The organism is Gluconobacter roseus (assembly GCF_046058915.1).
GTDB classification, from domain to species: Bacteria; Pseudomonadota; Alphaproteobacteria; order Acetobacterales; family Acetobacteraceae; genus Gluconobacter; species Gluconobacter roseus_A.
The window spans coordinates 1803091-2264463 of record NZ_CP175538.1 but is presented as its reverse complement, the minus strand read 5'-3'; the positions used below and the strand labels follow the sequence as shown (position 1 = coordinate 2264463).

Annotated in this window: 405 protein-coding genes, 6 tRNA genes, 27 pseudogenes and 2 riboswitches (2 of these 440 cut by a window edge); of the genes and pseudogenes, 204 read left to right on the top strand and 234 right to left on the bottom strand. The window is 60.1% G+C overall.

Annotation, left to right across the window (positions count from 1 at the left end):
* Window positions 1–149, top strand: the 3' portion of a protein-coding gene (locus ACJ2A4_RS10605; RefSeq protein ID WP_062507104.1) for a VOC family protein. Its footprint begins 244 nt before the window's first position; only the last 149 of its 393 coding nucleotides appear in the window; the start codon falls outside the window, past its left edge; its stop codon occupies window positions 147–149.
* Between the two features lie 36 nt (window positions 150–185).
* Here the strand turns inward: ACJ2A4_RS10605 and ACJ2A4_RS10600 are convergent, their stop codons facing one another.
* From ACJ2A4_RS10600 to ACJ2A4_RS10590, 3 genes are all read right to left on the bottom strand, one after another.
* Entirely contained in the window at window positions 186–404 is a 219-nt protein-coding gene (locus ACJ2A4_RS10600; protein WP_011252962.1) for a hypothetical protein, read from the bottom strand.
* A gap of 84 nt (window positions 405–488) precedes the next feature.
* Window positions 489–1286: an ABC transporter ATP-binding protein gene (locus ACJ2A4_RS10595; protein WP_194260497.1), complete on the bottom strand. Its 798-nt coding sequence runs from the start codon at window positions 1284–1286 to the stop codon at window positions 489–491.
* 4 nt (window positions 1287–1290) lie between these two features.
* Complete coding sequence (locus tag ACJ2A4_RS10590; RefSeq protein ID WP_408872788.1) at window positions 1291–2160, bottom strand: ABC transporter permease; 870 nt, start codon at window positions 2158–2160, stop codon at window positions 1291–1293.
* A 207-nt stretch (window positions 2161–2367) separates the two neighbouring features.
* On the opposite strand from ACJ2A4_RS10590, the gene ACJ2A4_RS10585 reads away from it, so the two are divergent.
* The 3 genes from ACJ2A4_RS10585 to ACJ2A4_RS10575 are packed head-to-tail and all read left to right on the top strand — an operon-like array spanning window position 2368 to window position 4938.
* On the top strand, window positions 2368–3747 hold the full coding sequence (locus ACJ2A4_RS10585) for a transglycosylase SLT domain-containing protein (RefSeq protein WP_408872787.1): 1380 nt from the start codon (window positions 2368–2370) through the stop codon (window positions 3745–3747).
* Window positions 3748–3805: 58 nt separating this feature from the next.
* Window positions 3806–4354 (top strand): peroxiredoxin, encoded by a 549-nt coding sequence (locus tag ACJ2A4_RS10580; protein WP_062507097.1) that lies wholly within the window; start codon window positions 3806–3808, stop codon window positions 4352–4354.
* Complete coding sequence (locus ACJ2A4_RS10575) at window positions 4351–4938, top strand: DUF1643 domain-containing protein (RefSeq protein WP_408872786.1); 588 nt, start codon at window positions 4351–4353, stop codon at window positions 4936–4938. Before ACJ2A4_RS10580 ends, ACJ2A4_RS10575 begins: the two co-directional genes overlap by 4 nt.
* A gap of 30 nt (window positions 4939–4968) precedes the next feature.
* On the opposite strand, the gene ACJ2A4_RS10570 is transcribed toward ACJ2A4_RS10575, so the two are convergent.
* Window positions 4969–5601: an FtsQ-type POTRA domain-containing protein gene (locus tag ACJ2A4_RS10570; protein ID WP_408872785.1), complete on the bottom strand. Its 633-nt coding sequence runs from the start codon at window positions 5599–5601 to the stop codon at window positions 4969–4971.
* Window positions 5602–5896: 295 nt separating this feature from the next.
* On the opposite strand from ACJ2A4_RS10570, the gene ACJ2A4_RS10565 reads away from it, so the two are divergent.
* Entirely contained in the window at window positions 5897–7456 is a 1560-nt protein-coding gene (locus ACJ2A4_RS10565; protein WP_194260491.1) for a carbohydrate porin, read from the top strand.
* 149 nt (window positions 7457–7605) lie between these two features.
* Window positions 7606–9870: a TonB-dependent receptor gene (locus tag ACJ2A4_RS10560; protein WP_408872784.1), complete on the top strand. Its 2265-nt coding sequence runs from the start codon at window positions 7606–7608 to the stop codon at window positions 9868–9870.
* Window positions 9871–9957: 87 nt separating this feature from the next.
* Here the strand turns inward: ACJ2A4_RS10560 and ACJ2A4_RS10555 are convergent, their stop codons facing one another.
* The 9 genes from ACJ2A4_RS10555 to ACJ2A4_RS10515 all read right to left on the bottom strand — a co-directional run bounded on the left by ACJ2A4_RS10555 (window position 9958) and on the right by ACJ2A4_RS10515 (window position 19172).
* Window positions 9958–11520, bottom strand: coding sequence for a carbohydrate porin (locus ACJ2A4_RS10555; RefSeq protein WP_408872783.1), 1563 nt, complete (start codon window positions 11518–11520; stop codon window positions 9958–9960).
* Window positions 11521–11736: 216 nt separating this feature from the next.
* Window positions 11737–13236, bottom strand: a complete 1500-nt coding sequence (locus ACJ2A4_RS10550; RefSeq protein ID WP_408872782.1) for a peptide MFS transporter — start codon at window positions 13234–13236, stop codon at window positions 11737–11739.
* A gap of 190 nt (window positions 13237–13426) precedes the next feature.
* A complete protein-coding gene (locus ACJ2A4_RS10545; protein ID WP_194260486.1) occupies window positions 13427–14353 on the bottom strand; it encodes a DnaJ C-terminal domain-containing protein in 927 nt (308 codons plus the stop codon).
* A 202-nt stretch (window positions 14354–14555) separates the two neighbouring features.
* Complete coding sequence (locus ACJ2A4_RS10540) at window positions 14556–15491, bottom strand: alpha/beta hydrolase (protein WP_408872781.1); 936 nt, start codon at window positions 15489–15491, stop codon at window positions 14556–14558.
* A gap of 48 nt (window positions 15492–15539) precedes the next feature.
* On the bottom strand, window positions 15540–17072 hold the full coding sequence (locus ACJ2A4_RS10535) for an efflux transporter outer membrane subunit (protein ID WP_408872780.1): 1533 nt from the start codon (window positions 17070–17072) through the stop codon (window positions 15540–15542).
* Window position 17073: 1 nt separating this feature from the next.
* Entirely contained in the window at window positions 17074–17985 is a 912-nt protein-coding gene (locus tag ACJ2A4_RS10530) for a biotin/lipoyl-binding protein (protein WP_408872779.1), read from the bottom strand.
* Window positions 17986–17997: 12 nt separating this feature from the next.
* Window positions 17998–18192: a DUF1656 domain-containing protein gene (locus ACJ2A4_RS10525; RefSeq protein WP_062499659.1), complete on the bottom strand. Its 195-nt coding sequence runs from the start codon at window positions 18190–18192 to the stop codon at window positions 17998–18000.
* 190 nt (window positions 18193–18382) lie between these two features.
* Window positions 18383–18817, bottom strand: a complete 435-nt coding sequence (locus ACJ2A4_RS10520; protein ID WP_194260907.1) for a hypothetical protein — start codon at window positions 18815–18817, stop codon at window positions 18383–18385.
* 76 nt (window positions 18818–18893) lie between these two features.
* Window positions 18894–19172 (bottom strand): hypothetical protein, encoded by a 279-nt coding sequence (locus ACJ2A4_RS10515; protein ID WP_062511395.1) that lies wholly within the window; start codon window positions 19170–19172, stop codon window positions 18894–18896.
* Between the two features lie 113 nt (window positions 19173–19285).
* On the opposite strand from ACJ2A4_RS10515, the gene ACJ2A4_RS10510 reads away from it, so the two are divergent.
* From ACJ2A4_RS10510 to ACJ2A4_RS10470, 9 genes are all read left to right on the top strand, one after another.
* Window positions 19286–20419 carry an ABC transporter ATP-binding protein gene (locus ACJ2A4_RS10510; protein WP_408872778.1) on the top strand — a complete coding sequence of 378 codons (1134 nt, stop codon included), beginning with the start codon at window positions 19286–19288 and terminating at the stop codon, window positions 20417–20419.
* A 91-nt stretch (window positions 20420–20510) separates the two neighbouring features.
* The gene (locus tag ACJ2A4_RS10505; protein ID WP_408872777.1) at window positions 20511–21650 is read left to right on the top strand and encodes an extracellular solute-binding protein; all 1140 of its coding nucleotides are present in this window, start codon (window positions 20511–20513) and stop codon (window positions 21648–21650) included.
* A complete protein-coding gene (locus tag ACJ2A4_RS10500; protein WP_408874155.1) occupies window positions 21650–22054 on the top strand; it encodes a hypothetical protein in 405 nt (134 codons plus the stop codon). The genes ACJ2A4_RS10505 and ACJ2A4_RS10500 overlap by 1 nt, the downstream gene beginning before the upstream one ends.
* On the top strand, window positions 22051–22545 hold the full coding sequence (locus tag ACJ2A4_RS10495) for a YcgN family cysteine cluster protein (protein ID WP_194260911.1): 495 nt from the start codon (window positions 22051–22053) through the stop codon (window positions 22543–22545). Before ACJ2A4_RS10500 ends, ACJ2A4_RS10495 begins: the two co-directional genes overlap by 4 nt.
* Before the next feature lie 4 nt (window positions 22546–22549).
* The gene (locus ACJ2A4_RS10490; RefSeq protein ID WP_408872776.1) at window positions 22550–23233 is read left to right on the top strand and encodes a M48 family metallopeptidase; all 684 of its coding nucleotides are present in this window, start codon (window positions 22550–22552) and stop codon (window positions 23231–23233) included.
* Window positions 23234–23240: 7 nt separating this feature from the next.
* Window positions 23241–23326, top strand: a tRNA-Leu gene (locus tag ACJ2A4_RS10485).
* A gap of 20 nt (window positions 23327–23346) precedes the next feature.
* Complete coding sequence (locus tag ACJ2A4_RS10480; protein WP_408872775.1) at window positions 23347–24132, top strand: DUF6538 domain-containing protein; 786 nt, start codon at window positions 23347–23349, stop codon at window positions 24130–24132.
* 64 nt (window positions 24133–24196) lie between these two features.
* A protein-coding gene (locus ACJ2A4_RS10475; protein ID WP_408872774.1) for an IS3 family transposase occupies window positions 24197–25383 on the top strand; the annotation gives its coding sequence in 2 pieces (ribosomal slippage) (window positions 24197–24467 and window positions 24467–25383; 1188 coding nt in all).
* A 69-nt stretch (window positions 25384–25452) separates the two neighbouring features.
* Window positions 25453–25686 carry a hypothetical protein gene (locus ACJ2A4_RS10470; protein WP_408872773.1) on the top strand — a complete coding sequence of 78 codons (234 nt, stop codon included), beginning with the start codon at window positions 25453–25455 and terminating at the stop codon, window positions 25684–25686.
* 44 nt (window positions 25687–25730) lie between these two features.
* Here the strand turns inward: ACJ2A4_RS10470 and ACJ2A4_RS10465 are convergent, their stop codons facing one another.
* The 5 genes and pseudogenes from ACJ2A4_RS10465 to ACJ2A4_RS10445 all read right to left on the bottom strand — a co-directional run bounded on the left by ACJ2A4_RS10465 (window position 25731) and on the right by ACJ2A4_RS10445 (window position 28520).
* Window positions 25731–26144, bottom strand: coding sequence for an Ivy family c-type lysozyme inhibitor (locus ACJ2A4_RS10465; RefSeq protein ID WP_408872772.1), 414 nt, complete (start codon window positions 26142–26144; stop codon window positions 25731–25733).
* 76 nt (window positions 26145–26220) lie between these two features.
* Window positions 26221–27236 (bottom strand): annotated as a pseudogene (locus ACJ2A4_RS10460) (IS3 family transposase).
* A 25-nt stretch (window positions 27237–27261) separates the two neighbouring features.
* The gene (locus ACJ2A4_RS10455) at window positions 27262–27639 is read right to left on the bottom strand and encodes a PIN domain-containing protein (protein WP_408872771.1); all 378 of its coding nucleotides are present in this window, start codon (window positions 27637–27639) and stop codon (window positions 27262–27264) included.
* Window positions 27639–27863: a type II toxin-antitoxin system VapB family antitoxin gene (gene vapB / locus ACJ2A4_RS10450; protein WP_062268901.1), complete on the bottom strand. Its 225-nt coding sequence runs from the start codon at window positions 27861–27863 to the stop codon at window positions 27639–27641. The genes ACJ2A4_RS10455 and vapB overlap by 1 nt, the downstream gene beginning before the upstream one ends.
* A 195-nt stretch (window positions 27864–28058) precedes the next feature.
* The gene (locus tag ACJ2A4_RS10445) at window positions 28059–28520 is read right to left on the bottom strand and encodes a hypothetical protein (RefSeq protein WP_408872770.1); all 462 of its coding nucleotides are present in this window, start codon (window positions 28518–28520) and stop codon (window positions 28059–28061) included.
* Between the two features lie 137 nt (window positions 28521–28657).
* On the opposite strand from ACJ2A4_RS10445, the gene ACJ2A4_RS10440 reads away from it, so the two are divergent.
* From ACJ2A4_RS10440 to ACJ2A4_RS10425, 4 genes are all read left to right on the top strand, one after another.
* A complete protein-coding gene (locus ACJ2A4_RS10440) occupies window positions 28658–29182 on the top strand; it encodes an SMC-Scp complex subunit ScpB (RefSeq protein ID WP_408872769.1) in 525 nt (174 codons plus the stop codon).
* A 150-nt stretch (window positions 29183–29332) separates the two neighbouring features.
* Entirely contained in the window at window positions 29333–30331 is a 999-nt protein-coding gene (locus ACJ2A4_RS10435; protein ID WP_408872768.1) for a site-specific integrase, read from the top strand.
* 3 nt (window positions 30332–30334) lie between these two features.
* On the top strand, window positions 30335–31120 hold the full coding sequence (locus ACJ2A4_RS10430; RefSeq protein ID WP_408872767.1) for a hypothetical protein: 786 nt from the start codon (window positions 30335–30337) through the stop codon (window positions 31118–31120).
* Window positions 31113–31889, top strand: a complete 777-nt coding sequence (locus ACJ2A4_RS10425; RefSeq protein WP_408872766.1) for a segregation and condensation protein A — start codon at window positions 31113–31115, stop codon at window positions 31887–31889. Before ACJ2A4_RS10430 ends, ACJ2A4_RS10425 begins: the two co-directional genes overlap by 8 nt.
* A gap of 148 nt (window positions 31890–32037) precedes the next feature.
* Here the strand turns inward: ACJ2A4_RS10425 and ACJ2A4_RS10420 are convergent, their stop codons facing one another.
* Both ACJ2A4_RS10420 and ACJ2A4_RS10415 read right to left on the bottom strand, forming a co-directional pair.
* Window positions 32038–33117, bottom strand: a complete 1080-nt coding sequence (locus ACJ2A4_RS10420; RefSeq protein ID WP_062446029.1) for an IS5 family transposase — start codon at window positions 33115–33117, stop codon at window positions 32038–32040.
* A gap of 224 nt (window positions 33118–33341) precedes the next feature.
* A pseudogene (locus tag ACJ2A4_RS10415) lies at window positions 33342–33516 on the bottom strand (IS5/IS1182 family transposase); the annotation flags it as partial.
* Between the two features lie 579 nt (window positions 33517–34095).
* Between ACJ2A4_RS10415 and ACJ2A4_RS10410 the strand changes: the two are divergent.
* Window positions 34096–34359, top strand: coding sequence for a hypothetical protein (locus ACJ2A4_RS10410; protein WP_408872765.1), 264 nt, complete (start codon window positions 34096–34098; stop codon window positions 34357–34359).
* Between the two features lie 9 nt (window positions 34360–34368).
* Here the strand turns inward: ACJ2A4_RS10410 and ACJ2A4_RS10405 are convergent.
* The 3 genes and pseudogenes from ACJ2A4_RS10405 to ACJ2A4_RS10395 form a co-directional block, all read right to left on the bottom strand.
* A pseudogene (locus ACJ2A4_RS10405) lies at window positions 34369–34455 on the bottom strand (IS5/IS1182 family transposase); the annotation flags it as partial.
* Between the two features lie 210 nt (window positions 34456–34665).
* On the bottom strand, window positions 34666–35754 hold the full coding sequence (locus tag ACJ2A4_RS10400) for an IS5 family transposase (protein WP_408872764.1): 1089 nt from the start codon (window positions 35752–35754) through the stop codon (window positions 34666–34668).
* 350 nt (window positions 35755–36104) lie between these two features.
* On the bottom strand, window positions 36105–37805 hold the full coding sequence (locus tag ACJ2A4_RS10395) for a Hint domain-containing protein (protein ID WP_408872763.1): 1701 nt from the start codon (window positions 37803–37805) through the stop codon (window positions 36105–36107).
* Between the two features lie 120 nt (window positions 37806–37925).
* Here ACJ2A4_RS10395 and ACJ2A4_RS10390 point away from each other — a divergent pair, with 120 nt between their 5' ends.
* Both ACJ2A4_RS10390 and ACJ2A4_RS10385 read left to right on the top strand, forming a co-directional pair.
* Window positions 37926–38612, top strand: coding sequence for a recombinase family protein (locus tag ACJ2A4_RS10390; RefSeq protein WP_408872762.1), 687 nt, complete (start codon window positions 37926–37928; stop codon window positions 38610–38612).
* Between the two features lie 145 nt (window positions 38613–38757).
* Window positions 38758–39944, top strand: a protein-coding gene (locus ACJ2A4_RS10385) for an IS3 family transposase (RefSeq protein ID WP_408872761.1) whose coding sequence is annotated in 2 segments (ribosomal slippage) — window positions 38758–39016 and window positions 39016–39944 — 1188 coding nt in all. Because the reading frame shifts where the segments join, the coding sequence is not laid out codon by codon here.
* A 60-nt stretch (window positions 39945–40004) separates the two neighbouring features.
* On the opposite strand, the pseudogene ACJ2A4_RS10380 reads toward ACJ2A4_RS10385, so the two are convergent.
* A pseudogene (locus tag ACJ2A4_RS10380) lies at window positions 40005–40154 on the bottom strand (transposase); the annotation flags it as partial.
* Window positions 40155–40238: 84 nt separating this feature from the next.
* Between ACJ2A4_RS10380 and ACJ2A4_RS10375 the strand changes: the two are divergent.
* Window positions 40239–41318, top strand: coding sequence for an IS5 family transposase (locus ACJ2A4_RS10375; protein WP_011252003.1), 1080 nt, complete (start codon window positions 40239–40241; stop codon window positions 41316–41318).
* Window positions 41319–41449: 131 nt separating this feature from the next.
* Here ACJ2A4_RS10375 and ACJ2A4_RS10370 read toward each other — a convergent pair.
* Window positions 41450–41875, bottom strand: a pseudogene (locus ACJ2A4_RS10370) (transposase); the annotation flags it as partial.
* Between the two features lie 78 nt (window positions 41876–41953).
* Between ACJ2A4_RS10370 and ACJ2A4_RS10365 the strand changes: the two are divergent.
* Window positions 41954–42193 (top strand): annotated as a pseudogene (locus ACJ2A4_RS10365) (IS5/IS1182 family transposase); the annotation flags it as partial.
* A 263-nt stretch (window positions 42194–42456) separates the two neighbouring features.
* On the opposite strand, the gene ACJ2A4_RS10360 reads toward ACJ2A4_RS10365, so the two are convergent.
* The 3 genes from ACJ2A4_RS10360 to ACJ2A4_RS10350 all read right to left on the bottom strand — a co-directional run bounded on the left by ACJ2A4_RS10360 (window position 42457) and on the right by ACJ2A4_RS10350 (window position 48024).
* Entirely contained in the window at window positions 42457–45321 is a 2865-nt protein-coding gene (locus tag ACJ2A4_RS10360) for a glycosyltransferase (protein ID WP_408872760.1), read from the bottom strand.
* Window positions 45322–45389: 68 nt separating this feature from the next.
* Complete coding sequence (locus tag ACJ2A4_RS10355) at window positions 45390–46175, bottom strand: glycosyltransferase family 2 protein (RefSeq protein ID WP_408872759.1); 786 nt, start codon at window positions 46173–46175, stop codon at window positions 45390–45392.
* A complete protein-coding gene (locus ACJ2A4_RS10350) occupies window positions 46168–48024 on the bottom strand; it encodes a hypothetical protein (protein WP_408872758.1) in 1857 nt (618 codons plus the stop codon). The genes ACJ2A4_RS10355 and ACJ2A4_RS10350 overlap by 8 nt, the downstream gene beginning before the upstream one ends.
* A 609-nt stretch (window positions 48025–48633) precedes the next feature.
* Between ACJ2A4_RS10350 and ACJ2A4_RS10345 the strand changes: the two genes are divergently transcribed.
* Complete coding sequence (locus ACJ2A4_RS10345; RefSeq protein WP_408872757.1) at window positions 48634–49713, top strand: IS5 family transposase; 1080 nt, start codon at window positions 48634–48636, stop codon at window positions 49711–49713.
* A 135-nt stretch (window positions 49714–49848) separates the two neighbouring features.
* Window positions 49849–50862 (top strand): annotated as a pseudogene (locus tag ACJ2A4_RS10340) (IS5 family transposase); the annotation flags it as partial.
* 139 nt (window positions 50863–51001) lie between these two features.
* Here the strand turns inward: ACJ2A4_RS10340 and ACJ2A4_RS10335 are convergent.
* The 8 genes and pseudogenes from ACJ2A4_RS10335 to mobC form a co-directional block, all read right to left on the bottom strand.
* On the bottom strand, window positions 51002–52099 hold the full coding sequence (locus tag ACJ2A4_RS10335) for a glycosyltransferase family 32 protein (protein ID WP_408872756.1): 1098 nt from the start codon (window positions 52097–52099) through the stop codon (window positions 51002–51004).
* Window positions 52100–54157, bottom strand: a complete 2058-nt coding sequence (locus tag ACJ2A4_RS10330) for a glycosyltransferase family 61 protein (protein WP_408872755.1) — start codon at window positions 54155–54157, stop codon at window positions 52100–52102.
* A 471-nt stretch (window positions 54158–54628) separates the two neighbouring features.
* Window positions 54629–55708: an IS5 family transposase gene (locus tag ACJ2A4_RS10325; protein WP_408872754.1), complete on the bottom strand. Its 1080-nt coding sequence runs from the start codon at window positions 55706–55708 to the stop codon at window positions 54629–54631.
* 36 nt (window positions 55709–55744) lie between these two features.
* A pseudogene (locus tag ACJ2A4_RS10320) lies at window positions 55745–55930 on the bottom strand (transposase); the annotation flags it as partial.
* A 229-nt stretch (window positions 55931–56159) separates the two neighbouring features.
* On the bottom strand, window positions 56160–56873 hold the full coding sequence (locus ACJ2A4_RS10315; protein WP_408872753.1) for a hypothetical protein: 714 nt from the start codon (window positions 56871–56873) through the stop codon (window positions 56160–56162).
* 338 nt (window positions 56874–57211) lie between these two features.
* The gene (locus tag ACJ2A4_RS10310) at window positions 57212–58291 is read right to left on the bottom strand and encodes an IS5 family transposase (RefSeq protein WP_408872752.1); all 1080 of its coding nucleotides are present in this window, start codon (window positions 58289–58291) and stop codon (window positions 57212–57214) included.
* A 16-nt stretch (window positions 58292–58307) separates the two neighbouring features.
* Window positions 58308–58667: a hypothetical protein gene (locus tag ACJ2A4_RS10305; RefSeq protein WP_408872751.1), complete on the bottom strand. Its 360-nt coding sequence runs from the start codon at window positions 58665–58667 to the stop codon at window positions 58308–58310.
* Window positions 58668–58671: 4 nt separating this feature from the next.
* Window positions 58672–58872 carry a plasmid mobilization relaxosome protein MobC gene (gene mobC / locus ACJ2A4_RS10300; protein WP_408872750.1) on the bottom strand — a complete coding sequence of 67 codons (201 nt, stop codon included), beginning with the start codon at window positions 58870–58872 and terminating at the stop codon, window positions 58672–58674.
* 78 nt (window positions 58873–58950) lie between these two features.
* Here mobC and ACJ2A4_RS10295 point away from each other — a divergent pair.
* Both ACJ2A4_RS10295 and ACJ2A4_RS10290 read left to right on the top strand, forming a co-directional pair.
* Window positions 58951–59707, top strand: a protein-coding gene (locus ACJ2A4_RS10295; protein ID WP_275877879.1) for an IS5 family transposase whose coding sequence is annotated in 2 segments (ribosomal slippage) — window positions 58951–59276 and window positions 59275–59707 — 759 coding nt in all. Because the reading frame shifts where the segments join, the coding sequence is not laid out codon by codon here.
* Between the two features lie 131 nt (window positions 59708–59838).
* Window positions 59839–60753 (top strand): hypothetical protein, encoded by a 915-nt coding sequence (locus ACJ2A4_RS10290; protein ID WP_408872749.1) that lies wholly within the window; start codon window positions 59839–59841, stop codon window positions 60751–60753.
* Window positions 60754–60844: 91 nt separating this feature from the next.
* Here ACJ2A4_RS10290 and ACJ2A4_RS10285 read toward each other — a convergent pair whose 3' ends face one another.
* The 3 genes from ACJ2A4_RS10285 to ACJ2A4_RS10275 form a co-directional block, all read right to left on the bottom strand.
* On the bottom strand, window positions 60845–61924 hold the full coding sequence (locus ACJ2A4_RS10285) for an IS5 family transposase (RefSeq protein WP_408872748.1): 1080 nt from the start codon (window positions 61922–61924) through the stop codon (window positions 60845–60847).
* Between the two features lie 281 nt (window positions 61925–62205).
* Window positions 62206–62610 carry a PIN domain-containing protein gene (locus ACJ2A4_RS10280; protein ID WP_408872747.1) on the bottom strand — a complete coding sequence of 135 codons (405 nt, stop codon included), beginning with the start codon at window positions 62608–62610 and terminating at the stop codon, window positions 62206–62208.
* 2 nt (window positions 62611–62612) lie between these two features.
* Window positions 62613–62810, bottom strand: coding sequence for an AbrB/MazE/SpoVT family DNA-binding domain-containing protein (locus ACJ2A4_RS10275; protein WP_008851648.1), 198 nt, complete (start codon window positions 62808–62810; stop codon window positions 62613–62615).
* A gap of 318 nt (window positions 62811–63128) precedes the next feature.
* Between ACJ2A4_RS10275 and ACJ2A4_RS10270 the strand changes: the two genes are divergently transcribed.
* The gene (locus ACJ2A4_RS10270) at window positions 63129–63311 is read left to right on the top strand and encodes a DUF6538 domain-containing protein (RefSeq protein WP_408872746.1); all 183 of its coding nucleotides are present in this window, start codon (window positions 63129–63131) and stop codon (window positions 63309–63311) included.
* Here ACJ2A4_RS10270 and ACJ2A4_RS10265 read toward each other — a convergent pair.
* The gene (locus ACJ2A4_RS10265; RefSeq protein ID WP_408874174.1) at window positions 63240–63542 is read right to left on the bottom strand and encodes a hypothetical protein; all 303 of its coding nucleotides are present in this window, start codon (window positions 63540–63542) and stop codon (window positions 63240–63242) included. The genes ACJ2A4_RS10270 and ACJ2A4_RS10265 overlap by 72 nt on opposite strands.
* A gap of 95 nt (window positions 63543–63637) precedes the next feature.
* Between ACJ2A4_RS10265 and ACJ2A4_RS10260 the strand changes: the two are divergent.
* From ACJ2A4_RS10260 to ACJ2A4_RS10245, 4 genes and pseudogenes are all read left to right on the top strand, one after another.
* Window positions 63638–64384 (top strand): annotated as a pseudogene (locus tag ACJ2A4_RS10260) (IS5 family transposase); the annotation flags it as partial.
* A gap of 65 nt (window positions 64385–64449) precedes the next feature.
* A protein-coding gene (locus ACJ2A4_RS10255; RefSeq protein WP_408872693.1) for an IS3 family transposase occupies window positions 64450–65636 on the top strand; the annotation gives its coding sequence in 2 pieces (ribosomal slippage) (window positions 64450–64720 and window positions 64720–65636; 1188 coding nt in all).
* 58 nt (window positions 65637–65694) lie between these two features.
* A pseudogene (locus tag ACJ2A4_RS10250) lies at window positions 65695–66033 on the top strand (transposase); the annotation flags it as partial.
* Window positions 66034–66675: 642 nt separating this feature from the next.
* Entirely contained in the window at window positions 66676–67767 is a 1092-nt protein-coding gene (locus ACJ2A4_RS10245) for an AI-2E family transporter (RefSeq protein WP_408872745.1), read from the top strand.
* An 8-nt stretch (window positions 67768–67775) separates the two neighbouring features.
* On the opposite strand, the gene ACJ2A4_RS10240 is transcribed toward ACJ2A4_RS10245, so the two are convergent.
* The gene (locus ACJ2A4_RS10240) at window positions 67776–68702 is read right to left on the bottom strand and encodes a LysR family transcriptional regulator (RefSeq protein ID WP_408872744.1); all 927 of its coding nucleotides are present in this window, start codon (window positions 68700–68702) and stop codon (window positions 67776–67778) included.
* A 113-nt stretch (window positions 68703–68815) separates the two neighbouring features.
* Between ACJ2A4_RS10240 and ACJ2A4_RS10235 the strand changes: the two genes are divergently transcribed.
* Together ACJ2A4_RS10235 and acnA are read left to right on the top strand one after the other, a co-directional pair.
* Window positions 68816–69838: an isocitrate/isopropylmalate dehydrogenase family protein gene (locus ACJ2A4_RS10235; protein ID WP_408872743.1), complete on the top strand. Its 1023-nt coding sequence runs from the start codon at window positions 68816–68818 to the stop codon at window positions 69836–69838.
* Window positions 69839–69871: 33 nt separating this feature from the next.
* Window positions 69872–72565: an aconitate hydratase AcnA gene (acnA, locus tag ACJ2A4_RS10230; protein ID WP_408872742.1), complete on the top strand. Its 2694-nt coding sequence runs from the start codon at window positions 69872–69874 to the stop codon at window positions 72563–72565.
* A 42-nt stretch (window positions 72566–72607) separates the two neighbouring features.
* On the opposite strand, the gene ACJ2A4_RS10225 is transcribed toward acnA, so the two are convergent.
* The 3 genes from ACJ2A4_RS10225 to ahpC all read right to left on the bottom strand — a co-directional run bounded on the left by ACJ2A4_RS10225 (window position 72608) and on the right by ahpC (window position 75549).
* Window positions 72608–73240 (bottom strand): LysE family translocator, encoded by a 633-nt coding sequence (locus ACJ2A4_RS10225; protein WP_408872741.1) that lies wholly within the window; start codon window positions 73238–73240, stop codon window positions 72608–72610.
* A gap of 47 nt (window positions 73241–73287) precedes the next feature.
* Window positions 73288–74859, bottom strand: a complete 1572-nt coding sequence (ahpF, locus tag ACJ2A4_RS10220; RefSeq protein WP_408872740.1) for an alkyl hydroperoxide reductase subunit F — start codon at window positions 74857–74859, stop codon at window positions 73288–73290.
* Window positions 74860–74985: 126 nt separating this feature from the next.
* Entirely contained in the window at window positions 74986–75549 is a 564-nt protein-coding gene (gene ahpC, locus ACJ2A4_RS10215; RefSeq protein ID WP_194259534.1) for an alkyl hydroperoxide reductase subunit C, read from the bottom strand.
* 248 nt (window positions 75550–75797) lie between these two features.
* On the opposite strand from ahpC, the gene ACJ2A4_RS10210 reads away from it, so the two are divergent.
* Both ACJ2A4_RS10210 and ACJ2A4_RS10205 read left to right on the top strand, forming a co-directional pair.
* A complete protein-coding gene (locus tag ACJ2A4_RS10210; RefSeq protein WP_408872739.1) occupies window positions 75798–76727 on the top strand; it encodes a hydrogen peroxide-inducible genes activator in 930 nt (309 codons plus the stop codon).
* Between the two features lie 115 nt (window positions 76728–76842).
* A complete protein-coding gene (locus tag ACJ2A4_RS10205) occupies window positions 76843–78282 on the top strand; it encodes a hypothetical protein (RefSeq protein ID WP_408872738.1) in 1440 nt (479 codons plus the stop codon).
* A gap of 36 nt (window positions 78283–78318) precedes the next feature.
* Here ACJ2A4_RS10205 and ACJ2A4_RS10200 read toward each other — a convergent pair whose 3' ends face one another.
* The 4 genes from ACJ2A4_RS10200 to ACJ2A4_RS10185 all read right to left on the bottom strand — a co-directional run bounded on the left by ACJ2A4_RS10200 (window position 78319) and on the right by ACJ2A4_RS10185 (window position 82591).
* On the bottom strand, window positions 78319–78783 hold the full coding sequence (locus ACJ2A4_RS10200; RefSeq protein ID WP_408872737.1) for a hypothetical protein: 465 nt from the start codon (window positions 78781–78783) through the stop codon (window positions 78319–78321).
* Window positions 78784–78882: 99 nt separating this feature from the next.
* Entirely contained in the window at window positions 78883–80142 is a 1260-nt protein-coding gene (locus ACJ2A4_RS10195) for a sodium:proton antiporter (RefSeq protein ID WP_194259538.1), read from the bottom strand.
* A 133-nt stretch (window positions 80143–80275) separates the two neighbouring features.
* Window positions 80276–81457 carry an SMP-30/gluconolactonase/LRE family protein gene (locus ACJ2A4_RS10190; protein ID WP_408872736.1) on the bottom strand — a complete coding sequence of 394 codons (1182 nt, stop codon included), beginning with the start codon at window positions 81455–81457 and terminating at the stop codon, window positions 80276–80278.
* A 33-nt stretch (window positions 81458–81490) separates the two neighbouring features.
* The gene (locus ACJ2A4_RS10185; RefSeq protein ID WP_408872735.1) at window positions 81491–82591 is read right to left on the bottom strand and encodes a DNA topoisomerase IB; all 1101 of its coding nucleotides are present in this window, start codon (window positions 82589–82591) and stop codon (window positions 81491–81493) included.
* 172 nt (window positions 82592–82763) lie between these two features.
* Between ACJ2A4_RS10185 and ACJ2A4_RS10180 the strand changes: the two genes are divergently transcribed.
* On the top strand, window positions 82764–82973 hold the full coding sequence (locus tag ACJ2A4_RS10180) for a hypothetical protein (protein WP_408872734.1): 210 nt from the start codon (window positions 82764–82766) through the stop codon (window positions 82971–82973).
* Between the two features lie 3 nt (window positions 82974–82976).
* Here the strand turns inward: ACJ2A4_RS10180 and ACJ2A4_RS10175 are convergent, their stop codons facing one another.
* The 5 genes and pseudogenes from ACJ2A4_RS10175 to ACJ2A4_RS10155 form a co-directional block, all read right to left on the bottom strand.
* Complete coding sequence (locus ACJ2A4_RS10175) at window positions 82977–83624, bottom strand: glutathione S-transferase family protein (protein WP_408872733.1); 648 nt, start codon at window positions 83622–83624, stop codon at window positions 82977–82979.
* The gene (gene mnmA, locus ACJ2A4_RS10170) at window positions 83624–84709 is read right to left on the bottom strand and encodes a tRNA 2-thiouridine(34) synthase MnmA (RefSeq protein WP_408872732.1); all 1086 of its coding nucleotides are present in this window, start codon (window positions 84707–84709) and stop codon (window positions 83624–83626) included. The genes ACJ2A4_RS10175 and mnmA overlap by 1 nt, the downstream gene beginning before the upstream one ends.
* A 5-nt stretch (window positions 84710–84714) precedes the next feature.
* Window positions 84715–85029 carry a ferredoxin family 2Fe-2S iron-sulfur cluster binding protein gene (locus ACJ2A4_RS10165; protein ID WP_011252912.1) on the bottom strand — a complete coding sequence of 105 codons (315 nt, stop codon included), beginning with the start codon at window positions 85027–85029 and terminating at the stop codon, window positions 84715–84717.
* A gap of 22 nt (window positions 85030–85051) precedes the next feature.
* Window positions 85052–86193, bottom strand: a pseudogene (locus ACJ2A4_RS10160) (cysteine desulfurase family protein).
* Between the two features lie 22 nt (window positions 86194–86215).
* Window positions 86216–87316 (bottom strand): cysteine desulfurase family protein, encoded by a 1101-nt coding sequence (locus tag ACJ2A4_RS10155; protein ID WP_408872731.1) that lies wholly within the window; start codon window positions 87314–87316, stop codon window positions 86216–86218.
* 137 nt (window positions 87317–87453) lie between these two features.
* Between ACJ2A4_RS10155 and ACJ2A4_RS10150 the strand changes: the two genes are divergently transcribed.
* The 9 genes from ACJ2A4_RS10150 to ACJ2A4_RS10110 all read left to right on the top strand — a co-directional run bounded on the left by ACJ2A4_RS10150 (window position 87454) and on the right by ACJ2A4_RS10110 (window position 97418).
* The gene (locus tag ACJ2A4_RS10150; protein ID WP_062511341.1) at window positions 87454–88119 is read left to right on the top strand and encodes an alpha/beta hydrolase; all 666 of its coding nucleotides are present in this window, start codon (window positions 87454–87456) and stop codon (window positions 88117–88119) included.
* Window positions 88120–88237: 118 nt separating this feature from the next.
* Complete coding sequence (locus ACJ2A4_RS10145) at window positions 88238–89164, top strand: ABC transporter ATP-binding protein (protein ID WP_408872730.1); 927 nt, start codon at window positions 88238–88240, stop codon at window positions 89162–89164.
* A complete protein-coding gene (locus tag ACJ2A4_RS10140) occupies window positions 89161–90567 on the top strand; it encodes an ABC transporter permease (RefSeq protein WP_408872729.1) in 1407 nt (468 codons plus the stop codon). Before ACJ2A4_RS10145 ends, ACJ2A4_RS10140 begins: the two co-directional genes overlap by 4 nt.
* A gap of 105 nt (window positions 90568–90672) precedes the next feature.
* Complete coding sequence (gene tyrS, locus ACJ2A4_RS10135) at window positions 90673–91923, top strand: tyrosine--tRNA ligase (protein WP_408872728.1); 1251 nt, start codon at window positions 90673–90675, stop codon at window positions 91921–91923.
* A gap of 72 nt (window positions 91924–91995) precedes the next feature.
* Window positions 91996–92583, top strand: coding sequence for a hypothetical protein (locus ACJ2A4_RS10130; protein ID WP_408872727.1), 588 nt, complete (start codon window positions 91996–91998; stop codon window positions 92581–92583).
* The gene (locus tag ACJ2A4_RS10125; protein WP_408872726.1) at window positions 92583–93686 is read left to right on the top strand and encodes a sensor histidine kinase; all 1104 of its coding nucleotides are present in this window, start codon (window positions 92583–92585) and stop codon (window positions 93684–93686) included. The genes ACJ2A4_RS10130 and ACJ2A4_RS10125 overlap by 1 nt, the downstream gene beginning before the upstream one ends.
* Window positions 93687–93702: 16 nt before the next feature.
* Window positions 93703–94308, top strand: coding sequence for a response regulator transcription factor (locus ACJ2A4_RS10120; protein WP_041111755.1), 606 nt, complete (start codon window positions 93703–93705; stop codon window positions 94306–94308).
* 95 nt (window positions 94309–94403) lie between these two features.
* A complete protein-coding gene (locus tag ACJ2A4_RS10115) occupies window positions 94404–94826 on the top strand; it encodes a DnaJ family molecular chaperone (RefSeq protein ID WP_408872725.1) in 423 nt (140 codons plus the stop codon).
* 66 nt (window positions 94827–94892) lie between these two features.
* Window positions 94893–97418, top strand: coding sequence for an excinuclease ABC subunit A (locus ACJ2A4_RS10110; protein ID WP_408872724.1), 2526 nt, complete (start codon window positions 94893–94895; stop codon window positions 97416–97418).
* On the opposite strand, the gene ACJ2A4_RS10105 is transcribed toward ACJ2A4_RS10110, so the two are convergent.
* From ACJ2A4_RS10105 to ACJ2A4_RS10095, 3 genes are read right to left on the bottom strand one after another with little or no spacing between them, the layout of a single operon-like run.
* The gene (locus tag ACJ2A4_RS10105; protein ID WP_194259550.1) at window positions 97403–97996 is read right to left on the bottom strand and encodes an LUD domain-containing protein; all 594 of its coding nucleotides are present in this window, start codon (window positions 97994–97996) and stop codon (window positions 97403–97405) included. The genes ACJ2A4_RS10110 and ACJ2A4_RS10105 overlap by 16 nt on opposite strands.
* A complete protein-coding gene (locus ACJ2A4_RS10100; protein WP_408872723.1) occupies window positions 97993–99516 on the bottom strand; it encodes a lactate utilization protein B in 1524 nt (507 codons plus the stop codon). The genes ACJ2A4_RS10105 and ACJ2A4_RS10100 overlap by 4 nt, the downstream gene beginning before the upstream one ends.
* Window positions 99513–100256 carry a (Fe-S)-binding protein gene (locus ACJ2A4_RS10095; protein ID WP_194259552.1) on the bottom strand — a complete coding sequence of 248 codons (744 nt, stop codon included), beginning with the start codon at window positions 100254–100256 and terminating at the stop codon, window positions 99513–99515. The genes ACJ2A4_RS10100 and ACJ2A4_RS10095 overlap by 4 nt, the downstream gene beginning before the upstream one ends.
* A gap of 394 nt (window positions 100257–100650) precedes the next feature.
* On the opposite strand from ACJ2A4_RS10095, the pseudogene ACJ2A4_RS10090 reads away from it, so the two are divergent.
* From ACJ2A4_RS10090 to ACJ2A4_RS10080, 3 genes and pseudogenes are all read left to right on the top strand, one after another.
* A pseudogene (locus ACJ2A4_RS10090) lies at window positions 100651–100983 on the top strand (flagellin B); the annotation flags it as partial.
* A 28-nt stretch (window positions 100984–101011) separates the two neighbouring features.
* Complete coding sequence (locus tag ACJ2A4_RS10085; RefSeq protein ID WP_408874173.1) at window positions 101012–102568, top strand: hypothetical protein; 1557 nt, start codon at window positions 101012–101014, stop codon at window positions 102566–102568.
* On the top strand, window positions 102528–103022 hold the full coding sequence (locus tag ACJ2A4_RS10080) for a flagellin (protein ID WP_408872722.1): 495 nt from the start codon (window positions 102528–102530) through the stop codon (window positions 103020–103022). Before ACJ2A4_RS10085 ends, ACJ2A4_RS10080 begins: the two co-directional genes overlap by 41 nt.
* Here ACJ2A4_RS10080 and ACJ2A4_RS10075 read toward each other — a convergent pair.
* Genes ACJ2A4_RS10075 through rpe form a run of 3 tightly spaced genes read right to left on the bottom strand, consistent with a single transcriptional unit; the run spans window position 103003 to window position 106494 of the window.
* Window positions 103003–104148 (bottom strand): glycosyltransferase family 4 protein, encoded by a 1146-nt coding sequence (locus tag ACJ2A4_RS10075; RefSeq protein ID WP_408872721.1) that lies wholly within the window; start codon window positions 104146–104148, stop codon window positions 103003–103005. The genes ACJ2A4_RS10080 and ACJ2A4_RS10075 overlap by 20 nt on opposite strands.
* Before the next feature lie 25 nt (window positions 104149–104173).
* Window positions 104174–105820 carry a heparinase II/III family protein gene (locus tag ACJ2A4_RS10070; protein WP_408872720.1) on the bottom strand — a complete coding sequence of 549 codons (1647 nt, stop codon included), beginning with the start codon at window positions 105818–105820 and terminating at the stop codon, window positions 104174–104176.
* Window positions 105820–106494 (bottom strand): ribulose-phosphate 3-epimerase, encoded by a 675-nt coding sequence (rpe, locus tag ACJ2A4_RS10065; protein WP_408872719.1) that lies wholly within the window; start codon window positions 106492–106494, stop codon window positions 105820–105822. The genes ACJ2A4_RS10070 and rpe overlap by 1 nt, the downstream gene beginning before the upstream one ends.
* A 156-nt stretch (window positions 106495–106650) precedes the next feature.
* Here rpe and ACJ2A4_RS10060 point away from each other — a divergent pair, with 156 nt between their 5' ends.
* On the top strand, window positions 106651–107910 hold the full coding sequence (locus ACJ2A4_RS10060; protein ID WP_408872718.1) for an AGE family epimerase/isomerase: 1260 nt from the start codon (window positions 106651–106653) through the stop codon (window positions 107908–107910).
* Window positions 107911–107913: 3 nt separating this feature from the next.
* Here ACJ2A4_RS10060 and ACJ2A4_RS10055 read toward each other — a convergent pair whose 3' ends face one another.
* The 4 genes from ACJ2A4_RS10055 to ACJ2A4_RS10040 all read right to left on the bottom strand — a co-directional run bounded on the left by ACJ2A4_RS10055 (window position 107914) and on the right by ACJ2A4_RS10040 (window position 111335).
* Entirely contained in the window at window positions 107914–108504 is a 591-nt protein-coding gene (locus ACJ2A4_RS10055; protein ID WP_408872717.1) for a YdcF family protein, read from the bottom strand.
* Window positions 108504–109742 (bottom strand): MFS transporter, encoded by a 1239-nt coding sequence (locus ACJ2A4_RS10050; RefSeq protein WP_408872716.1) that lies wholly within the window; start codon window positions 109740–109742, stop codon window positions 108504–108506. The genes ACJ2A4_RS10055 and ACJ2A4_RS10050 overlap by 1 nt, the downstream gene beginning before the upstream one ends.
* Before the next feature lie 138 nt (window positions 109743–109880).
* Window positions 109881–110852, bottom strand: a complete 972-nt coding sequence (locus ACJ2A4_RS10045; protein ID WP_408872715.1) for a methyl-accepting chemotaxis protein — start codon at window positions 110850–110852, stop codon at window positions 109881–109883.
* A 78-nt stretch (window positions 110853–110930) separates the two neighbouring features.
* Window positions 110931–111335: a hypothetical protein gene (locus tag ACJ2A4_RS10040; RefSeq protein ID WP_408872714.1), complete on the bottom strand. Its 405-nt coding sequence runs from the start codon at window positions 111333–111335 to the stop codon at window positions 110931–110933.
* 170 nt (window positions 111336–111505) lie between these two features.
* Window positions 111506–111635: riboswitch (TPP riboswitch) on the top strand.
* A gap of 161 nt (window positions 111636–111796) precedes the next feature.
* Here ACJ2A4_RS10040 and ACJ2A4_RS10035 point away from each other — a divergent pair.
* The 3 genes and pseudogenes from ACJ2A4_RS10035 to pnuC all read left to right on the top strand — a co-directional run bounded on the left by ACJ2A4_RS10035 (window position 111797) and on the right by pnuC (window position 115930).
* A pseudogene (locus ACJ2A4_RS10035) lies at window positions 111797–114201 on the top strand (TonB-dependent receptor).
* Window positions 114202–114203: 2 nt separating this feature from the next.
* Window positions 114204–115358, top strand: a complete 1155-nt coding sequence (locus tag ACJ2A4_RS10030; RefSeq protein ID WP_408872713.1) for a phosphotransferase enzyme family protein — start codon at window positions 114204–114206, stop codon at window positions 115356–115358.
* A complete protein-coding gene (gene pnuC / locus ACJ2A4_RS10025) occupies window positions 115349–115930 on the top strand; it encodes a nicotinamide riboside transporter PnuC (protein WP_408872712.1) in 582 nt (193 codons plus the stop codon). The genes ACJ2A4_RS10030 and pnuC overlap by 10 nt, the downstream gene beginning before the upstream one ends.
* 69 nt (window positions 115931–115999) lie before the next feature.
* Here the strand turns inward: pnuC and ACJ2A4_RS10020 are convergent, their stop codons facing one another.
* The 4 genes and pseudogenes from ACJ2A4_RS10020 to ACJ2A4_RS10005 form a co-directional block, all read right to left on the bottom strand.
* A complete protein-coding gene (locus ACJ2A4_RS10020) occupies window positions 116000–116347 on the bottom strand; it encodes a hypothetical protein (protein ID WP_408872711.1) in 348 nt (115 codons plus the stop codon).
* Between the two features lie 12 nt (window positions 116348–116359).
* Window positions 116360–117825, bottom strand: a pseudogene (locus ACJ2A4_RS10015) (efflux transporter outer membrane subunit).
* Window positions 117822–120998: an efflux RND transporter permease subunit gene (locus ACJ2A4_RS10010; protein WP_408872710.1), complete on the bottom strand. Its 3177-nt coding sequence runs from the start codon at window positions 120996–120998 to the stop codon at window positions 117822–117824. The pseudogene ACJ2A4_RS10015 and the gene ACJ2A4_RS10010 overlap by 4 nt, the downstream one beginning before the upstream one ends.
* A gap of 6 nt (window positions 120999–121004) precedes the next feature.
* The gene (locus tag ACJ2A4_RS10005) at window positions 121005–122219 is read right to left on the bottom strand and encodes an efflux RND transporter periplasmic adaptor subunit (RefSeq protein ID WP_408872709.1); all 1215 of its coding nucleotides are present in this window, start codon (window positions 122217–122219) and stop codon (window positions 121005–121007) included.
* A 114-nt stretch (window positions 122220–122333) separates the two neighbouring features.
* Between ACJ2A4_RS10005 and ACJ2A4_RS10000 the strand changes: the two genes are divergently transcribed.
* Window positions 122334–123002: a TetR/AcrR family transcriptional regulator gene (locus tag ACJ2A4_RS10000; protein ID WP_408872708.1), complete on the top strand. Its 669-nt coding sequence runs from the start codon at window positions 122334–122336 to the stop codon at window positions 123000–123002.
* A gap of 7 nt (window positions 123003–123009) precedes the next feature.
* Here the strand turns inward: ACJ2A4_RS10000 and ACJ2A4_RS09995 are convergent, their stop codons facing one another.
* The 5 genes from ACJ2A4_RS09995 to ACJ2A4_RS09975 all read right to left on the bottom strand — a co-directional run bounded on the left by ACJ2A4_RS09995 (window position 123010) and on the right by ACJ2A4_RS09975 (window position 128403).
* Complete coding sequence (locus ACJ2A4_RS09995; protein ID WP_408872707.1) at window positions 123010–125217, bottom strand: tetratricopeptide repeat protein; 2208 nt, start codon at window positions 125215–125217, stop codon at window positions 123010–123012.
* A 338-nt stretch (window positions 125218–125555) separates the two neighbouring features.
* Entirely contained in the window at window positions 125556–126296 is a 741-nt protein-coding gene (locus ACJ2A4_RS09990) for a MotE family protein (RefSeq protein ID WP_408872706.1), read from the bottom strand.
* A gap of 6 nt (window positions 126297–126302) precedes the next feature.
* Window positions 126303–126800, bottom strand: coding sequence for a DUF6468 domain-containing protein (locus tag ACJ2A4_RS09985; RefSeq protein WP_194259569.1), 498 nt, complete (start codon window positions 126798–126800; stop codon window positions 126303–126305).
* A gap of 14 nt (window positions 126801–126814) precedes the next feature.
* Window positions 126815–127882: a flagellar motor switch protein FliM gene (gene fliM / locus ACJ2A4_RS09980; protein WP_408874154.1), complete on the bottom strand. Its 1068-nt coding sequence runs from the start codon at window positions 127880–127882 to the stop codon at window positions 126815–126817.
* Window positions 127883–127929: 47 nt separating this feature from the next.
* Window positions 127930–128403, bottom strand: a complete 474-nt coding sequence (locus ACJ2A4_RS09975) for a flagellar basal body-associated FliL family protein (protein ID WP_408872705.1) — start codon at window positions 128401–128403, stop codon at window positions 127930–127932.
* 63 nt (window positions 128404–128466) lie between these two features.
* Here ACJ2A4_RS09975 and ACJ2A4_RS09970 point away from each other — a divergent pair, with 63 nt between their 5' ends.
* Both ACJ2A4_RS09970 and ACJ2A4_RS09965 read left to right on the top strand, forming a co-directional pair.
* Complete coding sequence (locus tag ACJ2A4_RS09970) at window positions 128467–129726, top strand: transglycosylase SLT domain-containing protein (protein ID WP_408872704.1); 1260 nt, start codon at window positions 128467–128469, stop codon at window positions 129724–129726.
* A 191-nt stretch (window positions 129727–129917) separates the two neighbouring features.
* Complete coding sequence (locus ACJ2A4_RS09965; RefSeq protein WP_408872703.1) at window positions 129918–131333, top strand: amino acid permease; 1416 nt, start codon at window positions 129918–129920, stop codon at window positions 131331–131333.
* A gap of 70 nt (window positions 131334–131403) precedes the next feature.
* Here the strand turns inward: ACJ2A4_RS09965 and ACJ2A4_RS09960 are convergent, their stop codons facing one another.
* The 7 genes from ACJ2A4_RS09960 to pstC are packed head-to-tail and all read right to left on the bottom strand — an operon-like array spanning window position 131404 to window position 138950.
* The gene (locus tag ACJ2A4_RS09960; RefSeq protein WP_408872702.1) at window positions 131404–133506 is read right to left on the bottom strand and encodes a prolyl oligopeptidase family serine peptidase; all 2103 of its coding nucleotides are present in this window, start codon (window positions 133504–133506) and stop codon (window positions 131404–131406) included.
* Window positions 133507–133542: 36 nt separating this feature from the next.
* A complete protein-coding gene (locus tag ACJ2A4_RS09955; protein WP_408872701.1) occupies window positions 133543–134757 on the bottom strand; it encodes a sensor histidine kinase in 1215 nt (404 codons plus the stop codon).
* A 56-nt stretch (window positions 134758–134813) separates the two neighbouring features.
* The gene (locus ACJ2A4_RS09950; protein WP_408872700.1) at window positions 134814–135536 is read right to left on the bottom strand and encodes a response regulator; all 723 of its coding nucleotides are present in this window, start codon (window positions 135534–135536) and stop codon (window positions 134814–134816) included.
* Window positions 135533–136267 carry a phosphate signaling complex protein PhoU gene (gene phoU, locus ACJ2A4_RS09945; protein ID WP_062511280.1) on the bottom strand — a complete coding sequence of 245 codons (735 nt, stop codon included), beginning with the start codon at window positions 136265–136267 and terminating at the stop codon, window positions 135533–135535. Before phoU ends, ACJ2A4_RS09950 begins: the two co-directional genes overlap by 4 nt.
* Window positions 136268–136273: 6 nt before the next feature.
* Window positions 136274–137080 (bottom strand): phosphate ABC transporter ATP-binding protein PstB, encoded by an 807-nt coding sequence (gene pstB / locus ACJ2A4_RS09940; RefSeq protein WP_228124222.1) that lies wholly within the window; start codon window positions 137078–137080, stop codon window positions 136274–136276.
* Window positions 137081–137100: 20 nt separating this feature from the next.
* A complete protein-coding gene (gene pstA / locus ACJ2A4_RS09935; RefSeq protein WP_194259575.1) occupies window positions 137101–137973 on the bottom strand; it encodes a phosphate ABC transporter permease PstA in 873 nt (290 codons plus the stop codon).
* The gene (gene pstC, locus ACJ2A4_RS09930; RefSeq protein WP_194259576.1) at window positions 137970–138950 is read right to left on the bottom strand and encodes a phosphate ABC transporter permease subunit PstC; all 981 of its coding nucleotides are present in this window, start codon (window positions 138948–138950) and stop codon (window positions 137970–137972) included. Before pstC ends, pstA begins: the two co-directional genes overlap by 4 nt.
* 360 nt (window positions 138951–139310) lie before the next feature.
* Between pstC and dps the strand changes: the two genes are divergently transcribed.
* Entirely contained in the window at window positions 139311–139850 is a 540-nt protein-coding gene (gene dps, locus ACJ2A4_RS09925) for a DNA starvation/stationary phase protection protein Dps (RefSeq protein ID WP_062511274.1), read from the top strand.
* 64 nt (window positions 139851–139914) lie between these two features.
* On the opposite strand, the gene ACJ2A4_RS09920 is transcribed toward dps, so the two are convergent.
* From ACJ2A4_RS09920 to ACJ2A4_RS09885, 8 genes and pseudogenes are all read right to left on the bottom strand, one after another.
* Window positions 139915–140289, bottom strand: coding sequence for a hypothetical protein (locus ACJ2A4_RS09920; protein WP_408872699.1), 375 nt, complete (start codon window positions 140287–140289; stop codon window positions 139915–139917).
* A 651-nt stretch (window positions 140290–140940) separates the two neighbouring features.
* A complete protein-coding gene (locus ACJ2A4_RS09915; RefSeq protein ID WP_408872698.1) occupies window positions 140941–142173 on the bottom strand; it encodes a glycosyltransferase family 4 protein in 1233 nt (410 codons plus the stop codon).
* A 132-nt stretch (window positions 142174–142305) separates the two neighbouring features.
* Window positions 142306–143298, bottom strand: coding sequence for a hypothetical protein (locus ACJ2A4_RS09910; RefSeq protein ID WP_408872697.1), 993 nt, complete (start codon window positions 143296–143298; stop codon window positions 142306–142308).
* A 183-nt stretch (window positions 143299–143481) separates the two neighbouring features.
* Entirely contained in the window at window positions 143482–146340 is a 2859-nt protein-coding gene (locus ACJ2A4_RS09905; RefSeq protein ID WP_408872696.1) for a glycosyltransferase, read from the bottom strand.
* 110 nt (window positions 146341–146450) lie between these two features.
* Window positions 146451–148223: a tetratricopeptide repeat protein gene (locus ACJ2A4_RS09900; RefSeq protein WP_408872695.1), complete on the bottom strand. Its 1773-nt coding sequence runs from the start codon at window positions 148221–148223 to the stop codon at window positions 146451–146453.
* Window positions 148224–148316: 93 nt separating this feature from the next.
* Window positions 148317–149778, bottom strand: a pseudogene (locus ACJ2A4_RS09895) (HlyD family type I secretion periplasmic adaptor subunit).
* A 2-nt stretch (window positions 149779–149780) separates the two neighbouring features.
* Complete coding sequence (locus ACJ2A4_RS09890; protein ID WP_408874153.1) at window positions 149781–151931, bottom strand: peptidase domain-containing ABC transporter; 2151 nt, start codon at window positions 151929–151931, stop codon at window positions 149781–149783.
* 421 nt (window positions 151932–152352) lie between these two features.
* Window positions 152353–153126 (bottom strand): SDR family oxidoreductase, encoded by a 774-nt coding sequence (locus ACJ2A4_RS09885; RefSeq protein ID WP_408872694.1) that lies wholly within the window; start codon window positions 153124–153126, stop codon window positions 152353–152355.
* A gap of 133 nt (window positions 153127–153259) precedes the next feature.
* On the opposite strand from ACJ2A4_RS09885, the gene ACJ2A4_RS09880 reads away from it, so the two are divergent.
* Complete coding sequence (locus tag ACJ2A4_RS09880; RefSeq protein ID WP_408874152.1) at window positions 153260–154180, top strand: LysR family transcriptional regulator; 921 nt, start codon at window positions 153260–153262, stop codon at window positions 154178–154180.
* A gap of 195 nt (window positions 154181–154375) precedes the next feature.
* Here the strand turns inward: ACJ2A4_RS09880 and ACJ2A4_RS09875 are convergent.
* Window positions 154376–155562 (bottom strand): IS3 family transposase gene (locus tag ACJ2A4_RS09875; RefSeq protein ID WP_408872693.1). Its coding sequence is split into 2 segments (ribosomal slippage): window positions 154376–155292 and window positions 155292–155562, totalling 1188 coding nucleotides; the frame shifts between segments, so codons are not numbered across the junction.
* Between the two features lie 34 nt (window positions 155563–155596).
* Here ACJ2A4_RS09875 and ACJ2A4_RS09870 point away from each other — a divergent pair.
* On the top strand, window positions 155597–156799 hold the full coding sequence (locus tag ACJ2A4_RS09870) for a protein adenylyltransferase SelO (RefSeq protein ID WP_408874151.1): 1203 nt from the start codon (window positions 155597–155599) through the stop codon (window positions 156797–156799).
* Between the two features lie 14 nt (window positions 156800–156813).
* On the opposite strand, the gene ACJ2A4_RS09865 is transcribed toward ACJ2A4_RS09870, so the two are convergent.
* A complete protein-coding gene (locus ACJ2A4_RS09865; RefSeq protein ID WP_408872692.1) occupies window positions 156814–157020 on the bottom strand; it encodes a hypothetical protein in 207 nt (68 codons plus the stop codon).
* Window positions 157021–157272: 252 nt separating this feature from the next.
* Between ACJ2A4_RS09865 and ACJ2A4_RS09860 the strand changes: the two genes are divergently transcribed.
* From ACJ2A4_RS09860 to mdoH, 7 genes and pseudogenes are all read left to right on the top strand, one after another.
* Complete coding sequence (locus ACJ2A4_RS09860) at window positions 157273–158553, top strand: adenosylmethionine--8-amino-7-oxononanoate transaminase (RefSeq protein WP_408872691.1); 1281 nt, start codon at window positions 157273–157275, stop codon at window positions 158551–158553.
* Window positions 158550–159728: an aminotransferase class I/II-fold pyridoxal phosphate-dependent enzyme gene (locus ACJ2A4_RS09855; RefSeq protein WP_408872690.1), complete on the top strand. Its 1179-nt coding sequence runs from the start codon at window positions 158550–158552 to the stop codon at window positions 159726–159728. Before ACJ2A4_RS09860 ends, ACJ2A4_RS09855 begins: the two co-directional genes overlap by 4 nt.
* A complete protein-coding gene (locus tag ACJ2A4_RS09850; protein ID WP_408872689.1) occupies window positions 159725–160351 on the top strand; it encodes a biotin synthase in 627 nt (208 codons plus the stop codon). The genes ACJ2A4_RS09855 and ACJ2A4_RS09850 overlap by 4 nt, the downstream gene beginning before the upstream one ends.
* Entirely contained in the window at window positions 160338–161150 is an 813-nt protein-coding gene (locus ACJ2A4_RS09845) for a methyltransferase domain-containing protein (RefSeq protein WP_408872688.1), read from the top strand. Before ACJ2A4_RS09850 ends, ACJ2A4_RS09845 begins: the two co-directional genes overlap by 14 nt.
* Window positions 161147–161797, top strand: a complete 651-nt coding sequence (gene bioD / locus ACJ2A4_RS09840; protein ID WP_408872687.1) for a dethiobiotin synthase — start codon at window positions 161147–161149, stop codon at window positions 161795–161797. Before ACJ2A4_RS09845 ends, bioD begins: the two co-directional genes overlap by 4 nt.
* Before the next feature lie 161 nt (window positions 161798–161958).
* A complete protein-coding gene (locus ACJ2A4_RS09835; RefSeq protein ID WP_408872686.1) occupies window positions 161959–163515 on the top strand; it encodes a glucan biosynthesis protein in 1557 nt (518 codons plus the stop codon).
* Window positions 163491–165676: pseudogene (gene mdoH / locus ACJ2A4_RS09830) on the top strand (glucans biosynthesis glucosyltransferase MdoH). Before ACJ2A4_RS09835 ends, mdoH begins: the two are co-directional and overlap by 25 nt.
* A gap of 89 nt (window positions 165677–165765) precedes the next feature.
* Here the strand turns inward: mdoH and ACJ2A4_RS09825 are convergent.
* Window positions 165766–166278, bottom strand: a complete 513-nt coding sequence (locus tag ACJ2A4_RS09825) for a DUF2501 domain-containing protein (RefSeq protein ID WP_408872685.1) — start codon at window positions 166276–166278, stop codon at window positions 165766–165768.
* Window positions 166279–166543: 265 nt separating this feature from the next.
* On the opposite strand from ACJ2A4_RS09825, the gene ACJ2A4_RS09820 reads away from it, so the two are divergent.
* Window positions 166544–168655, top strand: a complete 2112-nt coding sequence (locus ACJ2A4_RS09820) for a S9 family peptidase (protein WP_408872684.1) — start codon at window positions 166544–166546, stop codon at window positions 168653–168655.
* A gap of 107 nt (window positions 168656–168762) precedes the next feature.
* Here ACJ2A4_RS09820 and ACJ2A4_RS09815 read toward each other — a convergent pair whose 3' ends face one another.
* From ACJ2A4_RS09815 to ACJ2A4_RS09800, 4 genes are all read right to left on the bottom strand, one after another.
* Window positions 168763–169713 (bottom strand): efflux RND transporter periplasmic adaptor subunit, encoded by a 951-nt coding sequence (locus ACJ2A4_RS09815; RefSeq protein ID WP_408872683.1) that lies wholly within the window; start codon window positions 169711–169713, stop codon window positions 168763–168765.
* Between the two features lie 52 nt (window positions 169714–169765).
* Window positions 169766–169960: a DUF1656 domain-containing protein gene (locus ACJ2A4_RS09810; RefSeq protein ID WP_194259615.1), complete on the bottom strand. Its 195-nt coding sequence runs from the start codon at window positions 169958–169960 to the stop codon at window positions 169766–169768.
* Window positions 169960–171969: an FUSC family protein gene (locus ACJ2A4_RS09805; RefSeq protein ID WP_194259598.1), complete on the bottom strand. Its 2010-nt coding sequence runs from the start codon at window positions 171967–171969 to the stop codon at window positions 169960–169962. The genes ACJ2A4_RS09810 and ACJ2A4_RS09805 overlap by 1 nt, the downstream gene beginning before the upstream one ends.
* 168 nt (window positions 171970–172137) lie before the next feature.
* Window positions 172138–172575 (bottom strand): hypothetical protein, encoded by a 438-nt coding sequence (locus tag ACJ2A4_RS09800; protein WP_408872682.1) that lies wholly within the window; start codon window positions 172573–172575, stop codon window positions 172138–172140.
* A 216-nt stretch (window positions 172576–172791) separates the two neighbouring features.
* Between ACJ2A4_RS09800 and ykgO the strand changes: the two genes are divergently transcribed.
* The 3 genes from ykgO to ACJ2A4_RS09785 all read left to right on the top strand — a co-directional run bounded on the left by ykgO (window position 172792) and on the right by ACJ2A4_RS09785 (window position 173962).
* Window positions 172792–172917, top strand: a complete 126-nt coding sequence (gene ykgO / locus ACJ2A4_RS09795; RefSeq protein WP_007281615.1) for a type B 50S ribosomal protein L36 — start codon at window positions 172792–172794, stop codon at window positions 172915–172917.
* Between the two features lie 41 nt (window positions 172918–172958).
* Window positions 172959–173627, top strand: a complete 669-nt coding sequence (locus tag ACJ2A4_RS09790; RefSeq protein WP_408872681.1) for a tetratricopeptide repeat protein — start codon at window positions 172959–172961, stop codon at window positions 173625–173627.
* Between the two features lie 92 nt (window positions 173628–173719).
* A complete protein-coding gene (locus ACJ2A4_RS09785; RefSeq protein WP_062511236.1) occupies window positions 173720–173962 on the top strand; it encodes a hypothetical protein in 243 nt (80 codons plus the stop codon).
* Window positions 173963–173972: 10 nt separating this feature from the next.
* Here ACJ2A4_RS09785 and ACJ2A4_RS09780 read toward each other — a convergent pair whose 3' ends face one another.
* A complete protein-coding gene (locus tag ACJ2A4_RS09780) occupies window positions 173973–176213 on the bottom strand; it encodes a primosomal protein N' (RefSeq protein WP_408872680.1) in 2241 nt (746 codons plus the stop codon).
* A 45-nt stretch (window positions 176214–176258) separates the two neighbouring features.
* Between ACJ2A4_RS09780 and ACJ2A4_RS09775 the strand changes: the two genes are divergently transcribed.
* Both ACJ2A4_RS09775 and ACJ2A4_RS09770 read left to right on the top strand, forming a co-directional pair.
* Window positions 176259–177212 carry a tyrosine recombinase XerC gene (locus ACJ2A4_RS09775; protein ID WP_408874150.1) on the top strand — a complete coding sequence of 318 codons (954 nt, stop codon included), beginning with the start codon at window positions 176259–176261 and terminating at the stop codon, window positions 177210–177212.
* Window positions 177209–178129 (top strand): retroviral-like aspartic protease family protein, encoded by a 921-nt coding sequence (locus ACJ2A4_RS09770; RefSeq protein ID WP_408872679.1) that lies wholly within the window; start codon window positions 177209–177211, stop codon window positions 178127–178129. The genes ACJ2A4_RS09775 and ACJ2A4_RS09770 overlap by 4 nt, the downstream gene beginning before the upstream one ends.
* An 82-nt stretch (window positions 178130–178211) precedes the next feature.
* On the opposite strand, the gene ACJ2A4_RS09765 is transcribed toward ACJ2A4_RS09770, so the two are convergent.
* A complete protein-coding gene (locus ACJ2A4_RS09765; RefSeq protein ID WP_408872678.1) occupies window positions 178212–179048 on the bottom strand; it encodes an alpha/beta fold hydrolase in 837 nt (278 codons plus the stop codon).
* Between the two features lie 53 nt (window positions 179049–179101).
* Window positions 179102–179897 (bottom strand): IS5 family transposase gene (locus ACJ2A4_RS09760; RefSeq protein ID WP_408872677.1). Its coding sequence is split into 2 segments (ribosomal slippage): window positions 179102–179558 and window positions 179557–179897, totalling 798 coding nucleotides; the frame shifts between segments, so codons are not numbered across the junction.
* A 92-nt stretch (window positions 179898–179989) separates the two neighbouring features.
* On the opposite strand from ACJ2A4_RS09760, the gene ACJ2A4_RS09755 reads away from it, so the two are divergent.
* Window positions 179990–180499 (top strand): MerR family transcriptional regulator, encoded by a 510-nt coding sequence (locus ACJ2A4_RS09755; RefSeq protein WP_408872676.1) that lies wholly within the window; start codon window positions 179990–179992, stop codon window positions 180497–180499.
* Here the strand turns inward: ACJ2A4_RS09755 and ACJ2A4_RS09750 are convergent.
* The gene (locus tag ACJ2A4_RS09750) at window positions 180496–181188 is read right to left on the bottom strand and encodes a type 1 glutamine amidotransferase domain-containing protein (RefSeq protein ID WP_408872675.1); all 693 of its coding nucleotides are present in this window, start codon (window positions 181186–181188) and stop codon (window positions 180496–180498) included. The genes ACJ2A4_RS09755 and ACJ2A4_RS09750 overlap by 4 nt on opposite strands.
* 151 nt (window positions 181189–181339) lie before the next feature.
* Between ACJ2A4_RS09750 and ACJ2A4_RS09745 the strand changes: the two are divergent.
* Window positions 181340–182272, top strand: a pseudogene (locus tag ACJ2A4_RS09745) (SDR family oxidoreductase).
* Window positions 182273–182444: 172 nt separating this feature from the next.
* Here the strand turns inward: ACJ2A4_RS09745 and ACJ2A4_RS09740 are convergent.
* From ACJ2A4_RS09740 to ACJ2A4_RS09725, 4 genes are all read right to left on the bottom strand, one after another.
* Window positions 182445–182966, bottom strand: a complete 522-nt coding sequence (locus tag ACJ2A4_RS09740; protein WP_408872674.1) for a hypothetical protein — start codon at window positions 182964–182966, stop codon at window positions 182445–182447.
* 74 nt (window positions 182967–183040) lie between these two features.
* Window positions 183041–184399, bottom strand: coding sequence for an ammonium transporter (locus ACJ2A4_RS09735; protein ID WP_408872673.1), 1359 nt, complete (start codon window positions 184397–184399; stop codon window positions 183041–183043).
* The gene (locus ACJ2A4_RS09730) at window positions 184399–184737 is read right to left on the bottom strand and encodes a P-II family nitrogen regulator (RefSeq protein WP_024716650.1); all 339 of its coding nucleotides are present in this window, start codon (window positions 184735–184737) and stop codon (window positions 184399–184401) included. The genes ACJ2A4_RS09735 and ACJ2A4_RS09730 overlap by 1 nt, the downstream gene beginning before the upstream one ends.
* A gap of 147 nt (window positions 184738–184884) precedes the next feature.
* Window positions 184885–186108: a mechanosensitive ion channel family protein gene (locus tag ACJ2A4_RS09725; protein ID WP_408872672.1), complete on the bottom strand. Its 1224-nt coding sequence runs from the start codon at window positions 186106–186108 to the stop codon at window positions 184885–184887.
* A 343-nt stretch (window positions 186109–186451) separates the two neighbouring features.
* Here ACJ2A4_RS09725 and ACJ2A4_RS09720 point away from each other — a divergent pair, with 343 nt between their 5' ends.
* From ACJ2A4_RS09720 to cysE, 3 genes are read left to right on the top strand one after another with little or no spacing between them, the layout of a single operon-like run.
* Window positions 186452–187168, top strand: a complete 717-nt coding sequence (locus ACJ2A4_RS09720; RefSeq protein WP_408872671.1) for a hypothetical protein — start codon at window positions 186452–186454, stop codon at window positions 187166–187168.
* A gap of 15 nt (window positions 187169–187183) precedes the next feature.
* On the top strand, window positions 187184–188401 hold the full coding sequence (locus ACJ2A4_RS09715; protein WP_408872670.1) for a UbiH/UbiF/VisC/COQ6 family ubiquinone biosynthesis hydroxylase: 1218 nt from the start codon (window positions 187184–187186) through the stop codon (window positions 188399–188401).
* Complete coding sequence (gene cysE / locus ACJ2A4_RS09710; protein WP_194260225.1) at window positions 188398–189180, top strand: serine O-acetyltransferase; 783 nt, start codon at window positions 188398–188400, stop codon at window positions 189178–189180. The genes ACJ2A4_RS09715 and cysE overlap by 4 nt, the downstream gene beginning before the upstream one ends.
* Before the next feature lie 52 nt (window positions 189181–189232).
* On the opposite strand, the pseudogene ACJ2A4_RS09705 reads toward cysE, so the two are convergent.
* Window positions 189233–190393, bottom strand: a pseudogene (locus tag ACJ2A4_RS09705) (aldose epimerase family protein).
* 316 nt (window positions 190394–190709) lie between these two features.
* Here ACJ2A4_RS09705 and ACJ2A4_RS09700 point away from each other — a divergent pair.
* The 4 genes from ACJ2A4_RS09700 to ACJ2A4_RS09685 are packed head-to-tail and all read left to right on the top strand — an operon-like array spanning window position 190710 to window position 193757.
* Window positions 190710–191528, top strand: coding sequence for a VacJ family lipoprotein (locus tag ACJ2A4_RS09700; protein WP_194260223.1), 819 nt, complete (start codon window positions 190710–190712; stop codon window positions 191526–191528).
* 10 nt (window positions 191529–191538) lie between these two features.
* Complete coding sequence (locus ACJ2A4_RS09695) at window positions 191539–192132, top strand: phospholipid-binding protein MlaC (RefSeq protein WP_062511216.1); 594 nt, start codon at window positions 191539–191541, stop codon at window positions 192130–192132.
* 21 nt (window positions 192133–192153) lie between these two features.
* On the top strand, window positions 192154–193098 hold the full coding sequence (locus ACJ2A4_RS09690) for a hypothetical protein (protein WP_408872669.1): 945 nt from the start codon (window positions 192154–192156) through the stop codon (window positions 193096–193098).
* Window positions 193053–193757 carry a hypothetical protein gene (locus ACJ2A4_RS09685; RefSeq protein WP_408872668.1) on the top strand — a complete coding sequence of 235 codons (705 nt, stop codon included), beginning with the start codon at window positions 193053–193055 and terminating at the stop codon, window positions 193755–193757. The genes ACJ2A4_RS09690 and ACJ2A4_RS09685 overlap by 46 nt, the downstream gene beginning before the upstream one ends.
* Here ACJ2A4_RS09685 and ACJ2A4_RS09680 read toward each other — a convergent pair.
* The 3 genes from ACJ2A4_RS09680 to ACJ2A4_RS09670 all read right to left on the bottom strand — a co-directional run bounded on the left by ACJ2A4_RS09680 (window position 193744) and on the right by ACJ2A4_RS09670 (window position 196145).
* Window positions 193744–194241 carry a GNAT family N-acetyltransferase gene (locus tag ACJ2A4_RS09680; RefSeq protein ID WP_194260221.1) on the bottom strand — a complete coding sequence of 166 codons (498 nt, stop codon included), beginning with the start codon at window positions 194239–194241 and terminating at the stop codon, window positions 193744–193746. The genes ACJ2A4_RS09685 and ACJ2A4_RS09680 overlap by 14 nt on opposite strands.
* Before the next feature lie 74 nt (window positions 194242–194315).
* The gene (ettA, locus tag ACJ2A4_RS09675) at window positions 194316–195995 is read right to left on the bottom strand and encodes an energy-dependent translational throttle protein EttA (protein ID WP_408872667.1); all 1680 of its coding nucleotides are present in this window, start codon (window positions 195993–195995) and stop codon (window positions 194316–194318) included.
* A 76-nt stretch (window positions 195996–196071) separates the two neighbouring features.
* Window positions 196072–196145: transfer RNA gene (locus ACJ2A4_RS09670), tRNA-Ile, on the bottom strand.
* 218 nt (window positions 196146–196363) lie between these two features.
* Between ACJ2A4_RS09670 and ACJ2A4_RS09665 the strand changes: the two genes are divergently transcribed.
* From ACJ2A4_RS09665 to ACJ2A4_RS09650, 4 genes and pseudogenes are all read left to right on the top strand, one after another.
* Window positions 196364–198532 (top strand): FUSC family protein, encoded by a 2169-nt coding sequence (locus ACJ2A4_RS09665; RefSeq protein WP_408874149.1) that lies wholly within the window; start codon window positions 196364–196366, stop codon window positions 198530–198532.
* A 142-nt stretch (window positions 198533–198674) separates the two neighbouring features.
* Window positions 198675–199074 (top strand): annotated as a pseudogene (adhS, locus tag ACJ2A4_RS09660) (alcohol dehydrogenase subunit III).
* Window positions 199075–199248: 174 nt separating this feature from the next.
* Complete coding sequence (ppa, locus tag ACJ2A4_RS09655) at window positions 199249–199770, top strand: inorganic diphosphatase (protein ID WP_011252330.1); 522 nt, start codon at window positions 199249–199251, stop codon at window positions 199768–199770.
* A gap of 219 nt (window positions 199771–199989) precedes the next feature.
* Window positions 199990–201594, top strand: a complete 1605-nt coding sequence (locus ACJ2A4_RS09650; protein ID WP_408872666.1) for a carbohydrate porin — start codon at window positions 199990–199992, stop codon at window positions 201592–201594.
* Between the two features lie 9 nt (window positions 201595–201603).
* On the opposite strand, the gene ACJ2A4_RS09645 is transcribed toward ACJ2A4_RS09650, so the two are convergent.
* The 3 genes from ACJ2A4_RS09645 to ACJ2A4_RS09635 form a co-directional block, all read right to left on the bottom strand.
* Window positions 201604–202980, bottom strand: coding sequence for an FAD/NAD(P)-binding protein (locus tag ACJ2A4_RS09645; RefSeq protein WP_408872665.1), 1377 nt, complete (start codon window positions 202978–202980; stop codon window positions 201604–201606).
* A gap of 163 nt (window positions 202981–203143) precedes the next feature.
* Window positions 203144–203218: transfer RNA gene (locus ACJ2A4_RS09640), tRNA-Gly, on the bottom strand.
* A gap of 148 nt (window positions 203219–203366) precedes the next feature.
* Window positions 203367–203441 (bottom strand) — tRNA-Gly (locus ACJ2A4_RS09635).
* A gap of 171 nt (window positions 203442–203612) precedes the next feature.
* Here ACJ2A4_RS09635 and ACJ2A4_RS09630 point away from each other — a divergent pair.
* Genes ACJ2A4_RS09630 through ACJ2A4_RS09620 form a run of 3 tightly spaced genes read left to right on the top strand, consistent with a single transcriptional unit; the run spans window position 203613 to window position 205427 of the window.
* Window positions 203613–204566 carry a tetratricopeptide repeat protein gene (locus ACJ2A4_RS09630; protein ID WP_408872664.1) on the top strand — a complete coding sequence of 318 codons (954 nt, stop codon included), beginning with the start codon at window positions 203613–203615 and terminating at the stop codon, window positions 204564–204566.
* A gap of 4 nt (window positions 204567–204570) precedes the next feature.
* On the top strand, window positions 204571–205245 hold the full coding sequence (locus ACJ2A4_RS09625) for an LON peptidase substrate-binding domain-containing protein (protein ID WP_408872663.1): 675 nt from the start codon (window positions 204571–204573) through the stop codon (window positions 205243–205245).
* Window positions 205246–205247: 2 nt separating this feature from the next.
* Window positions 205248–205427, top strand: a complete 180-nt coding sequence (locus ACJ2A4_RS09620; RefSeq protein ID WP_194260215.1) for a Trm112 family protein — start codon at window positions 205248–205250, stop codon at window positions 205425–205427.
* Between the two features lie 14 nt (window positions 205428–205441).
* Here ACJ2A4_RS09620 and ACJ2A4_RS09615 read toward each other — a convergent pair whose 3' ends face one another.
* Both ACJ2A4_RS09615 and ACJ2A4_RS09610 read right to left on the bottom strand, forming a co-directional pair.
* Window positions 205442–207010, bottom strand: coding sequence for a methyl-accepting chemotaxis protein (locus tag ACJ2A4_RS09615; RefSeq protein WP_408872662.1), 1569 nt, complete (start codon window positions 207008–207010; stop codon window positions 205442–205444).
* 100 nt (window positions 207011–207110) lie between these two features.
* Entirely contained in the window at window positions 207111–207416 is a 306-nt protein-coding gene (locus ACJ2A4_RS09610; RefSeq protein ID WP_408872661.1) for a hypothetical protein, read from the bottom strand.
* A gap of 177 nt (window positions 207417–207593) precedes the next feature.
* Between ACJ2A4_RS09610 and ACJ2A4_RS09605 the strand changes: the two genes are divergently transcribed.
* Entirely contained in the window at window positions 207594–208256 is a 663-nt protein-coding gene (locus tag ACJ2A4_RS09605; protein ID WP_408872660.1) for a protein tyrosine phosphatase, read from the top strand.
* Window positions 208257–208259: 3 nt separating this feature from the next.
* Here ACJ2A4_RS09605 and ACJ2A4_RS09600 read toward each other — a convergent pair whose 3' ends face one another.
* From ACJ2A4_RS09600 to ACJ2A4_RS09580, 5 genes are all read right to left on the bottom strand, one after another.
* Window positions 208260–208751 carry a helix-turn-helix domain-containing protein gene (locus ACJ2A4_RS09600; protein WP_408874148.1) on the bottom strand — a complete coding sequence of 164 codons (492 nt, stop codon included), beginning with the start codon at window positions 208749–208751 and terminating at the stop codon, window positions 208260–208262.
* A gap of 152 nt (window positions 208752–208903) precedes the next feature.
* On the bottom strand, window positions 208904–210427 hold the full coding sequence (lnt, locus tag ACJ2A4_RS09595; protein WP_408872659.1) for an apolipoprotein N-acyltransferase: 1524 nt from the start codon (window positions 210425–210427) through the stop codon (window positions 208904–208906).
* 76 nt (window positions 210428–210503) lie between these two features.
* The gene (locus ACJ2A4_RS09590) at window positions 210504–211334 is read right to left on the bottom strand and encodes a GNAT family N-acetyltransferase (RefSeq protein WP_062511496.1); all 831 of its coding nucleotides are present in this window, start codon (window positions 211332–211334) and stop codon (window positions 210504–210506) included.
* 110 nt (window positions 211335–211444) lie between these two features.
* Complete coding sequence (locus ACJ2A4_RS09585) at window positions 211445–211978, bottom strand: Fur family transcriptional regulator (RefSeq protein ID WP_194260211.1); 534 nt, start codon at window positions 211976–211978, stop codon at window positions 211445–211447.
* Window positions 211979–212082: 104 nt separating this feature from the next.
* Window positions 212083–212490 carry a MucR family transcriptional regulator gene (locus ACJ2A4_RS09580; protein WP_408872658.1) on the bottom strand — a complete coding sequence of 136 codons (408 nt, stop codon included), beginning with the start codon at window positions 212488–212490 and terminating at the stop codon, window positions 212083–212085.
* 81 nt (window positions 212491–212571) lie between these two features.
* On the opposite strand from ACJ2A4_RS09580, the gene ACJ2A4_RS09575 reads away from it, so the two are divergent.
* Window positions 212572–212820 (top strand): sulfurtransferase TusA family protein, encoded by a 249-nt coding sequence (locus tag ACJ2A4_RS09575; RefSeq protein WP_408872657.1) that lies wholly within the window; start codon window positions 212572–212574, stop codon window positions 212818–212820.
* Here the strand turns inward: ACJ2A4_RS09575 and ACJ2A4_RS09570 are convergent.
* The 6 genes from ACJ2A4_RS09570 to ACJ2A4_RS09545 form a co-directional block, all read right to left on the bottom strand.
* Window positions 212807–213250 (bottom strand): GNAT family N-acetyltransferase, encoded by a 444-nt coding sequence (locus tag ACJ2A4_RS09570; RefSeq protein WP_408872656.1) that lies wholly within the window; start codon window positions 213248–213250, stop codon window positions 212807–212809. The two genes, ACJ2A4_RS09575 and ACJ2A4_RS09570, sit on opposite strands and share 14 nt — an antisense overlap.
* The gene (gene tsaB, locus ACJ2A4_RS09565; RefSeq protein ID WP_408872655.1) at window positions 213247–213888 is read right to left on the bottom strand and encodes a tRNA (adenosine(37)-N6)-threonylcarbamoyltransferase complex dimerization subunit type 1 TsaB; all 642 of its coding nucleotides are present in this window, start codon (window positions 213886–213888) and stop codon (window positions 213247–213249) included. The genes ACJ2A4_RS09570 and tsaB overlap by 4 nt, the downstream gene beginning before the upstream one ends.
* Window positions 213879–214511: a malonic semialdehyde reductase gene (locus ACJ2A4_RS09560; protein ID WP_408872654.1), complete on the bottom strand. Its 633-nt coding sequence runs from the start codon at window positions 214509–214511 to the stop codon at window positions 213879–213881. The genes tsaB and ACJ2A4_RS09560 overlap by 10 nt, the downstream gene beginning before the upstream one ends.
* A 3-nt stretch (window positions 214512–214514) precedes the next feature.
* On the bottom strand, window positions 214515–215078 hold the full coding sequence (locus ACJ2A4_RS09555) for a NifU family protein (RefSeq protein WP_194260239.1): 564 nt from the start codon (window positions 215076–215078) through the stop codon (window positions 214515–214517).
* Window positions 215079–215195: 117 nt separating this feature from the next.
* A complete protein-coding gene (locus ACJ2A4_RS09550; protein WP_322783306.1) occupies window positions 215196–216509 on the bottom strand; it encodes an ATP-binding protein in 1314 nt (437 codons plus the stop codon).
* 71 nt (window positions 216510–216580) lie between these two features.
* Window positions 216581–217348 carry a response regulator gene (locus ACJ2A4_RS09545; protein ID WP_408872653.1) on the bottom strand — a complete coding sequence of 256 codons (768 nt, stop codon included), beginning with the start codon at window positions 217346–217348 and terminating at the stop codon, window positions 216581–216583.
* Between the two features lie 170 nt (window positions 217349–217518).
* Between ACJ2A4_RS09545 and fbaA the strand changes: the two genes are divergently transcribed.
* Window positions 217519–218595 carry a class II fructose-bisphosphate aldolase gene (fbaA, locus tag ACJ2A4_RS09540; RefSeq protein ID WP_408872652.1) on the top strand — a complete coding sequence of 359 codons (1077 nt, stop codon included), beginning with the start codon at window positions 217519–217521 and terminating at the stop codon, window positions 218593–218595.
* 49 nt (window positions 218596–218644) lie between these two features.
* Here the strand turns inward: fbaA and ACJ2A4_RS09535 are convergent, their stop codons facing one another.
* Window positions 218645–220222: an efflux transporter outer membrane subunit gene (locus tag ACJ2A4_RS09535; protein WP_408872651.1), complete on the bottom strand. Its 1578-nt coding sequence runs from the start codon at window positions 220220–220222 to the stop codon at window positions 218645–218647.
* Window positions 220223–220320: 98 nt separating this feature from the next.
* Between ACJ2A4_RS09535 and ACJ2A4_RS09530 the strand changes: the two genes are divergently transcribed.
* Window positions 220321–220989 carry a TetR/AcrR family transcriptional regulator C-terminal domain-containing protein gene (locus ACJ2A4_RS09530; RefSeq protein WP_408872650.1) on the top strand — a complete coding sequence of 223 codons (669 nt, stop codon included), beginning with the start codon at window positions 220321–220323 and terminating at the stop codon, window positions 220987–220989.
* Here ACJ2A4_RS09530 and ACJ2A4_RS09525 read toward each other — a convergent pair.
* The 4 genes from ACJ2A4_RS09525 to ACJ2A4_RS09510 all read right to left on the bottom strand — a co-directional run bounded on the left by ACJ2A4_RS09525 (window position 220983) and on the right by ACJ2A4_RS09510 (window position 226565).
* Window positions 220983–222560 (bottom strand): DHA2 family efflux MFS transporter permease subunit, encoded by a 1578-nt coding sequence (locus ACJ2A4_RS09525; protein WP_194260203.1) that lies wholly within the window; start codon window positions 222558–222560, stop codon window positions 220983–220985. The genes ACJ2A4_RS09530 and ACJ2A4_RS09525 overlap by 7 nt on opposite strands.
* Window positions 222557–223663: an HlyD family secretion protein gene (locus ACJ2A4_RS09520; RefSeq protein ID WP_408872649.1), complete on the bottom strand. Its 1107-nt coding sequence runs from the start codon at window positions 223661–223663 to the stop codon at window positions 222557–222559. The genes ACJ2A4_RS09525 and ACJ2A4_RS09520 overlap by 4 nt, the downstream gene beginning before the upstream one ends.
* A 170-nt stretch (window positions 223664–223833) precedes the next feature.
* Entirely contained in the window at window positions 223834–225336 is a 1503-nt protein-coding gene (locus ACJ2A4_RS09515) for a UdgX family uracil-DNA binding protein (RefSeq protein WP_408872648.1), read from the bottom strand.
* Window positions 225333–226565: a putative DNA modification/repair radical SAM protein gene (locus ACJ2A4_RS09510; protein ID WP_408872647.1), complete on the bottom strand. Its 1233-nt coding sequence runs from the start codon at window positions 226563–226565 to the stop codon at window positions 225333–225335. The genes ACJ2A4_RS09515 and ACJ2A4_RS09510 overlap by 4 nt, the downstream gene beginning before the upstream one ends.
* A gap of 177 nt (window positions 226566–226742) precedes the next feature.
* Between ACJ2A4_RS09510 and ACJ2A4_RS09505 the strand changes: the two genes are divergently transcribed.
* Entirely contained in the window at window positions 226743–228218 is a 1476-nt protein-coding gene (locus tag ACJ2A4_RS09505; protein ID WP_408872646.1) for a flagellin, read from the top strand.
* 143 nt (window positions 228219–228361) lie between these two features.
* The gene (locus ACJ2A4_RS09500; protein ID WP_408872645.1) at window positions 228362–228790 is read left to right on the top strand and encodes a flagellar biosynthesis regulator FlaF; all 429 of its coding nucleotides are present in this window, start codon (window positions 228362–228364) and stop codon (window positions 228788–228790) included.
* 143 nt (window positions 228791–228933) lie between these two features.
* Here ACJ2A4_RS09500 and ACJ2A4_RS09495 read toward each other — a convergent pair whose 3' ends face one another.
* From ACJ2A4_RS09495 to folD, 3 genes are read right to left on the bottom strand one after another with little or no spacing between them, the layout of a single operon-like run.
* Entirely contained in the window at window positions 228934–230934 is a 2001-nt protein-coding gene (locus ACJ2A4_RS09495) for a M1 family metallopeptidase (protein WP_408872644.1), read from the bottom strand.
* Between the two features lie 31 nt (window positions 230935–230965).
* The gene (locus ACJ2A4_RS09490) at window positions 230966–231718 is read right to left on the bottom strand and encodes a methylenetetrahydrofolate reductase (RefSeq protein ID WP_408872643.1); all 753 of its coding nucleotides are present in this window, start codon (window positions 231716–231718) and stop codon (window positions 230966–230968) included.
* Entirely contained in the window at window positions 231715–232632 is a 918-nt protein-coding gene (gene folD, locus ACJ2A4_RS09485) for a bifunctional methylenetetrahydrofolate dehydrogenase/methenyltetrahydrofolate cyclohydrolase FolD (RefSeq protein WP_408872642.1), read from the bottom strand. Before folD ends, ACJ2A4_RS09490 begins: the two co-directional genes overlap by 4 nt.
* An 83-nt stretch (window positions 232633–232715) precedes the next feature.
* Here folD and ACJ2A4_RS09480 point away from each other — a divergent pair, with 83 nt between their 5' ends.
* Together ACJ2A4_RS09480 and ACJ2A4_RS09475 are read left to right on the top strand one after the other, a co-directional pair.
* The gene (locus tag ACJ2A4_RS09480) at window positions 232716–233780 is read left to right on the top strand and encodes a threonine aldolase family protein (protein ID WP_408872641.1); all 1065 of its coding nucleotides are present in this window, start codon (window positions 232716–232718) and stop codon (window positions 233778–233780) included.
* Entirely contained in the window at window positions 233781–235139 is a 1359-nt protein-coding gene (locus ACJ2A4_RS09475) for an L-serine ammonia-lyase (protein ID WP_408872640.1), read from the top strand.
* A 6-nt stretch (window positions 235140–235145) separates the two neighbouring features.
* Here ACJ2A4_RS09475 and ACJ2A4_RS09470 read toward each other — a convergent pair whose 3' ends face one another.
* Entirely contained in the window at window positions 235146–236261 is a 1116-nt protein-coding gene (locus tag ACJ2A4_RS09470) for a hypothetical protein (RefSeq protein WP_408872639.1), read from the bottom strand.
* A 235-nt stretch (window positions 236262–236496) separates the two neighbouring features.
* On the opposite strand from ACJ2A4_RS09470, the gene ACJ2A4_RS09465 reads away from it, so the two are divergent.
* A complete protein-coding gene (locus ACJ2A4_RS09465) occupies window positions 236497–237807 on the top strand; it encodes a lipopolysaccharide biosynthesis protein (RefSeq protein ID WP_408872638.1) in 1311 nt (436 codons plus the stop codon).
* 86 nt (window positions 237808–237893) lie between these two features.
* Here the strand turns inward: ACJ2A4_RS09465 and ACJ2A4_RS09460 are convergent.
* The 4 genes and pseudogenes from ACJ2A4_RS09460 to ACJ2A4_RS09445 all read right to left on the bottom strand — a co-directional run bounded on the left by ACJ2A4_RS09460 (window position 237894) and on the right by ACJ2A4_RS09445 (window position 241781).
* A protein-coding gene (locus ACJ2A4_RS09460; RefSeq protein ID WP_408872637.1) for an IS3 family transposase occupies window positions 237894–239080 on the bottom strand; the annotation gives its coding sequence in 2 pieces (ribosomal slippage) (window positions 237894–238810 and window positions 238810–239080; 1188 coding nt in all).
* Window positions 239081–239306: 226 nt separating this feature from the next.
* Window positions 239307–239426 (bottom strand): annotated as a pseudogene (locus ACJ2A4_RS09455) (superinfection immunity protein); the annotation flags it as partial.
* A gap of 170 nt (window positions 239427–239596) precedes the next feature.
* Window positions 239597–241156, bottom strand: coding sequence for a Do family serine endopeptidase (locus ACJ2A4_RS09450; RefSeq protein WP_408872636.1), 1560 nt, complete (start codon window positions 241154–241156; stop codon window positions 239597–239599).
* A 100-nt stretch (window positions 241157–241256) separates the two neighbouring features.
* A complete protein-coding gene (locus tag ACJ2A4_RS09445) occupies window positions 241257–241781 on the bottom strand; it encodes a nucleoside deaminase (RefSeq protein ID WP_408872635.1) in 525 nt (174 codons plus the stop codon).
* Window positions 241782–241787: 6 nt separating this feature from the next.
* On the opposite strand from ACJ2A4_RS09445, the gene ACJ2A4_RS09440 reads away from it, so the two are divergent.
* The 5 genes from ACJ2A4_RS09440 (at window position 241788) to ACJ2A4_RS09420 (ending at window position 247549) form a co-directional block, all read left to right on the top strand.
* Window positions 241788–242534 carry a gamma-glutamyl-gamma-aminobutyrate hydrolase family protein gene (locus tag ACJ2A4_RS09440; protein WP_408872634.1) on the top strand — a complete coding sequence of 249 codons (747 nt, stop codon included), beginning with the start codon at window positions 241788–241790 and terminating at the stop codon, window positions 242532–242534.
* The gene (locus ACJ2A4_RS09435) at window positions 242531–243325 is read left to right on the top strand and encodes a pseudouridine synthase (RefSeq protein ID WP_408872633.1); all 795 of its coding nucleotides are present in this window, start codon (window positions 242531–242533) and stop codon (window positions 243323–243325) included. The genes ACJ2A4_RS09440 and ACJ2A4_RS09435 overlap by 4 nt, the downstream gene beginning before the upstream one ends.
* A 3-nt stretch (window positions 243326–243328) precedes the next feature.
* Window positions 243329–243928, top strand: coding sequence for a 16S rRNA (guanine(966)-N(2))-methyltransferase RsmD (gene rsmD / locus ACJ2A4_RS09430; RefSeq protein ID WP_408872632.1), 600 nt, complete (start codon window positions 243329–243331; stop codon window positions 243926–243928).
* A 119-nt stretch (window positions 243929–244047) separates the two neighbouring features.
* Complete coding sequence (locus ACJ2A4_RS09425; RefSeq protein WP_408872631.1) at window positions 244048–246762, top strand: DNA translocase FtsK 4TM domain-containing protein; 2715 nt, start codon at window positions 244048–244050, stop codon at window positions 246760–246762.
* A complete protein-coding gene (locus ACJ2A4_RS09420; protein WP_408872630.1) occupies window positions 246752–247549 on the top strand; it encodes an RluA family pseudouridine synthase in 798 nt (265 codons plus the stop codon). Before ACJ2A4_RS09425 ends, ACJ2A4_RS09420 begins: the two co-directional genes overlap by 11 nt.
* Here the strand turns inward: ACJ2A4_RS09420 and ACJ2A4_RS09415 are convergent.
* Both ACJ2A4_RS09415 and ACJ2A4_RS09410 read right to left on the bottom strand, forming a co-directional pair.
* A complete protein-coding gene (locus ACJ2A4_RS09415) occupies window positions 247540–248277 on the bottom strand; it encodes a DUF4097 family beta strand repeat-containing protein (RefSeq protein WP_408872629.1) in 738 nt (245 codons plus the stop codon). The two genes, ACJ2A4_RS09420 and ACJ2A4_RS09415, sit on opposite strands and share 10 nt — an antisense overlap.
* A gap of 19 nt (window positions 248278–248296) precedes the next feature.
* Window positions 248297–248647, bottom strand: a complete 351-nt coding sequence (locus tag ACJ2A4_RS09410; RefSeq protein WP_408872628.1) for a hypothetical protein — start codon at window positions 248645–248647, stop codon at window positions 248297–248299.
* A 128-nt stretch (window positions 248648–248775) separates the two neighbouring features.
* Here ACJ2A4_RS09410 and ACJ2A4_RS09405 point away from each other — a divergent pair, with 128 nt between their 5' ends.
* Window positions 248776–249855: an IS5 family transposase gene (locus ACJ2A4_RS09405; protein WP_408872441.1), complete on the top strand. Its 1080-nt coding sequence runs from the start codon at window positions 248776–248778 to the stop codon at window positions 249853–249855.
* Window positions 249856–249986: 131 nt separating this feature from the next.
* On the opposite strand, the pseudogene ACJ2A4_RS09400 reads toward ACJ2A4_RS09405, so the two are convergent.
* The 9 genes and pseudogenes from ACJ2A4_RS09400 to ACJ2A4_RS09360 all read right to left on the bottom strand — a co-directional run.
* Window positions 249987–250412 (bottom strand): annotated as a pseudogene (locus ACJ2A4_RS09400) (transposase); the annotation flags it as partial.
* 100 nt (window positions 250413–250512) lie between these two features.
* Window positions 250513–251529, bottom strand: a complete 1017-nt coding sequence (locus ACJ2A4_RS09395; RefSeq protein WP_408872627.1) for an asparaginase — start codon at window positions 251527–251529, stop codon at window positions 250513–250515.
* A 31-nt stretch (window positions 251530–251560) separates the two neighbouring features.
* Window positions 251561–252016, bottom strand: a complete 456-nt coding sequence (locus tag ACJ2A4_RS09390; RefSeq protein WP_408872626.1) for a hypothetical protein — start codon at window positions 252014–252016, stop codon at window positions 251561–251563.
* 5 nt (window positions 252017–252021) lie between these two features.
* A complete protein-coding gene (locus tag ACJ2A4_RS09385) occupies window positions 252022–252576 on the bottom strand; it encodes a Fur family transcriptional regulator (protein WP_408872625.1) in 555 nt (184 codons plus the stop codon).
* A 56-nt stretch (window positions 252577–252632) separates the two neighbouring features.
* Window positions 252633–254504: a phosphoenolpyruvate--protein phosphotransferase gene (gene ptsP, locus ACJ2A4_RS09380; protein ID WP_408874147.1), complete on the bottom strand. Its 1872-nt coding sequence runs from the start codon at window positions 254502–254504 to the stop codon at window positions 252633–252635.
* Window positions 254497–254796 carry an HPr family phosphocarrier protein gene (locus tag ACJ2A4_RS09375; RefSeq protein ID WP_408872624.1) on the bottom strand — a complete coding sequence of 100 codons (300 nt, stop codon included), beginning with the start codon at window positions 254794–254796 and terminating at the stop codon, window positions 254497–254499. The genes ptsP and ACJ2A4_RS09375 overlap by 8 nt, the downstream gene beginning before the upstream one ends.
* Window positions 254797–254810: 14 nt before the next feature.
* Complete coding sequence (locus ACJ2A4_RS09370) at window positions 254811–255251, bottom strand: PTS sugar transporter subunit IIA (RefSeq protein WP_408872623.1); 441 nt, start codon at window positions 255249–255251, stop codon at window positions 254811–254813.
* On the bottom strand, window positions 255248–256213 hold the full coding sequence (gene rapZ, locus ACJ2A4_RS09365) for an RNase adapter RapZ (RefSeq protein WP_062511115.1): 966 nt from the start codon (window positions 256211–256213) through the stop codon (window positions 255248–255250). The genes ACJ2A4_RS09370 and rapZ overlap by 4 nt, the downstream gene beginning before the upstream one ends.
* A gap of 49 nt (window positions 256214–256262) precedes the next feature.
* Window positions 256263–256724, bottom strand: a complete 462-nt coding sequence (locus ACJ2A4_RS09360) for an HPr kinase/phosphorylase (protein ID WP_408872622.1) — start codon at window positions 256722–256724, stop codon at window positions 256263–256265.
* Between the two features lie 53 nt (window positions 256725–256777).
* On the opposite strand from ACJ2A4_RS09360, the gene ACJ2A4_RS09355 reads away from it, so the two are divergent.
* Entirely contained in the window at window positions 256778–257167 is a 390-nt protein-coding gene (locus ACJ2A4_RS09355; RefSeq protein ID WP_408872621.1) for an endoribonuclease L-PSP, read from the top strand.
* 170 nt (window positions 257168–257337) lie between these two features.
* The gene (locus ACJ2A4_RS09350; protein WP_408872620.1) at window positions 257338–257694 is read left to right on the top strand and encodes a UrcA family protein; all 357 of its coding nucleotides are present in this window, start codon (window positions 257338–257340) and stop codon (window positions 257692–257694) included.
* 134 nt (window positions 257695–257828) lie between these two features.
* On the opposite strand, the gene ACJ2A4_RS09345 is transcribed toward ACJ2A4_RS09350, so the two are convergent.
* A complete protein-coding gene (locus tag ACJ2A4_RS09345; RefSeq protein WP_408874146.1) occupies window positions 257829–259643 on the bottom strand; it encodes a stimulus-sensing domain-containing protein in 1815 nt (604 codons plus the stop codon).
* A 42-nt stretch (window positions 259644–259685) separates the two neighbouring features.
* Window positions 259686–260456: a response regulator transcription factor gene (locus ACJ2A4_RS09340; protein WP_062511108.1), complete on the bottom strand. Its 771-nt coding sequence runs from the start codon at window positions 260454–260456 to the stop codon at window positions 259686–259688.
* Between the two features lie 162 nt (window positions 260457–260618).
* On the opposite strand from ACJ2A4_RS09340, the gene ACJ2A4_RS09335 reads away from it, so the two are divergent.
* The 5 genes from ACJ2A4_RS09335 (at window position 260619) to infC (ending at window position 266085) form a co-directional block, all read left to right on the top strand.
* Window positions 260619–261284 carry a nucleotide exchange factor GrpE gene (locus ACJ2A4_RS09335; protein ID WP_194260174.1) on the top strand — a complete coding sequence of 222 codons (666 nt, stop codon included), beginning with the start codon at window positions 260619–260621 and terminating at the stop codon, window positions 261282–261284.
* A 102-nt stretch (window positions 261285–261386) separates the two neighbouring features.
* On the top strand, window positions 261387–262307 hold the full coding sequence (locus ACJ2A4_RS09330; protein ID WP_408872619.1) for a glycosyltransferase family 9 protein: 921 nt from the start codon (window positions 261387–261389) through the stop codon (window positions 262305–262307).
* Entirely contained in the window at window positions 262304–263359 is a 1056-nt protein-coding gene (locus ACJ2A4_RS09325) for a glycosyltransferase family 2 protein (RefSeq protein ID WP_408872618.1), read from the top strand. Before ACJ2A4_RS09330 ends, ACJ2A4_RS09325 begins: the two co-directional genes overlap by 4 nt.
* A gap of 113 nt (window positions 263360–263472) precedes the next feature.
* Window positions 263473–265410 carry a threonine--tRNA ligase gene (thrS, locus tag ACJ2A4_RS09320; RefSeq protein ID WP_408872617.1) on the top strand — a complete coding sequence of 646 codons (1938 nt, stop codon included), beginning with the start codon at window positions 263473–263475 and terminating at the stop codon, window positions 265408–265410.
* 153 nt (window positions 265411–265563) lie between these two features.
* Entirely contained in the window at window positions 265564–266085 is a 522-nt protein-coding gene (infC, locus tag ACJ2A4_RS09315; protein WP_011252394.1) for a translation initiation factor IF-3, read from the top strand.
* Window positions 266086–266158: 73 nt separating this feature from the next.
* On the opposite strand, the gene ACJ2A4_RS09310 is transcribed toward infC, so the two are convergent.
* The 15 genes from ACJ2A4_RS09310 to ACJ2A4_RS09240 all read right to left on the bottom strand — a co-directional run bounded on the left by ACJ2A4_RS09310 (window position 266159) and on the right by ACJ2A4_RS09240 (window position 280090).
* Window positions 266159–267673, bottom strand: coding sequence for a hypothetical protein (locus ACJ2A4_RS09310; RefSeq protein WP_408872616.1), 1515 nt, complete (start codon window positions 267671–267673; stop codon window positions 266159–266161).
* 81 nt (window positions 267674–267754) lie between these two features.
* Window positions 267755–268102, bottom strand: coding sequence for a thiol-disulfide oxidoreductase DCC family protein (locus tag ACJ2A4_RS09305; protein WP_408872615.1), 348 nt, complete (start codon window positions 268100–268102; stop codon window positions 267755–267757).
* Between the two features lie 28 nt (window positions 268103–268130).
* Window positions 268131–268859 carry an SIMPL domain-containing protein gene (locus ACJ2A4_RS09300; RefSeq protein WP_408872614.1) on the bottom strand — a complete coding sequence of 243 codons (729 nt, stop codon included), beginning with the start codon at window positions 268857–268859 and terminating at the stop codon, window positions 268131–268133.
* Between the two features lie 44 nt (window positions 268860–268903).
* Window positions 268904–269122 carry a hypothetical protein gene (locus ACJ2A4_RS09295; protein WP_408872613.1) on the bottom strand — a complete coding sequence of 73 codons (219 nt, stop codon included), beginning with the start codon at window positions 269120–269122 and terminating at the stop codon, window positions 268904–268906.
* Window positions 269123–269306: 184 nt separating this feature from the next.
* Complete coding sequence (locus ACJ2A4_RS09290) at window positions 269307–270725, bottom strand: ATP-binding protein (protein WP_408872612.1); 1419 nt, start codon at window positions 270723–270725, stop codon at window positions 269307–269309.
* A 6-nt stretch (window positions 270726–270731) separates the two neighbouring features.
* Entirely contained in the window at window positions 270732–271412 is a 681-nt protein-coding gene (locus ACJ2A4_RS09285; RefSeq protein ID WP_011252400.1) for a response regulator transcription factor, read from the bottom strand.
* Window positions 271413–271513: 101 nt separating this feature from the next.
* Window positions 271514–271699 carry a hypothetical protein gene (locus ACJ2A4_RS09280; RefSeq protein WP_194260167.1) on the bottom strand — a complete coding sequence of 62 codons (186 nt, stop codon included), beginning with the start codon at window positions 271697–271699 and terminating at the stop codon, window positions 271514–271516.
* 25 nt (window positions 271700–271724) lie between these two features.
* Window positions 271725–272981: a S1C family serine protease gene (locus tag ACJ2A4_RS09275; protein ID WP_062511091.1), complete on the bottom strand. Its 1257-nt coding sequence runs from the start codon at window positions 272979–272981 to the stop codon at window positions 271725–271727.
* Window positions 272982–273068: 87 nt separating this feature from the next.
* On the bottom strand, window positions 273069–275570 hold the full coding sequence (gene hrpB / locus ACJ2A4_RS09270) for an ATP-dependent helicase HrpB (protein WP_408872611.1): 2502 nt from the start codon (window positions 275568–275570) through the stop codon (window positions 273069–273071).
* A gap of 97 nt (window positions 275571–275667) precedes the next feature.
* A complete protein-coding gene (locus tag ACJ2A4_RS09265) occupies window positions 275668–275874 on the bottom strand; it encodes a cold-shock protein (RefSeq protein ID WP_041111398.1) in 207 nt (68 codons plus the stop codon).
* A 325-nt stretch (window positions 275875–276199) separates the two neighbouring features.
* The gene (locus ACJ2A4_RS09260; protein ID WP_408872610.1) at window positions 276200–277030 is read right to left on the bottom strand and encodes an NADPH-dependent oxidoreductase; all 831 of its coding nucleotides are present in this window, start codon (window positions 277028–277030) and stop codon (window positions 276200–276202) included.
* 11 nt (window positions 277031–277041) lie between these two features.
* The gene (locus ACJ2A4_RS09255; RefSeq protein ID WP_408872609.1) at window positions 277042–277581 is read right to left on the bottom strand and encodes an adenine phosphoribosyltransferase; all 540 of its coding nucleotides are present in this window, start codon (window positions 277579–277581) and stop codon (window positions 277042–277044) included.
* Window positions 277582–277669: 88 nt separating this feature from the next.
* Window positions 277670–278020 (bottom strand): response regulator, encoded by a 351-nt coding sequence (locus tag ACJ2A4_RS09250; protein ID WP_408872608.1) that lies wholly within the window; start codon window positions 278018–278020, stop codon window positions 277670–277672.
* 27 nt (window positions 278021–278047) lie between these two features.
* Window positions 278048–279316 (bottom strand): multidrug effflux MFS transporter, encoded by a 1269-nt coding sequence (locus tag ACJ2A4_RS09245; RefSeq protein WP_408872607.1) that lies wholly within the window; start codon window positions 279314–279316, stop codon window positions 278048–278050.
* 45 nt (window positions 279317–279361) lie between these two features.
* A complete protein-coding gene (locus tag ACJ2A4_RS09240; protein ID WP_408872606.1) occupies window positions 279362–280090 on the bottom strand; it encodes a TVP38/TMEM64 family protein in 729 nt (242 codons plus the stop codon).
* A gap of 178 nt (window positions 280091–280268) precedes the next feature.
* On the opposite strand from ACJ2A4_RS09240, the gene ACJ2A4_RS09235 reads away from it, so the two are divergent.
* From ACJ2A4_RS09235 to ACJ2A4_RS09225, 3 genes are all read left to right on the top strand, one after another.
* Window positions 280269–281096, top strand: coding sequence for a PadR family transcriptional regulator (locus tag ACJ2A4_RS09235; protein WP_408872605.1), 828 nt, complete (start codon window positions 280269–280271; stop codon window positions 281094–281096).
* A 59-nt stretch (window positions 281097–281155) separates the two neighbouring features.
* Window positions 281156–281533: a hypothetical protein gene (locus ACJ2A4_RS09230; protein ID WP_408872604.1), complete on the top strand. Its 378-nt coding sequence runs from the start codon at window positions 281156–281158 to the stop codon at window positions 281531–281533.
* A 458-nt stretch (window positions 281534–281991) separates the two neighbouring features.
* A protein-coding gene (locus ACJ2A4_RS09225) for an IS3 family transposase (protein ID WP_408872603.1) occupies window positions 281992–283178 on the top strand; the annotation gives its coding sequence in 2 pieces (ribosomal slippage) (window positions 281992–282262 and window positions 282262–283178; 1188 coding nt in all).
* A gap of 97 nt (window positions 283179–283275) precedes the next feature.
* On the opposite strand, the gene ACJ2A4_RS09220 is transcribed toward ACJ2A4_RS09225, so the two are convergent.
* Together ACJ2A4_RS09220 and ACJ2A4_RS09215 are read right to left on the bottom strand one after the other, a co-directional pair.
* Window positions 283276–283788, bottom strand: a complete 513-nt coding sequence (locus tag ACJ2A4_RS09220) for a hypothetical protein (protein WP_408872602.1) — start codon at window positions 283786–283788, stop codon at window positions 283276–283278.
* A 78-nt stretch (window positions 283789–283866) separates the two neighbouring features.
* On the bottom strand, window positions 283867–284457 hold the full coding sequence (locus ACJ2A4_RS09215; RefSeq protein WP_408872601.1) for an NUDIX domain-containing protein: 591 nt from the start codon (window positions 284455–284457) through the stop codon (window positions 283867–283869).
* 50 nt (window positions 284458–284507) lie between these two features.
* On the opposite strand from ACJ2A4_RS09215, the gene dinB reads away from it, so the two are divergent.
* From dinB to ACJ2A4_RS09195, 4 genes are all read left to right on the top strand, one after another.
* Window positions 284508–285578, top strand: coding sequence for a DNA polymerase IV (gene dinB / locus ACJ2A4_RS09210; RefSeq protein WP_408872600.1), 1071 nt, complete (start codon window positions 284508–284510; stop codon window positions 285576–285578).
* A 202-nt stretch (window positions 285579–285780) separates the two neighbouring features.
* Complete coding sequence (locus tag ACJ2A4_RS09205) at window positions 285781–286137, top strand: hypothetical protein (RefSeq protein ID WP_408872599.1); 357 nt, start codon at window positions 285781–285783, stop codon at window positions 286135–286137.
* 130 nt (window positions 286138–286267) lie between these two features.
* Entirely contained in the window at window positions 286268–287461 is a 1194-nt protein-coding gene (locus ACJ2A4_RS09200; protein WP_408872598.1) for an MFS transporter, read from the top strand.
* A 32-nt stretch (window positions 287462–287493) separates the two neighbouring features.
* A complete protein-coding gene (locus tag ACJ2A4_RS09195) occupies window positions 287494–288048 on the top strand; it encodes a TIGR00730 family Rossman fold protein (protein WP_408872597.1) in 555 nt (184 codons plus the stop codon).
* Window positions 288049–288079: 31 nt separating this feature from the next.
* On the opposite strand, the gene ACJ2A4_RS09190 is transcribed toward ACJ2A4_RS09195, so the two are convergent.
* The gene (locus tag ACJ2A4_RS09190; RefSeq protein WP_408872596.1) at window positions 288080–288556 is read right to left on the bottom strand and encodes a GAF domain-containing protein; all 477 of its coding nucleotides are present in this window, start codon (window positions 288554–288556) and stop codon (window positions 288080–288082) included.
* 219 nt (window positions 288557–288775) lie between these two features.
* Here ACJ2A4_RS09190 and ACJ2A4_RS09185 point away from each other — a divergent pair, with 219 nt between their 5' ends.
* Window positions 288776–290251 carry a mannitol dehydrogenase family protein gene (locus tag ACJ2A4_RS09185; protein WP_408872595.1) on the top strand — a complete coding sequence of 492 codons (1476 nt, stop codon included), beginning with the start codon at window positions 288776–288778 and terminating at the stop codon, window positions 290249–290251.
* A gap of 125 nt (window positions 290252–290376) precedes the next feature.
* Here ACJ2A4_RS09185 and murA read toward each other — a convergent pair.
* The 8 genes and pseudogenes from murA to ACJ2A4_RS09145 form a co-directional block, all read right to left on the bottom strand.
* A pseudogene (gene murA, locus ACJ2A4_RS09180) lies at window positions 290377–291632 on the bottom strand (UDP-N-acetylglucosamine 1-carboxyvinyltransferase).
* Between the two features lie 38 nt (window positions 291633–291670).
* Entirely contained in the window at window positions 291671–292222 is a 552-nt protein-coding gene (dcd, locus tag ACJ2A4_RS09175; protein WP_408872594.1) for a dCTP deaminase, read from the bottom strand.
* Between the two features lie 92 nt (window positions 292223–292314).
* Window positions 292315–293229 carry a DMT family transporter gene (locus tag ACJ2A4_RS09170; RefSeq protein WP_408872593.1) on the bottom strand — a complete coding sequence of 305 codons (915 nt, stop codon included), beginning with the start codon at window positions 293227–293229 and terminating at the stop codon, window positions 292315–292317.
* A gap of 6 nt (window positions 293230–293235) precedes the next feature.
* Window positions 293236–293415 (bottom strand): hypothetical protein, encoded by a 180-nt coding sequence (locus ACJ2A4_RS09165; protein ID WP_194259727.1) that lies wholly within the window; start codon window positions 293413–293415, stop codon window positions 293236–293238.
* Window positions 293405–294589, bottom strand: coding sequence for a glycosyltransferase family 4 protein (locus tag ACJ2A4_RS09160; RefSeq protein WP_408872592.1), 1185 nt, complete (start codon window positions 294587–294589; stop codon window positions 293405–293407). The genes ACJ2A4_RS09165 and ACJ2A4_RS09160 overlap by 11 nt, the downstream gene beginning before the upstream one ends.
* Before the next feature lie 188 nt (window positions 294590–294777).
* On the bottom strand, window positions 294778–297012 hold the full coding sequence (locus ACJ2A4_RS09155; protein WP_408872591.1) for a PQQ-binding-like beta-propeller repeat protein: 2235 nt from the start codon (window positions 297010–297012) through the stop codon (window positions 294778–294780).
* Window positions 297012–297392: a glycerol dehydrogenase gene (locus ACJ2A4_RS09150; RefSeq protein WP_408872590.1), complete on the bottom strand. Its 381-nt coding sequence runs from the start codon at window positions 297390–297392 to the stop codon at window positions 297012–297014. The genes ACJ2A4_RS09155 and ACJ2A4_RS09150 overlap by 1 nt, the downstream gene beginning before the upstream one ends.
* Before the next feature lie 151 nt (window positions 297393–297543).
* Complete coding sequence (locus ACJ2A4_RS09145) at window positions 297544–298695, bottom strand: hypothetical protein (RefSeq protein ID WP_408872589.1); 1152 nt, start codon at window positions 298693–298695, stop codon at window positions 297544–297546.
* A gap of 269 nt (window positions 298696–298964) precedes the next feature.
* Between ACJ2A4_RS09145 and dnaK the strand changes: the two genes are divergently transcribed.
* Both dnaK and dnaJ read left to right on the top strand, forming a co-directional pair.
* A complete protein-coding gene (dnaK, locus tag ACJ2A4_RS09140) occupies window positions 298965–300869 on the top strand; it encodes a molecular chaperone DnaK (RefSeq protein WP_194259732.1) in 1905 nt (634 codons plus the stop codon).
* Window positions 300870–301012: 143 nt separating this feature from the next.
* Entirely contained in the window at window positions 301013–302155 is a 1143-nt protein-coding gene (gene dnaJ, locus ACJ2A4_RS09135) for a molecular chaperone DnaJ (RefSeq protein ID WP_062459322.1), read from the top strand.
* A gap of 57 nt (window positions 302156–302212) precedes the next feature.
* Here dnaJ and aroE read toward each other — a convergent pair whose 3' ends face one another.
* On the bottom strand, window positions 302213–303067 hold the full coding sequence (aroE, locus tag ACJ2A4_RS09130) for a shikimate dehydrogenase (RefSeq protein WP_408872588.1): 855 nt from the start codon (window positions 303065–303067) through the stop codon (window positions 302213–302215).
* 86 nt (window positions 303068–303153) lie between these two features.
* The gene (locus ACJ2A4_RS09125; protein ID WP_408872587.1) at window positions 303154–303606 is read right to left on the bottom strand and encodes an RrF2 family transcriptional regulator; all 453 of its coding nucleotides are present in this window, start codon (window positions 303604–303606) and stop codon (window positions 303154–303156) included.
* Between the two features lie 80 nt (window positions 303607–303686).
* On the opposite strand from ACJ2A4_RS09125, the gene hmpA reads away from it, so the two are divergent.
* Entirely contained in the window at window positions 303687–304868 is a 1182-nt protein-coding gene (hmpA, locus tag ACJ2A4_RS09120) for an NO-inducible flavohemoprotein (RefSeq protein WP_408872586.1), read from the top strand.
* Here hmpA and ACJ2A4_RS09115 read toward each other — a convergent pair whose 3' ends face one another.
* Window positions 304869–305477 (bottom strand): FMN-dependent NADH-azoreductase, encoded by a 609-nt coding sequence (locus tag ACJ2A4_RS09115; RefSeq protein WP_408872585.1) that lies wholly within the window; start codon window positions 305475–305477, stop codon window positions 304869–304871.
* Window positions 305478–305568: 91 nt separating this feature from the next.
* Between ACJ2A4_RS09115 and ACJ2A4_RS09110 the strand changes: the two genes are divergently transcribed.
* Window positions 305569–305982, top strand: coding sequence for a helix-turn-helix domain-containing protein (locus tag ACJ2A4_RS09110; protein WP_041111417.1), 414 nt, complete (start codon window positions 305569–305571; stop codon window positions 305980–305982).
* A 24-nt stretch (window positions 305983–306006) separates the two neighbouring features.
* Window positions 306007–306753, top strand: a complete 747-nt coding sequence (dapB, locus tag ACJ2A4_RS09105; protein ID WP_408872584.1) for a 4-hydroxy-tetrahydrodipicolinate reductase — start codon at window positions 306007–306009, stop codon at window positions 306751–306753.
* 61 nt (window positions 306754–306814) lie between these two features.
* Here dapB and ACJ2A4_RS09100 read toward each other — a convergent pair whose 3' ends face one another.
* Window positions 306815–307603, bottom strand: a complete 789-nt coding sequence (locus tag ACJ2A4_RS09100; RefSeq protein ID WP_408872583.1) for an SDR family NAD(P)-dependent oxidoreductase — start codon at window positions 307601–307603, stop codon at window positions 306815–306817.
* Window positions 307604–307906: 303 nt separating this feature from the next.
* Here ACJ2A4_RS09100 and metK point away from each other — a divergent pair, with 303 nt between their 5' ends.
* The 7 genes from metK to ACJ2A4_RS09065 all read left to right on the top strand — a co-directional run bounded on the left by metK (window position 307907) and on the right by ACJ2A4_RS09065 (window position 314222).
* Window positions 307907–309091 carry a methionine adenosyltransferase gene (metK, locus tag ACJ2A4_RS09095; protein WP_408872582.1) on the top strand — a complete coding sequence of 395 codons (1185 nt, stop codon included), beginning with the start codon at window positions 307907–307909 and terminating at the stop codon, window positions 309089–309091.
* A gap of 15 nt (window positions 309092–309106) precedes the next feature.
* Window positions 309107–309802 carry a tRNA (guanine(46)-N(7))-methyltransferase TrmB gene (locus ACJ2A4_RS09090; RefSeq protein WP_408874145.1) on the top strand — a complete coding sequence of 232 codons (696 nt, stop codon included), beginning with the start codon at window positions 309107–309109 and terminating at the stop codon, window positions 309800–309802.
* Window positions 309803–309840: 38 nt separating this feature from the next.
* Window positions 309841–311481 (top strand): electron transfer flavoprotein-ubiquinone oxidoreductase, encoded by a 1641-nt coding sequence (locus ACJ2A4_RS09085; protein ID WP_408872581.1) that lies wholly within the window; start codon window positions 309841–309843, stop codon window positions 311479–311481.
* 106 nt (window positions 311482–311587) lie between these two features.
* Window positions 311588–312337 (top strand): electron transfer flavoprotein subunit beta/FixA family protein, encoded by a 750-nt coding sequence (locus tag ACJ2A4_RS09080; protein WP_408874144.1) that lies wholly within the window; start codon window positions 311588–311590, stop codon window positions 312335–312337.
* Complete coding sequence (locus ACJ2A4_RS09075; protein WP_408872580.1) at window positions 312337–313242, top strand: FAD-binding protein; 906 nt, start codon at window positions 312337–312339, stop codon at window positions 313240–313242. Before ACJ2A4_RS09080 ends, ACJ2A4_RS09075 begins: the two co-directional genes overlap by 1 nt.
* Before the next feature lie 136 nt (window positions 313243–313378).
* Window positions 313379–314086 (top strand): signal peptidase I, encoded by a 708-nt coding sequence (lepB, locus tag ACJ2A4_RS09070; protein ID WP_408872579.1) that lies wholly within the window; start codon window positions 313379–313381, stop codon window positions 314084–314086.
* A 59-nt stretch (window positions 314087–314145) separates the two neighbouring features.
* A tRNA-Pro gene (locus ACJ2A4_RS09065) sits at window positions 314146–314222 on the top strand.
* Window positions 314223–314335: 113 nt separating this feature from the next.
* Here the strand turns inward: ACJ2A4_RS09065 and ACJ2A4_RS09060 are convergent.
* On the bottom strand, window positions 314336–315646 hold the full coding sequence (locus tag ACJ2A4_RS09060) for a glycoside hydrolase family 68 protein (RefSeq protein WP_408872578.1): 1311 nt from the start codon (window positions 315644–315646) through the stop codon (window positions 314336–314338).
* 406 nt (window positions 315647–316052) lie between these two features.
* Window positions 316053–317084, bottom strand: a complete 1032-nt coding sequence (hemH, locus tag ACJ2A4_RS09055; protein ID WP_408872577.1) for a ferrochelatase — start codon at window positions 317082–317084, stop codon at window positions 316053–316055.
* 459 nt (window positions 317085–317543) lie between these two features.
* On the opposite strand from hemH, the gene ACJ2A4_RS09050 reads away from it, so the two are divergent.
* Window positions 317544–317966 (top strand): host attachment protein, encoded by a 423-nt coding sequence (locus tag ACJ2A4_RS09050; RefSeq protein ID WP_408872576.1) that lies wholly within the window; start codon window positions 317544–317546, stop codon window positions 317964–317966.
* A 102-nt stretch (window positions 317967–318068) separates the two neighbouring features.
* On the opposite strand, the pseudogene ACJ2A4_RS09045 reads toward ACJ2A4_RS09050, so the two are convergent.
* From ACJ2A4_RS09045 to ACJ2A4_RS09030, 4 genes and pseudogenes are all read right to left on the bottom strand, one after another.
* A pseudogene (locus ACJ2A4_RS09045) lies at window positions 318069–318958 on the bottom strand (N-acetylmuramic acid 6-phosphate etherase).
* A gap of 3 nt (window positions 318959–318961) precedes the next feature.
* Window positions 318962–320026 carry an aspartate-semialdehyde dehydrogenase gene (locus ACJ2A4_RS09040; RefSeq protein ID WP_408872575.1) on the bottom strand — a complete coding sequence of 355 codons (1065 nt, stop codon included), beginning with the start codon at window positions 320024–320026 and terminating at the stop codon, window positions 318962–318964.
* Window positions 320027–320049: 23 nt separating this feature from the next.
* Window positions 320050–320688 carry a 2OG-Fe(II) oxygenase gene (locus tag ACJ2A4_RS09035; RefSeq protein ID WP_408872574.1) on the bottom strand — a complete coding sequence of 213 codons (639 nt, stop codon included), beginning with the start codon at window positions 320686–320688 and terminating at the stop codon, window positions 320050–320052.
* An 80-nt stretch (window positions 320689–320768) separates the two neighbouring features.
* The gene (locus tag ACJ2A4_RS09030; RefSeq protein WP_408872573.1) at window positions 320769–321092 is read right to left on the bottom strand and encodes a hypothetical protein; all 324 of its coding nucleotides are present in this window, start codon (window positions 321090–321092) and stop codon (window positions 320769–320771) included.
* Window positions 321093–321284: 192 nt separating this feature from the next.
* Between ACJ2A4_RS09030 and ACJ2A4_RS09025 the strand changes: the two genes are divergently transcribed.
* The 3 genes from ACJ2A4_RS09025 (at window position 321285) to ACJ2A4_RS09015 (ending at window position 325036) form a co-directional block, all read left to right on the top strand.
* Complete coding sequence (locus tag ACJ2A4_RS09025) at window positions 321285–321908, top strand: alpha/beta hydrolase (RefSeq protein ID WP_408872572.1); 624 nt, start codon at window positions 321285–321287, stop codon at window positions 321906–321908.
* A 38-nt stretch (window positions 321909–321946) separates the two neighbouring features.
* Complete coding sequence (locus ACJ2A4_RS09020) at window positions 321947–322246, top strand: alpha/beta hydrolase (protein WP_408872571.1); 300 nt, start codon at window positions 321947–321949, stop codon at window positions 322244–322246.
* A 132-nt stretch (window positions 322247–322378) separates the two neighbouring features.
* Window positions 322379–325036 (top strand): 2-oxoglutarate dehydrogenase E1 component, encoded by a 2658-nt coding sequence (locus ACJ2A4_RS09015; protein ID WP_408872570.1) that lies wholly within the window; start codon window positions 322379–322381, stop codon window positions 325034–325036.
* A 22-nt stretch (window positions 325037–325058) separates the two neighbouring features.
* On the opposite strand, the gene ACJ2A4_RS09010 is transcribed toward ACJ2A4_RS09015, so the two are convergent.
* Together ACJ2A4_RS09010 and ACJ2A4_RS09005 are read right to left on the bottom strand one after the other, a co-directional pair.
* Window positions 325059–325220, bottom strand: a complete 162-nt coding sequence (locus ACJ2A4_RS09010) for a hypothetical protein (protein WP_167494581.1) — start codon at window positions 325218–325220, stop codon at window positions 325059–325061.
* Window positions 325221–325332: 112 nt separating this feature from the next.
* Window positions 325333–325408 (bottom strand) — tRNA-Lys (locus ACJ2A4_RS09005).
* 172 nt (window positions 325409–325580) lie between these two features.
* On the opposite strand from ACJ2A4_RS09005, the gene arfB reads away from it, so the two are divergent.
* Window positions 325581–326003, top strand: coding sequence for an alternative ribosome rescue aminoacyl-tRNA hydrolase ArfB (gene arfB, locus ACJ2A4_RS09000; RefSeq protein ID WP_194259753.1), 423 nt, complete (start codon window positions 325581–325583; stop codon window positions 326001–326003).
* Between the two features lie 333 nt (window positions 326004–326336).
* A complete protein-coding gene (locus ACJ2A4_RS08995) occupies window positions 326337–328982 on the top strand; it encodes a TonB-dependent receptor plug domain-containing protein (protein ID WP_408872569.1) in 2646 nt (881 codons plus the stop codon).
* A gap of 156 nt (window positions 328983–329138) precedes the next feature.
* On the opposite strand, the gene ACJ2A4_RS08990 is transcribed toward ACJ2A4_RS08995, so the two are convergent.
* Complete coding sequence (locus ACJ2A4_RS08990) at window positions 329139–332168, bottom strand: Hint domain-containing protein (protein WP_408872568.1); 3030 nt, start codon at window positions 332166–332168, stop codon at window positions 329139–329141.
* 283 nt (window positions 332169–332451) lie between these two features.
* Between ACJ2A4_RS08990 and gyrA the strand changes: the two genes are divergently transcribed.
* The 4 genes from gyrA to ACJ2A4_RS08970 all read left to right on the top strand — a co-directional run bounded on the left by gyrA (window position 332452) and on the right by ACJ2A4_RS08970 (window position 336680).
* Window positions 332452–335286: a DNA gyrase subunit A gene (gene gyrA / locus ACJ2A4_RS08985; RefSeq protein WP_408874143.1), complete on the top strand. Its 2835-nt coding sequence runs from the start codon at window positions 332452–332454 to the stop codon at window positions 335284–335286.
* Window positions 335267–335797 carry a pantetheine-phosphate adenylyltransferase gene (gene coaD / locus ACJ2A4_RS08980; protein WP_408872567.1) on the top strand — a complete coding sequence of 177 codons (531 nt, stop codon included), beginning with the start codon at window positions 335267–335269 and terminating at the stop codon, window positions 335795–335797. Before gyrA ends, coaD begins: the two co-directional genes overlap by 20 nt.
* A gap of 31 nt (window positions 335798–335828) precedes the next feature.
* A complete protein-coding gene (locus ACJ2A4_RS08975) occupies window positions 335829–336314 on the top strand; it encodes a peptidylprolyl isomerase (RefSeq protein WP_062459389.1) in 486 nt (161 codons plus the stop codon).
* A gap of 189 nt (window positions 336315–336503) precedes the next feature.
* Window positions 336504–336680: a hypothetical protein gene (locus tag ACJ2A4_RS08970; RefSeq protein ID WP_408872566.1), complete on the top strand. Its 177-nt coding sequence runs from the start codon at window positions 336504–336506 to the stop codon at window positions 336678–336680.
* A 97-nt stretch (window positions 336681–336777) separates the two neighbouring features.
* On the opposite strand, the gene ssb is transcribed toward ACJ2A4_RS08970, so the two are convergent.
* Complete coding sequence (gene ssb, locus ACJ2A4_RS08965) at window positions 336778–337347, bottom strand: single-stranded DNA-binding protein (RefSeq protein WP_062499917.1); 570 nt, start codon at window positions 337345–337347, stop codon at window positions 336778–336780.
* Between the two features lie 129 nt (window positions 337348–337476).
* Here ssb and uvrA point away from each other — a divergent pair, with 129 nt between their 5' ends.
* Window positions 337477–340524, top strand: coding sequence for an excinuclease ABC subunit UvrA (gene uvrA, locus ACJ2A4_RS08960; protein WP_408872565.1), 3048 nt, complete (start codon window positions 337477–337479; stop codon window positions 340522–340524).
* A 32-nt stretch (window positions 340525–340556) separates the two neighbouring features.
* On the opposite strand, the gene ACJ2A4_RS08955 is transcribed toward uvrA, so the two are convergent.
* From ACJ2A4_RS08955 to ACJ2A4_RS08945, 3 genes are all read right to left on the bottom strand, one after another.
* Entirely contained in the window at window positions 340557–340916 is a 360-nt protein-coding gene (locus ACJ2A4_RS08955; protein WP_408872564.1) for a hypothetical protein, read from the bottom strand.
* A 175-nt stretch (window positions 340917–341091) separates the two neighbouring features.
* The gene (locus ACJ2A4_RS08950) at window positions 341092–342042 is read right to left on the bottom strand and encodes a rhodanese-related sulfurtransferase (RefSeq protein ID WP_408872563.1); all 951 of its coding nucleotides are present in this window, start codon (window positions 342040–342042) and stop codon (window positions 341092–341094) included.
* 120 nt (window positions 342043–342162) lie between these two features.
* Complete coding sequence (locus ACJ2A4_RS08945; RefSeq protein ID WP_408872562.1) at window positions 342163–343602, bottom strand: autotransporter strand-loop-strand O-heptosyltransferase; 1440 nt, start codon at window positions 343600–343602, stop codon at window positions 342163–342165.
* A gap of 151 nt (window positions 343603–343753) precedes the next feature.
* Here ACJ2A4_RS08945 and guaD point away from each other — a divergent pair, with 151 nt between their 5' ends.
* The gene (guaD, locus tag ACJ2A4_RS08940) at window positions 343754–345070 is read left to right on the top strand and encodes a guanine deaminase (protein WP_408872561.1); all 1317 of its coding nucleotides are present in this window, start codon (window positions 343754–343756) and stop codon (window positions 345068–345070) included.
* A gap of 87 nt (window positions 345071–345157) precedes the next feature.
* Here the strand turns inward: guaD and ACJ2A4_RS08935 are convergent.
* Window positions 345158–345953, bottom strand: a protein-coding gene (locus ACJ2A4_RS08935; protein WP_408872348.1) for an IS5 family transposase whose coding sequence is annotated in 2 segments (ribosomal slippage) — window positions 345158–345614 and window positions 345613–345953 — 798 coding nt in all. Because the reading frame shifts where the segments join, the coding sequence is not laid out codon by codon here.
* On the opposite strand from ACJ2A4_RS08935, the gene ACJ2A4_RS08930 reads away from it, so the two are divergent.
* Complete coding sequence (locus ACJ2A4_RS08930) at window positions 345928–346704, top strand: DUF3034 family protein (protein WP_408872560.1); 777 nt, start codon at window positions 345928–345930, stop codon at window positions 346702–346704. The two genes, ACJ2A4_RS08935 and ACJ2A4_RS08930, sit on opposite strands and share 26 nt — an antisense overlap.
* Window positions 346705–346823: 119 nt before the next feature.
* Here ACJ2A4_RS08930 and ACJ2A4_RS08925 read toward each other — a convergent pair whose 3' ends face one another.
* Genes ACJ2A4_RS08925 through ACJ2A4_RS08905 form a run of 5 tightly spaced genes read right to left on the bottom strand, consistent with a single transcriptional unit; the run spans window position 346824 to window position 351446 of the window.
* Window positions 346824–348227: a nucleobase:cation symporter-2 family protein gene (locus ACJ2A4_RS08925; protein ID WP_408872559.1), complete on the bottom strand. Its 1404-nt coding sequence runs from the start codon at window positions 348225–348227 to the stop codon at window positions 346824–346826.
* A 9-nt stretch (window positions 348228–348236) separates the two neighbouring features.
* Window positions 348237–348569 (bottom strand): hydroxyisourate hydrolase, encoded by a 333-nt coding sequence (gene uraH / locus ACJ2A4_RS08920; protein ID WP_408872558.1) that lies wholly within the window; start codon window positions 348567–348569, stop codon window positions 348237–348239.
* Complete coding sequence (gene uraD / locus ACJ2A4_RS08915; protein ID WP_408872557.1) at window positions 348566–349090, bottom strand: 2-oxo-4-hydroxy-4-carboxy-5-ureidoimidazoline decarboxylase; 525 nt, start codon at window positions 349088–349090, stop codon at window positions 348566–348568. The genes uraH and uraD overlap by 4 nt, the downstream gene beginning before the upstream one ends.
* On the bottom strand, window positions 349087–349986 hold the full coding sequence (gene puuE, locus ACJ2A4_RS08910; RefSeq protein WP_408872556.1) for an allantoinase PuuE: 900 nt from the start codon (window positions 349984–349986) through the stop codon (window positions 349087–349089). Before puuE ends, uraD begins: the two co-directional genes overlap by 4 nt.
* A 14-nt stretch (window positions 349987–350000) precedes the next feature.
* Window positions 350001–351446 (bottom strand): SidA/IucD/PvdA family monooxygenase, encoded by a 1446-nt coding sequence (locus ACJ2A4_RS08905; RefSeq protein ID WP_408872555.1) that lies wholly within the window; start codon window positions 351444–351446, stop codon window positions 350001–350003.
* Between the two features lie 173 nt (window positions 351447–351619).
* On the opposite strand from ACJ2A4_RS08905, the gene ACJ2A4_RS08900 reads away from it, so the two are divergent.
* The 3 genes and pseudogenes from ACJ2A4_RS08900 to ACJ2A4_RS08890 all read left to right on the top strand — a co-directional run bounded on the left by ACJ2A4_RS08900 (window position 351620) and on the right by ACJ2A4_RS08890 (window position 355695).
* Window positions 351620–352528: a LysR family transcriptional regulator gene (locus ACJ2A4_RS08900; RefSeq protein ID WP_408872554.1), complete on the top strand. Its 909-nt coding sequence runs from the start codon at window positions 351620–351622 to the stop codon at window positions 352526–352528.
* Window positions 352529–352722: 194 nt separating this feature from the next.
* Window positions 352723–355051, top strand: a pseudogene (locus tag ACJ2A4_RS08895) (TonB-dependent receptor).
* A gap of 113 nt (window positions 355052–355164) precedes the next feature.
* Window positions 355165–355695, top strand: coding sequence for a cupin domain-containing protein (locus ACJ2A4_RS08890; RefSeq protein WP_408872553.1), 531 nt, complete (start codon window positions 355165–355167; stop codon window positions 355693–355695).
* Between the two features lie 71 nt (window positions 355696–355766).
* On the opposite strand, the gene ACJ2A4_RS08885 is transcribed toward ACJ2A4_RS08890, so the two are convergent.
* Window positions 355767–357869, bottom strand: a complete 2103-nt coding sequence (locus ACJ2A4_RS08885; RefSeq protein WP_408874142.1) for a protein-disulfide reductase DsbD family protein — start codon at window positions 357867–357869, stop codon at window positions 355767–355769.
* A 127-nt stretch (window positions 357870–357996) separates the two neighbouring features.
* Window positions 357997–359088 carry an SDR family oxidoreductase gene (locus tag ACJ2A4_RS08880; protein ID WP_408872552.1) on the bottom strand — a complete coding sequence of 364 codons (1092 nt, stop codon included), beginning with the start codon at window positions 359086–359088 and terminating at the stop codon, window positions 357997–357999.
* 109 nt (window positions 359089–359197) lie between these two features.
* Here ACJ2A4_RS08880 and ACJ2A4_RS08875 point away from each other — a divergent pair, with 109 nt between their 5' ends.
* The 4 genes from ACJ2A4_RS08875 (at window position 359198) to ACJ2A4_RS08860 (ending at window position 362998) form a co-directional block, all read left to right on the top strand.
* On the top strand, window positions 359198–359587 hold the full coding sequence (locus ACJ2A4_RS08875) for a helix-turn-helix domain-containing protein (protein WP_041111452.1): 390 nt from the start codon (window positions 359198–359200) through the stop codon (window positions 359585–359587).
* Window positions 359588–359712: 125 nt separating this feature from the next.
* Complete coding sequence (locus tag ACJ2A4_RS08870; protein WP_408872551.1) at window positions 359713–362214, top strand: mechanosensitive ion channel family protein; 2502 nt, start codon at window positions 359713–359715, stop codon at window positions 362212–362214.
* Window positions 362215–362434: 220 nt separating this feature from the next.
* Window positions 362435–362749, top strand: a complete 315-nt coding sequence (locus ACJ2A4_RS08865; protein ID WP_408872550.1) for a hypothetical protein — start codon at window positions 362435–362437, stop codon at window positions 362747–362749.
* Between the two features lie 15 nt (window positions 362750–362764).
* Window positions 362765–362998: a hypothetical protein gene (locus ACJ2A4_RS08860; RefSeq protein ID WP_194259774.1), complete on the top strand. Its 234-nt coding sequence runs from the start codon at window positions 362765–362767 to the stop codon at window positions 362996–362998.
* Window positions 362999–363087: 89 nt separating this feature from the next.
* Here ACJ2A4_RS08860 and ACJ2A4_RS08855 read toward each other — a convergent pair whose 3' ends face one another.
* Together ACJ2A4_RS08855 and ACJ2A4_RS08850 are read right to left on the bottom strand one after the other, a co-directional pair.
* Complete coding sequence (locus ACJ2A4_RS08855) at window positions 363088–364308, bottom strand: YncE family protein (protein ID WP_194259775.1); 1221 nt, start codon at window positions 364306–364308, stop codon at window positions 363088–363090.
* Window positions 364305–365162 (bottom strand): creatininase family protein, encoded by an 858-nt coding sequence (locus ACJ2A4_RS08850; RefSeq protein ID WP_408872549.1) that lies wholly within the window; start codon window positions 365160–365162, stop codon window positions 364305–364307. Before ACJ2A4_RS08850 ends, ACJ2A4_RS08855 begins: the two co-directional genes overlap by 4 nt.
* Window positions 365163–365284: 122 nt before the next feature.
* On the opposite strand from ACJ2A4_RS08850, the gene ACJ2A4_RS08845 reads away from it, so the two are divergent.
* Together ACJ2A4_RS08845 and ACJ2A4_RS08840 are read left to right on the top strand one after the other, a co-directional pair.
* Window positions 365285–365782, top strand: coding sequence for a DUF2721 domain-containing protein (locus ACJ2A4_RS08845; RefSeq protein WP_408872548.1), 498 nt, complete (start codon window positions 365285–365287; stop codon window positions 365780–365782).
* A 284-nt stretch (window positions 365783–366066) separates the two neighbouring features.
* Window positions 366067–366204: a hypothetical protein gene (locus ACJ2A4_RS08840; protein ID WP_153429664.1), complete on the top strand. Its 138-nt coding sequence runs from the start codon at window positions 366067–366069 to the stop codon at window positions 366202–366204.
* Window positions 366205–366283: 79 nt separating this feature from the next.
* Here ACJ2A4_RS08840 and ACJ2A4_RS08835 read toward each other — a convergent pair whose 3' ends face one another.
* Window positions 366284–367531 carry a multidrug effflux MFS transporter gene (locus tag ACJ2A4_RS08835; protein ID WP_408872547.1) on the bottom strand — a complete coding sequence of 416 codons (1248 nt, stop codon included), beginning with the start codon at window positions 367529–367531 and terminating at the stop codon, window positions 366284–366286.
* Between the two features lie 145 nt (window positions 367532–367676).
* On the bottom strand, window positions 367677–368699 hold the full coding sequence (pstS, locus tag ACJ2A4_RS08830; RefSeq protein WP_408872546.1) for a phosphate ABC transporter substrate-binding protein PstS: 1023 nt from the start codon (window positions 368697–368699) through the stop codon (window positions 367677–367679).
* 331 nt (window positions 368700–369030) lie between these two features.
* Between pstS and ACJ2A4_RS08825 the strand changes: the two genes are divergently transcribed.
* The 4 genes from ACJ2A4_RS08825 (at window position 369031) to ACJ2A4_RS08810 (ending at window position 374877) form a co-directional block, all read left to right on the top strand.
* On the top strand, window positions 369031–370722 hold the full coding sequence (locus tag ACJ2A4_RS08825; protein WP_408872545.1) for an OprO/OprP family phosphate-selective porin: 1692 nt from the start codon (window positions 369031–369033) through the stop codon (window positions 370720–370722).
* 143 nt (window positions 370723–370865) lie between these two features.
* Window positions 370866–371405, top strand: a complete 540-nt coding sequence (locus ACJ2A4_RS08820) for a GlcG/HbpS family heme-binding protein (protein ID WP_408872544.1) — start codon at window positions 370866–370868, stop codon at window positions 371403–371405.
* A gap of 113 nt (window positions 371406–371518) precedes the next feature.
* Window positions 371519–373486, top strand: coding sequence for an AsmA-like C-terminal region-containing protein (locus ACJ2A4_RS08815; RefSeq protein WP_408872543.1), 1968 nt, complete (start codon window positions 371519–371521; stop codon window positions 373484–373486).
* A 65-nt stretch (window positions 373487–373551) separates the two neighbouring features.
* Window positions 373552–374877 carry a UDP-glucose dehydrogenase family protein gene (locus ACJ2A4_RS08810; protein WP_408872542.1) on the top strand — a complete coding sequence of 442 codons (1326 nt, stop codon included), beginning with the start codon at window positions 373552–373554 and terminating at the stop codon, window positions 374875–374877.
* 9 nt (window positions 374878–374886) lie between these two features.
* Here the strand turns inward: ACJ2A4_RS08810 and ACJ2A4_RS08805 are convergent, their stop codons facing one another.
* From ACJ2A4_RS08805 to pspF, 5 genes are all read right to left on the bottom strand, one after another.
* Window positions 374887–376293, bottom strand: a complete 1407-nt coding sequence (locus ACJ2A4_RS08805; RefSeq protein ID WP_408872541.1) for a sugar porter family MFS transporter — start codon at window positions 376291–376293, stop codon at window positions 374887–374889.
* A 223-nt stretch (window positions 376294–376516) separates the two neighbouring features.
* On the bottom strand, window positions 376517–378397 hold the full coding sequence (gene cysC, locus ACJ2A4_RS08800) for an adenylyl-sulfate kinase (RefSeq protein WP_408872540.1): 1881 nt from the start codon (window positions 378395–378397) through the stop codon (window positions 376517–376519).
* Between the two features lie 2 nt (window positions 378398–378399).
* A complete protein-coding gene (cysD, locus tag ACJ2A4_RS08795; RefSeq protein ID WP_408874141.1) occupies window positions 378400–379194 on the bottom strand; it encodes a sulfate adenylyltransferase subunit CysD in 795 nt (264 codons plus the stop codon).
* Window positions 379195–379271: 77 nt separating this feature from the next.
* Window positions 379272–379952 carry a phosphoadenylyl-sulfate reductase gene (locus ACJ2A4_RS08790; protein WP_408872539.1) on the bottom strand — a complete coding sequence of 227 codons (681 nt, stop codon included), beginning with the start codon at window positions 379950–379952 and terminating at the stop codon, window positions 379272–379274.
* Window positions 379953–380259: 307 nt separating this feature from the next.
* Window positions 380260–381312, bottom strand: a complete 1053-nt coding sequence (gene pspF, locus ACJ2A4_RS08785; protein ID WP_408874140.1) for a phage shock protein operon transcriptional activator — start codon at window positions 381310–381312, stop codon at window positions 380260–380262.
* A gap of 114 nt (window positions 381313–381426) precedes the next feature.
* On the opposite strand from pspF, the gene pspA reads away from it, so the two are divergent.
* From pspA to ACJ2A4_RS08735, 10 genes and pseudogenes are all read left to right on the top strand, one after another.
* Window positions 381427–382140: a phage shock protein PspA gene (gene pspA / locus ACJ2A4_RS08780; RefSeq protein WP_408872538.1), complete on the top strand. Its 714-nt coding sequence runs from the start codon at window positions 381427–381429 to the stop codon at window positions 382138–382140.
* Complete coding sequence (pspB, locus tag ACJ2A4_RS08775; RefSeq protein WP_408872537.1) at window positions 382137–382373, top strand: envelope stress response membrane protein PspB; 237 nt, start codon at window positions 382137–382139, stop codon at window positions 382371–382373. Before pspA ends, pspB begins: the two co-directional genes overlap by 4 nt.
* Complete coding sequence (locus tag ACJ2A4_RS08770; protein ID WP_408872536.1) at window positions 382370–383701, top strand: hypothetical protein; 1332 nt, start codon at window positions 382370–382372, stop codon at window positions 383699–383701. The genes pspB and ACJ2A4_RS08770 overlap by 4 nt, the downstream gene beginning before the upstream one ends.
* A 2-nt stretch (window positions 383702–383703) precedes the next feature.
* Complete coding sequence (locus ACJ2A4_RS08765) at window positions 383704–383976, top strand: hypothetical protein (protein WP_408872535.1); 273 nt, start codon at window positions 383704–383706, stop codon at window positions 383974–383976.
* On the top strand, window positions 383951–384994 hold the full coding sequence (locus ACJ2A4_RS08760) for a GIN domain-containing protein (RefSeq protein ID WP_408872534.1): 1044 nt from the start codon (window positions 383951–383953) through the stop codon (window positions 384992–384994). Before ACJ2A4_RS08765 ends, ACJ2A4_RS08760 begins: the two co-directional genes overlap by 26 nt.
* A 70-nt stretch (window positions 384995–385064) precedes the next feature.
* Entirely contained in the window at window positions 385065–385850 is a 786-nt protein-coding gene (locus ACJ2A4_RS08755; RefSeq protein ID WP_011252502.1) for an ABC transporter permease, read from the top strand.
* A complete protein-coding gene (locus ACJ2A4_RS08750; RefSeq protein WP_408872533.1) occupies window positions 385847–386650 on the top strand; it encodes an ABC transporter ATP-binding protein in 804 nt (267 codons plus the stop codon). The genes ACJ2A4_RS08755 and ACJ2A4_RS08750 overlap by 4 nt, the downstream gene beginning before the upstream one ends.
* Window positions 386647–386853 (top strand): hypothetical protein, encoded by a 207-nt coding sequence (locus tag ACJ2A4_RS08745; protein WP_062510935.1) that lies wholly within the window; start codon window positions 386647–386649, stop codon window positions 386851–386853. Before ACJ2A4_RS08750 ends, ACJ2A4_RS08745 begins: the two co-directional genes overlap by 4 nt.
* A gap of 172 nt (window positions 386854–387025) precedes the next feature.
* Window positions 387026–388433 (top strand): annotated as a pseudogene (gene radA / locus ACJ2A4_RS08740) (DNA repair protein RadA).
* A 105-nt stretch (window positions 388434–388538) separates the two neighbouring features.
* Window positions 388539–389705, top strand: a complete 1167-nt coding sequence (locus ACJ2A4_RS08735) for a glycosyltransferase (RefSeq protein ID WP_408872532.1) — start codon at window positions 388539–388541, stop codon at window positions 389703–389705.
* A gap of 9 nt (window positions 389706–389714) precedes the next feature.
* Here ACJ2A4_RS08735 and ACJ2A4_RS08730 read toward each other — a convergent pair whose 3' ends face one another.
* The gene (locus tag ACJ2A4_RS08730; protein WP_408872531.1) at window positions 389715–390875 is read right to left on the bottom strand and encodes an alginate export family protein; all 1161 of its coding nucleotides are present in this window, start codon (window positions 390873–390875) and stop codon (window positions 389715–389717) included.
* Between the two features lie 351 nt (window positions 390876–391226).
* Between ACJ2A4_RS08730 and ACJ2A4_RS08725 the strand changes: the two genes are divergently transcribed.
* Entirely contained in the window at window positions 391227–391379 is a 153-nt protein-coding gene (locus ACJ2A4_RS08725; protein ID WP_408872530.1) for a hypothetical protein, read from the top strand.
* Window positions 391380–391488: 109 nt separating this feature from the next.
* On the opposite strand, the gene ACJ2A4_RS08720 is transcribed toward ACJ2A4_RS08725, so the two are convergent.
* Window positions 391489–392076 carry an IMPACT family protein gene (locus ACJ2A4_RS08720; RefSeq protein ID WP_408872529.1) on the bottom strand — a complete coding sequence of 196 codons (588 nt, stop codon included), beginning with the start codon at window positions 392074–392076 and terminating at the stop codon, window positions 391489–391491.
* Between the two features lie 80 nt (window positions 392077–392156).
* On the opposite strand from ACJ2A4_RS08720, the gene ACJ2A4_RS08715 reads away from it, so the two are divergent.
* From ACJ2A4_RS08715 to ACJ2A4_RS08700, 4 genes are all read left to right on the top strand, one after another.
* Window positions 392157–394745 carry an MMPL family transporter gene (locus ACJ2A4_RS08715; protein ID WP_408872528.1) on the top strand — a complete coding sequence of 863 codons (2589 nt, stop codon included), beginning with the start codon at window positions 392157–392159 and terminating at the stop codon, window positions 394743–394745.
* A gap of 93 nt (window positions 394746–394838) precedes the next feature.
* Window positions 394839–395390, top strand: a complete 552-nt coding sequence (locus ACJ2A4_RS08710; RefSeq protein WP_408872527.1) for a VOC family protein — start codon at window positions 394839–394841, stop codon at window positions 395388–395390.
* Complete coding sequence (locus ACJ2A4_RS08705) at window positions 395387–395902, top strand: cupin domain-containing protein (RefSeq protein WP_408872526.1); 516 nt, start codon at window positions 395387–395389, stop codon at window positions 395900–395902. Before ACJ2A4_RS08710 ends, ACJ2A4_RS08705 begins: the two co-directional genes overlap by 4 nt.
* 674 nt (window positions 395903–396576) lie before the next feature.
* Entirely contained in the window at window positions 396577–399861 is a 3285-nt protein-coding gene (locus ACJ2A4_RS08700; RefSeq protein ID WP_408872525.1) for a TonB-dependent receptor domain-containing protein, read from the top strand.
* 138 nt (window positions 399862–399999) lie between these two features.
* Here the strand turns inward: ACJ2A4_RS08700 and ACJ2A4_RS08695 are convergent, their stop codons facing one another.
* The 3 genes from ACJ2A4_RS08695 to ACJ2A4_RS08685 are packed head-to-tail and all read right to left on the bottom strand — an operon-like array spanning window position 400000 to window position 402490.
* Window positions 400000–401235, bottom strand: coding sequence for an FAD/NAD(P)-binding oxidoreductase (locus ACJ2A4_RS08695; RefSeq protein ID WP_408872524.1), 1236 nt, complete (start codon window positions 401233–401235; stop codon window positions 400000–400002).
* A 38-nt stretch (window positions 401236–401273) separates the two neighbouring features.
* Complete coding sequence (locus tag ACJ2A4_RS08690) at window positions 401274–402242, bottom strand: nucleoside hydrolase (RefSeq protein ID WP_408872523.1); 969 nt, start codon at window positions 402240–402242, stop codon at window positions 401274–401276.
* A complete protein-coding gene (locus ACJ2A4_RS08685) occupies window positions 402239–402490 on the bottom strand; it encodes a DUF3297 family protein (protein WP_041112680.1) in 252 nt (83 codons plus the stop codon). The genes ACJ2A4_RS08690 and ACJ2A4_RS08685 overlap by 4 nt, the downstream gene beginning before the upstream one ends.
* Window positions 402491–402672: 182 nt before the next feature.
* Here ACJ2A4_RS08685 and ACJ2A4_RS08680 point away from each other — a divergent pair, with 182 nt between their 5' ends.
* From ACJ2A4_RS08680 to ACJ2A4_RS08665, 4 genes are all read left to right on the top strand, one after another.
* Window positions 402673–403887 carry an alpha/beta fold hydrolase gene (locus ACJ2A4_RS08680; RefSeq protein ID WP_408872522.1) on the top strand — a complete coding sequence of 405 codons (1215 nt, stop codon included), beginning with the start codon at window positions 402673–402675 and terminating at the stop codon, window positions 403885–403887.
* Between the two features lie 71 nt (window positions 403888–403958).
* A complete protein-coding gene (locus ACJ2A4_RS08675; RefSeq protein WP_408872521.1) occupies window positions 403959–404720 on the top strand; it encodes an SDR family NAD(P)-dependent oxidoreductase in 762 nt (253 codons plus the stop codon).
* A gap of 121 nt (window positions 404721–404841) precedes the next feature.
* Window positions 404842–408147 carry an efflux RND transporter permease subunit gene (locus ACJ2A4_RS08670; RefSeq protein WP_408872520.1) on the top strand — a complete coding sequence of 1102 codons (3306 nt, stop codon included), beginning with the start codon at window positions 404842–404844 and terminating at the stop codon, window positions 408145–408147.
* Window positions 408148–408167: 20 nt separating this feature from the next.
* Window positions 408168–410093, top strand: a complete 1926-nt coding sequence (locus tag ACJ2A4_RS08665; protein WP_408872519.1) for an alpha/beta fold hydrolase — start codon at window positions 408168–408170, stop codon at window positions 410091–410093.
* Between the two features lie 34 nt (window positions 410094–410127).
* Here ACJ2A4_RS08665 and flgA read toward each other — a convergent pair whose 3' ends face one another.
* The 6 genes from flgA to ACJ2A4_RS08635 form a co-directional block, all read right to left on the bottom strand.
* A complete protein-coding gene (flgA, locus tag ACJ2A4_RS08660; protein WP_408872518.1) occupies window positions 410128–411120 on the bottom strand; it encodes a flagellar basal body P-ring formation chaperone FlgA in 993 nt (330 codons plus the stop codon).
* Window positions 411121–411122: 2 nt separating this feature from the next.
* Complete coding sequence (gene flgG / locus ACJ2A4_RS08655) at window positions 411123–411914, bottom strand: flagellar basal-body rod protein FlgG (protein ID WP_062510908.1); 792 nt, start codon at window positions 411912–411914, stop codon at window positions 411123–411125.
* Between the two features lie 34 nt (window positions 411915–411948).
* Window positions 411949–412689 (bottom strand): flagellar basal-body rod protein FlgF, encoded by a 741-nt coding sequence (gene flgF / locus ACJ2A4_RS08650; RefSeq protein ID WP_194259818.1) that lies wholly within the window; start codon window positions 412687–412689, stop codon window positions 411949–411951.
* An 82-nt stretch (window positions 412690–412771) separates the two neighbouring features.
* Window positions 412772–413953, bottom strand: coding sequence for a GNAT family N-acetyltransferase (locus ACJ2A4_RS08645; RefSeq protein WP_408872517.1), 1182 nt, complete (start codon window positions 413951–413953; stop codon window positions 412772–412774).
* 23 nt (window positions 413954–413976) lie between these two features.
* The gene (locus tag ACJ2A4_RS08640) at window positions 413977–414444 is read right to left on the bottom strand and encodes a RidA family protein (protein WP_011252523.1); all 468 of its coding nucleotides are present in this window, start codon (window positions 414442–414444) and stop codon (window positions 413977–413979) included.
* Between the two features lie 98 nt (window positions 414445–414542).
* Window positions 414543–416321, bottom strand: a complete 1779-nt coding sequence (locus tag ACJ2A4_RS08635; RefSeq protein ID WP_408874139.1) for a chloride channel protein — start codon at window positions 416319–416321, stop codon at window positions 414543–414545.
* Window positions 416322–416488: 167 nt separating this feature from the next.
* Between ACJ2A4_RS08635 and ACJ2A4_RS08630 the strand changes: the two genes are divergently transcribed.
* From ACJ2A4_RS08630 to ACJ2A4_RS08620, 3 genes are all read left to right on the top strand, one after another.
* Complete coding sequence (locus ACJ2A4_RS08630; protein ID WP_408872516.1) at window positions 416489–417256, top strand: alpha/beta fold hydrolase; 768 nt, start codon at window positions 416489–416491, stop codon at window positions 417254–417256.
* 267 nt (window positions 417257–417523) lie between these two features.
* Entirely contained in the window at window positions 417524–418207 is a 684-nt protein-coding gene (locus ACJ2A4_RS08625) for a hypothetical protein (RefSeq protein WP_408872515.1), read from the top strand.
* Window positions 418208–418416: 209 nt separating this feature from the next.
* Window positions 418417–420783: a putative bifunctional diguanylate cyclase/phosphodiesterase gene (locus tag ACJ2A4_RS08620; RefSeq protein WP_408872514.1), complete on the top strand. Its 2367-nt coding sequence runs from the start codon at window positions 418417–418419 to the stop codon at window positions 420781–420783.
* 15 nt (window positions 420784–420798) lie between these two features.
* Here the strand turns inward: ACJ2A4_RS08620 and ACJ2A4_RS08615 are convergent, their stop codons facing one another.
* Window positions 420799–421446 (bottom strand): DNA-3-methyladenine glycosylase family protein, encoded by a 648-nt coding sequence (locus ACJ2A4_RS08615; protein ID WP_408872513.1) that lies wholly within the window; start codon window positions 421444–421446, stop codon window positions 420799–420801.
* A 237-nt stretch (window positions 421447–421683) separates the two neighbouring features.
* Between ACJ2A4_RS08615 and ACJ2A4_RS08610 the strand changes: the two genes are divergently transcribed.
* From ACJ2A4_RS08610 to ACJ2A4_RS08570, 9 genes and pseudogenes are all read left to right on the top strand, one after another.
* Window positions 421684–422802 (top strand): TonB family protein, encoded by a 1119-nt coding sequence (locus ACJ2A4_RS08610; protein ID WP_408872512.1) that lies wholly within the window; start codon window positions 421684–421686, stop codon window positions 422800–422802.
* Window positions 422803–422910: 108 nt separating this feature from the next.
* The gene (locus ACJ2A4_RS08605; protein ID WP_408872511.1) at window positions 422911–423813 is read left to right on the top strand and encodes a hypothetical protein; all 903 of its coding nucleotides are present in this window, start codon (window positions 422911–422913) and stop codon (window positions 423811–423813) included.
* 221 nt (window positions 423814–424034) lie between these two features.
* Entirely contained in the window at window positions 424035–424832 is a 798-nt protein-coding gene (locus tag ACJ2A4_RS08600) for a hypothetical protein (protein WP_408872510.1), read from the top strand.
* A gap of 131 nt (window positions 424833–424963) precedes the next feature.
* A complete protein-coding gene (locus tag ACJ2A4_RS08595; RefSeq protein WP_194259827.1) occupies window positions 424964–425896 on the top strand; it encodes a ribose-phosphate pyrophosphokinase in 933 nt (310 codons plus the stop codon).
* A gap of 48 nt (window positions 425897–425944) precedes the next feature.
* Window positions 425945–426601 carry a histidine phosphatase family protein gene (locus ACJ2A4_RS08590; protein ID WP_408872509.1) on the top strand — a complete coding sequence of 219 codons (657 nt, stop codon included), beginning with the start codon at window positions 425945–425947 and terminating at the stop codon, window positions 426599–426601.
* Window positions 426602–426958: 357 nt separating this feature from the next.
* Window positions 426959–427754 (top strand): IS5 family transposase gene (locus ACJ2A4_RS08585; protein WP_408872508.1). Its coding sequence is split into 2 segments (ribosomal slippage): window positions 426959–427299 and window positions 427298–427754, totalling 798 coding nucleotides; the frame shifts between segments, so codons are not numbered across the junction.
* 33 nt (window positions 427755–427787) lie between these two features.
* Window positions 427788–428303, top strand: a pseudogene (locus tag ACJ2A4_RS08580) (glycosyltransferase family 2 protein); the annotation flags it as partial.
* A 6-nt stretch (window positions 428304–428309) separates the two neighbouring features.
* Window positions 428310–429086 carry a discoidin domain-containing protein gene (locus ACJ2A4_RS08575; protein WP_408874138.1) on the top strand — a complete coding sequence of 259 codons (777 nt, stop codon included), beginning with the start codon at window positions 428310–428312 and terminating at the stop codon, window positions 429084–429086.
* A 114-nt stretch (window positions 429087–429200) separates the two neighbouring features.
* Window positions 429201–431141 (top strand): M61 family metallopeptidase, encoded by a 1941-nt coding sequence (locus ACJ2A4_RS08570; RefSeq protein WP_408872507.1) that lies wholly within the window; start codon window positions 429201–429203, stop codon window positions 431139–431141.
* A gap of 128 nt (window positions 431142–431269) precedes the next feature.
* Here the strand turns inward: ACJ2A4_RS08570 and ACJ2A4_RS08565 are convergent, their stop codons facing one another.
* The 4 genes from ACJ2A4_RS08565 to ACJ2A4_RS08550 form a co-directional block, all read right to left on the bottom strand.
* Window positions 431270–432790 carry an efflux transporter outer membrane subunit gene (locus tag ACJ2A4_RS08565; RefSeq protein WP_408872506.1) on the bottom strand — a complete coding sequence of 507 codons (1521 nt, stop codon included), beginning with the start codon at window positions 432788–432790 and terminating at the stop codon, window positions 431270–431272.
* Window positions 432787–435897, bottom strand: a complete 3111-nt coding sequence (locus ACJ2A4_RS08560) for an efflux RND transporter permease subunit (RefSeq protein ID WP_408872505.1) — start codon at window positions 435895–435897, stop codon at window positions 432787–432789. The genes ACJ2A4_RS08565 and ACJ2A4_RS08560 overlap by 4 nt, the downstream gene beginning before the upstream one ends.
* Before the next feature lie 18 nt (window positions 435898–435915).
* Window positions 435916–437052 carry an efflux RND transporter periplasmic adaptor subunit gene (locus ACJ2A4_RS08555; RefSeq protein ID WP_408872504.1) on the bottom strand — a complete coding sequence of 379 codons (1137 nt, stop codon included), beginning with the start codon at window positions 437050–437052 and terminating at the stop codon, window positions 435916–435918.
* A gap of 277 nt (window positions 437053–437329) precedes the next feature.
* Entirely contained in the window at window positions 437330–438136 is an 807-nt protein-coding gene (locus tag ACJ2A4_RS08550) for an OmpW/AlkL family protein (protein ID WP_408872503.1), read from the bottom strand.
* A 271-nt stretch (window positions 438137–438407) separates the two neighbouring features.
* On the opposite strand from ACJ2A4_RS08550, the gene ACJ2A4_RS08545 reads away from it, so the two are divergent.
* Window positions 438408–439004, top strand: coding sequence for a Crp/Fnr family transcriptional regulator (locus tag ACJ2A4_RS08545; RefSeq protein WP_408874137.1), 597 nt, complete (start codon window positions 438408–438410; stop codon window positions 439002–439004).
* 74 nt (window positions 439005–439078) lie between these two features.
* Window positions 439079–439534: a hypothetical protein gene (locus tag ACJ2A4_RS08540; protein WP_408872502.1), complete on the top strand. Its 456-nt coding sequence runs from the start codon at window positions 439079–439081 to the stop codon at window positions 439532–439534.
* A 48-nt stretch (window positions 439535–439582) separates the two neighbouring features.
* Here ACJ2A4_RS08540 and ACJ2A4_RS08535 read toward each other — a convergent pair whose 3' ends face one another.
* Window positions 439583–441022: a cryptochrome/photolyase family protein gene (locus ACJ2A4_RS08535; RefSeq protein ID WP_408872501.1), complete on the bottom strand. Its 1440-nt coding sequence runs from the start codon at window positions 441020–441022 to the stop codon at window positions 439583–439585.
* 202 nt (window positions 441023–441224) lie between these two features.
* Between ACJ2A4_RS08535 and ACJ2A4_RS08530 the strand changes: the two genes are divergently transcribed.
* The 5 genes from ACJ2A4_RS08530 to ribH all read left to right on the top strand — a co-directional run bounded on the left by ACJ2A4_RS08530 (window position 441225) and on the right by ribH (window position 445267).
* Window positions 441225–441416: an entericidin A/B family lipoprotein gene (locus tag ACJ2A4_RS08530; protein ID WP_408872500.1), complete on the top strand. Its 192-nt coding sequence runs from the start codon at window positions 441225–441227 to the stop codon at window positions 441414–441416.
* Between the two features lie 180 nt (window positions 441417–441596).
* A riboswitch (FMN riboswitch) is annotated at window positions 441597–441754 on the top strand.
* Window positions 441755–441871: 117 nt separating this feature from the next.
* Window positions 441872–442921 carry a bifunctional diaminohydroxyphosphoribosylaminopyrimidine deaminase/5-amino-6-(5-phosphoribosylamino)uracil reductase RibD gene (ribD, locus tag ACJ2A4_RS08525; protein ID WP_408872499.1) on the top strand — a complete coding sequence of 350 codons (1050 nt, stop codon included), beginning with the start codon at window positions 441872–441874 and terminating at the stop codon, window positions 442919–442921.
* The gene (locus tag ACJ2A4_RS08520) at window positions 442903–443541 is read left to right on the top strand and encodes a riboflavin synthase (protein WP_062495078.1); all 639 of its coding nucleotides are present in this window, start codon (window positions 442903–442905) and stop codon (window positions 443539–443541) included. Before ribD ends, ACJ2A4_RS08520 begins: the two co-directional genes overlap by 19 nt.
* The gene (ribB, locus tag ACJ2A4_RS08515; RefSeq protein WP_408872498.1) at window positions 443538–444791 is read left to right on the top strand and encodes a 3,4-dihydroxy-2-butanone-4-phosphate synthase; all 1254 of its coding nucleotides are present in this window, start codon (window positions 443538–443540) and stop codon (window positions 444789–444791) included. The genes ACJ2A4_RS08520 and ribB overlap by 4 nt, the downstream gene beginning before the upstream one ends.
* Complete coding sequence (ribH, locus tag ACJ2A4_RS08510; protein WP_041111496.1) at window positions 444788–445267, top strand: 6,7-dimethyl-8-ribityllumazine synthase; 480 nt, start codon at window positions 444788–444790, stop codon at window positions 445265–445267. The genes ribB and ribH overlap by 4 nt, the downstream gene beginning before the upstream one ends.
* A 32-nt stretch (window positions 445268–445299) precedes the next feature.
* Here ribH and pqqE read toward each other — a convergent pair whose 3' ends face one another.
* The 5 genes from pqqE to pqqA form a co-directional block, all read right to left on the bottom strand.
* Window positions 445300–446370 (bottom strand): pyrroloquinoline quinone biosynthesis protein PqqE, encoded by a 1071-nt coding sequence (gene pqqE / locus ACJ2A4_RS08505; RefSeq protein ID WP_408872497.1) that lies wholly within the window; start codon window positions 446368–446370, stop codon window positions 445300–445302.
* Window positions 446367–446657 (bottom strand): pyrroloquinoline quinone biosynthesis peptide chaperone PqqD, encoded by a 291-nt coding sequence (pqqD, locus tag ACJ2A4_RS08500; protein WP_408872496.1) that lies wholly within the window; start codon window positions 446655–446657, stop codon window positions 446367–446369. Before pqqD ends, pqqE begins: the two co-directional genes overlap by 4 nt.
* A complete protein-coding gene (gene pqqC / locus ACJ2A4_RS08495) occupies window positions 446654–447373 on the bottom strand; it encodes a pyrroloquinoline-quinone synthase PqqC (RefSeq protein ID WP_408872495.1) in 720 nt (239 codons plus the stop codon). Before pqqC ends, pqqD begins: the two co-directional genes overlap by 4 nt.
* A complete protein-coding gene (gene pqqB, locus ACJ2A4_RS08490) occupies window positions 447370–448284 on the bottom strand; it encodes a pyrroloquinoline quinone biosynthesis protein PqqB (protein ID WP_408872494.1) in 915 nt (304 codons plus the stop codon). The genes pqqC and pqqB overlap by 4 nt, the downstream gene beginning before the upstream one ends.
* 114 nt (window positions 448285–448398) lie before the next feature.
* A complete protein-coding gene (gene pqqA, locus ACJ2A4_RS08485) occupies window positions 448399–448479 on the bottom strand; it encodes a pyrroloquinoline quinone precursor peptide PqqA (protein WP_010502998.1) in 81 nt (26 codons plus the stop codon).
* Window positions 448480–448663: 184 nt separating this feature from the next.
* Here pqqA and ACJ2A4_RS08480 point away from each other — a divergent pair, with 184 nt between their 5' ends.
* Window positions 448664–449923, top strand: a complete 1260-nt coding sequence (locus ACJ2A4_RS08480) for an AI-2E family transporter (protein WP_408872493.1) — start codon at window positions 448664–448666, stop codon at window positions 449921–449923.
* A gap of 206 nt (window positions 449924–450129) precedes the next feature.
* A complete protein-coding gene (gmk, locus tag ACJ2A4_RS08475) occupies window positions 450130–450756 on the top strand; it encodes a guanylate kinase (RefSeq protein ID WP_408872492.1) in 627 nt (208 codons plus the stop codon).
* On the opposite strand, the gene ACJ2A4_RS08470 is transcribed toward gmk, so the two are convergent.
* Both ACJ2A4_RS08470 and ACJ2A4_RS08465 read right to left on the bottom strand, forming a co-directional pair.
* Complete coding sequence (locus tag ACJ2A4_RS08470) at window positions 450746–451591, bottom strand: SPFH domain-containing protein (protein WP_408872491.1); 846 nt, start codon at window positions 451589–451591, stop codon at window positions 450746–450748. The two genes, gmk and ACJ2A4_RS08470, sit on opposite strands and share 11 nt — an antisense overlap.
* A 161-nt stretch (window positions 451592–451752) precedes the next feature.
* Window positions 451753–452160: a GntR family transcriptional regulator gene (locus ACJ2A4_RS08465; protein ID WP_408872490.1), complete on the bottom strand. Its 408-nt coding sequence runs from the start codon at window positions 452158–452160 to the stop codon at window positions 451753–451755.
* Between the two features lie 160 nt (window positions 452161–452320).
* On the opposite strand from ACJ2A4_RS08465, the gene hisG reads away from it, so the two are divergent.
* Together hisG and hisD are read left to right on the top strand one after the other, a co-directional pair.
* The gene (hisG, locus tag ACJ2A4_RS08460; protein ID WP_408872489.1) at window positions 452321–453046 is read left to right on the top strand and encodes an ATP phosphoribosyltransferase; all 726 of its coding nucleotides are present in this window, start codon (window positions 452321–452323) and stop codon (window positions 453044–453046) included.
* A complete protein-coding gene (gene hisD / locus ACJ2A4_RS08455; protein ID WP_408872488.1) occupies window positions 453046–454338 on the top strand; it encodes a histidinol dehydrogenase in 1293 nt (430 codons plus the stop codon). Before hisG ends, hisD begins: the two co-directional genes overlap by 1 nt.
* Window positions 454339–454385: 47 nt before the next feature.
* Here hisD and ACJ2A4_RS08450 read toward each other — a convergent pair whose 3' ends face one another.
* Both ACJ2A4_RS08450 and ACJ2A4_RS08445 read right to left on the bottom strand, forming a co-directional pair.
* Complete coding sequence (locus ACJ2A4_RS08450; RefSeq protein WP_408872487.1) at window positions 454386–456017, bottom strand: phospholipase C; 1632 nt, start codon at window positions 456015–456017, stop codon at window positions 454386–454388.
* A gap of 103 nt (window positions 456018–456120) precedes the next feature.
* Window positions 456121–457530 (bottom strand): cytochrome-c peroxidase, encoded by a 1410-nt coding sequence (locus ACJ2A4_RS08445; protein WP_408872486.1) that lies wholly within the window; start codon window positions 457528–457530, stop codon window positions 456121–456123.
* A gap of 389 nt (window positions 457531–457919) precedes the next feature.
* Here ACJ2A4_RS08445 and ACJ2A4_RS08440 point away from each other — a divergent pair, with 389 nt between their 5' ends.
* The 5 genes and pseudogenes from ACJ2A4_RS08440 to ACJ2A4_RS08420 form a co-directional block, all read left to right on the top strand.
* Window positions 457920–458360 (top strand): hypothetical protein, encoded by a 441-nt coding sequence (locus ACJ2A4_RS08440; protein WP_408872485.1) that lies wholly within the window; start codon window positions 457920–457922, stop codon window positions 458358–458360.
* Between the two features lie 127 nt (window positions 458361–458487).
* On the top strand, window positions 458488–459786 hold the full coding sequence (locus ACJ2A4_RS08435; protein ID WP_408872484.1) for a DEAD/DEAH box helicase: 1299 nt from the start codon (window positions 458488–458490) through the stop codon (window positions 459784–459786).
* Between the two features lie 195 nt (window positions 459787–459981).
* Complete coding sequence (infA, locus tag ACJ2A4_RS08430; protein ID WP_007282896.1) at window positions 459982–460200, top strand: translation initiation factor IF-1; 219 nt, start codon at window positions 459982–459984, stop codon at window positions 460198–460200.
* Between the two features lie 13 nt (window positions 460201–460213).
* Window positions 460214–460870 (top strand): Maf family protein, encoded by a 657-nt coding sequence (locus tag ACJ2A4_RS08425; RefSeq protein ID WP_408872483.1) that lies wholly within the window; start codon window positions 460214–460216, stop codon window positions 460868–460870.
* A pseudogene (locus ACJ2A4_RS08420) lies at window positions 460867–461373 on the top strand (ribonuclease E/G) (it continues 536 nt past the right edge of the window). The gene ACJ2A4_RS08425 and the pseudogene ACJ2A4_RS08420 overlap by 4 nt, the downstream one beginning before the upstream one ends.

The window sequence follows — 461373 nt, the reverse complement described above, 5'->3', positions numbered from 1 at the left end:
GCGAGCAGATCGTCCGCCATCTGGAAAAATGTGGTGTGGCCATCGTCGAGGGGCCTGTAGCCCGTCTGGGTGCGCTCGGACCGATCACATCGGTCTATTGCCGCGACCCTGATGGCAACCTGATCGAACTCGCATCCTATAACGGCTGAAAAGCGGCGGGGCAGAGGCTCCGCCGCATCATTCCGTCACCAGTTCTTGGAAATCAGCCAGAACTCTTCGGAGGTCAGCGTGATGGCGTTGCAGTCTTTCGTCTCGGCCGCAGCCTTGGCGAGGGCATGAATGCGTTCGATCATGATCGTCTTGCGCTGATGCGCTTCAGACGTTTCCTTCACGGTCGACAAGGTCTGCAGAGCGGATTCGGATGCTTTGGCAACGCGCGCGGCGTCAATGGCGGCATAAGACATGAACTGTCTCCCTGAATGTAAAAACCGGGAGGAAGCCTACCCTACGCCTGCCTGGATACCAACTCCGCCGCACCCGGTCCTGCTTTAGGCCGGAATGACCGCTACCGCCGCCTCATAGGCATCCAGCACCTCGTCGGTCGGCCCATCCATCCGGACTTCCCCGCTCTCCATCCAGATGATGCGCGTGCACCATTCCCGCAGGACCGAGAGTGCATGGGAGGTCACGATCAGGATTTCCGCGGCATCGACCATGCCTTCCAGCCGTGCCCTCGCCTTGTCCTGGAACTTCTGGTCGCCCGCCATAAACCATTCGTCCATCAGCAGGATGCGGGGACGTGGCACCGTGGCCAGTGCAAAACCCAGCCGGACGGACATGCCCGAAGAATAGAGCCGCACGGGAAGGTCAAAGAACGCCCCCAGATCGGAGAACGTCTCAACATCCTTTTCCAGTTCCTGCGTCGCAGCCTTCCCCATGCCCATGCGGCAGGCAAAAAGCTGGATGTTTTCCCGCCCCGTCAGTTCGCCGTTCATGCCCGCATTGGGATCGATGAGAGCGTGGGTATCTCCCTCGATATCCAGCGTGCCCTCTCCCGTTTCGTAGATCCCGGCCAGAACGCGCAGCAGCGTCGATTTTCCGGCGCCGTTATGTCCGACGAGACCAACCCTTTCCCCTTCCGAGATCGAGAAGCTCACATTGGACAGGGCCTGGACTTCCACGACGTCGGATGAATTGCCACTCACCCGCATCCGGCCGCCCACAGCTCCCGTCCTGGCCGTCACCGTGCTTTTGGCGCGAGCCAGAAGCGTCTTTTTCAGGGAGCGTGAGCTGCCATGAAGGACGGGGAAAGACAGGGAGATATCTTCAAGACGGATATGAGCCATGACGTCAGATCCAGAAAACCAGACGTGCGCGCGTCCGGATAAAGGACCGTACGGCGACGACCCAGAAGATGGCGCTCGTTGCCAGCGCAATACCCCACAGAGACAGGGCCGGGACATGCCCCAGCAGGGGCGCACGAACGATTTCCAGAAGGGGATAAAACGGATTGTACAGCAGGTAGGACGCTTTTGCTCCGAGCTGCTGCGGCATCCAGATGATCGGAGTCACGTAGAACACGATCTGAAGAAGTGCGCCGATGATCGGGGAAATATCCCGGAAACGCGCGCAGAGGGACCCGAACAGCATGCAGGCAGCAAACCCGTCCAGAGCCCAGAGCAGAAGTGCTGGGATGGCCAGCAGGGCATTTACGCCCGGCCAGAGATGATAGATGACGAAGACGCCCAGCGGCACAACGATATTATGCGCAAAGACAATCGCGTTCCGCACCACCACCCGCACCGCATACAACAGGAGCGGCAGCTGAACGGACCGCACCATGTCCTCGGCATCCAGAAAGCAGGTGCAGGATTCCTGGATCAGGCTTGAAAGCCCCGCCGCCCATAGGGTGAGGGACAGCGACAGGAAGGGCAGATAGGTCACAAGCTGCATATGGAACAGCCGACTGTAGAGCACCCCCATGGAGGCGACCATCAGTGCCGATGTGATCGTCAGCCAGAACGGCCCGAGCGCGGATCCCCGGTAGCGGAGGCGGATATCGAGCCATCCGAGGCGCACACCCAGCCGCCACAGACGCCGCGTTTCCTTCCAGTCAGCCCAGGCCCGTGCAGCGGGACTTCCGCGCGGAGTGTCACGACTGGTATGTCTGCGCGGTGCGTCATCCCGTGCGACATCTGAAGCTGGAGGAGGTACACTCATATCGTCCGCCTACCCGATCCCCCCGGCTCCGGCAAGAAGGCGCGACAGTGAAGTTCATATTCGGGAAATGAATCTTCGCTACGCTGCTTTGCGTGAACAATTCTTCGTCAGAAAATCTGCCCTCCAGAGCCCTTTTTCCTAGTTTCGCCGTAATCCCCGTGTATGCTTGACCTATTGAGACAAGTTTTCCTCAGGTGCCCAGACCCGATGCCCAGCCCCGTCTTTCCGACCCAGTCCACCGCCCGCGCGCTGTCTCTCATCCGTGCGGGTGCTGCCCTCGGTCTGATCGGACTGCTCGCGGCCTGCGCCGGCACCAATGCCGATATGGGGTCGTCCTCGGAACTCCCGGTCTCGCAGGAAGCGGCCAATTACCGTGCCCATGCGAAGTCCTATTACGCCCCTCCCGGACCGCCAGAGGATCCCTGGGGGCCGTATATTCAGGAAGCTTCCAGCCGCTTCGATGTGCCTGAAGCCTGGATCCGGGCTGTCATGCAGCAGGAATCCGGTGGCCATCTTTTCGATCATAACGGCAATTTCATCACTTCGGTTCCCGGCGCCATGGGCCTGCTTCAGCTTATGCCGCCGACTTATGATGACATGCGCCAGCAATACGGGCTGGGCGAGGATCCTTTCGATCCGCATGACAACATCCTCGCAGGCACGGCCTATCTGCGCCAGATGTACGATATTTACGGCTCTCCGGGGTTCCTTGCGGCCTATAACGATGGGCCGGGCAGTCTGGACCGTTATCTCCGCCGTGGGCGTGCCCTACCCCGCGAGACCCGGCGCTATGTTGCGGCCATCGGGCCCCATATTGCCGGTATTACGCCGCATAACCGTTCTGCCGCTGACCTTCTGGTGGCGCAGCACGACCCGAATTCGCAGGTCATGCTGGCCCAGAACACGCAGTCTGCTGACATAGCCCCGATCACCGCGCCCTCCGAGCGGCAGGCCGTCAGTGCGGCCTGGAGCCATCGGGAATCTGCCGAAACATCCTCCGACGACTCAGCCGAGCCTGATACGTCTGCAGGCACGAGTACGGCTTCAACACAGGCCGCGCCGGTTCAGGTCGCATCCGCAGGCAGCTCTGAAGCTCCGACCAGCATCAGCGCAGCCTGGGCCGCCCGGGGTTATGCTCCGACACCCGCTCGCCCCGCAATCCAGGAGGCTTCCGTCCCTGCAGATGACGTTGCGGACAGTCGCGTGACAGCTCAGGAAATCCCGATCGGCCATCACCTGCAGCCCCAGCCGATCATGGCGGTCATGCCGGCAACACGGCCGCAGTATCACATGTCCCTTCCAGCAACGTCCTCGTCGTCCCGTAGAACCGCGGCAACGGGAAACTGGGCCATCCAGGTCGGCGCCTTCGCCAATGCGAAACAGGCAGGCATCGCAACCTCCGCAGCTCACAGCAAGGGCGGCATTATGGTCGCCTCTGCCCGATCACAGGTGGAAAGCGTCCGGAACGGCCGTTCAAATCTGTATCGCGCCCGTCTGACAGGGCTGACGCATGAAAATGCAGTTGCAGCCTGCCGCCGTCTGTCGCACGGTTCTCCATGTGTCGTGGTTCCGCCCGGCGCACACTGACTGCTTTATTTCCGGGCCTGTTTCAGGCCCACTTTTTTAGACAGGGATACCAACCCCGATGCGCCGCTTCCTTGCAACGACCGCTTTCTGCGCCGTCGCCCTTTCCGGCGCCCTGACGATCTCTCCGGCGCATGCTGCACTTGAAACCGGCACCCATGCCCCGGATTTCTCGGCCCCTGCCAGCCTTGGAGGGCACGAGTTCACCTATCATCTGGCCGATGCTCTCAAGACCGGCCCGGTCGTACTGTATTTCTATCCGGCAGCCTTCACGAAGGGCTGCACGATCGAAGCTCATGAATTTGCGGATGCCATCCCGGAGTTCAAGGCACAGGGTGCCACCGTTATCGGTGTGTCCATGGATCCGATCGACAAGCTGGACCGCTTCTCGGTCAGCGAATGCCGCAGCACCTTTGCCGTCGCAGCCGATCCCACCGGCAAGATCACCCGCAGCTATGCCGCCAAGATGCCCCTGCTGCACATGGCAAGCCGCACGTCCTATGTCATCGCGCAGGACGGCCATATCGCCATGAGCTATGCCTCGATGTCTCCTGATGAACACGTCTCGCGCGCCCTGGCCGCAGTGAAGGCCCTGAAGAAGACCCCGTGAGCACACGTCCCCGGCCCACCAGTCCGGATTTATTCGGACAGCATCATGTCGGCGATTCAAACCCGCTGAAACTGGCTGGCGACGTCACCAGCACCGCGATCTATGGCGGACCGCAGGACTGTTACCGTTACACCCTGCGCCGCGTCTGGGACGACAGCCGTCCCATGATCATGTGGCTGATGATGAATCCGTCCGTGGCGACCGAGTTTGGCGATGACCGGACGGTTGCCAAATGCCAGCGTTATGCACGCGCCTGGGGTTATGGGGGCATATTCGTCGGCAACAGCTTTGCCTATCGCTGCACCGACCAGAAACGGCTGCTTGAGGTTACTGATCCCGTAGGGCCGGAAAACGATGCCCATCTGCTGGATATGGCCCGGCAGGCCGATCTGGTTGTCCTGGCTTATGGATCCCCGCAGGCCAAGGGTCTGCGCGCCCGCGGGACCGAAGTCGCCCGGATGCTTGCGCATCACGGCATCAAGGTTACGGCGCTGCGCCTGAGCAAGAGCGGACGCCCGGAGCATCCGCTCTATCTGCCCTCCGCCCTGACACCGCAGCCGCTCGATCCAGACCTGCTGGACTGAGCAAAGCTGCGGGCAATAACGGCCGTGCCGTCAGTTCGCGGACTTTCCGTCCTGCTCGTGGATCTCCCAGATCAGCACCACATGCTGGTCATGGTTGGGATAGGTCGCCTGCGGCTGGAACGAAGCCCCGACATTCTTGCTCTTGTACAGAGCCTGAATGGCCTGCTGGTCAGCTAAAAGCTGTTCATTCGAGACCAAGCCACCAACGCGGAGCTTCGTTGCCGCTTCCAGATCTGCGGTCGAGACCTTTTTGTTTCCGTGGAACTCCACCTTGTCCAGCACCAGAGCGGTTGGCTGTGCCGCAGTACCGGCGGCCTGTTCTTCAAGGATCAGCTTGACGGAGACACCCTTGCCGGAAATCTTCATCTGCTCTCCCAGGCTCGCCCCGACATTGCGCGACGAATACAGGGTCCCCACCCGCTTCTGCGCGGCAGCCAGATCATTGCGCGTGACAGTATCACCGGCATGATATCCGAACGCCTGAAGAATATCCGCAGTCGAAATCTGCTGGTTGCCCTGAACAGCCACAGTCATCAACTTTAGCGGAACAGTCGCAGCCGGGATGGCGGCAGAAGCCTGCTCAGTGGTAATCATTCCAGTAAGGGTCGCCGCAGCGAGCGAAACGCCAAGGAAACCCGGGGCCAACAGGGAGCGAAGGAACATCTGGCAATCTCCTGTAATGAAAAAAGAGAAAATCTCTGATTTTTACGCTACAGGACTTCCCGGCTTTGGCAAATTACGCCAAGGCCATGTCGGAGAAACATCTCCGGCTCCATGCGTTCAGTATTTCCAAACTCTGGCGCGCCTCCCCGTTCGACCCTGGCGCCACGGGTTCGTCTGCGCGTACGAGACACGTACCGATACCAGCAGTCTTTCCGGGGCCTCACAACGTTCCGGAAAGTTGGACGACCGCCAGTTTTCCGTTTCCTCAATTCCATTGAAAGGCCAAGCCCGCTTCATGACTGTACTCGCTTCTTTCGCCCGGACTTCTTCCCGAATCCGTTCCGAACACCTGCGGTCTGTCCTGATGGGGCTCTTTTCCGTTTCCGTTCTGGCCGTCACCGTCGAGAGCGCACAGGCCCAGTCCGCGCCTGACCCCAACAGCGCCCGCAACCGCGTTTCCCGCGAAGCTGCGCTGTCCTCTCCCGCGCCCCAGAACAGCGAGACACCTGCCAATGGTGGCAGCAACACGCCGATCATGCAGAACACCGTTTCCGGGTTCAACCAGACGGCGGGTGATCCGGGTCCCTACTTCTCTGCCCCGATGGGCTCTCAGCATTTCCTTGGCGACTGGGGCGGTGTGCAGCCCTGGCTGCTCAAGCACGGCATCCATCTCATGGCCGCCATCAACGAAGAGTTTGCCGGCAACTTCACGGGTGGCAAGCAGCTCGCCTATTCCGACGCCGGACAGGCTGGCATCGAACTGGATATTGACTGGGACAAGCTCGCAGGCATCCGGAACTTCTGGACCCACGCCCTGGTCGTGAACGGTCACGGTCAGAGCGTTTCGCGTAATTTCGGCGATTCCATTGCAGGCGTGCAGCAGATCTACGGCGCCCGAGGCAACGTGGTGGCCCATATGGTCGCGATGTATGGCGAGATGTCCTTCGTTCATAACCGCATCGACGTCAGTGCGGGCTGGATTCCGGTCGGCAGCTTCTTTGCCGCCTCCCCGCTGTTCTGCGACTTCATGAACGTCGCCATGTGCGGCAATCCCGCCCCGAACAAATACACCGAAGGCAACCGTGACTGGCCGTCGGGCAATCTGGGTGCAGTGGTCCGCGTGATGCCGACCATGGACACGTACATCATGGCGGGCCTATTCGCTGTCAGTCCGCATTCCTATAACGGCGGCATCTCGGGCTGGTCCTGGGCGCAGTCGGGCCTTGGCAAGTTCTCCACCCCGGTTGAAATCGGCTGGACCCCGCGCTTCGGCCATAACCAGCTTCAGGGCCATTATGTCATCGGCTATTCCTACGACAATTCGCGTTACGCGAATCTGTATGAGGACATTCATGGCAATTCCTGGCAGGCTACGGGTCTGCCCCGTCGCTACGAAGCCGGCCGTAACAGCGCCTGGCTCATGATTGACCAGATGCTGATGCGCAATGGCCCCGGCAACACGAACGGCCTGATTGCCCTGGCCGGTGCGATGTACAGCGATGGCCAGACCGTTGCGATGCGCGATCACGAATGGGCCGGTGTGGTCGATACCGGATCTGCATGGGGCCGTCCGCTTGATACAGTCGGTGCGATGTACCAGCATTTCGATATGAGCCATACGGCGGCCCTGCAGCAGGAATCGTCCCTGGCTCTCGGCCTGCCCTATCAGGATAACCAGTGGGGCGCGGTCTATGGTCCACAGAGCCATGAGAACGTGTACGAACTGTTCTATTCCGCCCATATCGCCCGCGCGATGGCGCTCCAGCCGGACTTCCAGTACATCCAGCGCCCGAGTGCAACGACGACGTTCCATGACGCAGCCGTGCTCGGCGTTCAGTTTACCGTCGTCCTCTAAAGCACGCGGAACAGATCAACTGTTTTTCAAGGCGGGGCCCGGCTGGGTCCCGCTTTTTTGTATCCGGTTACACTCAGCCATCACAATTTAATTGCGAATAAATCGCATTATCGTAAAACAGCGCGACTGTTCATTGTTCCGAGGTTTTCGTGCGCGCATTGTTTTCTGCACCTGTTTCAAAGCCCCTGTGGGCTGCGCGCCTGTCCTGCCTCCTTCTGGCAGGAACAGCCTTTTCCGCCCTTGCCGCCGATCCTGTCCCTGCGCCCGTAACTTCGGCCTCTGTCCCATCGAAGGCCAAGGCGGCAGAGCCTCCCAACAAGCCCGACACTACGGCTCAGCAGAGTTCCCGGGACGAGGAAATCATCGTCCGGGCCCGGCGGCGGGATCAGATGGAAGTCAGCAGCGGCGGACAGCTTGGCGCGCTGGGCAACAAGAAGGGTCTAGATGTTCCGTTCAACATCCGCAGCTATAATTCCAGCCTGATCCTCAACCAGCAGTCCCAGACGCTGAGCGAAGTGCTGGAAAACGACCCTTCCGTCCGCACGACTTTCGGCTACGGCAATTTCTCGGAAATGTTCGTCATCCGCGGGTTTGCCGTGGACGGGGACGACGTTTCGATCAACGGTCTGTACGGCATCACGCCCCGCCAGCTTGTCTCGCCCGAACTGTACGATCAGGTGCAGGTTCTCAACGGCGCCAGCGCATTCCTCAACGGCGCAGCACCTAGCGGTTCCGCCATTGGCGGCAATATCAACCTGCTGTTCAAGCATGCGACGAACGCTCCCCTCACCCGCATCACGGGCGACTACACCAGCAGCGCCATGGGCGGTGGCAGCATCGATGTCGGCCGTCGTTTTGGCGAGGACAAGGCCTTCGGTGTGCGCCTGAACGTCGCAGGCAAGAGCGGCGAGGATTCCGTCACGGATGAATACCGCCATTCCACAACGCTGGGCGCGGATTTCGACTGGCATGACCGCGACAACCGCACCCGAATCACCATGGATATCGATTACGAAAACCAGGGCGTGAATGGTGGCCGACCCGCCATCTTCCTGGGCAGCGATGTCACATCCGTTCCGCGCCCCGCTGCGCCTTCGCACAATTTCGGTCAGCGCTGGGCCTATAACGACCTGAACTATGTCTTCGGTATGCTGAACGTCGAGCATGACCTGACGAAGAATATCACCCTCTATGGCGCCTTCGGAGCCCTGAGCAGCAACGAGAAGGGCAACTACTCCAACCCGACCGTGACCAATGGCACAACCGGCGCCGGGACCGCCGGGGCCATGTATGTGCCGTACGATCAGACCAACGAAAGCACCCGCGCGGGTGTCCGCGCCCATTTCCGCACCGGCCCTGTCCGCCACGAGATCAACGCCGGCGGCTCCGGTCTGTGGGAAGACAGTGCCGCCGCCTATGCGATGGCCCTCACGCCCGGCGCGACCAACATCTACAATACGCCGCAGTTCGCGTCCCGGGCCGAGACCTTCACCGGCGGTGTCGTCAATGACCCGCAGACGATCAACCGCACGCGCCTATACAGCCTGTTCTTCTCGGACACGATGTCCTTCTTCCATGACCGCGTGGCCCTGACGGGCGGCTTCCGGTACCAGAACATGCGCATCAACGGCTATAATTACAGCACGACCGGTCAGGGCGCGATGAACAGCCACTATGATCAGGACGCCATCACGCCAGTCGTCGGGCTGGTCATCCACCCGACACGTCGGACTTCGCTGTATTTCAATCGCATTGAAGGGCTCTCGCAGGGACCAACCGCAACAGGCAACGTGGTCAATCTTGGCGAGATCTTCCCGCCCTACAAATCCACCCAGTACGAAGTCGGTGCCAAATACGACACGGGCCGTTTCAGCGCCGCTCTCGCCGTCTATGAAATTTCACAGCCGAATGCCTATTCGGTGGCTGTTGGCGATTCAGGGAAATATGCCTTCCGCGAAGACGGGTTGCAGCGCAACCGTGGCATCGAACTGAGCGTGAACGGCGAGATCCTGCCCGGCCTGCGCTTCAATGGTGGCGGCACGGTCATTCAGGCAGATTTGCGCCATACGGCAGGCGGCCTTCAGGACGGTAACACGGCCATCGGCGTACCGAATTACACGATCAACGGCAACCTCGAATACGATCTGCCGTTCCTCAAGGGCGCTACGGTCGTGGGCCGCGTGGTCAACACGGGCAAGCAGTGGGTCAACACGGCCAACACGCTGCATATCCCGGTCTGGACACGCTTTGATCTGGCAGGACGCTATACGTTCGTGACGCATCACACGCCGGTCACGCTGCGCTTCGGCGTCGATAACCTGGCCAACACGCGTTACTGGTCCTCGGCTTTCAACGGGTACCTGATGCAGGGCATGCCCCGCACCTTCAAGTTTTCCTTCACGACGGATCTGTAATCCGCCTCATACCGCCAAAAATGAAAAACGCGCCCTCCCTTTCAGGAGCGGCGCGTTTTTCACATCCGGTCTTTCCGGGCGACGGGATCAGAAGGTGATGCCCGTCTCGAAATCCAGAAGCAGCGGGTTCTTGTAGCGGTTCGTGCCGCCCGTGCTCCAGATATACTGCGCACCCGGACGGATCACGAGCCACGGCGTCGGACGCCAGCCATAGTTCAGCTCAAGCGCATGCTCGCCGGACGGCTTGTTGATGCCTTCGGCCCCGGCCGCCTGCATCTGACGGGCCCAGATCGTCAGCTTCGGGTTCACCCACAGCATCTTCATACCGATGCTGATCGTATCATTCGGACGGTCACGGAACGTGCCCTTGCGGGTAATACCCCAAGTGATGAAATACGGTGCGACAGACGTCCGCGGATCACCCCAGGTGAAGGACGTAAACAACGTCGTGCCGCGGTTCGGATCGCCCTGGTCACGCTGGAGCATCCGGTCGAACTGGAACCAGCCACCGAACCGTCCGCGCACCTTTTCGCTCGGGGCCGAAATCAGGTACTGCGCCGGCACACCAAAGCTTCCGAGATGCGAATAGACGTCGCTGACTTCGGACGTATCCCAGTAGCCGCCAATCTTGATGTTGGTCTGCAGCGGGCCGCTGTAATCGTCCTTACCCCCCTGATGCCAGCCGAGCTGGAACGGCAGATAGGTGCCGGTCGCATCATGGAGGTTCATTTTCCAGCCGTTATGCGTGTTCGAAATCACCGGATCGACCGAATACGCACCGAACTGCACCAGATAATGGTCATTCCCGGCCGGATAGAACTTCACCCAGGCACCCGGATGCGCCGTCGGGTACCAGCCATAGCCCGAATTCATTGCAATGGACTGCGGCATGCCGCAGATCGCATTCGATTCGAACTGGCAGTACTGGCTCATGCCCCAGTAGACCGAGGACTGCTCGAAATCGTTTTCGGTGTTGATCTCACCGACCTCGGTCGTGACGTATTTGTTCCAGGGCATTTCCCAGGACAGACGGGTCAGACGCACCGTCTCACCCGAGCCGAAAATCTGCTGCGGGCTATCCATCGCCGGCAGCGTGGCCCCGATGCCCAGACCCTGACGCGCCGTGATCAGCGTGTGGAACATGCCCAGATTCAGGCCGGTCAGCTTCTTGAGGTTGAAATCGACATTGATGCCGAATTCATCCGCGTAGCGCACGGCCTTGGTTCTGCCGCCCATTGGATTGCCCGCACTGTCCTCAAGATAGTGCCCACCGATATTGATGCCCTTATCGGTCAGCCAGGTGCGCCAGCCACCCCAGTCACCTGTCATGGTGCTCTGGGTCAGCCAGTCATGAAATGATGCCGGAAAGAAGCGGTTTTCCGTTGAATCGGACGTCTTCGCAGCCGTTTCCACACCTGTTTTCGTAGGGGCCGGCTTCACGAGCAGTGGCACGGGCGTGATGGATTTCGTCTGGGTCTGTGGGGTGCCCATGGTTGCGGTGCTGGTGGCAGCCGCAGCTTTCTGGTGTCCGTCCACGACACCTGCGGGCGTTGTTTGCGCATGGCCCACAGATACAACGCCGGGAAGCACCATCGTCATGGCACAGGCGGTCAGTAAGCCTTTGGTCCAATCCTGTCCGAACTTCCCCATCTTCGAAACTGTCTCCCCGTGGCACCATGGCAGCTGCCGACCTTCAGTCCAGCAGCGGGCCAATGTCATACAGACCGAAATCGGTCCAGAATAGAGGGACGAAGATGTCTGTTTTCATAATATGTCTCCGGCAACACAGTTTGTGAAAACCGGAGGCAGATTTAATCGGGAGATTTCTCCCGGATTACAAAAGTTTAACGCTACAGTATTTCTGACTTATTTTGCGATCACACTTACGTGTTCCTGATCCCAGCGCCGAGTCAGAGGCTCCAGAAATGCCAGAATGATCACGACCCCGGCTGCGACTTCACACAGCGTCCGGAAAAGTCCGGCATAGAGAATGGCCCCGCCACCTCCGGCCGCAAGTTCCGGTGGCAGCGCTGCCTGATTGGCAATGAGGCTGCCCACATACATGGCAATTCCCCACATCAGGTACAGCGCGCCCATCATGAAACCACTCAGCCGCGCCGGTGAATAACAGGCCACAACCGCCAGTCCCAGTCCGATTGTCAGAAGCTCGCCCAGAGATAGGCAGCCATATCCCACGACCATGACCCAGGGTGACACCAGTCCATCCGAATGGGCAGCGGCCATCCACCACACACCGAACGCGATCGCTACCATGGCGTAACCAACAAGCATCTTCCGGGCGTGGGACATCTGCTTCTGCTGCCCTCCTGCGCGCTTGTACAGAAACGCCAGAACCGGGCTGAGAATCATGATCCAGACGGAATTGAGAACCTGGAACTGTCCCGCCGACATGTGAAAGAGCGTGATCTCGCCGATCCGGTAGTCGCCGGAAACGCCGCGTAGCGCAAACAGCGTCAGGGACGTCATCATCTGCTGGTAGAACACGAGATAAATCGTGCCCTGAAGGCCCAGCAGATAGGTCAGCCGCAATCCGGGCCGCTCCGCCTGAGGCGCCTTCACATAAAGAGCAACCCAGAGTGCAGCCAATCCCGCGCCTGCTGCAATCACGCAGAGCCGTGCCAGTGTATCGCTACCCAGAACCCAGGCGTTGAAGACTGTCAGAAGGACAAGACCAGCCCCGACCAATCCGAAGCGCGACAGGGGTACCGGCTGTTTTTCAGTCGCGGGAGTGGACGCTTCAAGCCAGTTGGAACGCAGCATGTAATAAACCAGCCCGATCCCCAGACCGACTGCACAGGTCGCAAAAGCCATCGGCGCGCCATAGTGAATCTGAAGCCAGGGCGTCAGCATCATGGAGACAGCCGAGCCAACATTGACGGACATGTAGTACAGCGTGAATGCCGCATCGAGGGCAGCATCATCGCCCTTGTAGATCCGGCGGACCAGATTGCCGGCATTGGGTTTGAACAGCCCGTTTCCCGTGGAAATCAGGGCCATCGCCACCAGAAGCAGCGTATGGAACTGCAATGCTGCGGCCAGAAAAGCATAGCCACAGGTCAGCAGCAGCGCCCCCATGACCGTCGTCCGCCGCGCGCCCAGAACACGGTCACCGATAAAGCCGCCAATCAGCGGCGTAATGTAGGTCAGCGCCCCGAAGGCGCCCATCATGAGATTGGCAGCGGCATCGGTCATCCGGAGCTGTTCGACCATGAACAGCGTCAGGACGGCCTGCATGCCGTAATATCCGAACCGCTCCCACAGCTCGATGGCCAGAACAACCGTAAAAGCCTTACGGCGCAGCCCCGGAGCGGAAGCCCCGGCCGGAGAAAAGGAGGAAGCGGTCATGCAGAACCCGTCAGAAACCAGAAGACGGGCCGCATCTTAGGGCAAATGCCACTCCCCGGCGAGGATCAGTGCGTGCGTACTGATGAGACAGAGAACCAGCACGAAGATCAACGCCACGATGCCGCCGATGATGTCACTCCACGGCCATTCCGGCAGTCTCGACCGGACGCGACGCACCATCCCCATGTCTTCAGCTCTCCTGCTGGCTGAAGAAGGCCTCCAGCTCGGGGGAGACAGTACCGATATGAACCTGCAACGTCACCAGCAGATCACCAGCCGGATGCTTTTTATCCGCACCGATGCCGCGACCGGACAGACGCAGGACCTTGCCGCTGTCGGAATGCTTCGGAATCTTGACCGAGACATCGCCCTTTGGCGTGGGAACCGCGATCTTGCCACCCAGAATGGCGGTCTTGAGATCCACATCCTGCGTCATCCGCAGGTTCCGTCCTTCACGAACATAACGGCTGTCAGGCGTGACCGTGATCGTTAGGAGCGCGTCCCCCGGCACACCCGGCTGACCATCCATTCCTGGGCGTCCGGGCGAGCCCTTGCCACGCACGCGCAGGGTCTGGCCATCTTCCACACCAGGCGGAATACGGACCTCCGTATGCCCGCCCTCACCCAGCGCCAGATCAAGCGACGTTCCCAGAACGGCCTGCTGGAACGAGATCGTCACGGCATAACGGCGGTCAGACCCCTTTGAGGCACGACGTCCGGCCGAACCGCCCGGCTGAAAATCGCCACTGAAGCCACCGCCAAACATGTCTGAAAAGAAAGATCCCAGATCTTCCTGACTGAAGCCACCCTGAAAACCCTGTGCGCCACCACGCGGACCGCCCGCACCCGGACCATATCCGCCGCCGCCAAAGCCACCGCCAAACGGACCACGCTCCTGCCCCTCGGCGTCGATCTCGCCGCGATCGAAACGCGCGCGCTTTTCCTTGTCGCCGACGATGTTATAGGCCTGTCCAACCGCCTTGAACCGTTCCTCGGCCTTCTTGTCGTCCGGATTGTGGTCCGGATGGTACTGCTTGGCCAGTTTCCGATACGCGCTGCGGATTTCCTTGTCCGTTGCCGTTTTCGAAACGCCCAGTACCGAATATGGGTCGCTCATCTCATCTCCCCGTCTTCTTCAGGCCCCTCATCCAGCAAGGAAATCAGGACCGCAATGACTTCATCCTGCGGGAACCCGGCCCGCACACCGTCTGAGATCAGAGCCTGCAGTTTTGGTCGAAGATAATCCTCTGCGGGATGTCCGTCGTCTGCCATTTCTGATCCTCCGTTATTCCCAGATGTGTGATCGCACGGGGCTGGGGTCAATGTTTCAGGACAAACTCTGCAATATCAGACACTACTGCACCATCCAGCGGCAGTGATCCATCCGCAGCCGGAGCAACACCCAGATCCGCAAGAGGATGGATCACATTGGGCAGCAGAACGACCTGCGCCTTCGGATCAGCTGCCTTCAGCAGGGGCAGATCTTCAGTTGCGCTGATCTGACGATCCGCCGCCCCCTGAATGATCAGGACCGGACCGTGATACGCCCTGAGCAAAGCGACGGGGTCATGATGAAAAAGATCGATCATGAAGTCCTGAACGGCTGGATGAAACAGCTGGCGCAGACCGGGATGAAGCGTCTGGACATCCACATGATGCCCGGCTTCGAGCGCATCGATCGCACCGTCAATCTGCGGCAGCACCGTCTGCGCGGAAGGCAGAGCATGAAGCTGGCCGCGCAGGACTTCGCCCATAGGCCGACCGGGGGTGGACAGAAGGATCAGTCCGCAGATATCTGCCTGTCCCTGCACGGCCGCCAGGGCGACAAGCCCACCCTCACTATGTCCTACGAGCCAGACACAGCGTACCCCGACCTTGCCCCGAATGACGGAAATCCAGTTCCGCACATCGGTGGCATAATCCGCAATTGTGACGTGATTACCATCCACTACGGCCTGTTTGCTGCCGAACATGCCGCGCTTGTCGATCCGGACGGAAGAAATGCCGCGTTTCGCTAGCCCATCCGCAATCTGCCGCAGTGTCGCAGGCTTCGAACCGAGAGCCGAGTTCCCGTCCCGATCTGTCGGCCCGGATCCCGGAATCATCAGGACAACGGGCGCACCAGCCCCCGCATTCACGAAGGTCCCTGCCAGCGGCCCCAGAGGACCGGGCGCTTCAATGGCCGAGCTTTCAGCCGCAAAGGCATGGGACGACAGTCCACAAAGACCTGACAGGAGCAAGAGAAAACGAAACACTGCCGGCTTCATTCTGCGTCTCCTGTTCAGGTGTCCAGCGCTTTTGCCTTACCGAGTAAAGGCTCTGACGAAAGCGTTCTGCTGTTTGACTTCGACGGGGAGTCTGGTGTCGGTGAGGGCCTTGCCCTGCCATCCGGCGCCGAGGGCGACGTAAAGGGCGACGGCGTTGCGGACGCGGGCGAGGCGGCCGACGACGGCCTGGTCCTCGGCGGACAGGGCGGTCTGCTCGGTCGTCAGCACGTTCAGGTAGCCGGTCAGACCGGCCGTGAACAGCTTCTGCGCGCGGTCGCGGGCGAGGCCGGCATCGACGGAAGCCTGGTTCAGCTCCTCGACCAGCTCGGCATTATGCCGCCAGTCGCCCATCGCATCCTCGACTTCCGCAAAGGCCTTCAGCACCGTCTTGCGGTAGGTCAGACGGCTGCCCTCGGCCTCGGCCCGGGCCTGCGCGATCGCAGCGGTGTAACGGCCGCCATGGATGACCGGCAGCGTCGCCATCATCATAAAGCTCCACGCCATGCCGCCCGCCTGGAATGCCTGATAGGCGGCAGACGCGTTCGGGTTGAACGTCAGCGGGATCATGAATTTCGGATAGAGGTTCGACACCGCAATGCCCACACGCGCCGTATCGGCGGCGTATTCGGCTTCGGCCACGCGGATGTCGGGGCGGTTGGCGAGCACGATCGAGGGCAGGCTGTCGGGGAAGTGCGGCAGGGCCGGGATCGGACGGCGCTTTTCCAGCTCTTCCTCAAGCTGGCCCGGCATGTCGCCGACAAGGACGGCGATGGCATGCATCAGCCGCTCTTCCTGCTCGTGCAGTGGCGCCAGACGCGAGCGTTCGAGATGCTCTTCCGTCTGGGCTTGCGCCACGGCCAGCGTGTTGCCCAGACCATGGGTGTAAAGCTTTTCGGTCAGTTCGCGCGAGCGCACGGCCACGTCGATGGCGCGTTCGGTGACGGTCAGACGCTCCTGCACGGAGCGCAGCGTCACGTAATCCGTGGCCATCTCGGCCAGCAGTGCAAGAAGGACCGCACGCCGGTTCTCGATCAATTCCTCGACGATCCGCTTGCGCTCTTCCACCTGCCGGGAAATATGCCCGAACAGGTCGATCTCCCAGCTCGCCCGCGCACCATAGGTCAGCACCGAGGCTTCCGGACGGTTGGCGGGATTGCCCGGACGGATCGGCCAGTTATCGACGTTGATGGAGTAGCGGTCATCGCCACCACCCGCGGCCACATCAAGCTGCGGATACCAGGCCGACTGCGCCTGACGGCGGACGGCGCGCTCGGCGATGATGTGCTGCGAGGCGATCTGCAGGTCGTAATTGCCCTTGATCGCCTGTTCCACCAACTCGTTGAGCATGGGGTCATGGAACTGCGCCCACCAGTCCTTCATGTCCTCGGCCGACTGCGCCAGCGCATCTGCCGTGGCCGGGTGGGGCTGCTCGACGAAGGCGTCGGGCACCTTGATTTTGTCCGGCTTGAAGTTCGGCCCCACCGTGCACGCTGTCAGCGACAGGCAGGTGCCCAGGGCCAGAGCCACACTGCGAAGGGCTACGGCCCGGGGGAAAGAAGAGCGTGACATGTCAGAGGTGGTTCTGCAGCCAGGTGGTCAGACGCCCGCGCGCACCCGGCGTCTCGCGCCCGATCGTCACCGTGGCCGTCATGCCGGCCGCCAGCGTGATTTCCGGCGGCACGTTGTCAAACTCCAGACGCACCGGAATACGCTGCGCCAGACGCACCCAGGTGAAGATCGGGTTGACCTCCGGCAGGCCCAGCTTGTCGGACACGCCGTTCTGGTCGTTGATGCCGCGGCCGATGCTGACGACATGCGCCATGATGATCTGCTTGTAGCCCATCAGCTTGATCCGGGCCTCGTCACCCACATGCACGCCGTGCATCTTGGTTTCTTCGAAGTAGCCGTTGATCCAGTAGCTGTGCGCATCGATCACCGCGAGTCCCGACACGCCGGCATGGGCATAGTCACCCACCCGCAGGTTGAGGTTGGTGATGTAGCCGTCCACCGGGGAATAGACCGTCGAGCGCTGCAGGTTCAGCAGGGCGGTGTTCAGCTCGGCCTTGGCCGCGTTGACCTTGGCGCGCTGGGTTTCAACATTGGAATTGAAGTCTTCTTGCTCTTCCGCCGAGACGATGCCGCCCAGGCCCATACGGCGCTTGGCGTCGGAACTGCGGAGCTTGAGGTCTTCCTCGGCCCCGGCCACCCGGGCGCGGGCGGCGTCGATATCGAGGCGGAAGCGCACCGGATCGAGCACGAAGAGCGGATCGCCCTTGTGAACGAACTGGTTGTCCACGACCGGCACGGCGACCACCGTGCCCGAGACTTCAGGGGCGGCATCCACGACATAGACGCGCACACGGCCGTCACGGGTCCAGGGGGCGAGGACATAGATGTCCCACATCGTGCGCCCCAGTCCGATGGCCAGGGCCAGGACGATGAGGGTCAGCAGGACACGGATCACGCTGCGGGTCCAGTTCATTGCCGACCCCTCCTATACGTAAAGGATGAGTAGACAGAGAACACAGACATAGAGCGCTATTTCAAAGAGGGCGACGTGCCAGAACCATCCCAGCGCACCGGTGCGCCACAGGATGCTTCGCAGCAGCAGTGTCACAAAGACCGCCGCAACAGCATAAATGGAAAGCGGAGCAACGAAAACGCCAAACAGGTTGACTTCAGCCAGCATCAGAAACCGACCCCAACGCCAACCGCCAGACTGCCACACGCCAGACTGTACGCCAATTCGTCCACAACGCTCCTCGCTCAACCTCACCGACTCCCAGTATACAGGAGAAAGTCGGCGGGTTCGCGATGTGCTTACGCCATTACGCTGATGCTGGCCATATGGCTTTGATAAATATCAGCCACAAAATGTCTTATTTCCGGAGACCCAGCAGATTCCTCACAATTCCGAGGAGACGCTTGATCGTGAAACGGCCGGCCGGGCCAAAAACCAGTCCTGTCAGGGCTGTCATCGCCACGGCCTGCTTCAGTTCAACCAGCTTACGGTCACGGCGGATACGGGCTTCGATCTCAACCGGATCGGGAATGGAGCGCGCGGCAAGAAGTCCGAAAATCACAACAAACAGGAGGTCCACACCAATAACGCAGAGAGCGGACTTCACATAGCTCAGTCCGGCGACATCAATGAAAAACGCCCACAGGAAGCCATGAAATGACAGGGCCGTGAACAGCAGAAATACGGCTGCAATAACGCCATAAGCCACCCTGCGGCCGATTCGCATTGCAGAGCGGGAGAGGATCTGTCCCTGCGCAGAAAGGACGTCCTGTCCGAGTTCAATGGGCTTCATGGAAATCGTTTGCCTCTTCTTCAGGACGGAGCCGGACGAGATGCCGTCCGTCCTTCGCCTGGAAAGACCCGGGCTGTTACTTGGAGAAACGTCCGGCGAAGAAACCGACAACGGCCGAGATCAGGACGGCTGCAATCGGACGCGCCCGTACACGCGTCGAAACATTTTCCAGCTCATGATCCGTGATTTTGCGGGCATTTGCAACGGCATGGTCCGTGCGGTCGGCAGCATCCAGCAGAGCCGGGCTGATACGATTGTCCAGCAGTTCCTGCAGCTGGGTCCGCAGACTGTCGATCTGAGCCTGTGTGGTCTCGGTTGCAGCTTCAACGTTGTCCTTGACGCTTTTACGGCTCATGTTCAAACCCCTTCTAGAATATCAGGCCAGATCTGTTCTGACCCGATTTTGTTTCGCCTATAACGATCCATTCTCCCAGAGGTTGCATGTCAGGCCTGTCCGGCGTTTCCCGCATGGCTCCCAGAAAGAGGAGCGCCCGCCCCTCGCGGCCAGCGCCCGTGCTGGAAGTCAGCGGTCTGCGAGCGGCCATCAATGCGCCGCCTGTTGATCTGTCACTGCGCCCCGGCACTACACTGACGCTGTTCGGCAACCGGCCTGCCGCCCTGTCGCGCCTGCTCGATGTCTTGGCCGGGTTCCTGCCCCATCTGGGGGGAACCATCACTGTCAGCGGCGAGAACGTGACTGCCCGCGCACCCGCAGATCGCCGGATGCGGATTGTCAGCCCGCGGGATCCGCTTTTTCCGCATCTGGATCTGCGCGACAATGTTGCGTTCAGCCTGCGTGCAAACCGTCAGAGCAAATCAGAAGCCCAGGCTGCTGCAGGACGGATGATTTCCCTCATGGGGCTGGATGGCATTGCGGGTCTGCGCCCGGCAGAGCTGACCGCCGAACAGTCCCTGCGGGTCCGCCTCGCCCGCGCGCTGGTAGCATCGCCAGACATTCTGCTGCTGGATGATCCGCTTCATGCGCTGGATCCTCACGCTGCCCGCCGCATCTCACTGCTTCTGGCCACACTCTCCCGCGCCCTGAACCTCAGCGTGATCCATGCTGTCTCCCGCCGCGAGGACGCCCTGCGTTCGGGCGGAGAAATTGCCGTCTTTCAGGACAGCACGCTACTACAATGCGCAGATGCGGCAACGCTCTACGATCGTCCGGCCTGCGTCGAGGTTGCGACCCTGTTTGGTGAAACCAATACCCTGACGGGTCAGATCCTGGATATCGGCGATGATGTCGCCCGGGTTCAACTGGCCTGTGGCGGGATTGTGGACGCCATGGCTTCCGAAGACCTGACCGAAGGGCAGGAATGTCTGGTCTGCGTTCGCCCTGACCGGATTTCGCCCTTTTTTGGCTCCCAGGGGCTGGGTATGAATGAGGATGGTGACGTTCCCGTTCGCGGTATCCTGACCGACAGTATTCATCTGGGCGATCATATCCGCATGCGGGTCCGCTGCGCTGAAGGGACGGAGATCGAACTGCGCCGCCCTCCCCTTCAGGCCCAGAAAATCCCGGCATCCGGCACGGCCGTGCAGCTTGCCTGGCCCGCCGCTCATGCGACGGCCTTCCCGCTCGGCATCGGGATGTATTAAAGTGCGCCCGTCCTGTCCGGACGTGCCTGCCCTTTTCCCGATCAACCCAGTTCCCGAGGATCCTTTCGTTCTGACCCGGTCCGCCTTCCCTTTGCGACATGTCCTTCGGACACATGATCGGGCCTCCCGCAGGAGCCGCCTGCGCACCCTGTGTCTGTGCGCCCCGCTCCTGCTGTCCTCGCTGCCTTCCGCAGGCCAGGCTACGTCCACGCATTCCGGGCATGGGGCTTCCGGCATCGGCACGTTTTTCACGTCTGTTGGGCACGGCATTACATCCGTCTTTCTTCCCGGATCGGCGTCTGCGCACAGCCACGCACGACCGCATCACCGCCATAAAACCGTTCGTCATAAGACCGCCGCCCCTACGGCTCCCGAGCCCGGTTTTGGCGTTCCCGAAGGGACGATCGCAGCTCATGCCCTGACGTCCACAGACAGCACCCTGCCGCTGGTGGAATGGGACGGCCGGACAGCAACCCTCCAGACTTCGGCTCATGCGACAAAACCCGCATGGATGGCCGTTCTCGTAACCGGCACGCAGTTGACGCAGGCCTGTGAAGGCGGCTGGGTCCATCCGGTCGATGACAGCCCGACCTGCGGCATTCCCGGCGGCGTCAGTGACCTTGCCCTGACCTGGGACCGCTCGCGCATGGCCACGGCACCCAACTGGCAGGATTTCTGGGACGTTGCCCGCCATCCGGGCCGCCGAGGTCTGCATTTTGGAGCAAGGACTACGCTGGAAATTGCCCTTCTGGCTGATGGCGTCGCGCCGCAGGACGTTTACACCACGCTTGCCACACAGCCCGGGGTGGATCGCGCATTCCGCAAGCTGGATCAGCTGCGGCCTTATATCGTGTGGTGGAATACGCCGGCAGATGCAGGACGCATCATGGAACAGAGCAGCGCACTCATGCTGAGCGCCCCCAGCACGGAAGTGACGAGCGTCAGTTCCCGCGTTCAGGCTGGTGCTGCAACATCGCTTTTCGTGGCCGGTACGCAGGACATCCTGCGTACGCCGCTGTTCTGGGCCATCCCGATCAACGTACCCGCGGATAGCGCGCATCACACTTTGGCACAGCTCAGGATGCACGCGCCGCATCTGGATGACATGCCCGGTCCATACCCTCCGGAAAACACACCGACGTTCCTGACCGTCAGCGATACGTTCTGGTCCCGGTATGGTGACGCCCTTGAACAGCAGTTCGAGGCGCGCTTCGGACCACAGACACCGTGATGTCGCTCATTTTGCGGATCAATCTGCCTTTCATCCTGACGGGTCTTCTGGGCGCCTGCGCTATAATCGCGCTGCTCATGCGCGTGCTGCCGCCCCATATTCTCCGGCGCCTTGGTCTGATTCTGCTTCTTCCCGGACCGGGTCTGGCCTTGGCCCTGGCCAGAACCCATATCGGTCCGGGTTGGCTGGAAGGTGCACTTATCGCCCCGGCCGTCGTCTTTCCAAACTGTGCCACCCTGTTGACCCTGCCTCCGGGCACAACCCGGGCCGCGGTCGGACTGGGAGCCGATTTGCCGACGCGTCTGCGCCTGATCTGGTTTCCGCTCCTCCTGCCATCTGCCTTTCTGTCCCTTCTCCTTGCGATCGTCTTCTGCGTCGCCTGCGCCCTGCTGGATCACCCATGAGCACTCCAACCGCCCCTTTCTGGCAAACCGTTCCTCTGGACCAGATGTCTTCCGAACAGTGGGAGTCCCTCTGCGACGGCTGCGGACGATGCTGCCTCAATAAGCTGCGTGACGAGGATACGGACGAGGTCGTTTACACGAACGTCGCCTGCCGACTTCTGGACACCCATACCTGCCGCTGCACCGATTATGCCGATCGTCACCGCAAAGTCCCCGACTGCGTCACTCTGACGCCTGAACTTCTGGCTGAAATCGACTGGCTTCCGCCCAGCTGTTCCTATCGCCTGCTACGGGACGGATTTGATCTTCCAGACTGGCATCCTCTGCGGACCGGCAATGAAAAAGGCGTTCACAGTTCAGGCGCTTCGGTTCAGGACCGCTGCATCAGCGAACGCCGTGCCGGACCGCTCGAAGACCATCTGGAAGAATGGCCGGGTGAATGGCCGGACCGCTCCCCGCTTTGCCACGCCCTGAAGAAAAGCAGGGGCTGACATCATGCTTCCCCCGACCGTTCCACTGATCTGGAAACGTTCGACACGGGCAAAGCGCATCACCCTGCGGATCGAACCTGTCCGCGGCGAAGTCATCATAACGGTTCCGGATCGTGTTAGTCGGGAACGCGCCCTGGCCTTCGTTCATCAGCAGACGGAATGGATCACGAATGCTCTCGCCGAATTGCCCGAAAAGCAGGAACTGACAGACGGTTCGCAGATCATGATCGAAGGGCATAGTTTCGCCATTCTTCATGAACCCGAAGCCCGGCGTGGATGCTGGTTGGACGAAAATGGACTTCATGTCAGTGGTGACGCCTCCCACACCAAACGCCGTATCCGTGATTTTCTCCAGGCCATGGCAAAGGATCGCCTGACACGGACCCTGAAAATCCATTCCGACAAAATGGATCTCCACCCCACACGGCTGGACCTGCGCGACGTCCGGACCCGCTGGGGCAGTTGCACCCGCCAGGGCCGCATCATGCTCAGCTGGCGCCTGCTGATGGCTCCAGCGAGCATCCGCGATTACGTCATCATTCACGAACTGGCGCATCTGAAACATTTCAATCACGGCCCCCATTTCTGGGCCCTGGTTGACAGTTTTATTCCTAATGGTCGCATAGGACGCCTTGCAGCGGAACGCTGGTTGAGAGAAAACGGGACCGCTCTCCTGCGCGCAGCATGAGGGCAGTGCGAGCTTGGCGGAATGGTAGACGCACGAGACTTAAAATCTCGAGTCCGAAAGGGCGTGCGGGTTCGAGTCCCGCAGCTCGCACCACACATAACCCACTGATTTAAATGGATTTTTTGAGGTTCCAGAAACCTCATCCGCTGAAACTTCTACAGTGGGTATCTACAGTGTGGCTTATGAAACTCGTCAGAATCGGGTCCGTATATAATCTTCGGAGATGGGTTCCGCTCGATTTGAGGAAGATTCTCAAGAAAAATGAGATGTGGCATTCGCTGGAAACAGCAGATGTTGAAGTTGCAAAAATTCGGGGATGTGCAATTTTTGGCTTAACAAGTCAGTTTTATGCAACCGTGAGAACCATGACCAAAAGCTATCTCTATGACGACATGATTAATGTCGCTGATGGTTCTCACGATGAACGCACTATCAAAGATATTATTGATACGTATGAATCTCATATTAAGGAATTAAAAACTCAATATAAAATCGCTCAAGCTGAGCATTATCTTCAGCGTATGGAAGATTATCAAAAATACAAAAAAGTTGAGAATATTATCAATGTTGCAAAGCCAGAACTTGATGCTGTTTTGGCTTATATGAAGGAGCATAAGGATTTTAATGCTTATGACTTTATCCAGAAAATGCAGCAGCAATTCATGGATATTCAAGGATGGGTCAAACCTCCTGAAAAGAAAAAATCACCTACCTTCTCTGTTGCTGTGGATGAGTATCTCAAAGCCCATTCAGAAAAGATGAATGATTCTGATCAGCGTGGTTTTCGTAATACCGCACAACGCTTCATAGAGGTTTGTTCGGATAAGGACATTCGGGATTATACAGGTGAGGATTCCGGTAAGTTTAAAGAGCTTATGGAAAAGATGCCTGAGAATTAAGAGGTGGACCCGGTTTTTCAGACAGGGCGATAAGCTATAATCCGACCTGAGAGAGGACGGGTTTATGGGCAAGGTTACGCGGAAACGATATTCGGCGGAGTTCAAGTCGCGGGTTGCGCTTGAGGCGATGCGGGGCGAGCAGACGCTGTCGGAGTTGGCGTCGAAGCACGGCGTGCACCAGACGATGATTGCCCAGTGGAAGCGCCAGGCAGTCGAGGGCATGGCGGGCATCTTCTCCGGCAAGGCGGCACCGGAGGCGGCGGCCAGCCCGGCCGACGTGGAGAAACTGCACGCAAAGATTGGCCAATTGCTGGTGGAACGGGATTTTTTGCGGGATGCCTCTGTGCGGTTGGGCATGCTCAGAGGCGGCAAATGATCGACCTGAAGCGGCCTCGGCTTTCCGTGGTGCGGCAATGCGCGCTGCTGCAACTCAACCGGTCGTCCGTGTATTACCGGCCGGTGCCGGAGAGTGAGGGCAATCTTGAACGGATGCGGCTGATCGACGCGCAGTTTCTTGAGACACCCTATTACGGGTCGCGGCAGATGACCCGGCATCTCAGGCGGCTCGGCCATGATGTCGGGCGCAAGCGTGTCCGTCGGCTGATGGCGACGATGGGGCTGCGGGCGATCTATCAGAAGCCGCACACGACGATACCGCATCCTGGGCATCGCAAATATCCGTATTTGCTGCGGGATCTGGTGATCGATCGCCCCAATCAGGTGTGGTGCTCGGACATCACCTATATCCCGATGCAAAAGGGTTTTCTGTATCTCGTGGCGATCATGGACTGGTCGACGCGCAAGGTTCTGTCCTGGCGGCTGTCGAACACGATGGATGCCGAGTTCTGCATCGAGGCGCTACAGGAGGCCCTGATCCGCTACGGCGCACCGGAGATCTTCAACACGGATCAGGGGTCACAATTCACGACGTCCCGGTTCACGGACGTGCTGCAAGCGCGCCAGATCCGCATCAGCATGGACGGGCGCGGCCGATGGCTCGACAACGTATTCATCGAGCGCCTGTGGCGATCCCTGAAATACGAATGCGTCTACCTGCACGCGTTCGAGACCGGTTCGGAACTGCGGGCCGGGCTCACTGCATGGATCGCGCATTACAACGGGCAGCGTCCGCATACGGCACTGGCTGGACGCACGCCCGATGAGGCGTATCATGACGCGCCGACGCCCTCTGGTCCGGGGTTAACCCCGGACCAGAGGGCCAACAGCAGCGCCGTCAGAATGGCGGCATAACAACAACCGGGTATAGCTTATTCAAACCCAAAAACTGTCCGAACGGACGGGTCCACCTCTGGTGGCACGGTGCAGGTGGGCGCATTTGCATCCTATGCGGAAGCGCGGCGTACAGCAGAAAGTGTAAACCGTGTTCTCGCGTCTCGCTCTATGCAGGCAACGCCGACCGTGCAGTCAGTCTCCGTTTCCGGAAAAGCCATGTACCGGGCACAGCTTGTCGCCAGTGATGGCGCAGGTGCTTCCGGCCTTTGCCAGATTCTGCATGCCCGTTCCATGGCCTGCATCCCGGTAAGGAGCAGCTAAGCCGACGGGCAATGACCACACAGGATTATTGCCCTTATAAGGCGCTATTTCGCCGGATCATCCGGGTTGTTCTTGTGGTAAGAAGCCGTGAGCACGGCAAGGGTTTCCGCGTTCGGATCACCCAGCGGTAGCTGATAAAGCGTTTTACCGTAACGGCGGGACAGCAGGCCCCATGTGGCCTTTCCATCTTCCGAGAACACAACATCAAGCTGATGGTCGCCGCAGTCATGCGGTTTGCAGAGATGGCCTGTCAGATAGGTCTTGCCGTTCTGCTTCAGCGTTTCAGTCGGCACAGAAACAGCCGCGGCTTTTGTAACCCAGTCAGGCAGTTCCGTCATGGCCTGATAGGCGTGGCGGTATTTGACCGTATTGACCAGATCCACCGTGGTTTGTGTGCTTTGTGCAAAAGCCGGGGTCGCAAGGCAAAGAGCCAGTGCCATAAAAGGAAGTTTTTTCATTCTTGTTGCTCCTGTCAGAGGTGGCCCCGTCCGTTCGGACAGTTTTTGGGTTTGAATAAGCTATACCCGGTTGTTGTTATGCCGCCATTCTGACGGCGTTGCTGTTGGCCATCTGGTCCGGGGTTAACCCCGGACCAGATGGCGTCGGCACGCCATGATACGCCTCATCAGGCGTTCGTCCAGCCAGGGCCGTATGGGGACGTTGCCCGTTATAATGGGTGATCCATTTCGTGAGCCCCACTCGAAGTTCTGATCCGGTCTCAAATGCGTGCAGGTAGACACATTCGTATTTCAACGACCGCCACAGACGCTCGATGAACACGTTGTCCAGCCAGCGCCCGCGCCCGTCCATGCTGATGCGGATCTGACGCTCTTCCAGGAGCCCGGTGAAACGGGGCGTCGTAAACTGCGACCCTTGGTCAGTATTGAAAATTTCCGGAGCGCCATAGCGCGTGAGGGCATCCTGTAGCGCCTCGATGCAGAACTCCGCATCCATCGTGTTCGACAGACGCCAGGACAGCACCTTGCGCGTGAACCAGTCCATGATCGCCATGATCCGCCGGACCCGCTTGCGGCCCACTTCATGTCCCTGGCGGCGCAGATGCCATGTCATCTGCCGTGAGCCATAATACGGCGTTTCCAGGAACTGGGCGTCGATCAGCCGCATCAGCTCCAGATTGGCCTCGCTCTGTGGCACAGGCCGATAGTAAACGCCCGACCGGTTGAGTTGCAGCAGCGTGCATTGCCGGATTATCGGCAGACGCGCTCGCTTCGGGTCAATCATCTGCCGCCTCTGATCACGCCCAACCGAGCAGAGGCATCGCGTAAAAAATCCCGTTCCACGAGAAGTTCGCCTATCTTCGCGTGCAGTTTCTCCACATCAGCAGGGCTGACCGGCGGCTCAGCCACCGTCTTCCCGGAAAAGGTCGCCGCCATCCCCTCGATCGCCTGCCGTTTCCACTGTGCGATCATCGTCTGATGCACTCCATGTTTCGAAGCCAGTTCCGCCAGCGTCAGTTCCCCACGGATCGCCTCCAGCGCAACCCGTGATTTGAACTCCGCCGCATACCTCTTGCGCGTAACCTTGCCCATAAAACCCGTCCTCTCTCAGGTCGGATTATAGCTTATCGTCCTGTCCGAAAAATGGGGACCGCCTCTTAACGACCAGTCCTTTGCTCCGGGCATGCCCCGCAATCATTAAGTCGTATGGTCCGATAACACATCCATGGGCTTCCAGATCAGCCCTAATTTCTGCTGTATGTGCTGCCGCATCATCGTCAAATGGCAGAACAGACAAACGCGCAGCAAAATGCTCTACCTCACGTCGGATTTTTGCCGGATTTTGAGATTTTTCCGCCCCATAGAGGAGTTCGTAAAGCACAACATCTGAAATACAGAGGGCCTCGGCGTTATCGTTGAAACGCTCGCGTAAGCCCTTTGGACGGTCACGCAAGACGCGGATACAAAAATTTGTATCGAGCAGATAACGTAGCATCAAAAGCTTTCGCGTTCCTGCATTGCAGGTTGATTGCGTTCAGGTAACTCAGTGCCGGAGGACGAAAAAAAATCATCCCATGCGGCATGCGCGGGCGCAATAATGCGTCGTACGCCATCGGGAATGATCACGACGTCCTTCAGACTAAGGTCAAAGGCAACAGCCTTGGGAAGCCGTACAGCCTGAGAACGGTTGGAAAGAAAGAGAGTTGTGCGGGTAAGCATGGCATCCTCCATATGGGATATACTGAACGTATATCCATAAATTGATCTGATACCAACAAAATTCGTTCAGCTTTAAATTCGACTATTTTCCGTCCCTACCCCTGAAACCAACGTCCATAACGAACATCAAAATATACGACGGCTTTTTATCTTTTTCCGCCGAGATCAGACCTGCCCCTCTTCTCCCGAAGAAGATTAACCATAGTATGTTTCATACTCCTTAAGATTTATTCCAATCCGATAGGGCCCTTCGAACAGATCCCCGAGGGCCAGACGCCGTCGCAACGTCAGACGGCGTTGCGCCAGGTGATACATCCGGTCGTGCAGCAGATGGCAGCGCTGACAGAGCGCACGCAGATTGCGCCACCGGTTGCTGGTGGGGTCGTGATTCAGATGAGCCGCTGCCAGTACCACTTTCGTCTGTCGCATCTGCAGATGCTCAATCAGGTCGGGAGGGGCCACCCGCCTGCCCCGGCCATTGAACCAGTGTCCTGTTTCCGGATGCTTCCATCGACCACCCGGCAGGACCTGAAGATGATATCCATGCGGCCGGCCGCAGCGCTGACAGACACCCCCTGCCCGCTCGAACCGCACCTGCCGGCTCAGTTCAGGCCAGTTGGGAGGGTAAAGCGCTTTTAGTTCCGGTCGGATCGGCATTCCCGTGTCCTATCACACAATCATAGTTCGATAGAGACCTCCTGCAGGTCCTGATCCCCGAGGTCGCGGATCAACTCCACTGACAGTGCGTTCCGAACTCTGGCCGACGACACCGAAGCGGCCTTATGCTCTTGACCATGACGTCTCCCTCCCCCGATCCCGTCCGTCTGACCGAAGCCCTTTTCTTCCAGAGCAGCGGTCCTGTGTCCCGGATGACACTGGTACGTGTCTTGGGAGAGGACGTGGAGATCGCCCAGATCCTGAGCGAGGTGGCGAGGCGTACCAAGGGGCTGGGGTTTGAACTCGTCGCGGTCGGAGACGGGTGGATGTTCCGCACCGCTCCCGATCTCGCAGAGGCCCTGAGAAGTGTACTGGAGAGGCCCCCCGAACGCCTGCCCCGCGCCGTGCTCGAGGTGTTGCTGCTGATTGCTGCGCGTCAGCCGGTCACCCGGCCCGAGATCGAAAGCTTCCGGGATGCCGCCCTGCCCCAGAAGACCCTGGCCCTACTGCAGGAGAAAGGCCTCATTCGTAGTGTCGGCCGCAAGCCGGTGCCCGGCCAGCCTCAGCTCTGGGCCACGACCGAAGCCTTCCTCGTGACCTATGGCCTGCGGTCCCTGGCCGAACTGGATCCGTTGCTCGAAGGCCTCAGAGGCCCGCTTTAGGCCCTTTGGGGCTCGTTCCACGGGGCTTCGGGGACTGTTTTTTGTCGTTCTAACACGTGGTAATGTTCTCTTACCGCGTGTTAGATCAGGGTTGCCTTAATTGTTGTGCTAAGGCAGATTCCAAAGGGTCTCAGAAGGAAGATCACCGGCATGACAGTCTCGACCGAACCTGCCGAGCGTCTTTCCGAAGCACCCTCCCCCGCCTTGCAGAGTGCTCTGGACGCGGCAAAGGACAGTGCCCGAGCGGCAGCCTATGCGCCCGAAACCCTGCGGGCCTATGCCCATGACTGGCAGGCCTTCTGTCACTGGTGCGACGAACACGACACGTCCCCGCTTCCGGCCGCCCCTCCTGTCGTCGCAGCCTGGCTGCACAGTCTGGCCCCGCACTTCAGCCGCTCGGCCCTCAACCGTCGACTGGCGGCCATTGGCTATCAGCATCGCATGCGGGGACTGGAGTGGAGTTCCGGTCACGCCGCCATCCGCACCACCCTGCGCGCAGCAGGACGTCTGTATGGCACGCCCCAGAAACAGGCGGCCGCCCTGACCTCGCAGGAGCTCCGCAGGCTCGTCGCCCCCGCACAGGGCAAAACCGTCGACACGCTGGCGGATCTCCGCGATAGGGCCCTTCTGCTGATCGGCTTTGCCGGAGCATTGCGACGTTCGGAGCTGGTTGCCCTGACAACAGGGACCGTCCGGATCGTTGGCACCGGGTTGAAGCTTCATATCGCTCGCAGCAAGACCGACCCCGAACATCGGGGCGCAGAGGTGTTTCTCCCCCGCGGCAAGCATCGCGAAACCTGCCCGGTTCTGGCTCTGGAGCGCTGGCTGAAGAAAGCCGAAATTACGGACGGTCCTCTCTTCCGGTCGATCAACCGCTGGGAACAGGTCGGACGCGATGCGCTGCATCCGGATGCGGTCCGGCAGATCCTGCGGCGTCGGGCCAAGATAGCGGGACTCAAGATTCCCTCCGGGGAACGCCTCAGCCCGCACGGCCTGCGTGCCGGCTTCGTCACCGAGGCCTTCCGGGCCAATGCCCGTGATGAGCAGATCATGGCGCATACCCGCCACCGGGATCTGCGCAGCATGCGCCGCTATGTCCGTCGCGCCCGCCTGGACCTGGACTCTCCCGCCCATCTTCTGGATCTGTAACCGGTGCCACAGACAACGGCTGAGATCATCGCCGACATTGATGCGATGGTCGCACGCCTGGAGACCTATCGGCTGGAGCTGGAAGCGCGACCGGTGGCCCACGGCTACAGTGAAGCAGTCTCGACCGACGATGAGGACCCAGAGACCGGCTTTCGTCTTCCCACCCGTCCGACGCTTCCCCGTCCTGCCCCCAGGCCACCGGCGAGCGGCACGGCGTTTCCAATCCTGGGATCAGGGCTTGCAGAACCGAAGACCCTTCCCGCTCCGCCCCTTTTCAGTCCCCAGCCGGACTGGCTGGCGCATGTCCTAACCGTCACCGGGCCAGAGGCTGTGCTGGGTCAGTTCCGGGCGGAAGCGGCTGGGACTGGCCGTCTGTCCTGGGGGCCGGATGTCAGCGATCCCGAAGATCTGGGCCGGATCCTTCCTGCTTCGGATGCCCGGACGACCGCTTTGATCGACCAGATTGTCCAGAGCCAGAGGGGACTTCTCGCCCGGGAAGCCGGATCGGGCTCCGTCCCGTTTGACCTCAATGCCCTCTGCCCCATGCCTCTGGATCTTCTCGCCCTTGGTCCGGCCTCTCCCGCAACACAAGCCTGGCTGTGGGAACACTGGGGAACCTCGCGACCGCTGCAGCAGGTCGAAGTCATGGAGGGGTCTCCGAAAGAGAACACCCCCCGCTGGAGCGTCTCGTTCTGGTCGGCCGACTGGACGCCCTGGGCCGCCCTTCAGGCCATTGCGACCCGATGGCCCGACCTCATTTTTTCCATCCGCCCGCTTTACGATGTCTGAGGCGCTGTTTCTGGAGATTGGAGCCTGGAAGGGTTCTCTGGACGCGCTGCTACAGGCCGTCCGCCGTCACGCTGTAGATCTTCGGACGCTTCCGCTAACAGAGCTGATCGATCGGTTTTTAGCCTGTGTGGAGGACGGCTTGAGAGACCGTCCTCTCGAAGAGACGGCAGACGAACTGGTGTTGGCAGCCACCTTGGTGCAGATGCGCTCTGCCCTGCTGCTCCGGAGCGACACGGCCGACCACAGCGCCGCGCTCTCAGCCGCCGAGCAGATCCAACGAGTTCTGCTCCGGAAAGAAGCATTTCAGAAGGCTGTTGAGATTTTTGAACGCCGCTCTGTCTTGGGAGAAGACGTTTTCGGACGCGGGAGCATGGTCCCTTCGCCTTCTGTCGCTGAGCCAGCATCTCTCATTCTCACCCGGGATCTGCTTGACGCGCTTTTGGCTGTTTCCCGTCGGCGGGCGCGACTGGTGCCTGCCGAGAGTTTCTTCCCGCCCCCTTCTGTCCCCCGCCTTTCTGTTCAGGATGCCGTGGCATGGTGGCAGCAGAATCTTCAGGAACATCCGAAGAGCGCGTGGGACCTCATCGAGGGCGTTGTAAGTTTATCTACCGAAAAAGGCCCTCAAAGCCTGACGCAGCGCAAGGCCGCGTGGGCTGTTCATCTTTCGGCAGTTCTGGAGCTGGCAAGGAAAGGAGAGCTGCTGCTTCAGCAGCTAACTTGCGGCGAACAACTTAAGGTCGTCAACGCGAAGCCCAGCACAAACCGTTGATAAGTAAAATATAGGTGGAGGGATCGAAGAACCGTTGGTTGATGTGCTTGGTTCGTGATTTCAGGCTTTTGGCGATTTGATTGACTGTTCTTTTGGGGCGTTTTCGATCTGTATTTTGAGCAGATCGGGGCTTCCTCCCGCTGGATAGCTACGCGGCGGCGCTTATCCGCTCCAGAAAGAGGAAGCGGCGCATATTATAGACGATATTGGCCAGTCCGATCCTCATGGTAGCTCGCGTTATGCCCACGGTTCGGACGAACAGACCCATCTGTGATTTCTGATCGGCAAAGACGTGCTCGACGCGGGATCGGATCACCGACTTCCCTGCATTGGATCGCTGAATATGGCGGGGCATGGGTTTGAGATGCGGCTTCTTCCTGTGAACTTTCGAGACGAAACCCTCTTTATCCATGAAGTCCTCATTGGCTTTTGAGCGATACGCTGTATCAGCCCAGACGCTTGAGGCCGTATTGGTTTTATCCAGAAGGCCCTCGCGCAGTCTGGCACCATCACTGGCAGCAGCATCCGTTGTTTTCCATTTTCGGATGAACCGGAACTTCCGGTCGATGGAAACATGGGACTTGTAGCCAAAGAACGGAATGGCGAGGTCCGTGGCTGGGATCGTCCCGTCATCCTGCCGCTTCGCTTTTGTGAACTTCAGCGTCCATCGTGCATGCCTGTCCTTGTGAGACAGTTTGGATGGCTTGTCCTGCCAATCTTCAGGAATACGTCCTGCCCGGAGGGCAGCTTTCTCTGCATTGGTGTTCCGCTGCTTTGGAGCAGCCACCAGTGTGGCATCCAGGATCTGGCCGGACATTGGCAGATACCCGGCGTTCCGTAGGGTGGCGTCAAAGCGCTCGAACAGCTTCTGGACGGCTCCAGCCTCGGTCAGACGTTCGCGAAACAGCCAGACCGTTTTGGCATCGGGCACCCGGTCCGACAGTCCCAGACCGAGGAAACGCATGAAGGACAGGCGGTCGTTGATCAGATATTCCGTTCGCTCGTCGGAGAGATTGTTCAGCGTCTGGATGACTAAGATCTTGAACATCAGCACCGGATCGAACGGGGGACGGCCGCCTTTGATCCTGTCTGAATAGGCCAGAGCCTTCTCCAGATCAGGGCGGAAGGCCTCAAAATCCACAGCCCGGGAAAAGGCTTCGAGCTGATCGCCAAGCCCGCTTAACCGGGCCAACCGCTCTTCAACATCAAAGAAACCAAGCTGCTTCATCTTCCATGCCCCCAAATCAACTCAGGAGTGATGGAATCACACAGAAATCCTCAAAACCAGAGGGTTTTTCGAACCCTCCAGGTTCCATTGGACCCTCACACCAGACCACAGATATCTGTACCGAATTCGGTCTTGGCTTCTATACCCTCGGCATCATCAGTAAAAAAACTTACTCACAGGCAGAAAATATTTTTTTCCGATTATCCTTTTGATTTTAAATATATTTTGTACGGACCGTCTTCTTGGGACGCATCACGCCAGCGCATACCATTGGCGGTTCACAAAAATGATTCCGCTCCGCCCGAGGCAGTTATCAACGCGAGGTTTGCCATAGCTCTTGGGAAAGAACGCCCGCAGACGATCCGTTTGTTCGTCCGTCAGCCAAAACAGATCGCTCATCTTCAGTCTTCTCACAGACACTGAATCAAAATTCTCTACAAAAATCAATGGATACTGAGCCCGGAAATAACCAAAACTTTAGTGCTAAATTATAAAATTCTATAATATCAGCTTATAATAGTGATGTATTTAACTTTAATTCAATACAGATAACTATTCCCAGATTTACAACCGAAAAACAAAGCCATTTTTTTGATAATTATCAATGGGGTTCTCTAAATTCGAACCTTTGTGTAAATATGTTTGAAACAATGCATTTGTTTAATTGGATAAAAATAAATTGTCTATCAAAATAAAAAAAATAATATTCTATACAGGTCAGGAGTGGATTCCTAGTTCTATGACTATTGAACGACGCCTAATCTTATATGTAACAGATTGGGAAATCACTTATGTTCGAGAACGAGACCCTCTTCATTGTGCTCCTCGTATAAGTGGTAAGAGTAATTTTCGTGCCTGGATAAAGTCCTCAAAAGCGACTAAAATCAATGTTCTAAACCGGCACGAGGGAGATTGGCACGATAAAAAACTAGAGTGGATAAAAAAACGCTTACATTTACTCAAGAGGTAGAAAATTAAATGAAAAATATCGATGGTTGCCAACTGCGTGATACTTTCGACATTTCACAGGCTTTGAAAGAAGGATGGACAATCGATTATAATAATTGCTTGGGTGGTCGTATTCGTGGTATCAACTATAGTGATTTGCACGCATGGTGGCATGTCGCGAGAGAAGTAGAGCGCGGATCCGAATATCATCAATTAGCATTGTTCGAACTTTCTGATAAAGAGCGATTTGCTTTGGAGTTAAGTTGTGGAACTGTGTCTATACCTAACATTTAGACACAGAGTTCATAACCAGAAGATGACGGTTACAGAGAGGCAGATCGCCAAGAAGAATACGGTTGGGCGTCTGTCATAGCGTGTTGCGACCCGTCTTCAGTATCTTGATACTTTCGAATATGGAAGGATCGAAGCATCCCTGGATTGATGTGCTTTGGTTCTGTTTTTAAGGTGGAGGAATCGAAGAACCGTTGGTTGATGCGCTTGGCTCGCGATTTAAGGCTTCTGGCGCTTTGATTGACGGTTTTTGGGGTAACTTTTGATCTGAGTTTTGAGCAAATCGGGAACTACCGTCCCGCTGGATGGCTACGCGCTCGCACTCAATCTTTCGAGGAAGAAGAAGCGACGCATGTTGTAGACGATATTGGCCAGTCCGATCCGCATGGTGGCCCGGGTGATCCCGACAGTTCGGATGAACAGTCCAGTCTGAGACGTCTGGGCAGCAAAGACATGCTCGACACGCGACCGGATCACTGATTTTCCAGCATTCGATTTCTGGATGTGCCGGGGCATAGGCTTGAGACGCGGCTTTTTTCTGTGAACCTTTGAGACAAAACCCTCTTTGTCCATGAAGTCCTCATTCGCTTTCGAGCGATAAGCTGTATCAGCCCAAACGCTTGAGGCCGTATTGGTTTTATCTAACAGCCCCTCTCTCAATCGCGCACCATCACTGGCGGCGGCATCCGTCGTCTTCCATTTTCGGATGAACCGAAACTTCCGGTCGATGGACACGTGGGATTTGTAGCCAAAGAACGGGATGGCGAGATCCGTTGCGGGCATACTCCCGTCATCCTGCCGTTTTGCTTTCGTGAACTTCAGTGTCCATCGTGCATGGCGATCCTTGTGGGACAGTTTGGATGGCCGGTCCTGCCAGTCCTGTGGGATCCGTCCCTTCCAAAGATACGCCTTCTCGGCATTGGTATTGCGCTGCTTTGGTGCTGCCACCAGTGTCGCATCCAGGATTTGGCCCGACATCGGCAGATATCCAGCGTTGCGCTGGGTCGCGTCAAAGCGCTCAAACAGCCTTTCAATGGCATCCACCTGGGTCAGACGCTCGCGAAACAGCCAGGCCGTTTTGGCATCGGGCACTTGGTCCGACAGTCCCAGACCGAGGAAGCATATGAAGGACAGGCGATCATTGATCAGATATTCCGTTCGCTCGTCAGAGAGATTGTTCAGCGTCTGGATGACCAGAATCTTGAACATCAGCACCGAATCGAATGGGAGACGGCCGCCTTTGCTCCTGCGTAAATAGGCTGGAGCCTTCTCCAGATCAGGGCGGAACGCCTCAAAATTCACAGTCCGGGAAAACGCCTGGAGCTGATCGCCAAGCCCGCTCAATCGAGCAAGCCGCTCGTCAACATCAAAGAAAAACTCGGCTGCTTCATGAGCCACCCCCCCCCCAATCATCACACAAGGTAGGGAATCACAGCCAACAGTTCAGAGCCAAGGGGTTTTTAGAACCCTCCACCTGCATTGATGCGACCGACCCCACCGGCCTGGGATCAATCAGGAACGTTGCTATGCAGAGTCTTCCGGCTCTGTCTTCTACCCTCGTTCCTACGGACTGGGCGCTGCACTGGCTCACATGGTTCGCAGCTTCGAGTTGTTCCGGCGCACCGTTAATCCGACGCCGACTCGCCCCGGCTGAAGAAGAATGCGAAGTGCCATAAACCCTTCCATTAAAAAAAACCCCGTCCTCGAGAGGAGAACGGGGCCTTTATATCTCATACTAGTTTAATGGATCATGCCTTACGGGCGAGATCGTTTGTGAGTGTATCCTCGAGGAGATAGGGGCCTGCTTTCTTGATCTGGATTGCCAGCAGAGCAACGCTGTTAGGATGACGCTCACCGAGCGGCAGCAGGGCATTGCCTGACGTCCAGCGCGTGTCTTCCCATTCCAGGGTATTCCAGCCCGCCAGCTCCTTGTCGGTCAGATGAACCTTGAGGTTCTGGCTGCCCCGGCCTTCGAACATCGTGATCTCGCCGACGGCGACACCGAAATAACGACGATCATCCACGAACGGGCCGACCACATCACTGGGGCGGCTGGCATTGGAGACGATACGCACGCTCTTCACGCCTGTGGGGATCATGAAGACAACGCGATCACTGGCGTTACGCGCAGGACGGATCACCATGCCGTTGTCTGTTTCGAGATGAAGATCCGCCTCTTCCGTCAGGACGGGAGCGGCTTCACGGCTTGCAAGAGCGGCCTGCTCGGCGCGGGTTTCGGCCTGACGGAACAGCGGTTCCACGAACTCACGGCTGACGCCGAGCGGAGCGCCGGCATTCTCATCCCAGTTCAAGTTCCGGGAGGGGGTGAAGGCCACAACACTTCCGTTCTGATGGAAGCTGCGACGGTTACCCGTGTCCAGGTAGCTTTCTGTCAGCATGCCATCGGCTGTGATGACAGAATGCTGCTCGGTTTCGATATGGTAGTACTCGTAGGACGTGATGGCCTTGTCGTAGAAGATCGAGCGGCCGTTGACGAGCATGCGGGCCGGGACGAACTTCCCGTCGAAGAACAGGCAGTGTTCTGCCGTGATCAGCATGTCCTTGTAAGGCACGCCATCGGCAATTGCATTCTTGAGGAGACGGATCGGATAACCGGCTTCGTCATCCGGAAGGTCAGGACGCACTGTCGCACGTGCTTTGCCAACCCAGACGACTGAGCGCGTAACGTCCTGGTTGTTTTGCCAGTCAAATGCAACAACCTGATTGCCAATCCGAACGTCTTCTACCGCAACATCTCCGTCCGCCGTGCGAATCATGCTGCCAGACAGAAAACATGCCTGACCAGGTGTGTGACCTTGAGCGTCTGAACTATAAATTATTGTCCAGTTGTTATTACCATTCACACCCTGACGAAAAGCAGGCTGTCTTGTGGAATCAAGATCATATCCTTTGGTAACAGTGATCGTTGACTGGTTGCCATTGTCGTTTTGACCAGCGCCACTCATCCAATCGACCGTGATCTTGGCCGGGTTTTGAGATGTCCCATAGGAAACGTTGCCGCCTGTGCCCCATTCAAGGTGAACAATGTGAATATTCGTTCCTTGCAGGTTATAATTACCACCCTGAGCATTCGGGATACCTGCGCTTTTCGGATCCTCTAATGTACCCGTAACCGTGAACGATGTACTACCCGTTATCAGTGTTGCAGGGCCACCGTTCCCACCAATTGTCACGTTTGCAACTGTGATTGGGGTATTGCCACTGAGAGTAGGCCTCATATTCTTGACGGCGTTATTCATGGCGTTTGCATCACCATGATATGTATAGCCTGCCTGATTCAGTGAATTGCCACTCATGATAAGAATATTATCGTTGGCACCAGGAACACCAGTCTGTGTAGTAACGTTTGTTCCTATAACAACATTCCAATTATCTGGATTGTTCCAATCCGTATTTTTCGCACCAGTCCATAGATAAGTATTGGCCATCTTATTAATCCTGATTTGCGCAAAAACTGAAATCAGCTTTCGCTTCCGTGAAAGTCTCATTTTCGTTTACATAACGCAAACGAAAAACACAACAACGAAATAAAAATTGTTAGAAAAATAATGTCTCCAGGTATTTGCGCAAATCAGGAATTGCGTAAATTTGTATTCTTGGTTAAGTCTCTGCCATCGTCGCTTCAGGATGGCAAAACAGTGTCTCGTAAAATTGGATATGCCCGCGTCAGCACAATTGGTCAGACACTGGATGTGCAACTTCAAGCCCTACAAGATTATGGCTGCACTAAAATATTCCGCGAAAAAGCCAGTGGTGCTGATGCAGAGCGCATCCAACTTCAGAAACTCCTGAAAGGTCTGTCAAAAGGCGAGATTGTTGTTGTCACCCGCATTGATCGTCTGGCGCGGAGCACGTTTGATCTGTTTGGAATCGTTAAGGAAATCACCCAGAAAGGAGCACAGTTCTGCTCCATAGCGGAACCGTGGGCTGATACCATGACAAGTACTGGTCGTCTGATGCTGGCTGTATTGGACGGTCTCGCTGATGTTGAGCGGGACTTGATCAGAACGCGCACTGCGGAAGGACGATTACGTGCAACGCGGCGAGGTGTGAAAATGGGTCGTCCTGCAATGATTACACAAGCACAGCGGCATGAAATAATACGCCGGCGTCAAAACGGAGAAACACTAAAAGTGATTGCCCAAAGCTATGGAATTAGTGCTGGAACGGTTTCACGGATTGTAACGGGAGCAGATAGCCATCGCTGTCGCAAACAACTTACAAACGAAGACTGAGCCTTTTTGGGACAGACCGGAATCATGGTGTATTGCATGGTCGTTTTTCCAAGAGAGTTCAAATGTGACAACAAGGGGCAGAGGCGGTCCCCATTTTTCGGACAGGACGATAAGCTATAATCCGACCTGAGAGAGGACGGGTTTTATGGGCAAGGTTACGCGCAAGAGATATGCAGCGGAGTTCAAATCACGGGTTGCCCTGGAAGCGATCCGTAGCGAACTGACGCTGGCGGAACTGGCGTCGAAACATGGGGTGCATCAGACGATGATCGCTCAATGGAAACGGCAGGCGATCGAGGGGATGGCAGCGACCTTTTCCGGAAAGAGGGTGTCTGAGCCCCCGGTCAGTCCGGCTGATGTGGAGAAACTGCACGCGAAGATAGGCGAGCTTCTCGTGGAACGGGATTTTTTACGCGATGCCTCTGCTCGGTTGGGCGTGATCAGAGGCGGCAGATGATCGACCCGAAGCGAGCACGTCTGCCGATCATCCGGCAATGCACGCTGCTACAACTCAACCGGTCGGGCGTGTACTATCGGCCTGTGCCACAGAACGGGGCCAATCTGGCGTTGATGCGGCTGATCGACGCCCAGTTCCTGGAAACGCCGTATTATGGCTCGCGGCAGATGACATGGCATCTGCGCCGCCAGGGACATGAAGTGGGCCGCAAGCGGGTCCGGCGGCTCATGGCGATCATGGGCCTGCGGGCGATCTACCAGAAGCCGCGCACGACCGTGCCCTATCCGGAGCATCGGAAATATCCATATCTGCTACGGGATCTGGTCATCAATCGGCCTGACCAGGTCTGGTGTTCCGATATCACATATATTCCCATGAAACGGGGATTTCTCTATCTCGTGGCGATCATGGACTGGTTCACGCGCAAGGTCCTGTCCTGGCGTCTGTCGAACACGATGGACGTGGAGTTCTGTATCGAGGCACTCCGAGATGCGCTGATGCGCTATGGCGCCCCGGACATTTTCAATACTGACCAGGGGTCGCAATTTACGACACCCCGTTTCACCGGGATACTGGAAGAGCGTCAGATCCGCATCAGCATGGATGGGCGCGGTCGCTGGCTGGACAACGTGTTCATCGAGCGCCTGTGGCGGTCGCTGAAATACGAATGCGTCTACCTGTACGCGTTCGAGACCGGATCAGAGCTGAGGGCCGGGCTTGGCAGATGGATCGCCCATTATAACGAAAGGCGTCCGCATACGGCGCTGGCTGGACGAACGCCCGATGAGGCGTATCATAACGTGCCGACGCCATCTGGTCCGGGGTTAACCCCGGACCAGATGGCCAACAGCAACGCCGTCAGAAGGGCGGCATAACAACAACCGGGTATAGCTTATTCAAACCCAAAAACTGTCCGAACAGACGGGTCCACCTCTCATGGCCTCCGCCAGAAGACGTTTCATGCGGCTGTTTTCATTTTCCAGCGCCTTCAGCCATTTGGCCTCCGATTTTTCAAGACCGCCATAGCGGGTCTTCTATTTGTAAAACGTCGTGTCACTGATCCCGTATTTGCGGCAAAGATCAGAGACCTGGAGGGTTCTAAAAACCTCTTGGTATTGAGGCCTACGCTGTGATTCCATTTTTCTGGTTCTGGTTGGAGGAATGGCGCTATGAAACAGGCGGGATTTTTTGACGTTGAAGAGCGGCTTGCTCGGTTAAGCGGTCTTGGCGACCAGCTCGAAGCCTTTTCCCGGACTGTGGATTTTGAGGTGTTCCGCCCGGAACTGGACAAAGCACTGGCCTATTCAGACGGGAGCAAAGGCGGGCGTCCACCGTTTGATCCGGTGCTGATGTTCAAGATCCTGGTGATCCAGACACTCAACAATCTGTCCGATGAACGGACGGAATACCTGATCAACGACCGTCTCTCCTTCATGCGCTTTTTAGGTCTGGGGCTGTCGGACCGTGTACCTGATGCCAGAACGGTATGGCTGTTTCGAGAGCGTCTGACCCAGGCTGGTGCGATTGGTGGTCTGTTCAATCGCTTTGACGCAACCCTGCGTAACGCTGGTTATCTGCCGATGTCAGGCCAGATCCTGGATGCCACGCTGGTAGCGGCTCCGAAGCAGCGCAATACCAATGCGGAGAAGGCGGATCTGCGTGAAGGACGGATCCCTCAGGACTGGCAGGACAAGCCGTCAAAGCTGTCCCACAAGGACAGGCATGCGCGCTGGACCCTGAAGTTCACGAAAGCGAAGCGACAGGAGGACGGGAGTATCCCTGCAACAGATCTGGCCATCCCGTTCTTTGGCTATAAATCGCACATCTCCATCGACCGGAAATTTCGGCTGATCCGCAAATGGAAGACGACAGATGCCGCCGCCAGTGATGGCGCGCGATTGAGGGAGGGCCTGCTTGATAAAAGCAATACAGCTTCAACGGTCTGGGCAGACACAGCCTACCGCTCAAAAGCCAATGAGGACTTCATGGAAAAGCAGGGCTTTGTCTCGAAGGTTCACAGGAAAAAGCCGCATCTCAAGCCAATGCCACGCCATATCCAGAGATCCAACGCAGGAAAGTCCGTTATCCGGTCGCGTGTCGAGCATGTCTTTGCCGATCAGAAATCACAGACGGGGCTGTTCGTCCGAACCGTAGGCATAACGCGGGCCACCATGAGGGTCGGGCTGGCCAATATCGTCTATAATATGCGCCGCTTTCTCCTCTTGGAGCGGATTAACGCCGCCGCGTAGCAATCCAGAGCAGGAAACCATCGCTCTGCTCAAAACCCAGAGTAAAAGTTAGACCAGGGAAGCAGCAGTCAACACGCTAAAAACCTGAAATCAGGCACAAGAGAAGTCAATCAAAGGTTTTTCGAACCCTCCATCTGGCCGGACATCGGGAGATAACCGGCGTTCCGCAGAGTTGCATCAAACCGGCCAAACAGTCTTTCAATGGCTCCCGCCTGGGTCAGGCGTTCACGGAACAGCCAGACCGTTTTGGCATCCGGCACACGGTCCGACAGCCCCAGGCCAAGGAAACGCATGAACGACAGGCGGTCATTGATCAGATACTCTGTCCGCTCATCAGACAAATTGTTCAGCGTCTGGATCATCAGGATCTTGAACATCAGTACCGGATCAAACGGCGGACGCCCGCCTTTACTGCCGTCTGAATACGCCAGAGCCAGCTCCAGATCAGGGCGGAACACCTCAAAATCCACAGTCCGGGAAAAGGCCTCCAGCTGATCGCCAAGCCCGCTCAGCCGAGCAAGGCGCTCTTCAACATCAAAGAAACCAGGCTGCTTCATCTTCCACCATCCCCAATCAACGCCGAAGAAATGGAATCACAGAGAAAGCCGCAAAACCAGAGGGTTTTTCGAACCCTCCAGGTTCATCGCAAAAAGCCGCATCTCAAGCCTATGCCCCGGCATATCCAGAAATCGAATGCAGGAAAATCCATTATCCGGTCGCGTGTCGAGCATGTCTTTGCCGATCAGAAGTCACAGACGGGGCTGTTTGTCCGGACTGTCGGTATCAGCCGAGCCACCATGAGGATCGGGCTCGCCAATATCGTCTACAATATGCGCCGCTTCCTCTTCCTCGAAAGATTGAACGCGAGCGCATAGCCATCCAGCGGAAGAGAACTCCCAATCTGCTCAAAACGCAGACCGGAGGCCATCGCAAAAACCGTCAATCAAATCGCCAAAACCCAGAAATTACCGGCCAAGCACATCAATCAGGGGTTCTTCGATCCCTCCAGGTCACTCATCTTCAGTCTCCTCACAGAGGCTGAATCAGATTTCCGCAATCATATCAATGGGTCCTGAGCCTAAATACCCAGGCTTAGGACTCATTGGTTTTTTGTAAACTTGTCATAAAAATTTATATTCTATGAAAAAATAATTTTCTTTATTATTTGAGAATATAAATTTTTGGTATTATAGTTTTTTATATTTTCAAGTTCGTTTTTTTTTATTTCCTGCCATATTTTTTTATCATTATATATTTCTGATATAATATTACATGTTTCATTGGCATCATCTATTTTAAGTTTTATAACATCCTTTCCAACTTTCCATCCTGTTTGGTTGCATAGAATTTCTGAAGCAATAATAGGTAATCCATGGGACGCTGCTTCATATAGTTTGTAAGGAATACCTGCAGCATAACGTGTAGGTGCTATGAAGAAGCGTGCCTCATTATAGAGGACAGAAAGATTGTCGACTTCACCGAGATATATTATGCGTTGTCCCTGAGGGAAGGCTGAAAATGACACTCCCGGTCCTAAATGACCTGCAATAATCAGTCGTGAATTTTCGGGAAGAATACTTTCCAAATCCGGCCACAAAACCGTCGTTAGCCATAGAACAGAGTCATAATTGGGCGAATTGAAGTCATGAATAGCCCCCACGAAAAGAAAATCAAATCTCTCTTCCCATTTTTTAGAAGACGGTTTTGGAGTTTGAACATGACCAAGTATTGATACATTCGTAAAACCGTTCTTTTTTAGAAGACTGGCATCATAATCATTTACCGCCACGATTTTTGTAGCAATCAACAGACATTCAAATTCCGAACGAAGGCGTTTTGCAAGGGGCGAACGTTGATTGTCAGGGATGCCTACAAGGCGATCATATTGCTCTTCGCGAACAGCACTGACTGCTTCTGTATCTGCAACAATCTCAGCCAAGGGCATAAGATGAGATATCTTCTCGATAATCGGAACCAGACGCCGCACGTTTTGCGTTCGACAGATCCAGATTGTATCATACAGTCCAGCACGCAGAGAAAAAAAATCTTCAAGATCGTTAATATCCTGATCCCATATGATCTCAACAGAATCCGGGAATGCATTGTAAAGCCGGTTCGCGGAGACAACGGGTTTGAATATAGGAAATACAGTAACTTCGTGCCCCATGTGGGACATGGTAGTTATGATGTCATGTGAACGGGAGAATCCTGACCCATATGATTTTAACGGAATTCGATCTTCAATAAATAAAATTCTTTTTGAATCCTGCTTTCTTACAGAACGGGCTAAATTATTATTTTGTTTTGACTTTACAATCTTCTTTGAGAGAAAGTCGCTATGCTTCGAATTAAAAATGATCCTATTACGGTTAATGTATCCGGTCCCGTTTTTTGCGCTCGAGGAACCATATTCATAATGGATAGCGGTGATCGAGGGATCATAAATAACGTCATAACCTGATTTCCAGACATTTACACAATAATCGGTCTCTTCATAATAAGCTGGAATATAATCTTCATCGAAACCACCGATCTTTCGGAACAACTCTGTTCTTGTAAAAAGGGCTGCTCCAGAGCAGAAATCGACACGACGCACAAAATTCGCTTCCGGAGCATCCGGACTGGCGCCTCGCATATAACCTGCAACACTTCCGTCGCGATAAATGATCGCACCTGCTTCCTGTAACAAGCCGTTTGTCCGGATCAGCTTTCCGCCAATCACTCCGACTTCTGGATCGCGACGGAACCGATTGATAGCAGCCTCGATACTCCCCAATAAGATTTCGGTATCATTGTTCAAAAAAAGAACATACGGCGCACGTATCTGCTGAACTGCGGCATTGCAGGCACGGATAAAAGCGACGTTACCTTCAAAACGCAGAATTGTTGCGCCATGAACATAGTGCTCTATATGACAGGTCTCATCGTCTGATCCGCTGTCAGCAATAATCAGTTGTATTTCATGCCTGTAAGAGGCTCTCAAAGCTGTCAACGCATTTAGCGTCATATCAAAATTATTATGCAACACCACGACGACACTGATATCAGGGTGCTGAAATGAAAAATCCAACTTCGATCGGGCTGCATTGATCGCCAAAGAGGTACTTTTTTTTTCAAAAGCAAATTTCGTTTTTACTTCGGTATTTTCTAAAATTTCGTCAACTTCAGGAACTTTTCCGTCAAATTGGCACCATCCTACAAAGACGTTTGGAATACGGCCATTGAAGAGGAGCTTCTGAATATAAGGCTCGTGATAGAACCGTTCCAGGTCGATGTCCGGATGGGGGCGGCGGCGTTCCTGAATGCCGTAAAGTAGGAAGTGTTGATATCCATTAAAAAACCGTCCGGATTTGATAGGCTCTACAAGATCCGGATTTGATTCGACATAAAATTTCTCTGAAAAGAATCGCGAAGGGCTATACTTCTTGCAGTCTGTCTCTGTTAAATATTGATGAAGGAGAGAGTGCCATTTCCCGCTTTTTAAACGGGGAAAAATTTCTGGATAGGTCTTGGCATACCAGTTCCGATCAAAATAAAGATTATCAAAATCTCTCTTGGGATTTTGGATATAATTATAGAACGGTTGTTTGACATCCCCATCTGCTAGAGACTTGAGATACTCAAGAGGATCAAAAAACCAGGACCCGCTACGAAATTCCTGGTCACCATACTGGATGTAATGATCATAGCCATTGGAAAAAACGGTCTCGTTAACGAGCGCACGAGCGACATCTGAGTATCTTTTAAGATAATATTCTTCACAGAATAACCAATGGGGATCCCGATCCTTATATCCGATTTTTCGATAATGATCGAAACCGGAAATAAACTCTCCTTGATTAATCGCATTACGAACGTCACCATAACGCTGGACGTAATAAGATTCATCAAAATAGGGATTGGGCTGATAGCCACATTTTCCAGCCAAAAGTAGAACTTCCTCAGGATCAAAGTCGACCTGATCCTTGAAAATTTCTTCGATCTCAGGATAGGTTTTTTTCATCCAGGAAAAATCTATATATTCCCAAGACTGTTTTGTGTTACCCACTGAACTTTCCAGTAAAATTGAATTCATTTGTATTCTTGAATTTTGGGATGTCCTGGGTGACGATACTTCATTATGATCTCTAGATCGTAATGGGATTTATGCGCCTCAGTGGCCGTCCGGGACACGCCATGGACCCGATAACGACAAAGAATTTCCGGCAAAAATACCATATCGATCCCGTGATCGATAAATTTGAGCCAGAAATCATAGTCCTCCCATCCTTCTTCAATATGGGAAAAGCCGCCTACCTGAGCCCAGGCAGACTTCTTCATCATCGCCATGATGTCGACATAGTTATGGAGGTACATTCGTTCAACGTCCCACAAATCAGCACTTCCGATTTGGTTACGGTCACCGAATTCGACAATCTGGCAATAAACACCCTGCGCATCAGATCTTTGCAAACAATCATGTAATTTAGCAATGGCTGTGGTCATGATTGTATTATCAGCATCCATTATAAAAATTGTATCAGATGGACAATACTCGATGGCTGTATTACGTGACGCTGATGGTCCCTGATTAATAATATTTTTCAGTAACTTGATTGAAAAAAATCTGTCTTTATTTTCTTCCATCCACTCCAAAATCTTTTTTACAGATGAGTCCTTGCGGGAATCATCATCGATCACAACAAGGCTCAAGGTTTTATGGGTTTGATTTAAAATAGAATTAAGACACTCTGTGACGTATTCTTCATAATTATAGTTTGTAACTATAACAGAGACATGGCCTGCATTATCAATCAAGTCATCTGCACTATGACTGAATAGAATTTCCGGGGCAGGCTTCCAGGCTTTATCAAGCATTTTCGAGACTTTCTTTCCAGACGCGCCCAATGAAATTGAAAATATCATTAAACTTTGATTTTTGTAACTTCTTATCCTTGAAAAGATTTAGGCACGAAGTTTGTACTTCCTGCATTTTTTTCTGTCCGTCTGTCGTATCAAGAAGCCATGAAATGAGATGTGGCATATGTCGGGGAGTTTCTGTGAGAAAATGGACCCCTTCCTCATAGAGAGGCGTTGGCAGACATTCCTCGCTTACAACAACCGCTCCTCGCGCGGCCCCTTGTTTTATAATGCGGTGCCACTCAAAGTAGGGATCATCATTACGATGAATATTCAGGCATATTTTGCTGTTTTCAGCGACGTAGAACGGCATACGCCCTAATATTTCATTCACGCCTTCCATACGAATGGGACCGTGGGGTTTGCGATAGTATAAAAAGCACTCACGCAAAGCGAAAAAATCGACATTGCGTGAGAAAAATTTCTCTCGTTTGGCTGAGGCATTTCCGAAAAAACTGACATCAAGCGCGCGTTCTGAAATCGGGCGCAGAACTGATTTGGGGACATCAAGTTTTGCACTATCAGGTAGAACACGGAAAAATGCATGCGCACGATCCCGGTCTAAAATTTTCGTCGCAGCCGGACTGGGGATCGGATCAAAATGGAATGCAGGAAGTCCGATAGACTCGAACAACTCGATATTCTGGTACAGAAAATCAATAACGCCTGCAGACATCAGGAGATAGATAAGGCCTCGTGTGAACCATGCCGTTTGAGATTGCTCAGTGTTGAGCATAAGAGAAGATTTAAGAATATCCTCTCGTTCCCAATGCTTGCTTCCGTCAAGAAAGAAAAATTCATGAGGGGCGCAGAAAATACAGAGGTCCGGCTTAGCACTCAGAGGGGTTTTTTCTGTTTCAAGTGAAACCTGAAAATCTCCTCCCTTCAAGCAATCAAGAAGATCTTCTGCAATTTCTTTGATAAAACAGTTGCCCTCAGTATGATAAAAAATACCTATCGACTTTGGTAAAGGAAGATCTTTTTCCCGATGAGCTGTCAGGTAATATTTTAGAGACTCCTTTGATTTCTGCCCTAAAATTTTCGCGATACGCAGTTTGGAAAGAAGGGTACGTCCTTCAGGAATGCCATAAAGGATCGCATGCTGATGTGGCAGCAGCTCCGAACTCGAGACATCCCCATTCAAAGAAAGATAATCTTTCTCCGAAAAAAGGGGAAATTCTGCCAATCTATGTGTAACACGAGCCAGAATCTCATAACTAAAATTCTTTAAAAGCCCTTTATCAAGAAAATCCAATTCGCGATTATTTTTTAAATAATGAATAAATGGGGCTTCCCCAGGTCCAATATCCTTCCTGAAGGCGTCAATATATTTTTCATTATTATATTTTTTGTTGGGGCTTCTGTTTAATTCATGTATCCCGTATTTAATGTAATGTACAAGAGGAGGAATATCTATATTTCCTAAGTCAGGATTGCTTTCAATATAATACTCTTCATCAAATAAATTATAATGCACAATAAGGTTATACAGATAAACTTCTTGGGGAGTCAGGAAATCCTTGGAGGACTCTGGCCTGTAACAGTTGCGTGAAAGAAGATCGAGAAAAGGATGACCTTCTATCTCCCCGAGAGAAAAATCAGAAATATACTGTTGAGCATCAAATTCCGGATACGGCTTTCTCTGATCTTCATTCAATCCATAATGGACATAGTGAACAATGGGATCAATTCCATTTTCAGCAACATCCTTATTATCTGAAATATATCCTTTCTCATCAAATAAACCTGATTCTCTTATTTCAGCAATGAGCTTATCTGGATCAGAGAGCAAAGGAGAACCTTCCACGAAAATTCATTTTAAAACTGAGAAGAAAATCTTAATCACAAAAAAAGGATGAAGTCGATATCATCTCTGGCGAAGAAACTGTTTCGAAGGGTCCGGGATATCCTCCTCACAAAACGTGATTCAGTAATTTGTGTGCGGCACCGGATATTCATCAAGCATCAGATGACGGATCGGTACGCCTCAGCAAGATCTGATTGTACCCATGAGCAACACTCATATCCCGTATGGGATATAGGTGGAGGGTTCTAAAAACCTCTTGGTATTGAGGCCTACGCTGTGATTCCATTTTTCTGGTTCTGGTTGGAGGAATGGCGCTATGAAACAGGCGGGATTTTTTGACGTTGAAGAGCGGCTTGCTCGGTTAAGCGGTCTTGGCGACCAGCTGGAGGGTTCGAAAAACCCGCTGGTTTTGAAACCAACTCTGTGATTCCATTCGTCCGGTTCTGACTGAGGGAATAGCGCTATGAAGCAGTCTGGTTTCTTTGACGTTGAAGAGCGGCTTGCCCGATTGAGCGGGCTTGGCGATCAGCTGGAGGGTTCGAAAAACCCTTGGCTCTGAGCTGTTCTGTGTGATTCCATTTCTTCGGCGTTGATTGGGGATGGTGGAAGATGAAGCAGCCTGGTTTCTTTGATGTTGAAGAGAGGCTTGCCCGGCTGAGCGGGCTGGGTGATCAGCTCGAAGCGTTTTCCCGGACTGTGGATTTTGAAGTGTTCCGCCCTGATCTGGAGCTGGCTCTGGCCTATTCGGACAGGATCAAAGGCGGCCGTCCCCCGTTCGATCCGGTGCTGATGTTCAAGATCTTAGTCATCCAGACGCTGAACAATCTCTCCGACGAGCGAACGGAATATCTGATCAACGACCGCCTGTCGTTCATGCGCTTTCTGGGATTGGGGCTGTCGGATCGGGTGCCGGATGCCAAAACGGTCTGGCTGTTTCGCGAGCGTCTGACCCAGGCGGGAGCGATCGAGGGTCTGTTCAATCGCTTTGATACAATCCTGCGCAGCGCTGGTTATCTGCCGATGTCAGGCCAGATCCTGGATGCCACACTGGTGGCGGCTCCAAAGCAGCGGAACTCCAACGCAGAAAAAGCGGATCTTCGGGCAGGACGTATTCCCGAAGACTGGCAGGACAAACCGGCAAAGCTGTCGCACAAGGACCGTCATGCGCGCTGGACGCTGAAGTTCACGAAGGCAAAGCGGCAGGATGATGGAACCATGCCATCCAGTGACCTCCCCATCCCGTTCTTTGGCTATAAATCGCACATTTCTATCGATCGGAAATACCCGTTCATCCGGAAATGGAAAACAACGCATGCCGCCGCCAGCGATGGGGCACGATTGAGAGAAGGCCTGCTGGATAAAACCAATACGGCCTCAAGCGTTTGGGCTGATACAGCCTATCGCTCGAAAGCGAATGAGGACTTCATGGACAAAGAGGGTTTTGTCTCAAAGGTTCACAGAAAAAAGCCGCATCTCAAGCCTATGCCCCGACATATCCAGAAATCGAATGCTGGAAAGTCGGTCATCCGATCGCGTGTCGAGCACGTCTTTGCTGACCAGAAATCCCAGACGGGACTGTTCATCCGAACTGTCGGCATCACCCGGGCCGTTATGAGGATCGGGCTGGCCAATATCGTCTATAATATGCGCCGTTTTCTCTTCCTGGAGCGGATGAACGCGAGCGCGTAGTCATCCAGCGGGAGGGCAGTCCCCGATCTGTTCAAAACGCAGATCAAAAGCTCCCCCAAAAACCGTCAATCAAATCGCCAAAAGCCTGAAATCACGAGCCAGGCGCATCAACCAACGGTTCTTCGATCCCTCCAGCTCGAAGCGTTTTCCCGGACTGTGGATTTTGAAGTCTTCCGCCCTGATCTGGAGCAGGCTTTGGCGTATTCAGACGGCAGTAAAGGCGGGCGTCCGCCGTTTGATCCGGTACTGATGTTCAAGATCCTGATGATCCAGACGCTGAACAATTTGTCTGATGAGCGGACAGAGTATCTGATCAATGACCGCCTGTCGTTCATGCGTTTCCTTGGCCTGGGGCTGTCGGACCGTGTGCCGGATGCCAAAACGGTCTGGCTGTTCCGTGAACGCCTGACCCAGGCGGGAGCCATTGAAAGACTGTTTGGCCGGTTTGATGCAACTCTGCGGAACGCCGGTTATCTCCCGATGTCCGGCCAGATCCTGGATGCCACACTGGTGGCTGCTCCCAAGCAACGCAATACGAAGGCTGAGAAAGCCGATCTTCGGGAAGGGCGTATTCCTGAAGACTGGCAGGACAAACCCGCAAAGCTGTCGCACAAGGACCGTCATGCGCGCTGGACACTGAAGTTCACCAAAGCAAAGCGGCAGGATGATGGAACCATGCCCTCCAGCGATCTCGCCATCCCGTTCTTTGGCTATAAATCGCACATTTCCATCGATCGGAAATTCCGGTTCATCCGAAAATGGAAGACGACGGATGCCGCCGCCAGTGATGGTGCGCGATTGAGAGAAGGGCTGCTGGATAAAACCAATACGGCCTCAAGCGTTTGGGCCGACACGGCGTACCGCTCCAAAGCCAACGAAGACTTCATGGAAAAGCAGGGTTTTGTCTCAAAGGTTCACAGAAAAAAGCCGCATCTCAAGCCTATGCCCCGACATATCCAGAAATCGAATGCTGGAAAGTCCGTGATCCGCTCGCGTGTCGAGCATGTCTTTGCCGATCAGAAATCGCAAATGGGTTTGTTCGTCCGAACTATCGGTATCACCCGGGCCACCATGAGGATCGGCCTGGCCAATATCGTCTACAATATGCGCCGCCTCCTCTTCCTCGAAAGATTGAACGCGAGCGCATAGCCATCCAGCGGAGGACAACTCCCAATCTGCTCAAAACGCAGACCGGAGGCCATCGCAAAAACCGTCAATCAAATCGCCAAAACCCAGAAATTACCGGCCAAGCACATCAATCAGGGGTTCTTCGATCCCTCCATCTATGTCATAAGATTAAAGGTGTATTCTGAAGCGCGTAATGGTTTCTAAACAATTTAGTATAATCATCGACATCACTATATATAAGTCCGGATTGGTATGAATCAAAAAACCTATGACTAAATTTATCGAGCATATTGCTTATTGTCATTGTATAAACATATGGTCCTGTAACACGAAGGACGGAAAGCTTTCCACTTCCATAATAATCTTCTCTATAACGCCCTATTCGGGCTAAAACATTATTAATAACTGCCTCTAAAAATGGATGTCCATTTTCAGCAATTATATTCCATTGCTGATACTCACCCCCATCAATAGATGAAACTTCAGGACCAAGACCGCATCCGTCAAAAATTTCACCCCGCTTATTTCTCCACTGAGAAATAAGGTAATGATCATTAGCATCAACAAAAGAGTCAAATGCATTATTCGTACTTGATTTAATATCCAAGTAGGCGCCACCCATCTTATAAATACAAAGATAACGAAATAAATCTGCGCGAGCGGCTCCATAAAGACGATTTATTTTCAAATACTCTTCTAGTATACCCCACCCGTAATAAGTGTATATAAAATCAAGGCGGTCTTGCGCATTCCAATAAATATATTCCCAGGTAGGGTTTAATTTTCTTAACTTCTCTACAGACCGCATAAATTCGGCTGGAATATTTTTCTCGTCATGTGTCTGATGGATAATTTTATTTATATGAAAAGTTTTTCTCATTCTCGGAAAAGAAATTGGCGTTTTCTTTAAAAGAGCATAATCATTCATCGCTTTAATAGTAAATCGCTCCATCTCGAGACAATGCTGACGCCACCCTATGGCGCCCCCAATATCCGAACAAAGAAATCCATCATTATTTCGTAAGAAAAAATACCCATTCTCTTTAATGATAGAAATATCAGAATATTCTAAAAAATTATTTGGGAATTTTACAATATTTCCATTTGAATCGCAAAATAAATTAGGTTCTATTTCTTCTGGAAAGGCGTGATATAGCTTTCCATCTCTAGAAACAGAAAGAACCGTACCAAAATAAGAAACAAAGACATGTAGCATATTTTTCTCCATAAATAATTTTTGTTGATTGAATAATTTCAATCAACAAAAGTCCTTAATTACATTTTTAACTCGATTGATATCTACGTACCACCCATTATTTTCACCGTCCTCAAAGAAGAGCATTGAGTGATATTTTACACCTGCTATTTGTGCAAACCGCAGTGGACCAACGTTCAGATAGCTGGCTTGGATAAGCTCAATAAGGATCGTGTCATTTTGCGCGAAGAACATATTCGAGACCCCGGCTCCATGCCCAGCAACCACAAGCCTTGCTGTACGGAAGACCTCAATTTGTTCTGATACAGACCTACCTGCAGCGACATAAATTTCAAATCCGAAGCTCTGCAAGCATTTTATCAGCTCAGCCTCATTAAGAATCGGTCGCGCTCCTGTATCTTGGCGAGATATGTAAACAAGACGAGTAGGGGGAGCGACTGAAAAAAGCCCGACCGCCTTCAAAAGGCGTTCCTGAAGAGAAACACGTTCAGCTATCAGACAAGGCTGGGGTGTTGATCTTCCGATGAGGTGACCGCAATATAATGCGTTGTCTGCCGTGATATATTCGTCACGATCAAGCTCAATAATCTCGACCTTTTTATCTTTACCGAAAATTATATCAAAATATTCTTTCCTGAATTTGTTTGTCTTTCCCGTAATTATTGTTACCTTCTCAAATTCCCGTTCTAACAGAATATCATAACATAAAAGCGCTGCACTTAATGCCTCCGCCATAAAATGGTAATAATTGTCATATAAATGGTTAAAACCTACTATCGCGACACCAGATATATGTCGTTTTAAATGGGACTTCTGTAGTCCAGACCAAATTGGTTGGTACATAGACGTATATAAATACGGTATCAGATACTCTGAGCCCCCAACAGGAGCGCCGTCAGAAAAAATAAATCCGGATCCACCAACGATACAGCGGGGGAGTTCATTAACAGACAAATCAAGCCATTCCGACTTGCACAAATCATACCAATTTCTTAAAATTTCTTGCTTTCGAGGCTCCGCATATACGTCCGCTTCCTCGATTACCTGTGCAGAATGAATTGTACGCCCCCCCAACAGCTTAGAGCGGTCTAATGGCGTCTTGTAAAGTTCCTTACCAAGGTCATTTGCACTTCGAAATCCCTCGAATAGAAGAGCGCCAGCTTTTGCATGTGGTTGAATCGTCTGCAATTCAATCAGTTCCAGATCGACATCAGGAGCAAAAAACGGCGCATTAAATCCCTTTAATACGAAAGCAGACATCTCAAATACGGGACGATCAAAAGTATAATTTTTGCGATGTACTAACTCTGAATAATCAACATTGTGTGGCCAACTTTTCGGCACAATCCATGGCACGCGAATATCAAATGCTGCCTCTCCGCCATAGTGCTCAACGCGGTAGGTGCCTATATTTCTACCAATGTTTGCCAAAAACTTTAAATCAATTTTGTCAAGGAAATAATTTTCAACATAGTTGTCATGATGACTTTTATAGCCAAGGTTATCCAGATAACTCTTAGAGTAGGAACTTGGCTCTACAAACATTGCAACCGGGAAAAATTTGCATATTTTTTCAAGGAAATTAGCTACATCGTTCTCTTTTTCCATATGAGTCAACACAAGCGCGCTCAGGAAAATTTTAGAATCAAAATGTTCCAAAGCCTCATCCAAGGTCTCGACTTCCACAACGTCATACATGGAAATAAGTCGCGGGATGAGCGCCATGACATTATAGTTTGTTTTAAGAAGAACAATTTTCTCTTTTATTTCTATTTCTTTAATTTTATATTCAGTAGACACTAAAGATATCTCCTTTTCTGGGTGCGTAAAGTTAGAGAATACCATTTCTGCTACAAGCCCATTATCCTCCCTTATCTCAAGAGATTTCCATGTAATCACACCTTCTTTATTCATTATAATAATTGATCCATGGTGTTCATTCCAATACTTCTTGTCGGAATGATCAGTGCCTTCTATTAGGCCAGTGTTTCCAAAAAATATTTTGTCTGATAAACTATTTTCTATCATTGTTTCCAAATAAAACTCTCTACCTTTTAAGTGGTTGCGCAAGCAAAAATTAGATATTTCTGATTTTTCCATTTTTGGTGTTCCATAAATTCTGTGTTTTTAATGGGGATAATATTTTTAACCTATTGAAAATAACATTGGGTACTTCCCTTCATCTTGATTTTCATACATTATTTATTAAATGCGTCCAGATAGTCTTGCCATTGTAAACACGATCGACAACATCGCGAAAGCCCTACTGGGGGCTTTTTGCAAGATTCAGTCTGTAGCTGAAGAGTTCGAAGAACTATTGATTGATGTGTCTAGCCAGAACAAGACGGTTGCGGCAAGGCAGACTGCCGAGAAGAAGACGGTCGGGCATCTGTCATAGCGTGTTGCGACCCGTCTCCAGTCCTTGAGCCTGCCGAACATGGAGGGTTCGAAAAACCTTTGATTGACTTCTCTTGTGCCTGATTTCAGGTTTTTAGCGTGTTGACTGCTGCTTCCCTGGTCTAACTTTTACTCTGGGTTTTGAGCAGAGCGATGGTTTCCTGCTCTGGATTGCTACGCGGCGGCGTTAATCCGCTCCAAGAGGAGAAAGCGGCGCATATTATAGACGATATTGGCCAGCCCGACCCTCATGGTGGCCCGCGTTATGCCTACGGTTCGGACGAACAGCCCCGTCTGTGATTTCTGATCGGCAAAGACATGCTCGACACGCGACCGGATAACGGACTTTCCTGCGTTGGATCTCTGGATATGGCGTGGCATTGGCTTGAGATGCGGCTTTTTCCTGTGAACCTTCGAGACAAAGCCCTGCTTTTCCATGAAGTCCTCATTGGCTTTTGAGCGGTAGGCTGTGTCTGCCCAGACCGTTGAAGCTGTATTGCTTTTATCAAGCAGGCCCTCCCTCAATCGCGCGCCATCACTGGCGGCGGCATCTGTCGTCTTCCATTTGCGGATCAGCCGAAATTTCCGGTCGATGGAGATGTGCGATTTATAGCCAAAGAACGGGATGGCCAGATCTGTTGCAGGGATACTCCCGTCCTCCTGTCGCTTCGCTTTCGTGAACTTCAGGGTCCAGCGCGCATGCCTGTCCTTGTGGGACAGCTTTGACGGCTTGTCCTGCCAGTCCTGAGGGATCCGTCCTTCACGCAGATCCGCCTTCTCCGCATTGGTATTGCGCTGCTTCGGAGCCGCTACCAGCGTGGCATCCAGGATCTGGCCTGACATCGGCAGATAACCAGCGTTACGCAGGGTTGCGTCAAAGCGATTGAACAGACCACCAATCGCACCAGCCTGGGTCAGACGCTCTCGAAACAGCCATACCGTTCTGGCATCAGGTACACGGTCCGACAGCCCCAGACCTAAAAAGCGCATGAAGGAGAGACGGTCGTTGATCAGGTATTCCGTCCGTTCATCGGACAGATTGTTGAGTGTCTGGATCACCAGGATCTTGAACATCAGCACCGGATCAAACGGTGGACGCCCGCCTTTGCTCCCGTCTGAATAGGCCAGTGCTTTGTCCAGTTCCGGGCGGAACACCTCAAAATCCACAGTCCGGGAAAACGCTTCGAGCTGGTCGCCAAGCCCGCTCAATCGGGCAAGCCGCTCTTCAGCGTCAAAGAAACCAGACTGCTTCATAGCGCTATTCCCTCAATCAACGCAGAAGAAATGGAATCACAGAGAAAGCCGCAAAACCAGAGGGTTTTTCGAACCCTCCAGGTCCGTCCTGATGGCGTCGGCATCATAGCCCTTGTCAGCCAGCAGCGCCTTTGGGCTCGTTCCGGCTTCGCTCCAGCGTCGGAACCGGAGGTAAATTGTGTTCCCGTTCCCGTATTTTGGCGGAACATCGCTCCATGGCGTGCTGCAGCGGAGGCTGCCAAACTATGCCATTAATAATTGAGCAATTATGCTCCGGGCGCCGTCCGCGTCCCCGGTTCGCCGCATCAATCGGCAGCAAGCCCTTCACAACACGCCACACCGCCTCACTCAGATCACCTCGGCTCAACCCGCCTCCAAAAGGAAGCCTTGAATCACCCCCTGCGCGCTGCGTCAACCAATTCATCCATGCCGCCTAGAGCGCTATCCAAGATCAGGCTTCTCTCGAAAGCTCTTCCTTTATAAGGTCCATGCAACTCATTCGAGCAATTCCCTCGTCCCACCCGCGCACACACCCCCCAAAGTGCATAGGGTTCTTGTCGTACCAATCTCCGTGATAGATAATATTGTCTATGTATACGCCACTAATTTGTTCTACGCACCCGAGTGTGTTTTCTCTTACTGACAAGAGAGCAAATCTTAAGTAGCGCTCATACGACTTGCGGGCTTGTAAAATTATCTTGCTAATTACCTCTTGTGACTGAGATATTCTGAATTGATATTCTAAGAGTGTAGACCTGCTCCCCTCCCCATTCAACGCCTCTCCATGTATTATGAACACGGGATCTTTCTTATTAATTATTGATTGATTCATTCTATTGCTTAAATATAGATATTTACTTTTTACATTCTCGATGTCATCTCTCCAGTTTTTCTTGATATAACCGTCTGAATTTCGTTCAAAAGCATGATGTAAAATTAAGCCGCTTGGCCTGTGGATCACACTATCATGATGGCCTAGCGGTATTAGTTCTAGGTAGTCCCCAAAGTTATCATCCACAAAATGGAACTTACGCTCAAAAAGATAAAGAAGAGAACTATATGAAGTTATAAAGTTATCTAAAAGGCCCGTTTCCTTCTGCACACCAACCCGCTTAAGATTGAAGGCGAGCGTACAGTTTGTGCCAAGCGGAAAATAGGTAGTCATGGTCGGTCCATATTTATATAACGTATACGCCAATGTATACACAGGAAACGAATTAAGTAAAGGTTTATGGTCCGCATTGTTGATTTTCATCAAAAAAAAGACCTGAGAGAAGTATAAATTGGAGAATTTGAAAAACCCCGTGGCTCTGAACTGTTGGCTGTGATTCCATCCCTGGTGTGATGACGGGAGGATGGATGATAGAGGTGGAGGGATCGAAGAACCGTTGGTTGATGCGCCTGGCTCGTGATTTCAGGCTTTTGGCGATTTGATTGACGGTTTTTGGGGGAGCTTTTGATCTGCGTTTTGAGCAGATCGGGGACTGCTCTCCCGCTGGATGACTATGCGCTCGCGTTCAATCTTTCGAGGAAGAGGAAGCGGCGCATGTTGTAGACGATATTGGCCAGCCCGATCCTCATGGTGGCCCGGGTGATACCGACAGTTCGGATGAACAATCCCGTCTGTGATTTCTGGTCGGCAAAGACGTGCTCGACGCGCGATCGGATCACGGACTTTCCAGCATTCGATTTCTGGATATGTCGGGGCATAGGCTTGAGATGCGGCTTTTTTCTGTGAACCTTCGAGACAAAGCCCTGCTCCTCCATGAAGTCCTCATTCGCTTTTGAGCGATAGGCCGTGTCAGCCCAGACCGTTGAGGCCGTATTGGTTTTATCCAGCAGCCCCTCTCTCAATCGCGCGCCATCACTGGCGGCGGCATGCGTTGTTTTCCATTTCCGGATGAACCGGTATTTCCGATCGATGGAAACATGCGATTTATAGCCAAAGAACGGGATGGCGAGATCGCTGGAGGGCATGGTTCCATCATCCTGCCGCTTCGCCTTCGTGAACTTCAGTGTCCAGCGCGCATGACGATCCTTGTGCGACAGCTTTGCGGGCTTGTCCTGCCAGTCTTCAGGAATACGTCCTTCCCGAAGATCGGCTTTCTCTGCGTTGGTGTTCCGCTGCTTTGGAGCAGCTACCAGTGTGGCATCCAGGATCTGGCCTGACATCGGTAAATACCCGGCGTTGCGCAGGGTCGCATCAAAGCGGTTGAACAGCCCTTCGATCGCACCCGCCTGGGTCAGACGCTCGCGGAACAGCCAGACCGTTTTGGCATCCGGCACCCGATCCGAAAGTCCCAGACCAAGGAAACGCATAAAGGAGAGGCGATCGTTGATCAGATATTCCGTCCGCTCATCAGACAAATTGTTGAGCGTCTGGATCACCAGAATTTTGAACATCAGCACCGGATCAAATGGCGGTCGTCCGCCTTTGCTTCCGTCAGAATACGCCAGAGCCTTCTCCAGGTCAGGGCGGAAGACTTCAAAATCCACAGTCCGGGAAAAGGCCTCCAGCTGATCACCAAGCCCGCTCAAGCGGGCAAGCCGTTCTTCAACATCAAAGAAACCCGGCTGCTTCATCTTTCATCATCCCCAATCAACTAAGGGGAAATGGAATCACAGAGCAGACCTCAATACCAGGGGGTTTTTCGAACCCTCCAGGTTTATCATGTCTGACAATAGTTGCTTTCGATGGGTCTGCTTTGAACTCTTTTGCATATGTTTTGACTAACGAAAAAAGCTGCTCATCAGTCATGTCTTCATATGATGATACTTTTATGTGCCTGACAGCATACTGAGAACCAACCGCTTTTGCTCTGCCAAGCTCTGCTCTAACGTCAAATTCTGAGCCCTGAAGAACTGTAATCTGCTCATTGTCAGAACCATGAAAGACATGCCTACAGGTGGAAGATATTCCCTGCGATGATGTCTTCATTCGTGCTGACTTCACTATCATGAAGTCATCTCCTGATAGTCGCAATCATGCTATCAATCTGAGCCAAGATTTTCAGGCATTGCTTCATGTTTGCATTGGCATCATTGAACCCTTCTCCGCTGTTCAATGCCTTTGCAATCTGATTCACATTATTCCCTATACGAGCAACTTCTTCACGAGTGTTTTTTAATTCCGTGATTAACGAAATCTTTTCAGATTGAAGCATGGGAGCGGAATTCATTAGGCTCAGGACCCATTGATATGATTGCGGAAATCTGATTCAGCCTCTGTGAGGAGACTGAAGATGAGTGACCTGTATTGGTTGACGGAGGAGCAGATGGATCGTCTGCGGCCCTTTTTCCCGAAGAGCCATGGCAAACCTCGCGTTGATGATCGTCGTGTGTTGAGCGGGATCATTTTCGTGAACAGAAATGGTCTGCGCTGGCGTGATGCGCCCCGGGAATACGGTCCACACAAGACGCTCTACAACCGCTGGAAGCGCTGGAGCGCTATGGGGGTATTCATCCGCATGATGGAGGGACTGGCTACTGGCAAGGCAGAGCCTCAGACAATCATGATTGATGCGACCTATCTCAAGGCACATCGCACGGCTTCGAGCCTGCGGTTAAAAAGGGGGCTCAGGCCGTTTGATCGGGCGGACCAAAGGCGGGATGAATACGAAGCTGCATGCTGTCACCGACCGGAACGGACGTCCGCTCGACTTCTTCATGACAGCAGGTCAGATCAGTGATTATACTGGTGCCGCTGCCCTTCTGGACAGTCTGCCACCAGCCGAATGGATGCTGGCAGACCGGGGCTATGACGCTGACTGGTTCAGAGAGGCCCTGGAGGAGAAAGGGATCAAACCCTGTATTCCTGGTCGAAAATCTCGTGCAAAACCGGTCAAATACGACAAACGGAAATACAAAAGACGCCACCGTATCGAGATCATGTTCGGCAGGCTCAAGGACTGGAGACGGGTCGCAACACGCTATGACAGATGCCCGACCGTCTTCTTCTCGGCAGTCTGCCTCGCCGCAACCGTCTTGTTCTGGCTATGAGTCCTGAGCCTAGGCAGAACAACGTTCTGCCCTGCTCAGTACAAGCCTGAACAGGCTTGTATGTGTTTGATGATATCAAATTATGTGAATAACAAAAACTTTTATCAAAGTTTTGGATAGGAGACTGTATTATGTCTGACACTGATAATAATGATGCTTCCGATGTAGTCTCTGAACCCATAAAAAAGAGAGGAAGACCTACAAAGCATGGGAAAGCCATGTCTAATCTTGAACGTCAGAAAAAACGACAAGCCTTAACCAATGGCGTGTTTAATGCCGTTGTAGATATATCATCAACAATAAAATCTGGATTGGGATATTCGGAAAGATTTGATAGAGACAATTTCACGTTCGATTATGCAATTGAATCCGATATTAACGTGAATAACATAATATCTTTATTACCTACTGACTTACAAGAAGAATTTAAATCAAGAGTTAGAACCAATCTCGCTAAAAAGTACTTTTTAAGAGATTTGAACGTCTATAAAAATCTGATCAAAGAAAATAAACCTTTACACGAGTTCGGGGAAAGATTTCAACGTATCTATATATGGGAGATAGTTCATGGAGCAATGCATATGCTTCATAAATATGATAATCCGACAAAAAGGACGCTTGAAGCTATTCCTTTTTTGTTGGATTTCAATAATGCCCATGAGCAAAAATATGTAGATGCATACATTAAATATCGCTTGATATATGGGAATTACTGGAATGGTATCTCACGTATTTCATTGGAAAAGAAAGAAGAAAATAAAGAATACTCTCATTCAGAAAAATCTCATATCACAAGAATGGCGAATATGAGAAAAGATATTATTGATTTCGAAAAATCCAATAGAAGTAAAATTATCAAGTATGGTAACGCATTAGATAACGATATTTTTTATGAGCAGATTTTACATGATGTGATGATGCTCGATGATGACGCTTTAAAAACCCGACATAAAGAAATTAAGAATATTGTTAGTCACAAAAAAGATATAGTGCCCGAAGCACCTGGAGGGATCGAAGAACCGTTGGTTGATGCGCCTGGCTCGTGATTTCAGGCTTTTGGCGATTTGATTGACGGTTTTTGGGGGAGCTTTTGATCTGCGTTTTGAGCAGATCGGGGACTGCTCTCCCGCTGGATGACTATGCGCTCGCGTTCAATCTTTCGAGGAAGAGGAAGCGGCGCATGTTGTAGACGATATTGGCCAGCCCGATCCTCATGGTGGCCCGGGTGATACCGACAGTTCGGATGAACAATCCCGTCTGTGATTTCTGGTCGGCAAAGACGTGCTCGACGCGCGATCGGATCACGGACTTTCCAGCATTCGATTTCTGGATATGTCGGGGCATAGGCTTGAGATGCGGCTTTTTTCTGTGAACCTTTGAGACAAAACCCTCTTTGTCCATGAAGTCCTCATTCGCTTTCGAGCGATAAGCTGTATCAGCCCAAACGCTTGAGGCCGTATTGGTTTTATCTAACAGCCCCTCTCTCAATCGCGCACCATCACTGGCGGCGGCATCCGTCGTCTTCCATTTTCGGATGAACCGAAACTTCCGGTCGATGGACACGTGGGATTTGTAGCCAAAGAACGGGATGGCGAGATCGCTCGACGGTATGGTTCCATCGTCCTGCCGCTTCGCCTTCGTGAACTTCAGTGTCCATCGTGCATGACGATCCTTATGCGACATCTTTGCGGGCTTGTTCTGCCAGTCTTCTGGAATACGTCCTGCCCGGAGATCCGCTTTCTCAGCCTTCGTATTGCGCTGCTTTGGAGCAGCCACCAGTGTGGCATCCAGGATCTGGCCTGACATCGGTAAATACCCGGCGTTGCGCAGGGTCGCATCAAAGCGGTTGAACAGCCTTTCAATGGCACCCGCCTGGGTCAGACGCTCGCGGAACAGCCAGACCGTTTTGGCATCCGGCACCCGATCCGAAAGTCCCAGACCAAGGAAACGCATGAACGACAGGCGGTCATTGATCAGATACTCTGTCCGTTCATCAGACAAATTGTTCAACGTCTGGATGACCAGAATTTTGAACATCAGCACCGGATCAAACGGCGGACGTCCGCCTTTACTTCCGTCTGAATAGGCCAGAGCCAGCTCCAGATCAGGGCGGAACACCTCAAAATCCACAGTCCGGGAAAAGGCCTCCAGCTGATCGCCAAGCCCGCTCAGCCGAGCAAGCCGCTCTTCAACATCAAAGAAACCAGGCTGCTTCATCTTCCACCATCCCCAATCAACGCCGAAGAAATGGAATCACACAGAACAGCTCAGAGCCAAGGGTTTTTCGAACCCTCCACATAACGGGGCATCCTGTTTTCTGTGGGGGTCAACGGGGGAGGAACTCCCCCTTGCCAGCTGTCGCGTGATTACCCTTGGGTAGCCATGCGACACTGCTGGCTCAGGACAGAAGAACTCCCAAAAACAGGATAGCAATTCAGAAAATGAATTTCAGAAAACGACAGAAGAAAAATCAATAAAAGTGAAACTTACAGCTGCATTTAAAATGCAAAAGGATTGCGAATACTCGTCATATCGAAGATGGAAAGACCGTCCTGCATATCCTCTGACAAAACCATCTCGTGCCCGTTTTCAATGGCACAAGCCAAAATCATGCTGTCATAAGTCTGCAAGCCGTAACGACGCACAATCGCCCAGCCTCTCGCGTAAACGCTTGTCGTAAGGTCATGCACGGTGGTCAGACTTCTGATGTCAGAGACCAATTCCCCGATATCGTCTAAAGACAGCTTTGTCTTACGTCGCAGAGTGTTCGTCATCTCGTTGACAGACTGAACCGAGATATGACAATCCGATTGGCGTAGCAGGTCGACGGCAATACGCATTTTTTCTGCGTCCTGCTCCATGCAGGCATAGAGCAGAATATTGGTATCAAGAAAAACAGACATGCTCAGTCTTGAGGACGTTCGAAACGAAAATCTTTAGGCAGTTTACGGCCAATCGTTTTCAGAGACTGCAAAGCCTCTTCATGGCTTTTCAGGCGAGAAAAGACGGCTTCGACGTTGTCGCCTTCCTGCAAGCCAAGCTGGCGCACGATATGAGCGGGAATACGAACCGCAAGGCTGTTTCCCCATTTTGAAACCTGCATGACTCCCCCCCCTTTTTTGATAAACATTTATATATTTTGGATATCCATCACTCTGCAAGGAAAATCCACTCTCATAGAGAGGCTTGCCTTACCAGAATGTTTGCCAGAGAATGGGACCAGATTTGGTCATAGAAAGACTGGCGTCGGCGTTTTCGGCGTATTTTCAAAGGTTTGCGTGCGGGACGTGTCCCGCAACATTGGGTTCAAGTCCCGCAGCTCGCACCACATAACTGTCTGATTTCATTGCAAACATAAGGATATGACCCGCAGAATGCGGGTTGGTTCTCCAAAGCTCTTCTCCAGAATCGGAGAAGGTTCATGCTCAGACTGGTCGGTTCACGCTATCACTTCCGCCGCATCATTCCCTCGCCGCTCCGACCCGTGCTCGGCAAAAGCGAAATCTGGATTTCACTGGGAACCGCAGGCAAGTTAGAGGCTAGACGCCGTACGGCAGAGCTGCATGCCCAGACCACCGACCTTTTCCGAGCCTCCGCAGCCTGAGCCCTTCAGACAACTCCCAAGGTCTCCCCCTCTCAGAATGCGCCCGATACCAACCCAAGCTTGGTTACCTACATGCAGGAACGTGGGCTGCGGACTGCCAAAGATCTTTCCAATGTGCTGCTGGATGATCAGCGCGACATGCTCGCCTAGCAGGAGCGCATCCGACAAACCGACATCGAAGCGGCCGACCTGGTTGGCAAGGCCCAGTATTACGGAATCGTTCTGGACCATGCCCGTGACCTCAAGGTGGAGGGTTCGAAAAACCCTTGGCTCTGAGCTGTTCTGTGTGATTCCATTTCTTCGGCGTTGATTGGGGATGGTGGAAGATGAAGCAGCCTGGTTTCTTTGATGTTGAAGAGCGGCTTGCTCGGCTGAGCGGGCTTGGCGATCAGCTGGAGGCCTTTTCCCGGACTGTGGATTTTGAGGTGTTCCGCCCTGATCTGGAGCTGGCTCTGGCCTATTCAGACGGAAGTAAAGGCGGACGTCCGCCGTTTGATCCGGTGCTGATGTTCAAAATTCTGGTCATCCAGACGTTGAACAATTTGTCTGATGAACGGACAGAGTATCTGATCAATGACCGCCTGTCGTTCATGCGTTTCCTTGGTCTGGGACTTTCGGATCGGGTGCCGGATGCCAAAACGGTCTGGCTGTTCCGCGAGCGTCTGACCCAGGCGGGTGCCATTGAAAGGCTGTTCAACCGCTTTGATGCGACCCTGCGCAACGCCGGGTATTTACCGATGTCAGGCCAGATCCTGGATGCCACACTGGTGGCTGCTCCAAAGCAGCGCAATACGAAGGCTGAGAAAGCGGATCTCCGGGCAGGACGTATTCCAGAAGACTGGCAGAACAAGCCCGCAAAGATGTCGCATAAGGATCGTCATGCACGATGGACACTGAAGTTCACGAAGGCGAAGCGGCAGGACGATGGAACCATACCGTCGAGCGATCTCGCCATCCCGTTCTTTGGCTACAAATCCCACGTGTCCATCGACCGGAAGTTTCGGTTCATCCGAAAATGGAAGACGACGGATGCCGCCGCCAGTGATGGTGCGCGATTGAGAGAGGGGCTGTTAGAGGTGGTCCCCATTTTTCGGACAGGACGATAAGCTATCATCTGGCCTGAACGAGGACGGGTTTTATGGGCAAGGTTACGCGGAAGAGGTATGCGGCAGAGTTCAAGTCACGGGTTGCGCTGGAGGCGATCCGTGGGGAACTGACGCTGGCGGAACTGGCTTCGAAACATGGAGTGCATCAGACGATGATCGCACAGTGGAAACGGCAGGCGATCGAGGGGATGGCGGCGACCTTTTCCGGGAAGACGGTGGCTGAGCCGCCGGTCAGCCCTGCTGATGTGGAGAAACTGCACGCGAAGATCGGCCAGTTGCTGGTGGAACGGGATTTTTTGCGGGATGCCTCTGCTCGGTTGGGCGTGATCAGAGGCGGCAGATGATTGACCCGAAGAGAGCATGCCTGCCGATAATCCGGCAATGCACGCTACTGCAACTCAACCGGTCGGGCGTCTACTATCGGCCTGTGCCACAGAGCGAAGCCAATCTGGAGCTGATGCGGCTGATCGACGCCCAGTTCCTGGAAACGCCGTATTATGGCTCACGGCAGATGACATGGCATCTGCGCCGCCAGGGACATGAAGTGGGCCGCAAGCGGGTCCGGCGGATCATGGCGATCATGGGCCTGCGGGCGATCTACCAGAAGCCGCGCACGACCGTGCCCCATCCGGAGCATCGGAAATATCCATATCTGCTACGGGATCTGGTCATCAATCGGCCTGACCAGGTCTGGTGTTCCGATATCACATATATTCCCATGAAACGGGGATTTCTCTATCTCGTGGCGATCATGGACTGGTTCACGCGCAAGGTCCTGTCCTGGCGTCTGTCGAACACGATGGACGTGGAGTTCTGTATCGAGGCGCTACAGGATGCCCTCATGCGCTATGGCGCCCCGGACATTTTCAATACTGACCAGGGGTCGCAATTTACGACACCCCGTTTCAGCGGGATACTGGAAGAGCGTCAGATCCGCATCAGCATGGATGGGCGCGGTCGCTGGCTGGACAACGTGTTCATCGAGCGCCTGTGGCGGTCGCTGAAATACGAATGCGTCTACCTGTACGCGTTCGAGACCGGATCAGAGCTGAGGGCCGGGCTTGGCAGATGGATCGCCCATTATAACGAAAGGCGTCCGCATACGGCGCTGGCTGGACGAACGCCCGATGAGGCGTATCATAACGTGCCGACGCCATCTGGTCCGGGGTTAACCCCGGACCAGAGGGCCAACAGCAACGCCGTCAGAAGGGCGGCATAACGACAACCGGGTATAGCTTATCAAGCCCGCAAAACTGTCCGAACGGACGGGACCACCTCTGTTAGATAAAACCAATACGGCCTCAAGCGTTTGGGCTGATACAGCTTATCGCTCGAAAGCGAATGAGGACTTCATGGACAAAGAGGGTTTTGTCTCAAAGGTTCACAGAAAAAAGCCGCATCTCAAGCCTATGCCCCGACATATCCAGAAATCGAATGCTGGAAAGTCCGTGATCCGATCGCGCGTCGAGCACGTCTTTGCCGACCAGAAATCACAGACGGGATTGTTCATCCGAACTGTCGGTATCACCCGGGCCACCATGAGGATCGGGCTGGCCAATATCGTCTACAACATGCGCCGCTTCCTCTTCCTCGAAAGATTGAACGCGAGCGCATAGTCATCCAGCGGGAGAGCAGTCCCCGATCTGCTCAAAACGCAGATCAAAAGCTCCCCCAAAAACCGTCAATCAAATCGCCAAAAGCCTGAAATCACGAGCCAGGCGCATCAACCAACGGTTCTTCGATCCCTCCACGTTGTGGGATTAGGCGTTTCATCAAAAAGTGCAAGAAATCTTCTGCAGTCATGCTCGAGTGGTACAGATTATTATTATATAGAAAGCCCTACAGCTGCCGATCTTGATGCAGCGTTTCTCAAAGTCGCTCATCAGATATCTCAGTTGCGTCTAGTGCGATGAAGAATAAATTTCTTATTCTCCAGACTGAGGACAGAGAACCAAAACATAAATGGGAAGGGACGGTGAGGCAGATGATCAAGAAAAAGGCCGGACATCTGTCATAGTCGTGGGATGCGGGAAGCCGCCCAGCAGGACAGTGCTACCTATGTAATCACTGATATGTCCTGCTATCAAAAAGAAGCTGAGCGGTCATCCATCACAGGCCACTCATCTTCAGTCTCCTCATGGAGCCTGAATCAGATTTCCGCATTTCGATCATTGGCTCCTGAGTCAAGTCTGCAGAAATGGATATCCCTGCTATTACATCCCCATTGATTTTACCTTAGCTTAAAAGGCAACAACCTGATGCCAGATCTTTTCCAGAATGGTTCACAGGACAACACCCGATCCGTTCTGGTTGCTTTACTGGCAAGTGCGATTGTCATCAGCGCCATCTGGATCCTCAAACCGTTTCTGCCTGCCACGATCTGGGCTGTTACGATTGCGGTGACCACCTGGCCCATGTTGCGGCGCCTTCAGGCCGTCGTCGGAAACAGTCGCAGAGCCGCCGTTTCCCTCACCATCCTGATTGCGATGCTGGTCTTCATTCTACCACTCTGGCTCGCCATCACGACAGTTTCCAGTCATTTTGGCGATATTGTCAGCCTGCTTTCCTCATCTTCGACTCTTCATATTCCAGATGAACCAAGATGGCTCGCGCGCCTTCCACTGGTTGGCCCGCATATCGGACCGTTCTGGACCCGCCTACAGCACATGCAGTTTCCCGAGATGGTCCGGCAGATTATCCCCGCTCCGGAAACCCTGATCCACACATTTTTGGCCTATGCGGGCAGCTTCAGTATCCTGGCTCTTCAGTTCGTACTCACGCTGATCATTCTGGGCGTCCTGCTCATGCGTGCCGAATCGGCGATCGCTGTTGCAGAAAGTCTTGTCACCATTCTGGCAGGCAGCCGCGGCAAGGAAATGCTCCAGCTCGCCGCCTATACGATCCGGGGGGTCGCCTTTGGTGTCACCGTCACTGCAGTTGTTGAATCTGCCGTGGCCGGGATCGGACTGAAACTTGCCGGGGCGCCCTGGGTCAGTATCCTGACCGCCGTGACCTTCATGGTCTGCCTGCTTCAGGCTGGACCGGGCGTCACACTGCTTCCGGCTGTGGTCTGGGTCTATTTCGACCGTGGTCTGGCCCCGGCAGCACTCCTGCTCGTGGTCACCATCATTACGATCATCATTGATAACGTCCTGCGCCCGTTTCTGATCCGCAAACAGGCTGACATTCCGCTCATTCTCATCATGCTTGGCGTGATCGGAGGGCTCGGCGGACTGGGACTGGTCGGGATATTCATCGGCCCCCTCATCCTGTCGGTCGCCTATACACTGACCAAAAGCTGGATCAGTGATTCACGCGCAAAGACCCCATCTCTTACGTCGGACTCCTGACGCCGTACTTATCCAGCCTTCACGGTGCCGTATGCCTGCCGGATGCGCCGCGCCTGATGGATGAAATACAGCTTGGCCCCCGTCATCCGGACCGAGCGGAACACCAGATAAAGCGGCGCCGTCAGGGCCGTACGGGACGAGAGCGGGATATAGACCACTTGCCCCGCGTGATGCTGCTGCATGGACTGGGGCACGAGTGAGATGCCCAATCCTCCTGCCACGAGGTTCAGAGCGGCCAGAAGCTGCGGACCTTTCTGGCGAATACGCGGCGTAAAGCCCGCGCCCAGACAGGCATCGACGATCGTCTTGTATAGCCCGTTATTGTACTGGCTCTGATACAGGATGAAGTCCTCGTCTTCGAGTTCAGCCAGCTTCAGCCCCCCAGCCGGGGCCTCTTTTGCAAGACGATGGCTCTTCGGCACAGCCACCACCATCGGCTCTTCCACAATCAGTTCGACCACCACATCCGACACGTAGGGAATGGACGTCCGGACAAAGGCGACATCCACGGTATCTTCCCGCAACGCCCCCAGAAGCTGACTGGAATTGCCTTCCGTCAGTGTCAGCCCCACATCCGGCCAGGTTTCGCGGAACTGTCCGAGCAGGTCAGGCAGGCTTGGATGACACAGCGCAGAGTTGGTGAACCCGATCGACAGTTCTCCGGCCTCACCGCGCACGATCCGTCGGACATCTTCGACCGTTTCATCCATACGTTCGATGACATCGTAGGCCCCCTTAAGCATGCTGCGTCCCGCAGTCGTCAGACGCATACCACGGGCATGACGTTCAAAGAGCTGGACCCCAAGTTCCTGTTCCATACCCTTGAGCAGCCGGGTCAGCGGTGGCTGCTGGATCCCGAGACGCTCGGCGGCACGCGTCAGGTTGCGTTCTTCAGCAATGGCGATGACGGCATGGAGATGTCTGAGTTCGATCATTCCATACTTTTAAGGTATGATGAAACCTTCCCGCAAACATTGGTTTCCACCATGAAACCCCTTTAAGGTCCCCCGCGTCACAGACACATCCCTTGACCGAACAGGAACGCGCCATGACCAAGACCATTCCCGCCACGCTCATCGCCGGTGACGGAATTGGCCCGGAAATCATGCAGTCGGTCACGACCGTCATGGATGCCCTCGGCGCCCCCTTCCTCTGGGATCACCAGAGCGCAGGCGTAGGCGCATTCGACCAGCACGGTACGGCCCTGCCCGAGGCCACGCTCGACAGCATCCGCCGCACCGGCCTCGTACTGAAAGGGCCGCTGACCACCCCTGTGGGCAAGGGCTTCCGCTCCATCAACGTCACACTGCGTCAGGCCTTCGACCTATACGCCAATGTCCGCCCGACCCAGACGATCGTGCCAGGCGGGCGCTATGAGAACGTTGATCTGGTCGTGATCCGCGAGAACATCGAAGGCCTGTATGCCGCGATGGAGCACTACATGGCCGTGGACGGCGACCCGGAAGCCGTGGCCTACGGCGCCGGGTTCAATACCCGCGCCGAATGCAACCGGATCGTCCGCTTTGCCTTCGAATACGCCATCAAGAACAACCGCAAAAAGGTGACGCTCGTCCACAAGGCGAACATCCTGAAGATCCTGAGCGGCCTGTTCCTGCATGAAGGTCGCAAGGTCGCTGCGGAATATGAAGGTCGCGTAGCGCTTGAAGAGCGCATCGTTGATGCCTGCGCGATGGAGCTTGTGATCCATCCGGAGAATTACGACGTCATCGTCACGACCAATCTGTTCGGCGATATCCTGTCCGACCTGACGGCTGGTCTCGTGGGCGGTCTGGGTATGGCGCCGGGCGCGAATATCGGCGAAAAAATGGGAATCTTCGAGGCCGTGCACGGCTCCGCGCCCGATATTGCCGGACAGGGCATCGCCAATCCGCTGGCGCTGATGATGGCGGGCAGCATGATGCTCGCCCATGTCGGACGGCAGGACCTGTCCGAGCGGCTGGACAGCGGGATGAAACAGATCCTTCAGGTCGAAGGCCTCCGCACGCGCGATCTGGGCGGCAAGGCCACCACGCAGGACGTCACGCAGGCCCTTCTGCGCGCCATCCAGTAATATTCTGACAGCCCTCCAAGGAACATTCCCATCATGAAACAGGTTGGACACGACCTTTTGGACTGCCAGCGCGACCTCTCGATCGAGGGCCGCTCCTATCGCTATTTCTCCCTGCCCGTCGCGGCTGAAAAACTGGGCGACATCTCGCGCCTGCCCGTCAGCCTGAAAGTGCTGCTCGAAAACATCCTGCGCTTTACGGATGGTTCGACCTATCGTGTCGAGGACGCGCAGGCGATCGTTGACTGGACGAAAAACGCCCATTCCACGCAGGAAGTGCCGTTCAAGCCCGCGCGCATCCTGATGCAGGATTTCACCGGCGTCCCGGCCGTCGTCGATCTGGCGGCCATGCGCGACGGCATCGTTTCGCTCGGCGGCGACCCGCAGAAGGTCAATCCGCTCGTACCCGTCGATCTGGTGATCGATCATTCCGTCATGGTGGACGTCGCCGGACGCAAGGACGCGCTCCAGCAGAACGTCTCGCTGGAATTCGAGCGCAATGGCGAGCGTTATGCGTTCCTGCGCTGGGGTCAGGAAGCGTTCGACCAGTTCCGCGTCGTCCCGCCAGGTGCGGGCATCTGCCATCAGGTCAATCTGGAATATCTGTCCCAGGTGGTCTGGACGGGCACAGTCGGCGACGTCACCTACGCCTATCCCGACACGCTGTATGGCACGGATTCCCACACGACCATGGTCAATGGCCTGGGCGTTCTGGGCTGGGGCGTTGGCGGGATCGAGGCCGAGGCCGCCATGCTCGGACAGCCGATTTCCATGCTCATTCCCGATGTCGTGGGTTTCCGGATGGAAGGACGTCTGCCGGAAGGCACGACCGCGACCGATCTGGTCCTGACGGTCACGCAGATGCTGCGCGCCAAGGGCGTGGTCGGCAAGTTCGTAGAGTTTTTCGGCCCGGCGCTGGATCATCTGCCAGTCGCGGATCGCGCGACCATCGCAAACATGGCACCGGAATATGGCGCGACCTGCGGCTTCTTCCCGGTCGATGCGCTGGCGCTCGACTATCTGCGCCAGACCGGCCGTGACGAACACCGCATTGCACTGACGGAAGCGTGGCTGCGCGCGCAGGGCATGTTCCGCGATGCCTCCACGCCGGAACCAGTCTTTTCGGACGTTCTGACGCTGGATCTGGGCACTGTCACGCCCTGCATTTCCGGCCCCAAGCGCCCGCAGGACCGGATCGAACTCTCTGCCGCCACTCCGGCTTTCGAAAAAGCCCTGACGGAAACGCTCGGCGTCGCATCCGCCGACATTCACAAGACCGCTCCCGTCGCTGGCACGGATTATGCGATCGGGCACGGCTCCATCGTCATTGCCGCCATCACATCCTGCACCAACACGTCCAACCCTGCCGTTCTGGTCGCCGCCGGACTGGTGGCCCGCAAGGCCAGAGCACTCGGCCTGATGCCGAAGCCCTGGGTTAAAACATCCCTCGCACCGGGCTCGCAGGTCGTCACGGATTATCTGGATCGCGCCAATCTGAGCGCCGATCTGGACGCGCTGGGCTTCGAGACGGTTGGCTATGGCTGCACAACCTGCATCGGCAATTCCGGACCTCTGGCGAAGGAACTGGTGGACGCCATTGAAGGCAATGGTCTGGTCGCAACGTCTGTCCTGTCTGGAAACCGGAACTTTGAAGGCCGGATTTCGCCCAACGTCCGCGCCAACTATCTCGCCAGCCCGCCGCTCGTCGTCGCCTATGCCCTGCTGGGAACGATGCGCGAAGACATCACGACGGCCGTTCTCGGACATGGCCCCGATGGCACGCCGGTTTATCTGCGCGATATCTGGCCCACCAACCACGAAATCGCAGAACTCGTCGGCTCCGCCGTGACGCGCGAAGCGTTCGTCGAGCGTTACAGCCACATTACGGAAGGCACGAAGGAATGGCAGGCCCTGGCCTCGGCCGGAACTTCGGCCACCTATGACTGGCAGCCGGGCTCGACCTATGTGCAGAACCCGCCTTATTTCGACGGGCTGACGGCCGAACCTGCACCGACAAAGGACATCGCCGGCGCGCGTATTCTGGCGCTGCTGGGCGACAACATCACGACCGATCACATCTCCCCGGCCGGTGCAATCGCACCGTCCTCCCCGGCGGGCGTGTATCTGCAGGAGCATCAGGTCGCGGTGAAGGACTTCAATTCCTACGGCTCCCGTCGCGGCAATGACCGCGTCATGGTCCGGGGCACCTTCGCCAATATCCGCATCCGCAACGAGATGGCACCCGGAACCGAAGGGGGCGTCACGCTACATCAGCCGGATGGCGCGAAGATGTCCATCTACGATGCCGCCAGCCGCTATGCGCAGGACGGCGTACCGCTCGTCGTGTTCGGCGGCAAGGAATACGGCATGGGCTCGTCCCGTGACTGGGCCGCGAAGGGCACACGCCTGCTCGGCATCAAGGCCGTCATCGCGGAGAGCTTCGAGCGCATCCACCGCTCCAACCTCGTCGGCATGGGCGTCCTGCCCCTGACCTTCGAGCCGGGCACGACGCGCAAGACGTTAGGGCTGGACGGCACGGAGACGATCGCCATTCACGGCATCGAAACCCTGGCCCCGCGCCAGACCCTCACCATGACGATCACCCGTCAGGATGGCAGCACGCAGGACGTCCCGCTGCTGTGCCGTGTCGATACGGTCGATGAGGCGGAATATTACCGCAACGGCGGCATCCTGCCCTACGTCCTGCGGGGAATGGCTTCAGCAGACTGAAAAAATGGCGGGGCTTCAGCTCCGCCATTTTTCGTTTACGTCTCAGGCTCGGCGGCTGAGAGCAAGCTTGAGACTGAACGCGATGAAAATCCCGCCCGTCAACCTGTCCATGCGCCGCACGACCACCGGGCTGGAAAGAAACCGTCCCAGCGGCACGGTCAGGGCGACGAGAAGCGCCAGCCACGAGAAGGACAATATGGCCTGAATGGCCGTCAGCAGGAGCGAAAACTCCTTTACGTTCACATGCGGCGGAATGAACTGCGGCATGAACGTCATGTAGAAAATGCCGACCTTGGGATTGAGCAGATTGGTCAGCAGGCCCCGCCGAAACGCCGCACGGGCATCGTCATGCACCGGCACTGTCTCCGCTGTCCCCAGCGAAGCCCGGGGATGCAGGATCAATCCGATCCCAAGCCAGGCGAGATAGAGCGCGCCCGCCCATTTGACGATAGTAAACGCCGTTTCGGACGCGGCCAGCAGCGCCGTCAGTCCAAAGGCAGCGGCAAGTCCCCAGATTCCCAGCCCGAGGCAGATCCCCGTAACGGCCGCCAGACCAGCCTTCCAGCCGGATGTTGTGGCTGTGCGCAACGTCATGGCCGTATCAAGGCCCGGGGTAATCGTGAAGACTGCAGCGGCAGCGGCAAAGGTCAGAAGGGGGATCAGATATGGATGCATGATCAAAACCTACACCGCGTCCTGCAAATCCCCAATCCCCCGCTTCTTCAGCCTGCTTTTGCAACTACCGGCAGACGGATCAGATAATCAAAGGCCGCCAGGGACGCCTTTGCCCCCTCACCCATTGCAATGACGATCTGCTTGTAAGGCACAGTCGTCGCGTCACCCGCGGCAAACACGCCCGGCACAGATGTCGCGCAGTGATCGTTGATGACGATCTCGCCATAAGGGCTGAGCTTCAGCGCGCCCTTCAGCCATTCCGTGTTCGGCAGCAGGCCGATCTGGACGAACACGCCATCCGTCTTGATCTGGTGCAGGCCGCCGTCCCCATCGCTATAGGTCAGGCCCGTGACTTCCTTGCCATTACCCTCGATTTCCGTCGTCAGGGCATTGGTCAGCACCGTTACGTTCGACAGGCTCAGCAGCTTGTCCTGCAACACCTTGTCCGCTTTCAGATGTGCACCGCGCTGAAGCAGGTTCACGTGCGAGACGATACCGGCAAGATCGATCGCCGCTTCCACACCACTATTGCCGCCACCTGTCACAACAACCGGACGCCCCTTGTAGAACGGACCATCGCAATGCGGGCAGTAGGCCACACCCTTGGTGCGATACTCGTCCTCACCCGGCACACCCAGATGCCGCCAGCGTGCACCGGTCGCGATAATGACCGTCTTTGACCGCAGGGTCGCACCGCTCTCCAGAACAATCTGGTGCAGGCCACCGGTTTCTGCAGCCGGGATCAGCTTTGCCGCCGACTGGGACGGGATAATCTGCACGTCATACTGCCGCACATGGGCCTCAAGTGCCGCCGAGAGTTTCGGCCCCTCGGTTTCCTGCACGGAAATGAAATTCTCGATCCCGGCCGTATCCATGACCTGACCGCCAAACCGCTCCGCCACAAGACCCGTGCGCAGACCTTTGCGTGCGGAATAGATCGCCGCAGCATCACCGGCAGGTCCGGCACCAAGCACCAGCACATCGAATGGTGCCATATCGTTCAGCTTCTCCGCCGAACGCGCGACCGAAGCCGTGTCCAGCTTGGCGAGAATATCCGCCACTTCCATCCGGCCCGACGCAAAAGGCTCGCCGTTCAGATAGACCTGCGGGACCGAGCGGATACCAAGGCGTTCCACTTCGTCCTGAAAATCTGCACCATCGATGGCCGTGTGATGGATTTTCGGATTCAGCACGCTCATGGCATTGAGCGCCTGCACCACGTCCGGACAGTTCTGGCAGGACTGGGAGAAATACGTCTCGAAATGGAAGTCACCGTCCAGCGCGCGGATCTGTTCGACCACATCCGCTTCGATCTTCGGCGGATGCCCGCTGACCTGAAGCAGTGCCAGCACCAGGGACGTGAACTCGTGCCCCATCGGCAGACCAGCAAAGCAAACCTGAACATCCGTGCCGGGACGGCGGATCACGAAGGATGGCGTACGCGTGCCCTGCCCATTGTCCGAAAACGTCACCTTGGGGGACAGGCTGGCAATGTCTTCCAGCAGACCGCGCACTTCGGTGGAGCGATCATCCGTGCCAAGGGTTGCCTCAAGGACCACCGCACCACGCAGGTACTCCATATAGGCGCGCATCTGGGTTTTCAGGTCGTCCTGAAGCATTGGGTTTCTCCGGATTTCGGGGTTTGGAATATCAAACCGGAAGACTGTCCGGTGCAGCCGCCTCCATGAAGGAGGCGGAGGCTGGTGGAACCCGAAGGCCCCACCATCATCAGATCCGGTGCCGGATCAGATCTTGCCGACGAGGTCGAGGGACGGCTTCAGCGTCTCGCCGCCTTCCTTCCACTTGGCCGGGCAGACTTCACCCGGGTGGCTTGCGACGTACTGGGCAGCCTGGATCTTGTCGAGCAGCTCGGCAGCGCTACGGCCAACGCCACCAGCGGTGATCTCGATGTACTGGATCTTGCCTTCCGGATCGATCAGGAACGTGCCGCGATCGGCCAGACCGGCTTCCTCGATCAGCACATCAAAATTGCGTGCGATCGTGCCCGTCGGGTCACCCAGCATCGTATACTTGATCTTGCCGATGGCCGGGGAGGTGTCGTGCCAGGCCTTGTGCGTGAAATGCTTGTCCGTGGAGACGGAATAGATTTCAACGCCCAGCTTGTCGAAAGCAGCCTGGTTGTCGGCGAGGTCTTCAAGTTCCGTCGGGCAGACGAACGTGAAGTCGGCCGGATAGAAGAAGAAAACGGACCACTTGCCGAGAACGTCGGAGTCCGTGACCGTGAGGAACTCACCGTTGCGGAAAGCATCGGTAGAGAAGGGCTTCAGCGGGGAGTTGATGCGAACCATCAGACTGTCTCCTGACCTTGGGTTGAAGTTGTGTTGCGGACTCTGTGTCCCACAGAAAGAGAGGGACAGGAAACAGTTCCTGTCAATATGACTGATCGCCAGAACCGAATTGACGAGATGAAGATATCAAGACTCCCGATCAGGATGCGTGCCCCGTCACCCTGACCCCTGAGTATTCCGCCGCTATTTCTTCATGACAGGCAAAACCGCACTTCCCCATTGGGGTATTCGGTCATATCTATCGGGGCATGAGCTACGTCCCCCTTTCCGGCCTTTCCCTGCGCGACATCGAATATGTGGTTGCGGTCGATGACCTGCGCAACTTCTCCCGCGCGGCGGAACGCTGCGGTGTCAGTCAGGCGGGGCTATCCGAACAGGTCCGCAAGCTCGAACAGCTTTTGGATGTCACGCTGTTCGAACGCTCCCGGCGCCATGTCGCCCCGACCCCTGACGGCGAACGCCTGCTGGCATTGGGACGCGACGTCCTGGCGGCAGCCCGCAACCTGCTCGAAGTCGCCCGCGCCCAGACCGGCCCGATGGAAGGGGCCCTGCAACTCGGCGTCATTCCCACGCTCGGCCCGTATTACATCCCCGGTCTTCTGCCACGTTTGCGGGAACATTACCCATCCCTCAGCCTGCGCCTGCGCGAAAGCATGACGAACACGCTGGTCCATGCCCTCCGCAACAGCGAACTGGATGTGGCGCTGATGGCGCTGCCCGCGCCATCAGATGCGCTGGAAAGCGCGCCGCTTTTCGAGGAAGCCTTTCTCGCCGTATTCCCAAGCACGCATGAACTGGCAAAGAAACCCAAACTCTCCCTCAGCCAGCTCGGACGTCCGGACCTGCTCCTGCTCGAAGACGGGCACTGCCTGCGCGATCAGGCCCTGTCCATCTGCCCGACCGTCCCCCGCGACGGCGAACAGCGCCTGGCCACCAGCCTTGAGATGCTGTGGTACATGATCGGTGCCGGTGAAGGCTTCTCCCTGATCCCCCAGCTTGCCCTGCGCAACCGCACGGATTTCGAGGATCTGATCACTGTCCGCAGCCTGCCCGAGCCCGAAGCTCGCCGCACGATCGGCCTGACCTGGCGCGCATCGGACCCGCGCGGCCCCGTCTTCCGCGAATTCGCAGCCTATCTGCGCAGCATCACCCCGGAACACTGCCACGCCTGCACCTGAGGCCGATTGAAAGAGTTCAGACGTGTCCGGACAGGCAGACCCTTCGCAGCCAGCCCTTCAAAAGCAGTGCTTCAGACCATCAGCATCCGGTGCCGAATATCCGGATTTGATGGGCATGGCTTACGGCTTTGTCGTCAGCGTCATGGTTATGGTTGTTGGCCTACAGGCCTTCATCCTTCCCGCCGCAGTCTGGCAGGGGGACGAATATGACTATTTTTCCAATATCCGCGAGCATGGTCTGGCCTTCCTGTCTGACCGGATGCTGCACTGGAGCATGCGTCCTTTTTCCGAAATCGTCATTTTCGGTTATGGCAGTCTCGTCAACCTGCTCCACCGGCCGCTGACCTGGGTCTTCCTGGCCCTGACCTGGCTGTTCTGCGCCATAGTAGCGTTCCTTCCCTTCCTGCGTCAGGCCCACATCCCGCTCCCGGCCCGGATGCTGATTGCAGCGTCCCTGGCGGCCATTTTCATGCTGGGTCATCCATCGGCCGATCTTTTCTACTGGCCCATGGCAACAATTGCCCATCTTCCCGTTCTGGCCGCAGCCTGCGGACTGGTCCTGCTGAACATCGCAAAAATCCTGTCCGGCAGAGCCGAAGCCCTGCTCCTGACACTCGCCATGACCTCAAGCGAAGCAGGACTTTTCCTCGGTACGCTCTGGCTGGGCGGACGTGGTTTTCAGGCGCTGTTTTTCCGCAATGACCTGCCGGACAGGCAGCGAAACTGGCTGTTTCTGCCCGCAGGAATATGGCTCTGTCTGGCCGCGAGCATGATTTTCAACCATCGCGTGAGCATTGGAGGCTTTCCGTACACGCCTACCCACGGGCATGTCGGGGCGAGTTTCGCCGCATCTTTCAGCCCGCTCCTGAACACGCTGGTCGGGCTCCAGCCGGATGAACTGAGCAGAGGAAATACCTTTACCGGATCTGCGATTGCGGCCGGGCTTATGCTGAAACTTATCCTGACCGGTACATTGACCGCGCTCTTCATGACCTGCGGTATCCGTCCGGCGCTCCGCACTCTGATACTGCCAGCCATCGCACTCGTGGGTACAATGTATCTGACGATCGCTGCGGCGTTCTACGAATTCGGCTTTCTGTGCTGCCAGCGCCATGAAACCTTCCGGCTGGACCTGTCCTTCCTGCTGATCGTTCTCCTTGCAGCAGCCCTGAGCACGAGACTGTCAGAAAGACTGACATTCCTGCTGCAAAACAGGGCTCCCGGAAAAATGCTGGAAAGCAGCGCCCTGGCAGGTCTGCTGGTATTTACTGCATGGACCGGATACTGGCGGCTGCCTGGCATGTCACTGGCCATTGCAGACCTCCCGCTGGAAAAAGCCGCCCATCAGCGTCTGTGGGCGTCAGGCCTGTCTGGCGGAACGGACATGATCTATCCGCAGGGCACAAGTTCTTCTGCGTTTTATTACTGGTACTGGGAGCCCGGAACCTATCACGCGGGCGGACCCGGCTGGGACGTCCAGTCTGCCATGCGGTATTTCGGCAAGACAACGATCCGCGTCCTGCCACCGTCCAGCCTCCCTTCCGTTCCCCAATAGAGAGACGGAGGGTGACCGGATGCTAAGGCAGGATGTTTACTGCGGCGCGTTGCAGCGATGGGTCGATCCCGGGAAATCCGAACATTCGCCTTTCCCGGCATCCCACCCGAAATCCATTTCCGGACCAGCCATTCCGTTGTTCTGAAACTCGGTTGTGACCGCGCTCAGCTTCGTCACACGGCCGCTGCCATATACCAGATCGACATAGCCATTCCGAAAGCCCGGCACCTTGCCTACGCCTTCGAAATAGGTCGGCTTGCCGTCTTTTCCCGGCACGCCGAACAGCTTGGCCACCTGAGCCGGGGTCGCATGTTCAAGCTTGCGCAGGAATTCCGGCGTCAGGCTCTGGCAACTGACTTCAGGACGCGGGTCTTCACCCACATTCGACTGCCAGCAGGCCGTCTGCCCCGCCAGCGGCGTGGCGGATGCCCCGTATGGCGCAAGCCCGGCGCCCAAGGCCGCAGCCATCATGAAACCTGTGAAATGCCTCAAGCGTACCATCTGAACTTACTCCAACAGAACTCTCTGTTTTCCGAACCTATCACAGCACCCCGGTGGAACCCACCGACCCTGCCGAACACCTTTTGCGGAGGTGCAACGTCAGGCTGACGTCACCGTTTCAGGATACAGCCAGCGCACCACGCGCCCCATGGTCAGCCCCTGAACAATGATCGTAAACACCACGACCCCGTAACACACAGGCAGCAGCGTATCGCGCAGCTCCCCGGCCGGAAGCCCCAGAGCCAACGCAACAGAAATTCCGCCTCGCAGCCCACCCCAGGTCAGAACCCCGAGCGCGCGTCCCCGCTCTCCCGGTTGCAGATGCACGGGCATGGTGGACAGGAACACACTCGCGCCCCGCACAAGAACCGAGAGCGGGATGACCACCAGCATCGTCAGGAAGGGCGGCAGGTGGGGTTTGATTTCCAGAATTTCGAACCCGATCAGCAGGAACAGGAGCGCGTTCAGGATCTCGTCAATGAGGTTCCAGAACACCACCATTTCCTCGCGGGATTTCGGCGTGATGGCCCGATGCCCCGCCTTGCCCGCAAGGCTCATGCCCGCCACCACGACGGCGATCGGACCAGACATGTGCAGCCCGTTCGCCAGACTGTATGTTCCTGTTGCCAGTGCCAGCGACCCCAGAAGATCAATCTGCATGTCGTCCACGCCACGCAGCAGCAACAGGGTCAGCCAGCCGGTGACTGCGCCGAGCAGGCCACCTCCCACCGCTTCAACCAGAAACCGGAATACGAAATCCCCGATCGAGACAGAGTTGGTTTCACCCGTCGCCAGTCCGATCATGGTGCCGAAAATGACGACACCCACACCGTCATTGAAGAGGCTCTCACCCGCAAAAGTCGCCTGCAGGGCAGGTGGCAGTCCAAGCCGGCGCAGCATCCCGACGACCGAAACCGGATCCGTTGGCGCAAGCATCGCCCCCAGCAGCACACACCAGCTGAAAGGTACCGCAAGCCCGCATATGGGAAAGATGAGCCAGGCCGGGACCGCCAGCAGCCCGACCGCCAGCGATGTGCCCAGAATCGCCAGTGCCGCGACCGATTTGCCACGCGATACCAGCAGCCCCAGATCGACCTGCATTGCCCCCGCAAACAGCAGGAAGGACAGCGCTCCGTCCAGCAGGGTTCGGGGCAGATTGATCGTTCCCAGCAATGTCTGGGGAACCTGCTGAAGGTCATAGCCCGGAAACAGCGGGTTCAGAATCATGACGATCAGGGAAATGACCATCGAAATCAGCAGAATTCCGATGGTCAGCGGCAGCTTTAGGGTACGGTAATTGATGATTCCAAGCAGTGTCGCGACAGCCAGCAGCAGAGCAAACAGCCCCAGAGAGTTCATGGTCGCATTTCCCCCTGGCGCCGGCTCAGAACATGCCGGTCCGCCTGCAAACAGATTTCTTCTGCTTAACTGCTGAGGGCCGCCTGAAGTTGCTTCAGCAAGAGTTTCTCACGATGGCCTTACCTATGGATTTTCAGCACAATCCCGCACCCTGCGTATTGAGCATGAGACGATACAGGCTGCCTGCGGCACACATGTAAAGCTCGTTCCGCTTGAGACCACCAAAGGTCAGGTTCGACACACCATGCGGCAGCCGGATGCGTCCTAGAAGCTTGCCTGTCGGGCTGTAGCAGAACACACCGCACAGCCCGTACGGTCCTGACGCGCCACACCACAGATTTCCGAATACGTCCGCCTTCATGCCATCAGGCACAAGATGCTGCCCGTCCAGCATCATGTCGCAGAACACGCGGCCATTCTGCGGGCGACCATTGACCATGTCGAACGCCCGGATCTTCCGGTCCCCGCCCGGCCCGGTCAGGCCGGGATCAGGTGCTGTGGAAATTGCATAAAGCGTCTTGAAATCCGGAGAGAGACACAGCCCGTTCGGTCCCGGCACCTGCTCCTCGGTCAGCACTGATTCAAGCTTGCCGCTCTGTGCATCAATGCGGAATGTATGATCCGCCTGACGCTTTGCGCTGCCGAACTGGGTCGTGGCTTCGGTGCCGATATTCCAGCGTAGTTTGCCTTCCCGGTTGGCACGTCCGCCCGGAGCATCCGGATGCCCCTCCGCCAGACAGTCGCCATAAGCGGGATCGCTGAACAGAATGCTTCCATCCGCCGGATTGACGATGATATCATTCGGCGAATTGAGCCCCTGCCCCTCAAACTTATCGGCCAGCACCGTGCAGGTCCCGTCCTGTTCCCAGCGGATGACACGACGCAGACCATGCTCACAGGTCAGAATACGTCCCTGCAGATCCACGGTGTTGCCGTTGCTGTTAAAGCTTTCCTTCCGATAGGTCGTCATCAGGTTCTCTTCCGGCAGGAAGCGATACTGCGCACTGCGGACCGTATCGGACAGGAGCAGGAACCGGCCCTCACTGATCCAAGCAGGCCCTTCCAGCCAGCCACCACCGCTCCAGACGCGTTCGATATTGCCGTTCTTGAACACCAGATCGCCGAATGACGGGTCGAGCGAAAGAATGTCCGGATCAGGAACGAAGGCCGGAGGCGCATGAGGCCCGAAATCACGGACAGGCTGCGTCATGACATCCGCCGGATGAGGCTCACGTGTTGCAGCCCGCGCTGCCGCACCGGACAGGAAAGCAGCAGCGGCTCCACGAAGAACGGAACGGCGATCAGGTAAGGACACGTCGGAACTCCCAGTTGGAAAGGACAGGCTATTTCAGGATATCTTGCCGGGATCCTGACCCGGTTTGAGATCAGGCAGACGGCTGGCCAGAAAACCGGCTACGGCTGCTTCTTCCGCCGTCAGACCATAGCCTTCATGATCCAGAACCTCCTGCGCCCTGCTCTTGAAGGCTTCGCGCAGACTTCCGTCCAGATACCCGTCCAGCACGCAGGGATTGATGTAGCTGCGTTTGCAGACTGCCGGCGTATTGCCGAGCTTGGCCGCCACGGATTTGACGGCTTCAACAAGCTGTTTTTTTGCTTTCGCCTTCGTATCGTACTGACTGAACGCGCAGAGCGTGACGGCCGCAAGCTGCGTTGCGGCCCAGGTCCGGAAGTCCTTGGCGGTAATATCCGCGCCCGTGATGTCCTGAAGATAGGCATTCACATCCTGTGAATAGATGTCGTGACGGACGCCTTCCGCATCGACATACTGGAACAGTCGCTGCCCCGGCAGGTCCTCAAGGCGAGAGACGATACGGGCCAGACGGGGATCATCCAGTTCCAGATGCTGCTCGATCCCGTGCTTGGCCCGGAAGTCGAGCGTCAGGTGCCTGCCATGCACGGTCGCATGTTTGTGCCGCAGGGTGGTCAGCCCATAGCTGCGGTTCTCTTTCGCGTAACGGTCATTACCGATCCGGGCCATCGTACGTTCCATGAGACGGACGATAGCCGCCAGAACGCGCTCGCGTTCCAGCCCGCGCCGGCGCAGATCGTGATCCACGCGTTCACGCAGAAGTGGCAGTTTTTCGCTGAAAACCAGCATATGCCCGAACTTGCCTTCATCCCGCACACCCTGCCACAGCGGATGATAGCGATATTGCAGGCGTCCGCGTGCATCTTCACCAACAGCCTGAAGATGGCCCTGCGGATCAGGGCAGATCCAGACATTCCGATAGGCCGGAGGAATGGCCAGACGGCGGATACGGGCAATGACATCCGGATCAACGATATGACTGCCATCAGGGGCATAGAACGCAAAGCCCCGCCCGGACCGACGACGCGTAATCCCCGGCATCGAGCGGTCCACATAGCGCAGCCCCGCCTTGCGCGCCTGCTTCTTTGCGTCCGCTTCCCTGCTATCCGCCGCACTCATTCCGCCAGCCTCATCTCTGTTACGGACATAAAGCGTCACAGACGGGACCGGGTTTCCGGAAAGCCGATGCGAAGGCGCATTGCTGGTTTACGCTTCCTTACGGTTCCTGACATGACAGACATGCAGGCGGAACGCATTCTTTCCGGCAGGGGAACAGAAGGAACCGGACGCCGTGAGAAAGACCAGCGCGATTGCCATTTTCATCCTGCTTTCGGCCTGTGCCTCACGTTCCCCGGCCGACATGGCGGACGCCGCGAATGATGACGATTCCGGTTACACTGTCCGGGAGCATCAGCGGGGTGGCATGGGGGGCAACGGCAATATCTGGGGCGAAGTCCTCCGCACTGCGTTGCAGACCGGCATGAGCTTCGCCCATCACTGAGCGTCAGTAGACCAGACGCCACTCCGCCGGTTCAGCCGCTGCCAGGTCGTACCATTCCCGCATCAGCGGATGATCGAGCATCGTCCGTACCCAGGTTTTCACGACCGAATCAACATCCAGTTCGAAACTATGAATCCGGATCGCGATCGGCGCATACATGCAGTCCGCAACCGTCATCCGCTCCCCGAACAGGAATGGCGTCGGCTGGCCCGAGTGCAGAAGCGCCCCCTTGAGCGTACGGCTCAGCAGCGTCACATCGGCCGCCAGCTCCTCGCTGATTTCCGGCAGAGGGGCCGGAACGCGCTCCACATCCATGGAGCAGTTCTGGCGGATCGGGCGGAAACCGGCATGCATCTGCGCGCTGATGCTCCGTGCATGGGCCCGCACGATCCGGTCTTCCGGCCACAACGCGGGTGCAATTTCCGCGCAGTATTCGCAGATCGCCAGACTTTCCCAGACATCCGCGCCGTCATGCGTCAGATACGGCACCATCCGGTTAGGCGAACGCGCATGAATTTCGGTCGTCTTGCCCCCACCCTTGAGCGGGATGACCTCTTCCGTCACATCCAGCCCGGCCAGACGCACTGCCAGCCAGCCCCGCAGCGACCAGGACGAATACCGGCGCGATCCCAGAAGCAGCACACCCGCCATCAGGCATCTCCCGCAGTAATGAAGCCACCACCCAGAACGCGGCTTCCATCATACAGCACACAGGCCTGACCCGGCGCCGGCATGGCCGCCTCGGTCAGTTCCACCAGCGCGCCACCATTCTCCAGCGGCTTCACAAGAGCCTCGCGCAGCTTCTCCCGCGCCCGGATCTGCACGCCACAACGCACGCCTTCCGCAGGCGCGTTGATCAGCCAGTTCATATCCCGCAGACGCACGGTGCGCCGGCTGTCAGCTTCCGAAACCTGCACGCGCGGCCCGACCACAATGCGCCGCTTCGGCACATCGATGCGCGTTACCATCTGGCGCTCGCCGGTTGCAGTGTGGATGTCGCCCAGACGCTTGCTCTGCCCGACCGTATAGCGCGCCACGCCTTCATGGCGGCCAAGCACGCGGCCGTCTTCATCCACGATTTCACCCTCGCCACGGACTTCCGGACGCAGCTTCTCGACCAGTTCGGCATAGGAACCGCTGGGCACGAAACAGATGTCCTGACTGTCCGGCTTGGCCGCGATTTCCAGCCCCAGTTCCTGCGCCAGCGCACGGACATGCGCCTTGTCCGGCATCTCGCCCAGCGGAAAGCGCAGATAGTCGAGCTGGTCTTTTGTCGTCGCGAACAGGAACCAGGTCTGGTCCCGCTCCGCATCGACCGGACGGTGCATTTCCGCACCCTCCGGCCCTTCGACGCGCCGGACATAATGCCCGGTCGCCATGGCCTCGCAGCCCAGATCCCTCGCCATGCCCAGCAGATCCGTGAACTTCACGCCCTGATTGCAGGCTACGCACGGAACAGGCGTTTCGCCACGCGCATAGGCGTCGGCAAAGCTCTCGACCACGCTGTCGCGGAACCGGCTTTCGGCATCAATCACGTAGTGCGGAAAGCCCAGACGGTCCGCCACAGCGCGCGCATCCATGATGTCACGCCCCGCACAGCACGCGCCCGGCTTGGCGGCCTGTCCGTGATCGTAGAGCTGAAGCGTCGCGCCAATCACCTCGTGGCCCTGCCGTTTGAGCAGCGCGGCCACTACGGAACTGTCCACGCCTCCCGACATGGCAACGAGGATCCGCATGATGCTCAGCCCGCCTTCGGCAGACGGACGGTCAGGCCATCAAGCGCGTCCGTCATGACGATCTGGCAGCCCAGACGAGACGTCTTTTCCAGACCGAACGCCAGATCGAGCATGTCTTCCTCGTCATCGGTCGGCGCGCTCAGCTTGGCGGCCCATTCCGGATCGACAACCACATGGCAGGTCGCGCAGGCCAGCGAACCTTCGCAGGCGCCTTCCAGGTCAATGTCGTGCTTGTGTGCGATTTCCAGCACCGACAGGCCGACGGGCGCGTCAACGTCACGACGGGTTCCATCACGCTCGATAAAGGTCATCTTGGGCATAGTTCGTCCGCTTTTTCCGGTTTCAGTTGGGTTGGCACGCCCGGGCAGCTGCGATCAAAAGAGAGGCCGCACGGTCAATATCGGCCTTGGAGGTAGAGCGTCCGACCGACAGGCGCAAGCACCGGGACGCCTTCTCCGCAGAAAGTCCCATCGCCGTCAAGACATAGGACGGCGCAATCTCCGCTGCCGTGCAGGCTGATCCGGTCGAAGCAGCGACATCCGGACAGGCTTCAAAGACATCCAGCGCCCGACAGCCTTCCGGCAGACAGACGTTCAATGCGCCCACCAGACGCGGCGCTCCGCTGCCGTTCAGCACAATCCCCGGTAGACCTTCGCGAAGCTGCGCCCACAGATCATCCCGCAGGAACACCTGCCGCGCCGCCTCATCACCCATGGTCGCAGCCGCCAGATCCGCAGCTTCTCCAAATCCCACAATCAGAGGCGTCGGCAGCGTCCCGGACCGAAGCCCGCGTTCCTGACCGCCCCCGGAAAACAGCGGCTCCAGCCGAACACGCGGCTTTCTCCGGACATAGAGCGCGCCGATCCCCTTGGGCCCATACATCTTGTGAGCGGAGACGGACGCCAGATCCACATCCCGCAGCGATACCGGCATCTTCCCCGCCATCTGCGCCAGATCGACATGCATCAGCGCACCATGCTCCTTCACGATCGTCGCAAGCTGCGGAATATCCTGCAACACGCCGGTCTCATTATTCGCCGCCATGATGCTGACCAGCAGCGTCGGGACTTTCAGCGCTTCCCGCAGGGCTTCGGGATCAACCCGCCCCTCGCCGTCCACGCCAAGCACGACCGCTTCAAAGCCCTCACTTGTCAGATCGCGCACCGATTCCAGAACGCATTTATGCTCCGTCGCCACCGTGACAATCCGACGCCGCGGATCGCCCAGCCGCGCCAGATGCCGTGCAGCCCCCTTGATGGCGAGGTTGTTTGCTTCCGTCGCACCAGACGTGAACACAATCTCCCGAGCTTCCACGCCCAGAAGCCGCGCCACACTGTCTCGCGCACGCTCCACGGCTGCTGCTGCCTTCCGCCCCGGCCCATGCGGACTGTGCGGATTGCCGAAATCTTCCCGAACCAGGGCAGCATGGCCTTCACGACTGCCGGATCACACGGCGTTGTCGAAAGATAATCGAGATAGATCATGCCCGCTGCCCCTTTGCCCGACTCACTTCCGCAGACGCCGCGCCATCGCCTCGTAAGCCTCGCAGAATGCCTCGACCTGGACTTCCTGCACATTCCAAGGCAGCGAGACGCGGATCGCCTGCGATGCGCCGTCCGTCTCTCCCATTGCCCGCAGGACATGCGAGGACGACACCTTCCCCGACGAACAGGCCGACCCTGCCGAGACGCAGAACCCGGCCAGATCCAGCGCCATGAGCTGCACCTGCGCCGCCACACCGTCCAGAATCAGACAGCTCGTATTCGGCAGCCGCGCCACAGCTTCGCCCGCAACCCTCGCACTAACACTTTTCGCAGTTGCTTCGACCCGATCCCGAAGACGCTGCACCGAAGCCCAATCCTGCACCCGCGCCGCATCGAACGCCGCCGCCATGCCCAGAATGGCTGGCAGTGCCTGCGTTCCGCCCCGGCGCCCCCGCTCCTGACCGCCACCAGCCACCAGCGCGTCCATGGGTTCGTCTTCCGCCAACAAAAGCGCACCCGCCCCTTTGGGCCCACCCATCTTGTGCCCGGACACCGCAACACTGCATCCGCCCAGCGCAAACGGCACCCGCCCCGCGCTCTGCACGGCATCGACATGCAGATGTGCCCCCGAGTTGCGACACACCGCCAGCACATCCTCCAGCGGTGAAAGCACACCCGTCTCGTTATTCGCGGACATCACGCAGACCAGCGCGGGGCCAGTCTCCTGCAACCGCGTGCGCAGATGTTCCACGTCCAGAATCCCGTCCCCGTTCACAGGCAGAATTTCAGCCTCCGGTGCGGCCTTGAGAATGGCATCATGTTCCGTCGCCCCGACAAAAATCCGGCGCCCCTGTCCGAAAGCATGGACCGCCATCGCATCGGCCTCCGTCGCCCCGGACGTGAACACGCAGGTGCCGGAAATCCGCCCGAAACCGGCTGCCATGCGGCTGCGGGCGTCTTCAAGGAACCGGCGTGCTTCGCGTCCCTGCGCATGAACCGAAGACGGATTTCCCGACAGCATCATTCCATCCACTGCCGCATCCCTCGCGCAAGGGCGCAGCGGCTCGGTCGCGTTGGCATCAAGATAGGTCGTCCCGGAGGCGGTCATAGGCGCAGTCATCATGTTTTCCAGATTGGACAAACTGGCGGAAATCGCAACGCCGTGTCGATTTTGGTGGAAATCGGGTTTTGCGAATCGATATACACTGCGTCACCGGACGGCAGAGTTCCAATCCTGCCCGACACAGTGCGAGAGTATTCATGCCTGAAGTGATGTTCGCCGGCCCAGACGGCCGGCTTGAGGGTCGTTACCACCACTCCAGCGAACCCAACGCTCCGCTTGCCCTGGTGCTGCATCCCCATCCGCTCCACGGCGGCACCATGAACAACCGTATCACCTATACGATGTATCGCAGCTTCGAGAAGATGGGCTTCTCGGTGATGCGCTACAATTCGCGTGGCGTGGGCCGGTCCCAGGGCCGTTATGATGGTGGTATCGGCGAAATTTCCGATGCGGCTGCCGCCCTCGACTGGATGCAGATGGTCAATCCGAACTCCACCGAACTGTGGATCTCGGGTTATTCCTTCGGCGCCTTCGTGGGCATGCAGCTTCTGATGCGCCGCCCCGAGATCAGCGGCTGGATCAGCGTGGCCCCGCCGGCCAATGACTATGATTTCGGCTTTCTGGCCCCCTGCCCCTGCGGTGGCCTGATGATTGCCGGTGGCAAGGACGAACTGGCTCCCGAGCCGGGCATCCGCAAGCTGGTGGACAAGCTGAACACCCAGAAGAACGTGACCGTCGACTATCGCATTTTCGAAGACGCCGACCACATCTTCGCCAAACAGGCCGACCGGGTTGCCGAAGCCCTCGAAGACCACGTGAACACGATGCGTGGCCGCAAGGCTCTGGCACTGGCTGCCGACTGATCCGGGACATTCCGCCCCGTCAGACATTTTCAAAAAGGCTCTCCTTTCCGGAGAGCCTTTTTAATTCCGGCTTTCATCTCCCTTGCTCCGTCCAGACAAATATGTAACCGGATATTTCATGCAAGACCGAAACATTCCGTCCCACGGCGCTCCATTTTCACTGCCTGTCGAGGTCTCACACCTCACCAAGAGCTTTGGCAGCTTCACGGCGCTGGATGATGTGTCCTTCTCGATCGCACAGGGCGAGACCGTGGCACTGCTGGGGCGCAACGGAGCAGGCAAGTCCACGCTGATCGGATGCCTCATGGGTTTCCTGCTCGCGGATGGCGGCAATATCGACATCTTCGGTCACAGCATTGCCTCCCTGCCGCGCGAAATCCGTGCCCGCACAGGGTTCGTACCCCAGACAATGACCGGTTTCGGCACGTTCCGCGTCGCCCAGCTTATGGATTACATCGCCGCATTCTACGGCGAGCTGCCTCCTGTGGACCCGGCTCTGATGGCCTGGGCGGATCTCGATCCGAGAAAAATGGTCCGATCCCTCTCCGGTGGGCAGAAGCAGCGTCTGGCCATTGTGCTGGCCATGCGTCACAACCCCGAGTTTCTGGTTCTGGACGAACCTGTCGCCAGCCTGGACCCCCATGCCCGGCGCGACTTCATGAACCTGCTCGACAGCTATACGCAGCGGACAGGCGCCAGCATCCTGATCTCGTCGCATATCCTGTCCGATCTCGAACGTCTGTGCTCCCGCCTGCTGTTCGTCCGGCAGGGCCGCGTCGTGCTTGACGTGCCGACCGAGACCTTCCGGGCCACGACCCGCTGGCTTGAGCACCCCATGCCTGACCAGATCCTCGCGGCGCTTCCAGCCGATATCCAGATCCTCGGCCAACGTCCTGACGCCCTGCTGGTTCATGGCTGGACCGAAGACCTTGCCCTCCCCGATGGGACTCAGACAGTCGTTCCGGATTTCGAGGATGCCTTTCTGGAAATCACGGCGCCCCGCACGAGCCCGGCGGAGGCGGAAACACCGGACGCTGCAGCATGAACAGCTTCCTGCCCTCCGGCGCACTGGAACGCAGCGACATGCTCCGTGCGCTGCGCCTGTATGGGACGCGCGTCTTCTTTGTCGGCAATCCCATGATCTTCACGGCAGGGATTTTCATCCTGCTGGCAGTCATGACGGCACACGAGTTGCATACGGCCCTCCTGACACAAAGTCTGGAAACGGCCCTCAAGCATTCCTCCATTTTGAACGCAGCTCTTGCTGCGACCTTCCTTCAGAGCTGCCTGCAGATCCATGCCGGCAGCCAGATCGGAGCCTCCCAGGCCCCGGCCGTTCCCGGCCTGCTTCACGCCGAAGCACGCGCGGCGGCCCTAATGTCCATGGTCGTCCTCGTCGCATTGTCGGGCCTGCTGGCCTGGAGCGGCGTGCCGCTGCATGACACACTGTTCTACACGCTGCTCAATACGGTCCCATCCGTCGCCCAGTGGTATGCACCGCCGCAGCAGAGTTCGCGTCGGCTCAAAGCCATCACGACCCTGACCGGCTTCGCACTGCTGCTCGGTCTGATGCTCCTGACCTTCACGACCGACTTCCCCCTCTGGGCCCTGACACGTCCGGCCATCCTGACTGTTCCGTCCGACATCGCCATGATGGGCCTGCTGACAGCCGCCATCATGACGCTGCCGAACCGGCTGCATTCCCCGGCCATGATGAGCCCTACGGACGGCATGACTGCCCCGGCACCGGCTTTCCCGACACCGGACACCACGCCCCGCCTCGTGCCGCACGACCTGAGTTTCTATCAGCTGCGGCAGATGCTCCTTGCACCTGCCTCTCCCACCACCCTGAAAAGCGATCTGCTGATCAGCCTGTTCATGCCGGCCTGCGCCGTCATGATCATGGCAAGTCTGCCATTGGGACATGGCGGTTTCGGCACCCGTATCGCGCATCTGACGCCCGGCATGACGATCCTGATCGCCCTGCAGGACGGATGGATCAGGACCCGGACACACTGGCCCCTGCTCCTGACGACCGGGCGTTTCGGCAGCCGGCTGGATTTTGTCCGTGCGGTTTTTGCTGCCAAGGCCAGCAGGGTTCTCATGACAGCCCCGCTCCGGACCGTCAGCCTCATGCTGCCCATCACCCTTTTCAGACCGCTCGCGCCCACACATGCCCTGCTGGATGGCGCGGAACTCCTGATTGCCACGCTTGGCGTGACATTCTGCGGCTCGCTGCCTTTCCTCGTCATGAAACAGCCACCTCAGAATCTGGTCGTCGCACTCAGCCTCGCACCCGCCTTCATATTGCAGCTCTGCAACCCGTTTATCCTCGGCGCACGCATTTTCGGCCCGATCGCCTTGGGCATCGCGGCACTGGGCGCCTTGTGCTTCTTTCTGGTTCCACCCCGCCTCGCGCGGGCTGACTGGCCTTACGAGACCGAATGACTCACCTTCCGCCCGCATGGCCGGTCCCGGAGTTTCCGCTCCTGCGCCGGTCATGCTAGGGTCCGCGTCCTTTCCTTCCCTGTAGCAGCGTAGCAAGACCGACCCATGCCAAAGAGTCCGTTCCTCCTCGAAGCCCAGGCCCGCGGCCTGATCTTCCAGTGCACCGACCTCGACGCCCTCGACGAGGCCATGCTGGCCGGACCGATCACCGCCTATGTGGGCTTCGACCCGACCGCAGACTCCCTGCATGTCGGCAATGCGCTCTCCATCATGGCGCTCCGCCTGCTCCAGAAGCACGGCCATCGCCCGATTGCCCTGATGGGCGGCGGCACGGCCAAGATCGGCGATCCGTCCTTCCGCGACGAGGCCCGCTCCCTCATCACGAACGAGACGATCGCGCACAACATCGCCGGGATCGAAAAATCCCTGCGCCAGTTCATCACCTTCAGCGATGAAGACCCGTCCAGCGGTGCCATCCTCGCCAACAACGCCGACTGGCTGGACAAGCTGTCCTACATCAACCTGCTGCAGGATGTGGGCGTGCATTTCTCGGTCAGCCGGATGCTAGGCTTCGACAGCGTGCGCCAGCGTCTGGAACGCGAGCAGGGCCTGACCTTCCTGGAGTTCAACTACTCCATCCTCCAGTCCTATGATTTCCGCGAACTGAACCGCCGTCACGGCGCCGTCCTGCAGATGGGCGGATCGGACCAGTGGGGCAACATCGTCTCCGGCATCGATCTGACCCGCCGTACGGACGGCAAGCAGATCTTCGGCCTGACCACCCCGCTCGTCACTACGTCGTCGGGTGCCAAGATGGGCAAGTCCGCCAAGGGCGCGACCTGGGTCCGTCCGGAGAAGCTGCCCGCCTTCGAATACTGGCAGTTCTGGCGCAACACCGAAGATGCCGATGTCGGCCGCTTCCTCAAGTTCTTCACGGATCTTCCGGTTGAGGAATGTGAGCGTCTGGGTGCGCTTGAAGGCTCGGAGATCAACGAAGCCAAGAAGATCCTCGCAACCGAGGCCACCGCCATCTGCCACGGCCGCGCCGCCGCCGAAGAAGCCGCCGAAACGGCCCGCCGCGTCTTTGAACAGGGCTCCGCACAGGCCGCCCTGCCGGAAATCGACCTGCCTGCCAACCTGATCGCCGAAGGTCTGCCCGCTTTCCGCGTCTTTCAGGAAGCCGGACTGGCCGCTAGTGGTGGTGAAGCCCGCCGCCTGATCCGTGGTGGTGGTGGCCGGATCAACGATGTGGTGGTCTCGGACGAGAACCAGACCTTCACGCTCGACGATCTGCGGGATGGTGTCCTGAAGGTCTCGTCCGGCAAGAAGAAGCACATCCTGCTCCGTCCGGTCTGAACCCCGTCATGACCGATGTCATCCGCGGCATCTGACACTGCACCCTGTTTTTCTCCGTCGGAACAGGCACCCTTGTCGCAGGGCGCCCCCGATGGACATGCAGCGCGGATGATAACGGAGCGGAAAAACTGGCGTGGCCTGCTGACCGACTGTGCAGGTCTGGCCTTCGCGGCTCTCTGGGCTGCACGCGGCGCACAGGCGGCCATGCTTCCCATCGCCCTGACCGTTGCAATCCTCGCCATCCCGACGATCCTTCTCGTCCTGGGCTTCATCCGGCGCGACCTTGTGCTTCGACACCCCGAAATCTCCCTTGACCCGAAACTGACGCACCGCATCAAGATCCTGCGTTTCGTGGGGATTTTCATCGCCGCATCATGGACACATGCCCATCATCGGGTAGGCCTGTTTTATCCGCTTCTCGGGGCCATCATCGGCCTGTCCTATATCCCGCTGGGCCGCGCCCTGAGAGAACCGGTTCATATCGTCATGGGAGGCGCCATCGTTCTGATTTCCGGCCTTTCCATGCTCCTGCCAGAACCGCACCACCTTGAAGTCGCGGGTTTCGGCACAGCCATCGCCATCTGGACTGGAAGCGCCATGCGACTATGGCGTTCGGGAGTATTCTTGACCCCGGACACGTCCTCCACCACCCTCACCTGATGGCCGCAGATTCCCTCTCCTGCCATCTGGCGGACCGCAAGACGCCGTGGCCCCATTTCAACCAGTATCTGGTGGCCTATCTGAGCTACCTGCTGTTCTATCCGGTCCCCTGGCTGCTGGGCTATCACCGCCCCACGCTTGCCGGCGTCCTGTTCTCCACGGCCGCCATGCTGGTCTTCCTGCTGGTCTATTTCGCGCCCTACCGGAAAGATCGGTATTACGGCTACGGCGAGATCATCCTGACCGACCTGATCGGCTATGCCTGCGCCTGGACGCATGGCGACTGGGAGGTCTACTGCATTTTCGCCGCCGGAATGTGCGCCCGCTTACCCGGAAAGCGGCAATCCATCACGATGGTCATCCTGCTGCAGGTCGTCCTGATCATCTCCGGACATTTCCGCCACAAGACCACGCTGGAAGTCATCCCCAGCGCCTTTTTCAGCATCATCACCTATATGGGCACGCTGGTGCAGTGGCAGCTCGGCATCCGTAATTTCGAACTGCGCGAAGCCCAGAACGAAATCCGCACCCTCGCCACAACCGCCGAGCGCGAACGCATCGCGCGTGATCTGCATGATCTTCTCGGCCATTCCCTGACGGTCATTTCCGTGAAAGCCGAACTGGCCGACCGTCTGTTCACGTCCGACGCCCCCCGTGCGCGGCAGGAAGTTGCGGAAATCAGCCAGATCGCCCGCACGTCCCTGCGCGAAGTCCGCGAAGCCGTCGTCGGCATGAACGGTGCGTCGCTTCAGCGCGAACTGGACCGTGCCCGCAAGGCCCTGAATACAGCCGGTATCACCCTTGTTCTAAATGACCCCGGACCGTCCGCCGATCAGCCGCAGAACAGCGTGCTCGCCCTGGCCCTGCGCGAAGCCGTCACGAATGTCATCCGTCATTCCGACGCCCGGACCTGTACCCTGACCTTCCAGCAGAACGCGGAAGGCCATATTCACACTTTCACCCTCGAAGACGACGGCCCGCTCCAGGCTCCACGACCAGCCCGCAGCATCATCGAAGGCAACGGCCTGCGCGGCATGCGCGCCCGGCTTGCCGCCTCGGGCGGTACGCTGACCCTCTCCCCCAGCCCCAGGGCTTCAAGCTGACTGCAACGACACTCCCATGATCCGCCTCATCCTCGCCGAAGATCAGACCATGCTCCTCGATGCCTTCGAGGCCCTGCTGCAACTCGAAGACGACATCAAAATCGTCGGCCGGGCGACGGACGGGCGCGAGGCGCTCGACCTGATCCGCGAACACCGCCCCGATGTCGTCCTGACCGATATCGAAATGCCCCACGTCACCGGCATCGAGCTTGCGGAAAAGATCCTTCAGGAAGGCCTGCCCAGCCGCGTGATGATCGTGACGACCTTCGGCCGCTCCGGCTATCTGCGCCGCGCGCTTCAGGCCGGCGTGCGCGGCTACATGCTCAAGGACGCCCCCATCACGCAGCTTGCCGCCGCCATCCGCAAGGTCGCGGCAGGCGGCCGGGCCATCGCCCCCGATCTGGCCGAAGCCGTGTGGGACGCCCTGCCCGACCCCCTCTCCGAACGCGAACGCGCCATGCTCCGCCTCGCCGAAGCTGGACGCACCAACCGCGAAATCGCCGAGGAACTGTCCCTTTCTTCCGGCACGGTCCGCAACTACTTCTCGGAAATCGTGCAGAAACTCGATGCCCGCAACCGCATCGAAGCCGGACGGATCGCCCGAGCAAATGGCTGGCTCTGAGACGGACAGGAAGACCAGTCCGGCTAATGAAGACTCTCCCTGAAGTCCGCTTGGCCATGATAGGATAGCCTGCAACTACTGGCGGAAGACTTTTCATGCAGCTTCTCGCGCTCATCGGGGCAGCGTTTCTGGTCTACTGGGTCCTGAGCCATCTGGGACTTGTCTTCGGTCTCATTTTTGCTTTCGCCAAGTTCATCATACTCGCGCTCGGAGCCCTGGTCCTCCTGGGCCTCGTGATACAGATGATTTCGGGAAAGAAGGATGCGGAAGGCCCCGAGCAGACAACAGCGGGCTCTCCTTTCGAGGAGCCGCCTGCGGACCGGACATGGTTCGAAGTCCTCGGGGTCAGCGAGTTCGCATCGCCCGACGAAATCAAACGCGCCCATCGTGATCTGATCCGCCAGTACCATCCGGACAAGGTCAGCGCGATGGGCGAGAAAATCCGCGAACTGGCCATGCGCGAGACACAGCTTATTAACGCCGCTTTTCAGGAAGCCCGCCTCAGCCGCGGCTTCTGAAGCGTGGTTTGTGTACTCTGATGTCTGACGGGTCTACACTTCTGTAGACATCATCAGGAGTGCACCATGTCCCAGACGCCCTCGCCCCATGAGATGATCCGCGTCAGAGGGGCGCGGGAACACAATCTGGAAAACGTGAATGTAGACCTGCCACGCGATAAGCTCGTTGTCGTCACGGGCGTGTCCGGGTCCGGAAAATCCTCGCTGGCGTTTGGCACGATCTATGCCGAGGCCCAGCGGCGCTATCTGGAATCCGTATCTCCCTATGCCAGGCGCCTGTTCGACCAGATGCCGGTTCCGGTCGTGGCGTCCATCGACGGACTGCCGCCCGCCGTCGCGCTTCAGCAGCAGCGCGGCGGAAGCAGCAGCCGCTCCAGCGTCGGCAGTCTGACGACGCTCTCGAACCTGCTGCGGATGCTCTATTCCCGCGCCGGCACCTATCCGCCCGGCCTGTCACGGCTGGAAGCGGAGTCCTTTTCCCCCAACACCCCCATGGGCGCCTGTCCGAAATGCCACGGGCTCGGGCGTATCTACGACGTCACGGAAAAGACGCTCGTCCCCGATGACAGCCTGAGCATCCGCGACCGCGCCGTCGCGGCCTGGCCCACGGCATGGCAGGGACAGAACTTCCGGGACATTCTCATCACCCGGGGCGTAGATGTGGACTGCCCCTGGCGCGACCTGCCGAAAAAAACGCGGGACTGGATCCTCTTCACCGAGGAAACGCCGACCGAACCCGTCTATCCGGGACGCACCCATGCTCAGGTCGTGGACGCCATCAAACGCGGCATCCCGGCCGATTACAACGGCACGTTCAGTGGCGCACGCCGCTACGTCCTGCACACCTTCACGCAGTCACAGAGCGAGAAGATGCGCAAGCGCGCAGCCTCGTTCATGGTCTCCGCGCCCTGCCCGGTCTGTCATGGACAGCGCCTGAACCCCGATGCGCTGCGCGTCACATTCGACGAGCTGAATATCGCCGACTTCTCGAACCGCACGCTCGAAGACATCGCCGCTTCATTGCGCACATCCGCCAAAGCCCCCGCCAACGGAAAGGACGCTACGGCCGTCGCCGCACGCGGCATGGTCGAAGCCATGATCGAGCGGATCGATGTGCTGCTGGATCTGGGTCTGGGCTATCTCCAGCTCGACCGGGGCGTGCAGACACTCTCGCCCGGAGAATACCAGCGTCTGCGGCTCGGCACCCAGATCCGATCGAACCTGTTCGGCGTTGTCTATGTCTTGGATGAACCCAGTTCCGGTCTGCATCCCGCCGATACGCAGGCCCTTCTGCGGGCACTGGACGGACTGCGCGATGCGGGCAATTCGCTGATCGTCGTCGAGCATAATCCGGACGTTATCCGTCGTGCGGAATGGCTGGTGGATGTCGGCCCGGATGCCGGCGAACGGGGCGGCCGCATTCTCTATAGCGGCCTGCCAGACGGGCTGCAGAACGTAAAAGAGTCCCGCACCCGTCCCTATCTGTTCGACACGGTCCAGCCTCGCACAACACCGGTCCGCAAACCAACCGGCACGCTGGAACTGACGGACATCTGCTGGAACAATCTGGACCATCTGGCCCTGACACTCCCGCTCGGGGTGCTCGTCTCGGTGACAGGCGTTTCAGGGTCCGGAAAATCCAGTCTCGTCGGGCAGGCTCTCGTCTCCATCATGGCCCGCACTCTTGGCCAGAAAGTGGACATCGACCCCGACGACGACAGCACGGATGATGCCCCGCCTCCCGAACATCGCGAGCCCACAGGGAACGTTTCGGGCGGAACAGGACCGATCAAACGCATGGTCATGATCGACCAGAAGCCGATCGGACGGACTCCGCGCTCCAATCCCGCCACCTATACCGGCCTGTTCGACACGATCCGCCGCCTGTTTGCCGAAACGCCGGAAGCAAAGAAACGCCGTTTCGATGCCGGATGGTTCTCCTTCAACGTCGCCAAGGGAAGATGTCCGCGCTGTGAAGGCGTAGGGACGGTCGATGTGGAACTTCTGTTCCTGCCAACCGTGCAGACGCCCTGCCCCGTCTGCCACGGCAGCCGCTACAAACCCGAAGTTCTGGAAGTCCTTTGGAACGGACACAGCATTGCGGACGTGCTGGGCCTGAGCATTGACGATGCCTGTGACATCTTTGCGGATGTGCCTGTTCTGGCACGCGGCTTCGACACCCTGCGTCGCGGGGGACTGGGCTATCTCCGGCTCGGACAGCCCGCCACCGAACTGTCAGGCGGTGAGGCGCAGCGCATCAAGCTTGCGACCGAGCTTCAGAAACAGCGCAACGGGCACATCCTCTATGTTCTGGATGAACCCACCACCGGCCTGCATCCCGCCGATGTGGACCGGCTGATGCTCCAGCTTCAGGCACTGGTCGATCAAGGCAATACCGTCGTTCTGGCCGAGCACGACATGCGCGTGGCAGCGGCCAGTGACTGGATCATCGATCTCGGCCCCGGTGCAGGACGCAAGGGCGGCCGGATCGTGGCATCAGGAACACCGGAGACCGTAGCGGCCTCGGAACACAGCGTCACCGCCCCGTTCCTTCGCCGCTACGTTCACCCCGAACCTCAGGACGCCGGGTGAAACAGCACGCTCAGCGAGCGCACACCCTGCGCACCATGCACGAGCACGCCCTCAATATCCGCCGTCGCTGACGGACCGCTCTGGAACACGGCATAATGCGCCTGCGTCCATTCCGGGCGCTGGTAAGCATTGTGCAGGTTGTACACGATCTGCGCCGGGTCCAGCAGGATGATCAGATGCTGCGGCAGAAAGCCCGTCGTGTTCACGAGAAGCTGCTTTTCCGTGAAGCACAGCGATCCCGTCTCCGCCACGCCAAATGCCGCGCGCAGAACAGCATATTCAACCGGCGCAATATCTGTTGGCTTCGTCTGCGGGGTGACCTTCATGTCCCCCTCGAATTCCGGCACGCAGGACAGGACAGGCCCCGCCTTGACAATGGCCTGCCGCACCGGAGCCATCGGATCTGCGGCATCGGGCGTCAGCAGTTTGCCGCCCATGCGTTCCAGAGATTTCTGGAACAGCTCTTTCAGATCCGCAGGCGCGGCCTGATCGAAGAGTGGCACGTTCGGACGCGCACGATCACCCTGGATATGATTTTTCCGGATTGCCTCCAGAATGGCTTCGCGTGATCCGCTCATGATTTTCCCCCTTCGGCCTGCTGTTTCCGGTTTTTGCGATACCATTCATTGAACGTCTGCTTGGGCGTCTCCGGAATGTCGCGCTTGCGGCCCCAGGTATTGAGCTTGTTGTACAGCATGAAATGCGGAAGATGCCGCAATGCACTGCGTCCCAGCGGAAGGCTTGCGCGATAGACCACGGGGGATGCCAGGACCTCGCCGGCCGCCTTCATCATGACCTTCTTGACCGGGGAGATTTCCCCCTCGCCTGCCAGCGTCTTGCGCCAGTCGGCGATCTGTTCGTGAATATTGATCTTTACCGGACAGACATTGGTGCAGCTGCCGTTCATCGTCGAGGAATATGGCAGGTTGCGGTATTTGTGGACGTTGAAGGTCGGATCGATGATCAGCCCGATCGGCCCGGCATAGGTCGCCCCGTAGCTCAGGCCACCACTGCGCCGGAAAACCGGGCAGGTATTCATGCACGCGCCACAGCGGATGCATTTCAGTCCCGGCCAGAACTTTTCCATGCCAAGCCGGGCGGAGCGGCCGTTGTCCACGAGCACGACATGCATCTCGCCACCCTCACGCGGGCCGCGGAAATGCGACGTGTACTGCGTGATCGGAGAACCCAGCGCGCTGCGTGACAGCAGCCGGACAAATACGGCCAGATCATCCAGCCCGGGGATCAGTTTTTCGATCCCGATGGACGCGATATGCAGCGGCGGCGTGTTGGCTGACAGATCCGCATTGCCCTCATTGGTGCAGACGACGAAGGTGCCCGTCTCCGCGACCACGAAATTGCCACCCGTCATGCCAGCCTGCGCCGACAGGATCAGCGGGCGTGTGGCTTCACGCTGACATTCCGTCAGATAATGCGCATCCGCGTTGTCGGGATCGGAGCCGATTGTTTTTGCAAAAACACCGGCCACATCGGTCCGCAGCTTATGCACGGCAGGCACGACCACATGGCTGGGCGCCTCGTCATCAAGCTGCTGGATCCGTTCTCCCAGATCCGTCTCGATGACTTCAACATTGTTCTCGGCCATGAAGTGACGGAAACCACATTCCTCCGTCAGCATGGACTTGCTCTTGATCAGCCGTTCCACGCCCTTCTTGCGCAGGATATCAAGAACAATGGCATTGTGCTCGGCGCCATCCTTCGCCCAGTGGACCTTGATCCCGTTGGCCGTGGCATTCTTTTCAAACAGCTCAAGATAATAATCGAGTTTAGAGAGCGTGTGTTCCTTGATGCCCGACGCCAGGTCCCTCAGCTCTTCCCATTCCTCAATGCCATGCATTTCCTTGTCGCGCTTCTGACGCAGGTCCCACAGACGCGCATCATGCATGGCTTCATGCTCGGTCGCGGCAATAAAGCGGTTTGCCGCTTCGGACTGGTCGATCGGCCGGTTGCCGTGAACCTTGGCACCACGGGGCTGCGGTTCCGAAATCCGCGATTTCAGAGGCCGGGAAGATGCCGCACCGTGATCCAGCTGATCGGCATTCGGATCGGTCAGTTCTTCATGCAGTTCGGCAGTCATGCGCGTGCTCCATTCAGGATCTGGGCAATATGGATATATTTGAGATTGGCACCCATCCGCCGTGCACAGCCTTCCTGATGCATCATGCAGGAACTGTCGGAGGACGTGACATATTCCGCCCCGGATTTCAGCTGATCCGTGACCTTGTCCTGACCCATCTTGGCCGAGACGCCTTCTTCAAACACCGAGAACGTCCCGCCAAAGCCGCAGCATTCGTCAGGCCGCGTCAGATCGGCGAACTCAATGCCCTTGACCATTTTCAGAAGCGCTTTTGGCTTGGAAAACGGCTCCTCACGGCGCTCGGTCATGCTCGCGATCCGCAAATTCCGCAGCGTGTTGCAGTTGTTGTGAAGTGCAACACGATGCGGAAACTCGGCCCAGGGGAAAGCATCGACCTTCAGAACATCATGCAGGAATTCGACCAGTTCATAGGTCCGGCTGCGGACATGTTTGACGGCGTCGCTCTGCTCGATGGCCGTCATGTTGTGGCGGACCTGGTTCGTGCAGCTTCCGGACGGCGTGACGATGTAATCGTATTTTTCGAAATTGCGGACAAACAGTTCTTCCGTCTTGGCCGCTTCACGCTCACAGCCGGTATTGGTCATGGGCTGTCCACAGCATGTCTGGTCAACGGGATATTCAACCGACAGCCCGAAGCGCTCCAGCAGTTCCAGAGTCGCAATTCCTGTCTCAGGGTGAAACATGTCCACGTAACATGGAACAAACAGACCGACCTTCATGGGAATACCTTTGTCTTAATCGTATCGTGCGGCAACAGTTTCATAAAATTAACGCAGAAACAAAAGACAAGTTTACGGGAGAATCAAAGTCACCGTAAAAAGAGTATTTTAGTCCTGATAATAATACCAAAAAATAATAGTGAATTGCGCGGTGACATCTCATTCGATTTGAGACAATGATTTCTTATAGGAAGTATTTTTCTGAATTTACTTAGTAAATATTTGCGGATTCCAGATTTGACTCTCAGAAAAATCTCTCTTTCATGATATTCTTGGAAAATTTCCACCAAGATACCATCAGAGTCAAAAAATGGATTTTCTTGCTCATTAACGAAAAATTATAAAGCCACTGACACTATCGACACATCTTTTGCTCTCTGAGAGATGTCGATCTGTGCTTAGTGTAAATAATGCCTCTGTCCTCTCCGGGCTTCAGGTCCTGTCCCAGACCACTACAGCCCTGAACAAGGCGGAGACAGAAGTCGCGACCGGAAAAGCCGTATCGACTGCGTCAGACAATCCCGCAGTCTATTCGATCGCCAATACCATGCAGGCACAATCCTCCGCGCTAACCGGCATCTCACAGGGGTTGAATGTCCTTGGCCAGGTTGTGCAGACCGCCAGCGCCCAGGGGACACTCATCAACAATGTCCTGACATCCATTGCAGCCAATATCAGCGAAGGACAGAATACCGGCATTGACAGCAGCACCGTCAACACCCGGATTTCCATGGCGCTGAACGAAATCGAACTCGATGGCCTCATCCGCCACGTTCAATGGCGTCAACCTTCTGGCAGGCGGTCTTGTAAACGGTGTGACATCCAATACCGCCTCCACGGCTCTGGATGTCTATGGAGGATCTCTCAAGGTTGCGGGACACAATGCCACTTCAACCGGCCTTGGTCTGTCAGGGCTCAATGTCGATCAGGCCGGAGTCACCCTGCCTTTTGATTCTGAAGCACTGGTCACTGCAGGCCCCGCGACCACCACTCTAACACTGAACAACATCGCTCAGGCCACCGGTACGGGAACAGCCCAGAATCCCGCGGTCCAGTACCAGTTCGTTGCTGAAGAAACCGATACCGGGACCAACAATCCGGGCAGTTCCACACTGGCCAATATCAATGCCGCCATCGGTGCCGGCTCGGACCTGAAATGGGACCCGACAACAGGAGACCTGACGTCGGGAAGCAACACTGTCATTACTTCCCAGTACACCGACCCGAATGGGGTAAAACTTTACAAACTGAGCTCCGGCGCGGCCATTCAGGTCTCTCAGGGCAGCAATGGCGATCCTGTCTATACACTGAGTTCGACATTCGATGCGCTCGGCAACCCCACAGCCCAGACGGTCATCACGCCTGTTTCGATTGATACGTCCGGCGCCGGAAAAATGGATGACAAGACCATTTCCGATACGTTCATCGCGGCTATTTCCGGGCAGGGTTTTCACGTTGACCGAAGCAGCACCGACGGTGCACTGACCATCAGCGGCGGGAACATCTACGCTCCGGCTTCGTCTTCCAGCCCGGATGTTTCGGCCCTGACGAATGCCATTAATACCGCGCCTCTCTCAGGATTGGTCGTTCCTGTGGCAACCGCTATCAAAACCATTCCGGTTCCCCAGACAGACGAGAACGGGCACCTGGTTTACGACGGCGACGGAAACGTCGAATCCACCAACACTACAGAATCTTTTATTTCCACCTACGGGCAGCAGGTCAGCCTGCCGACGGCCCAGGCCAGTCTTGCCGATCCCTTTGCAACGCAGATGGACTTCAATACGAAGGGTCAGTCAGTCGGGCTGGATGGCTATCAGCTTGTTCTGAACCAGACAACCACTGACGGGACACTTTCCAGTTCAAAAACAATCGGCCGCAGTATTCAGAACCTGACCGACAGCAATCCTGAAATCACCATCGACCCCACAACCGGGCACGTAACGCCCTCGAAAATCATTTCACAAAGCAGCGCAGGAACCGTTTTCCAAATCTCGACGACGGCTTCTGGCAATCCCATGTATGTCAGCCTCGGAGTAGACGGAACAACAGGGAACCTGACCTATTCGGTTTCGGCATCTTCCGAATTTCCCCAGGGGGAAACGAACAATATCGTGGCCGTGAACGTCACACCCGATATGACTTCATCAGCGACCTATCAGAACAGCCTTCTTACACCGATTGTCACCGCCCTGAAGTCAGCAGGCATCACGACGAACGGAAGCAGCATCAATGCAGGCACACTCTCCATTGTCGCGAGCGGAACAAAGATTGCCGGGTCTGTTCCGTCGGGTGGCAGTCACGGCAGATGACGGCACTCCTGTCTGGGCGACACAGGGCACATCTTATGCTTTGAGCAATCTGCACAATAATGGTTCGTATACCTCCTTTCCTGTCTATAACTCCCAGTCACCGAATTCCTCTCTGCTTGCAGCAGACAGCAGGAATTTTTCCGGAGATACGATCGCTGGCCAGCAGACCAGCGGCTATGATGTTGCCATCGGGGCCGTAACCGCCGCCATTTCGAAAATGACATCCATCAATGCGTCGCTTGGAAACAGTGCAAATCTCATCACGCAGGTGACGAAAAATACTGCTGCCCAGCAGGATGCCATCACAACAGGAATATCAGCACTCACAGACGCCGATCTGGCGAAGGAAAGTGTCCTGCTTCTTTCAGCCCAGACCAAGCAGCAACTCGCCGTACAGTCCCTCTCGATCATGGACGGCCAGTCCTCGATGATTCTCAAACTTTTCCAGAGTTAAAAGACTTTCGAGAGAAAGCCTTTTCCATAAGCTCAACAACGTGTCTGAGGATATGGCTTTCATCATACGCCTCAAGCGCAATCTGCCTTCCGGCACGCCCCATTGCCTTCCTCAGCGCAGTGTCCTGCACGAGAACCCGCAGGGCCCGCGCAAGCGGCGCCGACAAGCCTGGGGAGACAAGAAAACCCGTCTTTCCGTTCACCACCTGCTCTCTCGGGCCGCGGACGTCCGTCGCCACAACCGGCAGTCCGGTCAGCATCGCCTCGATGACTGACATTGGCAGCCCTTCGAAATGGCTGGGAAGCGCGAACACATCCGCTGCCTTCAGAAGGTCAGGCACGTCTTCACGATAACCGAGCATTCGCAGTCGTGGCCCCAGACGCTCCCGCGTACGCTCGAAGGCTGCCGTCAGGTCCGCGCCATGATCCGAAGGCAAGCGTTCCCCGACAACCCAGAGTTCGGCCTCGGGCACATCTTCCATGGCGCGCAGCAACTCGGGATGCCCCTTGTGCCGCACCAGACGCGACACCACGATCACCACCGGCCGGTCTTCCGGCACCCCGAACTCCCTGCGCAATCGCGCACGCGTCTCCGCATCAGGATGATAGTGCTGGGGATCACGACCGTTGCCAATGGCAATGGGGTTGCGGTTCAGGTGCAGCCGACGTGCATCCTGTGCCTCTTCGCGCGAGACCGTCATATACAGGTCAGTGATGCGCCCTGCCATCCATTCCAGCACCAGGGAGAGCAGTCGGCGGCGCCATGATCCTGGCTGGTTGAACAGGAATCCGTGGCAGGTATAGGCCACGATCCGCACGCCGCAGAGCCGTGCGGCAAAACGCGCCAGAATGCCGCTGATCGGCATATGACCGTGCACCAGATCCGGCTTTTCCTGCCGGATCAGCCGGATCAGAGCCATGAATGCCCGGTACTGTGCCACTGGAGACAGCGACCGCGCCATCGGAACGCCATGCACCGTAAAGCCCTCGGCCCGCACTGGCTCCAGATGTACCCCTTCCGCGCAGGCTCCCTGAACGTCGTGACCAGCCTCACGCAGTTCCCGCATCAATGGCAACAGGAATTGCCTGAGCGCAAAATCCACGTTGGTGATTTCAAGGATCTTCACGCCATCACCCCTGATACGGAATTGCCTATTCCGGAATGCGTTCGAGAAGCCATGTCACGCTCTGATGGGTCCGTTTCCCCGATTTTGGTGCCGCAGGTTTCTCCTGCTCACTCTTCTCTTCCGCAGGAACAGTGTCGGGGACCGGCAGAGGCGTGATGATGATCTGACGGCAGACTTCACGCTTTCCACGCCCCAGATAAACGTCGTTTTCCAGCCGCACGACACCGTCACGCTGTCTGAAACGCCAGATCGTCCCGCCAACCTGAAGGATGATGTCTTCGTCATCCTGCGTCACCTTCACATCCGGATGAATGTGAAAACGGATGGCAAAATCAATATTGCGTTCGCCGTCTATCAACTCCTGCCCACGCAGATCTTCACCATCCGAACCGAAATACAGACGTCGGGTCCACTTCGCTCCAAGCGGTGCATGATAGCCATCATGCGACAGATCCAGCCAGTGCGCAGAACCATCCGTCTGATGATCGCAGGAGACCGTGACCGGGCGGCGCGTCATGCCGCCATCCGGTCCGAAATCTGCGGAAGACAGACCATCTGCTACGAGCACCGTATGGGCAGCGCTGCACCGCATCGCGTCGCGCCAGGCTCCGACCACAGCACTTCCGCAATTGACGAACAGCCGGTGACGCTGATGGGAGAACTCGAAGGACAGGGTCCCGGCATGTGCCATGCTGTCGAAACCGGCCGGCGCCGGTGGCCCGCTATCCACGATTAGCAGCGATTTGCCGAGTGCCAGTCGGGTAAACTTTCCCTGCGGCATGGAGGGCGCGATCAGCTTCTGCCGTGAACCCTGCGCCAGCACATCTTCTACGGCCGCGCTATGCCGTTCATTCGATCCGTTGAAGAGCGCCAGTCCTCCGTCCCCATGGCGCATTGCCCGCAGAACGGGACAGACCTTGTCCAGAGCCCGGTCGATAAAGGGCGGCACACTGGCATGAGCCGTACGGAACATAACGGACATTTCTGCCAGTTCACGCGCCACGAGGAATTGTGCCTCGGGACTGCGCTCAATGACCGTGCCATCCGCCAGAATGAGTCGTTCCAGCTCGGCAGGCAGATAGCGCAGAAAACGGGACATGAACCCCGTATGCTCCGGCATTGCCATGGCTGCGGCCAGCAGGCCCCGGAACGCCATCAGCCCGCGCGCACCCTGTGGGGACAGTGGCAAGAGCGCCGCAATGGTCCGCCCTTCCACCAGCATCCGTTCCATCAGACGCTGCTGAAGACGCGGATCGGCAGATGCCAGACAGAACTCGTGGTTCGACAGCCATGATGCCAGACGGGACCCCGTGACACAGGCATCCCGGACCAGCGGATCGGTTGGCGGATGCGCCAGCCAGTCACTGACGAGCGCCCGCGCGGTCAGACGGGCCTTGTCACTCCCGAGCGCCCGCAGATCCCGCAGCCAGCTGAACCCGTGCAGCCATTCCCGCACCGGCTCCGGCCAGGGGCCACGTTCCCAGTTGCCTTTCGGAAGCGTATAATCCTGCCGATCGAAGCGGAAATGCCCCGCAATAAGGCGTGCACCCTGCTCCGGATCTCCCTTCCAGGGATCACGGAACGCATGCACGGGCCCTTCCGAGGCAGGTCCTCCGAAGGGCAGACGGGCAATGGAAAGACGGAGACCACGAAGCCAGCGACTGCCTGTCATCAGGTCGTGTGATCCACGAACGGTCCTTCGAGCGCCCTGATCGCGGCATCACGGTCCTCTTTTCCGAAAATCGCCGAGCCCGCAACCAGCATGGTCGCTCCGGCGTCCACAACCCGCGGGGCCGTGCGCGGATCGATCCCGCCATCCACAGCAAGAACAATGTCACGACCGCTCTCACGGATCATCTCGGCAAGCGTCCGGATCTTGGACAGCTGGCTATCAAGAAAGCTCTGTCCGCCAAAACCCGGATTCACGGTCATGACCAGGATGATGTCCACCAGATCCATGACTTCCGACAGCGCCACAGCCGGCGTCGCCGGGCAGATCGCCACACCGGGACGGCACCCCAGCGCACGGATGGTCTGAAGCGAACGGTGCAGATGGGGCGCGTTCTCGACATGGACGGTGATGTGATCGGCACCCGCTTTGGCCGTCGCTTCCAGATACGGATCCACCGGATCGATCATCAGATGGACGTCGAACTTCGCGTCTGTATGCCTGCGCAGGGCCGCAATGACCGGAGGGCCGAATGAAATGTTCGGCACGAAATGCCCGTCCATCACATCAAGATGAAGCCAGGGCGCGCGCGCAATGGAGGTGATCTCTTCCCCGAGGCGGGAAAAGTCAGCAGCCAGAAGGCTGGGAGCGACGATGATCGAAGGACGGTCAGTCATACTCTCATGTATCGGCAAACCCATCGCGCGACGCAAGCCACATCCGCATCCGTGCGCATCTTCGTGAGGATCATGTCTATGCGCCCCTCCTTCCGGAACCCCCGAGCGCCTGAAACGTCCTGATGCCCACATCTGCCGACCTGCCCGGAGCGCCTCATGACCGATCGCCTTTCACCCACCCTGCTCAGCCGCGACAGCTGGATCCGCCGCCCCTCCCATCGGGCCTGGCTGGAAATGCAGGGACGTCGCCTTCTGGATTTCAGCAAGGGCGGGTGCATTGACGGCGGTTTTACCGGACTGGATCTGGAAGGCATGCTCCCCGAAAACGCCAAACCCGAAGCCACGCTGACCGCCCGCTGCGTCCACGCCTATGCCGTGGCCGAGCTTCAGGGACTGCCCGGAAGCGCACCACTTGTTACACACGGGATTCACGCCCTGCGCACCAATTTCCGCGATGAGACGCATGGGGGCTGGCAGCATTTCGCAGACAAGGACAATGACCGCAAACAGGCCTATCTGCATGCGTTCGTAGCTCTCGCAGCCTCATCTGCTGTCCTGATCGGAGCGGAAGGCGCGGGCGACCTGCTCAAGGATGCCATAGACCAGATCGAAACCCATTTCTGGAGCGAAGACGAAGGCGTCATGCGCGAAAGTTTTGCTCCGGACTGGTCGGACGAGGAAGACTACCGCGGCGCCAACAGCAACATGCATTCCACCGAGGCTTTCATGGCACTCGCGGACGTCACCGGAGACGTGAAATGGCTGCATCGTGCCCGCCGCATTGTCACGCGCTTCGTGCATGAGCTGGCGGCGGCCGAAGGGTTTGCCATGCCGGAGCATTTCAACCGTAACTGGACGCTCCTGCGCGATTTTAACAGCGACAAACCCAATGATGACCTGCGCCCTTACGGCATGACACCGGGACATTTCGTGGAATGGTCACATCTGACCCTGAAGCTCGAAGCAGCACTCCTGCGTCATGGACTCGAAACGCCGGAGTGGATGCTGCATGACGCCCAGGCCCTGTTCGAAACCGGGATGAACACCGGCTGGAACGCCGATGGCCGGCCGGGCATGCTCTATACCATCAACTGGGAACATGGCCCGCACAACCGCAGCCGCATCCACTGGGCGCAGGCCGAAGCCCTGACAGCCGCCATCAATCTCTACAAGCGGACCGGCAATCCCCATTACGAGCACTGGTACCGCATGATCTGGGATTATATCGACACAACGCTAATCGACCGCGATTTCGGAAGCTGGTTCAATGAGGTCAGCCCGGAAGGGGAACCCACCGAGACGATCTACAAGGGCAAAGGCGACCTGTATCACGCCTATCAGGCCACACTCGCGCCGATGATGCCGCTGGCACCATCTCTTGCGACAGCTATCGAACAGATTGGCGTCCCTTACTGATCGCTAACCCGGCGGCGCTTTCGTCAGGACATAGACCGGAAGCGCCACGGAATCCCGAAACAGATACCAGAGCTCCACGGGCCGGAATCGGGATGGTGCCGCGCCCGAAACCGGTGCCACACCCGCGTGGCGCAACGCCCATTCCGCGCGCAGCACATGAAACCATTGCGTGACCACAATGGCACCGTCAGGCCGCATTTGGGCAACATGCAGCGCCGTCAGCCAGGTATTATTTCCGTGCGAGTCCACGATGATGGCAGAAGCCGGGACACCACGCATCCTCAGCCAGCCTGCCATGATCCGGGCCTCGTCCTGATGATCACCGCTCTCGATCGCACCGCTGACCATGACGGTTCGGACAAGACCGGCACGCCATAGTCGCAGGCCCTCTTCCAGCCGTTCCTGCAGCGCCGGGCGCGGTTCGCCTTTGCTGGTCACTGCCGTACCGAAAATCACGGCCATCTCGGAGCGCACCGGCACGGCCGAGAGACCCCGAACCGCCACAAAGCCCATCCAGACCAGCAGCAGCCCCCCCAGCGCCAGCCCCGCGGTCAATCCTTTCGTAACCGCCCGCCGCCAGAACTTCCTGAACATCAGGAGGCATTCTCCTGTCCGGCACGCAGCCGATGCAGGTAAAGCAGCGCCACTCCCGCTGCCAGAATGCCGGACAGCGATCCCACGCCCAGAGCCCAGCGTGGCCCAAAGGAGTTTGCGATCATTCCCACCAGAGGGGCGCCCAGTGGCGAAGATCCGGCAAAGACGGCAAACCGGATCGACACCACACGCCCGCGCATACCCGGATCCGTTGCCAGCTGCATGTAGCTGTTGCTCACCGCCGTAAAGGTCAGGGATGCCATGCCCGCCATGACCAGTGCGACCGCAAAAGCCCAATAGCCCGGCGAAAGAGCCCCCAAGAGGCAGGCAAGACTGAACACCACCGCCCCTTGCGGCAGGGCGGAAAATTTCATGGTTTTGCGACTGGCAGCGAACAGCGCACCAGCGATCGTCCCGACCGCCATGGCAGAATTGAGAACGCCGTAACCATGTGCCCCGACATGAAAAACGCTGACCGCCATGGTGGAAATATAGATCGGGAAATTGAGCCCGAATGCCCCGAGCAGAAACAGCATGAACAGAATGGTTCGCAGATCATCGCGTTTCCAGACGTAGCGCACGCCCGTCAGCAGATCCTGTTTTTCCTGATGTGCATTTCCCGGTTTTGTGGGTGCCAAGCGATGCAGATCCTGTATCCGCAAAGACAGGAGTGACATCAGCACGCCATAAAATGAAAGCCCGTTCAGAATGAACGACCATCCAGAACCCAGCTCCGCAATACAAAACCCTGCCACGGCTGGCCCGATCATGCGTCCGGCATTGTAGGAGACGGAATTGAGCGCCACCGCATTGGCAAGATCTTTCTCACCAACAAGTTCGCCTGCAAAGATCTGCCGCACAGGACTGTCAAACGCTGCGACGCACCCGCTCAGAAATGCAAACAGGTCCACTTCCCACAGCCGGACCATGCCCGTCACCACCAGAACCCCAAGCGCAATAGCCAGGGTACCGAGGCCTGCCTGCGTCAGCAGCAGGAAGCGATGCTTTTCAACCCTGTCGGCAATTTTGCCGGTCCAGAGAATCAACAGAAGCGGCGGCGCCAGCTGAAGCGCCATGACAATGCCTACAGCCGTCGCATCATGCCGGGTCAGTTCTGTCAGAACCAGCCAGTCCTGCGTCGTCATCTGCATCCAGGTTCCGATGTTCGAAACCAGCGCACCCATCGCCCAGATACGGTAGTTACGCCTCCCCAGAGACCGGAAGGCCTGCCCCATCATGGGCGATACCCGTCATTCAGGACATGGACGCGGAAGAAGCCGACTGACATGCTATCAGTTTCGGGAATATCCCGACAGATGTCGAGGCATGTCTCGAAAATGTTCCCCTACAGCCTCAGCAAATAAAGACTATGGTTTTCAGAATTCGCTCGGAGCCAATGTTCGCGACGCGGAAAACACCTGCTTCGCGGAAGACTGTGCAGGACCAAACTGGAATCTGGACAGTTCGGCAAACAGATCCTTCGCTTCGTTGCTCAGGTTCCGGCAGGCCACATTGACCTCTTCCACCATCGCGGCGTTCCGCTGGGTCATCTGGTCCATTTCGTTGATGGCCTTGTTGATCGTCTCAAGGCTCTCGGCTTCACCGGTTGCGGAATGGGAAATATCCTCGAGCAGGGACGTAATCCCGTCCACATGCTGGCTAATGATCTTCATCGACCGGTCCGCCTCGCCGACAAGATGAACACCTTCTTCCACCTGTCGCCCCGAAGACGTGATGATGTTCCGGATATCCTGGGCGGATTTGGCTGAACGCTGCGCAAGAGCCCGGATCTCCTTGGCCACGACATCGAAGCCCTGGCCAGCCTCACCGGCGCGCGCGGCCTCGATCCCCGCATTCAGCGACAGGAGATTCGTCTGGAACGCGATTTCCTCAATCAGGCCCAGAATGCTCTCGACCTGCCGCGAGGAGTTGCGGATTTCGCCCATGGCCGTATTGGCGGAATGCATGATCCCGGAGATTACAACCGTCTGTCCACGCGTTTCCAGAGCTGTCTCACGTGCCTGCACCGCAGAGCGGGCGGTTTTCCCGACCGTTTTCGTGATGCTGTTGATGGATACTGCGGACTCCGCAAGATTGACGGCCTGCCGCTCCGTCCGCTCGCTCAGTTCAGCAGAGGCCGATGCGATTTCCGACGTTCCATTGGCGATAACGGATGTGGCATCGGAAATCTTGGCGATTGCTGTCCGGTAAATCTGGATAAGCGTGTTGAAATCCTGACGGAATTCTTCAAACCTGTCCTGAAAATGCTCCTGGAACGTGAAGGTCAGATCCCCTTTCTTCACGATTTCCATCCCGGCGCAGATCGTCCCGATCGTCTCACCCTGCAATTTCCGGATGCTTTCGCTTTTTCCCGAGAGCTCTTTCTGGATACGCGCGGCTTCGCGAGCCTCTTCGGCAGACAGTTCCTAGAGCTTCAGCTGATTCTGACTGTTTTCCCGGAATGACTGCAGGGAGCGTGCGAGGCGTCCGGCGCAGTCCTGATGATGCAGACATGGAATGGTAATGTTCAGAGCGCCCCCTGCCACCTTTTCCGTTGCAGCGGTGATCTGCTCGAACGGAACAGCAATGACCCGGATCGCAAATTTTGCGATCAGAAGCGTCAGCCCGACCTGAAACACCAGACCGGCGCATTGTGACAGGAACTGTTCATGCCGGTAGTGAACAAATACATATTCACAAAGCTGCTCAACCACGAACTGGATCACGGCGATCATCACCAGAATGGCGAAGAGTGCCTTGATTTTCTGGCGAACGTAGGCGGTTTTTTCAATCCAGTTCAGCATGAGAGCCTTTTTGACCTCTGGTCTCACGCTCTGTTCAGAGAGTGGCGTGAGTGCCTGCAAAACTATACATGTCGTTATTAATAAAAAATGAACATTTCTCTCGAAATTGTTTGCAACACATTCACAGCCATGTTGCGCCGCATTGTCTGGGAATGCTCCGTCATATTGACAATTTTTCTCACACGGAGGATTTCTGGCGCTTCACCGTGGGGAGCCCTGGCATGGGGCTGAGATTCTGCTGGCATGACCCTCAAAAGTCATGTGGCGCAGTGACCCATCGAACCTGATCCAGTTCATACTGGCGGAGGGATGGTGGTCGCTGTCTGCCCGACGCATGTTCATGCACAATGCAGCCAGCAGCTTGAACCTTTCCTGTCAGAGCTGAGATCTCATTGCTTGCAGGCGAGGAGTCTCTCATCATGGCATACAGACACGACCGGGCCACACCGCCTGTCAGACCCTATGGCCCTACCCACCGGGAGGCACCCATGTCTCCTGTCTGCCGTTCGCGGTACCGCAGCCTTCTGCCCGTCCTGATCGGCACAACGGTGTGCTTTTCGGTTGCGCGTGCCGCCGACACACCGGCCACAAACAAGCCAGCCATTCAGCAGACCGCCTCGCAGGCGCATGCTACACAGTCTCCCAAGGCCGAGCACATCATTGTCCACCGGATCTCGGACAGCGCGCCCGGCAACCAGCCGGGGGCGGACTGATCCATCTGCAGGACGGCGTAAAATCCGTCAGTACGGTCAGTCAGGATTTCATTTCCAAACAGGCCCCGATGGCAACGGCCTTCCAGCTTGCCTCTATGCTGCCCGGCGCCAATGTCGCCTCGTCCGATCCGATGGGCTTTTCTCCAAATACGAACATCACCGTCCGAGGTCTCGACAACAGCGCCATCGGCTATGTCCTCGAAGGCATGCCGCTGAATGACGTGGCCTATTATTCCGGCACGCCGAGCCAGTTTGCGGACAGCGAGAACTATCAGGAAATCGCCCTGGCGCAGGGATCGGCCGATCTGGACAGCCCGGTCCTGAACGCGGCCGGCGGCCTGATGAACCTGACATTCCGCGACCCCGCCAAAAAGGCCGGTGGCGATGCCAGCGTGTCCTATGGGTCCTACAACACCAACCGCGAATTCATCCGCCTTGATACCGGCGACATCGCCCATACCGGCATCCGTGGCTTCGTATCCTATTCCCATGGCGCAACTGACAACTGGCGCGGCCCCGGACGCGACGAGAAACAGCACGTCGATTTCAAGTTCCTCAAGGAATGGGGGCAGGGCAACCGCGCCAGTCTTTTAGGGTCCTTCAACACGACCATCACAAGCTGGTATCCCGAACCCACGATGGACAGCTGGAAATCGGACGGGATCAAAGGCCAGAACAACCTTCTGGCCCGCTATGACAGCAGCAGTCCTGATAACGGCGCAAATTACTGGCGCCTGTGGCGGGACGGAGAACGCACGCTTTATGGCGGGGCGCCCGTTCATCTGACGCTGACAGACCGCCTGTCCCTGGACGTCACACCTTACGCCCAGTTCGCCTATGGCAACTGGCCGGGTGGAAGCACGATGTCCACCTCCGGTCTCTATCAGGGCACGCAGGCCCTGTCCGACACGCTGAACCTGCCCGGCGCGCAGGACGGCGTCGGCGTGGTCCGCGCGGATTATACCCAGCGCAGCTACCGCTCCGGCTTTACCAGCGCCCTGCATTACAAGACCGGCTGGAACGATTTCGTCCTCGGTTACTGGTACGATTACGGCGATGACAACGAGCAGCAGCCGTTCACAGCCGTCCAGACCAATGGATATACCCCGGACATCTGGGCGGAAAACGGCAAGGACGTGATCCGCCTGTCAAACGGCGAGCGGCTTCTGGGCGGCAGTTTCCACACCATTTCCCAGACCAATGCCCTGTTCGTCGGCGATCACATGTCCCTGCTGCACGACCATCTGGCCATCGATCTCGGCTTCAAGGCCGTCATGATGAGCCGTGACGGTACAAACAGCCTGCCGGGGCCGCAGTATCATGTCGCGTCCAACAGCATGGAGCCCCTGCCCCGTCTGGGCGTGCGCTGGCGGATAGACGGCGAGAACCAGCTTTTCTTCAATGCCACGACTAATTTCCGCGCGCCTGATCAGACCGCGCTTTACAACACCTATGACCCCTCTTCGGGCGAGATGTACGGCACCGGCTCCACGGATGTCCGCAATGAATATTCCATTTCCGAAGAACTGGGATATCGCCGGACGGGACGCTGGATCATCGGCAGCCTGACGCTGTTCAACTACAACTTCACCAACCGCCAGATCTCCACGCAGGCCGTGCAGAACGGCTCCATCGTCAGCACGACCATGAATGCCGGTGGCCAGACGTCACGCGGCGTGGACGTGGAAATCGGCCTGCGCCCCTGGCACCATTTCAGCCCGTATGTGTCGGGTGAATACCTGCACGCCACCATCGACAACGACCTGATGTCCGGCGGGGACCTTCTGCGCACCCGTGGCAAAATCGCTGTCCGCAGCCCCACCCTTCAGGCCGCGGCCGGGCTGAGCTACGATGACGGACATATCTTCGGCGTCGCCACCGTGCATTACACCGGCCACCAGTACGCCACCTTCATGAATGACGAGCGCGTCTCGGATCATACGACGGGTGATCTCGCCATCGGCTACCGCTTTTCGGATCACGTCCACCTGCATCAGCCGACCCTGCGGATGAACTTCATCAACATCACGAACGAGCACTATCTTTCCGGCGTGGCGAGCCCCACCCTGAACGCGAAGGACACGACCGGCGTCTATGGCACCACCATCGCCGGCAGTGCCCCGAGCTATTATATCGGTGGCGGCTTCGCGGCCCTGTTCACCGCCTCCACGGGATTCTGAGCATGGCAGAGGCATCCGGACAGTTCGGCGTCAACGGCCCCGAAAACAAGCGGGACTGGCCAGCACTGTCCGATGCCGAAGCCCGCAATGTCCTGTCCCGCTTCCCGCTCCCCGCTCCGGCCCGACAGGTCGTCTGGCATGGACGACGGCCGTTTTCCTCAACGGGCGTCGTCGCGCTGGCGGATGGGAGCCGGGTTTTCGTCAAACGTCATGACCATTGCCTGCGCGATGCCGCAGCTCTTGGGGAAGAGCACCGATTCATCACGCATCTGGCCGAACAGGGCGTTCCGGTCGGCCAGACATGGCGCACGAAAACCGGTCAGGCCGCCCTCGATCTCGATGGCTCAGCCTATGAGGTTTTTTCCATCATGCCCGGCCATGACCTGTACGAAACCGTGCAGTCCTGGGAGCCATTCCACAACGTCAAACACGCCTTTTCGGGCGGCCTGCATCTGGGGCGGCTTCACGACGCGGCCAGAAATTTCAATGCCCCTGCCCGCCCTTCCCGACGCCCCCTGCTCTCCACGTTCGAGGTCATCACATCCCCCAACCTGATGGCCGGGCTGGAACGCTGGATCCCGCAACAGGCCGGGCTGACAGAGGCCCTGACCCGTCATCCCTGGCGTGAGGATATCCCCGCCGCCCTGCTGCCGTTTCATGAGAGACTGAAACCCCATCTCGGCACGATCCAGCCCCGCTGGGGCCATGGCGACTGGCATCCGTCCAACCTGTTCTGGAGCGGCACGGGAGCAGACGCACAGGTCTGCGGCATTCTCGATTTCGGCATGTCGGACCGGACCTGCGCCGCCTATGATCTTGCGGTCGCCATCGAACGCACCGCCATCGCATGGCTCGAACCCCAGAACGACTGCCCCGTCATTCATGAACGGCTCGAAGCGTTCCTGTCCGGCTATCTGGCGCAATATGCGCTCTCCCGCGAAGAACGCCGTCTGGTGCCCCTCTTCCTGCCGCTTGTTCACGTCGAATATGCCCTCTCCGAAGTCGCCTATTACGAGACGCTGGTCCACGACCAGGCGGGCGTGAAAGCGGCCTATACAGACTATCTTCTGGGCCACGCGCACTGGTTCGCCTCGCCCTCAGGGCAGCAGTTCCTGCGCTGGCTGACCCGGACCCTTCAGGCCCCCTCATGTCCCTGATCGAAATTCTGGGCGCTGTCCTCAGCGCACTCGCCGTCTGGCTGACATCGCGACGCAGCATGATCTGCTGGCCCGTCTCGCTGACTGCGACCGGACTCTATTGCTGGATCTTTTTGAGAGCGCGTCTCTACGCCGATGCGGGACTTCAGATCGCCTTCAGCTTTTATGTCATCTACGGATGGCAACACTGGCGTCAGATGGAAAAGCCCGATGGCAGGATCCGCGTCCGCCGCCCCACCAGTCGCACGCTCGTCAATGGCATGCTCTGCGGTGCAGCAGGCAGCGCAGTCTGGGCATTCGTCCTGGCCCGCTTCACCAACGACCCCACCCCCATCACGGACGCCACCCTGACCGCTTACAGTATTGTTGCCCAGTGCTGGGACACGATGCGCTATCGTGAGACCTGGCTTTTATGGATCGTAGTGGACAGCGCCTATGTCGCCCTGTTCATCAGCCGCAGCCTTTATCCGACTGCGATCCTCTATGCGGGCTTTGTCCTGCTGGCCATCAATGGTTACCGGCTCTGGAAGCCGGATAGCTCAGCCAGACCGTCATCCATCCTGCCATCCTGAACACATCGGACAGAACATAAAAAAAAGCCGCCCTGACAGTTCAGGACGGCTTTTTACCAGACCGGACAATTAGCCAGCCGTCGCATCTTCCGGCAGGGGCTGGATCTGACGCAGCTTGCCGTAGCGATCGTAGTAAAACACCGATGTTCCGCGCCGTTCGGCATAACCGTCCGGCTGGCCATCTTTTGTCTGGAACAATAGCCGGAATGCATCCGGCTGTTCGATCACCTTGTCCCCTGGGGGACGATACCGGTAGCGGCTGAAATCGGCATGGCTCTTGGGCAGCGACGAATTGTGATACAGATCGTGCATGCTCGGCTTCTTGGGCCCGTCATCCGCATCCTGCGCCACAGCCGTGCCAAGGGCCGCGCCTGAAACAGCGAGGGCGGCCAGTACTGGGACAATCAACCTGCGCATGAGGCTCTCCGGTCAGTGCGTTTGTGAGGGCACCTTAGGCGAAACCGTCTTCTGGCTCCACCCACCTCCGAGCGCGCGATACAATGTCACAATGTTCTGGAACCGCGCGGCCTTGACCGTAATGGCATTCTGCTGCGCCTGAAACAGTGTGCGCTGCTGCGTCAGGGTCGTCAGATAGCTGTCGATTCCGGCCCGATACCGCATCATGGCCAGATCGAATGCCTTCTGGGACTGATCGACCAGTGCCGCCATATGCCTGTCCTGCGCCGTATAGGTCTCACGCGCCGTCAGGGCATCGGACACTTCGCGGAACGCCGTCTGCACGGCCTTCTCATACTGCGCGGCATATTGCAGCTTCTGCCCCTTCGCCATCCGGAGATTTCCCTCGCTCTGCCCCCAGGTGAAGATCGGGAGGCTGATCGACGGCGAGACCGTCCATGTTTCGGCACCCGGCGTAAAGAGCTTGCGGAACTGCAGCGAACTCGTTCCTTCAGACGCGGTCAGCGTCACGCGCGGGAAGAACGCCGCACGGGCCGCACCCACATTGGCGTTCGCGCCGATCAGCGTATGTTCGGCTGCGCGAATGTCCGGACGCTGCGCCAGCAGATCCGAGGGCAGACCTTCCGGCAGATCGCCGATCATGGTCTGCGCCCCGAATGGCGCGGGTTCGGGCAGATTGGCCGGCAGAGGCGTCCCCACCAGAAGCTGAAGCGCGTGCTCGTCGTCCGCCACGGCGCGCAGATACTGCGCCTCATACGCCGACGCCTGCTCCACCTGTGTCTTGACCTGCGCCAGCGTCAGCGCATCCGCTTCCCCGTTGTCATAGGCAAGCTGCGTCAGACGCAGCGTGTCGTTTTCGGATTTCAGGGTATCGCGCGTCACCCGAAGCTCTTCACGATCCGCGAGCCACTGGATGTAGGTCGTGCCAATCTGCGAGACGGTCGTGAGCAGAACATTGCGGGTATTTTCCACACTGTTCAGCACGGCTTCCATCTGCTGGCGCGTCAGGTTCCGGATGCGCCCCCACAGATCGACCTCATAGGACGAAAATCCGATGGATGTCTGATACAGGCGCAGCGTGGAGATGTTGGTGCCCAGACCCGGCGCGAAGGAGAAACCCGCCGTATCGGACGGACCGAGGAACAGTCCCTGCCCCCCGTTGAAATGATCGGGAAAAGGGATGCGTTCTGGATCTCATACTGACCGCGTGACACTGTTACTGCCGCAGCCTGCGCGGCAATATCGCGGTTGTTATGCAGCGCAAGTTCCACGAGCGCCTTCAGACGCGGATCGGTGTAGAAATCCGCCCAGCCCAGATTGGCGACCTTGGCAGCCGCCGCAACATTCCTCGAGCCCGTATCGGCCGGATAGCTGTTCTGTATGGCCTGCGTCGGCTGATGATAGGTCGGGGCCAGATTGCACCCCGACACCAGCAGCAGACCGGGAAAGCCAAGAGTAAGCGCGAGACGGGCCTTCATGCGCCGTGCTCCCCTTCGGCGACAGGGGCCGCCTTGTTGTCCAGATGGGCATACGGATCCTTGCGGTCACGCACCCGCGTGACGCGGAACAGACGCAGCACCACCACAAAGAAGACCGGCACGAAGTAGATCGCCAGCAGTGTCGCGGACACCATGCCACCTACGACGCAGGTGCCGATCGCCACACGCGCCGCCGATCCCGCACCCGTCGCAATCGCCAGCGGAAACACACCGCAGACGAAGGCGATCGAGGTCATGAGGATCGGACGCAGACGCTCGCGTCCGGCTTCCAGAACCGAATCCTCCAGACTTTCCCCACTTTCGAAGAAGGCCTTGGCGAATTCCACGATCAGGATCGCGTTCTTCACCGAAAGACCAACCGTCGTCAGCAGACCTACTTGGAAATAGACGTCATTGGACAGCCCACGCCCCAGCGTTGCCACGATGGCACCGAGCACACCCAGTGGCAGAACCAGCAGCACCGCAAACGGAATGGCCCAGCTTTCATACAGCGCTGCCAGACAGAACATGATGATGATCACGGCCAGCCCATAAAGCGGCGCTGTCGATCCGCCCGAAGCAAGCTGCTCGAACGACAGACCTGTCCACTCATAGCCGATACCGCGCGGCAGCTTGGCCAGCAGCTTCTCCATTTCCGCCATGGCCTGTCCCGAGCTTGCACCCACGGCAGGCTGCCCCTGGATTTCGTAGGAGTTCAGACCGTTATAGTCCTCGACCTTCTGTGGACCATTAATCCAGTGGCCCGAGGCAAAGGCATTGAACGGCACCATCGTCCCGATTGCATTGCGGACATACCAGCGGTTCAGATCCTCCGGTGTCATGCGTGCCCAGGGCTCACCCTGGATATAGACCTGCTTGACGCGGTCATTGCGCATGAACTGGTTGACGTAGATCGAGCCTAGAGCCCCTTCGAGCGTCGTGTTGATATCCGCATTGGTCAGACCAAGCGCATTGGCGCGCTCACGGTTGATGTCCAGACTGAACTGCGGCGCATCTTCCATACCCAGCGGACGCACCGCCTGAAGCAGCGGATTCTGTGCCGCTTCACTCAGGATCTGGTTTCGCGCCGCCAGCAGGGCGTCATGACCCAGATGTCCGGTGTCCTCGAGTTCAAGGTCAAAGCCGGTCGCATTGCCCAGCTCCATCACGGCCGGCGGATTGACGGCGAAGATCTGCGCTTCCGGGTCCATCCAGAAATGCATCATGATCTCGCGCGACACCGTCATGGTCGTATGCGCGGAACCCGGACGCTGATCCCAGGGCTTCATGCGGATGAAGAACGCACCCGCACTCTGCCCCTGCCCCGCAAAGCTGAAGCCCGTCATGGTGAAGACGGATTCAACATACTGGCCATAGGTCTTGAGCACGTAGTCGGTAATCTTGCGGTTGACGGCGGCCGTCTGCTCCTGGGTTGCCCCGTTGCGCATCGTGACCTGGCCGAAGATGATCCCCTGATCCTCATCCGGCAGGAACCCGCCTGGCACCCGCATGAACAGGAACGCGACCAGACCGGTCAGGAGCGCGAACCCGATCATGCTGACAACCGGCACGCGGATCATCCACTTCACACCACCAACATACCCGTTCGTCAGACGATCGAACGTCCGGTTGAACCAGGCCGCGGGACCACGTTCATGGCCCTTATGCGTCGGCTTGAGCATGGACGCACACAGCGCCGGCGTCATGACCATCGCCACCAGAACCGACAGCCACATGGCCGCGACGATGGTGATGGAGAACTGGCGATAGATCACACCTGTCGAGCCACCGAACGCTGCCATCGGCAGGAACACGGCCGTCAGCACCAGCACGATACCCACAAGCGCACCCGAAATTTCGTCCATGGAGACGCGGGCCGCTTCCTTGGGAGACAGCCCCTTGTCCGTCATGACACGTTCGACGTTCTCGACCACCACGATCGCATCATCGACCAGCAGACCGACCGCCAGCACCATGGCCAGCATGGTCAGGGTGTTGATGCTGTAGCCCAGAATGGACATCAGCCCGAACGTTCCCAGCAGCACCACCGGCACCGCAATCGTCGGGATCAGCGTCGCACGGAAGTTCTGCAGGAAGATCAGCATCACGATGAACACGAGCACAATCGCCTCGATCAGCGTCTCGACCACTTCATGGATCGACAGCGTGATGAACGGCTCGGTATCCAGCGGATAAACCAGCTTCAGACCCTGCGGGAAATAGCGGCTCAACTCGTTCAGACGCGCGCGGACAGCCGCTTCGGTCTTGAGCTGGTTCGCACCCGGCGCCAGCTTGAGCGCCATCGCGGATGCGGGATGGTTGTTATAGACCGACCCCAGCGCGTAGCTCTGCGCCCCAAGCTCGACGCGCGCCACATCCTTCAGCCGCACCTGACTGCCATCCTGCTGCACTTTCAGCAGGATTTCCTTGAACTGCTCTGGTGTGCTCAGACGGGTCGGACCAATGATCGTGGCATCGAAACCAATGCCCTTCTTGGCCGGCAGACCGCCGAGTTCACCCGATGAGACCTGAATGTTCTGGGCAGAAATCGCCGCCTGCACATCCCCGACCGTCAGGCCGAAATTGTACAGCTTGGACGGGTCCAGCCAGACGCGCATCGCATATTCGGAACCGAACAGCGTATGGTCGCCTACACCCGAGACACGCGACAGCGGATCAGAAATGTTGGACGCCACATAATCCGCAATGTCCTGACCGGACATGCTGCCGTCTTCAGAAATGAAGGCCAGAACCATCATGAAGTTCTTGGTGGCCTTCGTGATGCTCAGTCCCTGGGCCGTCACTTCCGTCGGCAGACGCGGCTGGGCCAACTGGAGTTTGTTCTGGACCTGAACCTGAGCAATGTCAGGATTGGTACCCTGCTCGAATGTCAGGTCGATTTCCATCTGGCCGCTCGCATAGGACGAAGCGGACAGATATTCGAGATGATCCAGACCATACATCTGCTGTAGGATCGGGCGCACGACCGTGTTGTTCACCGTCTCGGCAGATGCACCCGGATACATGACCGAAATGGCAATCTGCGGCGGGGCAATGCTCGGATACTGCGCGATCGGCATGCGCGTGATCGCAACAGCGCCGACAAGCATGATGATCAGACCGATAACCCACGCAAAGATGGGCCGGTCAATGAAGAAGCGGGACAATGACATGCGGGGTTACTCCGCCTTTCCCGCAGGGGCGTCGGCCGGCACATCATGCGGCGTCACCTTCGCGCCGGGCTGCACCTTCTGCAGACCGTTCACGATTACCTTCTCTCCGGCTTTCAGCCCATCCGAGACCAGCCAGGATTCCCCAACCGTCCGCGACACCTGAATGGAGCGCTGGCTGACCTTGTTCTCGCTGTCCACGATCATGACGTAAGGATTGCCCTTGGCATCACGCGCCACGGCAACCTGCGGCACCAGCAGACCGTTCGGATCGATACCTTCCTGAATATGCGCATGCACGAACATGCCCGGCAGCAGCAGATGATCGGGGTTCGGGAAAACCGCCCGCATGACGAGCGTTCCGGTCGATGGGTCCACCGTGACTTCGGAAAGCTGAAGCTTGCCGCGGGCCGGATAATCGGAGCTGTCTTCCAGCTTCAGGCTCACAGCCGCCGCATCCGCACCACTGCGCTCGACCTGACCGTTCGCCAGCTCCCGCTTGAGGCGCAACATGTCAGCCGCCGCAAGATTGACGTCCACATAGATCGGATCAAGCCGCGTCACGACCGCGATCGGCTGGGTCTGCCCCGCTGTGAGCAGCGCACCCGGCGTATAAAGCGTACGGCCAATGCGTCCGCTGATGGGCGCGCGGACATGCGTATAGTTCAGGTTGACGGCCGCGGCTTCCACCGCTGCCTTCGCCTGCGCCACCTGAGCCTCGGCCTCACGCGCCGTGGCCAGCGTGTTGTCGAAGTCCTGCGAACTCACGGCATGCGCGGCCACCAGCGGACGATAACGCTTCAGCTGACCACTCGCCCGCGCAGCCGCGGCCTGTGCGTTCAGAAGCTGGGCTTTCGCCTGATCGTAAGCCGCTTGATAAGGCGCAATATAGATCTGAAAGAGCTGCTGCCCAACCTTGACGTCCGCACCCTGCTCGAAATCACGCGAGACAATGACACCATTCACCTGCGGACGAATCTGTGCCTGCTCATAGGCATCCGTCCGTCCCGGCAGGGACGTCTCAAGCGTGACGGGCTGCGTCTTCAGCGTCACCACATCGACAGGCTGGGGCGGCATCTGCGGAGGCGACGTTTTTTTCTGACACCCGCCGACCAGCAGCGGAAGTGCCAGAAATGGCACCAGAAAGGTTCCCTTCCCAGCCCACGGACCGACCGGAAACAGGGCCGCAGAAGAATTCAAAGACGTTTTCTGAAAAGAAGGCATGATACGGCCGCTATCCTGTGATACAGAAACCCGCTAGTTTCCTGCGAGGACGGAAACTAGCGGGTTTCTTTGACAGACGTCAATTCAGTCTGTGAAATAATATCGGAGTTGATCTTGAGCAGTCAGTCGAGCAGCCAGTCCGAAGACCGGAAACAGCCCTGCTGTGGCCGCCCTGCACAGCTCGACGAAGCCGAAAGACGCACCCGGATCCTGGACGCAGCCAGCGCGGTTCTGACCACGCACGGCTATCATGCCGCGTCGATGGATAGCATCGCTGCCTGCTCGGGCATGTCCAAGAAAACCCTGTACCAGTTCTTCGACTCCAAACATGCTCTTTTCGAGACCCTGATCCTCGAAAGGCTTTTCGCCCCGATCAACTACACCCCCCTGCCCTCAGATCCCATGGAAAAGCAGCTTCTGGGACTGATGACCCGCATCGCGGCCTGCATGTTCTGTGACGAACGCCTGAGTCTGCTGCGCTCCGTCATCACGGAAACCAGCCGTAATCCTGCTGTCCGTCAGCTGGTCGCAGATCTTTTTCAGCTTTCAGGCCGTGTTTTGCCAATCCAGAACTGGCTGACCACCCAGTCCGAAGCCGGCAGACTGGATATTCCGGACATCTCCGAGGCCTCGGACCTGCTGTTCGGAATGACGCTGGGTGGCCCCATGCTGGGTCAGCTCACACATTGCAAACCCAATCGTTCACAAGAGCAGCTCGAGGCATTCATGGCATACGGCATCAGGGTTTTCCTGGAAGGACACCGTCCGACCGCTCAACCCTGAGCACGGCCTAACCGCCTGCGGAAACCGGCGATGAGGCTTCATCGTGGCCTCCTGTCAGCAGACGAAAAACGCTTTCGGAAGACGTGCCTTTCATCAGGGGTGCAAAGCGGGTCTGCAGATTTTTGAGCGTCTGTTGATCCTGCGCCCTGGAGGCATCCCCGCCAATCCGAAGGACAAGACTCTGCTGTTCCGCTGACAGGGATGCTTTCGTATCCTCTGCACCCGTTGGAAGCCCGTCCAGCATGGGCGAAAGCGCTTCCACGGCCCGGGACCATTCACCCGCCTTTTCAGCCATCTGAGCCCGCAAATCCCATGCACGCGGATCACGGATAGTCGCCAGTTCGCCCGCGGCTTCATCAGAACGATGATCAGCAAGCGCAATCCGCGCCTTCAGCAAGGCTACTTCTACGGTCTGACTGCTACTTCCTCCGGGAAGAGCCAGGGCGGCATCGGGAGAACCTTCAGCAAAAACCGCGAGATCCTGCCGCGCAGCCTTGAGATCCCCCATATCCAGCTCAAGCCTGGCCAGTCGAATCCGGACATCCATGGCTTTTGAGCCAGTTTCACAGGCCAGGAGACTTCGCAATGTCTCCCGCTCCTGATCCGGCAGCCCCAGCGCTTCGTAACGACGCGCCAGACCGTCGAAAATATCCCGCCGCGAAGTATCGTCAGGCGCTTGAACCAGTGCGTCTTTCAGAAACGCAACCTCATCCATATTCTGTCGCGCGCCTGAAGAGGCCGACTGTGCCATCCGTCGAATGATATCGGTCTTCTGCGGTTGGATTTCGGCCATATCATCCGGATACAGACGGCTCCACTCCTGTACTGCCGAAGCAGCGGCTCCAAGATTTCCACCTTTCATGAGAGCCTCGAGCTGGAAAATACGACCGGCCTTCTCCCGACCTGCAATCCGAAGAGCAGGCAGGATGTTATCCACCTGATCCGCAACAGCCTGTGGGGATAAGGTCTTTTTCTCCAGCGCAAGTCGAAGAGATGCTTCCCGGGCCACAGGCCAGACAAGAGGTGACGGATCGCGCGCAAGAACAGCCAGTTTCGCCTCCGCATCCGGTGCGTTCCTGCGCGCCGCAAGAAGCGCTCTGGCCAGAGCGACCTGCGGATTATCCGGCGACTGATCCAGAACTTTTGTAGCGCTGTCACCTCCATAACGCGCAATCCACTGCGCGGCTGGCGGTAGCAGGCGATCGCGTAAAGGTGCCGCGTATGCCTGCAGGACCGGCAGGCCCGTGGCAATCAGATCAGCGGTATGAAGACGATCATTTTCATCAGATCCTGACACAGCCTGTCCGGTCCGACTGGCTGAAGGCAGAAGCATCCGCATCATTCCACGCCAGAGCTGATCTTCCGGGGTATTTGCTCCATCTTCCGCCAGAGAAGAAGAACCCGGACGAGCATTGAGCACAGCCGATATCTGCTGCAACCGACGCGCTTCGGGTTTCTCTATTCCTTCCGGCCAGTCCTGCAAGGCAACCTGCATGACTTCACCCAGAAGGGGCCCGTTCCCCGCCCGGGCTGCAGCCTGGGCAACCCGCATGCGCGCATTAAAACGATCACCCGAAGAGGCCAGCGCCGCAGAAATTACACTGCGCCTGAGAGACTCCCGCAATTCCTCCGGCTTTCCCGCACTCAGACTGACGCCACTCAGAGAGGAGCCATAGGGCTGAAGCCGGTTGGAGGCCATCAGCGGGAAACTGTCCGGACCGGTCGTATCCAGAACCAGCTTTCCGCCCGTCTGACGCAGTTCGATGGTGTCAGCATCGGCAGCAATCACAACGCCAATCAGACTGCTCCGAACCGCAAACCCCGTTCCCAGACGACGTATGGTCTTCTGAATCCGTCCTGACCGCGTCATTCCCAGCAAAAGCCGTCGCCCCGAGTCAGGGTCATCCAGCGCAACGACCTGCGGCAGACCTTCTTCAACAGGCGGCATGAACGTCAGGGCGTTTCCATCCTGCCCCAGCAGCATATCGTCCTGAGGCTTTACGTCCGAGGCAACCGACACCGTCCAACCCGCGCCAACCGGACGCAGGACAGGATTACGCTCATCTGACAGTCCAATGGTAATCACCGTCACATCCGGCAACATACGGCTGGACACGGATGTAAAAGGTCCCATTCCTGACAGGCCCGCCGTATCAAGGACATGTCGTCCTGCGGCCACCAGAACAAGGTTCTGGCCATTCCTGAAAGCCGCCACAGGCGTCAGCTCACCCAGCGGCAGCCACAGTCCAGTTGCGCCGGGAATCTGTACGGATGGCCCTTCGGGAGGAGATGTCGTGCTTTGTGGACGACTCCCAGACGATGAACCGGTCCCGGAAGCGGACTGCTGTTCCTGGACTGCTTTTTCCGGATGAGGAAAAAGAGGAGAGGGATCGTTCAGGAAAGACCACCCGGCAGGCAACAGATTTCCACCCGTAGCCTTGGCCGAATGTCCTGCATCAGTCTCAGGCTTTGAGCTAGGGACTTTAGCAGCAGGGGCCGCCATTACCGCTCCAAGAGACGACAATCCCAGTACTGTAGCCAGAAACGCCCGTCTCATCCGTTACCACCAATCCGGGTGGCGGGCCGTGCATGGGAGTTCACCAGAAGCTGCGTGGCCAGAATGGCGCGCTGTGGCGACATGGCTTCCATGATGGCTGAAGCCTTGCGGGGATTCATTTTGTTGAGGAGCGCCACACCCACACGCAGATCGAGAATATTGAAGATCGCTGCTGCATCCTCCGGCTTCATGGCCTGATAGATTTTAACCAGACGATCTGCATCGTCATTCCGCAGCTGATCCGTGTGCTGCTCACTGCTCTCGAGTGCGGTTCGTGAGTTCTCCAGCGCCGTCATCCGGCGTTGCAGTTCTTCCTCGGCGGCATCCACCAGACGCTGTCGATCATTCAGAGCCGCATCCCTGCGGTCCAGTTCCTTCTCGCGGGTGGCAAGCTGCTCCGCCAGTACGGGATCTGTTGACTGTGCCGTGGGTACCGGAGCCGTTGGCGCAGGCCCCTTGCAGCCTCCATGCGCACAAAGATCATCCATTTTGGAAGCGGCTGCAGGAGAAGATGGCGGAGGCGCTGCGGCTTTTGAAGGCTGAGCCGATGGAGCAACCGGAGCCGGCGCCTCGGCCTGCGGCTGCGGCTGCGGCTGCGGCTGGGCCATGGCAGCTGCAGTCAGGGACGACGAAGCAGAGTCCGTGTCATCCATAAGGTCACCCGCGATCGCGTAGATCTTGACCCCCAGAAGAACAATCATCAGACCGCAGGCAAGGTGCAGGATACGGAAAAACATGGCTGCTTATCCCTGCTTTTGGCGAAGAGCGCGCAGGAGTTCACGTTCAGCAGCACTCTTGCTGCCGCCAGGCTTCATCGTCCGTACTTCATCCGGCTTCAGGCGAAGCGCCGAGCGGAACGGGGTTTCTTCAGGCCGTTCCTCGACCCGCTGGGAGGCTTTTACGCCTGCTGTTGCGGCCCGTCCCGCAGGCAGGAGTGATTCCAGCTGCTGGGCAAGGGTTTCGGACCGGTCACACAGCATCGCAAGATCCCGCTTCAAACTCTTGCCGGACTCGACGGTCTTGCCCAAGGCGCGTCCCACGAGTTCGGTCGTCTGTCGCAGATGATCAATACCGGACTGGGCCTGTGCACTACTGGACTGGAGGCTTGCAATCAGGGCATCGAGCTGTCCACGGTCACGCCGCAGGACGGAAAGGGCACGTCCGAGATAAAGACTGTAGAAAATCGTCACCAGCAGCAGCGCTGACAGGGCAATCTCGATCCAGAGCTGAAATCTGTCCATGAAATATGCTCCGTTCAGCTATAGGATGTGGCACGATCCGTGCCGGGTTTCTGGTTGATAACGTCTTCGATCTTGATGGCGACCTGCCCCTGCTTGCGGCCGACCCGCCCTGTAAAAAGAGCATGTTCGCCACAGCGCAGGCTGACGAGGGCATCCGGCTTGCGGCGCAGGATCAGTTGATCTCCTGGAGCGAGCTTCATGATATCCTTGAGGTTCACGGTCTGCTCTTCCAGGACGGCATCGAGGGTCAGATCCGTCTGCCAGAGCTCCTCGGCAAGATGATTTTCCCACATGCCGTCATGACCGAATTTCTCACCCATGAACTGCTGCAACAGGATGTCCCTGACAGGCTCGAGAGTGGCATGCGGCAACACCACATCTATGTCCCCGCCCCGGCCTTCCATATCGACACCGAAACGGGAAGTAACGACGCCGTTTCCAGCGCGGCAAATCATCGCAAAACGTGAATTCATCTCCAGCCGCTCAAAATGGAAATTGACGGCACAGAGCGGACTGAAACTCGTTTCCAGATCGTCCAGGATGATCCTAACCATGGGCTCGATCAGAGCACGTTCAATCGCAGTATGATGCCGTCCCGTCTGGCGGCTGGTCGGACCGTTGGAAGCGATGTCGCTGCGGAGATGTCCTCCGAGAAGCGCATCGACGATGCTGTAGATCAGGGGCGAACTCAGCACGAGGATACCGTAATTATCCCATTCTTCCGCTTTGAAGACCGCGAACATGGCCTGTCCCGGCACTTTTTCGAGATAGTCCCCAAAACGCTGCGATCCCAAGCGGTCCATCGAGACTTCGACATTGTCGCTGGTAAAATTGCGCAGGCTCGTCGTCAGGATTCTCGTGAAACGGTCGAAGACGACTTCGAGCATCGGCAACCGCTCGGACGACACACCGGACGTGCTGACAACACGCTCAATGCCCGTGCTATCAACCGGACTACTGATCGCGGAATCCTTGCCAAAGAAGCTGTCGATCTCGGCCTGACTCAGGACATGGTCCTGATCGCCGTCAGACCCGAAACCCGCCGCGCCCTGTCCGGCCAGCGGAAAAGCCGCAGCAGGCATGTTAGCATCGTGGTTCGCAAAAGCAGTATCGGCCTGTCGGTCGTCGCTCACTGCACCAGCACCTCTACGAAAAAGAGATCCCGCACCCGGAGAGGCGCCACGATATTGGTAATCTGCGCCAGCATGGTTTCCCGCAGCCGGTAAATGCCACTGCCGGAAAGTTCCGAAGGCTGCATTCCATGCAGACAGGTCTGGAACGCGTCCTGGATTTGCGGCATCAGAGCTGACACATTTGCGGCGTTTTTGCCGTCCTCAACCTCAAGTCTGGCACCGATCCGGACATACCGCGTGCGGTCCGTCCCGGAGTCGAGATTGGAGAGAATGGTCGGAATGGTGACGATCGTCCATTTCACTGGCTGGGCAGCCGTCTTGGACGCCGGGGTTGCCGCGTGATGAAAATGCTTCCATGCAAAGGCTCCACCACCAGCCAGAAGCAGGCATGCCAGCACTGCAAGGATGATGATCTTGCGCTTACCCCCCTTCTTGACCGGGGTTTCGTTTTCCGGAGTCTCCGTCGTCACCGTTTGTCTGCCTTCTCTTTCGGACAGCACTCATCATCGGCACAAAAGATTAACAGCGGGTTTATGATGCGCAGGAAAAGGCAAGTCTTCCTTCAGACGGGAACCATCATCCTGAGCCTCATAACCCTTGCAGGCTGCGCTTCCCAGCGCTCTCCTTACAACCGCTATTATTCCTCAAGCGGTGCCTATCGCGCACCCGGACCGGCGGGCGATCCGTGGCGACCCTATATCCTTCAGGCTGCCAGCCGATTCTCAATTCCGCAGGAGTGGATCCGCGCCGTTATCCATCAGGAATCGGGAGGGCACCAGTTCCTGGACGGGCGTCCCATCACTTCCCATTCAGGGGCAATGGGTCTGATGCAGCTCATGCCCCAGACCTATGCCGACATGCGCTCGCGCTATGGGCTCCGGGCCGATCCCTATGAGCCGCACGACAACATCATGGCGGGTACGGGCTATATCAGCATTCTCGCTCGTAAATATGGCGCGCCGGCCTTTCTGGCGGCCTATAATGCGGGTCCGCAGCGGCTTGAGGCTTACCTTTATGACGGACGCCAGTTACCCAATGAAACCGTCAATTATGTCGCAAGCATCACGCCCCATCTTGGCACGCAGATTGCCATGACAGGTCCGCTGGCCGCTTATGCCAGCGCCGATCAGCTGAATGCCTCCCAGTCCGGCACAGCCCTTGCGAGCCTCTCTCCTGCCCGGACTGCACCAGCACCCATCATGACCGCATCACGGAGCGTGGGAGAGGTCTGGGCCAGCCGCCATGTCACAACCGCTGCCGCGCAGACGCCGATTGCCGCGCCCAGCGCCATTCCGTGTAACCCGGACGACGCCTACGACCCCGATGTGCCCTGCGCCGTCCAGCCCGTCAGCACACCGCAACTCGCGCCCCCTGCCGCCACGGCCAGTTCAGCTCCCGCGGACAGCAACACGCTCGCTCTGCAACAGCCAGCTCCTGCCCACACTCTTCCGCCGCCGCCAGTCATTCCGACGCCTCACACCCTGCCAACCCAGCCCACGGAATCGACCACCATGGTCGTTGGCTACCATCGTCCCGGAAGCTATGGCCCCTGGGCCGTTCAGGTGGGAGCCTTTGCGAGTATCGGACAGGCAAAATTCGCGGCCACCATGGCGCGACAGGCGGCCTTCACCCCGCTCCAGTCTGCCCGAATCGAAGTGCATCCGACATCCAGCCATGGCGCTACGGTCTGGCGGGCGCGTCTGACAGGGATAAGCCGCATCGGGGCAGCGCAGGCCTGCTCAACTCTTTCCGGACAGGGAATGGCCTGCATGGCCGTCCCGCCGGGGCATTGAGGGCACAGCCGAGAGAACAGTTTCGGCGTCAGAAGCAATCCGCGTTGGCAATGCGGCAACTTTCGCCTATGTTCCCATGCATGCCAGACATAGCTGACGCGCATGAAGCGTAGGCCCTTACGGCCCCGCCTCTCGTCATGCCCCATACAACTTTACCGACACCTCTTACGACGACTTCCCAGGACGTGCAGATGACGACAAGCCCGGCTCCCGATCACCCCCCGACCCATGCAGGGGCCATCAGCGAGGAAGGCTATCACAAGGACCTCGGACGCCGTCATGTTCAGATGATCGCCATTGGTGGCGCCATCGGGACGGGGCTGTTCCTCGGAGCAGGCTCACGCCTTCAGGTGGCCGGGCCGTCCCTTGCGATCATCTATGCGATCTGTGGTGTCTTCTCGTTCCTGATCCTGCGTGCGCTGGGCGAACTCGTCATGTACCGCCCAACCAGCGGCAGCTTCGTGACCTATGCGCGTGAGTTCCTTGGCGAGCGGGCCGCCTATATGGCGGGCTGGCTGTCTTTCCTGAACTGGGCCATGACCGGCATCGTCGATATCACGGCCGTAGCGCTCTACATGCATTACTGGGCAGTGTTCCTGCCGGTTCCACAATGGGTTTTCGCGCTCGTGGCGCTGGCGATCGTCGGCACCATGAACATGATCGGCGTGCGCTATTTCGGCGAGATGGAGTTCTGGTTCTCCCTCATCAAGGTCGTGGCGCTGGCGCTCTTCCTCGTGGCCGGTGCCCTCATTCTCGGAACACGCATGCCGGTGGCGGGTCATACGACCGGCTTTCACCTAATTACTGAAAATGGCGGCATTTTCCCGCACGGGATGTTCTCGGCCCTCATGCTGCTTCAGGGCGTGGTATTCGCCTATTCCGGCATTGAACTGCTGGGCACGGCTGCTGGTGAATGCGAGGACGCACGCGAAATCCTGCCCCGCGCCATCAACAGCGTGATCTGGCGTATCGCCCTGTTCTATGTGGGCTCCGTGATCCTGCTGGTCTGCCTACTACCCTGGACCGAATATCATGCTGGCACCAGCCCGTTCGTGACGTTCTTTCAGGCGCTCGGGATTCCGGGCATCGGCACCATCATGAACATCGTGGTTCTGACTGCCGCCCTCTCCAGCCTCAATTCCGGCCTGTATTCCACCGGCCGCGTCCTGCGCGCCCTCGCCCTTGGCGGCTCCGGCCCGAAGGCTCTGGGCAAACTGAACGGCAGCTCCGTCCCCTATGTCGGCATCCTCACCACATTGGCGGTCTATCTGGTGGGCGTGATGCTGAACTACTTCATCCCGTCGCGCGTGTTCGAAATTGTCCTGAACTTCTCCGCACTCGGCATCATCAGCACCTGGGGATTCATCCTGCTGTGCCAGTTGCGTCTGCGCGCAGCCATCAATCGCGGAGACATTGCGCCAACAGGCTTCAACATGCCCGGCGCGCCCTACACGACATGGGCGACCCTAGGCTTTTTGGGCTTCGTCCTGATCATGATGGCCTTCGACTATCCGGACGGCACGATCACGATCGGCGCCATCCCCCTGATCGGTGCCATCCTGATTGGTGGCTGGTGCCTGCTGGATCGCGGTCGCCGCCACGGCTGACCCCTCTTTCCCGGCACAAAAAAGGGCGCTCCAAGGAGCGCCCTTTTTCATGTCCGCTTGATGCAAAGCCTCAATGCGTCCGGCCGAGTTCGGACCACAGATAGGCATAGCTCAGCGCCTGAGTCTGGGCGATTTCCTTCTGGCTCGCACCAAAACCATGACCGCCTGCCACCTGCTCCCAGTAATAATACGGCAGCTTCAGTTCACTCATGCGCCATGCAAAACGACGGGCATGAACAGGACCAACGCGATCATCCTTGGTGGTCGTCTCGATAAACGGCACGGGATATTTCACATCCGGCTTCAGGTTCTGAAGCGGCGAAATCCCGCGCAGGAACGCTTTCTGCTCCGGGATGGAGACCGTCCCGTATTCACCCACCCAGGACGCACCCGCCGACATGTGCTCGTAATTCATCATGTCGAGCAGCGGAACTTCGATATCAACGGCCTTCCAGAAATCCGGATGCTGCGTGAACTCGACACCCATCAGCAGACCACCGTTGGAGCCGCCCTGAATCGCCAGATGCTGCGGGGATGTCACCTTCCGGTCCATCAGATCCTTCGCCACGGAAGCAAAGTCGTCATAGATCCGCTGACGATGCGTCTTCAGTCCCGCATCATGCCAAGCCGGTCCAAACTCACCGCCACCGCGGATATTCGCCAGAACATAGACCCCGCCCCGTGACAGCCAGTTATTGCCGATCCCGGCCGAATAGAACGGGAAAAGCGGCACTTCAAACCCGCCATAGGCATAAAGCAGCGTCGGATTGGTACCATCCAGCTTCATGTCCCGCCGATGTACGATGAAGTACGGAACACTGGTTCCATCCGTCGAGCGTACTTCCTGTTGCTCCACCGTCATGTCCGAGGCATCGAACTGTGCTGGCAGCGTATGCAGCTTTTGCACCGAAGCCGTATCGCTGTTGATTTCCCACAGAGTAGTCGGGCTCAGAAATCCGGTCGATACGGCATAGGCCAACGGGCTGTCCTCATCGACACTGGCCAGTTCGACTGACATGTTCTGCGGTAGTGGCAGGTCCCGGTGCGTGAAGCCCGTCCCGGACGGCGTATAGATCGAGATCTGGCCGCGTACGTTGTCGTAGAGCGTGACGATCAGATGACCATGGCTCGTGAACGCGCCCTCGATCATCTGCTTGCCGGTCGGCGCCAGCAGAAGCTGGGGCGCGACGGTCGCGGCAGCCGGATCGACCAGCACCACACTGCCCTGCGGGAAAGTCTGCGTCCCAACCTTCCAGTCTTCCTTCAACTGTACCACCAGACGGCCATTGAACAGCCCTGCCACGTCCGCCTTCAGGGGAATGGCAACCGGCGTCACCTGACCATCGCGATACAGAAACAGTTTGGACGAAAATGCATCCAGACCTTCACGGATCAGCGTGACCTGATGCCCGGCTCCATCATGCAGGACTTCCGGCCCGACCTCGACGTCCTTGCGGTTGCCGGTAAAGACCGTCTGCGCCTCAGACAGCGACTGTCCGCGCTTGAGAAGCTTCACGATATACGGATAGGACGATTCCGTGAGATCGGCATCCGTCCAGGGATAGCTGACCAGAAGCGTGTCCCGACCCAGCCAGCTGGAATCCTGCTTGGCATGAGGCAGACTGAACCCGCCTTCGACAAACTTTCCGGTCCGCAGATCAAACTCCCGGACGGTCTTGGCGTCCTCGCCCCCATCCGAAAGATACAGCAGGCAGAGATTCTGCTGGCTGTGCAGGCAATCCACGCCCCCATAGACCCAGTTGCGCTTCTCTTTCGCCGCCAGCGCATCGAGATCCAGCGCCACCGTCCATTCCGAATGCTCCGTCGCGTAAGAATCCGGTGTCGTCCGGCGCAGGATGCCCCGCAGATGCCGGTCATCACGCCAGAAATTGTAGATCATTCCGTCGTTCTGTATCGGCAATGCCAGACGGTCATGTGTCTGGAGCAGCTTTAGCGATGTGTCGTACAGGCCCTGATAAAGCGGCCCATGACCCAGCAGACGCAGGGTCCGGTCGTTCTGCGCCTTCACCCAGGACATGGCCTGCGCGCCGTTGATATCGCTCAGCCAGGCAGGGATGGTGTCAGGAACATCGGCCGCATAAAGCGGCGTGAACATGCTGCCAGTCAGCAGAACCGCGAGACCGGCACGGCGAAAACTCCGGAAAACTGTCACAGTAACAAGACCCCTGATTGTTTCAGAGTGAAACTATCATTCCACAACCGAAACTGCAAGGGTGGCGCTGGCTGCCGGCAGCCAGACCAGACAGGTCGTCCCCTTCCCCAGCGCACTCGCAATCCGCAGACGCCCGCCATGCCGGTCCAGGATATGTCGGACGATGGACAGGCCAAGACCCGTTCCCTGGCCGGCTCCGTCGGTCAGAGCGCCCACGCGGTAAAAACGCTCGGTCAGGCGCGGCAGATGATGCGCTTCCATCCCGCAGCCATTGTCCTCGATCCCGAGGATAATGCCGCCATCAGCGGGCCAGCGGTCATCGGGCGTGACAGCGCGCTTGGCCGACAGGATGATGGTCAGCGGATCGCCCGATCTGGCACCGTAACGCAGGGCGTTCTCGATCAGGTTAAGCAGGACCTGAACCATTTCGTCCTCGTCAGCGCGAACCAGCAGATCGTCCTCGATCTCCAGCTTCAGGGTCCGCCCTTCCTGCTCAAAACGTGGGGCGACTTCCCCAAGGACGACCGCCATAAGGTCCGCGACATCCACCACGTCGCGAGGGCGCTGATGCTCATGGGCCTGAACGCACGACAGGTACAGCAGCCGGTCGATCAGGCGTTTCAGCCGCTCGGATTGCTGGCTCATGATATCGAGAAACTGCTGCCGCATGACCGGGTTTTCGCCAGCTGCCCCGCGCAGCGCGTCGATAAATCCACTTAAGGAGGCCAGCGGCGTGCGCAGTTCGTGGCTGGCATGGGCGACGAAATCCATGCGCATCCGGTCCGCGGCCTGTGCCTCGCTCCGGTCCGTCAGAACAACCAGAACACGCCTGTCCTGCCCCTTGCCACCGGGAAGCCGGCGCAGCATCAGGTGAAGCGTGCGTGGAACCGGCACATCAAGGGTGAAAGTCGTGGAACAGACCGGAGGCAGTTCGCCCCTGCCATTGCTCCCCACGCTCGGGAGAGGGGCCGGAGCCCGCAACGCCGCCGAAAGTGCGGCGCGCGCGGCAGGGTGACGGAGGATGGCACCGACCGTTTCCCCGAATTGGGAGGCCGCCTCCTCATTGACCTGGACAATCGCACCCAGCCCGTCCAGCACCACGGCACAGGCCGGCAGGGGATCAACCGGCAGATCGGCCGGAGATACCGGCGTCAGATAGTCATCGGGAGGAGATGTCGGAACGCGGGGCTGACGCAGCAGAAGCCAGACCGCCAGCACCCATCCGGCCAGCGCCACACAGACGAGGACCATCCCCACCTGCAGTGGCAGCGTATCCGCTGCAGGCGGAAGTCCCCCGGCGGCACCCGTCAGCCGCCGTCCGTCGTCGGGCCGTCATCCAGTGCATAGCCGGCCGCACGCACGGTGCGTACCAGATCGATTTCACCCGGCCCGTTAATGGCTTTGCGCAGACGACGGATATGCACGTCGATCGTCCGGATCTCGACATGGATGTTCTGGCCCCAGATCCGCCGCAGCAGATCCTCGCGGGAGAACACCTTGCGCGGATTGCGGATCAGCAGGTCCAGCAGACGGTATTCCGTTGGCCCGAGCGACAGCATCCGCCCGGCCCGCTCCACGCGGTGCGTCTCCGGGTCCAGCGTGATGTCCGCAAAGGACAGACGGTCATAGGAGGACTGGTGCCGCCGCAGCAGCGCCCGCAGACGCGCATCGAGCGTATCAATGCTGCACGGCTTCATCAGATAGTCGTCCGCACCCGTATCGAGCCCGCGGATTGCATCCTGCTCGGCCGAACGGGCCGTCAGAAGCAGAACCGGAACGTCGCGCAGAGCAGGATTGGCGCGGATCCGGCGACACACATCCAGCCCTGACAGGCCCGGAAGCATCCAGTCCAGCACGACAGCGTCCGGACGGGACGTTTCCAGCGCCAGAAGGGCAGCCTCTCCGTCCTCAGCCTTTTCGACCCGATAGCCACGCTGTTCGAGATTGTAACAGGTCATCAGCAGGAGGGCCGGATCGTCCTCGACCAGAAGAACGAGCCCCTTGGCGCGTGCCGGCGATGGTCCCTTCACCGGACGTCAGGCTCCTGCATCGTTTCCGCTACCGTCAGCCCGGAAGCCGGACCACCACGCGGACGCAGGGACGGCAGGTTGTCGCCTGTCACGGCATAGAAAACGCGCTCGGCGATATTGGTCGCATGATCGCCGATCCGCTCAAGATTCTTGGCGATGAACAGCAGCTCCGTGCAGGCACGGATGTTGCGGGCGTCTTCCATCATGTAGGTCACGAGCTCACGAAACAGTGCCGTGTAATATTCGTCCACGGCCCGGTCCGAGTGCCAGACTTCCATGGCCCGGTTGGAATCCTGCTGCGTGATGGCATCAATCGACCGGCGCAGGTTTTCCTGCACCAGACGTCCCATGCTGCGCAGACCTGAAAGCGAGATCTGGTTTTCCGGCATCCTGATCCGCAGCGAACGCCGCGCGATGGACGATGCGTAATCGCCGATCCGCTCCAGATCGCCCGTGATCTTCAGGGCTGCCACGATCTCACGCAGATCGCCCGCCATGGGGCTGCGCAGCGCCAGAAGACGGATCGCAAGGCTTTCGACCTCACGCTCCAGCTGATCTACTTCGGGGTCCTGACGCGCGGCGGCATCGGCAGCTTCCTCGTTGCGGTCCGCAATGGCGGACAGCGCGAGGGCCACCTGATTTTCCACGATGCCGCCCATCTGCGCCATCATGGACCGGAGCTGACCCAGCTCCTGTTCGTAGCTTTTGACGATGTGGGATCTGTCAGCCATGACGCGTTATCCAAACCTGCCGGTGATGTAGTCCTGGGTCTGCTGCTGCTTCGGATTGGTGAACATGCGGTCCGCACTGTCCACTTCGATCAGCCGTCCCATGTAGAAGAATGCCACCTGATCCGCGCAGCGCGCAGCCTGCTGCATGTTGTGGGTCACGATCGCGATCGTGAACTCTTCCTTGAGTTCATCGAGAAGCTCCTCGATACGCGCCGTGGAAATCGGATCCAGCGCCGAGGTCGGCTCGTCGAGCAGCAACACTTCCGGGCGCGTCGCAATGGAACGGGCGATGCACAGACGCTGCTGCTGGCCACCGGACAGGCCGGATGCCGGAGCGTTCAGACGATCGCGGACTTCGTTCCACAGCGCGACACGCGTCAGCACGTCCTGCACGCGCGCATCCATGTCAGCCTTGTTCAGCTTCTCATGCAGCCGCACGCCGAAGGCGATATTGTCGTAGATGGACATCGGGAACGGTGTCGGCTTCTGGAACACCATGCCCACGCGGGCGCGCAGGATGTTCAGGTCCAGATCCCGGTCCAGAACATTGCGCCCGTCGAAGATTACCTCACCCGTCGCGCGCTGGCCGGGATACAGGTCGTACATGCGGTTGAACACGCGCAACAGCGTCGATTTGCCACATCCACTCGGCCCGATCATGGCCGTAACGCGACGCGCCGGAAAATCCACCGAGATGTCGTGCAGGGCGTGGTTCTCGCCGTAATAGAAATTCAGATTGCGGACAGCCAGCGCCACTTCAGGGCTTTTCACCATCTGCGGATCAGTCTCGGTCATCATGAAATCCTGTGTCATCCCCTGCAGTGTTTCCGGGGTCATCCGCGTCGCGCCGAGACGCGGACGGCAATATTGATGGCCAGAACGCCCATCGTCACAAGGAGCGCACCGGCCCAGGCCAGCTGCACCCAGTCTTCATAGGACGCACCGGCATACTGATAGATCGTCACCGGAAGGCTCGCCATCGGCCTATTGAGGCTGAAAGACCAGTTCTGGTTGCCCAGCGACGTGAACAGCAGAGGCGCCGTCTCACCGCTCACCCGGGCGAGCGCCAGAAGAATACCAGTCAGAACACCTGTCTTGGCGGAGCGCAGGCACAGCGAGAGCGTCACCCGCCAGCGCGTCGCACCTAGTGCTGCTCCGGCCTCGCGCATCGATGTCGGGACAAGCCGCAGCATGTCCTCGGTCGTGCGCACGATAATCGGTACCGCCAGGATCGCGAGTGCCACAGAACCGGCCAGCGCGGAAAAGTGCCCGAACGGTGCGACCATGACCTGATAGACGAACAGACCGACCAGAATGGAGGGTACCGACATCAGCACGTCAGACACGAAGCGGACGCAGGATGCGAATTTGTTGGTGCTCGTCCCGTATTCGGAAAGATAGATCCCGCAGCCAAGGCCAAGCGGGGTTGCCATCAGCAGGGCCAGGAAGGTCTGGATCAGGCTGCCGACGATCGCATTGGCCAGACCCGAGGACGACCCGGGAGGCCCCATGGGCTTCATGATCGCTGCGGCGGACAAGCCGGCAAGCCCGCGCGAAAGAAGCGTCCACAGGATAGAGGCCAGAACCAGCACAAGGATGCCAGCCATGACCATACCGAATGCCGTTGCGAGATGATCAGCGCTCCGGCGACGGGCCGCGCGGGGATTGGGCTTCCAGCCGTTTGTGGAAACGGTTGTCTCGCTCATTTCGTATCTCCCCGCAGCATCCGCGCGAGTGCCAGACTGGCGAAGGACAGCAGCATCAGGATGAAGCCCAGAGCCAGCAGGGACGACAGACGCAGCGAACCGGCCGGGCTTTCCGGGAACTGAAGCGCAATCAGGGAGGCGACAGTGCTGCGGGGCGCAAAGAGCGACCAGCCCACAGCCGTCACATTGCCGATCACGAAGGTCACGGCCATGGTCTCACCCAGTGCACGGCCCATACCCAGCACGATCGCACCGATCATGCCTGAGCGGGACCAGGGGACCACGACCTTCCACATCACGTCCCAGCGCGTGGCGCCAAGGCCGTAGGCACTTTCACGCAGCATATTCGGCATGGCGGCAAAAACGTCCCGCATCACGGCGGTCATGAAAGGTGCGATCATGACAGCAAGCACCAGCCCGGCCGTCATGAGACCCGTGCCGAACGGCGCACCATGGATGATGAACCGGATGCCGGGAACATGCTTGAAATGATGGGTCAGAAACGGCTGGACCGTCCGCGCCATGAAGGGGACGATCGTGAAGAAGCCCCACATGCCGAAAATGATGGAGGGCACGGCGGCCAGAAGCTGCACCGCGGTTCCGACGATGGCCGCAATCCGCGGCGGCGCCATTGCGGTCAGCCAGAAGGCCGTGCCGAAGGCCAGCGGCAGGGCAATGATGACACCGATCAGCGTGCTGACAATGGTGCCGAACAGCGGCGCCCAGGCGCCATACTGATCCGCAACCGGGTTCCAGACATCACGGAAGGCAAAGCCCAGGCCAAACGTGCGGAAGGCCTGACTGCCACCCACACCCATGAGGACCACGAGACCACCAAGCACCACCAACACCAGAAGCGCGGATGCCGCGACCAGAAGATGGAATGCGGTATCGGGCCCGCTGCGGCGGCTTCCACTATGGGAAACACCGGCCTTGTCGCGGGCCTCGGTAGGCTGCGTGGCTGTGGCAAGGGTCATGCGTGAGAAGCTCTGACTTGAAAAAACGGGCGTTATCCGGCAGCCGCAGCCACCACTTCAGTGCATTAGCCGTCCTGTCATGGAAGAACAACCGGAACTGGAACGAGGCGTGATGAAAGATTTATGTCATCAGCGAACGAAACGGTGACTGTAGATCGTCCCTGCGCGCGGGGCGGCACTGCCGGATTTTACATTATACGCAGGACGGAACTGTCAGGACACGCCCGGAGTTTGGATGGGAACTGTGGCACATGTAACACGTTTGGGAGACTGACAGCCTGCATGAGAGCAGGCGCCAAGATCTTTCAGCAACCTGATGACCCGCCTTCGGGTCGTATTCAGATGCTCAGGAGTAGTCCCATGGCTTCCAGAACAGACCGCCACGTGACGCAGAACAACACTGCGGACAACACCAAGAACGTTTCCATCGAGACGCTGAACGCCCGGCTTTCGGACTTGATTGATCTGGCGCTTATCACCAAACAGGCCCACTGGAATCTTAAGGGCCCGCAGTTCATCGGTGTCCATGAAATGCTTGATGGCTTCCGGTCCAGCATTGACGGGTTCTCGGATACGGTTGCCGAGCGCGCTGTCCAGCTTGGCGGTACGGCGCTGGGAACGGTGCAGGAGGTTTCAAAAAACAGTGCCTGCACACCTTACCCGACCAATGTCTACCGCGTTGCTGACCATCTCGCAGCCCTGATCGACCGCTACGCCACAGTCGCAAACAACATGCGCGAGTCCATCAAGGTGACGGACGAGGCCGGTGATGACGATACGGCCGACGTGTTTACGGAAGTGTCTCGTGGCCTCGACAAGCATCTGTGGTTCCTTGAGGCCCATGTCCAGGAACCGACCGGTGAGATGCGTGATGGCGACCATAAAGGCAGCCGTAGCTGATCCTTTTGCCATTCCATCAGTATCGTTCAGCGCTCCGCAGGCTTCCTGCGGAGCGTTCTGCATTTCAGAGGCAGCGTTCGAGATGCTCGCGCGCAAAGGTCAGATCGGCCGCTTCATGAGTCCAAAGTTCAACGTCTGACTGAACGGGGATGGTGCTGTCTGACTGGGCCTCTAAAACGACAGACGTAGCAGTTGGTCCGGCAGGCTCGGATGCTGGAAGAACCGGCGAGATCGTGGACGCCAGATGTTCAAAATCATGGATCTGCAACGGGCCAGGTTCAACGCCGGACTTCTGCTGCACGATCCAGTCCTTCGTCAGCTCCCGCAGATTGCCCCATTCCCGCTCACCTTCCGCAGATACCGGGCCAGACAGCCCTGCCTTCACCGCAGCGGCGAGATCATGAATGTCCGAATTCGTGAGCAGGCTCGGATGTGACAACGCATCCTTTCTGCAAACCCAACGTCCCACCGCAGCTTTCAGAGCTGATACTGCTTCATTCGTCATGATGGCTTGTCCTTTCTGGCGCTGCGTCTGATTCCATGCCCGGAAACGACCTTATACCCTCATCGAATTACTGAAAAATTCCGACAAAGACTGAGTTTATTCCAAGTCCCTTTCAGGCCGTTGATAACTATAAACCAAATACAGCAAAGCTCTTGAAGCCCCTTTTTCCTACACGGTGGCATTCGATATGCACAGCAAGACACAGACGGAATATCCGCTGCTGCAGATCTGCATTCTTCTAATTCGCTGCCCTCGGATAAACTGGGGAGCTGTTCTCCACAACCAGCACATTACATCCATGGCATTCAGAGAGTCTGCCCAGGTAGCTTCACAAACATTATGGAAGAGAAATCTGCAAACTCTTTCGTAGGGACCGTCATCCCGCCGAAGGGGCCGATCTGTTCCGTCTGTATATGATCCTGAACAATGGTGGCGCTGATGGCTTGATGCCGATCTGCAGATTGATTGCCAGAACCAGTTCCACGCGTTCATTGAAGAGTACGACGTCACTTACATGGACAACGGTTCGTCCTGGCATAGCACCTGGCAGCGGGGAAGGATCAGGCTTCCCCGCGGTGTATTTATTCAGGACCGGTGCATATTTACAATCCGGGCGACAAGATCGTCATATCGCTTCAGATAATCGCTCAGACAGAGCTCAGCCTCAGCGTAACGGCGGGCCTCCTGCCCCAAACGACGGGCGGTTTTCTTGTCATCCAGAATGGCAAGCGTTGTTTCGGCAATCTTTTCCGGCTCGAGAAACGGTACCAGACGACCAGTCACGTCATTCGTAATGAATTCCCTGACCGGCGCGGTGTCACTACCGATGATGGGACAACCCGTCGCCATGGCCTCACGGAGAGACCAGGAAGCAACGAACGGATAGGTCAGGTAGAGATGGGCATCCGAGCGCCGCAGAAGAGCCCGGAAATCATCGTATTCGATCTTGCCGACAAAATGCACGCGATCGAGATCGAGCTTGTCTCCAAGCTCGCGCAGCATGATCTCACGCCAGCTTCCGCCCCCTGGAGGAAGCGTGCCGTAACTGACCTTGTCGCCTCCTACGAGAATGACATGCGCATCCTTGCGCTCTGCAAGGATGCGCGGGAGTGCGCGCATGACCACATGAAAGCCGCGATAAGGTTCAAGATCACGCGCGACATAGGTCACGAGCGGCATTTTGGGCGTGATGCGGACATCCTTGATGACAAGGTTGCGCCGTCTGGCCTGCGGTTCCGGAGAACAGAGTTCCAGATTGACCCCTTCGCGCAGCAGGGAAATCTTTTCCTGTGCCCAGCCGGGATAGGTGCCAAGCTGGAACTGGGTTGGGCTCTGGCCATATCCGTTCGCCAGACAGAGTGCCTGCAGATTGATCGCGTTCTTGACCCTGACGGCTGCAGCAAGTTCCGGAGACGGAGGAAATTCAGGATCGAAGCCGACATCATTACGGTCGGCATGATAGAAAAACTCGAAATATCCGAGGATCGGACAGTTCGGGAAAACATCACCAAGATTGAGCAGTTCGCCCCAGCCATGATGGCCGATGATGATGTCGGGCTCATAACCCAGTCCCTTGAGCGTCCGGGCGGCCTTCGCGACGGCTTCGGCACGGAGCAGACCGTATTCGAACTCCCTCAGATGGGGATGGGTTTCCATTGAGGGCAGGCGCGGTACGCGATAGATGGCACGCCGCACACCGGGGATATGGCCATTATTTGCTTCGGAAATGAAGACGATTTCGTGGTCCTGCGCCTGAAGATGACGGACGAAATGCAGGAACTGTCCTGGAAAGTTTTGGTGAACGAATAGATAACGCACATCGTCTCCGGAGCGACTGGAAGCCTCTGCGGCTTCCTGTTCGCACAAGGAGAGGAGAGCAGATGGCGGCAGTTTTTAAAATGACCGGAGAAGGCACCTTCCTTCTCCGGTCAGTCAGACATCACTGATGAATCAGGATGCCGAAACAGGCTTGCGCTTTTTCGAGGCAGTTGGCTTGGCCTTGGCTTCAGCCGACTTCGGTGTACGCGCCTTGGCAGGAGCTTTTGCGGCGTCCTTGGGAGCTTCGGTCTTGGGTGCAGAAATTTCTTCACCCTCGGGCACGATTTCCAGCAGGAAGGCCTCCAGCGGGGCAAGGCTTTCCGCCTCAAGCGCTTCGGTGCCATCCACAGGGCCAAGACGTGTGCCATCCGTGAATGTCGCCGTCAGGCGGATCTTGTGCGTTTCGGCGGACTTGCCCTTCAGACGGACACGGAGCCCGAGAATTGGAAGCGCCATGCCGCGCGAACCGCAATACTGGCCACCTTCAGCCCACGGAGACAGCCAGCCCTTGCCGAGAACCGCCTGATATTCGATGTCGGAAGCAGGAATGCCGTCTTCGGGAGCAATGCTGAAGCCTTCGATCCAGCTCTGGCTGCCAGGGACGCCCATCCAGTGTCCAATGCCGGTTGCAACATCACCGCGGCGCTGGATGTGAGCAGAAATATCATTGGCAATTTTCTCGGCCACAGTTTCCGTGGCCGTTTCCGCAGCCGCTGCTGCAGCAGTGACCGGAGCCGCAGCAGCCGGAACAGCCGGCTGGGCAGGAGCCGATGTGATCGGGCCAGCCAGCTGGGCAACCTGCAGACGGGGAGCCGGATGGGCGCTGTCCGGTTCCTGATAGGTCGTCACCAGTACGGCAGCCGGGCCACGCATGACGCGGACAAGAGCTGCGCCGTTCGATCCGCCGATCCAGCCATCTTCTTCAAAGGTGCTGACCGTCACGATTCCCGGCGGCGTACCTGGTGCGCGCGAAATCCGGACGCCCGGCAGTCCTGCCGGGCCGGCAGGAGCCTGTCCGGCAGCATGAAAAATGCAGAAAATTCCTGCATCCAGCACCATCATATGCGCCCCGGCCTTGAGGTCGATGACCCGGTTCTGTCGCGGTGCTTCGGCGGCGTTAGACATTCCCTACTCCCAATTGCGTCCGTTCTTGCGGGCAATAATAACGGCATGTTTCATGAACTGTCACGAGTGGTCATCACAGTTATGAGCAGCATCCCGACGATGTGTTACAACAGCCTTCTAGAAATATCGGCTTCTGTTTCACCATTATAGTGGCCTGTTTCGTTAGAAAAGGTAAACCACCTGTCATCGGGATGCACCCCATCGTTGCAACAGGATCATCGCAAGCTGAAAAGGCGGCATCCCGAGTGGGACAGCAAGGCCGGTCGTGCTTTTCCTGATCCGTTCTCCCTGCGCGCCCAGATCGAAACAGACGGCGTCCAGACCACTGCGCCAGACCTGCCCCAGGGCATAACACCAGGTTTCCGGCGCCACGGAAGGGATCAGCCCTACATCCGGCTGCTGTTGCCGGATCAGATCCTGCACTTCCTCTTCACGATATTCTCCGGTGACACGGACACCGCGAGAAATCAGGGCGTCGTCGTCATGCGTATGTCCGACCAGCGACAGTTCGATAGGCAGACGGTGGGCTTGGATTTCGGTTGCCAGTGCCAGCAGGACATCATAGCCCTTCCACTGACTGATCCCGCCCACGACGCAGACCCGGAGCGGCTGATCCGATCGCGCATGGTCGTGCGGCCGGATGGCGGTCCGCAGGGCACTATCGTCTTCCAGCGGGATAGCCTCGATCGTCAGACCGGGGAAATGCCGCCCGATCCGCCGTACCGTGTCATCCGAAGGGGCCATGAGCATACGTGCTCCGGACAATTCACTGGCAGAACGGGCCAGCAGTTCGGGAAGCGATAGGTCTTCCCCGAGATAACTTCCCCACCGTGTCACACAAAGTTCACAGCCTGACAGGTCGGGTTCCCCACAGTAACGCCCTTCCCCGTCACAGAGCGAGATACGCGGACAGAACCAGACGTGATCATGGATGAACACGTCATACGGCACACCGAGCGCCTCATGCAAACTCCGGATACAGGGCGCATGACCAATCAGATGATGCCATTCCACTGCTTCAACCCGCAGGGCCCTGAGCAGATCCAGCAGCGACGGCAGTTCATCCGGCAGGCGGAACTTCAGGTTGGGATAGCGTTTCCCATCCAGAGCATATTCCAGCCGGCATCCGCTTTCATGCGGTCGCAGGGCAAGTGCGAGAAGTCCCGCAGCCTCGAACGCTTCCGACCGCTCCCGTACGACGCGCCCGACACCGCCGCCAGCGTCATGCTGCACCATGAGAACGGCAGACCTGCCCGCGGCCAGACGAACCAGTCCCGCCGCATCCAGTCTGCGTCGCGTTCTATGCAGCGGATCGGCCGCGATGAAGCGCCTGACGAGCGCGTCATAACCGGGATGCAGGGCGTTGAGGATTTTCAGATTGCGCGCACCCAGTGCCTTTCGGGCCGTTCCGAAGGAGGCAGAGCCGACATGCGCGACAAAAAGTTCCGGTGCGGCCAGATGGCGAAAGCCTCTTGCCGAAGCCCGGAGACAGAAGTCATTTTCCTCACCGTAACCCTGGGCGAACAGATCCTCGCGGAACAGGCCGATCTCTGCCAGACAGTCGGCGGAAATCCCCATGCAAAACCCGTGGGCCGTGGGCAGGTCAATTTCGTCGCCTGTACCCGCGTCCTGTGATCTGAAAACGTCCCGGCACAGACGGTCCATTGCACGCATATCCGTCAGAGACGGGATCGGATTGGGACGTTCAACGGACGGATAGGACAGGATGGTCGCGTCATTCGACAGCGGTGTAACGGTCCCGACATCCGAATGGACAAGCCTGGCACGCAGACGCTCGACCCAGCCTGCGGGAACCAGCGTATCACTGTTGAGCAGCAGGATATCCCGCCCTTCTGCTGCGCGCATGCCATCATTGGCGGAAATCGGAAACCCCATGTTCCGGTCATGACGGATCAGGACGATCCGACCTTCTTCCGCCAGTTTATCGAGCGCGCTGGCAAGAGACGGTTCCGGGGTTGCGTCATCCACGACAATCACAGGCACATCGGGCGGTCGCGTCGCCAGAACGGTTCGCAGACAGGCCAGCGTACGGGTGCGGTCGGCATAGACCGGGATCACGATCGCACAGCCGGGACTTTCGCGGGAACGATGCGGACGCAGGGCCGCAGCTTCAACCTTTACGGGTTGCAGGCGCGCCGGCAGGCCGCGTCTGCGCCCGGCCACCAGCTTTCCGACCATGGGATCGACAGGAGCGCCTGCCAGAAGGCGCCCGTTTTCGTCCCGCAATTCGATGGGGCCCGTATCGCCCTTCGGACAATGTGAGGACGAAATATGAAATGCCCGGTTGCGGGCCAGGGGAATGTCGCTGTCGACATCCTGAGCGAAGGTCTCAACACGAAGGCTGGAACCGTCCCAGAGCGTTATGCAGGGGGCATATTCGGGTTCGGCAGGTGTCCAGATCCAGCCGCTCAATCCATCCGCCGTTGCCTCAACAAAAGATTCACACCGGGTCAGCGCCGGAATATCGAGCGGACTCCCCAGAACATGCTGCCGCCCGGCACGGATCTCCAGCCGCCTGGCCGAACGCCAGCCTTCTGGAAGATCATGCAAACCATCCCTTAAGCCTTGCGCGATCTCCTGCCCGTCCAGCAACAGCCGGACCGGCTTGGACGTCCTGATAAGAGCCGTGCCTGCATTGGAAACCGTCACCCAGCCCGGAAACCCCGCAGAAGTGGCGATCTGATCTGCGAGCGGATGAGTCTCCGGCGTGGCATGAAAGCATGAGAGGGCCGCCTGCATCCGGGCGGTAGCCTCTTCTACACGCTGCAGCCGCATAAGACAGATAACTTCCAGAAACGCAGCTTCCCGCAACCCGAAATCCTGTCGCAGGTCCCCCATGCGAACCAGACAGTCCGTGATCCGACCGGCTGACAGGCAGGCCAGCCCAACCGACCATTTCAGATTGGGATTGTGCCGCGACATCCGTTCGGCACGCTCGAGCCAGAACAGACCGAGGGATGTGTTGCCGCTCTGAAAAGCGGCCTGTCCTCTGGCAAAGGCTTCCTGGGCCCTGCGGCTCATGGCATCCCGCCAGAGGGCCCGGTCTTCATCGCTGACAATCTGACCAAAGCCCGCAAACGCCGCTCTGGATATATTCCGGTCGGAGGAAGAGTGATTAGCAGCCACGGAGATCAGTCATCATCGTCCGGCTGCGCCTCGTCCAGCATGGCCAGCTCGACTTCAGCATCCTTGATATTCTGCGCTTTTGCCCGCTCCAGCCAGATCCGCCCTTCCACGGGATCCGTCACGCCGGCCAGTCCGCGCACGAGATAACGGCCGAGCATCATCTGGGCGAGGCCGTTCCCACGTTGAGCGGCCTTTCGGAACCACAGCTGGGCCTGCTGACGGTTTTCGGGCACGTCATGCCCTCCTCCGTACATCGCAGCAAGCGAGAACATGGCATCCACGTTTCCACTCTCGGCGGCATTCCGGTAAAGGCTCAGTGCCTTCTCATGATCCTTGCGTCCGTTGATGCTTCCATCAACGAGCAGACCGGCCACTGTGACCTGCGCCTCGGCCATGCCCGCATCAGCGGCCTTTTCCATCCAGTAAAGGGCCTGTGTGGGATCAGGGTGTACCCCCCGTCCCTCCAGCAGCATCATGCCGTACCAGTACTGGGCGTTGACAACACCGTCGGCAGCCTTCTGCATCCAGCGGGCCGCCTCACGTCCGTTTTGTGTGCCAGTCACTCCCTCGGCAAAGCACACACCAAGATTGTAGGCACCCACCAGATCACCCTTCTCAGCCGCCTTTTCGAAGCGTTCATGGAGCGCCTGTTTTTCATCCGGGCTTGCCGCAGCACCTGCCAGGATCAGGTTCCCGAAATCGGCATCCGCATGGGCATCACCGGCTTCAGAAGCGATCTTGAACCAGTGCGTTGCGACATCGGGATCCTGATGAACGCCATTGCCCGTCAGATAAAGCAGCCCCAAAGCACGCGCGGCCCCCGCATGTTTCTGTTCCGCAGCCAGCCGGTACCATTTGGCGGCTTCCATAAGATTGGGAGGCAGATCGCCACCATTGGCACACAGATCACCAAGCAGGGCCGCGGACTGTGTATCGCCGTTCGCTGCCGCCCGCTTCAGCCAGGTTTCTGCACGTCCATAATGTTTAGGAGTGCCAATCCCTTCCAGCAGCATCAGCCCGTATTTGGCCTGAGCCGTGACAACATTGCGCTCCGCGGCCTCACGAAAGCAGGTGGCTGCCTTGCCAAGATCGCGCGATACCCCGGACCCTGATTCATACATCCGGCCCAGAATATCGAAAGCAGTTCCGAGACCACCTTTCGTCGCTTCCTGCAGATGTCTGGCCGCAGACGACAGTTCCTCACCGGTCGTAGCCTCCCGGAGAATGCAAAGCGCCACCCCCAGGTGACCCTGCGAACAACCGGCCTCGGCAGAGCGTTCATACCAGGTGCGGGCCTGTGGCAGGTCCTGAAGATCCGCAGGACCGTTCGTCAGGATGTACCCAAGAAGAGCCTGGGCATCCGGCGACCCCGCTTCAGCCGCAGTTTTGGCCCAGCGGTATCCGAGATGAAAATCCGGATGCCTAGGGCCGGTCTGAGGCGTCTGGGAAAGATCCAGTCCTTCGCTGGACGTCTGGATCTCAAACCCTTCCGGCAGCCCTACGGTATAAAGCGTCGCAAGAACAAAGCCCGCTTCGACATGACCAGCCTGAGCGGCAAGATAGATCCACCGGGCTCCATCTTCGAGACTGGGTGGAGCACCAAGCCCATCCAGATAGGCGCGGCCTATCCGAAACGATGCCTCTGCATCTCCGGCGGCAGCAAGACGGCTGAGGAGTGTAAATCCCTTAACAGCCTGGCCGGTTTCCGTAAGGTGAATTGCATATTCCAGCTTTCCCCGCGAAGAGAAAAGGGCACCAATACGATGTTTAAGCGGCATGAGCGGCACAGGTCCTGAATAACTGTCTTATGAAAACGCCCGGACTTTGCCGGGCGTTCCTTCGAGCGCTTTTAGGAATGCTCCATACTTCTGCTATGGCTCCCTCATGCCATTCGTGAGCGCAGGCGTAAGCTTGTTGAACAGGTACTGCAGCACGGTCCGTTTTCCGACATCGATATCGGCTTCCACCGCCATACCCGGCATCGGATGGAAGAAGGAAGGCTGACCGTGAAGTGTGTAGCGGTCAATCCGCAGACGAACACGATAAACACCTGAAGCGCCAGTATCCTCGGGGGAAGCATTTCCATTTCCACCAGCACCACCGTTCTGCGAAGACGGCGTGAAGGCGTCTGCACTGATGACTTCGAACCGTCGCTTCCGCACCCCCATACTGCTCATACGGGAATGTCGCGAATTTCAGGAGCGCATGGTCTCCGACCTGAACGAAGCCCACATCCTGCGAGCGCAGAACGGCTTCCATTTCAAGACCATAACCTGTGGGAACGAGCGTAATGAACTGTCCTGCCGATTGCAGGACAGAGCCGACAGATCCCTGTGCAATCGTCAGGACGACGCCATCTTCGGGTGCCCGCAGCAGAACAAGATCCTGTCGAAGACGTGCTTTTTCATATGAACTGCGATATTCCGCCAGATGGTGACCGGCTTCGGTAAGCTCCGAATAAATCTTGGCCTGCCAGTTTCCGATATAGCCGTCACGTTCCGCCTTCATGGCAGCCAGTTTTTTCTCTGCAGAATTGGCACTCTGCTGAGCCGCGATCTCGGCCCGTTCGGCTTCCATCATTTCTGTCTGGGCGCCAAGGGTTGAAAGACGGGAGCCCACCTGATCAGCCTGTTCCCGCTGACGCATCTGCAGAACCTCGGAAGCGACACGCATTTTGCTGCCATACATGGCGGCATTGGCACGATAGCCCTGGATATCGCTCTCGAGGCTGGCAATCTGCTGGGCATAGTTTTCGACATGTGCCTGATATTCGTTCTTGCGTCGCAGGAACGCGGCCCCCTGCTCCACCGAAGCCGGATCGTTCAGGTTGACATGATAGTCCTGATCCGCTGCTTCAGCTTTCAGGCGATCATATTCCGCCTGATAGGCATCACGCTGCTGACCCATATTCGTAATGTCGGCTTCGCTAATGGTTGGGTCGAGATGAGCGAGGACATCACCCTTTTTTACGAAATCGCCAACATGGACATCGATGGAGCGGATGATAGCTGTTTCAAGCGGCTGCACGACAATGGTCGGCTGCGTTGAGATCAGGCGTCCCGGTGTCGCGACCACACGATTAATCGGGAACAGCGCCATGGCCGCCAGACAGGCCAGGAACAGACATCCGATCAGCAGGATGATATAGCGGGCAGCCGGTGTCGCTGGAAGATTGACGAGCCCCGCAGTCGGCGAATGGAACTCAAGCAGCGCCAGCGGCATATCATTGGGCGCGAACGGATCCGTAGCTGTCCGAGGGATGTGCTGGTTGAAATCTTCATCGGACTGACGCAGCGTATTATCGTCATGCGGAATCATGTCGGAAGAGCTCATGATTACTCTCCTTCCGTCAGCTGCCCGGCAGCGCCGGGAACGTCGTTATCTGTCATGTGCCGGTTCTGCTGCAACCAGAGCATACGATAGATCTCGCACCGCTCCAGAAGTACCCTGTGCGGAGCGATGTCAACGAGTTTGCCCTGGTCCATGACCGCGATCTGATGACAGTTCACAAGCGAGGACAGACGGTGGGAAACGATCACCATTGTTCTGCCTTTACCGATCCGTTGCAGATTGGCATTCACCAGAGCTTCGGATTCCGGATCCAGAGCCGATGTCGCCTCATCCAGGATCATCAGCTTCGGATCACTGATGACAGCACGGGCAATTGCAAGCCGTTGCCGCTGCCCACCCGAGATATTGGTCGAACCTTCCTCGATCCAGGTGTCATAGCCCGCAGGCATGCGTTCGATAAACTCTTCCGCACCAGCGAGACGCGCTGCGCGGATTGCATCATCGATCGTCAGGCCAGGACGGCCCGCCGTGATGTTATCGCGGATTGTTCCACGGAACAGGAAGTTGTCCTGGAGCACCACGCCAAATGAGCGACGCAGATGGGTCAGATTGATTTCCCGCAGATCCACACCATCGAGACGCAGATACCCCGTGTAGTTACGGCTTACACCCTGCAGCAGGCGGGTAATTGTCGACTTACCAGATCCTGAACGTCCAACGAGACCCAGCATCGTTCCGGCGGGGATATCGAATGTGACATCGTTCAGTGCCTTGGACGTCGACCCCGGATAACAGAAATCAACATGATTGAAAGAAAGTGCTCCTTTGACGACAGGACGCATACCTGTTGTCAGCGCCTTGGTTTCCGTCGGTTGATTCAGCACAGCACCGGCTTCGCTTAGAGAGACACTGACCTCATTGAAAGCTTCCATCAGCTTGGCAAGACTGACGAGCGGACTGGCCACACGTCCACCCAGCATCATAAACCCCATGAGCGCGCCCGCCTGCATGGAACTTGCGTTAGTCAGGATCAGATAGGCTCCAACCAGAATAATGCCGCGGTTGATGAAGATTTCAAAAGGCATGACCAGAGTCTGTGGCCAGCTGGCCATGCGCCCGGCAGCCAGCTTCCAGCGTACCACTTCTGCCGTCCGCTCATCCCACAGCTCCCGCCGGGTAGATTCAAGAGCCAGTGTCTTGACGGTCCGGATACCGGCGACCGTTTCGTAGAGGATTGAGCCGCGCTTCATTTCTGCAAGCACTTGTCGGCTAATGGCACGGGTGACAGCCGGAAGGAATATCACCACGATCAGGCCGATGCAGCCTGCCCCGGCCAGCGTCATCCATGCGAGCGTTGCACTCAGCACAAACAGCACAGGCAGGATTACGACAAGCGTAAAGAGATCCAACAGGGTGGTCATCAACTGGCCGGTCAGAAAGTCCCTGACCTTGAAAACAGCCATGAAACGGCCGAGAATCTCGCCTGTCTGTTCGCGTTCATAAAACTCCAGCGGAAGTGCAAGAAGTCTGTTGAAAGCGTGCAGCGAAATCCTGGCATCCAAGCGGGTGGACAGGATCAGCGACAGTTCCCGCCGGGCATAGGTCAGCAGGATTTCGTAAAAGGCAAGAATGATGACAAAGGCGCTCAGCGAGATCAGTGTCGCCATGGAGTGATAGTTCACCACGCGATCGATAACCTGCATGACGATCAGCGCGGGAAAGATCTGAATGATGCTCAGGATTAGCGATGCAAAGGCAATGTCACGCATCACCTTCTTTTCGCGAAGCACCATCTTCACGAACCACAGCAGGTCAAATTTTGCGTCGGCCTCGGATTCGTCGCGACGACGTTTGACCAGCAGGACATCGCCGGTCCAGACCTGCATGAGACGCAGTTCATCTACTGGGACAGGGGCATCACCCTCGCCACCCATCGGATCACGAAGCCATACCACGCCCTTGCCGGCATCGGCACGCACCATCAGCCCGGCAGAGCCATCCTTGAACATCAGGACAACGGGCGGGGAATTGCGGATCTTGATGAGGTAACGCCACCGGAGGCGCATACCCTTGGCAACGGCACCCTGTTCGTTCAGCCATCTTGCAAGGGTGGCAGGAGAAGGCGAGTCCTCACCTGGCTCTGCCGCAAAATCGCGGATATCCAGTTCAAGGCCGTGATAACGGGCTGCGGCCAGGACAGCATAAAGCCGGATAACGGTCGGACTGACTCTTCCGTCCGGGCCTGACAAGCTCTGGGTATGCTCCACGAAATGTCCTCTATGCTGTTGTCGCACGCAGGCGGCACCAAAGGTAGGAACGCCAGTTCATGTTCTCATGAATAGAGAAGACTCTCTTTTCCGTCACCACCCTTGCGGGCGGGAACTGAAAAATATCTGGCATCAGCATAGTCTGGAGAGATCAAAAACTCATTAAGGGCTTAAAGCATAGACACTCTCATCACATGACCGTTTTATTGAAAACACGGGATATGAGCAGAAAAATCATATCCCGTGTCCTGTATTCCAGCCCTGAAGTTTTCGTCTTTGCCAGTTCCGTTACCGCAGATTGCGGCTTCCCAAAGGCGTCAGCGTTCTGCGTCCAGCCTTTCAAAGAGTGTTACTTTGTCGTGTAACCGCCATTGACGAGAATGGTCTGTCCGGTCATCCACCAGCCATCCGAGATCAGACAGCGGACGATCGGCACAATGTCCTCGATGTCGGTCAAACCCGTACGACTGAAAGCCGACAGGGCAGCCGCGCTTTTGTGGTAGGCTATGGCTTCCGGCGCTTCCTGTCCGTAGAAAAACGGCGTGTCCATCGGCCCCGGCCCGATCGCATTGACGGAAATGCCACGCGCGCCGAACTCCTTGGATGCCGCACGTGTCACATGCTCGACGGCCGCTTTCGACCCGGCATAGGTCGAATAGAACGGCGTATAGGCGCCAAGCAGGGATGTCACGATGGTCAGGAGCTTGCCATTATCGTTCAGATGACGTCCGGCTTCCTTGATGAAGAAATAGGCCGCCTTCGCGTTGATCGCGAACATCTCGTCATACTCTTCCTCGGACGTTTCGAGGATCGGCTTCTTGAGCACCTTTCCGACGGTATTGATGGCAATATCCGGCTTTCCGACGGCCGCAATAACGTCTTCGAAAAGCTTCGCATTGGCGCCGGCAGTCGTCAGATCTCCCTGAAACGCCTGTGCCTTGACACCCTGCGCCTTCAGGGCGGCGACCGTGGCGTTGGCATCGGCCTTCGTGGCGGCGCTGTTGTAATGGATGGCAATGGCAGCCGCGCCCTGCGCCGCGAGATCGCGGGCAATCAGGCCACCGAGATTTTTGGCTCCACCCGTGATGAGAGCAGTTTTTCCCTTGATGCTGTGATCGGCCATGAGAGCGGCCTCCTTGCGCTGATGGATGACAATCTGAACTATGATTTGTCAGGAAAGCTGTAAAAAGGGCGAAGTTCTGACATCATCTGTCAGAAAAACCGAACAAACCGGATGTCCTGACGTCGGAGGCATGATGGACCGCATAGACCTGTTCCGCATTTTCGTACGGGTTGCGGAAAGCGGAAGCTTCACCCACGCCGCCGACACGCTTCAGATGCCGCGCTCCACCGTCTCAACCGCTGTGCAGGAGCTGGAAAACCGGCTCGGAACCCAACTCCTGACCCGCACGACACGCTCCGTCCGGCTTACGGAGGACGGAAAGCTGTTCCACCAGAATGCGCTGCGCCTTCTGGTGGATTTCGAGGATGCCGAAAACCAGTTCCGTCTCCGCCGGGAGGAAACGCGGGGACATGTGAAGGTCAACCTGCCCGGAAGGATTGGCCGACTGATCGTAGCCCCGGCCCTGCCGCAATTCCTGGAGCGCCATCCGGGTCTGGATATCGAGCTTGGGATGACCGACCGGAGCATCAATCTGGCCGAAGACGGCACTGACTGCGTGCTGCGCGTCGGGCCGCTGCGGGATTCCAGCCTGATCGGACGCAGGCTCGGGATGCTGCCTGTTCTCAACGTGGCCAGCCCTGCTTATCTGGCCCGGCAGGGTACACCCTGTACGCTTGAAGACCTCCCCAGCCATCAGGCCATTCTCTATGCGTCTCCATCCACCGGCAGGATCGAGGAGTGGGAATGGGAAGCGGACGGGCGGGAAGAAAGCATGCCGCTTCAGGGACGGGTAACGGTCAATAGTGCAGAAGGCGCCGTAGCGTGCTGTCTCGCCGGACTGGGACTGGCCCAGCTTCCGGCTTATGATGTGCTGCCTCATATCCACAAAGGCGAGCTTGTGGATGTTCTGCCGCAATGGCGTCCGGCTCCGCTTCCCATGACGCTGCTCTATCCCCACCGGAAGCATCTTTCCCGGCGGCTGGAAGTGTTCACGGACTGGCTAACGGAGCTGCTGAACGAGCACTGCTTTCCAGCCGGTCCCCTTCCCTTTTGACGGGGAATGGCCCATCTGAAGGGAGACTTCTTCAGTCCTGATTGGATAAACGATGCAGTTCTCCCGCATCTACGCCTCCCTTCCCGAACGCTTCTCCGCGCCTCTCACTCCGGCACCGCCGCGTGATCCGCAGGTAAAGGTGGTCCCGTCCGTTCGGACAGTTTTGCGGGCTTGATAAGCTATACCCGGTTGTTGTTATGCCGCCCTTCTGACGGCGTTGCTGTTGGCCCTCTGGTCCGGGGTTAACCCCGGACCAGATGGCGTCGGCACGTTATGATACGCCTCATCGGGCGTTCGTCCAGCCAGCGCCGTATGCGGACGCCTTTCGTTATAATGGGCGATCCATCTGCCAAGCCCGGCCCTCAGCTCTGATCCGGTCTCGAACGCGTACAGGTAGACGCATTCGTATTTCAGCGACCGCCACAGGCGCTCGATGAACACGTTGTCCAGCCAGCGACCGCGCCCATCCATGCTGATGCGGATCTGACGCTCTTCCAGTATCCCGCTGAAACGGGGTGTCGTAAATTGCGACCCCTGGTCAGTATTGAAAATGTCCGGGGCGCCATAGCGCATGAGGGCATCCTGTAGCGCCTCGATACAGAACTCCACGTCCATCGTGTTCGACAGACGCCAGGACAGGACCTTGCGCGTGAACCAGTCCATGATCGCCACGAGATAGAGAAATCCCCGTTTCATGGGAATATATGTGATATCGGAACACCAGACCTGGTCAGGCCGATTGATGACCAGATCCCGTAGCAGATATGGATATTTCCGATGCTCCGGATGGGGCACGGTCGTGCGCGGCTTCTGGTAGATCGCCCGCAGGCCCATGATCGCCATGATCCGCCGGACCCGCTTGCGGCCCACTTCATGTCCCTGGCGGCGCAGATGCCATGTCATCTGCCGTGAGCCATAATACGGCGTTTCCAGGAACTGGGCGTCGATCAGCCGCATCAGCTCCAGATTGGCTTCGCTCTGTGGCACAGGCCGATAGTAGACGCCCGACCGGTTGAGTTGCAGTAGCGTGCATTGCCGGATTATCGGCAGGCATGCTCTCTTCGGGTCAATCATCTGCCGCCTCTGATCACGCCCAACCGAGCAGAGGCATCCCGCAAAAAATCCCGTTCCACCAGCAACTGGCCGATCTTCGCGTGCAGTTTCTCCACATCAGCAGGGCTGACCGGCGGCTCAGCCACCGTCTTCCCGGAAAAGGTCGCCGCCATCCCCTCGATCGCCTGCCGTTTCCACTGTGCGATCATCGTCTGATGCACTCCATGTTTCGAAGCCAGTTCCGCCAGCGTCAGTTCCCCACGGATCGCCTCCAGCGCAACCCGTGACTTGAACTCTGCCGCATACCTCTTCCGCGTAACCTTGCCCATAAAACCCGTCCTCGTTCAGGCCAGATGATAGCTTATCGTCCTGTCCGAAAAATGGGGACCACCTCTGGATCGGGCGGGACGGCTTCGGGACATTCATCTCAAAGGTTCCGGACCGACGCCTTTTTCACGACGCGGAGACGGACGGGCGGCTCTGGGGCCCGTTCTGCGGGAATACGTGGTCAGCGAGGCCATGCATGCACTCGGCATCCCCACGACACGCGCCCTTGCCGCCCTGACGACGGGTGAAAACGTTGTCCGCGAGACGATGCAGCCCGGCGGCGTCATTGTGCGGGTCGCATCCAGCCATGTGCGCGTCGGGACGTTCCAGTATTTCGCGGCACAGGAGGACATCGAAGGCGTCCGTATCCTTGCGGACCATGTCATCGGGCGCCTGTATCCAGAGCTGAAAGACGCCGAAAATCCCTATCTGGCGCTATTGGAAGCTGTCACAGTCCGGCAGGCCGATCTGGTGGCGCGCTGGATGCTGGTCGGGTTCATTCATGGCGTCATGAATACGGACAACATGTCCATCGCGGGCGAGACCATCGATTTCGGTCCCTGTGCGTTTCTGGACGCCTATGACCCGGCAAAGGTCTTCAGCTTCATCGACCAGAACGGGCGCTATGCCTACGGGAACCAGCCGGACATGGCGCTGTGGAACCTTGGACGGCTGGCAGAAACGCTTCTGCCCCTGCTGGACAATGACCGCGAGCAGGCCATTGAAAAGGCCAAGAGCGCATTGATGCGCTTCGATGCCGTGTTCAACGACACATATCTCGGTGGCTGGCGCCGGAAGCTGGGTCTGGCGCTGGAGGAAGACGGAGATGCCCGGCTGGCAGGACGCCTACTAACAGCCATGCATCGCGGCGAAGCGGATTTTACGCTGACATTCCGGCAGCTTGGTGAAGTCGTCCGGACCGGACAGACCGAGACTCTGGTGGCGCTGTTCAATCCCGGTTCCGGAATCGAAGACTGGATCGGGGACTGGCAGGAGCGGCTGGGTCGGGAAGAGCGATCGGTCGAAGCCTGTCATGCCGACATGCAGGCGACCAATCCCCGCATCATTCCGCGCAATCACAGGATTGAAGAGATGATCCAGGCAGCCGTGGCGGGCGATTATGCTCCGTTCCACCGTCTGGTCGCGGCGCTGTCACATTCATTTGAGGACGCGACAGACGGCCTCGACGCACCGCCTGCCCCGCATGAGACGGTCAGGAATACATTCTGCGGCACCTGATGTGCCGCAGGACATCAGGCAGCCTTCGGGGCCAACAGGCGGCTGCGGTTGAACAGGCTTTTGACCTGGGCATAAAGCATGCTGAAATCCGGCATGCAGGCATTGTGCAGGGCACGCACGCTTTCATGTGTGGCATAGAAACGCAGGGTATTCAGGCTTGCACTCACGATGGCCGTCCCCAGAAAAACGCCATCAACATGAATGACCTTGGAACTCAGCATTGGTCTTCAACCTCGTCATGACTCCCGCGCCGGGAGCACAGAATGTTTTCACGTTCCGCACAGTCCCCTCTTCAGGATTCCGGTGGCTTGGAACGCTCCACTAACGGGGGTGATGCCACATCGTTGCCTGACAAAACGTGACCTTTTTATGATACGGCATGCCACCTGCGGAACGATCTCCGCCCTGTGCTATGGCCCCATAGAAACGCAGGGGATGGACTCACCCCCCACCCATGCGGGAAAACGCAAGCCATGTCTCGCACCGCTCCGTCCACTTCTCACCTGACCGCCGCTGACCAGCCGAATCTGTGGCTGCCTTACACCCAGATGCAGACCGCGCCTTTCCCCGTGGAAGCCGTCAGCACTTCGGGAAGCCGGATCACACTTGCGGACGGCCGCGAGCTTGTGGATGGCGTGGCGGCGTGGTGGACGGCGTGTCACGGCTACAGCCACCCACATATCCATGAGGCGCTGGTCCGGCAGGCGGAGCGGATGCCGCATGTGATGTTCGGCGGCATGGTGCATGAACCGGCAATCCGTCTGGCCGCGCGACTGGCGGCGATGCTGCCGGACGATCTGGAGCGGGTGTTTTTTACCGATTCCGGATCGGTCGCGATGGAAGTCGCGATCAAAATGGCGGTGCAGTACCACATCAACCGGGGCACAGAAGGCCGGACGAAGATCCTGTCTTTCCGCGGGGGCTATCACGGGGACACGCTGGGCATGATGTCCATCTGTGACCCCGAGGAAGGGATGCATAGCCTGTTCGCCGGCGTTCTGCCCGAACAGGTTCTCGCTGATTTGCCCGTGGAGGCGGACAGTCTGACGCGGCTTGAGGCCCTGCTGATGGAACGCGGCGACAGCATCGCGGCCATGGTCACGGAGCCTCTGGTTCAGGGTGCAGGCGGCATGCTGTTCCATGACCCAAAAGTTCTGCAGCGTCTGCGCGAGCTGTGCGACCGGCATGGCATCCTGCTGATCCTCGACGAAATCTTCACCGGCTTCGGACGCACGGGGACGATGTTCGCCTGTGAGCAGGCCGAAATCGTGCCCGATATCGTGGCGCTCTCGAAGGCTCTGACTGGCGGAACCATGGCGCTGGCGGCCACGGTGGCCCGGCGGCATGTCTTCGAGGCGTTCCTGTCCGACAACGCCGGGCACGCCCTGATGCACGGTCCGACTTTCATGGCCAATCCGCTGGCCTGCGCAGTCGCCAATGCGTCGCTGGACCTGTTCGAGACCGAGCCACGACTGGAGCAGGTCACGGCGATTTCAGCCCAGCTTGCGCGGGAGCTGGAGCCCTGCCGCACGCTGCCCGGCGTCAAGGATGTGCGCGTCCTTGGTGCAATCGGCGTGGTGGAGCTTGAGACGCTGGACGACCCCGATGCGCTCCGCCGGGCCTTCGTGGAACGTGGCGTCTGGATCCGGCCCTTCCGGAAGATCGTCTATCTGACGCCTGCCTTTACCATCACCCCCGAAGAGCTCACCTGCCTGACAACCGCCATCGTGGACGTGCTGCGGGAGCGCGAATGAGCCTGTTCGATAACCATTTTACAGCCACTCTGACTGAACGCGAGGCTGTCGGAACGCGCCGGAACCTGCGCCCTGTGCTTCGGCAGGACGGGATGATCGTCCGCGACGGACGACGGATGCTGGATGTCTCGTCCAACGACTATCTGGGTCTGGCGGATCATCCCCTGCTGCGGGAACGGGCAGCGGACTGGGCGCTGCGCTTTGGCACGGGTGCACGGGCCTCGCGGCTGGTCAGCGGAACGCTGGATCTGCACCGGCGGGTTGAGACAAAAATGGCCGTGTTCAAGGGCTGTGAGGACGCGATCCTGTTCGCCTCGGGCTGGCAGGCCAATGCGTCCGTCATGCCTGCGCTCTGTGCGCTGTCCATAGCCCGGACGGGCGCGCCGATGCTGGTGTTTTCGGACCGGCTGAACCATGCCAGCCTGCATCATGGCTGTGCGGCGGCCGGTGTGCGGCAGATCCGGTTCCGGCATAATGAACTGTCCCATCTGGAAACTTTGCTGGCCCGCGAGGCCGAAAAACCCGGCCTGCGGATGATCGTGACGGAAAGCGTGTTCTCCATGGACGGAGACCACGCCGATATCCCGGCCCTGCGCGCGCTGGCGGATCGCGCGGGCGCGTTCCTTTATGTGGACGAGGCCCATGCGACCGGCGTTCTGGGACCGAAGGGTCGCGGACTGTCCTGTGGGATGGCCGATCTGACGATGGGAACATGCAGCAAGGCGCTGGGCGGGATGGGCGCGTATGTCGCGGGCTCAAAACCGCTTTGCGACTATCTGGTGAACCATGCGTCGGGCTTCATTTACAGCACGGCCCTGCCCCCTGCAGTTCTGGGGGCGATCGATGCGGCGCTGGATGTCGTGCCGGATCTGGATGAAGAACGCGCCCTGCTGCTCGGGCAGGCGGAACGCCTTCGGACCATGCTGCATGGGGCTGGACTGTCCACGGCAGACTCTACGACACAGATCGTTCCTGTCCTGATCGGAGAGTCCGAACGCGCCATGGCCGTGGCGACCGGGCTTGAAGAAGCCGGTTTCCTGACCGTGGCGATCCGGCCGCCGACCGTTCCAGCCGGAACCGCGCGGCTACGACTGGCGCTGCATGCCGGGCTGAGCGATGCGGAAATCGATCGTCTGGGACAGGCTGTCATCGCTCTGACAAGAGATGCCGCATGACACGGGCGCTTTATCTTGTGCACGGCTGGGGGTTTGACGCGTCCTTCTGGGCGCCAATGCTGGCGCATCTGCCGGATGTGAAAGTGCAGGTCGTGGATTGCGGTTATTTCGGCCCGGAACAGCGCCCGGCCCTGCCGCAAACGCCCTATCTAGCTGTTGGACATTCGGCCGGATCACTGGCGCTGCTGGGGCAGGACCTGCCGGGATGTGAGGGGCTGGTCTTTTTCAACGGCTTTCCGCGTTTCACAGCCACGCCGGACTTTCCAGACGGGACACCAGAACGGGTTTTGACGCGGATGCGCGCACGCCTGAAACGTGATCCGGCCACCGTTCTGCATGATTTCCGTGCTCTCTGTGGAACGGATGTACCTCTTCCCAGCACGCCGGATGTGGATGCACTGGATCGGGGGCTGGAAGCGCTTCAGACTCTAGATCATCGCCCACAGGCTGCCGACTGGAAGGACCGGCTGCACTGGATGACGGGCATGGACGATCCGTTCGGCGCAGCGAAGGCAGGTTTTGCGACACCCGGCGAACAAGTTGAGGGCGGCCATCTGCTGCCCCTCACCCATTCCGGACTTTGCGCGGATTTCGTGCGGCGGTGGCTCGATGACCCGCGCTGACACTCCTGAAGATATCCTGCGTCGCAGCAGCATTGCCGCGCGGTTTGATGCGGCTGAGGACTATGACGCAGCCGCCCATATCCAGCGCCGCTGCGCCACGGCACTGATGGATCGCATCCGGGCCGCAACGGAGGTCCAAGTCCCCACCTCCATTCTGGAATTTGGCTGCGGCACCGGTTTTCTAACGGCCCAGTTGGCGGATCATTTTCCGCAGGCCAGCCTGCTCGCGACCGATCTGGCGCCCGGTATGATCGCCCGGGCACGTCAGCGGCTTTCGGATGAGACCATCCGCTTTCACGTCATGGACGCCGAACATCCGGATATCTCCGGACCGTTCGATCTGATTGCATCCAGCCTGTGCCTGCAATGGTTCTCGAACCGGAGCGACGGCTTGCGACGGCTTTGTGACCTGCTGGCGCCACAGGGGCGACTGATGGTCACGACGCTGCTGCAGGGCAGTCTGGACGAATGGAAACAGGCCTGTCTCGCAGAAGGCGCGCCATGTGGCGTGCCGGATTATCCATCCGCGTCAACGGTGCAAACCGAATGGCCCGAGGGCGGTGCAGGAACATGGGAGGTGCTAACGCTGCACGATCCCGTCGGCAGTGCGCGGGACTTCCTGCGGGGCCTGCGGCAAATCGGAGCGTCGGTTCCGCGCGCTGGCAGCACGCCCGCCAGCACCGCGGCCCTGCGCCGGGCCATGCGGCATTTTGACCGCACGCATTCCAGCGTGACCTATCAGATCGGCATCGGGACATTCGTAAAATCCGGCGTGAAAACGGAAAGGACAGAGCCATGAATTTTCAACGCGGGGTTTTCGTCACGGGAACGGATACCGGGATCGGCAAGACGCTGGTCAGCGCCATTCTGTGCCGCGCCTGGAACGCCACTTACTGGAAACCGCTTCAGACCGGTCTTGCGGATGAGGAAGGCGATACGCCTACCGTCCGAGACCTTGCCGGGTTGTCTCCTGCGCGGATCATCCCTCCCGCCTATGCGTTTCAGGCCCCGCTTGCCCCGCTCGCGGCGGGCGATCTGGAAAACGTGACGGTCAATCCGGGGCGGCTCGTTCTGCCACAGGTTCAGGGACCGCTTGTCGTGGAAGGCGCGGGTGGACTGATGGTGCCGGTGCGTGAGGACATGATGCTCGTGGACCTGATCGAAAGCCTTGGCCTGCCGGTCGTGCTGGTCACGCGCAGCGGACTGGGGACGATCAACCACACGCTCCTGAGCCTTGAAGCCCTGCGGCGACGGGATATTCCGGTACTGGGTGTCGTGCCGGTCGGGCCACCTAATCCGGGGAACGAACGCGATATTGCGCGCTTTGGCAAAACCCGCATCCTGTTCAGGGTTCCGCAGCTTGACGCAATAACGGAAACATCCGTATCCGAATTAGCCTGTAACGTTCCGTTACTTGATGTCTTGCAGCAACAGATTTCACAATAATGTGTCATTAAGAGCGCATGCCATAAAAAGGCCGCGCCAGCCCTTGTGAAATGGCATCCTCATCATAGAAGGGCACTTCGCAACGAAAAGCTTCCGGCGTATCGCTGGAAGATCGCATTTCGTTTCGAAAACGCCTGAGAAACTGGGATATTGGGAAAAGCATGAGTATCCTGCGCCGTGATCTGGTCAAGCTTGGGGCCGGACTGACCCTTCTGGGAACAGCCAGCCGTATGGCCCATGCCCAGTCCACTGCCGCCACCACACCTTCTGGCGCGGCCGCGCCCCAGTCGACGCCCTTTGATGACGGCACGGTCCGGATTCTGGCGCAGCGCCTGTCGAAAAAGCCCTATTCTCCACCATCGCCCACACTGCCCAATGCCATCGCGAACATGGATTTCGACCAGTTCCGCAGCATTGCCTTCAATCCCGACAAGGCCCTGTGGCACGGTCAGAACCTGGCGTTCGATGTGGAATTTTTCCCGCGCGGCTTCCTGTACAAGCCGCGGATCGGCATGAACGAGGTCGTGGCCGGGCAGTCCACGCCCATTCCTTACGATCCCGATGTCTTCACCTATTCCAACCCCGTCCTGCGCGTCACGGACGATCTTGGCTTCTCGGGCCTGCGTCTGCGCTATGCGATCAACACGCCCGGCGTCATGGAAGAATGTGCCGTCTTCCTTGGTGCGTCCTATTTCCGCGCCGTGGCCAAGGGGCAGAATTACGGTCTGTCAGCCCGCGCTTTCGCAGACGGCACGGGCAATCCCAAGGGCGAGGAATTCGCACTGTTCCGCGAGTTCTGGCTGGAGAAGCCGGAGCCCGGCGTAGAGTCCATCGTCATTCACGCGCTGCTCGACAGCCCGTCCCTGACTGGTGCCTTCCGCTTCACCATCCGTCCGGGGGATACGACCGTCTTTGACGTCCAGTCCTCGCTTTTCCCGCGCACGGATATCACGGAATCCGGCATCGCGCCCCTGACGGCGATGTTCTATTTCGACGCCAACGAACACAACCACGTCGATGACTGGCGTCCGGCGGCACATGACAGCGAAGCGCTCCAGATCTGGACGGGTGCCGGGCAGCAGCTTTATCGTCCGCTCATCAACCCGACCGATCTCCAGTTCTCGGCCTTCGAGGACAGTAGTCCGCACGGCTTCGGCCTGATGCAGCGCAAGCGCTCCTTCCACGACTATGAGGATCTGGCGCTCAACTACCAGAAGCGCCCTTCGCTGTGGATCGAGCCGATCGGCAACTGGGGTGATGGTGCCGTCGATCTCGTGGAAATCCCGACGCCGAATGAAGTGAACGACAACATCGTGTCCTTCTGGCGTCCCCGGCAGCCCATGAAGGGCGGTCAGGAATACAGCTACATCTACCGGATGTACTGGGGCTGGGACACGCCCTGGCCGACGCAGCTCGCCCGCGTGGCGGCAACGCGGACCGGTGGCGTGACCGATCATCCGGAAGCACGGTTCTTCGCGATCGACTTTACCGGCGCGCCCTTCCAGAACGTGCCTCAGGGTGCGAATTTCCATCTGATTTCGCAGGCTTCGCCCGGCACGATCCGCAATGTGGTGGTCGAGCCGAACCCGGAAATCCAGGGCTGGCGCACGACCTTCGAATTCGTGCCCGGTGATGCGAAGATGTGTGAACTACAGGCCCAGCTCGCCGGCGATCAGGGTCCGATCTCAGAGAAATGGATGTACCGTTGGACGCCGTGACCGAGTTTCCCCCATCCGCTGATCCGGCCGCCGCTCCGTTCCTGCCGCCCGAGGCACCGCTTGCGATGAAGGTGCAGAACCTTCGCCAGCAGCCGGACCGTCATGGCAGACCCTTCCGCACCCTGCCCACCACACCGTCTTTCCTGTGGATGCGCCGTTTGTTCGTGTTCGGTGGCGCGCTGCTGCTGACGGGATACGGCATCTACAGGATCAATCAGGTCTTCAACTCGCTGGGTGTCTCGGCACTCGGCGTCATCATCCTGATCCTGTTCGCAATCCTCGCCTTCTGGATCGCCCTGTCCTTCACGTCCTGTCTCGGCGGGTTCGTCTCGCTGATCCGACGCGGCGGGCTCGAGCTTGGCATCCATCGCACCGGACCGCTTCCAGAGCTGAAAAACCGTACCGCCGTCCTGATGCCGACCTATAACGAGGATCCGACGCGGGTTCTCGCCGGTCTGCGCGCCATTCATGACAGCATTCTGGCAACGGGTCAGATCGACGCCTTCGATTTCTTCATCCTGTCCGATACGACCAATCCGGACGTCTGGGTGCAGGAAGAGCGGGCATTTCTGGAGTTCCGGAAGGCCACGAATGGCGAAAAGCGGGTCTTCTATCGTCGCCGTCACAAGAACGTCGACCGCAAGGCTGGCAATCTGGGCGACTGGGTGACGCGGTTCGGTTCGGCCTATCAGCAGATGCTGACGCTTGATGCCGACAGTGTCATGGATGGCAGCCTGATCGTGCGCATCACGGCGGCCATGGAGCAGCATGACGGCGTGGGCCTGATCCAGACCCTGCCGGTCATCGTGGGTGGCCGAACGCTCTTTGCCCGGATGCAGCAGTTCGCAGGCCGCGTCTATGGACCGCTGATCGCGCATGGCATTGCCTGGTGGCATGGTTCGGAAGGCAATTACTGGGGCCATAACGCCATCATCCGCACGCAGGCTTTTGCCGAACAGGCCGGTCTGCCACACCTGAAAGGCCGTGCACCGTTCGGCGGGCACATCCTGAGCCATGACTTCGTGGAAGCCGCGCTCATGCGCCGTGGCGGCTGGGCCATTCACATGGTGCCGGGTCTGTTCGGGTCTTATGAGGAAAGCCCCCCTTCCCTGACTGATGTCGCCATCCGTGACCGACGCTGGTGTCAGGGCAATTTGCAGCACAGCAAGATCCTCGGCACGAAAGGCATGCACTGGGTCAGCCGCGTCCACATGCTGACGGGTATCGGCTCTTATGTCATGTCGCCGCTCTGGCTGCTGTTCCTGCTGTTCGGCATTCTGATCTCGCTGCAGTCGCATTTCTACCATCCCGAATATTTCGGCTCGAAGCCGACGCTTTACCCGCACTGGCCGCGTGTCGATCCGGTTCAGGCAAAGCTCGTCTTCATCGGAACAATGGGCATCCTGCTGGCACCGAAGGCGCTGGCGTTCATTGCCATGCTGTTCGACCGCGCTGCCCTGCGTGGCTCGGGTGGCGTATTCCGGCTCGCGGTTTCGATCGTTCTGGAAACACTGATCGGGGGCTTGATTGCGCCGATCGCCATGCTGATCCAGACGTCCGGCGTGATTTCGATCCTGCTGGGCGTGATTCCGGCTGGAACGCCCAGAACCGCGAGGACGGGCGCGTTTCGCTGAAGGAAGTCGCGCATGGCTACTGGATCTACACGGTGTTCGGACTGCTTCTCGCCATCGCGGCCTGGTCGGTGTCGCAGGCGCTGTTCCTGTGGATGACGCCCGTGCTCCTCGGACTGATTCTGGCCATTCCGCTGGCAGCGCTCACGGCAAGCCGGGACGTCGGACTGAAACTGCGCCGGGCCGGTCTTCTGCTGATCGAAGAAGAGACCGCACCGCCGCCAATCCTCCAGCTTGCCATGGCCAATGATGCGGCCCGCGAGCGTGCGGCCCATGATCCGAATGCACCGCCCGAAGAGGCTTTCGCCGCTCTGCGTCAGGATCACACCCTGCTTGAAGCACATGAAGGCGCCCTGCCCCCGCCCCGTAAACCGGGCAGTCCGATTGATGCCAATCTGCTGGTCGGGCTGGTGAAGCTGCGGGAGGCATCGTCGCTTCAGGTGGCGCTTGAACGGCTGACCCGTCAGGAAAAGGCCGCTGTCCTCGGCAATCCCGAAGGCATCCAGCTCATGGAACGCCTGAAAGGCTGAGTCTTTCCCCCGCTCTGCGCACAAAAAAGCCCCGGCCAGAAGCCGGGGCTTTTTTCATGAGGACTTTCCCCTCACGACGTCATCAGACCTTAGTGGCCAACGACAGCCGAGTCACCAAGAGACTGGGCCTTCTTGATGAGGTCATTACACGTCATGACGCGCTTGTCCTTGGGGAGCGTACCGATGTCGAAGACGTTTCCGCCCTGCATCTGCAGCATGCCCTTGCCACCCAGCGAATAGAACTGATCATTCTGGACATCCGGGCGCTTGGCCAGCGTACGGGCGGCCACGATCGGGGACGTACCAAGCACCAGCTTGTGATGCGTGCAGTAATAGGTCAGTCCGGCGACGTTACCAGCCTGCGCGTTCTGGATGGACGGAAGACCATCGACGCCCAGTGTTCCCGGCGATGCAGCGCTCAGAACATTCTTGCCACCGGCAACGGCCTGAAGATTGGCAGACGGCAGCGTGGCCTGGGTTCCGGCCGGAATCGTTGGGACGGGGCTGCTCTGCGGGATCGGCGGCATACCCTGCGCAAATGCGGCACCGGAAATGGACAGACCAGCAGCGGCAAGAACAGCGAAATATTTGTTCGAAATCATGGTACTCTTCTTTCTTTCTACAGGACGATCTGCTCCTGTCATGAGAGAAGAAACAGAACTCACCTGGTCTGGAACATCGCCTGGGATGCTCCGTTGCATTTGTAACACATGAGGCTCCGGGCGGTTTCTTGTAACGCCCCCTTTTTTCTCATGGCCGTCATGCGGGAACTTTCTGAAACCTCTGTTTTATCAGGCCGGATATTCACCTGCGTTTGCCCGAACGCATGGATTGAACGGGCACAGTTTCTGCGTCACAGTTCACCCCATGTCACAGATCCCCGATGCGCCCTCCGCCGCTCCCGTTCCGCCCGTTGCCAGACGCGATCCCATCACGATCACGCAGCTTGGCCGGACCCGCACGGATTCCTATGCCTGGATGAAGGATGAGAACTGGCAGCAGGTCCTGCGGGACCCATCCGTCCTGCGCGAAGACATCGCCACGCATCTGAAAGCGGAGAACGCCTATGCGGAAGCCGCGCTGGCTGGCATGGAACCGCTGCGCGAGACTCTGCTTCAGGAAATGATCGGCCGCATCCCGCCGGCAGAATCCTCGGTGCCGGTCCCGGATGGCCCATGGGAATATTATGTCCGCTTCGAGGACGGCGCCCAGCATCCCCTGCGGGTCCGCCGTCCACGCGGCGGTGGCGAAGAGCAGGTGCTGCTCGATGCCGATGCTCTGGCGAAGCAGCATGACTATTACGCACTCTCACAGACCGACCATTCCCCCGATCACCGCTATTTCGTCTATGCGGAGGACATTCAGGGCTCCGAGGTCTATCGCATTCAGGTTGAGGATCTGGAGACGGGTGAACTCTGCGCTCCGCCAGTGCCGAGCACGACTGGCAGCTTCGCCATTTCGCCGGACAGCCAGTGGCTGTTCTGGATTTATCGCGACGACAATGGCCGCCCGTCGAAGATCTATCGCCGTCCGCTGACGGGGGGCGAGGATGTTCTGGTCTTTGACGAGACCGATCCTGGGTTCTTCCTGAGCATCGGCATCAGCGCATCCCGCAAGTGGATCGTCATCGAGCGCGGTGACCATGATACGAACGAGACGCTGCTCATCCCGGCTTCCGACCCGACGGCCCTGCCCTTCGTGGCGGCCCCTCTGGTGCGGGGCGAGCGCTATTCCCTGACACACTGGAACAACCGTTTCATCATCCTGACCAATGCGGGCGGGGCTGTGGACTTCCAGTTCATGCAGACGCCTGACACGGCCACGGGACGCGAGAACTGGACGCCGTTCGTGCCGTATCGCGAGGGGCATTATCTGCTGGGGGCCAGCGCCTCACGCGGGCATCTGGCCTGGGCCGAGCGTCGGGACGGGAACATCCATATTCTCGTTATCCCCAAAGGCACGGAAGGTGATATACGTGCGCAGGCCAAGGCCATCGGCATGGACGAACCTGCCTATGACCTGACGATGTTGGGCACGCTGGAATATGACGCCCCGATCCTGCGCTACATCTACCAGTCACCGACCAATCCGGCGCACTGGTACGATTACGACATGGCGAGCGGCGAGCGCGTTCTGCGCAAGATCCGCGAAGTCCCGTCCGGCCATGATGCGAGCCGCTACGAAACGCGCCGCCTGTTTGCGACATCCCCGGACGGCGCGCAGGTTCCCATCACGGTGCTAATGCGCAAAGGTCAGGCTCTGGACGGCTCGGCACCGCTGCTTCTGTACGGATATGGCTCCTACGGCATCGCCATGGACGCCGATTTCTCCACGACCGTGTTCAGTCTGGTGGACCGGGGCTGGATCCATGCCATCGCCCATGTACGCGGCGGGTCCGAAAAGGGCTGGAACTGGTTTCTGGACGGACGCGGGACGAAGAAGCCCAACACCTTCATTGATTTCATCGCCTGCGCCCGGCATCTCGTGTCGGAAGGCTATGGTTCAGCCGGACGCATCGTCGCGCAGGGTGGCTCCGCTGGCGGACTACTGATGGGGGCTATCACGAACATGGCGCCCGAGCTTTTCGCGGGCATCGCCGCGCAGGTGCCGTTCGTGGACATGCTCAACACCATGTCCGACGTCTCCCTGCCGCTGACACCGCCGGAATGGCCGGAATGGGGCAATCCGCTGGAAGACCCCGCCGCCTACGACCTGATCGCCAGCTATTCGCCCTATGATAACATCGAAGCCAAGGCCTACCCGCCGGTTCTGGCGATGGGTGGCCTGTCCGATCCACGCGTGACCTACTGGGAACCCGCAAAATGGATCGCCAAGCTGCGGGAAGTGACGTCCGGCGGCCCGTTCCTGTGCCGCATCAATATGGAAGCTGGACATGGCGGCTCATCAGGCCGCTTCAAAAGACTGGAAGAAGTCGCTTTGGTGCAGGCCTTCGCCATCTGGGCAATCGACCAGGCCTGAAAAGAACCCGTGAATAAAAGTTTTTGGTGAAGCTTTTTCCAAAAAGCTTCGACGCTCTCCGCCTTTTTGAAAAAAGGCGGAACCCAAAAACTTTTATTCCAAAATCCTTATCGATGTCCGAACAGATGGCGGACGTCGTCGCCGAAATGCTGGAAAGCAGCATGGGTGGAGCGGTGACGGCGGTTGCCCTCTTCTGACACGACGGTCACCGTGGCTGTCATGCCGGCGGCGAGCGTCAGGTCATCGGGGATCTTGTCGATCTTCACGCGGACCGGGATACGCTGCGCCAGACGGACCCAGGTATAGACCGGGTCCACTTCCGGCAGCCCCTGCTTGTTCACCAGAGCATTGTTGCTGGCGATACCGCGGGTGATGCTCTCAACATGGCCGAAGAGCGGGTCGTGATAGCCCATCAGATCCATGCGGACGAGATCGCCCTCGTCGAGGTCATGAACCTTGGTTTCCTCGAAATAGCCGTCCACCCAGTAGGAACTGGTGTCGATGATGTGGATGTTGACCACACCGGCCGTTGCGAAGTCACCGGGACGCATGATCAGGTTGGTTACGATGCCGTCGATGGAACTGCGGACTTCCGTTCGTTCCAGATTGATCGCGGCCTGACGTTCCGCAGCCTGCGCCGCATCGTACTGGGCCTGCATCTGCTGGGACAGGGCTTCATACTGCCGCTTTTCCTCAACCGAGACGGCCGTGCCGGGGATGGCCTTGCGCCACTGGGCCTGAACGACACGAAACTCCAGATCGGCCTTGCGTTCGGCGACGCGGGCTTTGGCCGTATCGAGCGCCACCCGGAAGTCGAAGGGATCAATGACATAGAGCACGTCCCCCTTGTGGACGAACTGGTTGTCCTTCACCCGCACTTCGAGGATCTGTCCCGAGACGCGGGGCGCGATATTGGCGACCTGCGCACGCACCTGTCCGTTCCGGGTCCAGGGAGAGGCCGTGTAGTAATCCCACAGAATGACGACCACAAGAGCCGCCACCACGAGAATGCAGAGCGTGATGGTCAAGCGGATCAGGCGATGGGCACTGGCAAGCACGGGACGGTCACCTTGGTTTCGAAAAATGGAATTCGGAGCGGGAGTAAAAGGGTCAGAGGATCAGGGTGTAGATGCCAACCAGGCAGATCAGGATGCCGAACTGGGCCAGTGGCGGGTCCCAGACGAAGCGCCATAGGTCAAACCAGCCCATGATCCAGCGCAGGATCCCGAGCGTGACCAGCGCCAGCGCCAGATTGATGACGAAGGCCGAAACCAGCACGCCATCAAGATCGACGACCTGTGTCATTACCATCGCTTGCGTCCTATCCCGTAGTGATGCACAGCCGAACGGTTCAGACGCACCATCGTCCGGACCGCTTCCAGACCGCCGATACAGTTGATGATCATGGACTGCTCTTCGCGGATGCCTTCCGAAAGGCGCTCAAAGAACATGGCCTGAAGTTCGGGGATTTCAGCCTCCAGAAGGCCGAGCTTGTCATGGGCCAGCAGACGCCGCACATGACGGACCATGGGTTTGAGTCCGTGCAGATGCCCGGCCTCATCCAGATAGTGCCGGACGCGGGCAATCGTGCTGGAAAAATCCTCCAGCGCCACGAAGCGGTTGAAAACGCGCCGGGAGCGCAGACCAGGATCCTGCATCCGGTCCGTCCACATCAGGAACTGGCTGAGGCGTTCATATTTCCGGCTGAGCAGCGGCGGGCCCATACGCTCACCATGTCCGGCAAGCTGCGTTTCCAGATCATAGGCAATGGACACTGCCAGCCGGAAACGATGGCGCCGCGCGGTAGGCGGCCAGAGCAGGACCAGCAGCACGAAGGAGAGCACCGCCGCCATGGCATAAAACGTATTGCGTGTGATGAAGGCCAGCGGATCATAGTTGTGGTGATTGCCAAGCCCGATGAACACCAGAAAGAACACGCCGTAATTGAAGCCGATGGCGCTGGTTTTCGGGTTCATCAGCAGCAGGCAGGACACGATGGTCTGTGGCAGGAGGACCAGCGCCAGTCCCAGCATGCTTTCCACATGCGGCAGGATCATGAAGTCCAGCCAGGCGGCCACGAGAATGCCAGCCGGCATGCCGATGATCGCACCCTTACCGAACTGTGCCGTATCAATGGCCGTGGACGCCAGCGTCAGGACCAGCGCCGTCTGCGACAGGGCCGTGACGGAAGCCGGGATGCTGGACGCAAGACAGAGCGCGGAGGCGACACTGAAGCCCAGCAGGACGCGCATCGCGTTGATGAAGGCGGTGACGTAATCCGGATTGCTCTCAAGATGAGCCAGCTTGAGCGCATCGCCCGCCGGTGTGGCGCGCAGGAGCGTGTTCATGCCGGTGCGGATGTGCAGACGGTTACTGAGAAGCGTCGAGCAGCGCTCGAAAAACCAGGCTTCCCGCGCCGAGGGGACGAAATCCGGGTCTTCCTTGCGGATGCCATCCAGAATCGTGTCCATCGTCTCAAGACGGGTCGTGCCATCCTCGGAGCGCTCATGCCAGGCCCGGACGTGACGGATCAGGAGATCGGAAATGCCACCGGTTTCCAGAAGCCAGGCAATGGCACGGCTGGTAGTCAGGACGGTCAGCATGCCGATGATACCCAGCCGCGCGCCCGCCATCCGCAGGCGTCCGCGCTCGACTTCGGTCCGGGCGTAGGAAATCTGGGTCATGAGCGCGAGAATCTCGCCGCTCAGCCCGATCATTTCCTCCGGCGTGGCAATCGGCTCGCCCATGACGGCGGACTTGCCGGTCTGCCGCACGCGATGGGACAGCGTCTCCATAGCCTCGGACAGCCGGCGCCAGGCTTCCGGAGAGCCGGAGAGAATATTGACGACCGCAATGGAGGCCACGCCGATGGCAATATCGGAGGCGCGGGCGATGCTGACGGGATAGATGTTCTGCGGATCATCCATCGTGGGGATGGCCACAAGCGCGACCGTATAGCCCGCCAGAAGCGCCCCGTAGGACCGGAAATCGCGCTCGAGCGAGCCCACGAAAGCACAGGCTGAAATCCACAGGGCCGCCCCACCCAGCGAGAGGGCCCGCTCCTCATTGAACATGGCGACGAGAATGATGGAGACACTGACGCCAAGCACGGTGCCGGCCAGACGGTAAAACGCCTTGGACAGTGCCTGGCCACGCAGGGGCTGGGCCAGGATCATGACGGTCACGCCTGCACTGGCAGGCGAATCAAGCTGGGACCAGAAGGCCGTTCCGAGCGCCAGGACAAGTGCAAACCAGGTCCTGAGACTGAACTGGAGCCACCCCGGGCGAAGAACTGACTGTAGTGCTGCGGTCAAGAGCGTTGCTCCCCACCCGGCACAGACTTCATCAGAAACAGTCCCACGGCCCTCGTTACCAGAATCAGACTTCAAACCTTAGGAGCGCTTGCCCGGAAAAGTTAGTCCTCAAATCCTCTGGACACGCTTTGACAGACAGATCCTCACGCGGATGTGTCTGTCTGCAGGCTAGTCTTCTTCGGTTGGCAGGGCGTTGCAGGCCGCAGTCAGCTTGGGGTCCGGATGCGTGGCGGCGCTGCGGCAATAGGTTCGGGCATCGGCACCACACATATTCGTGACGTCCTCCATTTCGGAGGACAGGACATCGCGCGCCACGCCGATATCCTGATTGTGCTCGGGATCGATGCCTTCTTCCTTGCCGAGTGCCGTCTGCGCCTTGTGCATCTCCTTGAGCGCATTGATGCAGGAATTGCCTGCCGCGTCCGGATTGGTCTGCAGCACCCGCAGGATCTTGTTGATGGCGAATCCCTGCTGGTTGATCGTGGGATCGTCGTCATTGGTCTTGGCGTCGCCGTCATCGGCCCGGGCCATGACGGGCGCGGCCAGGGCGACGGCGAGAGGAAGAAGGGCCAGCAGACGGGCGGGACGGGAATGGCGCTTGATCATGAAGTTTACGTTAGGAGAAAATATCGCCGCAACAAAGACCCGGAACACCGCTGTTGCAGCATGTTGCAAAAGGGCGACAGCAAGGAATTCCGCCATCCGGGCGGCTTGTCAGCTTGACTCTGCATGGCGGGATCGGTAAGCGGGGCCATTCTTTCGCGGGCGTTCCGGCCCGCTGTCCGGTCCGCAAGGGCCTTACCCGTCGAGAGCCTGATCACCATGAAGATCCGCAACAGCCTGAAGTCCGCCAAGGTCCGCGACAAGGACTGCCGCGTTGTCCGCCGCCGCGGCCGCGTTTACATCATCAACAAGAAGAACCCGCGCATGAAGGCTCGCCAGGGCTGAACCCCTTGGTCTGCCGGATGACAGACGGACGGCGCTGGCTGATGGCTGGCGCCGTTCTGCTTTGTACCCCGGCCCTGACATGTCTGCCAGTTCAGGCTGAACCTGCGGAAAATCCACCGGTTTCCAGCCCAGCAGCCCCTCCGGCTGCACCGCTAGTCCAGCCCGCTCCTGCAGCAGGGGCTGCGAAGGCCTCTCCCAAATCCCCGACATCCCGTCCCCGCCGCACACTCCACGATCGTCTCGTGGAGGCCGAGAAGGCTCTCGCCATGGCCGGGAATGAAAAGCAGGCCGGTGAAATCGCCGACCGCACGGAAGGACTCCGCAGCCGTGCCCTGACCGGCAGCGTGCAGATGCTGATCAGCGATTCGCATGATGCGCTGGAGAAACATGATTTCCAGCGGGCGCAGGATGATCTGACCTCCGCCATCACCATCCAGCCCGACCAGTCCATTCTGTATCGCCAGCGCGCAGCCATCCGCCTGATGGCCGGCGATAATAACGGCGCCATCTCGGATCTGGGCGTCGAACTTCAGGCCGATCCCGGCGATCCGACAGCCTGGGGAATGCTCGCCGAAGCCGAGCACGACCGCAATGAACCGGATGCGGCTCTGCAGGCCTTCCATCAGATGCTACTGCTGAATCCGAAATCACCCGATTCCGACAAACAGCTCAAAAAGCTGGAAAAGGCCCGCGACGGCCAGCAGGACTGACGCTCCATACGGCGTCTCACTGTCGTTGCTCTGGCAACCCCTTGTATTGCCGGGTGTTCATCCCCTGATTCCTTTTTTCAGGAGATTTTCGCATGACAAAGCATTCCCCCGCCCATGCAACCGCTATCCCCGAGGCCGGTTCCAAGAAGAGCTGCTGCTCCAAGATGAAGACCTGTTGTCAGAAGGCCACGCGCGCCCGTGAAATCGGTCTGGCTGGCATGACGGCTATGGCGACCTTTGGCCCCAAGCGCTTCCGTCCCTACTTCCAGCAGATCCTGGCCGTCATCGCGGTCGTCACCGCAACGGTCGAGTTCTTCCGCAAGCGCAAGGGCTGATTTTCCAGCCTTAAAGAAAGGAGATGGGGTCGATATCAATATCGACCTTTGCTCCCCCGATTGGTTTGATATCGGCCAGCCACTCCCGCAGGATCGGCTGCACGGCGATGCCCCGCATCGTCCGCAGCAGCAGCCGCCTGCGATGCCGTCCGCGCAAGACGGCAAGCGGGGCCGGAGCTGGTCCCAGAATCTGCACCCCTTCCCTCTCCGGAGCAGCCAGTGCAATGTCGCGTGCCAGCGCATCTGCGGCTTCAGCACTCGGAGCGCTCACGATCAGTGCAGCCAGCCGTCCATAAGGCGGCCAGAAGGACGGGCGTCTCTGTTCGGCTTCCTGCTCCATGAAGGTCTGGAAATCGTTGGACACCAGCGCCGTCATGACGGGATGCTCGCCCACATAGCTCTGAAGCAGCACGCGGCCGCGATGCTCGGCACGGCCTGCGCGACCTGCGACCTGATGCAGAAGCTGCACGGTCCGCTCCGCCGCCCGCAGGTCACCGCCTCCCAGACCCAGATCGGCATCGACGACACCCACAAGTGTCAGCTTCGGGAAATGCCAGCCCTTGGCGACGATCTGCGTGCCGATGATGAGGTTGACCTCCCCGTCCGAAATCTTCCGGACCGCCTCCGCCGTGGCAGCAGGAGAGCCGAGCGTATCAGACGACATCACCAGCAGTTTTGCGTCCAGGAACCGGAGCTTCGCCTCTTCCGTAATGCGCTCGATCCCCGGTCCGATGGGCACGAGCGAGTTCTCCGCGTGACATTCCGGGCAATCCTTTGGAATCCGTTCGGTATGCCCGCAGTGATGGCAGGTCAGCATGCCCCGCGCCCGGTGTTCCACCAGCCAGGCCGAGCAGTTCGGGCACTGCATCCGATGCCCGCACGCCCGGCAGAGCGTCAGCGGTGCATAGCCACGCCGGTTGAGGAACAGCATGGCCTGCTCCCCCTTCTCCAGCGTTTCGTCGATGGCGGTACACAGCTTGGGCGACAGGAACAGACCCCGCTCCGGCGGATCGGCCCGCATATCCACGAGTGAAACATCCGGCAAGGTGGCCCCGCCGTGTCGCGCGGTCAGGAGTTCATGCCGGTAGCGGCCGCTCTCCACATTCGCGAGCGTTTCAAGCGACGGCGTCGCGGAGACGAGAATAGCCAGTGCATCCGCCAGACGGGCGCGGACGACCGCCATGTCCCGGCCATGATACATGACGCCCTCTTCCTGCTTGAAGGCACTCTCGTGCTCCTCGTCCACCACGACGAGGCCCAGATCGGAAAACGGCAGGAACAGCGCCGAGCGAGCGCCGACCACAACGCGGGCGCTGCCTTCCGCCACGGCGCGCCATGTCTCACGACGTCGCTTGGCCCCGAGATCGGAATGCCAGACAGCAGGTTCTGCCCCAAAGCGACGGATGAAACGGTCAGTCCACTGGGCAGAAAGCGCGATTTCCGGCAGCAGGACCAGAACCTGCTTCCCCTTGGCCAGACAGGCCGCCACGGCCTCGAAATAGACTTCCGTCTTGCCCGATCCGGTCACACCTTCCAGCAGCGTGACCTGAAACCGCCCTGCCTCGACTGGACCGCACAGTTCCTGCGCGACTTCAGCCTGTTCTTCGGAGAGCTTCGGCGCGCCATGGCTCGGGTCCGGTGTTGCAAATGGGGCGGCCACGGCAATGACGGCCTCGCGCAGCAGACCGGCACTGGCCAGTCCACGAATCACGGCAGCGCTTGCCCCGCTCCGCGCGCCCAGTTCGGCGGTCGTCATGGGCGTGGACGAGGCAAAATTAAGGACGGAGCGACGGGCCGGCGTGATACGCAGATCGCCCTCAGGCATCTCCGTCCGTACCCAGCCCAGAGCGGGCTTAGGCGTGTCCTTGAGATGGATACGCGTCGCCATCGCCAGCACCAGACCCGGCGGGGTGAGCGTATAGGCCGCGACCCAGTCGATGAAACGGCGCAGGCTCTGCGGAAGAGGCCGGACATCCAGTTTCCCGATGACAGGACGCAGACGCGCAAGCGGAACCTCACGACCGACCGGCAACGCAAAATCAGCAGGCAGGGTGCGGTCGGTTTCCCAGACACATCCCACGGTTTCCCGCCGGCCCAGCGGAACCGTGACGAGGTCTCCGGGCTCAAGCGGCATGGGCGCGAGGTAATCGAACGGTCCCGGAAACGGCAGCGGCACGAGCACCGAAACACGCGTTCCGGTGGAAGGTGGCTTTCGCCGGGGATCAGGCTTGGATAGGCTGCTGGATGCCATGACCGTATCTAACCTCCCACGCTGCGAAATGCCATGACGGCCCCATTGATGGCGCTCGATGCCCTGCGCGACTGGACCGAATGGCTGACACATGAGAAGCGCTCCAGCCCGCGTACTGTCGAGGCCTATCGCCATGACATCCTGCTGGCGCTGACATTTTTCCAGCAGCATCTGGGCGGTGAGGTCACGCTGACGGACTTAGGGAAACTCTCGCTCGCCGATCTGCGCGCTTGGCTCGCTCATGAAACGGCCCGCAGCGAAAAGCCAACCCGCCGCGCCACCAGCGCCAACTCGCGGGCGAGATCGCGGGCGCGGCATGTCTCGGCCCTGCGCTCGTTCTACCGGTATCTGGCCCTGCGGCACGATCTTTCCAACCCGGCCCCGTCCCTGCTCGCCACACCGCGTATGAAAAAGCGTCTGCCCCGCCCGCTGGGACAGGACGCCGCACTGGCCGCGGCGGAAGGCATTTCCGATGATGCCGAGACCAGTCAGGCCGCCCTGCGGGACCGGGCACTGTTCACGCTGCTCTATGGCACCGGGCTGCGGATTGGCGAGGCGCTCTCGCTCGATATCCGGGATCTGACAAATGCGGGACAGAACATGCTGCGCGTGGTCGGCAAAGGTGGCAAGGAACGGCTCGTGCCCCTGCTCCCGGCCGTGATCGAGGCGCTGGAAAGCTGGAAAGCGGCCCATCCTTCTCCCGCGCCCGATGCGCCCCTGTTCTGCGGAGTACGGGGCGGGCGACTCAATCCCGGCGTGGCCCAGCGCGCCATGCGGAACTGGCGCAAGGGCGAAGGCCTGCCCGATTCCGCAACGCCCCATGCCCTGCGCCATTCCTTTGCAACCCATCTGATGGAAGGCGGGGCCGATCTGCGTACCATTCAGGAACTGATGGGTCACGCCAGCCTCTCCACCACGCAGGCCTATACGCTGGCGGATGAGAAACACCTGCTGGACGTCTGGCGCAAGGCACATCCGCGCTCGGGTCAGGGATCATGAAACGCGCCCTGCCAGCCGTCCTGTTTCTGGGCATGACGCTGTGTGCGACGACCATTCAGGCCGCCCCCACCTGCGAACTGGCCCGGGCCGTCGTCCTGCCGCTGCGCGATGATGGCGGCTATCTGAGCGTTCCGGTCACGGTAAACGGGCAGGATGCCTCGATGATCGTGGACACCGGTTCCGAAGGCAGCCTCATGACGCCGCAGGGTGTCTCGGCGCTGCATCTGCCTCCCGATCCCGAACATCGCACGATGATGCAGGGCCCCAACGGCAGCCCGCGCCTCGTACCGAACATCCGCATTCAGGACCTCCGGCTGGGAACACGCTCGGCAGGCGAACTTCCCTTGGGTATGGGGACGATGGCCGTCGGCATCCTGCCGGGTTCGCCCATGATCCGGCCACCCGTTTACGGTCTGCTGGGAGCGGATGTGCTGGCAGATTACGATCTGGAATTCGATGTTCCGCATCAGCGCCTGACACTCTGGACGGTGCGCCTGAATTCCAGCGTCTGCCACCAGCCACCCGTCTGGAGCGGACACTGGGCGACAACCCCCGTGCAGCGTCAGTCTGGACGCCTGATGGTGGCCTTTACGCTGGACGGCGTGAAGGGTACGGCTTTGCTGGACAGCGGCGCGCGCTCGCATATCGTCAGCACGGATTTCGCCCATCGCATCGGCCTGACCGACGAACAACTCGCCCGCGATCCGGGTGGCCTGACGGCAGGCGTGGACCTTGGGGAACGCCAATATCACTGGCATCGTTTCGGACAACTGGAACTGGGCGGCACCGTCTGGACACATCCCGTCCTGACCGTCGCCCCCGTCCACGATCAGGCCAACATGCTTCTGGGCTCGGACTGGTTCGCCCATCACGAAATCTGGCTGTCCTACGCCACGAAGCAGCTTTTCTTCCGTTAGGCGCCGAACATGCCGGGAAAGTTTCCCAACGGTCATCAGGCAGGTAAAGCCACCACGTCTTCACCTGCCTAAGGTACAGGCTTTATCGGGTGATAAAAGCAAGAATATCGGCATTGATGATATCTGCATGTGTCGTGTGCATGCCGTGCGGATAACCGGGATAGATCTTCAGCGTGCTGTTCTGAAGCAGCCTATCCTGAAGGACCGCCGCGTTCCGGTAAGGCACGACCTGATCATCATCGCCCTGCAGCACAAGCACCGGCACTGTGATGGCCTTCAGATCCCCGGTCTGATCCGTTTCGGAGAAGGCCCTGATACCCTCGTAATGAGCCTTGGCGCTGCCCATCATACCCTGACGCCACCAGTTGCGGATCGTGCCTTCGGAAACCTCAGCACCAGAGCGGTTAAAACCGTAGAATGGCCCTGTGGGAACATCGAGAAAGAACTGTGCCCGATTGGCTGCCAGTCCGGCCCGCAATCCATCAAGAACTTCGATCGGAGCACCCTCAGGACTGCGGTCCGTCTGCACCATCAGAGGCGGCACTGCGCTGATGAGCACAGCTTTGGCCACACGCCCTTGAGGCTGGCCATATTTTGCGACATAGCGGGCCACCTGTCCGCCGCCTGTTGAATGCCCGATATGGATGGCATTCTTCAGATCGAGATGTTCCACAACGGCCGACGCGTCGGCTGCGTAATGGTCCATGTCATGACCGTCACTCACCTGTGCAGACCGTCCGTGACCGCGACGGTCATGCGCGATGACGCGAAATCCCCTGCTCAGGAAGAACAGCATTTGCGCGTCCCAGTCATCGGCACTCAGCGGCCAGCCATGATGGAAAACAATCGGCTGGGCATCCTTCGATCCCCAATCCTTATAGAAAATCTCTACACCGTCAGATGTGGTGACAAAGGACATGATACGCCTCCTGGCCGATCAATAACGGGATACTGGTCAGAGCCTAGGGCCTGTTAGGGCTTGATCCAGTCTGCTGCGGCAGCGATGTGGATGACCGCGAGGAACGACGTTGCTGTTTTTTCATATCTGGTTGCGACAGCGCGCCACTCCTTGAGGCGAGCCCAGAGGTTCTCAACGAGATGCCGACACCGATAGGCCCATTTGGGGCAGACGACCGGGCCATCGCGTCGTTTCGCGGGAATGGCTGGCCGTGCTCCCATGTCCCATATCCGTTCACGAAAGGCATTTGACGCATAGCCCTTGTCCGCCACTACCCACAGGGGAATGGCGGGAAGGTTGTCGAGCATGGCTGGTGCCAGGGGCAGTTCATGAGCCTGTCCGGGGGCCAGCGCAAAACCGAAGGCTTTTCCATGTCCATCAGCGATCACGCAGACTTTCGTGCCATAGCCGCCGCGAGAGCGGCCAAGTGCTTCACGATGGTCCCGCTCTTCGAAAGAGGCCCCTTTTTTGGGCTCCCGCCGCTTTGTGGTGAGCCCTGATGTTCGTGCCATCCAGAAAAGTCATTCCGAATGCCACTCCCTGTTGTTCCTGAACCAGTGCGAGCAGCCGCTCCCATACGCCGAGCTTCGCCCAGCGGATGAAAAGCTGCGCAGCCCGCCACCACGGACCCAGTTCAGCGGGGATACTCCGCCATTTCGCGCCATTCTCATGACGCCAGAAAATCGCTGCTATCGTCCGCCGCAGATCATGTGGCGGCGTCTTGCCCCTCGGGCGAACCTCCTCAATCAGAGGTTCCCAGATCGCCCATGTCTCGTCCGTAAAGGTGCCTGTTCTGTCTCCTTCTTCCATCCCTACAATATGGGAAGAAATTCAAGATCTAACAGGCCCTAACCTTGAAGCTAACTTCAAGGTCAAGCTGCGTTCATGACCGGGGGTAAATCATGAAGATTGGAGAACTGGCACAGCAAAGCGGACTGACACCCTCGCGCATCCGCTTCTATGAGCAGATTGGCCTTCTGAAGACGGTCGAGCGCCGTCCTAACGGATACCGGACCTATCCGCCGCAGGCCGTGATGATCCTGGGTCTTATCACAACGGCGCAGCGGGCCGGGTTTACGCTGGATGAAATCCGCACCCTGCTGCCCTCTGATCTGACACACTGGGATCATGCGGCGCTGATGGAGGCCCTGACACGCAAAATTGCGGATATCGAAGCGCTGCAGGTGCGCCTGAGCCAGAGCAGAGCGCATCTGCTCCGTCTGATTGAGGATATTCAGGAGCGCCCCGACGACATGGACTGTGCAGCCAATGCGCATCGTGTCCTGACGAACATGCTTGCGAAGCACCCTGAAGCCCTCGACGTCACGTCGGGCGATATCCGCCTTCTGGATACGAAGGACCGCCGTCAGTCGGTCAGTCCTGGCCGCCGTAAAAAGACGGCATCCCGTTAAGCCCCATCCAGAAGCGCCACGACTTTCCTTGCCGTCCCCCTGGCGGAAAAGGGGTTCTGCCCTGTTACCAGTCGACCATCGCTCACCACATGGGACATGAAGGGCAGGAGTGCCTTTTCGTAAATTGCACCCCGTGCCTTCACCGGCGCTTCCGCATTATAAGGGACTTCGCGCGCAACACCTGCCAGTTTCTCCTCGGTCCATGAAAAACCGGTGATCTTTCGGCCGGAGACCAGAAAAGAACCGTCTTCACGCCGGGTATTCAGAAGCCCGCAATATCCATGACAGACAGCGGATACGATGCCGCCCTTTTCCCAGATCGCTCTGGTGATGGCCTGAAGACCTTCACTGTCCGGAAAATCCCACATCACGCCGTGACCGCCGGTGAAGTAGATCGCATCATAATTCTCGGGCCGCACGTCATCGGGGCTCAGTGTAGAGTCCAGTAAAGCCATTTTTACCGGATCGTTCAGCCAGGCCCTGGCCGACTGGTCGCACAGGGGCCACTTCAAAGCCTTGGGCTCAAGCGGAACCTTCCCGCCCCGAGGGCTGACAATATGCTGTTCAAAACCCCTGGCGGCAAACACATCCCATGCATGTGTCAGTTCCGACAGCCACAATCCGGTAGGATGAGCAGGATTGTCAAAATGAGCGACATTGGTGGCAACGTGAAGGATACGGCGGTTCATAACGGGTCCCTTTCATGTGGCAGGGTACTCAAACACCCATCCTGTAACGTTCGAGCCTGGCTGAAGGTCAATCTCCTGTTTGACCTTAAATCTGACTCGAACGTTAAGCTGCATGTCCCTCATCTGTCAGACAACGCAGAGGCTAAGACATATGCAGACAATTCTTGGCGCAAACGGTCAGATCGCCACCGAACTGGCGCGGAGCCTGCATCGCTACCATACGCGTGACCTACGCCTGGTGAGCCGCAATCCCCGCAAGGTCAATGAAGACGACACTGTTATGGCTGCGGACCTGATGGATGTCCGACAGACAACCGAAGCGGTGAAAGGCAGCGACATCGTCTATTTCACAGCTGGTCTGCCTCCGGACAGCAAACTCTGAGAAGACCGGTTTCCGGTCATGCTGAAGAATGCTTTGCAGGCCTGCCGGACTGCCGGCGCCAGCTTTGCCTATTTCGATAATACCTACATGTATCCGCAGGACAGTCAGCTTCAGACGGAGGAAACCCGCTTCGCTGCCGTTGGCCGGAAAGGCCGGGTCCGCGCCGCAATGGCCTCCATGGTCCTGGAAGAAATGACGCGGGGAGACATTCCCGTGCTCATCGCCCGCGCTCCGGAATTCTACGGTCCGGGGAAAACACAGAGCTTCACCAATGCCCTGATTATCGACAGGCTGAAAACCGGCAAAAGGCCTCTGATTCCTGTCCGTGACGATACGCGCCGCACCCTTATCTGGACACCGGATGCGAGCCGTGCACTGGCAACCCTGGGCAATACACCAGCTGCCTTCGGGCAGACCTGGCATCTGCCATGCTGTGATGATCGGCCGACCTATAAGACATTTGTCGCCATGGCGAGCAGGGTTTTCGGACGGACGCCTGCTTATTCGGTCATCGGAAAGTGGCCGCTGATCCTCGCAGGCATTTTTTCAAAGCAGGTCCGGGAGATCAGGGAACTGCTCCCGCGTTATGAACAGGACAATCTTTTTGATTCAGCGAAATTCAAGCGTCATTTTCCAGAGTTTTCTGTCACGACATATGAAGAGGGTCTTGAACTGATCGGAAGAGAGCAGAAAGATAGATGAAGCCTTTCTTCAGACCTTTAGGGTCAGGAGGGTCTCGATGATGTGTCTGCTTCTGATTACCCGATGCCGATAACGGGCCTTCCGCTTCTCTACGGCGGCCATGCTTCTGAGACATATGATCAAATAAAAAAGGCTCCTTCCCGAAGGAAGGAGCCTTTTTGAAAAGCGGTGCTCATTCGCCCTTGAGGCGTGAGTTGCACTGCGACCAGTAGCCGCCGCCCTTCTGGATCCATTTCAGCGATCCGTTGCCGCCGTTCGCCTTGTTGGCATTGTACTGGGCCACGCAGGTCTTCTGACGGGCCTTGCCGGCGGAGAGTTTGCTGAACTCCGGTGAGATGGCCGTCGGGAACACGACGTTACCCGAAGACGCAACGGAAGCTTTTGGAGCGATCGGAGCCTTTGTCCCGGCCGGAGAAGAGTCCGGACCTGCGGCCGTTGCGGGAGCCGCGGGCGTTGCCGTGGTCGTCGGGGTTGCGCCGGATGCGGCGGCCGGGGCAGCAACGTTGGACGTGTCACCACAGTTTGCGGCCTTGAACGCCTTGTAGGACTGGCCGTTCAGGGAGCCGTTCTGCTTGGCGGTCTTGAATGCGGCATGGCATTCCTTGGCGGTCAGCGCATGGGCGGGAGCAACGCTCAGACCAGCGGCCAGAAGAGCAGCAAGTGACAGGCCCGAAAAGACTTTTGTAAATGTCATGCAGAAAGAACCTTCATTCTGAAATCAGCGGGAGACCGCAGCCTCCCGCGCGTTTTACTGCCGGATGACTGCGATCAGTTGATGCGCTCACCATGCAGGACCATGTCGAGGCCTTCAAGTTCCTCTTCCGGCGAGACCCGCAGTCCCATTGCCATGTCCAGAACTTTCAGGATCACAGTTGTCATGATGACGCACCATACCACCGTGACACCTACGGCCTCGATCTGCGCGATAACCTGATGGACGCTGGCGACCGTTCCCTCGGGATTGGAAGCCGAAGCCGAAAGCGGACCATAGGCAAACGCACCGGTCAGGATCGCGCCGATAATGCCGCCCGTGCCGTGGACACCAAAGGCATCGAGGCTGTCGTCATAGCCGAAGCGGTGCTTGAGCCAGGTGGCGCTCCAGAAGCATACGGCACCGGCAATGAAACCGATCACGACCGCGCCGCCCGGCAGCACGAAACCGGCCGCAGGCGTGATGGCGACCAGACCGGCCACCGCACCCGAGATGATGCCCAGAGCCGTTGGCTTGCCGGTACGGGCCCATTCGACGATCATCCAGGCCACGCCACCCGCCGCCGCGGCAACCTGCGTCGTCAACATGGCCATGCCCGCACGACCATTGGCGCCCAGCGCGGAGCCGGCATTGAAGCCGAACCAGCCGACCCAGAGCAGTGATGCGCCGATGATGGCATAGGTCAGGTTGAACGGAGACAGGTCTTCGGTCCCAAGACCCTTGCGGCGCCCGAGAATGATCGCGCAGACCAGACCAGCCACACCGGAATTGATGTGCACAACCGTACCACCGGCGAAGTCCACTGCGCCCAGTCCTGCGACCCAGCCGGTTGGGCTCCAGACCCAGTGCGCGACCGGCGCGTAGACCAGCAGCAGCCATGCCACCGTAAAGACGCACATGGAGGAGAACTTCATGCGCTCCGCATAGGCGCCGGTGATGAGGGCCGGGGTGATGACGGCGAACGTCATCTGGAACATCATGTAGACGCTCTCGGGGATCGTCATCGGCATGGCGGCAGACGTGCCCGCACCGAGCGTGAAGGCGGAATCAACGCCCTCATGGAAGTTGTCCGCCACACCCCGCAGCAGAACGCGGGACAGATCCCCGATCCAGGGCGAACCGGTCGAGAACGCCAGACTGTAGCCGGCAATCATCCAGACCAGACTGCCGATGCAGCAGATCATGAAAGACTGGATCAGCGTCGCCAGCACGTTCTTCTTACGGACCATGCCGCCATAGAACAGCGCCAGACCCGGGATGGTCATCATCAGCACGAAAGCCGTGCTGACGAGCATCCAGGCCGTGTCACCCGTATCAATGGGAGCAGCGGCCGGGGCGGCATGGGCAAGCGCAGGAAGAATGGCGGTGCCGGCTGCGATGGAAAACGCGGCGCGCCTCAGCGCACAGGCGGCCATCAGAGAGCGCCCTCGCCGGTTTCTCCCGTACGGATCCGGATGAGCTGGTCGAGGCTGGAGACCATGATCTTGCCGTCACCGATCTTGCCGGTGCGGGCTGCGGTCATGATGGCCTCGATCACGTCCTCGGCGATCGTGTCGGAAACCGCGACCTCGATCTTGAGCTTGGGCAGGAAGCTAACGTGATACTCGGCGCCGCGATAGATTTCGGTCTGGCCCTTCTGGCGGCCGAAACCCTTGACCTCGGTAACAGTCAGGCCCTGCACCCCAAGCGGGGTCAGGGCTTCGCGGACGTCATCGAGCTTGAACGGTTTGATGATGGCAGTAACGAGCTTCACGAACGGCATATCCTCGTTGCGGTCTGGCAATCTGTATCAGAGTATGCCCCAGATCATGCCAGTCTCATAATGATATTGGCAGACCGCCCATGCCGTTTTCGCCGAAATTTTCCTGAACTCCGGATGCTGTTGCCCAAACGCTTCTCCTCAGGAGCGTCCGGGCATCGCTGCGGGCGGAGAAGCCGGCATGTCCGGACCGCGATAGGGACCATCCTGCGGACGATTGACCGGCGGGGCGACCAGATTATCCGGCCAGGGGCTCTGGTCCGGCGTCCCGGAGACAATGGCGGTGCGACCACGCGGCAGACATTCCGGCATTTCCGTGCGCAGACGCCGCAGCATGCGCTCGCGGATGTCGCAGCCCAGATTCCACATCCCGTTCGCATCCGCTGCACCCGCGATCAGACGGATGGAAATGACCTGCGCATTGGTATCCGCGATCTGGCAGCCGATGGACGTCTTGTCCTGATCCCAGTCCGGGCACTTGGCCAGTTCTTCGAAATAGATTTCCCGCAGACGCTCAACCGGCGTCTGGTAGTCCAGCCACAAGAACAGCGAACAGATCAGAGAAGGCGAACTATGCGTCCAGTTCTGGAACGGATTTTCCAGGAAGTATGAGATCGGCACGATGTAGCGGCGGCGGTCCCAGGTGCGCAGGACGACATAGGTCGCATTGATTTCCTCAACCCAGGCCGAGTCCCCGTTCAGGATCAGCATGTCCTCCATGCGGATCGGCTGGGTGACGGCGATCTGGATGCCGGCAATCAGGTTCGACAGGGCCGGACGGGCGGACAGACCGACGATCAGGGAAGCGGCACCAGCAGACGCAAACAGCGAGACGCCGAATTTCTGCACCGAGTGGAACACCATCAGCGAGGACGCCACCGTCAGCACGCCAAAGGAAATCTCGATCAGCCGGCGCAGAACGCGGATCTGCGTCTGGTGCGAGCGCGCGGTGATGTCGTCCGTGTGCTCCTTGGCCGTGATGCGGTTGAGGTACTGGTCCGTCAGCAGACGGAACGTCTTGATGATACCGAAGCCGAGATTGAGAATGAACAGGCACAGGAACGCCTGTTCCAGAAAGGTCATCGTCGCGGGCGTGAAACCGGTGGTGGCCTGAAGGGCGGCACTGGCGGCGATGATCATCAGGAAGTTGCGGATGGTCGTCCGCAGGCGCGCGATGATCGCATGAATGAACTGGATGCGACGCAGGCCCGGCAGCCGCGGCAGGGCCTCCGTGATGACGCGGCTGAACAGCAGCGCAATTCCCGCCGCCAGAAGCAGCAGGAGGATCGAACCAAGCGGAGCGGGAAGCCAGCTCAGGAGATGCCCGACCCGGCTCATGGAATTGACGTAGGAATGTTCGATCATGCGCTGTGCGGTTCCCTTTCCCCTGCATATTCAAAATCTGTCCCTTCCCGGCACGCTGTCAGGAAAGGGAGATGTGCGGCAGAGGCTCAGGCCTTTCTTCCGCGAACGGTCATGATGACGCAGGACAGAACATCAGGGGGAATGAATTGTTCCCTGCCATCCGTCCGTCATGCGAAATTACCGGAAGAAAAGTCTCTCCCGCAGGATGACAGTGAAGCACAGCAATGGCAGCCTGGGTGAAATTTTCCCGGCGCAGGCGCTTTCGGCATCACGATTGACTTTGAAAACCGTGCAACCCGCCGCTTTTCTTTAGCGCTATAGTTTCCGGATTTCAGGAGCATTCATGGGTTATGATCTCAGTATTACCCGGGACCCCATCTGGACAGGACGTCCGGGCCGCAGTCTGACGCTGGAAGAATGGTTTGACGTCATCCAGCGTGATGACGAACTCTGCTTCGCTCCCTCGGGAGATCCCCGGAAGTACCCGACCTGTGATGCCGAATGGCTGGCCCATTCCAGACCTGAAGAGGCACCGCATGGTACGTTTTTTGTGTGGGGCGGAGGCGACGTCATCTGCAAATATCCGGACGAACACCAGATCATCAAAATGGTCCGGATCAGCCACAGGCTGAACGCGATCGTCATAGGCGATAACGGCGAACGCTATGATCTGGATGAGCAGGGGAAGCTGGTCGTGGACGAAAGCGGCCCTCCTGCGCTTCCGAAGCCGATGGCTTACGGCATTGGCTGCAATCCCTGTGAAAAATTCACAAAGGCCATGGCGGCTTCCGAAACATCGGAGAGTGTCCTGTTCTACCAGTGGTATCTTGGTCTGGTCACAGCCGTGAATGCCGCCCGGTACGAGGACGGCAAACCGGTCATGACGTTTTCCCTGACACCAGAACGCATCAGGGAAGATCAGAACTTTTTTTGTCAATACTGCCAGGACCACCCGAACCGGTCATTCCAGCAGGCCGCCCTGCTGCTGATGCAGATGCGGCTGGCGCGCTCCGGGGGTAACGCGCGCCGCCCCCTTCCGCTCAAACCGCCGCGGGAGTAGGACAGGGGCAGGGAGATGAGTACGATGAAAAAAACCCATTACGACCTCTGCATCAACGGTGCCGGCCCGGTGGGCGCTACGCTGGCGTGTCGTCTGGCGGCAGAGGGCGTGCGCGTCCTGCTCATCGACCGCAATGCCCTGCCCGGCATGGAAGACCCCGCACTGGATGGCCGGGCCTATGCCATCGCGGAAGGCTCCCGCCGGATGCTGGCGGATGCCGGAATCTGGGACAACCTGACCAGCGTCGCGCAGCCAATCCATGAGATCCTCGTGGCGGACGGACGCCCGCATGAGGCCCCCTCTCCGCTGACGCTGCATTTTGGCTCCGAAGATGCGCCTGAAGGCCAGAGCTTCGGCTGGATGGTCGAGGCGCGGGACCTGCGTCTGGCGATCAACCGGACGCTGACGCAGTATGACAGCCTCGATGTCCATGCACCGGATCTGGGGAGTTTCACGTTCCATCCGGATCATGTCTCCATCCGTCTGGCCTCCGGGAAAACCGTGACTGCGAAGCTGGCCGTAGCGGCGGAAGGACGTCGCTCCCCGCTGCGTCGTCAGGCACGGATCGGGCTAACCAAGATTCCCTATAACGAGTACGGCATCGTCGCGACCATCGCGCATGAAAAGCCGCATCATGGTGTGGCGCTCGAATATTTCCTGCCGGAAGGTCCGTTCGCCCGCCTGCCCATGCCCGGCACGGCCGAGCATCCGCACCGCTCCGCCATTGTCTGGGCAGAGGGCGAAGGCCGCGCCCAGCGTTTCCATGACCTGCCGGACGAAATTTTCGGACGCGAAATCAAGGCCCGTATGGCGAACGAGGATCTGGGCGAGATCACGCCCGTCGGCCGTCGCTGGATCTATCCGCTCTCGGCGCAGTACGCTCAGAGCTATATCGGCCCACGTCTGGCGCTCGCCGGTGACGCCGCACACGGCATCCATCCGATTGCCGGTCAGGGCCTGAACATCGGCTTCCGGGACGTGATTTCGCTGGCAGACCTGCTGATCGAGGCCCACCGGAACCGCAAGGATATGGGCAGCCGCGAGCTTCTGGTCCGCTATCAGCGCAACACCCGCCCCGGCAACATGGCCATGCTCGCCGCGACGGATGCGCTCGAGCGCCTGTTCGGCAATGACAATCCCGTCCTGCGCCGTCTGCGCGATATCGGCATCGCGGGCGTCCAGCGCTTCCCTGCCCTGCGCCGAGCCTTTGTGCGAAAGGCCATGGGCGTATGACGGGAGCGCCCGAACAGGCCCCTGTTCCGGACAGAACGTCGGATCTCACTGCTTTCTGGAAGGACATGCAGTCCCAGGCATGCAGTTGCCATGACCCGCTGATCCAGGACGTCTTTTCCACCAATATCGGCGATCATCCGGACTTTCCGTCCGCACTGGCCTCCCTGCTGGGCACGAAACTGGCGGACCGCTCGATCCCGGCGACAACAATCACCCGTCTCGTCGCTTCGGTCCTGAGTGCGGAGCCCGAAATTGCGGAAACGGCGGCCTCCGACATTCTGGCGACCTATGACCGCGACCCGGCCTGCCCGGACCTCGTCACGCCCTTCCTGTTCTTCAAGGGATGGCAGGCGCTTCAGGCCTACCGGATTTCGCATCACCTCTGGACAAAGGGTCGTCAGCATCTGGCTCATCATTTCCAGAGCCGGATCAACGAACTCTTTGCCATCGATATCCACCCGGCCGCCCGGCTCGGGCGGCGTCTGAGCATTGATCATGGGACAGGGATCGTGATTGGCGAGACAAGCATCGTCGAGGATGACGTTGCACTGTTTCAAGATGTCACGCTCGGGGGCACGGGCAAGCTGACCGGCAACCGCCATCCCATCGTGCGCCGGGGTGCCATGATCGGATCGGGCGCCAAAATCCTCGGCCGCCTCATTATCGGTGAATATGCCCGGATCGGGGCCGCCTCGGTGGTGCTGGAAGATGTGCCCGCCTATTCCACTGCCGTCGGCAACCCGGCCAGGATCGTGGGCACCACGCCCCGGCCAGCCTGAAACGGCTTAAGAAGCCTGGGTCCGGAGCCTTCACCCCGGACCTGGCCGCTTTTTACTGGTTCGAGAATTTGAACGTCGTCGTGTAATCAAATTTCTGGCCCGGCTTCAGTTCCGTCGTCGGGAAAGACGGATGGTTCGGGCTGTCGGGATAGTGCTCGGCCTCGAAGGCGATCGCATCACCCTGGCGATAGGCACGACCGGACACCCCGGCATAACCGCCATCCAGCGAGTTGGACGTGTAGACCTGCAGACCCGGCTGGTTCGTCAGGATTTCCATGGTCCGGCCCGAACGCGGATCATAGACCTTGCCAGCCAGACGCGGCGCCTGACCGTAAGGCCCGTTGACGACTCAGTTCATGTCATAGCCACGCGCATACATCATCTGCGGATCATTGCTGCGCAGACGGTCCCCGATCACGGTCGGCTTGCTGAAATCGAGCGGGGTCCCGGCAACAGGCGCGATCTGGCCGGTCGGAATGGATGTTGCGTCCGTCGGCGTGAAGCCATCGGCATTGATCTGCAGCACTTCCGGCTCGATGGAGCCCGAACCCTCGCCGTTCAGGTTCCAGTAGCTGTGGTTCGTCAGGTTCAGAACCGTCGGCGCATCGGTCGTGGCGACATAATGCAGCGACAGGGCATTATCCGCGCCGAGCGTGTAGGTTACATGCGTCGTCAGCTTGCCGGGAAAGCCCTGATCGCCGTCCAGGCTGACCAGTTTGAGCGTCAGATAGGCTCCTTTGGCGTTGGTGCCGGTCTTTTCGATCGTCCAGACGTTCTTGTCGAAGCCCTTCTTGCCACCATGCAGCGCATTCGGCGGAGCCGTTACGTCGGTATGATAGGTCTTGCCTTCGACGGGGAAGTTGCCGCCGGCGAGACGGTTGGCATAGCGGCCGATGATGGCGCCGAAGAACAGGCTACCCTTCGCGCTGTCGACCGTGTAGCCCTTCAGGTTGTCGAAACCGAGCACGATGTCCTGCGGATGACCTGCACGATCCGACGTCTCGACGGACTGGATGATGCCGCCATAGGTGATGACGCGGGCCGTCGTGCCGAGACCATTTTTGAGCGTCACGATCCGCACGGGTTTGCCATCGGGCGTGCTGCCCCAGGACTGGCTTGTAATAGTGGGACGGGCCTGTGCCACACCTGCGCTGACAGAGAGCGCGGCAACCGTTGTGAGAAGTGCGGTCTTGGGACCAAAGAATCTGGTCATGGAAAAACTCCCGGGTGTTGAGTTGGGGCCACAGTGCTCCCAAGAAACCGCGGGGATCAAAGCGCGGAAAGCGACCGGAACGCATCTGGATCGCTAAAGCAGTTCTCCTCTTCAAACCGCCAGCATTTGCAGACATACAGTGATGCAGGCTAACGGAGGATACGTTATGACTACGCCCCTCCGCAGTTTTCCGCGACGGATGGCGCGTGGCCGATCGGGTTTCATGGAGTCCTGCAGGGAACGGATTATGAAAATTTCCGTTTTCCTGTGACTTCTTCGTGAGCGCAGGGCCGGGAAGGGCATTTTGAGGATGGTTATGGACTTTCGGCAGGACGAAAACAGTATCCGGGGGACGCGCTCGCGTCGTATGTCGCGGCGCAGCAGGGCTCTTGCGGGTGCGCTCGCCCTGCTGACGCTCGGCGCCTGTGGCTCGCTGCGGAATCCGCCTCCGAAAGATCCGGACGACCTTGCGGATTACAAGGCCGCGAATGATCCTTACGAACCCGCCAACCGCAAAATGTACAACGTCCAGATGTGGGCCTATCACAAGGTTCTGCGTCCGGTCGGAAAGGCCTGGATCTGGGCCATTCCCAAGCCTGTCCGTCATTCCATTGCAAATGTGAATGAAACCTGGCGCGAGCCTTCGGTGTTCTTCTCTGATGTCGGCGCGGGCAAGCCGCGTCGCGCCGGAGACGCCTTCATGCGCTTTGCGATCAACATGAGTGCGGGCGTGGCCGGTTTCTTCGATGTGGCAAGCCTTGTCGGCTACAAGCAGCATGAAACCGATCCGGGCCTGACGCTGGGCACCTGGGGCGTGAAGAGCGGTCCTTACCTGTTCGTCCCGTTCGTTGGTCCGACCAACATCCGCGACGGCATCGGCTATGGCATCAGCCAGGGTCTGACGCCGATCAACTATGTGCCCCGCGGCTATGATCTGCTAACCTTCAACTGGGCTTACAACGTGGCCGGGACCATGGAAGGCTATGCCAGCTCCATCGACCAGATCGACCATCTTGAACAGGACAGTCTGGACCCGTACTCCTATATCCGGAGTGCATGGCAGCAGAACCGTCAGAGCCAGATCGACACCATCAAGGGCGATGATCGCGCAACCACCCCTGACTGGTACAACTGAGGACAACGACATGTTCAACGTATTTTCGCGCCGCACTGTTCTTGGTGCCGTCGTCTCCCTCGCCGTCGCAACGGGGGCCGCTCACGCCAGCACGGCGACGGATTTCGTGAACTCCTTCGGCGGCCGTCTGGCGACCGTTGTCAATTCGGGCAAGTCGCTGGACGAAAAGAAGAAAGAGGTTCTCCCCCTGCTCAAGGAGAACGTCGACATCACCGGGATCGGCCGCTACTGCCTCGGCAAGTACTGGCGCACCGCCACCCCGGCCCAGCGTGACAAATATATTTCCCTGTTCGATCAGGTTCTGGTCAACACCATTACGGACCAGATCGGCAACTATCAGGGCGTGAGCTTCCGCGTCACGACGACGACCTCGACGCCGGAAGGCGAGCGCGTCAATGCGCTGATCGACCGTCCGGGCCAGCCGGAAGTCAACATGCAGCTCATCATCGGCGGCAATCCGCCCAAGGTTGTGGACATGTATGGCGAAGGGGCCAGCCTGCGCATGAACCAGCGTGGCGATTACAGCTCCTATCTGGCCCGCCATAACGGCGACGTCGATGCGCTGAACGCCGCCCTCGAGCGTCAGCTGACCCACCACCAGTAAGATACGGCTCCTGAAACCGTGATGTCCCGAAACGGACGGCTTTCCCCGCGGAAGCCGTCCGTTTTTGTATCCGGTTTCGGTTTTCAGGCCGTCATCCTTTCGGCCTTCGTCCTTTCCTGTCTGACGTTCTTCGGATGGGCCTGCCGGAAAGGCCTGTGGTTTCTGTCATTCTGCGATGAGGGCGAGCATCTGCTGGGCGGGCGGATGCTGAATGAAGGGGGCCGGCTCTACGTCTCGTATGTGGACTCGCATGGGCCGGTCATCTTCATGCTGTCGCAGTTCTATGGCGCCCTGTTCGGCTGGCATTTTCCGCAGGGCGCACGGCTGTTCCTGCCTGCACTGGCCCTCATGGCGGCGGCCTGCATCAGCGTAACATCAGCCCTGTCCGACGTCCGTCACCGTGTTCTCGCCAGCACGGTTTTCATCGGAGGAATCGCGTCCTACTGGCTGATGGACGCCTTTTACATGGTCAGTTTCTATCCGGTGGCCGGGTTTCTGGCGGTCTGCCTGCTGGCGCTGTTCGTGGTGCCTGTATGGTTTGGAAAAACACCCTCAACTCTCCCCTCGGCACTTGCAGGCATGTGCCTGATTCTAATCCTGGCCTGCGCCTATGCCTACGGCCCGGGCATGCTTCTGATCGTGATACCGGCCCTCTGGCTTCTGGCACGGAAGCAGGGAGGCAGGGCTATCAAGGCATTTGCGGGCGGCGCCGGCCTTGCCGTTCTTCTGCTTGGCCTGTGGTTCTGGCGCTACTCGGATTTCGGAAGCTTCGTGGCCTTCCACATCCTCTTCAACCAGATCGCCTACGCTCCGTTCATCCACTTCGGACCCAAAACTTTTCTGCTGTCTCTCCTGCCTTCGTTCCGGGGGAAGAGTTTTATCCCACTCTCGCCCATCTCATCCTCGCCGCATCGCTCCCGATGCTGCTGTACAGGCGCCCTAACCGAAACCGGATCGCCATCCTGATCGGATTTGCAGGCATCCTCCTCCTCAATGCCCGGGCTGCGGCCGGCTTCAAGGATGGCCAGACCCTTATCATGGCCTTTGCACTTTCAGGGCTGGCTCTCGGGGGATGTCCTGAACGACAGGCAGATAGCAGCCGGGTTCTGTCACGCAGCGCTCTGGTCGGCGCCATCGGGATGGTTCTGGTGTTCTGGGGCAGCAGCCATCTCGCCACCAATACCCCTTTCAACTGGACCTATCACGAGAGCACGCACAAACCGCCCTACACGATCTATCAGCCGATTGACGATGCCATCAGCCTCAAGGTCAGATCACTTGTCCCATCCGGCCAGCCCATCCTGATGCTGCCATACATGCCGGAATTCTACTGGATGGCGGACCGACGTCCCCCTTACGGCTATTACGAGTATCTGCCCTGGGACGCGGTTTATGCCCGGCATCCAATCCCGGGCTACCCTCATGATCTGTGCCAGAGCCTGCTGACAGACCCTCCACCGCTGATCGTCTATACGCCGGAAACTGATCCCACGTCCCTCACCGTCCGGCCATTCTTCGCCTGTATCAGGAAGAGGCTGGCGACCCTGTACATGCCGGTCGAAGGCTTCCCCTCCCTGCACGTTCTGCGTCCCCGCAAGAACCAGAGCCGCGTCAGTCCGCCGTAATTTCGTAAAGGAACATCGTGTCACCATCGCGGTCGAAGGTGGTAGTGTGGCGCAGTCCCAGACTGCCCAGAACCGTGCGGGAGGCCAGATTGTCTTCCCGCGTGACGGCAACGATCCGCTTCTCGCCACTGTCGAGCACATAGCGCAGGGCAGCTGCGGCGGCTTCGCGGGCAATACCGCGACCGGCCGCCCACGGAAAAATGGAAAAGCGCAGTCCGAGACCGCGTCCGTCAGGGCGTTCATGTACGCCCGTAATGCCGACGAAGCGGCCGTTTTCGCGGATGGCAAAAATCCCGACACCCCGTCTGGCCCAGAAACTGACGTCTTCCGCCATTTCCTGTTCGGTCGTGGTGCGGTTGCGAACACCGCCCAGCATCCGTGCGAACGCTCCGGCATTGCCCTTGAGCGCCACCATGTCTTCGAGGTCCGGCCAGTTGACCGGAGTCAGAACAAGCCGGGCGGTACGGATTTCACGCCCCAGCACGCAGCTCTCCCCGGGCCTTCAGCATAGACCCCCAGCGAACGGGATATCCCGCCCGCCGAGGGGAAAACGCCGGATCAGCGGGCCAGCGGGCGATACTTGATCCGGCCGGGCTCGGTCGCATCCGGACCCAGACGGCGACGCTTGTCGGCTTCGTAGTCCTGGAAGTTGCCTTCGAACCACTCGACATGGCTGTCACCCTCGAAAGCGAGGATATGTGTGGCCAGACGGTCGAGGAACCAGCGGTCATGGGTGATGATCACGGCGCAGCCTGCGAATTCCGCCAGAGCGTCTTCGAGGGCACGCAGCGTATCGACGTCAAGATCGTTGGTCGGCTCATCGAGCAGGATGACGTTGCTGTCCTGCTTGAGCATCTTGGCCAGATGGACGCGGTTGCGCTCACCACCGGACAGGACGCCCACGCGCTTCTGCTGGTCGGAGCCCTTGAAGTTGAACGCGCCCACATAGGCTCGCGAGGGAACCGTGCGCTTGCCGAGATGAATGACATCCGTACCGCCGGAAATTTCTTCCCAGACCGTCTTGTTGTCATCGAGCGTGTTGCGGGACTGGTCCACATAACCCAGCTTTACCGTCTCGCCGATCTTGAGCGAACCACCATCGGGCTTATCATCGCCGGTGATCATCTTGAACAGCGTGGATTTACCCGCACCGTTTGGCCCGATCACACCCACGATGCCGCCCGGCGGCAGCTTGAAGCTGAGATTGTCGATCAGCAGACGGTCACCAAAGCCCTTCGTGAGGTTCTCGGCTTCAATGACCGTACCACCCAGACGCGGGCCCGGCGTGATGACGATATCCGCCGTACCGCCAGCCTTCTCGGCATTGGCGGCCAGCATTTCCTCATACTTCGTGATACGCGCCTTGCTCTTGGCCTGACGGGCCTTGGGCGAGCTGGAAATCCACTCTTGCTCGGCGGCCAGGGCACGCTGGCGGGAGCTTTCTTCCTTCTCTTCCTGGGCCAGACGCTTGCGCTTCTGGGTCAGCCAAGAGGAATAGTTGCCTTCGAACGGATAGCCGCGGCCACGCTCGATTTCGAGAATCCAGTTGGTGACGTTGTCGAGGAAGTAACGGTCATGGGTAATGACCATGACGGTACCGGCATAGTCACGCAGCGTCTTTTCGAGCCAGCTCACGCTCTCGGCGTCAAGATGGTTGGTCGGCTCATCGAGCAGCAGGATGTCAGGCTTTTCGAGCAGCAGGCGGCACAGCGCTACACGGCGCTTCTCACCACCGGACAGGTTCGTCACCGGGCTGTCAGCGGACGGGCAGCGCAGGGCGTCGAGCGCGATTTCGAGCTTGCGGTCCAGCTCCCAGCCATCGCCGGCATCGATCTTTTCCTGAAGATCGGCCTGCTCGGCCAGAAGCGCCGTCATCTCGTCATCGGACATCGGCTCGGCGAACTTCATCGAGATCTCGTTGAAGCGGTCCACGGCCTTCTTCAGCTCACCGAAACCCTGGGCGACGTTCTCGCCGACCGTCAGGCTCTCGTCGAGCTTCGGCTCCTGCTCCAGATAGCCGATGCGTGCACCTTCGGCGGCCCAGGCTTCACCGCCATATTCCTTCTCGATGCCGGCCATGATCTTGAGCAGCGTGGACTTACCCGCGCCGTTCACACCAAGGACACCGATCTTCACACCCGGCAGGAAGGACAGGGTGATGCCCTTGAAGACTTCACGCCCACCCGGATAGGCCTTGGTAAGGTCCTTCATGACATAGACGTACTGGTAGGCGGCCATGGGAGGTCTCCTCGATCGGTGGATGGGCGGGGAAGAAGCGGAACAGAGATTCCGCATGAATCAGGTCGGCACACCGTGCGCCCGGAGGGACTCGAACCCCCAACCAAGCCGTTATGAGCGGCCGGCTCTAACCAATTGAGCTACAGGCGCGCGGGTGCAGTCCGAAATCGCCCAACTCGGGTCTTTTTGCAAGGGCCGACATGGTGGAATGTGTCTTTTTAAGTTAGTGTGTCACGCCTTCCCGTTCCCGAAAGGCCGTTCAGGCGACCTTTGCTGCCGTTGCGAGATGGCCTCACTGGTCTGTATTGCCCGAAGGGATGTCCGATGCCTGCAAATACCGCACAGAGACCAAGCGGTTGTCATCTGGCATGATACAGGCCGGGCCGGTCGCACTCATTCGCAAACTGCGATGGCTCTATGCCCCCGATCCGGTCATGGCCGGATATGCGCTCCGCACCACCTGCACGTCTCTCCTGGCCCTTGGCATCGCGCTGTGGATGGAACTCGGCAGCCCGCAATGGGCCGCGCTGACCGTCTGGATGGTGGCACAGGGCACGCGCGGACGCAGCCTTGCGAAGGCCAAATGGCACCTGTTCGGCATGATTGTCGGCGTCATCAGCGGCATTGCGCTGGTCGCGGCCTTCCCGCAGGCGCCGCTGATGTTCATCCTCCTGCTGGCGGTCGGGATCGGCACGTTCTGCATGATCGGCACCTTCATGCCCGGTCCGGCGTCGATGACGAATTACCGCATCCACGGCATGCGCGCCTCGGGCTTCACCTATGCCATCGTCTCGCTCGACGGTATTGCGGACCCGCACCACATCTTCGCCATCGCGATGTCACGCGCCACCTACATCCTGCTTGGTATCGTGCTCGAAGCCTCGATTTCCGGCCTGTTCCAGCTTGGCCTGACCAAACGCACGCGCCACCAGCTCGCCAGCACGTTCGAGGACACGCTCAAACCTGCCCTGACCGCCATTGCCGGTATTCTCATCGGCAAGGAGGGGGCCATGCAGAACGTGCAGGCCATCTTCACCCAGATCACGACGCTCGGCGATCAGGTGGAGTTCGCGGAAGTCGAACTCGGCCGCCGCGACCATGCCGGTGACCACGCCCGCGCGGCCCTGGCGGATATTGCGGTGCTTCTTGCCCGCGCGCTCGATCTCGCCACGCTCATGCGCCTGCCTCTCAGTCAGGACGACATGTTCCGCCAGGAAGCGGATGCCATCCGCGATATTTTCCTGAAACTTCCGGCCCGGCTGGAGGGGACGGAACCCATGGACAATATCCTGTCAGACCTGCTGGCCCTGCGCCGTCAGTGCCGCCAGAAGGTCGTCTCGGATTTCAGCACTGCCCAGCCGGATGATACGGCGTGTGCGGCAGTTCTGCGCCACGGCATGCTCCAGCAGGCCCTCGTCGAACTGATTGATGCACTCCGCATGGCCCTGACCCAGTTCGAGGCCAGCCGCCATCCGCAGCCCCATGACCATTTCCATTCGCCGATCCGCTCCTATCGCGACTGGCAGCAGGCCATCACCAACAGCCTGCGCTCCTCCGTCACGGTCTTTGGCGCGGGCCTGATCTGGATCTGCACCGCCTGGCCCAGCGGACTGACCTTCATCATGTTCGTCTGCATCGTGTGCAGCCTGTTCTCCACGCTGGAGCGCCCGGCACTCGCCACACAGGCCTTCCTGCGCGGCGCCTGCTGTGCGGTCATCGCAGCCGGCGTGCTCAACCTGGCCCTGATGGGTAAATCCACGACATTCGAGATGCTCGGCATGTGGTCCGGACTGGCGATGATGCTCGGTGGTCTGGCCTTTGCCTATCCGCCGCTGACCCTTCCGGCCGTCTCCTACAACCTGTTCCTGCCCATCCTCATCGGCCCGTCCAATCAGGCAAAGACGGACGAAATCGTCTATTTCAATACCGCCCTGCCGCTGGTGCTGGGCCTGCTCTACGCCTCATGGATGTACCGGGTTTTCCTGCCTTACGATCCCGCGCACCAGCGCTGGACCATGCGCGAACACATCCTGCGGGATCTGCACCGCATTGCCGATGGCCACGCGCAGGAAACAGTAGACAGCGTGGTGTCGCGCAACGTGGACCGCTTCGTTCGCCTCATGACCAATTCCGGTTCGACACCTTCGCCCGTCATTCAGGCCTATCTCACCGGCATCCTGTCGGGGATGCGTGTCATGCTCAACCTCCTGCGCCTTCAGGCCATCCAGCGGAACACCCGCCTGAGCGCTGATGCGCGGCAGGCACTCGCTCTGGTCATGGGGCGGATGAGCCATTTCAGCGGGCGCTATCACGGACATTACGGCCGGACACTCCGGGCCACGAAACTCGCGATTCTCCGCCTGCGGACCTGCGAGCGTGCCGAATCCCGCCCCCGCGAGCGTTTCGTCCTGATCGCAGCGCTGACCAGTCTGGATGTCATCGCCACCGAACTGGACACGAACCGCGTTTTCTTCGATGCCAGCAGTCCGTATTTCGATCCCTCGGTCAGCCCGGCAGAACTGGAATCCACAGGCTGAGTCCGGCCTGACACAATTCTCACGAACCGATCACGAAGAAATGTTCTGAAACACACTTCCCTTTTCCGGGAAACAGGAGAATTGTTCGATTTCAACCGCGGGTGACCGCGGACGACAGGGTTTCAGAACTAAGGATACCGTGATGTTTCGTCGTATCGTGCCCGTCCTCGGCCTCGCCCTCGGGCTGGGTCTGGCTTCCCAGGCTGCCATGGCACAGGAGCAGTCCCCCGCCTCCGCCGGCCGTCCAGGGTACGCCTGGCAAGGACTTCACGGGTGTTTCGCCCGCCAACCTTGCAGGCATCATGAACTACTGCGTCGAGCAGCAGTATGTCTCCTACGATGAAGGCAACCCGGTCCTTTACGGGCTGAGCGAGAAGTACAAGGCCACCGAACAGACGGTCGGCAACTTCGACTATGCGCTCGGCACGGCCGGCTATTTCGACAGCAACGGCAAGCGCTTCTACCTCGTGGCCTACACGAACGAAGACGATCGCCGCGCCGCCTGTCACGCCGCCGTCAAGGCCGCACAGCCGATGCTCTGAAGCTCTTTCCGCAAGGACAGGATCTCCAGAAGCTCCCCCTGCCACACGGCACGGGGAGCTTTTTTATGTCTGCTTCCCGCCGCCAGGCATGACTTCTTCCCATTCCACTCTGGGCAGAGGCTCCGGGCGCCGGTAGTATCGCCGCCTCTCCAAACAGTTCAGGACATGGACATCATGGACGTTTCCAAGATCTCGCCCGGCAAGGACCTGCCCAACGACATCAATGTCGTCATCGAAATCCCGCAGGGTTCGCAGGTGAAGTACGAAGTGGACAAGGACAGCGGCGCGCTCGTCGTTGACCGTTTCCTCTTCACGCCGATGGCCTATCCGGCCGCCTATGGCTTCATTCCGGGCACGCTGGCCGCTGATGGCGATCCGGCCGACGCCCTTGTCCTGACGCCGGCTGCCGTTGTTCCGGGCTCCGTGATCCGTGCCCGTCCGATCGGCATGCTGAAGATGGAAGACGAAAGCGGCCAGGACGAGAAGATCATCTGCGTCCCGCACGACAAGGTGCATCCGCAGTTCTCCAACGTGCACTCCGTGGACGACCTGCCGGAAATCACGAAGAAGGCGATCACGCATTTCTTCGAGCGCTACAAGGATCTTGAGCCCAACAAGTGGGTCAAGGTCACGGGCTGGGCTGACAAGGCCGAAGCCGGCAAGGTCATCATGGAAGCGCTCGCCGCCGCCAAGTAAGGCCCGTCAGGCTCAGGCCGGGCGTATCCGCCCCGCTCACAGGCCTGTCTGATGGTTTTGCAAAAAACCCTGTCTCCCCTTGGGAGGCAGGGTTTTTTTATACCCAACATCACATGGATTTGTGATTATTTATGATACAAGTAACATTATTTTATGATCTTTAGCGGTCAATTCGTGTTATCCCGCCGTTGCTAACCTGCTTTCCAAGGAATCAGCGGCTTGTCTCGAGTCCATATCCACGCAGCTTTTTGCCTGGCCACATTTCTTCCGTCCTGCGCAATCGCCCAGAGCCTTGGAGCCACAAGCACCACAGCTCAGGATGGCACCGCACGGACATCTCCCATCTCCAGCACGGGATCCGCTTCCAGCTCAACGTCATCAACCGTCCAGAGCTACACGCCCAACGCAAAAGTGACCCAGATCCAGGTCACAGCCCCACAGCAGACCATCCCGCCCGTCGTCTGGCCCTCCGAAAACTCGGAACTCCCCAGCGAGCGCGTCAATACGCCGCTGAACCAGATCTATTTCGGCAATGAATGGGTCCCGCCCCTGCCGCGCCCGGAAGCCATCCTGACCGATCCGTTCGGCTGGAACACCTGGCTGCGCGATCGCGGCGTGGCCATTATGATGGATACGACCAACGAGTTTTCGGGCGCCATCACCAGCCCGACCAAAGGCTATGGCTTACGTCAGGGCAGCAGCAATGCCGGTCAGTACAGCCTTGAGAACGACATCGACTGGGAAAAGCTCGCCAATGTGCGCGGCTTCTCGACCCATGCGCTTGTCGTCGGCCGGTACGGCATTCCCGCCAGCCGCATGTTCGGTGACAACCTCAACCCGAGCTCCGAAATTTACGGCGCCGGCGGCAACGTGGTCGTCCATCTCGTTTACGCCTACGCGGAAGAGACCATTGCCAAGGGCCGTGTGGACCTGGCAGGCGGCCGCATTCCGCTGCTGAACGATTTCTCGGCCAGCCCGTTGTACTGCACCTTCCAGAACAACGCGTTCTGCGGAAACCCCAAAGCATCTTCCGATAACATCACCCATTCGTCCTATCCGGATGCCAGCTGGGCCTTCCGCGTGCGGACACGTCCGACCACCAGCACCTATATCCAGACCGGCGTCTATTTCTCGCAGGCCGGCATTTACGCCAACACGCAGTACCGTACGGGCTTCAAGTTCAACGGCGCGGACATCCACGGCGAAGCCATCCCGATGGAAGCCGGCTGGGAGCCACTGTTCGGCAAGGACAAGCTGCCCGGCCATTACAAGGTCGGCTACGCGATCGACAACGCGCCCCACAAGGACAACTATTACGACGTGAACGGACAGCCCTATGTTCTGACCGGAAACCCTGCCCGTACCCTGAACTATTCATGGTCGGCCTGGGCACTCGCGGACCAGATGGTCTGGCGCCATCACGTCAAGGGCAATGCTGATGCAGGCCTGATCCTGCTGGGCGGCATGTATGCCAACAGCCCCCGCACCCAGCTCAGGGCGCAGCAGTATTCCGCCGGCCTGATCGACAGCGGATTCTGGGCCGCACGTCCGCTGGATACGATCGGCATCAACTTCTCCTACGTGCGCGTCTCCAAGACAGCCACGGCGACGGAGCGTCTGCAGGCCATGTACGGGCTGCCCCTCATGTCCAGCTCCCTGACGCCGCAGACATTCGGTGAAGTGCTCGAAGCGACCTACCGCATCCACGTGCTTCGCGGCATCACCTTCGCACCGGACTTCCAGTACTTCTTCCGCCCTGGCGCGCAGAAATCCCTCAAGGACGCTGCGATGCTCGGCTTCAAGAGCCACATCCAGTTCTTCTGAGTTCCAATGTCACCCGGGAAGCACCGTTTCGCACGCGGCTTCCCGGACACTCCCTGCACAGCGATCTTTCAGCACGGCAGCCAGATCGGCCGCCTGCTGCCGGATTTCCGGAATGGCCGTCGTCTCGAACAGCGTGCCCCAGCGCATGGGCCCGATCGCGAAAAGATCTCCGGAACAATGCCCCGCAGCGTCCGTCAGCGATCCGTCTTCAAGACAGCGCAGACCGCCCAATGCCGTCTCCCGTACCATCCCGTCTTCCAGAAGCCTGCGCGGAAGAGTGTTCTGCATCTGCCGATACGCCCGGCTCGGCCCCGTACAGTTCACGACATGATCGGCTGACAGGGTGAAGGACCCGGTTTTCGTACGGGCCTCAAGACTGACCTGGCCCTCATGAAGATCCAGACGGGTCACCTGTCCCCGCCGACACTCCAGCGTACCATTCGCAAGCTCCCCGATCATGAAATCAGCCACGTCCGGCGCCACCCGATGCCGCACGATATCCCAGCGCCTTTGCAGGTGCCGCCGGAAGCGCTTCTTCTCCACCAGATCCAGCGCCTGCCAGAGTGAATTGATCCGTGGACGCAGCGCATCAACCGCACTGTGCCACCCCACACCTGCGGCCAGACTCCTCCGGAACGCACGGAAATAGGCGCGCGCCGTCGCTGAGGTTCCGGCTGGGATAATATCCGTCTCAGCCGGCGCAGATGGCGCATGACGTTCCGGACACCAGCCGTGACGGGATAGCGCTACAACCCTGCCGCGATGGCCGTTTTCCCGAAGCCGCATCAACACATACAGGGATGTCAGGCCTGTCCCGATCAGGACGACGGAAGCATCGGGAGCGATGCGCTCATAAAAGCCGTTCTCCCAGCCGGACGGATGATAACGCCCGCTCAGCGCCAGCTCCGTCGTCACAGAAGCGACAGGCGCCGGACCGAAATTTCCGGTGGCCAGCACAACCTGATCCGCGCGCAGATCACTGCCATCCTCAAGACGAAGTTCCAGCCCACCCGCGACACGATTGCACGACAGCACCGCTGTCTGCCGCCATTCAGGACAGGCTTCCGCCCAGAGCATGGTCAGATACTGTCCAAACACGGCACGCGGCATGAACTGACCGGGCATGGCTTCGGGATCATGATGCGCCTGAACCCAGCGCAGGAAATGCTCGGGATCATCCGCCACGGCGCTCATGCCGCCCGCAGGCACATTCAAAAAGTGACAGGGCGACAGAGTGGAATAGGCCAGTCCGACAGCGGGACGTTCAGCGGGATCAATTATGACAACCCGCGCCGCAACATGCAGCCGACGCAGGTTCCAGGCCAGCAGCGTTCCGCTCGCCCCGCCTCCGATGATGGCAATGAGGGGCCGGTCTGAAAGGGACATGCTGCCGTTTTTCTCCACAGGATCGTCTGTGAAGCATGACTGACGCGCAGGAAACTGAGCGGGACGTTTCGTAACAGACGCTCTCGAAACCCGCTCAACAGGGCATCAGAAAGCCTGCCCCAGAAGGGAACAGTCCGCAATTTTCAATGTGCTGGAAATTTTCTGGAGCGGGCGATGGGATTCGAACCCACGACCCCAACCTTGGCAAGGTTGTGCTCTACCCCTGAGCTACGCCCGCACTCCGTGGGAGGGCTTATGACCGAATCCCGAACAGCGCGCAAGAGGGGAAAATACAGTATCGACGCCACGTTTTACAGCAGACGCAGACTGATTGTTCAGGAGAAGGTTCGGAAACGAAAAAAGGCACCCGAAGGTGCCTTTTTCGATGGAGCGGGCGATGGGATTCGAACCCACGACCCCAACCTTGGCAAGGTTGTGCTCTACCCCTGAGCTACGCCCGCACTCCGTGGAGGGGCTTATGACCGAATCAGAACCATCGCGCAAGAGGGATTTTTCATTTCCGGCGCAATATCCTGTTCCCTACCCATGGTAACACCTTGCGGACTTGCACACGGCGCCCGTGCACCCGATCTTTCAGGTAACTTTTCTTCCCAGCGAACGGTTCTGACCCCATGAGCAGCACATTCGACGAACACCTGATTGGCCAGTCCCCCGCAGGCACACCTGCCAACGGAACCGCCACGATCATTGACGCCGATCAGTCCACCTTCATGGCGGATGTCGTGGAAGCCAGCCGGACAATCCCGGTTCTGGTCGATTTCTGGGCGCCATGGTGCGGGCCGTGCAAACAGCTCACGCCGGTTCTCGAAAAGGTCGTTCGCGCTGCCGGGGGCCGTGTCCGGCTCGTCAAGGTAGACGTGGAAGCCAACAAGGCCCTCGCCGCGCAGCTGGGGCAACTGGGCCTGCCGCTTCAGTCCATTCCCGTCGTGGTGGCCTTCTGGAAAGGTCAGGTGCTTGATCTTTTCCAGGGCTCCCAGCCGGAGAGCGAAATCCGCAGGTTCGTGGAGTCGCTTCTCAAGCTCGCCGGGGACGTCATGCCCGTCACGGAAATCCTGTCGGCTGCCCGTCAGGCGCTGGCCGATGGACATGCGGATCAGGCGGCTGGCCTCTTTTCGCAGCTTCTGGAAGCCGAGCCTGAAAGTCCGGAAGCCTGGGGCGGCATGATCCGCGCACTCATTGCCCTGAAGGAGCCGGAAGCTGCTGCGGATGCCTCAGCCCAGGTCCCGACGAAGCTGGATGCCCATCCCGAAATCACCGGGGCCCGCGCTGCGCTGGCACTCTATACCGAGGGCGAAAAAGCTGCGTCCGAACTCGACACGCTGCGTCAGCAGAGCGCGGCTGCACCCGATGATTTCGATCTGCGCCTCAAACTGGCGGCCGCACTCAATGGCGCAGGCCAGCGGGCGGAAGCGGCCGACACCCTGCTGGATATTCTCCGCAGGGACCGCAACTGGAACGATGGCGCGGCCAAAACGGAGCTTCTTCGCTTTTTCGAAGCATGGGGACACACGGATCCTGATACGCTGACCGCACGACGCAAACTTTCCTCCCTTCTGTTTTCGTGAGCCGATGACTGAAACGCCCGACTTTCTGTCCAACGAATTGCCCCGCCGCGCTCCGCCGCTGACGGAACTCACGCTTGCGGACATCCCGCCACGCGTTGGCCTGTTTCCGCTGTCGGGAGCGCTGCTGCTGCCGGGGGGGCATCTGCCCCTGATGGTCTTTGAGGCGCCTTATGTGGCGCTGCTCGAAGATGCACTGGCAGGGCGCCGGATGATCGGCGTAATTCAGCCCCTCATGGACCCGGACACGGACGAGCATCCCCTGCTCTACCGGACCGGAACGCTGGGCCGCATCACGGAATTCGCCGAAAATGTGGATGGGACGTTTACCGTAACCCTTCTCGGCATTTCCCGCTTCCGCCTGATCCGCGAAAGCCAGACGGATCGCGGCTGGCGGGAAGGCGTCATTGACGCAACCCCCTTTGCCGCCGATCTCGTTGAGGAAGATCCGCTCCCGATCAACTGTGACCTGCTGCTGGAAGGTCTGAAAACCTATCTCGACTCACGCGACCTTCAGGCAAGCTGGCCGCTGATCGAGGATATGGACGATGAGACGCTGCTGGTCGTCCTGCCGATGCTTGTCCCGTTCACGCCGGTAGAAAAACAGTCTCTTCTGGAAGCTATGACGCTCGATGAACGCGCCGGGCTCTTGCTGGATCTGCTTGAGAGAGGCATGGATTAGTCATGAACACAGAACTCGATCCCCGCCTCCTGTCTCTTCTGGTCTGCCCGGTTACCAAAGGCCCGCTGACCTATGACCGCGACACCCAGGAGCTTATCAGCCCCCGGGCGAAGCTCGCCTTCCCGATCCGGGACGGTATTCCGATCATGCTGCCCGAGGAAGCCCGTCAGATCGAAGGCTGATCCTTCCGAAGGGATCAGACCGTTTCCGCGGCCCCGGTCGGAGAAGGCGTTCTCTGAGCGGGCAGCGGCGCAATCCGCTGCGACGACCGTGACGGTCTTTTCCGGACCTTGAAATTCCGCACGACCCGGGTCAGTTCGCCGGCATCTCCAACCAGTTTCTGGCTTGCGCTGCTGGTCTGGTGAACGATTGACGCATTGCTTTTGGTCACGCCCTCAAGCTGCGTCGTGCTGGCATTGATGTCCATGATGCGTTTCGCCTGCGCTTCGGCCCCTGAGGCAATCTGCCCTACGGCCGTTCCAAGACGCTCCACAGAAGTGCTGATGTTTCCCAGCGCTGTGCCGGTCTCGTCAACCATCTGTACGCCGCGCTGCACGTCTTCCATGCTGCTGGCGATCAGCGACTTGATCTCCTTGGCCGCCGTAGCGGACCGCTGGGCCAGAGCCCGGATTTCCTGAGCAACAACCGCAAATCCACGTCCCGCATCGCCAGCATGGGCTGCTTCGACGCCGGCATTCAGCGCCAGAAGATTGGTCTGGAATGCAATCTCGTCGATCACGCCAATGATCTGAACGATCCGGTTGGATGACGACGAGATCTTGGCCATGGCCTCAACCGTCTTGCCTACGATATCGCGACCCTGCTCGGTCTCCTGACAGCAGTCAGCCACAGTCGTATCGGCCTGACGGGCTTCGTCGGCGACTTCCTTCACCGAGGACGTCAGTTCCGTGATGTTGCGCGCCACGGCCGCCAGGGCATCGACCTGTTCGGCGATGCGGCAGGTGATGTTCTCGGTGGAGCCGCTGATTTCGCGGGCGCGCCGCTCCACGGCCCCGGAAGTTTCACGGACGGCATGGACGATGCGTCCCAGCCCTTCACAGGCCCGGTGGAAGGCGCCGCTCATGCGAGTCGAGCCGTTTTCCAGCGCCGGGTCGATCTGCTGGACCAGATCGCCGCCCGCCATGCGATCGAGCGCATCCGCCAGCGCGTCCGACAGGGCGGCGAGGCTCTGTATTCGCTCGCTTTCCGCGCGTGAACGCTCACGGACATCCAAATTCTGCGTGTAGGTTTCCAGCCCGAGTTCCATGTCCAGAAGACCGCAGCGGATCAGCAGGCCGATCTGCGCGGCAGCCTCTTCGCCAGAGGTTCCCCGGGCCGGACGTCGCAGGAGGCGGTCCAGAAAGCTGCGGCGCGGTTGCGGCCAGTACTGACGGAGCAGGTCCGTCACCATGCCTTCGATCAGCAGGGCATAACCGCCGACATACCACTGCGGCTTGAGGCCAATCCGGGCATGGGTGTTGCCGATGGCGCGGGTGCTCTCGACGTAATCGGCGCCGAAATCACCTTGAAGAATCCGCTTCCAGTGCTTTTCCTGCTGGTTGCGCGCACCGATGCGATGCTGCTCGTTGGCAAAAAAGCGGTTCAGGGCCGGAGTCTTGTGAATCCGGCCATAGAAGCGGTCCAGCGCAGGCCCGAGCACCTCCAGCGCCTGAGGACGGATTCTGGCCAGATGGGCTTTCTCAGCTGCGCCGATGCCAAGAAACAGCAGCCGCTCGGCAATGTTTGCCTTGACCTGCTCAGTCATAGTCGGAGTCTCCAGAGCGTGGATTTGGCGCGTGTTCAGGGCAATGCCCGTAACACACCAAGAGTTACGCAATCATGAAGAACGCCCGACGATCCCGGGGTCAGTTGGACGCGCTGTTCTGCCCGTAGGAGACTTCGGTATCGGGGGTTGCGGGCTGGGGCGCGATGTTGACGCTGTTGCCCTGACCGCCGCCGAAGGACATGCCGCCCGGGGACGAGCTGCTGGCCGTGTCATGCGAGGCCGAGGACGGGCTTTCCGCACCCGGCGGCATCGGCATGACCGGAGCGTCGTCGGCATAGGACATGCCGCTGGCCTGACGGTGATGGATGCTGCTGTGGGAGTGGTGGCCAGGGGCTGCGCCTGGCGGCGGGAGGGCGGCCATGTCTGGCGCGGGCCCGCTGAACATGGACCCGCATCCCGCCGTGGCGAGAAACGACAGCATGAGGAAAGGGGGAACGAAGCGCATGAGACGCAATATAGCACTTTTCGGCGGTTGACGCATCCCTTTGCGGGATGGGACACAGCGCGTTCTTCCCGTCGCCCGCCCCTCCCGAGCGGCATGTCCAGCAAGGATGCATTCACCATGTTCGAAGGCCGGATCACGTCTCCCGCCGCGCGGCGCCGCGCCTGGTGGGACAGTCTGTTCGTGGACCACTCCATCTTCCGGCTGGGCTGGACCAATCTCGCCCCCGTCGTGCCGGGCAAGGTCTGGCGTTGCAACCATCCTACGCCCTCGCGCCTGCGCAGCCTGACGCGGCGCCTGCATCTGAAGACGCTCGTGAACCTGCGCGGGCATCGCAAATGCGGCTCGGATGCGCTGTCCCGGGGCGCCAGCGCGAAGCTGGGGCTGACGCATCTGGACATGGCTTTTGAAAGCCGTGGCGCGCCGCACCGGGACCGCATCCTGCGCTTTTACGACATGTACCAGACGCTCGCCTTCCCCATGCTCATGCACTGCAAGTCGGGTGCGGACCGGGCAGGTCTGGCGTCAGGTCTGGTGCTGATGTTTGAAGGCGGCACGGCTCAGGACGCGCTGGGGCAGCTGCACTGGCGGTTCGGGCATTTCAACCGTTCGCGCACCGGCATTCTGGACGCGTTTTTCCTGCGCTATCAGAAGGAGGCGGAAGGGCGTCTGCCGTTTCTGGACTGGGTCCGGGACGAGTATGACGAGGACCGTCTGCGGGCCGATTTCAAGGCCGGGAAGCTGGCCTCCTTTGTGAACGACAGCATCCTGCGCCGGGAATAAGTCTTAGTCCGGTTTGACGTCGGCAGGGCCGAGGGAGCGGATCAGGTCCAGCATCCGCTTGCGGACCGCAGGGTCCGGGATCCGGTAATAGGAGCGCACCAGATCGACCGTCTCGCGGCGGCTGAACAGGGCGGCTTCGTCCACCGGCAGATCAAACAGACGCGGCGGTGGCGCGGCAGGTGCGCGGGGCGGCGGAGCCCCGAACGCCAACTGCGTTTCGGCGAACCCCGTGACGGGAGCCTGCGCGGCGGGTGTCTGGCCGAAAGCCGGATTGAATGTCAGAGCGGAACCGGAAAACGGCTGGGACGCGCTGGACGGCGCGGATGGGCGCGCCTCCTGCATGTCATCGAAGAAGAAGCCGATCGGCACATCCAGAACCTGCGCCAGATCGTACAGGCGGCTGGCGCCCACACGGTTGGCGCCGCGCTCGTATTTCTGGATCTGCTGGAAGGTCAGTCCCAGAGCCTCGCCCAGTTTTTCCTGCGACAGCCCCATGAGCGTGCGACGCAGACGGATGCGGTTGCCGACATGGACGTCCACCGGTCCGGCCGCAGCGGAACTGCGGGATTCAGGGCGGGCGCGATCCGGGGAGGATTCTTTTTCTGACACAAGTAAATGGTTAATAAGACAACCCTGGATTGTCAATATTAACCTTTATACACCCCCAGGTCCCAGTCGCGCTTCTTCCGCTGTGTGGGGACGAGCGCCAGAACCATGCACAGGATCGCAAGCGCAAGCGGCGTGGCGCGGCCGAAGCGGGAAAAGAAGGTTGGGGGGAGCGGTGACGGGATGTCGCTGACCAGCACGTCGGCCCGGCCCCAGCCCAGACGGGCGGTTTCATGGCCGGTCGCGTCATAGATGGCGGAAATACCGGTATTGTTGGCGAAAACAACCGGAAGTCCCTCTTCCACGGCCCGCATCCGTCCCGTCGCGAGATGCTGGCGGGGGCCGGCGCTGTTGCCGTACCAGGCGTCATTTGAGATCGTGACGAGCCAGTTCGGGCGGTCATTGCGGGCCGTGACGGAGCCCGAGAAAATGATCTCATAGCAGACCATCGGGCCCACGCGCCCCATGCCCGGCAGATCCCATGTCTTCAGGCCCGGCCCGGGTGTTAGGACGCCCGGCAGGACGTTGAAGGGCAGGATCCAGGGCTGATATTCGCCGAACGGGACGAGGCGGCTTTTGTCGTAGATCGCCGCGATGCTGCCATCGGGGGCGACGGCAATCAGGCTGTTGAACCAGTCTTTGCCGGACTGCCGGTCCGAACCGACCAGTGCCGGAGCACCATCGGCGGCACGGGCGATCATCTGCCGGGCAAGCTCGTCCTCGTCCAGCAGGCCGGGAAAGCCGGATTCCGGCCAGATCACCACGGGCGGACGCCCCCCCTCCGCGAAGGCTTTCTGCGCCCCCTGTGCAGTGAGGCTCAGATAACGGCGGAAATTGCTGACCGCGTCCGCGTGGCTGATGACTTCGGCTTCAGGCACGTTGCCCTGCACCAGAACGGCGCGGGGATTGGTGATGTTCAGCGGCGTGGCGGACGACAGACGCCATGTGCCTGCGGCAATCCACACCATGGACACAGCCAGCACGGCCACAGCCGCCCATCTACCACGGAACAGGGCGAGAGAGCCGAGCACCAGAGCGAGCGACAGACCGTCCACGCCCAGAACGGCGGCCGGCTGGATCATGACGTCTCCGGCGAAACCGGGGAGTTCAAGATCGCTTCCCAGCGGGTTCCACGGAAAACCCGAGAACATGAAGACGCGGCCCATATCCATGACGGTCCAGCTTCCCGCGAACATCAGCACGCGCTGCCAGCCAGGACGCACGACGCGGCACAGGATCGCCGGGACGCAGATAAAAGGCGCGATCAGCAGCGCCACGCCGGGGGATGCGAAGGGAACGACCCACCAAAATTCATGGACACGCGTGAGGATGGCGTTGGTCAGCCAGTAGAGCCCGACCGTGTGAAAGCCCATGCCGAACAGGAAGCCGCACCAGGCCGCCTGTTTCCAGGACCGCGTGTCTTCGGACACACGATAGAGGATCATCAGCCCCACGGGCAGCAGGAACAGGGCGTGCACCGGTGGCAGGGACAGGGCTGCCAGCCCACCGGCGAGCAGCATCAGTCCGGCCAGGCGCCAGCCACGGACAGGGAGCGTCGAAATCATGAAGGAACCGTCCGGCTGACGAAGGGGCTGAAACAGGAAACAGCCGGACCTGATGGAACCGGCTGCAAAAAAACTGTCAGTCGAGAGCGTCGCGCAGGCGACGTTCGTAATGGCGGTAATACTTGTCCGCCAGAAGTTCGCTTTTCACCAGAACGGCGACATCCGTGGTGTTGAACTGCTCGTCCACGACCGCACCATCACCGACATAGCCGCCCAGACGCAGATACCCCTTGATCAGCGGGGGCAGTTTGTTGAGGCAGGCGCGGTAGTCCAGCACATGCGGGTCAGTCCGCTGCATTTCCACATAGCGGTCCGGAAGCGCGCGGATGCGCAGGGCCGGAGGGGCCAGATGGTTGTGGTGCATGTAGGTAAGCTGGTCGGCCAGAGCGTCCGGGTCCGTACCCGGAAGGCTGCCGCAGCCGAACAGCACATCGATCCGGTGCAGGAAGATGTAGGACGCAATACCGCGCCACAGGAGCTGCATCGCGGAACGGCCGCGATATTCCTTCGCCACACAGGAACGCCCGACTTCAAGCAGGCGACCGGGGAATTCCGTCAAGGTCGAGATGTCGTATTCGGAGGACGTGTAGAAACGCCCGACCTTCTCGGCGGCATCAGAGCGCAGCAGACGGTAGGTACCGACGACACCGGCAGCGCCGGGGCCCTTGGCGTGATCAATGACCAGAAGATGATCGGCGGCCTCGTCGAATTCGTCCACATCACGCTTGGTACGGAAGGCGCGTTCGTCGGGATGGGCGCCGAGTTCTTCAAAGAAAACGCGGTAACGCAGTGCCTGTGCAGCGTCGCGCTCTTCGGCCGTCTCGGCAATCCGCACGCCCAGCGTTCCACCACGCAGTTCCTGAAAGCCGCCTTCGCGGTTCAGGGACAAGGTGGAGAGCGTCTCCATCTGTCGCAGGGTTTCCTCGCTGCTGGTCAGCGAATGCGGGGCCGGAGCCGATACTGGGGCGACGGTATCGTTATCCGGAGCGGAAATAGGTGCGCCAGCCGGTTTGGTGGTCATGATCCGCTCTTGTTCCTGTTTTCTGGGAGGGATTTTTTCCTGTCATCGGGTTCGGCGCGACGGCCGAACAGCTCGATACGATGCGAGACAAGATCAAATCCCAGACGCTGGGCAAGCTGGGCCAGAAGACGCACCGGCTCTTCATCTTCAAACTCGATGACACGGCCGCTGTCCACATCAATCAGATGATAGTGGTTGCCGCTGTCACTGGCCTCGTAACGCGCACGCCCGCCACCAAAGTCACGGCGTTCGAGAATGCCTTTTTCTTCCAGCAGACGAACCGTGCGATAGACAGTCGCAACGGAAATGCGGCTGTCTATCTCGGACGCACGGCGATAGAGTTCCTCGACGTCCGGATGGTCGTCGGCAACGGACAGGACATGGGCGATCACCCGTCTCTGGCCGGTCATTTTCAGTCCGCTTTCCACACACAGGCGGGCAATGTGTGAATCATCCGGCACAGGGGAAGAGGGTCCCTTCCGATTCCCTGGGCCGGCGCGTCTCTCAGCGGGTTTCGTATCTGCGACCATATCTGCGGCCTAGCCGAAAAACAGGCATCTTGTCCAATTTATGGAGCCTGTCAGGCTTTTCCCTGCCGCGGGGATGAAGAGGTCGCGGACAGGGAAAATGGCACTCAGTCTTCGTGACGACGGCCGAGGCCGATCTTGCGGGCCAGCGACGAGCGGTGGTTCGCATAGTTGGGAGCAACCATCGGATATTCCGGCGGCAGACCCCAGCGCTCGCGGTATTCCTGCGGCGTCATGTTGTAGGCGGTCTTGAGGTGACGGCGCAGCAGCTTCAGCTTCTTACCGTCTTCCAGGCAGATGATGTAGTCCGGGAAAACCGACTTGCGAGGCGAAACGGCCGGCACCGGCTTTTCAACAGGAGCCTCTTCCGGAACGTTCACCGTTGCAAGAGAGTCATGGACGGACCGGATCAGGGCCGGAAGAGCGTCAGCCGGAATATCGTTGTTCGATACGTAGGCAGTAACGATCTGCGCAGTCAGCTGATGCAGTTCGGGAGCATTTGTCTCTTGCGACATTGTAGTTAAGTCCTTCATCCTTGAGCGAGGGAGCATGTAGCAGTCATAAATTGCTTCCTTCAAGCATAAAAAGAAAGAAACATGTGCGTGACAGAAAATGAAACATTTTTCATAGATATAACCGAAAAAACATGCCCGATGACGACAGTATATGTGCGGGCAAAACTGGATGGCATGACTTCCGGCCAGAGACTTGAAGTCCGGCTTCGCGGAACAGAGACACGCAGGAACGTCCGTGCATCCGTGCAGGCACTGGGGCACATAATTCTGGCGGATTCACCTGTTATTGAGAGCCCGGATTTTTATTGTTTAACGGTCAAACGTTGCTAGAAACAAGCACCTGGGCATCGCTTCCGTCCCGGTAATAACCACGACGCAGCCCTGCTTTTACAAAACCGCATTTCTCGTACAGCACAGCCGCCGGTTTGTTACAGACTGCTACTTCAAGAAATACTTTTCCCTTCTGCAGAACATGCTGCACCAGGGACTTTCCAATGCCTTTGCAGCGGAAATCGGGATGGACGGCCAGAGTAAGGATTTCCGTTTCGTCCAGAACGGTCCGCGAAAGAATGAAGCCGGCAGGATCATGACCAATCAGGGCAACCGTAGCTTCCGTGCCCTGACCTGAAAGCAGGGCGGCAAAAGAAGTTGCATCCCAGACTTCACCGCCGCGAAACGTGACTTTATGAAGCGCGGCCAGTAATGGCGCGCATTCGATCCCCATTGTCTTTAACTGGAAATCCTTTTCAGGACTGCTCACAGGGGCGCAGGCCTCAGACCGGCAGCGGGGGGTTTTGCTTCGGGGGGATCGACATAGAGCGGCATCAGCGGACCGGGCGCAACGCCCTGCGCAGCCTGCACGATACCCAGCGCATAAGGCGCTTCGCAGGGAAGCACCGGACAGGGCCAGTCAGTCTTTTCGGAAACGGCGTCGCCTGTCACACAGGCCCAGCCTGTGGGATCGAGATCGGCAGTCTGGCTGGCCGTGACGGGACCGTGCGGCGGGTCCACGAAGACCCGGCCGCGACGGGCAATACTCACACAGACAGCGTCCGGGCGCGCGAGCGTGGCGCGGATAGCCGCTCCCAGCGTGACGCCGATCGTGGGACAGTTCCAGCCTGCCGCCAGCCCTGCCGCCAGTGACAGGGACGAGCGCAGGCCCGTAAAGGAACCCGGACCAATCACGGCAACGACACGATTAGGGGCCGTATTCCAGTTGTTCTGCGTCAGAAGTTCGCGGATGGCGGGCGCGAAATGCTCGGAGGCCCCACGACCAGCCATAAGCTTTTCTGCAACGACATGCCCGTCCTCGACAAGCGCCACCAGACTGGTCAGGCCGGTGCCTGCCCCTGCCCCGTTGAAAACGACTGTCCTGACAGACCCCGCCTTTACAGACACAGACAGGCCTCTCCGAAGTCCAGACGGGGTGCACGAGGCTCGGCATGGTCGGGGGCGGGTTCATTTTCCGCCGGATAGCCAAGGCCCACGAGGAAGTTCACGCGCCAGCCAGTGGCGTTCAGCAGTGTGTCCTCGACCATGAAGTTGTCAAAGCCGGACATCGGCATGGCGGACAGACCAAGCATCCGGGCGACCATGATAAGGTAAGCGCCTTCCAGCGTACCATTGCGGAAGGCCGTCTCATCGGACAGTCCGACATCGGCGGCAAACCAGTCGCGCAGACCATCCTGCGGGTTCAGGCGGGGCAGCGCCTCGAAAAACAGTGGATCATGGCACACGACGGCCAGAACCGGCGCCGCCATGGCGCGGGCCACGTTTCCCGGCGACAGGGCAGGACGGATGCGCTCGCGGGCATCCTGCGTCATAAGAAAAACAAAGCGACCTGGCGAGCAGTTGCCGGAGGTCGGCCCCAGCTTCACCAGATCATACAGACGACGCAGGACATCCTCCCCGACCGGGCGCGGCGAAAAGCTGCGCGGGGTCCGGGCCTGCGTGAACAGGGCTTCTGCGCCCGGAACCGGTCCGCAGGGGAGTGTTTCACTCACAGATGTCTGGCCGTCCATGGTTCAGTCCTCGACCTGTTCGACCGAGGCAACTTCCGGAACATAGTGCCGGAGCATGTTCTCGACGCCATGCTTCAGTGTGGCGCGGGAGGACGGGCAACCGGAACAGGCGCCCTGCATGACCAGATAGACCACACCATCCTTGTAACCACGGAAGGCGATGTCGCCGCCGTCACCGGCAACAGCAGGACGCACGCGGGTGTCGAGCAGATCCTGGATACGGCTGACAACTTCGGCGTCTTCGGGCGAAACGTCATGTTCCGGAGCAGACTGCGTTCCGGACAGGACCGGGCGGCCGCTTTCGAAGAAGGTCGTGATCGTCCCCAGCACGACGGGCTTGAGATCGCCCCAGCTGATATCGTCGGACTTGGTGACGGAGACGAAATCGCCGCCGAGAAAGACGCGGCGCACGTTCGGCTGGTCGAACAGGGCGCTCGCCAGTTCGGAGCGTCCGGCGGCAACATCGGCATCGCCGAAATCAACAGGGCGGGCGTCGCCGGTCACGCTGCGGCCGGGCAGAAATTTCAGGGTGGCGGGGTTGGGAGTGTCTTCGGTCTCGATGAACATCGTGGTCATGTCCTTGCGTTCCAGTCCGCCCTGACATGTGCCACTTCGCCCGAAGGTGCAAGTGTTGGGACTGCATTGGTCCGACTTCCCGTGTTTTTAACGACAGACCACGCCTTTTCAGACCTGCTCGCCCTGCCCCTCGGTTTTCCTTGAGGGAGACGGGAGTCCCTTGGGCAGAATGATGGTGGCGCAGAGCCCGCCATAGCCCTTCGAGGCATCCCCGCGCCCCAGAACCAGCGACCCGCCTTCACGCGAGATTTCGCGCTGCACGATCGCCAGCCCCAGTCCGATTCCCCCCGTGGCCCGCGAACGCGAGCCTTCCAGACGGTAGAACGGAGTCAGCACGCGCTGGTACTCGCTCTCCGGGATGCCGGGGCCGCTGTCACTGATGGCGATTTCAAGCGCGCCATCCTCCCGCGTCCGCAAAGTGGCGAGGACATTGCCGCCATAGTTGAGGGCGTTTTCGATCAGGTTGGACAGCACGCGCTTCATGGCGAGCGGACGGACATGCACCAATGCGCGGTCCGGCCCTTCATAACGGGCATCCCGCCCGTGATCGGCGTGATCGTCCACGAGGGTTTCGAGCGTGGCGACGATATTGATGGTGCGCGGGACTTCCGGATCATCCGCGCCCGCCAGATAGGCAAGGATGCCGTTCACCATGGCTTCCATCTCGTCCAGATCGGCCTCGATGGCAGCCTGCGCCTCCCCGTCACTCAGGAAACCGCAGCGCAGACGCAGACGTGTCAGCGGTGTGCGCAGATCATGCGACACGGCTGCCAGAGCCTGTGTCCGGTCATTGATGAGGCTCTGGATGCGGTCCTGCATGGCGTTGATGGCATGGGCCAGCCCGCGCACTTCAGGCGGACCACGTTCGGCCAGTGGCACCCATTTCTCGCTGGAGCCGATGCGGTCCGCAACAGACACCAGCGCACGGAGCGGCATGCTGAGACCGCGGATCAGCATGGCCGCGGCAATGGCCACGGCCCCCGCCGCGATGGCCGCCGAGGCCAAACCGCGCGTGACGCGGTGATGGCCGAGCATGCCGGGCACGCGGAAACGGATGTAGCTTCCATCCGGCAGGCGCTGGGAGCCCAGCACGTCCGCGCTTCCCGGACCAAGCGTGTAGAGGTCCAGATGAGCCTGTTCAAGAATGGGATCATCGGCCGTCAGGCGTCTGACAAGCTGCGTCAGTGCGACCGGATGGTGTCCCGGTAGTGCGGGCGTGATCGAGGCCGGTTGCCAGGTTACGCTGAGTTCACTGCCCGAGAGCATGACGGCCAGAAAGGATCTCTGGCTGACCGGAGCTGCGGCAAGCACGCGCAGGTCCGTACTCAGCGCCTCGCCCAGCTGGGCGATGCGCACGTCATCGACAATGTAGGTCTCTGCCTGACCATAGAAAATGGCGTTCGTCAGGAACACCAGTGTCACTGCGACGGTCAGGACAACGCAGACGCGCCCGACCAGCCCCAGCGGCCATAGCAGAATGCGGTTCTGGATGTTCAGACGCGTTCAACCTCAGCCACGAAGATATAGCCCAGGCCACGGACGGTGCGGATCAGCTGATCGGCGTCAGAGCCCAGCTTGCGGCGCAGACGGCTGACGAGCACGTCGATGCTGCGGTCCGAGACATCGCCCAGACGGGTCCGCGACAGTTCCAGAAGCCGGTCACGGGCGATAACCCGCTGCGGATTGTCCAGAAAGCTCGTCAACAGATCGTGTTCGGCACCGGAAATATCGACGGTGGCCCCGGACGGGTCCGTCAGTTCGCGGCGACGCAGGTCGAGCGTCCAGCCCGCGAAACGCAGTGTCTCGCGACGCACGCGCTCCTGCGGCGCACCGGTCGCAATGCCACGGCGGAGGACCGCACGTACGCGCGCCAGAAGTTCGCGCTGGCCGAAAGGCTTGGGAACGTAATCATCCGCGCCCGATTCGAGACCGTTCACGCGATCGCGTTCCTCGCCACGGGCCGAGACCATGATGATCGGCACCTGGGCCGGCGGGGTCTCGTTCTCATGCGTGGCGCCCTGCCCGCTGCGCAGCGCACGGCACAGTTCGATGCCGCTTTTGCCGGGCAGCATGATGTCCATGATGATGAGATCGACGGGAGCCACTTCAAGCGCAGCCCACATCTCGTCCCCGCAGGCAACGCCACGGACACGGAAACCGCCACCCTGAAGGGCACGGAGAATGAGGGTCCGCATGCCCGCGTCATCTTCGACGACGAGGATACGGGCGGGAAGATCGGGGTCAGAAAGATTTGGCACCATGTCTTTTCCATAGTCTCCACTGGGTTGGCATCACAAGCAACAAATCCTGACAGCAAGTGTTCCCGCTACTTTAGCGCTCATGACGAAAACGGATTAGCAACGTACAATACAACGCATCACGGCCATGCCCGTTCTGCTGGCCCGTTTCATGCGTTGTGTTGGAGTCGCCCATGTCACGAGTTTCCCCCGGCGTCGTCAGTGGCGCCAGTTATATGGCCCTGATCAAGGCCTGCCACGAGGGGGGCTATGCCCTCCCCGCCATCAATGTCGTTGGCACCGACAGCGTCAATGCGGTTCTGGAAGCCGCAGCCCGCAACGGATCGGACGTCATTATCCAGGTTTCCAACGGTGGCGCGCGTTTTTATGCGGGCGAAGGTCTGCCGGATGCCCATCGGGCCCGTGTGCTCGGCGCGGCGTCCATGGCACGTCATGTCCATCTTCTGGCGAAGGAATACGGCATCGCCGTCATTCTCCACACCGATCATGCCGACCGCAAGCTGATCCCCTGGCTCGACGACCTCATTACGATGAGCGAGGACGAGTTCAGGACAACCGGCAAGCCGCTGTTCACGTCCCACATGCTCGATCTTTCCACGGAACCACTGGAAGAGAATCTTGCGACTTCGGCCGCCATGCTGAAGCGTCTTGCGCCGCTGGGCATGGGGCTGGAAATCGAGCTGGGCGTTACGGGCGGCGAGGAAGACGGCATCGGCCATGACCTCGAAGAGGGTGCGGATAATGCGCATCTCTACACGCAGCCCGAGGACGTGCTGAAGGCGTGGGAACTGCTCTCCCCGATCGGAACCGTGTCGATCGCCGCGTCCTTCGGTAATGTTCATGGTGTTTACAAGCCGGGCAATGTGCAGCTTCGCCCCGAAATCCTGAAGAACTCGCAGGATGCCGTTCAGAAAGCGACGCAGAGCGGTCCCAAACCGCTGCCGCTGGTTTTCCATGGCGGATCGGGGTCCACGATCGCGGAAATCGACGCGGCCGTGTCCTATGGCGTGTTCAAGATGAATCTCGACACCGACATTCAGTTTGCCTTTGCCCAAGGTGTGGGCAGCTACGTTCTGGAGCATCCGGTGGCCTTCCAGCACCAGATCGAGCCCGGGACCGACAAGCCGATGAAGTCGCTCTACGATCCGCGCAAATGGCTGCGCGTGGGCGAGAAATCCATTGTCGAGCGGCTGGATGAAGCCTTCGAGATCCTGGGCTCCAAGGGCCGGTCCGTCGCCCGCAAATCCTGACGGGACCGGCGTTCAGGAGGCTCCGGCCTCCTGAACGGGTCTGCGGATTTCAGGGGCCGGGCGTGGCGGAAGCGAGCTGCGCCTTGGCCACATCGCGGCTGTCAGGAAGTGCGTCTTCCCAGCCGCCGCCGAGCGCGTTGTAAAGCCGCGTCAGATTGGTCGCCAGCGTGGCATCGCTGTTGGCGAGGTCAAGCTGGGCGGACTGGAGCTGCGCCTGCGCGTTCAGGACGTTCAGGTAGTTCGTCAGACCGCTGCGATACTGGCTCTGCGCCAGCGCCAATGCTTTGCCGTTATCGTTGACGGCGTTCTGCAGGCCCTGACGGTGCAGCTGTTCGTCGCGATAGGCGATCAGCGCGTTGTCCACGTCATGCCAGGCCTTGATAACCGTCTGCTGATAGGAAATCGCTGCGGCCTTCTGGGCGTATTTCTTCAGCTCAAGCTGCCCGTACAGACGGCCACCCTGGAAGATCGGCAGGGAGATGGACGGACCCACGTTCCAGGCACGGGCGTTCCAGAAGCCCAGATCGCGGAAGGACAGGGTCTGGAAGCCGAAATCCGCGTTGATCGTGACCTTCGGATAGAAATCCGCCGTGGCCTCGCCCACTTCAGCAACCGCACCGCGCAGACGGGCCTCGGCCTCGCGGATATCCGGGCGGCGATGGGCCAGTTCGGACGGAATCCCCACAGGCACGATCGGCGGGACGACCGGCACGCCGGCGTTCTTCTCCAGCTCGGTATTCAGGCTTTCCGGCGGCGCGCCGAGAAGCAGGGCCAGCGCGTTCTCTTCCTGCGCTACGGCCTGTTCAAGCTGCGCTTCCTGACCCTGCGTGTCGTGCAGGCGGGCCTGAGCGGAATCCACATCCAGCTCCGTCACCAGACCGCCGCGATAGCGCTCCTGCGCGATGTTGGCGATCTGCGTGAGGATCTGGATGTTGTCGCGCAGGATCTTCAGGCGCTGCTGGTCGCCGCGCAGGCTCATATAGCCATGCGCCATGTCGGCCTGCTGGGCGATGAGAACGGAGCGACGCTCTTCATCCGAGGCCTGAAGATCGGCCTTGGCGGCATCGTACTGATGCGCCACACGGCCCCACAGATCAATTTCGTAGGTCGCATCAATCGCGCTGCGCCACTGGTTCAGCAGCGGGATGTTGGCACCGCCAGCCGCATTCTGAAGCAGCGGGCCGACCGTGCTGCCGATCGTGCCGCCTTCGGATTTGGCAATACCGCCCGCAACATGCCCGATGATTTCCTGCAACTGCTTGGTGCTGTACTGACTGCGCTGGTACGAGCCCGTGGCACTCAGCGCCGGAAAGCGCTCGGCACCCGCCATGATGAGCTGCGCGCGGCTCTGGGCCAGATTGGCCGTCGCCAGGCGGAAAGACAGGTTCTGGTTAACCAGACGGTCTTCCAGCGATGTCAGTTCCGGATCGTGGAAAACCTGCCACCAGTGACTGTCGGCCTTCATCTCGCTGATGATGCTGTCAGGCGCGCCGGCCGTGTGGTCCGTGTAATGCGCCGGCGACCAGGGTTTCGGCGCATGATATACAGGCCCCATCATGAGGCAGCCGGACAGGGTGAACAGGGCGCAGCCGGATAGCAGCGCGCGGGAAGTGAAGGCTGCGCTCACAAAGAAACTCCTGAGGCGGAAATGATCTTGCGGTGACCGACCGGTTCGGTCAGCATGTCAGGAACTTGACCTGACGGACAGAAGGATCTCTCGCTTACATGACGGGCATCATGGACGACGGCAGCGCAGGCACTCCCGACGGGGCCAGCGGCGCCGATCCTGCGGGATGCACCAAGCGCGAACAGATCCTCAAAGGTGCCGGAACGGTCTTTCTGGCGAATGGATACGAAGGGGCGTCCATGTCCCAGATCGCGCAGATGGCGGGCGTCTCCAAGGGAACGCTCTACAACCATTTCGACGGCAAGGCGTCCCTGTTTTCCGCATTCTTCGAAGAGCAGGCCCGCAGCCGTCTTGCGCCTATCGAGGCGCTGTGGCGCGATGATGGACAGTCCGTCCGCCTCACCCTGATCCGGTTTGCGGAAATGGCGGTCCATATGCTGATTTCCCCGATGGCGCTGGGGCTGTATCGCATCATCGTCGGCGAGGTCGAGAAATTCCCCAATCTGGCCGACACGTTCTGGCGCTATGGCTTCGACCGGAAGCTCAGCAACCTCACGGAATACCTGACGCGCGTCGTGGCCCGCGGCGAACTGGACATCGCCGATCCGCGCCTGTCGGCCGAGCAGTTCATGCTCATGTGCCAGGCCCGCATCGTGCAGCGCCGCCGCTTCGGGCTGCCGGTCGATGACAGCGATGCCGCCATCGCGGAGTTCGCCGCCTTTACCGCCGACAGCTTCCTGAAGATCTACGAACCGCGCCATCAGTGACCGCCGCCCGAGGCCTGGGCCTCCTTCTTGCCGTTGGGTGACAGCAGGAAGCACAGCGGCACCACGAACAGCGCAATCACGCCGATCCAGTCGAACACCTCGTTATAAGCCAGCATGGCGACCTGTGAGGTGAACTCCTCAAACAGCCGGTAGATGGCGAAATCATGCGCCTGCGCGGCTGGCAGACCGTGGGCCTGAGCGACCTGCTGCGCGTTGGCGATATAGGCGTTGAACTCCGGATTGGCCGGCGTCATGTGGTCCGTCACATAGGTCTGGTGACGCTGCCGTGTTTCGATGATGGCCGCCGTGGCGAGCGAGATCGCCAGAGAGCCGATATAGTTCCGGGCCATCGAGAACAGGGCCGAGGCATCCGAGTTCATCTCGCGCGGCAGGGTCGAATACGCGATTGTCGAGATCGGCACGAACAGGAACGCCAGCGAGGCCGTCTGACTGATGCGATAGAACATCAGATGCTTGAAGTCGGTCCCGGAATAGAGGTTCGAGGCCTGGAACATGGCCATGCCCATCGCGAAGAACCCGAACGCGATGATGTAGCGCATCTGGATGAACTTCATCAGCCGCCCCACGATCGGGATCAGGCAGATCACCGCCACACCACCGGGAGCGAGCAGCAGGCCCGAATTCGTCGCGGTATAGCCGAGCACCTGCTGGGCAAACTGCGGAACGATGATGGCGGATGCGTACAGCGTGGCACCGACCATCGAGATCAGCAGCATGCCGGTCGCGAAGTTGCGGTCCTTGAGAACTGTCAGGCGGACCAGCGGGTTCTTCGCATAGCAGAGCCAGAGGATCGCACCGATCACACCGATCGCACCGAGCACAGCCATGCTGGTGATGAAGGGCGAACCGAACCAGTCATCATCCTCGCCGCGGTCACACATGACTTCGAGGCAGCCGAGGCCCAGCGTGATCAGGCTGATGCCGATCACGTCTACCTTCTCGCGCTTCTGGCGCTCCCATGGCGGGTCCTCGACGAACGCCGTCACGGCCATGACGGTGATGATGCCGAACGGCACGTTGACGAAGAAAATCCAGCGCCAGGAGAAGTTGTCCGTCAGATACCCGCCCAGCATCGGACCCAGAACCGGACCGACAATGGTGGCAATGGCGGTCAGGCCAAACGCCGCACCACGTTTTTCTGGCGGGAAGGTGTCCAGGATAATGGACTGCTGGCTTGGTTGCAGGCCGCCGCCGAAGAAGCCCTGCATGAGACGGAACACCACGAGCATGGGCAGCGACGTCGCCAGTCCGCACAGGAAGGACGAGACGGTGAACATGGTGATGCAGATCAGAAAGTAGCGTTTGCGGCCGAACAGCCGCGACAGCCAGCTCGAAATCGTCAGAACGATTCCGTTTGCCACCAGATAGGACGTGAGCGCCCAGGTGGCGTCATCATACGAACTGCCGAGCGATCCCGCGATATGCGGCAGCGCCACGTTGACGATGGTGGTGTCCAGCACCTCCATGAAGGCCGCCAGCGTGACCGTGACGGCCACAAGCCACGGATTGTGACTGGGTTTCCAGTCCTGATGCCCGGCAGTATCGCTCATTTCACATAAACCGTCGGCACGACAGACAGACCAAGGGCGAGCGGGATGTTCGGATCAAGACCGCTGTCCAGCACGATCTTCACCGGAATACGCTGCACCGTCTTCACGAAGTTGCCGGTCGCGTTCTCGGGAGGGAAGGCACTGAAGGATTCACCCGAGCCGAGCTGGATGGAATCCACATGGCCATGCAGTTCGAGCTGCGGATAGGCATCGACCTCGACATCCACCTTCTGGCCCGGACGCATATGGGTGAGCTGCGTTTCCTTGTAGTTCGCCACGATCCAGACTTCCGGCTCGACGATGGAGAACATCTGCTGGCCGGTCTGCACGAAATTGCCACGCTCGACATTACGCTGGGAAATCCAGCCGTCATGCGGCGCACGGACTTCCGTCCATTCGAGGTTCAGGCGGGCCTGCGTCAGATCGGCATTGGCCGAAGCGAGAGCAGCCTGTTCCTGCGTGACGCGCGCATCGGCATTGGCCACGTTTTCCTTGACCGGCTCGGCCTGCGTCAGCTGACCCTGGGCCTGAAGGACGCGGGCTTTCGCCTGATCCAGCGCGGCGCGGGCATAGTCTATGTCCTGCTGCGAGGTCGCGGCACGGGCCACCGAACGCTGCCGGCGGTAATCGGCTTCAGCCTTGACGAGCTGCGCCTGTGCCGCGGCAAGATTGCCCTGCGCCGTGACGAGCTGTCCTGGGAAGTTCTTGTGCGCCACGGCCAGCATGAGCTGGTAGGCGTCGATATTGGCTTTCGCCTGCGAGACGGCGGCTTCGGCCTTGTTCAGGGAGGCCACATAGTCCCGGCTGTCGATCCGCACGAGCAGGTCGCCGGTATGAACGAACTGGTTATCGTTCACCAGAAGCTGCGTGACGTAGCCGTTGACGTGGGGCGCAATGGCGATCTTGCGACCGGCCGTGTAGGCGTCATCCGTCTCGATATTGTTGCGGGTCAGGAAAAGATAGGCCCCGATACCCACGAGAACCAGAACCACCAGCAGGATCAGCGCGACCCGGACAAGGGGATGACGCTTTTTCTGCGGCTTTCCGTTCTTGTCGGATGTCGTGTCCCCCTGCGCGTGATCGGCCTGATCGCCTTGCGCCATAATGTTTGTCTCGCTTTGAAAACAGGTCTGTCAGATCATGACCGGATGTGCTGTGCGGGGCCTGGAAACCCTCTACTGACCGATCGGTTCGGTCATCCATGACATATCGTCTCACAAGCTTCAAGACGCAAAAAACTGACCCGTTTCCATTCTCCCGCCAGCCCCGTCCCTTAGGCCCCCGGCTGATCCAGAAACTCCCGCAGCCGGGAGAGACCCTCACCGAAGTTCCGTCGCTCACTGTCCCCCTGCGCCCCGTCCCCAAGCCGCAGCAGCCAGGACGGATGGGCGAGCGCCAGCCGCCGGACGGCATTTTCGCCAGTTCCCACGGTCCATGACGTCCCGCGGACATCCGCCATCGCCATGCCCGGACCGTCCAGCGCCCTGAGCGCCGTGGCACCCAGCGAGACGATGAGTTTCGGACGGATCAGCGCAATTTCCTGCTCCAGCCAGGGACGGCAGGCCGCCACATGCCCTGCATCCGGGCTCTGGTGGATGCGGCGGCGGCCCTGGAGACGGAAGCGGAAATGCTTGACGGCGTTCGTCAGATACAGCGTGCCGCGATCAAGCCCGGCCTCTCCGAGCGCTTCATGCAGAAGCTGCCCCGCCGGACCAACGAACGGCCGCCCTGCCAGATCCTCCTGATCTCCGGGCTGCTCCCCGACGACCATGATACGCGCGTCTGTCGGCCCCTCCCCGACCACAGCCTGCGTGGCCGGACAGTGCAGCGGACAGGCCGTGCAGGTCCGGACCTGAGCGGCCTGTCCCTCAAGTGTCTCCGCCATGTCCGGCATCGGCTCGGCCGGAAGCTGCTCACGGGCGCGCAGGCGCTCATGAAAGGCCGGTGCGGGCCGGAGCTCCTGTTCCGCCATCGTCCGCACCCGCGCCTCGGCTCCGGCGACGAGCTGCGGGATCAGGCGCGTTTCCGGCAGGTTCTTCCAGTAACGGCCGGGCATTTCCCGGCGCATCGCTTTCGTGCGCACACGGGCCGGATTGAAGGTCGAGGCATAATAGGTGTCCCACAACTCCCCGAACCCGTCATCCAGTTCCGGCCGCTCGCAGGGTTCCGGGCTGCAGACCAGTTCTTTCCCATCCCAGCGGATTGATCCGCTCGGGGTAAGGATCATCCAGTCCATGTCCGTGAAGCGCTTCGAGAAGAACGGAGCGATACGTTCGAGAATGTGATGCTGCGGCTCGAACCAGGCGAGGAACCGCCTCCGTCTCCCGTCCTGTCCTTCGTCCTGCTGGGCCGGTTCTTCCCGGAAGCGGAGGAAGGACGCCATTTTGTGGCAATCCTCCCGGTTCTGGCGCACCATGATCCGCGCCCTGGCGATGTCGGCATCCGTCACCACTTCCAGCAGATGCGGATTGCCCTGCACCCGCCAGGCGATCCGGTAGGCCAGCGCAAACCGACCGGGATCGGAATGGCACAGCAGGTCCCGCAGCAGCGCGATGCAGGACGCCCGCAAGGTCACGGTTTTCACGACAGGCAGGGCCGTCAGCGCCTCCAGCCCATCGCCATCATCCGTGATCTGGCCGAAAAGATCCGTCTCACCTCCCCGGATGCGCCAGTCGAGGGCTTCGGGCGGGACCGCGCGCTGCAGGGCTGCCCGCGCCATCTCCCGCCAGGGTTCGAACGTGGCACCGTCCTCAAGCGTCAGGACATACCGCGTCACAGCAGGCTCATCTGCTGCGGCGCGGGGCTGAACAGGCTGCGCAGATCCTGCCGGTCGGTCAGGCGGGCCGGGCTCCAGCCCGGCGTCTGCACGAACGGTCGCACCTTGCGGATGGAGACGTTCAGCCGCGCCAGATCCTCCAGCCGCACCGCCTGATGCCGCCGCGCCCTGAGAATGGCGGCCACGGCCTTGACCCCCAGCCCCGGCACCCGCAGCAGCATCTCCTTCGACGCCCGGTTCAGATCGACCGGGAAGAGCGCCCGGTTGTCCAGCGCCCAGGCCAGCTTGGGGTCCAGCTCCAGATCGAGCATCCCGTTCGCACGCCCGGCCGTCAGTTCTCCAAATGCGAACCCGTAGAACCGGAACAGCCAGTCCGCCTGATAGAGCCGGTGCTCACGCTGAAGCGGCGGGCTTTTCGCCGGCAACAGCGCGGAAGCATCGGGAATGGGGCTGAAAGCCGAATAATAGACCCGCCGCAGCCCGTAGGAGCCGTAAAGATTGGCACTGCTGGCCAGAATATCCTGATCGGAGGCCGCATCAGCCCCGACGATCATCTGCGTGCTCTGCCCGCCCGGCGAAAAACGCTCGGCCCGGCGGCCGGTATGGCTGCGCTCCCGGCCCGCATCAATCTTCAGGCGCATCTCGCCCATCGCCTGCCGGATACCGCCCGCCTTTTTCTGCGGCGCATACTGCTCCAGCCCGGCCACGGTCGGCATTTCCACATTGATCGACAGGCGGTCCGCATAGCGCCCGGCTTCTTCCAGAAGGCGCGGCGAGGCATCGGGGATGGTCTTGAGATGGATATATCCCCGGAACCCGTGCTTCAGCCGCAGATCCCGCGCCACCTGAACGAGCTGCTCCATCGTGTGATCAGACGAGCGGATAATGCCCGAAGACAGGAACAGCCCCTCGATGCAGTTGCGCCGGTAGAACTCCAGCGTCAGCCACACGACCTCCTCCGGCGTAAACCGCGCACGCTCCACATTCGAAGACGAACGGTTAATGCAGTAGGCACAATCGTACACGCAGAAATTGGTCAGCAGGATCTTGAGCAGCGACACGCAGCGCCCGTCCGGCGTGAACGCGTGGCAGATGCCGTTTCCCGTCGTGGATCCCAGTCCCCCGCTTTTGGCCGAGTCCCTGCGCCCGGAGCCGCTCGACGCGCAGGACGCATCGTATTTCGCCGCATCGGACAGAATCGCCAGTCTCTGGGAGAGTGATTTCTTCATTGCGTGTTCTTATTTCGTTCCGAAGTATGGAGCGCAAGAGAAAACGTGAATTTAACCAGTTGTTTCCCGGTTTTTCGTTATTTCGGGCGGTTTTTTTTAACGGTCCGGATTCAGCTTCCGTTAACCACTCCACCCTATCCTGAAGTCGCAAACCTGCACCGACGGAGAACAGATTCAATGTCATTGTCAATCAATAATAACACTGCGGCAATGGCCGCACTCCAGAGCCTCAACCAGACGACGGCTGACCTGACCAAGACCGAAAATGCGGTCTCCACGGGCAAGTCGGTCAACACGGCGTCCGACAATCCCGCAATGTACTCCATTGCCCAGAACATGACCGCCCAGATCTCGACGCTGTCGGGCGTTTCCACGGGCCTTCAGTTCTCCGCTCAGGTGCTGAACACCGCAACGCAGGGCCTGTCGAGCATCTCGGCTTCCCTGCAGTCGCTCGCGACCACGATCGGCACGAACACGACGGGCGTCGACAACTCGACCCTGAACGATGCCATCACCAAGACGCTGTCCGCCATCGACTCCGCCGCGACCGGCGCGAAGTTCCAGGGCGTGAACCTGCTGTCCGGCCAGACGGGCAACGGCACGACCTACACGACTCTGTCCACAGCCATGGACTCCCAGGGCACGATGTTCACGCAGAACGGCTTCAACGTGACGTCCGCCGGTCTCGGTCTGAAGAACCTGAGCATGGACACGACAGGAATGGACATTGCTCTGGGAAGCACGGATTACACCGGTTCCCAGTCTCTCAAACTGAGCAGCGTACCGGCAATTGCTGCGGGAACCTCAGGAAAGACCAAGACTGACGCGATGGGAACGGCAACGGACCCGCTGGTCAGCTATAACTTTGTCATGGATGAAGACGGCAAGAAGACGGATGCGCTATCGGCGCTGAACACTGCTTCTGGTGGAACATTCAGCTATGACGCCAGCGGCAAACTAACGGAAGCTGCATCTACCACCACCTCCACTACGGCTTCCGATGGCTCGGTGACGTTCTCACTGGCCAACGGCAAGAGCGTTGTTGCCTCCAAGGATGGAAACGGCAACGCCGTTTACACCGTTACGACGGGCACCGATTCGAACGGCAATGCGACCGCCAAAACCGTGATCTCCGACGTTGATCTCAGCGGTGCCACCGGCTCAAATACGGCAACGACGACCGGTTCTGCCAGCCAGAAGATGGTCAACAAGACCAATCTGCTCACGCAGGCCATGCAGTATCAGGGCTTTGCCGTAAGCCGCGATTCTGACAACCACCTGACGGTTGCTGGCAACAATCTCGACACATCAAGCGATGCCCTGACTGCTGCCAATGGGCTGAACTCCGCAGCCACCCCCACAGCCGTCACAGGCGCTGCCGTCGTCAGTACTGTTGTCCAGGCAGCGATTTCGAGCGTGACGCGTACGGCGTCCACGATCGGTTATTCCAGCACGACGATCTCCAACCTGCAGACCACGACGTCCAGCCTGTCCGACGCCCTGACGACAGGCGTCGGTGCGCTGACGGACGCCGATCTGGCAGCGGCGAGCGCCAAGCTGACCTCGCTTCAGACGAAGCAGCAGCTTGCTGTTCAGTCCCTGTCGATTGCGAACTCGCAGTCTTCTACCCTGCTCAGCCTCTTCCGCGGCTGATCAGGTTTCTGAAGGGTGCCGGTTTATCCGGCGCCCTTCAGGCCCAGACCTTCCCCTGCCCATACGCAGGACTGCTTCAGAAGCCTGCTGCTTCATCCCGCAGCGGCTTTTGAAACAGTCTTTCCCGAAAGGAGTTTGCCTTCGTGACTTACGCATCCTCACAGTACCAGAAACAGTCCGGAAGCTATCTTTCCTCCCGGGAAGTCGAGGTCATGGCATTCCGGCACGTCAACACGCTGCTGTCCCAGGCTGGCGATCATGAAAAAAGGGTCGCGGCTCTGGCAGCCAATCTGAAGCTGTGGAGCATTCTTTCGATGAGCGTCGAGCGGGTCGACTGCCCTCTTCCGCCCGTTCTGCGTGATGACCTGATCAAGATCGGATCATGGGCAATGTGTTATTCCAACACTGCTTTCAATGCTCCGAAGGATCTGCAGCCGCTGATCGATGTCAACAATGACATGATCGAGGGCCTGACAGCCTCCGCCTCCACAGTTCAGGGCATCGCACCGGCGGCACCTCAGGGTGCCTATACCACGAACGCTCCTTCCTCTTCGCTGGAACTCGTAGGCTGAACTCTCGCGGAACCGACTGCGCCACCAAATCCGTACGATCTTCCATCTGTCAAAAAAGGGCGCCGGCTCAGCCAGGCGCCCTTTTTCATGTCGTATGGACAGAGAGCTGCGGGGCGTTCCGGCCCCCGCAACCCTCCACATCCTCAGGGTGTAATTGCCACCCGGTTATCAGAGCGGTCGACGTCCGGGATGACATGGTCCGGGTCCAGCGTGACAGCCTTAAGGCCATCATGAGCCGGCAGCGAGACAACGATATCGCTGCCCTGACGCCAGGCTTCCGTCGGGATGCGCAGCTCGTCCGATTTACCGTCCGCATACTCCGCCCGTACGAGCACCGGAAGCGGGAGGGCTCCGTAATTGCGGACCTGCACGGTCACCGGCTTTCCGGCATCGTGATGCACGTCACCCAGCGCATAGTCCGGGGCGGCATTGGTGAAGTACCAGCCACGCCAGAACCAACCCAGATCCTCGCCCGCTTCGCTGCTCATCAGGCGGAAGAAGTCCGACGGTGACGGATGCTTGAACGACCATTCGGAAATATAGCGCCGGAAAGCGGCGTCGAACCGGACCGGGCCGAGGATCTGTTCACGCAACAGCTTCAGGCCATAGGCACCTTTGAAATAGGTCACGCTATGGCGGTATTTTTCGGACACGCTGTCCGCTGCTGTCATGAGCACGGGCGCGTTCGGGTCGGTCAGGACCGGAACGATGTCCTGCGCGGGATTACCGGTCTTGGGTGCGAATTCGGAATCACGCTTGGGGGCAAACTCGCCGTTGTTGAAGTGGTCGGACGCATAGACGTCGATGAACGTGTTGAAGCCCTCGTCCATGAAGGCGTTTCGGCGCTCATCCGTGCCTACGATCATCGGGAACCAGCCATGGCCCAGCTCATGCGTCGTGATCCAGAACAGCTCCGGATCGCGGTCGCTCATGCCGTCGAAGACGATGCCCGGATATTCCATGCCTGCACCATGACCGCCCAGATTGACGGCGTTCGGCCAGGGATATTCGAACCACTGCGACGAGAAATACTCGATGGCGTGTTTGACGTAATCCGTTGAACGGTCCCAGCCATGCGGCCCGATCCCTTCGCGCGGATAGACCGACATCGCAAGCCGGGGCACGGCGTGATAGTTCGCCCAAGGCACAATCGGCGGCAGGTTGATCCGCGCGGCATCCCAGACGAAAGCCGGCGAGGCCGCGAAGGCCACGTCGCGCGTGTTGCGCATGGCGTAATGCCAGGTGACTTCGCCGCTCTGCTTCAGGTGGCTTTTGGGGTCCGTGATGTCATCAAGTGTGCGGATCATGACGCGCGCATCGCTCTGCGCCGCCTGCGCCAGACGGTTGCGCTCGACGGGGGTCAGGACCTGTTCGGGATTGAGCAGCGCGCCGGAGCCCACGAGCGTGTAGTTCCACGGCACGGTAACGCTGTAATCGAAGCTGCCATATTCCAGAAAGAACTCCTGCCCCAGATAGGGCAGCGTGTTCCAGCCACGACGGTCATCATAGACGCTCAGCCGCGGATACCACTGCGCGACCTCATAGATGTCGCCTTCGCGTGATGGCGTAACGGCGGTCCGTCCGCCCCACGGGCCGGGCAGCGTATAGTGCCAGTCGATTTTCACGAAAGCCACGCCATGCGGATCGATCGTGCGCGGCAGCTTGAGCTGCATCCGCGTGTCGGAGATCAGGGGTGTCACGTCAACTTCGCGCCCGCCCTGCACGACCGAAACGCGCTCGATCGCCATGCCATCCGTATGGTTGCCGGCCAGATTATGACTGCTGACGACCGCGCCGATCGCAGAGCGCGTATCCGCGCGGTAGATGTTCTGGTCAAGCTGGAGCCACAGGACGTCCAGCGTCTCGGGGCTGTTATTGCTGTAGGTCACGGTTTCGGAGCCGTGCAGCACATGGGTCTGCGTGTCGATCCGCGAATGGATGACGTAATCCGTACGGTTCTGCCAGTACTGCGGGCCGGGAAGGCCCGAGCCCGAACGATAGACATTCGGCGCATCAGGGAGCGTCAGGGGAGCAAAGACGGCTGCGGGGTCGGCAAGGGTTTTCGCAGAGGCCGTCTCGGGCAGCAGGGCGGCGGGAACGAGCACGCCTCCCAGCAGGGGAAGCAGAAAAAGGCGCACAGACATCCGGGACGGACCCTCCATTCGTGGTTCGATGTTATCCCGTTATAATATCGCTGAGCGCTCCCAGATAGGATGCCAGGTCAACTTTCAGCGGCATCAGATAGGCATTGTCGTTTTTCTCGCGGATAACGCCCAGCATCCGGCGCGCAAAAGCAATGTTGCCGTCCAATGTTCCGTCGTAGTCGCGGGGGAAGACCACATGGTTCACGCGCTCCCAGTAGCGACGGGATTTATCGCCTAGAACGGGAGAAATACCCCAGAACACCGTGTCGTCCCGCAGCCAGTCCATGCAGTATTCGAGCATCGGAATATCGAACAGCGGCTGCGTGAAGAACCCGCAGGCTCCGGCGTCGCGCTTGCGGGCGATGTCCTCGAGTTCCTGATACGGCGCCCGGCGATAGGGGTCGAACACCGCATAGACCTTCAGATGCGGCGCTTCGCGGCGATAGCGCTCGATGATCTGGGCTGATGTGTTGGGATAGACCTTCCAGTCACTTCCGGCCGCCGGAGGATCGCCAGCGACGACGAGGATGGACGTCAGTTCCGGACGATCCGCACCCGGCAGAGGCGCGCCCGGCGCGATATCGACGGCGCGGATATGCGGGATGACCTCGAACGGCGCCTGCTTCGTGATCAGCGAGGCGGCATCATGACTGCGCAGGTCAAAACGCATCAGATCCGGAACATTCAGCGTGCGGACCTGCGGCAGAACGTCGCACACGGTCTGCACATCCGCCAGCAGGGCCTCGGCGGAGCGCGGGACCAGTTCGACCGAGACGCGGGTCATGAAGACGCTTCCGAAGCAGCCTGCGTCGCACGGGCGGCCTGAAGCGTGTTGTGCAGCAGGCAGGCAATGGTCATGGGGCCTACACCCCCCGGAACCGGCGTGATGTGACCGGCAATCGGGAACGCCTCGTCGAACGCCACGTCGCCGACCAGACGGGTCTTGCCGTTTTCGGCCGGGACGCGGGTGATGCCGACATCGATCACGGTGGCACCCGGCTTGATCCAGTCGCCACGGACCAGACCGCTTTTGCCAGTCGCCACGACTAGGATATCCGCTTCCCGGGCCAGTTCCTTCGTGTTGCGCGTGTGGATATGCGCGACCGTGACCGTGCAGTTCTCCTTGAGCAGAAGCTGCGCCATCGGCTTCCCGACAAGGTTGGAGGCGCCGATCACCACTGCATGCTTGCCGGTCATGTCCTCATGGACGGATTTGAGCAGCATCAGACAGCCCAGCGGCGTGCAGGGCACGATTCCGTCGATCCCAAGCGACAGACGCCCGGCATTGACCTCACCCAGACCATCCACGTCCTTGTGCGGCGCAATGGCGTTCGTCACCACAACCGGGTCGATCTGCGCCGGGAGCGGAAGCTGCACCAGAATACCGTGAATCTTCGGATTAGCGTTGAGCTGGGCGATCAGGTCCAGCAGTTCGTCCTGCGATGTGCTCTGCGGGAGCATGTGCATGAAGGAGCGCATGCCCACGCGATGGGTCTGGATCGCCTTGTTCTTCACATAGACTTCAGACGCCGGATCGTTACCCACCAGAACGACGGCCAGACCGGGAATCGTATTGCCCTGCTCGACGAATTTTGCCACTTCGCGGCCCACCTGATCGGTCAGGGCGCGGGCGATACCCTTGCCGTCGATGATCTTGGACACCGGATCGGAAGACTTCTCGGGGGACAACGTGTTCATGGGCTCTCCGGATGACAACAGGCAGGCGTTTCAGTTACGCTTGCGGACAGGCCTTAACGGTCGCAGGAATTGAGGATGGTCTCGTGACCGACGAAATACGCAAGAACTTCGCCAGTGACAATGTTTCCCCCGCATGCCCCGCCGTTATGGACGCCATGATGCGCGCCAATGAAGGCTGCGTCGGCTCCTATGGCGACGATGCAATGAGCCAGACGCTGAACGCACGCTTCAGCGAGGTTTTTGAAGCAGAGGTCAGGGTTTTCCCGATCGTGACCGGAACGGCAGCGAACAGTCTGGCACTCTCCGCGCTCGTGGCCCCTTATGGCGCCGTCCTGTGTGACCAGAGCGCGCATATCAGCAATGACGAGGGCGGTGCGCCCGAGTTTTTCATGCATGGCGCCAAGCTCGTCACACTCCCCTCCGCTGATGGCCGGATGAGCCCTGAGGCTCTGCGCACCGGGCTGCGCGCCAATGCGCAGGGCGGGATTCTCAAGCCGCCCATCCAGGCGCTGTCCCTGACGCAGGCCACCGAATGGGGCACGGTCTATGCCCTGAAGGATCTGGCGGCGCTGTGTGGTATCGCCCATGAGAACGATATTCCCGTGCATCTGGATGGCTCACGGCTGAGCAATGCCATTGCGCATCTGGGCTGCACACCAGCGGAAGCGACATGGAAGGCGGGGGTGGATGTCCTGTCTTTCGGCGGCACGAAATGCGGGGCGATGGCGGCGGAAGCGGTCGTGTTCTTCGTCAATGACCGCACGCGCCCGGCGCTGAAAGATTTCGAGCGGCGCATCAAGCGCAGCGGCCATCTGTGGTCCAAGGCGCGGTTCCTGAGCACGCAGCTTCTGGCACTGCTGGAAAATGATCTGTGGCTGAAGAACAGCGCGCATGCCAATGCGATGGCACAGCGCATTGTCGAGAGCCTGCGCCGTCATGCCGGGGCCCAGCTTCCGTTCAAAACGCAGGGCAACGAGATTTTCGTCATTCTGCCCGACCGCCTCGTTGGGGAACTGGAAGCTGCGGGATATGCCTTCTATCGCTGGCCGACGCCCGAAGGTGTGTCCGGTACGCTGATCCGCCTCGTGACAAGCTTCTATACCCGCGAAGAGGACGTTGACGCCCTGCTGGCCGAGATTGCCGCCTGAATGATCAGCCTCTTTGACCTGTTCAAGATCGGAATCGGTCCGTCCTCTTCGCACACCGTTGGCCCCATGCGCGCGGCGGCCCGGTTCGCGGACAGTCTGCTTCATACGCCGGACGTGGCCCGTCTGCGCGTCACGCTCTATGGCTCGCTGGCCTGGACGGCGCGGGGACATGCGACGGACCGGGCCGTCATCCTCGGGCTGGCAGGAGAAAAGCCCGACACGATGGACCCGACGCTGGCGGACAGCATCGTGCAGTCCGTCACCGACAGACATGTGATTCCATTCAACGGTCATCCCATGCCGTTTGATCCGGAAACAGACATTGTCCTCGATACGAAGACCATCCCGCCGGTTCATCCCAACACGCTCCAGTTCGAGGCCTTTGATGCGGAAGACCGCCTGCTGGCCTGCGCGCGGTTCTGTTCGGTGGGTGGCGGGTTCATCGTGCCTGAGCAGGCGACCGAAACCGCGACCTATGCCCAGCCTGACATGCCGTATGACTTCACCAGCGGCGCGGAACTCCTGACCCGCACGCAGGAAACGGGGCTCGATATCGCGGGCGTAGTTCTGGCCAATGAGAGCGTGCTGCGGCCGCGCGCCGAAATCGAGGCGTATCTGGACCGGATCGTGGCCGTGATGATGGACTGCGTGGAGGCCGGGCTGCACCGTTCGGGCACGCTGCCGGGGCGGCTGAACGTGCGCCGGCGGGCGGCGGCACTGTATGAACGGCTTCAGGAACAGCGCCGTAGCAACCAGCCCTCCGCGCATGGCATCATGGACTGGATCAGCCTGTTCGCCATCGCCGTGAATGAGGAAAATGCCGCCGGTGGCCGCGTCGTCACAGCGCCCACCAACGGTGCTGCGGGCGTGATTCCGGCCGTGCTGCGCTATTATCGTGAATTCTGTCCCGAATATTCGCTCGACGGGCAACGCCGGTTCCTGCTGACCGCAGCGGCCATTGGCGGGCTGTTCAAGCTGAATGCGTCGATTTCAGGCGCGGAAGTCGGCTGTCAGGGCGAAGTTGGGGTGGCCTCCTCGATGGCCGCTGCCGGGCTGGCGGCGGCTTTAGATGCCACGCCGCTTCAGGTGGAAAACGCGGCCGAGATCGGAATGGAGCACCATCTGGGCATGACCTGCGACCCGGTGGCGGGGCTGGTGCAGATTCCGTGCATCGAGCGTAATGCTTTCGGAGCAATCAAGGCCATCAATGCGGCCTCCCTCGCCATGCATGGGGATGGCGCGCATCACGTCTCGCTCGATCAGGTCATCCGCACGATGGCCGAAACAGGCCGCGATATGAACCATCGCTACAAGGAGACATCCCTCGGCGGTCTGGCCGTCAATTTCCCTGAATGTTGAGGGCAGTCAGGCCGCGACCATGAACTGCGCGATGGCATCGGCGGCACGCTGCGACGCTCCGAGCAAAGGCTCACCAAAGGTCTCTCGAAACAGCTTTTCCTGCGCGGGCCGATAAAACGTGTGCCGCTCCTTCGCGCGGGCAATGGCGGGCATGAGATCATCAAGATCCTCCACCACTTCCCCGAGCGTCCAGTGCAGGAAATACGGATCATCCTGCCAGGGGAGCTTTCGCGGATTCAGAAAGACGCAGGGACGCGGGATAGCCAGGAACTCGTAAACCTGACTGCTGACATCGCCGATATAGAGCGCGGCCTGGAACGTGTAGGTCATGTCCAGCATGGCGGACGACCCTGTATCGACCATCACTTCCGGACTGCGCTGGCGTTTGAGCTGACGTTCGCGGATGCCGAAACCCCTATGGAAAGTCTTGATATGCGGCGCCACCACAAGATTGTAGTCGCTCTGGGCCTTGAAGCCCCGGATCAGCGGCGTCATCCAGCCTGAGGCCGAGGTCAGTTTGCGCTGGTAATGCGGATTGTACAGCGCAAACGGGCGCCCGTTTGCGAACGAGACCGTCTTTTCCCGCTGCACGGCCTCGAACACATCGAACTTCGGATAGCCGACAATCCGTGTGCTCTCCGGCCGAAGCAGATCCTTATCCTGGAAATAGCGCGCGATCTTGGGACCGGAGACAAGCGTCAGATCGAACTCGCGCACGAGATGTTCGTCATTGACGTAACGGTCCCCGGCGCCATGCATGAGCAAAATGAGCTTTGGACCGGACAGGCCCATCTCCCTGAGCACACCGCCGGTATATTCCGTCGCCACGACGGCATCATACTGGTTCAGCTCGGCAATGTTTTCCCGCAGCACCACAAGCCGCTCCTGATCGAGCCGCCTTGCGCGCTTCAGAAGGCGGGCCTTCAGGGATTTCGGAAATGCCTTCAGAGGCAGGTCGGGGACGTCCAGCGCCTGACGGATGCGCCGCAGATGATCGACCGTTTCAGGGAAGCTGTAATACTCGACCACCTCATGACCCGGAAGTGCCGCCAGCGCGCTGGCAACAGAGGCCGTGTGGTAGCACTGGTAAGGCTCGGCAATATAGATGAAGGCGATTTTCATGACTGATCTGCTGCGTCCTGCCTGAAAAACGGGCTTTGAGCCTGTGCTTTTCCGAATAAGGGCCTTCAGGAGAAGACGGATCGCCGCGAGATCCCCATCTGCAGAAATCCTGGCAGCGATATGTGTAACAAATTCTTCATAGTTCCTGCCCTCACCCTGTCAAGGACCTTCCTCGGGCGCGACATTCCGCTGCCGACATGGACAGTGCGGGGGCTTTGTGGTCAGTAAGGCCCACATGTCCGGCGAACGCTCCGTTTTCAGATCCATTTTCAAAAATGTCAGTGTTCTCACCCTGGGCCGCATCGCCAATGCGCTTTGCAGTTTCATCTATATTGCGCTGGCCGTCCGGGCGCTGGGCCTGTCCGATTTCGGGCTGCTGATCCTGATCCATTCACTGGCTTCGACCAGTTCGGTCCTGTCGCGGATGCAGTCCTGGCAGACGCTGATCCGTTTTGGCAGTGAAAGCTTCGGCAATGGTGATACGGATCTCCTGCACCGGGTGATCCATTTCTGCATCCGCCTCGACACGATCTCGGCGGCCTGTGCCATCGTGTTCGGACTGGTGGGTGTGCAGATCTACGGACACACCGCGCACTGGTCCGCGCATGTGCGGTTTCTGGCCGACCTGTACATGTTCGTCAGCCCGCTGATGTATTCCGGATGGGCGAATGGCATCCTACGGATGGCGGGGAAATTCCATCTTGTTCCGATCATCGACAGCTGCGCTGCCCTCGCCAAGACGCTCGGCGTCGTCATAGGCTATGTCCTGCACCTGAAGCTCGGATATTTCCTGTTCATCTGGGCAATGACGATCATCATCGACTATGGATTCTATATCCATTACGCGCTGGATATCCTGCACCGGAAATTCCAGTTCCGGTATTTCCGGGCGTTCCGGCACTGGCGCTGGCAGCTTCCGGGCATGTGGCAGTTCACCCGTGCAGCCAGCGTCAACCAGACGCTGAGCAACATCTCAGGCCATGTCGCAACACTGCTGGTCGGTAACGGTCTGGGACCGGCGGAAGCAGCCGTGTTCCGCGTCTGCCGCCAGATCGCCGACGGGATCGTCACTCCTGCACAGCTCATTTCGCCCGTGCTCTATCCCGAACTGGTCAGGATGCGGGACCGGCAGGACTGGCGTGGGCTCAAGCGCGTGACGTGGAAAATGTTCGGCGTTCTGAGTGCACTGTCCCTCGCGCTTCTGCTGCTGTCAGCATTCTTCGGCTCAACGATCTTCCGCTTCCTGCTGCACGTCCACGTGCATCACACGTCGCTTTATATTTCCATCATGCTGCTGGCGGCGGTGTTCAGCCTGCTGGTCATCCCGCTGGAACCGCTTCTGATTGTGGTCGGGCATGTGAAATTTCTCATGAAGAGCCGTACGGCCGTCATGGCGGTCTATTTCCCCGCGCTCTACGTCCTGACCCGGCATTTCGGACTGGCCGGAGCCTGCCTGTCCACGGCGGTCTGCAACGCGACCATCCTGCTGTCACAGATCCTTGGCGTCTGGTTCTTCTACGACCGCATTGGCAAATCGAAGCTCTGAAATCCGGGTAGCGGATCAGTGCGGAAAGAGGTGGTCCCGTCCGTTCGGACAGTTTTGCGGGCTTGATAAGCTATACCCGGTTGTCGTTATGCCGCCCTTCTGACGGCGTTGCTGTTGGCCATCTGGTCCGGGGTTAACCCCGGACCAGATGGCGTCGGCACGTTATGATACGCCTCATCGGGCGTTCGTCCAGCCAGCGCCGTATGCGGACGCCTTTCGTTATAATGGGCGATCCATCTGCCAAGCCCGGCCCTCAGCTCTGATCCGGTCTCGAACGCGTACAGGTAGACGCATTCGTATTTCAGCGACCGCCACAGGCGCTCGATGAACACGTTATCCAGCCATCGCCCACGCCCGTCCATACTGATGCGGATCTGACGCTCTTCCAGTATCCCGCTGAAACGGGGTGTCGTAAATTGCGACCCCTGGTCAGTATTGAAAATGTCCGGGGCGCCATAGCGCATGAGGGCATCCTGTAGCGCCTCGATACAGAACTCCACGTCCATCGTGTTCGACAGACGCCAGGACAGGACCTTGCGCGTGAACCAGTCCATGATCGTCACGAGATAGAGAAATCCCCGTTTCATGGGAATATATGTGATATCGGAACACCAGACCTGGTCAGGCCGATTGATGACCAGATCCCGTAGCAGATACGGATATTTCCGATGCTCCGGATGAGGCACACTCGTGCGCGGCTTCTGGTAGACCGCCCGCAGGCCCATGATCGCCATGATCCGCCGGACCCGCTTGCGGCCCACTTCATGTCCCTGGCGGCGCAGATGCCATGTCATCTGCCGTGAGCCATAATACGGCGTTTCCAGGAACTGGGCGTCGATCAGCCGCATCAACTCCAGATTGGCTTCGCTCTGTGGCACAGGCCGATAGTAGACGCCCGACCGGTTGAGTTGCAGCAGCGTGCATTGCCGGATTATCGGCAGGCATGCTCTCTTCGGGTCAATCATCTGCCGCCTCTGATCACGCCCAACCGAGCAGAGGCATCCCGCAAAAAATCCCGTTCCACCAGCAACTGGCCGATCTTCGCGTGCAGTTTCTCCACATCAGCAGGGCTGACCGGCGGCTCAGCCACCGTCTTCCCGGAAAAGGTCGCCGCCATCCCCTCGATCGCCTGCCGTTTCCACTGTGCGATCATCGTCTGATGCACTCCATGTTTCGAAGCCAGTTCCGCCAGCGTCAGTTCCCCACGGATCGCCTCCAGCGCAACCCGTGACTTGAACTCTGCCGCATACCTCTTCCGCGTAACCTTGCCCATAAAACCCGTCCTCGTTCAGGCCAGATGATAGCTTATCGTCCTGTCCGAAAAATGGGGACCACCTCTGAAGATGCCCGGCGTGGGAGGCATAATGGAAGACAGCATAGCCCGTCACCGCCGCTTCCACGAAGATCAGTTCCAGAGCGAGCAGGATCTTCTTGCGTGTTGAGAGCGCCCTGAAACGGGTCTTGATTTTCGCATCATCTCCGGTCGCGGCCCATGCAATCGCACCGACCCAGCCGGCGACCGTCCAGCCCACAGTCAGATTGATCATGAAGGCCTCGCGCCAGCGGACCTTCCGGGTGCAGAGCGCCACTACTGTCGGCAGAAAAATCAATGTCAGCATCACGATCGTACCGACCACAAAACCGACGACCGTAGCCAGATCCATTGCGTGCCATCCCATTCCATCCGAAACGACGAACATATTCCGGATTCGATATGGAATACAAACATGAAAAAGGCGGGAAGGTCTGACCCTTCCCGCCTTTCAGAGCTGCTGGCCGGACGCCTGACTTACTGGGCGTCGTCGGAGCTGTCGTCATCCGAACCGTTCGGGGAGACGGCGACGAAGAGCTGCTGTCCGTCACGCAGGATCCGCAGGAGCGGCGGCTGCTTGCGGCCCAGCGCATCATGCACCTGAGCCACGACAGCCTTGGGGGTGGGCGTCACATGGTTGCCGACCGCCACGATGATGTCGCCCGGACGGATGCCGGACTGATCGGCCGGGGAACCCTGCACGACATCGGCCACGACCGCGCCCTGCACGCTGTCATCGAGACCCAGTTCCTGACGGGCCCGCGGTGTCAGCGACGCCAGGGAGACGCCCAGCTTGCCTGCACCGGACTGCGAACTGTCGGTGGCATCACCCGAGGAATGATCCTGGGCGGACAGGTTGCCGACCGTGAAGTTCACCGTCATCGGCTTGCTGTCACGCAGCAGGCCGAGTGTTGCGGCGGTTCCCGGGGCGATGGAGACGACCTTCACCGCCAGATCATGACCATTCTTGATCGGCTTGCCGTTCAGCGTGGTGACGACGTCGCCACTCTTGATGCCGGCCTTTTCGGCAGGGCTACCCTTGGAGACGGAAGCCACCAGCGTTCCGCGCGGCGGAGCACCCGGCTCCGGGGACTGGAGGTTCAGGGCCTGCGCCATGGTCGGCGAGATGTCCTGCCCTTCGATACCGAGATAGCCGCGCGTGACATGGCCGGTCTTTTCAAGCTGGCTCACGACGGATCGGACGGTGTCAGACGGGATGGCGAAACCAATGCCGATCGAACCGCCGCCATTAGGCGAGATGATCATGGAGTTGATGCCCACAACCTTGCCGTCCTGCGTAAACAGCGGACCACCGGAGTTACCGTGATTGATCGGCGCATCGACCTGAATGAAGTCGTTATAGGCGCCCGAATGCAGGTCACGCCCAAGCGCGGAGACGATACCCGCCGTCACCGTGCCACCCAGACCGTAAGGATTGCCCACGGCGATAACCCATTCGCCTGGCTGGACCTCGTCGGAATCGCCCAGTTCAATGAACGGCAGCTTACCAGTCGGCTTGACGCGCAGCAGAGCAACGTCCGTCTTCGGGTCGCGGCCGATGATCTTGGCGGGCAGCGTCGTGCCGTCATCGAGCGTGACCGTCACCTTGGTCGCGCCGTTCACGACGTGGTTGTTCGTCACGACATAGCCGTCAGACGAAATGATGAACCCCGAGCCGCGGGCCTCGACCGTGCGGTTGGGCTGCTGCTGCGGCATCATCTGGAACGGAAAGGGGAACGGGAACGGCATGCCGCCGCCCTGTCCGCCGCCACCACCCGGGCCGTTTTCCTCTTCATCGGCCACATCCGCCTTGATGTGCGACGTGATGGAGACGACCGCCGGCTTCACCTGTTTGACGAGATTGACGAAGTTGGGAAGCGTCTGAACGCCCGTCTGCGGCTTGATGGCTCCGCTGGCGGCTGTCGTGGCACCGGCCTGGGGGGCGGCCGAAGGCGTGTCCGCGAAAGCAAACGGCGCCGAAACCAGCATCGTGGTGGCAGCAAGGGCGGAAAGGGACGCGCGAAAACGTGAGGTCATGTCAATCCCGACTGGTTACGAAAACATCATGGCTATAGCGTTGAACTATGGACCCCGTTCCCGTTCCGCAAGCTGACCGGCGTGTGAAACATCCGTAAGTTCATGACGGACTGTGAATTCCGCCCTCTGAAACACGGGTTCCGGCTGGAATGCGCAGCCTGCGGAAAAACGCTTTCAGCATCTCCGACGCCTCGCGTTCACACACCCCGCCGATCACTTCCGGGCGGTGCAGGCAGGACGGACGCTCGAAAATGCGCGGTCCATGCTCCACGCCGCCGCCCTTGGGATCATAGGCCCCGAATACGACGCGCCCGATCCGGAAATGCACGATCGCGGCCGCACACATCGGGCATGGCTCCAGTGTCACGACCAAAGTGCAGTCCGTCAGGCGTGGGCTTTTCAGACGCGCGGCCGCCTCGCGCATGGCCAGAAGTTCGGCATGGGCGGACGCATCATGCGCGCCTTCCACATGATTCCGCGCAACCGCTAGCACATTCCCGTCGGGGCCGAGCACGACCGCGCCCACTGGCACTTCCCCGCACGACGCCGCCTCGCGCGCGGCCTGCAACGCGGTCTGCATGGCCGGGCCGATATCCGTCTGAATCCTTGTCTCACCCTGAATCATGATGCGATGATGCGGCGCATGACCCTTCCCCGTCCATCCCCTTCGCGCCGCGCACCCCTGATCGGCCTGACGCTGGATCATGAACCCGGTGGGCCGGGGCAGTTCTCGCGCTATCCGTTCCATGCGCTGCGGGAAAACTACCTGACGGCCGTGAGCAATGCGGGCGGGATGCCGGTGTGTCTGGGCTATGACTGCGATGCCGAAGCCCTGATGGCACGGCTGGACGGACTGATCGTCACGGGCGGGGCGTTTGACGTCGATCCGGCGCTGTATGGTGAGCCGGCCCACCCGATGACCAGCCCCCGGCCGACCCGGACGGCCGCCGAACTGGCCCTGCTCCGGGCGGCACTGGCGCAGGGCAAACCGGTTCTGGGCATCTGCGGCGGGATGCAGCTTCTGGCCGTGGAGGCCGGAGGCACGCTGATCCAGCACCTGCCGGAAGAGCAACCGGGGGACCTGCAACACGAACAGCCCAACCCGCGCCATGAACCCGGACATGACGTCGAGATCGTTCCTGGGACGAAACTCGCGCAGATCGTGGAAGCGGACCGCATGGCGGTGAACTCCTCGCATCATCAGGCCGTGCGCGACCCCGGAGCGGCAAAAATCTGCGCCCGTGCGCCGGATGGAACGATCGAGGCCATCGAGCTCGAAGGCCCCGGTTTTGCCATCGGCGTACAGTGGCATCCCGAATTCTCCCTCGACCCCGGCGACCGTCGCCTGTATGCGGCGCTTGTGGAGACTGCACGATGACCGACGACAATACCGAAAACACCGCCCCCGACATGGAAACCTCCGGCCCGAAAGGCGAGCGCATCGCCAAGGCGCTGGCCCGCGCCGGCGTGGCCAGCCGCCGCGATATCGAACGCATGATCGAGGACGGCCGCATCAAGCTGGGCTCACAGATCGTCACGCATCCGGCGACCTTCGTGCAGCCGGGCGACATCGTGCTGGTGGACGGCAAGCCCGTGGATTCTCCCGAGCGCACGCGCCTGTGGCGGTACCACAAGCCCGATGGCCTGATGACGACGCACAAGGACCCGCAGGGCCGCCAGACCGTGTTCGACACGCTGCCCGAGGGCATGCCGCGCGTCATCAGCGTCGGGCGTCTGGACATCAATTCCGAAGGTCTTCTGCTGCTGACCAATGACGGTGAACTGGCCCGCCGCCTTGAGCTTCCGGGCAATTCTTGGGTTCGCCGTTACCGTGTGCGCGTCTTTGGCGTCGTGGATGAAAAGCGTCTGGCCTCGCTGATCGACGGCTTCGAATATGAAGGCGTGCGCTATGGCTCCATCGAGGCCGCGCTGGACTCCACGAAGGGCGACAATTCCTGGCTGACGGTCAGTCTGCGCGAAGGCAAGAACCGCGAAATCCGGCGCGTCATGGAAGGCCTGAACCTGCATGTCAGCCGCCTGATCCGCCTGTCCTACGGGCCGTTCCAGCTTGGCTCGCTCAAAGCGCGCGAGCTTGAGGAAGTGCCGGGCAAGACGCTGCGTGAGCAGGTGCCGGATCTTCCCGCGCCGAAGCGTCACCGGACGCGCTGATCCATGCGGATTGTTGGAGGAGACAACAAGGGCCGCGCCCTGACCGCGCCGTCCGGAACCAGCACACGCCCCACATCGGACCGCACGCGACAGGCGATTTTCGATATGCTCGCCCATGCGCCCTGGTACGGGCAGGACGAGTTGGAACAGGCCCTCGTGCTGGACTGCTATGCCGGAACCGGCGCACTGGGGCTTGAGGCCCTGTCGCGCGGGGCACAGAAGGCCGCCTTCATCGAGCGCGACCGGAACGCACTTGCGGCCCTGCGCGCCAATCTGGACATCTGCAAAGCGCGGGACCGCTCCCGCGTCCTGAGTTGCAGCGTCACGCATCCGCCCAAGGCCACGGAGCCTTACACGCTGGTTTTTCTGGACCCGCCCTATGGCAAGGGTCTGGTCGAGTCGGGTCTGCGGGCGCTGGCGCGGACCGGCTGGCTGGCGGAAGGTGCGCTGATCGTGGCTGAGACGGGAGCCACGGAAGAATTCACGCCCATCATGCCACCTTCCGAACACTTTATGCCCACATTGACGCCAGAAATCCTCTGTGAGCGTCGTTTCGGGGCTGCGAAGGTGACGATCTGGAGGCATTCCTCCACTTTTCCTTAATTTTCCCTCTGTATTCAGTACCCTGTCGGCTATAGTTCAGAGTGAATTTTACAAGCCGCTAATCCAGAAAACCGACGGGGTGACGAGACTTGGCCGCGTTCAGCCGATCGACCAGTACAGTGCGCAACATCGTCCGCGACGCGCATGACCGGCACATGACACCAAAACTGCGCAGTGCCCTGCGCGCACGCTGCATGGAACTGCTCGGGCTTGTCCTGCTGCTCTTCGCCGTGGCGGTCGGGATCGCCCTGTGGAGCTTCAATCCGCACGATCCGTCCTTCAATACCTCGACCGGAACGCAGCCGACGAACCTGCTGGGCCGCACGGGTGCGACCATTTCGGACGGGCTGATCCAGTGGCTCGGTCTCGGCAGCGGCATGCCGATCTTCATCCTGCTCGCCTGGGCCTGGCGCATGGTGCGCCATCACGGCATGAGCCTGCCGATCCTGCGGATCGTGGCCGCCCTCGCTCTCCTGCCCGCCAGCGCCACGTTCATCGGCACGCTCCAGCTTCTCGTCCCCGGACTTCAGGTCGCCTGGCCGACCGCCAGCGGCCTGGGTGGAGAAATGGGCGTATCCTGCGCACAACGTCTTCTGGCTGCAGCTCATGCGGAAGCCGGTGCCGCCGGAAACGCCATTGCCGTCATTCTGGTTCTGCTGCTGATGGGTCTGCTGCTGCCGCTGGCCATGGGGCTTGAAGCCCGTGAATGGCGCGCGCTTGGCCAGACGCTCATGTTACTGGGTCGCCAGCCTTTCGCCATCGCAAAGCGCATGAACGGTCCGCAGACCTCTGACCGCCCCGCCCCGGACCCGCGGATGTACGAGTTCCAGCCCAGCCCCGCTGGCAGTGCTCCGGCAGCAGATGCCGCCCCGCTGTCGTTCCTGCGCCGCAGCTTCGGCAAGAGCGATCCACGATCCCGTCCGGCACCGTTCGTCCCGCAGAACACCGGCTGGATGCAGCCGCCGATGGAAACGCAGGATGATCCTTACGGCAAACCCGCCGCCGAACGTCAGACCAGCAAGACGGAAGCCGCGGCTGACCGTGCCCGCCAGGCCGCAGCCCCGCAGGAAGAAGACGCACCGTCCAATCCTTATGCCGAACGTCTGGCGCAGATTGCCCGCCAGCGTGAAACGCCGCCGCCTGCGCTGCGTCGGCAGATGGACGACGAAATGGACGAGGACCTGCCGCAGAGCAGTATCGACACGCCGCCCGAACCCGAGCCGCAGAAGCGTGGCCTGTTCGGGATGCGTCGTGCGGAACGTCCACCGGAGCCAGCCCCCACACGCCCGGCCGCGCCGCGCAATCCTGTGGCAACCGGCTGGGAACTGCCCTCCCTTGCCCTGCTGAACCCGCCACCACCCCATGCCGTGACCGGCCCGTCGCAGGAAACCCTGCAGTCCAATGCCCGCCTGCTGGAAAGCGTTCTGGCCAATTATGGCGTGCAGGGCACGATTGGCGACATCCATGCCGGTCCGGTCGTCACGCTGTACGAACTGGAACCCGCACCGGGCATCCGCTCGTCCCGCGTGATCGGACTGGCCGACGACATTGCACGCTCACTCTCCGTCCTGAGCGTGCGTATCGCGACCGTGCCGGGCCGCAATGTGATCGGCATCGAGGTTCCGAACGCCAAGCGCGAGACGGTTTATTTCTCCGAACTGCTGCGCACGCCGGAATGGCTGAACGGCACCGGACGCCTCCAGATCGCGCTCGGCAAGGATATTGCCGGTGTGCCGGTCTATACCGATCTGGCGAAAATGCCGCATCTGCTCGTCGCGGGTACGACGGGTTCAGGTAAGTCGGTCGGCGTGAATGCCATGATCCTGTCGCTGCTCTACCGGCTGAGCCCGGAAGAGTGCCGCCTGATCATGATCGATCCCAAGATCCTTGAACTGTCGATCTATGATGGTATCCCGCATCTCCTGACCCCGGTCGTCACGGAACCGACCAAGGCTGTCAGCGCGCTGAAATGGACCGTGCAGGAAATGGACCGCCGCTATCGTCTGATGGCGCAGCTTCAGGTCCGTAACATCAACGGCTACAACGAGCGCGTGAACCAGCTTCGCGCCACGGGCGAGATGGTCACCAAGCGGGTGCAGACCGGTTTCGATCCCGAGACGGGCCGTCCGGTGTTCGATGAACAGCAGGTCGCGACGGAAAACCTGCCCTATATCGTCGTCGTCATCGACGAGATGGCCGACCTGATGATGGTCGCGGGCAAGGAAATCGAGACGGCGGTACAGCGTCTGGCCCAGAAGGCCCGTGCAGCCGGCATTCACGTCATCATGGCGACGCAGCGGCCGTCCGTTGACGTCATCACCGGCACCATCAAAGCCAACTTCCCGACCCGTATTTCCTTCCAGGTCATCAGCAAGTTTGACAGCCGCACCATCCTTCAGGAACAGGGCGCTGAACAGCTTCTGGGCCAGGGTGACATGCTCTTCATGCAGGGCGGCGGACGCATCACGCGTGTCCACGGCCCGTTCGTAGCGGACGAGGAAGTCGAAGCCGTGGTGGCGGATCTGCGCTCCAAGGGCGACCCGATCTATAACGACGATGTGGTCTCCGGTCAGGACGATGACAGCGCAGGCGGCCTGACGGCAGGGTCCGGATCGGGCGGTGATGGGGAAGGCAGCCTGTTCGATCAGGCTGTGGACATCGTCATGCGCGAAGGCCGCGCCTCCACCAGCTTCATCCAGCGCCATCTCTCCATCGGCTATAACCGCGCGGCCAAGCTGATCGACCAGATGGAAAAGGAAGGCATCATCGGCGCTGCCAACCATGTGGGCAAACGCGAGATCCTGATCCGCCGCAAGGAAGAGCATGAAGACTGACCGGAAAGACCGGATTCGGCGCGCAAAAGCCGCGCGCAACGCACACAAACCCCGGCGCCTGCCCCAACAGGCTGCCTCCCCTGCCCCGGAAGGGCCGCGCACCCCATTTCACCCCGGCATGGATATTCCCATCCTGCTGGAAACACCCCGCTTCCTGATTCTGGACAAACCGGCAGGGCTGGCCGTTCATCCCGGCCCGTCCACGCAGGATTCCGTTGAAACGCGACTGCTGCCGCATCCGCGCGGGGGGCCATGGCTGGCGCATCGGCTGGATGCGGACACGTCCGGCTGTCTGCTGGTCGCACGACGCAAGACGGCGCTGATCGAGGCGCAGAAGGCGTTTCAGGAGCGGCAGGTCCGCAAGCTGTACTGGGCCGTTGTGGTGGGGGATCTTGAGCAGGATAGCGGCGAGATCAACGCGCCGCTTCTGCGTCAGTCTGACGCCTCGGGCTGGCGGATGATCGTTGATGCGAAGGGCGACGAAGCCCGCACGCGCTGGCGGGTTCTGGGGCGTGGCAAGGGCCTGTGCTGGGTAGAGCTGGAACTGCTTACGGGACGGACACATCAGGCGCGTATCCATTGCGCGGAACTGGGCACGCCCATCCTTGGCGATTCGGTTTACGGAGCCCCTGCTCCGGACGGCTCAACTCTGCCAAGGCTGCACCTTCTAGCCCGCAGTCTGGAACTGGACCTGCCGTCCGACACGCTCAGCGCGCAGGCGCCCCCGCCGGAGTTCATGGCGGAGACCCTGCGGGCGATGGGTTGTGAAAGCGCCGTTCAGTTCTGAACGAGCTTCAGAGTGCCGATCACGCTGCGGATCACGACATGATCCCGGCCATCACCGACCCTGCCACTCGCCGTAACCGTCCGGACCTCTTCTGATCCCGCGGACTCTTTTTCCCAGTTCCCCGTCTGCACCGTCAGACCCAGGGACTGATCCAACGGCAGAGCCTTGTCGGTACGGCGCTGTTTCAGGCGGATGTCGAATGTTCCACCAAAACCGTGCGACAGGTGAACCATCATGTCACCGCTGACCGTGCCGATCTCGATCGTTCGCGCCTGCGTGGCGGCATCCAGCGTGAGGGTCGTGTCGCCACTGACACTGTGGATCATGACGTCCCGGGCCGCATGATTGATTGTGCTCTCGCCGCTCATACTCCGGATGGAGACGCTCTGATCGGCATGATCCAGCGTCACGTTCCCGCTGGCACTGCGAATTTCGGCAGTTCCACCGACATGATCCACATCCAGTGTTCCGCTGACCGTACGGACATCCAGTGGGCCTTTGGACTGCTCGATATGAATGTCGCCGCTGACAGTCCGGACAGACAGGGCGTCACTGGATGTTCCGATGCTGACGTCTCCGCTGATGGTGGCGAATTTTCCACCCTCGGGAAGGGTGGATTCGGAGATGTCGTCCGAAATCGAAGACTGGTTCATCGGTGCCGCACAGACCGGAAAAGCCAGTGCGGTCCCGAGGGCGAGGACAGAAAAGGAAAGTGCAAAACGGGTCATGGGAAGGGGCTTTCCGGCTTCAGAACTGCGCAGAGACAACAGGGCGGTTGAGGAGCGCTGCATGAACACCGCGCGCAATCGCCCAGGCCGTGAGAATGCCCCAGGCCAGTGTCAGTCCCCACGGCACCACCATGAACACCAGTCCCAGACCGCCCGTGATGGCGCCCAGCCCCGTGACCATGAGATGGATCATCCCGATGACCGTCAGTGCGAGCGCGCCATACCAGAACATCCGCACCTGCCAGTCCAGTTGCGCACGCTTCAGACCCGTGGCGAAACGGCGGCTTCTATGCGCGATGATGACGCCGATCAGGGCCGTGACCCCCGTAAAGAAGCCGGCGATGTACAGCGCATAAACCAGCAGGACCAAATCGCGGCCGGTATCGGCATCGCCTCTACGGTCATGCCGCCGGGCAGGTGGAGGGTTCGAAAAACCCCCTGGTATTGAGGTCTGCTCTGTGATTCCATTTCCCCTTAGTTGATTGGGGATGATGAAAGATGAAGCAGCCGGGTTTCTTTGATGTTGAAGAACGGCTTGCCCGCTTGAGCGGGCTTGGTGATCAGCTGGAGGCCTTTTCCCGGACTGTGGATTTTGAAGTCTTCCGCCCTGACCTGGAGAAGGCTCTGGCGTATTCTGACGGAAGCAAAGGCGGACGACCGCCATTTGATCCGGTGCTGATGTTCAAAATTCTGGTGATCCAGACGCTCAACAATTTGTCTGATGAGCGGACGGAATATCTGATCAACGATCGCCTCTCCTTTATGCGTTTCCTTGGTCTGGGACTTTCGGATCGGGTGCCGGATGCCAAAACGGTCTGGCTGTTCCGCGAGCGTCTGACCCAGGCGGGTGCGATCGAAGGGCTGTTCAACCGCTTTGATGCGACCCTGCGCAACGCCGGGTATTTACCGATGTCAGGCCAGATCCTGGATGCCACACTGGTAGCTGCTCCAAAGCAGCGGAACACCAACGCAGAGAAAGCCGATCTTCGGGAAGGACGTATTCCTGAAGACTGGCAGGACAAACCCGCAAAGCTGTCGCACAAGGATCGTCATGCGCGCTGGACACTGAAGTTCACGAAGGCGAAGCGGCAGGATGATGGAACCATGCCCTCCAGCGATCTCGCCATCCCGTTCTTTGGCTATAAATCGCATGTTTCCATCGATCGGAAATACCGGTTCATCCGGAAATGGAAGACGACGGATGCCGCCGCCAGTGATGGCGCGCGATTGAGAGAGGGGCTGCTGGATAAAACCAATACGGCCTCAACGGTCTGGGCTGACACGGCCTATCGTTCAAAAGCGAATGAGGACTTCATGGAGGAGCAGGGCTTTGTCTCGAAGGTTCACAGGAAAAAGCCGCATCTCAAGCCTATGCCCAGGCATATCCAGAAATCCAACGCCGGAAAGTCCGTTATCCGGTCGCGTGTCGAGCATGTCTTTGCTGATCAGAAATCACAGACCGGGCTGTTCGTCCGAACCGTCGGCATAACGCGGGCCACCATGAGGATCGGGTTGGCCAATATCGTCTATAATATGCGCCGCTTCCTCTTCCTGGAGCGGATCAGCGCGAATGCATAGCAATCCAGCGGGGGGCAGCACTCAATCTGCTCAAAACGCAGATCGAAAACGAACCCAAAAGTAGTCAATCAAATCGCCAAAAACCTGAAATCACCAGCCAAGCGTATCAATCAAGGGTTCTTCGATCCCTCCATCTGGCCGGACATCGGGAGATAACCGGCGTTCCGCAGGGTCGCGTCAAATCGGTCAAACAGCCTTTCAATGGCACCCGCCTGTGTCAAACGCTCACGAAACAGCCAGACCGTTTTGGCATCCGGCACGCGGTCCGACAGCCCCAATCCCAGAAAGCGCATGAACGACAGGCGGTCGTTGATCAGATACTCTGTCCGTTCATCAGACAAATTGTTCAACGTCTGGATGACCAGAATTTTGAACATCAGCACCGGATCAAACGGCGGACGTCCGCCTTTACTTCCGTCTGAATAGGCCAGAGCCAGCTCCAGATCAGGACGGAACACCTCAAAATCCACAGTCCGGGAAAAGGCCTCCAGCTGATCGCCAAGCCCGCTCAGCCGAGCAAGCCGCTCTTCAACATCAAAGAAACCAGGCTGCTTCATCTTCCACCATCCCCAATCAACGCCGAAGAAATGGAATCACACAGAACAGCTCAGAGCCAAGGGTTTTTCGAACCCTCCACCTATAACACAAATCCGCTTATCACGGAAGGGCAGAGCGGATTTCACCCACCGTGAACCCGTTCCAGTTCCGCAGGATCTGGGTGGATGTCGTGTCCAGAATGTCCCGGTCTGCCTCATCCCTGCACAGGGTTTCACCGCCAAAACGACGCATCAGTGCGGACATCGCAACCTCTGCGGCACGGTTGGCGCCGTCATCGGTCTTGATCGCCAGACCGAGACCCAGTTCAGGCAGGGAGGCGATCATCACGCCTTCCGCGCCCATCTTCACGAAAGCCCTCGTCCCGAAGCGATCCATGATCTTCGTGTCGTAGCGTCCCGTCCCGGCGACCATGAACGGATTGGCCGCCACAGCCTCACGAAGTCGTGTAGCCGCACGGAAACGCCCTTCAGACAGACCGGTTCCCGCGCCAAATCTTGCAAAACCTTTCGCCAGCGCTTTCAGAGGCACGGCGTAGGTCGGCATGGAGCAGCCATCCATGCCGCGATTGCTGTCGTCATGCGGCGTATCCATCATGGCAGCGAGCACATCCGTCACGCGGCGCTGGATCTCGTGGGACGGATCGATATAGCCGGTCGGATCGATCCCCTGATCGCAGGACAGGCACACCATGCCAGCATGTTTGCCCGAGCAGTTGTTATGCAGCGGGCAGGCGCTCTGATGGGCAGCGGCCAGAGCACGGCCTGCGGGTTCGTAGGTCGGCCAGTGCGTTCCACATTCCAGAGACTCGACATCCCGGCCCACAGAAGCCAGCATCGTGGCGGCCATTTCGGCATGGGCCTTTTCGCCGCCATGCGAGGCACAGGCGAGCGCCAGCGCATCATTGCTCAGTCCCAGACGGTCGGCCGCGCCGCTTTCCACCAGTTCGATAGCCAGCAGGGATTTGACAGTCGAACGCGGGAAAACGGCAGCATCCACGTCGCCGCAGGACCAGACCACGCCTCCATCCGCATCCACCACAACAGCCCGGCCCAGATGATGGGATTCCACCCGTCCGCCGCGCGTGACCTCGGCCAGAAGGCCCGACTGTGCTGCCATTTGATTATTCCCCTGTTCCTCGTGATGTCTGTCATGACGGTTCCGGGCCGAGCACATAGCACGGACGGCCATCCTGGCGATCCTCCGTGAGCCAGGGCTGGATCAGGCGGCGCCGGACCCGCACCACGCCCATGTCATCAACAGCCGAAACATGCGCCAGATCTTCCGCAAGATGCGCAGCCGTGCGGAATATGAGCCCGTCCGCCAGAGGCAGACCATCTTGCACGAGGCTCCGGGCGGTTCCGGCGCCCGTAAGATGATAGACAAATGCCTCGCCTGAGGGCGGACGAAACCCGACGGGGCCCAGGAAAGAGGCCTCGACATCCGCAGCTGGAAGATGCGTCAGCGGAGGCGTCCAGCCGAGCAGGTCGGGCTGTTCCGGCGAGGCCACAGGCCTGCGGGCGGGAGCGGGCTCCGAACGTTCACGACGGGATTTCGGCAGGTTCTCGAACAGGGACGCCGACGACGGAGAACGGCGGCGGCCCATTCGTCTCAGCCCGCTGCGGTTTTCGGGCGGCGCGCCGGCGTTACACCCGCCTTCCGGCAGTCAGCGCACAGGCCTTCGATTTCCACGGTGGCCGCTTCGGCCCGGAACCCCATGCCCTGTGCCGCACGGGTCAGGATCGGGGCAATGGTTTCCTGCTCCAGTTCCCAGGCCCGGTCGCAGCCGCGGCAGATCAGGAACTGCGCGCGGTGCATTCCGCCTTCGTCATGGTGATTGCAGCCATGCGGACATTCCACCGCATGTGAGCAGCCGACAAAGGCGCTCAACCGTTCCAGACGGTGGATCAGGCTGTGCTCCAGCAGGAAATCCAGCGCCCGATAGACCGTGGGGGGCGCCGCTTTCGGATGGGCGGGACGCAGTCTGGCCAGAAGGTCATAGGCCCCGGACGGCTTCTCGCTGGACAGAATCAGGCCCAGCACCTGCCGCCGCGTCTCCGTCAGGCGCTGCCCGTTGCGCTGGCACCATTCGGCCGTGCGGTCGAGGCGTTGGGTGACCTCGGGCGAAAAGGTCAGGGCGTCAGCAATGGCAGCAGAATCCGGCATGGCGCTCAATATGGCATCCCGATCGCGCTTTGCCGAGAGAGCGCGCGCAAACGGCGTCAGGTTGCGAACTGCCGCACCAGATCGCGGATCACGAGTGGGTCGGTTTCCAGCATGACCTGTCGGCGCAGCTGGTCGCAGTCTTCGAGCGTAAGCGTCCGGATCAGCCGCTTTACGCGCGGCAGAGACGCGGAGTTCATGGAAAAGGACCGCAGACCCAGACCGATCAGCAGCCCCACAACCCGGGGATCGGATGCCATTTCCCCGCAGACCGAGATCGGGCGGCGCGCCCGGAGCGCCGAATCCGCCGCTGCCGCAATCAGACGCAGGACGCCGGGATGAAGCGGGCTGTAGCGGTCTGCCACCATGGAATCCGCGCGATCTACGGCGAGCGTGTACATCGTCAGGTCATTGGTGCCGAGCGCCATGAAATCGGCGTGTCGGGCCAGTGTGTCCACCGTGAGTGCCGCGGCCGGCGTCTCGACCATGATCCCCAGGGGCGGCAGCGGATCGGGAAGCGCATGTCCTTTGCGCTTCAGGCGCCGTACCACCCGGTCATAGATCTCCCGCGCGCTCACGATCTCGTCCGAAGACGTGACCATGGGCAGCAGGACCCGCACCGGACCGATAGCGACGCCTTCTTCAGGTTCGGCGGCGCGCAGAATGGCGGCGAACTGCGTTTCAAGAACATCCGGCACTCGGAGCAGAAGCCGTATCCCCCGCAGACCCAGCGCGGGATTGTCGCCATCCGCACCCTGTTCGGCCAGCCCAAGCCTGCGCATACAGGCACGGCCCTTCTCGCCGCCCCAGTCCAGCACACGGATCGTGACCGGTCGGCCATCCATCGCCTGGACAATGGCGCGATAGGCCTCGGTCTGGCCATCTTCATCCGGCAGGTCCTCGCGTTCGCCGAACAGGAATTCACTGCGCAGCAAACCGATGCCCTTGGCGCCGTTGCGCATCAGCATCGGCAGTTCCGCCGGCAGTTCCAGATTGGCTGAAAGCTCAATGTCCTCACCACTCTGAAGCTGGGCCGGCAGACGTTTGAGTTGTCCGAAAGCCCGCTTTTCCTTGACTTCCCGCTGTGCCGCTTCCGTTGCCAGACGCAGCTCGGTTTCGTTGGGGGAGAGCGTGACGGTGCCAAGATGCCCGTCCACGACCACCATCTCGCCTTCCTGCACCTGCGCCATGAGGTTCGGCACGGCGAGGATGGCGGGAATGTCGAGAGCGCGCAGCAGGATCGCGGTGTGATCCGCGCCACCACCGCCCTGCGTGACCACAGCTGCAATCCGGGCCGGGTCGATCATCGCCACATCCGCCGGACGGAGCTGCTCGGCGACCAGAACCGAGCCCGGCGGCAGGCTGGAAAACGCCCGGTAGGAAATGCCGGTCAGGTTGCGCACCAGACGGCGGCCGATTTCCTCGAACTCACCCGCCAGTCGCAGATTGGCGTCGGCTTCCTGCGTGTTGTTTTCGCGCGCCACAGCCTGCGCCATGCGCGAGACCTGCAGTGCCAGTTCCTGCGTGACCTCCGAAACGGCCGCTTCGGCACACAGTCCCTCATCCGCAATGCGACCACGGACCTGTCGGACCAGCTGCGAAGGACCGAGCATCCGCTCATAGACCGTCAGAAGGGACGCGATTTCCTCGCGCCCTTCTTCCGGCAGTCCGACCAGCCGGTCCCGCATCTTCTCGATCTGATGGAAGGCCCGGGCAATGGCCTCGTCCAGACGGACATTTTCCGCTTCCGGCCCGATGGCGCTGTAGCGCTCGGTGATGTCGGGAAGGGGCAGTTCCTCAACCCGTCCCGCCGGTCCAAGCCCCAGACCGGGCGTAATGGCCTTGCCCTGGAGGAAAACTCCAGAGCGTGTGCTGCGGCGGGACGAACGGGGAGAGCGGCTGCGGGACGGTCTTGAGGACGGTTCAGTCACGCTCACCAAACCCGTCTGCGATCAGGGCTTCCAGAGCATCCAGCGCTTCGGCGGCCTGCGGCCCGTGGGCACGGAGTGTGACGGTCTGGCCCTCACCGGCACCCAGCATCATCAGTCCCATGATCGACAGGGCGGAGACGACATTGGAGCCATGGGCGATCGTGGTTTCAGCGTCAAAACGCTCGGCTGTGGTGACGATCTTGGCGGCGGGCCGGGCGTGTAGGCCCAGATGATTGACGATGGTGACGGTGCGGGGCGCAACGGTCGCGGAAGAAAGGGTCGTATCGCTCATTCAGTGAACTCAATTCAATGAACAGGCAGCGTACAGGCACGCGGCCCTCCATGGAGGCAGGGATCGGGAAGCTGTGACGCTACGGCGATGTACTTCCGCCCCGCCATTGTGGCCTTTTCCACGCAGCCTGCAAGATCCAGATCCCGCCGCGTTTTCGCCAGCTTGACCAGCATCGGCACATTCACGCCCGAGACGACCTCGACATGTCCCGGGTCCCGCAGGGACAGCGCCAGATTGGATGGCGAACTGCCGAAAATATCCGTCAGCAGCAGCACACCTTCGCCGGTATCGAGCCGATGGAGCAGGCGTTCGGCCGCGGGGCGCAGCATGGCGGGATCGTCGTCATCCGCCACCCCGACCACACCCACCTGTGCCTGCGGCCCCACGACATGGACCAGCGTTTCCAGCAGGACATCGCCAAGACGTCCATGCGTTACCAGCATCAGTCCGATCATACCGTTCTGTCCTGTGAGGAATCCTGGGGAGGTACGGCCCAGCGCCAGGACGCCAGACCCTTGCGGGCAAGTTCACGGTGCAGGACCATCATCGGTCCGACCGGCATTGTTTTCGGGAGGATGCGGGCCAGTTCTTCCACGATCGTCACCGAGCGGTGACGGCCACCGCTGCATCCGATGGCAATGGTCGCGTATTTCTTGCCTTCCGCGACGAAACGGGGAAGCACAAGCTCCAGCAGGCTCTGGATGTGGCCGAAAAACGCGGAATAAGCCGGGTCCGACTTCACGTACTGCACCACCGCCTCGTCCAGCCCGGTCATGGGCTGAAGGGCCGGATCATAATGGGGATTGCGCAGGAAACGTGCATCAAAAACCATGTCCGCCTCGCGCGGCAGACCTGACGGATAGGCAAAGGACATCAGCGCAACCGTCAGCCCTTCCCCGCCCGTGCTGCCAAAGCGCGTCTCGATCAGCTGGCGCAGTTCGGGAGATGGCAGGTCGGACGTGTCGATGACCAGATCCGCATTGGCTCGTAGCGGCGCCAGAAGAGCGGTTTCCTGTTCAATTCCGGGAAGAATGGTGCCGCTGGTGACCAGCGGATGGCGACGGCGCGTGGCGGTGAAACGACGAAGGAGGATTTCGGGCTCGGCCGTGGCGTAAAGAAGCTGGACAGAGCAGTCCGGCAGAAGTCGCAGACGTTCGAGCTCTTCCAGCACACGGGAGGCCTCGAACCCGCGACTGCGGACGTCGATCCCGATGGCCAGGTTCTGCCCGGCCCGTGAGGCGAGCGCCTGGATCAGGTTCAGGGGTGGGTTATCCACGACCTCATGACCCAGATCTTCCAGAACCCGCAATATGGATGATTTTCCCGCTCCGGACAGACCCGTTACGATCAGGATCCGGCGGGAACCATGACCATATTCGGATAAAGAGCCAGACTCGGGATGGTTCGCCGATGCCATGTGCCACACTCTAGCCGTTTTTCTTTTTGTGCGGAACTATTTCGCACCTTCACGTTTCCGCAACATTTTCGCCTGCTCCGGCGACCCAGTCATAAACCCCGCAGCAGGCCTTCACCGCTGCCCTGATCCGCGCCACCGTTCCCGGAAAACCGGGCTCCAGACGCAGCATGACCGCTCCCGTCCAGGGGTCCCGGCACGGCTCGGGCAGACGAGGCTGTCCCTCCCCCAGATAGACCCGCAAACGGACCCTCGCATTTATGACAAAAGGTGTCCGGAGAATCCCGACCCCCCGGACCTCGATCAGTCCGGCAAGCCGTTCAGGGGCCGAAGCAATAGTGCCATCCAGCACCACCCGGTCATCCGCCACGAGATCAAACCCCGCATCCATCAGCCGCAGCGCCAATTCCGATTTCCCCGAACCCGAAGGACCGGAAATCAGGACGCCTTCCCCGTTCCACGCCACACAGGACGCATGGACCGAACCTTCAGGCGGAGCGGACAGGACGGACATGACGGATTGCGACCTCCACGGGAGCGGACTAAGACCTTGGGTCGGACAGGGGCATGACGGACCTCTGGCATGGATCAGGACTACGAACCACTATGGGCGCATCCTCCCCACACCAAAGCGTCACCGTACATGGAGACGAAGTCACCTGCACTGATTTCAGCGGATTCAGCCCGGACGGGGAACGTCCCGGCCGGCTGTCGGATGAATGTCAGGCCGCTCTCTCCGCCATTTCACTGGCTCTCGCCGATCACGGCCTGACCCTTGACCATACCCGGCACATCGCCGCCATGATCCGGGAAGGCCAGACTTTCAGCCAGTGTCAGGCCGCCCTGAACGAGGCGCTGGCGGCGGCAAGACCTGCTCTGACCCTGCGGATCGTGCAACGATTCCCCCTCCCCGAACAGCGCATCGCCCTGAGCCTGACCGCCACACCACACGAATAATCGGCATTATCCGCCATTCTATGGTCTGAAGTGCCATTTTTCTCAGAAAAATGGTTTCAGGACGGTTTTGAAACAGTTTTCCAGACCGGAAATTCAGAACTGGCACGCTTCCTGCATTGAAGATTTCCAGACGCCAGAAGCGTCGGATTTTTCTTCAGGAGCTTTGTGCCATGACCCGTTTTTCCACCCTGCTGATCTGCACCCTATCCGCCGCCAGTGTTGTCCTGCCGCTCCAGGCAGCTCAGGGCCGCCCTGCTGACCTGGGCACAGCCAGCACTGAAATCGACCTCTCATCGCTGAATCTGAATTCCGCACAGGACTGGGACACGGCCACGAAAAAGATCCGTCAGGCCTCCCACGCTGTCTGTCAGCAGCTTCAGGATGAGAGCTGGCTGTTCATGAATGATGTGACTGACTGCGAGCAGGATGCCGCCTCCAACGCCCGCGACAGCCTGTACGACCTGCGGGACCAGCAAACCCGGCGCCGGAACGGACATGTGCTTCTCGCCCTTTCCGCCCGGAAGTAATGGCTATGTCCCGACATCTTCTGCCGGTGCTGGTCCTTGCGCTGCCTTTTGCTGCAACGCTCGGACCGGGCGTGATCGACGGGCTGGAATCCGGGCCGGCCATCACCGTTCAGGTGCCGGAGCGGATTCCGGCGTCAGGGCGCGCGCGGGAGCCGCACCACGAAACAGGCCCCGCGGATCGCCCCGGACGCATCCATCCGGTTCTCGGCGAACAGACTGCCACGCAGGGCGTGAATGATCTGCCGGCTGATCGCGAGGCCGAGTCCGGAATGCTGGCCGAAGTTCTCGGTCTGGGGCCGCTCTGAATAGAAACGGTCAAAAATGCTATCGAGCTTACCGGGCGGAATGCCGGGGCCCTGATCGGTGATGGTGATTTCAACAACACTGCCGGTTCCGGGGCCTTCCCCGGCAATGTCGCGCGCGCTGGCATGCAGGGCGATAATCCCCTTTGGCGGCGAAAACGACACCGCATTGCCGATCAGATTGCGCAGGACCTGCACCAGCCGGTCTTCCACGGCTAGCGCCTTCAGCGGCGGGTCCTGATCACGAACGTCGAGCCGCAGGACAGGATCGTTCTCACGGCGCGTCGTCTGATGCATTTCCGCCAGAATGGACAGAAGGGCCACGACCGAGACAGGTTCGGGGCGCACGCGGGAGAGTTCCGCATCGATGCGGCTGGCATCGGAAATATCCGTAATCAGACGGTCGAGCCGTTTGACGTCGCTGTTGATGATGCCGAGGAGCCGTTCGCGCCGTTCGGCGATCTGGATGCGCGGCAGGGTCTCGATCGCCGAGCGGATGGAGGAGAGCGGGTTCTTGATCTCGTGGCTGACATCGGCAGCGAAGCGTTCGATGTCGTCCATCCGCGCCCAGAGCGCGAGCGCACTGCCCCGGAGCGAGCGGGCCAGAACGCCGATTTCGTCACGCCGGGCCAGAAGCCGCTCGGGCACGAGATCCTTGCGGCCATCCGTCTCGCGCATGTCGTTGGACGCGCGGGCCAGCGTCAGCAACGGGCGGGCAATCGTGAGCGACAGATACCAGGACAGCAGCACCGTCACGACCAGCGCTGCCAGCACCAGCGACAGGATCGAGGAGCGGACGGCAAAAAGCGTGCGGTCCACTTCCGGCGCATGACGGGTGAGCTGGATTTCGCCGACCGTGACACCATCGCGCACGACAGGCTCCACGACCGTTACGACAAGCTGATGATCCTTGGTGCGCCGAATGAAAGGCGGGAGTTCGGCCTGCGAATGGAGCGGCTGGGCGTCATGCGGGCCGTCCATGGCGGTATCGTTGGTGTCGAGCGTCACTTCTTCGCTGGAGGTCAGCGGCAGGAGCGACAGCAGCCAGTCATAGAAGCTTTCGAGGATATTGTTCCGGGGCGGCTGCCAGGACCCGCCATCGACCGCATCGGGCGCCGAGTGATCCTGTTTGCGCCGTGAAGCCGTGCGGCTGTCCACGACGAGTTTGCCATCCGGATCGAACAGCAAAGCGTGCGCGTTGGGACTTGGCTCGGTCAGGCTGGCCAGAAGCGGCCGGGCTTGGGCGACATCCAGTTCCAGATTTCCACCGGGCGCCGGATGGCCAGGCGCATGGGCCGCAACCCGGACTGCGGACTGGCCGAGCGCACCCGCATAGATATGGGCCTGCTCGCGCAGGGCGTTGACGTCGGTTTCCAGCAGACCGTTCTGGAACTGGTCCAGAAACAGCAGTGTGACGGCCAGAAGCGCGAGCGGCAGGGCGTTGAGCAGCAGGATCCGCACCAGAAGCGGCGAAGCCAGACGCCGGCGGGAGAAAGAAATCTCCGACAGGGGGCGCGGCTTCAGGCGGTTCAGAACCCGCGCCCAGAGGATCCGAAGCGACTCGACAAACCCCGTCCCTAGGCGGGGACGGGCCGATTCGGCCCGACGACGGTCGCGCCCCTGTTCGAGCCGGTCGGCATCGAGCATGTGACCCGTGGGGAAAGAACCGGAATCGTCATCCACGCGCGTTTACTCGTCCCGGTAACGGTAACCGATGCCGTAAAGCGTCTCGATCTGGTTGAACTCGTCATCCACCTGACGGAACTTCTTGCGGACGCGCTTGATGTGACTGTCGATCGTGCGGTCATCGACATAAATGTTGTCGCCATAGGCCGCATCAATGAGCTGATCGCGCGACTTCACCATGCCCGGACGCAGGGCAAGCGCCTTGACCAGCAGGAACTCCGTGACCGTCAGCGCAATGTCCTGACCGTCCCACAGGCACTGGTGACGCGTCTCGTCCAGCGAGAGTTTGCCGCGCACGATGGCGGAGCCGACAGCCGCCGCACCCGTGGCCTCGGCCCGGCTGGCATCCTGACGGCGCAGCAGGGCGCGGATACGCTCGATCAGCAGGCGCTGGGAGAACGGCTTGGTGATGTAGTCATCTGCTCCAAGGCGCAGGCCCATGAGTTGGTCCAGTTCTTCGTCCTTGGAGGTCAGGAAGATCACCGGCAGATTCGAGCGCGCGCGCAGGCGCTGGAGCAGTTCCATGCCATCCATGCGCGGCATCTTCACATCCAGCACCGCGAGGCTGACGGGACGCGAGGTGATGCCCTGAAGCGCGCTTTCGCCATCGGTATAGGTGTGGACGGTAAATCCTTCGGCTTCGAGCGTCATCTGGACGGAGGCGAGGATGTTCCGGTCGTCATCCACCAGCGCGATGATTGGCGCGGCGGAGGCGGCGGACGGCGGCTGCGAAGCCGGCGCGGGCGGCGCGTAGGGGGTTCGGGGCGTCTCCATGAGGGGTCCGTCTGCTGAAAACTGTTGCGGCTTTTTACCTATAACCCATGATCCATGATGGCGGAAAATAGGCTTTTCAATGACATGATGCGTCGCTATGCGACCGCGCAACCCTTGTCTTTGAGACAATCAGCGTTATCTCCTGAAGAAGTACGGGGCCGCATGATGGCCCGTCCCATAGAAGAAGGTCGTGACATGACAGACCACAACGCATCGCCGGAAACGGCCCACGACGTGCCTGAACAGGGCGTCGAGACCTCCGGCCATGAGACTCCGGGTATGAACGAGACCGGCGGTGAAACGCTGGAAGAAACCACGCCGGAAGCCCGGATCGAGGCGCTTGAAGCCGAAGTTGCTGAACTGAAGGACCGCTGGGTCCGTTCCGAAGCCGAAAGCCAGAACATCCGCGCCCGCGCCAAGCGCGACATCGAGGATGCGCGTCAGTACGCCATCCAGAAATTCGCCCGTGACGTGGTCGAGGCTGCCGAGAACCTGCAGCGCGGCCTGGCGTCCCTGCCGCCGAAGACCGAAGGTGAGGACACGCTCATCACCAAGCTGCGCGAAGGGATCGAGGGGACGGAGCGCTCCTTCCTCAACATCCTCGAACGCCACGGCATCACCTGCGAAGACCCGACCGGCAAGCCGTTCGACGCCAATCTGCATCAGGCAATGGCGGAACAGCCGTCCGACCAGCATCCGTCGGGTCATGTCATGCAGTCCTGGACGCCGGCCTGGCTGCTCAAGGGCCGCCTGCTGAAGCCGGCCATGGTCGTGGTCGCCAAGGGTGGCGCACAGGCTGCACCGCAGGGCGTCGACAAGACGGCCTGACGTGACCCTGGCATAAGGGCCGAAATCCCACGTCCGGGATTTCTTTGCGGAACGGCAACCGGGAATGGTTGGCGTTCCGCAACACCCTGCTAAAGTCGGCTCATGAGTCGCATTCTTGTCATAAAGCTCGGCGCCCTGGGCGATTTCGTTCAGGCATTTGGAGCTTTCGCGTCCATCCGGGCCGCTTTTCCCCACGCCACACTGACCCTCCTGACCACAGCGCCTTTCGTGGATCTGGCCCTCGCCGCGCCGTGGTTCGACGAAATCCTCACGGATGACCGCCCGTCACTGGCCAACCTGCCGGGACTATGGACGCTGTCAAAAAAACTCCGCGGCTACGACCGGGTCTTCGATCTTCAGACCTCCGGCCGCTCGAAAACCTATTTCCGCCTTGCAGGCCGACCTGAGCACTGGTCCGGCATCTCGGATGGCTGCTGCCATCCGCACGGCAACCCGTCGCGCAATGACATGCACACGCTGGCCCGTCTGGACGATCAGCTTCATGACGCCGGCGTCACACCCCTGTCCCGCAGCGTTCCGCACTGGCTTGAAGGGCATGGACCTGAAATTGCAGCACCCTATGCTGTTTTGGTGCCGGGTGCAGCGTTCCACCGCCCGCAGAAACGCTGGCCTACATCACGCTTCGCCGAGATCGCCAATGCCCTCGTGGCCAAAGGCATCCGCCCGGTCATCGTGGGAACACAGGGCGAGGTGCCACTGGCTCAGGACATCCTGCGCCTCTGCCCCACCGCTCTTGATCTGACGGGTCAGACTACGCTGCTGGAACTGGCTGGTGTGCTGGACCGGGCGGAAATCGTGATCGGGAACGACACCGGGCCGATGCATCTGGCCGCCGCGATGGACACGCCCTGCATCACGCTCTTCGGTCCTGACAGCGACCCGCGCCTCACTGCGCCCCTTACGCCCACGGGCGGACGGACGGACCTGATCGTGGTGCCCGATCTGGCAATGCTGCCAACATCCAGGGTTCTGACCTGCATGGAAGAGATGCTCTCCCGATGACCCGGGTCCGCTGTGTCATGATGCAGAAGAACGAGGCGACGCTGCTGGAGCCATGGATCCTGTGGCACGCGGCAATTTTCGGCTTCTCCAATCTGACAATCATCGACAATGGCTCGACCGATCCGGCCGTTCTGGACATTCAGACGCGGTATGAAGGCCAAGGGGTGCGGATCGTCCGGGATCATGCATCCCCCACGGATTTTCTGCACAAGGGAGACGTCATTGCCGGGATCATCCGGCAGTGGGACGCGGAGGATGCCTGCGATTTTGCCGTCCCACTGGACTGCGACGAGTTCCTGACGGTCTTTCTGGATCAGCTTTCGCTCGATCCGGAGGTCATCCGGCGGCAGTTCGATTATCTGGTGCAGGAAAACGCCACCTTCATTACGGACCGGCTGCTTTTGAATGTTCCGCTGGCACCCGATTACTACAGACCCCAGATCGTGCGGCGCGGTCTGTTCCGGGCGCACACGATCGTCAGTCTGGACCGCGGATTTCATAACCCGCAGAGCATTTATCCCGAGCGTTACGTGCGCACACCGTTCGTACATCTGCATCTGCACAACCGGCCGGATTATGAAGAAATCCGCCGGTTTGCCCGGCAGAAGCTGGATGCGGCCAAGACGGGTTCCCCACTGGAACACCCTAAAGACGGCACGCATCTGCATTACTATTTCAATGCCAGCCGCGAGGATTTTCTCGCCGGCTACAGGCTGGCACCGGATATCTATGCGCCGATGATTGCGCAGCGCCTGCGGGATCTGGGTGTCGATCCGGATATCCTTCTGGGCACAGGCGACAACGTTCCGCATCCGCCCCTCAGCATCCCGTCCGGCTTTGTCGCGCACCGGGCGCTGGAGGACGGGCAGCAGCATGAATACCGGGTGTTCGACCCTGTTTTCTATGCCCAGAACAACCCGGATGTGGCGCAGGATGCCTATTACGGGATCTGGCCGCTCATCCATTATCTGACCTGCGGATGGGATGAAGGCCGGCAGTCCGATCCCGGCAATGTCCCGCCACTCGTGCTTCAGATGGACAAAGCGACCTGAAAACGGACTGTCTGTCCGTCTGGGGGTTGCAGCGCGGCGGGGATTGAGGCCATTTACCGGTTCGTTTTTCGGCAGAGCGATCTGCCGTCCCCACTCGCACAGGAGCGATCTCCATGCCCGCCATCACACTCCCCGACGGAAGCGTCCGCACATTCGACGGGACGGTGACGGGCACGACGATCGCGGCCTCCATCGGGCCGGGCCTCGCCAAGGCTGCTCTGGCCATGGAAGTGGATGGCAAGCCCGTCGATATCGGCACCGAAATCAGTAGCGATGCGTCCGTAAAGTTCATTACCCGCAAGGATGAGGACGCGCTGGAAATGATCCGCCATGACGCGGCGCATGTTCTGGCCGAGGCCGTGCAGTCCCTGTGGCCTGAAACACAGGTCACGATTGGACCGAGCATCAAGGACGGCTTCTATTACGATTTCTCCCGCGAGAAGCCGTTCACCCCGGAAGACTTTCCGGCCATTGAAGCCAAAATGCGCGAGATCGTGGCGGCCAATACGCCGTTCGTCCGCGAAGTCTGGGACCGTGACGACGCCATCCGTTTCTTTGAAGAAAAGGGCGAGGACTTCAAGGCGCAGCTGATCCAGGACCTGCCGGAAGACGAGCAGATCTCGATCTACCGTCAGGGCGAATGGCTCGATCTGTGCCGCGGCCCGCATCTGCGCACGACCGGCGATGTCGGCACGGCCTTCAAGCTGATGCGCGTGGCCGGCGCCTATTGGCGCGGCGACCACCGCAACCCCATGCTGACCCGCATTTATGGCACCGCCTGGCGCGACAAGAAGGAGCTGGACGCCCATCTCCTGCGCCTTGAGGAAGCCGAAAAGCGCGACCATCGCCGCATCGGGCGCGAGATGGACCTCTTCCACATCCAGGAAGAAGCCGTCGGACAGATCTTCTGGCACCGCAAGGGCTGGCGCCTTTACACGGTCCTGCAGGACTACATGCGTCGTGCGCAGGAGCGGAACAACTACGAGGAAGTCCGCACTCCGCAGCTCGTGGACCGTGCACTATGGGAAGCTTCGGGCCACTGGGACAAGTATCGCGAGAACATGTTCGTCGCGACCGTCGAGGACGAGGACAAGACTCTCGCGCTGAAGCCGATGAACTGCCCGTGTCACGTGCAGATCTTCCGCCACGGCCTGCGCTCCTATCGTGAGCTGCCGCTGCGGATGGCGGAATTCGGCGCGTGTCACCGTTACGAGCCGTCGGGCGCACTGCATGGCATCATGCGCGTGCGTGGCTTTACGCAGGACGATGCCCATATCTTCTGCACGGACGACCAGATCGCGGATGAAACCGCGAAGTTCGTGAAGATGCTGGCGGAGGTCTATTCCGATCTTGGATTCGACACCTTCCGCGTGAAGTTCTCCGACCGTCCGGAAACGCGTGCGGGCTCGGACGAGGTTTGGGATCGGGCGGAAGGCTCGCTCAAGAAGGCCTGTGAAATCGCGGGCGTCGAGTACGAGTACAATCCGGGCGAAGGCGCGTTCTACGGCCCGAAGCTGGAATTCGTGCTGACCGATGCTATCGGCCGTGACTGGCAATGCGGCACGCTTCAGGTGGATTACGTTCTGCCGGAGCGTCTGGATGCGTCTTACATCGGCGAGGACAGCAACCGTCACCGCCCGGTCATGCTGCATCGCGCGATTCTTGGCAGTTTTGAGCGCTTCATCGGCATCCTGATCGAGCAGTACGCTGGCAAGTTCCCGCTCTGGCTGGCACCCACACAGGTTGTTGTGGCGTCCATCGTCTCCGACGCCGCCGACTACGCCAACGAAGTCGCGGCAACGCTCAAGGCCGCGGGACTCCAGGTCGAGACCGACACCCGCAGCGACAAGATCAACGCCAAGATCCGCGAACACAGCCTGGCGCGCGTTCCGGTCATCCTGGTCGTGGGTCGCCGCGAAGCCGAAGAGCGCAAGGTTGCCATGCGCCGTCTGGGCGGCGCGGCACAGGAGATCCTGTCGCTCGACGACGCCGTTGCAGCGCTTGCGAAAGAGGCTCAGGCCCCCGACATCGCGCGCTTTGCAAAGGATTGAACGTAATCCCCTTGCACCGGGCGTAAGGCAGGACTATGTGCAGAAAGAACGGGATCGGAAATGGCCGTATCCCGCCTTTCTTCGTGAAGGCGGATGCCGGTGACCGGGCCCGAGAGAAACTGATGACAGGAGCTGACCATAGCTAGACCGCCGATGCAGGCCGCGCCCACCCGTGAAGGACCGCGCGTCAACGAGGAAATCCGTGTTCCGCAGGTTCGTCTGATTGACGAAGAAGGCGAAATGCAGGGTGTCATGACGACCCGCGACGCCCTGATGCGCGCGTTTTCGGTGGGTCTCGACCTTCTGGAAATCAGCCCGACCGCTGTTCCTCCTGTCGTGAAGATTCTCGACTACGGCAAGTTCAAGTATGAGCAGCAGAAGAAGAAGAACGAAGCCCGCAAGAAGCAGAAGGTCATTGAGATCAAGGAAGTGAAGGTTCGTCCCGGTACGGGCGAGCACGACTTCCAGACGAAGCTCAAGGCCATTCACAGCTTTCTTGACGAGGGCGACAAGGTCAAGATTTCCCTGCGCTTCAAAGGCCGCGAAATGGCCCATCAGGAGCTCGGCATCAAGATGCTTGAGCGTATCCGCCAAGAAGTCGAGGAAAAGGCGAAGGTGGAGCAGATGCCCCGTCTTGAAAACCGCCAGATGCTGATGGTGATCGCACCCCGCTAAGGGGCGCTTTCAGCCCGCACATGAAAAACCGGCCGCCCTTTCGGGATCGGCCGGTTTTTTTATGTCTTGTCCGTCAGGCGGCCTCGGCTTCGAGATTCGTCCGATAGAGCGCGACGAACTGCCGCAGCATTCCTGCGATCTCGGCGACCGGACTTTCCCAGTCCCCCGAGCGGGGCTGGCGGAAGATCCGCATGCTCGGATACCAGGGCGTCGTCGTGGCGGTTTCACCCCAGCGCCAGCACGCATCGCTGCGTGAGATCATCCAGACCGGCAGACCGAGCCCGCCAGCCAGATGCACGATGGATGTATCAACACTGATCAGCAGGTCCACACCGTAAAGCCGGGCCGCCGTATCGGCGAAATCCGTGATTCCGTCCGTTACGTCGATCACAGGAAGGCCTGTTTCAGCAATCTGGTTTTTGGGCACGCCAAGCTGGAAACTGACGAAACGGATGCCGTCTACCTCTGTCAGGGGGGCGAGTTTCTCCAGAGGGACGCTCCGCCGGCGATCAATCTGTGTGGCGACAGGATCATGTGACCGTGGATCGCCGTTCCAGACGAGCCCGACAATCAGATCGGGCCGCTCCGTGTTTTCTGGCAGGCTCTGGCGAAGTGCCCCCCCTTCCCTGACCTGCTCTTCGACGGGAACGGACAGGTACGGACAGCCGGGCGCTGTGGATGGTGTCATCTTCAGGCGGAATGGCAGACCAACCATCGGGCAGTGCAGGTCCAGATGCAGCGCGGGATCGAGCACCGAGACGATCTGATCGATCCCTTCCACCCGTTCCAGAAGTCTGACCAGCGGGATGGGCACCTGAACCACGACCGTGGCGCCGCGCGCCTTGAGCAGGGGCACGAATCGGATGAACTGGAGTGTGTCGCCGTAGCCCTGTTCGTGATGGACCAGAATTGTCTTGCCGCTCAGATCTTCCCCTTCCCATTGCGGGACAGTGAGGTCTGTGCGCGGGATTTGGCAGCAGCGCCAGCGCCATTCATATTCCCGCCATCCGGCATCGAAATTGCCGGTTTTCAGCAGACTGACCGCGCGCCCGAAACGACAGACGCCGTTTTCGGGATCCAGCGCGATGGTCCTGTCATAATACGGCAGCGACTCCTCGCTTCGGTTAAGGCACTGCAGGGCATGCGCGATATTGTTGATGGCCGGGACATGATCGGGACAAAGCGCATTACCCGCCACGGCGTTCTCAAGGGCGTCTTCAAAGAGACCCTTGCGGGCCTGAACCAGACTGAGATCCACGTAATAGGGGGCTTCTGAAGGCTTCTGCTGGATCGCGACTTTCAGCGCCCGTTCAGCACCGTCCAGATCGCCGGCTTCCAGACAGACAATCCCCAGACGATGCCAGATTCTCGGGGCCTGTACATTCAGGTGCAGGCTCTTGAGATAGAAGCTCCGCGCCTGCGGCCAGTCTTTGAAGCGTTCGTAAAGACAGCCTGCCAGAAACGTGGAATGGGGATCCTGAGGCAGGGTCTGGATGCCTTCATGCAGCTTTTCGAGCGCAGACGGGATATCGCCTGCGTCACCAAGAGCGAGAATGTCCTGCGCCAGCAAACGGAAAGAGTTGGGCATGAAGGCTCCTTTTTTTCCGTCGTAGCGGACGCCTCCTAAGAAACCCTTAAAATCCTCCGTTTTCCTGTCCTGCTGTGCGGTTCAGCCTTCCAGTTTGCGGGTCAGGCGCTGCAGCAGCGGTCGGATGTGCAGAAATTTTCCGTATCCCCATTCCAGAACGGCCAGAATGACCGGATTCCGGGCTGCAAGACCCAGAGGACGCAATAGGGGAATGGCCCGCCACATGGCGGCGAAGGCAGCGGCACCCTCATAAAGATGCCCGTGTCCCTCGGCGTGGAACCGGGCCAGCAGGCTGGCGCGGTCCAGCGGGCAACCCTGGGCCGACTCCAGATTGATGAAGCGGATGGCACCACGCCGGTCCAGCCGTTTCATCAGCGCGATCTCGCGCCGGCAGAGCGGACAGCCGCCGTCGAACCAGACTGTTACCATGTCCCGCAATGCTCCGACGGAGAGCGGATCATGGCGACAGTTCTGCCTGCACGGAGACATTCACGCGTAGGGTCTGTTCATCCGGGCTGCGCTGCGGCGGTGCGGAATCGGCCATGCGGGCCGCCATGAGCATCACGGGACGGGGTCCCGGTTCCTGATAGGAAATGCGGACTTCCTTCAGGCGCGCAAGGCGCAGGCCAAGGGTCTGTGCGCTCTGTTCGGCCTGCGGGCGAACCTTTTTGAGGGCTTCCGTCCGGGCTTCCTGCAAAAGCCTGTTCCGGGTGGCGTCGTCGAGCGACCAGTCTAGCCCTTCCAGCATCAGGGACTGCGACTGAAGCTGCCCTGCCAGACCGAGAAGCCGCACGGAATCCTGTCCGCTGAGTTCAAGCTCCTGCCGGGCCGTCCAGCTTTTGGGGCCATGTTCGGGCGTATTTTCGTAAATGGAGTATCCGCCCGCCTTCGCCACGATTCCTTCCTGACCACCCGCCAGCTTCATCGCCGCAGCCATCCGGGTGTTCACGTCCTTCTGGGCCGCCGCGGCAGACGGGCTGTCGGACCGGACGGAAAGGCGGACTGTCAGTTCCGTTGGGACCGCATGGGCGGTGCCCATGACGCTGAAATCGAGCTGGGTGGTGTTCTGCTGCATATCGGCTGCCTGTGCAGTGGAAAATACGCCTGTTCCGGACAGGGCGATGGGAGAGAAGGCCAGAGCAGTCGCCAGAAATGGAACAGGCCGAGGCAGGGAAAAACGGATCATCAGGTCTCCTGAGGAGAGGTGTCTTGAGGACGTCCGAAATGCCGTCAGCGCGGTTCCGGAGCGTGTTTCAGCAGGACCAACGCCCGGCGCAAGCGTTCGATCCCCGCCCGGACATGACCCTGCGTACAGAGAAGATCGCCCTGCGCGCGCAGGTGACGGGCATCTTCCATGGTTCCCAGCGGAATGGCTGCGGGAGGAGCGGCCAGCCGGGCGTCCACATTTTTGCGCAGGCGGGCGCAGTATTCCGCGTTCTCGGATGTCACTGAAATGGCGTCATCCGAACGTCCCGACGGCTGGTGCTGAACTGGACGCAGGACCGGTGACGCAGCCAGACAGCCGAGCAGACAGAAAGCCGGTAGAACGGTCGGTGAAGGAAGGAAGACGCGCATCACGGCGTGTGTAACCTATTCCAGCTAAGCGCAGGGTGGGGCGTGAATGAAACTTCCGTCATCCCTTTTTTGACACGGCAGACACGACCGGAAGCAGAAGGGTCGCAGACAGGCCCGGTTGTCCGGCTTTCAGTTCCAGTGCGCCGCCATGTAGGCTCATCACGGCTTGCACCAGCGAAAGCCCCAGCCCGGCACCCGGCGTGTTTCGGGCAGTTTCCGCACGGAAGAAGCGTTCTGAAGCGCGGCCGAGATCGTCTTCGCTCATCCCCGGCCCCTGATCTGCAACCGTAATCGCCAGACGATCGCCGCGCATCTCCACCGAAAGGGTAATGGTGGTGTCAAGCGGGGCGAACTTGATGGCGTTATCCAGCAGATTGGCCACGGCCTGTTGCAGCAGGTGCGGATCGCCATTGACCGGCTGGACCGGCCCTGCCCTGAAGACCAGACGCAGGCCCGCATCCTCGACAGAGGCCTCGTAGAGTTCGCTCAGCCCTTCCAGCAACGGGCGCAGGTCCAGAACCGTGAAGGCGGCCCGTCTGGCCCCAGCTTCAAGCTGTGCAATTCTCAGCAGAGCCTCGAAAATCGACGTGACCCGGTCGAGATCCATGACTGCGCGGTCGATGGCGGCGTGAAGCTCCTCGGCAGAGGTGGCAGTACGGTTGGCGTCCTCAAGGCGCGCGCGGGCGCGGGCGATTGGAGTGCGCAGATCATGGGCGATGGCGTTGGAGACCTGTTTGACGCCATCCATCAGGCGGTTGATCCGCTCGAGCATGGTGTTGACGGTCTGTCCGACCAGATCTGTCTCGTTACCGGTCAGTGGAATGCGCTGGCTCAGATCGCCCTGCGCCACGGCCGCCGTAGTGCGGGCGATGGAGCGGACGACCTGCCGGAAGATCCGCCGAATCGCCAGCGCGCCACCGGCTGCCAGCAATGTCACCATGATCCAGGACCAGATCAGCGTATCGGTCAGAACGTGCCGGACAAGCTGTCGCCCGCGGACATCGCGCCCGACGATCATCCGGAAGCCATGCGTCAGGGGATAGGCGTGCATCTTGGCATTGGTGCGAAAACCGTCGCGCTTGATCGCCAGTTCGTAAAACGTATCCAGCCGGGTGATGACAACAGGCCAGCCCGGCAGGTTTCCGGCATATTTCCGTCCGTCCGGGCCAACCAGAAGATACAGTTCGTCGTCATCGACGTTCTGGTCCAGCCGGTCCTGGATGGCGAGGCTGAGCGCGGTGGGACCACCCTGCGCCCAGCGATGGGACAGGTCGGCGGCATCGACCTGCACCGCGGCCTCAACCTGATGGTCAAGCTGGCCGGTCGTGTTCCACCAGATGAAGGACAGGAACGCCCCGGCCGAAATCACGAAGACGAGGCCGTAAGCCAGCGCGAAGTTCAGACCGGCCGAGCGGATCGGCCAGCGCAGGCGCCGCTTCAGGACCAAGCCGAAACAGCGGACCTTGCGCCGCAGCATCAACAATCAGTCCGCCCGCAGGATATAGCCGGCATTGCGGATCGTATGGATCATGGGCTTGTCGAACGGCTTGTCCACCTTCTGGCGCAGGCGCGAGACATGCACGTCGATCACGTTGGTCTGCGGGTCGAAATGATAATCCCACACGCGCTCGAGCAGCATGGTGCGGGTCACGACCTGCCCGGCATGGCGGATCAGGAACTCCAGCAGACGGAACTCGCGCGGCTGAAGGTCGATCTTCTCGCCGCCGCGTTTGACGGTACGGGACAGCAGATCCATTTCCAGATCGCCAACCACAAGCCGCGTCTGCGGTGCGCTTTCCGGACGGCCACGACGGCCCAGCGCCTCGACACGCGCCAGAAGCTCGGAAAAGGCGAAGGGCTTGGTCATGTAGTCGTCGCCGCCGGCCTTGAGGCCGGCCACGCGCTCGTCCACATCCGCCAGCGCCGAGAGCAGCAGGACCGGCGTTGCGTTCTTCTGCCCGCGCAGGGTTTCCAGAATCCGCAGACCGTCGATGCCGCCAGGCAGCATCCGGTCCAGGATCACGACGTCATAATTCTCGCTGACGGCCAGAAACAGGCCGTCCTTGCCATTATCCGCCTCATCAACGACGTGCCCGGCCTCCCGCAGACCCTTGAGCACGAAAGCACGGACAGTCGGATCGTCTTCGACCAGCAGAATACGCATCGTTGTCTTTCTTCCTTCCGAACGCAGTCTTGCCGTTCCCATGCGGAAGAATACCGGCTTGTCCGGAGCCGTCAAAGGCGGTTGTTACAGAAAAACTCCGCCTAGCGCGGGATGGCGTTGTCAAAATCGTCCTGCTGGGCATCACGCAGGGACGACGCGCTGATCGGTCCCCATGAGAACGGGGACGCTTCCGACGGTCCATCCCGGTAGCCGCTGCGATCATGTGACGGGGGAACGGCGCTGCATCCGGCAAGAGCACCCAGCAGAAAGACACCACACAGTCCCAAGCGGATTTTTCTGCCGGATAGCGGCTCAGTCATCGGCATCGCGGGGACGCGCGCCGATATGGATGGGCAGCGTGAGGGACTGTTTGCCCCGCTGGATCCGAAATGTCAGAACCACGCCCGGACGGGCCGCCGCAATACTCCGCAGCAACATGCGCGCGCTGGTGACGGGCACATTATCAACCTGTGTGACGATATCACCGCGCCGCAGACCGCCCTTCTGGGCCGGACCACCGTTATCGACGCCGGCGATACCGATGGCCGTATCGCTGTCATCGAGCGTAATGCCGAGCCAGCCATGCTCGGCATGGCCGGTCGCCTCGATTTCCGCGACGATGGGCGCCACGATTTCGGACGGGATACCAAACCCGATTCCGACCGAACCGCCTGCGGGCGTTACGATGGCGGCGTTCACGGCCACGACCTGTCCACGCATGTTGAAGGCCGGTCCGCCTGAATTTCCGGGATTGATCGGAGCGTCGAGCTGGATGAAATCATCGAGCGAGCCGATCCCCAGATCGCGCCCGACTGCTGAGACGATGCCCGCCGTGACGGACGATCCAAACCCGAACGGATTGCCCGCGACAAGAATCCAGTCCCCGATATCGGTCTGCTGACTGTCGCCCCAGGTGACATGCGGGAGTGGCTCGGGGCTGTCGACCTTGATGACGGCGATATCTGTCAGCGGATCGGCACCCAGCAGACGCGCCGGCATTTCATGCCCGTTGGACAGCGAGACGACCACCTTGTCCGCCCCGCCCACGACATGGCGGTTGGTCACGATGATGCCGGACGGATCGACGATGAAGCCCGATCCAGCGCCGACCATTTCTTCCTGCTGGCGCTTCATGCGGTCCCGGTAGCGCTTTTCCAGCGGGGTTCCGCGAATCTGGGGCGGGATATGGTCATGCCCGTCCGGGCTGTTCTGCGTGATGGCGATGTTGACGACAGCCGGGATCACCTGCCGCACCAGCGGGGCGAAACTCAGCGGGCCGTATTTGACCAGAAGCGGCGGCAAAGCCGGCGCAGGTGCGGGGACGACGGCAGGCTGTGTGGGGATGCCCTGCGCGTCCGTGTTTTCGCCCGCGACCGTGCGATCGGGGATGATCGTCGGGAGCATTTTCGGCGCTGGGGCCTGCATGACCAGCGGTTTTTGCGGCTGTTCCGCAGGATGCGGGACCGGCTGCGCAGTATTCCCATGGCCGCGCAAAGCCAGCATCAGCCCCACCGTCACGACAGTGGCTGTTCCGGCACCGATCGCAGCAGCCTGCAGGGCGCGGTTCATGGGAAACAGGACAAGAACATCGTCATAGCCATGCTGCTAACACAGAATTGTTCCACATCCTAAGATCATGGCAAAGATCGCGTCGAATCAACGCCTCGGGCGCGGTTTCGGGGGCTCGGCGGTCGCGGGATCCTCGGGCCAGTCGTGTCGGGGATAGCGCCCGCGCATGTCCCGGCGCATGTCGGCCCAGCTTCCTTTCCAGAATCCCGTCAGATCGGCCGTGATCGCCTGCGGACGTCCCGCCGGGGAGAGCAGCGCGCATTGCAGGGCAAGCTGCCCGTCCGCAAGCTGCGGCGTCTGGGCCGTGCCGTAAAAGGCCTGCGCGCGGGCGGAAACCGTGGGGACCGCACCGGTATAGTCGATATCGTGCGTGCTGGCCTTCAGCGTCAGGCGCGGCGGGAGCTTGTGGTCCAGTGCGGCGAGATCGGTATAATCCAGACGGGCGCGGAGAATGGATAACAGATCCAGCGCCTTGACCTGCGACAGGCGGTCACACCCGGCAAGATAGGGCTCCAGCCAGTCGAGCGACGCAGCCAGCCCCTCATCCGAGATGTCCGGCAGATGCGGCGCATAGGTCGCGCGGGCATGGGCCACGCGGGCCTGGAACTGGCGCCCGGCCTCCGTCCAGGTCAGGGCCTGCGCCAGATTCGCGGCGATCTGCTGCATCAGGAGCGTCTGCGCTTCCTCGGGGCTGATCTCGCCATTGCGATCGCGCAGAACCAGCGCGCCCAGACGGAGCCTGCGACGGGCGATGATGCGGCCCGAGGTGCCGTCCAGCGTTGTTTCCACCTGCTCGCGGGTCCGGTCCAGAAGAGTCCGGGGCAGGTTTTCGGCATCCAGCGGGGCAGCGAGCGTAATTTCGGTTGAGGTCCGCGTATGGAACGCCGCCCCGGCCAGCAGCTTTTCGCGGGCCAGCGGATCATTGGCCGAGACGCGGGCACTCCCCCCGCCTGCCAGCCGGAAACGCCCGAGCTCACCCGCCGCCTGCGCGACACGGTCCGGGAAACCGGCGGCCAGTAACGCGCCTGCATGGTCCGGTAGCGGCACAAGCGGCATGTCCCGATCGCCCATGCGGCGCAGGAAGCGTTTGGCGGACTGACGCATATGGAACAGGCTGGCACGGTCTGCGCGGGGATCGTCGCGTTCGAATAAAGCGAGCCGTGTGCGGATATCGGCGCCCGGCGCTGGACCGGAAGGGCGGTTCGGGCGCGGACGGAGCGGGTCACGCTCTTCCAGCAGCGCCGCCAGACAGGCTGCCGTCACGCGCTCCGGCAGTGTGCGGGCCGCGCAGAGCATCGCCGCCAGACGCGGATGCGTTCCGAGGGACGCCATGCGCTTGCCGAGCACGGTAATACGGTTGGCGTCATCCAGCGCGCCAAGTTCCCGCAGCAGTTCGCGCCCGCCCGCCAGAACGCCAGACGGCGGCGTGTCCAGCAGCGGCAGACTATCCGGAGCCGTGCCCATGACCTCTTGCCAGGCGGCGGTGACAAGCGCGAAATCCGTGAGATCGGCCACAAGGATTTCAGGCGCGTCCTGCGGGCGCAGGCTGCGCTGCGTCATTTCCGACCACAGGCGGATGGCGATGCCCGGTGACTGTCGCCCCGCACGGCCTGCGCGCTGGGTCGCGGTGGCGCGGGATATTTTCAGCGTTTCCAGCCGCGACAGGCCGGTATTCGGGTCAAGGCGCGGGGCTCGGCGCAGGCCGCCATCGACGACGATCCGCACGCCAGAAACGGTGACAGAGGTCTCGGCAATGGATGTCGCCAGCACGACGCGGCGCGTATCGGACGGGGCGATGGCGCGGTCCTGATCCTCGGTCGTCTGTTCGCCATGCAGCGGGAAGACCGGGACCGTGCCATCCAGCAGAGCCTGTGTGCGGCGGATTTCGCCGACGCCGGGCAGGAAGGCGAGGATGTCGCCATCTTCTTCCGCCAGAGCCTGACGGATCGCGCGGGCGCAGGCTTCGGGCAGGTCCCGCATATGGGGAATGTCGCGGGTGTGGCGGATGTCGATGGGGTACTGGCGGCCTTCGCTCTCGATCAGCGGGGCGTTCATCAGCGTCGTGAAAGCGCGGCCATCCGGCGTGGCGGACATGGCCAGAATCCGCAGATCCGGCCGCATTTCGCGCTGCATGTCCAGACAGAATGCCAGCGCCGCGTCCAGATCCAGCGAGCGTTCATGCACCTCATCGAACAGCACCGCGCCTACGCCATCCAGCAGCGGATCGGTCAGCAGGCGGCGCAGGAGCAGCCCTTCGGTTACGACCTCGATGCACATTCGGGCGGACATGGCGGAATCGGTGCGCGTGCGGAATCCCACGATGCCGCCCGGCTTTTCACCCAGCGACGACGCCATGCGCGACGCCGCACCACGGACCGCCACACGACGGGGTTCCACGAGAATGAGGCGCTGCATTCCGAGCCAGGGCGCGTCCAGAAGCGCGAGCGGCGTCAGCGTCGTCTTGCCCGCGCCCGGCGGGGCGACGAGGACGGCGTTGGGCTGCGTCTCCAATACTGCCAGAAGCTCCGGCAGGATGGCCGTGACGGGGAGTTCGGGGGAAGGGTAAAAGTCAGGGCGCGGCTCCGGCACAGCAGGTCAGAGCCGCTGTTATACCGTGCGTCTGCGCGAAAGCGATGGCGTGGAAAAGTGCCTGAAACGAAAAATGGTGGCCGAAGCCACCATTTCGTCAGAGCGCCTTGAGGCTTCCTGCGGACTTGCGTCCGTTGCGGCCGTCTTCAATCTCGTAAGAGACCTGCTGGCCTTCATTCAGGTTCTGCAACCCGGCTTTTTCGAGAGCAGAAATGTGAACGAAAACGTCTGTGGTGCCGTCGCTGGGCTGGATGAAACCGAAGCCCTTCGTGGCGTTGAACCACTTTACTGTACCTGTCGCCATTGCAGGTCTCCTTTGATAACGCAGCTTTACGCGCAAACATTCACGTAATCAGTTTTTTCAGAGGGGGAAGGTGCGATCACGCGAATGAGCGATCGGCGATATTCTCCAGCCAGAAAAACAGCTGCCTTCAGAATATGCCTGAACATTTGGCCGGGAAGCAAGCTTAAAATAAAACCTGCTCCGCATATTTCATATGAAAAGTTTTCGTAGAAAAGATTTATTTTCAGCTTCCAGTAATTGCGTCAAATCCCTGAAAAACAAATCTTTAACTTCTTTAAAAACTTCGGCGAAAAAAGAATTTCTTTTCCGCCCCTAGGCTTCACGTTTACCGGAGCGGAAAGCCGAGCTTGTGCAGGACCGTGCGCATGACGTGCCGTCCGCTCAGGCCTTTGAAGCTGTCCACCCGCTTGGCGACCGTTTCCGACCAGGCCCGCGAGGTCAAGCCCTGTTCCTTTTGGTAGTCGTCCGCAATGCGGTCATAGGCCGCGATGCCTTCGGCCTCGTGTTCCGTGCTGTAGCGCTCGCGATGCAGGACGACATCCTGTCCCAGACGCGGCTTGTAGCCGTTCTGGGCAGCGGGATCGGGTTTACCGACACAGAGTCCGACGACCGCGACCGAACGCGGCTGAAGGGACAGGAGGCTGGCGACTTCTTCGGGATGGTTGCGCAGGCCGCCGATATAGACCGTGCCCAGACCGAGGGATTCGAACGCGGTCACGGCGTTCTGGGCGGCGATCCCGGTATCGAGCGTCGCCATGAGGAACGTCTCCTGATAGTCGAGCGCCTCATGCCCCATCCCTGCCCGCTCGGCGATCCGCTCCAGCCGGGCCAGATCAACAATCCAGGCCAGGAACAGCGGCGCGACCTCAATATGCTTCTGGTTGCCGCAGAGTTTCGCCAGTCGGGCGCGCGTTTCCGGATTTTCGACGGCCACGACAGACCAGGCCTGAAGATTGCTGGACGTGGCGCCCGAGGACGCCGCGGCGATACCGGCTTCCAGCGTACCTTCCGGCAGGGTGTCGGGCAGATAGGCCCGGACCGAATGATGCGACATCAGCAGGTCGAGCACCACGTTGTCCGGCAGGGTTTTCGGCGCTGGCGTGCGGTACCGTGTCTGCCACAGCGTGAAAATCCGTTCGGAAGAGGTGCCCGACATCTGATGTTTCCTTATTCGTCGTATGTCATCAGAGCGTTCAGCGGAACGTCCAGTTTCTCACGGCCCTTCAGGTCTGCCAGTTCGATGAGCACGGAAGCGCCCACGACTTCGGCCCCGACCTTGCGCAGAAGATCAATGGACGCCGCAAGCGTGCCACCCGTTGCCAGAAGATCGTCCAGCACCACGACGCGCTGGCCCGGCTTGATGGCGTCAGCCTGGATGTGCAGCTCGTCCTCGCCATATTCGAGGCCGTATTTCAGGGAAACGGTCTTGCCTGGCAGCTTGCCCGGCTTGCGCAGCATCGTGAAGCCGCAGCCCAGACGCAGGGCCAGCGGCGCAGCGGTCAGGAAGCCGCGGCTCTCGATTCCGGCCAGGATGTCCGGCTGCCAGGCAGCGATCACGCGGGCCAGACGGGCGGTGGCGACCTGCCAGGCGTCGGGCGAGCGGATCAGGGTCGAGATGTCGTAGAACAGGATGCCCGGCTTCGGAAAATCCGGGATCTCGCGAATGTAATTCTTGAGATCGAGGGGCTGGGGATCCTGAAACGACATGGCGGCACTGCTTTCATCTGGTCATGGCAAACAGCGCGGCATGTAGGGGACTCTCCCCCCTGACTCAAGTCCGGATTGTGCCCGGAGCCTAACCTTGAGCCTGCTCCTGGGCCTGTTTGATGGCCGCGAGAAGACCTGCTTTGCGGAACGGTTTGGGCAGGACGGCCATGCCCTGCGGGGCCATAGCGCTCTCTTCATAGTCGCCCGACATGAGCACAACGGCCATCTGCGGGCGGCGCTCGCGCAGCAGATGCGCGATTTCCAGACCGTTCTGCGCGCCGGGCAGGTTCAGATCCGTCACCAGCAGATCCGGCGCCTCATCCCCTTCCAGCGCCGCGACACCGTCCAGGACATGGCGCACGCTCCAGCCTTCGCGCACCAGAACCGTCTCGACCACCAAGGCGATGGCGGCATCGTCTTCGACAAGCAAGGCTTTCATGGCAGGGCCCTCATGACGGATGTTGTCTCAGGAATGGGTCGATGGTTCTGCCACGGCAGGCAGTTTGGGGCGCAGCAGGGCAAACCCCATGGCCGCGACGAAAGCGAAGGACAGGAAGAGCGCCATGGGAACGGCGGTTCCTGACGGCACCAGTCCGAACAGGGCACTGGCCACGGCACCGAAAAGATACTGCATCGTTCCTGCCAGAGCCGAGGCCGATCCGGCGCGGTCCGACTGTTCGGAGAGAATACCCACCATGGAATTCGGACCGATGATGCCCGTGGGCGCCATCGTGATGATGAGTGCGATAATAAGCGGCCACAGGAACATCGCCTTGATATGGCCCTGCGGATCGACATCATAGTTCGAAACCAGCGCCAGCAGCAGCAGGATGGCACAGCCCGCCAGACTGACACCCAGCGCAGAGAACAGCATCCGGCCTGTGCTGACCCGTCCCACGAGTTGCCCGTTGATGGCGGAGGCGCCGATCATGCAGATCGCGAACAGACCGAACAGCATGCCGTAATGGAACGGCGACATGCCGAACACGTCCTCGAACAGCATGGGGGCCGCCGTCAGATAGGTGAAGGTCACGAAGCCCAGGAAGCTCCAGACCAGACCATTCGTGATGAAGCTGCGAGTCCGCAGGATATAGATGTAGCGTTCGATGATGGAGACGGGTCGCAGATCCCGCCGATCGTGTGGCGCCAGGGTCTCGGGGAAAATCGTCATCAGCAGAAGCGTACAGATCCCGCCATAAACGGCCGTGGCCCAGAAAATGACGCGCCAGTCCACGAATTTCAGCGCAAAACCGCCCAGCATGGGCGCCAGGATCGGTACGGTACCCTGAATGACGATCAGACGGGACATCATTTTCGAGGACGCATCGCCTTCCGTCAGGTCACGGATGCAGGCATTGGGCACCACGAGTCCGGCCGAGGCCATGATGGCGGAAAAGACGCGACAGATGCACAGGAACGTCATGCTCGGCGCCAGTGCACAGCCGATCTCGCCCAGCGTATAGCCCAGCATCCCGATCAGCAGCGGCCAGCGGCGACCGAACCGGTCGGAAATCGGGCCGATGGTGATCTGTCCGATAGCCAGCCCGATCACCCAGGCCGCCATCGTGGCACTTCCCGAACCTGCAGCCGTATGAAGCTGACGCTCCATCTCGGGCAGCGCCGGCAGATAGACGTCCGTTGAAACCGGCCCGACAGCCGTAAAGATTCCCAGCAGAACCGGCAGCCATGCGGGCAGGGGATCTCCCCGTCTGAATGTCATGTTCTGGTCTGTCATGCGCGTCTGCCTGTTCAATTCAGGTTGCGTGGTGTGGAGCTTTTTTCAGGAAGCCGGAGTGTCTGCGTTGTCCTTCGGGACGGTCTGGCCATGCTGCCGGAGCAGAACGGCACCCAGCACACCGGACACGACGAACAGGATTCCCGCAAGCCCCAACTGGAGGACATGCCCGATCCGCGTCCCGGAGCCGACCAGAACGAAGATCAGCGTCTGCGGCAGTCCTCCGAGAAACGTTGCGATCGAAAATGGCAGCAACGGCAGCTCGAACAGCCCCGCCGCCGTCGAAACCAGCAGGGCGGACCCCACCGGCATCAGCCGCAACGTCAGGACTGCCCGAAAAGGCCTTGCATGGAGCGTGCGGGCAAGAGCGGTATAATCCGCTTCCAGCCTGTCATGCAGCCGGGCCCGGAACCCGGCCGGAGCCAGCGCCCGCGCCCACCCATAGGCCAGAACCGCCCCCAGCATATAGGCCAGCGAACACAGGACAAGCCCGCCCCATAATCCGAAGGCCAGCCCGGCCGCCACACAGAGCGCTTGGCGCGGCAGTCCGCACGCGCTGTACGGCACAGCCAGCAGCAGGAACCACAGCGGCGCACCCGGCGTCTCGTGCCAGTGCGGCGCGTTTTCCAGCAGATGATGAATGAACGACAGGCGCTGAAGGGCTGCCACCAGCACCAGCATCGCGCCAATCGTCAAAGCGGCGCGCCAGGGTACGAGCTGTCGCAGCGTGCGACGCAGTTCCGGATCGGGAGGAAGAGAGATCGGGCTACCCATCCCTGCCCGATACCAGCCTCAGGCCGTCGCGGCTATGGGCGGGCACATAAACACGACTTCATGCTGGCACCCCTGCCGCAGGGACAGAGCCTCGGGAAAAAATCATCCAGCTGTATTTTTCTCTTGAAGATATATCTTAAGATACTATATCGTTCGATATATCGAATAGGAGAACACAATGTTCAAACACAAGACTGACCGTTTTAACACAGATCGTCCGGATGCCGGACAGCGCCCCCATCGCGGCCATCGCCGTGGTCTTTCCCGCATGGGCCGTTCCGTCGCAGAAGGCGAAGAGCGCAGCGAAGGCCGTGGCGAAAAGCGTGGTGGCCGTCATCGCGGCATGGACCGCGGCGAAGGCGAGTTCGGCCGTCGGCACGGCGGCCGTGGTGGCCCAGGAGGCAGAATGGGGGGTGGACGCTCCGGTGGCCGGTTCGGCAAGGGCTTTGGCGGCGATCTGGGGAGCGAAGGCTTCACACGCGGCCGCAAGCTGACAGCCGATGAGCTTCAGCTCGTCATCCTCGCCCTGCTCGCAGAGGCACCCGCCCATGGCTATGAGCTGATCCGGCGGCTCGAAGAGCGATCCGGTGGCTTCTACAAGCCCAGCCCTGGCGTGATCTACCCGTCCCTCACCTATCTGGAAGAAACCGGTCTTGCCGCCGTTACCCAGGAAGGCAACCGCAAGCTCTACAGCCTGACGGACGAAGGAAAGGCGCATCACGAGGCCAATAAAGAGGAGGCAGCCCGCATCCTCGACATCATGAGCCGGATCGGCGCCCGTATGGCTGATGTCCGCGACGCCTTCACCGGCATCAACGACCTCGACCCGACACTGGGACAGGAGTTCCATGACGCGCGCTTTGCGCTGAAGGCCGCCCTGAAGTCCCGCCGTGGCGCAGATGCGGAAGAACTGCGGCGGATCGTGGCGATCCTGCACCGTGCCGCAACGGAAATCGCAGGCCCGGCTGCTGACGAGGCGCCTTCGGAAAATGCTCAGGCCGAATAAGGCCTGAGACACCGGAGCACCTCTCCCAACGGCCGGCACAATGCCGTAAAGGATGGTCCATGATCGTTCAGGACCATCCCCATTTCTGCAACATGCCCGAGGATATGCGGTATTACCGGCCGGAGCATTTCGGAGAAGGATTCATCGAGAAATCGATGGTCTTTCTTCTACCCGAACGGCTGAAGAAGTTCCGACGCAATCTGTGGCATGTGCGGCGCAATCCCGGAGATGATGCGGTCTACATGCCGCTGTTCCGGGTCAACTGCATCCTGCCGTCAGAACCCGCACCCGCCGGGCTTCAGGGCCCGTTCGACGTCTATCCTTTCTATACCCGCACTACAAAAACCCGCAGCCGCGAACTGGACTACTACGTCCTGCTCATCTTCCGCGACCGCATGTCCTGGATGCGCTGCAAGGCCCTGCTGGAGAAATCCTAGCGATCTTCTAGAATTTTCGGGATCCAGAGTTGGCCTTCGCGATCTAGCGACTGATTTCTGACCTGATTTTTTTTGCAAGAAAACAAGCACTTTATATCAAGGCGTCAAGTTTATACTCTAACTTTACTTACGCACGAGCTACCATTATACTTGAGAATATTGATTTCACCTCAAGGCGCAGTAGGCAATTGCAGGCATATTGCAGAAGAGACCTAGTATAGAGACGTCCGTAAGGATTTTTCAAAACCGTTGGCTGGAACTGATGACGTTCATGCCAATGAAGATATTCCTGCCGTTCTGGGCTCTGAGGTCATGATATTAGGCACTCCAGTCATCACCAGCGTCGGACACGCCACAGAAGAAATTGCTCAACAGGCCGCACTTCTGGTCTCAGAGGTGGTCCCCATTTTTCGGACAGGACGATAAGCTATCATCTGGCCTGAACGAGGACGGGTTTTATGGGCAAGGTTACGCGCAAGAGGTATGCGGCGGAGTTCAAGTCACGGGTTGCCCTGGAGGCGATCCGTGGGGAACTGACGCTGGCGGAATTGGCTTCGAAACATGGGGTGCATCAGACGATGATCGCCCAATGGAAGCGCCAGGCGATCGAAGGCATGGCAAGCCTTTTTTCTGGTAAGTCAGTAACGGAACCTTCAGTCAGCCCTGCTGATGTAGAGAAACTGCACGCCAAGATCGGCCAGTTGCTGGTGGAACGGGATTTTTTGCGGGATGCCTCTGCTCGGTTGGGCGTGATCAGAGGCGGCAGATGATTGACCCGAAGCGAGCGCGCCTGCCGATAATCCGGCAATGCACGCTGCTGCAACTCAACCGGTCGGGCGTCTACTATCGGCCTGTGCCACAGAGCGAAGCCAATCTGGAGTTGATGCGGCTGATCGACGCCCAGTTCCTGGAAACGCCGTATTATGGCTCACGGCAGATGACATGGCATCTGCGCCGCCAGGGACATGAAGTGGGCCGCAAGCGGGTCCGGCGGATCATGGCGATCATGGGCCTGCGGGCGGTCTACCAGAAGCCGCGCACGAGTGTGCCTCATCCGGAGCATCGGAAATATCCGTATCTGCTACGGGATCTGGTCATCAATCGGCCTGACCAGGTCTGGTGTTCCGATATCACATATATTCCCATGAAACGGGGATTTCTCTATCTCGTGACGATCATGGACTGGTTCACGCGCAAGGTCCTGTCCTGGCGTCTGTCGAACACGATGGACGTGGAGTTCTGTATCGAGGCGCTACAGGATGCCCTCATGCGCTATGGCGCCCCGGACATTTTCAATACTGACCAGGGGTCGCAATTTACGACACCCCGTTTCAGCGGGATACTGGAAGAGCGTCAGATCCGCATCAGTATGGACGGGCGTGGGCGATGGCTGGATAACGTGTTCATCGAGCGCCTGTGGCGGTCGCTGAAATACGAATGCGTCTACCTGTACGCGTTCGAGACCGGATCAGAGCTGAGGGCCGGGCTTGGCAGATGGATCGCCCATTATAACGAAAGGCGTCCGCATACGGCGCTGGCTGGACGAACGCCCGATGAGGCGTATCATAACGTGCCGACGCCCTCTGGTCCGGGGTTAACCCCGGACCAGAGGGCCAACAGCAACGCCGTCAGAAGGGCGGCATAACAACAACCGGGTATAGCTTATCAAGCCCGCAAAACTGTCCGAACGGACGGGACCACCTCAATCCATGAGTCGTCTTTCTTGACGCCGTGATCTGACGCTATTTCAGGTACAGATAAAACGGGATGATCCCGAACAGCGCCCAGGCAATCATGAAAATGAACGGGGCCTGATGGGCGAACAGCGCCCCCCGCTGGGCGCGGCGCATCATGTCGCGGGTCTCGTTCTCATTCGGGGCCAGTGTGAAATCGGTCAGGTCCGGACTGCTCTGATGCAGAACCCGCTGCTTGTCTTCCCATTTCCTGATTGCGGCATAAGCCGCCCGGATACCCGGCAGCGCCATGACAGCGAGCACGAATCCCAGCAGTGAGAACAGGGGCGGCAGCAGAAGCACCATGCTGTCGCCCCATCGTTTTGTGGAACCGGTCATGGCGGTCGCATAAGCGATAACCAGAAAGGCCTGCGACTCCAGAAGGGCCTGCAGGCGGCCATTCACGACTTCGGTCTCGAACCGGATTTCCGAGCGATAAAAAGCAAGCAGCTCATTATCGGTCGGATGACCCCGGGTAATGATTTCGCTGGTATTGGGAGACGGCGACGCGGTTTCGACCATCAGGACCTTCTGCAAATCTGGAGAAAGGCTAGCGCTGCAGATATCCTTCAGGTTCCGCAATAAAAGCCAAAAATCCGCTCAGATCAGGCCTTTTGCCCGGATCAGCGCGAAGGCGGCCAGCGAGACCATGCATTTCAGTTCGCCATTGCGGATCATGGTCTCGAACGCGTCCAGCGTCATGTCGTGGCAGGTGATGTCCTCTTCCGTTGCCTCAAGCGCCGTTTCACCGCGCGTGAGATTGCGGGCCAGAAAGACATGTCCTTTCTGGTTCGAATAACCCGCGCCCTGATACATGCTGCCGATATGGATCATCTCACCGGCGCGCAGCCCGGTTTCCTCCCGTAGTTCGCCCAGCGCGAGCTCGACCGGATCGACGTTCTCTTTCGTCTCCCACATCCCCATCGGCAGTTCCCACAGCCGCTCGCCCACCGGATAGCGGAACTGCTGGATCAGCGTGACTTTCCCATCCGCATGCAAAGGCAGGATCACGACGAACTCGCCGCGCTCGACAATACCATAAAGGCCCTGCTTGCCATTGGGATGAACGATGATGTCCTCGCGCATGGCGGTCCAGGGATTGCTATAGGCCAGCCGGGTCGAAAGCGTCTGGAAACCGGCGTCTTTGCGGGCGTCTTCGAGACTTTTCCCGGGGCTTTTATCGGAGCTCATGGACGGATCCTGATCTTGTTTCGTTCTTCCGAATTGGCGAAACTTGCATCATGGAGCAACGCCGGATCGTGCATATCGACATGGACGCATTTTATGCGTCTGTCGAACAGCGGGACGACCCCTCCCTGCGCGGCCGCCCGCTCGCGGTGGGACGGGGCGAGGCACGGGGCGTTGTGGCCGCCGCAAGCTACGAGGCCCGGCGCTTTGGTGTCCGCTCGGCCATGCCGTCGGTCACGGCCAAGCGTCTCTGCCCGGAACTTATGTTCGTGCCGGCGCGGTTTGACGTCTATCGCAGCGTCTCGGCGCAGATCCATGACATCTTCTCGCGTTACACACCGCTGATCCAGCCGCTATCGCTGGACGAAGTCTATCTGGACCTGACAAACCATCTCGGCGCCTATGGGTCCGCCACGCTGGTCGCAGACCGGATCCGGGCGGATATCCACGCCGAGACCGGACTGACCGCCTCGGCCGGTGTGTCCTACAATCGCTTCCTGGCCAAGCTGGCCTCGGATTACCGCAAACCGGACGGACTGTTCGTCATCACGCCGGCAATGGGGCCGGATTTCGTGTCCAGCCTGCCCGTCGATGCATTTCACGGCATCGGCCCGGCTACCGCCCGAAAAATGCGGGCGCTGGGCATTGAAACGGGCGCAGATCTGCGGGAGCGCGACATTGAGACGCTGACCCGGCATTTCGGCAAGGCAGCAGCGTTCTATCATGGGATCTCGCGCGGGATTGATCATCGGCCTGTCGTGGTGAACCGGGAGCGCAAATCCCTTGGAACCGAACAGACCTATCTTCAGGATCTAAAATCCGAAGCTGACGCGCATAAGGCCCTGGCACAGATCGCGGCCAAGCTCTGGGCGGGTGCCGAGCGGCGGCAGCTTCAGGCGCGGACCGTGACCCTGAAGGTCAAATACGCCGATTTCCGCCAGATTACGCGGGCCCGGACCCTGTCTGCCCCCGTCCCGTCCGAAGAAGTTCTGCTGGAGACGGGTCAGAGCCTCATGGGACCGCTATTTCCGTTCGTCCCCGGAGTACGCCTGCTTGGACTGACATTGTCGGGCTTTCATGCCGCCGAAACCGTGTCCTGTGACCAGATGGAACTGCTCTTCTAAGATGAGTCCGGAAATACCGGGCATAAATCATGGCATTCTTTCAGCCTTCTGATGCGTTGGGGATCAGCCTGTCCCGAAACGGGCTGTTTCTTCACAGCACGGACCACTGCTGTTCATGGCCGCATGCCTGCACCGACTGACGCTTTCCGCCCTGTTGATAGCACCCCTCCTTTTGTGTGGAGGCTGCGCGTCCAGAGCGCCCATGTCGCCCGGTTTTGAAAAAACCCTCTCACACAACCAGCAGGGGCACCCGTTTTCCAAGGCCCGCAATCCGGTATCCTTTCTGGGCGAACCCGACCTGTCTTCGGCAAAACCCGCCAATCTCGCCGGGACGCTGCATTACTGTCTGCAGAACACCACCCTGACCGGCAGCGAAACCGCCCGTCCGTTGAGCCCCGATCAGAGCGACAGCGCCTATAATGCCGGAAGACAGGGAATTCTGCAGGCTCTCAGCCTCCGGACGGGACAGCCCGAGCAGTATGCCCTGCCCTCCATGCCCGCCCCCCTGCGCCAGACTGTCTGCACATCCATTTCAACCCTGCTGCGGCAGCCGGTCTGAAGGCTTTATTCAGGACAATTCCACGCGGGATCGTGAAGTAAAGAAGAACGCGCCCCCGTGACGATATCCTTCATCTGGCTTATGCCATGAAGGATCGTTCAATATTCAAACTCTCGGGAGAACAGATTCCATGACCGCGCAAGACACGCCGGCGGGCTCACCGACGAAACGCGTTCTTGCTGTCGTCCTGTTCAATCTTCTCGTCTATATCGTGATCGGCCTGCCCAATGCCGTCCTGACGATTTTCGTCCATCAGGGACTGGGCTACAGCACAACCGTCGCAGGCATTACGTTCTCCCTGCAGTATTTTGCGACCTTCGCGGCCCGCCCCTCCGCAGGGCGGCTGGTGGACCGGATCGGCCCCAAACCGGTGGTCATTGGCGGCCTTGTGACCTGCGTGCTGTCGGGTCTGCTCATTGCCGGGTCAGGCCTTCTGGCGGCAACGCCACTGCTGTCACTGGGCGTCCTGCTGCTCAGCCGCCTTCTGCTGGGCTGGGCGGAAAGCTGGGCCGCGACCGGGGTAATTGTCTGGAACATCCGGCGCGCCGGTGCGGAAAACACGGCCATCGCCATTTCCTGGAACGGCATCTGCTCCTATGGCGGGATTGCGCTTGGCGCGCCGATCGGGGCCAAGCTGTCCATGCTGCCCGCACCTTATGGCGGGCTGGTTTCGGTCGGGATTCTCTCCGTGGCCCTGCCACTGTTCGGCCTGGCGCTGATCGGGTTCTATCCGGGCGTCAAACCCATCCCTTCGACCAGCCAGCCCATTCCTTTCTCCCGCGCACTCAGACTGGTCCTGCCGCATGGTTCGGCACTGGCCGCAGGGTCAATCGGCTTTGGTGCGATCTCCTCGTTCCTTGCGCTGTATTATTCGGTCCTGCACTGGCAGGGTGCCGCCACGGCCCTGGCGGTCTTCGGCTTCACCTTCGTCGTCATCCGGTTTTTCTTCGCGTCCCAGATCGCAAAGCGGGGCGGCGTGTTCGTGGCGATCGTCTCGCTGCTGGTGGAAGCCCTCGGACTCGCCACGCTATGCGTGTTCCAGACCCCCTCCGCGGCCCTTCTGGGCGCTGCGCTGACGGGGGCCGGCTTCTCGCTGCTCTTCCCGGCACTCGGCGTTCTGGCCGTCAACAGTGCAGGTCCGGAGAACCGCGGGGCCGCTCTCGGCGCCTATTCCATCTTCATTGACCTTGCCATTGCGTGCTCGGGGCTGTTTCTTGGCCAGGTCATCGAGTTCGCGGGCTACAGGACGATGTTCGCCACCACCGCCATCTGCTGTCTGGTTGGTGTGCTGATCAGCCGTTCCCTGGGTCGTCGGACCGCGTGACAGATCTTCGCTTCAACTTATACGGACCCGACATGACCATTCGTTCCTGCGCCGTCTTCTGTGGCTCCCGCTTCGGCAACTCCTCCGTCTATGCCGAAGGTGCAAAAGAGATCGGAACGGCCCTGGCGCGACACGGAATCACACTGGTCTATGGCGGCGGCCATGTCGGGCTGATGGGAACAGTAGCGGATGCGGCCCTTCAGGCGGGCGGCAAGGTTATTGGCATCATTCCCGAATTCCTCCACGCCCGCGAAGTCATGCACAAGGGCGTCACGCAGCTTGAAGTCACGCCGGACATGCACACCCGCAAAGCCCGGATGTTCGAACTGTCCGACGCCTATGCAATCATTCCCGGCGGCCTCGGCACGTTTGACGAACTCATGGAAATCATGACCTGGAAGCAGCTTGGCCTGCATCAGGAGCCGATCTACATCGTCAATATCGGCGGCTGGGCCACGTCACTGGTCAGCACGCTGAATGATGCGGTCGATCAGGGCTTTGCGGACCCGTCAGCCCGCAAGCTGTTCACGGTCGTCGAGGATGTGCCGGAACTGATGCAGCATCTCTCCGTCAACGGTCCGGCCTGACGCGCAAAAGAGCGGGGTCAGCAGTCCCCGCTCAACCTTCCAGCGTGGCCACCAATAGGCTGACCACCTCTTCAAGCCGCGCGCGATCCGACTCGGAAAACCGGTCCTTCACCGGGCTGTCGATGTCCAGCACGCCCACGAGCGCGCCTCCAGCCACGACCGGCAGCACGATCTCCGATGCCGAGGCGGCGTCGCAGGCAATATGTCCCGGAAACGCATGCACGTCCGGGACCACCAGCGTCTCCCGGTTCTGCGCGACCGTACCGCAGACGCCGCGTCCGAGCGGAATCCGCGTGCAGGCCAGACGGCCCTGGAACGGTCCGAGCACGAGCTGCCCGTCCGCCCCTTTCCACAGATAGAACCCGGCCCAGTTGATCGGCGGCAGAGCCTCGAACAGCAGGGCTGCGATATTGGCCATGTTGGCGATCATGTCCGTCTCGGTCTGAAGAACGGACCGGACCATCGGAACAAGCTCGTCCACGCTCAGACGATGGATGGGAGCACTCATGCAAAAACAGTCCTGCAAAAACGGGAATGGAGCCGTCGATCATACGGCAGTTCGGACAAAACGGAAAAGGCCGCCATATTTTATGGAAACTGTCTGTTTTTCGTAATGCTCGCGGTTCCGGGAGGATTATTAGAAATAATTCACAAAATACAAAAACGGTTTCCTCGAAATTGGAGGCTTCTAAAAGAAGTCGGTCCTTTCGTCTGAAAGATCCATTCCATGATCCTGACTTCCCAGACTTTGTCCGACCTCCCTGAAGCCATCCTGACATCGCCCTATGACCGGGACGGAGTAACGGCTGGCATTGTGCATCTCAGCGTCGGCAATTTCCATCGCGCCCATCAGGCCGTCTATACGGACCGGGCCCTTGCGTTGCCGGGTCAGTCCGGCTGGGGCATTGTCGGGATGGGCCTGATGGACCATCCGGCGGAAGTGGCAAAGGCCGAGGCCCTGCACGCACAGGACGGGCTCTACACGCTACGCGAATGTCCGCCGAACCGCCCCGATACGGTGCGGGTGGTGAAGTCGCTGGTCGAATACATGCATGCCCCGGCCGATCGTGAAGCCGCGCTGAAGCGCCTGACGGATCCGGCCATCCGCATCGTCAGCATGACGGTGACCGAGGGCGGCTACTACATGGATGAAACGGGCCGCTTCATGACCGAACATCCCGCCATTGCCGAAGACCTGCACCGCCCGGTCCCGCACACGGCGTTCGGCATGATGACCGAAGCGCTGCGTCAGCGCCGGGAAGCCGGGATCGCGCCTTTCACCATCCTGTCCTGCGACAATGTCCCGTCAAACGGCGATGTCGCGCGCAATGCCGTGCTGTCCTTCGCACGTCTGCGGGACGCAGAGCTGGCCACATGGATCGAGGCCAACGTCGCCTTCCCGTCCTGCATGGTTGACCGCATCACCCCGGCCGTCCATCCGGCCGATGTTGCACGTCTGGATGCGCAGAGCGGCGTCGAGGATCGTGTGCCCGTGTTCTGCGAGGACTTCATCCAGTGGGTCGTGGAAGACAGCTTTCCAGCCGGACGTCCGGCCTGGGATCAGGCCGGTGTGCTGTTCACGAACGATGTCGAGCCTTACGAACAGGTCAAGCTGCGGATGCTGAACGCCTCGCATTCCACGCTCGCCCTTCCGGGTGTGCTGATGGGATACCGGCTGGTCGATGAAGCCATGGGCGATGAACATCTGGCCGCCCTGCTGGAGCAGTTCCTGCGTCATGACGTCGAGCCGCAGCTCACCGCCCCGCCGGGTATCAGCCTGCCGGATTATGCCACGCAGCTTCTGGAGCGGTTCCGCAACCATGCCGTCAGCGACCAGCTTCTGCGCATCACATCCGACAGCACGTCCAAGCTGCCGGTCTTCCTACGCGCCACGGCCGAGGACGTTCTGAAAAAGGCCCAGGACCCGCGCCGGATCGCCTTCGTGCTTGCCTGCTACTGTGCCTATCTGACCGGCCGCGATGACGTGGAAGCCACATTCGCCGTCACGGAACCGCGCCTCAGCGCCGAAGATCGTGCTCTGGCGCTGGACGCCAATCCCGCAAAGGCGCTGGACATGAGCGTGTTTGCCGGATGGGGCCTTGTAAACTCCGCCGAGTTCCTCACGCGCTTCATCCAGACCCGCGAAGACCTGAAAACGCGCGGCACGGCAGCCGTCCTGAAGGATCTGGTCACAAACGTATAAAAGTTTTTGGTGAAGCTTTTTCCAAAAAGCTTCAGGGCTCTCCGCCTTTTTGAAAAAAGGCGGAACCAAAAAACTTTTATACATTAAGCAGGGCAGCCCGATCGCCGGGCGCCCTGTTCTGCCTGTCAGTCTGAAACGCGGGCGATGTCGGCACCGCAGGCGGCGAGTTTGCGATCCACGCCTTCATAGCCGCGATCCAGATGATAGATGCGGCTGAGCTGCGTCTCACCTTCTGCCGCCAGCCCGGCGAGGATCAGCGAGAACGAGGCGCGCAGGTCGGTCGCCATGACGGGAGCGCCCGACAGCTTCGGCACACCGCGGATGATGGCGGAGCGGCCATGTACGTTCACGCGGGCGCCCATGCGGTTGAGCTCCGGGACGTGCATGAAGCGGTTCTCGAAGATCGTCTCGGTGATCATGGATGCACCCTCGGCCACCGACAGCATCGCCATGAACTGCGCCTGCATGTCGGTCGGGAAGCCGGGATACGGCTCGGTCATGATGTCCACACCCTGAAGCGTGCCGCTGCGACGGACACGCAGGCCGCGTTCTTCTTCCAGAACCTCAACGCCCGTTTCTTCAAGCGTACGGATCACGGAGCCCAGATCATCGGCCCGTCCGCCCACGAGCAGCAGATCGCCACCCGTGATACCGGCCGCGCAGGCATAGGTGCCGCATTCGATACGGTCCGGCATGACGGCATAATGCGCGCCGTGCAGCTTCTCCACACCGTCAATGACCAGCGTGCCCGAGCCTTCGCCCGTGATCTGTGCACCCATGGCGTTGAGGCAATAGACCAGATCGCTGATTTCCGGCTCACGCGCGGCGTTGACGATATGGGTGCGCCCCTTGGCCAGCGTTGCGGCCATCAGCAGATTTTCGGTCGCGCCCACACTGGCAAACGGCAGGATGATCCGGTCACCCTTCAGTCCGTCCGGCGCAGTCGCATTGATATAGCCGTTTTCCAGACGGATCACGGCGCCTAGCGTCTCAAGCCCCTTGAGGTGCATGTCCACAGGGCGCGTTCCGATAGCGCAGCCACCCGGCAGGGAGACCTTCGCCTCTCGCGCACGGGCCAGAAGCGGGCCGAGCACCAGAATGGACGCGCGCATCTTGGAGACGATGTCATACGGTGCCTCGACGGAGCCGATCTCGCCACCAATGGATAACGTGCGCGGCCCGGCGTCCTCAACCGTGATGCCCAGCCCCACCAGCAGGTCGCGCATCGTCTTGATGTCAGCGATGGCCGGCACGTTGGACAGTACCAGCCGCTCGGAGGTCAGAAGCCCTGCCACCATGAGTTTGAGGCCGGAGTTCTTGGCCCCCCGATCTCGATTTCGCCTGTCAGGCGGCGGCCACCGCGAATGATGAAACGGTCCATGGTGCGATCCTTGAGAAACAGGCCTTGAGAGCTGGGCTTTAGAGGCGGGGCGTGGTGACGCCGGACTGGCGCATGTATTTTCCAGCACGGTCGGCGTAGCTGACCTCACAGGGGCTGGCACCCTGGAAAAACAGGAACTGGCAGATGCCCTCGTTCGCATAGATTCGCGCGGGCAGCGGCGTGGTGTTGCTGATCTCGATCGTGACCTGGCCTTCCCATTCCGGCTCCAGCGGCGTGACGTTCACGATGATGCCGCAGCGCGCATAGGTGGACTTGCCGAGGCACACCACCAGCGTGTCACGCGGGATTCGGAAATATTCGACCGTATGCGCCAGCGCAAAGCTGTTGGGCGGGATGGTGATGTCGCCGGTGCGGGTTACGAAGCTGTTGGAGGCAAAGTTCTTCGGATCAACGACGGCGCTGTCCACGTCCGTAAAGATCTTGAATTCTTCCGCCACGCGCGCGTCATAGCCATAGGACGACAGGCCGTAGGAAATGACGCCTTCGCGCTTCTGGGTCTCCACGAACGGCTCGATCATGCCTTTTTCCCGGGCCATCTGGCGGATCCATGTGTCGGGCATGATGGGCATGAAGGCACTCCTGAACGAGGGCGGTACAAATCGCCCTGTGCGTCTAACCCACCTGCTCTAGCGAGCGATGCGCGATCACGCAATGTGTCGGGTCAGTCATTTTTCGTGAGGGTTTGTGGTTCACGTCCCAGCAGGGCTTCCAGCCATTGCGGACGCAGTTCGCTGGTCAGCACGCCTCCCACGATCAGCGCGGCACCGAGAAGGGTCGCAGGGGGCAGATGATCACCCGCCAGCCACCCGACAAGCCCGCCCCAGACCGGCTCACCGGCATAGATCACAGCCGCCTTGGTGGGGGAGACGGATTTCTGCGCCCAGTTCATCACGACCTGCACCAGAGCACTCAGTCCGCCCAGCGCAAGCGCGCAACTGAACCAGACCCATGAAAAGGCGGGAACAGCCTCTCCCGAAACCGGCATCATGAGCCCGGCAAACAGGCTTCCGGCAAAGAGCTGCATGACCGTGACGCGCAGGCTGTCCACGCCCCGCGCATAGAGACTGATGAGCACGATCTCGGCTGCGATCGCGATGGCGGCACACAGCGTCAGCAGATCCCCGCGCCCGAAGGACAGCGACAGTGCCGCCGGCCCCGCCAGGCAGACCAGTCCGGCAAATGCCAGCGCGATTCCGAGCCAGCTCATCAGATGCGGCGCCTTGCGCAGGAAGGCCCACTGGAAGATCGGCACGAGCGGAACGTAAAGCGCGGTGATGAAGGCGGAGCGGCTGCTGGTGATGTCCCGCAGGCCGGCGCTCTGCAACACATAACCGGTCGCCAGAGCCATGCCGATCAGCGCGCCCGCCCGGATTTCACGCCGGTTGAAATCCAGCAGTTTCCGCCCGGCCAGCAGCCCGACGAATACCGCCGCCATCATGAAGCGGACGAAGACGAAAAAGCGTGGCCCGCAATGCTGCATGGCGATGTGCAGCACGAGAAATGTCCCGCCCCACAGCACCGTCACGCCCGTCAGCGCCAGCTCCTGCGGCGAAGGAAGCGGAAAATGCCGTTTCACAGACACTCAGCGATCATCGGTGGATGATGGGCCGGTTTCATCCTGCGGACGGGCACGCTGCTGCTGTTTGCGACGCATCAGATTGGCCCGGAGCGCCTTGGCCTCACGGCTTTCCCGCTCTTCCTTCGCGGCCGCAGCGCGGTCACGGATGATCTGTTCTGTCGGTTTTGCGTCCTTACTGGTCATGGCTGTATTCCTCAAATGTCTCCCGCAGACGGGTGCCCAGAAGTTCGTCATACACACCCAGCGTGCGGGCCTGCATCAGCGTAGTCGTATAATTGGCGATGGCATGGGCACGGGCCTTTTCCGCCAGCCAGTCCAGCGCGTCTTCATCCGTTTCCAGAACGCTTTTCAAAGCATCGGCCAGGGCTTCCGGATCATCAGGGGGCACGACCAGACCCGTCTCGCCCGGCAGGATCGTCTCCATCATGGCCCCCTGTGCCGTGCCGATCACGGGGCGACCCATCATCTGCGCTTCCACCAGCGTGCGTCCGAACGGCTCGGGCCGGAGCGAGGGCGCCACGACAACGCTCGCCAGTTCGCAGGCCGCCGGCATGTCCGTGCAGGTTCCGGCAAAGCGGACATGCTCCTCAAGGCCCAACTCCCGCACGCGCTGTTGCAATTTGCGGGAGAACTTCCGGTCATTCTCCGGTCCAGCCAGAACGCAGATCCAGCCTGTCCCCATCCGTGAGCGCAGCAGTCCAAGCGCCTCGATCAGAACGCCCTGCCCTTTCCATGCTGTCAGTCGCGCCGGCATGAGGATGATCTTTGCCTCAACAGGCACGCGCCAGGCTTCGGCCAGTTTCTGCACGCGTTCGCCGGAGACCGTACCGGGTGTGAACTCCCGCAGATCGGCCCCACGCGGAATGACGCGCAGACGGCTTTCCGGCACGGCGTATTCACTGCGCAGGCGACGGGCGATGAACTCCGAAATCGCAATGACCCGGGTGCCGCGCGCCAGCACGGAATTATAAAGCTTCTTCGCCCGCCATTTGGCCTCATGCACGCCATGCCATGTCGTCACGAGCGGGATGTTTTCGCGGCGGCAGGCGATCCACGCGGCCCAGGCCGGAATCCGCGAGCGGGCATGGACCAGATCTACGCCCTCGCTGCGGATGATGGCCTGCAGGTCCTTCGCCCGGCGCAACACGGCGACAGGGGATTTCTTCTTCAGATCAAGCTCGATATGCCGCGCGCCGGCATGACGGAGCTGCACCAGCAGCCGGCCGGGACGTGAGGCGACCAGCGCCGTGCCACCCCCTTGCGTGATCGCTGCGGCAATTTCGACAGCCCCGCGCTCCAGCCCGCCGGTGCCCAGCGCCGGAAGAACCTGAAGAATGACGGGAGAGCGGTCAGTCATGACAGTCGGAGGTGGCCTGTTCCGGGAAGAACTCTGTGAACGAAAACAGCCTGTAGCCGGGTCTGAAGACGCTTCCCACCCGAAAAATGGAAAAAACGGCTCCGGAAACGACAAAGGGGCGGTCTGCGTGCCATTTCCGGCACGAAAACCACCCCTTCCATCATCCGGAGGCCTCAGCCCCCGCTTTTTCAGCCCTTGTGATCAGGCAGTGCGTAAACCACCAGCTGATCGCTGACCGGCGTCATCATGAAGTGATGACCACCTGCCATGATGGCAACGTACTGATGACCATTAGCTTCATAGGTCATCGGGTTGGCCTGTCCGCCGCCCGGAAGGACTGCGCTCCAGACCACCTTGCCGGTGTGCTCGTCGATGGCACGGATCTGGTTATCCGTAGCCGCTGCGATGAACACCAGACCACCGGCCGTCACAACCGAACCACCATTGTTCGGTGTGCCGATTTCCCAGGGAAGACCGGTCGGCAGACCCCACGGACCGTTGGCACGGGCCGTTCCCAGCGGGTGCTGCCACAGCACCTTCTGACCGTGCTTCATGTCGATGGCCGTGATCATGCCATAGGGCGGACGGTTGCACATCATGCCGGTGTACTGATCCCAGAACGGGGTCACGACGATACCGTAAGGTGTGCCGTCCATGGCGCCGTTACCTTCGGCTCCGCCACCACCCGGCTTGTAATTTGGGTCGTCGATCGGCATCAGGCCAAGTTCTTCAGCCTTCTTGCGGGTCACGAGCTGGTCGTACATCGGCGTAATGTTCCAGTTCGCAATCAGGATGCCGCTCTGCGGGTCATAGGACATGGAGCCCCAGTCGCTGCCGCCGTTATAGCCCGGATATTCGATCCAGGGCTTGTCGACGCTCGGCGGCGTGAACTCACCCACATAGTTCGCACGGCGGAACTTGATGCGGCAGAAGAGCTGGTCGATGGGGGACATGCCCCACATGTCCTTTTCCTTCAGGTCCGGCACGCGCAGAGCCGGGAAACCCGTGGACCAGGGCTGTGTCGGCGAACGCGGATCACCCGGAATCACGCCTGGTGACGGAGCAGGACGCTCCTCAACCGGCAGAATGGGCTTGCCGTCACGACGGTCGAGCACGAAGGTCTGACCACGCTTGGTCGGCATGATGAGCGCCGGGACAGGCTGTCCATCCGGGCCGGGCATGTCCATGAGCGTGGCCTGCGAGCCGATGTCATAGTCCCAGACGTCCTTGTGAACGGTCTGGAAGACCCAGCGCGGCGACCCTGTCTTCACGTCAAGCGCGACAACTGCGGACGAGACCTTGTTTTCCTCAGGGCTACGCAGGGCGCTGTAATAGTCGGAAGCCGAGTTACCGGTCGGGACGTAGACGAGACCGAGGGCATTGTCGCCGGTCATGGCAGCCCAGGAGTTCGGCGTACCGCGGCTATAGTGGTTGTTGCCGGTCGGCTGGCTGTGGTCGTTGGGGCGGTTCACGTCCCAGGCCCACAGGAACTTGCCGCTTTCGGCGTCATAACCACGGATCACACCCGACGGAGCCCAGCGGCGCTGACCGTCAAGAACTTCGTGGTTGACCACGACCACACCGTTCACGATCGGCGGCGGCGTCGTCATGGACACGAAGCCCGGGACAGACTCGCCCAGACCCTGCATCAGGTTGACCTGTCCGCCATTGCCGAAGCCCTCGCATAGATTGCCGGTCGCCGCATCCACGGCGATCAGGCGCATGTCGAGCGTGCCTTCAAGAATACGGTTATGGCAGGGCTGGCCTTCCGGCACCTGCGACGACGTGAAATACGTCACGCCCTTACACGCTGCGGTATAGGGGATGGAGTCGTATTTCTCGTTGATGTTGTGACGCCAGATTTCCTTGCCCGTTGTCGGGTCAAGCTTCATGATGTCGTTCTGCGCCGAGCACATGTAGAGACCGTCACCCACCTTGATCGGTGTGGTTTCAGCCGCCCATTTGTTTACCTGCCCCGGACGCGGGTAGCTGCCGGTATGGTAGCGGAAAGCGACCTGAAGCTGATCGGCGTTCTGTGGCGTAATCTCGGACAGCGGCGAATAGCGCATCTGGCTGTCGTCATGGCCATAAGCGGCCCAGTCACCATGTGCAGGATTGGCGCTCTGCTGCGGAACCATCTGGGGAACGTCGTTCGGATCCATGGATCCGATATCCGGCAGGTTGGCGGCATTCACACCGGGAGCCTGGGGCGCATAGGGAGACGGGCCGGAGAAACGGCTTTTCGAGGCCGGCGTATTCTCGGTCGGCTCGAAGGAATTGCCACTGCTGCCATTGCCGGGGCCCGGGACAGTGGATGTCGGTGCGCCACCACTTCCGGCAGGGGCGAACTGGGCATTGGCAGCCAGCGGTGCCCAGGCCAGCGTGGCACAGGCAGCGGTGGCAAGAAGATGGGATCTGCGCATCAGACGGTTCCCCTCAGGGTACGGCGGGTTTCCATCCGGCGAAGAACCGGAATGGTGAGGGCGACAAGGATGCCGAGCAGCGTCGGGCCGAAATCACGAGGGAGAAGATCAACCGGGCTGAAGCCCACTTCCCACAACGACCAGATCCATGTGTAGGCAAGCGCACCCAGATAGAGGAATGCGCCCAGCGTGCGTCCCATGACCATGAAAACACCGCCGACAAGCAGCAGAATGCCACAAAGGACGTAATAGACAGAGCCGCCCAGCATCGCGAGGTCAGCCCCGCCGATAACGAAGAACAGCCCCACCAGAATGATAACAACCCCGAGGACCAGTGTGAGCCACTCGGTCAGGGTCCTGTTGCCATAAGTAGTTGGCATTGGTGAAAGCCTCCTGAACTGATAGTTCGGACGGTAGTTCCAGACTTTCAGGAAAGCTATGGCTCTTTTTCAATATTGTTGAATTCCATTCTAACAAAACCGTGTTTGAATACGGTTCTGCTTCGGTAAATTCAAATGCGCGTTATATTTATTACCCGGCTGGAATTGTCACGACTGCACCACCAGTGTGATTTGTGGCTGCGAGCGCTGCAAGCACCTGCACCATTGTAAACGCCAGCTTGCTCTGGAAATCCCGGTCGCTGATCCAGAACCAGGTGTTGTTGTAGCTGACCGCGGCATAGCGCGCGTCCGGCTCCTGCTTGCCTGAATGGATCACGACTTCAGGCCGGTTCTCGATTCCGACCTGCCCGATCGTGGGCGGCGTGCGGCCGGTCTTGATGTCGTCTTCCGGGACTTCGACCTCATAGGCGAGCTGCGTCAGCATCGCGAGCATGGACCGGGTGAGAATGGCAATCTGCTTGCCGGGATGCTTGGGATAGGGGCCGTAAACGATCTCGGCCTCTTCCGCGCCCGGGTCGAGATGCAGCAGCCGGCGCACTTCTGCCTGGATCGCCAGAAGATTGCTGTCAGAAGTAGAGGTCAGGACAAGGTAGGAGCGCTCCGCGCCTCCACTATTGCCACCTCCATTACTATCGGACTTGCCACCGTTCTTCTTGGAATCGGGCGCCGGGGCACCTTCATTGGTGATGCGGATGGTCATGGCTCCGGCAATCTGGAGCTGCCGCAGATCGTGCAGAAGCAAATAGAACCGGACAGAACCGCCACCGAACGGGCCCGCACCAAGCCCTCGGACATTGGACAGGCCGTCGATGGACTGTGCCGTCAGACGCAGCAGCGTGTCGATCGGCAGACCACCAAGGCTGAGCGGCATGATGACGGTCGGCGAGATCGGCCGGACCACGTTCTCGGCATATTGCTGCCCCGTCACCGGCTGATAGGTGAAGGTCGGGCTTTCACCGAGTGACATCGTCCCCGTACCGAACAGATAGTTTCCAACCGCCGTTGCCGGATAGGCATAGAAACCGCCACTGACGCTCTTGGAAACGCTGTAGCCCGCAATCACCTGCGTCGTATCAAGGAATGTCGGGGGATCGGCGTAGCGCAGACGCACGATATTGAGCAGCATCTCATGCTTCTGGGTATCCCCCAGGGCACGGGAATATTCGAGCTGGTCATTGCGCAGCTTGCCCGGCCCCATTGGACCACAGGCGGATAGGCCGGTTGCGGAAAGGCAGGCCAGGGCAGCCAGCAGCGTGGCACGAAAATAGGAATGGTTCGGCATGGCTGTGTAAAGACTGTCCCATTGGCAGGCAAAGCGGAAGGCACAACCTTACTAGAGGGCGCCGGCCATATCTGAAACACTCATATTCCTCCTCGGCATGCAGGAAGAGAATATTCTCGACGAAATGTGTCGTCCAAGTGCTTGAAACCCCTTGCGGCCTTGCCTAGATCAGTAGTCGGAACACAGGCCCGTGAGGGTCTGGATACGTCAATAGGGTTCGATCCGGTGCCTCACAGGGCCGGGACGGACCGCTGAGAGGACAAGAACATATGAGCAAAGTCATTGGCATTGACCTTGGTACCACCAACTCCTGCGTTGCAGTGCGCGAGGGTGACGAAACCAAGGTCATCGAAAACAGCGAAGGCGCCCGCACGACGCCGTCCATGGTCGCTTTTACCGATAACGGTGAGCGTCTCGTCGGACAGGCCGCAAAGCGTCAGGCTGTCACCAACCCGTCCAACACCCTGTATGCCGTCAAGCGTCTGATTGGCCGTCGTTACGACGATCCGACCGTCCAGAAGGACAAGGAGATGGTGCCTTACGCCATCGTCCGTGGCGACAATGGCGATGCATGGGTTGAAGCCCGTGGCGAGAAGTATGCTCCGGCACAGATCGCGGCTTACGTTCTGGGCAAGATGAAGGAAACCGCCGAGAGCTATCTTGGTGAGACCGTCTCTCAGGCCGTCATCACGGTTCCGGCCTACTTCAACGACGCCCAGCGTCAGGCAACCCGTGACGCCGGCAAGATCGCCGGCCTCGAAGTCCTGCGCATCATCAACGAGCCGACCGCAGCAGCCCTCGCCTATGGCCTTGGCAAGCGCGATTCCGGCACGGTGGCCGTGTATGACCTTGGTGGTGGTACGTTCGACGTCTCCATCCTCGAAATCTCCGACGGCGTGATCGAGGTGAAGTCCACGAACGGTGACACGTTCCTGGGTGGTGAAGACTTCGATAACCGCATCATCGGCTTCCTGGCTGACGAGTTCAAAAAGGACCAGGGCATCGACCTGCGCGGTGACAAGCTCGCCCTGCAGCGCCTGAAGGAAGCTGCCGAGAAGGCCAAGATCGAGCTGTCCTCCTCCAAGGAGACCGAGATCAACCTGCCGTTCATCACGGCTGACGCTTCCGGTCCGAAGCACCTTGTCGTCAAGCTGTCCCGCGCCAAGCTGGAAAGCCTGGTTGATGACCTGATCCAGCGCACGCTCGGCCCGTGCCGTGCAGCCATCAAGGATGCATCTGTCTCCCCGAACGAGATTGACGAAGTCATCCTGGTCGGTGGCATGACCCGTATGCCGAAGGTTATCGAGACGGTTAAGGAATTCTTCGGCAAGGATCCGGCACGCAACGTCAACCCTGACGAAGTAGTCGCCATCGGTGCCGCCGTTCAGGGCGCTGTCCTGAAGGGTGACGTCAAGGACGTCCTGCTCCTCGACGTGACGCCGCTGTCGCTGGGTATCGAAACGCTGGGTGGTGTGTTCACCCGTCTGATCGACCGCAACACGACGATCCCGACCAAGAAGAGCCAGACTTTCTCCACGGCCGAAGACAACCAGAACGCCGTGACCATCAAGGTCTATCAGGGCGAACGTGAGATGGCAGCTGACAACAAGCTGCTGGGCAACTTCGACCTGCAGGGCATTGCACCGGCGCCGCGTGGCGTGCCGCAGATCGAGGTCACCTTCGACATCGACGCCAACGGCATCGTGAACGTGTCCGCCAAGGACAAGGCCACGAACAAGGAACAGCAGATCAAGATCCAGGCTTCTGGCGGTCTGTCTGACTCCGACATCGACCGCATGGTCAAGGACGCGGAAGCCAACGCAACCGCTGACAAGGCCAAGCGTGAACTGGTCGAGCTGCGCAACAGCACGGAAAGCCTCATCCACCAGACCGAGAAGTCCATCACCGAAGGTGGCGACAAGGTTCCGGCGGCTGACAAGTCCGAAGCTGAAGCTGCAATCGCCGAAGCCCGCGAAGCTCTGGGTGGCGAAAACCTCGACACCCTGAAGGCTGCCAGCGAGAAGCTGACGCAGGCTGCCATGAAGGTTGGTCAGGCTGTTTATCAGGCTGGTCAGGGCGCCGAAGGTGGCGCTGCACCGGAAGGCGAGAAGAAAGACGAAAACGTCGTTGATGCCGACTTCGAAGACCTCGAAGACGACAGCAAGAAGCACTGATCGGGTGACTTCCGCAGACGGGGCTGAACGCTCCGTCTGACCCTGTTTTCCGAGGGCGCCCGTTCCCGCAAGGGGGTGGGCGCCATTCTTGTTTTCCGGCCCTCGACAGGGACCGCCCTTCAGGACCGCCCCAAGGACCGAACATGGCCACCAGAATCGACTATTACGAATCCCTTGAAGTCTCCCGCACGGCCTCGCAGGACGAGCTGAAGAAAGCCTTCCGCAAGCAGGCCATGCGCTACCATCCCGACCGTAATCCGGGTGACGATGCCGCCGAGCAGAAGTTCAAGGAAATCAACGAAGCCTATGACGTCCTGAAGGACGAGCAGAAGCGCGCGGCCTATGACCGCTACGGCCATGACGCCTTTGAAGGTGGCATGGGCGGAATGGGCGGCGGCTTTGGTGGTGGCTTTGCCGGTGCAGGCGGTCTGGGCGACATCTTTGACCAGATGTTCGGCGATATGATGGGGGGCCGCCGCGGTGGTGGACGCCGGACCGGGGCGGATGTCCAGGTTCAGGTCGAGATCACGCTGATGGAAGCGTTCACGGGCGTGACGAAGGACGTCGAAGTCCGGACGCGTGTGACATGTGAAGCCTGTCATGGTTCGGGCTCGGCCGATCCGAAGGCTGGCAGCAGCACCTGCCCGACCTGTCATGGTGCGGGCAAGGTCCGTGCTCAGCAGGGCTTCTTCCTCGTCGAGCGCCCCTGCCCGACCTGTCATGGTTCGGGCCGTACCGTCGCCAATCCGTGCAAGGTCTGTCACGGCACGGGCACGGAAGCGAAGACGGAAACCATCAGCATCGACATCCCGGCAGGCGTCGAGGATGGCACCCGCATCCGCATGGCTGGCAAGGGCGAGGCCGGTGGCGAAGGCGTGCAGCCCGGCGATCTGTACGTTCACATCTCCGTCCTGTCGCATGACATTTTCCAGCGCGACGGATCGAACATCTACTGCCGCGTTCCGCTGCGCATGACGCAGGCCGCGCTTGGCACGGAAGTCGAAGTTCCGGTCGTGGACGGTGGCCGCAGCAAGGTCCGCATTCCTGCCGGGACGCAGACGGGCGAGACGTTCCGCCTGCGCGGCAAGGGCTTCTCGGTCCTGCGCTCTTCGGCCCGTGGGGACATGTACATCCAGGTTTCGGTCGAAACGCCGAGCCATCTGACGAAGCGCCAGCGCGAACTTCTCGAAGAGTTCGAGAAGGAAGCCGGGGACGACCATGCCAAGGGCAGCCCCGAAAACAGCGGCTTCTTCGCCAAGGTCCGCGACTTCTTCGAAGGCCGCTGATCTTTCAGCTCTGCAAAAAACCCGGTGCTCTCTTTGGAGACACCGGGTTTTTTCATGTCAGGCCGCGCCAAAAATATCCTTCAGGATCCGTTCCATAACGCTGGCGTCAAGCGTCCTGCCCAGCCAGTGCTCCACACCGATCACGCCCTGATTGACCAGCATCCCGAGCCCGTCCAGCACGGTGCAGCCCCTGCCTTCTGCTTCCCGCAACAGGCGCGTTCTTGGCGGGTTCGGGATGACATCGGCGACGATCAGCCCCTTGCGCAGGCTCTCGTCCATCAAAGGCGGCATGGCGTCCGCGTCGCCCAGACCGATGGATGTGGCGTTGATCAGGATATCCACATCTGCCGACACGCTGGCCTCGCCGTCCCATGCCTGGACGTCGGCTTTGGCGGATGTGTTGTCCCGCACCAATGCGGCAATGGTTTCGGCTTTTTTGGGATCGCGGTTCATGATCGTGATATGGGCAGCGGATGCCAGACCCAGTTCCACGGCGATGGCACGAGCGGCCCTGCCCGCGCCCAGAAGCAGAACCTTCTTTCCGGACGGGTCCGCGACCTGTTTCAGGGAGGCCAGAAAGCCCTTCCCGTCCGTATTGTCGCCGATCAGGCGCCCGTCCCGGATGGAGACGCAGTTCACCGCGCCGATGATCCGGGCGGACTCCGCCAGTTCGTCCAGATGCTCGATCACCGCGACCTTGTGGGGCAGGGAACAGTTGAACCCGACCCATTCCATGGCCCGCGCACCTGCGACCGCGTCCTTCAGACCGTCCGCCTTGACGTCACAGTTGATGTAACGCGCATCGATGTCGTGGTGCCGGTACGCGGCCTCGATCATGGCGACGGTCGGATTGTCATCGCACGGCGTGGAGAACGATCCGGTCAGGATGCTGCGGAAATTCTGCTGGCTCATGAGACGCTCCTCGGATCTGTGGCTGTCTTGCGGTCTTTCGACATGACGCACTGGAGCGCGGAAGGTCCATTCACATTCCGGAAATCTCAGTTTTCGTGAGGCAGGCCCAGACCAAGAAGTGCGGCCTCACGACCTGTCAGCAGATCGGCGAGCGTATAACGGTCCAGCACTGCCAAAAACGCGCCCAGTGCATCGCCTAGCACGCCGCGCAACATGCAGGCCGGAGATAGGACGCAGGGCCGTCCGTCCGTGCTGTTGCGCCCCTCGCAGTCCACCAGCGTCATGTCGTCTTCGGTGAAGCGGACGACCGCGCCCACGTTGATCTCTGAAGCCGGGCGCGCGAGTTCCAAGCCGCCACCACGCCCGCGGACAGTCGTGACGAAACCGCCCTGTCCCAGACGGTGCACGACCTTCACCAGATGGTTTTCGGAAATGCGATAGGCCTGCGCGATCTCGCGGATGGAGACGCGGCGTGACGTGTGAACGCCAAGATGGATCAGCACGCGCAGGGCGTAATCGGTGTGCAGTGTCAGGCGCATGGCGACTCCTCTGCCAGATTGACAGGCGCAGGTCACGTTTTTAAAGATGTATTTCGAATAAACCTTTAAGGGGACCGCTCATGTCCACTTCCGCCGACCGCAGCCTCACACCCGAGACCATCGCCATCATCAAGGCGACCATCCCGGCGCTCGAAGCCCATGGCGTGACGATTACGTCCGAAATGTACCGCCGCCTGCTGGCCGATCCCGCGATTGCGGAAATGTTCGACCCGACGCATCAGTCCAACGGCACGCAGCCCCGGGCACTGGCCATGGCCGTGCTGGCCTATGCGAAGAACATCGACAATCTGGGTGTGATGGGCGGTGCGGTCGAACGGATCGCGCAGAAACATGCGAGCCTCGAAATCCAACCGGAGCATTATCCGCATGTCGCCACGGCCCTGCTCGGCGCGATTTCGGCCGTTCTAGGGGATGCCGCAACGCCGGAAATCCTCGATGCCTGGGGCAAGGCCTACTGGGCGCTGGCGGATATCCTGATCGGCCGCGAGCATCAGCTTTACGACAGCAGCGCCCATGCCGAAGGCGGCTGGACCGGCTGGCGTCCGTTCCGCATTGCCCGCACTGTTCCGGAATGTGCGAATGTCACATCGCTCGAACTGGAACCTGTGGATGGCAAGCCGGTCATCAGCGCTGTTCCGGGGCAGTATCTGGGCGTTGATCTGGATATTCCGGGCCATGGCCGGACACGCCGCAATTACAGCATCACGTCCAGCCCGAACCGGAAGGGCTATCGCATCAGCGTGCGCCATGTTTCGAACGGCAAGGTTTCGGGCTGGCTGAACAGCGGGAAATGTGAGGGGACGGAAGTCCTGCTCTCGCCGCCTGCCGGCAATTTCGTGCTGCCGGAAAGGGTCGAGGGGCCGCTAGCGTTTGTCTGTGCCGGAATTGGGATCACGCCGATGATCGGGATGCTGGAAGTGCTGGCCCAGCCCGGCGTCACGACGCCCGTTCATGTTGTGCAGATCGCCCATTCCGCCGAGACCGCGCCGTTCGCGGAGCGTCTGGCGGAACTGTCCCGCAATTCTGCAGGGCGTATCCGGGTGGTCACGCGCCTGACGGAGAAAGACGGCCACCCGACCGCTGCCTGGGTGGCCGAGCAACTGCCCGGCGGAGTCTCAACCTATCTGTGCGGTCCGACAGGCTTCATGCGTGACATGGTGCACGGCCTGCCGGCAGCCGGCGTTCCGGCCGAGCGCCTGCGTTATGAGACGTTCGGACCGGATACCGGTGTGACGGACTGATTAAAGCGCGCCGGCCTTCTGCTCCGCGTCCGACAGGATGCGGGCACGGTCGGCGCCACCATTCGTAGCCAGGCCCTCGGCCTCGATCACGGTGAGGTCCGTGATACCGATCATGGCGAAGACGGATTTCAGATAGCTGAGCTGATGCTCGAAGGACGCGGCCGGAGAGCCTTCGCCATAGAGGCCGCCACGGGCCACGGCGAGCACGACCTTCTTGCCTTTGGCCAGACCTTCGATCCCGCCGCCGGACGTGTAACGGAACGTCTGGCCCGCCACCATGATGCGATCAATCCAGGCCTTGAGCTGGCTGGGAATCGACAGGTTGTACATCGGCACCCCAATGACGACGATGTCTGCGGCCTTGAACGTCTTCAGGGCGTCTGCGCCAGCGATCAGTTCGGGACGGCCTGAGACGTCCGGCGTCAGTTCCTTGCCGAGCCAGGACAGCGCTTCAACGTCCAGATGCGGTAGCGGATCGCTGGCGAGGTCGAGGGAAATGACCTCGACAGACGGATCTTGCTTGCGGAACTGGGCGACAGCGGCGGCACTGACATGACGGCTGGCGGAGCTGTCACCGAGGATGCTGGAATCGATGTGGAGAAGTTTCATTTTGATCTTTCCGGTTCCTGATCGTAACCAGCACCAGATAAGGAACCTTTGAACCCCGCCGCAAGAAGGCACATTCCGGAGCCATAGGCACATGGATGTTCGCGTCAGCGAGACTACTCCGCTTCCATCCCCGCCAGACTGCACACAGAACAGCGATGCCTGTGCCGTTATCCGCTCCATTCTGGCGCGCACGACGGACAAGTGGAGCATCCTGATCGTCAAGTCGCTCGGGCGCGGGCCGCACCGTTTCAGCGAACTGCGCCGTGCGATCGACGGGATTTCGCAGCGGATGCTGACGCTCACCCTGCGCAATCTGGAACGCGACGGCCTCGTCTTGCGGACCGTCACACCGACGACTCCGCCTCGTGTGGATTATGAGCTGACGACGCTGGGGGAATCGCTTTGGACGCTGACCGAAGCCTTTGGTCAATGGGCGCTGTCGAACCGTCCCGAAATCGAGGCGGCCCGTGCCCGTTTCGATGCCCGGCTTGACGCCAACACCTGATTTTTCCGTTCTGATGGACCGACCATGACCCAGATTTCTGCTCCCCGTATTGGTATCGCCGGCATTACGGGCCGGCTTGGAACGCTCTGTGCCGAAGAGGCCGGGGATGCCCTCGTGGGTGGCCTCTCCCGCACCGCAGACGCCCAGCGCAACATCATCACTGATCCGGTCGCGCTCGCAAAAAGCTGCGATGTCATAATTGATGTCAGCAATGCTTCGACCGTCCCGGCCCATGCGGCAGCTTTCGCACAGGCCGGATGCGCCTGGGTTCTGGGGACGACGGGACTCGATCAGGGCGCGCAGGACGCCGTAAACGCGGCGGCGCAGCACATTCCCGTTCTTCAGGCCGCCAATTTCTCCCCGGCGCTGACGCTGTTTCTGGAACTGGCGCGGCAGCTTGGCGCGGGACTGCCGGATTATGATGCCGAAATCCTGGAGGTGCATCACCGCCAGAAGCTGGACGCCCCGTCCGGTACGGCACTGGCGATCGGCCGGGCCGTGGCGGAAGGGCGTGGGGTCAGGCTTAAGGACGTGGCCCGGACCGACCAGAACGGCCGCCGTCCGGATGGCGCGATCGGATTTGCCTCCCTGCGCGGCGGACAGATCGTGGGCGAACACGATCTCGTTCTGATGGCGGCGGACGAACAGATCACCCTGTCGCACCGCGCACTGGACCGCAGGGTCTTCGCAAGGGGCGCCCTGCTCGCCGCAAAATGGTTAGCCGGACGTCCAGCCGGCCTCTACACAATGGCCGACGCCTTAAAACGCTAACTTAAAACAGGGTGCAGGGATCAAGATCCCTGCTGGGCCCGGGCAGAGCCCGGATCTCGCATCAACCGCCAGCAATCGGCAGGTTCACACCCGTCATGAAGCTGGAATCATCTCCCAGCAGGAATGCCACCACACCGGGGATTTCGTTGATGTCGCCATAGCGACGCATCGGGACGCTGCCGATCATCTGCTGGGCTACGACCTTGGGATCGGTGGAGAAATACTGGCTTCCGACCTTGGCCTGAAGCTCAACCTGACGCTCCCACATGAAGCCAGGGCCCATGTAACCTGGGCTGATGGCGTTCACGCGGATGTTGTAGGGGGCGAGATCCAGCGCGGCGGTTTCGGTCAGAGCGATGATAGCGCCCTTGGACGCGCCATAGGCGGCCATGTTCGGCGGCCCCTTCACACCGGCCATGCTGGCGGTGTTGACCACACGACCGTAATTCTGCGTGATCATCTGGCGCGAAACGGCCTTGAGGACATGGAAAGCACCGGTGACGTTGATCGTCAGAACGCGTGCGAAATCGTCGGACGGATAGTCCTGAACGGGGGCGAAGGCGCCCTGATAGCCAGCATTGTTGAACAGGAAGTCGATCTTCCCGAAATCCCGGACCACGGTATCCACCGTCTGGGTCACGGCGTCTTCGGATGTGACGTCACAGACATAGGAACGGGCCTCGACGCCCTTTTCACGGACGGAGGCCTCCGCTTTTTCCAGCGCCTCGCGGTTCATATCCAGAAGGGCGATAGCCGTGCCCTCTTCTGCCAGACGAAGGGCGGTCGCAAGACCGATATTGCCACCTGCGCCAGTGACCAGACAGACTTTACCGTTAAATTGATTCGACATGTCGAATGCCTCAAACTCTCTGTTTTTCCTGGGACCGTGCCCATGACGGGCAACAAGGTTCACGGCAGCACGAACGCAGCATGGACGGTGTCGTTGAAAAATGAAACGGGTGCCTGCGCTCTCTTTTTTGTGATTTGTGGCCGGTTTTTGGGACTTTCCCGCAGAAAACCGCGTTCAGCCTTCACGCAGCCCCTTGACCCTTGCGCCCAATTCCGCCAAGCCGTCCCCTCCCTGAATGCCACAGCCTGTCTGCCAAGACACCCTGTGGCCCTTCTCACCACTCATTCCCTGCGAGGTCCCTGAGTGCGCAATCACGGCGATTTCCTTTTCACGTCCGAGTCCGTTTCCGAGGGCCATCCCGACAAGGTGGCGGACCGCATTTCCGATACCGTTCTGGACGCCTATCTGCAGGCCGATCCGGAAGCGCGTGTTGCCTGTGAGACGCTGGTCACCACCAACCGCGTCATCCTGGCCGGTGAAGTCCGCGGCCCCAAAGAGGTCGAGGACACGCTGATCGACCGTGCCCGTGAAGCCATCAAGGACATCGGCTACGACCAGGAAGGTTTCTCCTGGAAGAAGGCCGACATCACCTCCTACCTGCACGCACAGTCCGCCGACATCGCCCAGGGCGTTGACAGCGGCACCGACAAGGACGAGGGCGCCGGTGACCAGGGCATCATGTTCGGTTACGCCACGCGCGAGACCGAGCACCTGATGCCTGCGCCGCTGTATTACGCGCAGACGATCCTCGAGCGCATCCGCGACTATCGCAAGAACGGTGATGCCCGCGGCGTCGGTCTTCTGCCGGATGCCAAGAGCCAGGTCACGCTGCGTTATGTCGATGGCAAGCCCGTCGGTGTCACGTCCGTCGTGATTTCCACGCAGCATGTCGAAGGCATGAGCCAGAACACGATCCGCGAGACCCTGCGCGACGTGGTCAACGGCATCCTGCCGGAAGGCTGGACCTGCCCGGAAGACGAGTTCTACGTGAACCCGACCGGCAACTTCGTCATCGGCGGACCGGACGGCGACGCCGGTCTGACGGGCCGTAAGATCATCGTCGATACCTATGGTGGTGCAGCCCCGCATGGTGGCGGTGCATTCTCCGGCAAGGATCCCACGAAGGTGGACCGTTCGGCAGCCTATGCCGCACGTTACCTCGCCAAGAACGTCGTGGCCGCAGGCCTTGCCGACCGCTGCACGATCCAGCTCAGCTACGCCATCGGCGTGTCCAAGCCGCTCTCGGTCTATGTTGACCTCGACGGCACGGGCAAGGACGTGGACGAAGCCCGTCTGGGCGCGATCCTCAACGAGGTTGTGGACCTGTCCCCGCGCGGCATCCGCAAGCATCTCCGCCTGAACCGTCCGATCTACGTTCCGACCTCCGCTTACGGCCATTTCGGTCGTGCGCCGGATCCGGTTCTGGACAACTTCACCTGGGAGCAGACCGATCTGGTCACCACGCTGCGTGGCGCCCTGAACCGGTAATCTGGCAGAAAACCCCTGGTCGAGTCTCTCAAACCCCAGCCGGAGCGGCTTTACGGCCGCCAGCGCGGCCATCCGCTCCGGGCCCGGCAGCAGCACCTTCTTGAGAAGGCGCTGCCTCGGCTTTCTTTTACCTCACCGGAAAATCCCGCTGCGGGATTCTCCGATGCGGTTTCGCGCGTCTTTCTCGAAATCGGTTTTGGCGGCGGCGAACATGCCATCGGCCAGTCCGAACTGAACCCGGATGTCGGCTATATCGCCTCCGAGGTCTTCGAGAACGGTCTGTGCTCCCTGCTTTCGCGCCTCGTGCCCGAAGGTGAGGAAGATACGGCCACGCCGCCGCCCCATTTCCGCATCTGGGCCGAAGATGCCCGCCTGCTGCTCAAGGACATGCCTGACGCCTGTCTCGACCGGGCGTATCTGATGTTTCCGGACCCGTGGCCCAAGGCCCGGCACGCCAAGCGCCGCTTCGTGCATCCGGAAAACATCAAACAGATGCACCGCGTCCTGAAACCCGGAGCCATCTGGCGCGTCGCCAGTGATCACCCTGTCTATCAGGAGTGGGTCACGGAAGTGATGGGCCAGCAGGACCTGTTCGATGCACCTCCCCCGGCCAAGGAACGTCCTGAAGGCTGGTCGCCCACGCGTTATGAGGCCAAGGCATTCCGCGAAGGGCGCATGCCGTTCTACTGGACCTTCACGCGCCGTCCCTGAACTCTCCAACCCTGTTATTCAGCGAGTTTCCTGACATCATGACCCAGATCGAACGCGAAGAAATGGAATTCGATGTCGTGGTGGTCGGTGGCGGTCCCGCCGGTCTCTCCGCCGCGATCCGCCTGAAACAGCTGATGCCTGATGCGGGCATCTGCCTGATTGAAAAAGGCAGCGAGATCGGTGCCCATATCGTCTCGGGCGCCGTCATCGAGCCGCGCACGCTCGACGAGCTTCTGCCGAACTGGCGCGATCTGGACGCCCCGCTCCGCACTCAGGTGACGGAAGAGCGGATGCTGTTTCTGACCGAGACGCGCTCGTTCGAGGTGCCGTATCTGGACCGCGTGATGCCGCAGATGGCCAATCACGGAAATTATGTCGTCTCGCTCGGCGAAGTCTGCCGCTGGCTTGGCGAACAGGCCGAAGCCCTTGGCGTGGAAATCTACCCGGGCTTCTCGGGCGCGGAACTGTTCATTGAAGACAACCGCGTTGCCGGCGTCATCACGGGTGACATGGGCATCGAGCGCAACGGCGAGCACGGGCCGAACTTCACGCCCGGCATGATCCTGCGCGCCAAACAGACCATCCTGACCGAAGGGGCTCGCGGCTCCCTCACGGGCCATGCCATGAAGCGTTTCGGCCTGCGCAAGGGCGTCGATCCGCAGACCTATGGCCTCGGCGTCAAGGAAATCTGGGAAATCCCGGCGGAAAAGCACCGCCCCGGTCTCGTGCAGCACAGCTTCGGCTGGCCGCTCGATGACCATACCTATGGTGGCGCCTGGCTCTATCATTTCGGGGAAAATCTGGTCAGCTTCGGCTTCGTGACCGGCCTCGATTACGCCAACACCTATCTGTCCCCGTTCGAGGAAATGCAGCGCACCAAGCTGCACCCGACCTTCCGGGAGCATTTCGAGGGCGGCAAGCGCCTGATCTACGGCGCACGCGCCCTGTCCGAAGGTGGGTTCCAGTCCATTCCGCGCCTGACCTTCCCGGGCGGTGTGCTGGCCGGGGATTCGGCGGGCTTCCTGAACGTGCCCAAGATCAAGGGCACGCATACGGCCATGAAGTCCGGCATGATCGCGGCAGAAGCCGTGGCCGAAGCTCTGGAAAAGGACAAGAAGGAAGCAGCCACCATGACGGCGCGCGTCCGCCAGTCCTGGCTGTGGTCCGAACTGCGCGATGTCCGCAACATCCGCCCGGCCTTCGCAAAATGGGGCATGAAGCTTGGCGCGATCTATGCCGGCATCGACAGCATGATCCTGCGCGGCCGTGCCCCTTGGACGCTGCATCATCCGCATGCCGACAATGAGACGCTGCGTCCGGCCTCGCTGTGCAAGAAGATCGAATATCCCAAGCCTGACGGGAAGATCACCTTCGATCGCGTCAGTTCAGTCTTCCTGAGTGGCACGAACCATGAGGAAAACCAGCCGGTTCACCTCAAGCTGCGTAACGAGGCCATCTGGCGCACCGTCAATCATGACGTATTCGATTCGCCAGAGAGCCGGTACTGCCCGGCTGGTGTGTATGAGCAGGAGCAGACGGGCGAGAACGCCTGGCAGCTCCGGATCAACGCCCAGAACTGCGTGCACTGCAAGACCTGCGACATCAAGGATCCGACGCAGAACATCGAATGGTGCACGCCAGAAGGCGGCGGTGGTCCGAACTATCCCGTCGGGATGTAAATTTCTTCCCGCAGACGGGCGCATCCGGAGCGGAATGTGACTTTTTCAGTCAGTCCCGCTACGGTGACGCCCGTTTTTGTGGCGGCGACAGCAGCGAAAGATGACGATGAAAGTTCTGGTCCCAGTCAAACGGGTGGTCGATTACAACGTCAAGGTACGTGTAGCGGCCGATGGCAGCGGTGTCGAAACGCAGGGCGTGAAAATGTCCATGAATCCGTTCGACGAAATCGCGGTCGAAGAAGCGGTGCGCCTGCGTGAAAAGGGTGCCGCAAAGGAAGTCGTGGCCGTAACCATCGGCGCACAGGCCGCGCAGGACGTTCTGCGTACGGCCATGGCCATGGGTGCGGACCGCGCCATTCTCGTGCGCACGGACGAGACGCTTGAGCCGCGCGCCGTGGCCAACGTGCTCAAGGCCATTGCCACGCGCGAGGAAGCCGGCCTGGTCTGCATGGGCAAACAGGCGATCGACGACGACATGAATGCCACGGGTCAGATCCTGGCCGCCAAGCTCGGCTGGCCGCAGGGCACGTTCGCCAGTGCCGTGACGGTTGCCGATGGTCGCGTCGAAGTCGCCCGCGAAATCGACGGCGGTACGGAAGTCGTGTCCCTCACGCTCCCGGCCGTGATCACGGCGGATCTGCGCCTCAACGAGCCGCGCTATGCGTCCCTGCCGAACATCATGAAGGCCCGCAAGAAGCCGCTTGAGACGATCGAGATCGACAGCCTCGGCGTCGATACAGCCTCGCGCCTGACGGTGGTCTCCGTGGCCGAGCCGTCCGAGCGCAAGGAAGGCGTGAAGGTGAACAGCGCGGCCGAACTGGTCGAGAAGCTCAAGACAGAAGCGAAGGTGATCTGATGACCGCTCTTGTTCTGGTTGAAGTCGAAAACGGCGCCGTCCGTCAGGCTTCCCGTTCGGCCGTTGCCGCAGCCTCCCGCTTTGGTGCCGTCGATGCCATCGTGTTCGGAGACGGTGCGGAAGCCGCTGCTGCCCTGCCGGGTGTGACGCGCGTTCTCAGCGTGCCCGGTCTGGTCAACGATCTGGCCGAGCCTGCTGCCGACCTGCTGGCGGCCCGCGCGAAGGACTACAGCCACATCGTGGCCGCAGCCTCCGCCACCGGCAAGAACATCCTGCCGCGTCTGGCGGGCCTGCTGGACGTGCAGCCGATCCCCGATGTGGTCGAGATCAAGGACGCCAATACGTTCGTGCGTCCGATCTATGCTGGCAATGTCCTGGCGACGGTCCGCTCTTCCGACAGCATCAAGGTGCTGACGATCCGCGGCTCCAATTTCGATCCGGTCGCAGCCGAGGGTGGTTCCGCCACGGTCGAGACGGTCGAGGCTCCAGCCAGCGAAAAGTCCGTCTTCGTGAAGGTCGAGCTTTCGGCATCCGACCGTCCGGAACTGGAATCCGCCCGCGTGGTGATTTCCGGCGGCAAGGGCATGAAGGACGCCGCGAACTTCAAGCTGCTCGAACCCATCGCCGACAAGCTGCATGCCGCCATCGGCGCATCGCGTGCAGCCGTGGATTCCGGGTTTGCCCCGAACGAGATGCAGGTCGGACAGACCGGCAAGATCGTGGCTCCGGAACTCTACATCGCCGTGGGCCTGTCCGGTGCGATCCAGCATCTGGCCGGCATGAAGGACAGCCGCGTCATCGTGGCGATTAACGCCGATCCGGAAGCGCCGATCTTTAAAGTCGCCGATTACGGCATCGTGGGCGATCTGTTCGAAATCCTGCCGGAACTCGAAAAGGCGCTGTAAGGCGCTCTTTCGCCGAAACGATAAAAAAGGGGCGCCCCATGACAGGACGCCCCTTTTTTCATGACAGGACCTGACAGAGGTTTAACTGGCTCTCCGCCGCCCATGAGGCACTCTTCAGGGCACGGAGACACCCATCATGACCCTGCGTAAATTCGCCCAAGACATCCTGTCCTGCCTGCCCGTCCTTCTGGGCTTCCTGACCATTCACAGTGCCCTTGCCGCCGCCTACATCGTACCTTCGGCCTCGATGGAGCCCACGCTGATGATCGGGGACCAGATCGGCGTTGTTGTGCCTTCCTATGGTCTCAGCACGGCCAACCTGCCCTTCGGTCATGCCCTGAAGCCGCATGACAACAGCGGAGGACGCCTCTTCGGGCATCTGCCCCATCGTGGAGACGTCGTCGTCTTCCGGGCACCGGCCAATCTGCATCAGACCTGGATCAAGCGCGTCATCGGCCTGCCCGGTGACAGGATCGCGCTGGTGCATGGACATGTCGTCCTGAATGGGACCGAACTGGCATGGAAGGACATGGGCCCTGCCCCTGAGGAGAGCCGCAGAGGCGTCTGGCTTCCGGCAGAACGCTATGATGAGACCCTGCCGGGGAATGTGCATCACAACATCCTTAAACTTTCGCAGGATGGCGAACTGGATAACATCGCGCCTTTCACGGTCCCGACCGGTCATCTGTTCGTCATGGGCGACAATCGGGACAATTCCGCCAACTCACGTGTGAGTGTTGCGGAAGGTGGCGTAGGGCTTCTGCCCATATGGAATCTTCAGGGACAGGCAAAAGCCGTCCTCTGGTCATGGCGGGATATCACCCGAACGGCACTCATTCTCTGATTTTTCGCTCTGACCTCTTGCAGGAAAGCGTTAACCCCTGTAGGAGAAGCGCCGTCGGCCGGAGTGTAGCTCAGCCTGGTAGAGCACTGTGTTCGGGACGCAGGGGCCGGAGGTTCGAATCCTCTCACTCCGACCAGCCGATAATTTTCCAGAAATCGCTGAAACAGTTTTTTGGCCTCAGGCCAGCGCATTTCTGCGCCTGAAACGCAGAAAAATGCCCTCCCCCTTTCGGAAGAGGGCAAAACGGCTTCAGGAACGCTTGTCCCAGGCCGAAGAGGTCGGCCAGACGCCTTGGGCGTAGACCTGACCATAAGCATGAACTTCCGTCAGGAAGGTCCGCTCACCGTCAAGGACGATTTTCACCGTCGGCGCCAGCGTGCCGCCGATGCGATAGGTCGCCGGATCCTGTGGATCAGCCGAACCGGGCTGCGGCAGGGTGTCGATGAAGGACTGCACGTAACCGGCGGGATCGACGAAGTGCGAATAGGTCTCGTACGGCGCAGCGGACGGATTGCCGAGCACGAGGCCGGACCCGTTCAGCGGGGTATATGGTCCGAAAATGCCGTTGCGTGACACGAAACCATACACACCATCCGGACCCGTGCTGTTGCCGGTGAAGGTGGAGTGATGGGAAATCGTGAACAGGTAGGTCAGACCGTCTTGGAACACGACATGAGGGCGTTCCGTCTGGTCATTGACGCCGAGCGCGGTGACAAGCGCCGGCAGCATTTCCCACTGCGAGAAATCACCCTTGGTGGAGTCGGATTTCAGACGCGCAATACCGATGGCGGCGGCGCCATACTGTGCACCGGCCGGAACGGTCGTGGCCGGCGGCACAAGGCCCATCTCGTCGGAGCCGATGGTGAAATCACCACGCATGCCCGGAACATTGCCTTCGAACAGGGCGTAGATCTGATTGTCGTCCGGGTTACGGAAGATATGCGGATCGCGGAAGTCCCAGTACTGGTCCTCGACGATGTTGGCGTAGTTCACGCCGTCCGCCTGGAACATGTCCGTGCAGACATCGAAGCCCTCGAACCACACGCCGTTGGCGTCTGCGAGGATACGGCCCGTCGTGTAGGACGGAACGGACTCGGACGGGATGTCATTGACGGAAGTGTAGAACAGATCGACCGTGCTGCCGCTGTTCTCGCGCATGACCGCGCAGCCGGACCATTCCCAGCTGCGGGAGTTGGCGCCTTCCTTGATGACACGGCCGCCGAACTTCCAGTCCGCGCCGTTACCGGTGCGGCTGTAGTAGTAGCCGATATAGGAATAGTTATTGCGGCTGTGCCAGCCCTCAACCGTATCGCCCGTTGCGGAACGGTCGGCCACGAGGGCGAACATGACGTACCAGCCCTTGAAGGTCACGGTCTTGCCGTGGATGTCGCGCAGCAGCCAGGTATCCCACTGCCACACATCGGAATCGATGACCGGGAAAGCATAGTCGATGACCGGCATGGTCGTGGTCGGATCATCGGTATGGATCTTCATCGCGTCAGCGATCGTCCAGCGCGAACCCGACTGGATTGCGCTTTGCGTGCTGGAAACAGCGTTCATGATTTTTCCCGTAAATGAAAAAAGAAAGTTTCAGACGGTTTCCAGGAACCGGGACATCCTATTGATGCCAGATCCTGGAAACCTTGCAGAAGAAAGCTGTATCGGACCTGTGTGGAGCCGTAATTTCTCCACAGGACACCGTGTCTTTCTTCCGAAGCTGCCAACAAAAAAAGGCCTGTCCTTTCGGAGAGACCTTTTTTGCAAAAACTTTATCTCAAATTATTTTATGAGCCATTTATTGACTACGTTTTATGGCTCAATGCCACAGTTATAGGGAAAGGCTGCGCGCAATGCAAGCCGGAAAATGCTGTCTTTCCCCGCCAGCCCTCGCCAAGGCCGCGAATGAACACAAAAAAACCCACCCGGTGACGGGTGGGTTCTGCAGGAAATCAGAAGGTTGCAGCACTCAGTTGCGCTGGAAACCGGCCATTGCCGAGCGTGAAAGATCTTCCAGAAGATCGACGGCGCTTTTCGAATCGTTCAGGCAGGGAATAAGAGCAAATTCCTCTCCCCCTGCTTCCATGAACTCTTCCCGAAGCTCGTTTCCGATTTCGTCGAGAGTCTCAAGGCAGTCCACCATAAACCCTGGCATGATAACGGCGATTTTCGTGATGCCCTGTTTCGGGAGAGCCGTGACGAAGGGCGCCGTATAGGGCTGAACCCATTCGAGTGGTCCAAACCGGGACTGGAACGTCAGCGGCATCTGCGCTTCATCAAGATCCAGGGTCTTGCGAAGGGCAGCAATGGTCCGCTCGCATTCGTCGCGATATGTGTCGCCCTTTTCAATACAGACCTTGGGAAGCCCATGGAACGAGGCCACGATCTGCTGCGGCTTGAAGTTCAGCCCGGCCAGCGTCTCCCGCACGGATGTCTCAAGAGCGCGGATGAATGCGGGATGATCCGGAAATGACGGTACGGTCAGCACGGCCGGCTGGCGACGCAGGCGCATGAGTGCCCGAAAAAGCTGATCGTTGGCGGTTGCGGTCGTCGTAGCGGAATATTGCGGATAAAGCGCGATGCTGACGATCCGGTCACAGCCCTGATCCATCAGGCTTTCAACAGCCTTCGCAACAGAAGGGCGACCATAACGCATCCCCCATTCAACGGGGACGCCATCGGCACGGAGCCGTTCCGCCAGACCTTCGGCCTGCTTGCGCGTATAAACCCGCAGCGGAGAAGCGTTTTCTTCCTTGTGCCAGATCCGCGCATAATTTGCACCACTAGCAAAGGGACGTTTTGTCAGGATGATGCCTTGGAGGATCGGCTGCCAGATCAGGGGAGGACTCTCGATGACACGCCGGTCAGAGAGAAATTCGCTCAAGTACCGCCTTACCGAGAAATAGCCTGTGTCGTCAGGCGTCCCGAGATTGATAAGGAGAATACCGGTCTGGCCTTCTGGCGGAGGAGCGATACGGGGGGTTTTGTGAAGAAATGCCATAGTGCCCTCTACTCTGGAACCGGGAAGGCACTTAGGAAAGAGGTAAAGCGTCTGGAGATACGCGCCCCTTACGGGACGCTATCGTCGATGCCTTACTTTCGCATAGGAAACATCCGGTTTCCGCGTCCCTTGCAACATAGTATAGGCAAACACCGCAACAGCGATTGTCATCGGACCAACATACGGCAGAAGAGTATTCGTCAAAGCCATACTTGCCTCCTTTGAGCCTTTGGAAAAGATTTTCTGGTGGGCTCAATTCAGAGATTGAGCACATCGCGTCTGCGTTTCAACAAAAAAATTCCGAATTCTTCAAAAAACATTCAAGGAAATGAAATATTCCTCTGTTTTCAGCATCTTAAGAGAATACGACTCTGCATCATCTTGCCTGCTGATGGCAACCATCCCATCTCAAAGCTGTTACAGACGCACAGTCCGATTTTGAAACAAGGATTTCCAGACATGGCTACACAGGATCCCGTCATTTACGTTGTTGCCGACGGCGAAAAAGCCCGCTTCCTGCGCCTTGAAGGCCCGCAGCTCCGCACCATCGCAAGCTTCGACCTGCACAAGGGTTCCAATGCGGAGACGGATGTCGGCTCCATCAAGGCACCGCGCGAAAACCCGCATGAGCAGCTCAAGGAACATTTCACCCGCGATCTGGCTGACCACATCAACAAGGCCGCGCAGAACAGCGATGTGGAAGGAATCCTGCTTGTTGCACCGGCGCAGGCCATGCATGAAATCCGCGAGCATCTCGACAAGCCGACGAACAAGAAGCTCTTCAAGACGGTGGTCAAGGATCTCGTCAATACGCCTGACCACGACCTGCTGAAGCATCTCGACCGTCCGGAAACCGGCTGGCCCGAACTCGCTTCCGTCTGATTCCGGTCAGATCTGCGGGAGGGCTTTCAGACAGCCTTCCCGCAACAGGGGGTTGCCTCGCTTCGATCATTTCTGGTCAGGCCAATGGCGGCCCCGAAGACTTCAGATCCGTCTGGCAAGCGCCAGATGCAGATTTCCCCGCGTCTGTTCCAAAAGCGGCTCGATATCAGCCAGAGCCACTCCACGCCGCAACAGAACAGCCCGTTTCGTATTCCCCTGGACCAGTTTGAGGACTTCACGCGCCTCCTCGGCCGTTCCACCAGCCAATTCCATGACCATCCGCTCTGCACGGGCCTGAAGCTTGTCGTTGCTGATGCGCATATCCACCATGCGACCCCGATAGACATGCCCCAGACGCGTCATCAGCGCCGTGGAAAACAGGTTCAGCGTGACTTTCTGCGCGGTCCCTGCGGCCATGCGCGTTGACCCCGCCAGAACCTCGGCACCCGTCGGAATACAGATCCCGAGTTCCGCTTCCCGAAGCAGACGCGATTCCGGATTGCCGCTGACACCGATTGTCAGCGCCCCCACTTCCCGCCCGACCTGAACAATGGCGCAGGTATAGGGCGTGTTACCGCTCGCTGCGACGCCGATCACCACGTCATGTTCATTCGGATGATGTTCCATGAGATCAAACCGCGCCTGATCTTCCCGGTCTTCCGCGCCCTCGGCGGCCTGTGTCGTCGCCCCGGCCCCGCCAGCCAGTAACAGGACGAGCTTCTCCGGAGCGAGACCAAAGGTCGGCGTCAGTTCAACACCGTCCTGCAACCCGATCCGCCCGGACGTCCCCGCCCCCCATAGACCAGCCGGCCACCGGCCTGAAGCCGGGGCACAGCGGCCTCAACAGCCTGCTCAATAGATGGCAATGCCTCCCCGACACGGTCCAGAGCCGCCTTCTGGGACGTCAGAAGCCGGTCCAGAAGAACATCGAGCGACAGGCGCTCGATATCCTCATTGGCCGCAAGAACCGTCTCGGTACGGGATGACGTCATCACTCAGTCTTCGTCTTCATCCGGCACTTCGTTGCGACGGAACAACTGCCCATCCTTCAGAAGCCCCTGCTCCACAATGCTTTCCGCAATTTGGACCGCATTGAGGGCCGCGCCCTTGCGCAGATTGTCGGATACGCACCACAGCGCCAGACCGTTCTCGACCGACGGATCAATCCGCAGGCGGGAGACATAGGTTGCATCCTCACCCACACATTCGATCGGCGTGACATAGCCGCCGTCTTCGCGCTCATCGCGCAGGATCACGCCCGGTGCCTTGCGCAGCGCCTCGCGTGCCTTCTTTAGATCAACCGGCTTCTCGCATTCGATGCTGATGGCCTCGGAGTGACCGATGAACACCGGAACGCGCACGCAGGTCGCCAGAACCTTGATGTCCGGGTCCATGATCTTGCGGGTCTCAACCGCCATCTTCCACTCTTCCTTGGTCGCACCGTCATCCATGAAACGGTCGATATGGGGAATGACGTTGAAGGCGATCTGCTTGGTGAACTGCGCAACCGTCGGCGGATCGTTGACGAATGTGCCCTTGGTCTGGGCGAACAGCTCGTCCATCCCGTCCTTGCCGGCGCCCGAAACGGCCTGATAGGTCGAGACCACGATACGCTTGATCCGGAACAGGTCATGCAGCGGCTTGAGCGCCACCAGCATCTGCGCGGTCGAGCAGTTCGGGTTGGCGATGATGCCACGGCTGGCCTTGCCGATTGCCGTCGCGTTCACTTCCGGCACGATCAGGGGCACGCCCGGCTCCATGCGGAAATGCGACGTGTTGTCGATCACCACACATCCCGCAGCCGCAGCTTTCGGCGCATAGACGGCCGAAACCGCACCACCCGGCGAGAACAGCGCAATGTCCCAGCCCTTGAAGTCGAACGTCTCGAGGTTCTGAACCTTCAGGACTTTCTTGTCCCCGAAAGAAATTTCACGTCCGGCCGACCGTGGAGAGGCCAGCGCCACAACTTCATCGACCGGAAAGTCCCGCTCCGCCAGAATTCGCAGCAGTTCACGCCCCACCGCACCCGTGGCGCCAACAACCGCAACCCGATAACCCATGATCTTTTCCCGTTCCCTGAAAATCAGCCCGAAAAGGGCAGACGCTTTAAAAGCGCCGACAGACGGTGCCGCCGCAGTTCGTAGCGGGCCTTGCGCCCCGTCGCCATGTAGTTGAGCTGGATCGCATACCGCGTTCCCACGAACTGCCGGTGCCCGTGCCAGGTCGCCGGACCGTTCGGAAACACGAGCAGCGTCCCTTCCGCCGGCGTGACCTCAACATCGAAATCCTCGACGTCATCCGGTCCGTTCAGCAGCCGCAGACAGCCATCGCGTGATGCCCAGTCCTCGCCCCGCGGGTTCAGATACAGCAGGATCGTAACCAGCTTGGCCTCAGAGTCCCGATGGATCCGCCCGTCCTTCTCCCGCGTGCGCCCGCGCACTGTCAGCATGGTCGGCGCATCCGCCAGATCCAGCCCGAATTTTTCAGCCACCAGTGCCTTGAGTTTCGGCCCCTGCAGTTCCGCAATCATGGCCGAGACACGCGGCGTCAGCTTCAGCGCTTCCGGCGGAAAGGAGCCGCCGGATTTCATCTCCGGCAGGTCCGAGACAACTGCCTTCAGATCGTCATTGCCGATGAAATGCGGCACCACCACATGCGGAAACGGTTTTTCCGCAACAGGCGTGCTCTCGAACGCATCATAATCAAGGGAAATCCTGCTCATGGCGCAGGAGGCTAGACGCGGCCCACGTCTGCGACAAGGCCTATTCCACACATGTGAGACCTGCCTTTTGCGAAAGAATATTACCCCCGCAGCAGCCTGTGTGCCTTCACCATCCGGCTTGTTGCCAGATAGCGGACATATCCTGCCCCCAGACGGTTTGCACCGCCCGTGCAGACATGGGGTTTCGGCTGGGACGAAACCTGCCCGTTCCATACTGTATGCAGAAGGCGCGGATCGATCCTGCATTCCAGCAGTCGATGATCCACACCCGACTGACCGGCATCATCCGTCAGAACAGTATGCGCGGAGAGATCATCGCGCCGGGGGCCATCAGCCGCGAGGGACATTCCTGTCAGGGCAAAAACATTTCCTGTCACAACCGCCAGAAACAGCAGAGCACGCATGTGCGGAACTCCCATCTCAACGAGGCCGGCTCAAGACCGGTCACCGGACTAGACGACTCTCGGCCCTCAAAAGTTGCGGCAACTTTGTGGCAGAGCAGACAGATTTTTGCCTTCAAGCGGTCCGACCACTGGAATCCCACATGATTTTCCTGCCTCAATTGCTTTCCATTTTCCGACCCAAGGCGTTCTTTCATGAACACACGTTCTCTGGTCCTTCCCGAACTTCTTCCACTCCTTGAGGAAATTCCGACCGTCGATCTTTCTCCTGAATCCCTGCCCGCATTCCGGAGCGGACTGGAACAGACTGCTGGCCAGTCCTTCCTTCAGGCCGAAGACTATCCCGTCACCCTTGAGCGCCTGAACATCCCCGGCACGGATAACGCACCCCCGATCCGCCTTCTGACCGTCCGTCCCCGCAAGGAAGCCACAGGCCCGCGTCCAGCACTGCTGCATCTGCATGGCGGCGGCTATTTCGCAGGCCAGCCCGAGCTCACCACTACCCAGCTCTGCCAGTTCGCACAGGAGATGGATTGCGTGGTCATCTCCCCGGATTACCGCCTCACCCCCGAGCACCCGTTCCCGGCCGCGATCGAGGACGCCTACACAACGCTCTGCTGGATCACCCGCAATGCCGACACACTCGGGATCGACGCTGCCCGCATCGGCCTGACCGGCGAAAGCGCAGGCGGCGGCCTTGCTGCGGGACTGGCTCTGCTGACCCGGGACCGCGAAGGGCCGACGCTGCTGTTCCAGAACCTCATCTACCCCGTGCTCGACGACCGCACGATTACGGGCCAGCCTGACGCTTCCCGGTAGGGGGCGAGTTCCTGTGGACTCGCGCCAGCAACACCTTCATGTGGACGGCCCTCCTCAATCCCGTAGCGCCCGGTTCGGCAGACGTCTCGCCCTATGCCGCTCCCGCCCGCGCAACCGACCTGTCCGATCTGCCCCCGGTCTATCTGTGTGTCGGCGCGCTGGACCTGTTTCTGGATGAAGATCTCGCCTATGCGCGGCGCCTGATCCATCAGGGCATCTCCGTAGAACTGGAAATCGTGCCCGGCGCCTGCCATATCTTCGACCAGACAGACACACCGGTCGCCACCCGTTCCATCGCACGCCGGATCGACGCCATGAAACGCGGCTTCGGTCTCTGACAAAGGATGTTCGGGAAAGGCAGAGATTGGCCCTCTTCTGCCAGTCCGCTAAACTGTGCGGCCATATGACAGCCCCCGGACCCGCCTCTCCCCGGCAGGAGCGCGGCCCCCGGGGACACAGGAGACGAGTTCATGGGCGACCATCATGATGACCGGGACGCCATCAATGGCGAAAACACCGTCTATCTGGCGGAGCTGCACACACGCTGGCAGCACGACCCCGCATCCGTGGACCCCGCCTTCGCATCCCTGTTCGAGACCCTCGGCTCCGATCGCCTGAGCGGCCCGGACACAGCTGATCAGAATGATGCCAGTGCCGAGAGCCTGAAATTCGCCTATCGCTTGCGTGGACATTCCATCGCAGCGCTGGACCCGCTCGGCCTCGCTCCCACACCCGAGATTCCTGAACTCACACCGTCAGGTGTGGACCGGGATCTGATCGCCCGTCTGCGCCGCGCCTATTGCGGCACGACAGCCGCCGAGTTCATGCATCTGCAGGACCCGGCCCAGCGCCAGTGGTGGATCGACCGTCTGGAAAATCCCGCCCCTGGCCCGTCACTGGACCAGAAGCGCATTCTCCTCGCCCTCACCCGCGCCGAGGGCTTCGAGCAGTTCTGTCAGAAGCGCTTCATGGGCATGCGGCGTTTCGGGCTCGAAGGCGGCGAGAGCGTCATTGTGGCCCTGCGGACCCTAATCGATGCTGCCGCACAGGATGATGTGCGTTCCGTCTCGCTCGGCATGCCGCATCGTGGCCGCCTGAACGTGATGGCCAATATCCTGCGCAAGCCGTTCGCCGCCATTTTCAGCGAATTCGCCGGCGCCTCCTTCAAGCCCGATGACATCCAGGGCTCCGGAGATGTGAAGTACCATCTTGGCACCGCCACCACGCTTGAACATGCCGGCCACACTGTCCGCATCTCGCTCCTGCCCAACCCGTCGCATCTTGAAGCCGTGGACCCGGTCGTGCTCGGCCGCGTCCGCGCCGATCAGGACCGCGAAAAGGATCGGAACCGCCAGCACCATCTGGGCATTCTCGTTCATGGCGACGCCGCCTTCGCCGGACAGGGCGTGGTGTATGAAACCCTCAGCCTTTCGAAGCTGGAAGGCTATCGGACGGGTGGGACGGTTCACGTCATCATCAACAACCAGATCGGCTTCACCACCGTCCAGTCCGACGCCCATTCCGGCCTGCACAATACCGACATTGCCAAATCCGTTCAGGCTCCGATTTTGCACGTCAATGGCGACGATCCCGAAGCCGTCTCACGCTGTGCATTCCTGGCCCATGAATGGCGCCGCACGTTCCAGTCCGACATCGTGCTGGATGTCGTCTGCTATCGCCGTCACGGCCATAACGAGACCGACGAGCCCGCCTTCACGCAACCCACGATGGTCCATGCCATCCAGTCCCGCGCCACGACACGCAGCCTTTATGCCGATCACCTGATCCGCAGCGGCGTCATGACCAAAATCGAAGTCGAGGACATGTGGACCCATTTCCAGCATCGTCTGGAAGAACAGTTCGAAAAATCCAAAACCTATCAGCCCGATGGCACGGACTGGCTGGACGGTCCCGAAGATCCGACGCGTCTGCAGGACGAACAGGATCGCATCCAGCCCATGACCGGCGTGCCTCTCAGGCGCCTTCAGGAAGTCGGAGAGGCCATCGGCACGATCCCTGAAGGGCTGGCCGTTCATCCGCGCTTGGCCCGGCAGATCATCGCCCGCGGCAAGGCCGTCGCCGATGGTGGTCCGATCGACTGGGCCACGGCCGAGGCCCTTGCTTTCGGCACCCTGTCGATGGACGGACATCCCGTCCGCCTGTCCGGGCAGGACAGCCGCCGCGGCACGTTCAGCCAGCGTCATGCCGTCCTGTTCGATCAGGACACGGGACGCGAAGACACGCCCCTGACCCATATCGCGCCCCATCAGGCGCCACTGAACATCTGGAACTCGCCGCTCTCGGAATATGCTGTCCTCGGCTTCGAATACGGCTATTCCCTCGGCGATCCGGAAGCACTGGTCCTTTGGGAAGCGCAGTTCGGCGATTTCGCCAATGGTGCGCAGATCATCCTCGACCAGTTCATCGCATCGGGCGAAACCAAATGGCTGCGGACCTCTGGCCTGACCCTGCTCCTGCCGCATGGTTATGAAGGCGGCGGTCCGGAGCATTCCTCGGCCCGTCCCGAGCGCATCCTCCAGCTTTGCGCCGAAAACAACATGCGCGTGTGTGACATCACCACGCCCGCCAACTATTTCCACGCCCTGCGCCGCCAGATTGCCCGACGCTGCCGCAAGCCGCTGGTCGTCTTCACGCCCAAATCCCTGTTGCGCAATAAGGACGCCGTCTCGATGCTTGACGCCATGGGGCCGCACACGCGCTTTCAGCCCGTCATCGCGGACCCGGCAAAGGAAGACGGCGCACGGCGCATCATTCTGTGCACCGGCAAGGTCTATTATGATCTCGCTGCCGAACGGACGCGCCAGAACCGTGACGACGTCGCCATCATCCGCATCGAGCAACTCTACCCGTTCCCGCATCACGCCCTGATGGAGCAGCTTGTCCGCCACCCGGATGCGGAACAGGTTCTGTGGTGTCAGGAAGAACCGCAGAACAATGGCGCCTGGATTTTCGTGGACCGTCGCATCGAACGCGCGCTGCGCGGCTGCAATCATCGCGTGCAGCGCCCGGACTATGTCGGTCGCGAAGGCGCGGCCTCACCCGCGACCGGTCTGCCAGGCGCTCATGCGGCCCAGCAGGCAAAACTGGTTCAGGACGCCCTGTCCTGAACCTTTTTACGTCAGGAAAACCTCAGGTCGGGCCGCCCTGATAGCCATAGCTGCTCCGGCCCGCCCCGACATTCCCATAGTCGTCGCCACGGAACTGCCGCGACCCCTGACCACCATAATCCGGCCCACAGGCCGCAAGAGCCGCCAGCAGCGCAAGCGCCACCCCAATCCGAGCACGCGTCATCAGCGTTTCCCCTTAATGTCGTTCCGTTGCGCCACCCTACGCCGCAAAACGGCCATGCGCTACAGTGTGCCCCTAGCAGGAGACGATGGTTTTTACAGATTTTACAGGGAATTGGTGAACCGGCTGGGACTCGAACCCAGGACCATTCGATTAAAAGTCGAATGCTCTACCAACTGAGCTACCGGTTCATCCGCACGCTGGCTACCCCACAACCCATGAGGGCGTCAACCTCATCTCCCTGAAAAACAGGCGTTTAAGCGGGGGGCCTGCATGGTTTCCCACGCCGAAAGAGGCTATGGCCGCCAGACAGTCTGTTTTACGGACGGCTGTTCCTTTTTCAGCTTCATAAGGAAGAGACAGATGTCCATTCAGATTCTTCCCGGTCTCTTTCTCGAAGAAGACGAACTGAAAGTGACCTATATCCTGGCTTCCGGCCCGGGCGGACAGAACGTCAACAAGGTCGCCACCGCCGCACAACTCCGGTTTGACGCTGCCCGATCCCCGGCCCTTTCCGACCGTATCCGTACGCGGCTGATCGAACTCGCAGGCAGTCGCGCGACCCAGAATGGCGAAATCATCATCACAGGTCGCCGCTTTCGGACCCAGCAGCGAAACCGTGAAGACACCATCGAGCGTCTGGCAGAGCTGATCCGCAAGGCAGCTCACCGCCCGACATTCCGCGTTGCCACACGTCCGGGCAAAGCGGCGCGACAGCGTCGCCTGGATGGCAAATCCCACCGGGCTGGCATCAAGCGCAACCGGAAGGTCCGTCTCGACGACTGAGCAGGCGCAGGCCGGAACAGAGCCAACGCGCATTTATGCAACTTCGCCCTGCATCTGATACGCTCAAGTAACATAGAATCGCACCATTCATCCCCTGAGCACCTCGATGCCGCACGGGCGCTTTTGAAAATATGTTTCCCATTTGATACCACTTTGGAAACATCATGTCCGGAACAGGTAGCCCTACAGGATTTTGTTGCTCTTATGCAACAGGCAGAAAATCTGTCACACGAATCATTTTTGCTACTTTCATGTAACGAGATTTTATCATTACTCTTTCGAAACCCCCTCTGAACCCAAGAGCGGCGTCTCATGGAGGTATAGATAGTAGTAATGAAGTACCGGCATCGCATCTCCCTGCTCATGACAACGGCCGTCTCGGTCATGCCCTGCATGTCAGCCATGGCCGCAACGACCACCACCGATCAGCCTGCCACACGTCATCACAGCGCAAAGCCTACCAGCGCCGCTCACGCTGCCGCCCGGCCTGCCACAGCTTCAACGGCCAAGCCTGCGGCCGCACCGCGCCACAAAAAGACCGATGTCAATTTCACGGGCGAAGCCGAAACGATCAACGTCACCACCGGCACCCATGCGACGAACCGCAAGGCCCGCGAAAGCACGTCCCCCGTCACCGTAGTCTCTGCCGCAACGCTCCGCCGTTCCGGCATGCTGAACCTTTCGGATGCCCTGACCCGGACCTATGCCTCCATCAACGTTGTGGCCATGGGCGCGGATTCCGCAGCCCTGACGTCCTCCATCCAGATGCGCGGTCTCGGCCCGAACGAAGTGCTGGTTCTGGTGGACGGCAAGCGCCGCCACAACACGGCGAACATCACCGCCGATGCGGGTCCGCAGTTCGGCTCCACGGGCGCCGATCTGAACACGATCCCCGCAAATGCCATCGACCATATCGAAGTGCTCGAAGACGGTGCGGCCGCGATGTACGGCTCGGACGCAATTGCAGGTGTGGTGAACATCATCACCAAAAAGCAGGCCCACAGCATCCAGACCACCGTACAGACCGGCGCAAACGCCTATAACGGCGATGGCTGGCAGTACAAGGTCGGCGCTGATGGCGGCGTGAAATGGGGCAGTGACGGCTACCTGCACCTCAGCGGCGAAGTCTATCACACGGATCACATGGTCGTCGGCGCGCGGGACCACCGCCTGATCGGAAGCTGGCCCACCAACGCCAACACAACGGGATACTATAACGGTATCGTTCCGAACGCGATGAACGTGCCCGCTGATTCTAACAAGATCATGAGCACGCCGGAAGAGACCCGCGAAAGCCTTGCCATCGACTTCGGCAAGACCATCACCGAAGGCGTGAATTTCTACGGCCTCATCACCTATATGCACCGCCACGGCGAAGCGTATGAAAACTACCGCACGCCCGTCATCGCGCCCACCATGTATCCGGCGGGCTTCTCCCCGCTCGAAACATCGGAAGAAAACGATTACGCTGCTACGCTTGGCCTCAAGGGTGACAATTTCTTCGGGTTCGACTGGGATCTGAGCACCACATACGGCGCGGATGGCAACAAGATCGGCAACAAGAACACCGCCAATACGGGCATGCTCGCCAGCACCTGCTCAACCGATCCGACGTCATCCTATTATTCGACAGATGGCTGCGGCTGGTCGCCCAACACGACGCGCGCTGAAACCTATCGCATGGCGCAGTGGACCAACAATCTGGACTTCCGCCGCCACTTCAATATTGCCAACGTCGTTCCCATGACGCTGGCCTTTGGTGGCGAACACCGCCTCGAAACCTATGAAATCAAGGCTGGCACCCCGCCCTCCTATGAACTGGGCGGCACGCAGGGCTATGCCGGTCTCGGTCCCAACAGCGCCGGCAACTGGAGCCGTGACATCTGGGCCGCCTATGTCGATGGCGACTTCCACCTGCTCCCACACTGGGATCTCGATTTCGCAGGACGCTTCGAGCACTACACAGATGTCGGCAACACGGAAAACGGCAAGGTCTCGACGCGCTATGACGTGAGCAAACGCATCGCGATCCGTGGCACGATCAGCACCGGCTTCCGCGCTCCAACGCTGGCAGAACAGCATTACAGTGCCATGAACGTGGACCCGACCGGCGCCTCCGGCCTGCTGCCCGTCAATTCGACAGCCGCCCGTATTCTCGGCGCCAGCGCCCTGAAGCCGGAACGCTCCGTCAGCGCCAGCGGCGGCATCGTCCTGGAGCCCGTGAAGAACTTCCATGTCGAGGCAGACGTCTATCAGATCAATCTGCGCGACCGGATCGTGGGCGGTGGTACCGTCAATGGTCAGCCCGCCGTCGATGCCATTGAAGCCATGGGATACTCCCTGCCTCTGAACAGCATCACGCTCGACAACGTCTCCGCCTACTACATGACCAACGGCGCCAGCACCCGCACGCAGGGTCTCGACATCAAGGCGGACTACATGTTCCGCTTCCACAATGCCGGCAACCTGAACCTCAGCATGGCGCTGGACCTGAACCGGACGCGTCTGCACCACAACGGAACGGACACCAACGGCAATCCGCTGCTGAACGCGCAGAACATCGGCTACATCACGACCGCCTATCCGCGCAGCAAGATCATCCTGAACGCGTTTTATACGATCGGGAAATGGGACTTCAACGTCCGCCAGACCCGCTACGGCGAAACCACGGACATGCTGACCTACTCTGACTGGACGGACCAGACGCTCACCTGCCCGAGCGGCGGCAAGCTGGCCTATTCCAACAGCTGCTTTGCGCAGTTCAAGAATACACCGCGCTGGCTGACGGATATCGAAGTCGGATACCGCTTCAACAGCCACTGGCATCTGGCGATCGGCGCGAACAACATTTTCAATGTCCGCCCCCGTCGCGTTCCGCAGATCAACAACTCCCGCGGCGCCCAGATCTACGACCAGTTCTCGCTGCAGGTCCCCATCACGGGCGGCTATTACTATGGACGGATCAACGCCAACTTCTGAGACCGTTTTTCCAACTGCCCACAGGAAAAGGCGTCCCATACAGGGGCGCCTTTTTTGTTGAGGCTGTGCTTCAGACCAGCGCCTGGGAAAATGGACAAAGAAAAAGACCTCACCCCCGAAGGGATAAGGCCTTTTTCCTTTTCAGACCGGATTGTCTCAGGCGATGTGGGCCGTTTCGGCTTCTTCCGCGGCAACCAGATACGGACCTGCGGCCAGAACCTGGATGGCCAGCATGCCAAGGCTGTTCGGCTGACGTGCCGTCAGGGACAGCATCGCATTGCCGTTGGTCCAGCGCGCTGCAATGTTTTCCTGAACATCCCAGCCAGCCAGACCAGCTTCCGTCAGGTGCTGGTCGATGCGGATCGTGTTGCCAGAGTCGAACAGCGTGATCTCACCGACGAGAACACCGAGGTCACGACGGTCATCCATGAACGGTCCAACCGTCTCGCTCGGGCGGGACGTACGGGACATCAGGCGAACTTCCGTCACGTCGGACGGGATCATGAACATCACGCGGTCATTGGCGGTCCGGACCTGATGAAGGGTCTGGCCCGTGCTGGTGACGAGATGCAGACCGGAGTCGTCGGTCAGGACCGGAGCCGGGCTGGTGTTCTCAAAACCGGCGTTGATGGCGCGGGCTTCGATCTCACGGAAGATCGGCTCGACTACCTCGTGGCTGACAACCAGCGGAGCGGCTGCGTCATCATTCCAGTTGCGTGCACGGCCACCGAGCAACACGACGGTGCCGTTCTGGCGGAAAGAGTGACGGTTCCCGGTGTCGAGATAGCTTTCCGTCATCATGCCATCAGCCATGATGACCGAATGTTCTGCCGTTTCCACATGGAAGTAGTCGTAGGACGACATGGTGCGGTCATAGACCACGGAACGACCGTTCACGAGCATACGGGCCGGGATGAAGCCACCGTTGATGAACAGGCAGTGCTCCGGCGTGACCAGCATGTCCTTGTAAGGCACGCCCTCAGCCAGCGCATCCTTCATGATGCGGACCGGATAACCTGCCTCGGCATCGCTCAGACCCGTCTTGGCAACCATATGTGCCCGGCCGGCCCAGGTCACGGTGCGCTCAACGGCCTCACCGTTCACGAAAGCCAGAACCGTGCTGCCCAGACGCAGGGTCTCGACGGCAACGTCACCTTCCGGCGTGCGGATCATGCTGCCAGCAAGGAAGCAGGTCGTGGTGCCGTTGTCTTCCACAATCCAGCCATTGCTGCCGTCCTGAACGATGGATGCCGTGGCGGCAGGCGTGAAACCGTCAGCCGTATGGATATTGCCATAGGTCAGCTCGCGACCGTCAACCAGCTTGACCGTCAGGGTGTAGGAACCATCGTCGTTCGGTGTGTAGGTGGCAGCCGTCGGAGCGGATGTGACACCGGAGATACCGAAATGCGTGTTGGCGGACACACCGTTGATGACGATGTTCTGGTTGTTGGCAGAGTTGTTATGCAGAAAACCGTTGGCTTCGACATAAACCGTATTCACCGTCGAAGGATCAACATTGATGGTGTTGATGCTTTCACTCGGGTTCAGGAACAGGCTGCTGTCCTGCGACAGGCTGACCGTGCCGCCACTGATCCAGAGCGGGTTGGTCGCCGAGCCCAGCGTGGCGTTGATCAGGTTGATCGTGCCGCCGTTATTGACGTTGTTGGTATCGAACACGACGTTATTGTCGTTGTTCATGATCGTGATCGTACCATCGTCACGGTTCATCGTGACGCCACCGAGTTCAACCTTCGACGGGGTGTTGATCAGGATCGTGCCATCGTTTTCGAAGCCGGCCGTGGCAAAGACATAGCCGTTGTAGTTGTTGCCGCCATTTGCCGTGATTTCCAGCGTGCTGTTCTGCCAGACGCTGAGGCTGCGGATCTGGTTGTAGGACGGTGCGTTGGCGACAACGGTAGTCGGCGTGGTGTTGCCGTAATAGCCGACATTGACGTCAGCGTTCTGCTCGCTTTGCGGAATTGCGTCGCCGTTGAAGGAGTTGCCCGTCGTATTAATGACATGGCCCTGGCCGTCATACAGCGTCCAGTTCTTCGGATCGTACCAGTCACCGCCGGTGGCGGGACCGGTCCAGCGCCATGCGGCATCGTGGTTGTGATAGCTGACGGCGTTGGTGCTGTACTGGGAGGTGTCACCACCGGCGCTTGCTGCAGCAGCGGCCGTTGAAGCCATCTGCTGGTGCAGATCGCTCGTAGCATAAGACGCCGAAGCCGTGCTCGTACCGGCATCTTCGATCAGCCAGCCTGTCGTTCCATCCTGAACGATCGTCGCATGGGCGGCAGGCGTAAAGCCGTCTGCAACATGCACCGTCGGATAGGTGATGGCACGGCCGTTACTGAGATTGATCGTCAGGGTGTAGGACCCGTCGGAGTTCTCGGCATAGGTGGCGGAGGTCGGCGTGGAGTCACCGCCGCTCAGGACACCGAAATGGGTGTTTTCAGACACACCGTTGATAACGGTGTTCTGCACGGAACCGCTGTCGTTGGTGTAGAGGTTCCTGACATAGATCGTGTTGACGCTTGCCGGATCGACGTTGAGCGTGGAGCCTTCGCCATACAGACCTGCAACGAGCGTGCTGTTCTGAAGGTTGACCGTACCACCAGCGATCGAAACGGGAGCGGCCTCGCTGCCAAGGGTCGAGTTGACCAGGTTCAGCGTACCGTTGTTCAGGCGCGCATCGTCAAGCGTCACGTTCCCGTTGTTGTTCATGATCGTCAGGGTGCCGTCGCCTGACGTTACACCGCCGAGTTCGACCTTGGACGGGGTATCGACGATGATCGTACCGTAGTTTTCCACACCGGCCGTCGCAAAGACGTAGCCGTTTCCGCCCTGCGCCGTGATCTTCAGGGTGCTGTTCTGCCAGACGCTGAGGCTGCGGATCTGGTTGTACAGCACGGCATTGGATACGACCACGAACGGCGTGGTGTTGCCGTAATAACCGACATTGACGTCCGCATTCTGCTCGCTCTGGGGAATGGCGTCGCCGCTGAAGGAATTATCGGTCGTGTCCACCGGATTGCCGGCATTTTTCAGAGCCCAGTTGCTCGGATCGGACCAGTCCCCGCCCGTTGAGGAACCAGCCCAGTCCCAGGCATAGTCATGCTGGTGAAAGCTGGTTTCGTCGCTCTTGTAGGTGACGTCGTCGGTTCCGGTGGTCGTATCGGCCATGATGAGATCTTCCAAAAAGATTTCCGGCAGAGAAGACTCGCCGGTGTATGTTTGGGAATTGCTAACGGTTTCAAATAAGGCGCGCAAGTTAATAATATGCAAACTGCGGCCCTGATTTTGCGCAAATTCGTGAATCTTTCGTGCGCGTGACATGTCCCGCCGCATGAGGGACTAGGAACTTCCGCAACGGGGGCGCCTCCTGCGGGGCAGGTGTGGCGTGTCGGCGACGCATGCGGTATGCTGAGACAACTGAATTCTAGCGTGGTGACCTGTCTTGACCGAGCTGACCGAGCCGACTGATCTGACCCCTTCCGGCCGTCTTCCTGTGACGATCGAGGAGGAGATGCGCTCCTCCTATCTGGCCTATGCGATGTCCGTGATCGTATCGCGTGCGCTGCCGGATGTGCGGGACGGTCTGAAGCCGGTCCATCGCCGTATTCTCTATGCGATGCGCGAAAGCGGCTTCACCGCCGACAAGCCTTACCGCAAGTCGGCGCGTGCGGTCGGTGACGTGATGGGTAAATACCATCCGCATGGTGACAGCTCGATCTATGACGCCATGGTCCGGATGGCGCAGCACTGGTCGATGCGCGTCAAGCTGATCGACGGTCAGGGCAATTTCGGTTCGGTCGACGGCGATAGCCCGGCTGCCATGCGTTACACCGAGGCCCGTCTGGCCAAGGCGTCATCCTTCCTGCTGGACGACATCGACCGCGATACCGTCGATTTCCAGCCGAACTATGACGAGAGCGAAAACGAGCCAAAGGTTCTGCCGGCCGTCTTCCCGAACCTGCTCGTCAACGGCGCGGCCGGTATTGCCGTCGGCATGGCGACCAACATCCCACCCCATAATCCGGGTGAGGTCATCGACGCCACGCTGGCCATGATCGCCAACCCGGCCATCGAACTCGACGAGTTGATGCAGATCATCCCGGGGCCGGATTTCCCGACGGGTGGCATCATCATGGGCCGCAGCGGCATCCGTCGCGCCTATGAGACGGGTCGCGGCTCCATTCCGGTCCGCGCGCGAGCCGAGATCGAGGAAATCCGCAAGGACCGTCAGGCCATCATCATCACCGAGATCCCGTATCAGGTAAACAAGGCCACGTTGCAGGAAAAGATCGCCGATCTGGTGCGGTCCAAGGAAATCGAAGGCATTTCCGACATCCGCGACGAGTCCGACCGCTCGGGCATGCGTGTCGTCATCGAGCTCAAGCGCGATGCGACCCCGGATGTGGTGCTGAACCAGCTCTATCGTTTCACGCAGCTTCAGACGTCCTTCAGCGCCAACATGCTGGCACTCGACGACGGCAAGCCGCGCACGATGGGCCTCAAAGATATCCTGGAAGCCTTCCTGCGCTTCCGCGAGGAAGTCATCCTGCGCCGTGCCCGCTTCGATCTGAACAAGGCCCGCGACCGCGGACATCTGCTGGTCGGTCTGGTTCTGGCAGTTGCCAATATCGACGAGGTCATCGCGCTGATCCGCGCCGCGCCGGATGCCGCAACGGCCCGTGAATCGCTGATGGCGCGGGAGTGGGATGCTGCAGAAGTCATCCCGCTGCTGGAGCTGATCCATGACGAGGGCAATGTCATCATTGATGGCAAGGTCCGCCTGACGGAAGCACAGGCCCGCGGCATTCTGGAGCTGCGCCTGCAGCGCCTGACGGGTCTGGAACGCGAGAAGATCCAGGGCGAACTCGGTGAAGTCGCCCACAAGATCGGCGAACTGCTGGCCATTATCGAGAGCCGTCCGCGTCGTATGGAAGTCATGCGCGAGGAACTTCTGGCTGCCCGCGCCGAGGTCGCCACACCGCGCGTGACGGAAATTTCCGACGCACTGGGTGACCAGACCGACGAAAGCCTGATCGAGCCCGGCCAGATGGTCGTCACCATCACCCGCGATGGCTTCATCAAGCGCACGCCGCTGGAGGTCTTCCGCTCCCAGAACCGTGGTGGCCGTGGCCGCACGGCCTCCGGGCGCCGCGGAGATGACGTGATCGTCCGCAGCTTCAACGCCCATACGCATCAGTGGGTAATGTTCTTCTCCTCGGGCGGCAAGGCCTACCGGATGAAGGTCTGGCACCTGCCGGAAGCCGCGCCGACTGCCAAGGGCCGCGCGCTGGTCAACCTGCTGCCCGAACTGGGCACCGACTCCATCACGGCCGTTCTGCCGCTGCCGCAGGACGAGGAGCTGTGGGAAGACCTGCACCTCGCCTTCGCCACGGCCAGCGGCAATGTACGCCGGAACCGCCTGAGCGATTTCCGCAACATCCGCGCTTCCGGCCTGATTGCCATGAAGCTGGATGAAGGAGACTCCCTGATCGGCGTGGCAACCTGCCGTGAAGGTCAGGACGTGTTCCTGGCGACGAAGAACGCGCGCTGCATCCGCTTCCAGATCACAGACGAAACGCTGCGTGTGTTTGCCGGCCGTGGCAGCACGGGTGTGCGTGGCATCCGTCTGGGTGAGGGCGACGCCGTCATTTCGCTGTGCATCCTCAATCACGTCGAAGCCAGCGTCGAAGAGCGTTCGGCCTATCTGCGCATGGCCAATGCCAAGCGTCGCGCCGAGAATGCTGCCCTGGATGACAGTGCCGAGGACGAGACCGTTTCCGGTGATGAGGAAACCGTCGAGATCACGGGCGACCTGACGCAGGAGCGTTTCGAGGAACTGGAACAGCAGGAAGAAATCCTCCTGACCGTGACGGATGGTGGCTTCGGCCGCCGCTCTTCGGCCTATGATTACCGTGTCTCGGGCCGTGGTGGTCAGGGCATCACCAACATGACCTTCTCCGCAAACCGTCGCGGCAAGGAAGTAGTGGGCACGCTACCGACGCTTGATGGCACGGACGTCATGCTGGTCACGGATACGGGCCGCCTGATCCGCCTGCCGGTGTCGCAGGTTCGCGTCATGGCCCGTCAGGCCAGCGGTGTGACGCTGTTCCGCCTGAATGATACCGAGACCGTCATCTGCGTCTTCCCGGTTCTCGAAGACGACACGGAAGAGGGCGATGCGGATGAAGGATCGGAGGCAGGCGCCAAGGTGATTGGGGACGCCAGCTCCTCCGAAGAGGCTCCTGAAGCACCCTCCGCAGGCGACAATGCTGCACCTGACGCCTGAAACGCCGACTGATCCACGTGTCGGGTTCTATCCCGGCACGTTCGATCCGGTCACGTTCGGGCATCTCGACATCATCCACAGGGCCTCCGCCCTATTCGACCGCCTGCTGGTCGGCGTGGCGGTCAATGAAGGCAAGCAGCCGCTTCTGGATCTGGAAGCACGGCTTACGGCCCTGCGCCATGAGGTGAACGAGCTGCCGCATGGCGACCGGATTGAGGTCGTCGGCTTTGATACACTGCTGGTCGATGCCGTCCGTCAGGCAGGCGCGGGCACGGTCGTGCGCGGGCTGCGATCCGGCGGGGATTTCGACTATGAAAGCCAGCTTTCCGGCGCCCTGCGTCGTCTGGCTCCGGAAATCGAGACAGTCTTTCTGCTGTCTTCTGAAGAACATCGCAGCACGGCCAGCAGGATCGTGAAGGAAATCGCGCGACTAGGTGGCGATATTTCTCCCTTCGTCAGCGAAGATGTTGCACGTATCGTCTTGTCGAAACTGGGCCGAGGGCCGACATAAGAGCCTTCAACGATTTCTGGAAGGTTCCAAGATGTCCGATACTGCAGTGCCCGACGGCAACAAGCTGGTTTTCGAGCTCAAGACTGGCAAGGTCGTCATCGAGCTGCGCCCTGACCTGGCTCCGCTGGCATGTGAGCGTCTCAAGCGTCTGGCCAGCGAAGGCTTCTATGACGGCGTGGCGTTCCATCGCGTGATCGAAGGCTTCATGGCCCAGGGTGGCGATCCGACGGGAACAGGCACGAGCGGCAGCTCCTATCCGGACCTCAAGGCCGAATTCACGGACAAGGCCAAGTTCGAGCGCGGTACGGTGGGCATGGCCCGCACGATGGCACCGCACTCCGCCAACAGCCAGTTCTTCATCATGTTCGCTGACAGCCCGCACCTGAACGGTCAGTACACGATCGTCGGCAAGGTGATCGAAGGCATGGAATATGTGGACCAGCTCAAGCGCGGTTCGGGCGCAGGCGGCGTGGTCAAGGACCCCGACACTATCGTCAAGGCTTATGTCGAAGCCTGAGCCCCGCTGAAAAGCAGGACTACGGGAAGGTCGGTGCAGAGATGCACCGGCCTTTTTTGTTGCCTTTTTCCCGGCGCGCGCATCATGCGCCGGTTCATAAGTCGCACTTATGAACAGATAGAAACATAAGATTTCACTTTCCTTTTCCAGAATCGTATGGTCATCACGATCAGAAAAGGAAGAATAACAATGATGATCAGAAAGAAAGCTCTGGTATTCGACGCAGTATTACTGTCCTGCGCTCTTGCCCTGTCCGCCTGCTCAGGCGGTGTTGCCAATGGAACCGATGGTCGAAGCCATTTCGCCGACACGGTTGCAGTCATGACGCCGGACCCGTCCAGTATTCCGGACCGGGCGGTCTTTTAAGACCCGGCCCACGGGCTGACGGAAAAAGCCCTGCCATGGCGGATGTCGGCTGACATCCGCCATTTTTTTATCTGCTAACTGCTTTTCCCTGACAGGATCAGAACGGGATTTCGTCGTCCAGATCGTTGTCCGGCGGGGCATCCCACCCGCCATTGCTGCCACCTGAACGGTTGCCGCCACCAGCGTTCCCGCGGGATCCTCCCCCGAAACCGCCCGAGCCACCAGCTGAGCCGCCCCGGCTGCCACCGCCGAAGCCGCCACCGCCGCCATAGCCACCGCCGTTGTCAAAACCGCCATCATCGCCGCCACCGCTGCGATTGCTGTCGATCAGCACGAGATCACCGCGGAAACGGTCGATCACGACTTCGGTCGTGTATTTTTCCTGGCCGGACTGGTCGGTCCATTTGCGGGTACGAAGTTCGCCCTCGATATAGACCTTGCGGCCCTTGCGCAGATAGCGCTCGGCAACATCGGCCGTGCGCTCGTTGAAGATCACCACGCGATGCCACTCGGTGCGCTCCTTGCGCTCACCCGACTGCTTGTCGTTCCAGGTGTCGGAGGTCGCAACGGTCAGGTTGACGATCTTCGCCCCCGACTGCGTGTTGCGGACTTCCGGATCCTTGCCCAGATTTCCGACCAGAATCACCTTGTTGACGCTGCCTGCCATTCCCGTCCCAACCAATTTTCTCGAATTGTTCTTTTCTTATCCTTCTAAACGCCCATCTATGATTGATCCAGCGCCCTTCAAGAGCGTTCTGCTTTCACAATCGCTTTTTCTCCACATTCCGGGGTTTCCGTGAGCTTTCCAGACAACCATTCGATCCGTGTCCGTGGGGCCCGCGCCCATAATCTCAAGAATATCGATGCCACGATCCCCCGTGATTCCCTGACGATCATCACGGGTCTGTCTGGCTCCGGAAAATCCTCCCTGGCCTTCGACACAATCTATGCCGAGGGCCAGCGGCGCTATGTGGAAAGCCTTTCCGCCTATGCCCGCCAGTTCCTCGAACTGATGGGCAAGCCGGATGTGGATTCCATCGAGGGCCTCTCCCCGGCCATCTCGATCGAGCAGAAAACCACCTCCAAGAACCCCCGCTCGACCGTGGGCACGATTACGGAAATCCATGACTACATGCGTCTGCTCTGGGCGCGTGTCGGCATTCCCTATTCCCCCGCGACCGGCCTGCCGATCGAGGCGCAGACCATCAGCCAGATGGTGGACCGCGTCATGGCCATGCCGGACGGCATGCGCCTGATGCTGCTTGCGCCAGTCGTGAGGGACCGCAAGGGCGACTGCAAGCGCGAACTCGCCGAGCTGACACGCAAGGGCTTCACCCGCGTGAAGATCGACGGCGAGTTGTATGAAATCGCCGAGGCACCGGAGCTGAACCGCAAGACACGTCACACGGTCGAAGTCGTAGTGGACCGGATCGTCGTCAAGGAAGGGATTGAATCCCGCCTGGCCGACAGTTTCGAGACCGCGCTCGAACTCTCGGATGGTCTGGCCTACGCTGAGGAAGTCAAGCGCGCGGGCGAAAAGGAAGCCCCCGCGCATGTCGTGTTCTCGTCCCGCTTCGCCTGCCCCGTCTCCGGCTTCACGATCGAGGAGATCGAGCCGCGCCTGTTCTCCTTCAACGCGCCGATGGGCGCCTGCCCGGTCTGTGACGGCATCGGCACCGAAACCCATTTCGACGCGAACCTGATCGTCCCGGATGACAGCCTGACATTGGCCGAAGGCGCGATTGCTCCGTGGAAGGGTGCGAGCACGGACTGGTACGACCAGACGCTCGCCGCCCTCGCCCGCCATTGCGGCGACAACATGAACACGCCTTGGAGCGAGCTTCAGCCCGCCACACAGGACCTCATCATCAACGGTTCGAAAGAGCCAATCGACATTCCCTACAGCGATGGCGGGAAGGTCCATATCATCACCAAGCCGTTCGAGGGCGTGCTGAAGAACCTGCGCCGCCGCATGGCCCAGACGGACAGCATGTGGGTGCGCGAAGAGCTCTCCCGCTACCAGTCCGAAAAGCCGTGCCATGCCTGCCACGGCGCGCGCCTCAAGCCCGAGGCCCTGTGCGTGAAGGTCAAGGATCTCAACATCGCCGAAGCCTCGGACATGCCCATCCGCAAGGCGCTCGACTGGTTTTCCACCGTGGAAGCGACTCTCACGCCCCAGCGCGCCGAGATTGCCCGCCGCATCCTGCGCGAAATCACGGACCGACTGCACTTCCTCGACGATGTCGGGCTGGACTACCTCACACTCTCTCGTGGTTCTGCCACCCTCTCCGGCGGCGAAAGCCAGCGCATCCGTCTGGCGTCCCAGATCGGTTCTGGCCTGACGGGCGTGCTGTATGTGCTCGACGAACCCTCCATCGGCCTGCACCAGCGCGACAATGAACGCCTGCTTGGTACGCTCGACCGCCTCAAGCGCCTCGGCAACACCGTCATCGTCGTCGAACATGACGAGGACGCCATCCGCGCCGCCGATTACCTGATCGACATGGGGCCGGGTGCCGGCAAACTCGGCGGTGAGGTCATCGCGGTCGGCACCCCGGCCGAAGTCGCCAAAAACCCCAACAGCATCACCGGCGCCTATCTGTCAGGCCGCAAGGTCATTCCCGTTCCAACCGAGCGTCGCAAGCCCAGCGGCATGCTCACCCTGCACGGCGCACGCGGGAACAACCTCAAGGATCTGACGGTCGATTTCCCGCTCGGCACCTTCATCGCCGTCACGGGGGTTTCGGGTGGTGGTAAATCCACGCTGGTCATCGATACGCTGTACAAGGCACTCTCCCGCCAGCTCATGAAATCGAGCCAGACGCCGCTTCCCTATGACCGTCTGGAAGGCGTGGACAATCTCGACAAGATCATCGAGATCGACCAGTCCCCGATCGGCCGCACCCCGCGCTCCAACCCCGCGACCTATACGGATCTGTTCGCCCCGATCCGCGACTGGTTCGCCGAACTCCCCGAATCCAAAGCGCGTGGCTACAAACCGGGCCGCTTCTCCTTCAACGTGAAGGGCGGCCGCTGCGAAGCCTGTCAGGGCGACGGCGTTCTCAAAATCGAGATGCACTTCCTGCCGGACGTGTACGTGACCTGCGACACCTGCAAAGGCGCGCGCTACAACCGCGAAACGCTGGACGTGAAGTTCCGCGGCAAGTCCATCGCGGATGTGCTGTCCATGACCGTGGACGAGGCCCTGCCGTTCTTTCAGGCCGCCCCGAAGATCCGCGACCGTCTGGCCATCCTGCAACAGGTCGGGCTGGGCTATGTCGCCCTCGGCCAGCAGGCTACCACGCTCTCGGGCGGCGAGGCCCAGCGCGTCAAACTGTCGAAGGAACTGGCCAAACGCGCCACCGGCCGCACGGTCTACATCCTCGACGAGCCCACGACCGGCCTGCACACCGAAGATGTCCGCAAGCTACTCGAAGTGCTGCACACCCTTGTCGATCAGGGCAACACGGTGCTGGTGATCGAGCACAACCTGGAAGTCATCAAGACGGCCGACTGGCTGATCGATATCGGCCCCGAAGGCGGGGACGGCGGCGGTCAGGTCGTCGCAGCCGGAACGCCGGAAGACATCGCCGCCTGCAAGGCCAGCCATACCGGCCGCTTCCTAGCCCCGCTGCTGGACGCACCGGGTGCAAGACAGCCGCGTAAGGTCACAGCCACCAAAATCACACAGGCCATGCTCGCCGCCAGTCTGCCCCCGCCAAAAGCCGAACGCATGGCCGCAAAAAAGGCAAAGGCTGCCAAAGAAAAAGCAGCTGAAAAAGCCAGCGCTGAAAAGAAGCCCAGAGGTCGCCCCGCCGGATCCCGTAACAAAACCAAAGCCTGAACCCGGTCTGGTCCTGAAGAGTCAGCCCCTCTTCAGGACCAAAGCCCCAGAACATACGCCAGCCCGAACACCACCAGAACCGTACCGTTGAACAGGGCATGGCACAGAGCCGTTGTCCAGAACGGGCTGACCCCCTCATTTTTCCCGGCTGTCAGAAAACAGAAATAGAAACAGCTTCCGCTCACCAGTCCGGTACAGAGCGCGGTCAGGGCGCTCCGTCCCAGATCACCGCCATAATGCTCGTAGGCAAATGGCCCCACGCAGGCGAGCCACGCCACAAACGACGTCCCGGACCGCTGCCCCAGCACCTTCCGCACCACCACGATTGGCAACCAGAAGTGCAGAAACGTTTCCACGATGGGTGCGAACACAACGACCGCCACGGCCAGCACGACAACGCCATGCTTCCACGTTGCGGTGGTTCCCCAAATCCCGCTGCATCAATCAGAAGATGCAGAGGGATGGCGATCAGGGCATTGATCACCGCATAGCGCCCCGCAATCCGGAACATCCGCCGGGCCACATACGGCCGCTGCACAACGTCCTCAGCGACCGACGAGACCGCCGTCATTTTTGGCGGACGCCCAGATGCCCGGCCTGCCGTGCCTGCGCCAGCGCTTCCTGACGCTCACGTTCGGCATAGCGGCGGCGCTGCTCTTCCGTGCGTTCGTTATGGCAGTGCGGGCAGGACACACCCTGCACGAACAGTGGCGAGGCCTTGTCCTTTTCATTCAGCGGTCGGCGACAGGCGTGGCACACGTCATGCGTGCCGATTTCCAGCCCATGCTTTACCGAAACACGCTGGTCAAACACGAAGCACTCGCCTTCCCACAGGCTTTCTTCTTCCGGAACGGTCTCCAGATATTTCAGGATGCCGCCCTTGAGGTGATAGACCTCGTCCACACCTTCCGCCCGCGCAAAGGACGTCGATTTCTCGCAGCGGATACCCCCTGTGCAGAACATGGCAATCTTCGGCAGGCGGCCTTTCGCTTCGAGTTCCTGCCGCCGCTTGCGGAACCATTCGGGAAATTCACGGAAGGATTTCGTCTTCGGATCTTCCGCACCTTTGAACGTCCCGATCGCCACTTCATAATCATTGCGCGTATCGATCAGGATCGTGTCCAGATCAGAAATTAATGCGTTCCAGTCCTCTGGCGCTACATACCGTCCCACGCCCTGACGTGGATCGATATCCGGCTCGCCCATCGTAACGATTTCCTTTTTCAGCCGCACCTTCATGCGACGGAACGGCAGCTCCGGAGCCCGGGAGTCCTTGCTCTCCAGATCCGCACAGCCCGGCAGCGCACGGATATGCGCCATCACGCGCTCCATGCCCTCATCCGTCCCGGCGATCGTCCCGTTGATCCCCTCACGGGCCAGAAGCAGGATCCCCTTGATGCCTTCCTTTTCACACAGCTCCAGCAACGGTTCGCGCAACGCGGCCGGGTCTTCGAATGACGTGAAATGATACAGCGCGACAATGCGGATCGGTTCTAGGGCATCAGGCGCATCAGACATAGGGCAACCATCCGGGACATGGGGACCGCAGACAGAACCGCGATCAGGTGGAACACTCTGGGCCCTGCAAATATCAGGGCCACGCCTGCCATGCCAGCACAGACGACGTTTCCAGAGGCTTTATCCCGCCGCAGGACGCTGGCTGTCTGCCCCTGCAAGTCCCCGGTCCTTCATAAGGCGCCGGATCGTATGGATCACCTGCGTCCCGGTAATCAGGCGGGAGCACTCGAACTGCCGGTCCGTCCCCTTGTGGCGCGGACACCAGAAGAAGTCCTTGTGATCAAACTGGAAGGCCGGGTCATTCCAGCAGGAATTGCAGGTGTGCCAGTTGATGACCCGATAGGGCGTGGCGAACTCGTTATCCGGATGCGTGAACCCCGAAATCATCACCACTGGCGTACCCGCCGCGTGCGCCAGCCAGGCCAGCCCGCTCGACAGCCCAATGAAGAAGCTCGCATGTTTCAGCCAGCGTGCACGCTCCGTCAGTGGCCGGCTGCCGGTCTGGTCCTCAGCCCCGTGCGGAATGTGGTTATAGACGTAGCCCGTGCCGTGATACGGCTTCTGGTCAATGCAGATGACGCGATAACCCGCCGTTTTCAGAAACGCGATCACGTCATGCCAGCCACCGGGATTGTTCCAGTACTTGCACTGCGTACTGGCCTGCGTGGCAATGACGACATACGGCTCAGCAACGGGTGGCGTCTCGCCATCAGGAATGGTGATGCCCGGCGGCGTATCATTCCAGGGATCAACGCCCAGAATATAGGCCGCCGTCCTGTGCAGACCGACATGCCGGAAGTCCGTCGGCTGACGGGTATTGTCCTTGTCCGTGAAAAACAGCCCGATATTGTAAGTCGCATAGAACCGGGCCGTGAAATCCGGGTCTGCCTTCATGCGGTCATGCCCGACAAGTGTCAGTTCCGGATTGGCACTGACCACAAGCGGCAGGATCGCTTCGGACACCGAACACGTCACCTTGGCACCACTCTCCTGCGCCAGACGCCGGGCCGCTGGCAGCCAGGCCAGCGTATCGCCGAGCGTTCCCACCGGAAGCTGTACAAGAACCGGCTGCCCGGACAGTACCAGATCATGATGAACGACCAGTTCCGGCTCCGATCCCGGTTGCTCCAGCCAGACATCCACCGTGAACGGCACGAAGAATTTCTTGGTAGAGGAGACCATGCCGCCCTTCAGGCGTGCATCAAACAGCACATTCCCGGTCACATGATCCGAAAGCCGCACATGCCACTGCGCTCCGGGCGGGATTTTTTCCCCTTCCAGTGACGGCAACATGACGCGCGTGCCATCATTGAAGTCGAACCGGACACCCCGCGCGCCCTTGATGACCGGCTGAAGTGACGGCGCGTGATACGGCCCCTCGATGGCTTTGGACGATGAGGACGCCGAACCGTCATTGCCGCCAACGCCGGAATCCGTCACATCCGCCGTCTCCGGCACAGGCACGGCAGCCGTGCCACTTGTTTTACCATCCAGGGGAACGGCAAGTCCTTCCGGAACATCCAGTGCAACCGGGGGCATAGCAGGATCACTCGACGTCATTTGGCGGATACTCCGTGGCTCATACGGAAGAACACACACGCAAGCCGGCTCCCCCTGAAAATGTTGTAAGACACCCGTCCCGGACTGCCAATCCGCAGGCATCCCCACAAACCTGCTCCCCCCGTCAGAATGCCTGCGATAAGGTGGCTTCATGACCCAGACCAGAGCCATTCGCGGCCCCTACCTGACCTTCCATGCCGATCCGTTCACCGTCGATCCCATGGAGGCCCTCCATCACGAGCCTGACGGCCTGATCCTGATCGAAAACGGTCTCATCACCGCTGCCGGCTCATGGGGCAGCCTGCGCGACACCATCCCCGCCGGAACAGCCGTGGACCATTATCCCGACATGCTGATTTCCGCCGGCATGATCGACACGCATGTCCATTATCCTCAGCTCCCGGTCATCGCGTCTTACGGCGAGCAGCTTCTGGAATGGCTGGAAAACTACGTCTTCCCCGCCGAGGCCCGCTACGCCGACATCACCTATGCCCGCGCTGTCGCCCGGCAGTTCCTGACCGAACTCCTGCGCGTCGGCACCACCACGGCCGCCGTGTACTGCACCGTCCACCCCCAGTCCGTGGACGCGTTCTTCGAGGAATCCGAGCGCCTCAATACCTGCATGATCGCCGGCAAGGTCCTGATGGACCGCAACGCCCCCGAGAACCTGCGCGACACCGCCCAGAGCGGCTATGACCAGTCCGCCGAGCTCATCGCCCGCTGGCACAATCGCGGGCGGCAGCTTTATGCCGTCACCCCGCGCTTCGCACCCACCAGCACACCCGAACAGCTCGATCTCGCAGGCGCCCTGCTCGCCACGAAACCTGACCTGTTCATGCAGACCCATCTGCTCGAAAACCGTTCCGAAATCGCCTGGGTCCGCGAACTCTTCCCCGACCGCGCCTCCTATCTGGACGTGTACGACAAGGCCGGTCTTCTCCGCCCACGCGCGATCCTCGCTCATGCCGTCCATGCCGAAGAGGCCGATTTCCAGCGCTGCCACGACACCGGCTGTTCCATCGCGCACTGCCCCGGCTCGAACCAGTTTCTCGGCAGCGGCTCGTTCCCGCTCTTCAAGGCCCTCAATCCTGAACGCCGCGTCCATGTCGGGATCGGCAGCGATATCGGCGCCGGGCCTGCCCTGTCGCTGCTTCAGGTCCTGTCCGACGCCTACAAGGTCGCACAGGGGCTTCAGACGAAACTCCATCCCGCACAGGGGCTCTGGCTCGCCACGGCTGGCGGCGCACAGTCCCTCGGCCTCGAAGACCGGATCGGCAGCATCAGGCCCAGCCTCTACGCCGATCTGTGCGTTTTCGATCCGGCCGCCACGCCGCTTGGACGGATCCGCGCCCAAACCGCCGAAACCCTCGCCGACCGCCTCTTCGCTCTCACCATGCTGGGCGACGACTGCAGTATTGCAGCGACCTATGTCGCCGGACAGCTCCTGCACAAACGGAACGCCCCCTGAAGTTTCTGGAACACACCCAGACCCAAAAACAGACACTCGGTGTCATTTTTACTTTGACTCGGAAAAAATTTTGAACTCTAGGGCCTGTTAGGGCTTGATCCAGTCTGCTGCGGCAGCGATGTGGATGACCGCGAGGAACGACGTTGCTGTTTTTTCATATCTGGTTGCGACAGCGCGCCACTCCTTGAGACGAGCCCAGAGGTTCTCAACGAGATGCCGACACCGATAGGCCCATTTGGGGCAGACGACCGGGCCATCGCGTCGTTTCGCGGGAATGGCTGGCCGTGCTCCCATGTCCCATATCCGTTCACGCATGGCGTTCGACGCGTAGCCCTTGTCCGCTACTACCCACAGGGGAGTGGCGGGAAGGCTGTCGAGCATGGCTGGTGCCAGAGGCAGTTCATGAGCCTGTCCAGGGGCCAGCGCAAAACCGAAGGCTTTTCCATGTCCATCAGCGATCACGCAGACTTTTGTGCCATAGCCGCCGCGAGAGCGGCCAAGTGCTTCACGATGGTCTCGCTCTTCGAAAGAGGCCCCTTTTTTGGGCTCCCGCCGCTTTGTGGTGAGCCCTGATGTTCGTGCCATCCAGAAAAGTCATTCCGAATGCCACTCCCTGTTGTTCCTGAACCAGTGCGAGCAGCCGCTCCCATACGCCGAGCTTCGCCCAGCGGATGAAAAGCTGCGCAGCCCGCCACCACGGACCCAGTTCAGCGGGGATACTCCGCCATTTCGCGCCATTCTCATGACGCCAGAAAATCGCTGCTATCGTCCGCCGCAGATCATGTGGCGGCGTCTTGCCCCTCGGGCGAACCTCCTCAATCAGAGGTTCCCAGATCGCCCATGTCTCGTCCGTAAAGGTGCCTGTTCTGTCTCCTTCTTCCATCCCTACAATATGGGAAGAAATTCAAGATCTAATAGGCCCTAGCTATGGCAGCAACAAGAGTGCGGGCATGGCGCTGCACTACAGCTATGTGAACCTCACCAGCTACTGGGACCAGAATGTCGGCGCCTCGATGGGCTTCTTCGACCGCGTCGAGATTTCCTACACCCACAACTTCTTCCAGACCCGCGGTACCGGAGCGAAACTCGGCATCGGCAATGGCTACCAGTTCGATCTCGACGTCGCGGGGGCGAAGGTCCGCCTCTTCGGTCATGTCGCGGACAACACCCTGATCCCGCAGGTCGCCATTGGCGGCATGTACAAGCATGACAGTGATGGCAAGGTCATTCACGAAGTCGGCTCGATGCATACGGATGGTGGAGACGCCTATCTCGCCGTCACCAAGCTGTTTCCGAAAGTCGGCATCCTGATCGACACCACCGTCCGCTTCACCAAGGGGAACGAGTGGGGCATCCTCGGCTTTGGCGGTGACAAGGACAACAACTATCACGCCCAGTTCGAAGGCTCGCTCGGTTATCTGCCATCCTTCATTCCAGGGCTGGTCGTCGGCGTAGAATACCGCACCAAGCCCCGCAATCAGCGCTTCACCGATGAAAGCAACTGGTTCGACGTTTACACCAGCTATTTCGTCAACAAACACCTGAATGTCACACTGGCTTATGTGTCTCTGGGGACAATTGCGACCTACAAGGACCAGACGGGCTTCTATTTTTCCGCCCAGACCGGCTTCTGAAAGGGCGATCCGGGCTCTGCCCGGACCCGGCAGGGATCTCGATCCCTGCACCCTGTTTTTATGAATTGGTGTCCAGAGGCCCCCGGCCTTTGGCGGGTTTCAGGGCAGAGCCCTGAGCCTCACCCCTCCCTGATACGCTCGTCAATCAGCGCCTCGCGTGGCACGTCCGTCGCGTAAGCTGCCTCATGTATCGTCCGCTTCACGTTGAAGATCAGATGCAGCAGGATCGCTGACAGGGACCCGAGCGTAATCCCGCTGCCAAACACGATCTTCGCCCACATCGGAAACGTATCGGAAATATGCGGCTGGGCCGTCGCCAGCATGCTCAACCCGATGCTGGTGCCCACAATGATTACATTGCTCTGCCGGTTGAAATCCACCCGTGACAGCGTCTGCACACCCACGACCGCCACGGTTGCAAACATCGCCAGCGCCGCCCCACCCAGAACCGGCAGCGGCACCGCAGCGACCAGCGCACCCAGACGCGGCAGGCAGCCAAGCATCATCATGATGACCGCGGCAGCCGCCACAACCCACCGGCTCTTCACCCCCGTCATCCGCACCAGACCAACATTTTCGGCAAAGCACGTATAGGGAAAGGAATTGAGCACGCCACCGAGCATGGTCGCGATACCATCGGCGCGCAGGGTGCGGGCAATGTCTTCGGACGTGATCGGCTTGTCGACGATTTCACCCGTCGCATAGACGTTGCCAATCGTCTCGATCATGGAAATCGTCATAACGATCACCATCGACAGGATCGAGACCGGATGGAATGTCGGCATCCCGAAATAGAACGGATGCGTGATGGACAGAAGCGGCGCGGACGACACATCCCCGAAATTCGCATCGCCCAACATCCAGGCCACCAGCGTTCCCAGAACCAGTCCAATCAGCACGGCAATCGTGGCGATGAACCCACGGAACAGCCGCTGGATCACCAGAATGAAGGCCAGTGTCCCCAGCCCGTACCAGATGCTCCGCAGCGGAACATGGTCCTGCATCACAGATGGACTGGCACCCGAAACAATGTCATTCGCCGCCACCGGCAAGAGCGCCAGACCGATGATGAGAATGATGGACCCCGTCACAACCGGCGGGAAAAACCGCACCAGCCCGGCAAAATGCCGGGCCATCAGGAACGTCACGAAACCCGCCACGATGACGGACCCGTAAATGGACAACAGCCCCGGCGTCCCGCACCCGACAGCAGAGCCAATGGCAATCATCGGTCCCACGGCCGTGAACGTCACACCCTGCAATAGCGGCAGCCGAACCCCGACCGGCCCGAACCCCACCGCCTGAAGCAGGGACGCAATCCCGCAGGTAAACAGATCCGCATCAATCAGATGGATCAGCGTCTCGCGCGGCAGATGCAGCGCACCCGCCACGAGGATCGGAACAATGACCGCCGCCGAATAGAACGCCAGCACATGCTGCAACCCATAGGCCCCAAGCCGCCAGACCGGCAGTTTCTCGTCAACGGGATGCAGACCGGTCGTCGCGGCGTTCTCGGCAGTCATGAAAAGCCCTCAGCTTCCGCGATAGGTGGAATATCCGAATGGCGCCGCCAGCAGCGGCACATGCGCATGAGCCTCCGCCTCCAGCCCGAACACGAGCGGCACCACATCCAGAAATGGCGGATCAGACAGGACCTGCCCGCCTTTGCGGAAGTAATCGCCAATCCGGAATTCCAGACAATACGTCCCTTTCGAAACTGCAACATCCCGAAGCTCCGGGCAACGCCCGTCCGCATTGGTCTGCCCTTCGAACAGAACCCGTTCCCCCTGCAGAAGGCGCAGGCTCACACCCGCAGCAGGCTTGCCGGAAACCGTATCAAGAACATGCGTGGACAGAGAACTCATGACGCAACCAGATCCTTCAGACGAAGCGCTGCGATCGCATCAATCTGCGTCAGCGCCTCGGTCAGTTCCTTTTCGGGAGTGCCAGCCAGACGGCGCTCCATTTCATCCATAATGACGGTTTTTGCAGCTTTCCCGGGTGCAGTCACTTTACGCACGCAGATCACGAACGGCATGGAAAACCGTGCGCGATACGCATCATTCAGTCTTCGGAAACGCTCATATTCCGCAGGCGTCAGACGATCCAACCCCGCCGACGCCTGTTCCGAAGCGGAATGTTCCGTCAGATCCGGATCAATCCCGGCCCGGTGCCCAAGCTCCGGATGCGCCCGCACCAGCGCAAGCTGCGCCTCCGCTCCAGCAGAACGCACAACCTGCGCAAACGCAGACAGCATCGCATCAACATCCGCAAAAGGCCGTGCCTTCAGCACCCCTTCCGCCACCCAGGGCGAATGTTCGTAAAGCCCACCGAACTGCGCGACAAACGCCTCATCCGACAGCGCATTGACGTCCGAAATGTTCATGCCGGATGCACAGACTGCCAGTGCCGCGCGATATCCAACCGTGTCGCCACCCAGACATCTTCGTGCTTCTGGATATGCTCCAGAAACTTCAGCAGTCCCATTGCCCGCGCCGGCTTGCCCGCAAGGCGACAATGCAGCCCGACCGACATCATCCGTCCGCCCTCGCGATACAGCATGTCGAACGCATCGCGCAGATAAACGAAGAACTGCTCGCCTTCCGTAAAGCCGTTCAACGCCGCGAACTTCATGTCATTCGCATCGAGCGTATAGGGCACGATCAGCTGCGCCCGGCCATTAGAGCGGTCGTAATATGGCAGATCATCCGCATAGGAATCGGCGTCGTAAACAAACCCGCCTTCCTCAGCGACCAGACGCGCTGTATTCGGGCTCGTACGTCCCTGATACCAGCCGAGCGGCCGCTCTCCCGTCACTTCGGTATGCAGCGCAATCGCCTCGCGGATATGCGCCCGCTCCACGTCCTCGGGGAAATCCTGATAATCGATCCAGCGCAGACCGTGAGACGCAATTTCCCAGCCGCTTTCCTTCATGGCTGCCACGGCATCCGGATTGCGGGCCAGCGCCTTCGCCACACCAAACACCGTCACCGGCATTCCTGCCTCGTCGAACAGACGCCGCAGCCGCCAGAACCCGGCCCGGCTACCGTATTCGTACAGGCTCTCCATCTGCGCACAGCGCGCACCGATGATGGATTTCGTGCCGATCATTTCGGACAGGAACGCTTCTGATCCCGCATCGCCATGCAGAACCGAGTTTTCCGCCCCTTCCTCGTAATTAATGACGAATTGCACGGCGATGCGCGCACCATTCGGCCATTTCGGGTCAGGCGGCGTGCGGCCATAGCCGATCATGTCCCGCGGGTAGCTGTCCTGCGTCATGGGCGTTTCCCTTCTCAAAGCACCGGCGGATCGAGGCTTACGAGCTCTTCCGTGTCATAGGCCAGAAGGCTCGCCAGATGTTTCTCGCCATCCTCGACGAACAGATCCCGCGCAATACCCCGCGCCAGCTTTTCCACACCAAAACGCATCCCGCCGATGGACGCGCCGGAAAGCCCCATGCTCGGCATGGCGCCGAACGTGAAGTTGTAGATCGCCGCCAGCATCGGCGCCTTCGGATCGGACGCATCCTTCGGCAGGAACTGGAACCGCGCTCCCAGATACGGGTGGCTGCCCAGAAGTTCGCTTTCCTCACCAGCAGGCGGCGTGAAGTGATCGCGCCATAGCATGATCGAAGACGCAAAATCCTGCGTTTCCGGCCGCTGCGACAGGTCGATCGAGAACCCCGTCCCGATGATCAGGAAATCAAACCGCATCTCGCCCTGCGGCGTCGTCACCACGACTTCATCCCCGTCCATCCGCGTCGCCGTCCAGGGCGTTCCGGGATGGAAGGCGAAGTTCTCATGACGGCGGCAACGCCAGAACGTGTCCTGCGGCGGCGGCTGGTTCAGGCTGTAAATCTGCCGCATGAAACGCCAGCGCGTCAGATCGGGCAGTTCCGAGAAATGCGCGAGGAAGCCCGCATTTTCCATCCAGCGATATGGATTTATGGCCGGAATCTTCGCCCGACGCAGGCACAGATCCACGCGCCCGGCGCCTTTTTCCAGAGCCGTCGCTGCATTATCGAACGCCGAAGCCCCCGCGCCCAGAACGCCGATCCGCTTGCCCTTCAGGGCTTCGAAATCAATGTCTTCATGTGTGTGCGCATAAATGGATTTCGGCAGCGTGTCGGAAATGAAGGACGGCACATGCCACGTCCCGCCGCCTTCGATGCCCGTCGCCAGTACCATCCGCCGCGCCAGACGTACCGTTTCCTGACCGGCCGCATTACGGAATGTCAGTCGCAGCAGCCCGTTGTCCCAGCCGACATGCACCAGTTCCTGATCGTTCACGACCGGGATGTCGAGCGTCTCCCGCACCCAGTCCAGATAGGCCTGCCAGTCATGGCGGGAAATCTTGTCCAGATCCTCCCAGGCCTTTGCCCCATAACGCGCCTCGAACCAGGACTGCGGCGTGAGATTCGGGATCCCAAGATCCGGCCCCGTCACATGCTTGGGTGTGCGCAGCGTGAGCATGCGCGCAAACGTCACCCACGGGCCTTCGCCGCCTTTGGAAGCCTTTTCAAACACTTCCACATTGGTCACACCCTGCCGGCGCAAGCCGAAGCAGGACGTGATGCCCCCCTGTCCAGCGCCGATGATGGCCACATCCAGAACCGCCTTCCCGTCCCGCTCCTGCGTCAGGCTCCAGTTGCCGGTCGCATAGCGGATTTTCGCCAGATCCTCCTGCACACGCTCCGAAAGCGCAGCCAGAGCATCGACGGGAGAAACGGTGGATGTCATGTGGTCAAATCCCAAAAAACCGGTACGGACAAAGCAGCATCCGGACGCCGCCAGACCGTCTTTCCGCAACAAAATGACAGGTCACCTGTCGGTCGGGATAGTTTCATACCGTTGTAAGGGCGTATACTCCATAAAAACGCATCTCCCGTTCGCAAAAAGAGAGCAGTTCTTCCATGCCTGTCTTCTCACGCTTCCTGCGTTACTTTCTTGCTGTGGCCCAGCACGGGTCGATCCGCCGGGCCTCCGAACATCTGCGCATCGCCGCCTCGGCCATCGACCGGCAGATCCTGCAGGGCGAGGAGTCTCTCGGCACGCCCCTGTTCGAACGCCTCCCCACCGGCCTGCGCCTGACGGCGACGGGGGAGCTCCTTTACGCCCACGGCAAGCAGTGGTCGCGGGATCTGACCAATATGTGCGTCCAGATCGAGGACATGCGCGGCCTGCGCCGGGGACAGGTGGACATCGCTGTCCCAGACGCCCTGACCCGCGGCTTCCTGCCCTGCCTGCTCCGCGCCATGCGCACGACCCATCCCGGCATCACCATCTGCACCCATGTCCTCGATAACAGCCGCATCCAGAATGCCCTGATCGATGGTTCGGTCGATGTCGCCCTGCTGCTCAACCCGACGCATGCGCGCGGCCTGCTGGTCCGGGCCCACAAGGATTTCCCGCTCGGATTCGTCTGCCTGCCGAACCATCCCGTTGCCGAACGCAAAAGCGCCCGTTTCAGCCTGGCCATGAACTATCCCATGATCATGCCCGAAGCCCCGCTCGCCCTTCAACGCCAGATCGAGATCCTCGAAATTGACAGCAATCTCGACATCCAGGCCGCTGCGACGTCCGACAATATCCAGATGATCAAGTCCCTGGTGCGCGAAGGCATCGGCCTCGGAATCCTGAGTGCGCTCGACGTCATGGACGAAGTCACCCGCGGCGAACTGGCCTTTATTCCAATCTCCAACCACGATCTCTCTCCCCTGACGCTGGCTTTGTGCGTCGATCATTCGCGCCAGCTTTCGGGCGCCGCACGACTGGTGATTTCCGAGCTTGAAAAAGAGTTCCTGTCCCCTGCCGCGCAGTAGCCTTACAGCCCTTCGCATAACGCGGCCAATGGGAGACATAGACTGTCACATTTTTGCACCACCCTAAAAACGGCAATGGCCTGCCCTGCATTTTATCTTTGATGCAGATAGGCCATCCGTTTTACATCCACGTTTCGAATAAATACCGTTCCCAAAGTGAACCTTTCGTTTCGACAGGACAGGAGCCCGGCAGCATGAAAGACAACCGTTGGTCACCGGGCTACCGACGTCAGCTCCTTGCACTTACCTGCCTTGCCGGCAGCGTCCTCGTCGCTTTCGGCAAGAGCGCCCGCGCCGCGCAGGCAACGAAACATTCCGCTCCGCGCCACCATACGCCCGGCCGCAGCACGACGCGCCCCGCCACCACGCCGGTACGCGCAAAAGCTGCCCCGCGCCCGCATGCGCTTGATGCCTCCGCTGCCGAAACGGTCTCCGTCACGTCCTCTCGCCGCGCCCTGAACGGCGGCGGCGGCATGATGCGCGTCGAGACGGCCCCTCATGCCGTCCAAACCGTCAGCAAGCAGTTCATCGACATGCGCGCGCCGACCAGCACCGCGCTTGATCTTGTCCAGAACCTGCCGAGCCTCAACGTGACCACTCCGGATTCGTCGGGCATGGAAGGCGGACAGATCCAGTCCCGCGGCCTGACCGATCTCGATATGGGCCTGATGGTGGATGGTGCGCCTGCCGCAGCCGCCAAATATCTCAGCGAAAACGTCGATTCCGAGAACCTCGAGAGCGTCAGCGTCACGCCAGGCTCCTCCGCAACAGATCTTCCCGTCATGTCGGCCGCCGGTGGCGTCATGGCCGAGGAAACCCGCACCCCCGCGCAGAAGCGTGGCGGCCTGATCGACTTCTCCTACGGCACCAACAACCTGTCGCGCGAGTTCATCCGCCTCGAATCCGGCGAGATCGGCCATAGCGGCGTCCGCGGCTATTTCTCGTTCTCCAACACGCATGCCCGGTCGTGGATGGGCGCTGGCATCAACCAGCGCAAACACATTGATTTCGGCCTGCAGAAAGACTGGAAGAACGGCTCCAACGCCAAGTTCTTCCTGTCCTGGAACTCGGCCGACTTCATCATCGACAACTACCCGACCTCCGACCAGTTCTTCCGCTACAAGCACACCGGTCAGGGCTACGGCCGCACGAACGACAAAACGAGCAACAACTACTGGGGCAATAACAACGATCACTGGAACCAGATCTTCATCTCGGCTCCGGTCCATATTGCCCTGCCGTCCCGCCTGTCGCTCGACATCCACCCGTATTTCAGCTTCGGACAGGGCTGGGATGCGTCTCCCGGCGGTACCACGACCGACGAGACCGGTGCCACGCGCGGCCTGACCAACTACTTCCTGCAGAACGAATACCGCTCGGTCGGTACGGTGGCGAAACTCAACTGGGAGATCGACCGTCACAACACGTTCTCGGTCGGTTACTGGTATGAAAACACCCAGACGATCCAGTCCTACCCCACCAGTTATCAGATGCCGGACGGCAATGCGGCCAGCCCGAACAATGCAGCCTATCTGATTTCTGCTGGCGACAAACAGACGGCGGGTTACGAAATCCACTCGCTGTTCGTTCATGACACGGCCAAGTATTTCAACGATCACCTGACGATCGATGCCGGCTTCAAATTCGTCATGACGAATATCTGGAACAAGGACTATTACGGCCGCCAGGAAGGCAACCGCACGGCACCCCTGCCGCAGCTTTCGATCGGCTATCGCATTAACAACCACCATCAGGTCTACCTGAACGTGGAAGGCGATTACCGTCAGCCCAGCGCCAGTCGATCTCGGCTGGCTGTACACCAGTGTTGCGATCCCCAAGAACCAGTATTCCATCAAGGAAGAACTCGGCTACCGCTATCATGACGACCACATCATCGCGGACGTCGCCTTCTTCAACTACAACGTCACGAACCGCATCGTGGACCAGTATATCGGCATGAACAGCTACAAGCCGTTCAATGTTGGCAACCAGCAGATGCGTGGCTTTGACGTGATGGTCGCAGCACGCCCGATCCACGGCTTCAGCCCCTACGCCTCGATCGAATATCTGCACGCTTCGCAGGACAGCAACGTTTTCGATCCGTATCTGAACACGATGCTGCATTCCAAGGGCACGCAGGCCGTTATGGCCCCGCATGTCATCGCAAATTTCGGCCTGACCTATACCTATAAGGGCTTCTTCGCGAACGGCTCCGTGCACTATACTGGACCGCAGTCGGTCAGCATCGTCGGCGACCAGCGCATTCCGGGCTATGTCACCGATACGCTCTCACTGGGCTATCACTTCAAGCCGTTCATGTTCGCGAAATCCCCGACCTTCCGCCTGAACTTCACCAACCTGACCAGCTCCGTCGTCCGTACCGGCGCCATGGGCGCGGTCTACAGCGCCAAGGATCCGAGCACTGTCTACAGCGGCAACATGGCGTCCTATACCGGCTACGGAAACTCCTTCATGGTCGCCCCGCGCTTTGCCATGACCGGCACGGTCTCCACAGCCTTCTGATTCTGCGGCATAGGAACCCATCGGTTCCTGTGCCTGCATTGCAAACCGGCTCTCCTCCAGCGCGTTGCCGCAAGACGGCACGCATACGCCCTTACGGGACGGAGGAGACCGCCATGCCCCCCGGAAGCATTTTCACAAAACACCCTGTCCGATCAGCACTGCTGCTCTGCGCGACACTGGCTGCAACACCGATCGCGCATAGCGCCCCGGTTCCGACGGAACCAGCGCCGGACCAGTCCGCCGTCACCGTCATTCCGAGCTCAGATGCCGTGAAATGGCAGCCGGCTCCCGTTATGTTCCCGCATGGAACGAAAATGGCCATCCTGACCGGCGATACCAGCAAGCCTGGTCCCTTCACCCTGCGCGTCATGATGCCCTCAGGATCGTTCATCCCACCCCACACCCATAATCTGGACGAAATGCTTACCGTCATCAGCGGCGACATCCAGCATTTCGTGGGACAGAGCCTGGCCACGACACAGCAGCGCCACCTCGGCCCGGGCGGCTTTGTACACCTGCCGGTCAACGTGCCCCACGCCATCAAGGCCGGAAGCCAGGGCGCGGTGCTTCAGGTCTCAGGCATGGGGCCGTTCAGCATGACTTATGTGAACCCGCAGGACGCCCCCCGCAACACGGGCCGCTAAAGCCGCCGGATATGAAAAACCCTGCTCCCGGATCGGGAACAGGGTTTTCAGAACTCAGGAAAGCGGTGCGCTTATTTCCCGATCGTCGAGGTCACAATCCTCGGCGTCAGGATCTGCGGCAGCACCACGCCGTCCTGATGCGGCGCGTAATACATATAGAATGGCACGCCATCGCGCCCATGGGCCTTGAGGAACCCAGCAATCGCGGCATTGCGGTTCGTCCAGTCCCCCTTGAGGAACACAATCCCGCGGGACCGGAAAGCTTCCTGAACGGACGGCACATCCAGCGCTACACGCTCATTGACCATGCAGGTAATGCACCAGGACGCCGTCATGTCGATGAATACCGGCTTTCCCTGCGCCCGAAGCTCCGCCAGACGCGCTTCGGAGAACGGTTCGACACCAGCTTCCGCCGCTCCGGCTGCCACGGGAGCAGGCGCGGCCCGCAATCCCTGCGCCAGCGCCGCACCGCAAACCACGACGCACAGCGCTGCCACGCTACGGCAGAACGCCACCGTTCCCCGGCCCCCTTCCAGCATCGAACGCCGCTGCCCGACGCCATAGATCCAGCCCGCAAATCCGAGCAGCACAACGCCCCCGGCCGTCAGCGCCACGAAGGTCACACCACGCTGGATCGCCGCAACCCAGAGCAGCCACACACAGGTTGCAAACAGCGGGAACGCCAGAACCTGCTTGAGAATCCCCATCCAGGCCCCCGGCTTCGGCATCCGCGACGCCACACCCGGAACCCCGGCGACCAGAATATACGGAAACGCCAGCCCGAGCCCCATCGCCAAGAACACCAGAACGCCCATCACCGGCGGTCCACCCAGAGCACCCGCAATGGCAACCCCCATGAACGGTGCCGTGCAGGGCGTCGCCACGATGACCGCCAGCAGGCCCGTCATCATGTCACCACCACGGCCACCCCCGGTCTGAACCTGACCCAGACGCCCGGCGCTGACTTCAAACACACCGAGCAGGTTCAAGCCCATCAGGAACAGCAGCCAGCAGACCGCCACCACAAATCCCGGCGACTGAAACTGAAAGCCCCAGCCCGCCGCAGACCCGGCCAGACGCAGCCCGATCATGACGATACCCAGAGCCGCAAATGCGCCCATTACCCCGATCGTATAGAAGAGTGCGCTCTGAAGCTGCACGCCCCGTCCGGCACCCCCCATTTTCGCCAGGGACAGCGCCTTCATCGCCAGAACCGGAAACACGCAGGGCATCAGGTTCAGGATCAGCCCACCGACAAAGGCAAACAGCAGAACCCGCAGCCATCCCGCGCCCGTCGGTACCTCCGCACCCGAGGCCTGACCCGGAGCCGAAGCAGTTTGCACAGGCGCAGAAGCCGCTCCCCCGACCGGACGCGCCTCAATCTGCAACTGGCTTTCCTGCCCCGCCGCATCCTTGAGCACGACAACACCGACCAGCGGCCTGTCCCGATGCGCCGATTTCAGGAACTTCAGCCCGAGCGTCAGCTGTCCGTCCGAAACATGCAACGGCTGATCTGCCACCTGATCGATCACGCCCCCGTCCTGCGGCAGGAACCACGCCTGCGACACAGACGCCGCAGAGAGCCCCTTGCCCGAAAGCGTCAGAACACCATCTGCTGACACACTGGCCGCAAACGGCGACGCCACCGGCATGGCCGCATCCGCCTTGTGGAACAGGGCCGCCTGCGCCCCTTCCGGAGCGTCCTGCGCCGCAGCCGGCAGCGTCAGCGTGAAATCACCGCTTTCGGGAATGCAGACCTGCGCACAGACAAGCCACTCTCCATGCGCATGAAGCGTCGTGCCACCCGAACCCTTGAGAACCAGATCCTCCGGCAGCGTCACCTCATTGACATAGGCGTAGGACATGAGGCCGCCCTCACTGATCCGCACCGGTACCGGCCAGTGGATCGGCCCACCCTTGCCCGTCGCCCCGCCATCAGCGGTCACATCCAGCGTCGGCGTATCTCCGGCATCGCCCGGATTGATCCAGTAGGTATGCCAGCCCGGCTTGAGCTGAAGCCGCAACCCAACACGCAGATGCTGGTCCGGCCCGACCGCATCGCGATCCGTGACAAGGGTTGCGGTATCATTCCCGGACGTGACGGGCGTACTCTCCGCTGCCAGCGCGGACGCAGACCCCAGACCAAGAAACCCTGCCAGAAGCAGGGCGGACATACTGAACACTCGATGCAAGGCAGGCTCATTTCAACAATCAGGACAGAACCGCAACCATATCACTGACTGAAACGGAAAACAGGACCTTTACGGTAGCCAAACCGCAAAAGCCCTGAAAAACCGTCCCTTACGGGATCAGTCGTTCCGCCCGCAGACGGGTGAACAGGTCAGTGAAAGAGTCCGGCGTGTACTGGTAATCCAAGAACCCGGCACGGCGGCTCTTGCTCATATCCGTCACACATTCGACCGGGCGTCCGAGATCCGCATCCGTATGCCAGGCCGAGTCCAGCCGCCCGATCCGGCTTTCCGTCAGACCGTATTTCGTAGCAATCTGCTCCCAGAGCTCCGCATCGCCCGAGAGCGTTTCTTCAAGTGAGGTCTCATGGCCCGGATAGGGTGCCGCCTCGATCCCGAACCATTCCGCCAGACGCAGCCAGAGCCATTTCCAGCGTACCAGATCACCATTCACGATATTGAACGCCTCGTTCCGGCCCGCCGCAGACGTGGACGCCCAGAGCAGCTGCCGCGCCAGTTGCCGCGCATCCGTCAGATCGGTCAGACCATCCCACTGCACCGGCGATCCCGGAAAGACGAAAGGCCGACCGGTCTCACGGCAGATCGTCGCATAGACCGCCAGCGTACTGCCCATATTCATCGCATTGCCGACCGCATAACCGATCACCGTATGCGGACGATGCACGCTCCACGAAAAGCCATGTCGCTCAGCCGCTTCGTACAGCGCGTCTTCCTGATCGTAATAAAAGTTCCGCAGATCCAGCCGGGGCACCTCCTCCCGGAACGGCGTCACGGGCGGCTCTCCCGACGCATAGGCCTCGAACGGGCCAAGATAATGCTTCATGCCGGTCGTCAGCGCCGCATGAACCAGAAGCCCCGGCTCCGGCAACGCCGCAAACAGATTACGCGCCATCGCCGCATTGACGCGGCAGTTCTCTTCCTCGGTCGCCTGACGCATCCAGGAGCAGAAGAAGACATGACTCGGCCGCAGGTCTTTCAGCGCCCTGGCGAGCGACGACGGGTCCAGCAGATCAGCCGCCACTGGCAGCACGCCCGCCACATCATGGCGAGGCCGACGGGCCAGACCATGCACCGTCCACCCCTCGGCCACGAGACGCGCTGCAGATTTCTGGCCGACAATCCCCGTCGCCCCGACCACTAGGGCGGTCCGGAGCGGTGTCACAGCAGGAACAGAAGAGGTCATGGGATTTTTCCTTTGCAGAAAACAGGGTCTGCTCCACATCTGATACGACATCCCCAATTCCGCCAGACGGCACCTTTTTGTGCCCTGGTGACCAGAAGGTTCCCGTTCCATGACATCGCCGCTGCCCGATCACTACCGTCAGGCACCTTTCGCCGAAGACTGTGCGCCACGCCGGATTCTGAGGCTTTTCAGCGGCAAATGGACCACCATGATCCTGCACACGCTGCATCTTCTGGGCGGTACGGCACGCCCCGGAAAGCTCCAGCGCAGCATCCCCGATCTGTCGAAAAAAATGATGACCCAGACGCTTCGTGATCTTGAATCGCAGGGCCTCATCCGCCGCAATGTCCGGCAGATCATGCCGCCCCATGTCGATTACAGCCTGACAGAACTCGGGCAGACCTTCGTGGAGCCCGTCGAGCTTCTCTATCACTGGGCCATCCGCAACGCCGATGCGCTCGACCGGCTCGCACAGCACGAAGCCTCTACATCCGAATAGGCCGCCCATATGAAGAGGGCGGGACAGGACCGCCGCCTTGTGCCATGTTTGCGTCAACAAACTGTGCCCTGTGCATGTCACAAACCCCACTCCAGAACGCGTACTCTGAAGGACTCTCCAGACCGATGCCGTTGATACCCCGTCCCGATCCCGCTTCATTCTCCGCGCCACGGACCGGACGGTCCCTCCCCGGTATCCTTCTCTTTCTGGCCCTCAGCCTCCTGACGTCTCTGGCGCCCGCCATGGCGGCGGACAGCACCACGACCACAACGGACGCTCCGCTCAACAAGCAGGAAGCGCAGCAGCTCCTCAACGTTCTGAACAACCCCAAGGAGCGGGAGTCCTTCACCCATACCCTCTCCCTGATGGCCCGCGGCCTTCAGGTCGAGACGCCCGCCACAACACCGGCACCCGCGGCTCCGGTGGCAGCTGCTCCCAAAGCGGCCCCTGCAAAAGTTACGCCCGCCAAGCCGGTCGCCGAAGTCCCGCCCGACATCCATACCGGTCTGAGCAGCATCCGCCTTCAGGCTCTCGGTTACCTGCATAATTTCCTCGGACTGTTCAGTGACCTTGCGATCGTCGGCCACTGGGCCCACAGGATGCTGGCCTCGGCGGACAGCCGCACCACAATCCTGCACGCCTTTGGAGGCGGGCTCATCGTCATGCTGTGCGGCATTGCCCTGGAACGGGTTGTCGCTCTCAGCCTCCGCAAGCCGCTCCGGCAACTCACGCAGAACGCCGAAAACCGTGAACAGCGCAGCGCAGTCGCAACCGAAGAAGACACACCGCCGGAACCCATCGTCGACGGCTCCAGCCAGACCCGCGCCGCCGACCAGCGGCGACAGGTCGAGACCCTGCGGTTCCTCGCCCGCGTCCCCTATGCGCTGGGACATTTCGCGCTGAAGGCCGTCCCGGTCCTCGCCTTCCTGGCCGTGGCCTATCTCGCCATTCTGATCTTCCCCTGGAATGCGAAGACCGACAACGTCATCATGACGCTGGCCAACTGCTACGCGGCCGCCCGCTGCCTGTATCTGTTCGTCGAAACCGGCTTCGCGCCACGCTCACCCATCATCCGCCTCCTGCCCGCCACGGACGCCACAGCCTTCCTGCTGACCCGCTGGTGGAACGTGCTGGTCGCCGCTCCCGCCATCATTTTCTGCCTCTCCACACTCGGCGGGCAGTTCAACCTGTCGCCGCGCGGCACGGATGCCATGATCCGCGGCGTGGTCCTGATCGAACATATCCTGATCGCCATTTTCATCTGGCGCATCCGTCACCTCGTCAGCCGCGCCCTGCAACCCCGCGCCGTCCCCGACACCGCGATGTGGACCTTTATCGTCGCCCTTACCCGGCTGTGGTGGGTCCCGGCCATGTTCCTCGACATATCGCTGTGGATCGTCTGGGCCGCGCATCTGCCGGGCGGATACCGCTGGATTCTCGACACCACCGGCATCACCATCGGTATCCTGGTCGCTTCCCGGCTTGTGGCGGTCATGGCCTACGGACTGCAGGACCGCTTCTTCCGCATCAACCCGGCCTTGACCGAACGCTTCCCCGATCTTCAGAAGCGCGCCGACCGCTATTATCCCTTCGCCCGCAGGATCCTGACCGGCGTCCTCCTGTTCCTGACCCTGATCGCCATGACCGAGGCCTGGGGCCTGCCCACATTCGGCTTCTTCCTGCACAACGCCGTCGGCCGCCATCTGATGGACGCCGTCCTGACGATGCTGGTCGCCCTCAGCGTGGCCGTCACAATCTGGGAAATCATCAACGCCTTCCTCAGCCAGCAGCTGTCCCGCTTCGAGAAGTCGGACCAGATGTCGCGCGCAACCCGCCTGCGGACGGTCCTGCCCATCATCCGCACCGTCCTGCTGGCCATCATCATCATCATCGTCGCGGTCACAACGCTCTCGCAGATCGGCATCAACGTCACCCCGCTGCTCACCGGTGCAGGCATCATGGGTGCCGCCATCGCCTTCGGTTCGCAGAGCCTGGTCAAGGACTTCATCACAGGCTTCTTCATGCTCGTCGAAGATGCCATCCAGGTGGGTGACTGGGTCACGACCGGCGGCGTCTCGGGAACGGTGGAAAACCTCTCAATCCGCACCGTGAAGGTCCGCGACATCAACGGCGACCTTCACATCATCCCATTCTCGTCCGTCTCCTCAATCGCCAACACGGCCCGCGGCTACAACCAGGTCATCGTCAAGCAGCAGCTCGACCTCTCCGAAGACCTGCCCCGCGTCACGGCCATCATGGCCAAGACGCTCAAGGAGATGCGCGACGATCCGGTTTTCGGTCCCATGATCCTGTCGGACTATAATGATCTGGGCGTGGACAACAGTGACAGTGGCGGCGCCACCCTGCTTGGCAGCTTCCGCACGACTCCGATGATGAAGTGGAAGGTCAAACGCGAATTCTACCGCCGCATCACCAATCTCCTCGCGGCGGCGAACATCAAGTTCTACACTGGCACGTCCTACTTCACGACGCCGCCCAGCAATGCCATGCGCATCGCCGCGGACATCAATCTGCCGACCCCGGCCAACGACGCGCCCCCGGCCGCCGCAAAGCCGGAGCAGCCGGCTCAGGACAATGACAAGCCTGAAACCAGTGCTCCGGAATGACTTTCTGACCGGCCTTCAGTGGAGGCCGGTCACCTGTCGCCATGTCCATAATTGTTAATGAATTAAATAAAGTCTTGCATTAACCGGGCTAGGGGCTCATTCTGTCTCCACATTATCGAGAACCCTCCTCCCGGTTCCCGCAGACGATTTCCCGGCCCGACCTTCCCTGCGGCCCCGCATCGCCCGCCAATCGGCGAGGATCATGCCAAGGAATCCAGTGATGTCTCTTGTCCTGGTCTCATCAGATTCGTCTGCCCCTGGGCAGAAAACCACTCCTGCGGCTGACCCTGCTGCCGCACCAATGGAGCGCCCCGATCCGGCCGCGCTGGCCGAGAAGAACCGTCAGGAAGAGCGGGTCCTGAAAAAGCGCTTCATTGGAATGGTCCTTGGCCTCGTATTCGCGCATGTCTATGTGGCGCTCGCGCTGGCCTATTCCTACATGGACGACCACAACCACCTGCATACCTGCTGGCTCCCGCTGCTCGGCGCCTTCATCTGCGGGATGATCTTCGTCTTCCACGTCTCGATCTCTTAATCAGGAGAGGCACCCATGACCCGTACCGTCCGCCACGCATGGCTCCAGCCCTTCCTGTCCACGACATTGTGGACGCTCGTCCTGATCGACATCGCCGTTATGACCTATCTGGAAAATCAGGATTTCTTCAAAGACTACGCCGGCTGGGCCTGGCCCTCCGTCCTGATCACCGGGATCATCGGCTACTTCATCGGCCCCGCAATCGATCGCTTCTTTTCCAAGGAACCGGCGACACCGAACCGACGCTAAGCGCCTCCTGAGAACGCCTTTCGTTTCCAAGACAAAAAAAGGGAGACAGAACACTGTCTCCCTTTTTCAATCCATCACTCCCGCGGACCTTACCGCAGGATGCCCGTATGCCCGACGCTGTAGCGTCCCGGCTGCGGCCAGACCGTCAGGCCATGCGGCTCTGCGCCGACCGGGATCTTGCGCATCGCTCCCGTATCGGTGTCGATCGCATAGACGACGTCATCGAACCGGCCCGACAGCCAGAGCAGCTTGCCGTCCGCGCTGACATTGCCCATGTCCGGGCTGCCACCACCGGGGATCATCCACGTCTTGATGACCTTATCCGTCGCGAAATCGATGATCGATACGCCACCCGGACCATGCTTCGGACCATGAATGCGGTGCGAGCCACGATTGGCGACATACATCAGCTTGCCATCACGGCTCGGATACAGGCCATGCGTGCCGATGCCCGTCGGGATGAAGCCGGTCTCCTTGAAGGAATCCCCGTCCACGACGAACACGCCGTCCGCCATCATGTCCGCCACATAGAACTTGTGACCATCCGGCGCCGTCAGGATGTCCTGCGGCATGCCACCCTTGGACAGCTTCAGCATCCCGATCATCTTCAGGTTCACCGTATCGACCTTGGCGACATAACCGCCGAATTCGCAGGTGAAGATCGCGTATTTGCCGTCGATGGAGAAATCGGCGTGATTGACACCCTTGCATTCCGGCGTCTCGACCGAGCCCTTCAGCTCCATCGTATGCGGGTCTCGGAAGTCCAGGCGCTTGTGCGCCTCGGCCACCGTAATCGCGTATTTCCCGTCCGGCGTGAAATACATGTTGTACGGATCATCCACGGCAATGGACGGGCCCGGCTTGGCCGTCGCCGGATTGATCGGCGTCAGCGACCCGTCCGGACGACCTTCGCTGTTATTTGTCACCCACAGCATCCGCAGATCCCAGGACGGCACCACATGCTGCGGCGAATGCCCGACCCGGAACGTGTCCACGACCTGAAAGGAGGCCGGATCAATGACGGACACGCTGTCCCCGCGCAGGTTCGGCACATAGATGCGGGCCGGGTCCTGCGCGATCGCCGGCGAAATGTGGGACGGCGTCGTCTCGCTGTAGATGTTCTTCGGATCGATCACCGGCGGCATACCCGGGATCGTCTGGATGCCGGAAGCCGCGACCGGCGCCGCAACAGGAGCGGAAGCATCAGCCGGAACCGGCACCATCGGGGCACTCGGGGAATATTCCTGCGCATGGGCCGCGGCAGCTCCCAGCAGCGTCATCGCCACCAGAAGAGGAGTCTTGAATGTCATGGATGGCTCCTTTGGAAAGACTGGATTGCCGCAACCGCGGTCCGGATCTGCATGTCCGTGCCGATCCGGCCGAGCCCGGCCGATGCGCGCCGCGGATCGCCACCATAGACGCCCTCGTCCGCACCCGGTTTCGGAGCCGCGCGCAACGCATCCTGACGCACAAGCGACGGATCAACCGCCAGCATCAGCGACGTATCGCTCAGCTCCGCATGAAGCCCCACCTCCGCTGCATGTCCCTGCGCACGCAGGGCATCGGCATACTGGTGGGGAACAACTTCATAGTAATCGCGCACATAGAGCACGGCCGCCTGACCCTTCCAGGCCCGGTTCAGCTCCTGCGCCACCTGCGCCATGAAAGACTGGTAGCCACCATGATCGCCCAGCAGCACGATCCGCCGGAAACCCTGAACGCGGAAACTCTCCGCAGCGCCCTTGAGCAGCCCCTCGAACACGGCGGGCGGCACGGAAATCGTGCCCGGGAACTTCATGTGGGACGTGCGCGGACTCGTCGAGCCCTCCGGCACATAAGCCACAACAGGAGCCACCAGCGTGTGTCCGGCCTGAAGCGCAATTGCGTCGGCCAGAACCTGCGCCCGCACATTATGCTTGCCGACCGCCATATAGGGGCCGCTCTGCTCGGTCCCGCCCACGGGAATGATGATGGTATCCGTCCCCGCCTTTACATCCCGCGCCACCTCGGTCCAGCTCCGGCAGGCGAACTCGGCCTGCAGCGCTGTTCCACTGCAATGCGGCGACGTGTCCATCACGGCCTGCGCGCGGGTTGCCGGGACAGACAGCCCCATCCCCACACAGAGCAGGGCGACACGACAGGACAGGCGACGGAGAAACAGCATCAGGGCCGGGACATCTCTTGTAATGGCTGCCCTTCCCTACTCCATCTGCCCCCTCTTTTGCCAGAGGCGCCTTTTCCGGAACCTGCGTCTTTCCGCAACCGGATCATGTAGTATAAGACACTATGGCTTTTCCGATTTCCTACGATCCCGATCCCGTCGACAGCGCCGCCCACCTGATCCAGGTCGCGCTTACCCCTGTCTTCATGCTCTCGGGCATCGGCACGCTCATCAACGTCTTCAACACACGCCTGGCCCGCGTTGCCGACCATCTCGAAGACGTCCGCAAGAAGCTCAGCACGCCGGCTACGGATGATACGCCGGCCGATCCACTCAACACGCCTGAGCGTCTCCGCACCCAACAGACCCGCCTGCACCGCCGCGTCTTTGTGCTGGATGCTGCGATTCTCCTCAACGCCATCGGCGGTGCGTCCACCTGCGGCGCGGCCATGGCGCTGTTCGTGGGCTCGATCCGGGACGCCTCGACGTCAGCATGGCTGCTCGCACTTTTCGGCATAGCTCTCGCCTGCACCGTTGGATCGCTGATGTTTTTCCTCGCCGACACCCTGCTGAGCTGGCACGGACTGCGCCGCGACACGGATCTGAGCCTCGACGCCGAATAACTGTCCGCGCAATTTTATTTCAAAAACCACCCGGAACGGTACCCTTTCCCGAGAGAAATACCGATCCGCAAGCGCACGCAACTTTACTTTAACAAAAGCGAAATAATCGCCTGACGGAAACAAAAACGACGTCTCCGCAAAGACGGCAAAAGTTTAAAACGCATTTATGCATGGAATGCAGGGCTGACCCTGCATCTGTATTTGTTGCTTTGGACCCCGATTCTGGAGTTTCTCCCGCTGCACGCTGCAAAAACGGCAAACAAAACCACACGGAGATTTTCCAAATGACGTCCATGACCCTGATCCACCTGATCGGCCTCCCCACCAGCCTGCTCGCACAGTTCTCGATGGTTGCCTTCGTTCCGATGATCGGTGCCCTGATGATCGCCACGGTCGCTTCCGACCGCGTTTCCGAGAGCTGATCACAGTTATCTCGGGACAAGCCCGGCCATCGTGCCGGGCGTCCCGCTCCTGATCTTTGCGAACTGACGCGTCTCGCGCTCAGTGACGGACCGAGAGATAGGAGTCCGGGTCCAGCCGGCGGCGCCACAGATCGCACAGCCAGCAGAAACTGATCCCGACCAGCATCCCGACCGATGTCGATCCGACCCAGTGTGTCGGCAGAAACGACATCATGACGCCCGCCAGACCGGCGATCGTCCAGTTCATCGTTCCCATCAATGCCGAAGCCGCGCCCGCCTGATGCCCATGATGCGTCAGTGCCAGGATGCCCGCATTTGGTCCGATGAAGCCCAGCGAAAATGTCGTGCACCAGATCAGCGTGCACAGGATCCACGGGTCTTTTGGCCCCGCAAAGCCCGCCAGACAGATCAGAACGGCCAGAATACAGAACACCAGCACCGCCAGCATCCCGAACTCCATCACCCGCGTGAACAGGAACCGGTTGGCCAGCCGCGCATTGATCTGCGAGCCAAGAATGAAGCCCACGCCGTTCAGTCCGAAGAAAATGGCGAACAGATGCGGCGAAAAATGCAGGATGCCCTCGAACAGCGCCGGCGCGTTCGATAGATAGGCAAACATCGTGAACGTCCCGAAGCTGACGACCATCACCGCGGAGCAGAACAGCGGCTCCCGCAGCAGGTCCCGGTAACGGGCCACCATTCCACTGACTGGCAACGCAAAACGCCGGTCCAGAGGCAGCGTCTCAGGCAGCAGGAACAGCGTGCCGAAGAACATGACGATGCCAAAGGCGACATTCGCCCAGAAGATCAGCCGCCAGTTCCCCAGATCCAGCAGAAAGCTTCCGATCGAGGGCGCCAGCAGAGGCCCCAGACCGAAAATCAGCATCAGCTGCGACATGAGCTTCACACCCGCCGCCCCGGTCGCCACGTCCCGCACCATGGCACGGGGGGCTACGGAACTGATCGCCCCTCCCAGAGCCGCGACGAAGCGCAGCACACAGAACATGTGAAAACTGGTCGTCAGCGCCAGCCCGACCGAAGCAAGGGCATACACCACCAGCCCGCACAGAAGCGGCAGCTTGCGCCCATAGCGGTCACAGAGTGGCCCCAGGGTGAACTGTCCGATCGCCAGCCCTGCCAGCCAGGCCGTCAGTGTCAGCTGTGCAGATCCGGCTCCATGCCCCAGATCATGCTCCAGCGCCGGGAAGGCCGGTAGATACATGTCTGTCGAAACGGGCCCCAGAATGAAGATCACACCGATCAGCACACGGGTCAGGGCATTCATCCCCGGCGGGGACGTCTGTTCGGAAAGTGACGAAGCGGACACGCAGGCACCATGACTGGACTATCAGAAAACCGAAAACGGGCTTCCCCTGCTGGAGAAGCCCGTTTTCATACTCAACGCCTTTTTGCCCGGACTGACCAGCCCTGAATTCGGGACCGGCCGGTGCCTTCAGACAGAAACGCAGACCTTACTTCGGCCAGTTGGCCAGAATGTCCGTCTTCACGTTCTGCGGAAGACCGACATAGTCGAGGCGGGCATTATCCGCGTCACCATGCTGGAAACCCCACGTAAAGAAGTTGCGCACAGCCTTGCCAGACTCCTTCTGGGCGGCATCGACCGGCACCAGAACGAAGGTTGCCGTCACGATCGGCCAAGAAGAGGCGCCATCCGTATCCAGCAGGTTCACTGCATAGTGATCGGCATGGGCCCAGTCAGCAGCCTTGGCAGCTTCCGCGAAGCTGGCCAGCGTTGGCTCCACGAACGCACCGCTGTGGTTCTTCATCTTGGCGATGTTGAGGTGATTCTGCGCCGCATAGGAATACTCGACATAACCCACGCCACCTTCCGTCTGACGCACCATGGCGGCAATGCCGTCATTGCCACGCGCACCCGAACCGCCCGGCCAGGCGATGGACGTGCCAGCACCGAGCTTCTGCTTCCAGGTCGGGGAAACCTGCGACAGATAGGACGTGAAGACGTAGCTCGTGCCCGAACCATCCGCACGGTGGATCGGTGCGACATCCGTGTCCGGCAGCTTCAGACCCGGGTTCAGGGCCTTGATGCGGTCGTCATCCCAGGTCGTGATCTCGCCGTCATACAGACCGGCCAGCGTCGGACCATCGAGACGGAGCTGCCCCGGTGCAATGCCCGGCACGTTTGCCACGACCACGATGCCGCTCATGACGGTCGGGAACTGGTACAGCTTTTCCTTGGCCAGACGGTCGCCGCTCATCGGCTTGTCGGACGCACCGAAATCAACCGTCCGGGCAATGACCTGATCCTGACCGGCGCTGGAGCCCACGCTCTGGTAGTTCACGGCAATACCGGCCTGGCTCTTGGCCGCCGTGCCCCATGCACCATAGATCGGTGCGGCGAAGCTGGACCCTGCGCCAGTGATGTCCGCAGCCTGTGCCGAGGACGGGGTCATGGCAGCAGTGCCAAGGGCCGTGGCAACAAGAAGACCGAATAGCGGAGCTCTGCTCTTGATCATGGGAATCCCTTATGGGGCGTGAAAACTGCGCCCTTAGTAACGCTGACCAGAAAACAGAAACAGTGGGCCATGCGTGATAGTTTCATGACAGGGTTTGAAGACCGGGAAGTGCCAAAATGTCACACCCGTCTTCCCGCTGATTACCAGCCTGGTCCGCTCCCGCAACAAAACTGACATACGAAATCTGAAAACCGCGGTTTCCCGCGCTTTAAGCCCGGACTGTCATGGAACTGTCATGTTCCCGTCATGAAACCTTCCCATTATTTCAAAATACGAATCAGATACCTGAACTGCGGAACACACGCCCTCCCCAGAAGGACGCACCGCAGCAATGGTTTTTTCTTTCCGCCGGACCACGGCCCTCTTGGCCACGACGACCCTGGTTTCACTTCTTCCTCTTTGTGGCCATGCCCGGGCCGCCGACCAGATGCAGATCATGGAACGGCAGATCCAGACCATGCAGGCACAGCTCTCCGCCATGAAGAAAGAGCATGTCGAGGAAGTCAAACGCGCCCGCGCCGTTCTGGCCCGCCAGCGGGAAGAAGCCGAGAACAACCCTTACGCCCAGCGCGGCCGCTATATCGGCCAGCCCCGTCAGACGGCCCAGCCCCTGATCAGCATCCGTCAGGCCAAGCCGGGCGCGGATGACGGCCGTCCGCCGTCAGACCGCGCGGACGTCTCCTCCTGGTCCGATTTCCAGCGCGCCACCGCGCAGGATGAGGAAGTCACGGTCGGCGGCATCAAGGTGGGCTTCCCGGGCGGTCGCCCGACGATCCAGTCTTCCGACGGCGCCTATGCCCTGTCGATCGGCCTGGCCTATCATGAAGACTTCGGCGGCTTCTTCAATTCCGGACCACGCCCTGGCGAAACACGCGGCGCCTTCAACGGCTTCACGTCCAACCAGCGCCGTCTGCGTATTCCGTTCATGTTCCGCTACAAGAACTGGGTCGCAGCCGTCACGCCCGATTTCGGCGCCAATCATAACGACGGTTATGTCGGCCTCTATGAAGGCAACCTGAACTATACCGGTCTGCACAACACGGTCCTGACCGTCGGTTACTTCCAGCCGCGCGTGACCGAGGAAGATTCCGAAAGCTCCAACGACTTCTTCACGCTCGAGCGTCCGAGCATCACCGACATGGTGCGTAACATCGCCGCAGGCGATGCCCGCTTCAGCGTCGGTGGCCTGCATTACGAGAAGCGCTGGTGGGTTGCCGGTTACTTCACGGGTCAGGAATGGGGCCATCGCAACGCCTCTGACATGAGCTCCACCTATTATGGTGGTGGCAGCGGCTCCACGGTGGACAGCCAGACCGGCGCCACCCTGCGTGTCGCCGGCCGTCCGGTCGTGACCAAGGATGTGGACCTGCATGTCGGCGCCTCGGCGATCTCCGCCTTCAAGGTGGCCTGTAACACGGGCACCGACCCCAACCACTGCACTCGTTCAACATCCTTCGGACAGCGTCCGGAGTTCGATATCGGCGAAGCCAACCTGGCCGCCACGGGTGGCATCAGCAACGCCGCACAGGTCTGGGCCGCCGGTCCGGAACTGGGACTTCGCTGGCGTCGCCTGATCGTCAAGGGCGAGTACTATCACGTTGGCGTCCAGCGCTCGGCTCCGGGCCTGAAATCCGCCAGCTTCCAGGGCTGGTACGGCTCCGCCGCCTACACCCTGTTCGGCAACCCGCGCATGTACAACATCAAGGAAGGCGCGTTCGGTGCTCCGGGTGTGAAGACTTCCGAAGAGTTCAACCCGGCCCTCAACCAGTGGGGTGCACTTGAAGTCGTCGGCCATTACAGCGTCATCGACCTCAACAGCAACCTCAACGATGCCAACGCCAAGAACGTCATCCGCGGCGGTCAGCAGACCGTCTGGACCGGCGGTCTGAACTGGTACCCGAACCGTCACTTCCGCCTGATGCTGGACTACAGCCACTTCATCGTGTCCCGCAGCAACCAGGCCACCAACACGGCCGGCCGTACCGGCAACTCGATCGCAGCCCGTATCCAGGCCGCTTTCTAAACAACACAACCACCCTCTCCTGAACTCCGGTTCAGGAGAGACCCCCTCATTTCCAACACCATTGCGTGCACGCCCGCATTCCCGATTGCGAGCCATACCCCGCAGACAGCATGCTTGCCGTTCCACAACGAGAGAACCGGCTGATGCTTCCAGACGCAAAACCGCTCCTTCCCGCAGCAGCACTCGCAGGGGCTTTCCTCTGCCCCGCTGCCTTCGCCCAGCCCGCTGCCAGCTCCCACATCGTCACCAGTCAAAAACTCGACTGGTCCACCGCCGCGGCCCTGGCCTCCGAAGCCGTCCGCATCTGCGCCGCACAGGGCTATTCCGTGACCGCCACCGTCGTGGACACGAGCGGCCATGAACAGGCCGTCATCAAGGGCGACACCGTCCCCCTGCAATCGCTCTCCGTCTCCTATCGCAAGGCCTATACGGCCTATTCCTACGGTCTGGCCTTCAACAAGAATACAACCAGCGAACTGATCGCCGCAGGCGTCACAGGCCCCGCAAACGGTGCCCTGAACACGATCCCCGAAGTCCTCTTCGTCCCCGGTGGCGTCACCCTGCGCCGCACAAGCGACCATGCCATTCTCGGTGGACTGGGCGTTTCGGGCGCACCGGGTGGAGACAAGGACGAAGCCTGCGCCTTGCATGCCGTCGAAAAACTCAGAAATACCTTCCAGTAACAAAGCCTTTCCGACCAAAAACCGGAAGTGACAGAGGCTCTTCTACCAGAAGTCTTTCTGTCGTTCCTTTCACCCGGCTCCAGTCTTTCCGGCGGAGTTTCCTTTTATGAATCATGCCGGTATTGTCCGGCCACACTGAAGGCTTCCTGAAAGACTGTCTCTTGCTGCGCTGGTTTCTGGTTTCCATCCTGTCCCTCACCGTTCTTCTTCTCGCTCTGCTCGGCGCAGGATGGATCTGGATCGACCACAAGGACCTCGCCGCCTTCGCCACCGCGAAGCTGGAAAAAAAGCTCGACCGCACCGTCCATATCGGCGCCCTGCACGTCCATCCCGGAACCTGGCTGACGATCGAGGCCGATGACGTCTCCATCGCCAACATCGCCAGCGGCACACGTCCGCAGATGATCACGCTCGGCCATCTCGGTGCGCAAGTTCGCCTGACTTCCCTGATCTGGGGACCGCCAGAAACCCGCAATGTCGTCATCTCGAAGTTCTCGGGCCTGTTCGAGCGTACGCCTGCGCATCTGCCCAACTGGCGTTTCGGCCCCCATCAGAACGAACCACGCCCGCCGCTCTCTCCGGAAGAACGCGCCAAAGCCAATGCTGCTCCAGATCTGCACGACGCTCCGGGCCTGCGCAACGCCACGATCCTCGATAGCGACGTCACCTACCGCTCGGCCAATGGTGCGTCCTACAAGGCCACGCTTGAAAAGGTCGAACTCGCCTCGACCAGCGACACCAGCCCGTTCACCATGACGCTCGCAGGCGCCTATAATGGCACGCCCGTAAATATTTCCGCCGAAATGGAGCCCATCCGCGAGCTTCGCAAAACGCCTCAACGTCCCTACGGCACCAGGGCCCATGTCACGTCCGGCGACATGACCTCGGACTTTACGGGCACTCTGACGGACCCGATGGATTTTGACGGCGTGGAAGGCCACACCACTGTCACCACGCCCACATCCGACACGCTGTTCAGCGTCGCTGGCATGAAGGGTGACCATGCGCCCGTCAAACTGACGCTGTCCGGCGATTTCAGCCATTCCGGCGATGACTGGCATTTCCGCAAGGCGAACGGCACCATCCAGACCAGCACGATGGAAGACGGCGACTTCACGCTTGTCGAAGGCAGCCACGGCAAACCCGATGACGTCACGGCAAAGATCGGTTTCGGCCGTCTCGACATCAACGGCCTGATGCCCATCCTCGCGCCCTCCGGCTCAAAAGGCAGCAAGAAAAGCCCGTCCACGACCCATGCCGACCTGCTGCTCCTGACCCCGCCCGATCCGGACCCGCTGGTCCATTTCGATCTTGCTGCCAGACAGTTGATCTACAACAAGCTCGATTTTGCGAACCTGAAAATCCAGGCCGCCCAGATCCCCAACCGTATCGACGTCCCCGTCCTGCGCCTCGGTTATGTCGGTGCCTCACTGAGCGCCAACGGTCATATCGAAGCCGATGGGAAATCCTCCCGCATCGCCGCCGAAGTCGCTCTCACCCACGGCGACATTGACCGCCTGCGCCGCGTCGCAGGTCTCGCACCCGTCCCGGTTCAGGGCACGTTGAGCCTGCGCATCACCGCCAGCGCAAACAACGTCCACACCCTTAACGAAGCCATGAGCCGCGCTGACCTGACCGCCGCCGTCAGCATGGAAAAGGGTGAAATCGCCCGTGAGATCGTCGAGGCCGCCTCGATGGATCTGCGCCTGCTCTTCCGCCATGCCAAGGGCGTAACCCCGATCACCTGCCTGCTCGGCGTCCTGCAGATGCATCAGGGTATCGGTGTGGTCGTGCCACTCCGTCTGCGGACCGGTGCCGGCACGATCGCGGCAAAAGCGAATTTCGACCTCAACCGCAGATGGCTCGATCTCGTCTTCGCCAGCCGCCCCTTCTCCACCAGCTTCTTCGCCCTGGACGTGCCTGTCCGCGTCAGTGGCCGCTTCGACGCCCCGATCCTTTCCCTGGCCAAATGGTCCAAGGAAGGCCGCACCATGCTTGCGGATTCAAACGAGGTCACGAACCTCCCGCCCGTCCTGCAGGGCTTTGCGGCATCGAATGCCTGTGCACGCCCCACGCGCTGAGGCCGATTTGCACCCCATCCTGCCCCCGGCTATGCACGTCGGACCGTAAAGAAGAGGGTCCCAATATGCGTATTGCAATGGTCGGCGGCGGATATGTCGGTCTCGTCTCGGGCGCGTGCTTCGCCGAGTTCGGCGCCGATGTCGCCATCGTGGAACGGGACCCAAAAAAGCTTGCCGCCCTCACTGCAGGCCGCATTCCCATCTACGAACCCGGACTGGACACTCTCGTCGCCAGCAATGTTGAAGCCGGACGCCTGACGTTCGGGGACGACCTCGGGGCGGCCATGAGCGACGCAGACGCGGTCTTCATCGCGGTCGGAACGCCCACGCGACGTGGGGATGGCCATGCCGACCTGACCTATGTCTATGCGGCGGCTGAAGAAATTGCCCGCGCCGCCAGAACGGATCTTCTGGTCGTCACGAAGTCCACGGTACCCGTGGGCACAGGCCGCGAAGTCGCCCGCATCCTGCGTCAGACCCGCCCGGACCTGACGTTCGATGTCGCCTCCAATCCCGAGTTCCTCCGCGAAGGCAATGCCATTGAGGACTTCATGCGTCCGGACCGCGTCATCGTCGGCATTGACCGTTCAGGACCGGACGTCGGCGCACGGGCACAGGGACTGATCGAACAGCTCTATCGCCCGCTGCTGGCCATTCAGGCCCCGATTGTCCTGACGGATCTGGAAACGGCCGAACTGACCAAATACGCCGCCAATGCCTTTCTTGCGATGAAGGTCACTTTCATCAACGAGATGGCCGATCTGTGCGAAAAAGTCGGCGGCAACATCCATGATGTCGCACGCGGCATGGGTCTCGACCAGCGGATCGGCAGCCGCTTTCTCAGCCCCGGTCCGGGCTATGGCGGATCCTGCTTCCCCAAGGACACCCGCGCCCTGACCGCCATCGCACAGGATGCCGGTGCGCCCACAAAGCTCGTGGAAGCTACGGTCGCCATTAACGAAGCCCGCAAAACGGGCATGGCCGAACGCATCATTGCTCAGGCGGGCGGCAGCCTTGAGGGCAAGACCGTCGGCATCCTCGGCCTGACGTTCAAGCCCGATACGGACGACATGCGCGAGGCCGCCTCCCTGCCCATTCTGGCCCGCCTGCATGAGGCCGGTGCCACCCTTCAGGTTTTCGATCCCGAAGGCATGGATGCCGCCCGTGCGCTTTTGCCGGAAAATGTGCGCTACTGCGATGATGCGCTGGCCGCTGCACAGGATGCGGACGTCGTGGTCATCCTGACAGAATGGAACATGTTCCGCGCGCTCGACCCTGCACGTCTGCGCAGCGCCATGCGTGGCAATGCCATTGCGGATCTGCGCAATATCTGGAGCCCCGACCTCATGCGTGAGGCCGGGTTCGATTACCGCTCGATCGGTCGCCCTTAAGAAGCCGCGTTACTGGGCCCGCGCTTCGGCCCGGGCTGCCGCGCGATCCACCGGCGCAAACGTGCCATTCCGCAGACGCCGCTCCAGTTCCTCAAGCGATTGTCCCTTGGTCTCGGGGACGTAACGCAGCACGAACCAGAATGCGAAGGCATTGACGGCCGCAAACAGCCAGAATGTCCAGCCCGCACCCAGCATCTGCACCAGTGACAGCGTGGTCAGGGAAATGATCAGATCCGCGCCCCAGTGGCTTCCGGCGACGAGGCTCATGCCCTTGCCACGGCAGGACAGCGGATAGACCTCCGCCCCCACCAGCCAGATGGCGACCGACAGACTGCCCGTATTGAAAATGGTGTAGGCCATCACAGCCGCGACCGTGACCCACGCTCCGACACCGCCGGTCAGGTGCATGGCAAACGCCGTTCCCAGTACGGCCAGCGCCACCACGGCCCCCGGCAGCAGACGCAGAAGCAATGTGCGCCGTCCCCAGGTATCAACAGCCCAGCCTCCGAATACCGTCGCAAAAACCATCCCGAACCCGACAGCCACGGAAGTCAGCAGGGCGGAATCCTGTCCAAAACCTGCATCGGCAAAGATCGTCGGCGCGTAATACATGACGGCATTGATGCCCGTGAACTGGCACAAAAGCGCAATCCCCACGGATGCCGTCAGCGCAGGACGCACCCAGGGTTTCGCCAGTTCGGACCAGGGCGCCTGCACGTCGTGGTTTTCGACAATTTCGGCCAGTTCACGGTCAGCGGCCTCATCGGATATGCGCACACGCCGCAGGACCACACGGGCTTCTTCCGTCTGCCCGTTCAGGGCCAGCCAGCGCGGGCTATTAGGCAGGAACGCCATGCCAAAGAAGAGAATGAGCGCAGGCAGCATCCCGATGCCAAACATCAGACGCCAGCTGAAATCCCGCAGGAGATAGCCGGTAATGAAAGAAACCGTAATGCCGGACACCACGGCCAGCTGAAACCCGACGACAAGGCGACCGCGACGCTCGGGAGGCGAGATTTCCGCGATATAGATCGGCACAATCTGCGAGGCCGCACCGATGGCCAGACCCAGGATCAACCGGGCAATGATCAGAACGGCCACACTTTGCGCGGACGCGACGACCACTGTTCCCACCAGGAACAGGGCTGCTGCGATCATCACCGTCCGCCGACGCCCGATCCGGTCGGAAATGCCACCAGCGCCGAGACAGCCCAGCAGCGCGCCCAGAATGATGGCTGATGTGACGACTTCCGCGCCAAGCGTATCCAGATGGAACTGGTTGCGAAGCTGAAGCAGGGCGGAAGAAATGATGCCGGTATCATACCCGAACAGCAGCCCTCCCGTGGCCGAGATGGTCGCAATGAAATTCGTCAGAGCATGTCCGCTCAGCTTTCTGGACCCGTTCCTGTTCTGCATCGTGAACCCTTCCGCCGCGAAACCGCAGGCCGTTGTTCTGAAGACAATTCGTCTGCTTTAACGCTCCACATTCTAAAAGTAACATCATAAAAGTGATGGTTTTCGTTTTTAGCGTGAAATTTTTCGTGTTCTTCCGAAACCTGTCATGGCAGGGCGCGCATGAAAAAACCCCCTCTCCTTGCGGAAAGGGGGTCAGACAGAAGTCTTGGACGTAAGAGTATTCTTACGGCTGGACAATCCGCAGGATAAACGCCGTCAGGGTATTGATGGCCTCCTGTTCCGGACGGTCCGCAGGTAGACGCAGTTCCGGGGAAAGGGGCGCTTCGTAAGGCGCGGAAATACCGGTGAATTCTGGGATCTTTCCAGCACGCGCCGCCGCATACAGCCCTTTGGGATCCCGCTTTTCACAGGTCTCCAGCGGCGTATCGACGAAGACTTCATGGAAGTTCTCGCCCACGATCTGCCGCGCCTGCGCCCGGTCCGCCTGAAGCGGCGAGACCAGCGCCACGATGACGACCTGTCCACTGTCAGCCAGGATCTTCGCGACATGCGCCGCACGGCGGATGTTCTCGTGACGGTCTTCCGGTGAGAACCCAAGGTCGCTGCACAGTCCGGCCCGCAGGGTGTCCCCGTCCAGAACCGTCGCATTGATCGCCTGCTCGGACAGCGCCAGTTCGGCCGCACGCGCCACCGTGCTCTTGCCCGAACCCGGCAGGCCCGTCAGCCAGAACACGCCGCTCTTGTGTCCCCGCGTCTGGACCTGGCGGGCGGCGGACACACGGCTGGCCGTCGGATGGATGGCATGTTCGCCGTCTGCCAGTTCAGCCGGACCGATCAACGGCGCGCCACCAACAATGCGCTGGTAACGATCCACCAGAACACCACGCCCGTCGCCAAATCCCGGCGAGAAAGGATCGAACAGCACGGCATGGGACGCCGCCAGCGTGATTTCCGCAAACCCGTCAGGCGGGACGCTGTCGCCTTCACGCAGGGTCAGGTCTTCCAGATCGACCACAGCGTCGATGGAGGCCACCGTCACATCATGCTCGGCCGTGGCCAGACGCAGCGTAAAGCTCTCGCCCACACGCAAAGGCTCGCCACGCAGCCAGAACAGACGCGTGCGGATCCGGGCCGAACGCTCCGGGGCCGCAGCCTGATCGTCAGCCGGGAACAGCAGATCCCCACGATCCGGCACCAGATCCGGCTCCAGACGCAGGGCGATGGACTCACCCGCACCTGCAACCGGCAGTTCCGGCGCATGCCAGCGGCAGACTTCCGCCACGGTCGCAACCTGTCCCTGCGCGCCGATGCTCAGACGATCACCCGCACGGACGGTCCCACGCTCGATCCGGCCCGCCACATAGCGGATGCCGTCGAAACGATAGACGTCCTGCACCGGCATCCGGAACGGCAGCGCCGCACGCGAAGCCGGCGGCGGCACATTGGCCAGCGCCTCGACCAGCGTCGGGCCCTTGTACCAGAGCGAACGCTCGGAGCGGCTGGCGATATTGTCGCCATCACGGGCAGAGGCAGGCACAACGGCCTCGACCTCGATTTCCAGACGGCCCAGAAGCTGACGCACATCGGACTCGACCTTGACGATCTGCGCCTCGTCAAAGCCCAGAATGTCGGACTTGTTGAGCAGCACGATCACATGGCGGATGCCGATCAGCCGCAGCAGCATGGCATGACGCCGCGTCTGCTCCTGCGCACCCTCCTTGGCATCCACGACCAGCACGGCGGCTTCCGCGTCGGCCGCACCCGTAATCATGTTGCGCAGGAACTGGCGATGGCCCGGCGCATCGACGATCACGAATTCCCGCGAGCCCAGACGGAACGGAATCCGCGTGGAATCGACCGTCACGCCCTGATCGCGCTCGATCTGAAGGGAGTCGAGCAGAAAGCTCCACTCCACTGCCAGACCACGCTTGCGGCTGCTCTCGACGATCTGCGCCAGCTTGCCGTCCTGCAGGCTGTCAGTGTCGTATAGAAGACGCCCGATCAGCGTGGACTTGCCATGATCGACATGCCCGACGATGACGATGGGCGTCGCTGCGGCGCGGTGGGTTTCCGAAAAGCTCTCGGTCACGATGTTGTCACCCATTTTCACAGATATCCCGCTACACGCAGACGCTCGAACACGTCCTCGGACTCATGATCCATCGCACGGCCTGCGCGCTCGGAAGTCCGGCTGGTTTCCAGTTCGGCAATCACTTCCGCCACGGTGGAGGCATTGCTCTCGATCGGATTGGTGATGTCCTGATCGCCCAGCGAGCGGTAACGCTTGCCGTCCTTGGCGAAATACAGGTCTACCAGCGGAATGCCCTCGCGCTCGATATAGCGCCAGATGTCGATCTCCCGCCATGCCAGCAGGGGATGGACGCGGATATGCATGCCGTCTTCATACGGCGTGGCATACTGGTCCCAGAACTCGGGCGGCTGGTTGCGCACGTCCCAGCGATGCCCGGCACCACGCGGGCTGAACACACGCTCTTTCGCACGGGTCGCCTGCTCGTCACGGCGGATGCCGGCAATAACGCCCCGGAACTTGTGCTTGTCGATCATCGCGGCCAGACCGGACGTCTTGCGGGCAGCAGAGCGCGCAGCCGGCGGCAGGGACGGGTCGATTTCCTCAACCGGCGGGCAGTAGCCCAGCAGCAGGTCCAAGTTCCACTTCTTCGTATATTCGTCGCGGAAGGCATACATTTCCGGGAATTTCTTCTCGGTATCGACATGCATAACCGGGAACGGGACATGCCCCATGAACGCCTTGCGCGCCAGCCAGACCATCACGTTGCTGTCCTTGCCCAGCGACCACAGCAGGGACAGGGGCTTCAGCTTGCGATAGGCCTCACGCAGGATGAAAATGCTCTGGGCCTCGAGCTGGTCCAGATCATCCATGATGCGCGGCTGTGCCAAACCGGTGGTGGACTGATCCCGGGACAGGATCCGTGTTTGCGTCATTATCCGCTCCGTAGTCATGCCGGCCTGTGAATGCCGCATTCCGTCTTGGCCAGACCGGCCCAGCGGCCCGCCCGTCCATCTTCACCATCCTTGACCGCCCTTGTGCATGGAGCACAACCGATCGAGGTGTAACCTTTTGCAACCAGAGGGTGCCGTGGCAGGTCCCGGCGCTGTATCTGCGCCTCGATTTTCTCGGGGCCCCAGCCCGCCAGCGGGTTGAGCTTCACGCTGCCATCGGGCTGCGGATCAACCAGCGGCAGCGCCGCCCGCGTCGCGGACTGGCTCCGCTTGCGCCCCGTGATCCAGATATCGAAATCCGGCAGGACAAGTTCCAGAGGCTCGACCTTGCGCAGCGCACAACAGGCGTCCGGATCGAAATCCGCAAGCTGATCCTGTGGATCACGGTCCTGCAGCGCCTTTGGCGTAGGCGCGAGACTCCTCACATCCGAAAGCCCAAGCCTGCGTGACAGTCTGTCACGATATTCCAGCGTTTCCGGGAAGTGCCGCTTCGTATCCAGAAAGAAAACCGGAACCGAAGGATCAATCTGCGCCACAAGATCCAGCAGAACCGCCGACTCCGCCCCGAAAGACGAAATGACGGCCACACGTCCCCGCAGCAGACCCAGAGTCTCCTTCAGGACCCGCTCTTCCGGGATCTGGCGAAGGTGATCCAATTCCGTCTGTAAGAGAGGCATGTACTGCACCTAACCGTGTCCAGATCAGTCATGCCACCTGCGTGGCACGCCCCGAGACATAGGCGCATCATCCGTAAAAATAAACTATTTTATTTGATATAACTTTTTTGTTTGGTGATTAAATCACTTTTCGCCAGCGTTTTTTAGCGCAGGAGCCATTTCACCTTCTGTATAATTGGCGTCCTGACACACAAAATGGCCTGAAACACCATTTCTACTTTTCAACGAAGTTATTGCCTCAACATAAAAAGCGTATCCACCATCATCTGGCACGGTTCATGCATCAGGGATGGTCATGGATATGTTGTCATCCCTTCGTGCCCAGTGCTTTGCGGGCCTCCTTGTCCGCCAGACCATGCAGCCGCAGGTGATGGCGGAACTGGTAGTAGGTCAGGCCAAGCAGTTCGGCGGCGCGCCTCTGGCTGAACTGCGCTTCACGCAGGGCAGCTTCCAGCAGGCTGCGTTCATGCGCGCTGATATCCGCACCAAAATCGCGCGGGAATGTCAGGGGACCAGCATCTGCCATGGGCAAAACCAGCTTTTCAGCCGGAGAAATCTTAGCCTGCCAGTCTGGTGTCACGAACGGGTCCAGCACGATTTCGTCCAGCGCCTTTTCGGGACTATCCATCCGATAAACGCTACGCTCGACCACATTGCGCAACTCGCGCACATTGCCCGGCCAGTCATAAGCCTGCAGACGCTCCAGCGCCCGGTCCGTGAACCCCGCAAAAACCTTTCGCCCCAGTTCCGCGCTCATGCGGGTGGCGAAATGCCCGGCCAGCAGCGGAATATCCTCGGGACGCGCGCGCAGCGGCGGAATATTCACGACATCGAAGGCCAGCCGATCCAGCAGATCCGCCCGGAAGCGCCCTTCCCGCGCCATGGCGGGCAGATCGGCATTGGTCGCTCCGATCAGCCGCACGTCCACGCGGATGGTCTCGCTGCCGCCCACCCGCTCGAAACTGCCATATTCGATCACTCGCAGCAGCTTTTCCTGCACGGCCTGCGATGCGGTTCCGATCTCGTCGAGAAACATCGTGCCCCCGTCCGCCCGCTCGAAACGGGACAGGCGACGCTTCTGCGCACCTGTGAACGCACCAGCCTCATGACCAAACAGTTCGCTGTCCAGCAGCGCCTCGGGCAGGGCCGCGCAGTTGAGCTTCACCAGCGGCCGGTCCCACCGATCCGACAGCAGCGCCAGACGCGCAGCCACTAGTTCCTTGCCCGTCCCGCGCTCGCCGATCACGAGAACCGGGCGCTTCAGGGGCGCCAGACGGGAGACCTGATCCAGCATCCCCAGAAATGCCGGAGCCCGCCCGATCGGGGTCGGCACCTCGTCCATATCGGTGCTTCTCGCCATTTTCTGGTCTCTCACGCCCCTGTTCCGGTCTTCAGTTCATAACACCCTCAAAACAGCATCGCTGACAAGGGCAGGCATTCTGTCCTAAGTCTCTCCAACAGGAAGGAAAGCATCATGGGTATTTTCTCTCGCCTCGCCGATATCGTGAACTCCAATCTCAATGCGATTCTCGCCACCGCCGAGGACCCGCAGAAAATGATCCGCCTGGTCATACAGGAAATGGAAGACACGCTGGTCGAGGTCCGCAGCCAGGCCGTCCGGACAATCGCCGAACGCAAGCAGCTTGAACGCCGCGTCCGCACCATGATGCATGAGGAAGACGAGTGGCACCGCAAGGCCGGCCTTGCCATTGAACGCGGTCGTGACGATCTGGCCAAGGCCGCCCTCGCCGCCCGTCACAGCGTCGAACAGTCCCGCGAGGCGCTGGAGCAGCAGATCGCCCAGATCTCCGACGGGCTGGACCAGCAGAACGACGACATTTCCAAGCTTCAGGCCAAGATCGCCGACGCCAAATCCCGCGAAAAGGCGCTCTCCATCCGCGCACGGACCGCACAGGGCCGTCTGAAAACCCGCGAGAAGCTGTACGACACCCGCATCGACGACACGCTGAACCGCTTCGACCAGGTGAAACGCGCTCTTGATGAACTCGAAGGCAAGGCAGAGGCGTATGATCTGGGACGCCGCACCGACCGGCCGTCACTTCAGGAGGAACTTGCAGCCCTCGAAACCGATGCGGTCGTGGAAAGCGAGTTCGAGACTCTCAAGCGCCGTGTTGCCGAAAAGAAAATGCAGGCTGATCATTCATCCGCCACTGGAAGTCCGGAATGAATAACGACACACTCGCCATTCTGCTGATCTTTGGTCTGCCCGTGGTCGCCATCATTGCCAACGCGGTAAAATCCATCGCAGGGCAGAAGTCGACCAGCCAGCCCGACCCCATGCTTCAGGCCGCCCTGACACAGGCCGAAGCCCATGCTACGCGTCTGGAAGAAAGGATCGACCAGCTCGAACGCATCCTCGACGAGGATATCCCGGGCTGGAGAGCAAGGAACGCACGATGACACGCCGCCCCGTCCCCTTTTATGGTCGCCGCCCGGCGCTACTGGCGCTGCTGGCGGGCACGGTCCTGCTGGCGCCCGCAGCCCATGCGGCACGGATGACCCTCTCCGGAGAAGACCTGGACCTGTCCATTCCCTGCACGGGACAGGTCCAGGTCGTGGTCGATCCCGGCATGAAGGACGGGGCGACCCTTGATTCGAGCAGCATGGCACAGGTCGCGATGCATACGGGCAAGGAAGAAGCGGAAAGCCGCATTTCCATCGCCACGAAAGCCTGTGCACCCAGCGGGAAGCTGACGATCAGCATTTCTCCGAGCACCGGCCTGACCATCCATGACAGCCACGACACGCATTTCGTCATCACCGGAAAGCTTGCCTCGCTGGATGCCAGCCTTGATTCCACGACCATGGACATCGAGGACACGCAGTCGCTCGATCTGAACATGCAGGGCGCCTCCAACGTCCATATCAAGGCGCTGGAACGTGCGGCGCAGATTGTGGCGTCAGGAGCCTCGACGCTGACAGCCGACACCGCGCAACTCGCCGCCCTTTCTGCGCAGCTGACGCAGAATGCGACCATGACCCTTTCCGGCAGCAGTATTGATGCCCTGACGCTGGTGACGGCCGATCAGGCCAGTGCCACCATTCTGGGACATGCGACTGTTGCGACCGTTGCGGCCAACGGGACAGGCGAGGTCAATATCGAAGCCGTCTCCGGGCCGATGGTGCGCTCGGGCAAAGGCACCGTACGTGTCGGCGCGCAGAACGGTGTAATCTATCGTCCGACGACGCCTCCACCAGCTGCGGTGACTGCCCCTCCGACACCGGCACCCCTGCCCTCTGCTCCCGTCGAGACACCCGCCACCAGCGCCGCCTCGACCGTCCCTGCGTCAGTCGTGCCGACACCCGCTCCTGTTCCCGCACCCGCTGCTCCCACCGCGCCACAAACACCGGTCCTGCCAACGGCTCCGACGAACACGCAGCCGGAGAACCAGCAGGGAAGCAGTCAGCCGACCGGAACCCCCGCAGCGGCCCCGCTGCCAGGCGTGTCGTCTGCCACGGCGGAAAAGGCACCTTCGGCTGAAGCAGCGCCTCCCGCAGTCCCCCCGGCGCCCTCACAGCAGGCCGGGAACACCGCCCCTGCCACGACGCCCGATACGGCTTCTGCGCCGGCGCCACAGAACAATGCTGCCACCACTCCTCAGGAGGGCAGCGCGTCGGGTACCGCCGCATCCACCCCGAATGCCTCCACAGCGCCTGCATCTTCAGGGACTCCGACGCCTGCCCCGGCAACACCACCTGCCACGGGCAAGAACTCGCAGGGAGAATAGGAATGCGCGCCCGTCTGTCGGCACCTCTTGCCCTGATTGCGCTGATGGGAGGCCCTGTCATGGCGGCTCCGGTAGCCGCGCCGCCGCCGCCCGTTCCTCCTGCGCCGCCATCCCTCGAATCATCGGCCGCCAGCGCCGAAACGCTCGTCATCCCTAAGACCTGTCTTGCCCATCTCGCCATCATCGGCGGACCGGCTGACATTCACCACATCCGCAGCAGACTGCACGAAAGAAGCAGACGCGGTTGTCATGGTTCCGGCCCGGAGCGGCATTGAGATCCAGATGCCCCATGACCGGGCGACCGCATATCGCATCACGGGCGTCAACGGAGACCTAACAGCCACCACGGGGCGCGGCAATCTGGACGTCGATCAGGTCAGCGGCCTGATGCTCACCATGGGCGGCGGTGGTGACGTGTCGGTCGGACATGCGGGCGGTCGGATTTCGGTCAAGGATTTTTCCAGCGGTGACCTGCATATTGGCGACATTGCAGCCTCTGGTGCCGACCTCACGACCATGTCGTCCGGCGACATCCAGATTGATCAGGGCAATGCCGATGTCCTGACAGTCCGCAATTATGGTTCGGCAGACACCACACTGAACGGCACCGTCCGGGATGCGGACCTGACCCTGATGGGCAGCGGTGACATCGTCCTCGACAGGGTCACGGACACCCTGAAGAAGCGCGCGCTCGGTTCCGGCTCCATCACGATTGACGAAACGTCGGGCGCCCGGATCACGACGCTGACCACACCCGATACATCCGCCGTCCTGTCCGACACGCTGAAAGATGTCCTGAACCAGTCCCACGTGGAGTTTCATTTCGGTGACGCGGAGACCGCTTCTTCTCACACCAGCCATCCTTCCGGTGGCCATGGCGTGATTGGGCTTCTGCTGAAGATTTTCCTGATCGTCTGGCTCGTGCGTCTCTTCCGACGCTACCGGAAAACCGGCATCGTGCCGTTCAGGAAAACCGTGGACAGGGCCGCAGCGGGCTACGCCGCTGGCGTACGGAGCTGGTCACAGCGCGATCCGGCATGGCGTGAGACTCCGGCAGCGGGTGTGGCGGCTGTTGTGAAAAATGCCGTGCAGGGCTTCCGGGGTTATCAGTCCGAACCTGCTGAAGACTTTTCGTGCTCCGTCCCGCCCGGACACCCACTGGCCCGGCTTCAGGACCGCCTGATGCGGATGGAGCGCCGGATTGGCCTGATGGAGCAGTTCGTGACCTCGCCCGATTTCAGCCTGGAGCGGCAGTTCCGTGAGCTGGAACGGACCGATGGACGCCGGGCGTGAGCCACGGTTCTCATCGGTATGGTGGACGGAAACTTTGACGTCCGGATGCTGGCAGGGTAGGGGCTGAAGGGTGAATGCCGTTCTTGATCCCATAGCGGCCCTTGGCCGTGCCGCTCTCGGCCTTATCAAGCAGGCAGGTGCTCTCGCCCTGTTCGCGCTGGAGGCTCTGTCACATCTGGTGCGACCGCCCTTTTACTGGCGCATCTTCTTTTCCAGCCTGATCGAGACGGGGTTCTTCTCCCTGCCCGTCGTGGCCCTGACTGCCCTGTTCTCCGGCGCCGTCATTGCACTGCAATCCTATGTGGGCTTCGGGCAGTACCACGTTCAGAGCGCCATTGCCGGGATCGTCGTCCTGGCCGTGACCCGCGAACTCGGCCCCGTTCTGGCCGGACTGATGGTCGCTGGCCGTGTGGGTGCGGCCATGTCCGCGCAGATCGGCACCATGCGCGTGACCGACCAGATCGACGCACTCACCACGCTCTCCACCAACCCGATGAAATATCTCGTGACGCCGCGCCTGCTGGCCGGGACGCTCGCGCTGCCCTGCCTTGTGCTGGTAGCCGACATTCTGGGCGTGATGGGCGGCTTCACGGTTTCGGTCGCCAAGCTCGGCTTCTCACCTTCGACTTACATCACAGCCACGCTGGACTCGCTCAAGACGATGGATGTCGTCGTGGGACTGGTGAAGGCGGCGGTGTTCGGTTTCCTGATCGCGCTGCTGGGCTGCTACAACGGCTATAACAGCCGGGGCGGGGCGGAAGGCGTGGGCTCTGCCACAACGGCCGCTGTCGTTGGCGCATCCATCCTGCTGCTGCTGTTCGATTACCTCCTGACGGACCTGTTCTTCTCACAATGAGCACTCCCCCCGTAAGCACGCCCAAGATCCGCATCCGTGGCCTGCACAAGGCTTTCGGCTCCAAGATCGTGCTCGATGGCGTGGATCTCGATGTCGAGACCGGGACGTCCATGGTCATCATCGGTGGTTCCGGCTCCGGCAAGTCCGTCCTGCTGCGCTGCATCCTCGGCCTGATCGAACCCGACGCCGGGACGATCGAGATCGACGGTGAAAACCTTCTGACGGCATCACGCTCCCGCCAGGACGTCCTGCGCCGGCAGATCGGCATGCTGTTCCAGAACGCCGCCCTGTTCGACAGCATGAGCGTCGGCGAGAACGTGGCCTTCGGCATCCGCGCCAAACATTCCGACCGCAACGGTCCGCCCCCCTCGCGCGCGCAGGCCCTCCAGATGGCTGGCGATCTGCTCAAACAGGTCGGGCTTGACCCATCCGTTGACGATCTCAGCCCGTCCGAACTCTCGGGCGGCATGCAGAAGCGCGTCGGTCTGGCGCGCGCGATTGCGGGTAATCCCAACATCATGTTCTTCGACGAACCCACGACTGGGCTGGACCCGATCATGGGGGCTGTGATCGACGGGCTGATCGTGGACTGCGTGCAGAAGCTCGGCTCCACCGCCATTGCCATCACCCATGACATGGCCTCGGCCCAGCGGATCGGAAACCGTGCGGCCATGCTCTATCACGGGCGGCTGATCTGGCAGGGCGAGGCCTCTGAACTCATGCATTCCGGCAATGCCATGGTCGATCAGTTCACCCACGGCCGGCGCGAAGGCCCCATCACCATGGAGCTGCGCAAATGAGCATTCTCCCCCGCTTTCCCAAAACCGATCCCGTGATCTGGAAGCGCATCGGACTCAGCTATCTGATCGCCTTGCCGCTTCTGTACATCATGTTCCGCCACCAGCCGGCGCACCCGAACATGCTGATCCAGCTTCTCGGATTCCTGCTGATCATCATGGTGTCCCGTCTTCTGGCACGCCTGATCCTGCGGACGGATAAATAGAACCGGGCGCTGCCCGGACCCGGCAGGGATCTTGATCCCTGCACCCTGATTTTAAAGGTTTCCAAAGGTCGAGACCTTTGGTGGGGTCCGGGGCAAAGCCCCGTCTGGATCAGCACCGAGGCACTCCCTATATCAGGTGTACTCCGTTCCTGCCTGCAAAGTGAGATCCGCCTTGGCCAAAAAGCCGACCACGCGATATGTCTGCCAGAACTGTGGCGCCACCTATCCGAAATGGAATGGTAAGTGCGAAGCCTGCGGCGAGTGGAACACGCTGGTCGAAGAAAAGATCGAGCCCACAGCCCGCAAGACCGGCAAGCTGAGCGCAGGACGCCTTCAGACGGTCCGGCTGGATGGTGAAACCCGCCCGCCCCCGCGCATCACAACCAGCATTGCCGAACTGGACCGCGTTCTGGGTGGAGGCCTCGTCCCGGCCTCCGTCGTGCTGGTCGGTGGTGATCCCGGTATCGGCAAATCCACACTCATGCTCCAGACCACCTGCGCACTGGCGCGGTCCGGGCATCGTGTCCTGTATGTCTCGGGCGAAGAATCAGTGGACCAGATCCGCATCCGCGCCCAGCGGCTGGGTCTGGATCGCGACACCAAAATGCTGGACTCGCTGGATCTCGCATCCTCCATCAATGTGGGCGAGATCGTCGGATCGCTGGAGCAGGACCGGGCCCATACGGTCGTGGTCATCGATTCCATCCAGACGATGTGGCTGGAAAGCGTGGAAAGCTCGCCGGGTTCGGTCTCACAGGTCCGGGCGAGTGCCTTCGAACTGATCCGGCTGGCAAAAACACTCGGCTTCGCACTGATCCTGATCGGGCATGTCACGAAGGAAGGGTCTCTCGCCGGACCGCGCGTTCTGGAACACATGGTCGATGCCGTCATGTATTTCGAAGGCGACCGCGGGCACCAGTTCCGCATCCTGCGTGCGGCGAAGAACCGCTTCGGCGCGACGGACGAAATCGGCGTCTTCGCCATGACCGATATTGGCCTGACCGAAGTCCCCAACCCGTCTGCGCTGTTTCTTGCAGAACGACGCGGCAATATCGCGGGGTCAGCCGTCTTTGCCGGGTTGGAGGGCACGCGCCCCGTCCTGCTGGAAATCCAGGCCCTGCTGTCTCCCAAAGCCGGAGATGGCGCGCCGCGTCGGGCAGTCGTGGGCTGGGACACGTCACGACTGAACATGCTGCTGGCCGTTCTGGACTCCCGCTGTGGACTCAAGCTCGCCAATATGGACGTCTATCTGAACATTGCCGGCGGTCTGCGCGTAAATGAACCGGCCGCCGATCTGGCTGTAGCCAGCCGCACTCGTCTCTGCTGCGACGGGCACTCCGACGTCCCCCAATGCTGCCTATTTTGGCGAAGTCGGGCTGTCGGGTGAAATCCGGCAGGTCAATCAGTCCGATCTGCGCCTGAAGGAAGTGGCCAAGCTGGGCTTCGGCGAGGCGATCCTGCCCCGTCGTGTTTCGGCAGCCTCGGCCCGGGTCAAACCGCCGGCAGGACTGAAGCTGCGCGAAATCGGTCATCTGACGGATCTCGTCGGACTGTTTACCGAACAGGAAACTTCCGAATAACTCGCGCTTATTCAGTTTGCAGTTGCGATGCCATTCTGACCTGAACCAGAGGACAATTCTCGTCTTGACGCCCCTCCTGCCGACATCGCCATTAAAGAAACCGATATGGCCGGCATAACGCAGGACGGCAGACGACATCCTGTTGCGCTGTTCATTGACGACTTTGCTCCCGACCCCACTCAGGATGCCGGTTCGATCGCGCTCCTGTCCCACATCCATACTGCACAGAGCCTCGGCTATCAGTGCTGCTTCATGGCATCCCGGTCTATACCCAGCGAAAAGGTTCGCCTGCGTCTTAAGGCACAGGGGATCGACTGTCTGGTTCCACCTGTCTTCACCTGCCCGGAAGATGCGCTCAGGCAACTGGGAGACAGGCTCGACGTGGTCTATCTCCACCGCCTCAACAATGCAGAGCGCTATTCCGCGCTGACGCGGGCCCTTGCACCCACCGCCACGATGATCTGGAGCGTGGCCGAACTGACGTCCCTGCGCCTCCATCGTCAGGTGGCCGTGGAATCCCGTCCCGAACTCGAACGGTTCGCCAGCCGTCTCGAGGTCCGGGAAAACATGTGTGCCTGGCTGGCGGATTTCGTGCTGACACATTCACCCGTCGAAGCCGGGCGCCTGTCACGCAACGTGCCTACAGCCAACGTACATGTCGTCCCCTGGGCCGTGCCGGTATTTCCCCGCAAAGCACGAACCCCGGAGGCTCCCGTCATCGCCTTCGTGGGGCATTTCGCCCATGATCCCAATCTCGATGCAGCGAAATGGCTCGTTCTGGCCATCATGCCGCTTCTGCGCGAGGCCATACCGGGCATCCGTTGCCGCCTGATCGGAAGCGCCATGCCGCATGCCGTCCATATGCTGGCGGCGGAAGACGTGGAAATTGTGGGGGCCGTGCCAGATCTGAAAAAGGCTCTGGCAGACGTCTCACTTTGTGTGGCACCACTCCGCTTCGGGGCCGGGATCAAGGGCAAGGTGCTCGAAGCCTGGGCGGTCGGCCTGCCGATCGTCATGACCCCGATCGCAGCCGAAGGTCTGGTAGATCCTGCCGATCCGATATGGCGAAACTCCATCGCCGATACACCCTCCACATTCGCAGAGCGGATCATCGCGTTTCTGGACCCTGCCACGGGCCAAGAGCAGGTTACGGCGGGGCAGAACCTTCTGAAAACCCGTTTCTCGGAACCGGCTGTTCTCAGCGCCCTCTCCCCGCTTTTCCCTCCGGTGCCTCAGGAAATGGGCGACACAGACCCCATAGTCCTGAACTGAAAACGGCTTTCAGAACCGGAACACGACATTGGACTGGGCATAGCTTCCGCTTTTGCCACCCGCCGCATGAAGCCCGTTCGAGGCCATGAACCGTGCCCCATAAATCTGCCAGGTCAGATGCCGGTTGAGCTGGAGCTTGAGCGACGCCTGGGGCACCACGCCGATATAGCCACCATGATAGGTTTTCGAGAATGTGTACGGGCCGGACGAATTCCAGATCGCGCCATCCGCATTCTCCCGCCACATGAACGGCACCTTGAACTGGATGCTCGCAAAGCCTTTCCAGGGCGTGACGCTGAAAACCGGCGAGAGGCTGACGAGGTTGGATGGCTGGATATAGGTCGTGGTGTCCAGATAGTTCGTCTGTGGGTTGAAGGGCGCCATATAGGTCCGGACCGGTCCGTTCGTTCCATCGGCCCCGCCGGAATACAGGTCCGCCTGCACGCCAATGAACGGATGCAGCGGCGAGGGCGTATGGCGGTATCCCACGATCGTATTGACCGAATAGGCCTGAACGGAACTCTTGTGCTCGCTGCCAGATTTCTGGAACGTCCCGTCCTGATAGAGCCCACCAAACGAATATTCAAAGGACGCGGCGGTGCCGTACCAGCGGAAACCCACATTCCCGCGTGAAGACGTCCCCTTCAGGGAGCCAGCTGCGAGTGGCACGACCGACAGGCTGCCAACGTAGCGGTACCCGTAATAGAAAATGTCCAGAAACGAGTGCACCGTTTCTCCGCCAATGGAGAACTGCGGCACGAGAGCGGTGATGTCCCCGCCATACAGGCGTGTGCCGTAATCTTCTGTGTCATGGAACATCAGGGTCGCGTCCGTCTTGGTCTGGACGAAATCGAACGCATCCACGCGAATATTGGGCCAGATCGCATAGATGCGGCCGCCGTTCCACGACAGCGGCACATTGGGCGTCTCGCGATTATAGAGAACGTAGGAGGGCGCATCGAGAAACTGCTGGCGCCCGAACATGAAGCCGGTCTGGGCACCGGCGAGCTTGCCCTTGAACTCGATGAAAGCCTGCTGAAGATCCAGCCGCTTGCGATACGTCGTGTTGTAGCCAAAGCCCTTCCAGCCAGCGGCATCGGCGTTGATAAGCTGACCGAACAGCCGGACATGCTCACCCAGATGCAGATCCGCGCCATACAGGTTCCGCACGCCAAAACGGCCGGAATTGCTGCCCCCTTCTTTCCCAGAAAAGGCGTCTCCTCATACCAGTTGCGCAGCCGCGTCTCGCCGGAAAAGGACAGCCAGATCGTCTTTGCATCATTCAGGGCGATGAACTTGAGCGGATCAAACGGATCATCGCGCCGGCTTTTATCCCGCAGGAAGCTCCAGTCTTCCGCCCAGGGCGCCACACCGTAACGTCCGACCGGCCCAAATCCGGCGGACTCGCCGTTGCCGTAACTGAACGCGCCCCATGGCCCCTGACGCCCCTGCGGCGCATGATTCTGACTGGCCACGACACGCCGCGGCTGTGCCACGACACCGGCATGGGGATAGTTCTGGATGGGCGGCCGTTCCGTGGACGGGACGTGGATCCATTCTTCCGTCTGTGTCGTCGGTGTAGCCGATACCGGCGTTTCAGCTGCCACGGACAGCCGGGGCGTGCAGATGTCCAGCGCCATCAGGGCAAGGAGAGAGCGGTTCCTGTACGAATGATGACGTGAGATAGCCTGAGAACTCCAGACGGGGTTCGCAGAACATTATGCAGAGCTGCAAAAACATCAATCGTCATAGTTTTAAATAATAAAAACTATTCTATTTAGTTTTAATCCAGCCGCGTGATGTCCATCTGCCCTCGTGTCAGATCCCGCAGCCAGTCCATGATGGCATCAGCCTCTTCCACAGGGACGGCGAGCGTCATCCAGGCCCCTTCTCCATCGAACTCGCATTCCGTCCGGCTTGCACGCCAGCCCTCGATTTTCGATTCCACCATGGCATAGCTGGAAAACGGACAGTGAAACCTCAGGGACACGGTTTCGATCCGTTCGATCCGCTCCGCCTCGCGCAGACAGGCCGATGCCGCACCGCCATAGGCCCGCACGAGCCCTCCGGCCCCAAGCTGCACACCGCCATACCAGCGCGTGACGACGATCATCACATTGTCGAAATCCTGCCCTTCAATGGCAGACAGAATCGGACGCCCCGCCGTGCCTCCTGGCTCCCCATCATCACTGGAACGGAAGCGCTGGCCCGTTTTGAAGGCCCAGCAGTTATGGGTGGCGTCCGGGACGGCGACCTCGCGAAAGAAGGTCATGGCGGCGGCTTCGTCTTCCACGGGGGCCGCGGAAGCGCGGAAAACACTGTTACGAATCACACTTTCATAGGTCGCGAGGCCGGGAAGAGTCCATGTCATGGCTTTCCTTCTGCCTCAGGATCGCTGAAATGTCAGGATGGGGTAGGGAAACGCTGCCCGTTCTGTTAAGGGTAGGCCCCATGTTTTCGGATCTGACCGGTCGGCTGAATGCCGTCTGCGCGCGTCGTGCGCCCCTCGTTCTGGCCCTGTTCGCACTGCTCTGTGCCGGCTGCGTTGCGTTAAGTATCACGCGGATCAGCGTGACCACTGACACGAGCAAGATGTTTGCCAACAGCCTGCCATGGAAAAAGCGGAGCACGGAGCTGACACGCCTGTTCCCGCAGGACAGCAACCAGCTCGTCGCCATCATCGACAGCCGCATCCCTGAACAGGGCCGGCTGGCCGCACGACAGCTTGCCGCGACGCTCTCGCAGGATCACACCCATTTCAAGACGGTCAGCCTGCCCGGCGACAATGCCTTCTATAACAGTCACGGCTTCCTGTTCCTCGACACGAAGGATCTGGAGCCCCTGCTGGATTCGATCGTCTCCGCACAGCCCTTCCTGGGCACGCTGGCGGCTGATCCGTCCGCCCGCGGCCTGTTCGGCGCGCTGGGCCTGATTGGTGAGGGCATCAAGGCCGGACAGGGCATCCCGAGCGGCTTCAACGGCGCGCTGGACGGTTTCGCCAATTCCCTGACAGCGGCGGCAAACGGCCACCCGCAAGACATGTCCTGGCAGAATCTGCTGATCGGCAAGCTCGCCGAACTGGGGTCACAGTACGAATTCGTCGTCACTCAGCCCAAGCTTGATTACAGTTCCTTCCAGCCCGGCGAGGGCGCTACGACCGCCATGCGTCAGGCGATCAACAATCTCGAATTCGTGAAGACGAAAGAAGCCTCGGGCATCATCACCGGCGAAGTGAAGCTGTCTGACGAAGAGTTCTCCACCGTCGCACACGGCATGGTGCTCGGCCTCATCATCTCGCTTGTTCTCGTCGCAGTCTGGCTGATCCTTGCGGTCCATTCCCCGCGCGTCATCATCCCCATCCTGCTGACCCTCATCAGCGGCCTGCTCCTGACGACGGGCTTTGCCGCGCTGGCGGTGGGTGAGCTGAACCTGATCTCGGTAGCCTTCGCGATCCTCTTCGTCGGCATCGCGGTCGATTTCGCCATCCAGTACAGTGTGCGCCTGCGTGGGCAGCGCAATCCAGACGGCTCACATCCGTCCCTGCATGACGCCATCGTCCTGACGGGTCAGGAAAGCGGCGCACAGATCCTTGTCGCCGCCCTCGCGACAGCCGCGGGCTTTCTGGCGTTCTATCCCACGAGCTTTATCGGCGTCGCACAGCTTGGGCTGATCGCAGGTTTCGGCATGCTGATCGCCTTCTTCTGCACCATGACGCTGCTGCCGGCGCTGCTGTCCATCTTCCATGCGAAACTGGGCAATGGCACGCCGGGCTTTGCGTTCATGGCGCCCGCCGACGCGTTTCTGCGACACAAGCGCCGCCAGGTCGTTGGCGTTTTCGCGCTTCTGGGAGTTGTGGGGCTGGCCCTCATGCCGCTCCTGAAGTTCGATGCTGATCCGCTTCATACGAAAGACCCGAACACCGAGGGCATGCGTGCGCTGCATCTGCTGGAAGCGAACCCGCTCACCACGCCCTACAGCGCACAGGTCCTGACGCCGAGCCTGACGGAAGCCGCCCGGCAGGCCGAAGCCTTCTCGAAGCTGCCAAGCGTGCATGACGTGCTCTGGCTTGGCGCTCTGGTCCCCGATGACCAGAAGACCAAGCTGGCCATGATCGAGGATACGGCCTCCATCCTGCTGCCGACCATCACGGTCGCCAATCCGGCACCGGCACCGGACGCCGCGGCCATCCGCGCTGCCGCCGTCACGGCCGCGCAGAAGCTGGATGCCGTGAAGGATCAGCTTCCCGCCCCGCTGGAAAAGATCCGTCAGGCCCTGCACACACTTTCGACGGCCCAGGACAACACGCTGCTTCAGGCCAGCACCTCCCTGACGCGCTTCCTGCCGGACGAGCTGTCGATGCTGCGCACGGCGCTTCAGCCCACGCCGGTCACGATGGAGAGCATCCCGCAGGATGTGCGTCAGGACTATGTCCTGCCGGATGGCCGCGCCCGTCTGACCATGCATCCCAAAGGCCAGATGTCCGAGACGCCGGTGCTGCACCGCTTCGTCAGGGAGCTGCGCTCGGTCAATCCGGACGTCGCGGGCCCTGCGATGGAAATCACGGAGAGCGCCAACACGATCGTCCATGCCTTCACGGTCGCGGCGATCTGCGCGCTCATCATGATCGCCATCATCCTGCTGGTCGTCCTGCGCCGGCTGCTGGATGCGGCCCTCGTCATGGCGCCGCTGCTGATGTCCGCCCTGCTGACGGTCATTCTGGTCGTCACGGTGCCGGAGACGCTGAACTACGCCAACATCATCGCCCTGCCGCTGCTGCTGGGTGTGGGTGTGTCGTTCAACATCTATTTCGTCATGAACTGGCGCGAGGGTGTGAAGGGCCCGCTTACCTCTCCCACGGCGCGCGCGGTGCTGTTCTCCGCCCTGACGACCGCCACGGCCTTCGGCTCGCTCGCCCGCTCCGGCCATCCGGGCACGGCCAGCATGGGACGGCTGCTCCTGATGTCGCTGGGCTGTACGCTGCTCTGCACGCTGGTCTTCGTGCCGGCCCTGCTGCCCAAACGCCCGATCGACGAGGCCTGAACCGCCCTGACACGGTTTGCACCAATGTGACAGGCATTATGGCAACCGTGGTTTCCTCAAGGGTTGAGATCTTCCACAACGGAGGATCTCACCTTGAGCACAGATCATTCAGGATTGCCGCGTGGCATTGACCATGTCGGCGTCACAGTCCCGGACATCGAAGCTGCCATCCGCTTTCTGGAAGAAGCCTTTAGCGCGGTTGCACTCTACCGCAACGTCACCCGCACCGAGCCGCAGAAAGGCCCGCAGACGGAAAAGATCCTCGGCCTACCCGGAGGCACCGTCGTGGTCGAAATGTGCATGATGGCACTGGGACATGGTCCGGGCATCGAGCTGTTCGAAATGAAAGGCCCCGACCAGCGCGAAGCCGCCCGCCCCTGCGACTGGGGCCTTCAGCATTTCGCAGTCTATGTCGATGACATCCACGCCGCCTGTCACCGTTTCCGGGAAGCCGGCGGCACGCTTCTGACCGAGCCGCAGGGGCAGCCCTCCCTCGAAGCCGCACCAGGCAACATGTTCTGCTACGGCCGCACCCCCTGGGGCATGATCGTGGAGCTGCTCTCCACGCCCCATCAGGAACGCTTCAACGATATCGCCCCCATGGACCGCTACCAGCCACCTCCGCGCGAAGGATCTGACGCATGACCCGCTTCCTCCCATTCGCCGCAGCCCTTCTGGCAGCAGCAACTTTCAGGCCGGTACACGCGGCCGATCCGACCCCGCCAACCGCCTGGTACTGGCATAACTGGACGGATCACGACGGCATCAGCCATATGACCCGCTGTCCGTTTCATAACTATGTCCTGAAAACCATGTCCAAGCCGGCAGGGCCGCAATGGCAGGATCATGTTCATGAAGGCAATGCACAGATCATCTCCACCGTGCAGCCGGCACATTGGGATGGAAGCTGGCATCCTGATCCCAAGGTGCAATGGATCATCCCGCTGCAGGGCTCATGGTATGTGACCGCCATGGACGGAAAAAAGGTTGTCATGGGTCCGGGAGAGGTCTCCCTTGGAGAGGACCAGATGAGCCGCAAGGATGCCAAAGGACATGTCGGGCATTTTGCAGGCAATGTCGGAGACGGCCCCGTTACCCTGATGGTCATACAGACCGATGAACAGCCGACCGTGGATCAGCCCTGCCGTTTCCATTGAGAGGCTTCTGGCGTTCAGTACTCGATCAGAACAAGCCGAATCCGGATCGATCGTCCGGATTCGGCGTTCCTGAAGACCTGTTCTGACAGATCGCCACGCTCGGATGGCATACCACCCTCTCCTGAAGCTGCTGCCCGCTCCTCCATATCGTGAATAATCCGCGAAAAGGTCGGGGAGCATTTTTTCGGATTTCAGCTTCGCCGGGTCAGTTACAAAACCCGGAAAAATACCATGACAAACCGTTACTAAGTTACGATACCGGTATTATAATTGCCACTCAGAACATTCGATGGGGCAGGAAATTAAAATACAGATACGTCATAGATTTATAGAATAATATTTAAAAATTAAATGCAAAACATTTGTTTATTTTTTTAACAAAATTACTTCCGCAATATCAAAATTATCCTCAGGCAATATCCTGATTTCCTCTATTTACTACACAATATATATTCAGGAATATATATTATATTCTAAGTATATTACTTGAATTATCTTGTCACAATTCTCTCAGGAATTAGAAATGTGACATAAGCGCAACGCCTTTAATGGCATGTGACATGAGTGTTGCATTCCTGTGGCAAAATCATTGCGCACCGTTTCGATTTCCGATGAAAATATCGCCAGAGATAAAATCTACTTGCGACCTTCATCGAAAAGGAACAACGGCCGCGATGACCACCTCTGTGCACCACTCACTGAAAAGACGGGCTCCCGCACCCCGGACGCTTGTCCGGATGTTCCTGATGGCCGGCATTTCCTACAGCGTCCTGCCAAGTGTCAGTGCTCACGCCCAGACCACTACGACAACCCCCGCAAAACACGCTTCCGCTCACAAGAGCGCAGCCAGGAAAAAAGCTCCGGCAAAGGCTGCGACGACATCTGTAGCCCAGGCGACGCCGGTTGCTGCAACCCCTGCCGCTACGACTGCGGCACCGGTTGCAACAGCTACGGCGGCCGCTCCGGTCACCCAGACGAACAGCAAAGTGCTGCAGCAGGGAACCGAAGCTTCGGGTTCAGCTGAAGTCGTTACGGTTACCGGTACACGTCTGTCCCAGACGCGCCTGACAAACGTCATGGCCGGAACCTCGCTCAGCGCCGACCAGATCAGGAAGCGCGGCTACACCGATATCGGCATCGCGCTGATGCGTGAAAACCCGGCTTTCGGTGTTGGCGACAACTCTCCGATCGGCAGCCAGGGCAGCTTTGGTGCCGGCCAGTCCTACACCTCGCTCCTGAACCTCGGCAGCCAGCGCACCCTGACGCTGATCGACGGCATGCGTATGGTTGGCGGTGAAACGGCCTCCCTTTACGGCGCGGGTTCGGGCTCGCAGGTGGACATCAGCGCCATTCCGACATCCCTGCTGAAGGGCGTGGACACCAAGCTGGGCGGCGCAGGCGCGACCTATGGTGCGGATGCCGTCGCAGGTGTAGTCAACTACCAGCTGGACGATCACTTCACCGGCGTGGACTTCAATGCCCAGGGCAACTGGAGCCAGAAGCTGGATGCCCCCGGCGAGAAGATCACCTTCAAGGTCGGGCATGACTTCGATCACGGCAAGGGTGGCATGGTCTTCGACGTCGAATACCGCAATAGCGGCGGCATGCTCGACAATGACCGGATCAACCTGACCGGCCGGAATGCCACGACCTATGTTCGTGAGCCCATTGGTTCGACGTCGCCCTACACCTATGATTTCGCTCGCGGCGCCCGTAACGTCATCGCATCCGTCACCGGTGTTCCGCAGCTGACCGGCGGCCATCCGCCAATCTATGGCGGCAAGGTTGTGGACGGCATTTCCAATGCCGCTGGCCAGCCCCTGATGTTCAGCAGCAATGGCCAGTCCCTCGTCCCGATGACGTGGAACTACGCTACCAAGAGCCCGACAACGGTTGTGGGCGGCAACGGAACTGCACTTCAGGATTACGGCCAGCTTTACGCCCCGACCCAGAAGCTGAACCTGACCCTGCTCGGTCATTACGACATCACCGACCACATCCACGCGACGTGGCAGGGCTGGTACGCACGTGGCACCGCATCAAGCGAAGTCGCACAGGGTACGTGGTCGACGCCGACGTTCAACGAGCCGTTGACGCTGGAGAACTACCACAATGACGGTGCGGTCACCGGAGCCTACCAGCTCAGCACCAACAACCCGTTCCTGACGGCTGCTGAACGGGCGACAATCACGAACGCCCTCGCCGCCAAAGGTCTTCCCACCGATACATTCTACATGTCGCGCCTGAACCAGGATCTCGATGGTGGCATGTATCAGACGACAATGCAGATGTACCGCTTCCAGGGTGGTCTGAACGGTGACTTCGATGCCGTAGGTCGTCACTTCAACTGGAAAGTTACGGGTGAATACAGCCGTTATCTGAACGATACGTGGCAGCCTTCCATCGTCACGCAGAACCTCATCAACGCGCTCGATGCCACGACGGATGCCAGCGGCAACATCGTCTGCGCACCCGGTTATACCAGCGCCCCCATCAAGACCCGCAGCTCCACCTGCGCCCCGTTCAATCCGTTCGGTAACGGCCAGTCCACACCGGCGGCACGGGATTACATCATCGCCGACGCGCACCAGAAGAACGCCAACGCACAGCGTGACCTTCAGGCCGAAATCTCCAGCACGGTCATGCGGCTCCCCGCTGGCGACGTGCGCTGGGATATCGGTTACGAGCATCGCCGCGAAGGCTATCGCTTCAACCCGGGTGCCTTCTCCCGCGGCTGGGAACAGGACGACGGTTCGTACCTGCAGTACGGCAACTTGACCTCGCTTCCGCCCACGGGTGGCGCGTATCACACGCATGAAGTCTTCGGCGAACTTGATGTTCCGCTGGTCTCGCCCAACATGCACGTCCCCGGTGTCTACAGCCTGTCCGCCACGGCGAACGGCCGTTACATCAACAACAGCATGACCGGCGGCTACTGGACCTACATGTTCGGTGGAGCCTGGTGGCCGACGCAGGACATCGGCCTGAGCGGCAACTATGCCCGTTCTGTCCGTAACCCGTCCGTCACCGAACTGTTCGCGCCGCAGAGCACGGACTACGAAGACGGTATCGACCCCTGCTCGTCCGCTGGCCTCAATTCCGGCCCGAACCCCGCCGTGCGTGCAGCCAACTGCGCCAAGGCCCGAATCAAGCAGCCGTTCGAATCCAACTTCAACAACTTCACCGTGCAGGGAACTGCCGGCGGTAACAGCAAGCTGAAGAACGAAGTCTCCACCAGCTACACCGGCACCCTGGAACTTCGTCCGCACTTCATCCGCGGTTTCGACTTCCGCGGCTCCTTCGTGGACGTGAAGATCAACAACGCGATCACGTCTCTTGGTGCCCAGGACATCATGGACGGCTGCTACGACTCGACGTCCTATGGTCCGGGCAATGTCTATTGCGCCGCCTTCACACGCGGAGCGGATGGCCAGCTTGAGAACTTCACGGCCGGCTATTACAACATCGCCAACTACGAGACGCAGGCTCTGCAGGCCAATATCGAATACAACACTCCGCTGTCACGCTTTGGGCTGCCGTCCTCGGCTGGTGAAATCGGCCTGACCGGAAACTATGTCCACTATCTCAAGAGCCAGCACAGCTACCTCGGCAACACCTATCTGCTGACCGGCACGACGGGCTCGCCCAACGACAACTTCACGCTTAACGCGAACTATATCCGTGGTCCGTTCACCCTTCAGTGGCAGACCCTCTGGTATGGTCCGTCCCACTACGCGGTCCAGGTCCCTGCGACCCAGTACTTTGCCAACAAACGTCCGTCCTTCGCCATGTTCAACCTGACGGTTGGCTACGAGATCACCCGGAACTTCAGCGCAAACTTCATGGTGAACAACATCACGAACGCGCTGCCGAAGTACCCCGGTGCAGTCAACCTGACGCGTTACTACGATGCGATCATCGGCCGTTCCTTCCAGATGAACCTCGGCGTTCATTTCTGATCCTTCGATCAGGCGGAACACTGGAAAAGAGGGGCTTCGGCCCCTCTTTTTTGTCTGTCGCCCCAAACGCAGGCACAAAAAACGGGGCGGATTATCATCCGCCCCGTCTCCGGTTCCAGCTCCCGGTAAGGGGAGAGGTCAGTTCGTCTCTTTAGGCGTATGCTTGACCTTGATGTTGTAGCCTTTGAGCATTCCGTACCAGTACAGACGGGGGAAGACTTCCGTCTTGAGGAACCAGGCGAAGCGGCTGGGCTTGCGCTGGTCATACGGAAAGCTCGGCGCAACCTTGCCGCCATACAGGAACTCGGCCAGCACGACCTTGCCGTAGGACACTGTCAGCGGGCAGGCGCCATAACCGTCATAGCTACCCATCTGCGGGCGGCCATCGAGCGAAGCCAGCAGGTTTTCCACGACAACCGGAGCCTGTTCGCGGGCAGCAGCGGCCGTTTTGGCATTGCTGGTGCCCAGAACGTCACCGGCCCCGAAGATGTTGTCATAGGTCTTGTGACGCAGGACGGTCGGATCGACGTCCAGCCAGCCGGCGTCGTTGGCGAGCGGGCTTTTCTTGACGAAATCCGGCGCACTCTGCGGCGGCACGACATGCAGCATGTCGAACTGGCGCACGATGGTCTGATCCGTTCCGACGATCTGGAACGTGGCCTCGCGCTTCTCGCCGTCCACCTTGATCAGGTTTTCCTTCATGTGAAGGTTCACGCCGTAATAGTCGATCTCGCGCTGAAGCGAGGGAACGAAATACGGCACACCGAACAGGGCGTTTCCGGCCAGCGAGAAATCGACTTCCGTGCGATGCAGCGAGCCTTCGCGGCGCCAGTGATCGCAGGCCAGATAGACGATCTTCTGCGGCGCACCAGCACATTTGATGGGCATAGGCGGCTGTGTGAACAGGGCCTTGCCGCCATCGAGATGACGGATGCACTCCCAGGTATAGGCGGCCGTCTCACGCGAATAGTTCGACGTCACGCCATTGCGGCCCAGCGTTTCGGGCAGGCCTTCGATCTTGTCCCAGTCCAGCTGAAGGCCGGGGCAGACAACCAGACGGCGATACTCGACAACACGGCCGCTTTTCAGCGTTACGGTGTTGGCTTCAGGCTGGAAGCTTTCGACGCTGTCGCGCAGCCAGGTGACATTGCGCGGAATCAGCCCGCCTTCCTGCCGCAGCGTCTCGGGCAGCGTCATCACGCCTGCGCCGACGAGGGTCCAGCCCGGCTGGTAGGCATGCGTCGTGGATGGCTCGATGATGGCGATCGACAGGTTGGCGCGTTCGCGTCTGAGCTGGGCTGCGATGGTAATGCCGGCGGCACCGCCACCAACGATGACGACTGAGAAGCGATCCTGCTGGGTCGGGTCTGCCATGTTCGGTTACTCCAACGTCATTGTACGACGGAAAGAGTCTAGTCCAGAAGGGCAAGTCTTTCCGTCAGAAGGGAATAGAAGGCGTCTGAATCAACGTCATTGATCCATAACGCGTTCGGAACGCGATCGGTTACGTTCCACAGGTCAACAACACTCTGACCCATGCACAGGGGTGCGTCGACCTCGATTTCCACATTGCAGTCGCGCCCCGAGAACAGCTCGGGCTTTAAAAGCCAGCCAATGGTGAGCGGATCATGCAGCGCACCGCCCTCCCAGCCGTATTTCAGCTTCTCGAAACGGTCTTCCGCGCCCAGCATCCGCACCACCATATCTGTCACCGGCGTGCCGACCGCGGCAATCGGCGCCAGACGGGCCGGTGTGGCAATGGCGCGATGCGTCACGTCCAGCGGCAGGAGCGTGATGGGGATGCCGGAATGCATGACGATCCGGGCGGCGTGCGGGTCCACGAAAAAATTGAATTCTGCGGTCGGCGTGATGTTGCCGCCTTCGCGCTGCGCCCCGCCCATGGCCACGACTCCCGCGATCCGGGACGCGATATCCGGCGCATGGGTCAAGGCCAGAGCCAGATTCGTCATCGGACCGAGGCAGACGAGCGTGATCGCGCCCTCGGGTTCACGACGCAGCAGGTCCACGAGCCAGGTCGCGGCATCAATCGCCTGCGGACGTAATGTCGGCTCCGGAAGATCGGCACCAGCCATGCCCGTTTCACCATGCACATGCTCGGCGCTGATAGGCGCGCGGTGCAGGGGACGCGCTGCGCCCCCGAAAACGGGAATGTCAGTGCGATCTGCCAGTTCGAGCAGGGCGCAGGCGTTCTTCGTCGTCAGGGCCACAGGCACATTGCCGGCAACGGTCGTGATGGCCTCGACCGTCAGTTCCGGCGAGGCCAGCGCCAGCAGGATGGCAACCGCATCGTCCTGACCCGGATCGGTGTCGATGACGATGCGGCGGGGTGCGATCGGTGCGGAGCCGGCCTGTGTCATCATGCTTCTTCTTCGGAGTCCTTGATCCAGACCTCGACCGGTCCCGTAACCTTGATCGTCATCGGGCGGCCACGGCGATCCAGCGTTTTGCCAACAGCCAGACGGACCCAGCCTTCGCTGATGCAGTATTCCTCGACGGTGGTGCGTTCTTCGCCCTTGAAACGGACACCAATGCCGCGCGAGAGCAGCTCTTCGTTGTAATACGGGCTGTCCGGGCTGGCGGAGAGACGATCGGGAATGGTGTCGGTCATGGCAGGGCTATCCTCGTTTCTATCAGATCCGATCATGTCGGACCGGCGCGTCAGAGGTCTTCTCTGTAGCGCCGGATGGACGGCTCTCCAAGTCCATCCGGGTTCCAGAACAGGACATGGCCGCTCCCATAGGACGCAGAGCGCTGCTATGAGAGACGCTCCCCGTCGGAGACAGACCTCTCATGCCGTACTGCTCTTTTCGCCGCAAACCGGAGCGCCGCCTTCCCGGACTGACCGCCCTCGCATCACTTCTGATGCTGCTGACAGCGGGAGCCGCCCTGTCCGGCTGCGCCTCGGATGACGATGGCGACAACTGGTCCGTCAGCGCGCCGGTTTCGGCCGGACAGGCCATCCGGCTGGATTCCGTGCCATCCCATGAGCCGGCCTCGGTCTATCGCCTGACCTATCGCAGTACGGATGCGCGTAATCCGCAGCAGCTCGTCCGCGTCTCCGCTCAGGTTCTGGTGCCACGCGGTCGTGCCCCGGCAGGCGGCTGGCCGGTTCTGGCCTGGGCACACGGGGAAAGCGGCCTGCACCTGACCTGCGCGCCGTCGGTCATGGGGATCGGCACCGTGCAGGCGCATTTCTATGACGGCTGGCTGCGTCAGGGCTTTGCGATTGTCGCAACCGACTATCCCGGCATGGGCGAGCCCGGCGCACCGCTCCTTCTGAATGCACGCTCGGAAGGCATGAGCGTGCTCGATTCCGTCCGCGCGGCCCGAGAGCGCCTGCCGGACCTGTCGGAGAACGTGGTTCTGAACGGCCATGCACAGGGCGGTCAGGCAGCCCTTGCCGCTGCCGCGATGGCCTCGACCTATGCGCCCCATCTGCGGATTATGGGCACGATTGCCGCAGCCCCGCCCTATCTCGACGAGCAGACGGTTCAGGAACTGCTGCACCCCGCCAATCCGCGCAGCTTCTCGCCCGCTGTGCCGGAACTGCTGACGCTCGGGCAGTCGCTGGTCGAGGCCGATCCTTCGACAGACATCAACGAGGCTTTCACACCCCGGGGACAGCGCCTCCTGCATGAGGCCGGCTCCATGTGCGCCTCGGATTTCTTCCCGATCGCCAAACGCTCCGGCCTGACGCCCGCAACCCTGCTCGAACCCGAAGCGGACCGTGTGCTGGCGCCGGTTTTCGACTGGGCGAAATATCCCGGCTTCTCCCTGCCTTCGCCCGTGCTCATCGAGTCCGGCGCTCAGGATTTGCACACCTCCACCAGTCAGCAGAAGCGCCTCGTCACCCGGCTCTGTGCCGCCGGAACCGCCGTAACGCACCGGGTTCATGACGCCAGCCATAACGGCACGCTCGCCGCGATGACCACGGAGGCCCACAGTTTCGCCGGACAGCTTCTGCAAGGCACGACACCCCGTTCGGACTGCAATTCATCCCGGTAAACCCCTGGGCCGGAAATGTTTTCGCCCGGGCAGGGGTCGCATCCCGGAAACACTCTGTTAGACTTCGCCGGATGAATATCCTGATTACAGGGGCCGCATCCGGCATCGGACGCGGTCTTGCCCTGAAGCTGGCCCGCCCGGGCGTTTCCCTGCAACTGTGCGATCATGCAGCAGACGGCCTGATGGAAACGGCCCGGCAATGCGACGAACAGGGGGCCCGGTCAGTCCCCACCGTGCTGGATACGCGAAACCGTCAGGGCATGGCGGACTGGATTGCCACGGCGTCAGGAGAACGCCTGGACATGGCGTTCCTCTGTGCGGGCATCACAGGCGGTTTGCCTCCCGAAGCCGATGACGGTCTGGTTCTGGAGCGCGAAGAGCGTGTGTGGGAGATGCTCGACACCAACCTGACTGGAACGCTCAACACGTTCTTTCCGGTTGTACAGGCCATGCGCAGGCAGGAGCGGAACGGCGAGAACCTGCGGGGCCGGATCTGCGTGATGGCCTCCATCGCGGGGTTCGTCTGCTATCCGGGCACACCGTCCTATTCCGCCTCCAAGGCCGCTCTGGACCGGTTCGCCGTGGCCAATGCCGCCCGTCTGGAGCGTTTCGGCATCAGCCTGACCAGCGTATGCTGCGGCTTTGTCGATACGCCCATGGTGAAGCAGAACCGTTTTCCCATGCAGGGGCTGATCTCCACGGAAGACGCGGTTGGCCGGATCCTGCGCGGCACGCTGCGTCAGACCCGGCGCGTGATCTTTCCCGCCTGGCTGGTCATGGGTTCGCGCCTGATGGACCTGCTGCCCCCCGTCTGGCAGAGCGGTATTACGTGACCCAGCCTTCCGCGCAGCCGGCAGGGATGCCCGATTTCTGACGTCCTGCATGGCCGGAATCTGACATTTTGTGTCCTATCAGTAATGACCCGAAGCGCGGTTTTGTGGATAAACTGGCCACATGAATTTCTGCCGCCTGTTCATAGACCGTCCCGTCGCGACGACACTGATGTCCATTGCCATCTTCATGGCGGGCTTCATCTGTTATCCACTGCTGCCTGTCGCCACGATGCCGGACATGACCACGACCGCCATCATGGTCGTAGCAACTCAGCCAGGTGCCGACCCGCAGCAGATGGCGACATCGGTCACCACGCCACTGGAGCGCAGGCTGGGATCGATCGCGGATCTGGAAAGCATCGAATCCGACACCAGTGCGGGACAGGCCCGGATTTTCCTTGAATTCTCGTCATCGCGGAACATCGATGGTGCGCTGCGCGATACACAGGCCGCCCTGCGCGCGGCACGCGCCGACCTGCCAACCGGTACGATGGATGCCGATCCGCAAGCCTTCAAAATGGATGGGGGTGGCTTCCCGGTCTATCTGATGAGTCTGACCGGCGACCAGAAAACCCAGGCCGAGCTCTACGATATTGCCAATATCCGCATCAAGCCGCTCCTGGCCGAGGTCAAGGGCGTGGGACGTGTGGAAGTGGTGGGGTCGGCCAACCCCGCCGTGCGTGTCGAACTCAATCCCGGACCGCTCTATAAATGGGGCATCGGGTTTGAGGACGTACGAACCGCCCTGGCATCGGCCAATGCCTTCACGCCCAAGGGCTTCATCGACAGCAACGGCCAGCGGATGATGCTGTCCACCAACGATCAGGCGATCAATGCCGCCCAGTACCGTGACCTGATCGTCGGATACCGCAACAACTTCTATCCCGTCCGGCTGAGTGACATCGCCACCATCACCGACAGCGTTCAGGACGTTTACCAGACCAGCTACATCAACGGGCACCGCGCCATCACCCTCGTCGTGACCGCCCAGCCACATGCCAATACTGTGGCCATTGTGGATGGTATCAACGCCAATCTGTCCCATCTGCGCGATGCCCTGCCGGCTGATGTCAATCTGGTCGTGGGCCTTGATACGTCCCGCTCCATCCGGGCATCGCTGGCCGATGCGCGGCTGACACTTGTGCTGTCCGTCATCCTGGTCGTGCTCGTGATCCTGCTGTTCTTCCGCAAGATGATTACGACGCTCATCCCTGCCGTGACGGTGCCCATCGCACTGTCCGGCACGCTGGCGGCCATGTCGGCCTTCAACTTCACGCTCGACGTCCTGTCGCTCATGTCGCTGACCATCGCGGTCGGCTTCGTGGTCGATGACGCCATCGTCGTGCTGGAGAACATCGCCCGCCATATGGAAGAGGGGAAAGACCGCTACGAGGCCAGCCTGATCGGCGCTTCGGAAATCGGCTTCACGGTCCTGTCCATCAGCGCTTCGCTGGTTGCGGTCTTCATCCCGCTGCTGTTCCTGCCTGGCGGCGCAGGCTCGATCATGTTCGAGTTCTGCATGACGATGATCTCCGCCATCGTCATTTCAATGTGGCTTTCCCTGACCCTGACACCGATGATGTGCGCGCATCTCCTGGAAATCGACCATGGGGACCAGCCGCGAAAGGGCGTGTTCGGCGCCATCGCCTTCGTTACGGAAACATCCCTGGACTGGACGCTCCGGCAGTATGGCCGTTCCATGCACTGGTGCCTGCGCCATCCCATCCTGATGGGACTGACCCTGCCGCTCAGCTTTATCGTGCTGGTGGGGTCGATCGTGCTGATGCCCAAGGAGTTTATCCCGTCGCAGGACATGTCTCTGCTGGCCGGACGCATCAAGGGCGATGCCACCATGTCGTTCGATGAGATCGACAGGCGCCTGCGGGAAGTGGGCGCCGTGGCCCAGACGGACCCGGACGTGCTGTCCACCACGATCTTCAGTGACGACAAGAACAGCGGCGAGCTCTACCTGCATTTGAAGGAAAAGGACCAGCGCGCCTCGGCCGAGACGATCCTGGACCGGATCCGCAAGCGCCTGCCCAATGAGCCGGGCGCGGATGTCTCGTTCTGGAGCGTTGGCGGCAGCAGTCAGGGCGGCAACAGCTCCAAGAATACCGGCAGCTACCGGTATGTCCTGCGCGGAGACAATGTCTCCGACCTGTTCGGCTATGTCCCCACATTGCTGGGAGCCCTGCGGGCCTCGGGCAAGCTGGTCAATGTCTCTTCCACGACCGAGGGGCAGTCCGTCGCGGCCTACATCACCGTCGATCGCGATACGGAAGCGCGATATGGCGTAACGCCGCAGCTCATCCAGAACGTGCTGTATGACTCTTATGGTCAGGCCATCGCTTCCACGATCCACCTGCCCACCACCGATCACCGCGTAGTCATGGTGCTGGCTCCGCAGTACCGGGTGGACCCCGAAACCCTCAAACAGGTCTGGATTTCCACGTCCGCCGGAACCGCCGCCGGTGGCGTGGCTTCCAACCTGATCCGTGTCCGCAGCGATGCCAGTACCTCGGCAAACAGCTTCACATCCCTGGCGACGGCATCGATCCAGAACTCGCTGGCCAACCAGATCTCGGGCAACACTTCAAGCGGCGCGGCTGTCTCGTCTTCGACCGAGACCATGATCCCGCTGATCAATGTCGCCTCCGTCCTGTGGAAGCCCCAACCGCTCGATATCACCCATCGTGGCAATTATTATTCCGCCAATATCTCGTTCGATCTGGCAACCGGCGTGAGCTATAATGACGCGGTCGAGCTGATCAAGCAGACCATGCAGGAGACGCATGCTCCGGATGGCGTTCTGGGCGACTTCACCGGGACAGCCGGCGATACCCGCAAGCTCATGATCAATGGCGGGCTGGCATTCCTCGCTGCGATTGCGGTGATGTATATCGTACTGGGCATTCTCTATGAGAGTCTGATCCATCCCATCACGATCCTCTCCACCCTGCCTTCCGCCGGTATTGGCGCGGTTCTGGGACTGTGGATTGCCGGCGAGTCCTTCAGCATCATTGCCATGATCGGCATCATCCTGCTGACGGGCATCGTCAAGAAGAATGCCATCCTCGTCATCGACTTCGCCATTCATGCTGAGCGTATCGAGAAACTCTCCCCCAAGGACGCCATCTTCAAGGCTTCGATCACCCGCTTCCGCCCCATCCTGATGACGTCGCTCGCCGCTGCTCTCGGTGCGGTGCCGCTCATCATCAGCAATGGCTATGGCGCGGAAATGCGCCGTCCGCTGGGTGTTTCCATCCTTGGCGGCATGGTCGTCAGCCAGCTTCTGACACTTTACACGACACCGATCGTCTATCTGTGGATGGACGCCATCGGCGCAGGAACGAAGCGTCTTTGCCACTGGCTGCTGGGCCTCCTCCGCCGCCACAACACCGCTACCCCTTCCGCACGACAAATCTGAACCCGGACGACAAACGCCTCATGACCCTCTCCCGTCGCCTCGCCCTGCTCGCCGCCCTGTTTCCTGTGACGGCGCTTGCCGCACCCGTCCAGCTTTTCGACCATATTTCCATCTCTCCGGATGGAAGCCGGTTGCTTTCGCTGGAAGAGCCGGCCGGGGAGTCCGGACAGACCGTCATTTCACGGCCGGTGCTTTATGCCATCCCGTCCGGCGCCCGCAGTACCCTGCCTCTGTGTCATGGCTGTGAAGCAAGCTCGTTTGCCTGGCGCCGGGACGGGCAGGCCCTGGCCTATGTCCTGAAAGATCCTTCAGTCAAAACCCTGTCGGTCTGGCAGGCGGACCGGGAGGGTCACCATGCGGTACAGGTTCTGACCTTCACGGGAACGCTTCAGTCCCTGTCCTACGGCCCCAAAGGACAGCTCGGCGTTCTGGCGATCGAAAACGCACACCGTCAGCCCGGCGCGATGGAAGCAGGCGCGCCTCCGTCCGGAGAAATCAATGCGCAGATCGACGAACAGCGGATCGCCACGATCGAGAACGGTCGCCTGAACTGGCAGTCACCGGCGGATTTGTATGTCTATGAATATGACTGGCGGCCGGACGGACAGGGCTTTGTCGCCACGGCAGCCCCGGGCAATGGGGATGATCACTGGTGGATCGCAAAGCTCCATGCCATTGAAAACGGCCACGACACCGTCCTTTACACGCCGCCCCAGCAACAGCAGCTCAACCTGCCACGTGTCTCCCCCGATGGAACAAAAGTCTCGTTCATCGGCGGTCTGATGAGTGATTACGGGGCGATTGGCGGCGATGCCTACACTCTGGATCTGACAAAGCCCGGCGCCCAGCCTGTCAATCTGACACCGGGCCTGAAAGCGACTGTCACCGACCTGTCCTGGGACTGCGGGCCAGGCCTTATCGCCACGGGCCTCAAGGGGGATCGCAGCATCATCTGGTCCTTGCAGGGTGGACTGAGACCGCTATGGGAAGAGGCCATGATGCTGTCCAATGGCCGCTCCGAACCCAGCCTTTCCTGTGCCGGGCAGCACACGGCCATTATCCGGCAGAGCTTCGAGAAGGCCCCGGAAATCGCCGCCGGTCCCATCGGGCAGTGGAAGCCTGTCAATCGCGACAATGCTGCCCTGCCACCCCGTCTCAAGGCACGCAGCCTGACATGGAAAAGCGATGGCTATTCCGTGCAGGGCTGGCTTCTGGAACCCCTGAAGCGCAAGCCGGGCGTGGAGCAGAACGGCAAGGTTCCGATGATCGTCTACGTCCACGGTGGCCCGTCCAGCGCTTCAAACCCGCGCTATTTCCGCGACAACAGCAAGCTGGCAATGGCGCTTCTGAATGCGGGGTATGACGTCTTCATGCCCAATCCACGGGGCAGCTATGGACAGGGCGAGGCCTTCACCGCAGCAAACCGCCGGGACTTCGGACATGGAGATCTGCGGGACATCCTGCGCGGCGTCGATATGGCCGAAAAGGTCGCGCCCGTTGATGACCACCGCCTTGGCCTGACCGGCTTTTCCTATGGCGGCTACATGACAATGTGGAGTGTCACCCAGACAGACCGCTTCCGGGCTGCCGCGGCAGGCGCCGGCATTGCGAACTGGCTGTCCTATTATGGCGAAAATAACATCGACAGCTGGATGCTGCCGTTTTTCGGGAAGTCCGTTTACGACGATCCTGACATTTACGCGCACTCCTCGCCCATTCTCTATATCCGGCAGGCCCATACGCCGACCTTCATTTACGTCGGGTCAGCAGATGAAGAATGTCCGATGCCGCAGAGCCAGGAATTCTTCCACGCGCTTCAGACACTTCATATTCCGAGTTCACTCGTCATTTATCCCGGACAGGGACATGGCATGAGCAGCCCACAGGCCTGGGACGATGCGGTCCAGCGCACCATTCACTGGTTTGACCGTTATCTGGTGAAATAACGACCAGAGATTCGACTTCCCTCTTTCTGACAGCTCAGAGAGAGGGAAGCGCCGTGCTCTGCTGATGGCTCCGGTTATCCGCGGACAGAGGCATGATACCGGGAATGACTTCTACTTGGGTCCGGTCCATCACACGCCCTGTCAGGACCATGTGACTACTGGCGTTATAGACATGCACGGTATCGCCTTTCCCCCCGGCTTCCAGGACCGTTCCTGAAACCGTCAGATGCAGGCTCGGGCCGGAAAAGGTTGCGACAACCGGTGATCCGCGATGAACAAGCTGCGGATGTGCGAGTTGGGAGACACTGAGAACCTGTCCTGCCGCGAGGACGCCCCGTGCTTCCAGACCGACCGCTTCATCAGGCGTCTGCAGGGCGTCATCCGGGATGAGGCCGATGCGCACAAATGTCATGGTGACATCTTCGGGCAGAATGGGCTGCCCCACATGCATGGCATGACGCAGGGTCACGGCCCGGACTTCCATGGTCGCCGTTCCGCTGACGTTGAACGCCGTCCCCTGTCCACCGCTGGCAGAAGGAACCTCAAGGCGTGCGGTGAAATGTTCGCTGCCATGCGGGGGACGATCGATATGCAGGATCGTCGGGGCGCCCTGATCCGCAACCGGGACAGCTACGGGCTTGAACCCTGTCAAAGCCACCTCAACCCGTGCTTCGGAAGGCAGCTCCAGCCCCTGTCGCACGACAGGAATGACATCATCCACTGTAATCATGCGCGCCGCATGCGTGACGGTTGCGGATACCAGTGGCGAGGCGTCGGGCCAGTCAATGCCGAACTGGGCCGCAATGGCAGTCAACTGCGGACCACCCACAACATAGCTGGCGCCCAGTGCCGGGGCATCGCCAATCTCGGTATCCTGTCCCTTGCCCAGATCTGCAAACAGATCGGACAGACGCACGCGCGGATGATCGACATTGACGTTTGTCCGCAGGGTTGCGGCAGAGGCGGACAACAGCGCTGTGCATCCTGCCAGCAGCAGGATGCCACCTTTCAGCAGGATACGGCTCATGCTTAGCCGCCACCCAGATTGGTTACGGTTTTCATCATGTCGTCCGACGCGGTGATAACTTTACTGTTCATCTCATAGGCACGCTGGGCCGTGATGAGATCGGTGATTTCCGTCACAACGTTGACGTTCGAGTTTTCGACGTAACCCTGCATGATGCTGCCGTAGCCGACGGCTTCAGGGTTGCCCATCATGGCGTCACCAGATGCCGTCGTCTGGGTGAACAGGTTCTGTCCCATCGCGGCCAGACCGTTTTCGTTGGTGAAAATGCCAAGCTGAAGCTGCCCGACAAGTGTCGTATTGTTCTGTCCGGCAATCTGGACGCTCACCTGACCGGACTGATCGACGGAGATGCTCTGGGCGTTGTTGGGGATCGTAATGGTCGGGCTGATGAGATAGCCGTCCGCCGTCACGAGCGAACCGTTATTGTCCATCGAGAGCGTACCGTCACGCGTATAGGCGAGCTGACCTGACGGAAGCTGGACCTGAAAATAACCACGTCCCTGAACGGCGAGATCCAGCGAGTTGCTGGTCTGCTCAAGACTACCCTGATCGTTGATGCGGTAAATCGCGGCGGTCTTCACACCCAGACCGACCTGTGCACCGGCCGGGATGGTCGTACCCGTATCGGACGAACTGGCGCCGACGCGCCGGATGTTCTGGTAGATCAGGTCCTGGAACTCGGCACGGGAGCGCTTGTAGCCCGTAGTGCTCATGTTCGCGATATTGTTGGAAATGGTTTCGACGTTGGTCTGCTGGGCCTGCATGCCCGTTCCGGCGATGTCGAGTGCGCGCATGGAGCGTTATCCTTGTCCCGTAAGGGTCGGTAAATCAGGCCGAGACCTGAACGATCTTGTCGATGGCGTTTTTCTGTCGCGTTGCTTCGGCGTCCACGAACTGCGCCATGAAGTCGAAGTTCCGCTGGATTTCCATCATCTGCGTGACTTCGGTCATCATCTGGACGTTGCTGCCTTCCACCATGCCCTGCACGATATTGGGCCGCTCGACAGCCGTGGTCGGCTGGTCGGAGCGCAGCAGCCTGCTGCCCTCTGCCTGGAGTTTGTTGTCATCCTGTGCGGTTACGATCCCGATCTGGCCCTGTTCGCCGGTTTCGGTCGAAATCACACCATCGGCGGAAATGGTAATGCGGTGGTCGGTCTGGGGCAGCTCGATTGGCTGGCCGTCGCGATCCAGCAGCGGATTTCCACTTTCATCGACAATGGCGCCGTCCTGCTGTTCCTCGAAACGGCCAGCCCGTGTCAGACGGACGCCATTGGCGGTACGGACCTGAAAATAGCCCTCGCCACCCAGTGCGAGATCAAGGGGATTGCCGGTCGACTGCATGTCGCCCTGCTGGAAGTCCCGGTATGTCGCGCGGTCCTGCGTGTAGGATTCCGTATCCGCACCTTCGGCCTGCTTTGAGCCGTGCTGGTGGGACAGGAAGTCGCTGAAGAGGACATTTTCGCGTTTGTAGCCCACGGTCGAGGCGTTCGACATGTTGGCGGCGACCACGGACATGGCGCGCTGCTGGGCATCCATGCGCGAAAGCGCAATATAGGTACTGTTCTCCATGGGCTTTACAGGCTCCGGTCAATCCCGATTTCGGAGCACAGCCTAGCCGCAGAAAGCTTTCCCAATCGTTAAACGAACAGGGTTATCCCGACTCGCCGTGACGATATGGTGAAAGAGTTTCCAGTTCCGCCGCTTCCACCTGCATGGCGGTCCTTTCCTCTTCCACAAAGGCAGCCACGGCCTGTCGCAGGCCGGGATCAACGATGGCGTGCGCGGAATGGGTGAAGGTCGGAAGATAACCGCGCTGGATTTTGTGCTCGCCCTGCGCCCCGGCTTCGACGCGGGACAGCCCGTGTTCGATGGCGAAGTCGATTGCACGGTAATAGCACAGCTCGAAATGCAGAAAGGGCCAGTCCCCCTCGCAGCCCCAGTTGCGGCCGAACAGCGCGTCCGTCCCCATGAGGTTCAGGGCACCGGCAACCGCTTTTCCTTCATGATGAGCCATCATCAGGACCACACGGTCTCCGAGACGTTCGGACAGCATGGGAAAGAAGCGCTCGGTCAGATAGGCGCTGCCCCATTTCCGGTCGATCGTAGACTGATAGAAGCGGTAGAACGCTTTCCAGTCTTCCGGGGTGATCTGGTCTCCGCGCAATATACTGAAGGTCAGACCACAGGATTGCGCGGCGCTGCGTTCCTTGCGGATGGATTTGCGCTTGCGGGAGGCTAAAGCACCCAGAAAATCATCGAACGTGGCGTAACCGTTGTTCTGCCAGTGATACTGAATGCCCGTGCGCGGCAGATAACCTGCTTCGGTAAAGGCCTCCATCGAAGCCGCATCGCAGAAATTAGCGTGCAGGGAGGACAGGCCGAGTTGCGCCGTGGCCTGAATGAGCGCGGAGGCCAGAGCCTGCGCCACGCCTTTCGGATCGGGCAGATCGGGCCGCAGCAGCAGCCTTGGGCCGGGAACCGGCGAGAACGGGACGGCGCAGACGAATTTCGGATAATAGCGGCCACCCGCGGCTTCATAAGCGCGGGCCCAGCTCTGGTCGAAGACATACTCGCCCCAGGAATGGGATTTTCCATAAAGCGGGGCGAGAGCCGCAATCGTCCCATCAGGGGCGCGCAGCACAGCATGACGCACAAGCCAGCCGGTGCGGTCCGCGACGGAACCGCTGTCTTCAAGGGCGGACAGGAAGCCGAAAGAGACGAACGGATTATCCGCACCCACGCAGGCATCCCAGGCCTCGGCCCCGATCTCGTGGATCGAGGCGTGGAGGCTCAGGCTCCAGTCGGGGGCCGGGGCGGTGTCCGGTTCTCCCATTCGGTCTCTCCCATCCGGGGTGATCAGGCGATTTCGAACAGCGCCTCGACTTCGACCGGCGCGTTCACGGGCAGGCTCGGCACGCCGATCGTGGAGCGGGCGTGACGGCCGGCATCACCGAAAACCTCGACGGCCAGATCGGACGCGCCGTTCATGACGGTGGCCTGATCGGTGAACTCGGGCGTGCAGGCAATGAAGCCGCCCAGACGGACAACGCGCGTAATGCGGGAAAGATCACCGTCCAATGCAGCCTTCGCCTGGGCCAGCACATTGATCAGGCAGGCGCGGGCACAGGCCACACCGGCATGAACCGAAACCTCGTCTCCAAGCTTGCCGGTGATCAGCAGCTTGCCATCCACCAGCGGAAGCTGGCCGGAGACGATAAGCTGGTTTCCGGTGCGGACGGTCGTGACGTAATTTGCAACCGGAGCGGCTGCGACCGGCAGCGTAATCTCAAGGTCGGCGAGGCGGGAGTCGGGGGTTGCGGTCATGGCAGGTCTCCGGTTGGGGCGCCCGAAGCGGGCATCTGATGGGGCCGCATGTTGAAACGAGAACGCCGTGATGCCAAGAGGCAAGCCGCATCAGCACATCAGGTCGGCAGGCTGTCGTCTCCCGCCAAACTCCGGCGGCTGCGTTCGAGTTCCTCGGCATAGCGGCGCAGGGCGTGCTGTTCGGTCAGGGTTCCGATCACCTGCCGCGACTGCCGGTCCTCGACGACCACCAGCGCGTCGGCTTCGGCCTTTTCAAACAGTTCGATGGCCTCGCGGATGTTCATGTGCGGCGTGAGCATGGCGTTGCGAAACAGCGCCAGCGTTGCGATCGGTGTCTGCGACGCCGGGACGGCATGCAGGTCCGCCAGATGGACGATGCCATCATAATGTCCATCACCATCAAGCAGGACGATCCGCTGGGCCGAGCCGAGCGGGAACAGGGCCTGCGCGCGGTTTACAGGCGTTTCTGCCGGAAGGGTGCGGACCTGCCCGCGCATCATCCGGCGGACATTGAGCGAGCGCATCCAGCCGATATCGACGGCGGAGCGGATCGATTCACCCCGCAGATGGAAGCGCCATGTCGCAAAGCTGTAACCGAACAGGCGACGCACGGTCAGGAGCGACAGCACCGCAGCCACCAGTGTGGCACCACTCATGGAGACGCTGCCGGTCAGTTCCAGCATCAGGCAGATCATGGTCATGGGGCTGCCGATCACGGCGACGGCCATCGCACTCATGCCGACCAGCGCACAGGCTGTGACGGAATCCGGCGCAACGCCCAGCGGTTCCAGAAGCGTGCCGTAGATCGTGCCCGCCAGCGATCCAAGATAGAGCGATGCGAAAAACAGCCCCCCGCGAAACCCGGATCCGATACACAGGCAGGACGCCAGAGCCTTCAGGAGCAGCAGGATAACGGCCATCTGCGCGGTGACGTTTCCGGCGAAAACAGCACGCATGGCTTCGTGTCCCGCAGACAGAACGGACGGATGCAGCGTCGCCAGCCCGCCCACGATCAGACCGCCAACCGCAGGCCGCAGCCAGACCGGGCCGGGCATCCGGCGGAACAGCGCCTCAGTCTGGGTGACGCAAAACATCAGACCAATTGCCGTCAGAGCCGTCAGCACGCTGATGATGATCGCCCCGGCCGTTCCTTCCCAGGACAGGGTGCCCGGCGATGGAATAACGATGCCCGGCGGCACACTCCCCAGCGAGCGCGTCACGCCGACCCCCGCCAGCGCAGCGACCGCCACAGGGGACAGGCTTCCCAAAGAATAAGAGCCGATCACCAGCTCGAACGCATAGAACGCGCCGGCCACCGGCGCATCGAACGCCGCTCCGATCGCAGCGCCGGCCCCGGCTCCTACCAGCACGCGCAGATCCTCGCGCCGCACCCGGAAAGATCGCCCGATCCGCGAACCGAAAGCCGCGGCAATCTGGGTAAAGCCAGCTTCAAGCCCGATGGAACCGCCTACCCCGTTGGACAGAACCGTCTGGCAGACAATCACCAGACTATCCCGTACCGACATGCGCCCGCCATGCAGCGCATTGGCCTCGATGGGGTCCACGGGACTGCGGGGCATGATTTTCGCGATCATGACGCCGAACAGCCCGATCGCCAGCCCACCGCCGGTCAGCACGGTCACTGTTCGCAGCGGCGGAAGGGTGGTCAGGCCGGACAGATGCCCTCCGGACATACCTGAGACGCCAAAAAGCAGCCGGTGCATGAAGAAGGTCAGATGGGTGACCACAAAAACGCACAGGCCTGACAGGATCCCGACGAATCCCGCCAGAACGCTCAGCCAGATCTCGTTTCCACGCACCAGGGTTCGCAAATTCGACGGCGCATGGGGGAACAGACGCGCCTGAAAGCGGTTCATCCGCTGGCGCAGGACGCGGGACCTGTCCTGAAAACGGCCGGAAGAGCCGTCAGGAGATGCGGGCGAAGGGGCGGGACTGGTGGACAAGCGGGCTCCCGGGCGGCAGGTGTGATCCTGTTTGACGGCAAGCGCGTCGGCGATCAACAGCTGTCATGGAAGGATCATTGATGAAACTGCATGTCATCGAACGCGGCGAAGGCCCGGAGACGGTCGTCTTCCTGCACGGGCTGTTCGGACGGGCCCGGAACCTCGGCTTCCTCCAGCGCGGCGCGGCTGCCGATTTCCGGACCCTTGCGCTGGATCTGCGCAACCATGGCAACAGTCCGCACGGCCCCGTCAGCTATGCGCTCATGGCGCAGGACGTGCTGGAAACCTTGGACGATCTGGGAGTCGAGCGCTTTGCCGTCGTGGGGCATTCCATGGGCGGAAAGGTCGGAATGATGCTGGCCCTTGCCGCCCCCGAGCGCGTCACGAAGCTGCTCGTCGCGGATATTGCACCGGCCCGGACGGGGCATGGACATGGCGAGATGATCGCCCGGCTGGGTGCCCTGACATTTCCGTCAGTTCTGGAGCGGCGGGACGGGCTGGATCTTCTGGAGCCGGTCGTCGGCAACAGGGCCGTCGCGGAACTCCTGCTGCAGAACATCCGGCTGGGCACGTCTCCGGGATGGAGCATCGGATTCGATGATCTTGCCCGTGACATCCACGCGATCGAAAACTGGCCGAATCTGCAGATTGCACCCTACGAAAGGCCTGTTCTTTTCCTTCGTGGCGGCGAGTCGCCCTATGTCAGGCCAGAACATCACGATCAGATTCGCACGCTCTTCCCCCATGCGCTGATCCGGACCCTGCCGGGTGCCGGGCACTGGCTTCATGCCGAACAGCCCCGTCCGTTCCTCCGCGAAATGATGGAATTCCTGCGCGCTCCGGCCTGATGCAGAACATTACAAGATCAAATCGGTTTGAAAGCTGGCTGTTTTGCGCGAATCATATCATTACGATGAAACAACGTATTGAAACTCTAATATATTAATTTTTTGGTAATTTAATAAAACTCAATTAAAATTAAAGTAAAAGTTTTACTTTTCTGAAAAATTAACGACTACAACATCAATGCCTGAACGGCACATGCAATAAACTTCATCAGGATTACGCGGATGTACGCTCTACTGTTCTCCGAGGCTTTGGTAAATCGCTCTGAAATGCGTGTCTTTACACGCGAGAAGATCTATTCTTCCGCGCTGGCCCGGGGCGCAGCTCATGGCGATAAAGAGACTATTCGGGCGATGATGATCGGATGGTGGCCTTTTATTCAGGCTTTTGAGCGCGCTATTGACGTGCGCGTCGGTCATCTTCCCATCAAGCCGCTTGTCCAGCGCTTTGGACAGACGCGTATTAAGGCCTTCTTTTCGGAAGCCCGCGAAGCCGTCCGCGAGATGAAGGAAGAGGAAGGCTCACATGCCATCCTGTGGGCAGATGGGGCAAAGGAATTCGGCCTCGACCTGTTCGGCACCCATTACGACACGCTTCCGAGCGTCCAGAAGCTGATTGCCAATGCCGACAGCGAAGATCCCGTGATCTTCTTCTCCTGGCTGGCCGCCGTGGAATACATCGCCGAAGAACTGGCCGCCTATCTGTGCCATGCGCCGAAGTTCACCAGCCTTTTTGCCAAGAAGAAGTGGACCTGGGGTCTGGCCCATGACGAGCATGAGCATGACGGTCCGTCCCATCTGGAAATCGACGAGGATCTGGCCCGCGCCTATTATCCGTCCAACGATCCGGACATCACGCGTGCGGCCCTGACGGCCAACATGCACGAATGCATTGAAATGTTTGAAAAAGCGAGCTTTGAGATTTACGCCACCGTGCCTGAAATGGCACATTAACGAAACCTTAGGCTCTTATCGGCTATCTCCGTGCCCGGTGTGCCATAACCGACGCGCGGAGATGTTGCCCGCAACAGATTCGTCCGCCGCAAAGAAAAACTTCATAAATCCCTGTCATCGTGGCACCCTCCTCCTCTATTGGGAAGGTTCATGATGCCTCTGCCTGTCTCACTGGACCCTGTTTTCGCCCCCCGGTCATGCGCGGCATAATGACTGCCATGCTGAACCTGCTGAAACGGATACGGCTAACCCGGCTTTTTCCCTTCCGGGCGGATATTCCGCCGGGTGCGGAAGAAGGAGTCCGCCTTTCGCGCTGCAGGGTGCTGCGTGGCCTGAACTTCTTCCATTTCGTTCCCCAGATCAGCTGCGGCCCCGTCGCCGGCCTCTGCCTGATGCGGAGTTATCCGACCTACGGCATGATCCTGTGCGGATCCGTCCTGTTTCTGCTGCTGGTCTACAACATCTGCTTCTATGCAATCCCGACCGACAAGCTCGTCGATACTCGACAGTCCTGGATCCTGAAGGGCCTCAATATCGCATTTGGCCTGTGCTGGATAACGTTGCCCCCCATCGTGTTTCCATATGGAGATGCCAATGACAGGGTGCTTGTTGCAGGGATCATGGTTGGGCTGACGGCAACGACCATCACCCTTATGCCCCTGACAGGACTGGGGGAAATCATTGCCTTCATGCTGATTTTTTCCTGTTGCGACGCCCTGTTCCAGTCATGGCAGATCGACCATGAATCATTCTATTTCTACATCGCCATCGAACTGACGGTTTATCTGTTCTTCGTCCTGTCCCTGACGATGGCGGTGCGCACACTGTTTACGGCGTTTCTCATCAGCAGGTCCTCGCTGGAACAGCGCAACAGCATCGTGCAGCTGCTGCTCCGGAATGCGGATGACGATACCGGCGACTGGCTCTGGGAGACCGGGGCATCGGGAACGCTGAACAATGTTTCGGCCAGTCTGGCCTCCGCCTTCGGCAACAGCCGGGAGTGGCTTGAAAACCGGGTTTTCTTTGACATCCTGTCCGATCTGGCCGGTCCGTCTGCATTCGATGGAGACGAGCGGACCGGGCTTGGCCGTCTGCGGCAATGTCTCGATAACCGGATCTTCTTCCGGGACATCGTGGTCTCCGGGACGCTGCATGGACAGCAGCGTTTCTGGTCCCTGAGCGGGCGCCCGGTCTTTCAGGACCGGACCTTTGTCGGATACCGGGGTGTCGGAACGGATGTAACCCAGACGCACTGGGCGCAGGAAAGCGCGTCTTTCAGGGCACGGCACGATCTTCTGACCGGACTGCCGAACCGTGGCGCCTTTCTTGATGACATGGAGACCTACCTTATCGAGGCCGAGCGTACGGGTGAGGCCTTCGCGCTGCTCAATCTCGATCTGGACGGCTTCAAGCAGATCAACGACCGGTATGGCCATTCCGCCGGAGACGAGATGCTGCGGAAAGTCACGGTCGTTCTGAGCCGCACACTGAGTGAACGCCACAGGCTCTACCGGTTCGGTGGTGACGAATTCATGCTGCTTGAGCGCCAGACTACACCGGCCCAGGCGGCCACCACGGCTACAGGGCTGATCAATGCGCTGACGAACGTGCCCATCCGGATTGGCGAAGGCGTGCGGTGTGCGGTCGGACTCAGTGTGGGGATCGTGCTATCCATCGGCGGCTCGGAGCGTGTCGGAAGCCTGCTGGAGGCCAGCGATCTGGCTCTTTACGAGGCCAAGAGCCTCGGTGGCCATACGCACCGTTTCTACAATCCGGAACTGCGCACCGTAGCCAAGCGGAACCGCGACCTGATCCGCGCGCTCCCCGATGCCCTTGAAAAGGGAGACCTGGGAATTGTCTATCAGCCCTTCTTCAACACCCAGAGCCAGAAGCTCTGCGGCTTCGAAGCGCTGATCCGCTGGTCGCATCCCGAATATGGCCGCGTGCCGCCTGAACGGATCATCCAGCTGGCCGAAGAAGCCGGACTGACCCACCGGCTGGGCGTTTATGTCATGGAGCGGGCCTGCCTGTTTGCGCGTGAATGGGAACCGGGGCTGGTTCTTTCGATCAATGTTTCGGTCGGCCAGCTTGAAGCCCCCGCCTTCCTCAAAGACACGTTCCGGATTCTGGAAAAGACCGGCTTCCCGGCCCGCTGCCTTCAGATCGAGATGACCGAAAACATCTTCATGGAGCCGGATGCTGCGACATTCACGCTGCTGAGCCGTCTGCAGAGTGCGGGGATTTCCATTGCACTCGACGATTTCGGCAAAGGCTTCTCGTCGCTTGGGTATCTGCGGTTCTTCTCGTTCTCCAAGATCAAGCTGGACGGCCTTTTCGTTCGCGACATGCTCCGGGAATCCCGGGCCGCCTCGATCGTCCGGGCCGTGGTCGATCTGTCCATTGATCTGGGCGTGGCCGTCACGGCGGAGGGTGTGGAAAGCCAGGAACAGCTCTCCTATCTCAAGCGTCTCGGCTGTACGGAAGTGCAGGGATATCTGTTGTCCCGCCCTCTGTCTCCCGAAGACACCCGCCAGTTTATGGCCAGGCCGCCGGTCCTGCTGGAAGAATCATCCTGAGACCGGACCCACGCATCAGGCGGTCAGCGGATTGGGAGCCGTTTTCTTCCCTTCCTCTGCCACCCGCCAGCAATACCAGGCCAGCGTTGAACGGTAGGGCGAAAAACGGACTGTCTCTTCTTTCAGAGCCTTTGGTTTGGGCGGAAGTTCCAGCCCTTTGATCCTGCGCCAGCCTTCCCGAACACCAAAATCATCGACCGGCATGACATCGGGGCGGTTGAGCGTGAACATCAGCAGCATTTCCACAGTCCAGCGCCCGATGCCCCGCAATGTGACGAGCCGCGCGATCAGGTCCTCATCCGTCATACCTGCGGCCTCGGACCGGCTAGGCACCACATCATCCAGACGGGCCTGCGCCACACCGCGCATGGCCAGAAGCTTGCTGCCCGAAAGACCGCAGGCACGCAGGCTTTCCTCGGTCAGGCTCAGGAGCCGTGCGGGAGACGGTGGCGGCCCGTCCATGTTTTCCTGCTCGCCGAGAAGGCACAGACGGCCGAAGATTTTCCGGGCTGCCGCGCCGTGAAGCTGCTGCCCGGCGATGGCCCGCAAAAGGGCATCGTAAGGTTCCTGCCCGTTATCACCACGTAGCGTGCAGGGACCGATACGGGCGATGACGGCTGCAAGATCGGGATCTGCGCCGAGGAGTGTTGCAGAATCAACCATCAGGAACATGCCTTTCCGGAAGTTAAGGTTTGCGTGACTCTTTGTGTCTTTCGTGGGTCGCTCATTACTGCCATGATACGCCAAGACAGACGCCCACCCCCAGCCCCGGATAACCAGCCTGCCGGATGACAACCCCGACCGCCCTGGTGCAAAAGGTCTGGCGATGATGCGACGCCACCTTCTCTTCGCCGACCGGCCGTTCCCTGCCCGGTCCTTTCCAGACGGACTGTCCCGCATATGAGCGGAACGACCGCTGTCACGTCAGGAAAGCCGCAGAAACGCGAGCCCCAGCTCTTCGCCCCCTCGGCGCGGATCGTTCCTGCACGTCCACAGCATGCGCCCGCTGGCACCCGCGAACGCCTGAGAGATTACGTCCCGCCAGCGGTTCCGGTGCGCCCTGTTCTGACGCCGATGATGCGTCCGCAGACCATCGTCGAGAACGGCCCTACGGTTCCGTTCATTTTCTCGGCTGGCCTGCACGCGGCTATTCTGGCCTTCCTCCTGATGCAGCATCACGGCATGCATGGCTCACCGGCCGGGCAGGAACAGCCTCAGGTCGAAATGGTTTTCGACGCGCCGCCATCAAAAAGCAGCATGCGCGGTCCCCGGGCACGCGAGGAAGGAGGCGCTCCGCCACCACCATCTGCGCAAAGTCCGCAGGAGACACAGGAAAACCAGCAGCAGCCGGAAAAGGAACAGTCCACGCCGACGCCGGCCGTCCCGACGCCGGAAACGCCGTCTGCGCCTGACGTTCCGGAAGAACCCTCTGCCGAACTGCCCAAAACGGCCCCGACGCCAGCCCCCGTGACGCCGGGTGCGGCCCCCAGCCAGCGCAGCCACCAGACGTCGCCTCATGCCCACCATGCGCAGCGCTCCGTCCGCTCCGACCGAAACAATCCGTTCGCGCATCCGATGGACCTGTCGTTCGGTGAGCAGCCCTCGCCCTATCGTCGCCATCGCGGCCGCGCGTCCGGTTCCGGTGGTCCGATCGACATGTCCCTGGGGCCGCTCAGCCTGAACGGCGCCATCAATGCGCCGTACCAGACACGCACCAGCGTCAAGGGCGTCAGCGAGGATTACGGCGGGGAGATCGACCGCTGGATCCGGGCGCATATGTACTATCCGGAAGAGGCCGCCCGCGCTGGCGAGGATGGTCCGTCCTCGGTCCATGTGGTGCTGGATCGTTCGGGCCGTGTGAAGTCGGTCCGGCTGATGAGCCAGTCCGGGTCCTATTCGCTGGACGCCGCGACGACCGGCATGTTCCAGGGCGCCCATCTGCCACCGGTTCCGCCGGACATGAAGGGTGACCATTTCGATATTGACGTGACGATCAACTACATCCTGATCCGGCGGTAAAAACGGGAGCGGCTTCGACATCGGAGCCGCAATCCCATACAGTCCGCCGGGTCATTGTCCTGTTACCGGAACGCCGATGCGCCGCCTCTGTTCGACCCTGCTGCCTCTTTGCTTTCCCCTGGTCCTGGGGGATGTTTCAGTCTCTCGCGGCCCTTCGCCGATCCGGGGCAGCAGGCCAGATATCTGACGGCGGCCAATCTTCCCCCGGCCCGTCTCGCCGTTCCGACACCAACGGATTCCCTGCTGTCAGACGATGCCGCCGCACTCTGGGCGCATGACATGGCGCAGGCCATGGTCGGGCAGTCCGTTCCCGCCATCGCCCAGCCCCGCAAGAAAGGAGACTGGTGGCTGAAGATGAGTGCCGCTACCCATGGCGGTGCGGTTGTTCCCCATTACGTCATCATGACGCCGGAAGGGAAAGTCCGGGCGGAAACGGATGGCCCTGCCGTGGACATGGCAGGCTGGAGCGCGGGTGATAAAACTGCTCTTCAGGGGGCTGCCGTTCAGGAGGCACCACAACTGGCAGGGCTTCTCACGGGGATTCAGGCCAACATGATGCAGCAGGACCCGCACAGCCTCATGAACCGGCCTGCGAAGATCTGCTTCAAGGGCGTTACCGGAGCGCCCGGTGACGGGAATGTCGCGCTTGCCCGCGCCTTTTACGCAGCACTTCCCGACAAGACCAATACGGTGACAACCACTGAAAAAGGCGCGGATTTCATCGTTCGCGGAACAGTCGATCTCAAGTCTGGCGCAAGGGGTAACACCGGCCATCCGGTCGATCATATCGAGATCATCTGGCACGTTCTGACCCCCGATGGAAAGGAAGCGGGGGCGGCCACCCAGCTGCACGACATCGCACCCCATTCTCTGGACGGGGCATGGGGTGATACCGCCGACATGGCCGCTGACGAGGCCGCCCAGGGTGTGCGGACCATCGTCACCAATTTTTCAGGCCGAGAGCACACGCCCCTCCCGGATGGCAAAACTGCTCCAAAGAAGGCGGCATAACCACAGACAGACTATTAAGGGTGCGATAGTATAACTATTCGTATTTTTTCCTGCTTTTGTTTGTTACAGGACTTCGACTTTTCCGTCTGGAGTTCCTGATGCGTCTTTCGTTCCGTTTGCTATTCTGTAGTACGACACTTTGCGCAGGGTTCGCTCCAGTCGTTTCTGCTTTCGCGGATCCAGTACCCGTTATCGCCGTAAACCGTGAAATCGGCCTTTCGATGACGGGGACCTTCCGGAACAGCACGAGCAGCCTCAGTCTCAGCCAGGCCGAGACTGGCAGTTACGGCCAACATACCTACACTGAGAGGTTCGCAAGTTCTGGTCGCTACCGCACCGTCGGCTGGACACCAGGTTTTCAGGCTGACGCCTCGGTCATGTTCAATGCCTTCGAGATCGATAACCTTTACGGTGCGCTGCATTTTTCGCTTGAGGACGGACAGCGGAACTACAAGTCACCCGCTCTTGTTTCCAATATTGCAGCAATTCCTTTCCCCATTGTCCCTGTTTCTTCCCCCGCCATTCATACGCCTTCCAGATATTCACCAAGCGAAAGCGCTAGTTCCAGCGGGACCGATAACCGTGGCGAAATCGGCAAGGGCTTCCTTCTGCTTTCCAACAGTTTTCTCCTGACGCCCTTCATCCAGGGCGGATATGTCACGAACAGTCGTGACGGAGATTTCGGATACGGGTCCGGCCGTTACTTCGCCGGCGCAGGGCTGAAGGCCGATTATGCCCTCACCTCCCGCCTTGTGCTTCGGGGCCGATTTGGATGGGCTGAAGTTCTCAGTTCCGGCCTCGCACCCCGTCCTCTCTGGGAAGGGGGACTTGGTGTGGATTACCGGATGACCCGGCGGCTTCACCTGACGGCAGGGGGCAACTATTCCTACTTTTCCTATGGCCATGACCGGTTTTCCCAATCCGGCAGAGAATTGGGATTTACCTATTCCTATTCGGGCGTTTCAAACGGCCTGTCCAACGAGGCGAAGCTGCATGCCGGGCTGGCCTGGCAGTTCTGACACGCGATATGGCATGCAGACACTGACCGACTGGTACGCATAAAGAATGAGGCCGGATGGATGACAGGGGGGCTTTGCGCTGTTAGAAGGCCAGCAACTTCCCTGTCGGACACCGGACGAGGCCGTTTTTCATGAAGATCGTAGCCTGCAACAGTAACCTGCCGCTGGCCCGCGCGGTCGCCCACGAACTGCGGATGCCGCTGTGCAAGACCGTGGTGAAACGCTTTGCCGATGGCGAGGTGTTCGTCGAGATCCAGGAAAACGTCCGCGGTGAGGACGTCTTCGTCGTGCAGAGCACCTGCATGCCGACGAATGACCATCTCATGGAACTGCTGGTCATGCTGGATGCGCTGCGTCGCGGTTCCGCACGCCGCGTCACGGCTGTCATGCCGTATTTCGGCTATGCCCGTCAGGACCGCAAATCCGGTCCCCGCACCCCGATCAGCGCCAAGCTGGTGGCGAACCTTCTGACGGAAGCGGGTGCGAACCGCATCCTGACGATGGATCTGCACGCCATGCAGATCCAGGGCTTCTTCGATATCCCGACCGACAACCTCTATGCCGCGCCGCTCTTCGTGCGCGATCTCAAGACCCGCCTGCCGGACCGTGAACTCATTATCGTCTCTCCGGATGTGGGTGGCGTGGTGCGTGCCCGTCAGCTCGCGCAGCGCCTGAACGTGGACCTCGCCATCATCGACAAGCGCCGCGAACGCGCAGGCGTGTCGGAAGTCATGAACGTCATCGGTGACGTGGCCGGCCGCTACTGCGTGCTGGTGGACGACATCATCGATAGTGGCGGATCGCTGTGCAACGCGGCCAACGCTCTCATGAGCCGAGGCGCGGAAGGCGTTGAGGCCTATGTCACTCACGGCGTTCTGACTGGCAATGCCTGCCAGCGCGTGAAAGACAGTCCGCTGAACATGCTGACGCTGACTGACAGTATTCCGGCAACCGAGGCCCTTCTCGAGACCCCGAACATCCGTCAGATCACGACAGCCAACCTGCTGGCCCGGGCCATGAGCGCCGTTGCCGATGAAAGCTCAGTCTCTTCCCTTTTCGACTGATTTCGCACGGCCCATTGCACGGTCCAGCCTTCGTGAACGGACTTTCCCATGTCGCAGATTACCCCAAAGCCCTACTGGTATCTCCGTCATGGTGAAACCGACTGGAACCGTCAGGGACGGGCACAGGGCCGGACGGACATCCCTCTCAACGAAACAGGCCAGCAACAAGCCACTCAGGCTGGCAGAATGCTGGCCAGCCTTTTTGAAAACGGGCAGAAGCCCTTCGAGCGAATCATATCCTCTCCCCTGACACGCGCGCTTGTCACGGCAGAAACGGTCCAGAGGATGATCCAGGAGTCCGTTGGCGTTCGACTCCCCCTGCATATAGATGACAATTTGAAGGAAGTTTGCTTCGGAGTTCAGGAAGGCTCCCCCATGGGGGACTGGTATAAACCGTGGATCGAAGACGGTTTTACTCCCGAAGATGCTGAAAGCTTCAAGACATTAACGGACAGAGCCCGTCAGGCCATCAATAATGCTCTGGAGAACTCCAGCATTCCTCTGATTGTAGCCCATGGTGCCCTTTTCAGGGGCTTACGGCATGCGATGAACCTTCCGGTGGATGTCCGCCTTCCAAATGCGGTTCCTGTCGCCTTGAAATTCACGACAACAGGCTGGCAGACCACCATGCTGGATCCGGGTGGCCATGAAGCAGGCCTGCCTACCATTCCAACAGACGCCCCCCTTGAACACAAAAGTAGATAATGATCTTATGAAACAGCTTTTAGAGGAGAATGTCGCTTCTGCAACTTTTATTAAAGAAAGCCTTCAAAGCGTGTTAGTCGATGACCGTATTGACGAAAATACCAAGAAAGCTTTGGCGAAACTCTGTCCACCCTAGCGGGAAGAAAGAGTCCAGAAGCAGAACAATACTTCAGCATGGAACTGGTCCGGCAGTCCGTAAAAGAAAATTTGGAGCACGGCGTGAATTACAAAGAAACTATTTCAACCTACTCAATCGAACCTATCGGTTGCGCAGAAAATCATGGCATGCGGCCGAAACCAAAGTACCAGTACTCACTAGGGCCTGTTAGATCTTGAATTTCTTCCCATATTGTAGGGATGGAAGAAGGAGACAGAACAGGCACCTTTACGGACGAGACATGGGCGATCTGGGAACCTCTGATTGAGGAGGTTCGCCCGAGGGGCAAGACGCCGCCACATGATCTGCGGCGGACGATAGCAGCGATTTTCTGGCGTCATGAGAATGGCGCGAAATGGCGGAGCATCCCCGCTGAACTGGGTCCGTGGTGGCGGGCTGCGCAGCTTTTCATCCGCTGGGCGAAGCTCGGCGTATGGGAACGCCTGCTCGAACTGGTTCAGGAACAACAGGGAGTGGCGTTCGGAATGACTTTTCTGGATGGTACGAACATCAGGGCTCACCACAAGGCGGCGGGAGCCCAAAAAAGGGGCCTCTTTCGAAGAGCGGGACCATCGTGAAGCACTTGGCCGCTCTCGCGGCGGCTATGGCACGAAAGTCTGCGTGATCGCTGATGGACATGGAAAAGCCTTCGGTTTTGCGCTGGCCCCCGGACAGGCTCATGAACTGCCCCTGGCACCAGCCATGCTCGACAACCTTCCCGCCATTCCCCTGTGGGTAGTGGCGGACAAGGGCTATGCGTCGGATGCCTTCCGTGAACGGATATGGGACATGGGAGCCCGGCCCGCCATTCCTGCGAAACGACGCGATGGGCCGGTCGCCTGCCCAAAATGGGCCTATCGGTGTCGACATCTTGTCGAGAACCTCTGGGCTCGCCTCAAGGAGTGGCGCGCTGTCGCAACCAGATACGAAAAAACAGCAACGTCGTTCCTCGCGGTCATCCACATCGCTGCCGCAGCAGACTGGATCAAGCCCTAACAGGCCCTAGTTGCATGCGCCAGATGGGAAGAGAAATATATTTGCGAATGGTTAGAATACCATCGCTCCATTGGAATTGATCATATTTATCTTTATTCGAATGACGACTCACCTGAAGCCCTCTATAATTGCATTCGTCCTTATATTTCAGGACCCGATCCTTTTGTGACATTTCGGCATTACCCAATACCTGGTCAGCAATATCAAATGTATTTTCACTTTCTGAGGAATTTTTCCACAGAGACCGAATGGCTTATGTTTCTGGATATTGACGAATTCCTTTGTATCAAAGGAAGCAACTTTCTACCTGCGTTTATGTCTGGAATTCCAAAAGAAATAGATGGAGTACACTTTAATTGGTGTTGCTACGGCAATAACGGGCATGAAAACAGGCCTGATGGAAGCGTTCTCATTAACTACACCAAGCATGAAAAATGGGCGAACCCATACACAAAAGTATTTATCAGAAGTGAAAAAGTTCCTTATAAAAATATTTACAGAACATCTCAATCACCCATACATCATGAATACAATAGCCTCGACCCCAAGCTTAAAATGATAAACGTTTTAGGTGACGATGTTGGGAGTTATTACAATAATTTCCCCGAAATGGCTTGGAACTTATTGAATGCCGACGACAATAAACAAAAAATACTTTCAGTGGCATATATTGCACATTATTCTATGAAATCTAATAAAGATTTTGATCTTCGCGTTCAGCGTACAACCGATGGAGATTTTCATAACCAAAAAGTATGGGGAAATTATTCTGAAGAACAGCGCAAAAGTTATCACGAAACCACCAACGCAATCTCTGATCATTACCTTCATGACTACTGGATGTCACAGACTGCGCGTGCGCAAGATTTTAGTATTTTTCCTCAGAGCCGATGGGAGAATATCTCTCAAAAAAGAACTGCAATCCAGGTTTCTACAGTTCACGAGGGAAGCGTGGAGGAGGACGCATGCCGCGTTCTGTCAGGCAATATCTGTGGCAAATGTCAAAACCATACTGCCTTGGGGCCGTATCCATGGTGGAAAGTCGATCTTGAAGCGGTCTGCCTTGTGCATGAAATGCGGCTTTTCAATCGGCTTGATGGGGTTTTCGACCGCGTTGCAAATTTCGTTCTTGAAGGATCTCTTGATGACCAGGAATGGTTTGTGATGATGCGCAAGAATGACGGAATCATTTATGGTGGAGCCGACGGTCATCCTTACATCTGGATTGACCAGTCTGGCATTCAGGCCCGTTTTCTCAAGATAACGATCCTCGGAGAGGAAGCTTACCTGCATTTCGATCAGATTCAGTTCTTTGGAGAAAAGGCTTCATAGGGAGCCAGCAATCCGGACCTGCAAATAAGACCGGCCTTGCAAGCTTACCTCTTGTGAAGATTCGCTTGGCCGGTTAGGGCTTGAGGTAATTTGATTTACAAGCGGAATATCCTCATGCCCTCTTTGCGTCTTCTGACTGCCCTGACGGTTTTCAGTGGTCTGGTCTCTCCCGCGCTTGCCCAGACCCAGCCCATGCCGCTGCCCATGCCGGCTCCCGTCCCGGAACCGCAGGACCGTCCCTTCCCGGGCAGCCTGACGGTTTCGGTCGATGCGACGGATACGGTCCATCACGTCATGTCCATCCATGAGACGGTTCCGGTGCCGAAAGAGGCGCAGCAGAAGGGCGAGATGGTCCTTCTGTACCCGATGTGGATCCCCGGCGACCATTCCCCGACGGGCGTCATCGAACAGTTCGCCAGCCTGCATGTGCAGAGTGGTGGCCGCACACTGAACTGGAAGCGCGATACGGTTAATGTCGCCGCCTTCCACATCCCGGTCTCCGCCAGCACGCCGAGCCTGGATCTGCATTTCCAGCTTATGACCCCGATCGCACCGGGTATGGGCCGGATCGTCATGACGCCATCCATCGTCAACGTGCAGTGGGACCAGGTCTCGCTCTACCCGGCCGGATACTTCACCCGCGACATTCCGGTTCAGCCCTCCGTACGCGTGCCGCATGGCTGGCAGATCGGCTCGGCTCTCCGTGCGGCCACCTATGGCGACGAGACGCATTTCAACGCCACGACCTTTAATACGCTCGTGGACTCGCCGATCTATGCCGGACGCTATTTCCGCAAGTTCGACCTGACCGGACCGGACCATGTTCCGGTTTCGCTGGATGTCGTGGCGGATGAGCCGGACTCGCTGGACGCCACGCCCCAGCAGGTTGCCGCTCACCAGAACCTTGTGCGTCAGGCCACGTCGCTGTTCGGCTCGCATCACTATGACCACTACGACTTCCTGCTGGCCCTGACGGAAGAACTCGGCGGCATCGGCCTTGAGCATCACCAGTCCAGCGAGAACAGCGCGGCTCCGGGCTATTTCACGGAATGGGACAAGACGTTCCCCACGCGTGATCTGCTGGCTCATGAATACACCCATTCCTGGAACGGCAAGTATCGCCGTCCGGCCGACATGTGGGCGCCGAACTTTAACACGCCACAGCGTGGTTCCCTGCTCTGGGTCTACGAAGGACAGACGCAGTACTGGGGCAATGTTCTCGCTGCACGTTCGGGTCTCGTGACCAAGGATCAGGGCTTCGAAGCCCTGGCCTATATGGCGGCATCCTATGACAACCAGACGGGCCGTCAGTGGCGTCCGCTGGAAGACACGACGAACGATCCGGTCATCGCCCAGCGTGCGCCGCTGTCATGGCGCGACTGGCAGCGTTCGGAAGACTATTACGTCGAAGGCCAACTCGTCTGGCTGGATGCCGATGCGCTGATCCGCAAGCTGTCAGACGGTCACAAATCGCTGGATGATTTCGCAAAAGCCTTCTTCGGCACGAACAGCGGCAGCTTTGTCGTCAGCCCCTATCAGTTCGACGATGTGATCGCGACGCTCAACAGCGTGCAGCCTTACGACTGGGCCAAGTTCCTGCATGACCGTCTGGACACGATCCAGCCCCATGCCCCGCTCGATGGCCTGACCAATGGCGGATACAAGCTGGTCTACACGTCCAAGCCGACTTCCTTCATCAAGGCCAGCGAAGCCGCCCGTCATGCCACAGACCTATCCTTCTCCCTCGGCCTGACCGTAACCGGCGCCGGACATGTGGGACGTGAGCACTGGATGAGCCCGGCCTTCAAGGCAGGCGTGGTTCCGGGCATGACGATCCTGGCCGTTAACGACATGAGCTTCACGCCGCAGCGTCTGCTCCATGCCGTCACGGACGCGCAGAAGGACCCGAAGCAGGACATCCGCCTGATCGTGAAATCCGGCGACCATGTCAGCACGGTCTCCATCCCCTATCACGATGGTCTGCGTTACCCGCATCTGGAGCGCATCGAAGGCACGCCGGATCGCCTGAGCGCGATTTACGCACCGCGTCCGTAAAGGGTGCGTTTTCCGGGGCTCTGCCCCGGAACCCCGCAAAGGGACTCAGTCCCTTTGATCCCGATTCCAATGAAGCGGTTTCCAAAGGCCCTCGGCCTTTGGCGGGTTTCAGGGCAGAGCCCTGAGCCTCACCAAGGCAGCAGCGACTTCCCGAGCGACTTCTGGGCCGCCGGCGTCATGCCCATGTCATTGCGGTTCCACCAGCCGCCACCCAGAGCCTGAAACAGCCCCACACTGTCGGAGAACCGCGCGCCTTCGGCCTGCACATAGGCCAGACGGGCCTGCGCATCCGTCTGCTGTGCCTGGAGCATGACCAGTTCGCTGACATCGCCAAGACGAAGCTGCCCCTGTGCGATCTTCAGGCTCTGCGACGTGGCTTTCAGGGTGGCCTCGCTAGCCGTCATCGCATCGGCATCGAAGGTGACAGCATGCAGACTGTCCGCTACGTCCTGAATCGCAGACAGGACGGTGGCCTTGTAGGTCTCGTTGGCCTGAAGCAGGTTGTCACGTGCCTGACGCTCGGCATGCAGGAGCGAACCACCCTGGAAGATTGGCTGCATGACGGTTGCGGCAATCGTCCAGTTGCCAAACCCCGGCTTGAAGAAGTCACTCATGACCCCGACTGCCTGCGCTGGCGTAGCGCTGAGCTGGACGTTCGGCAGACGGTTGGCGATGGCCACGCCGATCTGCGCACTGGCCGACTGGATCTGCGCCTGCGCGGCGCGGATGTCAGGCCGCTGGTTCAGCAGGTCCGAGGGCAGCGAGACGGGAAGCGTCTTTGGCAGGGTGAACTGCTCCAGCCGGAACTCGGGCAGTGGCGTGTTGGGCGTCACACCGACCAGAACGGCCATCTGGTCCCGTGTCTGGGCCAGTTGCAGCTCAAGGCCGGGCAACGTACCTTCCAGCTGGGCGACGGACGCCATCTGCTGGGTCATGTCCTGCCGCGACGCATTGCCGATCCCCTGCTCGGCCGTCACGGTCTTCAGGACGCCGCGCTGGCTGCGGATGAGCTCGTGGGTCGCGTCGATCTCGGCGCGGATCGTGGCTTCCTCGATCGTCGCATTCACGAGATCGGAAATCATGGTCAACGCAGTGGCCTCAAGCTGGAACTTCTGCAGATCCGCCTGTGCGCCCGCCGCCTCGATCGCCCTGCGCGTGCCACCCCACAGATCCGGCACATAGCCGATGTTCAGCTGCGCGGTATGGACGTTGTACAGCCAGACATTGGCGTTCGGGATCGGCGAGTAGACGCGCGATGTCTTGTTGCGTGTCGGATTGAACGAGGCAGAGAGTGTCGGATACAGTCCCGCACCCTCGATCCGGCGCTGCTCCCAGGCGGATTTTAGCCCCTGCTGCATGGCGCGCAAGGACTGGTTGTTCGCAAGCGCCTGATCGACCAGCGCATTCAGGAACGGATTACCGAACACCGTCCACCACTGGCCCGGAATATCCACACCGGACTGGAACTGCTGGGGCACGGAAGCCCCGGTCGTACCATGCCCGGAGGTCGGTTTCAGCGGCGTGCCCTGATAGGCCATGTTTTTCGGCATGTCCGGACGATGGAAATCCGGACCGACCGCACAGGCCGAAAGCGCGGTCAGGCCCAGCAGGAGCGCAGCCCGGCGGAAGGGAACATCACGCAGCATCATGATCCTGTTCCCTCGGTGGAAGGTTTCGGGTGCTTCTTCGCATCCCGGCGTTCAACCCACATTTCAAGCTCGCTGAAATAGACCGGCAGGGCAAAGAGCGTCAGCAGCGTGGCAATACCCAGACCGCCCACCACGACCGTTGCCAGACCGCGCTGCACGTCCGTGCCCACACCCGTGGCGAGTGCTGCGGGGAACATGCCTGCTGTTGCGACCGTGGCCGTCATCAGGACCGGGCGGAAGCGTTCGGCCGCACCGGCGATGGTCGCATCGCGCACGCCCAGACCTTCGACACAATGACGGTTGATGCTGGCGATCATGATAATGCCGTTCTGCACCGCCACACCGAACAGCGCGATGAAGCCCACGGCAGTCGCAATGTTCAGCGTCTCGCCGCGGACATGCAGCGCGATCAGGCCACCCAGCGTTGCCAGCGGCACGACACTGAGGATCAGCAGGGCCTGACGGATCTTGCGGAACTCTGCGAACAGCAGCACCAGCATGACGGCGAACATCACGCCCAGCGCAATCATCAGGCGCTTCTGGGCCCGTTCTTCCTGCTGAAAGGAACCGGCCCATTCGAGCGTGTATTTTTCCTTGTCGTAATGCAGCTGCTGGTCGATGCGGCCCTGCGCATCCGCCAGATACTGCGATAGCGGTCGCTTGCCGTTATCCACGCGGATAGTGATCTGACGATGGCTCATCTCATGGGCAATGTTGCTCTCGCCCATATGCAGCCCGACATGCGCGACCTGTGACAGCGGGATATAGGCCCCTTCCGCATCCAGAAGCGGAATCTGCGACAGGGACTGCATGTCCTGCAGATCCTTGCGGCGGATATGCAGCGTCGCGTTGTAGAAGCGGTCATCCACATAGACGGTCGTAATAGGCGCATCGCCGATGGCGTTCGACACGACGTCGGAAATATCCGAGATGTTGATGCCATAACGGGCCGCGGCCAGACGGTCGGCCACCACGTCAATCTGCGGGATGCGCGGTTCCTGGAAGATCGACGCTTCGGCCGTTCCCGGAACCTGATGGAGAATATCCACGATCTGCTGTCCGATGCGGCGCAGTTCCTGGAAATCATTGCCATAGACGCGCAGGACCAGCGGACTGTGCGCACCGCCGACCAGATCGCTCATACTATCCTGGATCGGCTGGCTGATGCCGAAATCAATGCCCGGAATTCGGGAAAGACGCTCACGCAGACGTTCGACGAACTGCGCTTTCGTCTCACCGGAGGGCCACTGGTCGTAAGGCTTGAGCCCGACCGGCATCTCGATATGCGACGGCGTCCAGGGATCGGTGCCGTCATCCGAACGGCCAAGCTGCGTGATGGCGTAGGATGTTTCGGGGAACTCACGGACGGCATGGCGCAGTTCGTTGGCGATGGACTCGCCCTTTTCCAGCGAAATCCCCGTCGGCATCTGCACCTGAAGCCAGAGCGACCCCTCGTCCAGATCGGGAAGGAACTCACGGCCGATCGTCGCGCCCAGGATCACGACCGCGACCATGGCCGCAGCACCGGCACCATAGGCGATCAGCGGACGGTCGATGAAATGGCCGAGCCAATGCGTATACCGCGCATGCAGCCATTCCAGCGGCCGGTTGTGCCAGATGTGCCTGGGCTTGTGCAGAGCCAGATAGGTCAGGGACGGAATGAGCGTCAGGGCGCAGAGCAGCGCACCGAGCAGCGCGAAGCTGACGGTATAGGCCATCGGACGGAACAGCTTGCCCTCACTGCCTTCGAAGGCGAAGAGCGGGCTGTAGGCCACGATGATGACGAGCGTGGACGAGAAGATCGCCCGCCCCGCGCGCTGGGCGACGGGCAGGACTTCGGACGGAACGAGCGCCTCGGTCGGGCGCTCCTCGCGGATGCGGAGGATCGTCTCGGTGATGACGATGGCCCCATCCACGATCACGCCGAAATCGATGGCGCCGAGCGAGAACAGGTTCGCCGACATGCCAAAGCTGTGCATCAGCACGAACACCACCGACAGCGCGAGCGGGATCGTCACGGCGGTGACGACGGCGCTGCGGGGGCTGCCAAGGAACAGGGTCAGGATCACGCCGACGAGGAGAATGCCCTCGATCATCGTTTCCGTGACCTTGTGGGTCGTGGACAGGACCAGATGGTCACGGTCCATATACGGCACGATGCGGACATGGCTCGGGGCGAGCTGCTGCTGAAGCTTGGCCACCGTGCTGTGAAGACCGTCGAGCACGAGCGAGGGGTTTTCCCCGCTCAGCATCGTCACAACACCTTCGATGGTATCCGGATTCTTGTCCTTGCCCAGAATGCCCTGACGGACCTGATGCCCGAACTGGACCTGCCCCAGATCCCTGACGAAAACCGGCACGCCGCCATGGCTTGCGACGACGATATTGCCCATGTCGTCCAGCGTATGGATCATGCCGATCCCGCGGATGATGTAGGACTGCTCACCCCGGCTGACGCGGCCGCCGCCGGCATTGACGTTGCTGTTGCGGATGGCCGTCAGCACGTCTTCAAGGCCAACGTGGTAACGCATCAGCGAAGCCGGATCGAGAACGAGCTGGTACTCGCGCGTCAGACCACCGAAATTGTCCACACTGATAACGCCGGGCACGTGCTGGATCGCGGGGATGATGGTCCAGCGCTGGAGATCGGACAGTTCCAGCAAGTTCTTGTCGTCGGATTCCAGCGTGTAGCGGTAGATCTCGCCGCTTGGACCGGAAATCGGGCCGAGTGACGGCATGGCGCCGTTGCTCAGCGGGTTGTTGGCAAGCTGCGTTTCAACGAGCTGACGGGCCGCATAGACATTCGTGCCTTCACGGAAGATCAGCGTAATCAACGACAGGCCGAAGGTGCTGGTGGAGCGGCTGTCCGTCACGCCGGGAACACTGGCCAGCGTCCGCTCGAGCGGGATCGTGACCTGCTGTTCCATTTCCTCGGCGGCCAGACCCTCCTGCTGCGTCGTGATCGAGACACTGACCGCACCCAGATCCGGATAGGCCTCGACAGGAAGGATTTTCCAGGACAGCCCGCCCAGAAGCGCCAGGATCAGGGCGGAAAAGAAAACGATGTTCCGGTGCCCGAAGCACCAGGAAATGAAACGCTCGATCATCACGTCAGGGCCGCCGGATCAGTCATCATTCAGGAGAATGGCACCACTGGTCACCACGCGTTCACCGGCGGAGAGTCCTTCAAGCACCCGGACGTTGTCACCTTCATCGTAGCTGATGATCACATCACGACGGCGGAAGGTATGCGGAGCCGTCTCCACGAAGACGGAGACGCGGTCATTGTTCATGAGCAGGGCGGTTTTGGGGACGATGACATCCGCGTCCTGCGGCACGTCGAGCGTCGCATTCAGGAACATGCCCGGTCGCAGCGCACCGTCCGTGTTCGGGCAGGCAAGATAGGCATTGACCCGTCGCGTGTCGGGATGCAGCCCCGGATCAAAGCTGACGACCCGCCCCTCACAGCTCCGGCCCGGAAAGTCGTTGAAACTGACCTTCAGGACATTGGCGCCGTTCAGGCGTGCCAGTTCGTCCTGCGGAATGGCTGCGGCGATCCAGACTTCCGACAGGTCCAGAACGGTCATCTGGATGGCGGTGGAATCGGTAATGTTCTCACCCACAGCCATGGTCGTCATGGACACGACACCATCCACCGGAGAGACAAGCGGGGCCTGTCCCTGCGCCGAATAGCCCGGACGTGCGCCCAGAACCTGAAGTCTGCGCTGCGTCCGCTCGGCTTCCGCCTGAGCCTGCGCCAGATCGTTGCGCGCGGATTCAAGATCCTTGACGGCATTGCCGCCAATCGCCTGCACGCCCTGCGCACGGGCATAGGCCCGACGGGCGAAATCAAGAGTGGCGCGGGCCCGGGTGTCATCCGCCCAGGCCTGATCCAGATCGCCTGCGGCGATCGTGGCCAGAACCTGTCCGCGATGCACACGCTCACCCAGATGGACATTCACGCCCGTGATTCGTCCGGTCGCAGGGGCAAGGATGTTCACCTGACGGTCCGGCTCGGTCATGACCTGCGCCGGCAGAACCAGTCCATGCGTCCGGGAGACGCTTGCAACCGCCTGGACGCTCAGCCGTTTTTCAAGAGGACTGTCCTGTCTCACGACCAGATTGCCGTTTGACTGGCTCACCATAGGTGGCGCAACCGCAATACCGGCGGAATGTGGCGTATGGAGCCGCATGATGACAACGACAAGAATGGCCAGGCATAGCAGGCCTATGGCCAGCGCGCCGACGCGTGAAACGCGCATTCTGATAGACAACCCCGTAATTCTGTCAGGACAGACGCCCCGTTTCGTCCGAAACGTCTGGAGAATGACATGTCGGCCATCACTCGGACGTTTTCATGGCAGACGGTCTTACCATGCTCATGGCAGGACGCCAGATGTCACATACGGAAACGAAGGGACTTTTGCACTTCCCGAATGATCGCATTGCAAAAGTTTCATGAGATTGCCACAAAAACGCAAAAAAGCGGCCCTTCCGGAGAAGAGCCGCTTTTCTGATGTCCGGGTCCTGATCGGGAGATCAGAAGCGGTATTCGATACCTGCGCCGACGACGGTCGGGTCGAGGGAGTCGTGCGCCGTGATCTTCGTGGTTTCGGCACTGTCCTGGGCCCAGGCATGGACACGCATGAACATCTGCTTCACGTCGAAGTTGAAGAACCAGTTTCCGACGACCTGATAGTCGAAACCGACATTGACGGACGGGCCACCGGTCACACCGACATTGAGCTTCTGCGTGAGCGGGCCACCGGCCGGAGACACGTTGTGGAACCATGCCAGCGTCGCGCCGACACCCACATACGGGTTGAAGCGCTTGTGCGGGCGGAAATGCCAGGCGAACGTGACCGTCGGCGGCAGGACCCAGGCGCTGCCGACATCGACCTTGCCCAGCCCCGGAACGCCTTCAGCGGCGATCTCGTGACGGGTGCTGGCGGCGATCAGGTCAACCGACAGGTTGTCCGTGAAGAAATATTCGAACGTCAGTTCCGGCGTGACCTGACGCGTCGTCTTCACGCGGCCACCGAGATGGGCGCCGTTCAGGGACAGGCTGCTGTCACGGTCTTCCGGCAGGACGCCGAGAGCAGACAGACGGACGATGAAGTCGCCCTTGCCGAGTCCGATGCGCGTGTTGGCGCAGGTCTGGAACAGGCCGCAGCGGCCGGAAGCCGGCGCATGGATGTTCACGGAAGGCACCGGAGCAGCCGTCATGGGAGTGCTGACCATGACCTGAGGAGCAGCGGCAGGAGCGGCCGCCGGAGCCGTCTGGGCAAACGCCGGAGTTGCAACAACACCGACTGCGGCAGCCAGCGCAGAAGCGTTAAATTTCATCTGGAAGTTCCATCAACATTCGTTGAGCCTCACAAAGCACTCCTCCCCACCCATCACCTTGACCTGAATCAAGTCTGGTAAATTATGTGGTAGTGTGGCTGAAAGTCTTCAGGCCGAGGTCAGCGCAACGGAAACGGGGTTCATCATGTCAGCGTCACATAGTCCGGAGGATGTCCATGATCGATGCGCCCATTGCGTGGGCCGTCGTCTGAGTATCTGCAACAGCATTGACGACTGCGATCTGGCCGTTCTTGCCAACGAGTCTTCCCGCATGACAGTCGCTGATGGCCGGTCCTTTATAGAAGAGGGTGCGCCGGCCCATGATTTCTTTGTCGTGACGGGTGGAAGGGTCAAGCTCTTCACCCTGCTTCCGGATGGCCGGCGCCAGATTACCGGCTTTGCGGAAGGCGGAGACTTCCTTGGACTTGCGGCGTCCACCAGCTACGCTTTTGGCGCCGAAGCCCTGGGCAGCGCCACGCTGTGCCGCTTTCCGCATGCCGGCATGCAGCGCCTGACCGAACGCTTCCCCAGCCTTGAACACCGTCTGCGCGAGGAGGCCTCCCGCGAGCTGGCCCTGATGCAGGCCCGCATGACGCTTCTGGGACGCAAAACCGCCCGTGAGCGGGTGGCCACTTTCCTGATCGAACGCTGCACCCATCTGGACCGGCCCGACCCTTCCCGTCCGGTCGAACTCGACCTTCCGATGCCGCGCACCGACATTGCGGATTATCTCGGACTCACTATTGAAACAGTCAGCCGGATCCTCAGCGCGTTCAAAAAAGAGAAACTTATCAGTATCAGAAGCATTACCCATATCACGTTACTGATGCCCGAACGGATATCGACGATCGCCGAAGGCATGGAATAGCCCGCTGTTCGCAGGGGCCACATTCCCGCCATCAGGGCGTGCTCTGATTTACTGATCCGTTTACAGGAGATTTTATGAACTTCACCCTTTTTTCCCGCTCGATGCTTGCTGCCGGACTGATTGCTGGAGCGGTTTCCCTTGCACCGCAGGCTCACGCCGCTGACACCACGGCTGCAAGCAACTGCCAGCAGAACAGCCAGAATGATGTCATCGGACGTCTGGCCCAGCGGGAAGACTGCCTGAACAGCCGGGTCCAGAACTACCAGAAGCAGTCCCAGGAAGCGCAGGCCGCCCGTGAAAAGCGTCTGCAGGACCTGAAGGACAAGTATGCGAACGCTGTGGCCAACCAGAAGGCCCGTCTGCAGAACCAGATCAACAACGAGCAGTCCAAGCTGACCAATATGCGTGATCAGCAGACCCAGCGTCTGCAGCAGCTGCGGAATGCGTCCCAGCAGCAGCGTGACCGCGTTAACAATCTCGGGAACAAGACCCGTGGTGACGTTAACAACTTCCTGAACGGCGGTCTCTGATCCGCTCGTTCCGGCCCCTCTTTATAAGGGGGCCGGAGTTTCGGGAGTTCAGAGACTCCTGAAGGCCTGAAGGGCGCGATCCCGCCCTTCCTTGAGGTCAACGATCGGGCGGGGATAGGATTTCCCGAGCCTGACACCCGCCTTTTCCAGTTCTTCGTCCTTTGCCGCCCAGGGTTCGAACAGGGCCTTGCCGGATACACGCCGCAGTTCCGGCACCCACTGACGGATATAGTCGCCGTCCGGATCAAACTTCTCGGCCTGTCGCGTAGGATTGAAAATCCGGAAGAACGGCGTGGCCTCGATGCCTGTGCCAGCCACCCATTGCCAGTTCATGGCGTTATTGGCGAAATCCGCATCCACCAGCGTGTCGCGAAACCAGGCATCCCCTTCTTTCCAGTCGATCAGCAGATGCTTTGTCAGGAACGAGCCTACGATCATGCGCGCCCTGTTATGCATCCAGCCGGTCTGCCAGAGCTGACGCATTCCGGCATCCACGATCGGCACCCCCGTCTGCCCGCGCTGCCAGGCCTTCAGATCGGCAGCACTCTTCCGCCAGTGCATTCCGGAAAACTTGAAGTTGAGATTTTCAAACGGCAGTTTCGGCAGATGATACAGCGTATAGCGGGCAAATTCCCGCCAGCCGAGTTCCGACAGGAAGATCCGCGGCCCTTCCGTATGTGCGCCATGTTTCTGAAGCGCCGCCCAGACCTGTCGCGGTGAGACTGCTCCGGAGGCCAGATAGGGCGACAGGCGGGACGTCCCTTCTTCGGCTACCCGGTCCCGACCCCTCGGATAGTCCGCGACGGCATCCTTGAGGAAATCCTGAAGATGCTCCTGCCCCTCGGCCTCGCCCGGCTCCCATGTTTTGCGGAAACCTTCCGCCCAGTCCGGCGCATGCGGGCAGAGGTCTTCCTCGTTCAGGCGCGCATCCGACATCATGGATTTTGGAATGGCATGGAAGGATAGTTTGTGCGGCGCGTCGAGCGGTTCCGGAACGGCCTGGGTCTGGAGCGCTTTCCAAAATGAGCCGCAGACCTTGTAAAAGCTTCCCTGCTTCGTCTGCACGGTCTCCGGATCGACCAGAACCGTGCCCCAGTGCGCCTTCACCTCACAGCCCTGCTGCTCCAGCGCTTGCCGGATCCGGTCATCCTGTGCCCGCTCGCGTTCATGGAGGCGATGATGCCAGTGGACCGAGGCCGCATCCGTCTGTTTCGCAAGCTGGGGAACCAGCTTTTCCGCCGATCCTGAAAGCGTCAGCAGGGTGCCGCCATGTTTTTCAAGCTGCCCCCGCAGCTCTGCCAGCGCACCGTGAAGCCACCAGCGGACGGCTGCCCCGAGTGGATGGAGCGCCGGGGTGACGTCATCAATAACATAAAGACAGATCAGGGGCCGGCCGGAGGCGGCTGCCTCATGCAGGGCAGGATGGTCTGCCATGCGCAGATCGTCCCGAAACCAGACGATGGCAGGGCGGTTGTGGGAGCTGGACATGGATCCTCACGGCAAGGGAAAGATATGTTACAACGCGCATAAGAGCGCGGTTCGTTCAGATTGGCGCCCGTCAGGATAATATTTAAGTCTTTTTTGGGGTTGACAGGGCGATTACCTGAAAGAAAACTTCCTTTTCCTGCCGTGAACCATTGTCGTCAGGTGTCGTTTACAAGGCAAAACGCTCTCTAGAGGATTTTTACCTATGTCCACCAAATCCATTGCACGCATCGCCCTGTCCCTGGCTCTGCTGTCCGGCGCTGGCGTCACGCTCTCGGCCTGCAACACCGTGCGCGGCGCCGGTCAGGATGTCAGCTCCGTCGGACATAACGTCTCCCGTGGCGCCAATGCTTCGCAGGACGCCATCCAGCGCAATACGAACGCCTCTCCGAACTGAGATCCGCCCAGCTCATCAGGATTTTCAGAGCCGCCGGTCCCCCGACCGGCGGCTTTTTTATGTGTGAAAATCTCCACCAGTCTGCGCTTCAGGGACAGACCTCCCCTTCCGGTGAACGGGAGTACGCGGATTTTTGCTTGTCTTTCGCCCACAGACAGTTTCATAGTTTCCTTTGAACAAAGACGTTCTCAGGGCGGGGTGAAATTCCCCACCGGCGGTATTGGCGGATTTCTCCGCCTCAGCCCGCGAGCGCTTTCCGGATTTCGGTCCGGAAGGGACAAGCAGATCCGGTGAGACTCCGGAGCCGACGGTTAGAGTCCGGATGGAAGAGAACGCAGCACTTGTCCGGTGACGGACAGGTTCGGGTACTTGTTACCCGGCCTGTATTCCGTATCGGCTGAGGGCGGCGTGCGCCTTGCGGGCGTCCCGACTGTAACGGGACCAGAAGACGCAACTTGACTGACCAGACTACCCTTTCCGACACAGTTTCGCTGACCGCGATCCGCCATGGCTTTCATTCGGCCATCGCGCAGGCTGTCGAGACTTTCGGCGCTACAGCCCCCAACCCGTCTGTCGGCTGTGCACTGCTGGATGCGGACGGCCGTATCCTCACGGTCGGCGTCCATCCGCGCGTTGGACAGCCCCATGCCGAAGCCATGGCTCTGGCGCAGGCCCGGGCGGCAGGTGTGCTGGATCAGGCGCGCGTGGCCCTCGTGACGCTGGAGCCGTGCAACCATACCGGGCGCACGCCGCCCTGCAGCGAGGCTCTGCGCAACAGCCCGGTTCGTGAAGTCTGGATCGGTGCAGCTGATCCGAACCCGCAGGCCGCTGGTGGCGCTACGCGACTGCGCGAAATGCCGGGTGGAAAGCGCGTGGTCATGCTGGCCGACCGACCGGACATGGTCGATCTGGCACGGGACTGCCGGGCCCTTCTGGCCCCTTTCGCAAGCCGCATGGTGCGCCACCGCCCCTGGATCAGTGTCAAACAGGCGCTGGACGAACACGGCTCCATGGTGCCGCCGCCGGGACAAAAAACCTTCACATCCCCGGACTCACTCACCCTCGCGCATCGCCTGCGCCGGGCGACGGATGCGATCATCACCGGCGTTGGCACCGTTCTGGCGGACCGTCCGCGCTTCACGGTCCGGCATGTTCCGGATCATGAGGGCCGTTCGCCGCGCCTGCTCGTTGTCTGCGACCGGCACGGCCGCCTTCCGGCAGACTGGGTTTCCGAAATGACGGAGGCCGGGTTCGAGGTTCTCACCAGTTCCGATCTGCTCTCCGTCCCTGCCATGCTGGCGGAGCGGGGCGTGAACTGGGCGATGATCGAGGCCGGTCCCGCCCTGCTGGCATCCGTAGCCAAAGCCGGGCTGTGGGACGACTGGCTCACCATTCACAAAACCCCGGGCCACAACATTGCGGGCGCTGACCGCATCGACCTGAAATCGCGGGACGAGAGCCCGCTGCGACTGCTGAGGGAAAACGCATGTTCTCTGGAATCATAGAGCGTCTGGGAACCGTCCGCTCCGCTTCTGTCCGTGACAAAGCGATGGACCTGACCGTGGAGACCGGCTTTCCTGATCTGGAACTCGGCGAGAGCGTGGCAGTCAACGGCGTGTGTCTGACAGTCGAGACCTTCGATGCGGCAGGCGTGGCGACGTTCCATCTCAGCGGCGAGACTCTGTCCCGCACTCCGCTGGACCAACTCAAAGCCGGATCACGCGTCAATCTGGAACGCGCCGTCGCCGCCAGCACGCGCCTTTCGGGCCATATCGTGCAGGGCCATGTGGATGGCGTGGCGACCCTCGCGAGCGTCGAAAAAGCAGGCGATTCCTACGCCCTGCGCGTGTTCGTTCCGCAGGCCCTGCGCCAGTATGTCGTGGAAAAAGGCTCCATCACCTTCGACGGCATCAGCCTGACGGTGAACGAACTGCATGATGACATCACCCGCGGCAATCAGGCCGGTTTTGAAGTCGGCCTGACGATCATCCCGCACACCTGGGAACACACCAACCTCTCCACGCTGTCGGTTGGGGACCGGATGGATGTGGAAGTCGATGTGCTCTCCAAATATGTCGAGAACCTGCTGCGGTTCTCGCCCAGTCTTGCAAAGGCCGCATCATGAAGCCGTCCCTGAAAGCGGCCATCGAGGCCATCCGCGCTGGCGGCATGGTCGTCATGGTCGATGACGAGAACCGTGAGAACGAAGGCGATCTGGTCATGGCGGCGCAGTTCGCCACGCCGGAAGCCATCAACTTCATGGTCCGCGAGGCACGCGGGCTGGTCTGCCTGCCGCTGGAAGCCGAACAGGTGGACCGTCTTGGCCTGCCGCCCATGGTCACGCGCAACCGCGATCCGCGCGGCACGGCCTTTACCGTCTCGATCGAAGCGGCAACAGGCGTGACGACCGGCATTTCCGCCGCCGACCGCGCCCGCACGATCGTTGTCGCTGCCAATCCCGGCGCAACGCCGGACGACGTCGTCTCACCCGGCCACATCTTCCCGCTCCGCGCCCATCCGGAAGGCGTTCTGGGCCGCAACGGCCATACCGAAGGCTCCATTGACATCGCGCGTCTGGCCGGACTGGAACCCGCAGGCGTGATCTGCGAGATCATGGCCGATGACGGCAGCATGATGCGCCTGCCGGAACTGCGGAAATATGCCGCTAAACACAACATGCCCGTGGTCAGCATTGCAGACCTTCAGGACTGGTGCCGCGAGCATGGCCGTGGCCCTGTCGCAGGCCATGACCTGATCTGTACGCCCGTTCCGGCCGCAGGCGAAATGGTAGCTGAATCCGCCCTGCCGAGCATCTTCGGCGGCCATGATCTGCGGATCCATGCCTTCCGCGCCGTCGATGGCGTGGAGCATGTCGCGCTGGTGAAGGGCGATCCATCCAAAGGCGTACCTCTGGTGCGGCTGCATTCGGAATGCGTGACGGGCGATGCACTCGGCTCCCTGCGCTGCGACTGCGGCGCGCAGCTCCGCGAGGCGCTGGAGCGGATTTCGGCGTCGGAATCCGGCGTGCTGGTCTATCTGCGGGGGCATGAAGGACGTGGAATTGGACTAGCCAACAAGATCCGCGCCTATGAGCTTCAGGATCATGGCATGGACACGGTGGAGGCCAATGAGGCTCTCGGCCTGCCCGCCGATGCCCGCGAATGGGATGCGGCGGCCGATCTTCTGCGCCATCTGGGCGTGAGCTCTCTTCGCCTTCTGACGAACAATCCGGACAAGGAATTCAACCTGGTCCGCTTCGGCTTTGACGTAAAATCCAGCGAGCGGCTGGAAATCGAGGCCAATCCTTTCAACCGCGCCTATCTTGCGACCAAACGCACAAGGATGGGCCATTTCCTTCAGGAACAGCCGGCATGAGCAAGCACATCCCCGTAGCCCCCGACCTGCGTCTCTCGCCCGCGCCGAAAATGGCTATCGTGGTCAGCCGCTTCAACACGAACATCACGGGCGGCCTGAAGAACGGTTCGCTCGAATGGCTGGAAGAACGCGGCATCACGGATGTTGACGTTTATGACGCGCCTGGCGCTTTCGAGCTCCCGCTTCTGGCCCAGCGTCTGGCAAAGTCCGGCAAGTATGAAGGCGTGATCTGCCTCGGCTGCGTCATCAAGGGCGACACCGCGCATTTCGAGTTCATCTCACTCGGCGCGACCATCGGTATCATGCAGGCCCAGCTTGCGACCGAAGTGCCCATCGCCTTCGGAATCCTCACGACCTACACCGAACAGCAGGCCGTGGACCGCTCCCGCAAGGACGCCGAGAACAAGGGCCGTGAAGCGGCAGCCGCCTGCGTCGAAAGCGTGGCTTTCCTGCGCAACGTTCCCGGCCAGCCCTGATCAGCCCGGCGGCAGACCCGGCCCCTGCGCTGTCAGAAATGTCGGTAGAGAAGTTCCGGCCTCTCTGACGCCTCGGTGACGGCCTGTTCCACCCGGTCATGGTAGGGAGAGAGACTGCACACGGGATCGGTATTCGCTGCATTTCCCGTCAGCGCCATTGCCTGACAGCGGCACCCGCCCCAGTCACGCTCCTTGCGCTCGCAGGAGCGGCAGGGCTCCGGCATCCAGTCCGTGCCGCGGAACATGTTGAACAGCGGCGAGATGTTCCAGATTTCGGACAGGGTCACATCCTGCACATTCGGGAATGCGACATCCGGAATGATTTCGGCGGCATGGCACGGCAGGACCCGGCCCGAAGGCGTGACATTCACGAAACGCTGGCCCCATCCCCCCATGCAGGGTTTGGGCCGGTCTGCATGATAGTCCGGCGTCACGTAATCAACGGACAGACCACCTTTCGCGCGCTCCGCTTCCACGGCGCGTGTGGATTCTTCCAGCTGGTCCCGGCTGGGCAGAAGTGCATCGCGGTTTTTCAGCCCCCAGCCATAGTACTGGGTATGTGCGATCTCCACCCGTCCCGCTCCGAGTTCCCGCGCCAGGGCGAACATCTCGGGGATGCGGGCGACATTTTCCCTGTGCACCACAAAATTGAGCGTCATCGGGATACCGGACGCCCGGATGAGCCGCGCCGCAGCGATCTTGCGGGCCTGCGCGCCCTTGAGGCCGCCAATACGCTCGGCCCCCGCTTCCGTCACGTCCTGAAAGGACAGCTGGATGTGATCCAGCCCCGCCTTGTCCAGGGCTTCCAGCTTCGCTTCGTCCAGCAGAACACCGGAAGTGATCAGGTTTGAATACAGGTTGAGACGCCGCGCAACGGAAACCAGATCGACCAGATCAGGCCGGACCATGGGTTCGCCGCCGGAGAAATGAACCTGCAGAACACCGAGTTCGGCAGCCTGCTCCAAGACAGACGTCCAGGTGGCTGTGTCGAGTTCTGCCGCCTTGCGTTCGAGTTCAAGCGGATTGGAGCAGTAAGGGCAGGAAAGCGGGCATCGATGCGTCAGTTCAGCCAGAAGGCTCATCGGCGGCGAAGGGAGTGTCATGTGTGCAGGACGTTCTTTTCTGTCAGTTCAGAAAGAAGCGCGAGGACATCCTTCGCAATGACCTCACGCGGGGCGGAAAACTCGATTGCAAGCTGCTGGATGATCTCGCCGACGCTGCGTTTTCCATCCAGCAGCCGCAGAATATGCGGCGCGGCGCCCTCAATCACAAATGCTTTTTCAGGCGCCTGCACAATCCACAGGTCCCGCACGCGATCGTGCTGGAGCCGGTGGCCGCGCGCGAAGAAGAGAACCGTCTCCTCCGTTACGATACGGGGGGTCTCCGTCATGGAACAAAGGCACCCGGCGGGATGTGGCCTTCCACATAGGCGTAGTCGAGCGCATCCAGCATCGTCCACAGGACGGAGCACTTGAACTCAAGCGCACCGAGGACTTCTTTCTGCTGCTCGGGCGTACGGGCGTTTTCGCGGACATAGGCCAGCGCGAAATCGGAATCCCGCGGGGCCTGCGTCAGGCGCGGCGTAAAATAGGCCAGCGTTTTTTCCGACACGAAATCATAGTGCCGCAGCATCCCCGAGACGCGCTCGCTGATGATCGTGGGCGAGAACAGTTCCGTCAGCGACGACGCAATAGCCGCCAGGATCGACTGGTCCCGCACGAAGTTCACATAGGCATCGACCGAGAAGCGCGTGGCCGGAAGCAGGCCTTCGAGGCTTTCCACATAGTCCCGGTCCAGCCCCAGACCATCCGTCAGCATCAGCCAGCGCGCAACACCGCCCGTTCCGGGCTCCGTGCCGTCATGGTCCTCGATCCGGCGACGCCATTCGCGGCGCAGTTCGGCCGTCGGCAGACGTGCGAGAAGCGTCGCATCCTTCGCCGGGATGCGGGCCTGATAATAATAGCGGTTCAGCGCCCAAGCCTGAACCTGAGCCTTGTCGAGCTTGCCGTCATGCAGCTTGCGATGGAACGGATGCCGGTTGTGATACCGCTCGGCACCGATCTGGCGAAGCTTTGCTTCAAGCTGGTCAGGAGTGAGGAGCGTCATGGTGTGTCCAGTCTGAAAGTCATGCCGTCTTCCGCCACCGTCCATCCGGCGCGTTCGACGTCTTTGCGTTCGGGGCTGTCTTCGAACAGAATTGGATTGGAGTTGTTGATATGAATCAACACCTTGCGAGGTTTTTCGCATGTCGTGAAACATTCGACCGGTCCACCGGCATCATTCACGGACACATGCCCCATCCGCTGTCCGCTCTTCGGGCTCAACCCGGCGCGGATCATTTCGTCGTCCCGCCACAGTGTGCCGTCGAAGAAGACCAAGTCTGCCGCGGCCACCCGTTCCACGATTTCTGGCGTGATCTGCGCACAGCCGGGAATGAAGAGCAGCGTCTTTTTTCCGTCCGTAATGGACAGGCCCAGCGTCTCGTCCGGCCGTGAGCCTGCGGCTTCCGCGTAAAGCGGTGCCTTGCCCGGCACGGCAAAGGCCGTGAGCAGAAGGCCGGATGGAATCCCGTCCTTGTTCATCAGGGACGTGGCTTCGTCGAGAATGAGCGGAACGCGCGGGACAATTTCCGGATCGAGCGCGCCGAAAATCGGGTTGTCCGCAAGCTGCTGAAGGGTCGAGTCGCTCCCCATCAGCATGAAAGGTTCACGCTCCCGCAGAGTCAGAAGACCCGTTACGGCATCAATCTCGCCGCAGGTCAGGACAACGCCCTGAATGGGAGTACCCCGCAGACTGCCCTGATGGTGCAGGACCGGTGTACTGATGATCTGCTGCCGCAAATCGGGCGAGGCGTTGAGAATGAACCAGCGCTTTCCGTCGGCGCTGACGGCAATGGAGGCCTGGGTCCGGGCTTTTGCGCCCTGTCGCGTGCGGGCGGCCACACAGCCGGGTGCTGCGGAGTTCCACTGCGGAAACCCGCCCCCTGCCGCCGCGCCGAGCACGATGACATCAATCATTTTTTCACAAACCGTCTGACTGGGGCGCCCTGCGACGCCCATGAACGAAAACGGCCGCTCCATGGGGGAGCGGCCGTGCCATATTCCTCAAGGACTGTACCTCAGGGAAGAGGTTTATTTCTTCTCGCCGCAGACATACGAGTTGATTTCTGCGCCCAGCGGGATTTCGGTAACTTTCGGTGTGTTCCAGGCCATGATGATTTTCCTTTGTCTGCGATAACCGGCAGATGCGTCAGACTACGCATCCATCGGTGCTCCTCATGATTTAGTGACCGGATGCCACTGGAGTTCAAGGGGGTTTTTGGGCAGAACACGCAACTGTGTCCTTTCGCGGATCGTTCCGATCCGTGCGTTCCGTCTTTCGCTTCAGGCAGAAACCATGTCCGGCCGTCCCACTGCGTCTTCCGCCGACCCTGCCTGTAGCGACAGTGCCTCTCCATCCGACCGACCAGGGGACAGACTGGCTCCGGACGGCGATTTTCTGGACCCGACGCTCGATCGCAACCTGCTGCGCGAGCATCTGAACATCAGGGACATCTGCGTTCTGATCCTGACGGTTCTGGCGGTCTTCTATTCGCTGTATTTCACAGCCCCCATCCTCCTGCCTTTCGTCTTCGCGCTCGTCCTGAACCTGCTGATGATTGCGCCAATGCGATTCCTCACGCAGCGCCTGCACCTTCCCCGGCATCTGGCCGGACTGATGCTGATCGTCATGATGTTCGGCGTGGTGGGCGGGATTGCCACGACGATTTCCGTTCCGGCGGCCGGCTGGATCACCCGCGCGCCGCAGACCCTTCCCGCATTGCAAAGCAAGCTGGCCGTCCTCAGCGGTCCGATCGACGTCGTCCAGCGCGACTACATGCGTCTGTCTGCCATGTTCAGCGGGCATTCGGGCACCACCCGCAGCACGCGTGGCGTGACAGGGACGATTGGGGGAGAGACGGCTCTCTCGCGCCTCGGCTCTTCCGTCCTGGCCGGAACACGCGAACTGGCAGGCGGCTTCTTCTCGATGCTGCTGATGCTGTTCTTTCTCATGACGGAAGGCGACACGCTCCTGCGCCGCTGCGTCGAGATCATGCCGACCTACGCCAAGAAACGCCGCCTCGTGGAAATAGCGACCCAGATCGAGCAGAACGTCTCGCTCTATCTCGTGACGATCACGATGATGAATCTGGGTGTCGGGCTGGTGAACATGATCCAGTGCTGGGCCACCGGCATGCCCAACCCGCTCCTGTGGGGCGTGCTGGCCTTCCTGCTGAACTATATTCCCATCATCGGACCGCTGACGGGTGTGGTCGTCTATTTCGTGGTCGGGCTGTTCAGTTTCCCATCCCTGCTCTACGCGCTGCTTCCGCCATCGATCTATCTGCTGATCCACGTTCTGGAAGGCGAGACCATCACGCCCATGCTGCTGGCCCGGCGCTTCACGCTCAATCCCGTTTTCGTCATGGGATCGCTGCTGTTCTGGGACTGGATGTGGGGCATTTCGGGCGCGTTCCTGTCCGTGCCGATGCTCGCGGTCTTCAAGATCGTCTGTGACCATATCGAAGTGCTGGCGCCGCTCGGCCATGTGCTGGGTGGCCCGACAAGGCGGACGATCAGCAGTGCCATTGTTGCGCAGTTACAGTCCGAGCCGTGAGGACCGGGGCGTTGCCCCGCGCCCCACAAAGGGGCTCGCCCCTTTGATCCCGTTTTTTAATTCATGGGTTCAAAGGGACTGCGTCCCTTTGCGGGTTTCAGGGCAGCGCCCTGAATTCAGCCCGAATATCTGGCCAGAACGGCCTCTTTCACGCTAGACGCTTCGGCAGAACACTTCCCATCCGGCTCATAATGCAAGGAGACCCCATGACCCAACTGCCCCGCCGCGGCGTCTGTCTGGTGATCTCGGCCCCGTCTGGTGCGGGCAAGTCCACCATTGCCAACGCTCTGCGCGCTTCGGAGCCTACGCTGCGCCATTCCGTCTCGGTTACGACGCGCGGGCCGCGTCCCGGGGAAGTCGAGGGCGTGCATTACCATTTCCGGGATATTGCGGAATTCCGCCGCATGGCTGCGGATGGCGAGCTTCTGGAATGGGCGGAGGTTTTTGGCCGGGGTTACGGCACGCCACGCGCACCGGTCGAGGAAGCGCTGGATGCCGGGCATGACATGGTGTTCGACATTGACTGGCAGGGACACCGCCTGCTGCGTGCGGCTCTGCCTGATGATGTGGTGAGCCTGTTCGTCCTGCCGCCGTCTCTGGAAGAGCTGGAACGCCGGCTGAACAAGCGGGCCTCAGACCATCCGGAAGAAATTGCCAAGCGTATGAAGGCGGCGCTGGATGAAATTTCCCACTGGGCCGAATTCGATCACACGATCATCAACTCGGACCTCGATACCGCCATTTCGCAGGCCCGCTCCGTGCTCATGGCCGCGCGGCTTGCCACGCGGCGTCAGCGCAACCTGCTGGACATGGTGGCCAGCTTCAGTCGCTGACCTCACTCTCGGCCGCCGGAGGCGCCGCTTCCGGCTGGACTGTCTGCATTGCGGCGGCAAAGGCCGTGGCGGTAGTCATCGAATCCGCCATGGTGGTCGGCATCAGGATAGTGGTGCCGCGGTTCTTGTTCATTTCGAAGATGCGGTTGATCTGCAGGATCTGAAGCGCGATCGGTGAAGCCTCGTAGGTCTTCGCCGCCAGCGCCAGCTCATGCGCCACTTCCCGCTCCGCCGAAGCCAGCGTGACGCGGGCCGCGCGCTCGCGTTCGGCCTGGGCCTGACGGCTCATGGCGTCCTGAAGACTGTCGGGAAGCTGCACGTCGCGGATTTCAACGGCCTGAACCATCACACCCCATTCGCGCGTCTTGATCTCGATAAGGTCCCGCAATTCCCCGTCGATGCGACGGCGGTCTTCCAGCAGCGTGGCGAGATCCGAACTGCTCACCACCTCGCGCAGGGTGGTCAGTGCGACCATCGACACCGAACCTTCATAATTGTCGAGTTCCGTGATCGCCCGCAGCGGGTCATGCACCATCCAGAACACGACCGCATCCACATCTACCGGCGTCGTATCGCGCGTTAAGGTCTGTCGCGTATGGACCGGCACGGTGCGGATGCGCTGGTCCACGACGGCGTCGATCTGATCGAGGAACGGCACGATCATGAACAGGCCCGGGCCGCGCAGACCCTGAATTTTCCCCGCCCGCAGGACCAGAACGCGCTGCCAGGAATTGCACATCCGCAGGGACATCAGCACCAGCAGCGCCAGAATGACTCCACCGACAACCCATCCGGGGGCCTCGGTCAGGGCCGTCAGACCGGCAGCGGCCAGCATGATCGCGCCCGCGATGGACGCCGCGACCGTATTGACGGGCAGGCGCGACCGTATTGACGGGCAGGCGCGACCGGTTTCCTGCAGTGCGAAGCGGCGAAAGGGACGGGAAAACAGGAAATTCCGGCATGGACATCAGCCTTTCGAAACGCCGTCTTTCGGCATCAGGGGTTGGGCAGGGAAAGAAGATCGCGCATGGCCTGAAGAACCGCTTCGGGCTCCAGACCCAGCGCCTGGCACCGGGCGATCGTGGATGCAGCCAGATCCCGGATGTCCGCCGCCCGGCGCTCTTCATCCGGTGGCGGTGGCCTGTCACTGACGAAGCTGCCACGCGCCCGGAAGGTCTGGATGGCCTCCAGTCGTTCCAGTTCGGCATAGGCCCGCTGCACGGTGTTGAGATCCACCCGCAGATGGACCGCCAGGGCACGCATGGTCGGCAGACGGTCCCCTGGACCAAGGAGACCCGAGCCGATGGCCGCCAGCACACGTTCCCGGAGCTGGACCCGAAGCGGCAGGCCGCTCGTATCCGACAGGGGCGTGGGAAACAGCAATGTTTCTATGTTGGCAGACATGCATACAAGATTGAGCAACGGCGCTTCCGGACGTCAAGAAAATTCGCATCCGGCCCTCACCGAGGCTGGAAATTCCTTTGGGGAACTTGGGAAGACTCCGGCTTCGTGATATGGCCTGCCATTCTCTCAGTGGCTGCGGACGGCAAGGGAAAGACACTTCATGACAGCGCCCCAGAACGGGACCGGAAACGGCCTCCAGACCGGAGCGGACCTCGCTGTCCGCAGTGACTCACCCCTGATCCTGGCGCTCCCGAAAGGGCGTATCCTCAAGGCGCTGGCCCCCGTCCTGACGCGGACCGGCATCGAACCCGACCCGGACTGCCTGACAGAAAGCAGCCGCCGCCTGCGCTTTGGCACCTCCGATCCGAATCTGGATGTGGTCCGGGTGCGCTCCTTCGATGTCGCGACCTTCGTGGCCTATGGCGGCGCCGATATTGGGGTCTGCGGTGCAGATGTGCTGATGGAGTTCGATTATCCGGATATCTATGCGCCGCTCGATCTCGGTATCGGTGGCTGCCGCATTTCCGTTGCACGTCCCAAGACCATGGTCGAAGATCCTGCAACCGGTCAGTCCCGACTGCGCGTCGCCACGAAATACCCGACCATTGCCCGCCGCCATTTTGCGTCCCGCGCCATCAACGCCGAGATCGTGCATCTGAATGGCGCGATGGAACTGGCGCCGACACTAAATCTGGCAAGCGTGATCGTCGATCTGGTCGATACCGGCTCCACGCTGCGTGCCAACGGCCTGATGGAAACCGAGACCATCGCCCATGTCACGAGCCGCCTGATCGTCAACCGCGTTGCGCTCAAGACCCGCCCTGAAGAAATCAGTGCCCTGATCGAACGCTTCCGCGCCGCTCTGAACACGGAGGAAGCCGCCTGATGAAACGCCTCGATACATCCGCTGTCGGTTTCTCCGAAGAGTTCGCAACACTGCTCGCTGCGCGCGGCAGTGACGAACGCAGCGTGGCCGAGCCGGTCCGCGCGATCCTCGCTGACGTCCGCAACCGCGGCGATGAAGCTCTGTGCGATTACACCGCCCGCTTTGATCGCCTGACGTTGCCGCCTGAAAAGCTGCGGATCAGCGCCGAAGAAATCGCGTCCGAAGCCGCACGCGTCCCTGCTGACCTGATGGATGCCCTCCGCACCGCTGCACGCCGGATCGAAACGTTCCACGCTGCCCAGATGCCGAAGGATCTGGATTTCACGGATGAAGACGGCATCCGCCTCGGCATGCGCTGGACCCCGCTGGATGCGGTCGGGCTGTATGTTCCGGGCGGCAAGGCGGCCTATCCGTCTTCCGTCCTGATGAACGCCCTGCCCGCTCGTGTGGCTGGCGTGAAGCGGCTCGCCATGTGCGTGCCGTCTCCGGACGGCGTGCTGAACCCGCTGGTTCTCGCGGCCGCGCAACTCTGCGGCGTTACGGAGATCTATCGCATTGGTGGCGCGCAGGCTGTGGGCGCCATGGCGTTTGGTACGGACCTTATCGCGCCCGTGGACCGCATCGTCGGTCCCGGCAACGCCTTCGTTGCGGAAGCCAAGCGGCAGGTCTTCGGGCATGTCGGCATCGACAGCATCGCCGGCCCGTCCGAAGTCGTGGTCGTCGCTGATGGCCAGAATGATCCGCGCCTCGTTGCACTGGATCTGCTCGCCCAGGCCGAACATGACGAGCAGGCTCAGGCCATCCTCATCACGACGGATGCCGCCTTTGCCGAGCGTGCTGCCGAAGCCGTCCGCAAGGAGCTGGAAACGCTCCCCCGCACGGCCATTGCCTCCAAAAGCTGGGACGATCACGGCGCAATCATCGTGGTGCGCTCGCTTGAGGAAGCCGCCGAAATCGTCAACGCACTGGCCCCCGAGCATCTGGAAGTCATGCTCGACGCCCCGCGCGAGTTCTCGGCCATGATCCGCCATGCAGGCGCGATCTTCATGGGCCGCTACTGCCCCGAAGCCGTAGGCGATTATGTCGGCGGCCCGAACCACGTCCTGCCGACCAGCCGCACGGCGCGGTTCGCCTCTGGCCTGTCGGTCTTCGACTTTATCAAGCGCACCACCACCATCGAAGCCGACGAAGCTGGTCTGCGCCGGATCGGCCCGGCTGGCGTGGCGCTGGCCAAGGCCGAAGGACTGGACGCCCATGCGCTCAGCCTATCGGTCCGGCTGGAAAAGAACTGATCCAACCTCCAGCCGGGAGGTTCTGACACCTCCCGGAGCATCCCGCTTTAGCGGAGCGAGCCCGTATCCGGGTCCAGAACCAGAGGCGTAGTGTTCGGCGTCTGCGTGAAGTCGAACATCGTATTGATCTGACCCGCGGCCGCATCAAACGAGCCGCCACCAAGCCGCTTTCCACTAAGCCAGTTGTCTTCGATGAAGCGCACCACAGAGGCCTGACTCGTCAGGTCATGACTGACGAAGTTCCGGCGGGCATAGGGCGAGATCACAATGAGCGGGATGCGCGTCCCCGGCCCGCAGCGGCCATTGACCGGCTTGCCTGCCACACCTTTCGGAGCTGATCCTGCGGTTCCGCAGATTCCGGGGCCGTTGAGCTGATCGGCAGTACTGTCGAACGAGCCCCAAAGTGGTTTGTGGAACGCATGATCGTACCAGCCATCTGAGTCATCATAGTCGATGATGATTGCCGTGCTGGCCCATTCCGGCTGGCTCTGGATAAAATTGACGAGCGTCACGATACCGTTCTGCTCATCCAGCGGGTCTGAATTGCCAGGATGGCCGTCCTGATAGGCCGGCAGCTTGATATAGGAGACCGCAGGGAAATTCCCCGCCTTCACGGCCGCATAGAAATCCTTGATATCATACTGATGGTTGGCCGGTTCCCGCGTCGAGGTTCCGGGGATCGTGCTGAAACCGATCGAAGCCGTGGAGTTCGGCCGGGCATGCGTCGGATTGGACGTGCTCGCGAAATACTGGAACCAGGCATGATGCGGAACATAATCCGTACGGGTTCCCACTGTCTCGGAATAGGTACTGCGATTGCACCCCGTGGTGTTGTTCGCGTTGGTGAGCGTCAGATCGAAGCCCCCCATGAAACCACCCCAGGAAATCCCCTTCTCGTTCAGCAGATCTCCGATGTTTCTGGCATTGATCAGCACCTGTGATGGGGTCGAGCAGCGATCGTAAGCCGGATCCTCATCATTGATCAGGGTGTATCCACCCTGCCCGTCATGAATGTAAGCATTGCCGAGCATGTTGCCCGCAATAGGCTGAAGACCATTGGTCTGGCCAGCCACAACCTCAAGCGCACCCGGCGTGGACGGGCCGTATGTATCGCTCCAGTTATTGTCGCTCATCGCGTAATGCTGGGCGTAATTCCAAAGCGCAGTGACCGTGTTGCCATCAAAATACCCCAGAACCTGCCCCTTCGTTCCGAAAGCACCGGAACTTCCTGACATTGCTGATCCGGTATATTTTGGAAACAGATCCATCTTCCCGCCGTCGTAAGCCTGTTGCTCCGGCGTGTAGCTATGGTTCTGATCCGCCGTATTAGCCTGCGTTCGGTCAATGCGGAACGGAAGTGCTGCTCCCGACCCATTCGCCGGGCTGGAATTCGGATTGTTCGTAAGGAGATTGGCGCTCATGAGATTGTTGACAAAAGGCGTATCAGCCAACGCCGTAAAAGCCGGTTCACCGCTCACATTCGCCGCCTTGGGATAGGTCGCGAAATAATGGTCGAACGAACGGTTTTCCTGAAATATCACGACAACATGCTTGATGGGCGTCGCAGTCTGATAGGACGCAGCCGCAGAGGAAGACGCCGCCAGCCCCACGGAGGGAAAAAGAATGGAGCCGGACAGAAGGATGGCCAGGCCGGATTTTGCTCGTTGTACGCGCTTCATGAACACCTTACGGAACCTTTCCTCACTACGATTGAACGGTTTGACAAACATTCTGAACCCCACATCCATCGTTCGTCCGAATGCTTCTGGTTTGTGGAGCATGTCACCCATCATGTCGTTTCCCTGTCTGTCCCGTAACGGTGTCCACTGGGGGAGCCACAGCCGGAGCATCCGTATCTGTCAGCGTGCTGAGAAACGCGATGATCGCCCGGCGCTCGTTTTCGGTTAGAGCCGGTCTCTCTCCGGGCCTGCGATCAAACGGCGCATCTATTGTATCAATATTGGAACGGTATTGTTCCGGAACATCGTCGTAGACGTTGATTTTTCCATCTGGTCTGCGGGAATAGAATTTTTCTGGCTGAAGATCCCGGACGGCATAGAAATCCAGAACAGCTTCAAGCGTGTAAAAAACACCGTTATGGAAAAAGACATGACGCGTCGCGACGTTACGCAGGGTCGGCGTCACGAACATCCCGCAATAGGCCGCAAAGGCCTTCCGGCCATCGGGCTGAGCGTCGCATACCCCGAGATCATCATAGCTGCCGAGGGCATTGCGGCTGATCGCCATGCTGCGTGGCGCACCAAGCGCTTCATACTGGTGATCGGTAAAAAGCGGCGGCAGGCCGTCGCGCGTAATGTGATCGAGATGACAGGCCGCACAGTTACCTTTCTGCGGATCATTGAACAGGAGATAGCCCTCGCGCTCGAGTGGCGTGAACCGGGCTTTCCCTTCCAGCCAGGCATCAAACCTGCTGGAATATTCGTGGAAATGACGGTCTTCCAACTCATAGCGCCCGATTGCAAACAGCGCCTCTTCCCGCAAGAAGGCAGGATCCTTTTCTCCGCGCGTTCCTGCCAGCGCAAGAAGAGCCGCACGGTAGGGTGCCGTGTTCAGCCGCGCAGTGACACGCTCCGGCGTGGAGGCCATCTCGTCAGGATCAAAAAGCGGACCGCCCGCCTGCTGCTGAAACGTATCGGCCCGACCACCCCAGAACAGGCCGCCCTGTGGCACGATATGCGCGGCGGATGACGCCGTATCCGTCGCACTTTTGCTGCCGCGCTGGTTTCCCGTACTCGGCACAGCGATAACGCGCGGAGCCACATCGTCATTTCCCAGATCCGGCCCGATACTGAACGGCGGCATACGTTCCAGATAGGTCAGGGTGGGAATTGCGCGCCGCCCCTGCCGGTGCAGATCCGCACCGCCTTCGAAAACGGACGCATTGCCCGTCGGTCCATAATGGTTCGCCGGATCATGACAGGATGCGCAGGACAGTTTGCCCGAACCCGACAGTGCCTTGTCGTAAAACAGCATGCGTCCGATCTGCGCCATCTGCGACAAAGGAGCCTGTCTGGGACGATGAAAATTCTGGGGACAGGGATTGCGACCATCCGGCGCAGGATCACAGACATCCTGAGACACCAAAGGCGATACAGGCGAGGATTGCGCCTCACAACCTGCGCCGAGCACCGTCATGCCAAGGACCGCACTGACACATTGCATGGTCCGCATCACGCTTGTCACAGGAGAAGCGTCCGTTCTCCACCCCGTACGTGCACCGTTTCCTGAACCCGTCATAACCAAAGGTCGTACCATACTGAAATGCGGGAGCTTCCTTGTTGCCAGTCATGAGCCAGTCCTCACGATCAGTTCCGGCAAAGGAGTAATCGCGGTGTCCAAGACAGGGCTGATAACGGATTCAACAAGGAGGGGGATGTGACAGTTTTATGAACCTCAACCTGCAGTTTTTCGCTTCCTTCTCCTATACCGATAGCGCTGATGCAGCCCGTACGACGCTCGCATACGCCTTTCGGATTTGAAATCGGGAACGGGGAAGCAGAAAGTTTTCACCCACGATCCGGAACTGCTTTAGTGTCCGTCCTGAGAAGGAGAAGTCAGTCATGGCGCAGTTGTCGATCGGTGATCATGTTTCGGACCTGAAGGGCACGCATGACGGCAGGCTGGTCGATATCGACGGCTCCACCGGCTATGTGGAGCAGGCCAATGGCGTGGAAGTCGAATTTCCGCTGAACCAGCTCAAGCCTTACGAGCCACCAAAAATAGCGGAAGAACGCACCCTCTCCGGCCCGTTGCGGGACCGGCTCCTGAATCCGGCACAGAGAGCGCTTCTGGCTTCGGTTCCCGCCTCCCTCCTTGCTGCAATTGCCAAAAGCTATGATGCGGGCAGTGACGGGCCGGGATCTCGGCCACCTTTCGCGGCTCTTCCGGAGTCCAAACGCCTTGAGGCCATCCGGATCTACCTGCCCACGTTGCCGCAGCGGCTTCTGGCGTCACACATGTCTCTGGTCGTGGCCATGCGCGATATTTCCAAACTGTCCTGACAGACGGGCGCGGCACGCTCTTTCGTTGCGTTGACGGCGGCAGGCATCATTCGTACAAGCCCGTTTTCTGAATCCGCGAAGCCCCATCAGGCGCAGCTTTACTCAGCGCCGGAGGCGCCGCTTCATCATGTCCCCAACTTCTGCCCAGGCTTTTGCCGATCTCGCCCTTGCGCCCACCCTCCTCCGCGCGCTGGACGAAGCGGGTTATGTCAAGCCTACGCCCATTCAGGCCCAGTCCATCCCGCTGCTGCTGGAAGGCCGTGACCTGCTCGGTCTGGCCCAGACCGGCACCGGCAAGACGGCCTCTTTCGCGTTGCCCCTGCTGCACCGCCTCGCCGCAACGCCCCGTCCCGCGCCCAAGAACGGCGCGCGCGTTCTGGTTCTGGCACCCACGCGTGAACTGGTCTCCCAGATTGCGGACGGGTTCGAGAGCTTCAGCCGTCACCAGCCGGTGCGCGTCACGACGATTTTCGGCGGCGTCAGTCAGGTGCATCAGGTCAAGGCGCTTGAAGAGGGCGTGGACATCATCGTCGCTGCCCCAGGACGTCTGCTGGACCTGATCGAACAAGGCCTGTGCGATCTGTCGCAGCTTGAAGCGCTGGTGCTGGATGAAGCCGACCAGATGCTGGACATGGGCTTTGCCAAGCCGATCGAGCGCATTGTCGCAACGCTCCCTGAAGACCGGCACACGGTGCTGTTTTCCGCAACTATGCCGAAATCCATCGCAGCCCTCGTCGAGAGCCTTCTGCGTAACCCGGCCAAGGTCGAGATCGCACCGCCGTCGAGCACGGTGGACCGGATCGCGCAGTCGGTCATGTTCCTTAACGCATCCGACAAGAAAGCGGCCCTTCTCGCGCAGCTCCGGACGCCGGGCATCGGTCAGGCCGTCGTCTTCACGCTGCAGAAGAACATCGCCAACGACGTCTGCACCTTCCTGACGGAGTCCGGCATCACGGCCGAGGCCCTGCACGGCAACCGGTCGCAGGGTCAGCGTGAGCGCGCCCTGAACGCCTTCCGCGAAGGTGACGTTCAGGTTCTGGTGGCGACCGATATCGCCGCCCGCGGCATCGACGTCGATACCGTCACGCATGTCATCAACCACGATCTGCCGAGCCTGCCGGAAAGCTATGTGCACCGGATCGGTCGCACGGGCCGTGCGGGTCGCAGCGGTTTCGCCATCACGCTCTGCGACGCCGAACAGCGCGCCTGGCTGCACGCCGTGGAGCGTGAGATCGGCCGGACGCTGGACGTTCACGACAGCCATGAATGGCACTCGGAAGAGGCCCGGAACTCCACCATGCGCCCGCCCGTGCTCGGCGGCGGTCCGGTCAAGCAGGTCAAGCCGCAGAAGGTGCGCGAGCGCCGCGTCTGGACCGAAGAGGAAAAGATGGCTGCCCGGGCCGCGGCGGCTGCCAAAGCGTCCTGAACAGATCCCGTCGTGCTGCCTGAGAGGGCCGCACGACGCGAGAGTGCCAAAAAACCGCAAGAATCCCCCGACAGGGACCGGTCATGCTTGACCTTTGGGCTGACAGTCCGCACATAGCGGGCTGGATTTTCTGGCTCCGCACCGGAGCCACTGCCGCGCGCAGATCATTACCCTGTCCCTGAAGCAAGGATTCACATGTCAAAAGAAGACCTGATCGAGTTTACCGGCACCGTCATGGAACTGCTCCCCAACGCCATGTTCCGCGTCACGCTCGACAACGAGCACACCATCCTGGCCCATACGAGCGGCAAGATGCGCAAGAACCGCATCCGCGTTCTGGCCGGTGACCGCGTGAACGTCGAAATGACGCCGTACGACCTGTCCAAGGGCCGGATCACGTTCCGCTTCAAGTAAGACAGTCCGCCGCATGACCGCCTCCCCGTCTTCCGCAGAAGGGTCATCCGGCCTTCCGGACCGTCCGAAGCTCGTTCTGGCCTCCGCCTCCCCGCGCCGCCTGAGCCTGCTGGAACAGATCGGCATCGTGCCCGACGCCGTCGTCAGCGCCGATATCGACGAAGAACCGCGCCCCGGCGAACTGCCGCGTCCGCTCGCGCAGCGCCTCGCCCGCCAGAAGGCGGAGCATGTGGCCGCGCAGCGCACGGATGCCGCCCTCGTCCTCGGCACGGATACGGTGGTTTCCGTCGGCCGGCGAGTCCTGCCGAAAGCCGAAGACGAAAAGACGGCCCGCGCCTGTCTGAAGCTGCTCTCCGGCCGCCGCCACAAGGTCCTGACGGCCGTGGTCCTGCGCCCGAGCGCGGGATGGCCTGCGGGTACGCCCTGCGAACGGCTGGTGGAAACCTCCGTCATCTTCCATCGCCTGACGGACGCGCAGATCGATGCCCTGATCGCGCAGGGGGACTGGCAGGGCAAGGCGGGCGGCTATGCCATCCAGGGCGCCGCCGCCGCCCATATCCGCCAGATCGGCGGCAGCTATTCCGCGGTCGTGGGGCTGCCCCTGTTTGAAACGGCCCAGCTCCTGCGCGGGCAGCCGGTCGGCAAGCCTTCGGGTGGCTGGATCGCATGACCGAAATCCGCGCAGCCTGTTCTCCAGGCGAAGTGCGGATTGCCATCACGGACCATGACACATTGCTGGATGCTGCCATCTGGCGTCCCGGCTGCCCGGATGGTCTGGAAGACTGGCACGTCGTCCGCGTTCAGAAAGCCGCTCCCGCTCTGGGGGGAGCGTTCGTCCTGCTCGAAGATGGCCAGAGCGGCTTTCTCTCCACCCGCGAAGCCCTGATCGAAGGGGCCCTGACCGCAGCCCGCGTCAGTCGCGCCGCCCAGAACGGCAAAGGCCTGCGCCTGCGCCGGGCGGACATGCCCACTGAGGCACCTTCCGGACCCAAGCTGCTCGAACGCGGACCAACCCCGCTCGACGAACTGGCGGACCGCTATCCGGAGGCTCCAATTTTCGTGGACGACCCAGGCATTGCGGCAAAAATGCCCGTCCGGCTGCGCCCGCGTCTTCAGCGCTGCCAGCAGGCCTTCGATGGCGCATTGGAAGCGGATTTCGACAGCCTCGGCAGC

Coding starts and splice junctions, on each gene's coding strand:
- ACJ2A4_RS09350 (WP_408872620.1), top strand. CDS start 257,338: ATGACCCGTTTTTCCACCCTGCTGATCTGCACCCTATCCGCCGCCAGT.
- ACJ2A4_RS08970 (WP_408872566.1), top strand. CDS start 336,504: ATGATGATCAGAAAGAAAGCTCTGGTATTCGACGCAGTATTACTGTCC.
- ACJ2A4_RS10510 (WP_408872778.1), top strand. CDS start 19,286: ATGGCTCCCAGAAAGAGGAGCGCCCGCCCCTCGCGGCCAGCGCCCGTG.
- ACJ2A4_RS10210 (WP_408872739.1), top strand. CDS start 75,798: ATGAGCTACGTCCCCCTTTCCGGCCTTTCCCTGCGCGACATCGAATAT.
- ACJ2A4_RS10465 (WP_408872772.1), bottom strand. CDS start 26,144: ATGAAAAAACTTCCTTTTATGGCACTGGCTCTTTGCCTTGCGACCCCG.
- ACJ2A4_RS09985 (WP_194259569.1), bottom strand. CDS start 126,800: ATGGACAGATTTCAGCTCTGGATCGAGATTGCCCTGTCAGCGCTGCTG.
- ACJ2A4_RS09800 (WP_408872682.1), bottom strand. CDS start 172,575: ATGATCAAGCGCCATTCCCGTCCCGCCCGTCTGCTGGCCCTTCTTCCT.
- ACJ2A4_RS08705 (WP_408872526.1), top strand. CDS start 395,387: ATGACCCGCTTCCTCCCATTCGCCGCAGCCCTTCTGGCAGCAGCAACT.
- pstB (WP_228124222.1), bottom strand. CDS start 137,080: ATGACACAGGATTTCATGATGACCGAGACTGATCCGCAGATGGTGAAA.
- acnA (WP_408872742.1), top strand. CDS start 69,872: ATGAAACAGGTTGGACACGACCTTTTGGACTGCCAGCGCGACCTCTCG.
- ACJ2A4_RS10010 (WP_408872710.1), bottom strand. CDS start 120,998: ATGTCATTGTCCCGCTTCTTCATTGACCGGCCCATCTTTGCGTGGGTT.
- ACJ2A4_RS09240 (WP_408872606.1), bottom strand. CDS start 280,090: ATGGGTAGCCCGATCTCTCTTCCTCCCGATCCGGAACTGCGTCGCACG.
- fbaA (WP_408872652.1), top strand. CDS start 217,519: ATGTCACGAGTTTCCCCCGGCGTCGTCAGTGGCGCCAGTTATATGGCC.
- ACJ2A4_RS09330 (WP_408872619.1), top strand. CDS start 261,387: ATGAGTCGCATTCTTGTCATAAAGCTCGGCGCCCTGGGCGATTTCGTT.
- ACJ2A4_RS09620 (WP_194260215.1), top strand. CDS start 205,248: ATGAACACAGAACTCGATCCCCGCCTCCTGTCTCTTCTGGTCTGCCCG.
- ACJ2A4_RS09265 (WP_041111398.1), bottom strand. CDS start 275,874: ATGGCGACAGGTACAGTAAAGTGGTTCAACGCCACGAAGGGCTTCGGT.
- ACJ2A4_RS10330 (WP_408872755.1), bottom strand. CDS start 54,157: ATGGAAAAATCAGAAATATCTAATTTTTGCTTGCGCAACCACTTAAAA.
- ACJ2A4_RS08770 (WP_408872536.1), top strand. CDS start 382,370: ATGACACGCCGCCCCGTCCCCTTTTATGGTCGCCGCCCGGCGCTACTG.
- ACJ2A4_RS10285 (WP_408872748.1), bottom strand. CDS start 61,924: ATGAAGCAGCCTGGTTTCTTTGATGTTGAAGAGCGGCTTGCTCGGCTG.
- ACJ2A4_RS09360 (WP_408872622.1), bottom strand. CDS start 256,724: ATGTCCGTCCTGTCCGCTCCGCCTGAAGGTTCGGTCCATGCGTCCTGT.
- thrS (WP_408872617.1), top strand. CDS start 263,473: ATGCCCGCCATCACACTCCCCGACGGAAGCGTCCGCACATTCGACGGG.
- ACJ2A4_RS08560 (WP_408872505.1), bottom strand. CDS start 435,897: ATGATCGAGCGTTTCATTTCCTGGTGCTTCGGGCACCGGAACATCGTT.
- ACJ2A4_RS10125 (WP_408872726.1), top strand. CDS start 92,583: ATGGCCGCAGATTCCCTCTCCTGCCATCTGGCGGACCGCAAGACGCCG.
- ACJ2A4_RS10585 (WP_408872787.1), top strand. CDS start 2,368: ATGCCCAGCCCCGTCTTTCCGACCCAGTCCACCGCCCGCGCGCTGTCT.
- dps (WP_062511274.1), top strand. CDS start 139,311: ATGGCTTCCAGAACAGACCGCCACGTGACGCAGAACAACACTGCGGAC.
- guaD (WP_408872561.1), top strand. CDS start 343,754: ATGACCCAGACCAGAGCCATTCGCGGCCCCTACCTGACCTTCCATGCC.
- ACJ2A4_RS08435 (WP_408872484.1), top strand. CDS start 458,488: ATGTCCCCAACTTCTGCCCAGGCTTTTGCCGATCTCGCCCTTGCGCCC.
- ACJ2A4_RS09025 (WP_408872572.1), top strand. CDS start 321,285: ATGAACACACGTTCTCTGGTCCTTCCCGAACTTCTTCCACTCCTTGAG.
- ACJ2A4_RS08735 (WP_408872532.1), top strand. CDS start 388,539: ATGGCCGGCATAACGCAGGACGGCAGACGACATCCTGTTGCGCTGTTC.
- ACJ2A4_RS10240 (WP_408872744.1), bottom strand. CDS start 68,702: ATGATCGAACTCAGACATCTCCATGCCGTCATCGCCATTGCTGAAGAA.
- ACJ2A4_RS08615 (WP_408872513.1), bottom strand. CDS start 421,446: ATGGTTGATTCTGCAACACTCCTCGGCGCAGATCCCGATCTTGCAGCC.
- phoU (WP_062511280.1), bottom strand. CDS start 136,267: ATGGCTGACAGATCCCACATCGTCAAAAGCTACGAACAGGAGCTGGGT.
- dapB (WP_408872584.1), top strand. CDS start 306,007: ATGACCCAGATTTCTGCTCCCCGTATTGGTATCGCCGGCATTACGGGC.
- ACJ2A4_RS10165 (WP_011252912.1), bottom strand. CDS start 85,029: ATGCCCAAGATGACCTTTATCGAGCGTGATGGAACCCGTCGTGACGTT.
- ACJ2A4_RS10120 (WP_041111755.1), top strand. CDS start 93,703: ATGATCCGCCTCATCCTCGCCGAAGATCAGACCATGCTCCTCGATGCC.
- pstC (WP_194259576.1), bottom strand. CDS start 138,950: ATGACCCTTGCCACAGCCACGCAGCCTACCGAGGCCCGCGACAAGGCC.
- pspA (WP_408872538.1), top strand. CDS start 381,427: ATGGGTATTTTCTCTCGCCTCGCCGATATCGTGAACTCCAATCTCAAT.
- ACJ2A4_RS09340 (WP_062511108.1), bottom strand. CDS start 260,456: ATGGAGACGCCCCGAACCCCCTACGCGCCGCCCGCGCCGGCTTCGCAG.
- lepB (WP_408872579.1), top strand. CDS start 313,379: ATGACCCTGCGTAAATTCGCCCAAGACATCCTGTCCTGCCTGCCCGTC.
- ACJ2A4_RS08445 (WP_408872486.1), bottom strand. CDS start 457,530: ATGCGGACCATGCAATGTGTCAGTGCGGTCCTTGGCATGACGGTGCTC.
- ribB (WP_408872498.1), top strand. CDS start 443,538: ATGAAGCCGTCCCTGAAAGCGGCCATCGAGGCCATCCGCGCTGGCGGC.
- ACJ2A4_RS09060 (WP_408872578.1), bottom strand. CDS start 315,646: ATGAACGCTGTTTCCAGCACGCAAAGCGCAATCCAGTCGGGTTCGCGC.
- ACJ2A4_RS09855 (WP_408872690.1), top strand. CDS start 158,550: ATGAGCCTGTTCGATAACCATTTTACAGCCACTCTGACTGAACGCGAG.
- ACJ2A4_RS10555 (WP_408872783.1), bottom strand. CDS start 11,520: ATGGGGAAGTTCGGACAGGATTGGACCAAAGGCTTACTGACCGCCTGT.
- ACJ2A4_RS09345 (WP_408874146.1), bottom strand. CDS start 259,643: ATGCTCGATGCCGACCGGCTCGAACAGGGGCGCGACCGTCGTCGGGCC.
- ACJ2A4_RS10375 (WP_011252003.1), top strand. CDS start 40,239: ATGAAACAGGCGGGATTTTTTGACGTTGAAGAGCGGCTTGCTCGGTTA.
- ACJ2A4_RS08900 (WP_408872554.1), top strand. CDS start 351,620: ATGCCTGTCTTCTCACGCTTCCTGCGTTACTTTCTTGCTGTGGCCCAG.
- ACJ2A4_RS10550 (WP_408872782.1), bottom strand. CDS start 13,236: ATGACCGCTTCCTCCTTTTCTCCGGCCGGGGCTTCCGCTCCGGGGCTG.
- ACJ2A4_RS09220 (WP_408872602.1), bottom strand. CDS start 283,788: ATGGTCGAAACCGCGTCGCCGTCTCCCAATACCAGCGAAATCATTACC.
- ahpF (WP_408872740.1), bottom strand. CDS start 74,859: ATGCTTCAGGACGACCTGAAAACCCAGATGCGCGCCTATATGGAGTAC.
- cysE (WP_194260225.1), top strand. CDS start 188,398: ATGACGGGAGCGCCCGAACAGGCCCCTGTTCCGGACAGAACGTCGGAT.
- ACJ2A4_RS10345 (WP_408872757.1), top strand. CDS start 48,634: ATGAAGCAGCCTGGTTTCTTTGATGTTGAAGAGAGGCTTGCCCGGCTG.
- ACJ2A4_RS09155 (WP_408872591.1), bottom strand. CDS start 297,012: ATGCGCAGATCCCATCTTCTTGCCACCGCTGCCTGTGCCACGCTGGCC.
- pstA (WP_194259575.1), bottom strand. CDS start 137,973: ATGAGCGAGACAACCGTTTCCACAAACGGCTGGAAGCCCAATCCCCGC.
- ACJ2A4_RS09720 (WP_408872671.1), top strand. CDS start 186,452: ATGGGTTATGATCTCAGTATTACCCGGGACCCCATCTGGACAGGACGT.
- ACJ2A4_RS09905 (WP_408872696.1), bottom strand. CDS start 146,340: ATGAGCCGCAGGGCCCAGGAAGCCTTTGCCAGAGGACAGGCCGCTTTT.
- ACJ2A4_RS09230 (WP_408872604.1), top strand. CDS start 281,156: ATGATCGTTCAGGACCATCCCCATTTCTGCAACATGCCCGAGGATATG.
- ACJ2A4_RS09470 (WP_408872639.1), bottom strand. CDS start 236,261: ATGAAAATCGCCTTCATCTATATTGCCGAGCCTTACCAGTGCTACCAC.
- ACJ2A4_RS09615 (WP_408872662.1), bottom strand. CDS start 207,010: ATGACTGAGCAGGTCAAGGCAAACATTGCCGAGCGGCTGCTGTTTCTT.
- ACJ2A4_RS10355 (WP_408872759.1), bottom strand. CDS start 46,175: ATGCTTGATAAAGCCTGGAAGCCTGCCCCGGAAATTCTATTCAGTCAT.
- hisD (WP_408872488.1), top strand. CDS start 453,046: ATGAAACGCCTCGATACATCCGCTGTCGGTTTCTCCGAAGAGTTCGCA.
- ACJ2A4_RS08625 (WP_408872515.1), top strand. CDS start 417,524: ATGCGTGTCTTTACACGCGAGAAGATCTATTCTTCCGCGCTGGCCCGG.
- ACJ2A4_RS08760 (WP_408872534.1), top strand. CDS start 383,951: ATGGTTCCGGCCCGGAGCGGCATTGAGATCCAGATGCCCCATGACCGG.
- ACJ2A4_RS08575 (WP_408874138.1), top strand. CDS start 428,310: ATGATAAACGTTTTAGGTGACGATGTTGGGAGTTATTACAATAATTTC.
- hmpA (WP_408872586.1), top strand. CDS start 303,687: ATGTCCACTTCCGCCGACCGCAGCCTCACACCCGAGACCATCGCCATC.
- ACJ2A4_RS10110 (WP_408872724.1), top strand. CDS start 94,893: ATGTCCCAGACGCCCTCGCCCCATGAGATGATCCGCGTCAGAGGGGCG.
- ACJ2A4_RS09645 (WP_408872665.1), bottom strand. CDS start 202,980: ATGTCCCTTTCAGACCGGCCCCTCATTGCCATCATCGGAGGCGGGGCG.
- ACJ2A4_RS09050 (WP_408872576.1), top strand. CDS start 317,544: ATGGCTACACAGGATCCCGTCATTTACGTTGTTGCCGACGGCGAAAAA.
- ACJ2A4_RS10195 (WP_194259538.1), bottom strand. CDS start 80,142: ATGAACTCTCTGGGGCTGTTTGCTCTGCTGCTGGCTGTCGCGACACTG.
- ssb (WP_062499917.1), bottom strand. CDS start 337,347: ATGGCAGGCAGCGTCAACAAGGTGATTCTGGTCGGAAATCTGGGCAAG.
- ACJ2A4_RS09250 (WP_408872608.1), bottom strand. CDS start 278,020: ATGAAAGCCTTGCTTGTCGAAGACGATGCCGCCATCGCCTTGGTGGTC.
- ACJ2A4_RS09860 (WP_408872691.1), top strand. CDS start 157,273: ATGTCTCGCACCGCTCCGTCCACTTCTCACCTGACCGCCGCTGACCAG.
- ACJ2A4_RS09075 (WP_408872580.1), top strand. CDS start 312,337: ATGACCGCTCTTGTTCTGGTTGAAGTCGAAAACGGCGCCGTCCGTCAG.
- ACJ2A4_RS09465 (WP_408872638.1), top strand. CDS start 236,497: ATGTCCGGCGAACGCTCCGTTTTCAGATCCATTTTCAAAAATGTCAGT.
- ACJ2A4_RS08590 (WP_408872509.1), top strand. CDS start 425,945: ATGTCGCAGATTACCCCAAAGCCCTACTGGTATCTCCGTCATGGTGAA.
- ACJ2A4_RS09630 (WP_408872664.1), top strand. CDS start 203,613: ATGAGCAGCACATTCGACGAACACCTGATTGGCCAGTCCCCCGCAGGC.
- ACJ2A4_RS08790 (WP_408872539.1), bottom strand. CDS start 379,952: ATGCCTCTCTTACAGACGGAATTGGATCACCTTCGCCAGATCCCGGAA.
- ACJ2A4_RS08825 (WP_408872545.1), top strand. CDS start 369,031: ATGGTTTTTTCTTTCCGCCGGACCACGGCCCTCTTGGCCACGACGACC.
- ACJ2A4_RS10185 (WP_408872735.1), bottom strand. CDS start 82,591: ATGAGTGCGGCGGATAGCAGGGAAGCGGACGCAAAGAAGCAGGCGCGC.
- ACJ2A4_RS08820 (WP_408872544.1), top strand. CDS start 370,866: ATGCTTCCAGACGCAAAACCGCTCCTTCCCGCAGCAGCACTCGCAGGG.
- ACJ2A4_RS09505 (WP_408872646.1), top strand. CDS start 226,743: ATGTCATTGTCAATCAATAATAACACTGCGGCAATGGCCGCACTCCAG.
- ACJ2A4_RS09700 (WP_194260223.1), top strand. CDS start 190,710: ATGGACTTTCGGCAGGACGAAAACAGTATCCGGGGGACGCGCTCGCGT.
- ACJ2A4_RS08630 (WP_408872516.1), top strand. CDS start 416,489: ATGAAACTGCATGTCATCGAACGCGGCGAAGGCCCGGAGACGGTCGTC.
- ACJ2A4_RS08995 (WP_408872569.1), top strand. CDS start 326,337: ATGAAGTACCGGCATCGCATCTCCCTGCTCATGACAACGGCCGTCTCG.
- ACJ2A4_RS09725 (WP_408872672.1), bottom strand. CDS start 186,108: ATGATCGAACATTCCTACGTCAATTCCATGAGCCGGGTCGGGCATCTC.
- ACJ2A4_RS09755 (WP_408872676.1), top strand. CDS start 179,990: ATGAAGATTGGAGAACTGGCACAGCAAAGCGGACTGACACCCTCGCGC.
- ACJ2A4_RS08685 (WP_041112680.1), bottom strand. CDS start 402,490: ATGACCGACACCATTCCCGATCGTCTCTCCGCCAGCCCGGACAGCCCG.
- ACJ2A4_RS09325 (WP_408872618.1), top strand. CDS start 262,304: ATGACCCGGGTCCGCTGTGTCATGATGCAGAAGAACGAGGCGACGCTG.
- ACJ2A4_RS08520 (WP_062495078.1), top strand. CDS start 442,903: ATGTTCTCTGGAATCATAGAGCGTCTGGGAACCGTCCGCTCCGCTTCT.
- ACJ2A4_RS10155 (WP_408872731.1), bottom strand. CDS start 87,316: ATGATGACTGCGCCTATGACCGCCTCCGGGACGACCTATCTTGATGCC.
- ACJ2A4_RS10390 (WP_408872762.1), top strand. CDS start 37,926: ATGTCTCCAGGTATTTGCGCAAATCAGGAATTGCGTAAATTTGTATTC.
- tyrS (WP_408872728.1), top strand. CDS start 90,673: ATGCCAAAGAGTCCGTTCCTCCTCGAAGCCCAGGCCCGCGGCCTGATC.
- ACJ2A4_RS08600 (WP_408872510.1), top strand. CDS start 424,035: ATGACGGGGACCTTCCGGAACAGCACGAGCAGCCTCAGTCTCAGCCAG.
- ACJ2A4_RS09990 (WP_408872706.1), bottom strand. CDS start 126,296: ATGTTTTTCCGTATCCTGCACCTTGCCTGCGGTCTGATGATTGTTCTT.
- ACJ2A4_RS08695 (WP_408872524.1), bottom strand. CDS start 401,235: ATGGCAGACCCGACCCAGCAGGATCGCTTCTCAGTCGTCATCGTTGGT.
- ACJ2A4_RS08465 (WP_408872490.1), bottom strand. CDS start 452,160: ATGTCTGCCAACATAGAAACATTGCTGTTTCCCACGCCCCTGTCGGAT.
- ACJ2A4_RS09865 (WP_408872692.1), bottom strand. CDS start 157,020: ATGCTGAGTTCCAAGGTCATTCATGTTGATGGCGTTTTTCTGGGGACG.
- ACJ2A4_RS08570 (WP_408872507.1), top strand. CDS start 429,201: ATGCCCTCTTTGCGTCTTCTGACTGCCCTGACGGTTTTCAGTGGTCTG.
- ACJ2A4_RS09495 (WP_408872644.1), bottom strand. CDS start 230,934: ATGTCTGTGCGCCTTTTTCTGCTTCCCCTGCTGGGAGGCGTGCTCGTT.
- ACJ2A4_RS10105 (WP_194259550.1), bottom strand. CDS start 97,996: ATGAGCGGATCACGCGAAGCCATTCTGGAGGCAATCCGGAAAAATCAT.
- pspB (WP_408872537.1), top strand. CDS start 382,137: ATGAATAACGACACACTCGCCATTCTGCTGATCTTTGGTCTGCCCGTG.
- ACJ2A4_RS09850 (WP_408872689.1), top strand. CDS start 159,725: ATGACACGGGCGCTTTATCTTGTGCACGGCTGGGGGTTTGACGCGTCC.
- ACJ2A4_RS09820 (WP_408872684.1), top strand. CDS start 166,544: ATGTCACAGATCCCCGATGCGCCCTCCGCCGCTCCCGTTCCGCCCGTT.
- infA (WP_007282896.1), top strand. CDS start 459,982: ATGTCAAAAGAAGACCTGATCGAGTTTACCGGCACCGTCATGGAACTG.
- ACJ2A4_RS08565 (WP_408872506.1), bottom strand. CDS start 432,790: ATGATGCTGCGTGATGTTCCCTTCCGCCGGGCTGCGCTCCTGCTGGGC.
- ACJ2A4_RS10595 (WP_194260497.1), bottom strand. CDS start 1,286: ATGGCTCATATCCGTCTTGAAGATATCTCCCTGTCTTTCCCCGTCCTT.
- ACJ2A4_RS09015 (WP_408872570.1), top strand. CDS start 322,379: ATGGGCGACCATCATGATGACCGGGACGCCATCAATGGCGAAAACACC.
- ACJ2A4_RS08990 (WP_408872568.1), bottom strand. CDS start 332,168: ATGGCCGATACGACCACCGGAACCGACGACGTCACCTACAAGAGCGAC.
- ACJ2A4_RS09440 (WP_408872634.1), top strand. CDS start 241,788: ATGATGCGGCGCATGACCCTTCCCCGTCCATCCCCTTCGCGCCGCGCA.
- cysC (WP_408872540.1), bottom strand. CDS start 378,397: ATGGGTGACAACATCGTGACCGAGAGCTTTTCGGAAACCCACCGCGCC.
- ACJ2A4_RS09435 (WP_408872633.1), top strand. CDS start 242,531: ATGACCGACGACAATACCGAAAACACCGCCCCCGACATGGAAACCTCC.
- ACJ2A4_RS10520 (WP_194260907.1), bottom strand. CDS start 18,817: ATGAAGCCCATTGAACTCGGACAGGACGTCCTTTCTGCGCAGGGACAG.
- ACJ2A4_RS10205 (WP_408872738.1), top strand. CDS start 76,843: ATGGCTTACGGCTTTGTCGTCAGCGTCATGGTTATGGTTGTTGGCCTA.
- ACJ2A4_RS09300 (WP_408872614.1), bottom strand. CDS start 268,859: ATGATCCGTTTTTCCCTGCCTCGGCCTGTTCCATTTCTGGCGACTGCT.
- ACJ2A4_RS09750 (WP_408872675.1), bottom strand. CDS start 181,188: ATGAACCGCCGTATCCTTCACGTTGCCACCAATGTCGCTCATTTTGAC.
- ACJ2A4_RS09125 (WP_408872587.1), bottom strand. CDS start 303,606: ATGCGCCTGACACTGCACACCGATTACGCCCTGCGCGTGCTGATCCAT.
- ACJ2A4_RS10545 (WP_194260486.1), bottom strand. CDS start 14,353: ATGAGCGACCCATATTCGGTACTGGGCGTTTCGAAAACGGCAACGGAC.
- ACJ2A4_RS09530 (WP_408872650.1), top strand. CDS start 220,321: ATGACGGGCATCATGGACGACGGCAGCGCAGGCACTCCCGACGGGGCC.
- ACJ2A4_RS09520 (WP_408872649.1), bottom strand. CDS start 223,663: ATGGCGCAAGGCGATCAGGCCGATCACGCGCAGGGGGACACGACATCC.
- ACJ2A4_RS09510 (WP_408872647.1), bottom strand. CDS start 226,565: ATGAAGAAATCACTCTCCCAGAGACTGGCGATTCTGTCCGATGCGGCG.
- ACJ2A4_RS10445 (WP_408872770.1), bottom strand. CDS start 28,520: ATGCCGATCCGACCGGAACTAAAAGCGCTTTACCCTCCCAACTGGCCT.
- ACJ2A4_RS09010 (WP_167494581.1), bottom strand. CDS start 325,220: ATGACGCGTGCTCGGATTGGGGTGGCGCTTGCGCTGCTGGCGGCTCTT.
- ACJ2A4_RS10005 (WP_408872709.1), bottom strand. CDS start 122,219: ATGCCTTCTTTTCAGAAAACGTCTTTGAATTCTTCTGCGGCCCTGTTT.
- ACJ2A4_RS09205 (WP_408872599.1), top strand. CDS start 285,781: ATGTCGCCCGGTTTTGAAAAAACCCTCTCACACAACCAGCAGGGGCAC.
- ACJ2A4_RS08925 (WP_408872559.1), bottom strand. CDS start 348,227: ATGACTGCCGAGAACGCCGCGACGACCGGTCTGCATCCCGTTGACGAG.
- ACJ2A4_RS09965 (WP_408872703.1), top strand. CDS start 129,918: ATGACGACAAGCCCGGCTCCCGATCACCCCCCGACCCATGCAGGGGCC.
- ribH (WP_041111496.1), top strand. CDS start 444,788: ATGAGCAAGCACATCCCCGTAGCCCCCGACCTGCGTCTCTCGCCCGCG.
- mobC (WP_408872750.1), bottom strand. CDS start 58,872: ATGCTTCAATCTGAAAAGATTTCGTTAATCACGGAATTAAAAAACACT.
- ACJ2A4_RS09420 (WP_408872630.1), top strand. CDS start 246,752: ATGAAGACTGACCGGAAAGACCGGATTCGGCGCGCAAAAGCCGCGCGC.
- ACJ2A4_RS10100 (WP_408872723.1), bottom strand. CDS start 99,516: ATGACTGCCGAACTGCATGAAGAACTGACCGATCCGAATGCCGATCAG.
- flgF (WP_194259818.1), bottom strand. CDS start 412,689: ATGGAGAACAGTACCTATATTGCGCTTTCGCGCATGGATGCCCAGCAG.
- ACJ2A4_RS10410 (WP_408872765.1), top strand. CDS start 34,096: ATGAAAAATATCGATGGTTGCCAACTGCGTGATACTTTCGACATTTCA.
- ACJ2A4_RS09450 (WP_408872636.1), bottom strand. CDS start 241,156: ATGACCTCACGTTTTCGCGCGTCCCTTTCCGCCCTTGCTGCCACCACG.
- ettA (WP_408872667.1), bottom strand. CDS start 195,995: ATGGCCGCCTACCAGTACGTCTATGTCATGAAGGACCTTACCAAGGCC.
- ACJ2A4_RS09845 (WP_408872688.1), top strand. CDS start 160,338: ATGACCCGCGCTGACACTCCTGAAGATATCCTGCGTCGCAGCAGCATT.
- rsmD (WP_408872632.1), top strand. CDS start 243,329: ATGCGGATTGTTGGAGGAGACAACAAGGGCCGCGCCCTGACCGCGCCG.
- ACJ2A4_RS08480 (WP_408872493.1), top strand. CDS start 448,664: ATGTCCGGCCGTCCCACTGCGTCTTCCGCCGACCCTGCCTGTAGCGAC.
- ACJ2A4_RS10600 (WP_011252962.1), bottom strand. CDS start 404: ATGTCTTATGCCGCCATTGACGCCGCGCGCGTTGCCAAAGCATCCGAA.
- ykgO (WP_007281615.1), top strand. CDS start 172,792: ATGAAGATCCGCAACAGCCTGAAGTCCGCCAAGGTCCGCGACAAGGAC.
- ACJ2A4_RS09200 (WP_408872598.1), top strand. CDS start 286,268: ATGACCGCGCAAGACACGCCGGCGGGCTCACCGACGAAACGCGTTCTT.
- ACJ2A4_RS08545 (WP_408874137.1), top strand. CDS start 438,408: ATGACAGTCGCTGATGGCCGGTCCTTTATAGAAGAGGGTGCGCCGGCC.
- ACJ2A4_RS09335 (WP_194260174.1), top strand. CDS start 260,619: ATGATGGCCCGTCCCATAGAAGAAGGTCGTGACATGACAGACCACAAC.
- hemH (WP_408872577.1), bottom strand. CDS start 317,084: ATGGCATTTCTTCACAAAACCCCCCGTATCGCTCCTCCGCCAGAAGGC.
- ACJ2A4_RS08595 (WP_194259827.1), top strand. CDS start 424,964: ATGAAGATCGTAGCCTGCAACAGTAACCTGCCGCTGGCCCGCGCGGTC.
- ACJ2A4_RS10055 (WP_408872717.1), bottom strand. CDS start 108,504: ATGTTCAGGAAGTTCTGGCGGCGGGCGGTTACGAAAGGATTGACCGCG.
- ACJ2A4_RS08535 (WP_408872501.1), bottom strand. CDS start 441,022: ATGTCCAGCTCCCACAACCGCCCTGCCATCGTCTGGTTTCGGGACGAT.
- pqqE (WP_408872497.1), bottom strand. CDS start 446,370: ATGACACTCCCTTCGCCGCCGATGAGCCTTCTGGCTGAACTGACGCAT.
- ACJ2A4_RS09145 (WP_408872589.1), bottom strand. CDS start 298,695: ATGCCGAACCATTCCTATTTTCGTGCCACGCTGCTGGCTGCCCTGGCC.
- ACJ2A4_RS09790 (WP_408872681.1), top strand. CDS start 172,959: ATGGCTGGCGCCGTTCTGCTTTGTACCCCGGCCCTGACATGTCTGCCA.
- ACJ2A4_RS09555 (WP_194260239.1), bottom strand. CDS start 215,078: ATGTTCATCGAGACCGAAGACACTCCCAACCCCGCCACCCTGAAATTT.
- ACJ2A4_RS09590 (WP_062511496.1), bottom strand. CDS start 211,334: ATGGAGACGCTCTCCACCTTGTCCCTGAACCGCGAAGGCGGCTTTCAG.
- ACJ2A4_RS09625 (WP_408872663.1), top strand. CDS start 204,571: ATGACTGAAACGCCCGACTTTCTGTCCAACGAATTGCCCCGCCGCGCT.
- ACJ2A4_RS09235 (WP_408872605.1), top strand. CDS start 280,269: ATGTTCAAACACAAGACTGACCGTTTTAACACAGATCGTCCGGATGCC.
- ACJ2A4_RS08845 (WP_408872548.1), top strand. CDS start 365,285: ATGGCTTTTCCGATTTCCTACGATCCCGATCCCGTCGACAGCGCCGCC.
- ACJ2A4_RS10500 (WP_408874155.1), top strand. CDS start 21,650: ATGTCGCTCATTTTGCGGATCAATCTGCCTTTCATCCTGACGGGTCTT.
- ACJ2A4_RS08750 (WP_408872533.1), top strand. CDS start 385,847: ATGAGCACTCCCCCCGTAAGCACGCCCAAGATCCGCATCCGTGGCCTG.
- dnaK (WP_194259732.1), top strand. CDS start 298,965: ATGAGCAAAGTCATTGGCATTGACCTTGGTACCACCAACTCCTGCGTT.
- ACJ2A4_RS09405 (WP_408872441.1), top strand. CDS start 248,776: ATGAAGCAGCCGGGTTTCTTTGATGTTGAAGAACGGCTTGCCCGCTTG.
- ACJ2A4_RS08765 (WP_408872535.1), top strand. CDS start 383,704: ATGCGCGCCCGTCTGTCGGCACCTCTTGCCCTGATTGCGCTGATGGGA.
- ACJ2A4_RS09215 (WP_408872601.1), bottom strand. CDS start 284,457: ATGAGCTCCGATAAAAGCCCCGGGAAAAGTCTCGAAGACGCCCGCAAA.
- ACJ2A4_RS10525 (WP_062499659.1), bottom strand. CDS start 18,192: ATGCTGGCTGAAGTCAACCTGTTTGGCGTTTTCGTTGCTCCGCTTTCC.
- ACJ2A4_RS09560 (WP_408872654.1), bottom strand. CDS start 214,511: ATGGACGGCCAGACATCTGTGAGTGAAACACTCCCCTGCGGACCGGTT.
- ACJ2A4_RS09525 (WP_194260203.1), bottom strand. CDS start 222,560: ATGAGCGATACTGCCGGGCATCAGGACTGGAAACCCAGTCACAATCCG.
- ACJ2A4_RS09190 (WP_408872596.1), bottom strand. CDS start 288,556: ATGAGTGCTCCCATCCATCGTCTGAGCGTGGACGAGCTTGTTCCGATG.
- dinB (WP_408872600.1), top strand. CDS start 284,508: ATGGAGCAACGCCGGATCGTGCATATCGACATGGACGCATTTTATGCG.
- ACJ2A4_RS09970 (WP_408872704.1), top strand. CDS start 128,467: ATGATGCGCAGGAAAAGGCAAGTCTTCCTTCAGACGGGAACCATCATC.
- ACJ2A4_RS09885 (WP_408872694.1), bottom strand. CDS start 153,126: ATGGCCGATCACAGCATCAAGGGAAAAACTGCTCTCATCACGGGTGGA.
- ACJ2A4_RS08720 (WP_408872529.1), bottom strand. CDS start 392,076: ATGACATGGACTCTTCCCGGCCTCGCGACCTATGAAAGTGTGATTCGT.
- ACJ2A4_RS09040 (WP_408872575.1), bottom strand. CDS start 320,026: ATGGGTTATCGGGTTGCGGTTGTTGGCGCCACGGGTGCGGTGGGGCGT.
- ACJ2A4_RS08690 (WP_408872523.1), bottom strand. CDS start 402,242: ATGATGACACAGGCCGGCTCCGCACCGATCGCACCCCGCCGCATCGTC.
- ACJ2A4_RS08860 (WP_194259774.1), top strand. CDS start 362,765: ATGACCCGTACCGTCCGCCACGCATGGCTCCAGCCCTTCCTGTCCACG.
- flgA (WP_408872518.1), bottom strand. CDS start 411,120: ATGAGCCGTATCCTGCTGAAAGGTGGCATCCTGCTGCTGGCAGGATGC.
- ACJ2A4_RS10530 (WP_408872779.1), bottom strand. CDS start 17,985: ATGAACTGGACCCGCAGCGTGATCCGTGTCCTGCTGACCCTCATCGTC.
- ACJ2A4_RS09285 (WP_011252400.1), bottom strand. CDS start 271,412: ATGCGTATTCTGCTGGTCGAAGACGATCCGACTGTCCGTGCTTTCGTG.
- arfB (WP_194259753.1), top strand. CDS start 325,581: ATGTCCATTCAGATTCTTCCCGGTCTCTTTCTCGAAGAAGACGAACTG.
- mnmA (WP_408872732.1), bottom strand. CDS start 84,709: ATGCGGATCCTCGTTGCCATGTCGGGAGGCGTGGACAGTTCCGTAGTG.
- ACJ2A4_RS08610 (WP_408872512.1), top strand. CDS start 421,684: ATGAGCGGAACGACCGCTGTCACGTCAGGAAAGCCGCAGAAACGCGAG.
- flgG (WP_062510908.1), bottom strand. CDS start 411,914: ATGCGCGCACTCGACATCGCCGGAACGGGCATGCAGGCCCAGCAGACC.
- pqqB (WP_408872494.1), bottom strand. CDS start 448,284: ATGATTGATGTCATCGTGCTCGGCGCGGCGGCAGGGGGCGGGTTTCCG.
- ACJ2A4_RS08870 (WP_408872551.1), top strand. CDS start 359,713: ATGCCGTTGATACCCCGTCCCGATCCCGCTTCATTCTCCGCGCCACGG.
- ACJ2A4_RS10565 (WP_194260491.1), top strand. CDS start 5,897: ATGACTGTACTCGCTTCTTTCGCCCGGACTTCTTCCCGAATCCGTTCC.
- ACJ2A4_RS08715 (WP_408872528.1), top strand. CDS start 392,157: ATGTTTTCGGATCTGACCGGTCGGCTGAATGCCGTCTGCGCGCGTCGT.
- coaD (WP_408872567.1), top strand. CDS start 335,267: ATGCTGCACCTGACGCCTGAAACGCCGACTGATCCACGTGTCGGGTTC.
- ACJ2A4_RS10440 (WP_408872769.1), top strand. CDS start 28,658: ATGACGTCTCCCTCCCCCGATCCCGTCCGTCTGACCGAAGCCCTTTTC.
- ACJ2A4_RS08815 (WP_408872543.1), top strand. CDS start 371,519: ATGCCGGTATTGTCCGGCCACACTGAAGGCTTCCTGAAAGACTGTCTC.
- ACJ2A4_RS08670 (WP_408872520.1), top strand. CDS start 404,842: ATGAATTTCTGCCGCCTGTTCATAGACCGTCCCGTCGCGACGACACTG.
- ACJ2A4_RS08645 (WP_408872517.1), bottom strand. CDS start 413,953: ATGGGAGAACCGGACACCGCCCCGGCCCCCGACTGGAGCCTGAGCCTC.
- ACJ2A4_RS08805 (WP_408872541.1), bottom strand. CDS start 376,293: ATGCAGAACAGGAACGGGTCCAGAAAGCTGAGCGGACATGCTCTGACG.
- ACJ2A4_RS10360 (WP_408872760.1), bottom strand. CDS start 45,321: ATGAAAAAAACCTATCCTGAGATCGAAGAAATTTTCAAGGATCAGGTC.
- ACJ2A4_RS08470 (WP_408872491.1), bottom strand. CDS start 451,591: ATGCTGGCCGCTGCCGGTCTGACGGCCCTGACCGAGGCCCCCGGATGG.
- ACJ2A4_RS09445 (WP_408872635.1), bottom strand. CDS start 241,781: ATGATTCAGGGTGAGACAAGGATTCAGACGGATATCGGCCCGGCCATG.
- ACJ2A4_RS08555 (WP_408872504.1), bottom strand. CDS start 437,052: ATGCGCGTTTCACGCGTCGGCGCGCTGGCCATAGGCCTGCTATGCCTG.
- ACJ2A4_RS10020 (WP_408872711.1), bottom strand. CDS start 116,347: ATGCGCAGGTTGATTGTCCCAGTACTGGCCGCCCTCGCTGTTTCAGGC.
- ACJ2A4_RS10235 (WP_408872743.1), top strand. CDS start 68,816: ATGACCAAGACCATTCCCGCCACGCTCATCGCCGGTGACGGAATTGGC.
- ACJ2A4_RS09035 (WP_408872574.1), bottom strand. CDS start 320,688: ATGAGCAGGATTTCCCTTGATTATGATGCGTTCGAGAGCACGCCTGTT.
- ACJ2A4_RS09580 (WP_408872658.1), bottom strand. CDS start 212,490: ATGTCGCAAGAGACAAATGCTCCCGAACTGCATCAGCTGACTGCGCAG.
- ACJ2A4_RS09185 (WP_408872595.1), top strand. CDS start 288,776: ATGATCCTGACTTCCCAGACTTTGTCCGACCTCCCTGAAGCCATCCTG.
- ACJ2A4_RS09080 (WP_408874144.1), top strand. CDS start 311,588: ATGAAAGTTCTGGTCCCAGTCAAACGGGTGGTCGATTACAACGTCAAG.
- ACJ2A4_RS08425 (WP_408872483.1), top strand. CDS start 460,214: ATGACCGCCTCCCCGTCTTCCGCAGAAGGGTCATCCGGCCTTCCGGAC.
- ACJ2A4_RS08950 (WP_408872563.1), bottom strand. CDS start 342,042: ATGTCTGATGCGCCTGATGCCCTAGAACCGATCCGCATTGTCGCGCTG.
- ACJ2A4_RS09880 (WP_408874152.1), top strand. CDS start 153,260: ATGGACCGCATAGACCTGTTCCGCATTTTCGTACGGGTTGCGGAAAGC.
- ACJ2A4_RS10270 (WP_408872746.1), top strand. CDS start 63,129: ATGCTCAGACTGGTCGGTTCACGCTATCACTTCCGCCGCATCATTCCC.
- puuE (WP_408872556.1), bottom strand. CDS start 349,986: ATGACGCAGGACAGCTACCCGCGGGACATGATCGGCTATGGCCGCACG.
- ACJ2A4_RS08905 (WP_408872555.1), bottom strand. CDS start 351,446: ATGACATCCACCGTTTCTCCCGTCGATGCTCTGGCTGCGCTTTCGGAG.
- ACJ2A4_RS09740 (WP_408872674.1), bottom strand. CDS start 182,966: ATGACATTTACAAAAGTCTTTTCGGGCCTGTCACTTGCTGCTCTTCTG.
- ACJ2A4_RS10060 (WP_408872718.1), top strand. CDS start 106,651: ATGACCGATCGCCTTTCACCCACCCTGCTCAGCCGCGACAGCTGGATC.
- ACJ2A4_RS10425 (WP_408872766.1), top strand. CDS start 31,113: ATGTCTGAGGCGCTGTTTCTGGAGATTGGAGCCTGGAAGGGTTCTCTG.
- ACJ2A4_RS09715 (WP_408872670.1), top strand. CDS start 187,184: ATGAGTACGATGAAAAAAACCCATTACGACCTCTGCATCAACGGTGCC.
- ACJ2A4_RS09545 (WP_408872653.1), bottom strand. CDS start 217,348: ATGGTGCCAAATCTTTCTGACCCCGATCTTCCCGCCCGTATCCTCGTC.
- ACJ2A4_RS09115 (WP_408872585.1), bottom strand. CDS start 305,477: ATGAAACTTCTCCACATCGATTCCAGCATCCTCGGTGACAGCTCCGCC.
- ACJ2A4_RS09165 (WP_194259727.1), bottom strand. CDS start 293,415: ATGACCAGTAAGGACGCAAAACCGACAGAACAGATCATCCGTGACCGC.
- ACJ2A4_RS09690 (WP_408872669.1), top strand. CDS start 192,154: ATGTCCCGAAACGGACGGCTTTCCCCGCGGAAGCCGTCCGTTTTTGTA.
- ACJ2A4_RS09955 (WP_408872701.1), bottom strand. CDS start 134,757: ATGGTCCTCGTCTGTGTGGCGCTGGCCGGATGGGTGCTGGCGGTCTGG.
- ACJ2A4_RS08855 (WP_194259775.1), bottom strand. CDS start 364,308: ATGACATTCAAGACTCCTCTTCTGGTGGCGATGACGCTGCTGGGAGCT.
- ACJ2A4_RS10265 (WP_408874174.1), bottom strand. CDS start 63,542: ATGGTCCAGAACGATTCCGTAATACTGGGCCTTGCCAACCAGGTCGGC.
- ACJ2A4_RS09375 (WP_408872624.1), bottom strand. CDS start 254,796: ATGAGCGATACGACCCTTTCTTCCGCGACCGTTGCGCCCCGCACCGTC.
- ACJ2A4_RS10480 (WP_408872775.1), top strand. CDS start 23,347: ATGGATTTTTTGAGGTTCCAGAAACCTCATCCGCTGAAACTTCTACAG.
- ACJ2A4_RS09665 (WP_408874149.1), top strand. CDS start 196,364: ATGATACAGGCCGGGCCGGTCGCACTCATTCGCAAACTGCGATGGCTC.
- ACJ2A4_RS09390 (WP_408872626.1), bottom strand. CDS start 252,016: ATGGGCCGCCGCCGTTCTCCGTCGTCGGCGTCCCTGTTCGAGAACCTG.
- ACJ2A4_RS10050 (WP_408872716.1), bottom strand. CDS start 109,742: ATGATGGGGCAGGCCTTCCGGTCTCTGGGGAGGCGTAACTACCGTATC.
- ACJ2A4_RS08890 (WP_408872553.1), top strand. CDS start 355,165: ATGCCCCCCGGAAGCATTTTCACAAAACACCCTGTCCGATCAGCACTG.
- ACJ2A4_RS10490 (WP_408872776.1), top strand. CDS start 22,550: ATGCTTCCCCCGACCGTTCCACTGATCTGGAAACGTTCGACACGGGCA.
- ACJ2A4_RS08550 (WP_408872503.1), bottom strand. CDS start 438,136: ATGAAATTTAACGCTTCTGCGCTGGCTGCCGCAGTCGGTGTTGTTGCA.
- pspF (WP_408874140.1), bottom strand. CDS start 381,312: ATGGCGAGAAGCACCGATATGGACGAGGTGCCGACCCCGATCGGGCGG.
- ACJ2A4_RS10590 (WP_408872788.1), bottom strand. CDS start 2,160: ATGAGTGTACCTCCTCCAGCTTCAGATGTCGCACGGGATGACGCACCG.
- dcd (WP_408872594.1), bottom strand. CDS start 292,222: ATGCCCATCATGCCCGACACATGGATCCGCCAGATGGCCCGGGAAAAA.
- ACJ2A4_RS08665 (WP_408872519.1), top strand. CDS start 408,168: ATGACCCTCTCCCGTCGCCTCGCCCTGCTCGCCGCCCTGTTTCCTGTG.
- ACJ2A4_RS09785 (WP_062511236.1), top strand. CDS start 173,720: ATGACAAAGCATTCCCCCGCCCATGCAACCGCTATCCCCGAGGCCGGT.
- ACJ2A4_RS09770 (WP_408872679.1), top strand. CDS start 177,209: ATGAAACGCGCCCTGCCAGCCGTCCTGTTTCTGGGCATGACGCTGTGT.
- aroE (WP_408872588.1), bottom strand. CDS start 303,067: ATGAGCCAGCAGAATTTCCGCAGCATCCTGACCGGATCGTTCTCCACG.
- ACJ2A4_RS09305 (WP_408872615.1), bottom strand. CDS start 268,102: ATGGTAACAGTCTGGTTCGACGGCGGCTGTCCGCTCTGCCGGCGCGAG.
- ACJ2A4_RS08640 (WP_011252523.1), bottom strand. CDS start 414,444: ATGACCGCAACCCCCGACTCCCGCCTCGCCGACCTTGAGATTACGCTG.
- ACJ2A4_RS09610 (WP_408872661.1), bottom strand. CDS start 207,416: ATGTTCAGCGGGCCCGCGCCAGACATGGCCGCCCTCCCGCCGCCAGGC.
- ACJ2A4_RS09395 (WP_408872627.1), bottom strand. CDS start 251,529: ATGGCAGCACAGTCGGGCCTTCTGGCCGAGGTCACGCGCGGCGGACGG.
- ACJ2A4_RS08880 (WP_408872552.1), bottom strand. CDS start 359,088: ATGACCTCTTCTGTTCCTGCTGTGACACCGCTCCGGACCGCCCTAGTG.
- bioD (WP_408872687.1), top strand. CDS start 161,147: ATGAATTTTCAACGCGGGGTTTTCGTCACGGGAACGGATACCGGGATC.
- ACJ2A4_RS09825 (WP_408872685.1), bottom strand. CDS start 166,278: ATGATTTCGAACAAATATTTCGCTGTTCTTGCCGCTGCTGGTCTGTCC.
- ACJ2A4_RS10140 (WP_408872729.1), top strand. CDS start 89,161: ATGAACAGCTTCCTGCCCTCCGGCGCACTGGAACGCAGCGACATGCTC.
- ACJ2A4_RS09020 (WP_408872571.1), top strand. CDS start 321,947: ATGTGGACGGCCCTCCTCAATCCCGTAGCGCCCGGTTCGGCAGACGTC.
- ACJ2A4_RS08865 (WP_408872550.1), top strand. CDS start 362,435: ATGTCTCTTGTCCTGGTCTCATCAGATTCGTCTGCCCCTGGGCAGAAA.
- ACJ2A4_RS10290 (WP_408872749.1), top strand. CDS start 59,839: ATGTCTGACACTGATAATAATGATGCTTCCGATGTAGTCTCTGAACCC.
- ACJ2A4_RS10455 (WP_408872771.1), bottom strand. CDS start 27,639: ATGCTACGTTATCTGCTCGATACAAATTTTTGTATCCGCGTCTTGCGT.
- ACJ2A4_RS08635 (WP_408874139.1), bottom strand. CDS start 416,321: ATGAACCGCTTTCAGGCGCGTCTGTTCCCCCATGCGCCGTCGAATTTG.
- ACJ2A4_RS08975 (WP_062459389.1), top strand. CDS start 335,829: ATGTCCGATACTGCAGTGCCCGACGGCAACAAGCTGGTTTTCGAGCTC.
- ACJ2A4_RS09835 (WP_408872686.1), top strand. CDS start 161,959: ATGAGTATCCTGCGCCGTGATCTGGTCAAGCTTGGGGCCGGACTGACC.
- pqqD (WP_408872496.1), bottom strand. CDS start 446,657: ATGACGGAGACCCCCCGTATCGTAACGGAGGAGACGGTTCTCTTCTTC.
- ACJ2A4_RS10085 (WP_408874173.1), top strand. CDS start 101,012: ATGGCCTCATCCGCCACGTTCAATGGCGTCAACCTTCTGGCAGGCGGT.
- ACJ2A4_RS09110 (WP_041111417.1), top strand. CDS start 305,569: ATGGATGTTCGCGTCAGCGAGACTACTCCGCTTCCATCCCCGCCAGAC.
- rapZ (WP_062511115.1), bottom strand. CDS start 256,213: ATGGCATCGGCGAACCATCCCGAGTCTGGCTCTTTATCCGAATATGGT.
- ACJ2A4_RS08745 (WP_062510935.1), top strand. CDS start 386,647: ATGAGCATTCTCCCCCGCTTTCCCAAAACCGATCCCGTGATCTGGAAG.
- ACJ2A4_RS08440 (WP_408872485.1), top strand. CDS start 457,920: ATGGCGCAGTTGTCGATCGGTGATCATGTTTCGGACCTGAAGGGCACG.
- ACJ2A4_RS09385 (WP_408872625.1), bottom strand. CDS start 252,576: ATGCCGGATTCTGCTGCCATTGCTGACGCCCTGACCTTTTCGCCCGAG.
- gmk (WP_408872492.1), top strand. CDS start 450,130: ATGACCCAACTGCCCCGCCGCGGCGTCTGTCTGGTGATCTCGGCCCCG.
- ACJ2A4_RS10150 (WP_062511341.1), top strand. CDS start 87,454: ATGCCTGAAGTGATGTTCGCCGGCCCAGACGGCCGGCTTGAGGGTCGT.
- ACJ2A4_RS10070 (WP_408872720.1), bottom strand. CDS start 105,820: ATGACAGGCAGTCGCTGGCTTCGTGGTCTCCGTCTTTCCATTGCCCGT.
- ACJ2A4_RS10395 (WP_408872763.1), bottom strand. CDS start 37,805: ATGGCCAATACTTATCTATGGACTGGTGCGAAAAATACGGATTGGAAC.
- ACJ2A4_RS09605 (WP_408872660.1), top strand. CDS start 207,594: ATGTTCGAAGGCCGGATCACGTCTCCCGCCGCGCGGCGCCGCGCCTGG.
- ACJ2A4_RS09275 (WP_062511091.1), bottom strand. CDS start 272,981: ATGAACCGCGCCCTGCAGGCTGCTGCGATCGGTGCCGGAACAGCCACT.
- fliM (WP_408874154.1), bottom strand. CDS start 127,882: ATGCCTGCTGCGGCTTTTCCGCTGGCCGGACAGGGCGCGGCGGGTTTC.
- ACJ2A4_RS09695 (WP_062511216.1), top strand. CDS start 191,539: ATGTTCAACGTATTTTCGCGCCGCACTGTTCTTGGTGCCGTCGTCTCC.
- ACJ2A4_RS09195 (WP_408872597.1), top strand. CDS start 287,494: ATGACCATTCGTTCCTGCGCCGTCTTCTGTGGCTCCCGCTTCGGCAAC.
- ACJ2A4_RS08620 (WP_408872514.1), top strand. CDS start 418,417: ATGACTGCCATGCTGAACCTGCTGAAACGGATACGGCTAACCCGGCTT.
- cysD (WP_408874141.1), bottom strand. CDS start 379,194: ATGGATGATCTGGACCAGCTCGAGGCCCAGAGCATTTTCATCCTGCGT.
- vapB (WP_062268901.1), bottom strand. CDS start 27,863: ATGCTTACCCGCACAACTCTCTTTCTTTCCAACCGTTCTCAGGCTGTA.
- ACJ2A4_RS09600 (WP_408874148.1), bottom strand. CDS start 208,751: ATGGGGCTGTCGCAGGAAAAACTGGGCGAGGCTCTGGGACTGACCTTC.
- ACJ2A4_RS09765 (WP_408872678.1), bottom strand. CDS start 179,048: ATGTCCTTTGTCACCACATCTGACGGTGTAGAGATTTTCTATAAGGAT.
- ACJ2A4_RS09255 (WP_408872609.1), bottom strand. CDS start 277,581: ATGTCGTTTCAGGATCCCCAGCCCCTCGATCTCAAGAATTACATTCGC.
- ACJ2A4_RS10280 (WP_408872747.1), bottom strand. CDS start 62,610: ATGTCTGTTTTTCTTGATACCAATATTCTGCTCTATGCCTGCATGGAG.
- ACJ2A4_RS09160 (WP_408872592.1), bottom strand. CDS start 294,589: ATGACTGACCGCTCTCCCGTCATTCTTCAGGTTCTTCCGGCGCTGGGC.
- ACJ2A4_RS08450 (WP_408872487.1), bottom strand. CDS start 456,017: ATGAAGCGCGTACAACGAGCAAAATCCGGCCTGGCCATCCTTCTGTCC.
- ACJ2A4_RS10325 (WP_408872754.1), bottom strand. CDS start 55,708: ATGAAGCAGTCTGGTTTCTTTGACGCTGAAGAGCGGCTTGCCCGATTG.
- ACJ2A4_RS10315 (WP_408872753.1), bottom strand. CDS start 56,873: ATGACTACCTATTTTCCGCTTGGCACAAACTGTACGCTCGCCTTCAAT.
- pqqC (WP_408872495.1), bottom strand. CDS start 447,373: ATGACGCTCCTCACTCCTGACCAGCTTGAAGCAAAGCTTCGCCAGATC.
- ACJ2A4_RS09355 (WP_408872621.1), top strand. CDS start 256,778: ATGACGGACCTCTGGCATGGATCAGGACTACGAACCACTATGGGCGCA.
- pnuC (WP_408872712.1), top strand. CDS start 115,349: ATGTCCCTGATCGAAATTCTGGGCGCTGTCCTCAGCGCACTCGCCGTC.
- ACJ2A4_RS08810 (WP_408872542.1), top strand. CDS start 373,552: ATGCGTATTGCAATGGTCGGCGGCGGATATGTCGGTCTCGTCTCGGGC.
- ACJ2A4_RS10310 (WP_408872752.1), bottom strand. CDS start 58,291: ATGAAGCAGCCGGGTTTCTTTGATGTTGAAGAACGGCTTGCCCGCTTG.
- ACJ2A4_RS09100 (WP_408872583.1), bottom strand. CDS start 307,603: ATGTCGAATCAATTTAACGGTAAAGTCTGTCTGGTCACTGGCGCAGGT.
- lnt (WP_408872659.1), bottom strand. CDS start 210,427: ATGATTTCGACGCTCCCTGTCCGTGGCTGGCGCCTGGCCGGACTGATG.
- rpe (WP_408872719.1), bottom strand. CDS start 106,494: ATGACTGACCGTCCTTCGATCATCGTCGCTCCCAGCCTTCTGGCTGCT.
- ACJ2A4_RS09475 (WP_408872640.1), top strand. CDS start 233,781: ATGATCAGCCTCTTTGACCTGTTCAAGATCGGAATCGGTCCGTCCTCT.
- ACJ2A4_RS09245 (WP_408872607.1), bottom strand. CDS start 279,316: ATGACAGACCAGAACATGACATTCAGACGGGGAGATCCCCTGCCCGCA.
- folD (WP_408872642.1), bottom strand. CDS start 232,632: ATGAACACGTTGTCCCCCGAGAAGTCTTCCGATCCGGTGTCCAAGATC.
- ACJ2A4_RS10420 (WP_062446029.1), bottom strand. CDS start 33,117: ATGAAGCAGCTTGGTTTCTTTGATGTTGAAGAGCGGTTGGCCCGGTTA.
- ACJ2A4_RS08700 (WP_408872525.1), top strand. CDS start 396,577: ATGACCACCTCTGTGCACCACTCACTGAAAAGACGGGCTCCCGCACCC.
- ACJ2A4_RS08945 (WP_408872562.1), bottom strand. CDS start 343,602: ATGACGTCGAGTGATCCTGCTATGCCCCCGGTTGCACTGGATGTTCCG.
- ACJ2A4_RS09490 (WP_408872643.1), bottom strand. CDS start 231,718: ATGACCCGCGTCTCGGTCGAACTGGTCCCGCGCTCCGCCGAGGCCCTG.
- ACJ2A4_RS09585 (WP_194260211.1), bottom strand. CDS start 211,978: ATGGTCGCAGATACGAAACCCGCTGAGAGACGCGCCGGCCCAGGGAAT.
- ACJ2A4_RS08680 (WP_408872522.1), top strand. CDS start 402,673: ATGCCGTACTGCTCTTTTCGCCGCAAACCGGAGCGCCGCCTTCCCGGA.
- ahpC (WP_194259534.1), bottom strand. CDS start 75,549: ATGGTTCGCATCAACTCCCCGCTGAAGCCCTTCTCTACCGATGCTTTC.
- ACJ2A4_RS09150 (WP_408872590.1), bottom strand. CDS start 297,392: ATGCCAACTACTTATGGCAACAGGACCCTGACCGAGTGGCTCACACTG.
- ACJ2A4_RS09575 (WP_408872657.1), top strand. CDS start 212,572: ATGTGCGTGACAGAAAATGAAACATTTTTCATAGATATAACCGAAAAA.
- ACJ2A4_RS10580 (WP_062507097.1), top strand. CDS start 3,806: ATGCGCCGCTTCCTTGCAACGACCGCTTTCTGCGCCGTCGCCCTTTCC.
- ACJ2A4_RS10435 (WP_408872768.1), top strand. CDS start 29,333: ATGACAGTCTCGACCGAACCTGCCGAGCGTCTTTCCGAAGCACCCTCC.
- pqqA (WP_010502998.1), bottom strand. CDS start 448,479: ATGGCCTGGAACACACCGAAAGTTACCGAAATCCCGCTGGGCGCAGAA.
- ACJ2A4_RS09030 (WP_408872573.1), bottom strand. CDS start 321,092: ATGCGTGCTCTGCTGTTTCTGGCGGTTGTGACAGGAAATGTTTTTGCC.
- ACJ2A4_RS08530 (WP_408872500.1), top strand. CDS start 441,225: ATGTCCACCAAATCCATTGCACGCATCGCCCTGTCCCTGGCTCTGCTG.
- ACJ2A4_RS09290 (WP_408872612.1), bottom strand. CDS start 270,725: ATGCTGCGGCGCAAGGTCCGCTGTTTCGGCTTGGTCCTGAAGCGGCGC.
- ACJ2A4_RS10275 (WP_008851648.1), bottom strand. CDS start 62,810: ATGCAGGTTTCAAAATGGGGAAACAGCCTTGCGGTTCGTATTCCCGCT.
- ACJ2A4_RS09685 (WP_408872668.1), top strand. CDS start 193,053: ATGCTGCTGTACAGGCGCCCTAACCGAAACCGGATCGCCATCCTGATC.
- ACJ2A4_RS10095 (WP_194259552.1), bottom strand. CDS start 100,256: ATGAAGGTCGGTCTGTTTGTTCCATGTTACGTGGACATGTTTCACCCT.
- pstS (WP_408872546.1), bottom strand. CDS start 368,699: ATGATCAAGAGCAGAGCTCCGCTATTCGGTCTTCTTGTTGCCACGGCC.
- ACJ2A4_RS09085 (WP_408872581.1), top strand. CDS start 309,841: ATGACCCAGATCGAACGCGAAGAAATGGAATTCGATGTCGTGGTGGTC.
- ACJ2A4_RS09735 (WP_408872673.1), bottom strand. CDS start 184,399: ATGGCCGCCTGTGCGCTGAGGCGCGCCGCGTTTTCCATCGCAGCCGGC.
- ACJ2A4_RS09810 (WP_194259615.1), bottom strand. CDS start 169,960: ATGACACAGGTCGTCGATCTTGATGGCGTGCTGGTTTCGGCCTTCGTC.
- ACJ2A4_RS10515 (WP_062511395.1), bottom strand. CDS start 19,172: ATGAGCCGTAAAAGCGTCAAGGACAACGTTGAAGCTGCAACCGAGACC.
- infC (WP_011252394.1), top strand. CDS start 265,564: ATGCAGGCCGCGCCCACCCGTGAAGGACCGCGCGTCAACGAGGAAATC.
- ACJ2A4_RS10115 (WP_408872725.1), top strand. CDS start 94,404: ATGCAGCTTCTCGCGCTCATCGGGGCAGCGTTTCTGGTCTACTGGGTC.
- ACJ2A4_RS08875 (WP_041111452.1), top strand. CDS start 359,198: ATGACATCGCCGCTGCCCGATCACTACCGTCAGGCACCTTTCGCCGAA.
- ACJ2A4_RS08850 (WP_408872549.1), bottom strand. CDS start 365,162: ATGCTGTTTCTCCGTCGCCTGTCCTGTCGTGTCGCCCTGCTCTGTGTG.
- ACJ2A4_RS10225 (WP_408872741.1), bottom strand. CDS start 73,240: ATGCATCCATATCTGATCCCCCTTCTGACCTTTGCCGCTGCCGCTGCA.
- uraH (WP_408872558.1), bottom strand. CDS start 348,569: ATGAGTTCTCTGTCCACGCATGTTCTTGATACGGTTTCCGGCAAGCCT.
- ACJ2A4_RS09370 (WP_408872623.1), bottom strand. CDS start 255,251: ATGATCGGACTGATGCTGGTAACGCATGGACGTCTTGGCGATGTCCTG.
- ACJ2A4_RS09780 (WP_408872680.1), bottom strand. CDS start 176,213: ATGGCATCCAGCAGCCTATCCAAGCCTGATCCCCGGCGAAAGCCACCT.
- ACJ2A4_RS08675 (WP_408872521.1), top strand. CDS start 403,959: ATGAATATCCTGATTACAGGGGCCGCATCCGGCATCGGACGCGGTCTT.
- ACJ2A4_RS10175 (WP_408872733.1), bottom strand. CDS start 83,624: ATGGCGGGTGTGCTGCTTCTGGGATCGCGCCGGTATTCGTCCTGGTCG.
- ACJ2A4_RS09310 (WP_408872616.1), bottom strand. CDS start 267,673: ATGCCCAACTCTTTCCGTTTGCTGGCGCAGGACATTCTCGCTCTTGGT.
- uraD (WP_408872557.1), bottom strand. CDS start 349,090: ATGAACATTTCGGACGTCAATGCGCTGTCGGATGAGGCGTTTGTCGCG.
- ACJ2A4_RS09910 (WP_408872697.1), bottom strand. CDS start 143,298: ATGTCTAACGCCGCCGAAGCACCGCGACAGAACCGGGTCATCGACCTC.
- ACJ2A4_RS08885 (WP_408874142.1), bottom strand. CDS start 357,869: ATGTCCGCCCTGCTTCTGGCAGGGTTTCTTGGTCTGGGGTCTGCGTCC.
- ACJ2A4_RS08840 (WP_153429664.1), top strand. CDS start 366,067: ATGACGTCCATGACCCTGATCCACCTGATCGGCCTCCCCACCAGCCTG.
- ACJ2A4_RS10535 (WP_408872780.1), bottom strand. CDS start 17,072: ATGTCACGCTCTTCTTTCCCCCGGGCCGTAGCCCTTCGCAGTGTGGCT.
- ACJ2A4_RS08725 (WP_408872530.1), top strand. CDS start 391,227: ATGGGCGGCCGTTCCGTGGACGGGACGTGGATCCATTCTTCCGTCTGT.
- ACJ2A4_RS10145 (WP_408872730.1), top strand. CDS start 88,238: ATGCAAGACCGAAACATTCCGTCCCACGGCGCTCCATTTTCACTGCCT.
- hisG (WP_408872489.1), top strand. CDS start 452,321: ATGACAGCGCCCCAGAACGGGACCGGAAACGGCCTCCAGACCGGAGCG.
- ACJ2A4_RS10200 (WP_408872737.1), bottom strand. CDS start 78,783: ATGGTACGCTTGAGGCATTTCACAGGTTTCATGATGGCTGCGGCCTTG.
- ACJ2A4_RS10305 (WP_408872751.1), bottom strand. CDS start 58,667: ATGATAGTGAAGTCAGCACGAATGAAGACATCATCGCAGGGAATATCT.
- dnaJ (WP_062459322.1), top strand. CDS start 301,013: ATGGCCACCAGAATCGACTATTACGAATCCCTTGAAGTCTCCCGCACG.
- ACJ2A4_RS10030 (WP_408872713.1), top strand. CDS start 114,204: ATGGCAGAGGCATCCGGACAGTTCGGCGTCAACGGCCCCGAAAACAAG.
- ACJ2A4_RS08540 (WP_408872502.1), top strand. CDS start 439,079: ATGAACTTCACCCTTTTTTCCCGCTCGATGCTTGCTGCCGGACTGATT.
- ACJ2A4_RS09260 (WP_408872610.1), bottom strand. CDS start 277,030: ATGTCGGGCACCTCTTCCGAACGGATTTTCACGCTGTGGCAGACACGG.
- ACJ2A4_RS09415 (WP_408872629.1), bottom strand. CDS start 248,277: ATGACCCGTTTTGCACTTTCCTTTTCTGTCCTCGCCCTCGGGACCGCA.
- ACJ2A4_RS09900 (WP_408872695.1), bottom strand. CDS start 148,223: ATGCCGCTTAAACATCGTATTGGTGCCCTTTTCTCTTCGCGGGGAAAG.
- ACJ2A4_RS10495 (WP_194260911.1), top strand. CDS start 22,051: ATGAGCACTCCAACCGCCCCTTTCTGGCAAACCGTTCCTCTGGACCAG.
- ppa (WP_011252330.1), top strand. CDS start 199,249: ATGGACGTTTCCAAGATCTCGCCCGGCAAGGACCTGCCCAACGACATC.
- ACJ2A4_RS10570 (WP_408872785.1), bottom strand. CDS start 5,601: ATGTTCCTTCGCTCCCTGTTGGCCCCGGGTTTCCTTGGCGTTTCGCTC.
- ACJ2A4_RS10245 (WP_408872745.1), top strand. CDS start 66,676: ATGCCAGATCTTTTCCAGAATGGTTCACAGGACAACACCCGATCCGTT.